This window comes from Desulforamulus ruminis DSM 2154, assembly GCF_000215085.1.
Classification (GTDB): Bacteria; Bacillota; Desulfotomaculia; order Desulfotomaculales; family Desulfotomaculaceae; genus Desulfotomaculum; species Desulfotomaculum ruminis.
Genome location: NC_015589.1, coordinates 3053297 through 3514669, shown reverse-complemented (window position 1 = coordinate 3514669; position 461373 = coordinate 3053297). Strand labels below are relative to the sequence as shown.

General features: G+C 47.4%; 468 protein-coding genes, 10 tRNA genes, 1 other RNA gene, 1 pseudogene, 3 CRISPR repeat arrays, 8 riboswitches and 2 other annotated features (2 of these 493 only partly in view). Of the genes and pseudogenes, 387 read left to right on the top strand and 93 right to left on the bottom strand.

Annotation, left to right across the window (positions count from 1 at the left end):
* From DESRU_RS17460 to DESRU_RS17380, 17 genes are all read left to right on the top strand, one after another.
* Positions 1-630, top strand: partial view of a PAS domain S-box protein gene (locus DESRU_RS17460; RefSeq protein WP_013843407.1) — the 3' end only. The gene continues 1179 nt to the left of window position 1, outside the view; the window shows 630 of its 1809 coding nt (coding positions 1180-1809); its start codon lies off the left edge, out of view; the stop codon is at positions 628-630.
* Between the two features lie 159 nt (positions 631-789).
* Positions 790-1635, top strand: coding sequence for an efflux RND transporter periplasmic adaptor subunit (locus DESRU_RS17455; RefSeq protein WP_013843406.1), 846 nt, complete (start codon positions 790-792; stop codon positions 1633-1635).
* A gap of 18 nt (positions 1636-1653) precedes the next feature.
* Positions 1654-2307, top strand: a complete 654-nt coding sequence (locus DESRU_RS17450) for an HlyD family secretion protein (protein WP_013843405.1) — start codon at positions 1654-1656, stop codon at positions 2305-2307.
* A gap of 98 nt (positions 2308-2405) precedes the next feature.
* Positions 2406-3938: a DHA2 family efflux MFS transporter permease subunit gene (locus DESRU_RS17445; RefSeq protein WP_049786811.1), complete on the top strand. Its 1533-nt coding sequence runs from the start codon at positions 2406-2408 to the stop codon at positions 3936-3938.
* Between the two features lie 349 nt (positions 3939-4287).
* Entirely contained in the window at positions 4288-5106 is an 819-nt protein-coding gene (nifH, locus tag DESRU_RS17440) for a nitrogenase iron protein (protein WP_013843403.1), read from the top strand.
* Between the two features lie 27 nt (positions 5107-5133).
* Positions 5134-5463, top strand: a complete 330-nt coding sequence (locus tag DESRU_RS17435; protein WP_013843402.1) for a P-II family nitrogen regulator — start codon at positions 5134-5136, stop codon at positions 5461-5463.
* Between the two features lie 12 nt (positions 5464-5475).
* The gene (locus DESRU_RS17430) at positions 5476-5856 is read left to right on the top strand and encodes a P-II family nitrogen regulator (protein WP_013843401.1); all 381 of its coding nucleotides are present in this window, start codon (positions 5476-5478) and stop codon (positions 5854-5856) included.
* Positions 5857-5883: 27 nt separating this feature from the next.
* A complete protein-coding gene (nifD, locus tag DESRU_RS17425; protein ID WP_013843400.1) occupies positions 5884-7503 on the top strand; it encodes a nitrogenase molybdenum-iron protein alpha chain in 1620 nt (539 codons plus the stop codon).
* On the top strand, positions 7497-8891 hold the full coding sequence (nifK, locus tag DESRU_RS17420; RefSeq protein ID WP_013843399.1) for a nitrogenase molybdenum-iron protein subunit beta: 1395 nt from the start codon (positions 7497-7499) through the stop codon (positions 8889-8891). The genes nifD and nifK overlap by 7 nt, the downstream gene beginning before the upstream one ends.
* 39 nt (positions 8892-8930) lie before the next feature.
* Positions 8931-10280 carry a nitrogenase iron-molybdenum cofactor biosynthesis protein NifE gene (gene nifE / locus DESRU_RS17415; protein ID WP_013843398.1) on the top strand — a complete coding sequence of 450 codons (1350 nt, stop codon included), beginning with the start codon at positions 8931-8933 and terminating at the stop codon, positions 10278-10280.
* 12 nt (positions 10281-10292) lie between these two features.
* A complete protein-coding gene (locus tag DESRU_RS17410) occupies positions 10293-11738 on the top strand; it encodes a nitrogenase component 1 (protein ID WP_013843397.1) in 1446 nt (481 codons plus the stop codon).
* Positions 11704-12645 (top strand): nitrogenase cofactor biosynthesis protein NifB, encoded by a 942-nt coding sequence (nifB, locus tag DESRU_RS17405; protein ID WP_013843396.1) that lies wholly within the window; start codon positions 11704-11706, stop codon positions 12643-12645. Before DESRU_RS17410 ends, nifB begins: the two co-directional genes overlap by 35 nt.
* 18 nt (positions 12646-12663) lie before the next feature.
* The gene (locus DESRU_RS17400) at positions 12664-12972 is read left to right on the top strand and encodes a 2Fe-2S ferredoxin (protein ID WP_013843395.1); all 309 of its coding nucleotides are present in this window, start codon (positions 12664-12666) and stop codon (positions 12970-12972) included.
* Between the two features lie 27 nt (positions 12973-12999).
* Entirely contained in the window at positions 13000-13629 is a 630-nt protein-coding gene (locus DESRU_RS17395) for a Fe-only nitrogenase accessory AnfO family protein (RefSeq protein ID WP_013843394.1), read from the top strand.
* 69 nt (positions 13630-13698) lie between these two features.
* The gene (locus DESRU_RS17390; protein ID WP_013843393.1) at positions 13699-14565 is read left to right on the top strand and encodes a beta/alpha barrel domain-containing protein; all 867 of its coding nucleotides are present in this window, start codon (positions 13699-13701) and stop codon (positions 14563-14565) included.
* 76 nt (positions 14566-14641) lie between these two features.
* Positions 14642-14833: a hypothetical protein gene (locus DESRU_RS17385; RefSeq protein WP_013843392.1), complete on the top strand. Its 192-nt coding sequence runs from the start codon at positions 14642-14644 to the stop codon at positions 14831-14833.
* A 102-nt stretch (positions 14834-14935) separates the two neighbouring features.
* Positions 14936-15259 carry a hypothetical protein gene (locus DESRU_RS17380; protein ID WP_013843391.1) on the top strand — a complete coding sequence of 108 codons (324 nt, stop codon included), beginning with the start codon at positions 14936-14938 and terminating at the stop codon, positions 15257-15259.
* A gap of 111 nt (positions 15260-15370) precedes the next feature.
* Here DESRU_RS17380 and DESRU_RS17375 read toward each other — a convergent pair whose 3' ends face one another.
* Positions 15371-15673, bottom strand: coding sequence for a DVU0772 family protein (locus DESRU_RS17375; protein WP_013843390.1), 303 nt, complete (start codon positions 15671-15673; stop codon positions 15371-15373).
* Positions 15674-15935: 262 nt separating this feature from the next.
* Between DESRU_RS17375 and DESRU_RS21010 the strand changes: the two genes are divergently transcribed.
* From DESRU_RS21010 to DESRU_RS17345, 7 genes are all read left to right on the top strand, one after another.
* Complete coding sequence (locus DESRU_RS21010) at positions 15936-16109, top strand: hypothetical protein (protein ID WP_013843389.1); 174 nt, start codon at positions 15936-15938, stop codon at positions 16107-16109.
* A gap of 24 nt (positions 16110-16133) precedes the next feature.
* The gene (locus DESRU_RS17370; protein ID WP_013843388.1) at positions 16134-16382 is read left to right on the top strand and encodes a hypothetical protein; all 249 of its coding nucleotides are present in this window, start codon (positions 16134-16136) and stop codon (positions 16380-16382) included.
* Positions 16383-16401: 19 nt separating this feature from the next.
* On the top strand, positions 16402-16767 hold the full coding sequence (locus DESRU_RS17365; RefSeq protein ID WP_013843387.1) for a hypothetical protein: 366 nt from the start codon (positions 16402-16404) through the stop codon (positions 16765-16767).
* A 160-nt stretch (positions 16768-16927) separates the two neighbouring features.
* On the top strand, positions 16928-17506 hold the full coding sequence (spoIIR, locus tag DESRU_RS17360; protein WP_013843386.1) for a stage II sporulation protein R: 579 nt from the start codon (positions 16928-16930) through the stop codon (positions 17504-17506).
* Positions 17507-17598: 92 nt separating this feature from the next.
* Positions 17599-17976, top strand: coding sequence for a hypothetical protein (locus DESRU_RS21375; RefSeq protein ID WP_238446321.1), 378 nt, complete (start codon positions 17599-17601; stop codon positions 17974-17976).
* Positions 17977-18007: 31 nt separating this feature from the next.
* A complete protein-coding gene (locus tag DESRU_RS17350) occupies positions 18008-18289 on the top strand; it encodes a hypothetical protein (protein ID WP_013843384.1) in 282 nt (93 codons plus the stop codon).
* A 196-nt stretch (positions 18290-18485) separates the two neighbouring features.
* Positions 18486-19634: a cache domain-containing protein gene (locus tag DESRU_RS17345; protein ID WP_013843383.1), complete on the top strand. Its 1149-nt coding sequence runs from the start codon at positions 18486-18488 to the stop codon at positions 19632-19634.
* A 512-nt stretch (positions 19635-20146) separates the two neighbouring features.
* On the opposite strand, the gene DESRU_RS17340 is transcribed toward DESRU_RS17345, so the two are convergent.
* Genes DESRU_RS17340 through DESRU_RS17330 form a run of 3 tightly spaced genes read right to left on the bottom strand, consistent with a single transcriptional unit; the run spans position 20147 to position 23699 of the window.
* Positions 20147-21289 carry a polysulfide reductase NrfD family protein gene (locus tag DESRU_RS17340; RefSeq protein ID WP_013843382.1) on the bottom strand — a complete coding sequence of 381 codons (1143 nt, stop codon included), beginning with the start codon at positions 21287-21289 and terminating at the stop codon, positions 20147-20149.
* A gap of 37 nt (positions 21290-21326) precedes the next feature.
* Entirely contained in the window at positions 21327-22112 is a 786-nt protein-coding gene (locus DESRU_RS17335) for a 4Fe-4S dicluster domain-containing protein (RefSeq protein WP_013843381.1), read from the bottom strand.
* A gap of 27 nt (positions 22113-22139) precedes the next feature.
* Positions 22140-23699 carry a [FeFe] hydrogenase, group A gene (locus DESRU_RS17330; RefSeq protein ID WP_013843380.1) on the bottom strand — a complete coding sequence of 520 codons (1560 nt, stop codon included), beginning with the start codon at positions 23697-23699 and terminating at the stop codon, positions 22140-22142.
* 812 nt (positions 23700-24511) lie between these two features.
* Between DESRU_RS17330 and DESRU_RS17325 the strand changes: the two genes are divergently transcribed.
* Positions 24512-25108, top strand: coding sequence for a hypothetical protein (locus tag DESRU_RS17325; protein WP_013843379.1), 597 nt, complete (start codon positions 24512-24514; stop codon positions 25106-25108).
* A gap of 48 nt (positions 25109-25156) precedes the next feature.
* The gene (locus DESRU_RS17320; RefSeq protein ID WP_013843378.1) at positions 25157-25378 is read left to right on the top strand and encodes a hypothetical protein; all 222 of its coding nucleotides are present in this window, start codon (positions 25157-25159) and stop codon (positions 25376-25378) included.
* A gap of 123 nt (positions 25379-25501) precedes the next feature.
* On the opposite strand, the gene DESRU_RS17315 is transcribed toward DESRU_RS17320, so the two are convergent.
* The 3 genes from DESRU_RS17315 to DESRU_RS17305 form a co-directional block, all read right to left on the bottom strand.
* Positions 25502-25735 carry a YkvA family protein gene (locus tag DESRU_RS17315; RefSeq protein WP_013843377.1) on the bottom strand — a complete coding sequence of 78 codons (234 nt, stop codon included), beginning with the start codon at positions 25733-25735 and terminating at the stop codon, positions 25502-25504.
* 301 nt (positions 25736-26036) lie between these two features.
* Entirely contained in the window at positions 26037-26300 is a 264-nt protein-coding gene (locus tag DESRU_RS17310; protein ID WP_013843376.1) for an alpha/beta-type small acid-soluble spore protein, read from the bottom strand.
* A gap of 314 nt (positions 26301-26614) precedes the next feature.
* Positions 26615-26956 carry a phage holin family protein gene (locus DESRU_RS17305; RefSeq protein WP_013843375.1) on the bottom strand — a complete coding sequence of 114 codons (342 nt, stop codon included), beginning with the start codon at positions 26954-26956 and terminating at the stop codon, positions 26615-26617.
* A 130-nt stretch (positions 26957-27086) separates the two neighbouring features.
* Between DESRU_RS17305 and DESRU_RS17300 the strand changes: the two genes are divergently transcribed.
* From DESRU_RS17300 to DESRU_RS17265, 8 genes are all read left to right on the top strand, one after another.
* Entirely contained in the window at positions 27087-27281 is a 195-nt protein-coding gene (locus tag DESRU_RS17300; RefSeq protein WP_013843374.1) for a hypothetical protein, read from the top strand.
* Positions 27278-27487, top strand: coding sequence for a hypothetical protein (locus DESRU_RS17295; RefSeq protein WP_013843373.1), 210 nt, complete (start codon positions 27278-27280; stop codon positions 27485-27487). Before DESRU_RS17300 ends, DESRU_RS17295 begins: the two co-directional genes overlap by 4 nt.
* A gap of 38 nt (positions 27488-27525) precedes the next feature.
* Entirely contained in the window at positions 27526-27876 is a 351-nt protein-coding gene (locus tag DESRU_RS17290; RefSeq protein WP_013843372.1) for a hypothetical protein, read from the top strand.
* Positions 27877-27967: 91 nt separating this feature from the next.
* Entirely contained in the window at positions 27968-28150 is a 183-nt protein-coding gene (locus tag DESRU_RS17285; protein ID WP_013843371.1) for a hypothetical protein, read from the top strand.
* 216 nt (positions 28151-28366) lie between these two features.
* Complete coding sequence (gene typA, locus DESRU_RS17280; protein WP_013843370.1) at positions 28367-30196, top strand: translational GTPase TypA; 1830 nt, start codon at positions 28367-28369, stop codon at positions 30194-30196.
* Positions 30197-30410: 214 nt separating this feature from the next.
* On the top strand, positions 30411-31466 hold the full coding sequence (fni, locus tag DESRU_RS17275; protein ID WP_013843369.1) for a type 2 isopentenyl-diphosphate Delta-isomerase: 1056 nt from the start codon (positions 30411-30413) through the stop codon (positions 31464-31466).
* Between the two features lie 220 nt (positions 31467-31686).
* A complete protein-coding gene (locus tag DESRU_RS17270; protein ID WP_013843368.1) occupies positions 31687-32643 on the top strand; it encodes a hypothetical protein in 957 nt (318 codons plus the stop codon).
* 151 nt (positions 32644-32794) lie between these two features.
* Positions 32795-33085, top strand: a complete 291-nt coding sequence (locus DESRU_RS17265; protein WP_013843367.1) for a hypothetical protein — start codon at positions 32795-32797, stop codon at positions 33083-33085.
* A gap of 32 nt (positions 33086-33117) precedes the next feature.
* On the opposite strand, the gene DESRU_RS17260 is transcribed toward DESRU_RS17265, so the two are convergent.
* The gene (locus DESRU_RS17260) at positions 33118-33624 is read right to left on the bottom strand and encodes a gamma carbonic anhydrase family protein (RefSeq protein ID WP_013843366.1); all 507 of its coding nucleotides are present in this window, start codon (positions 33622-33624) and stop codon (positions 33118-33120) included.
* Between the two features lie 84 nt (positions 33625-33708).
* Positions 33709-34002: a hypothetical protein gene (locus DESRU_RS17255; protein ID WP_013843365.1), complete on the bottom strand. Its 294-nt coding sequence runs from the start codon at positions 34000-34002 to the stop codon at positions 33709-33711.
* A gap of 250 nt (positions 34003-34252) precedes the next feature.
* On the opposite strand from DESRU_RS17255, the gene DESRU_RS17250 reads away from it, so the two are divergent.
* Positions 34253-35368 (top strand): coiled-coil domain-containing protein, encoded by a 1116-nt coding sequence (locus DESRU_RS17250; RefSeq protein ID WP_238446320.1) that lies wholly within the window; start codon positions 34253-34255, stop codon positions 35366-35368.
* A gap of 308 nt (positions 35369-35676) precedes the next feature.
* On the opposite strand, the gene DESRU_RS17245 is transcribed toward DESRU_RS17250, so the two are convergent.
* From DESRU_RS17245 to DESRU_RS17235, 3 genes are all read right to left on the bottom strand, one after another.
* The gene (locus DESRU_RS17245) at positions 35677-35916 is read right to left on the bottom strand and encodes a hypothetical protein (RefSeq protein ID WP_013843363.1); all 240 of its coding nucleotides are present in this window, start codon (positions 35914-35916) and stop codon (positions 35677-35679) included.
* A 184-nt stretch (positions 35917-36100) separates the two neighbouring features.
* A complete protein-coding gene (locus DESRU_RS17240) occupies positions 36101-36862 on the bottom strand; it encodes a hypothetical protein (RefSeq protein WP_013843362.1) in 762 nt (253 codons plus the stop codon).
* A 132-nt stretch (positions 36863-36994) separates the two neighbouring features.
* Complete coding sequence (locus tag DESRU_RS17235) at positions 36995-38578, bottom strand: ABC transporter substrate-binding protein (protein ID WP_013843361.1); 1584 nt, start codon at positions 38576-38578, stop codon at positions 36995-36997.
* Positions 38579-38692: 114 nt separating this feature from the next.
* Between DESRU_RS17235 and DESRU_RS17230 the strand changes: the two genes are divergently transcribed.
* The gene (locus DESRU_RS17230; RefSeq protein WP_081462083.1) at positions 38693-39556 is read left to right on the top strand and encodes a TIM barrel protein; all 864 of its coding nucleotides are present in this window, start codon (positions 38693-38695) and stop codon (positions 39554-39556) included.
* A 35-nt stretch (positions 39557-39591) separates the two neighbouring features.
* On the opposite strand, the gene DESRU_RS17225 is transcribed toward DESRU_RS17230, so the two are convergent.
* Positions 39592-40071 (bottom strand): hypothetical protein, encoded by a 480-nt coding sequence (locus tag DESRU_RS17225; protein ID WP_013843359.1) that lies wholly within the window; start codon positions 40069-40071, stop codon positions 39592-39594.
* A 205-nt stretch (positions 40072-40276) separates the two neighbouring features.
* Between DESRU_RS17225 and DESRU_RS21370 the strand changes: the two genes are divergently transcribed.
* The 10 genes from DESRU_RS21370 (at position 40277) to DESRU_RS17175 (ending at position 43259) form a co-directional block, all read left to right on the top strand.
* Positions 40277-40384 carry a pyruvoyl-dependent arginine decarboxylase gene (locus DESRU_RS21370; RefSeq protein ID WP_238446319.1) on the top strand — a complete coding sequence of 36 codons (108 nt, stop codon included), beginning with the start codon at positions 40277-40279 and terminating at the stop codon, positions 40382-40384.
* 247 nt (positions 40385-40631) lie between these two features.
* Entirely contained in the window at positions 40632-41465 is an 834-nt protein-coding gene (gene speE, locus DESRU_RS17215; protein ID WP_013843358.1) for a polyamine aminopropyltransferase, read from the top strand.
* Positions 41466-41673: 208 nt separating this feature from the next.
* Positions 41674-41750, top strand: a tRNA-Asp gene (locus DESRU_RS17210).
* Between the two features lie 12 nt (positions 41751-41762).
* Positions 41763-41838 (top strand) — tRNA-Phe (locus DESRU_RS17205).
* Positions 41839-41848: 10 nt separating this feature from the next.
* Positions 41849-41923 (top strand) — tRNA-Gly (locus DESRU_RS17200).
* Positions 41924-41932: 9 nt separating this feature from the next.
* Positions 41933-42007 (top strand) — tRNA-Cys (locus DESRU_RS17195).
* Positions 42008-42378: 371 nt separating this feature from the next.
* Positions 42379-42948: a dUTP diphosphatase gene (dut, locus tag DESRU_RS17190; protein ID WP_143758812.1), complete on the top strand. Its 570-nt coding sequence runs from the start codon at positions 42379-42381 to the stop codon at positions 42946-42948.
* Between the two features lie 67 nt (positions 42949-43015).
* Positions 43016-43091: transfer RNA gene (locus DESRU_RS17185), tRNA-Phe, on the top strand.
* 10 nt (positions 43092-43101) lie between these two features.
* Positions 43102-43176, top strand: a tRNA-Gly gene (locus tag DESRU_RS17180).
* Between the two features lie 8 nt (positions 43177-43184).
* Positions 43185-43259: transfer RNA gene (locus DESRU_RS17175), tRNA-Cys, on the top strand.
* A 78-nt stretch (positions 43260-43337) separates the two neighbouring features.
* On the opposite strand, the gene DESRU_RS17170 is transcribed toward DESRU_RS17175, so the two are convergent.
* Positions 43338-43928 (bottom strand): hypothetical protein, encoded by a 591-nt coding sequence (locus tag DESRU_RS17170; RefSeq protein WP_013843356.1) that lies wholly within the window; start codon positions 43926-43928, stop codon positions 43338-43340.
* A gap of 177 nt (positions 43929-44105) precedes the next feature.
* On the opposite strand from DESRU_RS17170, the gene DESRU_RS21560 reads away from it, so the two are divergent.
* From DESRU_RS21560 to lpdA, 8 genes are all read left to right on the top strand, one after another.
* On the top strand, positions 44106-44228 hold the full coding sequence (locus tag DESRU_RS21560; protein WP_013843355.1) for a hypothetical protein: 123 nt from the start codon (positions 44106-44108) through the stop codon (positions 44226-44228).
* A 65-nt stretch (positions 44229-44293) separates the two neighbouring features.
* Positions 44294-44368, top strand: a tRNA-Gly gene (locus DESRU_RS17165).
* Between the two features lie 7 nt (positions 44369-44375).
* A tRNA-Asp gene (locus DESRU_RS17160) sits at positions 44376-44452 on the top strand.
* A gap of 73 nt (positions 44453-44525) precedes the next feature.
* Positions 44526-44612 (top strand) — tRNA-Leu (locus DESRU_RS17155).
* 135 nt (positions 44613-44747) lie between these two features.
* On the top strand, positions 44748-44924 hold the full coding sequence (locus DESRU_RS20635) for an aspartyl-phosphate phosphatase Spo0E family protein (RefSeq protein WP_013843354.1): 177 nt from the start codon (positions 44748-44750) through the stop codon (positions 44922-44924).
* Between the two features lie 508 nt (positions 44925-45432).
* Positions 45433-47571: a cache domain-containing protein gene (locus DESRU_RS20015; protein WP_081462039.1), complete on the top strand. Its 2139-nt coding sequence runs from the start codon at positions 45433-45435 to the stop codon at positions 47569-47571.
* Between the two features lie 203 nt (positions 47572-47774).
* Positions 47775-47879, top strand: a riboswitch (glycine riboswitch).
* A 292-nt stretch (positions 47880-48171) separates the two neighbouring features.
* Entirely contained in the window at positions 48172-49422 is a 1251-nt protein-coding gene (locus tag DESRU_RS17145) for a serine hydroxymethyltransferase (protein WP_041275470.1), read from the top strand.
* Positions 49423-49449: 27 nt separating this feature from the next.
* A complete protein-coding gene (lpdA, locus tag DESRU_RS17140; protein ID WP_013843351.1) occupies positions 49450-50829 on the top strand; it encodes a dihydrolipoyl dehydrogenase in 1380 nt (459 codons plus the stop codon).
* 116 nt (positions 50830-50945) lie between these two features.
* Here the strand turns inward: lpdA and DESRU_RS17135 are convergent, their stop codons facing one another.
* A complete protein-coding gene (locus tag DESRU_RS17135) occupies positions 50946-51149 on the bottom strand; it encodes a hypothetical protein (protein ID WP_013843350.1) in 204 nt (67 codons plus the stop codon).
* A 370-nt stretch (positions 51150-51519) separates the two neighbouring features.
* Between DESRU_RS17135 and DESRU_RS17130 the strand changes: the two genes are divergently transcribed.
* The 9 genes from DESRU_RS17130 to DESRU_RS17090 all read left to right on the top strand — a co-directional run bounded on the left by DESRU_RS17130 (position 51520) and on the right by DESRU_RS17090 (position 60908).
* Positions 51520-52524 (top strand): metal ABC transporter substrate-binding protein, encoded by a 1005-nt coding sequence (locus DESRU_RS17130; protein WP_013843349.1) that lies wholly within the window; start codon positions 51520-51522, stop codon positions 52522-52524.
* Between the two features lie 26 nt (positions 52525-52550).
* Positions 52551-53591 carry a CobW family GTP-binding protein gene (locus DESRU_RS17125; RefSeq protein ID WP_013843348.1) on the top strand — a complete coding sequence of 347 codons (1041 nt, stop codon included), beginning with the start codon at positions 52551-52553 and terminating at the stop codon, positions 53589-53591.
* Positions 53592-53898: 307 nt separating this feature from the next.
* On the top strand, positions 53899-54471 hold the full coding sequence (locus DESRU_RS17120; RefSeq protein ID WP_013843347.1) for a helix-turn-helix domain-containing protein: 573 nt from the start codon (positions 53899-53901) through the stop codon (positions 54469-54471).
* Positions 54472-54517: 46 nt separating this feature from the next.
* On the top strand, positions 54518-56089 hold the full coding sequence (locus DESRU_RS17115; protein ID WP_013843346.1) for an ABC transporter substrate-binding protein: 1572 nt from the start codon (positions 54518-54520) through the stop codon (positions 56087-56089).
* Between the two features lie 64 nt (positions 56090-56153).
* On the top strand, positions 56154-57170 hold the full coding sequence (locus DESRU_RS17110; protein WP_013843345.1) for an ABC transporter permease: 1017 nt from the start codon (positions 56154-56156) through the stop codon (positions 57168-57170).
* A gap of 3 nt (positions 57171-57173) precedes the next feature.
* Positions 57174-58019, top strand: coding sequence for an ABC transporter permease subunit (locus DESRU_RS17105; RefSeq protein WP_013843344.1), 846 nt, complete (start codon positions 57174-57176; stop codon positions 58017-58019).
* Between the two features lie 16 nt (positions 58020-58035).
* A complete protein-coding gene (locus DESRU_RS17100; protein WP_013843343.1) occupies positions 58036-59016 on the top strand; it encodes an ABC transporter ATP-binding protein in 981 nt (326 codons plus the stop codon).
* Between the two features lie 2 nt (positions 59017-59018).
* Positions 59019-59984 carry an ABC transporter ATP-binding protein gene (locus tag DESRU_RS17095; protein WP_013843342.1) on the top strand — a complete coding sequence of 322 codons (966 nt, stop codon included), beginning with the start codon at positions 59019-59021 and terminating at the stop codon, positions 59982-59984.
* Positions 59985-60908 carry an aminopeptidase gene (locus tag DESRU_RS17090; RefSeq protein WP_013843341.1) on the top strand — a complete coding sequence of 308 codons (924 nt, stop codon included), beginning with the start codon at positions 59985-59987 and terminating at the stop codon, positions 60906-60908. It begins immediately after the preceding gene.
* Positions 60909-60924: 16 nt separating this feature from the next.
* Here DESRU_RS17090 and DESRU_RS17085 read toward each other — a convergent pair whose 3' ends face one another.
* Entirely contained in the window at positions 60925-61218 is a 294-nt protein-coding gene (locus DESRU_RS17085; RefSeq protein WP_013843340.1) for a hypothetical protein, read from the bottom strand.
* A gap of 313 nt (positions 61219-61531) precedes the next feature.
* Here DESRU_RS17085 and DESRU_RS17080 point away from each other — a divergent pair, with 313 nt between their 5' ends.
* The 4 genes from DESRU_RS17080 (at position 61532) to DESRU_RS17065 (ending at position 65603) form a co-directional block, all read left to right on the top strand.
* The gene (locus tag DESRU_RS17080; protein ID WP_013843339.1) at positions 61532-62434 is read left to right on the top strand and encodes a hypothetical protein; all 903 of its coding nucleotides are present in this window, start codon (positions 61532-61534) and stop codon (positions 62432-62434) included.
* Positions 62435-62448: 14 nt separating this feature from the next.
* On the top strand, positions 62449-63435 hold the full coding sequence (locus DESRU_RS17075) for a peptidase U32 family protein (protein ID WP_013843338.1): 987 nt from the start codon (positions 62449-62451) through the stop codon (positions 63433-63435).
* 125 nt (positions 63436-63560) lie between these two features.
* The gene (locus DESRU_RS17070) at positions 63561-63887 is read left to right on the top strand and encodes a hypothetical protein (RefSeq protein WP_013843337.1); all 327 of its coding nucleotides are present in this window, start codon (positions 63561-63563) and stop codon (positions 63885-63887) included.
* A gap of 294 nt (positions 63888-64181) precedes the next feature.
* Entirely contained in the window at positions 64182-65603 is a 1422-nt protein-coding gene (locus DESRU_RS17065) for an MFS transporter (protein WP_013843336.1), read from the top strand.
* Between the two features lie 182 nt (positions 65604-65785).
* Here DESRU_RS17065 and DESRU_RS17060 read toward each other — a convergent pair whose 3' ends face one another.
* Positions 65786-66403, bottom strand: coding sequence for a PilZ domain-containing protein (locus tag DESRU_RS17060; RefSeq protein ID WP_013843335.1), 618 nt, complete (start codon positions 66401-66403; stop codon positions 65786-65788).
* Positions 66404-66589: 186 nt separating this feature from the next.
* Positions 66590-66763 (bottom strand): hypothetical protein, encoded by a 174-nt coding sequence (locus DESRU_RS21005; protein ID WP_013843334.1) that lies wholly within the window; start codon positions 66761-66763, stop codon positions 66590-66592.
* Between the two features lie 277 nt (positions 66764-67040).
* Between DESRU_RS21005 and DESRU_RS17055 the strand changes: the two genes are divergently transcribed.
* On the top strand, positions 67041-67745 hold the full coding sequence (locus DESRU_RS17055) for a response regulator transcription factor (protein ID WP_013843333.1): 705 nt from the start codon (positions 67041-67043) through the stop codon (positions 67743-67745).
* A 97-nt stretch (positions 67746-67842) separates the two neighbouring features.
* On the opposite strand, the gene DESRU_RS17050 is transcribed toward DESRU_RS17055, so the two are convergent.
* Positions 67843-68229 (bottom strand): YlbF/YmcA family competence regulator, encoded by a 387-nt coding sequence (locus DESRU_RS17050; RefSeq protein WP_013843332.1) that lies wholly within the window; start codon positions 68227-68229, stop codon positions 67843-67845.
* Between the two features lie 282 nt (positions 68230-68511).
* Positions 68512-69249 carry a YkgJ family cysteine cluster protein gene (locus DESRU_RS17045; RefSeq protein WP_013843331.1) on the bottom strand — a complete coding sequence of 246 codons (738 nt, stop codon included), beginning with the start codon at positions 69247-69249 and terminating at the stop codon, positions 68512-68514.
* A gap of 635 nt (positions 69250-69884) precedes the next feature.
* On the opposite strand from DESRU_RS17045, the gene DESRU_RS17040 reads away from it, so the two are divergent.
* From DESRU_RS17040 to DESRU_RS17005, 7 genes are all read left to right on the top strand, one after another.
* Positions 69885-70484 (top strand): 4Fe-4S dicluster domain-containing protein, encoded by a 600-nt coding sequence (locus DESRU_RS17040; RefSeq protein WP_013843330.1) that lies wholly within the window; start codon positions 69885-69887, stop codon positions 70482-70484.
* A 1-nt stretch (position 70485) separates the two neighbouring features.
* Positions 70486-71355: a CoB--CoM heterodisulfide reductase iron-sulfur subunit B family protein gene (locus tag DESRU_RS17035; RefSeq protein WP_013843329.1), complete on the top strand. Its 870-nt coding sequence runs from the start codon at positions 70486-70488 to the stop codon at positions 71353-71355.
* 410 nt (positions 71356-71765) lie between these two features.
* Positions 71766-72935 (top strand): sulfate adenylyltransferase, encoded by a 1170-nt coding sequence (gene sat / locus DESRU_RS17025; RefSeq protein WP_013843328.1) that lies wholly within the window; start codon positions 71766-71768, stop codon positions 72933-72935.
* 430 nt (positions 72936-73365) lie between these two features.
* Positions 73366-73809 (top strand): adenylyl-sulfate reductase subunit beta, encoded by a 444-nt coding sequence (aprB, locus tag DESRU_RS17020; protein ID WP_013843327.1) that lies wholly within the window; start codon positions 73366-73368, stop codon positions 73807-73809.
* A 37-nt stretch (positions 73810-73846) separates the two neighbouring features.
* Complete coding sequence (gene aprA, locus DESRU_RS17015; protein WP_013843326.1) at positions 73847-75721, top strand: adenylyl-sulfate reductase subunit alpha; 1875 nt, start codon at positions 73847-73849, stop codon at positions 75719-75721.
* Positions 75722-75964: 243 nt separating this feature from the next.
* Complete coding sequence (locus DESRU_RS17010) at positions 75965-77212, top strand: CoB--CoM heterodisulfide reductase iron-sulfur subunit A family protein (RefSeq protein ID WP_013843325.1); 1248 nt, start codon at positions 75965-75967, stop codon at positions 77210-77212.
* A gap of 4 nt (positions 77213-77216) precedes the next feature.
* Entirely contained in the window at positions 77217-79403 is a 2187-nt protein-coding gene (locus DESRU_RS17005; protein ID WP_013843324.1) for a hydrogenase iron-sulfur subunit, read from the top strand.
* A 119-nt stretch (positions 79404-79522) separates the two neighbouring features.
* On the opposite strand, the gene DESRU_RS17000 is transcribed toward DESRU_RS17005, so the two are convergent.
* Both DESRU_RS17000 and DESRU_RS21555 read right to left on the bottom strand, forming a co-directional pair.
* A complete protein-coding gene (locus DESRU_RS17000; protein ID WP_143758811.1) occupies positions 79523-79744 on the bottom strand; it encodes a polysaccharide deacetylase family protein in 222 nt (73 codons plus the stop codon).
* 81 nt (positions 79745-79825) lie between these two features.
* Positions 79826-80017, bottom strand: coding sequence for a polysaccharide deacetylase family protein (locus DESRU_RS21555; protein ID WP_081462038.1), 192 nt, complete (start codon positions 80015-80017; stop codon positions 79826-79828).
* Positions 80018-80333: 316 nt separating this feature from the next.
* On the opposite strand from DESRU_RS21555, the gene DESRU_RS16995 reads away from it, so the two are divergent.
* From DESRU_RS16995 to larAH6, 3 genes are all read left to right on the top strand, one after another.
* Positions 80334-81452 (top strand): HD-GYP domain-containing protein, encoded by a 1119-nt coding sequence (locus DESRU_RS16995; protein WP_013843323.1) that lies wholly within the window; start codon positions 80334-80336, stop codon positions 81450-81452.
* A 133-nt stretch (positions 81453-81585) separates the two neighbouring features.
* Entirely contained in the window at positions 81586-82725 is a 1140-nt protein-coding gene (locus DESRU_RS16990) for a S1C family serine protease (protein ID WP_013843322.1), read from the top strand.
* Between the two features lie 278 nt (positions 82726-83003).
* Entirely contained in the window at positions 83004-84251 is a 1248-nt protein-coding gene (larAH6, locus tag DESRU_RS16985; protein ID WP_013843321.1) for a nickel-dependent malate racemase, LarAH6 family, read from the top strand.
* On the opposite strand, the gene DESRU_RS16980 is transcribed toward larAH6, so the two are convergent.
* The 3 genes from DESRU_RS16980 to DESRU_RS16970 are packed head-to-tail and all read right to left on the bottom strand — an operon-like array spanning position 84184 to position 87180.
* Positions 84184-85521, bottom strand: a complete 1338-nt coding sequence (locus DESRU_RS16980) for a polysaccharide deacetylase family protein (RefSeq protein ID WP_013843320.1) — start codon at positions 85519-85521, stop codon at positions 84184-84186. The two genes, larAH6 and DESRU_RS16980, sit on opposite strands and share 68 nt — an antisense overlap.
* A 5-nt stretch (positions 85522-85526) precedes the next feature.
* Positions 85527-86708 (bottom strand): MFS transporter, encoded by a 1182-nt coding sequence (locus DESRU_RS16975; protein ID WP_013843319.1) that lies wholly within the window; start codon positions 86706-86708, stop codon positions 85527-85529.
* A gap of 13 nt (positions 86709-86721) precedes the next feature.
* Entirely contained in the window at positions 86722-87180 is a 459-nt protein-coding gene (locus DESRU_RS16970; protein WP_238446318.1) for a divergent PAP2 family protein, read from the bottom strand.
* 222 nt (positions 87181-87402) lie between these two features.
* On the opposite strand from DESRU_RS16970, the gene DESRU_RS16965 reads away from it, so the two are divergent.
* Positions 87403-88452 (top strand): glycosyl hydrolase family 18 protein, encoded by a 1050-nt coding sequence (locus DESRU_RS16965; protein WP_013843317.1) that lies wholly within the window; start codon positions 87403-87405, stop codon positions 88450-88452.
* Positions 88453-88496: 44 nt separating this feature from the next.
* Here the strand turns inward: DESRU_RS16965 and DESRU_RS21000 are convergent, their stop codons facing one another.
* The gene (locus tag DESRU_RS21000) at positions 88497-88643 is read right to left on the bottom strand and encodes a hypothetical protein (RefSeq protein WP_013843316.1); all 147 of its coding nucleotides are present in this window, start codon (positions 88641-88643) and stop codon (positions 88497-88499) included.
* A gap of 178 nt (positions 88644-88821) precedes the next feature.
* Between DESRU_RS21000 and DESRU_RS16960 the strand changes: the two genes are divergently transcribed.
* The 35 genes from DESRU_RS16960 (at position 88822) to ldhH (ending at position 126913) form a co-directional block, all read left to right on the top strand.
* The gene (locus DESRU_RS16960; protein WP_013843315.1) at positions 88822-89040 is read left to right on the top strand and encodes a FeoA family protein; all 219 of its coding nucleotides are present in this window, start codon (positions 88822-88824) and stop codon (positions 89038-89040) included.
* A 125-nt stretch (positions 89041-89165) separates the two neighbouring features.
* Positions 89166-91106 (top strand): ferrous iron transport protein B, encoded by a 1941-nt coding sequence (feoB, locus tag DESRU_RS16955; RefSeq protein WP_013843314.1) that lies wholly within the window; start codon positions 89166-89168, stop codon positions 91104-91106.
* Between the two features lie 14 nt (positions 91107-91120).
* The gene (locus tag DESRU_RS16950) at positions 91121-92362 is read left to right on the top strand and encodes a D-alanyl-D-alanine carboxypeptidase family protein (protein ID WP_041275466.1); all 1242 of its coding nucleotides are present in this window, start codon (positions 91121-91123) and stop codon (positions 92360-92362) included.
* A gap of 63 nt (positions 92363-92425) precedes the next feature.
* Positions 92426-92863 carry a Fur family transcriptional regulator gene (locus DESRU_RS16945; protein WP_013843312.1) on the top strand — a complete coding sequence of 146 codons (438 nt, stop codon included), beginning with the start codon at positions 92426-92428 and terminating at the stop codon, positions 92861-92863.
* A gap of 176 nt (positions 92864-93039) precedes the next feature.
* Positions 93040-94746, top strand: coding sequence for a sensor domain-containing diguanylate cyclase (locus tag DESRU_RS16940; protein WP_013843311.1), 1707 nt, complete (start codon positions 93040-93042; stop codon positions 94744-94746).
* 135 nt (positions 94747-94881) lie between these two features.
* The gene (locus DESRU_RS16935) at positions 94882-96462 is read left to right on the top strand and encodes a sigma 54-interacting transcriptional regulator (protein WP_013843310.1); all 1581 of its coding nucleotides are present in this window, start codon (positions 94882-94884) and stop codon (positions 96460-96462) included.
* 72 nt (positions 96463-96534) lie between these two features.
* Complete coding sequence (locus tag DESRU_RS16930; RefSeq protein ID WP_013843309.1) at positions 96535-97431, top strand: patatin-like phospholipase family protein; 897 nt, start codon at positions 96535-96537, stop codon at positions 97429-97431.
* A 219-nt stretch (positions 97432-97650) separates the two neighbouring features.
* Positions 97651-98454: a histidinol-phosphatase gene (locus DESRU_RS16925; protein WP_013843308.1), complete on the top strand. Its 804-nt coding sequence runs from the start codon at positions 97651-97653 to the stop codon at positions 98452-98454.
* Positions 98455-98781: 327 nt separating this feature from the next.
* Positions 98782-99210: a division/cell wall cluster transcriptional repressor MraZ gene (gene mraZ, locus DESRU_RS16920; RefSeq protein WP_013843307.1), complete on the top strand. Its 429-nt coding sequence runs from the start codon at positions 98782-98784 to the stop codon at positions 99208-99210.
* Between the two features lie 158 nt (positions 99211-99368).
* Positions 99369-100310 carry a 16S rRNA (cytosine(1402)-N(4))-methyltransferase RsmH gene (gene rsmH / locus DESRU_RS16915; RefSeq protein ID WP_013843306.1) on the top strand — a complete coding sequence of 314 codons (942 nt, stop codon included), beginning with the start codon at positions 99369-99371 and terminating at the stop codon, positions 100308-100310.
* A 61-nt stretch (positions 100311-100371) separates the two neighbouring features.
* Positions 100372-100905 carry a cell division protein FtsL gene (gene ftsL, locus DESRU_RS16910; RefSeq protein WP_238446450.1) on the top strand — a complete coding sequence of 178 codons (534 nt, stop codon included), beginning with the start codon at positions 100372-100374 and terminating at the stop codon, positions 100903-100905.
* A 40-nt stretch (positions 100906-100945) separates the two neighbouring features.
* Positions 100946-103087 carry a stage V sporulation protein D gene (locus tag DESRU_RS16905; RefSeq protein ID WP_013843304.1) on the top strand — a complete coding sequence of 714 codons (2142 nt, stop codon included), beginning with the start codon at positions 100946-100948 and terminating at the stop codon, positions 103085-103087.
* A 246-nt stretch (positions 103088-103333) separates the two neighbouring features.
* The gene (locus DESRU_RS16900; RefSeq protein WP_013843303.1) at positions 103334-104800 is read left to right on the top strand and encodes a UDP-N-acetylmuramoyl-L-alanyl-D-glutamate--2,6-diaminopimelate ligase; all 1467 of its coding nucleotides are present in this window, start codon (positions 103334-103336) and stop codon (positions 104798-104800) included.
* Positions 104801-105036: 236 nt separating this feature from the next.
* Complete coding sequence (locus tag DESRU_RS16895; RefSeq protein ID WP_013843302.1) at positions 105037-106425, top strand: UDP-N-acetylmuramoyl-tripeptide--D-alanyl-D-alanine ligase; 1389 nt, start codon at positions 105037-105039, stop codon at positions 106423-106425.
* A gap of 33 nt (positions 106426-106458) precedes the next feature.
* Positions 106459-107460 carry a phospho-N-acetylmuramoyl-pentapeptide-transferase gene (mraY, locus tag DESRU_RS16890; protein WP_041275859.1) on the top strand — a complete coding sequence of 334 codons (1002 nt, stop codon included), beginning with the start codon at positions 106459-106461 and terminating at the stop codon, positions 107458-107460.
* A gap of 72 nt (positions 107461-107532) precedes the next feature.
* Positions 107533-108921 carry a UDP-N-acetylmuramoyl-L-alanine--D-glutamate ligase gene (gene murD / locus DESRU_RS16885; RefSeq protein WP_013843300.1) on the top strand — a complete coding sequence of 463 codons (1389 nt, stop codon included), beginning with the start codon at positions 107533-107535 and terminating at the stop codon, positions 108919-108921.
* A gap of 38 nt (positions 108922-108959) precedes the next feature.
* Positions 108960-110063 (top strand): stage V sporulation protein E, encoded by a 1104-nt coding sequence (gene spoVE, locus DESRU_RS16880; protein ID WP_013843299.1) that lies wholly within the window; start codon positions 108960-108962, stop codon positions 110061-110063.
* A gap of 54 nt (positions 110064-110117) precedes the next feature.
* Positions 110118-111233 (top strand): undecaprenyldiphospho-muramoylpentapeptide beta-N-acetylglucosaminyltransferase, encoded by a 1116-nt coding sequence (murG, locus tag DESRU_RS16875; protein WP_013843298.1) that lies wholly within the window; start codon positions 110118-110120, stop codon positions 111231-111233.
* A 274-nt stretch (positions 111234-111507) separates the two neighbouring features.
* Entirely contained in the window at positions 111508-112893 is a 1386-nt protein-coding gene (gene murC, locus DESRU_RS16870; protein ID WP_013843297.1) for a UDP-N-acetylmuramate--L-alanine ligase, read from the top strand.
* Positions 112894-112895: 2 nt separating this feature from the next.
* Complete coding sequence (murB, locus tag DESRU_RS16865) at positions 112896-113807, top strand: UDP-N-acetylmuramate dehydrogenase (protein ID WP_013843296.1); 912 nt, start codon at positions 112896-112898, stop codon at positions 113805-113807.
* Positions 113808-113821: 14 nt separating this feature from the next.
* Entirely contained in the window at positions 113822-115075 is a 1254-nt protein-coding gene (gene murA, locus DESRU_RS16860) for a UDP-N-acetylglucosamine 1-carboxyvinyltransferase (RefSeq protein ID WP_013843295.1), read from the top strand.
* 172 nt (positions 115076-115247) lie between these two features.
* Positions 115248-116003 carry a cell division protein FtsQ/DivIB gene (locus DESRU_RS16855; RefSeq protein WP_013843294.1) on the top strand — a complete coding sequence of 252 codons (756 nt, stop codon included), beginning with the start codon at positions 115248-115250 and terminating at the stop codon, positions 116001-116003.
* Positions 116000-116713, top strand: coding sequence for a DUF881 domain-containing protein (locus tag DESRU_RS16850; RefSeq protein WP_013843293.1), 714 nt, complete (start codon positions 116000-116002; stop codon positions 116711-116713). The genes DESRU_RS16855 and DESRU_RS16850 overlap by 4 nt, the downstream gene beginning before the upstream one ends.
* A complete protein-coding gene (locus DESRU_RS16845; RefSeq protein ID WP_013843292.1) occupies positions 116710-117414 on the top strand; it encodes a DUF881 domain-containing protein in 705 nt (234 codons plus the stop codon). The genes DESRU_RS16850 and DESRU_RS16845 overlap by 4 nt, the downstream gene beginning before the upstream one ends.
* A 2-nt stretch (positions 117415-117416) precedes the next feature.
* Positions 117417-117758 (top strand): small basic family protein, encoded by a 342-nt coding sequence (locus DESRU_RS16840; RefSeq protein WP_013843291.1) that lies wholly within the window; start codon positions 117417-117419, stop codon positions 117756-117758.
* A gap of 82 nt (positions 117759-117840) precedes the next feature.
* Entirely contained in the window at positions 117841-118824 is a 984-nt protein-coding gene (locus tag DESRU_RS16835) for a cell division protein FtsA (RefSeq protein WP_013843290.1), read from the top strand.
* Between the two features lie 44 nt (positions 118825-118868).
* Positions 118869-119921, top strand: a complete 1053-nt coding sequence (ftsZ, locus tag DESRU_RS16830; RefSeq protein WP_013843289.1) for a cell division protein FtsZ — start codon at positions 118869-118871, stop codon at positions 119919-119921.
* 108 nt (positions 119922-120029) lie between these two features.
* Positions 120030-120173, top strand: coding sequence for a hypothetical protein (locus DESRU_RS20995; RefSeq protein ID WP_013843288.1), 144 nt, complete (start codon positions 120030-120032; stop codon positions 120171-120173).
* Between the two features lie 97 nt (positions 120174-120270).
* Positions 120271-120495, top strand: coding sequence for a putative signal transducing protein (locus DESRU_RS16825; protein WP_013843287.1), 225 nt, complete (start codon positions 120271-120273; stop codon positions 120493-120495).
* A 249-nt stretch (positions 120496-120744) separates the two neighbouring features.
* Positions 120745-121647 (top strand): sigma-E processing peptidase SpoIIGA, encoded by a 903-nt coding sequence (locus DESRU_RS16820; RefSeq protein ID WP_013843286.1) that lies wholly within the window; start codon positions 120745-120747, stop codon positions 121645-121647.
* 60 nt (positions 121648-121707) lie between these two features.
* Positions 121708-122418, top strand: coding sequence for an RNA polymerase sporulation sigma factor SigE (gene sigE, locus DESRU_RS16815; RefSeq protein ID WP_187290667.1), 711 nt, complete (start codon positions 121708-121710; stop codon positions 122416-122418).
* A gap of 202 nt (positions 122419-122620) precedes the next feature.
* Complete coding sequence (sigG, locus tag DESRU_RS16810; RefSeq protein ID WP_013843284.1) at positions 122621-123394, top strand: RNA polymerase sporulation sigma factor SigG; 774 nt, start codon at positions 122621-122623, stop codon at positions 123392-123394.
* Between the two features lie 117 nt (positions 123395-123511).
* The gene (locus DESRU_RS16805; RefSeq protein WP_013843283.1) at positions 123512-123781 is read left to right on the top strand and encodes a YlmC/YmxH family sporulation protein; all 270 of its coding nucleotides are present in this window, start codon (positions 123512-123514) and stop codon (positions 123779-123781) included.
* Between the two features lie 405 nt (positions 123782-124186).
* Complete coding sequence (locus DESRU_RS16795) at positions 124187-124753, top strand: LutC/YkgG family protein (RefSeq protein WP_013843282.1); 567 nt, start codon at positions 124187-124189, stop codon at positions 124751-124753.
* A gap of 15 nt (positions 124754-124768) precedes the next feature.
* On the top strand, positions 124769-126913 hold the full coding sequence (gene ldhH, locus DESRU_RS16790) for an L-lactate dehydrogenase (quinone) large subunit LdhH (RefSeq protein WP_013843281.1): 2145 nt from the start codon (positions 124769-124771) through the stop codon (positions 126911-126913).
* Between the two features lie 238 nt (positions 126914-127151).
* Here ldhH and splB read toward each other — a convergent pair whose 3' ends face one another.
* The gene (gene splB, locus DESRU_RS16785) at positions 127152-128210 is read right to left on the bottom strand and encodes a spore photoproduct lyase (protein WP_013843280.1); all 1059 of its coding nucleotides are present in this window, start codon (positions 128208-128210) and stop codon (positions 127152-127154) included.
* A gap of 306 nt (positions 128211-128516) precedes the next feature.
* Here splB and nrdR point away from each other — a divergent pair, with 306 nt between their 5' ends.
* The 7 genes from nrdR (at position 128517) to DESRU_RS16750 (ending at position 133559) form a co-directional block, all read left to right on the top strand.
* On the top strand, positions 128517-128978 hold the full coding sequence (nrdR, locus tag DESRU_RS16780) for a transcriptional regulator NrdR (protein ID WP_013843279.1): 462 nt from the start codon (positions 128517-128519) through the stop codon (positions 128976-128978).
* Between the two features lie 16 nt (positions 128979-128994).
* Positions 128995-131025, top strand: coding sequence for an anaerobic ribonucleoside-triphosphate reductase (nrdD, locus tag DESRU_RS16775; protein ID WP_013843278.1), 2031 nt, complete (start codon positions 128995-128997; stop codon positions 131023-131025).
* Between the two features lie 16 nt (positions 131026-131041).
* Positions 131042-131548, top strand: a complete 507-nt coding sequence (gene nrdG, locus DESRU_RS16770; RefSeq protein ID WP_013843277.1) for an anaerobic ribonucleoside-triphosphate reductase activating protein — start codon at positions 131042-131044, stop codon at positions 131546-131548.
* 263 nt (positions 131549-131811) lie between these two features.
* Entirely contained in the window at positions 131812-132009 is a 198-nt protein-coding gene (locus DESRU_RS16765) for a DUF1858 domain-containing protein (protein WP_013843276.1), read from the top strand.
* A 36-nt stretch (positions 132010-132045) separates the two neighbouring features.
* Positions 132046-132684, top strand: a complete 639-nt coding sequence (locus DESRU_RS16760; protein WP_013843275.1) for a 4Fe-4S binding protein — start codon at positions 132046-132048, stop codon at positions 132682-132684.
* A gap of 233 nt (positions 132685-132917) precedes the next feature.
* Complete coding sequence (locus tag DESRU_RS16755; RefSeq protein WP_013843274.1) at positions 132918-133175, top strand: TM1266 family iron-only hydrogenase system putative regulator; 258 nt, start codon at positions 132918-132920, stop codon at positions 133173-133175.
* Between the two features lie 69 nt (positions 133176-133244).
* Complete coding sequence (locus DESRU_RS16750; protein ID WP_013843273.1) at positions 133245-133559, top strand: carboxymuconolactone decarboxylase family protein; 315 nt, start codon at positions 133245-133247, stop codon at positions 133557-133559.
* 16 nt (positions 133560-133575) lie between these two features.
* Here DESRU_RS16750 and DESRU_RS16745 read toward each other — a convergent pair whose 3' ends face one another.
* The 4 genes from DESRU_RS16745 to DESRU_RS16730 all read right to left on the bottom strand — a co-directional run bounded on the left by DESRU_RS16745 (position 133576) and on the right by DESRU_RS16730 (position 138047).
* Positions 133576-134130 (bottom strand): flavin reductase family protein, encoded by a 555-nt coding sequence (locus DESRU_RS16745; RefSeq protein WP_013843272.1) that lies wholly within the window; start codon positions 134128-134130, stop codon positions 133576-133578.
* A 229-nt stretch (positions 134131-134359) separates the two neighbouring features.
* A complete protein-coding gene (gene cooS / locus DESRU_RS16740; protein WP_013843271.1) occupies positions 134360-136483 on the bottom strand; it encodes an anaerobic carbon-monoxide dehydrogenase catalytic subunit in 2124 nt (707 codons plus the stop codon).
* A 106-nt stretch (positions 136484-136589) separates the two neighbouring features.
* A complete protein-coding gene (locus tag DESRU_RS16735; protein WP_013843270.1) occupies positions 136590-137273 on the bottom strand; it encodes a Crp/Fnr family transcriptional regulator in 684 nt (227 codons plus the stop codon).
* A 15-nt stretch (positions 137274-137288) separates the two neighbouring features.
* Positions 137289-138047 carry a class I SAM-dependent methyltransferase gene (locus tag DESRU_RS16730; RefSeq protein ID WP_013843269.1) on the bottom strand — a complete coding sequence of 253 codons (759 nt, stop codon included), beginning with the start codon at positions 138045-138047 and terminating at the stop codon, positions 137289-137291.
* A 248-nt stretch (positions 138048-138295) separates the two neighbouring features.
* Here DESRU_RS16730 and DESRU_RS16725 point away from each other — a divergent pair, with 248 nt between their 5' ends.
* Positions 138296-139525 (top strand): BsuPI-related putative proteinase inhibitor, encoded by a 1230-nt coding sequence (locus tag DESRU_RS16725; protein ID WP_013843268.1) that lies wholly within the window; start codon positions 138296-138298, stop codon positions 139523-139525.
* A 42-nt stretch (positions 139526-139567) separates the two neighbouring features.
* Here DESRU_RS16725 and DESRU_RS16720 read toward each other — a convergent pair whose 3' ends face one another.
* On the bottom strand, positions 139568-139792 hold the full coding sequence (locus DESRU_RS16720) for an FmdB family zinc ribbon protein (protein WP_013843267.1): 225 nt from the start codon (positions 139790-139792) through the stop codon (positions 139568-139570).
* A gap of 195 nt (positions 139793-139987) precedes the next feature.
* Between DESRU_RS16720 and DESRU_RS16715 the strand changes: the two genes are divergently transcribed.
* The 13 genes from DESRU_RS16715 to DESRU_RS16655 all read left to right on the top strand — a co-directional run bounded on the left by DESRU_RS16715 (position 139988) and on the right by DESRU_RS16655 (position 150557).
* Positions 139988-141568: an MBL fold metallo-hydrolase RNA specificity domain-containing protein gene (locus DESRU_RS16715; RefSeq protein ID WP_013843266.1), complete on the top strand. Its 1581-nt coding sequence runs from the start codon at positions 139988-139990 to the stop codon at positions 141566-141568.
* 18 nt (positions 141569-141586) lie between these two features.
* A complete protein-coding gene (gene pgeF / locus DESRU_RS16710) occupies positions 141587-142426 on the top strand; it encodes a peptidoglycan editing factor PgeF (RefSeq protein ID WP_013843265.1) in 840 nt (279 codons plus the stop codon).
* Positions 142427-143125, top strand: a complete 699-nt coding sequence (locus DESRU_RS16705; RefSeq protein WP_013843264.1) for a response regulator transcription factor — start codon at positions 142427-142429, stop codon at positions 143123-143125.
* Between the two features lies 1 nt (position 143126).
* Entirely contained in the window at positions 143127-144485 is a 1359-nt protein-coding gene (gene pnpS, locus DESRU_RS16700; protein ID WP_013843263.1) for a two-component system histidine kinase PnpS, read from the top strand.
* A gap of 182 nt (positions 144486-144667) precedes the next feature.
* Entirely contained in the window at positions 144668-145423 is a 756-nt protein-coding gene (gene pstB, locus DESRU_RS16695) for a phosphate ABC transporter ATP-binding protein PstB (protein WP_013843262.1), read from the top strand.
* 59 nt (positions 145424-145482) lie between these two features.
* The gene (phoU, locus tag DESRU_RS16690) at positions 145483-146139 is read left to right on the top strand and encodes a phosphate signaling complex protein PhoU (RefSeq protein ID WP_013843261.1); all 657 of its coding nucleotides are present in this window, start codon (positions 145483-145485) and stop codon (positions 146137-146139) included.
* 218 nt (positions 146140-146357) lie between these two features.
* A complete protein-coding gene (locus tag DESRU_RS16685; protein WP_143758809.1) occupies positions 146358-147221 on the top strand; it encodes a biotin/lipoyl attachment domain-containing protein in 864 nt (287 codons plus the stop codon).
* A gap of 12 nt (positions 147222-147233) precedes the next feature.
* A complete protein-coding gene (locus tag DESRU_RS16680) occupies positions 147234-147914 on the top strand; it encodes a YggS family pyridoxal phosphate-dependent enzyme (RefSeq protein WP_013843259.1) in 681 nt (226 codons plus the stop codon).
* A gap of 25 nt (positions 147915-147939) precedes the next feature.
* Positions 147940-148368, top strand: coding sequence for a cell division protein SepF (locus DESRU_RS16675; RefSeq protein ID WP_041275856.1), 429 nt, complete (start codon positions 147940-147942; stop codon positions 148366-148368).
* Positions 148369-148402: 34 nt separating this feature from the next.
* Positions 148403-148657, top strand: a complete 255-nt coding sequence (locus tag DESRU_RS16670; RefSeq protein ID WP_013843257.1) for a YggT family protein — start codon at positions 148403-148405, stop codon at positions 148655-148657.
* Positions 148658-149446, top strand: coding sequence for a YlmH family RNA-binding protein (locus tag DESRU_RS16665; RefSeq protein ID WP_013843256.1), 789 nt, complete (start codon positions 148658-148660; stop codon positions 149444-149446).
* A gap of 219 nt (positions 149447-149665) precedes the next feature.
* The gene (locus tag DESRU_RS16660) at positions 149666-150205 is read left to right on the top strand and encodes a DivIVA domain-containing protein (RefSeq protein ID WP_013843255.1); all 540 of its coding nucleotides are present in this window, start codon (positions 149666-149668) and stop codon (positions 150203-150205) included.
* A 64-nt stretch (positions 150206-150269) separates the two neighbouring features.
* On the top strand, positions 150270-150557 hold the full coding sequence (locus DESRU_RS16655) for a DUF167 domain-containing protein (protein ID WP_013843254.1): 288 nt from the start codon (positions 150270-150272) through the stop codon (positions 150555-150557).
* A 51-nt stretch (positions 150558-150608) separates the two neighbouring features.
* On the opposite strand, the gene DESRU_RS16650 is transcribed toward DESRU_RS16655, so the two are convergent.
* The gene (locus DESRU_RS16650) at positions 150609-151370 is read right to left on the bottom strand and encodes a class I SAM-dependent methyltransferase (RefSeq protein WP_013843253.1); all 762 of its coding nucleotides are present in this window, start codon (positions 151368-151370) and stop codon (positions 150609-150611) included.
* Positions 151371-151598: 228 nt separating this feature from the next.
* Here DESRU_RS16650 and DESRU_RS16645 point away from each other — a divergent pair, with 228 nt between their 5' ends.
* From DESRU_RS16645 to DESRU_RS16610, 8 genes are all read left to right on the top strand, one after another.
* Positions 151599-152198 carry a TetR/AcrR family transcriptional regulator gene (locus DESRU_RS16645; protein ID WP_013843252.1) on the top strand — a complete coding sequence of 200 codons (600 nt, stop codon included), beginning with the start codon at positions 151599-151601 and terminating at the stop codon, positions 152196-152198.
* Between the two features lie 101 nt (positions 152199-152299).
* Positions 152300-153013 carry a glycosyltransferase gene (locus DESRU_RS16640; protein WP_238446317.1) on the top strand — a complete coding sequence of 238 codons (714 nt, stop codon included), beginning with the start codon at positions 152300-152302 and terminating at the stop codon, positions 153011-153013.
* 198 nt (positions 153014-153211) lie between these two features.
* On the top strand, positions 153212-154096 hold the full coding sequence (locus tag DESRU_RS16635) for an alpha/beta fold hydrolase (RefSeq protein WP_013843251.1): 885 nt from the start codon (positions 153212-153214) through the stop codon (positions 154094-154096).
* A gap of 260 nt (positions 154097-154356) precedes the next feature.
* Positions 154357-154983 carry a TetR/AcrR family transcriptional regulator gene (locus tag DESRU_RS16630; protein WP_013843250.1) on the top strand — a complete coding sequence of 209 codons (627 nt, stop codon included), beginning with the start codon at positions 154357-154359 and terminating at the stop codon, positions 154981-154983.
* Positions 154984-155020: 37 nt separating this feature from the next.
* Positions 155021-157657 carry a PEP/pyruvate-binding domain-containing protein gene (locus tag DESRU_RS16625; RefSeq protein ID WP_013843249.1) on the top strand — a complete coding sequence of 879 codons (2637 nt, stop codon included), beginning with the start codon at positions 155021-155023 and terminating at the stop codon, positions 157655-157657.
* A 265-nt stretch (positions 157658-157922) separates the two neighbouring features.
* A complete protein-coding gene (locus DESRU_RS16620; protein WP_337998895.1) occupies positions 157923-159083 on the top strand; it encodes a DUF6765 family protein in 1161 nt (386 codons plus the stop codon).
* 37 nt (positions 159084-159120) lie between these two features.
* Positions 159121-159963 (top strand): VanW family protein, encoded by an 843-nt coding sequence (locus tag DESRU_RS16615; RefSeq protein ID WP_013843247.1) that lies wholly within the window; start codon positions 159121-159123, stop codon positions 159961-159963.
* Between the two features lie 77 nt (positions 159964-160040).
* Positions 160041-160550 carry a GNAT family N-acetyltransferase gene (locus DESRU_RS16610; RefSeq protein WP_013843246.1) on the top strand — a complete coding sequence of 170 codons (510 nt, stop codon included), beginning with the start codon at positions 160041-160043 and terminating at the stop codon, positions 160548-160550.
* A 13-nt stretch (positions 160551-160563) separates the two neighbouring features.
* Here the strand turns inward: DESRU_RS16610 and DESRU_RS16605 are convergent, their stop codons facing one another.
* Complete coding sequence (locus tag DESRU_RS16605) at positions 160564-161250, bottom strand: response regulator transcription factor (protein WP_013843245.1); 687 nt, start codon at positions 161248-161250, stop codon at positions 160564-160566.
* Positions 161247-162425: a sensor histidine kinase gene (locus DESRU_RS16600; protein ID WP_013843244.1), complete on the bottom strand. Its 1179-nt coding sequence runs from the start codon at positions 162423-162425 to the stop codon at positions 161247-161249. The genes DESRU_RS16605 and DESRU_RS16600 overlap by 4 nt, the downstream gene beginning before the upstream one ends.
* Positions 162426-162791: 366 nt before the next feature.
* Between DESRU_RS16600 and DESRU_RS16595 the strand changes: the two genes are divergently transcribed.
* The 7 genes from DESRU_RS16595 to ileS all read left to right on the top strand — a co-directional run bounded on the left by DESRU_RS16595 (position 162792) and on the right by ileS (position 173130).
* Positions 162792-163592: a class I SAM-dependent methyltransferase gene (locus tag DESRU_RS16595; protein WP_013843243.1), complete on the top strand. Its 801-nt coding sequence runs from the start codon at positions 162792-162794 to the stop codon at positions 163590-163592.
* A 709-nt stretch (positions 163593-164301) separates the two neighbouring features.
* Complete coding sequence (locus tag DESRU_RS16590; protein ID WP_013843242.1) at positions 164302-165015, top strand: hypothetical protein; 714 nt, start codon at positions 164302-164304, stop codon at positions 165013-165015.
* A gap of 216 nt (positions 165016-165231) precedes the next feature.
* Positions 165232-167844, top strand: a complete 2613-nt coding sequence (locus DESRU_RS16585; protein ID WP_013843241.1) for a HEAT repeat domain-containing protein — start codon at positions 165232-165234, stop codon at positions 167842-167844.
* A 396-nt stretch (positions 167845-168240) separates the two neighbouring features.
* A complete protein-coding gene (locus DESRU_RS16580) occupies positions 168241-168654 on the top strand; it encodes a MarR family winged helix-turn-helix transcriptional regulator (RefSeq protein WP_041275462.1) in 414 nt (137 codons plus the stop codon).
* A gap of 6 nt (positions 168655-168660) precedes the next feature.
* Complete coding sequence (locus DESRU_RS16575) at positions 168661-169020, top strand: rhodanese-like domain-containing protein (RefSeq protein ID WP_013843239.1); 360 nt, start codon at positions 168661-168663, stop codon at positions 169018-169020.
* A gap of 200 nt (positions 169021-169220) precedes the next feature.
* Positions 169221-169958, top strand: a complete 738-nt coding sequence (locus tag DESRU_RS16570; RefSeq protein WP_013843238.1) for an MBL fold metallo-hydrolase — start codon at positions 169221-169223, stop codon at positions 169956-169958.
* Between the two features lie 93 nt (positions 169959-170051).
* Positions 170052-170278, top strand: a binding site (T-box leader).
* Between the two features lie 59 nt (positions 170279-170337).
* Positions 170338-173130: an isoleucine--tRNA ligase gene (gene ileS / locus DESRU_RS16565; protein ID WP_041275854.1), complete on the top strand. Its 2793-nt coding sequence runs from the start codon at positions 170338-170340 to the stop codon at positions 173128-173130.
* A gap of 58 nt (positions 173131-173188) precedes the next feature.
* On the opposite strand, the gene DESRU_RS16560 is transcribed toward ileS, so the two are convergent.
* The 3 genes from DESRU_RS16560 to DESRU_RS20985 all read right to left on the bottom strand — a co-directional run bounded on the left by DESRU_RS16560 (position 173189) and on the right by DESRU_RS20985 (position 174045).
* Positions 173189-173434 (bottom strand): alpha/beta-type small acid-soluble spore protein, encoded by a 246-nt coding sequence (locus DESRU_RS16560; RefSeq protein ID WP_013843236.1) that lies wholly within the window; start codon positions 173432-173434, stop codon positions 173189-173191.
* A gap of 207 nt (positions 173435-173641) precedes the next feature.
* Positions 173642-173791 carry a hypothetical protein gene (locus DESRU_RS20990; protein ID WP_187290586.1) on the bottom strand — a complete coding sequence of 50 codons (150 nt, stop codon included), beginning with the start codon at positions 173789-173791 and terminating at the stop codon, positions 173642-173644.
* Between the two features lie 80 nt (positions 173792-173871).
* The gene (locus DESRU_RS20985; RefSeq protein WP_187290585.1) at positions 173872-174045 is read right to left on the bottom strand and encodes a hypothetical protein; all 174 of its coding nucleotides are present in this window, start codon (positions 174043-174045) and stop codon (positions 173872-173874) included.
* 237 nt (positions 174046-174282) lie between these two features.
* Positions 174283-174386: riboswitch (glycine riboswitch) on the top strand.
* A gap of 3 nt (positions 174387-174389) precedes the next feature.
* A riboswitch (glycine riboswitch) is annotated at positions 174390-174477 on the top strand.
* Positions 174478-174572: 95 nt separating this feature from the next.
* On the opposite strand from DESRU_RS20985, the gene gcvT reads away from it, so the two are divergent.
* From gcvT to DESRU_RS16530, 5 genes are all read left to right on the top strand, one after another.
* Complete coding sequence (gene gcvT, locus DESRU_RS16550; protein ID WP_013843235.1) at positions 174573-175667, top strand: glycine cleavage system aminomethyltransferase GcvT; 1095 nt, start codon at positions 174573-174575, stop codon at positions 175665-175667.
* A gap of 3 nt (positions 175668-175670) precedes the next feature.
* Complete coding sequence (gcvH, locus tag DESRU_RS16545; RefSeq protein ID WP_013843234.1) at positions 175671-176057, top strand: glycine cleavage system protein GcvH; 387 nt, start codon at positions 175671-175673, stop codon at positions 176055-176057.
* A 1-nt stretch (position 176058) separates the two neighbouring features.
* A complete protein-coding gene (gene gcvPA / locus DESRU_RS16540) occupies positions 176059-177399 on the top strand; it encodes an aminomethyl-transferring glycine dehydrogenase subunit GcvPA (RefSeq protein WP_013843233.1) in 1341 nt (446 codons plus the stop codon).
* Positions 177396-178850: an aminomethyl-transferring glycine dehydrogenase subunit GcvPB gene (gene gcvPB, locus DESRU_RS16535; RefSeq protein ID WP_013843232.1), complete on the top strand. Its 1455-nt coding sequence runs from the start codon at positions 177396-177398 to the stop codon at positions 178848-178850. Before gcvPA ends, gcvPB begins: the two co-directional genes overlap by 4 nt.
* A 245-nt stretch (positions 178851-179095) precedes the next feature.
* Positions 179096-180097, top strand: coding sequence for a cation diffusion facilitator family transporter (locus DESRU_RS16530; RefSeq protein ID WP_013843231.1), 1002 nt, complete (start codon positions 179096-179098; stop codon positions 180095-180097).
* A gap of 5 nt (positions 180098-180102) precedes the next feature.
* Here DESRU_RS16530 and DESRU_RS16525 read toward each other — a convergent pair whose 3' ends face one another.
* Together DESRU_RS16525 and DESRU_RS16520 are read right to left on the bottom strand one after the other, a co-directional pair.
* The gene (locus DESRU_RS16525) at positions 180103-180477 is read right to left on the bottom strand and encodes a hypothetical protein (protein WP_013843230.1); all 375 of its coding nucleotides are present in this window, start codon (positions 180475-180477) and stop codon (positions 180103-180105) included.
* A 189-nt stretch (positions 180478-180666) separates the two neighbouring features.
* The gene (locus DESRU_RS16520; RefSeq protein WP_013843229.1) at positions 180667-181560 is read right to left on the bottom strand and encodes a DMT family transporter; all 894 of its coding nucleotides are present in this window, start codon (positions 181558-181560) and stop codon (positions 180667-180669) included.
* A gap of 252 nt (positions 181561-181812) precedes the next feature.
* Between DESRU_RS16520 and DESRU_RS16515 the strand changes: the two genes are divergently transcribed.
* The 3 genes from DESRU_RS16515 to DESRU_RS16505 all read left to right on the top strand — a co-directional run bounded on the left by DESRU_RS16515 (position 181813) and on the right by DESRU_RS16505 (position 184096).
* Positions 181813-182622: a basic amino acid ABC transporter substrate-binding protein gene (locus DESRU_RS16515; protein WP_013843228.1), complete on the top strand. Its 810-nt coding sequence runs from the start codon at positions 181813-181815 to the stop codon at positions 182620-182622.
* A gap of 99 nt (positions 182623-182721) precedes the next feature.
* On the top strand, positions 182722-183387 hold the full coding sequence (locus tag DESRU_RS16510; RefSeq protein WP_013843227.1) for an amino acid ABC transporter permease: 666 nt from the start codon (positions 182722-182724) through the stop codon (positions 183385-183387).
* Positions 183374-184096, top strand: coding sequence for an amino acid ABC transporter ATP-binding protein (locus DESRU_RS16505; RefSeq protein WP_013843226.1), 723 nt, complete (start codon positions 183374-183376; stop codon positions 184094-184096). Before DESRU_RS16510 ends, DESRU_RS16505 begins: the two co-directional genes overlap by 14 nt.
* Before the next feature lie 19 nt (positions 184097-184115).
* Here the strand turns inward: DESRU_RS16505 and DESRU_RS16500 are convergent, their stop codons facing one another.
* Positions 184116-184391, bottom strand: a complete 276-nt coding sequence (locus tag DESRU_RS16500; RefSeq protein ID WP_013843225.1) for a hypothetical protein — start codon at positions 184389-184391, stop codon at positions 184116-184118.
* 49 nt (positions 184392-184440) lie between these two features.
* A complete protein-coding gene (locus tag DESRU_RS20630) occupies positions 184441-184653 on the bottom strand; it encodes a hypothetical protein (protein ID WP_187290584.1) in 213 nt (70 codons plus the stop codon).
* Here DESRU_RS20630 and recJ point away from each other — a divergent pair.
* The 7 genes from recJ (at position 184616) to DESRU_RS16465 (ending at position 192579) form a co-directional block, all read left to right on the top strand.
* The gene (gene recJ / locus DESRU_RS16495) at positions 184616-187273 is read left to right on the top strand and encodes a single-stranded-DNA-specific exonuclease RecJ (RefSeq protein WP_013843224.1); all 2658 of its coding nucleotides are present in this window, start codon (positions 184616-184618) and stop codon (positions 187271-187273) included. The two genes, DESRU_RS20630 and recJ, sit on opposite strands and share 38 nt — an antisense overlap.
* A 19-nt stretch (positions 187274-187292) precedes the next feature.
* Positions 187293-187811, top strand: coding sequence for an adenine phosphoribosyltransferase (locus DESRU_RS16490; RefSeq protein WP_013843223.1), 519 nt, complete (start codon positions 187293-187295; stop codon positions 187809-187811).
* Between the two features lie 26 nt (positions 187812-187837).
* On the top strand, positions 187838-190009 hold the full coding sequence (locus DESRU_RS16485; RefSeq protein WP_013843222.1) for a RelA/SpoT family protein: 2172 nt from the start codon (positions 187838-187840) through the stop codon (positions 190007-190009).
* Positions 190010-190180: 171 nt separating this feature from the next.
* Positions 190181-190630 carry a D-aminoacyl-tRNA deacylase gene (gene dtd, locus DESRU_RS16480; RefSeq protein ID WP_013843221.1) on the top strand — a complete coding sequence of 150 codons (450 nt, stop codon included), beginning with the start codon at positions 190181-190183 and terminating at the stop codon, positions 190628-190630.
* Positions 190631-190650: 20 nt separating this feature from the next.
* Entirely contained in the window at positions 190651-191268 is a 618-nt protein-coding gene (locus tag DESRU_RS16475) for an MBL fold metallo-hydrolase (RefSeq protein WP_013843220.1), read from the top strand.
* 68 nt (positions 191269-191336) lie between these two features.
* On the top strand, positions 191337-191525 hold the full coding sequence (locus DESRU_RS16470) for a hypothetical protein (protein WP_013843219.1): 189 nt from the start codon (positions 191337-191339) through the stop codon (positions 191523-191525).
* Positions 191526-191595: 70 nt separating this feature from the next.
* Positions 191596-192579 carry a lipoate--protein ligase gene (locus tag DESRU_RS16465; RefSeq protein ID WP_013843218.1) on the top strand — a complete coding sequence of 328 codons (984 nt, stop codon included), beginning with the start codon at positions 191596-191598 and terminating at the stop codon, positions 192577-192579.
* Positions 192580-192678: 99 nt separating this feature from the next.
* Here the strand turns inward: DESRU_RS16465 and nuoB are convergent, their stop codons facing one another.
* The 7 genes from nuoB to speD form a co-directional block, all read right to left on the bottom strand.
* The gene (nuoB, locus tag DESRU_RS16460) at positions 192679-193386 is read right to left on the bottom strand and encodes an NADH-quinone oxidoreductase subunit NuoB (RefSeq protein ID WP_013843217.1); all 708 of its coding nucleotides are present in this window, start codon (positions 193384-193386) and stop codon (positions 192679-192681) included.
* 13 nt (positions 193387-193399) lie between these two features.
* Positions 193400-194983, bottom strand: a complete 1584-nt coding sequence (locus tag DESRU_RS16455) for a hydrogenase large subunit (RefSeq protein ID WP_013843216.1) — start codon at positions 194981-194983, stop codon at positions 193400-193402.
* Positions 194976-196457: a hydrogenase 4 subunit F gene (locus DESRU_RS16450; protein ID WP_013843215.1), complete on the bottom strand. Its 1482-nt coding sequence runs from the start codon at positions 196455-196457 to the stop codon at positions 194976-194978. The genes DESRU_RS16455 and DESRU_RS16450 overlap by 8 nt, the downstream gene beginning before the upstream one ends.
* A 5-nt stretch (positions 196458-196462) precedes the next feature.
* Positions 196463-197101, bottom strand: a complete 639-nt coding sequence (locus DESRU_RS16445; protein ID WP_013843214.1) for a hypothetical protein — start codon at positions 197099-197101, stop codon at positions 196463-196465.
* Positions 197102-197112: 11 nt separating this feature from the next.
* On the bottom strand, positions 197113-198012 hold the full coding sequence (locus DESRU_RS16440; protein ID WP_013843213.1) for a respiratory chain complex I subunit 1 family protein: 900 nt from the start codon (positions 198010-198012) through the stop codon (positions 197113-197115).
* A gap of 12 nt (positions 198013-198024) precedes the next feature.
* Positions 198025-200007 (bottom strand): hydrogenase 4 subunit B, encoded by a 1983-nt coding sequence (gene hyfB, locus DESRU_RS16435; RefSeq protein WP_013843212.1) that lies wholly within the window; start codon positions 200005-200007, stop codon positions 198025-198027.
* 451 nt (positions 200008-200458) lie between these two features.
* Entirely contained in the window at positions 200459-201262 is an 804-nt protein-coding gene (speD, locus tag DESRU_RS16430) for an adenosylmethionine decarboxylase (RefSeq protein ID WP_013843211.1), read from the bottom strand.
* A 313-nt stretch (positions 201263-201575) separates the two neighbouring features.
* Here speD and DESRU_RS16425 point away from each other — a divergent pair, with 313 nt between their 5' ends.
* Positions 201576-202127 (top strand): NADPH-dependent FMN reductase, encoded by a 552-nt coding sequence (locus tag DESRU_RS16425; RefSeq protein ID WP_013843210.1) that lies wholly within the window; start codon positions 201576-201578, stop codon positions 202125-202127.
* Positions 202128-202368: 241 nt separating this feature from the next.
* Here DESRU_RS16425 and DESRU_RS16420 read toward each other — a convergent pair whose 3' ends face one another.
* Both DESRU_RS16420 and DESRU_RS16415 read right to left on the bottom strand, forming a co-directional pair.
* On the bottom strand, positions 202369-202944 hold the full coding sequence (locus DESRU_RS16420; protein ID WP_013843209.1) for a bifunctional transcriptional activator/DNA repair enzyme AdaA: 576 nt from the start codon (positions 202942-202944) through the stop codon (positions 202369-202371).
* A complete protein-coding gene (locus DESRU_RS16415; protein ID WP_013843208.1) occupies positions 202941-203426 on the bottom strand; it encodes a methylated-DNA--[protein]-cysteine S-methyltransferase in 486 nt (161 codons plus the stop codon). The genes DESRU_RS16420 and DESRU_RS16415 overlap by 4 nt, the downstream gene beginning before the upstream one ends.
* A gap of 224 nt (positions 203427-203650) precedes the next feature.
* Between DESRU_RS16415 and DESRU_RS16410 the strand changes: the two genes are divergently transcribed.
* Together DESRU_RS16410 and DESRU_RS16405 are read left to right on the top strand one after the other, a co-directional pair.
* Complete coding sequence (locus DESRU_RS16410; RefSeq protein ID WP_013843207.1) at positions 203651-204283, top strand: DNA-3-methyladenine glycosylase family protein; 633 nt, start codon at positions 203651-203653, stop codon at positions 204281-204283.
* 144 nt (positions 204284-204427) lie between these two features.
* A complete protein-coding gene (locus DESRU_RS16405; RefSeq protein WP_013843206.1) occupies positions 204428-205750 on the top strand; it encodes a stalk domain-containing protein in 1323 nt (440 codons plus the stop codon).
* A 141-nt stretch (positions 205751-205891) separates the two neighbouring features.
* Here DESRU_RS16405 and DESRU_RS16400 read toward each other — a convergent pair whose 3' ends face one another.
* The 9 genes from DESRU_RS16400 to DESRU_RS16360 all read right to left on the bottom strand — a co-directional run bounded on the left by DESRU_RS16400 (position 205892) and on the right by DESRU_RS16360 (position 213626).
* Positions 205892-206752 (bottom strand): Nif3-like dinuclear metal center hexameric protein, encoded by an 861-nt coding sequence (locus tag DESRU_RS16400; protein ID WP_013843205.1) that lies wholly within the window; start codon positions 206750-206752, stop codon positions 205892-205894.
* 215 nt (positions 206753-206967) lie between these two features.
* Positions 206968-207819, bottom strand: a complete 852-nt coding sequence (locus DESRU_RS16395; protein ID WP_013843204.1) for an energy-coupling factor ABC transporter ATP-binding protein — start codon at positions 207817-207819, stop codon at positions 206968-206970.
* 11 nt (positions 207820-207830) lie between these two features.
* Entirely contained in the window at positions 207831-208598 is a 768-nt protein-coding gene (gene cbiQ / locus DESRU_RS16390) for a cobalt ECF transporter T component CbiQ (protein WP_013843203.1), read from the bottom strand.
* Positions 208582-208905 carry an energy-coupling factor ABC transporter substrate-binding protein gene (locus DESRU_RS16385; RefSeq protein WP_013843202.1) on the bottom strand — a complete coding sequence of 108 codons (324 nt, stop codon included), beginning with the start codon at positions 208903-208905 and terminating at the stop codon, positions 208582-208584. The genes cbiQ and DESRU_RS16385 overlap by 17 nt, the downstream gene beginning before the upstream one ends.
* Positions 208889-209578, bottom strand: coding sequence for an energy-coupling factor ABC transporter permease (locus DESRU_RS16380; protein ID WP_081462082.1), 690 nt, complete (start codon positions 209576-209578; stop codon positions 208889-208891). Before DESRU_RS16380 ends, DESRU_RS16385 begins: the two co-directional genes overlap by 17 nt.
* Positions 209579-209875: 297 nt before the next feature.
* A riboswitch (cobalamin riboswitch) is annotated at positions 209876-210059 on the bottom strand.
* 247 nt (positions 210060-210306) lie between these two features.
* The gene (locus tag DESRU_RS16375) at positions 210307-211182 is read right to left on the bottom strand and encodes a DMT family transporter (protein WP_041275460.1); all 876 of its coding nucleotides are present in this window, start codon (positions 211180-211182) and stop codon (positions 210307-210309) included.
* 74 nt (positions 211183-211256) lie between these two features.
* Entirely contained in the window at positions 211257-211985 is a 729-nt protein-coding gene (locus DESRU_RS16370) for a helix-turn-helix transcriptional regulator (RefSeq protein ID WP_013843199.1), read from the bottom strand.
* Positions 211986-212103: 118 nt separating this feature from the next.
* Complete coding sequence (locus DESRU_RS20010; RefSeq protein WP_013843198.1) at positions 212104-213216, bottom strand: glucosaminidase domain-containing protein; 1113 nt, start codon at positions 213214-213216, stop codon at positions 212104-212106.
* Positions 213217-213335: 119 nt separating this feature from the next.
* On the bottom strand, positions 213336-213626 hold the full coding sequence (locus DESRU_RS16360) for an ATP-binding cassette domain-containing protein (protein WP_013843197.1): 291 nt from the start codon (positions 213624-213626) through the stop codon (positions 213336-213338).
* 227 nt (positions 213627-213853) lie between these two features.
* On the opposite strand from DESRU_RS16360, the gene DESRU_RS16355 reads away from it, so the two are divergent.
* The 14 genes from DESRU_RS16355 to DESRU_RS16290 all read left to right on the top strand — a co-directional run bounded on the left by DESRU_RS16355 (position 213854) and on the right by DESRU_RS16290 (position 224588).
* Positions 213854-214558 carry an N-acetylmuramoyl-L-alanine amidase family protein gene (locus DESRU_RS16355; protein WP_013843196.1) on the top strand — a complete coding sequence of 235 codons (705 nt, stop codon included), beginning with the start codon at positions 213854-213856 and terminating at the stop codon, positions 214556-214558.
* Between the two features lie 14 nt (positions 214559-214572).
* Entirely contained in the window at positions 214573-215385 is an 813-nt protein-coding gene (locus DESRU_RS16350; protein WP_013843195.1) for a divergent polysaccharide deacetylase family protein, read from the top strand.
* Positions 215386-215544: 159 nt separating this feature from the next.
* Positions 215545-215958, top strand: a complete 414-nt coding sequence (gene mntA / locus DESRU_RS16345; protein ID WP_013843194.1) for a type VII toxin-antitoxin system MntA family adenylyltransferase antitoxin — start codon at positions 215545-215547, stop codon at positions 215956-215958.
* Complete coding sequence (gene hepT, locus DESRU_RS16340) at positions 215951-216397, top strand: type VII toxin-antitoxin system HepT family RNase toxin (protein ID WP_013843193.1); 447 nt, start codon at positions 215951-215953, stop codon at positions 216395-216397. Before mntA ends, hepT begins: the two co-directional genes overlap by 8 nt.
* 328 nt (positions 216398-216725) lie before the next feature.
* Positions 216726-217649, top strand: a complete 924-nt coding sequence (locus DESRU_RS16335; protein WP_013843192.1) for a TIGR01777 family oxidoreductase — start codon at positions 216726-216728, stop codon at positions 217647-217649.
* Between the two features lie 387 nt (positions 217650-218036).
* Positions 218037-218690, top strand: coding sequence for an ABC transporter permease (locus DESRU_RS16330; RefSeq protein ID WP_013843191.1), 654 nt, complete (start codon positions 218037-218039; stop codon positions 218688-218690).
* Between the two features lie 24 nt (positions 218691-218714).
* A complete protein-coding gene (locus DESRU_RS16325) occupies positions 218715-219641 on the top strand; it encodes a glycine betaine ABC transporter substrate-binding protein (protein ID WP_013843190.1) in 927 nt (308 codons plus the stop codon).
* Positions 219642-219734: 93 nt separating this feature from the next.
* The gene (locus DESRU_RS16320; protein WP_238446316.1) at positions 219735-220481 is read left to right on the top strand and encodes an ABC transporter ATP-binding protein; all 747 of its coding nucleotides are present in this window, start codon (positions 219735-219737) and stop codon (positions 220479-220481) included.
* Positions 220482-220596: 115 nt separating this feature from the next.
* A complete protein-coding gene (locus DESRU_RS16315) occupies positions 220597-220785 on the top strand; it encodes a rubredoxin (protein WP_013843188.1) in 189 nt (62 codons plus the stop codon).
* A 208-nt stretch (positions 220786-220993) separates the two neighbouring features.
* Positions 220994-221509: a ferritin gene (locus DESRU_RS16310; RefSeq protein WP_013843187.1), complete on the top strand. Its 516-nt coding sequence runs from the start codon at positions 220994-220996 to the stop codon at positions 221507-221509.
* 197 nt (positions 221510-221706) lie between these two features.
* A complete protein-coding gene (locus DESRU_RS16305; RefSeq protein WP_013843186.1) occupies positions 221707-222666 on the top strand; it encodes an ABC transporter substrate-binding protein in 960 nt (319 codons plus the stop codon).
* Positions 222663-223433, top strand: coding sequence for an ABC transporter ATP-binding protein (locus tag DESRU_RS16300; RefSeq protein WP_013843185.1), 771 nt, complete (start codon positions 222663-222665; stop codon positions 223431-223433). Before DESRU_RS16305 ends, DESRU_RS16300 begins: the two co-directional genes overlap by 4 nt.
* Complete coding sequence (locus DESRU_RS16295) at positions 223430-224185, top strand: ABC transporter permease (RefSeq protein ID WP_013843184.1); 756 nt, start codon at positions 223430-223432, stop codon at positions 224183-224185. Before DESRU_RS16300 ends, DESRU_RS16295 begins: the two co-directional genes overlap by 4 nt.
* A gap of 223 nt (positions 224186-224408) precedes the next feature.
* Positions 224409-224588 carry a hypothetical protein gene (locus DESRU_RS16290; RefSeq protein WP_013843183.1) on the top strand — a complete coding sequence of 60 codons (180 nt, stop codon included), beginning with the start codon at positions 224409-224411 and terminating at the stop codon, positions 224586-224588.
* A 93-nt stretch (positions 224589-224681) separates the two neighbouring features.
* Here the strand turns inward: DESRU_RS16290 and DESRU_RS16285 are convergent, their stop codons facing one another.
* Positions 224682-225935, bottom strand: a complete 1254-nt coding sequence (locus DESRU_RS16285; protein WP_013843182.1) for a stalk domain-containing protein — start codon at positions 225933-225935, stop codon at positions 224682-224684.
* 210 nt (positions 225936-226145) lie between these two features.
* Between DESRU_RS16285 and DESRU_RS16280 the strand changes: the two genes are divergently transcribed.
* Together DESRU_RS16280 and DESRU_RS16275 are read left to right on the top strand one after the other, a co-directional pair.
* On the top strand, positions 226146-227477 hold the full coding sequence (locus DESRU_RS16280; protein ID WP_013843181.1) for an APC family permease: 1332 nt from the start codon (positions 226146-226148) through the stop codon (positions 227475-227477).
* Positions 227478-227651: 174 nt separating this feature from the next.
* On the top strand, positions 227652-228212 hold the full coding sequence (locus tag DESRU_RS16275) for a hypothetical protein (RefSeq protein ID WP_187290583.1): 561 nt from the start codon (positions 227652-227654) through the stop codon (positions 228210-228212).
* Positions 228213-228241: 29 nt separating this feature from the next.
* On the opposite strand, the gene DESRU_RS16270 is transcribed toward DESRU_RS16275, so the two are convergent.
* Together DESRU_RS16270 and DESRU_RS16265 are read right to left on the bottom strand one after the other, a co-directional pair.
* Positions 228242-228913 (bottom strand): TMEM165/GDT1 family protein, encoded by a 672-nt coding sequence (locus tag DESRU_RS16270; protein ID WP_013843179.1) that lies wholly within the window; start codon positions 228911-228913, stop codon positions 228242-228244.
* A gap of 23 nt (positions 228914-228936) precedes the next feature.
* Positions 228937-229100: riboswitch (yybP-ykoY riboswitch) on the bottom strand.
* A gap of 91 nt (positions 229101-229191) precedes the next feature.
* On the bottom strand, positions 229192-230412 hold the full coding sequence (locus DESRU_RS16265) for a DUF401 family protein (protein ID WP_013843178.1): 1221 nt from the start codon (positions 230410-230412) through the stop codon (positions 229192-229194).
* A gap of 166 nt (positions 230413-230578) precedes the next feature.
* On the opposite strand from DESRU_RS16265, the gene DESRU_RS16260 reads away from it, so the two are divergent.
* The 7 genes from DESRU_RS16260 (at position 230579) to DESRU_RS16235 (ending at position 236532) form a co-directional block, all read left to right on the top strand.
* Positions 230579-231472, top strand: a complete 894-nt coding sequence (locus DESRU_RS16260; protein WP_013843177.1) for a LysR family transcriptional regulator — start codon at positions 230579-230581, stop codon at positions 231470-231472.
* A gap of 65 nt (positions 231473-231537) precedes the next feature.
* Positions 231538-232212: a YczE/YyaS/YitT family protein gene (locus DESRU_RS16255; protein ID WP_013843176.1), complete on the top strand. Its 675-nt coding sequence runs from the start codon at positions 231538-231540 to the stop codon at positions 232210-232212.
* Positions 232213-232594: 382 nt separating this feature from the next.
* On the top strand, positions 232595-233947 hold the full coding sequence (locus DESRU_RS16250) for a sensor histidine kinase (RefSeq protein ID WP_013843175.1): 1353 nt from the start codon (positions 232595-232597) through the stop codon (positions 233945-233947).
* Positions 233948-233954: 7 nt separating this feature from the next.
* On the top strand, positions 233955-234590 hold the full coding sequence (locus DESRU_RS16245; protein WP_013843174.1) for an accessory gene regulator ArgB-like protein: 636 nt from the start codon (positions 233955-233957) through the stop codon (positions 234588-234590).
* A 4-nt stretch (positions 234591-234594) separates the two neighbouring features.
* Complete coding sequence (locus DESRU_RS20395; protein WP_013843173.1) at positions 234595-234741, top strand: cyclic lactone autoinducer peptide; 147 nt, start codon at positions 234595-234597, stop codon at positions 234739-234741.
* A 6-nt stretch (positions 234742-234747) separates the two neighbouring features.
* Positions 234748-235506 carry a LytR/AlgR family response regulator transcription factor gene (locus DESRU_RS16240; protein WP_013843172.1) on the top strand — a complete coding sequence of 253 codons (759 nt, stop codon included), beginning with the start codon at positions 234748-234750 and terminating at the stop codon, positions 235504-235506.
* A 258-nt stretch (positions 235507-235764) separates the two neighbouring features.
* The gene (locus DESRU_RS16235; protein ID WP_013843171.1) at positions 235765-236532 is read left to right on the top strand and encodes a hypothetical protein; all 768 of its coding nucleotides are present in this window, start codon (positions 235765-235767) and stop codon (positions 236530-236532) included.
* An 834-nt stretch (positions 236533-237366) separates the two neighbouring features.
* Here DESRU_RS16235 and DESRU_RS16230 read toward each other — a convergent pair.
* Positions 237367-238472 (bottom strand): IS3 family transposase gene (locus DESRU_RS16230; RefSeq protein ID WP_143758753.1). Its coding sequence is split into 2 segments (ribosomal slippage): positions 237367-238223 and positions 238223-238472, totalling 1107 coding nucleotides; the frame shifts between segments, so codons are not numbered across the junction.
* A gap of 241 nt (positions 238473-238713) precedes the next feature.
* On the opposite strand from DESRU_RS16230, the gene DESRU_RS16220 reads away from it, so the two are divergent.
* The 22 genes and pseudogenes from DESRU_RS16220 (at position 238714) to DESRU_RS16115 (ending at position 262612) form a co-directional block, all read left to right on the top strand.
* Positions 238714-239448 carry a hypothetical protein gene (locus tag DESRU_RS16220; protein ID WP_013843169.1) on the top strand — a complete coding sequence of 245 codons (735 nt, stop codon included), beginning with the start codon at positions 238714-238716 and terminating at the stop codon, positions 239446-239448.
* A gap of 336 nt (positions 239449-239784) precedes the next feature.
* Positions 239785-240090, top strand: a complete 306-nt coding sequence (locus tag DESRU_RS20625) for a hypothetical protein (RefSeq protein WP_143758804.1) — start codon at positions 239785-239787, stop codon at positions 240088-240090.
* Between the two features lie 110 nt (positions 240091-240200).
* Entirely contained in the window at positions 240201-240479 is a 279-nt protein-coding gene (locus tag DESRU_RS16215; protein WP_041275459.1) for a hypothetical protein, read from the top strand.
* A 105-nt stretch (positions 240480-240584) separates the two neighbouring features.
* Positions 240585-241690 (top strand): IS3 family transposase gene (locus tag DESRU_RS16205; protein ID WP_143758753.1). Its coding sequence is split into 2 segments (ribosomal slippage): positions 240585-240834 and positions 240834-241690, totalling 1107 coding nucleotides; the frame shifts between segments, so codons are not numbered across the junction.
* A 965-nt stretch (positions 241691-242655) separates the two neighbouring features.
* A complete protein-coding gene (locus tag DESRU_RS16200; protein ID WP_013843168.1) occupies positions 242656-243516 on the top strand; it encodes a hypothetical protein in 861 nt (286 codons plus the stop codon).
* A 127-nt stretch (positions 243517-243643) separates the two neighbouring features.
* The gene (locus DESRU_RS20005) at positions 243644-244180 is read left to right on the top strand and encodes a rhodanese-like domain-containing protein (RefSeq protein ID WP_013843167.1); all 537 of its coding nucleotides are present in this window, start codon (positions 243644-243646) and stop codon (positions 244178-244180) included.
* A 373-nt stretch (positions 244181-244553) separates the two neighbouring features.
* The gene (locus DESRU_RS16190) at positions 244554-245429 is read left to right on the top strand and encodes a hypothetical protein (protein WP_013843166.1); all 876 of its coding nucleotides are present in this window, start codon (positions 244554-244556) and stop codon (positions 245427-245429) included.
* Between the two features lie 318 nt (positions 245430-245747).
* Complete coding sequence (locus DESRU_RS16185; RefSeq protein WP_041275458.1) at positions 245748-246134, top strand: IS110 family transposase; 387 nt, start codon at positions 245748-245750, stop codon at positions 246132-246134.
* Between the two features lie 116 nt (positions 246135-246250).
* Positions 246251-247099 carry a transposase gene (locus DESRU_RS16180; protein WP_143758803.1) on the top strand — a complete coding sequence of 283 codons (849 nt, stop codon included), beginning with the start codon at positions 246251-246253 and terminating at the stop codon, positions 247097-247099.
* 357 nt (positions 247100-247456) lie between these two features.
* Complete coding sequence (locus DESRU_RS21830) at positions 247457-247753, top strand: LytTR family DNA-binding domain-containing protein (protein WP_013843165.1); 297 nt, start codon at positions 247457-247459, stop codon at positions 247751-247753.
* A gap of 527 nt (positions 247754-248280) precedes the next feature.
* Positions 248281-249081, top strand: a complete 801-nt coding sequence (locus DESRU_RS20000; RefSeq protein WP_013843164.1) for a thioredoxin family protein — start codon at positions 248281-248283, stop codon at positions 249079-249081.
* A gap of 277 nt (positions 249082-249358) precedes the next feature.
* Complete coding sequence (locus DESRU_RS16165; protein ID WP_013843163.1) at positions 249359-249949, top strand: DUF2599 domain-containing protein; 591 nt, start codon at positions 249359-249361, stop codon at positions 249947-249949.
* A 291-nt stretch (positions 249950-250240) separates the two neighbouring features.
* A complete protein-coding gene (locus DESRU_RS16160) occupies positions 250241-250558 on the top strand; it encodes a hypothetical protein (RefSeq protein WP_013843162.1) in 318 nt (105 codons plus the stop codon).
* 367 nt (positions 250559-250925) lie between these two features.
* Positions 250926-251306, top strand: a complete 381-nt coding sequence (locus tag DESRU_RS16155) for a hypothetical protein (RefSeq protein ID WP_013843161.1) — start codon at positions 250926-250928, stop codon at positions 251304-251306.
* Between the two features lie 342 nt (positions 251307-251648).
* Complete coding sequence (locus tag DESRU_RS16150) at positions 251649-252443, top strand: lipid II flippase Amj family protein (RefSeq protein WP_013843160.1); 795 nt, start codon at positions 251649-251651, stop codon at positions 252441-252443.
* Positions 252444-253586: 1143 nt separating this feature from the next.
* Entirely contained in the window at positions 253587-253856 is a 270-nt protein-coding gene (locus DESRU_RS16145) for a hypothetical protein (RefSeq protein WP_013843159.1), read from the top strand.
* A gap of 1098 nt (positions 253857-254954) precedes the next feature.
* Positions 254955-255254 carry a hypothetical protein gene (locus DESRU_RS16140; RefSeq protein WP_013843157.1) on the top strand — a complete coding sequence of 100 codons (300 nt, stop codon included), beginning with the start codon at positions 254955-254957 and terminating at the stop codon, positions 255252-255254.
* 2 nt (positions 255255-255256) lie between these two features.
* On the top strand, positions 255257-255814 hold the full coding sequence (locus DESRU_RS16135; RefSeq protein WP_013843156.1) for an NADH-quinone oxidoreductase subunit NuoE family protein: 558 nt from the start codon (positions 255257-255259) through the stop codon (positions 255812-255814).
* A gap of 73 nt (positions 255815-255887) precedes the next feature.
* Positions 255888-257650 (top strand): annotated as a pseudogene (gene nuoF / locus DESRU_RS16130) (NADH-quinone oxidoreductase subunit NuoF).
* Positions 257638-261078 carry an FAD-dependent oxidoreductase gene (locus tag DESRU_RS16125; protein WP_013843155.1) on the top strand — a complete coding sequence of 1147 codons (3441 nt, stop codon included), beginning with the start codon at positions 257638-257640 and terminating at the stop codon, positions 261076-261078. Before nuoF (DESRU_RS16130) ends, DESRU_RS16125 begins: the two are co-directional and overlap by 13 nt.
* Positions 261079-261164: 86 nt before the next feature.
* On the top strand, positions 261165-261881 hold the full coding sequence (locus DESRU_RS16120) for a sensor histidine kinase (protein ID WP_081462032.1): 717 nt from the start codon (positions 261165-261167) through the stop codon (positions 261879-261881).
* A gap of 29 nt (positions 261882-261910) precedes the next feature.
* On the top strand, positions 261911-262612 hold the full coding sequence (locus tag DESRU_RS16115) for a response regulator transcription factor (protein WP_013843153.1): 702 nt from the start codon (positions 261911-261913) through the stop codon (positions 262610-262612).
* A 668-nt stretch (positions 262613-263280) separates the two neighbouring features.
* On the opposite strand, the gene DESRU_RS16110 is transcribed toward DESRU_RS16115, so the two are convergent.
* The gene (locus DESRU_RS16110; protein WP_013841643.1) at positions 263281-264522 is read right to left on the bottom strand and encodes an IS110 family RNA-guided transposase; all 1242 of its coding nucleotides are present in this window, start codon (positions 264520-264522) and stop codon (positions 263281-263283) included.
* 302 nt (positions 264523-264824) lie between these two features.
* Here DESRU_RS16110 and DESRU_RS16105 point away from each other — a divergent pair, with 302 nt between their 5' ends.
* Positions 264825-265910 (top strand): hypothetical protein, encoded by a 1086-nt coding sequence (locus DESRU_RS16105; RefSeq protein WP_013843152.1) that lies wholly within the window; start codon positions 264825-264827, stop codon positions 265908-265910.
* Positions 265911-266892: 982 nt separating this feature from the next.
* Here DESRU_RS16105 and DESRU_RS19995 read toward each other — a convergent pair.
* Positions 266893-267798, bottom strand: a complete 906-nt coding sequence (locus DESRU_RS19995) for a DUF4367 domain-containing protein (protein WP_013843148.1) — start codon at positions 267796-267798, stop codon at positions 266893-266895.
* A 4-nt stretch (positions 267799-267802) separates the two neighbouring features.
* Positions 267803-268348 carry a sigma-70 family RNA polymerase sigma factor gene (locus tag DESRU_RS16090; protein ID WP_143758802.1) on the bottom strand — a complete coding sequence of 182 codons (546 nt, stop codon included), beginning with the start codon at positions 268346-268348 and terminating at the stop codon, positions 267803-267805.
* Positions 268349-268577: 229 nt separating this feature from the next.
* Between DESRU_RS16090 and DESRU_RS20620 the strand changes: the two genes are divergently transcribed.
* The 6 genes from DESRU_RS20620 to DESRU_RS16065 all read left to right on the top strand — a co-directional run bounded on the left by DESRU_RS20620 (position 268578) and on the right by DESRU_RS16065 (position 273306).
* Positions 268578-268763 (top strand): sporulation protein YjcZ, encoded by a 186-nt coding sequence (locus tag DESRU_RS20620; protein ID WP_143758801.1) that lies wholly within the window; start codon positions 268578-268580, stop codon positions 268761-268763.
* Between the two features lie 223 nt (positions 268764-268986).
* Positions 268987-269562, top strand: coding sequence for a class I SAM-dependent methyltransferase (locus tag DESRU_RS16085; RefSeq protein WP_013843146.1), 576 nt, complete (start codon positions 268987-268989; stop codon positions 269560-269562).
* Positions 269563-269734: 172 nt separating this feature from the next.
* Positions 269735-269880, top strand: a riboswitch (cyclic di-AMP (ydaO/yuaA leader).
* A 102-nt stretch (positions 269881-269982) separates the two neighbouring features.
* A complete protein-coding gene (locus DESRU_RS16080; RefSeq protein ID WP_013843145.1) occupies positions 269983-271104 on the top strand; it encodes an ABC transporter ATP-binding protein in 1122 nt (373 codons plus the stop codon).
* The gene (locus DESRU_RS16075) at positions 271101-271742 is read left to right on the top strand and encodes an ABC transporter permease (RefSeq protein WP_013843144.1); all 642 of its coding nucleotides are present in this window, start codon (positions 271101-271103) and stop codon (positions 271740-271742) included. The genes DESRU_RS16080 and DESRU_RS16075 overlap by 4 nt, the downstream gene beginning before the upstream one ends.
* A gap of 22 nt (positions 271743-271764) precedes the next feature.
* A complete protein-coding gene (locus DESRU_RS16070; RefSeq protein ID WP_013843143.1) occupies positions 271765-272382 on the top strand; it encodes an ABC transporter permease in 618 nt (205 codons plus the stop codon).
* Between the two features lie 15 nt (positions 272383-272397).
* The gene (locus tag DESRU_RS16065; protein ID WP_013843142.1) at positions 272398-273306 is read left to right on the top strand and encodes a glycine betaine ABC transporter substrate-binding protein; all 909 of its coding nucleotides are present in this window, start codon (positions 272398-272400) and stop codon (positions 273304-273306) included.
* A gap of 95 nt (positions 273307-273401) precedes the next feature.
* On the opposite strand, the gene DESRU_RS16060 is transcribed toward DESRU_RS16065, so the two are convergent.
* Together DESRU_RS16060 and DESRU_RS16055 are read right to left on the bottom strand one after the other, a co-directional pair.
* Positions 273402-274127 (bottom strand): HAD family hydrolase, encoded by a 726-nt coding sequence (locus DESRU_RS16060; protein ID WP_013843141.1) that lies wholly within the window; start codon positions 274125-274127, stop codon positions 273402-273404.
* Positions 274128-274148: 21 nt separating this feature from the next.
* Positions 274149-274478 carry a DUF896 domain-containing protein gene (locus tag DESRU_RS16055; RefSeq protein WP_013843140.1) on the bottom strand — a complete coding sequence of 110 codons (330 nt, stop codon included), beginning with the start codon at positions 274476-274478 and terminating at the stop codon, positions 274149-274151.
* Positions 274479-274713: 235 nt separating this feature from the next.
* On the opposite strand from DESRU_RS16055, the gene DESRU_RS21550 reads away from it, so the two are divergent.
* The 15 genes from DESRU_RS21550 (at position 274714) to DESRU_RS15995 (ending at position 287664) form a co-directional block, all read left to right on the top strand.
* Positions 274714-274836 carry a hypothetical protein gene (locus tag DESRU_RS21550; protein ID WP_273485293.1) on the top strand — a complete coding sequence of 41 codons (123 nt, stop codon included), beginning with the start codon at positions 274714-274716 and terminating at the stop codon, positions 274834-274836.
* Positions 274837-274951: 115 nt separating this feature from the next.
* Complete coding sequence (gene hisS, locus DESRU_RS16050; protein ID WP_013843139.1) at positions 274952-276214, top strand: histidine--tRNA ligase; 1263 nt, start codon at positions 274952-274954, stop codon at positions 276212-276214.
* Between the two features lie 23 nt (positions 276215-276237).
* A complete protein-coding gene (gene aspS, locus DESRU_RS16045) occupies positions 276238-278046 on the top strand; it encodes an aspartate--tRNA ligase (RefSeq protein ID WP_013843138.1) in 1809 nt (602 codons plus the stop codon).
* A gap of 118 nt (positions 278047-278164) precedes the next feature.
* Positions 278165-278353, top strand: a non-coding RNA gene (ssrS, locus tag DESRU_RS20385) — 6S RNA.
* 117 nt (positions 278354-278470) lie between these two features.
* Positions 278471-279592 (top strand): S1C family serine protease, encoded by a 1122-nt coding sequence (locus DESRU_RS16040; RefSeq protein WP_013843137.1) that lies wholly within the window; start codon positions 278471-278473, stop codon positions 279590-279592.
* A gap of 29 nt (positions 279593-279621) precedes the next feature.
* Positions 279622-280296, top strand: coding sequence for a response regulator transcription factor (locus tag DESRU_RS16035; protein ID WP_013843136.1), 675 nt, complete (start codon positions 279622-279624; stop codon positions 280294-280296).
* Positions 280296-281747, top strand: coding sequence for a sensor histidine kinase (locus DESRU_RS16030; protein ID WP_013843135.1), 1452 nt, complete (start codon positions 280296-280298; stop codon positions 281745-281747). The genes DESRU_RS16035 and DESRU_RS16030 overlap by 1 nt, the downstream gene beginning before the upstream one ends.
* Positions 281748-282057: 310 nt before the next feature.
* Positions 282058-282780 (top strand): tRNA threonylcarbamoyladenosine dehydratase, encoded by a 723-nt coding sequence (locus DESRU_RS16025; protein ID WP_013843134.1) that lies wholly within the window; start codon positions 282058-282060, stop codon positions 282778-282780.
* A gap of 105 nt (positions 282781-282885) precedes the next feature.
* Positions 282886-283212: a thioredoxin gene (gene trxA, locus DESRU_RS16020; RefSeq protein ID WP_013843133.1), complete on the top strand. Its 327-nt coding sequence runs from the start codon at positions 282886-282888 to the stop codon at positions 283210-283212.
* 225 nt (positions 283213-283437) lie between these two features.
* Positions 283438-283881, top strand: coding sequence for an RrF2 family transcriptional regulator (locus DESRU_RS16015; RefSeq protein ID WP_013843132.1), 444 nt, complete (start codon positions 283438-283440; stop codon positions 283879-283881).
* A gap of 43 nt (positions 283882-283924) precedes the next feature.
* Positions 283925-285172, top strand: a complete 1248-nt coding sequence (nifS, locus tag DESRU_RS16010) for a cysteine desulfurase NifS (RefSeq protein ID WP_013843131.1) — start codon at positions 283925-283927, stop codon at positions 285170-285172.
* Positions 285173-285208: 36 nt separating this feature from the next.
* Positions 285209-285583: a Fe-S cluster assembly scaffold protein NifU gene (nifU, locus tag DESRU_RS16005; RefSeq protein WP_013843130.1), complete on the top strand. Its 375-nt coding sequence runs from the start codon at positions 285209-285211 to the stop codon at positions 285581-285583.
* Between the two features lie 8 nt (positions 285584-285591).
* Positions 285592-286704, top strand: a complete 1113-nt coding sequence (mnmA, locus tag DESRU_RS16000; RefSeq protein WP_013843129.1) for a tRNA 2-thiouridine(34) synthase MnmA — start codon at positions 285592-285594, stop codon at positions 286702-286704.
* A gap of 34 nt (positions 286705-286738) precedes the next feature.
* Entirely contained in the window at positions 286739-286861 is a 123-nt protein-coding gene (locus tag DESRU_RS21545; protein ID WP_273484686.1) for a hypothetical protein, read from the top strand.
* Between the two features lie 68 nt (positions 286862-286929).
* Complete coding sequence (locus DESRU_RS15995; RefSeq protein ID WP_013843128.1) at positions 286930-287664, top strand: phosphatase; 735 nt, start codon at positions 286930-286932, stop codon at positions 287662-287664.
* A gap of 74 nt (positions 287665-287738) precedes the next feature.
* Here DESRU_RS15995 and DESRU_RS15990 read toward each other — a convergent pair whose 3' ends face one another.
* The 3 genes from DESRU_RS15990 to DESRU_RS15980 all read right to left on the bottom strand — a co-directional run bounded on the left by DESRU_RS15990 (position 287739) and on the right by DESRU_RS15980 (position 290199).
* Positions 287739-288071: a hypothetical protein gene (locus DESRU_RS15990; protein ID WP_013843127.1), complete on the bottom strand. Its 333-nt coding sequence runs from the start codon at positions 288069-288071 to the stop codon at positions 287739-287741.
* A 279-nt stretch (positions 288072-288350) separates the two neighbouring features.
* The gene (locus DESRU_RS15985) at positions 288351-289487 is read right to left on the bottom strand and encodes a glycosyltransferase family 4 protein (RefSeq protein WP_013843126.1); all 1137 of its coding nucleotides are present in this window, start codon (positions 289485-289487) and stop codon (positions 288351-288353) included.
* 22 nt (positions 289488-289509) lie between these two features.
* Positions 289510-290199, bottom strand: a complete 690-nt coding sequence (locus DESRU_RS15980) for a zinc dependent phospholipase C family protein (RefSeq protein WP_013843125.1) — start codon at positions 290197-290199, stop codon at positions 289510-289512.
* Between the two features lie 200 nt (positions 290200-290399).
* On the opposite strand from DESRU_RS15980, the gene DESRU_RS20980 reads away from it, so the two are divergent.
* The 5 genes from DESRU_RS20980 to DESRU_RS15965 all read left to right on the top strand — a co-directional run bounded on the left by DESRU_RS20980 (position 290400) and on the right by DESRU_RS15965 (position 295371).
* A complete protein-coding gene (locus DESRU_RS20980; protein ID WP_013843124.1) occupies positions 290400-290573 on the top strand; it encodes a hypothetical protein in 174 nt (57 codons plus the stop codon).
* A 21-nt stretch (positions 290574-290594) separates the two neighbouring features.
* A complete protein-coding gene (locus DESRU_RS20615; RefSeq protein WP_013843123.1) occupies positions 290595-290771 on the top strand; it encodes a hypothetical protein in 177 nt (58 codons plus the stop codon).
* A 93-nt stretch (positions 290772-290864) separates the two neighbouring features.
* Complete coding sequence (locus tag DESRU_RS15975; RefSeq protein WP_013843122.1) at positions 290865-291896, top strand: AI-2E family transporter; 1032 nt, start codon at positions 290865-290867, stop codon at positions 291894-291896.
* A 327-nt stretch (positions 291897-292223) separates the two neighbouring features.
* Entirely contained in the window at positions 292224-294857 is a 2634-nt protein-coding gene (gene alaS / locus DESRU_RS15970; protein ID WP_013843121.1) for an alanine--tRNA ligase, read from the top strand.
* A gap of 118 nt (positions 294858-294975) precedes the next feature.
* On the top strand, positions 294976-295371 hold the full coding sequence (locus tag DESRU_RS15965) for a hypothetical protein (RefSeq protein ID WP_013843120.1): 396 nt from the start codon (positions 294976-294978) through the stop codon (positions 295369-295371).
* A gap of 86 nt (positions 295372-295457) precedes the next feature.
* On the opposite strand, the gene DESRU_RS15960 is transcribed toward DESRU_RS15965, so the two are convergent.
* Complete coding sequence (locus tag DESRU_RS15960; protein ID WP_013843119.1) at positions 295458-295823, bottom strand: DUF4363 family protein; 366 nt, start codon at positions 295821-295823, stop codon at positions 295458-295460.
* A 35-nt stretch (positions 295824-295858) separates the two neighbouring features.
* Complete coding sequence (locus tag DESRU_RS15955) at positions 295859-296587, bottom strand: DUF421 domain-containing protein (RefSeq protein ID WP_013843118.1); 729 nt, start codon at positions 296585-296587, stop codon at positions 295859-295861.
* 139 nt (positions 296588-296726) lie between these two features.
* Between DESRU_RS15955 and DESRU_RS15950 the strand changes: the two genes are divergently transcribed.
* The 14 genes from DESRU_RS15950 to DESRU_RS15885 all read left to right on the top strand — a co-directional run bounded on the left by DESRU_RS15950 (position 296727) and on the right by DESRU_RS15885 (position 309004).
* A complete protein-coding gene (locus tag DESRU_RS15950; protein ID WP_013843117.1) occupies positions 296727-296984 on the top strand; it encodes an IreB family regulatory phosphoprotein in 258 nt (85 codons plus the stop codon).
* Between the two features lie 167 nt (positions 296985-297151).
* Positions 297152-297568 (top strand): Holliday junction resolvase RuvX, encoded by a 417-nt coding sequence (ruvX, locus tag DESRU_RS15945; RefSeq protein ID WP_013843116.1) that lies wholly within the window; start codon positions 297152-297154, stop codon positions 297566-297568.
* A 100-nt stretch (positions 297569-297668) separates the two neighbouring features.
* The gene (locus DESRU_RS15940; protein WP_013843115.1) at positions 297669-297938 is read left to right on the top strand and encodes a DUF1292 domain-containing protein; all 270 of its coding nucleotides are present in this window, start codon (positions 297669-297671) and stop codon (positions 297936-297938) included.
* A gap of 249 nt (positions 297939-298187) precedes the next feature.
* Positions 298188-299606, top strand: a complete 1419-nt coding sequence (locus DESRU_RS15935; protein ID WP_013843114.1) for a VanW family protein — start codon at positions 298188-298190, stop codon at positions 299604-299606.
* Positions 299607-299804: 198 nt separating this feature from the next.
* Positions 299805-300371 carry a sigma-70 family RNA polymerase sigma factor gene (locus DESRU_RS15930; RefSeq protein ID WP_013843113.1) on the top strand — a complete coding sequence of 189 codons (567 nt, stop codon included), beginning with the start codon at positions 299805-299807 and terminating at the stop codon, positions 300369-300371.
* A 3-nt stretch (positions 300372-300374) separates the two neighbouring features.
* Positions 300375-301307 (top strand): DUF4367 domain-containing protein, encoded by a 933-nt coding sequence (locus tag DESRU_RS15925; RefSeq protein WP_013843112.1) that lies wholly within the window; start codon positions 300375-300377, stop codon positions 301305-301307.
* A 184-nt stretch (positions 301308-301491) separates the two neighbouring features.
* Entirely contained in the window at positions 301492-302235 is a 744-nt protein-coding gene (locus DESRU_RS15920; protein ID WP_013843111.1) for a P-loop NTPase family protein, read from the top strand.
* A 134-nt stretch (positions 302236-302369) separates the two neighbouring features.
* Positions 302370-303377, top strand: a complete 1008-nt coding sequence (mltG, locus tag DESRU_RS15915) for an endolytic transglycosylase MltG (protein ID WP_238446315.1) — start codon at positions 302370-302372, stop codon at positions 303375-303377.
* 45 nt (positions 303378-303422) lie between these two features.
* Positions 303423-304643, top strand: a complete 1221-nt coding sequence (locus DESRU_RS15910) for a peptidase U32 family protein (protein WP_013843109.1) — start codon at positions 303423-303425, stop codon at positions 304641-304643.
* Between the two features lie 71 nt (positions 304644-304714).
* Positions 304715-306415, top strand: a complete 1701-nt coding sequence (locus DESRU_RS15905; protein ID WP_013843108.1) for a peptidoglycan D,D-transpeptidase FtsI family protein — start codon at positions 304715-304717, stop codon at positions 306413-306415.
* Positions 306416-306474: 59 nt separating this feature from the next.
* Positions 306475-307242: a helix-turn-helix domain-containing protein gene (locus tag DESRU_RS15900; protein ID WP_013843107.1), complete on the top strand. Its 768-nt coding sequence runs from the start codon at positions 306475-306477 to the stop codon at positions 307240-307242.
* A gap of 130 nt (positions 307243-307372) precedes the next feature.
* Complete coding sequence (gene trxA, locus DESRU_RS15895; RefSeq protein ID WP_013843106.1) at positions 307373-307690, top strand: thioredoxin; 318 nt, start codon at positions 307373-307375, stop codon at positions 307688-307690.
* 157 nt (positions 307691-307847) lie between these two features.
* Positions 307848-308639 carry a prolipoprotein diacylglyceryl transferase gene (gene lgt, locus DESRU_RS15890; RefSeq protein ID WP_013843105.1) on the top strand — a complete coding sequence of 264 codons (792 nt, stop codon included), beginning with the start codon at positions 307848-307850 and terminating at the stop codon, positions 308637-308639.
* Between the two features lie 104 nt (positions 308640-308743).
* Positions 308744-309004 carry a DUF3243 domain-containing protein gene (locus tag DESRU_RS15885; RefSeq protein ID WP_013843104.1) on the top strand — a complete coding sequence of 87 codons (261 nt, stop codon included), beginning with the start codon at positions 308744-308746 and terminating at the stop codon, positions 309002-309004.
* Positions 309005-309056: 52 nt separating this feature from the next.
* On the opposite strand, the gene DESRU_RS15880 is transcribed toward DESRU_RS15885, so the two are convergent.
* Positions 309057-310229 carry an MBL fold metallo-hydrolase gene (locus tag DESRU_RS15880; protein WP_013843103.1) on the bottom strand — a complete coding sequence of 391 codons (1173 nt, stop codon included), beginning with the start codon at positions 310227-310229 and terminating at the stop codon, positions 309057-309059.
* A gap of 238 nt (positions 310230-310467) precedes the next feature.
* Here DESRU_RS15880 and DESRU_RS15875 point away from each other — a divergent pair, with 238 nt between their 5' ends.
* From DESRU_RS15875 to hxlB, 13 genes are all read left to right on the top strand, one after another.
* Entirely contained in the window at positions 310468-311331 is an 864-nt protein-coding gene (locus tag DESRU_RS15875; protein WP_013843102.1) for a class II fructose-bisphosphate aldolase, read from the top strand.
* Between the two features lie 80 nt (positions 311332-311411).
* Positions 311412-312185: a DeoR/GlpR family DNA-binding transcription regulator gene (locus DESRU_RS15870; RefSeq protein WP_013843101.1), complete on the top strand. Its 774-nt coding sequence runs from the start codon at positions 311412-311414 to the stop codon at positions 312183-312185.
* Between the two features lie 16 nt (positions 312186-312201).
* Positions 312202-313164 carry a carbohydrate kinase family protein gene (locus DESRU_RS15865; RefSeq protein ID WP_013843100.1) on the top strand — a complete coding sequence of 321 codons (963 nt, stop codon included), beginning with the start codon at positions 312202-312204 and terminating at the stop codon, positions 313162-313164.
* Entirely contained in the window at positions 313152-314252 is a 1101-nt protein-coding gene (locus DESRU_RS15860) for an ABC transporter ATP-binding protein (protein ID WP_013843099.1), read from the top strand. The genes DESRU_RS15865 and DESRU_RS15860 overlap by 13 nt, the downstream gene beginning before the upstream one ends.
* Before the next feature lie 148 nt (positions 314253-314400).
* On the top strand, positions 314401-315924 hold the full coding sequence (locus tag DESRU_RS15855) for an extracellular solute-binding protein (protein ID WP_013843097.1): 1524 nt from the start codon (positions 314401-314403) through the stop codon (positions 315922-315924).
* Between the two features lie 72 nt (positions 315925-315996).
* Complete coding sequence (locus DESRU_RS15850) at positions 315997-316935, top strand: carbohydrate ABC transporter permease (RefSeq protein ID WP_013843096.1); 939 nt, start codon at positions 315997-315999, stop codon at positions 316933-316935.
* Position 316936: 1 nt separating this feature from the next.
* Positions 316937-317776 carry a carbohydrate ABC transporter permease gene (locus DESRU_RS15845; protein WP_013843095.1) on the top strand — a complete coding sequence of 280 codons (840 nt, stop codon included), beginning with the start codon at positions 316937-316939 and terminating at the stop codon, positions 317774-317776.
* Between the two features lie 63 nt (positions 317777-317839).
* Positions 317840-318880 carry an NAD(P)-dependent alcohol dehydrogenase gene (locus DESRU_RS15840; protein WP_013843094.1) on the top strand — a complete coding sequence of 347 codons (1041 nt, stop codon included), beginning with the start codon at positions 317840-317842 and terminating at the stop codon, positions 318878-318880.
* 13 nt (positions 318881-318893) lie between these two features.
* The gene (locus DESRU_RS15835) at positions 318894-319907 is read left to right on the top strand and encodes a zinc-dependent alcohol dehydrogenase family protein (protein WP_013843093.1); all 1014 of its coding nucleotides are present in this window, start codon (positions 318894-318896) and stop codon (positions 319905-319907) included.
* A gap of 9 nt (positions 319908-319916) precedes the next feature.
* A complete protein-coding gene (xylB, locus tag DESRU_RS15830; protein WP_013843092.1) occupies positions 319917-321449 on the top strand; it encodes a xylulokinase in 1533 nt (510 codons plus the stop codon).
* A gap of 15 nt (positions 321450-321464) precedes the next feature.
* Entirely contained in the window at positions 321465-322448 is a 984-nt protein-coding gene (locus DESRU_RS15825) for a PfkB family carbohydrate kinase (protein ID WP_013843091.1), read from the top strand.
* An 86-nt stretch (positions 322449-322534) separates the two neighbouring features.
* Entirely contained in the window at positions 322535-323461 is a 927-nt protein-coding gene (locus DESRU_RS15820) for a sugar phosphate isomerase/epimerase family protein (protein ID WP_013843090.1), read from the top strand.
* A 21-nt stretch (positions 323462-323482) separates the two neighbouring features.
* A complete protein-coding gene (gene hxlB, locus DESRU_RS15815; RefSeq protein WP_013843089.1) occupies positions 323483-324040 on the top strand; it encodes a 6-phospho-3-hexuloisomerase in 558 nt (185 codons plus the stop codon).
* Between the two features lie 215 nt (positions 324041-324255).
* Here hxlB and DESRU_RS21160 read toward each other — a convergent pair whose 3' ends face one another.
* The 3 genes from DESRU_RS21160 to DESRU_RS15800 all read right to left on the bottom strand — a co-directional run bounded on the left by DESRU_RS21160 (position 324256) and on the right by DESRU_RS15800 (position 327148).
* Complete coding sequence (locus DESRU_RS21160) at positions 324256-325101, bottom strand: IS3 family transposase (protein ID WP_238446417.1); 846 nt, start codon at positions 325099-325101, stop codon at positions 324256-324258.
* A 32-nt stretch (positions 325102-325133) separates the two neighbouring features.
* On the bottom strand, positions 325134-325817 hold the full coding sequence (locus tag DESRU_RS21155) for a helix-turn-helix domain-containing protein (RefSeq protein WP_013840627.1): 684 nt from the start codon (positions 325815-325817) through the stop codon (positions 325134-325136).
* Positions 325818-325900: 83 nt separating this feature from the next.
* Complete coding sequence (locus tag DESRU_RS15800; RefSeq protein ID WP_013843088.1) at positions 325901-327148, bottom strand: diguanylate cyclase domain-containing protein; 1248 nt, start codon at positions 327146-327148, stop codon at positions 325901-325903.
* A gap of 209 nt (positions 327149-327357) precedes the next feature.
* Between DESRU_RS15800 and DESRU_RS15795 the strand changes: the two genes are divergently transcribed.
* The 4 genes from DESRU_RS15795 to DESRU_RS15780 all read left to right on the top strand — a co-directional run bounded on the left by DESRU_RS15795 (position 327358) and on the right by DESRU_RS15780 (position 332549).
* Positions 327358-330108: a PAS domain S-box protein gene (locus DESRU_RS15795; RefSeq protein WP_013843087.1), complete on the top strand. Its 2751-nt coding sequence runs from the start codon at positions 327358-327360 to the stop codon at positions 330106-330108.
* Positions 330109-330425: 317 nt separating this feature from the next.
* Positions 330426-330887, top strand: a complete 462-nt coding sequence (locus DESRU_RS15790) for a response regulator (RefSeq protein WP_013843086.1) — start codon at positions 330426-330428, stop codon at positions 330885-330887.
* Between the two features lie 439 nt (positions 330888-331326).
* Positions 331327-331701: a hypothetical protein gene (locus DESRU_RS15785; RefSeq protein WP_013843085.1), complete on the top strand. Its 375-nt coding sequence runs from the start codon at positions 331327-331329 to the stop codon at positions 331699-331701.
* The gene (locus DESRU_RS15780; RefSeq protein WP_013843084.1) at positions 331698-332549 is read left to right on the top strand and encodes a CBS domain-containing protein; all 852 of its coding nucleotides are present in this window, start codon (positions 331698-331700) and stop codon (positions 332547-332549) included. Before DESRU_RS15785 ends, DESRU_RS15780 begins: the two co-directional genes overlap by 4 nt.
* Positions 332550-332874: 325 nt before the next feature.
* Here DESRU_RS15780 and DESRU_RS15775 read toward each other — a convergent pair whose 3' ends face one another.
* Positions 332875-333453 carry an HD-GYP domain-containing protein gene (locus DESRU_RS15775; protein WP_013843083.1) on the bottom strand — a complete coding sequence of 193 codons (579 nt, stop codon included), beginning with the start codon at positions 333451-333453 and terminating at the stop codon, positions 332875-332877.
* Positions 333454-333496: 43 nt separating this feature from the next.
* Positions 333497-333586: riboswitch (cyclic di-GMP riboswitch) on the bottom strand.
* An 83-nt stretch (positions 333587-333669) separates the two neighbouring features.
* On the opposite strand from DESRU_RS15775, the gene DESRU_RS15770 reads away from it, so the two are divergent.
* Entirely contained in the window at positions 333670-334008 is a 339-nt protein-coding gene (locus tag DESRU_RS15770) for a helix-turn-helix domain-containing protein (RefSeq protein ID WP_013843082.1), read from the top strand.
* Between the two features lie 76 nt (positions 334009-334084).
* On the opposite strand, the gene sigK is transcribed toward DESRU_RS15770, so the two are convergent.
* Positions 334085-334792, bottom strand: coding sequence for an RNA polymerase sporulation sigma factor SigK (gene sigK / locus DESRU_RS15765; RefSeq protein WP_013843081.1), 708 nt, complete (start codon positions 334790-334792; stop codon positions 334085-334087).
* Positions 334793-335009: 217 nt separating this feature from the next.
* Here sigK and DESRU_RS15760 point away from each other — a divergent pair, with 217 nt between their 5' ends.
* From DESRU_RS15760 to spo0A, 59 genes are all read left to right on the top strand, one after another.
* Positions 335010-335516, top strand: coding sequence for a YqeG family HAD IIIA-type phosphatase (locus DESRU_RS15760; protein WP_041275457.1), 507 nt, complete (start codon positions 335010-335012; stop codon positions 335514-335516).
* Between the two features lie 51 nt (positions 335517-335567).
* Entirely contained in the window at positions 335568-336449 is an 882-nt protein-coding gene (locus DESRU_RS15755) for a shikimate dehydrogenase (RefSeq protein ID WP_013843079.1), read from the top strand.
* A gap of 5 nt (positions 336450-336454) precedes the next feature.
* Positions 336455-337618 (top strand): chorismate synthase, encoded by a 1164-nt coding sequence (aroC, locus tag DESRU_RS15750; protein ID WP_013843078.1) that lies wholly within the window; start codon positions 336455-336457, stop codon positions 337616-337618.
* Between the two features lie 3 nt (positions 337619-337621).
* Positions 337622-338140, top strand: coding sequence for a shikimate kinase (locus DESRU_RS15745; protein ID WP_013843077.1), 519 nt, complete (start codon positions 337622-337624; stop codon positions 338138-338140).
* On the top strand, positions 338137-339216 hold the full coding sequence (gene aroB, locus DESRU_RS15740) for a 3-dehydroquinate synthase (protein ID WP_013843076.1): 1080 nt from the start codon (positions 338137-338139) through the stop codon (positions 339214-339216). Before DESRU_RS15745 ends, aroB begins: the two co-directional genes overlap by 4 nt.
* A gap of 31 nt (positions 339217-339247) precedes the next feature.
* Positions 339248-339997, top strand: coding sequence for a prepilin peptidase (locus tag DESRU_RS15735; RefSeq protein ID WP_013843075.1), 750 nt, complete (start codon positions 339248-339250; stop codon positions 339995-339997).
* An 11-nt stretch (positions 339998-340008) separates the two neighbouring features.
* Complete coding sequence (locus DESRU_RS15730) at positions 340009-341721, top strand: GspE/PulE family protein (protein ID WP_013843074.1); 1713 nt, start codon at positions 340009-340011, stop codon at positions 341719-341721.
* Positions 341718-342812 carry a type IV pilus twitching motility protein PilT gene (locus DESRU_RS15725; protein WP_013843073.1) on the top strand — a complete coding sequence of 365 codons (1095 nt, stop codon included), beginning with the start codon at positions 341718-341720 and terminating at the stop codon, positions 342810-342812. Before DESRU_RS15730 ends, DESRU_RS15725 begins: the two co-directional genes overlap by 4 nt.
* A 74-nt stretch (positions 342813-342886) precedes the next feature.
* Positions 342887-342966, top strand: a riboswitch (cyclic di-GMP riboswitch).
* 58 nt (positions 342967-343024) lie between these two features.
* Positions 343025-344266 (top strand): type II secretion system F family protein, encoded by a 1242-nt coding sequence (locus DESRU_RS15720; RefSeq protein WP_013843072.1) that lies wholly within the window; start codon positions 343025-343027, stop codon positions 344264-344266.
* 121 nt (positions 344267-344387) lie between these two features.
* Entirely contained in the window at positions 344388-344903 is a 516-nt protein-coding gene (locus tag DESRU_RS15715) for a type II secretion system protein (RefSeq protein WP_013843071.1), read from the top strand.
* A gap of 45 nt (positions 344904-344948) precedes the next feature.
* Positions 344949-345539, top strand: a complete 591-nt coding sequence (locus DESRU_RS19990) for a type II secretion system protein (protein ID WP_013843070.1) — start codon at positions 344949-344951, stop codon at positions 345537-345539.
* 40 nt (positions 345540-345579) lie between these two features.
* A complete protein-coding gene (locus DESRU_RS15705; protein ID WP_013843069.1) occupies positions 345580-346002 on the top strand; it encodes a type IV pilus modification PilV family protein in 423 nt (140 codons plus the stop codon).
* A gap of 9 nt (positions 346003-346011) precedes the next feature.
* Entirely contained in the window at positions 346012-346611 is a 600-nt protein-coding gene (locus DESRU_RS15700; RefSeq protein WP_013843068.1) for a prepilin-type N-terminal cleavage/methylation domain-containing protein, read from the top strand.
* Position 346612: 1 nt separating this feature from the next.
* Positions 346613-347548, top strand: a complete 936-nt coding sequence (locus DESRU_RS15695; protein ID WP_013843067.1) for a PilX N-terminal domain-containing pilus assembly protein — start codon at positions 346613-346615, stop codon at positions 347546-347548.
* Between the two features lie 72 nt (positions 347549-347620).
* Positions 347621-348097, top strand: coding sequence for a pilus assembly FimT family protein (locus tag DESRU_RS15690; protein ID WP_013843066.1), 477 nt, complete (start codon positions 347621-347623; stop codon positions 348095-348097).
* Positions 348098-348115: 18 nt separating this feature from the next.
* Positions 348116-349165, top strand: a complete 1050-nt coding sequence (gene pilM / locus DESRU_RS15685; RefSeq protein ID WP_013843065.1) for a type IV pilus assembly protein PilM — start codon at positions 348116-348118, stop codon at positions 349163-349165.
* Positions 349162-349842 (top strand): PilN domain-containing protein, encoded by a 681-nt coding sequence (locus DESRU_RS15680; protein WP_013843064.1) that lies wholly within the window; start codon positions 349162-349164, stop codon positions 349840-349842. Before pilM ends, DESRU_RS15680 begins: the two co-directional genes overlap by 4 nt.
* The gene (locus DESRU_RS15675; protein ID WP_013843063.1) at positions 349839-350657 is read left to right on the top strand and encodes a hypothetical protein; all 819 of its coding nucleotides are present in this window, start codon (positions 349839-349841) and stop codon (positions 350655-350657) included. Before DESRU_RS15680 ends, DESRU_RS15675 begins: the two co-directional genes overlap by 4 nt.
* A 117-nt stretch (positions 350658-350774) precedes the next feature.
* Positions 350775-352205, top strand: coding sequence for a TldD/PmbA family protein (locus tag DESRU_RS15670; protein ID WP_013843062.1), 1431 nt, complete (start codon positions 350775-350777; stop codon positions 352203-352205).
* 384 nt (positions 352206-352589) lie between these two features.
* Complete coding sequence (locus DESRU_RS15665; RefSeq protein ID WP_011877409.1) at positions 352590-352802, top strand: sporulation peptidase YabG; 213 nt, start codon at positions 352590-352592, stop codon at positions 352800-352802.
* Positions 352803-352910: 108 nt separating this feature from the next.
* Entirely contained in the window at positions 352911-354260 is a 1350-nt protein-coding gene (locus DESRU_RS15660) for a TldD/PmbA family protein (RefSeq protein ID WP_013843061.1), read from the top strand.
* Between the two features lie 164 nt (positions 354261-354424).
* Entirely contained in the window at positions 354425-354874 is a 450-nt protein-coding gene (aroQ, locus tag DESRU_RS15655) for a type II 3-dehydroquinate dehydratase (RefSeq protein ID WP_013843060.1), read from the top strand.
* Positions 354871-355941 carry a M24 family metallopeptidase gene (locus DESRU_RS15650; RefSeq protein ID WP_013843059.1) on the top strand — a complete coding sequence of 357 codons (1071 nt, stop codon included), beginning with the start codon at positions 354871-354873 and terminating at the stop codon, positions 355939-355941. Before aroQ ends, DESRU_RS15650 begins: the two co-directional genes overlap by 4 nt.
* Before the next feature lie 25 nt (positions 355942-355966).
* Positions 355967-356524, top strand: coding sequence for an elongation factor P (gene efp, locus DESRU_RS15645; protein WP_013843058.1), 558 nt, complete (start codon positions 355967-355969; stop codon positions 356522-356524).
* 88 nt (positions 356525-356612) lie between these two features.
* A complete protein-coding gene (locus tag DESRU_RS15640) occupies positions 356613-357062 on the top strand; it encodes a CD1247 N-terminal domain-containing protein (protein ID WP_013843057.1) in 450 nt (149 codons plus the stop codon).
* 110 nt (positions 357063-357172) lie between these two features.
* Positions 357173-357433 (top strand) — a binding site (T-box leader).
* A gap of 209 nt (positions 357434-357642) precedes the next feature.
* Entirely contained in the window at positions 357643-358656 is a 1014-nt protein-coding gene (gene aroF / locus DESRU_RS15635) for a 3-deoxy-7-phosphoheptulonate synthase (RefSeq protein ID WP_013843056.1), read from the top strand.
* A gap of 162 nt (positions 358657-358818) precedes the next feature.
* Positions 358819-360513 carry an FAD-dependent oxidoreductase gene (locus DESRU_RS15630; protein WP_041275456.1) on the top strand — a complete coding sequence of 565 codons (1695 nt, stop codon included), beginning with the start codon at positions 358819-358821 and terminating at the stop codon, positions 360511-360513.
* A gap of 227 nt (positions 360514-360740) precedes the next feature.
* Entirely contained in the window at positions 360741-362363 is a 1623-nt protein-coding gene (locus tag DESRU_RS19985; RefSeq protein WP_013843054.1) for a copper amine oxidase N-terminal domain-containing protein, read from the top strand.
* Positions 362364-362521: 158 nt separating this feature from the next.
* Entirely contained in the window at positions 362522-363535 is a 1014-nt protein-coding gene (spoIIIAA, locus tag DESRU_RS15620) for a stage III sporulation protein AA (RefSeq protein ID WP_013843053.1), read from the top strand.
* Positions 363529-364047 carry a stage III sporulation protein SpoIIIAB gene (gene spoIIIAB / locus DESRU_RS15615; protein ID WP_013843052.1) on the top strand — a complete coding sequence of 173 codons (519 nt, stop codon included), beginning with the start codon at positions 363529-363531 and terminating at the stop codon, positions 364045-364047. The genes spoIIIAA and spoIIIAB overlap by 7 nt, the downstream gene beginning before the upstream one ends.
* 15 nt (positions 364048-364062) lie before the next feature.
* Positions 364063-364263 carry a stage III sporulation protein AC gene (gene spoIIIAC, locus DESRU_RS15610; RefSeq protein WP_013843051.1) on the top strand — a complete coding sequence of 67 codons (201 nt, stop codon included), beginning with the start codon at positions 364063-364065 and terminating at the stop codon, positions 364261-364263.
* A 40-nt stretch (positions 364264-364303) separates the two neighbouring features.
* A complete protein-coding gene (spoIIIAD, locus tag DESRU_RS15605) occupies positions 364304-364690 on the top strand; it encodes a stage III sporulation protein AD (RefSeq protein ID WP_013843050.1) in 387 nt (128 codons plus the stop codon).
* A 13-nt stretch (positions 364691-364703) separates the two neighbouring features.
* Entirely contained in the window at positions 364704-365867 is a 1164-nt protein-coding gene (gene spoIIIAE, locus DESRU_RS15600) for a stage III sporulation protein AE (protein WP_013843049.1), read from the top strand.
* Positions 365868-365884: 17 nt separating this feature from the next.
* Positions 365885-366529, top strand: coding sequence for a stage III sporulation protein AF (locus DESRU_RS15595; protein WP_013843048.1), 645 nt, complete (start codon positions 365885-365887; stop codon positions 366527-366529).
* 206 nt (positions 366530-366735) lie between these two features.
* A complete protein-coding gene (locus tag DESRU_RS15590) occupies positions 366736-367371 on the top strand; it encodes a hypothetical protein (RefSeq protein WP_013843047.1) in 636 nt (211 codons plus the stop codon).
* A gap of 3 nt (positions 367372-367374) precedes the next feature.
* On the top strand, positions 367375-368022 hold the full coding sequence (locus tag DESRU_RS15585; RefSeq protein ID WP_013843046.1) for a SpoIIIAH-like family protein: 648 nt from the start codon (positions 367375-367377) through the stop codon (positions 368020-368022).
* 270 nt (positions 368023-368292) lie between these two features.
* On the top strand, positions 368293-370191 hold the full coding sequence (gene accB / locus DESRU_RS15580) for an acetyl-CoA carboxylase biotin carboxyl carrier protein (protein ID WP_013843045.1): 1899 nt from the start codon (positions 368293-368295) through the stop codon (positions 370189-370191).
* A 9-nt stretch (positions 370192-370200) separates the two neighbouring features.
* On the top strand, positions 370201-371550 hold the full coding sequence (gene accC / locus DESRU_RS15575) for an acetyl-CoA carboxylase biotin carboxylase subunit (protein WP_013843044.1): 1350 nt from the start codon (positions 370201-370203) through the stop codon (positions 371548-371550).
* A 74-nt stretch (positions 371551-371624) separates the two neighbouring features.
* A complete protein-coding gene (locus DESRU_RS15570; RefSeq protein WP_013843043.1) occupies positions 371625-372035 on the top strand; it encodes an Asp23/Gls24 family envelope stress response protein in 411 nt (136 codons plus the stop codon).
* A 120-nt stretch (positions 372036-372155) separates the two neighbouring features.
* The gene (amaP, locus tag DESRU_RS15565) at positions 372156-372692 is read left to right on the top strand and encodes an alkaline shock response membrane anchor protein AmaP (RefSeq protein ID WP_013843042.1); all 537 of its coding nucleotides are present in this window, start codon (positions 372156-372158) and stop codon (positions 372690-372692) included.
* A gap of 23 nt (positions 372693-372715) precedes the next feature.
* Entirely contained in the window at positions 372716-372937 is a 222-nt protein-coding gene (locus DESRU_RS15560; RefSeq protein WP_013843041.1) for a DUF2273 domain-containing protein, read from the top strand.
* Positions 372938-373015: 78 nt separating this feature from the next.
* The gene (gene nusB / locus DESRU_RS15555; RefSeq protein ID WP_013843040.1) at positions 373016-373459 is read left to right on the top strand and encodes a transcription antitermination factor NusB; all 444 of its coding nucleotides are present in this window, start codon (positions 373016-373018) and stop codon (positions 373457-373459) included.
* A 35-nt stretch (positions 373460-373494) separates the two neighbouring features.
* The gene (locus tag DESRU_RS15550) at positions 373495-374346 is read left to right on the top strand and encodes a sulfide/dihydroorotate dehydrogenase-like FAD/NAD-binding protein (protein ID WP_013843039.1); all 852 of its coding nucleotides are present in this window, start codon (positions 373495-373497) and stop codon (positions 374344-374346) included.
* Positions 374339-375745, top strand: coding sequence for an NADPH-dependent glutamate synthase (gltA, locus tag DESRU_RS15545; protein ID WP_013843038.1), 1407 nt, complete (start codon positions 374339-374341; stop codon positions 375743-375745). Before DESRU_RS15550 ends, gltA begins: the two co-directional genes overlap by 8 nt.
* 351 nt (positions 375746-376096) lie before the next feature.
* A complete protein-coding gene (gene xseA, locus DESRU_RS15540; protein WP_013843037.1) occupies positions 376097-377293 on the top strand; it encodes an exodeoxyribonuclease VII large subunit in 1197 nt (398 codons plus the stop codon).
* A 37-nt stretch (positions 377294-377330) separates the two neighbouring features.
* Positions 377331-378209 (top strand): bifunctional 5,10-methylenetetrahydrofolate dehydrogenase/5,10-methenyltetrahydrofolate cyclohydrolase, encoded by an 879-nt coding sequence (locus DESRU_RS15535; protein ID WP_013843036.1) that lies wholly within the window; start codon positions 377331-377333, stop codon positions 378207-378209.
* Positions 378203-378835 (top strand): cyclodeaminase/cyclohydrolase family protein, encoded by a 633-nt coding sequence (locus DESRU_RS15530; RefSeq protein WP_013843035.1) that lies wholly within the window; start codon positions 378203-378205, stop codon positions 378833-378835. The genes DESRU_RS15535 and DESRU_RS15530 overlap by 7 nt, the downstream gene beginning before the upstream one ends.
* A gap of 15 nt (positions 378836-378850) precedes the next feature.
* Entirely contained in the window at positions 378851-379090 is a 240-nt protein-coding gene (gene xseB / locus DESRU_RS15525; RefSeq protein ID WP_013843034.1) for an exodeoxyribonuclease VII small subunit, read from the top strand.
* Positions 379087-379977 (top strand): polyprenyl synthetase family protein, encoded by an 891-nt coding sequence (locus DESRU_RS15520; protein ID WP_013843033.1) that lies wholly within the window; start codon positions 379087-379089, stop codon positions 379975-379977. The genes xseB and DESRU_RS15520 overlap by 4 nt, the downstream gene beginning before the upstream one ends.
* Positions 379978-380755: 778 nt before the next feature.
* A complete protein-coding gene (locus DESRU_RS15515; protein WP_013843032.1) occupies positions 380756-381337 on the top strand; it encodes a hypothetical protein in 582 nt (193 codons plus the stop codon).
* A 15-nt stretch (positions 381338-381352) separates the two neighbouring features.
* Complete coding sequence (gene dxs, locus DESRU_RS15510) at positions 381353-383263, top strand: 1-deoxy-D-xylulose-5-phosphate synthase (RefSeq protein ID WP_013843031.1); 1911 nt, start codon at positions 381353-381355, stop codon at positions 383261-383263.
* A gap of 101 nt (positions 383264-383364) precedes the next feature.
* Positions 383365-384171 (top strand): TlyA family RNA methyltransferase, encoded by an 807-nt coding sequence (locus tag DESRU_RS15505; RefSeq protein ID WP_041275832.1) that lies wholly within the window; start codon positions 383365-383367, stop codon positions 384169-384171.
* Positions 384172-384384: 213 nt separating this feature from the next.
* Positions 384385-384912 (top strand): PDDEXK family nuclease, encoded by a 528-nt coding sequence (locus DESRU_RS15500; protein ID WP_013843029.1) that lies wholly within the window; start codon positions 384385-384387, stop codon positions 384910-384912.
* Entirely contained in the window at positions 384909-385775 is an 867-nt protein-coding gene (locus tag DESRU_RS15495) for an NAD(+)/NADH kinase (RefSeq protein WP_013843028.1), read from the top strand. The genes DESRU_RS15500 and DESRU_RS15495 overlap by 4 nt, the downstream gene beginning before the upstream one ends.
* The gene (gene mnmM, locus DESRU_RS15490; protein ID WP_013843027.1) at positions 385762-386364 is read left to right on the top strand and encodes a tRNA 5-(aminomethyl)-2-thiouridylate-methyltransferase MnmM; all 603 of its coding nucleotides are present in this window, start codon (positions 385762-385764) and stop codon (positions 386362-386364) included. Before DESRU_RS15495 ends, mnmM begins: the two co-directional genes overlap by 14 nt.
* Positions 386342-386800, top strand: coding sequence for an arginine repressor (gene argR / locus DESRU_RS15485; RefSeq protein WP_013843026.1), 459 nt, complete (start codon positions 386342-386344; stop codon positions 386798-386800). The genes mnmM and argR overlap by 23 nt, the downstream gene beginning before the upstream one ends.
* A 5-nt stretch (positions 386801-386805) precedes the next feature.
* Complete coding sequence (gene recN, locus DESRU_RS15480; protein WP_013843025.1) at positions 386806-388500, top strand: DNA repair protein RecN; 1695 nt, start codon at positions 386806-386808, stop codon at positions 388498-388500.
* Between the two features lie 298 nt (positions 388501-388798).
* Positions 388799-390136 carry a SpoIVB peptidase gene (spoIVB, locus tag DESRU_RS15475; protein ID WP_013843024.1) on the top strand — a complete coding sequence of 446 codons (1338 nt, stop codon included), beginning with the start codon at positions 388799-388801 and terminating at the stop codon, positions 390134-390136.
* A gap of 188 nt (positions 390137-390324) precedes the next feature.
* Positions 390325-391095, top strand: coding sequence for a sporulation transcription factor Spo0A (spo0A, locus tag DESRU_RS15470; RefSeq protein ID WP_013843023.1), 771 nt, complete (start codon positions 390325-390327; stop codon positions 391093-391095).
* Positions 391096-391146: 51 nt separating this feature from the next.
* On the opposite strand, the gene DESRU_RS15465 is transcribed toward spo0A, so the two are convergent.
* Positions 391147-391656 (bottom strand): DUF1003 domain-containing protein, encoded by a 510-nt coding sequence (locus DESRU_RS15465; RefSeq protein ID WP_013843022.1) that lies wholly within the window; start codon positions 391654-391656, stop codon positions 391147-391149.
* A 338-nt stretch (positions 391657-391994) separates the two neighbouring features.
* Between DESRU_RS15465 and DESRU_RS15460 the strand changes: the two genes are divergently transcribed.
* From DESRU_RS15460 to DESRU_RS15450, 3 genes are all read left to right on the top strand, one after another.
* Positions 391995-393188, top strand: a complete 1194-nt coding sequence (locus DESRU_RS15460; RefSeq protein ID WP_013843021.1) for a methyl-accepting chemotaxis protein — start codon at positions 391995-391997, stop codon at positions 393186-393188.
* Between the two features lie 151 nt (positions 393189-393339).
* Complete coding sequence (locus DESRU_RS15455) at positions 393340-393549, top strand: hypothetical protein (RefSeq protein ID WP_013843020.1); 210 nt, start codon at positions 393340-393342, stop codon at positions 393547-393549.
* 31 nt (positions 393550-393580) lie between these two features.
* Entirely contained in the window at positions 393581-393988 is a 408-nt protein-coding gene (locus DESRU_RS15450; RefSeq protein ID WP_041275455.1) for a hypothetical protein, read from the top strand.
* A gap of 495 nt (positions 393989-394483) precedes the next feature.
* Here DESRU_RS15450 and DESRU_RS15440 read toward each other — a convergent pair whose 3' ends face one another.
* Positions 394484-394678, bottom strand: a complete 195-nt coding sequence (locus DESRU_RS15440) for a hypothetical protein (RefSeq protein ID WP_013843017.1) — start codon at positions 394676-394678, stop codon at positions 394484-394486.
* 405 nt (positions 394679-395083) lie between these two features.
* Here DESRU_RS15440 and steA point away from each other — a divergent pair, with 405 nt between their 5' ends.
* From steA to DESRU_RS15375, 13 genes are all read left to right on the top strand, one after another.
* The gene (gene steA, locus DESRU_RS15435) at positions 395084-396205 is read left to right on the top strand and encodes a putative cytokinetic ring protein SteA (protein WP_013843016.1); all 1122 of its coding nucleotides are present in this window, start codon (positions 395084-395086) and stop codon (positions 396203-396205) included.
* 12 nt (positions 396206-396217) lie between these two features.
* Positions 396218-397150 carry a copper transporter gene (locus tag DESRU_RS15430; RefSeq protein WP_013843015.1) on the top strand — a complete coding sequence of 311 codons (933 nt, stop codon included), beginning with the start codon at positions 396218-396220 and terminating at the stop codon, positions 397148-397150.
* The gene (locus tag DESRU_RS15425; RefSeq protein WP_041275829.1) at positions 397104-397808 is read left to right on the top strand and encodes a glycosyltransferase family 2 protein; all 705 of its coding nucleotides are present in this window, start codon (positions 397104-397106) and stop codon (positions 397806-397808) included. Before DESRU_RS15430 ends, DESRU_RS15425 begins: the two co-directional genes overlap by 47 nt.
* Before the next feature lie 74 nt (positions 397809-397882).
* Complete coding sequence (locus DESRU_RS15420; RefSeq protein WP_013843013.1) at positions 397883-398719, top strand: hypothetical protein; 837 nt, start codon at positions 397883-397885, stop codon at positions 398717-398719.
* A gap of 99 nt (positions 398720-398818) precedes the next feature.
* Complete coding sequence (locus DESRU_RS15415) at positions 398819-399514, top strand: nucleotide-binding protein (protein WP_013843012.1); 696 nt, start codon at positions 398819-398821, stop codon at positions 399512-399514.
* Between the two features lie 62 nt (positions 399515-399576).
* A complete protein-coding gene (locus tag DESRU_RS15410) occupies positions 399577-399795 on the top strand; it encodes a 4Fe-4S dicluster domain-containing protein (RefSeq protein ID WP_013843011.1) in 219 nt (72 codons plus the stop codon).
* Positions 399792-400859, top strand: a complete 1068-nt coding sequence (locus tag DESRU_RS15405; protein ID WP_013843010.1) for a 3-methyl-2-oxobutanoate dehydrogenase subunit VorB — start codon at positions 399792-399794, stop codon at positions 400857-400859. Before DESRU_RS15410 ends, DESRU_RS15405 begins: the two co-directional genes overlap by 4 nt.
* Positions 400859-401608: a thiamine pyrophosphate-dependent enzyme gene (locus tag DESRU_RS15400; protein ID WP_013843009.1), complete on the top strand. Its 750-nt coding sequence runs from the start codon at positions 400859-400861 to the stop codon at positions 401606-401608. The genes DESRU_RS15405 and DESRU_RS15400 overlap by 1 nt, the downstream gene beginning before the upstream one ends.
* Complete coding sequence (locus tag DESRU_RS15395; RefSeq protein WP_013843008.1) at positions 401609-402157, top strand: 2-oxoacid:acceptor oxidoreductase family protein; 549 nt, start codon at positions 401609-401611, stop codon at positions 402155-402157. It begins immediately after the preceding gene.
* Positions 402158-402266: 109 nt separating this feature from the next.
* On the top strand, positions 402267-403394 hold the full coding sequence (locus DESRU_RS15390) for a M20/M25/M40 family metallo-hydrolase (protein ID WP_013843007.1): 1128 nt from the start codon (positions 402267-402269) through the stop codon (positions 403392-403394).
* Between the two features lie 6 nt (positions 403395-403400).
* Complete coding sequence (locus DESRU_RS15385; protein WP_013843006.1) at positions 403401-403595, top strand: hypothetical protein; 195 nt, start codon at positions 403401-403403, stop codon at positions 403593-403595.
* Positions 403596-403664: 69 nt separating this feature from the next.
* Entirely contained in the window at positions 403665-403844 is a 180-nt protein-coding gene (locus tag DESRU_RS15380) for a hypothetical protein (protein WP_013843005.1), read from the top strand.
* A 71-nt stretch (positions 403845-403915) separates the two neighbouring features.
* Positions 403916-405004 (top strand): DUF3866 family protein, encoded by a 1089-nt coding sequence (locus DESRU_RS15375; RefSeq protein ID WP_013843004.1) that lies wholly within the window; start codon positions 403916-403918, stop codon positions 405002-405004.
* A gap of 1 nt (position 405005) precedes the next feature.
* Here DESRU_RS15375 and DESRU_RS20975 read toward each other — a convergent pair whose 3' ends face one another.
* A complete protein-coding gene (locus DESRU_RS20975) occupies positions 405006-405164 on the bottom strand; it encodes a hypothetical protein (protein ID WP_013843003.1) in 159 nt (52 codons plus the stop codon).
* Between the two features lie 86 nt (positions 405165-405250).
* Here DESRU_RS20975 and DESRU_RS15370 point away from each other — a divergent pair, with 86 nt between their 5' ends.
* Positions 405251-405928 (top strand): hypothetical protein, encoded by a 678-nt coding sequence (locus DESRU_RS15370; protein WP_013843002.1) that lies wholly within the window; start codon positions 405251-405253, stop codon positions 405926-405928.
* Positions 405929-406074: 146 nt separating this feature from the next.
* On the opposite strand, the gene DESRU_RS15365 is transcribed toward DESRU_RS15370, so the two are convergent.
* Complete coding sequence (locus DESRU_RS15365) at positions 406075-406527, bottom strand: DUF3795 domain-containing protein (RefSeq protein ID WP_013843001.1); 453 nt, start codon at positions 406525-406527, stop codon at positions 406075-406077.
* A 151-nt stretch (positions 406528-406678) separates the two neighbouring features.
* Between DESRU_RS15365 and spoIIM the strand changes: the two genes are divergently transcribed.
* Positions 406679-407311 (top strand): stage II sporulation protein M, encoded by a 633-nt coding sequence (gene spoIIM, locus DESRU_RS15360; RefSeq protein ID WP_081462030.1) that lies wholly within the window; start codon positions 406679-406681, stop codon positions 407309-407311.
* 115 nt (positions 407312-407426) lie between these two features.
* Positions 407427-407723: an alpha/beta-type small acid-soluble spore protein gene (locus tag DESRU_RS15355; protein ID WP_013842999.1), complete on the top strand. Its 297-nt coding sequence runs from the start codon at positions 407427-407429 to the stop codon at positions 407721-407723.
* Between the two features lie 40 nt (positions 407724-407763).
* Here DESRU_RS15355 and DESRU_RS15350 read toward each other — a convergent pair whose 3' ends face one another.
* Both DESRU_RS15350 and DESRU_RS15345 read right to left on the bottom strand, forming a co-directional pair.
* On the bottom strand, positions 407764-408219 hold the full coding sequence (locus DESRU_RS15350; protein ID WP_013842998.1) for a DUF441 domain-containing protein: 456 nt from the start codon (positions 408217-408219) through the stop codon (positions 407764-407766).
* Positions 408220-408321: 102 nt separating this feature from the next.
* Positions 408322-408567, bottom strand: a complete 246-nt coding sequence (locus DESRU_RS15345) for a hypothetical protein (protein WP_333540693.1) — start codon at positions 408565-408567, stop codon at positions 408322-408324.
* A gap of 143 nt (positions 408568-408710) precedes the next feature.
* Here DESRU_RS15345 and DESRU_RS15340 point away from each other — a divergent pair, with 143 nt between their 5' ends.
* The 4 genes from DESRU_RS15340 (at position 408711) to DESRU_RS15325 (ending at position 412567) form a co-directional block, all read left to right on the top strand.
* The gene (locus DESRU_RS15340; protein WP_013842996.1) at positions 408711-408974 is read left to right on the top strand and encodes a hypothetical protein; all 264 of its coding nucleotides are present in this window, start codon (positions 408711-408713) and stop codon (positions 408972-408974) included.
* 133 nt (positions 408975-409107) lie between these two features.
* A complete protein-coding gene (gene xerD / locus DESRU_RS15335) occupies positions 409108-409998 on the top strand; it encodes a site-specific tyrosine recombinase XerD (protein ID WP_013842995.1) in 891 nt (296 codons plus the stop codon).
* A 32-nt stretch (positions 409999-410030) separates the two neighbouring features.
* The gene (locus DESRU_RS15330) at positions 410031-411212 is read left to right on the top strand and encodes a phosphopentomutase (RefSeq protein WP_013842994.1); all 1182 of its coding nucleotides are present in this window, start codon (positions 410031-410033) and stop codon (positions 411210-411212) included.
* A gap of 26 nt (positions 411213-411238) precedes the next feature.
* Positions 411239-412567 carry a pyrimidine-nucleoside phosphorylase gene (locus DESRU_RS15325; protein WP_013842993.1) on the top strand — a complete coding sequence of 443 codons (1329 nt, stop codon included), beginning with the start codon at positions 411239-411241 and terminating at the stop codon, positions 412565-412567.
* A gap of 337 nt (positions 412568-412904) precedes the next feature.
* Positions 412905-414883: a CRISPR direct-repeat array (repeat unit 30 nt; unit sequence GTTTCAAATCCTTATAGGTAAGCTAGAAAC).
* A gap of 325 nt (positions 414884-415208) precedes the next feature.
* On the opposite strand, the gene DESRU_RS15320 is transcribed toward DESRU_RS15325, so the two are convergent.
* From DESRU_RS15320 to DESRU_RS15300, 5 genes are all read right to left on the bottom strand, one after another.
* The gene (locus DESRU_RS15320; RefSeq protein WP_013842992.1) at positions 415209-416591 is read right to left on the bottom strand and encodes a DUF5808 domain-containing protein; all 1383 of its coding nucleotides are present in this window, start codon (positions 416589-416591) and stop codon (positions 415209-415211) included.
* Between the two features lie 12 nt (positions 416592-416603).
* Positions 416604-416960 carry a GntR family transcriptional regulator gene (locus DESRU_RS15315; protein ID WP_238446314.1) on the bottom strand — a complete coding sequence of 119 codons (357 nt, stop codon included), beginning with the start codon at positions 416958-416960 and terminating at the stop codon, positions 416604-416606.
* A 185-nt stretch (positions 416961-417145) separates the two neighbouring features.
* Positions 417146-418315 carry an MFS transporter gene (locus DESRU_RS15310; RefSeq protein WP_013842990.1) on the bottom strand — a complete coding sequence of 390 codons (1170 nt, stop codon included), beginning with the start codon at positions 418313-418315 and terminating at the stop codon, positions 417146-417148.
* Between the two features lie 73 nt (positions 418316-418388).
* Positions 418389-418673 (bottom strand): hypothetical protein, encoded by a 285-nt coding sequence (locus DESRU_RS15305; protein ID WP_013842989.1) that lies wholly within the window; start codon positions 418671-418673, stop codon positions 418389-418391.
* Positions 418674-418858: 185 nt separating this feature from the next.
* Positions 418859-419287, bottom strand: a complete 429-nt coding sequence (locus DESRU_RS15300) for a MarR family winged helix-turn-helix transcriptional regulator (protein WP_013842988.1) — start codon at positions 419285-419287, stop codon at positions 418859-418861.
* A 433-nt stretch (positions 419288-419720) separates the two neighbouring features.
* Here DESRU_RS15300 and DESRU_RS15295 point away from each other — a divergent pair, with 433 nt between their 5' ends.
* From DESRU_RS15295 to DESRU_RS15245, 12 genes are all read left to right on the top strand, one after another.
* Positions 419721-420188 (top strand): FMN-dependent NADH-azoreductase, encoded by a 468-nt coding sequence (locus DESRU_RS15295; protein WP_207635955.1) that lies wholly within the window; start codon positions 419721-419723, stop codon positions 420186-420188.
* Between the two features lie 379 nt (positions 420189-420567).
* Positions 420568-420681: a stalk domain-containing protein gene (locus tag DESRU_RS21355; RefSeq protein ID WP_238446313.1), complete on the top strand. Its 114-nt coding sequence runs from the start codon at positions 420568-420570 to the stop codon at positions 420679-420681.
* A gap of 116 nt (positions 420682-420797) precedes the next feature.
* The gene (locus DESRU_RS15290) at positions 420798-421436 is read left to right on the top strand and encodes a copper amine oxidase N-terminal domain-containing protein (protein WP_013842987.1); all 639 of its coding nucleotides are present in this window, start codon (positions 420798-420800) and stop codon (positions 421434-421436) included.
* Positions 421437-421645: 209 nt separating this feature from the next.
* Positions 421646-423338: direct repeats of the CRISPR family, unit length 30 nt; unit sequence GTTTCAATCCCTTATAGGTAGGCTAAAAAC.
* 355 nt (positions 423339-423693) lie between these two features.
* A complete protein-coding gene (locus DESRU_RS15285) occupies positions 423694-424941 on the top strand; it encodes a D-alanyl-D-alanine carboxypeptidase family protein (RefSeq protein ID WP_013842986.1) in 1248 nt (415 codons plus the stop codon).
* Between the two features lie 133 nt (positions 424942-425074).
* The gene (gene spoIIAA / locus DESRU_RS15280) at positions 425075-425413 is read left to right on the top strand and encodes an anti-sigma F factor antagonist (RefSeq protein WP_013842985.1); all 339 of its coding nucleotides are present in this window, start codon (positions 425075-425077) and stop codon (positions 425411-425413) included.
* Positions 425414-425426: 13 nt separating this feature from the next.
* A complete protein-coding gene (gene spoIIAB / locus DESRU_RS15275; protein WP_013842984.1) occupies positions 425427-425873 on the top strand; it encodes an anti-sigma F factor in 447 nt (148 codons plus the stop codon).
* A gap of 16 nt (positions 425874-425889) precedes the next feature.
* Positions 425890-426672 carry an RNA polymerase sporulation sigma factor SigF gene (gene sigF / locus DESRU_RS15270; protein WP_013842983.1) on the top strand — a complete coding sequence of 261 codons (783 nt, stop codon included), beginning with the start codon at positions 425890-425892 and terminating at the stop codon, positions 426670-426672.
* Between the two features lie 98 nt (positions 426673-426770).
* Positions 426771-427238, top strand: a complete 468-nt coding sequence (gene spoVAC / locus DESRU_RS15265; protein ID WP_013842982.1) for a stage V sporulation protein AC — start codon at positions 426771-426773, stop codon at positions 427236-427238.
* Positions 427239-427253: 15 nt separating this feature from the next.
* Complete coding sequence (gene spoVAD, locus DESRU_RS15260; protein ID WP_013842981.1) at positions 427254-428267, top strand: stage V sporulation protein AD; 1014 nt, start codon at positions 427254-427256, stop codon at positions 428265-428267.
* Between the two features lie 13 nt (positions 428268-428280).
* A complete protein-coding gene (gene spoVAE / locus DESRU_RS15255) occupies positions 428281-428634 on the top strand; it encodes a stage V sporulation protein AE (protein ID WP_013842980.1) in 354 nt (117 codons plus the stop codon).
* 9 nt (positions 428635-428643) lie between these two features.
* Positions 428644-429228, top strand: a complete 585-nt coding sequence (gene spoVAEA, locus DESRU_RS15250; protein ID WP_013842979.1) for a stage V sporulation protein SpoVABEA — start codon at positions 428644-428646, stop codon at positions 429226-429228.
* Positions 429200-430723, top strand: coding sequence for a spore germination protein (locus DESRU_RS15245; RefSeq protein WP_013842978.1), 1524 nt, complete (start codon positions 429200-429202; stop codon positions 430721-430723). Before spoVAEA ends, DESRU_RS15245 begins: the two co-directional genes overlap by 29 nt.
* A 212-nt stretch (positions 430724-430935) precedes the next feature.
* Here DESRU_RS15245 and mobA read toward each other — a convergent pair whose 3' ends face one another.
* Complete coding sequence (gene mobA, locus DESRU_RS15240) at positions 430936-431535, bottom strand: molybdenum cofactor guanylyltransferase (RefSeq protein ID WP_013842977.1); 600 nt, start codon at positions 431533-431535, stop codon at positions 430936-430938.
* 462 nt (positions 431536-431997) lie between these two features.
* Between mobA and tatA the strand changes: the two genes are divergently transcribed.
* From tatA to DESRU_RS15135, 19 genes are all read left to right on the top strand, one after another.
* On the top strand, positions 431998-432222 hold the full coding sequence (tatA, locus tag DESRU_RS15235; protein ID WP_041275454.1) for a twin-arginine translocase TatA/TatE family subunit: 225 nt from the start codon (positions 431998-432000) through the stop codon (positions 432220-432222).
* 44 nt (positions 432223-432266) lie between these two features.
* Positions 432267-435386 carry a formate dehydrogenase-N subunit alpha gene (fdnG, locus tag DESRU_RS15225; protein WP_081462028.1) on the top strand — a complete coding sequence of 1040 codons (3120 nt, stop codon included), beginning with the start codon at positions 432267-432269 and terminating at the stop codon, positions 435384-435386.
* A complete protein-coding gene (locus DESRU_RS15220; RefSeq protein ID WP_013842974.1) occupies positions 435387-436196 on the top strand; it encodes a 4Fe-4S dicluster domain-containing protein in 810 nt (269 codons plus the stop codon).
* A gap of 47 nt (positions 436197-436243) precedes the next feature.
* Positions 436244-437395 carry an NrfD/PsrC family molybdoenzyme membrane anchor subunit gene (gene nrfD / locus DESRU_RS15215; RefSeq protein WP_013842973.1) on the top strand — a complete coding sequence of 384 codons (1152 nt, stop codon included), beginning with the start codon at positions 436244-436246 and terminating at the stop codon, positions 437393-437395.
* A gap of 36 nt (positions 437396-437431) precedes the next feature.
* Positions 437432-438247, top strand: coding sequence for a formate dehydrogenase accessory protein FdhE (locus DESRU_RS15210; protein ID WP_013842972.1), 816 nt, complete (start codon positions 437432-437434; stop codon positions 438245-438247).
* 71 nt (positions 438248-438318) lie between these two features.
* Complete coding sequence (tatC, locus tag DESRU_RS15205; RefSeq protein ID WP_187290663.1) at positions 438319-439110, top strand: twin-arginine translocase subunit TatC; 792 nt, start codon at positions 438319-438321, stop codon at positions 439108-439110.
* 140 nt (positions 439111-439250) lie between these two features.
* Entirely contained in the window at positions 439251-439736 is a 486-nt protein-coding gene (gene nuoE / locus DESRU_RS15200; protein ID WP_013842970.1) for an NADH-quinone oxidoreductase subunit NuoE, read from the top strand.
* Between the two features lie 15 nt (positions 439737-439751).
* Positions 439752-441704 (top strand): NADH-quinone oxidoreductase subunit NuoF, encoded by a 1953-nt coding sequence (gene nuoF, locus DESRU_RS15195; protein ID WP_013842969.1) that lies wholly within the window; start codon positions 439752-439754, stop codon positions 441702-441704.
* A 13-nt stretch (positions 441705-441717) separates the two neighbouring features.
* Complete coding sequence (gene fdhF, locus DESRU_RS20370) at positions 441718-444399, top strand: formate dehydrogenase subunit alpha (protein ID WP_081462027.1); 2682 nt, start codon at positions 441718-441720, stop codon at positions 444397-444399.
* Positions 444400-444592: 193 nt separating this feature from the next.
* Positions 444593-445345 (top strand): CRISPR-associated endoribonuclease Cas6, encoded by a 753-nt coding sequence (gene cas6, locus DESRU_RS15180; protein WP_013842966.1) that lies wholly within the window; start codon positions 444593-444595, stop codon positions 445343-445345.
* A 15-nt stretch (positions 445346-445360) separates the two neighbouring features.
* Complete coding sequence (locus DESRU_RS15175) at positions 445361-447382, top strand: TM1802 family CRISPR-associated protein (RefSeq protein WP_013842965.1); 2022 nt, start codon at positions 445361-445363, stop codon at positions 447380-447382.
* Positions 447383-447396: 14 nt separating this feature from the next.
* Positions 447397-448374, top strand: a complete 978-nt coding sequence (cas7b, locus tag DESRU_RS15170) for a type I-B CRISPR-associated protein Cas7/Csh2 (RefSeq protein ID WP_013842964.1) — start codon at positions 447397-447399, stop codon at positions 448372-448374.
* Complete coding sequence (gene cas5 / locus DESRU_RS15165) at positions 448371-449099, top strand: CRISPR-associated protein Cas5 (RefSeq protein ID WP_013842963.1); 729 nt, start codon at positions 448371-448373, stop codon at positions 449097-449099. Before cas7b ends, cas5 begins: the two co-directional genes overlap by 4 nt.
* Positions 449100-449116: 17 nt before the next feature.
* Positions 449117-451471 (top strand): CRISPR-associated helicase Cas3', encoded by a 2355-nt coding sequence (gene cas3, locus DESRU_RS15160; protein ID WP_238446311.1) that lies wholly within the window; start codon positions 449117-449119, stop codon positions 451469-451471.
* Positions 451472-451603: 132 nt separating this feature from the next.
* Positions 451604-452110 carry a CRISPR-associated protein Cas4 gene (gene cas4, locus DESRU_RS15155; RefSeq protein ID WP_013842961.1) on the top strand — a complete coding sequence of 169 codons (507 nt, stop codon included), beginning with the start codon at positions 451604-451606 and terminating at the stop codon, positions 452108-452110.
* A 20-nt stretch (positions 452111-452130) separates the two neighbouring features.
* Complete coding sequence (gene cas1b / locus DESRU_RS15150; RefSeq protein ID WP_013842960.1) at positions 452131-453123, top strand: type I-B CRISPR-associated endonuclease Cas1b; 993 nt, start codon at positions 452131-452133, stop codon at positions 453121-453123.
* A 42-nt stretch (positions 453124-453165) separates the two neighbouring features.
* Positions 453166-453429, top strand: coding sequence for a CRISPR-associated endonuclease Cas2 (gene cas2 / locus DESRU_RS15145; protein WP_013842959.1), 264 nt, complete (start codon positions 453166-453168; stop codon positions 453427-453429).
* 183 nt (positions 453430-453612) lie between these two features.
* A CRISPR array of direct repeats spans positions 453613-456831; the repeat unit is 30 nt; unit sequence GTTACTAGTCTACCTATAAGGATTTGAAAC.
* A gap of 407 nt (positions 456832-457238) precedes the next feature.
* Positions 457239-458300, top strand: coding sequence for a copper amine oxidase N-terminal domain-containing protein (locus tag DESRU_RS15140; RefSeq protein ID WP_013842958.1), 1062 nt, complete (start codon positions 457239-457241; stop codon positions 458298-458300).
* A gap of 585 nt (positions 458301-458885) precedes the next feature.
* Positions 458886-459443: a hypothetical protein gene (locus tag DESRU_RS15135; protein WP_013842957.1), complete on the top strand. Its 558-nt coding sequence runs from the start codon at positions 458886-458888 to the stop codon at positions 459441-459443.
* Between the two features lie 179 nt (positions 459444-459622).
* Here the strand turns inward: DESRU_RS15135 and DESRU_RS21540 are convergent, their stop codons facing one another.
* A complete protein-coding gene (locus DESRU_RS21540; RefSeq protein WP_273483282.1) occupies positions 459623-459754 on the bottom strand; it encodes a hypothetical protein in 132 nt (43 codons plus the stop codon).
* 197 nt (positions 459755-459951) lie between these two features.
* Between DESRU_RS21540 and DESRU_RS15125 the strand changes: the two genes are divergently transcribed.
* Entirely contained in the window at positions 459952-461166 is a 1215-nt protein-coding gene (locus tag DESRU_RS15125; RefSeq protein ID WP_013842956.1) for an iron-containing alcohol dehydrogenase, read from the top strand.
* A protein-coding gene (locus tag DESRU_RS15120) for a GAF domain-containing sensor histidine kinase (RefSeq protein ID WP_238446310.1) crosses the window boundary here: on the top strand, positions 461159-461373 show its 5' portion. 1759 nt of this gene lie beyond the right edge of the window; the window shows 215 of its 1974 coding nt (coding positions 1-215); its start codon is at positions 461159-461161; the stop codon falls past the right edge of the window. Before DESRU_RS15125 ends, DESRU_RS15120 begins: the two co-directional genes overlap by 8 nt.

The following is a 461373-nucleotide window of genomic DNA, read 5'->3' as shown; positions in this document are numbered from 1 at the left end:
GAAGCGGATAATTACATGTACCGTCAAAAGCTCCATCATGGCCAGAGTGCCCGAAATGCCATTGTACAAACCTTAAAGAAGGCTTTGGAGGGCCGGGATTTTATCAGTGACGGGCACGCTCTGCGCATGCAGCAGATGGTGGAGGGGCTGGCTTCCTATATGGGGCTGCCGGAATGGAGTGTAAGAAATCTTCGTTTGCTGGCCCAATTTCATGATATTGGGAAGGTGGGTGTTCCGGACCATATCCTCTTTAAGCAGGGAAGTCTGGAACCGGAAGAGCGGATGATGATACACCGCCATTCGGAAATTGGCCATCGTATTGCCCTGTCGGTACCGGAATTAATGCCCATTGCCGATTGTATCCTGAAACACCATGAATGGTGGAACGGCAAGGGTTATCCCCTGGGGCTGAAGGAGGAAGAAATACCGCTGGAGTCCCGTATTTTAGGCATTGTGGATGCTTATGAGTCCATGACCAATGAGCGGCCTTACCGCAGGGCCATGTCCCACCAGGAGGCCATCAGAGAACTAAACCGTTGCTCCGGGACGCAGTTTGACCCCAAACTGGTTTCGCTCTTCATCTTGTATCTGGAAATTATGAATTTAAAGGGAGGATCAGATAATCTCTAAAGCTCTGTATAAATCCGCCAAAAGGGCGGTTTTTTTATGTTTCTAAATTTTAATTTGTAGGCTGATGATTTTTTTTCGGCTTGAAGGAAGAGGGAGTTATTTAGCGAATAGTAGTAGAATTGCAATGTTAAAGTACTCATTGAACAGGGGGCATTAAAAGTGAAAAAAACATTGTGGGTGGGTTTTTTGTTCTTATTTCTTATATTTATGAACGGTTGCGGGGCAGCGGAAGATCAACTGAAGTCATCGGTTAAGCCAAAATCAACGGAAGCAGCCACCCCCACCCGTGGAGATTCCTCAAAGACCATTACTTTAACCGGTAAAGTGGAAGCGGTACAATCGGCCAATTTAGTCAGTAAAATAGCCGGCAAGGTGGAAACGGTATCGGTGGATATTGGCAGCACTGTGAAAGCCGGACAGGTTTTAATTACCTTATCGGCTGAAGACAAGGCAGCGGATATTGAGGTGAGTAAAGCAGCCCTGCAGACGGCCCAGGTGGCCTATGATCTGGCCTTAAGCAATTATGAGCGGGGTAAGGAATTATACGATTCCCAGGCCATTGCACAAGCGGATTTTGAAAATAACTATGAAGGAAACCTCAAAAAAGCCGAGGCCGGAATGGCTTCCGCCCAGGCCAACTTAAAAAGAGCTCAGGTAAGCTACAACGACATGCTCATAAAGGCGCCCTTTAACGGAATCATTACAGCCAGAAATATCAACCCCGGAGAACTGGCCGGCACCCAAACAACCCTATTGTCCCTGGTAAATTTAAATCAAGTGGTTATCCGGGCCAGCATTACGGAAGAGCAGATAAACCGCATCAAGGCGGGTCAGGAAGTTCAAGTAAAAGTCACTGCCGTTTCGGAAAAACCCTTGACCGGAAAAATTGCCAATATTGCCCTGGCGGCAGACCCCCAGACCAAAGCTTACCCGGTGAAGATTCAGGTTGACAATACCGACCATATTCTTAAACCCGGAATGTTTGCCGAGGTAACGGTGAAATAAAATGCACGGAGGTCACCCATGAAAAAGACAAGAATTTATTTGGTTCTGGCTGCTATGGTGGTTATCCTGGGAGCGGTATCCTTTTATTACTGGTATGAAAGTACCCATTTTGTCAGTACGGAAGATGCCAGGATCGATGGAGATATTATTAAGGTTAGTCCCCAGGTCTCCGGCCGCATTGTAGAGTTGCCGGTAGAAGAAAATCAGAACTTGCAGGAGAATGACTTTATTGGGCGTTTGTCCGATGTAACCCTGACTCCCGGCAGCAATCTGGATTTAGCCATGATTAAAGCGCCCATCAGCGGCACGGTAATTAAAAAGATCGGCCATGTGGGAGAAATCGCTTCCCCGGGCTCTCCGGTGGTGATGATGGCCGATTTAAATCGTTTGCACGTTACAGCCAATATTGAGGAAAACCTGTTGGCCAAGGTAAAAGTAGGCCAGGCGGTGGAGTATACCATTGACGGCATTCCCAAGGTTACTTTTCGGGGTGAAGTCCTCTCCATCGGGGATGCCGCCAACTCGGTATTTTCCCTGCTGCCCCAGCAAAGTAGCGGAAACTCTTTCACCAAAATTACCCAAAGAATTCCGGTTAAAATCAGCATTGAGGACTATTATAACCAGCATTTGCGCCCCGGCATGAGCGCTGTAGTGAAAATTCACATAAAATAGGAGGTGGCAAAGTGACCAGAGAACTGCCTCCTTCCCCCGGGGACCAAAAGAGTTCCGGGGAAACCGGGCCTGAAAGGGGTATACCCTGGGGGCCCCTAATGATTCTGGTGATTGGGGCCTTTATGGCTATCTTGGACAGCAGTATTGTAAATGTGGCCTTGCCGCGTTTTATGACCCTCTTTGGCTCTTCCGCCGATGAAATCCAGTGGATATTAACCGGTTATATGCTTACCTCCGGCGTAGTGGTGCCCATCACCGGCTATCTGGGGGATCGCTTTGGCAATAAGCGCATGTATATCTGGTCGGTGGCTGCCTTTACCCTGGGATCGCTCCTCTGCGGCCTGGCCTGGAGCACCCAATCCCTGACCGTCTTCCGGGTGATCCAGGCTCTGGGGGGTGGAATGATTATTCCTGTCAGCATGGCCATGATTTACCGGATTATTCCCCGGAAAAAAATTGGCATGGCCCTGGGTATCTGGGGGATTGCGGCCATCATGGCCCCGGCTGTGGGACCCACCCTGGGGGGTTATCTGGTGGACCATTTCAGTTGGCACTGGATTTTTACCATTAATATTCCCATTGGTATTGCCGCCATCATGCTTTCCCTGTCTTATCTGGAGGAAACGCCGGTACAAAAGGATTTAAAGCCGGACCTGCCCGGAGTTTTTTTTAGCAGCATCGGCTGCTTCACCCTGCTGCTGGCTCTCAGCGAGGGACAAGACAAAGGCTGGACCTCTCAATACATTGTAACGCTGCTGATTATATCCTTTTTTACCCTGCTGCTCTTTATTTTATGGGAGCTGGAGGCCTCAAATCCTTTAATTGACATCCGCCTTTTAAGCAATCCGGTATTGTCCGCCAGTTTGCTGGCCACCTGCCTGGCCACCATCGGACTCTTTTCCGCCGTTTTTCTGATTCCTATCTACGCCCAGAACCTGCTGGGCTACAGCCCTATGGAAACCGGTCTGATGATGATGCCCATGGCTCTGGTAACCGGTTTTATGATGCCCATCAGCGGCAAACTGTTCGATAAATTCGGAGCCTTTTGGCTGGGTATGGTGGGCATGTCCCTGGTGGTAGGGATTACTTACTACCTGCATACCCTGAGCCTGGATACCAGCTACAGGCACCTGCAGGTGGTACTGTCCCTGCGGGCTGTGGGTTTGGGCCTGGCCACCATGCCCCTGACCACCGCCGGCATGAATACCATACCCAAATATCTGGTTGGCAGAGCTTCCGCCCTCAATAATACCGTCCGGCAGATCTCCGGCTCCATTGGCATTGCTTATTTAACCTATGTTTTGATGCAGCGGCAGGTTTATCACACCGCTACCCTCAGCGAGCCGGTCAGCTTGGCATCGCCGGTGACCCCCATGGCTCTGGCCCAAATTAAAGGGCTGCTGGCCGGGCAGGGAATCACCGGAGCAGCCGCCGATCAAGGCGCTTTGTCAATTCTTTACGGGCAGGTGGCTCAGCACTCCTTTATGAACGCTTTGGATGATACCTTCGTGGTCAGTGCGGTGATCATCGCCCTAGTACTGCCGTTAATGTTTTTGCTTAGCAAAAAACGAGTGGAGGAAGAAAGGAAAAAACAGGCAGCCCGTTACGCCCACCTGGCACCCAGATTCTAATGAAAGGGGAAAACCCGGCTGGTGCCCGTAAAATAGTCTTTATATGCAAAATAACTGCCTGAAAATTACGAATATAACCGGTGTACTGTATTCATTCCCTTAAATAGTTGAAGCGAAGATTTTCTTCTGCTATAATCAAAACATCTTCAAAAGGATACATTGATGTATCCAAGACTACAGGGCGAAGGCGCCGGCGAATGAGCCGGCGCTTATTTATTTAGTGATGTAGCAACCCTTTGCCATTACATTGTAGTATTCATTATGGCGTTGAGGCCGTCGGATATTTCCTTTAAGGGGGATTTCCGTCGGCCTTTTCTTTTTCAAAAATGAAACTTAAGGAGGAATAAGGATGAGACAGATTGCCATTTACGGAAAAGGTGGTATTGGCAAGTCCACCACCACCCAGAACACGGTAGCCGCCCTGGCGGAAGCCGGCAAAAAAATTATGGTGGTGGGCTGTGATCCCAAGGCGGATTCCACCCGCCTGCTGCTGCACGGTTTGAGCCAAAAGACCGTACTGGATACCCTGCGGGACGAGGGAGAGGACATTGATCTGGAGGACATCTTGCTGGAAGGTTTCGGCTCCAGCAAGTGTGTGGAATCCGGTGGACCTGAACCTGGCGTGGGCTGTGCCGGCCGGGGCATTATTACCTCCATTAACTTACTGGAGTCCCTGGGGGCCTACACCCCGGACCTGGATTATGTATTTTATGATGTGCTGGGGGACGTTGTCTGCGGTGGTTTTGCCATGCCTATCCGGGAAGGAAAAGCCCGGGAAATTTACATTGTGGCTTCCGGGGAGATGATGGCTCTTTATGCGGCCAACAACATTTCCAAGGGCATTCAAAAATATGCCCAATCCGGCGGTGTGCGGTTGGGCGGCATCATCTGCAACAGCCGCAGGGTAGACAATGAGCTGGAGCTTTTGACCGCTTTTGCCAAGGAACTGGGTTCCCAGTTGATCCACTTTGTACCCCGGGACAATATGGTCCAGAAGGCGGAAATTAACCGTAAGACCGTTATTGATTATGATCCTGACCAACCCCAGGCCAACGAATACCGGACTTTGGCTAAAAACATTGACGGCAACGATATGTTTGTGGTGCCCAAACCCATGTCCCAGGACCGCCTGGAAGAACTGCTGATGAAACACGGCATTTTGGATTAGTAGCTAAAAAGAGAAGGAGTGAAGGATATGTTAATGATTCGAGCCATTGTACGGCCTGAAAAAACCAATATTATTCTGGCCGAGCTAAACAGCGCCGGCTTTCCTGCGGTAACCAAAATGGATGTGGTGGGCCGTGGCAAGCAAAGAGGGGTGAAGGTGGGGGAGGTAGTCTATGATGAGATTCCCAAAGAAATGTTGCTGCTGGTAGTACCGGATGAAAAGGATAAGGACGATGTGGTCAGCATTGTTGCTAAATATGCCAAAACAGGCGAAAAAGGAGCCTTTGGGGACGGTAAAATCTTTGTCACCCCGGTGGAGGAGGCCTATACCATCAGCAGCGGAACCAAAGAACTGTAGGGGGACGAACAGATGAAGGAAATTATAGCCATTATCCGTATGAATAAGGTGAATGCCACCAAAAAGGCTTTGGCCGATATCGGTATCTGCGGTCTGCATGCCATGAAAGTCATGGGACGGGGCAAAATGAAGGTGGATTTTTCCATCCTCACGGATTTAGGGGTGTCGGAAGAAATCGGCGGTCTGGTGGCGGACGGTCTGTCAGCAGGGGCCAGACTGATCCCCAAACGCATGCTGACCATCCTGGTTCAGGATCAGGAGGTAGATAAGGTGGTGGAGACCCTGATTAAAGTCAATAAAGAAGGCCATAAAGGAGACGGTAAAATTTTTGTAAGTCCTGTTCTGGAAGCAGTAAGAGTGCGGACCGGAGAAAAGGGCACGGCGGCTATTTAATTTGCATGATCCGAGGAGGTGTTACAGGTGGCTATCAATGAAAAAATGCTGGAAGAAATACTGAATCAGTATCCGGCGAAAGTAAAGCGAAACCGTAAAAAACACATTATTATACGAGATCCTGAGCAGGCCCGGCAGGAAATTGAAGCCAATACCCGGACCATTCCGGGGATTATCACTAACCGCGGCTGTGCTTACGCCGGCTGCAAAGGGGTTGTACTGGGGCCTTTAAAAGACATGGTTCATATTACCCACGGGCCCATCGGGTGTGGTTACTACTCCTGGTTAACCCGCAGAAATAAAGCCAAGTCCGAAGATCCTACCAATAACTTCCTTAGTTATTGTGTTTCCACCGACATGCAGGAAAGTGATATCGTGTTTGGCGGTGAAAAAAAACTGGCCAAAGCCATTGACGAAGTAATGGAGATTTTTAAACCGAAGGCCATCTCAGTTTCAGCCACCTGTCCTGTGGGGCTGATTGGGGACGACCTGAACGCAGTGGTTCGGGCTGCACAGGAGAGACACGGCATCAAGATTATGGCCTTCAACTGTGAAGGATATAAAGGAGTCAGCCAGTCCGCCGGACACCACATCGCCAACAACATATTAATGGAACAAGTCATCGGCTCCGGCGACCTGGAAGAAGCCCCGGGCAAGTATCCCATCAATATCCTGGGTGAATACAACATTGGCGGAGATAGCTGGGAAGTGGAGAGAATCCTCAAGGACATTGGCTATACCGTCCTGGCGGTGATGACCGGCGACGGCTCCTACGAGGAACTGAAGAACGCCCATGTGGCCGAACTGAATCTAGTGCAGTGCCACCGTTCCATCAACTATATTGCTGAAATGCTGGAAGTCAAATACGGCACCCCCTGGCTCAAGGTAAATTTTATCGGTGTTCAGGCCACCATTGACTCGTTGAGAAATATGGCCCTTTATTTTGGGGATGCGGAGTTAATCAGCAGGACCGAAGAAGTGATTGCCCGGGAAGTGGCCCGCATTGAGCCTATTATGGAACAGTATAAAAGAATTTGCCAGGGCAAAACCGCCTTTTGCTTTGTGGGAGGTTCCCGGGGGCATCATTACCAGGGGCTATTTGGCGAACTGGGCATTGAAACGGTTTTAGCCGGTTACGAATTCGCCCACCGGGATGACTACGAGGGCAGGGAGGTTATTCCGGACATTAAACTGGATGCCGACACCAAAAATATTCCGGAATTGCATGTGGAGCCGGATGAAAGAAGATTCCGGCTGAAGGTTTCCCCCGAGCGCATGGAGGAACTGAAAAAGAAAATCCCCCTCAGCTACTATAAAGGGATGAATGTGGAGATGAAGGAAGGCCATATCATTGTGGATGACCTGAACCACTATGAAACCGAGGAGTTTATCAAAATTTTAAAGCCGGATATCTTTGCTTCGGGCATTAAGGATAAATATGTGGTGCAAAAAATGGGCATTCCTGCCAAGCAGATTCACTCCTACGACTACAGTGGGCCTTATGCGGGGTTCAACGGCGCAATAAAATTTGCGGAAGACGTGGCCATGGGTTTTGTATCACCCACCTGGAACTTTATTACTCCTCCCTGGAAGAACAAGCCCATCCTGGAGGGAACCGTTGAGGAAGGAGAGTGCGCAAAATGCTAGATTGTACGCCCAAGGAAATAAAAGCCCGCAACGGGGGTACGGTGATTAACCCGGCAAAAACCTGCCAGCCCATCGGCGCCATGTATGCGGCTCTGGGTATTCACAAGTGCTTGCCCCACAGCCATGGTTCCCAGGGGTGCTGCTCCTATCACCGGATGCATTTGTCCAGGCACTTTCGTGATCCCATCATGGCTTCTACCAGTTCCTTTACCGAGGGGGCTTCTGTTTTTGGCGGCGGAGCCAACTTGAAGACCGCCATTAAAAATGTGTTCAGCATCTACAATCCCGATGTTATGGCCGTGCACACCACCTGCTTGTCGGAAACCATCGGAGATGACCTGCCCACCGTCATTAAATCGGCGGAAATTCCCGAAGGAAAGCGGGTCATTCACGCCAATACCCCCAGCTACCAGGGGTCACACATCACCGGTTTCTCCAATATGACCAAGGCCATGGTCAATTATCTGGCCGAGGCCGCCCTGGAGACCAAGAAGGAGCAGGCCAACATCATTCCCGGTTTTGTCAATCCCGGAGACATGAGAGAAATGAAAAGAATGACCACCCTCATGGGCGTGCCCTTCATTCTCTTCCCGGATACTTCAGGGGTGGTAGATACCCCCATCACCGGTGAATTTCATATGTACCCCAATGGAGGAACCCGGGTGGAGGATCTGATTGATACCGGAAACTCCAAGGTTACCATTGCTCTGGGAACGTATGCCTCGGCGGACGCCGCCAACCAATTGGAAAGAAAATGCCAGGTGCCGTCCGTCATCTTGAAAACACCCATCGGAGTAAAGGCCACCGACGATTTCCTGATGACCTTGATGAATAAGTTTACCGTGGATGTACCCCCGGAACTGGAAGAGGAACGGGGACAATTGGTAGACATCATGACCGATACCCACTTTCATTTCCATGGCAAGAAAGTGGCCATCTTTGGGGACCCGGATATTGTTATTGGACTGACGGAATTTGTTCTCAGTCTGGGCATGAAACCCATTCATGTATTGACCGGGACTCCGGGCAGCGGCGGCGCCATCGGCACCATGGTGGGGAACTTTGAAGGCGAAATCAAGGATTTGCTGAAGCAGGGGGGCGTGGAAGGAAGGGTTAAGGCCGCCGGTGATCTTTTTGAACTGCACCAGTGGATTAAAAATGAACCCGTGGACCTGCTGATCGGGAATACCTATGGTAAATACATCGCCCGGGCCGAGGATATTCCCTTTTTGCGGGTAGGCTTCCCGGTGCTGGACCGGAGCGTTCATTCCTATATGCCCATTGTGGGTTACCGGGGTGCCATGAGGCTGGTTGAAATGATCAGCAATGCCCTGCTGGACCGGGCGGACCGGGATGCCAAGGATGAAGATTTTGAACTGGTCATGTAATAACCACTCATTGATTTTGATTTTAAATAAAAGGATGTGATGGATGTGCCAAAGGCCTTACGGACCGACCCGACCATTGAGGAACGTAAAGAATCCATTATCACCAAGGGAAAGCAAAAGAAGGCGTTAAAATGCGATACCGACAGTGTGGCAGGCTGTGTCAGCCAGCGGGCTTGCGTGTACTGTGGTGCCAGGGTTGTCTTGAATCCGGTTACGGACGCCATCCATCTGGTTCATGGGCCCATTGGCTGCGCCAGTTATACCTGGGATATCCGGGGCAGTTTGAGCAGCGGTTCCCAACTGTACCGTAACAGTTTTTCCACCGACCTTAAGGAACAGGATGTCATCTTCGGGGGTGAACGGAAACTGGCCCGGGCCATTGATGAACTGGTAGAGAAATATCCTTCCAAGGTGGTTTTCGTTTATTCCACCTGCATTGTGGGTGTAATTGGCGACGATCTGGAAGCCATTTGCAAAGCTGCGGCTCAAAGGAACGGAATTGAGGTGATTCCCGTTCAGTCCAGCGGTTTTATCGGCAACAAGGCCGCTGGCTACCGGGCCGCCTGCGATGCGCTGCTGCGCCTGATTCAGCCGGCGCTTCCCTTAAAAAGAACGGAAAGAACCTTGAACTATTTGGGAGACTTTAATCTGGCCGGTGAAGTCTGGATTATCAGAAACTATTTAAAACAAATGGGTGTGGATATGAACGTTGCCTTTACCGGTGATTCCGGTTTTGAAAAGATTAAAAAAGCAACCTCCGCCTCCTTAAATATTATCCAGTGTGCCGGCTCCATGATCTATCTGGCCGAGCAAATGAGGGAGCTTTATGGCCTTCCTTATCTGAATGTGTCTTTTCTAGGCTTAGAAGATACAGGGAACTCCCTGCGTAAAATCGCCGCTCATTTTGGCGACAAGACCATGATGGAGCGGGCGGAAAAGCTGATTGAGACCGAAATGGCCCGGGTAAAGCCCGGCATCCAATGGTACGGAGAAAAATTACAGGGCAAAAAAGCCGCCATTTATGTGGGCGGCGGCTTTAAGGCCATCTCTTTAATCAAACAGTTCCGGGAAATCGGCATTGATGTGGTGATGATCGGGACTCAAACCGGCCGGCAGGAAGAATATGAAACCATTAACGAGTTGGTGGACGAGGGAACGGTTATTCTGGACGACGCCAACCCTACGGAGTTGGAACGGTTTATGATGGAAAAAGGCGCCAATCTGCTGGTGGGCGGGGTCAAGGAGCGCCCCTTGGCCTACAAGCTGGGGATCGCCTTTATCGATCATAACCACGACCGCAAGCATCCCCTCAGCGGCTTTGACGGCGCGGTAAATTTGGCCAAAGAAGTTTATTCCACCGTTTGTTCCCCGGTATGGAAATATGTTTAGGGAGGTGCACCGATGAAAAAGGATACGGCAAGCTGTGTGAATGTCAACGAAAATCCTTGTAACATGTGTATGCCCATGGGCGGGATTCTTCCCTTTAAGGGAGTGGAACAAGCCATGGTCATCATTCATGGCTCCCAGGGCTGCGCCACCTATATGCGAAGACACATGGCCGAGCATTTTAACGAACCCATTGATGTGGCTTCCTCCTCCCTGAATGAAAAGGGAACCATCTACGGCGGAGAAAAGAATTTAAAGCAGGGGCTGGATAATGTCATGAGGGCGTACCGGCCGGAGCTTATCGGTGTTTTGACCACCTGCCTGGCGGAAACCATCGGGGAAGATATTGACCGCATGGCCCAGGATTATTTGAAGGAAAGGGATCTCGCCGATTTTCCGGTAGTGCCGGTGTCCACGCCCGGTTATGGTGGGACCCATGCAGAGGGTTATTGGGTAACCGCCAAAAAAATTGTTGAAAAACTGGCCTGCAAGAGCGAGCCTCAAAACAAGATTAACGTGATTATACCCAATATCAGTCCGGCGGATATCCGGGAAATCAAAAGACTACTTCAATTAATGGGAGTGGAATATACGCTGTTTCCGGATTTTTCCGATACCCTGGACCGGCCTTATAGACGCCCTTATCAAAAGATGGCTCCGGGCGGGACGCGGTTGGCGGACATTGCCGCCATGCCGGGCGCCCGGGCCACCATTCAAATGGGTATGACGGTGGAGGAAAATGTGTCGCCGGGGAAGTTCCTGCAGGACCAATTTGGCGTACCCCTTTACAACCTGCCCATACCCATGGGGGTGGAAAGTACCGATTTGTTTATCCACTTATTAAGTGTTTTAACGGGAAACAGCATACCGGAAAGCTTGGGGATGGAACGGGGACGGCTTCTGGATTGTATGATTGACTCGCATAAATATAATTTTCAAGGTCGCAGCGTGATTTTCGGTGAGCCCGAAAATGTCTATGCGGTGGCCAAAACCTGTATGGAAAACGGAGTTTATCCGGTGGTAGCGGCCAGCGGCAGTAAGAATCCGAAATGGGTAGAATTGCTGAAGGAACTGTTTGCCGATTCGCCGGAGCCCGTTGCAATCTTAAATGAAGCGGACTTTACCGCTGTTCGGAATAAAAGCAGGGAACTTCAGGCCAACATTGCCATCGGTCACTCGGACGGGCGTTATCTTACCGAGAAGGAAGGCATTCCCCTGGTAAGAATGGGTTTTCCCATTCATGACCGGACCGGGGGCCAACGGCTGCTTTCCGTTGGCTATGCCGGAACAACCCAATTTTTGGACCGAATCACCAATACTTTACTGGAAAATAAACATAAAAATTATCGTAAGTCCATGTTTGAAAAATTTTACCAAATACCCGGTGAAAATGAAATGCATGGCACAGAAAGGGGTGGTGATCAGCATGCCTTGCTCGTGTTTCCAGAGTCCAGTCACTAAAAAGATCCCTCGGGAGACCCTGGAGAAGACTGAGAGACACCCCTGCTATTCCTTCGGCGCTCACCACAAGTTCGCCAGGATGCACCTGCCGGTGGCTCCCCAGTGCAACATCAGTTGCAATTACTGTAACCGCAAATATGACTGCACCAATGAAAGCAGGCCGGGGGTAACCAGTGAAGTTTTATCACCGGTGGCAGCAGGGAGTAAATTTATACGGGTTAGGGAGAAAATCCCCAATCTTAGTGTGGTGGGGATTGCCGGACCGGGAGATGCTTTGGCCAACTGGCCCGAAACCCGAAAAACCATCGAACTCATTCAGGCCTCGGACCCGGAGGTGGTCTTCTGCCTTTCCACCAATGGACTGATGCTGCCCGCTTATGCTCCGGAAATTGTTGAACTAGGCATTAAACACGTGACGGTAACCGTCAATTGTGTGGACCCGGAAATCGGGTCAAAAATCTATCGTCATGTTTTCTACCAAGGGCGAAAATATAAGGGCATTGAGGCGGCCCGGATTTTACTGGAAAACCAACTGGCCGGAATCACCTATTTAGCCCGGCACGGAGTACTGGTAAAGGTAAACATTGTCATGATGATCGGGGTGAATGACGGCCATATTCAGGCAGTGGTTAAAAGGGTTAAGGAACTGGGCGCTTTTATAACCAACATTATGCCGTTGATTCCCGCCCAGGGCAGTGTCTTTGAAAATTTTTCCCAAACCCCCGTTAAAGCGCTTAACGAAATGAGAGACCTGTGTCAGGAAGAACTTCAGCAAATGCGTCATTGCCAGCAGTGCCGGGCCGATGCCATTGGCATGCTTTATGATGACCGTTCCCCGGAATTTCGTTCCCCGGTGGAGAAGGGGCGGACCTGCGCCGGGAAAGAGTTAAAAGAGAAAGCAGTTTAAGGGCAAGGAGTTGAAAAAATGATTAAGCCAAAACGTCATATCTTTGTTTGCAGCAGTTCCAGGGTAAACGGAGAACCAAAGGGGTTTTGCCATTCCAAAGAGGCAGTGGAAATTATCGGCAATTTTATGGAAGAGATTCGAGACCGGGACCTGGGGTCCGAAGTGTTTGTTTCCAATACCGGCTGTTTTACCCTCTGTGAAAAGGGTCCGGTAGTAGTAATTTATCCCGACAATGTTTGGTATGGCGGGGTTACCCCCGGGGATGTGGAGGAAATCATGGATGAACATATTGAAGGGGGCAATGTTGTTAAGCGTCTGGAGTTATAGCGGCTCCCCTGGGAGGAGGAAATAAAGATGCCAATGGATATTGCTGTCTACCTGGGCGACAATGGAAAACCCACATCCCTTTATGAAAAAGGAACTCTGGCAGTCTACCAAAGAAGGCAGGGCCAATGGAACATCATAAGGCAAAAAGACTTCTGCCCGCAGGAAAATTTGGGTATGAAGGACTTGCGTCAAAAAATGAAAGACATGATTGTTTTTCTGGAATCCTGTAAAACCCTGGTGGGCTCATCCGTAACCGGAATCCCTTACTTTGAGCTGGAAAAGGCCCACTGCAGCATCTGGGAGTACCAAGGAAGTCCGCTGGAGTTTCTGGATTATATCATGGAGAAAGAAGAAGCGGAACAACTGCAAAGGGAACAGCAAAAGGTAGTAACTCTGCCTGTCCCGGTGGAAACCTTTCATGGTTGCTACCGCATTTCTCTCAAAGAAATCCAGGAACAAAATACCGGCTTCACTTCAAAACAGGCGCTGCTTCCCTTTATCCGGAAGGGCAACTTTTTCTCCCTGGAAGTTCTTTGCAACCATATCCCTCCCTGGTTGGAAACAGAGATTCAGATCGGCAGCCTGCAGGGCCGTTCGGAAGTGATGGGAAAAAACGAAATCAAATTAACCATCACTAAAAAATGCTGCGGCACATAGAAGTTTTTAAACGGTTCCCGGAATAGCATGTGAAAAGCGGGAACCGTTGCCTTTACAGGGGGAGAGGACATGGACAAAATATTATTTGTGGATACCACCCTGCGGGATGGGGAACAGTCTGTGGGGGTGGCCTTTAGCGCCAAGGAAAAGGTTCATATCGCCGGTCTGCTGGATGCAGTGGGCGTTTACCAGATTGAGGCCGGGATACCGGCTATGGGTCAATTAGAAATGGAGGCCATCTATTCCATATTGGCACTGAATCTGAAAGCAAAAATTTCTACCTGGAACCGGACCAATTTGGACGATATAAAAGCTTCTTTAGACTGTGGAGCCAGGAATCTGCACATCTCCGCCCCTGTTTCCGATATTCACATCCGGTATAAGCTAAACCGCAGCAGGGAATGGGTTTTGGATTGTATGAAGCGGGCGGTGGCCTACGCCAGGGACGCCGGCGCTACGGTTACCGTGGGAGCGGAAGACGCTTCCCGGGCGGACATGGAGTTTCTCCTGCAGTTTGCCCGGGAGGCCAAGAAGGAAGGGGCGGTTTACCTGCGTTTTGCCGATACCCTGGGGGTGATGGATCCCTTTACTACCCGGAACAGGGTGGAACAAATTATCCGGCGGACCGGCATTGACGTGGAGATGCACGGGCATAATGACTTTGGTATGGCCACGGCCAACTCCCTGGCGGCCTACAAAGCCGGTGCCCGGTATCTGAGCACCACGGTTTTAGGCATGGGTGAGCGGGCAGGCAACAGCCCCTATGAAGAGGTCGTGGAGATGCTAAGATATGTGGAAGGAATTCCCCTTCCTGTGAATGAGACGAAGTTGGAGGAACTGATCCGCTTTGTGGCCGGGGCTGCCAACTGGCCTGTTAAACCGCTAAAGATGCATGGACTGCGGAAAGCAGGGGTGGAGAAGATTTCTTTAGCTTAAAACGAAAATAACTACGAATAACAGACCCTTTTCCTGAATATCCATCATCCAGATGGGTCATAAGGAGGAGGGTTTCATGTTTATTGGCGAAATTATGTTGATTTTGGAACTTCAAGCCAACAAGGATAATCCGGTCAAGTTAAAAGAGCTATTTGAAAAGCACCGGGAGCAATTGTTAAAGATGAAACAAAAATATCCCCAGTGGAAATCTTATATAGAACCCGCCGTACTGGAAGAATTGCGTAAGATGGGTCTACCGGTGGATTAAAGGATCTTTCCCGGACTGTTTTCCCCTATCATCATAAGGGATATTCCCTGGTGAGTTGTGGCATGCTAGGAAATAGGTGTAGAAACAGGAAGGGGGAACCCCATGAGATTTGAACCCATTGATGAACAGGCGGCTGAAGAATATTTCCGGATGCTCAAGGATGCGCCATCCATCAAAGAAATTATCAGTACTTATCCCGGTGTGGAAAACCTGATTCATGTGATGACTGCCCAAATCTGCATGCGCTTTATACTACCCTTTTTAGAGAATGAGCTGTCGGTGGAGGATTTGCACGAAGCGGTTCGCAGGTATCTTATTACCGCTCTGGCCTTTGGCATCATCCTGCATAAGACGGATGATGCCACCAATTATGTTCTTAAAATGTTTCAAAAGGAAGAGGGTCCGGAAGAAGAAAAAACCGGATAAAATAAAATCCCAGCGGAAGCACTGCTGCTTGCTGGGATTTTATTATGTAGGAATCCTTATCCCCCCAATGGCCCACCCGCAGCGGGTTCAACCGGCGGCCTAAAGTAGAGGTTATTCATTGAACAAATTTGCTCTTATCCAATCTCTTAATTCCTCATTGACGGGATATAGTCCATCCCAGGTAGGGGACTCTCGATGAGACCGGAGCGCCTTTTGTATCAGTTTCTGGGGAGGCTGTCGATCCAAAGGGCTGGTATGGCTGCTGTAAGGGCCCATTCTATACAGAACCAGGAGCGGTTTGGCATCCTGGCTGTCAATCACAAAGCTGTAACCGGTTTTGCGGCTAGGCCGTGTAAATTCATTTTCTGGGGTAAAATCCCATTGAATGCTGTCCGCGATCTGAGAGAGTTTCATTTCATCACTTCCTTAAAAAATTTCCATTTACTGTTAGACTAACCTTGTAAAAATAAAAACATACCAGGAAAAAGAACTTTCACGGTGAAATATAAAACAAATGAGCGTCACCAGAGGGAGGCCTTGATGATGAAATGCATCTACGAAGATGTTCCCTGCCGGTGTGATACCTCCTGCATTGATGATTGTGAAGAATGCTACTGCAGCCAGTGTCCCGTCAGGAATAAGCCGCCGCATTATTAAAGTAGGGGGGAGCTTTCCCGTGCAGGCAATTCTGGCAGCCATTGGCTGCCAACAAGTTTATGAAATAAAAAGCATTATAGAGCAACAGGGCCGGGCGGTTTTTGGTACCATGGACGGAGAAAAACTTCAACCATTATTTGACCTTGTGCCAAAAGGAAAGGGAATACCTCTGTATTTTTACGAAACCGGCTGAGAGAATCTCCGCAGAGTAATTGCCGTGGGCAATTGTACCGGCCTTTATCCCGCAGATTCCCATGCTGATGAGCAATCCTATGGGCTTCACTTTACTAAAACCTTTGCCGGGGAGTGGAACCGGCTGATGCTGGGAGCCGCCAAACCCCTGGCCTATCATCTGTATTGTAATGTTTGGCTGGAAGTGAAGGAACTGTCTCTGGGGAACCGGGAACCTCTATCAAATCTTTTAAAAAAATCGGACAGGGTTTACTACAATATTATGGTGGGATAAGCGTGAAGGAGGTTTTTGGGTGAAAAGAGAGGAGCCTAAGGTAAAACTGGACACCGTAATCAGACTTTGCAGCGAAGGGATTGAAATGCTGACCCAGGGAAAGGTAGAGGAGACCATTGACGGGTTGAGGCATACCCTGGACAAGGCAAGGCAAATGCTGGCCGTTCATAACGGCAGAGGGGATATACTAGTGAAGGCGAAGGTTCAATTGGGGCAAATTCCCCCGGGAACCAGGGGAAAGATGATCCGCAATGATGAAAGCGGTATGCTGATTCTGTGGCAGATAGAAAGTCCCCGCCCCTTGGTGGATTTGTTTTCACGTGAACAGTTTGAAGATTATCTTGAACTGGAGGATCAGTGCCGCCACCATACCAGCCCGCACTAAAATACCGCCTGCTGAGTAATTCAACCCTTTTGTCCCTGGTTTAAGACTTAAGCAGCAGCAATCGGGTTTTCCGCGTTAATTTGACAAATCATGTATAAAAGCCAAGCTGCAAGCCCATACTACTTAGTAGTTAATTAGTGTATATGGGGGCTTGGTTTACATGATGAATCGATATAAATGGGTGTTGATTTTTACCGGTTTGCTTTTAGCCCTGTCCTTTCTTTCCTATCGGACTTACGTTCAGCATGAATTTGCCAGCCAATTAATCCGCTTTCATGTGATAGCCAACAGTGATAGTTTTCAGGACCAAGCCTTAAAATTACATGTGCGGGATGCCATAGTCCTGGAAATGAAAAAACGTTTTAGTCAGGCCAACAATCGGAAGCAGGCAGAACAGATTGTCCTAAACAATATGGGGGAAATTGAGGAATTGGCCCGACAGCAAATTCAACGGGAAGGTAAGAATTACAAGGTAGCCGTGATGATGGGGGATTATGATTTTCCCACCAAAAGCTATGGCGATTTAACACTGCCCGCAGGCAACTATCACGCTGTCCGAGTTGTGATTGGTGAGGGCAAGGGGAAAAACTGGTGGTGCGTCTTGTTTCCGCCCCTTTGCTTTACAGACAGTGTAAAAACCGTGGACCAGAAGCAAGCGGTTAAAGGTGTAAAAGTATTTGAGAAGGATAACGTTGAATTTCGACTGCGTGCAGCGGACATATTGAAAATTTTTAGCTGATCCCATTCAAGCAAAAGGCAACAGTTTAAAGGACGGTTGCCTTTTGCATTTTACAAAGACGAAAGGAATTTGTTAATCAAAAAGAATGAACCGTGAAAATGACAAATTCAGGATTCCTCTTTCGGTTTAGTGACAAAAAAGTTATTTCCGGGTGTAACTCGGGGTACAATAATTGTGTTCGTTGTAGTAAAATAAAACCAGTTCCGAAAAGTTTGTCTTTAGAACAATACAGAAGGGAACATGCGGCGTTGCCAAATCAAACAGTAAGGTTTTTTGTTTTTGCCATTCTCATTATTTATGTCCTAATTGCAAGCTCTGTTTTCAAAAAGGTAAGCGCCTATTTAGCTACTTTAAACCTTAATCCATGGATTCACCTGGGAATAGTAACCGCTTCACTGGCGGTTCTTGGCCTTGGCCTCATTGTGGTTAACAAGTTGGCCGGAAACTGGATAACCAGGAAAATGGATTAACAATATAACAAGATTTTTGGAGGTATGAATAATGCAGCACCCCACCAACACCAGAATTATTATTGCCGATTCTCCGGAAGAAGCCAAAGAAAAGTATCTGCAACTGGGTATCAAAACCAAAGACCCCAATCCGGGTGTGGAATGCCTAAAGCCGATGGAGGATGAAGAGTTTGATGTTGATTCAGATATCAATCTGATTGGTGAAGTTTCCGTGGGTCCCTCTATCATGGAAGAAATTCGCAAGGATTTTCCCAGGGCCTACGTCCTGTACTTTTTGGAAGACCCCAACAATTTTCCGGAATCCCATGCCTAATTGAAAGATATTAAGCCGTATCCACCAGGATACGGCTTTTTTCAGCTCTATGTTGCAAAAATTTTCATATTGTTAAGAATTTAAAAACATTGATACGCCGTATAATCAATTTAATGGAGGTTAATTTAAGTTTATATAGAATTATTACTAAGAGTCAGTAAGAAAATTGCAGGTGGGGCAGAGGTGATCTTTTTAAGTGCTCTCCATTAAACATAAAATGACAATTCACGTGGTTGCCACCATTTTAATACTGGCAATTAGTTTTATGGTTGCAACAGGTATCCAGTTTAAGAAAACCGCTGTACTGGCCGCTGTAACCAAGGCGGAAAGTGATATAGCCATGGGGCTGGCCCTTTTGGATGCAAAATATCCCGGCTCCTGGCATGTAGAGAATGATTTTTTATATAAGGGTCAAGTCAGGATGAACAACAATAATGAGATTGTTGATTTTATCAGCAGCCTTACCGGGGATACCTGCACCATCTTTATGGCAAATACAAGAGTTGCCACAACCATTATGAAGGAAACCGGTGAAAGGGCTATAGGAACTCATTCCTCGGACATGGTGGCCAAAAAAGTTTTATCCGAGGGAGCTGAATACCGGGGAGAAGCAGAGGTAGTAGGAGAGAAATATCAAACAGCTTATAACCCTTTGTATGATGAAAAAGGCAATATCGTTGGAATGTTTTATGTGGGAATATCGAAAAAGTTTTTTGACAAAATGTTTTATGATTCTCTTTTAAGTCTGCTTATTGTAGGGGTGGTTTTAACCGCGCTGGTTTTCTTAGGAACCCTTTACTTCTCCCAACGTGTTATTATCGGGCCTCTGAAGATATTGACGGCTGAAACGCAAAAATTTGCCAAGGGGGATTTTTGCTCTCTGTCCATGCCTGTGGAGAAGGAAAGCAAAAATGAGATTGTAGAACTGGCCAAGTCCATCAACCAAATGGGGGAATGGGTACAGGCCTTAAGTCATCAGATCAATCTTGCTACCGGTAAAACCTCCAAGGACTTTGGGGTTGAAGCGGGTCAGAAAACAGAAATCATCCCGGAACAAGAGAATTTGCTAAAAAAGAGCGTCGCCGTTTTGAAAGGATCGTGGGATGAACAACTGCCTAAAGGACTGAACGAAGTTACCCTGCAGCAAATATTAACTTATTTAATGAATAATGATGGAAGTTTATCTGTTTCGGAAATCGCAGAAGAAATTAAACTGACCAAAGTAACGGTCCGACGTTATCTGGACTACCTGGAAAAGTGCGGTATGGTAAAAGTGGATATGCAATACGGACCTGTTGGCAGACCGTTGAAGTTATATACATTGGTAAGAAGCGATCCCATATAATAAAATATATGTAATTGGAGAAGATTTTCTTTATCTAAGTGGCTGGGGTAAGATATAAACCCAAGCCATTTTATTTTTAGGCCGGAACTTGAGAAAAACTCTTTCGTTTAAAGATGAAGTCCAGGCTATATTTTTTATTTTACTTAAGTTACTTAATTAATTTAATTAACTTTTTTCGAGAATTATGAATGGAACATTGGGATTAAATCCAAGGGAAAACAGCCCTGCTAGACCAAAGAAAGATTCGGCAATTGTTTGAATATTTTTTAATTTTTTAAAGTTGCTTAATATTGTTCTTTCTTTCGGAGAAGTTTAAAATGGATTTAGCCATTCCGAGGGTAGGGATTTAATAACCCGCTGCCCCGGCAAAAGAAAAAACCCGACTAGGTATCGGGTTACAAGAAAGAAAAATACAGGCGCGATGGTGTTTATAACACCGGTATGAAAAGGAAGGCGGTGATGTATGCACCGCCTTCTTACCTAGCTAGCATTTACAAAACTTTTTTGCAGGATTAGGCCGCATGGCCATGATCACTATGATCCAGAATTCTGAAGTTTTCTACGATGAAGCAATAAGCCAGTACGCCAAGGGCTACCAGTCCGATACTTACCAGGAATTCAGCAGCGGAAGGAACATAGGCGGAACCGGTGGATCGAATCATACCAATAATCACAACGTTCATACGGTTTAGAATAACGCCACCGCTTACCAGTAGACCGAAAATGAACAATCCGGAACGGGTTGTGGTGATATTCGTGAAGCACATGATAATGGGTACGATAATACCGAGAACCATTTCAATCAAGAACATGTTGCCTTCCAAATTGCCTGCAAAGACCAGATTAAAGACTCCCCGGCTGACTAGATCGTAAATCTTTAATATCAGATAAATAATCATGGCATATCCCGAGACCTTGATCAAGCTTTTCAGGATGGGAATGGGAACCCAGTGATCGTATGCTTTTCCGGCCAGAGTGGTTTCTACGCAGATCATGGCCGGACCCACAAAGAAAGATGACATTAAGAAGAACAGGAAGATAATGGGTGACCACCACAACGGATATAACTTATCGGGCATAATCAGGTACAGAGCACCCAGGGAAGATTGGTGCAGGGTAGGGAAGATAATGCCAACGATCATCAAAACCGGTAATGCTTTCACAGCAATATCATGGAACTTGGTGCCAACTCGCTCGGTGGCAATTTCGGTGAATTCTAAAATCTGTACCGTGGTATAGCAGGATACACACCAGAAAACTTCAAAGAGCACGGAATGATGGCCCCAGGAAACAAAGGGACGCCAGAAGTTGAACCACTGACCAATATCAAGGAACAGTCCGGCCATGACCAGCAAATAACCTAACAAAGAGGTCAGCATAGCGCTGCGGGCGATGGGATGGAAATACTCTCTGTGCAGCACGTGTACGATAAGAGCCGTGCCGTAACCGCCGCCGGCCAGTGCAACACCGGTAAGAACGTCAAAGCCGATCCACAGGCCCCAGGGCCACTCATCGGATAAATTTGTAACAATACCAAGGCCGGTTACCAGACGAAAGATTGCTATACCAATACCGGCTGCGGCCAATAACATTAATAGTACACGAATAGGAGTTATTTTAAAGCTCCACTTTTGGGCTTGGGCGTGAGCCGCCATGAATATCCCCCCTAGATATGAAATATGATTGCCTCAGTTAGGCCTTGTAGTTTTTGTTATTTTCCTTGGAAATCTGGTTGCGACGCTTGGTGTAGTGGTAAAGACCCGTCAGAATAACGCCCCAGGTAACTGCAACATAAGGTGTTGCATGCATGAAGCTGGCTGTATAGCTGGGCAGGGGCCGGGTAGTAACATCGGTTTTAAAGCCTAATTGCTCAAAGGGAACATCGGAGAGATACATCCAGGAGGTACCGCCCACTTCTTTTTCACCAAAGATATGCTGAATATACTTGGAGTCTTTGGCGATGGTAGATTTTGCTTCCTGTAACAGTTCTTCACGATCCCCATACTTAAATACTCCGGCGGGACAAACGGATACACAGGCGGGAGCCTCACCCTTTTCTACCTTGGTAGAACACATCTGGCACTTGGTTACCAGGGGAAAAGCCTTTTCCCATTCGTATTTGGGAATATTGAAGGGACAGGCAATCATGCAATAACGACAGCCAACACACAGGTGAGGATAATAGATAACCGGTCCTGTTTCGGTTTTCTGGAAGGCCTTGGCAAAACAAGCGGACGCACAGGCGGGTTCTTTGCAGTGCAGGCACTGATGCTTAACGAAACGCCATACCGGTTTGCCGTCTTTTCCCTGAACCTGTTTAAAATCAACCACAGTCCAGTTTTTATCCGTTAATTTTGCTTTATCTCCAATGGTAGGATTTTTTTCATCCCATTTGGTTTCATTCCATAGTTTGCAGGCCACAGTGCAGCTACCGCAACCTACGCATTTGGTCAGGTCAACTAAAACACCTTTTGACATGAATCTTCACCTCCTGAAGGTATGGATTTACGCGTTTTGTTTCTTAACAGTCAGGTGTTTACTACGATCCTCATAGTGAGTGTGCAGCAACTCGTGGGCTAAATGACTGTTGGGATGCTCCAGGAATTTTTCATAGAGGGCCAATACCTCTTTGTTTTCGTGACTCTTACGTTTAGCATAGACATGAGCGTCCGCATTATAAAGACTGGCGATACGAGCTTTACGCACTTCGTCGGAAGGGGGCAGAGAGGTTCTGGGCTGTCCGCCGCCGCTGATGCAGCCGCCGGGGCAGCACATGAATTCAATAAAGTGGTAGGGAGACTCTCCCTTGCGTACCGCTTCCAAAATGGGCCGGGCGTTGCTTAAACCGTGGGCAACCGCCACCCGCACTGTTCCAACACCGGGAATGTCAACGCCTGCCTCCTTAATACCCGGCAGTCCACGAACCGGGGTTAAATTCAACAATGCTTCCGGTGGCTCCTGTTTGGTAATCAGGAAATAGGCGGAACGAATGGCTGCTTCCATAACACCGCCGGTAGCACCAAAGATGAGGCCGGCACCGGTGCTTTCGCCCATGAGGGAATCGTATTTAGCCTCGGGAAGGGTATTCAAATCAATGTTTTTCATTTTAATGAGACGAGCCAGTTCCCGGGTAGTCAGTACCACATCCACGTCTCTTAAATTAGGTTTCCCGGCGTACTCACCGGCACTGTTCATTTCCGGACGTGCAGCTTCAAATTTTTTGGCCGTACAGGGCATGATGGAAACCGAGAAGATCTTTTCGGGATTGATCCCCTTTTCCTTGGCGTAATAAGTCTTAATCATAGCGCCCAGCATCTGCTGGGGAGATTTACAGGTAGACATGTGCTCCAGCAGATCCGGGTAGAAGTATTCACAGAACTTAACCCAACCGGGGCTGCAGGAGGTAAACTGCGGCAGGGGTTCTTTAATTTCGCCGGTAACTCTTTTAATTAACTCGGTACCTTCTTCAAAAATGGTCAGGTCGGCAGAGAAGTTGGTATCAAACACGGCATCAAATCCGAGCTTTTTCAAGGCAGCCACCTGCTTGCCTTCTACGAAGGTTCCCGGCGCCATACCGAACTCTTCTCCTAAACCAACCCGGGTAGCCGGAGCGGTTTGAACCACCACGTGCATATCTTTGTTTTCCAGGGCCTTAATCACCTTATCGATGTCATCCCGCTCGGTGATGGCTGCTGTAGGGCACCACAGGGTGCACTGTCCGCAGTTCACGCAGGTGATATCGTCCTTGATGGGAAGCTCGTAATAGCCAAAAACTGTTTGCACCCTCTGACATACCTCAATACATTGGCCGCACAATACGCACTTTTGGTCGTCGCGGGTAATGGATGGGTTGGTAGGATCGATGGGAATACGGCCCTTTACCTGAACGGGCCAAGTGCTGGCCACCTGATACTGCTGCGGCATCCAGCCCTTACCACCGGCAGGATCCGTGCTGCATCCGGCAATGGTTGCAGTAATACCTGTTAAACCAATGCCCCCCATCATTTTGAGGAAGCCCCGCCTAGTAACTTGCCTTTCTTTTTCTTTGTCTGCTTGGTTCTGCATAGGTTTTCCCCCTTTGCTTGAAAGAATGTCATACATTTGCATGCTAACCACCCAGCCAATAAAATTAAGCCTTGTTTGGTCAGCGAATTGCCTGATTCATTCGACAGATTTTTCTACAAAAGTCCTATTTGTCATATTTGTCACAATTTTAAAAAAACCTTCTTTTTTAGACTAAAAAATAATATGAAATTTATTACTGAGAGCCGGTTACCAAAAGAAATAGATGGTTTAGCAACAATGTTCAGAATGATTTAATAATTCCCAACTAATAAGAATATAAAAATAATTTTTAATTTGCGAAAGAACATTAACAACATTTAAATTTTACAATGACTTACACTTTCGCTCAATATATTAAATCATAAAAGTAGAAGAAATTTTAAGAAAAATTGTCGATTTAGTGCAGGGTGGTTTCGCTAAAGTGAAATCAATCACGATAGCCGATTTTTGTAGAGGACTTGGAAGAAAATTATTGAAGTAATTATTAATAATTTGACTTTAACTAACCTTAACTTTATTATAGCATCGGTTTTTCTAAACACAAGGGGGTATCTTCATTTAATGTAATATTTTTTTGCACATAGTAAATAATAGTATTCTTAGGGGTAGACTGTTTTTTCATTTCTTATGAAGGATTTTACAGCGGGAATAGGGAATTTAGCCAATAGATTTGCTTGTTTTTTAGAAGCAAATTTTGGAATAGAAGGATCCGGCGCTTGTGTTTAGGCTCGATATGAGCAAGCTATTGATCAATCCAAGCCTTCATATAGAACAGAATGAATTAGATCATAGGGATTAAGAGGGGGGCTCTAATGATGAACCCGAACAAAATTAAAACGAAAAAATATGGAGAGTATTATATTTTTAGTCTTGAGGGAGTTAAGGTACTGAGGGTTAAGTGCGAGCTGGGTCCCCCGGAGATTATGGCCAGGTTGACGGAGGGAAGGGTTGTTAGCTCCTTAGGCCAAAAACGGTTAAGGGATTTTTTTGAAGGAACCGGCTTTGAAAAGGGGAATGTGGCCAATTGTCAGGTGCATTATTATAAGGAAGGAAAACCTCTTTTAGAGAGTCTTCCAGAGGCGGAGAAGAAGCAATTTTTTGATTACTGCATGGAATCGGCCTTACAAGGGGTATTGGGCGAATTAAATGAGATTGTGAGTTACTTCAGTGGACTGGAAAGCCAATTTAACGCTTCCATTGAAGAGGGGGCGGAAATATTTTGTTCACCGGAATTTGAAGAAAAATACGATTCCAGAGAAATGATTTCTGAGGTATCCAACGAATTGGCCAGAATTTATAAAAGTAAACCCAATCCCAAGGTGGTACAGTGGGCTGAGATATTGATACATAATTTACTTAAAGATATTTTTAGTTTGGGATATGCTATTGGTAAAGAAGAAGTTGAATAAGATATTATAGGATAGAACTTTTAGAATGAGGATCAAAGGGGTAACAACATGACAGAAAATGGGAGGACTAGGGGCAAGGTTATTGAATTTACACCTCGTAAGAGACCCAAACTGAAAAAATTGGACTATGTGGATCCGGAACAAAAAAAACTTAGAGAAAAGCGGCAGCGCCAAAGACAAATATCTTTAAACCGGGATAAAACCCTTCGCTATGTAGGAATTTTTATTGGGCTGTGCTTTTTAGTCTTTATATTAAAGGAATTATTTTAATCGTAACCACACAAATGGACTGCCGCTATGGCTTATAAATAAATAACAAATAAACCTCCGGAACCATGAAATAAAGTGGAGCCGGGGGTTATTGCTTGCTGGGACTAGCCTCTTTAGCAAGGGTTATTTTTTGTTGGACAGAGATTGTTTATGGGCTTTAATCAGATCATAGCCGCGTTTAACGCCCCAGAGCAGGACAACCAGATCATCTGCTCTTCCGGAAAGAGGGATGAAGTCCGGTATAAAATCAATGGGACTAATAAAATAAACAATGCATCCGGCTACTTCATATTTTAAACGGGAAGGAACCAAAGGATTTAACAAGGCTTGAATAAAAAACCAAAATTTTTTCAGCATAAGATTCCCCCTTAGCAGATATGTTTATAATTCGGCGGTCATCGGGGTTTTCCTTTTTAACCGTCCGGGGGATATTTTTTTGATCCAAAATCATTATTAACATTTAACCTTTTTCTAATACAGCGCAAGAGGAGGCATGTTTATCACGTCCCCCTCTTATAATAAAGATGATATAATTGCCTTCGAGCATTTACTTTATTAACAATATAACAAGGGGAGAGTGTAAGATCACTCTCCCCTCGCGGTGAGGGCTCAACCGGCATCTAATCTAAGAGAATATGACGGTTGCCCTTCCGTTTAATTAGGACCTTTGTCCGATTTGTTCGGTAGGAGCAGACTGGAGGATTTGGGCGCTGTTGCCGCTGGCAAGAGCCTGTTCAGCATAAGCAACCAGTTTTTTGGTCATGTTGCCACCTACATAACCGTTAACACGGCTAGGCAGAGAGCCTTTGTCCAACTGCTGATAGTTGGCGATACCCAGTTCGCCTGCGATTTCGTATTTCATTTGATCCAAAGCACTCTGTGCACCAGGGGTTACCGACTGATTGGTATTACGGCTTGTCATTGTTGATTCCCTCCTTGAATTTTTGTTTCTTTATTTGTGGTTCTGATGTTATTATGGACAAAGACAGTTATATAATACGAGATAATTTATGACAGTAGTTATAAGAAAAGGTTTTGTTTCCAGATGTATTACTGGATAATTAAGTAAAATTATTCTGGATTTTTATTTGTATATTAGGAAGTTTTATGCTGCTTGAAATAATATAAAATAAAGTAAACATTTGGATGTATATTTTGTAGATGTTTTACTAAAGCGGAAAAGGTGATCCCTGAAAATAAAAAAACCCTCCGCCAGGAGGGTAAAAGCAGACTTTTCTAATCCCTATTTAAAATTATGTTTAACAGCCAGCTTACGATGGTAGTAATCAGTGCACCCATGAAGGCACCGCCAAAAGTAAGCACATTAAATCCGGGGACAAACCAGGAAACCAAGGCAAAGAGGATGGCATTCAACACCAGAATAAATAGCCCGAGGGTTAGCACAGACAGGGGAAAGGTCAGAAATACCAGGACCGGTCGAATAAAGGTATTTACAAAGCCCAGTAAAAGGGCCGCAATGACTGCGGAGGCAAATTCCTTAATTTCAATACCGGGCACAACATAATCGGCAACCAGCAATGCGGCGCTATTTAGCAATAATTTAAGTAACCAGCTCATTTTTTCACCTCCGGTTCCATCATAAATTGTACAGGGTTTTTATGTCAATGAAAGAATTAGCAGGATAATAATAAATTAAATAGAAACAATAAATTTGGCAGATCTTAGATCCGGGAAAGGAGGCTGATCATTGACTTCTTTACAGCAATGTCTTAAGGAATGGGAAAAAAACACCATTGTTTATCTTCATTATATTCAAGGAATGTCTTCCAGTGAATACAATAACGGTTTTGCGGATGGTCTTGAAATGGCCCTGAAATCTTTCCACGAGTACGTTAAGAACTGCCCTGATTATGAAATCATAGAGGAGGTGGATGGCCGGTGAACCTGAATATTTATCCGGTGGTCAAGATTCTTAGCGGCCAGTGCGATGAAATTTCTGCCTTTGATACGGAAGAAGCGGCCCTGGAATACGCCCAACAAACCATAAAAAATGAACCCTATGATGTTGTTTCCATTTACCGGGTAATTTTAAATAATCCCAATGTCCAATTAACCATTCGTGAATTTAGAAAAGGAATGTGCGGTTAAAAGGAACCGGGATGCTTGGCAAAGGGAGGGGGATAGCCATGCCGGATGAAATTGTAGACCGGATTACCGAAGAGATGGAAGTCCGCGGCAAACTGGAATTTACCATTCATGAGCAAGAACTTTTTAATCAAGGGGTTAAGGAATTCACAGTTTTTTACAAAATTGTCGGAGAATCCAGGATGAAGCTGTTTCGCAACAGCCGGACAGAACTGATTTTTGTAAGATTAAACGATGACTGGATGAGACAGGCTAAGGTGGATATCAGCGGCTTGGAAGTTCCATTAACCATAAGGCTGACCTGGGACAATGACTCGGAAGACGAACTGACTGTGGAAAAACCCGGGCAGGGTGGTTGTATTACTGTAAAATCAGTCCAAATTGATAATTAAAAAAATTGATTATTTTTGGAGAAGCTGAAGGGATTTGGAAATGAATGGCGAAAAGTGTAGAAGGAAAGTAATTCGGGGAGTGTAAGTCCAAATGAAAAAGGTTATTTTCCCTCTGCTGGGAGCTGTTTATCTGGGCCTCACTTTTATTGGCAATGGAATTTACCAACTGCTTTATGATGAAGGTTCCAAAGAAGGCGTATCTATTGAGATGCTGCGGCCATGGGAACGTCGGCAGGGTCACTGCTATCATCATCAGCAAAATTTCTTTCGTTGAAAAGCAACCTTTACCCAAGGTTGCCTTTTTATTTTTCTTCGGCTCCTTTTCCAGGGCAGCCGGCCATTTATTCTTTTAATACCGGCTCATCCGGTTGATGTATAAGGAAGCTTTTACCCGGGCAGAAAGAAATATTACCACTACATTAATAAAAAGTATTATATAATAAGCTGGTTGGGTAAAATCTTTATGTAGCCCTTAGAGGAGGATATGACAATGACATCCCGCATGGACATAAGAAATATTGCCATTATCGCTCACGTTGACCATGGAAAGACGACGCTGGTTGACGGTATGTTAAAGCAAAGTGGTATTTTTCGTGCAAATCAGATTGTAGAAGAACGGGTCATGGACTCCAATGACCTGGAAAAGGAAAGGGGCATCACCATCCTTTCCAAGAATACCTCCATCCGTTATGAAGGTGTTAAGATTAATATCGTAGATACGCCGGGACACTCGGATTTCGGCGGAGAAGTGGAACGGGTCTTAAAAATGGTAGACGGAGTGCTGCTGCTGGTGGATGCCTCCGAGGGACCGATGCCTCAGACCCGCTTTGTCCTGCGTAAGGCATTGGAATTAAATCTGGTTCCGGTGGTGGTAATCAATAAGATTGACCGCCCGGACAGCCGCATTGATGAAGTGGTGGACGAAATACTGGAGTTGTTCTTTGAGCTGGGAGCCAGTGACGAGCAGTTGGATTTCCCGGTGGTTTATGCCATTGCCCGCCAGGGTATCGCAACCTTGGACCCGGCTGTGCCCGGAAAGGATCTGCAACCCCTTTTTGAGACCATTATCCGTCATTTTCCGGCGCCTGTGGGGGACGCGGATGCCCCTCTGCAGATGCTGGTGAATAATACCGAATATGATTCCTATATCGGCAGGATTGCCGTCGGCCGTATTGCCAGAGGAAGCATCTCCGGGGGAGAAACGGTTATGGTCATTAACCGGGAGGGGAGCCGTAAGAATTACCGCATTGGACGGGTTTATGCCTTTGAAGGGCTGGAGCGGGTGGAAGTTCCTCAGGCTTCCTGTGGAGAAATTGTCGTGGTTTCCGGAATAGAAGACATTATGATTGGGGACACCATCACCGATAAAGATCAACCGGAAGCGTTACCCTCCATTGTTGTGGACGAGCCCACCCTGGAGATGACCTTTATGGTGAATGACAGCCCCTTTGCCGGACAGGAAGGCGAACATGTTACCTCCCGTAAACTACGGGCCCGGCTTTATAAAGAGGCGGAGAAAAACGTGAGCATGAGAGTCCAGGATACCGATTCCCCGGATATTTTTAAGGTGGCCGGGCGGGGTGAACTGCATCTCTCCATTTTAATCGAAACCATGCGCCGGGAAGGATTTGAGCTTCAAGTTTCCAAGCCGGAAGTAATCTGCCGAAAGGATGACAAGGGTCAACTGCTGGAACCCATGGAATTGCTGCTGGTGGATATTCCTGAAGATAAAATGGGCTCGGTGATGGAAACCCTGGGCAACCGGAGAGGCGAAATGGTGAACATGGGTCCTAACGGCCCGGGTCAACTGCGCCTGGAGTTTATCGTACCGGCCCGGGGATTAATTGGTTTCCGCTCTCAATTGCTGACGGAAACCCGGGGCCATGCCGTGATGAATCATACCTTCCAGGGCTATGAACCGTTCAAAGGAGAGATCAAGCGCCGTTATCAGGGCGTGCTAATTGCCTTTGAATCCGGGGAAGCCACCCAGTACGGCTTGTTGGGGGCCCAGGGAAGGGGTACTTTGTTTGTTACTCCCGGAACCAAGGTCTATGAGGGAATGGTGGTGGGAGAGCACGCCAGGGATCAGGATATTGAAGTCAACGTATGTAAGAAAAAACAGTTGACCAATCACCGTGCCAGTACCGCCGAGGCCACTGTAAAACTGGAAGAGCCCCGCACCATGAGCCTGGAAGAATGCATTGAATACCTGGGGGATGATGAACTATTGGAAGTAACCCCCAAGAGCCTAAGAATCAGAAAAAGGCTATTGGACAAAAGTGAGAGGGCCAGGGCTAAAAAGAACAGCAACTTGGCCTAAACAGGAAGTGTATCAAATGATTTTGTTTATTAAAAAGGCAGTCTTTATTAAAGACTACCTTTTTTAAATTTCTTCCTAAACTGTAAGATATATTCAACCTTTAGAAGGGGATTCACCCGTGGCGGAAGAAATAGTTCCTTTGTAATGGTGATATTCTATTAATTATAGATATTTTTCGAGAAAATAACCGGAACCATGTTAGGGGGACAAACTGTTGCGATTGGACAGGAAACTGGAACACATTCGTTTATCTCTGGAACAAAACAAGAGTAATGGTTACACTGGTTTCAACGATATTATGCTGGTGCATAATTCCCTGCCTCAGCTTAACTGGAACGAGGTGGACACCGGATGTACCTTCCTTGGCAAAAAACTGAGGGGCCCCCTGCTGATTAATGCCATGACAGGAGGTCACCCCCAGTTAGAAAATATTAATTTCAGCCTGGCCCGGGCCGCAGCCCTAACCGGGGTGGCTATGGCGGTGGGCTCCCAGAGGGCGGCCATGGAGACTCCGGCGGCCCGGCGCAGCTTTGAAGTGGTCCGGGAGGCCAATCCAGACGGGGTCATTCTGGCCAATTTAGGGGCGGACTGTACGGTGGATGAAGCCAGAGAGGCGGTAAAGATGATTGGGGCGGACGGGCTCCAGCTTCATTTAAATGTACCTCAGGAGCTGGCTATGGCTGAAGGAGATCGTAATTTCAAAGGCATTTTACGCAATATTGAAGGATTGGCTCAACAACTGGAGGTACCTCTTATCGTTAAAGAAGTTGGCTTTGGCATGTCCAGGGAAAGTGTTGCTTGTCTTCATGCCAGTGGCATTGACTATATTGATATCGGCGGGGCCGGAGGAACTGATTTTATGGCGATTGAAGAAACCCGGTGCGGCAAGAAGCTAAATTGGGACTGGGGGATTCCCACTGCCATTAGCTTATTGGAAGGGCTTTCTGTTCATTCCAAAGGATGTTTAATTGCCTCCGGAGGCATTGACCATGCTCTGGATTGTATAAAGGCCTTAACTCTTGGATGTTCCCTGGTGGGGATGGCCCGGCCCCTGCTAAGGGTTTTAATGGATGCTTCCGACAAGGGGCTTGTTGGTTACCTGGAGGATCTGATTCAGAATATGCACCGGATTATGCTCATGCTGGGAGCGCAAAAGATTGAGGACCTCAAAAAGGTTCCGGCAGTGATTAGCGGAAAGTCCTATCACTGGCTAACCCTAAGAGGAATTGATGCCCATGCTTATGCCAGAAGGCCCGGTCCTTGTATCTGAAAGAAGGAATTTGAGTCCCTGGAACGTTCCTCCCGGGCAGAATTTGTGAAGAGTTTTTATATGGCATGGTCCTTCACAAGACCATGCTGAGAGGGATGAAAAGCGACAGAGAAGCCAATTCTTCTGTCGCTTTTTGCTTTTGCCGCCTTTAAAAATAACCTGCATAAATACACCGGCCCGCCATATTATTTGATAGATATTTCCCTTGGAGGACAGGTCCGTGAGGAATTGGATCATCTTTATATTCAAGCCCAGACAATTAGTAAAACTTTTGGTTGCGTTAGTCTGTCTAATGATCCTGACCAATATTGTTTGGCAGCGATTAAAACCCACTGAACCGCCGCCTTCCCGCAGTTGGCCCGGAAGTGAAGTGCCGGAAATTCAACGGGGTGAATTTTTGAGTTGGGATGAAGTGGATAAAATCTTTAAGCGTTATACCAATGCTACGGTGGTGGATGTGGATACCGGGCTAAGCTTTAGGGTCCAGCGCCGGGGCGGGACTTATCATGCCGATGTACAACCTTTAACTGCGGGAGATACAGCCATTATGAAGGCAATTTATAACGGGGAGTGGAGTTGGCGGCGTAAAGCGGTGGTAGTTGAAGTGGGCGGACGGAAACTGGCCGCCTCCATGAACGGTATGCCCCATGGTGACGGGGCCATCCGGGGAAACAATTTTAAAGGACATTTTTGTATCCATTTCCGGGACAGTAAAGTGCATCAATCGGGTGAGGAAAACCTGGCTCACCAGATGATGGTCTGGAAGTCGGCGGGGCGGTTTAAACAAATGATTTCCGCCATGGCACCGGAAGAAGTGATCGAAGTTTTTATTACCGCCATTGACTTGCAGGATGCAGATTCCGCCCTGAAAACCATGTATAAACCCTCGGAAGAAGTACGGGATACAGTAAAAGGAATGGTTTCCGACATTTCCAGGATTAAGGTTCAACGGGTCCGTCCGGAAAGTGGAAGCCACGAACATTATTGGGTATACCTCAATATGATATACCGGGGAGAAAAAAAGGAAGTAGAAAAAAAGATCCGATTACGTATGATTGACCAGGGAGAAAGCGGCTGGAAATTAACCGGGGAAGGATTGGATGATTTTTTAGACCGTAAGGCGGTCATAGAAGTTTTCAATACTCAGACTTTTGATGAGGAAGATTTTTGTGATTAAAAAACCCGGAATTTTTACCGGGTTTACCATTTTATAATAATTTCCTTTATACCCAATACCATCACCTAAAGCCATTTATTTCTTAAAGGGCAAAAATGTACTTTGTTGAATACACATATTGTAGCATCAGACGAAAGGGGTCTTCTAAAAAGTGCGATCTTATCTTTTTCCTGCCTTCACCATGGAATCCGAGGATTTTGAACGGGCTTTGCCTATGGCATTAAAGTTTTCCAAATCTCACAATATACCCTGCCGGGTGCTTAAAGAAGGAGATCTTTATGCTATCTGCTTTCGCGACAAGGCAATCGCCAGGGGCATTGTATATGGCCACCTTCATGAGAAAGAGTTGGATAAAAACTTTGGCAAATACGCAATCGCGGATACTGTTTATCTGCGTGAAGAGGATTTTGAACGAGGACTTTGCTGTGATCAACAGGAATAAAGAAAAAACCGGGGTATCCCGGTTTTTTTCTTTTAGCCTTCGGCATATTCCCGGGCCATTTGTAAATAATGGCGGGCCGACTCTCGCAGGTTGGCTCTTTCTTGATCGCTCAGTGAGCGTACAATACGGGCCGGGGAACCCAAGGCCAGAACACCCGAAGGGATTTCCTGATGCTCTTTCACCAGAGTTCCGGCTCCGATAAGGGATTCAGCACCAATTTTAGATCCGGTAAGCAGGATGGCGCCCATACCGATTAAACATCCGTCCTCAATGGTGCAGCCGTGCAAAATGGCACCATGCCCCACCGTGACTTCCTCCCCGATAATCAAGGGAAAGCCTTCATTTTGATGCAGCAAGCACCCATCCTGAATATTGGTGGCCCGACCGATTTGAATACCGTCCACATCTCCGCGAATCACTGCATTATACCATATGCTTACGTGATCCTGCAGTTCAACCCTGCCTACAACCACCGCCCCCGGCGCCAGATATACAGTAGGTTTAATCTGCGGTGTGTGTTTTAGATAGGGAAGTATCAAAAGTTTATCCTCCTAAAAAAAGGTAAAATTAACAAGTTGCAGATTTTCACATGGATAAAAAAACCCAACCGTTGGGTTGAGTTTTTAAAGATTGATGAGAATGGCTTTGTCTTCTTCGTTAAAGGTAGCTGGGAATTTTCCCTTGGCTTCAATGCCGAAATACTGTAAAAAACCCTTGGCGCCAATTCTGGTTTTGTTTAAAATTAAACCACTATCCGGTGCAGCAGCATTAATCCGGATGACCTTTGCAGTTCTATCATAAGCTAATTCAATATGATCTGCGTTTAGTTTGGCAGCTAAATTGCGGTTTAAAGTAATGTGATTTTTAGATACAGAAACATAGTTTTCTGAGCGGGGATAATACACTTCAAATGCCATTTCATGTAACCTCCTAAAAATGCTTTTGTTGATTATAACGTAACTAGAAAAAAATGTCAAACCAAAGCTTTGTCGTCTTTTGTAATATATGCGTAGTCATCATGTTTTTTATATTTTATATAGTTTGGAATAAACTTTAAATAAACTTTCTGTTAGGTAAATGGTAAAAAAGCATGGAATTATTCGGTTTTTTAAAAGTAAAATAAAGTGGAAGAAGTATTCGTTGTCACAATCACCTTTGTCGCTTAGAATGGTTCAGGAAGGGTGGCTGGAAGTCGTCATGCGTCGAGGTCTAATCTTTATTTTGATACTGGTAAATATTTTCTGGCATGGGTTGATGCCTGTTTGCAGTGCAGAGCCCCCCGAGGTGTTAAAACAACATCAATTATTGCAACAAAGGGAACAGCAAATTGTGGCTGAAATCATTCAAGTGGCATTAGCTTTGGACAGAGCACAGCGGGAGTATGACTTTGTACAAAAAAAACTGGCCGAAACCCATCAGAAAATACCGGCAGTGCGGGAGCAGCTTCAGCATTCCGAAAAGAAGCTGGCTTTATGCCGGGAGGAGTTAGGGGTATGGCTCAGGCATTTTTACATAGAAGGACAAAGGAGTTATTGGTTTATCTTACTGGGCGCGGTAAACCTGGGGGATTTTATTCAACGTTTAGCTTTGGTGGGTATCTTGGTTTCCCGTGGCGTGGAAGATATCAACAAAACCCTGGACAGTATTCGTGAAGTAAAAGAAAAGACGAACCAACTGGCCCTGTTGGAACAACAACTGGTCAACCAGGAAAAAAGATTAGGTCAGATTGTTTCACAAACCCAAGCTTTACAGGCTTCCCAACAAAAAATTTTGCAGCAGACCCGCCAAGAACTGGGGGAAAACCAGAGCAGAGTATTGCTGGTAGTAAATGGTCTACACGATGCCCTTAAGCCTCTAGAGACGTTGCTGGAAAGGTTCCGGGATGCTCCCTGGGATAAATACCGGCCGGACCGGCTTCAAATCCTGGGCACCGGAGTACGGGCTGAATATACTGAAAATACCATCTCAAAATTACTTTTTAGTGGGGAAGATTTTAGCGGGGTTAAAGCGAGTTTTTCCAATCGCTTATTTATTATTCAGGGAATTAACAAAGAGCAATTGCCTTTTGCCATAGCCGGGGAGCTTTCCGTCTCAGGAGAAAATGTTTGTTACCTGCCGAAGTCCATTACCATTGGGGATGTGACCCTGACCAAGGAACTGGTGACTGGAATTGGCGGTAAAGAGGGTTTAACCTATCCCGTGGGCTTGTTAATGGGCTGGCGGTTAAAGGCAATCACCATTGAGGAGGGCAAAGCGGTTTTTGAACTTTCCCCCGTTAAATAAAAGTGTGGCAAATTTACTTTTAATAGCGTACCAAAAATAATAACATAACGAACAACCGTTATAGGAATAGAACACGGATTGAACGGATGATACGGATTTGCACGGATTTTTAAATACAAATTTAAAATCCGTATATCCGTGGAAATCCGTAAAATCCGTGTTCTATTCTTTTTAAAAAAGAAGGGGATGGCAAAGGAACCATTCTGGATTCTTTTTGCAACAGCTTCTGTTTTATTGTGCTCAAGGCGTTAAGGAAGAATAACCGAATCTCTGTTGCTTTAAAGGCCGGACACAGATTAATTTTCTTTCTAGGAAATTTTTTGGATTGGGTCGCTGCTTTTGCGGCGGGCATGTTGATCATCGGCATAGTCACTGGAAATGAGGTAAAGATTTACCCAGAGGTCGTGTTCGTTGGGCTTTCCATCGAACTCCCTGGCCACATCCTTGAATTTTTTGATAACCCGGTCTTTAAAACCGGAGAATTCAACCAGCATATCAATGATATCCCGTTGATTATAAGCAGCGCCCTCTTTTAAAATTTTTGCCAATTTCTACACCTCCTGTAAATACTTTCCGAATTTGTGCTTTCATTATACTTCCGTAGACTAATCTTTGTTAAGGGGTGTAAATTGTCTAAATAATCCTAGTTTTGTAAATGAAGCCAATAATGGGCAAAATAATAAGGGCCTTTAGCAAGGCCCTGACCAAAATTTCCTTATGTTTTACGGATTTTTAGAACTGATATTGCTGTCCCTGTTGGTTCAGATAGTTGGCTTGAGCAGAACTTAGTCCGTAAGTTCCTAAGTTTTGTCCCATTTTCTGGGAGGCTTGGCCCATTTGATTCTGGCCAAACTGTCCTTGATTATACTGGCTCTGGCCAAATTGAGTTTGTCCAAACTGCCCTTGTTGGGTATATTGTCCAAAACTTTGATTTTGTCCAAATTGCGGAGAGGTAGAGGCGCTAATCACGTTGCTCATGCTTCCGGTGGTCTGGTAAGAAGGAATGCTTTGAGATAAACCGGAACCACCCATTAGATTGCCCAGGGTTCCGCCAGATTGATACTGACCGTAGGATTGAGAACTTTGGGGAGAGGTAGCGGAACTAATCACGTTGGTCAAGCTGCCTCCAAACTGACCGGGTTGCTGGGTCTGAGCAATAAAGGCATTGGAAGAGGTTCCATATTGTTGTCCCTGCCCGAACTGGCCATAGGTTGGGAACTGAGCGGAACCAAACTGGGTGGTTTGGTAGCCTTGGGAAGCCATTTGCTGAGAAAGGCTGGCAATCTGGCTTAATTCCTGGTTAATTCTCTGACAGGTCTGGCTAATGCGCTGCAACTGCTGAGTGGCGTTGCCTTCCGCCTGGGACATGCTCTGGAGTTGCTGCTGGTTGTTTTGCTCCCCTTGTCTGATTTGATTGCACATTTGTTCTACGCTGTTTAAATCATTGCGCAGAGAGCTAATGCGGGTTTGCAATTGCTGAATTTGTTGGGTCATTTTTTTACCTCCTTAGAATATGGTTCAAGTCTACCCATATTCTTTTCCAAAAAAAGAATCCTATGCAAAAAATTTAACATTTTTTCGCTACCTGTTGACCCCCTAAAGAGGTAAGTTTCGGTCTACTGCCTTTTATCTGAAGGCAGCCTTGTAGGCCTGGGAAAATAGGGGGATTCCATAGGGGTTCAGATGCACCTCTTTCACATCTTGCCGCAGGGCCACCCGATCCTTCCCATAATTAAGGGATACTAGAGGGGTGTCCTGAAGGACAATCTGCTGGGCATGATAGTAAAGTCTTTCCCTGACAGTTTCATCGGGTTCTTTCTGGGCTGCATTGATTAACCGGTCTACTTCAACGTTTTTATAACGGGTCAGGTTTGTCTGGGAATTTTGATCCGAAGAAAGCAAGGTATATAAGAAATTATCAGGATCCATATGATCTCCAACCCAACCAAATAAAAAGGCGTCTCCTTCTTGATCCCGCAGGGCGCTTTTAAATTCATGCCAGGGATAGGTTTTTACCTTGACCCGGAATCCCGCAGGGGACAATTGCTTTTTGATGATGTCTGCCAGAACCTTACCGCCCAGGGGATTATAGGGACGGCTGCAATCATAAGTAATGAGGGTTATATTCAGGCCGTCGGGGTAACCGTAGGCGCTTAACAAGGCTCTCGCTTTGTCCGTTCCGCCGGAGTAAGGTTTCAGGTCGGAGTTGTAGCCCAGGATTTTAGGAGGTAAAATACTATTGGCTGCTAAGGTCTTGTCATTAAATAATTTTTGTGCAATGATTTCCCGGTCAATGGCTACGCAAAGAGCCCTGCGAATTTTGTCATTGTTGAAGGGGGGACGGTTGTTAAACATTCCCAGATAGCCCAGGGAGGCAGCGGGTTGACTGGCAATATAGATGTGCTGGTTGCCAATTTCGTTGCTTTCCGGGCCGGAAATATCCGCGCCCTGTATTTCTCCGGTGTTTAAAGCAGAGAGACGTTGCTCCGGTGAGAGGGGTGTAAAGGCGAGGGACTTAATTTTAGCCTTGGTCCCCCAGTAATTTTCATTGGACATTAAAATGGCCGTGTCTTTTTGCCAGCCGGCTAAATAATAGGGGCCGGTACCCACCGGATACTGATGAAACTTATCCCCTTCCTTGGCAACCGCTGAAGGGCTGACCATAGGTGCAGCCCAGGGCATGGCCAGATTATGAAGAAACGGGGAGTAAGGGGTCTTGAGATGAAACCGAACCTTATAATCATCCATGATTTCTACCGATTGGACCATGCCAAAGACAAAACTTCCATAGGTCATAATATCTTTTTTTAATGGTTTTAATTGCCGTTCTACGGAAAATTTAACGGCCTGGGCATTAAAGGGGGTTTCGTCATGAAAAAAGACATTGCGCCGCAAATTAAAAACCCAGCTTAGTCCGTCCGGGGATATTTCCCAACTGGTTGCCAGGGCAGGTTCTATTTGGGTGGAATTCGGTTTGTAACGAACCAGCCCTTCAAAGACATGGGCCATCACTTTGGCTTCCGAAAGGGCGCTGGACTCCGCCGGGTCCAGGGTTTGAATGGATTCGGAAAGGCCATAGCTTACTTCAGCTTGTTGGGGAAGAGCTTCCCTTTTAACCGCAGGAATATGCTGCCAACGACTATTTAAAAATAAAGAAAATAAGCTTATGATAATAAGGATCAGGCCCAGTTGGTATCGTTTGATGCGCATTCCAGGATCCCTCCGGTTTGTATTTTATTACTTTAATTCTTCATAAAAAATTGATGACCTTCCATTAAATGTAAATATTTATAATTTATTACAATTTTGTTGAAAGGGGATAGAATCTTGGTTTGGTTTGGTTCAGCGGGTGCACCGGACTCCTTTTATAGTCAAGGCTACAAAAGTTCTTTGGACATGCCCGCTTGGTTAGCGGCCCGGGGGCTTAACGCCTATGAATATCAATGCAGTCGTGGTGTGCGAATTAGAGAAGAAATGGCTAGGGAACTGGGGGAAAGGGCCCGTCAACAGGGCATTCGGCTATCCATTCATGCGCCCTACTATATTAATCTAAGCACCGAAGATTCCGAAAAACGCCTAAAAACAAAGGGCTACCTGCTGGATTCCCTGCGGGCTGCCCAATGGATGGGAGCAACCACCGTTGTTTTTCATCCTGGGGGAGGGCCCGGTGAAAACCGCCGGCAAACCTTTAAGCGAGCAAAGGATTGTCTCAAGGAGATTTTAGAAGAAGTAGCGGAAGCGGGGCTGAGTCATATATTTTTGGCGCCGGAAACCATGGGTAAAGTCAACCAGATGGGTTCCCTGGAAGAGGTGTTGGAGCTATGTCGGTTGGCGCCCCAGGTGGTGCCCTGTATTGACTTTGGACACATTAATGCGGTGACCCAGGGAGGTTTGAAGGAGAAGAGGGATTTTGCCAGGGTTTTAGATCAGGTGGCAGAAGTTTTAGGACACAGCGCGCTGAAACATTTGCATGCTCATTTCAGCCCCATCGAATTTACCCGGGCGGGTGAGAAAAAGCACTGGACCCTGAAAGAAAGCCACCTCTATGGGCCCGATTTTGCTCCTTTGGCTCAGTTGATTTTTGAACGTAAGCTGGAGCCCATCGTCATTTGTGAATCTCAGGGGACCCAGGCAGAGGATGCCCTTGTTTTTAAAAGCCTTTATGAGAAACAAAAGGCAGGGGAGTAAATAAAGACGCCGCAAGGCGTCTTTATTTAGGTAAATTAGTGGGTTTCAACGTTTTGGCCACCCTGCTGTCCCAAGACCTGAGCAGCTTCCTGGGCCCGGTTGTCATCCGCTTTTACCGATACCATAACCTTGCCCTGTTTAATGCGGTCCTCATATTCCCGACCCTTTTCAGCAGGGATGCCATAATCAACCAATCCCCCGGCAATCCCCCCGGTGGCAGCACCGGAGAGGGTGGCGGCAATAGGACCGGCGGCGATTAAAGGCCCAAAACCGGGAATGGCTAAAGCGCCGGCACCCAGGGCAAGGCCAGCCAAACCACCGATGGCAGCACCACTGGAAGTACCGTTGGTGATGCTGTCTCCACCGGTGTAGTTAGAGGTACGACCGCTGTTATTACCTTCCTCCTGTCCCTTTGCTAAAACAGAGATTTCTTTGTCGAAGCCTTTGTTTCGCAATTCTCGCACGGCGTGTTCGGCCTGATCCCGGGAAGAGAAGAATGCGGTAATGGTTTTCAAAAGACATACCTCCTTTTTGGATGGATGGTGCTACAAAATTAGGTTACCCATCGCAAGGAAGCTCATTCCTGACAAAAAATACTTATCATAACAAAATTTTTTGTGACTGGTAAAAAACAGTTTATTTTTAATTTGAGTTTGGTATAATAAATTTTGTGTTTGAGAAATTACGTTAATTGATTTAAAAAAGAGAGGAGAACGGAGAATGTTGCCCAACCCTGAGAAATATTTTGTGACTGCGGCTTCTTCTGAGGGTAAAAGCAGGTTAACGGCCTTTGACAATGCTTTGTTAAAGGTTTTATGGACAATATAAACTTGCTTGGGGCATTCAGTCTTCTGCCTCCAGTGCCGAATATGACCCGGAACGGGATGCTTCCTTCTCCTCTGGTTACCACTTACCTATGGTTATATCATTGGTGCAAAGCTGGAAGAGCCTTTGAGACCGGGGTATGGAGTGAATGGAAGTTAAAATGGCGGCTGTGGAGCACCGGGTGGATCGGATTGGTTGCGCCATGGCAGCAGTCTCTCTCTGATATTAAGTATAAGGAGGTATTTGTTTCATGGAGTTATGGTTTACTGAAAAAGATACGGTTCCTGGTTTAGCCCTCAGTGTAAAGGTGAATAAAGTTTTACACAGGGAAAAAACCGATTTCCAAGATCTGGCCATTGTGGATACCCCCATTTTCGGGCGTATGCTTTTTTTGGATAACATTATAATGACCAATATTAAAGATGAGTTTGTTTACCATGAAATGATCAGCCATGTAGCATTAAATACACATCCCAATCCCCAAAAAGTGTTGGTCATTGGTGGTGGAGACGGTGGGGCGATTCGTGAAATTATCAAACATCCCAAAGTCGAAAAGGCTGTATTGGTTGAAATTGACCGTCGTGTAGTGGAAACGTCCAAAGAATACCTGCCGGAAATTGCCTGCGGGCTGGATGACCCGAAAGTGGAAGTCCTTTATGAAGATGGCATTAAGTATGTAAATGAGCATAAAAATGAATTTGATGTGATTATTGTTGACTCCACTGACCCCATCGGTCCTGCTGTAGGACTGTTTGAAAGCAATTTTTATAAAAGCTGCTACGATTCTTTGAAGGAAGACGGTATTTTTGTAGCCCAAACAGAATCCCCCTATTATAATGAAGAATTGATCCCGCAAATCCAAAAGAATCTTCGGGCACTCTATCCCATAACCAAGCTCTATTTAGCCTTTATTCCTACCTATCCCGGCGGATGCTGGAGTTTTACCATGGGTTGCAAGAAGTACGACCCCGAGACCGTTGACTTGAGCAATTGGCCAGGCTATCCCACCCGCTATTACAATCCTGAAATCCACAAAGCGGCCTTTGTATTACCAAACTTTGTTCGGGAACTGATCAAAGAGTAATAAAAAAATCATTGACTGTATGCTATTAGAGGCTGGCAAGGTTGCAAGTCATTCCGCCACGGTTGGTAACCCTTGGTGCCTTGTCAGCCATAACTTTATCCGGTAGAAAAATTGAGGTTAAAAATTCTTAACGTAAAAGAAAAATTCATTTGACTTATCAATGCAGTTTTTGTATACTTATCAATGTCAGCGGCGAGCGCTGCTTTCTGGAGCTGTGGTGTAGTGGCCTAACATGCCTGCCTGTCACGCAGGAGATCGCGGGTTCGACTCCCGTCAGCTCCGCCATATCAAACATATGCCTCGATAGCTCAGTTGGTAGAGCAGCGGACTGAAAATCCGCGTGTCGCTGGTTCGATTCCGGCTCGAGGCACCATCTTAAACATGCGGAAGTGGCTCAGTGGTAGAGCATCGCCTTGCCAAGGCGAGGGTCGCGGGTTCGAATCCCGTCTTCCGCTCCATTTTTATCTGGCGGCATAGCCAAGTGGTAAGGCAGAGGACTGCAAATCCTCCATTCCCCAGTTCAAATCTGGGTGCCGCCTCCAGTTAAATGAAACACCTGTCAAACGGTGTTTTTTTATTGTAGCATTATTCTTCCTTTTTATGGACAGCCGGTTGTGGACATACAGGGATGGTTTACGCCAAGCAAATTTTCTAATAGGAAATTTTATGCCTAAAACACCCGGTTGCTATTTACACAACCGGGTGTGTGTATTGTGAAATCTTTTTATGAAAAAAACGATCAATCGTTGAACACGAATAATATAATGGATTAGATTTGTATTATGATTCACAAACTTGGAATTTTTAATAAGAATTTTTTTATTAATTTTCTGAATTAGCAGGAGAAAAGAGACTTTTGTGTCGAAGTGATAAATATCACAAAATGTTGTCTTTTTAAGGAGTGTTTATGGGGATGCTTGAAACCTGCAAGCGGTGCAAGTACGGGGTTGAAATTATTCGCGGAGACTACAAATGTGAAAAACAAGAAATAAAAATTACCAGGGATGAAGCTCTTTATCCCTTTAGACGTTGTAAGTGGTTTGTTTTTAAAAGTAGTCTGGTTAAAGTAAAAAAGCTTCACGCTCTGGCTGTTGTCCCTAAAAGGGCCACCGTTGAGAGCGCGGGCTTTGATCTACACTGCATTGAGGACTTCTCCATCCGGCCAGGGGAGCATTACACAACCCATACAGGGTTGGCTTTTGAGATTCCCCCCGGTTATGTCATGCTTATTTACCCCCGCAGCGGCAATGCTAAAAAACATGGCATTACTTTGAGCAATGCGGTGGGTGTTGTGGATTCGGACTACCGGGGTGAAGTCATGATTTTAATGTACAATGCCGGAACCCATGAAGTATTTTTCCAGGCCGGCGATCGAATTGCCCAGGCGATTATTCATACACTGCCGGATATTGAACTGGTTGAATGCGAAGAACTCAGTGAAACCGAGAGAGGTCGAGGAGGATTCGGCAGTACCGGTTCATAATCCTGTAATGGTAAAAAATCGGTCTTGATTTAAGTTTTAAATTATGATAAATTTTATAATTGTCAGCGCCTCGATAGCTCAGTTGGTAGAGCAGCGGACTGAAAATCCGCGTGTCGCTGGTTCGATTCCGGCTCGAGGCACCATTTTAAACAGGCGGAAGTGGCTCAGTGGTAGAGCATCGCCTTGCCAAGGCGAGGGTCGCGGGTTCGAATCCCGTCTTCCGCTCCACTTGTTATGGCGGCATAGCCAAGTGGTAAGGCAGAGGACTGCAAATCCTCCATTCCCCAGTTCAAATCTGGGTGCCGCCTCCATTATATTGTTCACACCACCTGCTATAGCAGGTGTTTTTTATTAGTGGGATAAGAAGAAGTTCGGCGAAACCGAACTTCTTACAGCCTTTTTCTCTTTTTAGGCCGGCTTTTTTGTATGGCGATTCTTGGTTCATTAAAAATTTCGGTATGAAAGGTTGGCGCTGCGTCATAAACTGTGTGGGAAACCTCTTTAAGAACTCTGGAGATGACCCCTTCTTTATCTTCCATCTCAATGGTGGACTGTATAACCGGCAGCAGGGGTTTTTCTTCAACAGATTCCGGAGTCCTCGCTTTTATTCCATCCTTATTATTCACGGCCTCTTTACAGGACGGATACTGCGCCAGTGTGAGGGCGGATATTTGAGTGTTCAGGGAATGAAGTTGAACCAAGGTTTCCTCCAGGGCCAATACTTCTTCCGGAGTTCCCTCCACTCCCAGGGCTTTAATGCTGTCTTCTTCCATTAATTGAACCCATTCGGATACAACCTCCAGACCGTTGCGCAAATCCCGAAAACCCTTTTGCACCTGTTCGCCGATATGTTTTTCCAGCTCTTCCTGCCGCACAGATAGATCCAGGACTTCGTTTCTTTCTGATCGGGTCAACATAGACAAGGGTTTATCCAACCGGCTGATCCTATCTACAATGTCCCGGTACTGTCTGAATAACATCCATGAAAACCTCCTTTTACCACTTTAAATAAAAGATTCTGCACCAAAAAGGAAATTCCTTCCATATTAAGAAAGTTAAGTAAATATTTTGTGTGTGTTAATGGTAGCAAGTAGGGTTATACTTTTACCAACAGGAAAGTAATGGTATACTCAATAAAAAGATCAGGATGTGTTTCTATGGACTCAATGTTAAACTTTTATAGCCAGTTAAGCAGAACCGATTTAATTTTTATGTTTCTCGCGGTAACCGCTGCTTTAGCCGCCACCATCATTGGTTTTAATCGTAGATATAGGGAGTAACTCTATCGGTTGGATATTGACTTGCTTGTATCCGGTATGATATATTAATATTTGTCGCGAGAAGTGCGGAAGTGGCTCAGTGGTAGAGCATCGCCTTGCCAAGGCGAGGGTCGCGGGTTCGAATCCCGTCTTCCGCTCCACTTTTTTGGAGCTGTGGTGTAGTGGCCTAACATGCCTGCCTGTCACGCAGGAGATCGCGGGTTCGACTCCCGTCAGCTCCGCCATTTTATTCCCTTTGGAATCGAATTATTGACAAATACCCTCGGCAGTTGTTATACTCAAAAACAGAAAATCTTTGCCCGGGTGGCGGAATAGGCAGACGCACAGGACTTAAAATCCTGCGGTTTCACGACCGTGCCGGTTCGACCCCGGCCCCGGGCACCAATTATAGAGAGATTCAGAAAAAGCTTACCCCAAGAAGGGTGAGCTTTTTATTGTTTTGTGGCCAAAATGTTGCAGGACAGGGTTTTCTTATTTTTCCACCGGGCATGCTATATCAAAACCTTGGGAGGGATCGGTATGCCACAGGATCTGAAGGGCATTTTGCGACTCATCGACGAACTAAGAAGGAAGCTGCACAATGAGAGTGAGGGTAAGCTATTGACCGACCCTGAGGTAGTTGAGGCCAGTGAGGAATTGAACAGAGTGCTGAATAAGTATTATGGTCTACTAAAGGAGAAGGAGGAAAAAGGCTAGCAGAGGTGGCGGCAATTTTTTTGATTAGTGCTGAGAAGAATATAATTTGGGGGTTGTCACTAACTGGTTTTTTTCATTGACATCACTAAAAGGTCGAAAAAGCGGTGAAGTGGTCGGTTTGTATACCTTTACATTTTGATTTTCTTCATCTATATTTACTATAGGATCCTCAAGGTGAAAAAAAGCACAAAAATGAATTTCAGCTCTTATAGTAGTAGTATTCTAACTATAAATTAACGAAAAACTGTGGACTTTAATTTTAAAATAGCATTAAAACCTTGTCCTTCAGTTTAAAAAGCATAGAAAGTAAAAGAAGGGAAGGCGTTAAACCTTCCTTTTCTTTTCTTAAAAATAGACTTGAAAACACATTTAGAGTAATGCTTCAACTTATTTTTTAACTACGCGACATAAATCGACTGCCTTTATCCTTGATTATTGTGGACTTCCAGTGATATATTTTTTTTTTGAAAATTATTAATTTATTGTAAATTTTTTACATATTAAAACGATGAGGTTTAAAATGATAAGAAGATTCAGCAAGGCTAGTATTAAGAGTAAATTAATTACTTTGGTTCTAGTAATTATTATGCCGGTGATTCTCTTACTGTCATATACGTTTTCAGAATATCGTAAGGTGGAAGTAACGCAAGCCCAAGAGAATACCAAGCGATTAGTCACTCAGGCTACTGAAAATTACAATAGAACTATAAAATGCACCAAACAAATGCTGCAACTCTTGGCTTTAAATCCTCAAGTGCTAAATATAGATTGGAGTAATGAACTATATCGTTCGTTACTTGCGGAACATCCCGAATATTCTATTATAGGGATGCTTGATGTAAAAGGTAATCTAATTTGCAGCGCCCCTCAATCTACGGAACCACTCAATTTTTTTGCAAGGCCCGCATTCCAACGGGCATTGCAAACCGGTAGGTTCTCTATTGGAGAATATTATGTGGGACCGATAACCGGTCAAACGGTGATTACCTTTTGTTATCCCGTTATGGACCATAATGGAAAGGTGAACGGGGTTCTTTTTACCGGGCTCAAATTAAGTTATCTTACCGATATTGCCTGGCAGTACAAGCTACCTGAAGGTTCCAGCTTAACTTTATGTGATGGAAAGGGAAAAATCCTGGCCCGCTTTCCCGATAATGATCGCTGGACAGGGAGAACGGTTCCCGAGGCCTTAAGAGATGCTGTGGTTAAGGGTAATGTAAAAAGCATACAAGCCTTGGGGGTTGATGGAACAGAGAGAATTTATTCCTTTACTCCCTTAAGTAGCTTTCCTAACAATGATAGAGCTTTATACATTTATTCCGGTATTCCCAAGCATGTAGTATATACTACCTCCAACGGTATATTGCAAAAAAACATTACCGTCATTATTATTGTTACCTTAGCCTCCGTAGCTTTAATTCTAATTAGTGGAACTTTGCATCTATTGAGACCCTTGAATAATCTGGTAAAAGTAACCAAGGAACTGTCTTCGGCCAACTTGAATGTAAGGACCAACTTACCCTATGACGGTGAGATTGGTTTATTAGCAAAATCCTTTGATGAAATGATTATATCTTTAGAAAAGTATGCAAAAAAGCTGGAGAATGCAGAACGAAAATATAAATCATTGGTTGAGCAATTGCCAGTGGTGGTTTATCTCTCACAATTACCCGATCAAAAGCCCATCTATATTAATCCGTATTTACATAAGGTATTAGGATTTTTTGCTGAGGAATGGCTTGGTAAACCGAAGATTTGGATGGAATACATCTTTATAGAAGACAAAGAGCGTGTGGAAGAAGAATTCCGAAACAGCGTTGCAAATAAAACTGATTTTGTCTCTGAGTACCGTATGGTGCATCGTAATGGTCAAGTGGTTTGGGTTCAGGAGCATGCTGAATTGCTGTTTGATGAAGAAGGCAAATCCTATGCCATCCAGGGGATTATGCAGGATATCACTGAGAGAAAACGTTATGAAAATGAATTAATAAAATTAGACCGATTAAATTTAATCGGGGAAATGGCTGCCGGCATCAGTCATGAAGTAAGAAATCCCATGACAACCATCCGGGGGTTCTTACAGATGCTGCGTGAAAAAGAGAGCCGATATAAAAGTTATTACGACTTAATGATTGAAGAGCTGGACCGGGCGAACTTAATTATTACTGAGTTTTTATCCATTGGCAGAAGCAAGCCCACAGGCTTGGAAGTACAAAATCTTAATCATATTATTAGCAGCTTGATCCCTTTAATTAAAGCGGATGCTGCCAATCAGGACAAAAACCTGCAGATTGATATCAGCGAGATACCGGATATCTTATTAAATGAAAATGAAATCCGTCAGCTCATATTAAATCTGTGCCGTAATGGCTTGGAGGCAATGCAGCAGAGTGGGGGTTATTTAACCATCAGAACCTATAGGGACCCCAATCACCTGGTGCTGGTGGTCCAGGACCAGGGCGAGGGAATTAAACCGGAGTATTTAGAAAAGCTGGGAACCCCTTTCTTTACCACAAAAGACTACGGAACGGGTTTAGGGCTTGGTATTTGTTACAGTATTGCCGCCCGTCACAATGCCACCATCAGTATTGATACCGGACCCAAAGGAACCACCTTCTATGTTAAGTTTGAATGCAGTTCGTGTTAGAAAGAGAAATCCTTTGCATCTAGCCGGTGTTGCCCACACAAAACCCAGCAATGATTTTGATAAGACAGACAGGGATCATTATGATATAATAAAATATCTGTTACAAAGGATATTGAGAACGGCAAAAAGGCCGTGCGGTAAAAATCTTCTTAAAAGATTTGGCTTAATTAAGCACCCGACCATATAAAACCAAATAAAATCGGATGAAGAATACGGGAGAGACCTCTGGCTGAGGCGCCGAAGGAGTAAAGGAGCGGTGAAGCGAAACCGGTTTTGAAACTCTCAGGTAAAAGTACTGTATTCAGACGATACTCTGGAGAGTTTTCATGAGGCGGCAAGTTTTATGAAACACCCAAGGGGATAGCTTCGCAAGAGGTGAATCTTTCAGGTTAAAGGACAGAGGAAACAGCAAAGACTGTTTCCTCTGTCCTTTTATTTTGCAGTCAAGAACAAATCCTTTGGGAGGGAGGTTGATACATATTGAAAATCCTGTTCATTAGGGCCCAAGGGAGAAAGGGCAGGAGGGATCCTGACGGTAGGAAACTTGGATGAAAGGCAGTAAGGCAGCCCTGCCTAAGGGCGAAGCTTAAATAACCAAGGATGATAAAAAGGGGGAAGAAAATAGTGAACTACTTAATGCAAGATCCCGAAGCGGCTGAAATTGTAGAATTGGAAAGGATGCGTCAAAATCGTAAGATTGAATTAATTGCTTCGGAGAATTTTACCTCCCAGGTGGTGATGGCGGCTCAGGGCAGTGTCTTAACCAATAAATATGCGGAAGGTTACCCGGGTAAAAGATATTATGGCGGTTGCGAATATGTGGATAAGATGGAGAATCTAGCCATACAAAGAGCCCAGAAATTATTTGGCGGGGAACATATTAATGTGCAGCCCCATTCCGGGGCTCAGGCCAATTTTGCCGTGTACTTTGCGGTTCTAAAACCCGGGGACAAGATTATGGGGCAAAATTTGAATGATGGAGGGCATCTAACCCACGGCAGTCCGGCCAATGTATCCGGTTCCTACTTTGAAGTAAAGTCCTATGGTGTGGATCCCGAAACCCACCGGCTGGATTATGAAAAAATTGCGGCCCTGGCCCGGGAATACAGACCCAAAATGATCGTGGCAGGCACCAGCGCCTATCCCAGGACCATTGATTTTCAAAGGTTCAGGGAAATTGCCGATGAAGTGGGTGCCCTCCTTTTAGTGGATATGGCGCACATTGCCGGGCTGGTGGCAGCAGGCCTGCATATGAGCCCCGTTCCCTACGCTGATTTTGTGACTACCACCACCCATAAAACCTTGCGGGGACCCAGAGGCGGCATGATTCTGTGTAAAAAGGATTATGCTTCGGCGGTTAACAAGGCCGTTTTTCCCGGTACCCAGGGCGGACCGCTGATGCATGTGATTGCGGCCAAAGCAGTTGCCTTTGGCGAAGCGTTAAAACCCGGTTTTATAGATTATCAAAAACAGGTGTTAAAAAATGCTTCATTTCTAGCCCAAGAACTGCAAAAAGCCGGTTTTACCCTGGTATCCGGCGGGACGGATACTCACTTGATCCTGGTGGATCTGCGCAATCGGAATATGACCGGAAAAGAAGCTGAGAAAAGATTGGATGAGATTGGGGTGACCGTCAATAAAAATACCATCCCCTTTGAGCCGCTCAGTCCCTTTGTTACCAGCGGCATCCGAATCGGCACACCGGCCGTGACCACCCGAGGATTTAAAGAAGCGGAGATGGCCGAGGTCGCCGGCATTATTAACACGGCTCTTTCAGATCAATTTAATGAAAAAGCAGAGGAACTGAAGCAAAGGGTGAATGAAATATGTGTTAAATATCCCATTTATTAAGGTATATTAATACCTGGAGGTGTTATCTTGAACTATCGCATCGTAATTATAGGCGGGGGGCCCGGCGGCTATGTAGCAGCCATCCGGGCCGCCAAATTGGGAGCTAAAGTGGCTTTGGTGGAAAAAGATCAGGTGGGCGGCACATGTTTAAATTGGGGATGTATTCCCACCAAAGCGCTGGTAAGTCAGGCCGCTTTAGTGGCTGCTATCCGCCGGTCGGAGGAACTGGGGATTCAGGTTGGCCAGATAGCGGTGGATTATGGGCGGATGAAGGAGCGCAAGGATCAGGTGGTAAACAAACTGGTGGGTGGAGTGCAATATCTGCTGAAGAAGAACAAAGTGGAGGTGATTCAGGGCGCCGGTCGTATTGTCGCCCCCGGTCAGGTTAAGGTGGACTTAAAGGACGGCGGTGAGATGGTCTTAGATGCAGAAAACATTATCTTGGCCACCGGCACCCGCCCGGCTTTGATTCCCGCCCTGGGCTATGACGGACAGCGGGTGATGACCTCCGATGAAATCCTCAACCTGACAGAACTGCCCGGGGAAATGTTAATTATCGGCGGCGGTGTGATTGGCTGTGAATTTGCCTGCATCTTTGCCGAGCTGGGAGTTAAGATCACCATTGTGGAAGCCCTGCCGACCCTGTTATCCACAGTAGACCGGGATGTTCAGAGACAGATGCAAAGCATTTTGAAAAAACGCGGCATTACGGTTAAGACCAAGTCCAAAATAACGGCTGTAACCAAAACCGCAGATAAAGTGATGGCGTTGTTGGAGAACGGCGAAGAATTGGTGGCGGATAAAATACTGATTTCCATTGGACGTACCATGAATTTAGCAGAGCAAGGCCTGGCGGAATTGGGCGTTCAGTTTAACGACCGGGGGGCAGTCCAGGTGGATAGCCGGCTGCGCACCAGCGTGCCGGGTATCTATGCCATTGGGGATATTACCGGGAAAATTCAGTTGGCACATGTGGCTTCCGCCCAGGGAATGGTGGCTGTGGATCATATCATGGGCAAGGAAAAGGAGATGGACTACAGCGTTGTGCCCAGTTGCATCTTTACCATACCGGAAACAGCCGGCGTAGGCTTAACAACCCAAGAGGCCGAGGCTCGGGGCATCAAAATAAAGGCCGGCAAGTTCCCCTTTATGGCTTCGGGAAAGGCGGTTGCCATGGGTGAAACCGAGGGGTTTGTCAAAATACTGGCCGATCCGGATACAGACCGTATCCTGGGCGTCCATATACTGGGGCCCCACGCAACCGACCTCATTGGCGAGGCAACGTTGGCCATCCAGTTAGGGGCTACCGTAGAGCAATTGGCCGGGACCATTCATGCTCATCCGACTCTTTCTGAAGCTGTGCTGGAAGCAGCGGAGGCGTTGCATGGTATGGCTGTCCACATTTAATGAAGACTCCGAACTTTTAATCGTCCTGTTGAAGCCGGCATCGTAAAAGGGTGCCGGCTTTTTTCTGCGTCTGTCCGGACCTGTTCAACCGGTGTTGTCGATAGAATTTGTTTAAGTTATTTCTTTGATTTTTCGGTACTGACATGAATATTGGGGTTGCTTTGACCATTAACCGTAACCTGTGGATTTACTGTAGTGTTTTTGGCCGGAGCGACCGTTGCCTGAGTATGGCCATGTTTGGTTTCCAGATATTTTTCATACCCCATGGTACCGCTCACAATCAGAGCAACAATGGCGTATACAATAAGAAATTTTTTCATCACCTATCGCCTCCAGGCTGATTGTCTCATGCAAATCTTAAAATAACCTTAAACCAATGATGGATCACAGAGCCTCAGGGTTCCTTTTTAATGATTTATTATTTTATAAACATAGTTTAAAAGCAATAGGTTGGATGTGGTACAAATTCTGATCAAGAAACAACTCTATTTGCTCAAAATCAGACAACATGAAATTATTCTTTAATTTCCTTTCTGCAGTTGACATATATTGGGTAAATGTTTCATAATGAATATTAGATCAGAATAATTCTTATTTAGGTGGGTGGTATAAAATTTAAATTATTGTTTAGTAAAAATTACGGACAAGCGGGTTAACAAACCCTCAAAAGGATAAAAGGAGGAACCTTGGGTGAAAAAATTTTTTGCGGCGCTGGTAGTTTTGTTATTTACGGGCTTACTGACTGGTTGCGGGTCGGCTGAAAACACCGGGCAAAAGGAACAATTGACCGTCTATACCAGCTTCTACCCCCTTTATGATTTTGCCAAGCAGGTGGGGGGAGACAAAATTATTGTTAAAAACGTTGTACCGGCGGGAGCTGAACCTCATGACTGGGAGCCTAGTCCCCAGGACGTTGCGGAAATGACCAAGGCGGACGTTTTAATTCTTAGCGGCACCGGCATGGAACCCTGGGCTGAAAAGGTATTGGCCAACATTGATCAAAGCAAGGTAACTGTTATTTACGGCGGGCAAAATATTGAATTAATTGAGGGCACGGCGCATGAACATGAGGGCGAAGAAGAACATGGCCACGAACAGGAGGCTCATGAGGCCGCCCATCATGAGGAATCCGGTGAGGCTGAGGAGCATGACCATGATCACGGTGGTAAAGACCCCCATATCTGGCTGGACCCTGTAAATGCTAAAATCATGGTAGATAATATTCAAGCCGGTTTGGCCAAAGCGGATGAGAAAAACAAGGCTGTTTATGAAGCCAATGCCGAGGCCTACAAAAAAGAATTGGATAAACTCCATGAAGAATATCAGAAAGGTTTAGCCAACGCTAAAATTAAAGAATTTGTAACTTCCCATGCAGCTTTTGGCTACCTGGCCAAGCGTTATGGTCTGACCCAAGTTCCGGTACGGGGCCTGTCTCCCGAAAGTGAGCCCAGTCCGGCAGATATGGCGGAGGTTGTTGAGGTGGCACGGGAGAAGAATATAAAACATATTTTCTTTGAGACCCTGGTAAGTCCCAAAGTTTCCGAGGTGATTGCCCATGAAGTAAAGGGAGAAACCCTGGTGTTGAACCCTCTGGAAAGTTTATCGGAGGAAGAGATTGCGGCAGGTAAAAATTACCTTACCGGAATGCGTGACAATCTTAAAAACCTGGAAATTGCTGTGGGAGCTGTGGAATAAACATCCAACCAGGGAGGTCTTGATGAATGAGGGTACCGGTAGATATTATTTCAGGTTTTTTAGGAGCGGGTAAAACAACTTTAATTAGCAAATTGTTGGACGAGTGTTATCAGGAGCAAAGGGTTTTTTTGCTGGAGAATGAATATGGTGAGGTAGGGATTGACGGTTCACTGCTGGCAAATCAGAAGGTCGAAGTGAAGGAGATATACTCCGGTTGTATTTGCTGCTCTTTAAAAGGGGACTTTACGCAGGTGCTGCTGGAGGCTCTGGATAAGGTAAAACCCCAGCGGATTATCATAGAGCCCACCGGCGTGGGTAAACTGTCCGAAATTCTAAGTGTTCTGGAGCAGGATGTCTTTCAGCAGCGATTAACGGCTGAGCATATTATTACCGTGGTGGATGCCCTGAAGGCGGAGATTTACCTGCGCAACTTTGGTGAATTCTTTAAAGATCAGGTGAAACATGCCCGCACCTTGGTTTTGAGCAAAAACGATGCCCTGACAGGGGATCAAGTCCGGGAGTTAATGCAAATGCTCCGGCCGATAAATCCAACTGCCGCATGGGTTACCACACCCTGGGAAAATTTAAAAGGCAAACAGATTCTAGAGGTAACTCATTCTCCGGAGGTTATGTTCACCCGAGAATTTCCCTCTTTAAAGATTTCCCTTGGGTCGCAGCACTCTTGTGGCTGCGGTTGTCATCATTCAGGTGAACACCGCCAGCATCATGAATGCAACTGCCATTCCGGCAAACATCCCCATCATTTGCATGCAGCACCGGAAGTTTTTCAGGGCTGGTCCTGGGAAAGTCCAAAAGCCTTTAGCAACGAATCTTTGCAGCGGGTTTTAACCCTCCTCGGCAAAGACAGTCAATTGGGCTATGTTCTGCGCGCCAAGGGGATTGTGCCGGGAGAGGACCAGTGGCTTCATTTTGAATATGTGACCGGCGACTGGAAAATTACCGCAGCCTCCCCTCAACCCATCGGTCGGGCGGTGGTGATTGGTCAGAATTTAAAAACGGACCGATTAAATCATTTGTTTGAAAAGTGTGTAGAGATCGGTTGTTGATATGCCGCATTTTCTGATCCGGACAATCCATATTTAAATTAAAGAGAAGCGGCCTGTACTTTAAACAGCAAAGGGCTGCAAGGAACAGAGAAATTTTTTATTGCCAAACCCTATGGTTTATGCTAACATAACTTAAAATTAAATATTCAACAAAGATGTTGAGCGAGCAAAGGTGCTATATGCAGATATAGGACCTTTTTTTTGTTTTGTTTGTTTACCCATATTAAAAAAAATATAGCCCAAATAAAATTGCAGCTTGAACTGACCGAATCAATGGCTGGTTAAAGGAGATTGAGGTGAGTGGCAGATGTCTCAAGATACCGAACAAAATGTTTTTTATAAAATATTGGGATCAAAAATCCGCACCCTGAGGGATGAACGGCAGATGACCCTAAAGGACCTATCAAGCAAAGCTCAAATTTCCCCGGGGCTTTTGAGCCAGGTAGAGAGGGGGATGGTGCAGCCCTCCCTGGATACCCTTTGGAAAATAACTTCGGCTTTAAACATTACGCTTTTTTATCTTTTTGAACAGGTAGAAAGTAAAAGCGTTGCTGTGGTTCGCAAGGAGAAGCAAAAGAAGATAGAAATACCCCAGAGTAATGTGCTGTATCAACTATTGTCTCCGGATATAAACCGAAAAATTGAATTTCTCATGCTTAAATTGAAGCCGGGGAATCATCCGGGAGAACTGATCAGTCATCCCGGTGAGGAATGTGGTGTTGTTATCCAAGGGACCATCGGTATACGCATAGGAGGTGAACAATATATTTTAAATCAGGGTGACAGTATTTATTTTGACAGTAGTATTCCACACCGTTTTTATAATCCGGGCAGCGAAGAAGCCATCGGGGTTTGGGCGATGACGCCTCCAACTTTTTAAAAAGGAAGCTATCCTATTGAAGATGGGAGAAATGAGGAGGGAAATCATGAAGAGGTTATTCGTATTTGCAATGATGTTGGCTCTAATGATCAGCGGTTGTGGCGGAGGAGGGGAGGACAAAAAACAGACAGGTTCCCCATCCCCCTCCGATACACTGGTTGTGGGCATGTCCATGGACCTGGCAACCCTGGATCCTGCCGTATCCATGGACAATGCCTCCTGGAAAATCAGCTATCCCTGCTATGACAGGCTGGTAAAATATAAAACCGAAAACGGCAAAGGGAGCACCGAGGTGGAACCCATGGCGGCCCAATCCTGGGAGGTAACGCCCGACGGCAAAGTGTGGACCTTTAAACTGCGGGAGGATATAAAATTCCATGACGGTTCTCCTTTAAATGCTCAGGCTGTGAAATTTTCCTTTGACCGGGTTTTGCAAATGGCCAAAGGTCCTGCGGATTACTTTACCACCCTGGATAGTGTGGAGGCGGTGGACGAATATACCGTAAAATTTACCTTGAAAGAACCCTTCCCGCCTTTTCTTTATACACTGGCCACCAGCCCCGGCAGCATTGTTAACCCCAAGGTAATGGAACATGAGAAGGACGGGGATATGGCCTCCGGCTGGCTGGGAGAACACACCATGGGCAGCGGTGCCTACGAACTGGTTGAATGGAACCGGGAGCAGCATTTGAAACTGCGGGCGGTAGAGAATTACTGGGGGGGTCAGCCCCAGCTCAAAACAATTTTAGCCAAGATTGTCAAGGATCCTTCCGCTCAGCGCCTGCAGCTTGAAAATGGCGATCTGGACATTGCCGAAGGGATACCCGTTGATCAGTTGGAAAAATTAAAAAGCAATCAGGATATAAAAATTATTGAGAATCCCAGTCTGTTGGTCAATTATATCTACCTTAACAATCAGAAAAAGCCCCTGGATAACGTGAAAGTCCGTCAGGCCTTAAACTATGCCATAGACTACGACGGCATGATCCAGGGAGTGATGCTGGGCAATGCCACCCAGGTCAAGGGGCCCATTCCGGAGGGACTCTGGGGACATGACCCCAATGTAAAACAATATAAACTGGATTTGAATAAATCCAAGGAACTATTGGCTGAAGCAGGATATCCTCAGGGATTTACAATTAAATTGCTTTATGCCGATTATAAACCCTGGTGGGAGCAGGAAGCGCTGATTATTCAGGATAATCTCTCCAAAGTGGGCGTAAAAGTGGAGTTGGAGAAGCTTGCCTGGGCCACCCTGCGGGATAAAGTGGACCGAGCGGATTTCGATATCTGCCTGGGTGTCTGGAGCCCCGATTATGCGGATCCGCACATGTTTATGAATTACTGGTTTGATTCTGAAAACCACGGATTGGCAGGCAACCGGGCTTTCTATCAAAATTCCCAGGTTGACCAACTGCTAAGAGAGGCAGCCCGGATTAATGACCAGGAAAAACGTACGGAGTTATACCGTCAGGTCCAGAACATGGTGATGGAGGAAGCGCCCTATATCCTTCTTTTCCAAAACAATTCCCTGGTACCCATGCGTAAAAACATAGAAGGTTATGTTTATAATCCCATGCTGGAAAGTATGTATAACTTTGAAAATATGAAGAAGTAGACATTAAAATGGTTTGCGGGAACCGCCCTGGCGGGGCCCGCAAACCCTATGGAGTGCTGTGAAAATGTTTTTACTAAAATATTTAATCAAGAAAATTCCCCGTATGGTATTGGTCCTTCTGGGTGTGACCCTTTTTACTTTTATTATTTCTCATATGATACCGGGTGATCCCGCCAGGATGCTGGTAGGTCAGCGGGCCAGTGAGGAGACGCTGCTGAGAATGAGAGCGGAGATGGGGTTGGACCAGCCTGTTTACATCCAGTATGTGCAGTATATGAAAGCTTTGTTTCAGGGTGATCTGGGACTTTCCATCCGAACCCAGCAGCCGGTGTTGGAGGAATTAAAAACATTTTTTCCCGCTACCCTGGAATTAACACTGGTCAGTATGTTTTTGACACTGGTCATTGGCATTCCCCTGGGGGTTCTGGCCGCCCTTAAACGGGATAAAATCGCGGACCACCTCAGCCGAATCATTGCTCTGCTGGGGGTGTCCACACCCTTATTTTGGTCCGGGCTGATGGTGCTGTTGGTTTTTTATAAATATCTGAATTGGTTTCCGGCATCCGGAAGGATCGATGTTTTTCTTGCGCCGCCTCCGGAGGTTACCGGCATGTATTTGCTGGACAGCCTGCTGACCGGGGATAACAGACTGTTTTTTAACGCCCTGCATCACATGATCTTACCTGCCGCTTGCCTTGCTTATATTCAATTGGCCATTATCGCCAGGCAGGTTCGCTCCAGTATGCTGGAAGTGCTGGAACAGGATTATATCCGGACGGCGAAAGCCAACGGCCTGCCAAGATATAAAATTATTTTTCAATACGCCTTAAAAAATGCGCTGCTGCCCACCGTCACGGTGGCAGGGCTGATCTTTGGGGAACTGCTGGGTGGGGCCATTATAACAGAAACGGTTTTTGCTTGGCCGGGCATGGGGAAATATGTGGTGGATTCCGTCAGCTTTCTTGATTTCCCCGCCATTATGGGTTTCACACTGATCGTGGCCTTTTGTTATGTAATAATTAACCTGCTGGTGGACCTTCTTTATAAGATATTGGACCCTCAAATACGAGAGGTGAATTGATCAATGGTTTTAGACAGGCTGGATGGTTACTGGTACATTTTAAAAAGAAATCCCATGACTTTAGCGGGTTGCTTCATCGTTTTAATGATCCTGGCAATGGCTGCCTTGGCCCCGGTCATGGCCACCCATAGTCCGGTGGCCATTAATATGACGGAAAAACTTCAGCCACCCAGCATCCATCACTTTTTTGGCACCGATGAAATGGGACGGGATATTTACAGCCGGGTTCTTTATGGATGCAGGCTGTCACTGGGTGTTGGGACCTCTATTGTGTTGCTTGCCGCCACCCTGGGCATCCTCATCGGCAGCCTGGCGGGGTATGGAGGGGGAAGAAAAGATCAAGTGGTGATGGGGATAATGGACATCATCCTGTCTTTTCCTTCTTTGGTGCTGGCCATGGCCCTGGCGGCAGCTTTGGGACCCAGCCTTGTTAACGCCATGCTGGCGGTGGCCCTGGTTAAAATTCCTGTTTACGTGCGGCTGGCCCGGGGACAGGTTATTTCTTTAAAGGAAAAGCAGTATGTAAAGGCGGCGCGCTCCTTTGGCTCCACCCCGGGATGGATTATTACCAAACACATCATTCCCAACTGTATTGCACCGGTATTAATTCAGTTGACCCTGGGCATCGGAGAAGCGATCCTCATCGCCGCATCACTCAGTTTTATCGGCTTGGGGGCACAGCCCCCGGCGCCCGAATGGGGGGCCATGATCAGCACGGGACGTACTTATATTTTAGACCAATGGTGGTACGCCACATTTCCGGGACTGTTTATTTTCATTACCGTAATGGGTTTTAATCTGTTAGGGGACGGTGTACGGGATATCCTGGACCCCCGATCGAAAAAATAAGCCGGGAGAGAATAACATGACAACACTTCTTGCCATAAAGAATTTGACGGTGGATTTACCGGCCGGTGAAAGGATGGCCCGGATTTTGCGCGGGGTGTCCTTGGAGGTGAAAGCGGGAGAAATACTGGGCTTGGTGGGTGAATCCGGATCGGGCAAATCCATAACGGCTCTTTCCGTACTGCGGTTGCTTCCCGGTGGTAAAAAGACGGCCATGGAGGGAGACATCTTTTTTAAAGGGCAGAATCTTATTTGTAAAACCCCGCAGGAAATGCGCAGCATCCGGGGCAAACACATCTCCATGATTTTTCAGGAACCCATGACCAGCTTAAATCCCGCCTTTACCATTGGCAAACAAATCATGGATGTTCTGCTGGCCCACCAAAAAATAACGAAAAAAGAAGCCCGGGAAAAGGCTTTAAAGATGCTCAGCCGGGTGCAGATAACAGACCCGGAGAGAACCTTCTCCAGCTATCCTCACCAACTAAGCGGCGGGATGCGGCAAAGGGTCATGATTGCCGGTGCTTTATGCTGTGAGCCCAGTCTGTTAATTGCAGATGAGCCCACCACCGCCCTGGATGTAACCATTCAGGCCCAAATCCTGCGGTTAATGAAAGAGGCTGCCCTGGAAATGGGCACATCCGTTTTGCTGATAACCCATGATTTGGGAGTGGTGGCCCAAACCTGCTCCCGGGTTGCAGTGATGTATGCAGGAGAAATTGTAGAAATGGGAGAGGTCTCTCAAATCCTGCTGTCTCCCCGTCACCCTTACACCCGGGCCCTGCTGCCCACGGTGCCAAAGCTAACGGCCGGCGACCAACAGAAGCTGGAGTCCATCCCCGGTACGGTGCCGGATGCCTTTGCTCAGATTCAGGGGTGCCGGTTTCATCCCAGATGTGCCCTAAGCAAAGAGAAGTGCTTTAAACAAAAGCCCATACCAGTCAACCTTGGGTCTAACCGCCAGGTAACCTGCTGGCTGGAAGCACCATCGGAGGAATAGTCATGGAATATATTCTGGAACTTAAAAACCTAAAAAAGCATTTTTCAGTGGAAGAGAATTTATTAGGCCCCAAAAAGAAATCCATTATGGCGGTTAACGGGGTTGATCTTAAAGTGGCTAAAGGAGAAACCCTGGGGTTAGTAGGGGAATCGGGATGCGGCAAAAGTACCCTGGCCAATTTAATCATTCGGCTGGAGGAGCCCACGGAAGGAAGTATCCTGCTGGCCGGGACGGATATTACCCGGATGTCTGAAAAGCAACTGAAGCCTTTGCGTTCGCGCATGCAGATGATTTTCCAGGATCCCTACTCTTCGTTGGATCCCAGGATGAAGGTTGGACAGATTGTTGCCGAGCCAATGGCTGTATTGGGCCGGTGGACCAAGGCTGAGATGCGGGAACGGGTAGTGTCCCTTTTGGCCAAGGTGGGACTGGGGGAACAACACCTGGATCGCCATCCCCATGAATTCAGCGGAGGCCAAAGACAACGCATTTCCCTGGCCCGGGCCCTTACCACAGACCCTGAATTATTAATTCTGGACGAACCGACCTCCGCCTTGGATGTTTCAGTCCAGGCCCAGGTGTTGAATCTGTTGCTGGAATTGCAGTCTGAATTAAAATTAACCTATCTTTTTATTTCCCATAATTTATCGGTGATCAACTATTTGTGTCACCGGGTGGCGGTGATGTATTTGGGGAAAATCGTTGAAGAAGGCCCCACCAAAGAGGTGCTGCATAACCCCCTTCACCCTTATACCCGGGCTTTGCTTGAGGCCGTACCTAAAATAGGGGGGCCGGACCTTTGGGACAGCCCTTCCTGCGGAGAACCGCCAAACCCGGACCATTCATTGGCAGGGTGCCGTTATCACCCCCGGTGCTGCCAAGCCAAAGAACATTGTGCGGAGATTACACCTTCCCTGGTTGAATGGAACCGGAATCACTTTGTTGCATGTATGGAGGCAAACCGTTAAATGAAAATGGATAAAATCAGGAAAAACCTTATGGACGCTCTGACCGCAGGCCGGAGCCAGGTAACAGGGGTCCTTGTGGCTTACCAAATGAACCGCCATATTGCCGAGCGAATTGCAGGAATTTTGCCCTATCCCGTAAAGGTTATGGATTCCACCAAAGAGATCCCCCCGTTGGATACGGCACAGCTAAAGATTAGTCATGTTATTGAGCTCTATCATCCTGCCCGGGAGGGTTACCACCGGTGCAAAGAGTTACGGAAGTCCTTTTGGGACAGCGGATATCAAACCCTTTCACTTTATGACTGGCAGGAGGAATATCTGGATAATCAATTTTGGGGAGACCTGGATTATCCTGCATTGGCAGCAATCATTTCCGGACTCATGGCAAGAATTCACCAGGCCAAACGATTTAAAATCACCTCTCCCCAAGGAACCGATATAAGCTTCTCGACAGAGGGCAGGCGTTGGTTAGAGGCCAATGGGATCTCCAGAAATGGCAATATATCTCAGATGCCCGATGGAGAGGTCTATACCTGTCCGGTTGAGGAGACCTTCAACGGAGTTATTGTGGTGGACGGCACCGTTACCCGTTCCTGGGTGCCGACCAAACCGGTTAGGCTGGAGTTTTCCAAGGGGCAATTGGTCCACTGCTCCAAAGAGTTTGAGAAATATATTAAGAACTTTCCGGAAGAAATCAAAACCATTGGCGAGTTTGCCATTGGTCTAAATCCGGATGTCCACCGGGTGGTAGGAAACATATCCGTAGATGAAAAGGCTGCAGGAACCGTTCATTTTGCCCTGGGTGACAGCTATGGGCTGGGAAAAAACAAGTGTGACTGTCATCTGGATTTTGTTGTAAGAAATCCGGTGCTGCAGATGGAACCTAAAATTGAAATACCTTTTATGAAGGTATATGACTTTTAGGTTTGCTTATCAAAATTTAATCTTCTTCTAAAAAGAGGTATGGTTTTTTTATCTGATTCACCAAACTGTTCCACTGGTCCTTATTAATTTCCCCCCGCTGCAGCATCCCATCCATTTCTCCTAAACGAAAACGATAAAGTGCCAGTTCTAAGTGATAGTGCAGGGACTCCAGGGCCTGCATGGTCACATCCTGTACACCATGGGGGTGCTGCAAGGGGCTGATTTGATATAAACGGCTTTTATCATCAATTTCTTTCATTACATCTTTTTTAAAACGCTGAATCATTTTAAGAAGCTTGCTGTCATCCATTTTTACACCTCCTTAAGCTTGATAAAATATACGGAGCAGAAGAAAAATATAGAACAATTAGATCCAAGGGATCATTGCTTAATCAATGATCTCTTGCAGTGACAAAGGATGCCGGCCAAGGAATTTTTTATGGAAATCAACAGGGAAAGGATAGGGAAATACTCTTGCTGCAAAGGACATTGAAAATATGAAGCACGTCTTAAAGGGCTTAAAGCCCTTTTCTTTTTGGCCAAGAATTTTTTTGTTTTTCTATCACTAAATATAGAGAAAGGAACTATATATGAGTTAAGTAGGTTTAAATTGGGGTGTTGCTATGGAATGGGCACTGGGAATTACCCGGGGAGAAGATTTACACAGAATATCCAATCCCCGGGAAGAAACAGGAAGTACTGATTTAGGTGGGATTAAAGGGGCCTTTGAGTCCTTCGGCGCTGCCAGACTGAATCGGTTATATTTTGGTCAGGAATTTTGTGAAAGGGCCATACCCACTCCCGGAGAGCTTCGGGAAGCGATGCAGCGGGCCAGGGAGCACAAGCTGGATTTTACGCTGGTTACTCCCTATATCACCGAGAAGGGTTTAAGCAAGCTGGAAATTCTATTTAAGGAATTGGCCGCAGTGCATCCGGCCGGTGAAGTCGTTGTTAATGACTGGGGAGTATTATACCTGCTAAACAAAAGGTTTCCCACACTAACGCCGATTTTAGGGAGGCTGATGAATAAAATTCTTCGGGACCCCCGGATAAACCGTTTTATAAAAGAAGAAAATTCCAACCAAATGCAACCCTTTCGCAACAGCAGCCTGTCAGGGCCCTACATGCAAAAATTATTAAAAGGTTTAAATGTCACCCGGATTGAGCTGGACCATACTTTTCAGGGATTTCCCCCTGATTTAGAACGCTGGGGATATCAGTTAAGCTTGTATATACCCTATGGCTGTATTACTTCGGGCCGGGCTTGTCTTTTTGGCTCCTGGGGCTTGGCCGCTCAGCAAAAATTTAATGCCACCGGTAAAAGCTGCAGCGGGCAATGCCGGTTTCACCGGCTGATGATGCATGACCGCAGCGGACAGGTTGCCGGCAACCATAAAGAATGGCGGATATTCCAAAAAGGAAATACCGTTTTTTATGAACAAATGGGGGATTTTCTAACCCGAGGGATAATCCAGGCGAAGGAGTTAGGGTTCAGTAGAATCGTCTATCAGCCCGAGCCGATATAAGGAGAGGTACTGCAATGAAAATTTTAGCACCGGTTACCTCGGCTAGAGAAGCTTCGGCCCTGATTGCAGCAGGAGCGGGAGAACTTTACTGTGGTATGAATCCTAAACAGTGGATAAAAAACTTTGGCCAGGATAGCTGGATAAACCGACGGGATCCCGGGAACGCCAATATACCCAATATACAGGAGTTGAAAAGAACGGTTGACATAGCACACCGGCAGGATGTCCCTGTATTTTTGGCTTTAAATCAATGCCAATATCCTCCGGAGCAATACCCGCTGCTTCAATCCATTATCCAAGAGGCTCAAAAATGTGGCATTGACGCCTTTATTATAGGGGACCCCGGTTTAATGCTGTTTATGGTGGAAAATTTCCCCGGGACAGCCATTCATGTCAGCAGCCTAGCAGCGGTTTTAAATAGTTCGGCGGTCCATTTCTTTAAGGAGATAGGGGCTTCCAGGATCATTTTTCCCCGCTATATAGACCTGGATGAACTCAAGATCATTCAGGATAAGGCAGGGCGGGAGCTGGAATATGAAGTTTTTATCTTAAATGACGGCTGCAGTTTTGAGGAAGGCTTTTGCCACGTGAACCATGCCTTCGGCGGTGCAATCTGCCACAGGCCTTGGTCCTACAGGCTTGTGAGCACCTCCGGGGGAGACCGGTGGTCTGTAAAAGAATCTTTTACAAAGCATTTAAAGGATTATCAAAAATGGCTGTGGTTTGTAAGAAATTGTCACGGAGGACCGGGTCCCAAGGGACATCCCGTGGGCATGTGTGGTTTGTGTGCTCTCCCGGAATTGCACTCTCTGGGGGTGCAATCTTTAAAAATTGTGGGCAGGGAGGCACCCGGGGGGAAAAAGATTGCCAGTGTAAAATTGGTGAAAAGAGTGATGGATGCGGTTGTATCCGGGATAGAGGCTGATAAAGTGAAGGAGCTTGCTAAAAGAATTCGGGGAACCCCTGCCTTGTGTACCGGTTATATGTGTTATTATCGTTAGACTGCTATCACACCGTCAAAAGATGCAGTGATGTAGGATTTTGTTTATGGAATTGCATACAAAATGTAAGGTTTAACTGGTAAAATGGTTTTACCTTAAGGATGATGGCAAGGGAGTGTGCAAGCATGAACAAAAAGGAACAATTGTATGTTTCTCTGATGGTAATCCCACCTCCGGAAGATTGTGAAGCTAAATTTCTCATTGATCAAGGATACTTAACCAAGCAGGGGGAATATACTCCAAAGGCATTGGAGTTTATGACCGAGTATATAGAGCATAAAAAGGAACCTCTGTACCGGGCGATTATCGAAGCCGGGGAAGGAGCAAGACGGAGCGAGATTATGGAGAGGGCGGGCATTCGTCAGATGGGTGTGTTTGCGGACACGGCCAACAAATTGGTGGAAGAGGGCCGATTAAGAAAGGAAAAGGGGAAGTACTACCCCGTGAAATAAAGTTGCAGAGCGGGCTGATGCCAAAAGAACCCGGAAAAGGTTTCTTTTGCACAGCCCTCTATTTATTAAAAAATTAAGAGAATAGAACGCGTGTTTTATTTCTTATTAGGGTTGTTCATTTTGTTATCTGCAACACGGCCATTTTTATGAATGGCCAGGATATAAGAGCATCTTCACTTATCATAAAAGGACCAGTTTACAAACTTGACATTTTATTTTTTTTAAAATATAGTTGTCATAGCAATTAGTTTGGTTTTTGAGCTAATCAAATGATGAAAGAAGGGCGGAGTTCGCGTGGATCATGAAGCCTCTCTAAAAAAGTACACCCTGCTGGTGGCCACTACGGCCTCCTTTTTAACTCCCTTTATGGGCAGTGCCATTAACCTGGCCGTTCCTGCCATAGGAAAAGAATTTAACAGTAGTGCGCTGCTGTTAAGTTGGGTGGTAACCAGTTTTCTCCTGGCCTCCGCCGCTTTTTTGGTCCCCTTTGGGCGATTGGCGGATATTGTGGGGAGGAAAAAGGTTTTTATCACCGGAATCACCATCTTCTCCCTGGCCTCCATTTTTTGCGGAATGGCAGGTTCCGTTGAGGCGTTAATTGCTTTCCGGGTGTTGCAGGGAGTTGGCAGCGCCATGATTTTTGGTACGGGCATGGCCATTTTAACCTCTGTATTTCCACCCCAGGAGAGAGGGAAGGTGTTGGGCATCAATGGAGCCACGGTGTATGTGGGGCTGTCTCTTGGACCGGTCCTGGGGGGGTTCATGAACCATCAATTTGGTTGGCACTCCATTTTCTACCTGAACGCTGTGCTGGGTATTTTGGCAGCCCTTTTAGCCTTTTATAAATTAACAGGAGAATGGGCCGGCGCCAGTGGTGAAAAATATGATTGGGTTGGCGCCCTTCTTTATATACTGGGTCTGGTAACTTTTATGTACGGTGTGTCGGCCACTGCCACCTCTGCCCTAGCCAAATATTTACTGGCTGTTGGTTTTATGCTGTTAATTCTTTTTATCCGTTATGAAATGAAGGTGACTTATCCTGTTTTAAACCTTAAGCTGTTCAGTAGAAACATTACCTTTGCCTTTTCCAACCTGGCAGCTTTGATTAATTACAGCGCAACCTTTGCTTTAGGTTTTCTCCTGTCGGTCTATCTGCAAGTGGTCATGGGATACGACTCTCAGCAGGCGGGACTGATTTTGCTGGCCCAACCGGTGCTTATGGCTTTGTTATCGCCTTTTGCCGGAAGGTTGTCCGACCGGGTGGAGCCGAGAATTGTGTCTTCCTGGGGAATGGCACTCACAACGCTGGGGCTGGGGGTTTTCAGCTTTTTAAGCGGAGGGACTCCTCTCTGGCTGATTATTATCAATCTTGCCCTATTGGGGACCGGTTTTGCATTATTTTCCTCACCCAACAGCAATGCGGTAATGGGTTCTGTGGAAAAAAAATATTACGGCATCGCTTCCTCCACCCTGGGGACCATGAGGTTGACCGGCCAGGCCATCAGTATGGCCATTGTTACATTAATCATTAATTTGTTTGTTGGAAATGTGGAATTAAATACAGCGGATGCCGCTTTATTGCTCAAGGGAACCAGGACAGCCTTTATGGTCTTTGCAATCGTTTGTCTTGGCGGCGTTTTTGCCTCTTTGGCCCGGGGCAATGTTAAAGCGTCCCTGGGCATGGGTCCCGAAGATAAGCAGGCGGACAGACAATAATAGAAACCAGGGCTGTTGTAAAAAGAACCATAGCCTTTATTTCCAAAAAAATAAAAATAGAACAAGGATTGAACGGATAATACGGAATACGAGGATTTTATTAAAAGTTATAAAATCCGCGGGAATCCGTGGAAATCCGCAAAATCCGCGTTCTATTTTTTTATTAGCCGCTATTATTTTCTTTATTGTTTTTCCGAATATTTAAGGGAGAACATGGCCAGGGCGGCCTGTAAACGAGAGCTAATATTAATAAATTCAAAACCGGCAAAGGGAATGTTGGCATAGTTTTTCTGCCAGGCTTGTTTTACTTCCACTTCAAAGGGAATGTTGTCAATGGATACCTGTACCATAATTTTATCATTGGCCTGGATTACTTTTTCCAGCTCGGGTACAAGGTAAACCATAATACCTCCTGCGGAAAAATTGACCATGGCGGTTTGCGCCTTAAAGTCTCCGGAACGAAACAATACGTTGGCGGAATGGTGAGCCCGTATAAATCTTCTCTCTTGAGACTCAGTAAGTTCCTCTGGGATTTTCAGGCCGTAAAACTTTTTTGGATCATTACCTAAATGGGCTACGGTGGTATCGGCGCTGTAAAAACCATCGGGTAAGGAGATGCCCAATTTGACTTCTTGGTTTTCCTGCAGCACCAGTACCTGATTGCCATCCCTAGGAAGATTTACCCAAAAGATGGATTCTTCCACTTCGGTGATGGTTGCATCCGTAGCCGGTTGGAGGTCCGTGCGGAGCCAAACCGTTCGTTTAACGGTGATAATTCCCTTTCCCTCAACTTTGCTCATGTTTGTCATCCTTTCATATTCTCCAATAAGAAAGTCCATTTTTCTAAATTTTATGAAATAAAGCATATAAAATAAAGAAGATTTTGTTAAAAAGTAAAAAACCTTCATTATTATAGATACAAGTATGCTGTAAGACTTTTATTCTTTCAGCTTTATCTTTCATTCATCAAAGATAAGCGCCTTAATTTATTTTTTGGAAATTTGGGACTTTAATAAATCCGCCAGCTTGTCCGTAAGGACATCCTTTTCCACCTGCTGTTTGATATAGTCAATGGATTTCCTTGTTTGGTTTCTTTTATCTTGCTGGTTCAAAAGTTCCTCGATCCTTTTTTTGGCATCTTCTATTTTAGAACTGGACATGCTGAATGACCCTCCCGAATATCATTTATTTTCCATTATACTTCAGGAAGACCATAGGGTACTAATAGTAGCATAAAAAAAATCCCGCAGGTCTGCGGGAAGGGAAAAAGCGGTTGTCTTTATAATACAGTAATTGCAGATATTATGAATGCTCTGAAGGTCCTGAACTAAATAGGATAATAGTCCTGAAAAAAACAAGAGGATTGAGCAGGAATTTTTCCGACTCGTGTCAAAAATAATCAAATCAATAGATCAATTTATAACCAGGAGGGTAGCCATGAAAAACGGAACAATACTGATTGCCGATGATGACCATCGAATCGTTAAAATCGTAACCCACTCCTTGGAACAGGAAGGATATAAGGTGATGGCTGCCCAGGATGGGGAAGAAGCGGTCAAACTGGCCACCTCGATGAACCCCGATCTGGTGATTATGGATATCATGATGCCCAAGCTGGATGGTCTGGAAGCCTCACAGAAAATCAAAATGCTGGTTGATGTTCCCATCATTATTTTGTCGGCGAAGGATGATGTGGTGGACAAAATTGTGGGCTTTAAGATGGGTGTTGATGATTACCAAACCAAGCCTTTCAGTCCTGCGGAATTAGCCCTTAGAGTGAAGGCGGTTTTAAGGCGCAGCAAAGGGGCTTCGGAACAAAAGAAAAATAAAGAAGTACTTGAATACCCCCAGGTCTATATTGAGTATTCCACCCGTCAGATCAAAATATGGGGGCAGGAAGTGGCTCTTACAGCTAAGGAATTTGATATGCTCTGGCTAATGGCATCCCACCCCAACCAGATTTTTTCCAGACTCCAGTTGCTGGAACAGATTTGGGAGAGCCGTTATGAGGGAGACGAAGACACCGTAACCGTTCATATTCGCAGACTGCGCAGAAAAATTGAGCGGGACCCGGCCAAACCGGACCTCATTAAAACCGTGTGGGGAGTGGGTTATAAATTTGAACCCCCCAAAGACAACTAAGGAACCCGGTTTTCCTGTCGGATAGGGAAGCCTATGACTTTTACCATAAAGGTATAAAAAAACAGACTTCATTGCCGTTATGAAGTCTGTTTTTTTATCAGTTTAAATCTTCTTCCTCTTCCTCATCTGTAGGCATCTGCTGTGAATTGCTGTTAATTCCTTCACGGATTTTGGTGCTGACCAGGCTCATAACACCCTGGAATTTTTCGTGAGCCTCAAAGGAAGCCTTTACTAAAGGATTGGCCAAGGCCTTTGCTTCAGTCTCCTGCATTCTCTTCTTATCTTCTTCTGTTAATTGCAGACCTGCCAGTTTCTTTTTCTGGATTTCCATTTGCAAAGCCTGTAAGCCTTCAACCAAGGCGCGGGCTTCCTCGCCATGGAGTAAATTGGCTTCCGCTTCCTTCATCTTTTGAAATTCCTCGGTTTCGGACAATATTTTGCCAAGTTCCACACACAAGTCCAAAGCTGCATCTATTTTAGCCATTATTTTCACCTCCCCAACATATTTTCTCCAGAATAAAGCAAAATCCTCCTCTTAAATTGCCCTGATCCATGGAAAAGGGAATGTGGCAAAATAACTTTTTAGCAGCACGCCAAAGAGCAGGCAGATAACATACAAACAATGGAACGCGGATTTAACGGATAATACGGATTTGCGCGGATTTAGAATAAATTAAAAATCCGCGCAAATCCGTGGAAATCCGTATAATCCGTGTTCTATTATTTTTAGAAAAAGGAATTGCGCAAAAGAGCCATGTTGTGATCATTAAAATTGGAAAGCACAGGCCTTTTCCACAAAGGGCTTGAGAAGTTCTTTGGTGCCGCAATCGCTAAATTCCTTCATGACTTTTAGCTTTCTGGCCCGAGCTCCGGAGCCTAAGACCGTATTCATTAAGTGAACCGGGTAGGGGAGCAAGGTTCCTTCTTTGTCCACCAGATCCTGAGGAAAGAAGGTACAGTCCAGTTTGCCGATTTGGGCTGCCAGGCCTGCCAAGGTGGTTTTTTCCAGATATTTGTCCTTTCCGAAAGATACTTTATCGCACCAGGACAGTTCGGAATTTATCAATTCGTCAGGAATTTTGATCTGGTATTCATCCCAGAACTTCCGAGCCATCCCTTGCAGTCCCCGGTCCCCGGTCTCAAAGTCCTTTTTAGAAAGCAGACCATAGGAACGACAGGTAAAAGGCCGGACTTCATAGATAGAACAGCTCTTGTTCTCATTTAAAAAGGGACACTTTTGACCGGTATCCACCAGTTCCAGATAAAAATACTCCGTGGCTTTTCCCAGTATTTCCTGCCAGTGATCTTTTCTCTGATCCCGTAAAAATTTATACATATTAAGGTATTCAATAAAAAAAGCAGGAGGACTGCCCCAGTTGCAACAAGTAGCGCATCCGGAACAGGTGGTCTCAGGCAACTGATCATATACTTTTTGAAGGGTCATAAAGAAGTTGTTTTGCTCGGCTTTTCCCAAGGCATTGTAAAGTTCCACCGGCTGCAACATCGTAAAGTTCATCTCCTTATTATTTTTCAGATATTACTAAGTTCATATTATAACAAAGATAGAGTTCCATGGCGATGGGTGAAGGTGGAAAAGCACAGGCATATTCTCATTAGAACAACGTATAAATAAAGGGTAGATAAAAGTGATGGTAAAAAGCGAAAATTTTCGGAAATAATAAAGGATTTCATATAATCTTCACGAATAAGACTTACTAATAGTACCTAATTTTGTCGTATTGACGACAGAAGAGGTGCTGTGTTATCTTATCCGAGGAGCCCCGAAAACATCTTTCTTCACTTTTCTGCAAAGAGGTTAAAGGTCTGTACTCACCGATAAAACTACTTGTCAAGTAAAAATAGTGGTGATATAGTTAACTTACATCGCACTTTTTCTTTTAATTATTCTTTTTTGAGACAAGTTTACCAAGCATTTCACATATTTTAAAGGTTCTGATATCTTTGGCGAGGAGGTGTCGGAAGCAATTTTGCGTTAGTTCGTGTGCGTATATTCACAAGGCTGGCGCCAAACCAATCAGTTGTCGCCCGGTGCAATGCAATATTTTGTATGTTAACGGCAACGATACGACTTATGTGATATTGCATGGAAGAATGCCCGAAGGGAAGTGAGGGAAGTCAATGTCTGAAGCTGCAGAAAAAGAGAAAACCACTGTAACGTACGATTCGGAATTTACCAAAAAGGTTTATGGCATGGAAAATGGGAAATGGGTCAAAATGTGTATGCAGTGCGGGATATGTCCTACCACCTGTGCACTTAAAGAAAAGATGGACCTGTCTCCCAGGCGGGTTATTCAACTGATCCGGGCCGGCCGTAAAGATGAAGTACTTAAAGCCAATACCATGTGGTTATGCACCTCCTGTTATACCTGTGCCTGTCGTTGCCCCCGGGGTGTGCCGATGATGGATGTTATGCACGATCTCCGTCATCTGGCGGTGGAAAACGGTATTACTCATAATTCCCAGGCCATGGCGGAAGTTTACGCCAAGGATGTGGCCAAGCGGGGCCGTATCTGGGAAGGCGGGGTTACTCTAAATTACGGTTTGAAAATTGGTTTAGGGAATGCCATTAAAATGGCCCTGGATATGCAGGATGTTGGTAAGGGCATGATGCTGCACCGCCGTTTGCCGCTGCTGCCTCCTAAGGGTGTTAAAAATCCCGGCAAATTACGCGATGTCTTAAACCGGGCCGCAGAAATCGCCAAGGAGGGTGGTCACTGAGATGAAGTACTCAATTTATCCCGGTTGCTCCAGTGAAGGAACCGCCATTAGTTACCATCATTCAACCCTTGAAGTGGCCAAGGTACTGGGGCTTGAACTGAGGGAAATCGAAGATTGGAACTGCTGCGGTTCTACGGTTTCTTCCAGTGTCATCGGTCAGTTTGCGGCGGATGTGCTGTCCGCTAGAAATCTTGCCTTGGCGGAGAAAATGGGAACAGAAGATGTGGTTGCTACCTGTAGTTCCTGTTATACCAACCTGGGTTGCGTAAATAAAAAATTCGCCAACGAGAAATTTAAAAATGCCGCCAACGATGCTTTAAGCAAAGATGACCTCAGCTATGACGGAAAACTAAAAGTCCGTAATATTCTTGATGTAATGGTTACGGATATTGGATTGGAACAAATTGCCTCCAAAGTGACCAAGCCTTTAACAGGACTTAAGGTTGCAGGATATGTAGGCTGCCAAACGGTACGGGCCCTGAGGGAGTTTGATAACTGGGAACAACCGACATTTTTAGATAATATTGTTTCCGCCCTGGGAGCAGAACCCGTAAACTTCCCTTATAAACTAAAGTGCTGTACCGGCATCATGAATGCCACGGCTCCGGATATCACCGCTTCAGCCGTATACCCCATCTTAAAAAGCGCCCAGGAGGCCGGAGCGGATATTATCGTCACCCCCTGTCCCCTGTGTCAAATGAACCTCGATGCCTACCAAGTGAAAGTGAATAAAAATTTTAGCACCAAATATAACCTTCCGGTATTATTCTTTACTCAACTAATGGCCATTGCCTACGGTTTGGACCGCAAGCAGGCGGCGTTGGATTACTGCATTGTTTCGCCAAATAACGCATTAAAGCAATGGGTGTAATGCGACAAAAAAGAGTTGGCCAGGAGCAAATACTTTTTTGCACAAATTATTAATAAAATTGCATTTCCCAGCAGGAAAATGGGAAGTTGAAGAGAATATATCTATTAAGATTAAAGAATACAAAATACTTGCCAGTAGCCGACAAAAACAGACAAAATGCGTGAGGCCAAAGGATACGCGGGTTGGCAAGGGTATGAGTTTGGTTGTTAATTTTTGGCAAGGCATGTGATTTATGTGACATTTGCTAATCATTAAGCCTGGATTGAACTCGTGACATCTTGTACAATCCATAATAAGTATCCATCCTGTTGAACGAGGCCGATACTGGCCGGTTTACCTCAATAAGTGTTTGTATTCACAAAATTAGGACATAAGGTCCGAATTTTAAAAAGAACAAGGAGGCGTGTATTATGGCATTAGTTCAACCCCATGGTGGAAAACTAACCCCGGTGCTGGCTCCCAAAGAGCAGCGCGCAGAACTAAAGGCAAAAGCCGAAACCCTGCCGGTAATCCGTATGAGCTCTCGTGAGTCCTCTGACTGCTTAATGATTGGTATGGGTGCATTTTCCCCGCTGACCGGTTTTATGACCCAGGCGGACTATGAAGGCGTTGTTAACAACAACCACCTGGCCAACGGTTTAGCATGGCCCCTGCCTGTAACCCTGGCAGTTACAAAGGAACAGGCCGAAAGCATTAAGGCTGGCGACGAACTGGCTCTGGTTGACGATGAAAGTGGTATCTATGTTGGTATCATTACCGTTGCCGACAAGTATGGTTATGATAAAGTAAAAGAATGTAAAGCCGCATTCTTTACCGATGATGCCGATCATCCCGGCGTACAAAAAGTAATGTCTCAGGGCGATGTATATCTGGGCGGCAGCATTGTAACCTTCTCTGAAATGGGTTATGCCACCAAATATGCCGGCTACTATGCTCACCCGGCTGAGACCCGCGCTCTGTTTGAGTCCAAAGGCTGGAATACCGTCTGTGCTTTCCAAACCCGGAACCCCCTGCACCGCTCCCACGAGTTCCTGTGCAAGATCGGTAACGAGGTTTGTGACGGTTTGTTCCTCCATCCCATCGTTGGTAAATTAAAGGCCGGGGACATTCCTGCCGAAGTTCGTTTTGAAGCTTACAAAGCTCACCTGGAAAACTACTTCAACCCCGCAACGGTTGAAATGCGTGTGTATCCCATGGAAATGCGCTATGCCGGTCCCAAAGAAGCCATCCTGCACGCGATCTTCCGTCAAAACTTTGGCTGCAGCCACATTCTTGTAGGTCGTGACCACGCTGGTGTTGGCAGCTACTACACTGCTTACCAGGCCCAAGAAATCTTTGATCAGTTTGCACCTGGGGAAATCCTGTGCCAGCCGATTAAAGTAACTGCCGCTTACTACTGCAAGAAGTGCATGGGCATGGCTACCGAGAAAACTTGCCCCCACGGTAAAGAAGACCGTATTGCCATCAGCGGCACCAAAGTTCGTGAAATGTTTTCCAAAGGCGAACTTCCTCCCTTGGAGTTTGGCCGTAAGGAAGTTCTGGAGATCCTCACCAAGTACTACCAAAGTTTGGAGAAGTAATTTAAACTCGAGATTTCCCCGGTTGCTGGAATGGAAGGGTGCCATCTCCATGGTCTCCTAATATTCTACATTGTTCTACAAAATGATTTTGTAAGATGATTGACAAAAAAGTCTTTGTTCTTAAAAAAATACAATTTTTATGTTCGGTATACAGTGTGGACCGCTACGGTCTACGCTGCATCCGAAATGACCCCTTGCTGCTGGTGGTGAAAAACCCAGTTTAGAGGAGGTGGTTGGGGACGCTAAGTCCCGGAAGAATAAAGATATTTTAAAATTCAGTCAATAAAACCTATTCGGAGTTTTCCGGAATAATCATGAGAAGATCCTGCCGGCGGAAGGGAATTCGAGTTCTGTTACTATATAACTGATTGATATTGATTAAGTATTAAAGACAGTTGTCTTTAAAAATTAGGAACAGGGAGGTAAAAAAATGCCTAGTTTTGTAATTGCTGAAAAGTGCGATGGTTGCAAGGGTCAGGACAAAACCGCTTGCATGTACATCTGCCCCAACGACCTGATGGTTCTGGACAGAGAAAAAATGAAAGCCACTAACCGTGACGTATCCCAGTGCTGGGAATGCTACTGCTGTGTTAAGATCTGCCCCCAACAGGCCATTGACGTTCGTGGTTATGCTGACTTCGTTCCTATGGGCGCCAGTTGTGTGCCCCTGAGAAGTTCTGACAGCATCATGTGGACCGTTAAGTTCCGTAATGGCATGCTGAAGCGTTTCAAATTCCCCATCCGTACCACCGATGAAGGTACTGCTGAACCCGCTGGCGGCTACACCGTAGATCAGGACGACCTGAACAACCAGCTTCTGTTCACCGAGCCCTATTCTGTAGGTACTGCTGAACTGCCTGGCTTAAAAAAGTAAATTTAAATAACTAACTATCGGAGGAGGTTAATATATAATGCCGAACTTTGAAACTGTAGTCGTTAGTACCGACATTCTGATCCTTGGTGGCGGTATGGCAGCTTGCGGCGCAGCCGTTGAAGCAGCTTACTGGGCCAAGAAACAAGGTTTAAAGGTTACCCTGGTAGATAAGGCTGCTATGGACCGTTCCGGTGCAGTTGCCATGGGTCTTTCCGCTATCAACCAATATTTAGGTATTGCCAAAGGTGACAACACCGTTGAAGATTATGTAAAATATGTTAAAAACGACTTAATGGGTATTGCCCGTGACGACCAAGTCGCTGACATCGCCCGTCACGTTGACTCTTCCGTACACCTGTTTGAAAAGTGGGGTCTCCCTATCTGGACCAACGACGAAGGCAACTACGTTCGTGGTGGCCGCTGGCAGATCATGTTAAACGGTGAATCCTACAAGGTAATCGTTGCTGAAGCTGCTAAGAACGCTCTGGGCACCGACAACATCTATGAGCGCGTATACATCTGCGAACCCATCATGGATGGCGACAGAATCGCCGGCGCAGTTGGTTTCAGCACCCGTGAAGAAAAAGTCTATGTATTTAAGGCTAAAGCCGTTTTGGCTGCTATGGGCGGCGCCGTAGGCGTATTCAAGCCCCGTTCCACCGGTGAAGGTCTAGGCCGTTCCTGGTATCCTCCTTTTAGCTCCGGTTCTTCCGCATACTTCACCATGGCTGCCGGCGCTGAAATGACCTGCCAAGAAGTTCGTTTCATCCCCGTACGCTTTAAAGATGCTTACGGCCCTGTAGGCGCTTGGTTCCTGCTCTTCAAATCCCGCGCTACCAACGGTTTTGGCGAAGAGTATATGGTAACCCGTCGTGAAGAACTGGCTAACTGGGGTCCCTATGGCTCCGTTAAACCGATCCCGGCTAACCTGCGTAACTACCTGGGCATGCTGGATGTAAGCGATGGCAAAGGCCCCCTGTACATGCAGACTGCTGAAGCCATTGCTAACTTAGCGAAGAAATACGAAGACGATCCCAAAGCCTTCAAGAAGAAAATGAAAGAACTGGAAAGCGAAGCTTGGGAAGATTTCCTTGATATGACTGTATCACAGGCTATCCTGTGGGCAGCTTGCAACATCGCTCCCGAAGAGAAATTCTCCGAGATCGCTGCTGCTGAACCTTACTTCATTGGTTCTCACTCCGGTGCTTCCGGTGCTTGGGTTTCCGGTCCTGCTGACCTGGCTCCTGCTGAATACCAGTGGGGTTACACCAACATGACAACTATTAAAGGCCTGTTTGCCGCCGGTGATGCTTCTGGCGCTTCCAGCCACAAGTTCTCCTCCGGTTCCCACGCTGAAGGCCGTATTGCTGGTAAATCCATGGTTCGTTTCGTTGTAGAAAACAACCAGGAACCCAACATTGACGATGCTAAAGTAGAAGAACTGAAAGCTAAAGTTCTGAAGCCCATGGCTGTTTGGGAAGAATTCAGTGGCTTTACCACCGATCCCGACGTAAACCCCAACTACATCCTGCCCAAGATGTACATGTTCCGTCTTCAGAAGATGATGGACGAGTATGCTGGCGGTGTTGTTGCTAACTTTACCACTTCCAAGGCCCTGTTGGATAAAGGTCTTGAGTATCTGTTAATGTTGAAAGAAGACAGCGAAAAGCTGGCTGCCCGTAACCTGCACGAATTAATGAGAGCCTGGGAAAACATCCACAGAACACTGCAGGCCGAATCCCACATTCGCACTGTCCTGTTCCGTGAAGAAACCCGGTTCCCCGGCTACTACTTCCGTGCTGATATGCCCGCTATCAATCCTGAGTGGGAAGTATTCTGCAACTGCAAGTACGATGCTGCTAGCGGCGAATGGGAAATGATTAAACGCCCCATTATCCGTCTGGTTGACTAATTAAGATTGATCCTTGGATAAATTAAATAGTTAAAAGGCCCGTGGCCAACTACGGCCACGGGTCCTCTTTAATGAATGTAACGGCCTAGGTGCGACGCGCCTTTGGGGCCCATGAGTCCAGGTGGCCGACAGGCTCCTGGCTTTTCATTTCTTCTGGCAGGGTATGTAAAGTTTTCAAAAGAGTGGTTATTCACCTATCCATTGGCCATGAGCCAACCGACAATTGGACTAGGGAGTGAGAAAATGGCAAATAAAAGCATATTAGTGGTTGGCGGCGGTATTAGTGGTATTACTGCTGCTGTTGAAGCCGCTGAAGTGGGCTATGAAGTGTTCTTAGTAGAAAAGAACGCTTACCTGGGTGGCAAGGTATCTCAAATTAATGAGTACTTCCCCAAACTTTGCCCGCCGAACTGCGGTTTGGAAATTAATTTTCAAAGAATTAAAAAGAATCCTAGGATCAGAGTGATCACCCTGGCCGAAGTTGAAAATATCTCCGGTCAGGAAGGGAACTTTGACGTAACGGTTAAGATTCGCCCCCGTTATATTACCGATGGCTGCACCGGCTGCGGCAAATGTGCGGAAGTATGCCCGGTAGAAAGAGCCGATGATTTTAATTTCGGCCTGTCGAAAACCAAGGCGGCTTACCTGCCCCAGCCCTTTGCTTTCCCCATGAAATATATCATTGATAACACAGCCTGCACCGGAAGCTCCTGCGGTAAATGTGCGGAAGCCTGCGAATTTAAGGCTGTGGACCTGAATATGGGCGAAAAAACCATGAATTTCAATGTTGGCGCTGTTATTTGGGCCACCGGCTGGGATTCTTATGCCGTAGAAAAACTGGCCAATTACGGCAGTGGTACCGTAACCAATGCCATTTCCAACATTATGATGGAAAGACTGTCTGCCTTGACCGGACCCACCAATGGCAAGATCCTCCGTCCTTCGGACGGCAAAGAGCCGAAAAATATTGCCTTTGTTCAGTGTGCCGGTTCCCGGGATGAAAACCATCAAAAGGCCTGTTCCTCCGTATGCTGCATGGCTACCCTGAAACAAATCAGCTATGTTAAGAAGCAGTACCCGGAGGCCAAGGTAACCATTTACTACATGGATATTCGGGCCATGGGTAAACACGAAGACTTCTATAACAAGATTAAGGAATATGACATCACCATGATTAAAGGGAAGCCTTCCGAGATTAAGGAAGATGCCGAAACCAAGGATGTTATGGTGCTGTCGGAAAACCAGATTACCCAGGAAATCAGCGAACTGAAGTATGATATGGTGGTTCTGGCTACCGGTATGGCGCCTGCCACTGCCGCCGCCAAAGTTCCTGCTGCAGTAGCCTACGATGTGGATGGTTTTGTATTAAGCGGTTCCGCACCCGGTATCTACGCTGCCGGTTGTGTAGCGAAACCGGGAGATGTTGCTTCTACGGTTCAAGGTGCAACAGCCGCTGTAATTAAAGCCATTCAATCTACAGTGAGGGGGTAAGACAATGGCTAAAAAACTAGGATTCTTTCTTTGCACCGGTTGCGGCATTGGCGAGGCCCTCGATGCAGCGGCTTTAACCAAAGTTGCAGCGAAGGAATATAAAATTCCTGTATGCAAAGAACACAATTATCTTTGCTCTGCAGAAGGTGTTGATTTAATTAAGGCGGAGGTTGAAGGACAAGGTCTGGACGGCGTTATTATAGCCGCTTGCTCCAGCCGTGTGAATGGCGATGTTTTTAGATTTCCCGGAGCTTTTCTTGACCGCGTAAACCTTCGTGAGCAGTGCATTTGGGTCCACGAGGCCGATGATGAAGATACTCAGATGCTGGCTGAAGACCAAATTCGTATGAGTTGTGAAAAAGCAAAAGCAGCCACGGTCCCGGAACCTTATGTAGGAGAAGATCTTTCTAAAACGGTTTTGGTTGTTGGCGGCGGTTTGGCCGGTATGACGGCGGCTCTGGAAGCGGGCAAGGCCGGCTATCCTGTGGTTTTGGTTGAAAAAGAAGCAACCCTTGGCGGCTGGTTAAACAAAGTTTACAAAACCACCCCCATGGCGGCTCCCTTTACCACCCCCGAAGACCCCAACGTTGCCGGTCGTGTGGCTGAAATTGAAGCCAACGGTAACATTAAAGTATATACCGGTGCGGTGATTGAAAAGATTGCCGGCGGGCCGGGTATGTTTGACGCTGAAATTAATCAAGGCGGCAATATTGTGGCTGAAAGAGTGGGCGCCATTATTCTCGCCACCGGTTCCAAAGACAATGTGGCCAATCTGGATCATCTGGGTTACGGCAAATATGCCAATGTCATTACCCATGCTGATTTTGAAGCCATGGCCAAAGCCGGCAATATCGGAGCGCAAAAGGTTGCTTTTATCCAGTGCGCCGGTTCCCGGGATGCCGAGCGTCTGCCTTACTGCTCCGCTGCCTGCTGCGTAGAAACCTTGAAACAGACCATTATTTTAAAGGAACTGGCTCCAGAGGCCACCGCCTATGTCTTTTATAAGGATATCCGTAGTTCCGGACAATATGAACATTTTTATAAAGCCGGACAGGAAACCGGTGCTATATTTATTAAAGGCGATATTAAAGAAATTACCGAAGCCGGCGGCAAGCTGGTTGTGGAATCCGAAGATATTTTACTGGGCGGCAATGCCCGGGTGGAAGACATTGATTTAGTGGTTCTGGCCAATGGCATGATCCCTAGCAACAAGGCTACCGAAGCCATTGTCGCTGCCGCCGCTCAGGACGATGCCGGGGCAGAAGCGGCTGCAACCCAGGAAGCGGCGGAGAAGATCCTGAATCTGCAATATAGACAAGGACCGGAACTGCCCAATTTGAAATATGGCTTCCCTGACTCCCATTTTATTTGCTTCCCCTATGAAACGCGCCGTACCGGTATCTATGCCTGCGGTAGTGTAAGGGCGCCCATGGATATGGCCAAGGCTGTTGGCGATGCCACCGGAGCTGCCTTAAAGGCGATCCAGGTTGTTGAATCAACCGCCGGCGGTGCCGCTGTTCATCCCAGAAGCGGCGACCTGTCTTATCCTGAATTTGCTTTACAGCGCTGCACCCAGTGCAAGAGATGCACGGAAGAATGTCCTTTTGGCGCCATTAACGAAGACGCCAAAGGCAATCCCCTGCCAAACCCCACCCGTTGCAGAAGATGCGGTACTTGCATGGGTGCTTGCCCCGAGCGGATTATCTCTTTCAAAAACTACTCGGTGGGTATGATCGGCAACATGGTGAAGGCTGTAGAGGTACCTGAAGAGGATGAGGAAAAACCAAGAATTCTGATCCTGGCTTGTGAAAACGATGCTATTCCTGCCCTGGATATGGCCGGTATCAACCGCCTGAAGTACAACTCCTGGGTACGGATTGTTCCTGTTCGCTGCCTGGGTTCTTTGAACCTAGTATGGATTGCCGACTCTATGTCCAAAGGCTTTGACGGTGTCCTGCTGTTAGGCTGCAAGCATGGCGAAGATTATCAGTGCCACTTTATGAAGGGTTCTGAGATTGCAGAGATCCGCCTGTCTAAAGTCTCCGAGACATTGGACCGCCTGGGACTGGAATCCGACCGGGTACGCATGATGCAAATTAATATCATGGATTATGCCGAACTGCCGGCCATCCTTGACAAGTTCTCAGAGGACCTGGAAGAGTTTGGCCCCAACCCCATGAAGGGATTCTAAGAACAGCCATAAGGAAGAGAACCCTGCCGTTCAGGCAGGGTTTTTAATTTATGTTGATTCGTATAAAATTTTAAAGAATAAACCGTCTATACCAAGCAGCAGGATGGTTAATGTTTTTATTACAGGACCTTTTTTCTTTCGTTAATTAGGGTATAAAATGGCTCCTGGGCCAAAGAGTCAAATTCGCTTTGTTCCATTTCCAACATCTCAGTGAGGGGGATAACCTGATATCCTTTTTTCTTAAGACCGTTCAGCAGGAGCGGAAGAGCTTGAGCGGTTTTACTGCGATCCAGGAGACCATCATGCAGCAGGATAATGCTGCCCGGTTCAATTTTTCTCAAAACCCGGTCCACTATCTCTCCGGGGTAGGAGTAGATTTGTTTTCAATGCAAAGGATTCAAAGGACCTCCTGCATTCCCAGGTCAGAAACGGCTGCTGAAACCTCCTGCTGCCACATTTTCTCCGGTTACAAAAAAAGTGGCCCGTAGGTGATAAGCTTTTAGGATATCCAGAATAAGCAGAGTATACCACGGGTCCGGGCCATCATCAAAAGTGAGGGCCAGTACTTTCTGGGAGGTGTTCACCCGGTAGATTACCCGAGTTAAGCAAAGCAATCCGAGATCGGTTCAGAGCTAGTTTATGGAAACACAAGCCGAATAATAGAAAGATAAAAACGAGAAAGCAAAGCTTTAGTTTTGCATTCATGTTTCTCCCCTCCTCTTTGGATGGTATTTCATATTTAAAATACAATCAATAGCTAATGTAGTGCAAACAAAATTGTTTTAGGTGCCTCAGTCCTTGATAACAGATACATAATTTTAAATAAATGGGGCTAGCAAATCGTCGGCAAAAATTATATTATAATATTATTGCAGGAATATTAAGGAAAAAGAAGAATTTATAGGGTGACTGTTTTATGGAGGATGCATCATGCGACGGGTGCGAGTTACAGAGCTAAAGCCAGGGATGAAGGTAGGACGGCCCATTCGAAACAGTGATGGGGTGGTTCTGCTGAACGCCGGAGTCATTCTGAATGAAAAATATATCAATCGATTACGTTTATTAAACATTCCTTCATTATATATTGATGATGGTTTTTTGCCGGATATTGAAATTCACGATGTGATACCGGAGGAAACTCGCGTTAAAGCCATTACACAAGTAAAAGCCATATTAAGCCAACATACTAAATCCCTGGGAGGAACGGTCCGGGGATCCGAAAAGATATATACCACTGTGAATGAAATCATTGATCAGTTATTAAATAATACCCGTTTACTGGTTAATCTGGTGGATATTCGAACCATGGATGACTATGTTTTTGCCCATTCGGTAAATGTTTGTGTGCTGGCGCTGATGACAGGGATTGCTTTAGGCTACGAGCGGGCTAAACTATTTCACTTGGGCATGGGTGCTCTCCTGCATGATATTGGAAAAATATTTGTGCCTAAGGAGATTTTAGATAAACCCGGTAAATTAACCGTAGAGGAATATGAAATTGTAAAGAGCCATCCGGATTTTGGCCTGCAAATATTAAAGAATAATCCCGTAGTTAGCAGTTTATCTCGGTTGGTGGTGCATCAGCACCATGAGCGTTTCGGCGGGCAAGGATATCCCAAGGGATTAAGGGACACAGAAATTCATGAATTTGCTCAAATAACAGGTATGGTGGATATGTATGATGCCTTGACGGCGGACCGGGTATACCGTAAGGCCTTTCCGCCCTATGAAGCTTATGAAATGATTTCAGGAGCCGGCGACTACCTCTTTTCCTATCATTTGATTGAACCCTTTCTATCCAACATAGCCGCTTATCCGGCAGGAACCATTGTAGAATTAAATACAGGGGAAACCGCGGTGGTGCTTTGTACTTCCAAGGGGTCCTCTTTATACCCCAGGGTGAGGATATTGTTTGATAGTCAAAAAGAACCGGTCAGTGTGGTAACAGAGCTTGAACTTCTGGACTATCGAAATATAGTAATTCAACGGGTCCTGGATGAACCGGAATGCACAGATTTAACGCAGGATTTTAGCAATAGCAGCCTATAACAATCCCGGCCCGGCCGGGGTTTTTTTTAACTGCTTGAGAAAATAGAAAGATTACGCTTCATTGCCGTTAATTTTTTTAATAAAGGTAAATATATTGTTTGTTTTGATCATAATAAAAATTAGGAGGATGATCATGTTGCCCTGGAGAAAAATCGCCGTTGTAATGCTTGTTTTAATCCTGTTGCCGGGGCTCCTGTTTGCCGGAGGGTGTGGAGCGGACCGGGAGGTTGCGCCGGAACAGGCCGGCAGCCAGGAAAAAGTATCGGATGCCGCGCTGCCGGGCGTGGGGCCTGACACCATTGCCGATATTGTGGCCCAGGCGGGACCGGCTGTGGTAAAGATCAATACCCTGGTTCAGGTAGGGGGAGACGGCCGGGAAAGCCCCTTTTCCAATGATCCTTTTTTTCGGCAATTTTTCGGCTTAAATTCCCAGCCCCAGTATCAAAACGGATTGGGCTCCGGATTTATTATTTCTAAAGACGGTTATATTCTTACCAATGACCATGTGGTTGAAGGAGCAGAAAACATTACGGTGGTGGTTAAGGGTGATAAAAAGACCTATTCGGGAAAACTGGTGGGTTTGGATCCTGCTCTGGACCTGGCTGTGATTAAGATTGACGGAAAAGAGTTCCCCACCCTGCCCCTGGGAGATTCGGATCAAATCCGGGTAGGAAATTGGGTCATTGCCATTGGAAGCCCCTTTGGGCTGGAGGATACGGTGACCATCGGGGTTATCAGCGCCAAAGAAAGGCCGGTGGAAATTGATAACCGTTCCTTTGATAATCTGCTGCAAACCGATGCTTCCATTAACCCGGGAAACAGCGGCGGCCCTTTGCTCAATCTAAAGGGAGAAGTGGTTGGCATCAACACGGCCATTAATGCCGAGGCCCAGGGCATTGGTTTTGCTGTTCCGGCCAACACCGTAAAGGAAGTACTGGATGAACTCATCAAGGAGGGGAAAGTTAGAAGACCCTGGTTAGGAGTCCAAATTCAGCCGGTGACTCCGGATGTGGCTGAATATCTCAATTATAATTCCTCTGAGGGTGCTGTTATTGGCGGGGTGGTTTCAGGAGGACCCGCCAGTAAAGCCGGTTTAAAAGAAGGAGATATTATTACCGCCATAGACGGGACCAAGATTGCCACTCCGGATGAATTAATTAAAACCATACAAAAAAAGAAAATAGGAACTCAAGTGGAAATAGAGGTCTTTCGCCGGGGTGAAACCATAAAAATTAAAATTACAACCATGGAAAGACCGGCCGATATGAACTAAAAATAAGGAACGCCATAAACAGGGGGCTGATGCAAAAAGAACCCGGAAAGGTTTCTGCTGCGCAGCCCCTAATTTTCTAAAGAATGGAAGAGAATAGAACAAGGATTTTGCGGATTTCCATGGATTTTTACGGATTTAATCATCTTTAAATAAAATCCGCGTAAATCTGTATCACCCGTTCAATCCATGTTCCATTTTTTTACGGTTGTGCGTCGTTTATCTGCTTGATCTTTAACGCGCTATTAAGACGGAGAAAATAACAGGTGGGAGGATTCTTTTTGAAGCTGGTCTTTAACTACGGCAAGGAGAGTCTGGGACTCAATATTCAAGACCAACACATCGTAGATATTGTGAGAGCGTCAATGCCGGCAGCGGGCCATGCTGAGTGGGAAATAATGCGTGCTCTCAATGAACCTCTGGGTTGTCCTTCGCTGACAACTTTAATCCGGCAAAAAAACCCTAAAAAAGTCGTACTGGTGGTAACGGATATTTCCCGGCCGGTTCCCCAGCAATGGGCGCTGCCCCCATTATTGGAACAGATCCATGAGGCCGGGTTGAAGAGGGAACAACTGACCTTTGTGATCGCTACCGGAGCTCACCGCCCCAACACCCCCGAAGAAACCCGGGAGTCCTTTGGAGATATGGTAGATTGTTATCGGTTTATCAATCACAATTGTGACAGCAACCTGGTATCCATGGGTTTTTTACAGGATGGAAGCGAACTCCTGGTTAATGAAAAAGTGGCTGAAGCCGATATGATAGTTACCGTTGGGGCTGTGATGCCTCATAATTTAGCAGGATTTTCCGGAGGACCTAAGTTAATTTGTCCCGGGGTGGCCGGTCGAAAAACCATTCAAGCCAACCATAGTATGATGGAAAAACAGGGGGTGGGCCCCGGTAAAACTTCCGGCAATCCCATACAGGAGCAATTTTGGCAGGCGGCGGAGCAAGTGGGTGTAGACTTTGCGGTTAATCTGGTGTTAAATCATGAAAATAGCATTTTAAAAGCTTTTGCCGGCAATCCCAAAAGGTCATGGCAGGAAGCTTGTGTTTATTGCCGGAAGGTTTACCGCTTGCCGCTGCCGGAACCGGCAAGCGTGGTCCTGGCCGGTGCGGGGGGGTATCCCCGGGATATGAACCTGTACCAGTCCGTAAAGGCGTTAATCAATGCCGCGCGATTGGTGCGACCGGGGGGAACCGTTGTGCTGGTGGCTCAATGCCGGGACGGCATGGGAGAACCGCTGTTTCAAAAATGGATGCAGGAAGCGCAAAAACCGGAGGATGTGCTGGAACGGTTTAAACAACAAGGCTTTAGCCTGGGACCCCATAAAGCCTTTATGATCTGCCGGGTATTAAAAAAAATAGAAGTGGTTCTGATTTCTGATTTAGCACAATCAAAAATACAAGGACCTCTTCTGAAAGCTGTAACCCATTGGGAACAAGCTGAAAGGGAAATCATTAAGAGGCATGGTTCCAATTACCGGATGGTAATACTTCCACAGGCAGAATTGGTGTTTCCTTTATAGAAGCTTCCTCCAGCAAATAGCGTTTTATCAGTTCCTGTCTGGAGATAATAACCTTTTTGGGCACCAGTTTGCTCCACTGCTTGCGGAGATGGGTCAATCCACCGGGATGAAGGAGGAAAAGCAGCCAGCGCTGATACCAGGCAATAACCGGACGAATACCCGGCGATAAATCATAAACAGAAAAGCCAAGCTGTGCTGTCCCGCGGTGGATCATGGTAACGCCAATCAGGGCCTTGATGCCCTGGCAGGCAGGGTCCTGGGATATTTTTTGGGCCAGTTGGGGGAGGGATCGTCTGGTTTCCCGCAGGACTCGGACGGCAACCCGCTCAATAGAGGCGGTGGTAGAGGTGATGGATTGCAGCAAATCGTTATTCAAATGCAGTTCTCCCACCTTATCTCCGGGATTTAACAATGTACCATCGGGTAACTGCATCATCTTGCCGCGGTAATTTCGTACCGTCAAACGGAACAAATCTCCTACAGGCTGCAACCCGGCAGCCTTTGCAAAACCATATTCCCATACCTGCCATAAACCGCGCAAAGCCCTTTTAACCATTGACGTATCCTGAAAAGCCATTTCTTCCAATTTTACAGGTTTGAGCTTCCGATTCTTAAGCTCTTCTAAAATTCCGGGTAATGCTTCCAGCATTTTGGCCGGACCGTCTTCCGCTGCCCCGGGTTTAGTGCAGCGGTCATGGAAAACCACCACCGACCCGGGTTTTATTTTTTTCAAAACACAAGAGGTAATTTTTTTAGAGGTGGACCTTGGCGCCCAGTCCTGACTCATGAAAGACCATAAAAGAATCTTTTGCTTATTAAACCGCAGGAAAAGGAAGGAAGCAAAATTAAAAACGCCCCAGGAGGGCCGGTAAAAAACCGGTGCGTTCCCTGTAATTTTAGTAATGGACTGGTTTCCCCGGGAAATTTCACGGATGGAGGAAAAGGGCCCTTGCAACCAACTGAAGCCGTGTTGATAGCCGTGACTTCCCAGAGTATGACCTTCTGCGGCAATTTGACGGACTAAATCCGGGTGTCGTTCTGCCAGTTCTCCTACCACAAAAAAGCTGGCCTGAACATTGTGTTCCCGCAAAATTCTTAAAAGCTGCGGAGTAAAATGAGGGTCCGGGCCGTCATCAAAAGTTAAGGCCACCTGAGGGGTTCGCTGTCCGCGCCAAAGGACACCCAGGTGCAGGCAGCGGCCCAGAAGGGTGGGTAGCAGGATATAGATGAAAATAATAAGGCCAAAGAGCTCATAAATGCTGAAGGACATTTTAGTCACTCCCGGTCGTTTAATAGACAATCCATAGGATAAAAAAAGTAAAATAAGCCCATCAAGGCCAGAATCATGGCACTGAAAAAAATAGCTCCCGCAGGGTGAATAAGGCCTGAAATGAATCCTCCCAGAGCGGGCCCGGTGGCAATGCCCAGTCCCTCCAGGGTGCTGAAGAGGCCCCAACCCGTAGCCTGGTGCTCTGCGGGAATGGCTTCAGCCAATAAAGAGTTCCAGGAAGGAAGGATGATGGCATAGGAGATGCCCACCAGGATGACCAAAGCAAAAACCGCAGTTAAATTGTGTGTAAAAGGAACGGTTCCCAGGAAAATAGCGCTTAGGGTAAAGCCGGTGGTAAGAACGGCTTTTAGAGAGAACCTGTCAATCAGTTTTCCCATGGGAATCAAAAATAAAACCGTGGCGGCTCCCCCGCAGGTGAGCAATAAACCATACTGCCTGGAATCCAAGCCCAGAATCTGGGTGGCATAAAGAGGGAGGATGGGCAGCAGGAGACTGGCGGCCAGGGTTTGCAAAAACATGCCCGGCAGCAGCAGCTTGACAAACCATTCTTTGGAGGCAATCTGATTCAGTTGTTTCATCAGAGAAATGCGAGGACCTCCATGGTTTTTGCTTGGAACCGGGATAAACAGCACCAATAAGGTGGCCATAATCCAGAGCAAAATAAGCATTTGAAAAGTATTGGCAAAACCCCAGGGCAGAATAAAATTAATTCCCACCGGGCCGATCCCGGCTCCCAGTAACCAGGCCATAAAAACCAGCCCGATCCGGGAGGCCCTGTCAGGATGCCCGCTGGGAGCAATCTGGCTGATGACCGCCAGCCACACAGGGGCAAAACCCAGACCAAAAATGGCGGCCAGGAGAATCATGCACCATTGGGTCTCTGTATGGTACAAACCAATAAGGGCAGCAAGACTCACCAAAACCCCGGTAACCAGAACCGGCCGTCCGTAACGGTCCAGATGATACCCGGCTGCAATTTTAAAAAGGGTTTCCGACAGGTACTGGGTGGAAACCACCACCCCGGCGGCCACAACGGAAAAACCTAAAAAATTAACGGAGTAGAGGGGCCAGAAGGTTAAAAAAAGGGCGCTGCGGATTAACTCCGTTAAAAATAACAAAATAATTAAGCCAAAATCCCGCAGATTTAAATGCAATGAATTAAACAATGAACGATTCTCCTTAGAAAACCACCGCAGCCATCACAATTCCGATGAGTGCGCCCACGGCCACCTCGGCCGGGGTATGACCGATCAATTCCTTTAAAGCCTTTACATTTTGTTTTCCATCCTGGCGGCCCATCTCTTCTAAAATTTGATTTAAAATTTTGGCCTGGTTGCCGGCCGCCCGCCGAACCCCCATAGCGTCGTACATCACAATGATGGCGAAAATAGCGGTAATGGTAAAAAGAGAAGAAGACCAACCATAACTGAGGCCTGCCACCGTAGCCAGAGCAGTTACCATAGCCGAATGGGAACTGGGCATGGAACCTGCTTCAAGAAACCTTTGCCACTGCCATTTTTTACTTTTCAGAGAGGCCAAAAGCCCCTTTAGGATCTGAGCGGTAAGAAAGGCAGACAGGGGAGCAAAAAGTATTTTATTTAAAATTAACCAGTAAAAAACATCCGGCAATCCTTTCACCTCGAGTAACCATAGCGACTGTATTATTACTTATTCTCTACGTTGTTAAGAAATCCTTGCAACTGTTTAATAATCAGAACTGTTTATAATCAATACCAGGCATTATATCAAAATCTTGACATCAATGGAAATAATATAGGGTTTCTTCAGAGGATTCCTTCTTGGTATGATGTTAGAAGCGGTGTATAAACCTGCTGAAATATACATATACAGGAGGAAATAATGACAAAAAGAAATTGGACAAGTCTGGGTTTCCTGTTCCTGTACCTGTTTACCTTTTATTTTACCCTATTCAACCCTTCTCCCGTTGCTGCCGCTGCTGAACAAAAACCGGTAATTCTAGGATACTACAGTAAAGACTGGTATACCGATGTGGATTCTTACCAATCCCTGGCTAAATATGGCAGCTACTTGGACTATACCGCTACTTTTACGGCTCAGATGGATCAAAATGGCGGGCTGGTAGTGGATTTTCTCCCCAGCGAAGGAATAAACCTGGCTTGGGAAAAAAATGTTAAACCTTTACTGGTGGTGCATAACATAAATAACGGAATGGATTCAGCGGCAGCGTCAGCGGTTTTAGGAAATCCGCAAAAAAGATGGAAACTAGCTGAAAACATTGCCTCGTTAGTTAAGAAAAATGGTTATGCCGGTGTCAATATTGATTTGGAAGCGGTGCCCGCTAAAAACCGCCAGGACTATAACCGTTTCCTATGGGAATTGAAGGGACTGTTAAAGGAAGGAAATTATTTGCTTACCGCCGCAGTGCCTGCTAAAACCAGTGACCAGCCCGGCAATCAGTGGTCCGGGGCCTATGACTATAAAGAAATTGGCACGGTTTGTGATTATGTTTTGTTAATGACCTATGATGAACACTGGGTGGGAGGGACGGCCGGTTCCATTGCCTCGATGCCGTGGCTGACTCAGGTTCTGGATTACGCCGTAAAACAAATGCCTTCTCAAAAAATATTATTGGGCCTGCCGGCTTATGGCTACGACTGGTCTGCCGGTTCGACTAAAACTGTTAAATGGAAAAATGTAAATGACTTAGTCAATCGCTACGGAGCTCAGATAAAGTGGGATAATACCAGCAGCACGCCTTATTTTTACTACTGGATCGGTTCTCAAAAGCATGAAGTCTGGTTTGAGAACCAATACAGCCTAAACATTAAGCTGGGGCTGTTGGACTCTTACAAGCTGGGCGGGGTTGGTATTTGGCGGTTGGGATTTGAGGATGAAAGTTTTTGGAACAGTATAAAAAAGGTAAAGTAAATTAATATCCCATAACCCATCAAGAAGAGTAGGGAGGCGTATTCCTACTCTTCTTTGGTTACCGCCAGCAGATAAATCTGCTGATTCATTTTGGCCAACTGGTTTAGCTTTCCCTGAGCATTGTTTAGTAAATCAAGTTGCTCGTCGGAGAGGGGAGCTACTTCCAATCCGTTTAAATTAATCTGGACCATGGGTAGCCTCCTTTATAAAGGGGATTTGTGGAAGGTCAAAATTTTTTCCTATAAAAATAGTATACCCGGCCCTTTGTCAATTACCCTGAAAAACTTCTTGCCAACTTATCACAGACCAGGCTACAATGATAAAGATACCCATTCTCTATGATAGAAAGTTTTTCTGGGAGGAAATACCATGATGTTGGATCAATGCAAAAAAGGCCAAAAGTTAAGAATTATGAGTATTTCTGATAATGGGTTAAAAACGCAGGCCATACGCTTTGGCATCTCCGAAGGGGCGGTTGTTACCTGTGAAGAAGTGGTCCCGGCGGGACCGGTGGTTGTACGCCTAGCCAAGCAGCAAATCGCCATTGGTCGGAACCTGGCCAAAAGTATTTTAGTAGAGTCTTTGTAAAAATTCCTGAAATTTATGAATGAATACCCTTGGCCGAATAAATATCTTTTTACGGTGGCGAAAGGGTATTTTTCACTTTTTATGGAATAGTATCTAAATGCCAATAGGAAGCGGAGTCGTACTGGATGAAGCAAACACAACCAACTCATTTCCAGAAAAGGATAACAGGAAAGAATATTGTCCTGGTAGGCAACCCCAATGTCGGAAAATCTGTGTTTTTCTCTTTTTTAACCGGCAAATATGCAGATGTGGCTAATTTCCCCGGCACAACCACCCAGCTTAAATGCGGGCGTTACGGCGAGGATGCTGTTACCGATACTCCAGGAATTTACGGCCTTTCATCCTTTAATGAAGAAGAAAAAATTGTCCGTGATATCGTCTTAAATGCGGATATTCTGGTTAATATTGTAGATGCGGTTCATTTAGAAAGGGATTTATTTTTAACCCAGCAGTTAATTGATACGGGTATTCCGGTTTTACTGGTGCTCAACATGATGGACGAGGCAGAAAAACAAGGCCTTAAAATCAAGGCCCGGGTATTAAGTGAAGAACTGGGTGTCCCGGTGCTTCCCACCATGGCTGTTAAGGGAATGGGCCTGGAAAAACTGAAGGTGGTTCTTTATCAGGCCAGGCCAGGACGGGTGTTGCCGGAAGTTCTAGGTAAGCTTGCAGAACTTCCCGATCAGGTACCCCGTCCGGAAAAGCTCCTGATTTTAGAGGGAGATTTCTATGTGTCTGCCAGAAACCAGTTGGAGCCGAGGGAATACAGGGACGAGCTTTACCAGGCACGACGCCGTTGGGTGAACCAACTGGTTGATAGGTCTGTAAAGGGCATTCGTGTGAGCCATAGCCTGGGGATGGCCTTAGGACGCTTGATGATTCAGCCGGTCACCGGCATTCCCATTTTGGTTTTAACCCTATGGGGCATTTACCAATTGATTGGTGTTTTTGTGGCTCAAACCGTGGTGGGTTTTACCGAAGAAACGCTGATGGGTCAGTATTTTGAGCCCATGGCCAGAGCCCTGGTGGGTTCCCTGGTTCTACCAAATTCAGCGGCTTATGAACTTCTGGTGGGTCATTTTGGCGTCATTACCATGACTGTGACCTATCTTTTTGGTCTACTGTTTCCCCTGGTTCTAGGTTTTCATTTAGTGTTGGCGCTGTTGGAAGATACCGGTTATCTGCCGCGCATTGCCACCTTATTGGACCGGGTCCTCACTTTCTTCGGACTCAACGGCCAGGCGGTAATTCCTTTTGTTTTGGGATTTGGCTGCGTAACCATGGCCCTAATGTCCACTCGTTTGTTGGGCTCCCAGCGGGAGCGGCGGATTGCCACCATCATTTTAGCTTTAACGGTTCCCTGTTCAGCCCAACTGGCCATTATCGCCACCATGCTGGCGGGCCTGGGGCCCGGCTTTGCAGCGGTGTACGGATTGACCATTATCAGTGTATTTATCGGCGGAGGCGTTCTCTTAAACCGGCTGGTGCCCGGCCAGTCTTCCTCCCTGTGGATTGACTTGCCTCCTTTGCGGCTGCCCGGGTTTAAAAATGTACTGAATAAAAGTTGGAAAAAAAGCATTGAGTTTATCCAGGAGGCGGGCCCCTTATTTCTTCTGGGATCCCTGGTCCTTGGCCTGCTGCATGTTTCCGGGGGGCTGGAGTCCATTGAGAATGCGGTGGTTCCCCTGACAGTGCACTGGCTGGGGCTGCCTAAGGAAGCTGCCGGCGGATTTATTATGGGGGTTATACGAAGGGAGTTTGGCACCGCCGGACTATTTTCCTTTCCCATGACCGACCTGCAAAAACTGGTGGCCCTCACCACCATCACTTTGTTTGTTCCTTGCATTGCTTCAGCCATGCTGATTTTCAAAGAAAGAGGCTGGCTGGAAGGCACCCTGATCTGGGTGGGGACCATTGGGGCAGCCTGTCTGATCGGGGGGACAATGAATCAACTCCTCTCACTATTTGAGACAATTTTGCCCGGCAGTTCACCGCTGACCATGCTGGCCGGCACCATTTTTCTGGCCTTGGCGTCCATTTTGGGTTTAAGTCGGGTAAATTTGTAAACACTTTTTAATGGGTGGTATTATTGCAGATAAGAATCATTCTCCTGGTTTTATTATATCTCTTGTTCCTGCCGCTTCCGGCCCTAGGGCAGCAACCACCGCAAATAAGCGGTGAAACGGCGGTTCTCATGGATGCCCAAACGGGCGTGGTCCTTTATGGCAAAGAAGAAAATAAGAAGATGTACCCGGCCAGCACCACCAAAGTACTGACAGCCCTGGTGGCACTGGAACGGGCCCGCTTAACGGACATGGTGACCATCGGCTCCGATGCCGCCCATGCCGGAGGATCAGCCATCTGGCTGGCTGAAGGGGAACGCCTGACCTTGGAGGAACTCCTTTACGCCTTGCTTTTAAATTCGGCCAACGATGCCGGAGTGGCCATTGCCCAGCATATAGCGGGATCGGTGGAAAAATTTGCCGAGATCAGCAATGACCGGGCCAGGGAATTGGGGGCGAAGAACACTCATTTTACCAATCCCCATGGCATGCCGGACGAAAACCACTACACCACCGCCTATGATCTGGCATTAATCGGCCGGAAAGCCATGGAGAATAAGGATTTTCGTAAGATCGTTGCTACCGTAAACCATGAGATACCCCGGGCGGACCCGGAGGCCCAACGGTACCTTTTTAATCATAATAAACTGCTCTGGAGCAGTGTTTATGGTTATCAAGGAGCCACGGGACTTAAAACCGGATATACCGTGGAAGCCGGACAGTGTATTGTTGCTTCAGCCGAGAGAGACGGGAGAGAATTAATCGCCGTTGTGCTTCATGCTGAAGGAAGCAATCTTTGGACTGATGCCATTGCACTGCTGAACTACGGCTTTGCCAATTTTGAAAATCAGCAGATTCTTGACAGTAAAAAGATCCTGACCAGCCTGCCTGTTCAATATGGCAAAGGAAAAGTGAATCTGGCGCCAGCCGGGGATTATTTCTATACTTTTTCGGTGGGAGAGAAAGACAAACTGGATATCAAACTAGAGCCGGCCGCAGAGGTTAACGCACCGGTGGCCAAAGGCCAGGTGCTGGGAAATGTGATCCTTAGCCTGGACGGAAAGACCATTGAAAGAATGGAACTGATCGCAGCCCAGGATGTGGAAAAGGACTGGTTTGCTTGGGGCAAAAGTGTTGCTTACTGGAGTATACCTCCCTTTCTAATCCTTTTATGGGTTCGCAGAAAGATAAGGCTGAGGCGGGCAAGGCGAAAAAGAGCCCTTCGGCGAAAGCGGTATTACAGTGACTTGATGGAGTAGCGCATTGACACCTGTCGGAAAAACCAATATACTGAAAAAAATTGGCCAGGGTGGTGTAGTCAATTGAAGAATGTTATAACTGAAGTTGAAGAGAAATTAAAATCAAAGGAATACAAATTAACACCCCAAAGACAGCAAATATTAGAAGTATTGCTGGAGAACAAAGACAAGCATCTGAGTGCGGAAGATGTTTATACTCTGGTCAAAAAAAAGGCTCCGGATGTGGGCCTGGCAACGGTTTACCGTACCCTTGAATTGTTTGTGGAATTTGACATTGTACACAGCATCAACTTTGGGGATGGTAGGAAGCGTTATGAATATGGCGACGACAGTGAGGGACACCACCATCACCATGCTATTTGCCTTAAATGTGGTAAAATTACGGAAATAAACGAAGATTTGCTGGAAGATATAGAAAAGCAGGTTTCCAAGGATTATAATTTTTCCGTAACGGACCACGAGCTTAAAATATACGGTTACTGCCGTAGCTGCAAAATATAATGTAAAAATAAACTGGAGGATTGCTTAAGCAACCCTCCAGTTTATTTTATGCACCGGAATGGATAGAGAACATGACAAGCAGCGAAGGTTATGGGCAACCAAAGTTTCCCTGATAACCTTTGAGCGCACTTTATAGTATAATAACAAATTATAGACCTGCAAAGGTGTGTTTATTGATGTTAAACAATTTTATTCTGGGTAAGCGGATTCGCACGTCTTTGCTCACTGGTTTTGTGGTTTTTATTATTCTCCCGGCTTTACTGGTGGGACTATTCACTTTGCTGCAAAGTCACCGGATTATGGAAAAATCCGTTCATAATACCCTTGATTATCTCGCGGATACCCAACAGAACGCCATGAGCAATTGGCTGGATGGCCGCAAGGTCTTTATTGAGGGATTGGCTCAAAATGAACAGATCAAAATCATGGAACCGGAGGCGGCAACCCGGGTGATAACCGAAACACTGCCCTTGGATCACTCCTTTCGTTCCCTGGTGTTGGTTGGAACGGACGGTTGGGTTAAGTCAGGGCGTAAAAACAATACGATCTGGGTGGGAGACCGTGAATATTTTAAGCAGGCCATGGTAGGAAAAACCTTTGTCAGTGAAGTGCTGATCAGCAGAAGTAACAACGATCCTGTGATCACGGTGGCTACACCGGTAAAAAACCAGGGTAAAATTGTCGGTGTGCTATTTGGCGGTGTGGATATAAAGGTCATTACCAAAATGGTGCAGCAGAATTTCCCGGGCACCGGCGGGGAGTCTTATTTAATTAACTCTGACGGTTTAATGATCAGTGAATCTCAATTTACCCCTGAACTGATCGCCAAGCAATTGGTGGAGAGCAAAAGTTCCATGAACTTAAAATTGAATACCCAAGCCTCCCAGATGATTTCCAGAGGCATGAATGGTTCCGGTATCTATACCAATTATCTGGACCAAAGAGTCTTTGGCCTTTATCGCTGGCTGCCGGATATAAAAATGGGCTTAATTGTTGAAAAACAATATCATACGGCTATGCTGGAGGCGGGTTTAAATACCTACTACAGCGTCATCCTGACTTCGGGTTTGGCCATGCTTTTCTTTATCTTTTTCGCCGTTTACTACTCCCACCGGCTGAGCCAACCCCTGGAAAGACTGGCTCAGGAAGTGAATAATATCGGGCAGGAGGACTTTCGATCGGTTATCAATGTAGGGGCCAACAAAGAGGTGGAAGAACTGGTGGAGGCCATAAACCGTATGTCCACCAATCTGTTTCACAGCACCAGCCAGTTGAACAGCTTGATCGAAAAGCTGGAACAAAGCCAGGCGGAGTTAAATCAGGAAAAAAGCAAGTTGGCCCAAATATCCATAACCGATGAGTTAACCGGACTCTATAACCGGAGACAGCTCAATGATGAAATGGAGAGATTGGTCTCCCTGGCCATCTCCCTGGGCAAGAATATTTCTTTTATGATGCTGGATTTGGATCGCTTTAAAAGGGTGAATGACACCTACGGTCACGCCACCGGGGATGTGGTGCTGAAGGAATTTGCCGTAATCTTGCGGGAATTGTGCCGGGCCACCGATGTGGTAGGCCGTTTTGGCGGTGAAGAATTTGTCATTTTAGTTCCCTTTGTCAAGTCCGATGTGGTTATGGCCATTGCCGAACGCATCCGGGCAGAGGTGGAGAATTTCATTTTTGATGCGGACCATCACCGGATCAAGATCACCGTCAGTATCGGCATTGCTGCCGTGGAAGCGGTACCCGGCACCTCTGTAAAGCGGACTTCGGAAGAACTAATTATGGCTGCGGATAAATGTTTATACAAGGCCAAGAACAGCGGCCGCAACAAAACCGTTTTGGAATTGATTGAAATAGATACAGAGCAGCCCCCTAGCTAAAAAGGGCCCGGGATCCATCCTTATTCCGGGTCTTTTGGCCTAAAAATTGCCATAAATGCGAAAAGCATGAGTGCAGGATGATGGTGTGGCTTGTCGAATTTACAAAGTATTTAGAATTAGGTTGGGAGTGATGTTGTGAATACCTTACGGCTGCGAATTCAGTTTGAGGACCGGGTGGGCATTGTACGTGATGTGTCCCAGGTGATCTCGCCCAGAAATATAAACATTGTTTCCTTACAAGTACTTCCCAACAACATGTACCTGGAGGTTGAATACTCGGGAGAAAAGGAAGAAGGGATTCTACAGCGGGAACTGTGTTCCATTCCCGGGGTGCAGCAGGTGGAACCCATCGAAGTGATGCCCCACGAAGAGAAAGAAAGGCAAATCCGGGCGGTTTTGGATTCGGTCAGTGACGGCATTATCGCCGTTGACCGCAAAGGGAAAATAACCGTTTTTAATCCCGCCTGTGAGAAAATTTTACGGATGTCCTCCGAGCAGGCCCTGGGAAAGAATATGTCCGAAGTCCTTTCCATGGATATTCCCATGATTGACAGCCTGCGCAACGGGGAGAGTTACGATAACCGGGAGATCATGATTACCACCCCCCGGGGGCGGCACCATTATTTAAGCACCGGCCGGCCCATTAAGGATCAGGACGGCAGGGGGATCGGCATGGTGGCGGCCCTTAAGGATATGTCCCAGGTTCGGGATCTGGTTTATTCCGTCACCAAGCCCTCCATGTTAACCTTTGATGATATTATTTACGGCAGCGAAGCCATGGAACGGGTAATTGTCCTGGCGAAGAGGGTGGCACGCAGTGATTCTACAGTGATGATCCGGGGGGAAAGCGGTACCGGCAAGGAGTTATTTGCCCGGGCCATCCATATGAACAGTCCCCGCCGGAATAAACCCTTTGTTCCTCTTAACTGTGCCGCTTTACCGGATTCCCTGCTGGAAAGCGAACTGTTTGGCTATGCTGACGGTGCCTTTACCGGGGCTAAAAAGGGCGGCAAACAAGGGCTGTTTGAATTTGCCCATGAAGGAACCCTTTTCCTGGACGAGATTGGAGAACTGACTCCGCACCTGCAGGCCAAATTATTAAGGGTATTGCAAGACGGCAAGGTGCGGAGAATCGGAGACGGACATGAAATGGTGGTTAATGTCCGGGTAATTGCCGCCACTAACCGGGATTTGGAGGAAATGTTGACCCGGGGCGGCTTCCGGGAAGATTTGTATTACCGGTTAAATGTCTTTCCCATTCGCCTGCCAACCCTGCGGGAGCGTCCTGAAGATATTCCTTTTTTAGTGCAGCATTTTTTAAAGAAATTCGGACAGGAGCCGGGCAAAGAGTTTACCGGCATTTCTGTGGGGGCATTGCGCATGCTCACCAGACATCGCTGGGTGGGCAACGTCAGGGAACTGGAGAACGTGATTGTAAGGGCCATTAATTTAGTGGAAAAGGGAGAAATTAAGCCTGAGCATATCATCCTGGATGAAGGTCGTTTTACCAAGCGGGAAAATCCCCATGAAGATGAAAATGGTAATCCGGTTTCGCTTAAAGAAGCTGCGGCTCAGGCGGAACTGGATACCCTGCAGACAGCTCTGAAAACGCACGGCAGTGCCCGCAAGGCCGCCAAAGCCCTGGGTGTTTCCCATACCACCGTATTAAATAAGATCAGGCGCTTTGGCCTGGCGGGTGAGAAAGTAAGCTCTTAACTTTAACCGGTACCGGCACCTAGGCCGCAGGTCTGTCATATAATGGATCACCGCGGCAAGGTGGTGTATAAAATGGTTAAAAAGATTGGTCTTGCATTGGGAGGAGGCTTTGTTCGTGGCGCCGCCCATGTGGGAGTGCTAAAGGTGTTGGAGGAAAATGGGATTCGGCCTCGCCTGATGGCCGGAACCAGTGCCGGAAGTTTTATTGCCTCTTTATATGCTTCGGGCTGGAGTATTCCCGAGTTGGAGAGGATGGCGCGCAAGTTAAAACCCGGTTTCTTTATCGATGAATTTGCAGCGGTAGAAAATTTTTTCGTTATGACTGCACAAATATTTTTTGAGGCTTTTCGCTTTTCTTATCCTTTTAGACCGGCCTTGGGTCTCATGCGGGGCTGCAAACTGGAGCACTTCATTCGAGCTCTTTTGGGAAAAAAGAAGTTTGAAGGCCTACGCATGGATTTAGCCATTGCAGCGGTGGATATTTGCACGGCGGCCAAAGTTATTTTTGTCAGTCAGTCCAATGAACTGCACATGAGGGCCAAAGAAAACCAGGTCTTTATCACCGGTGTGCCCATCTGGGAAGCGGTTCGGGCCAGCACTTCGGTACCCGGTCTCTATGAACCGAAAAAAATCGGAGATTATTTACTGGTAGACGGGGGTTTGCGGGAAAACGTTCCGGCCCAAATTCTTAAAGCCATGGGGGCGGAGGTTGTCATTGCAGTGGATTTGGGCAATGATGGCCAAGATTACAAAGAGCCCCACAATATTGTGGATGTTTTGACGCAAACCGTGGATATTATTGGTTCGGATACGCTGGAACAGATCTTAGACGAATATGCGGATATCCGGATAAGACCCTTGTTAAAAGGGGTGGGACCCTGGGATTTTGGAAAGGTTCCCTATATGATACGGCAGGGGGAACTGGCCACCCGCCAGTTAATGCCGGAAATTTTGAAGGCAATTTACTAGGGGGTATTTCACCGGGGTCCAGTTGCTAGTCTTACAGGTAATTCTCACAGGTCCTGTTGTTAGACTAATGGGTACTGCTTATGGGTCTTGTAGAGATATACAGGACCTGAGAGAAAAGCAGGATAAGTCTAGCAACAGGACCCGAGGGAATGCCCCAAAGGCTAGCAACAAGACCCCAAAGAAAAGCAAAATAAGTCTAGAAACGGAGATGTTGGCAGCATGCTGGTGGACTATCATATCCATACCTTCCGTTGCGGCCACGCTGTGGGTACGGTGGACGAGTATGTGGCGGAGGCCCGCAAAAAGGGCCTGCGGGAGTTGGGCTTTGCCGACCACCTTCCCCTTTACTGGCTGCCCGAGGACCGGCGGAATCCTGAACTGGCCATGTCCTGGCCTGAACTAAAGACCTATATCCATGAGGTCCAGCAGGTCCGGCGGGCAAACCCCGACCTTTCCATAAAATTGGGTCTGGAAGCGGACTATGTGCCCGGTTATGAGCCTGAATTGAAAAAAATTCTTCAGGAATTACCGCTGGATTACGTCTTGGGATCGGTTCATTTTCTTGGAGACTGGGCCTTTGACGACCCCGCCGGGGTAGGGGAATATCAGAAACACGATCTGGATGAATTATACCAACGTTATTTTAAAATGGTGCAGCGGGGAGCGGCGTCCGGGCTGTTTGATATTATGGCCCATCCGGATTTAATTAAAAAATTTGGCTTCAAACCCGGGGGCTCTCTGAAGGAGTTGTACCGGGAAACCGTTAAAGTATTTAAGGAGGCCGGGGTTTGCGTGGATGTCAATGCAGCCGGCTGGCGTTACCCCTGCAACGAACTGTACCCTGCTCCGGATTTTCTAAAAATGTGTTACCAATTGGGCGTTCCCGTGACGCTAGGTTCCGATGCCCACAAACCGGAACAGGTGGGTCTGGGACTGAACCGGGCGGCGGCGCTGCTGAAGGAGATTGGCTTCCGCCAGGTGGCTGTGTTCAAAGGGAGAAAGCAAACCCTAGTGGATTTATAAGCAATTATTTTAATCTTGAATAGAACGCGGATTTAACGGATGATACGGATTTACGCGGTTATTAAACAAAATCAAAAAATCCGCGAAAATCCGTTAAATCCGCGTTCCATTAGACTCATAAGCATTACCCTACCGTCCTACGAATGGAATGTTTTGTAATAGAATAATTTTGCCCTGCCAAGTCCAAAATTGGATTTGGTTTATTTTTTTGGGAAAAAGTTCAAAAAAAACCTGTGGATAGAAGGAGATTTTTTATCCACAGCGAATAACAGTGGTGTAAAGTGGTATAAAGTGGTGGGAAATCCCTGGAAAGTGGAGTAACTGTTTATGTTTATGGGGGAATTTCAGCACAACATCGACCCCAAAGGTCGTCTTATAATACCCGCCCGCTTCCGTGAAGGCCTGGGTGACCGGTTTATTGTCACCAAGGGATTAGACAACTGTCTTTTTGTCTATCCGCCCGAAGAATGGGCCGAGATGGAACAAAAGCTTAAGTCGCTGCCCTTTGCCAGGGCAGATGCCCGGGCCTTTGTACGTTTTTTCTTTTCCGGCGCTACTGAATGTGAGCTGGACCGGCAGGGTCGCATCCTGCTGCCCAATAATCTCCGGGAATATGCCAAGATGGACAGAGAAGTGGTTGTTGTAGGCGTATCCAACCGGGTGGAGGTTTGGGCCAAGGCGGAGTGGGACCGTTACAATGCTCAGGCCGAGTCTTCCTTTGAGGAATTAGCCGAAAAAATTGTGGATTTGCTTTAATGCCTAAGTTACAGGATAAAAACCTCATTCGTATTAAAGGGACGTAGCGGTGTAAAAATATTTAGAAAGTATGTTTCCGCGAAAGTGAATAGAAACCAATGGATGGATTTCCAAAGGAACATCCATCTTATATCTGGAAGGTGGCAAAAGGGCCAGCCATGGAATTTAAACATGTACCGGTATTGCTAAAGGAATCCATTCAAGGGCTGCAGGTGAAGCCGGATGGTGTTTATGTGGACTGCACCCTGGGAGGGGCCGGACACAGCCGGGAGATATTGCGCTCCCTGGGGGCCGGGGGAAGGCTGATTGGCATCGATCAGGACCCGGCAGCGCTGACCCATGCCGAACAACGTTTAAAGAATAATACCGGGCAATTTATTGCCGTTCGCAGTAATTTCGTACAGATCAAGGAAGTTCTTGCCCAACTGGATATCGCGGCAGTGGACGGGGTGTTGTTTGATCTGGGCGTTTCCTCCTATCAACTGGATACCCCGGAACGGGGATTTAGTTACATGCATGATGCGGAACTGGACATGCGCATGAACCCTGAACAGCCCATTTCGGCGAAAGAACTGATCCATAAACTTTCTGAACCGGAACTGGCGGAGATCATCCGTAAATATGGTGAAGAACGCTGGGCCAAAAGAATCGCCTCTTTTATTGTGGCGGAGAGGAAACGCCAACCCATTACTACTACCGCCAGGCTGGTGGATGTCATCAAGGCGGCAGTTCCTGCCGGAGCCCGGAGAGAAGGCCCTCATCCGGCCAAAAGGACCTTTCAGGCTCTGCGTATTGCTGTAAACGATGAATTAGGAATTCTGGCCGGGGCCATTCGGGATGCGGTAGATAAGCTTAAACCCGGCGGAAGGATTTGCGTGATTACTTTTCATTCCCTGGAGGATCGGATTATTAAAGACACTTTTAAGGAATTGGCCAATCCCTGTACCTGTCCTCCCGACTTTCCGGTTTGCGCCTGTGGCAAACAACCGGGGTTAAAAATTATTACCGGCAAACCGGTGGAGCCTTCCCTGGAGGAAGTGGAAATTAATCCCCGGGCCCGCAGTGCCAAATTGAGGATTGGGGAAAGAGTACAGTCTTAAGCAGTGCTTTCCCATTTTGGATAAAGTTCTAAAAAGGCGAGAAGGTGAATAAACATTGAGTGTGGCACAGGAAAAATTTAACTACCTGCTTCCAGAGGAGCAACCCCGCCAGGTATCCCAACCCCGAAGAGCGCTGTCCAAAAGAGCTATTCGCAAGGGGAAAGTTTTGCTAACTGGTTGTATTCTTTCCGTGTTTATGGTAGGGGTTGTCATTGCCTACTACTATGCTCAAGTGGCCACCTTGGGATATCAAGTCGCTCAATTGCAAAATAGCTTAAATCAGCTACAGTCGGAGCAGGAGGATTTGGAAAGTCAAGCAAACCAATTGAAATCATTAGAACGAGTAGAGGCCATCGCCACTACCAAACTGGGTATGGTAAAGCCTAACTCCAGTGAAGTGGTACTTGTTACCGCCTTGTCTGAGGATCCTCAAAAAAAGCTGGAAGCTAAGCAAGGAGTTAATCCGGCGGAGCCACCGGAGAATCATGAAGCTCCGGTCCAGAAAGAGGACAAACTTTCCAAAGCCGGTGAAACAAAGAGCCCTGTCATTGAGGCCTTTGTTGATATGGTAAATCGTTGGGAGAGGGGACTCTAGCAAAGCGGTAACAGTCAGGCCTGCAGGGAGGAATATCGGTTTGAAAACTACCAACATACTTGTCCGCAGGAGGATTACCTGGCTGTTTTTATTGGGTTCCACTCTATTATTCATGATTATACTGCGCCTGGTCTGGATTCAATTTGTCCGTGGGGATGAACTGAGACAGCAGGGCATGATCAACCGGATGCGGGATGTCCCGGTGGAAGCAAAACGGGGAAGCATCCTGGACCGGAATGGCAATGAACTGGTTACCAGTGTCAGCGCCGATTCCATTTATGCCATTCCTTCTCATATTAAAAAGCCCGATGAGGTGGCTAACCAACTGGCCCCTATTTTGGGTATGGAGGCTGAAAAAGTAAAAGAGATTATTACCAAGAAATCCAGCTTTGAATGGGTTAAGCGAAAGGTGGATTTTGAAACTTCCAAAAAAATTAAAGCGTTAGAAATTGAAGGAATTGGTTTTGCCGAGGAGAGTAAACGTTATTACAAGCAAGAAACTCTGGCGCCGCACATTTTAGGTTTTACCGGTACCGATAATCAGGGTCTGATGGGAATGGAAGCAGCCTATGAAAAGGAATTAAAAGGGGTTCCCGGGCGCATTGTCATCGAACATGATGCGGCGGGCAGGGAAATTCCCCAGGCTTTACACCAGTATATTCCTCCGGTGCAGGGGAATAATCTGGTGCTCACCCTGGATCAGACCATTCAGCATTTTGTTGAACGGGATCTGGACAAAATTGTCGCTGCTTATAATCCCAAAATAGCCGTGATTATTGTCATGGATCCAAAAACCGGAGAGGTGCTGGCCATGGGCAACCGTCCTACCTTCAACCCCAACCGGTGGCGGGATGTTCCCCAGAGTGTATGGGACCGGAACCCGGCCGTATGGTACAATTACGAACCCGGCTCAACTTTTAAAATCATCACCGCCGCTTCCGCCCTGGAGGAAAATGCCGTTAGGCCCAGCGACCGTTTTTATGATCCCGGTTATATTCAGGTGGCGGACCGCAAGATTCGCTGCTGGAAGGCCGGCGGACACGGGAGCCAGAGCTTCGAGGAAGTGGTGCAAAACTCCTGTAACCCGGGTTTTGTTCAGGTAGGCCTTAATTTGGGCAAGGAAAGATTTTATAAATATATCCGGGCCTTTGGCCTCGGGCAGCCCACAGGGATTGGTTTACCCGGCGAGGCCCAGGGCATTATGATCCCGGAGAAGAATGCAACCAACTTAAACATAGGCACCATGGCCATTGGGCAGTCCATTGCCGTAACGCCCATTCAACTACTGACTGCCGTCAGCGCGGTGGCCAACGGGGGGACATTAATAAAACCCCAGTTGGTGAAAAGGATTGAAGACCAAAAAGGCAAGACCGTCCAGGAATTCAAGCCGGAGATTATACGCAAGGTGATTTCCGGGGAAACATCCAAGCTGACCAATCAACTGCTGGAGAACGTTGTTTTTAAAGGAACCGGGAAAAATGCCTTTGTGGATGGTTACCGGGCTGCGGGCAAAACCGGTACGGCCCAGGTGGTCAGCGAACAGGGCGGGTATGCCAGCGGTAAATATGTTGCCTCCTTTGCCGGCTTTGCCCCGGTTAACGACCCTAAGATCGCGGTTTTAATTATGATTGCCGAGCCCCAGGGAGGAGCCTATTACGGCGGGCAAGTGGCGGCGCCGGTATTTTCTTCCCTGGCCCTGGATATTCTCCGATACATGGGCGTACCGGAACAAAAAGATTTGCCCAAGCCAAAAATTAACCCCTGGGAAGTTGAAGAGGAAAGAATTGAAGTAGTGGTTCCCAATGTGGTTAATCTCCCGATGGATGAAGCGCAGAAACTGCTTCGGGAAGCCGGACTGGCCTTTGAGGTGAAGGGCCAAGGCAAGATGGTATACGGTCAGATCCCCGAAAGCGGAGCCCTGGTGCTCACCGGCACCACCGTGATTTTGGACCTCTCGGGGGGCAAGGGGGATGCCGGTCAAGGCGAACAAGTATCCGTACCGGAGCTTAAAGGAATGACCATCCGTGAGGCGGGGAACCTGCTGGAAAGCCTTGGCTTGAAATTAGAACCGGAGGGTTCCGGACTGGCCCAATCCCAAAGTCATCCTGCGGGAAGTAAATTGAACCGGGGCAGTACGGTGAAGGTACAGTTTAAACCGCCTGCATCGTCCAATAATACCTAGGATAAATGGCCACGGATACCCTGGCCTCCCATGCAGGGAGGACCAGGGTTTTTAAAAGGGATGTTCAGCTAGACCATGCCTGTAAGGAAATTGGCAGTTCTTTGGTGAATGGGCTTGACGAAAGCCTTGCTTTTCTTTAAATTGGTAGTTATCCCATTCTATTGGAAACTATTTAAGCAGTTAACGGGAATTAAAATGTCTCACAAATGGAAAGAATAGGAAGTATAATGGCGGGGAGGGAATCCAATGCAACTAAGTGAGCTTTTAACAGCCTTTGATTATGTCTCCATCGACGGGAGTCCTGATCTACCCATCCATCATCTCTGTTATGATTCCCGGAAGGTTCAGCCGGGAGATCTCTTTGTGGCCGTTAAAGGCTATCAAACGGACGGTCATCAATATATTGCCGATGCCGTCGCCGCCGGGGCCACGGCGGTGGTTCTGGAGGAGAAGGTAGAAGTGCCTCCGGGAGTGACGGTGGTTACCGTGACGGACAGCAGGAAAGCTTTAGCCTTGCTGGCAGACCGCTTTTATCACCATCCTTCTCAAAAAATGATCCTGGTCGGAGTTACGGGTACCAATGGAAAAACCACCACCACCCACCTGATTGCGGCTATTTGGAAAAAATCGGGCCTCAAGCCCGGTGTTATCGGTACCATTCATAATCTCATCGGGGACAAAGTGCTGCCCGTTACCAATACCACCCCGGAGTCCCCGGATTTACAGAGGCTGCTGGGGGAAATGACCGATGCCGGGGTTCAGGCTGTGGCCATGGAGGTTTCTTCCCATGCCCTAGCCCTGCACCGGGTGGCCGGAGTCAATTATAAAGTGGGGGTTTTTACAAATCTCACCCAGGACCACCTGGATTTTCACGGAACCATGAAAGAGTATTTAAAGGCCAAAGCAAAGCTCTTCCAAAAGGATCTTCAGTACGCCGTGATTAACGGGGATGACCCGGCCGCAAAACAGTTGGTTAAGCTCAGCCAGGGAAAAGTATACACCTATGGGATTGAGCAGGTGGTGGATGTAAGAGCCAAGGACATTCAAGTGACCGCCCGGGGCGTTTCTTTTACGGTTACCGGCCCATGGGGGGAACAAAAATTGAGCTTAAAATTAACGGGACGGTTTAATGTCTATAATGCCCTGGCTGCTTATACGGTAGGCATGGCTTTGGGCTTTAACGGGGCAGATGTTAAGTCGGCCTTGGAGGAAGTTGCGGGGGTGGCGGGACGTTTTGAACTGGTTGACCGGGGACAGGATTTTGCGGTGGTGGTAGATTACGCCCATACGCCCGATGGCCTGAAAAATATTTTGACCACAGCCCGGCAGATTACCCGGGGCAGATTGATTACGGTCTTTGGCTGCGGAGGAGACCGGGATCGAACCAAGCGTCCGCTGATGGGGGAAATTGCGGCAGAGCATAGTGATCTGGTGATTGTGACTTCCGATAATCCCCGCACTGAAGATCCTGTTAAAATTATTGAAGACGTGGTTGTAGGGGTCGAAAAAAAGATCAAACCGGATAAATACCGTGTGCTGACCGACCGCCGGGAGGCCATTACCCGGGCCGTTCATTTAGCCCGGGAGGGAGATGTAGTGGTTATTGCCGGTAAAGGCCATGAAGATTACCAGATCCTTGGTACCACCAAGATTCATTTTGACGATCGTGAGGTGGTGGGTGAGGCGCTGGCCCAGCGAGGGTATCGGTGCTAAGCTAAGGGGTATTTCTCTGGGGTCCAGACTTAAGGGTATCGTTTTTGGGTCCGGTTGTTAGCCTTATTCTGTATTCCTTATGGGTCCTGTATTTTTTACAAGATCCACAAGCATTTCCTATAAGGCTAACAACTAGACCCCCAAGGGATGCCGGTGAGGCTAACAACAGGACCCCAGAGGAATCCCGATGGCTAAAACCGCCCCCCCAGGAATACCCATAAGAAGGAGCTGACCTCATGCTTGTTTATACGGTAAAAGAGATTGCCGGGGCAACCGGCGGGATTCTCCTGCAGGGGGACCCGTCTGCTGTGGTGAGGGGTGTCTGCACCGACAGCCGAAAGGCCGGCAGCGGCGATCTTTTTGCAGCTTTAAAGGGCCAGCAAATGGACGGCCATCTTTTTATCGGCCAGGCCCTGGAAAAAGGGGCAGGAGCGCTGCTGGTGTCCCGGGTTCCGGATGTTGTTCCGGAGGGAGTGCCGGTGGTCCAGGTTCAGGATACACTGCAGGCCCTTCAACAACTGGCCCGGTATAACCGGGAGCAATTGAATATTCCGGTGGTAGCCGTTACCGGCAGTAATGGTAAAACTTCCACCAAAGATATGGTGGCGGCGGTGTTGCAGGTTCGATGGAACACTCTTAAAACCCAGGGGAATTTTAACAATGAACTGGGTCTGCCTTTAACGCTCTTAAACTTAACGGAAAAACACCAGGCCGCTGTGGTTGAGATGGGCATGCGGGGACCGGGGGAAATTGATTTTCTGGCCGGCCTGGCTAAACCTACCGGGGCGGTGATTACCAATATTGGCGAAACCCACCTGGAAAGATTGGGCTCTGTGCACAATATTGCCCTGGCCAAGGGAGAAGTGCTGGAGCACATTCCGCAAGACGGCTTTGCCCTATTAAATGGGGATAGTCCTTACGTAAATGAATTGGCCGTCCGTTGCCAAGGGCAGGTGTGGACTTATTCCCTCCAAGGTCCGGCGGACCTGAGGGCTGAAAATATCCGCAGCGAGGGAGCGGGAGTTCGTTATAAGGTCACTTATCCGGGCGGCCAAGGCGAAATATTTTTACCGGTTCCCGGCAGCCATAATGTAATGAACAGTCTGGGAGCTTTGGGTGTGGGGCTGCGGCTGGGTCTAACCTTTGAGGAAATTGCCGCCGGTTTGGCACAGGTAACCCTGACGCACATGCGGCTGGAGATTATACAGGCTCAGGATTTTATGGTGATTAACGACGCCTATAATGCCAATCCCTCTTCCATGGAAGCGGCCCTGAGAGTTCTGGCCGAGACAGCCCGGGGCAGGAAGATTGCGGTCCTGGGGAATATGTATGAACTTGGGAAACGCACCGAATCCGGTCACAGGGACACGGGTAAAGCCGCCCGGGAGGCCGGTGTTCAGAAGTTGGTGGCAGTGGGCGATCTGGCCCGGTTCATAGCCAAGGGGGCTCTGGAAGCGGGCATGCCGGAAAAAGATGTTTTTCATTGTGAGCATAACGCCGGCGCCATAGAGGTTCTAGGTAGCTTATTAAAGGCCGGTGATACCGTTTTAGTAAAAGGCTCCCGGGGTATGCGCATGGAGGAAATCGTTCAAGCATTGTTGAATCCCGGAGTTTCCTTGAATTAATGAACAAATGCTGCCGAGGGGAGGGAATGAATGATGGGAACTTCGCAGGTTTGGCTGGCCTTCGGCATTAGCTTACTAACCACAATCCTTCTGGGGCCCCTGATTATACCGGCCCTTAGAAGATTAAAATTTGGCCAGACCATCCGGGTGGAAGGGCCGGCCAGGCATATGGCTAAATCCGGCACACCCACCATGGGAGGCCTCCTGTTTTTGATCGGAATTGGGGTTGCGGGAGTAGCCCTGCTTTCCGGGCCGGTGCAGGGAAGGGCCGAGGGATGGATTGTACTGGCCGTAACGATGGGTTATGGTCTTATTGGTTTTATTGATGATTTTATTAAAGTGGTATTAAAAAGGAATCTTGGGCTCAAAGGGCGGGAGAAACTGCTGGGACAACTGATCATTGCCGCGGTGCTGGCGGTGGTGGTGGTATTTAAACTGGGCCGGGGGACGGACTATGTCATTCCCTTTTCCGGCTTTATCAGCCCGGGAGGAATCGGTTTCGATCCGGGATGGTGGCCCTTTTTTGGTCTGACCGTGCTGGTGCTGCTGGCTGCCAGCAATGCGGTGAATCTAACAGACGGGTTGGACGGACTGGCCGCCGGGGCCACAGTTTTTACTTCCGCCGCCTTTGTACTGCTGTCCCTGGTTACCGGGAAAGTTGGCACAGCCATTGTATTGGCGGCGGTAACCGGAGGATGTCTGGGATTTTTAGTTTATAACCGGCATCCGGCCAAGGTATTTATGGGTGATACCGGATCACTGGCCCTGGGAGGAGCTCTGGGCGCTGCAGCAGTGGTTACCAGGAATGAACTGCTGCTTCTGGTGATTGGCGGCCTTTATGTTTTGGAAACCTTGTCCGTTATTATCCAAGTGATCTCTTTTAAAACCACCGGCAAACGGATTTTCCGAATGAGCCCTCTGCATCACCACTTTGAGCTTTCCGGCTGGTCGGAAATTCGGGTGGTGCTAACCTTCTGGTTATTAAGCTTTTTATTTTCGGCAGTGGGCATTTTGGGGATTTACCGGTTGGGCTGATAAAGGTTCAGTGAACATCAGTTCAGGGAATATATAAAAATTAGCGGATGCTAGACAAAAGGGGTATCAAAAGTGCAATTGCAAGGCAAAAGGATCCTGGTAGTAGGAGCCGGCAAGAGTGGTCAAGCTGTATGTGAGTTTTTGGTTGAAAAGAAAGCGTTGGTGTCTTTAACCGATGCCAGCAGTAGCGAACAAATACCCGACGTGGCAAAGGCCCTGTCAGACCGGGGAATAACCTTGTTTCTGGGGGAATATCCCCAGGTAACCCGGGAAGATTACAATCTTCTGGTGGTCAGCCCCGGCGTACCCTTAACGGTTCCCCCTGTGGAGCAGGCGCGGAAGGCGGGGGTACCGGTCATGGGTGAGCTTGAACTGGCTTACCGCTTTGCCCGGGCGCCGGTGGTGGCCATTACCGGTACCAACGGCAAAACAACCACCACTTCACTGCTGGGGCAGATGTTTCAGGAAGCGGGATACCGGACGCTGGTGGCCGGAAATATCGGCCTGCCTTTAATCCAGGAGGTGGAAAAGTACTCGGCCCAGGATCGGATTGTGGCGGAAGTATCCAGCTTCCAATTGGAAACCAGCCAAACCTTTGCCCCCAGGGTTTCGGTGATACTGAATATAACGCCGGATCACCTGGATCGTCATGGCTCCATGGAGGAATATGTCCGGGCCAAAGCCCGGATTTTGGCCCACCAGGGGCCGGATGATTGGGCGGTGTTGAATTATGATGATCCACTGACCCGAAATTTGGCCGGAAACTGTTCCGCCAGGGTATTATTCTTCAGCACCCGGCATATCTTAGAATCAGGAATTTTTATCCAAGAAGATCAAATTGTCCTCCGGGATAAGGGACGGCAGTTAGAAATTGCAAAACTCCAAACCTTACGTATTCCCGGCGCGCATAATTTAGAAAATGCGCTGGCCGCCGTGGGAGCCGGTTATGCCATAGGTCTGGCCCCGGAAGAGATTGCCCGGACCCTGGCCAGCTTTGCCGGGGTGGCCCACCGGCTGGAATACGTGGCCACCGTGAATGGTGTTCGTTACATCAATGATTCCAAAGGAACCAACCCGGATGCAGCCATGAAAGCGCTGGAAGCCTACGATGTTCCCATTGTGTTGATTGCCGGCGGCAAGAACAAAGGCGTATCCTTTACGGAGTTCGCCGGTAAGATTAAAGAACGGGTTCGGGTGCTGATTACCGTAGGACTGCACGGCGGCCAAATTGAAGCGGCGGCCAGAGAACAAAATTTTGACCCTATTTATCCTGCCCGGGATTATGCGGAGGCCGTTCAACTGGCCCACCGTTACGCCCGCCCCGGGGAAGTGGTGCTGCTGTCCCCTGCCTGTACCAGTTGGGACATGTTCAAGAATTTTGAAGAGCGGGGCGAATTGTTTAAGAAACTGGTGCTGGAGTTGAAAGAGCAGCCGGCAACCGTTACGGACGGTCTGGAATAAATTTTCATGATTGAATAGCCAAAGGGGGTAAAAAAACCATGCGTTTAAAGAAAAGGCCACCGGACTTTGTCCTCTTTCTTACGGTATTAATGTTGTTAAGTGTGGGATTGGTGATGGTCTTTTCTTCCAGTGAATATGTAACCATGGTTCGCTATAACGACAGTTTTTACTTCTTTAAACGGCAGTTGCTTTGGGCTCTTATTGGTCTAACAGCTATGTTTGGCATGATGAATTTTGACTACTTTAGGCTAAAACGGTGGATCGGTCCCATCGTGGCAGGGGGCTTTCTGCTATTGATCGCTGTTTTAATCCCCGGGATCGGAGAGGTGGTTAACGGGGCGAGGCGGTGGATCGACTTGGGATTTATGTCCTTTTCCCCGGCCGAGCTGGTCAAATTGTGCATGATTATGTTTGTGGCCTTTGGCTTATCGAAGAAAAAAGAGAACATCCAGTCTTTTAAGGAAGGCCTTTTACCCTATCTGGTGTTCATGCTGCTGGCAGCCGGTCTGATCTTGCTGCAGCCGGATCTGGGAACCGCCATTGTTCTATGCGGTACCATTTTTATCATGTTTTTTGCCGCGGGAGCCCGGATCTTTCATCTGGGTAGTCTGGCCGGTCTGGGGGTGCTGGGCGTGGCTGTGGCCATTTACTTTGAGCCTTACCGCATGAGCCGCTTTCTGGCTTTTATGGATCCGGAAAAGGATCCCCAGGGGACCGGGTATCATATTATCCAATCCCTGTACGCCCTGGGCTCCGGGGGATTGTTCGGCATGGGGCTGGGCCAGAGTAAACAAAAATTTCTCTATTTGCCGGAAAGCCACACGGACTTTATTTTTGCCATATTAGGTGAGGAACTGGGATTTATCGGCGCCTCCCTGGTGGTCCTTCTTTTTATTATGCTGGTCTGGCGGGGACTGAAAGTGGCCGTTACTTCACCGGATCCCTTTGCCAGTTTGCTGGCCGCCGGCATTACCAGCGGCATTGCCCTTCAGGCCATTATCAACATGGGCGTGGTAACCGGATCCATGCCCGTCACCGGGGTTCCCTTGCCCTTTATTAGTTCCGGCGGGACCTCCCTGTTGTTTACCCTAATGGGTGTAGGCATTATCTTAAATATTTCTAAATACACCACGCCCCGTTAATTTAAGAAACGGGGTTTGTGCGATTTTTGTCGGATGAGATCGAGGTGAAGAAATTTGCGGGCAATCATAACCGGCGGTGGAACCGGGGGGCACATTTACCCGGCCTTGGCCATCGCCAAGGGATTACAACACCGCTTTCCCCATGCGCAAATCCTGTATGTGGGAACAACTCAGGGCCTTGAGGCCGATATTGTGCCCAAGGCCAATTTCCCCTTTAAGGCCATCACGGTTTCCGGTTTTGAACGGAAGTTTTCCCCGGGTAACCTGAAAGTGGCTTGGCAGGCCTTGCAGGGATACCGGCAGGCCCGGGCCGTGATTAAAAAATTTAAGCCTCAGGTGGTGATCGGCACCGGGGGGTATGTCTGCGGTCCGGTGGTTCTGGCAGCGGCTCGACTGGGCATTCCAACCCTGATTCATGAGCAAAATGCCCTTCCCGGCGTTACCAACCGTATTTTGTCCAGAGTTGTAGACCGGGTGGCGGTTTCCTTTGAAGATTCCATGCCCTACTTTCCCAAGAAAGCGGCGGTCACGCTCACCGGTCTTCCGGTCCGTCCGGAGATTCTGCAGGCGGAGCGGGATCTTTCCCTGGCTTCCCTGGGGTTGAGGGATGACCGGATTACCATTCTGGTTTTCGGGGGCAGCCGGGGGGCCCGAAGGATCAATCAGGCCATGACCGAGGTCATCCGCCGCTTCGGCAACCGGCCGGAAGTACAAATTCTACATGCCACCGGACAAGCCGGTTACCGGGAGTTTCTTGAGCAACTGGAGCGGCAGGGTATAAATTTGGATGATTATGTAAATATTACCATTGTACCTTATTTATACAACATGCATGAGGCTTTGGCTGTGGCGGATATGGTGGTAAGCAGAGCAGGGGCGGCAACCTTGGCGGAACTGACCCTATTAGGGCTTCCCTCCATCTTAATTCCTTATCCCTATGCCGCCGAAAACCATCAGGAACACAACGCCAGAGCGTTGGCCGACCGGGGTGCCGCTGTTCTGATTAAAGATGCGGAACTTACCGGTCTGACCCTGGTTGAGCAAATGGAAGGAATGATTCAAGATAAAAATCGCTTGAAGGATATGGCCCAGGTCAGCCAGAAATTAGGGCGGGCCAAGGCTTTGGATGATATTGTTGATTGTGTGGAGGAAATATTGCCGCGGCCATGATCAGAAAACCGTGGCTGTCTTTGTTTCACTGCATCAAAGATAGAATTTTTAAGTTCATTTTTATATACCAAATAAATGGAGCTGCTGATGCGTCGACAGCTTGGGCGACCAAGCTTTTCCCACGCGATGGACAAGCTCGAAACAGGGCGGGCGGGTAGGCCGCAACCGGGAGTAACACCTCCTGCGGGAAATGCATAGTATGGCTTACAGAAGCGCTCTTTTAGGGTTTTTCTTCCCTGGAGGGGTAGTCCTGTTTCTGGAAGGAGTGAAGTGAGTGCAGGTAAAGGAAAAGGAAAAGAGAATTCACTTTGTTGGTATCGGTGGAGCCGGTATGAGCGGTATTGCCGCTGTTTTGCTGGGCATGGGAGGTTACCGGGTGTCCGGTTCCGATTTAAAAAGAACCGCAGTGGTTGAAAGACTGGAAAATCTGGGAGCAACCTGCTATACCGGTCATGCTGCTGAAAATTTAATGGATGTGGATATGGTGATTACTTCTACGGCTATCTCACCGGATAACCCCGAAGTTTTGGAAGCCCAGCGCCGGGGCATCCCCCTGGTAAGACGGGGAGCCATGCTGGCCCGGTTAATGAATGAAAAGCGAGGCATTGCGGTGGCCGGAGCCCATGGCAAAACCACCACAACATCCATGATCTCCCTGGTTTTAGAAAAAAGCGGTTTCGATCCCACCATCTTAATCGGAGGTGACTTGAGTGATATCGGTGGGAATGCCAAACAGGGGCAAGGAGAATATTTGGTTGCCGAAGCAGATGAAAGTGACGGTTCTTTTTTATTGTTAAGTCCGGAAATTGCCGTGGTGACAAATATCGAAGACGATCATCTGGATCATTATGGTTCCAAGGAAAATATCATCAAAGCCTTTATGGAATTTTTAAATAAAGTCCCTGCCAAGGGTCTGTCGGTTCTCTGCCTGGATGATCCGGTGATCAAAACCATCAGCACGGAGCTTTCCTGCCCGGTGGTGACCTATGGCTCTGAAGATTCCGGAGCGGATTATATCCTGAGTTCCTATGAGTTTAGGAATGGGATTTCCCGGGCTGTAGTGACCTTCCGGGGAGAGAGATTAGGGGTTTTGGAACTGGTTGTGCCCGGTTACCATAATCTTTTAAATGCGCTGGCCACCGTAGCAACCGGACGGTATCTGGGCCTTGATTTTGAGCAGGTAGCCCGTTCCCTGGCCGGATTTAAGGGAGCCAAAAGACGTTACCAACTTTTGGGTGAAACAAAGGGCATAAAAATTGTAGACGATTATGCGCACCACCCCACAGAAATCAAGGCAACCCTGCAGGCTGCCAGGCATGCCCATCCCGGGAGGTTGCTGGTCGTTTTTCAACCTCACCGCTATACTCGGACCCGCCAGCTCTTCCGTGAGTTCGGAGAGTCTTTTCATCATGCGGACGTGATTATTTTAACAGATATTTACTCAGCCGGGGAACCCCCCTTGGAAGGGGTTGACACCAGGCTTATTATTGATGCCATTTCCAGAAAGGAAGGTCAGCAGGTACTTTACCTGCCTACCCTAAAGGATGCCGCAGAATTCTTGCAGAACAATCTCCAGGGAGGCGACCTGGTGCTGACCATGGGAGCCGGGGATGTTTACACTCTGGGGAGGGAATTGTTAAGGAGACTGGAGGAAAAGTAAACATGAACAAACCTGCACTGGCGGTTGAACTCCAGCCCTTGCTTCAGGGGTCTGTGCGAGTTAACGAATCCATGGCTCTCCATACCACATGGCGCATTGGGGGTCCAGCGGATCTTTTTGTTGACCCGGTTGGCAGGGAAGATATTCGGCAGGCTGTTGAATTTGCCAGGAGCAAAGAATTACCGATAACGGTCATTGGAAATGGTTCAAACCTTCTGGTGAAAGACGGCGGTATCCGGGGCATGGTGATTAAAGTGGGACGGGGGCTGGCCTATATTACTGTGGATGGCACTCTTATCCGGGCCGGAGCCGGTTTGACCTTACCGGAATTGGCGGCGGCAGCCCGCCGGGCCGGTCTGGGAGGTTTTGAATTTGCGGCGGGAATCCCGGGTTCCCTGGGAGGAGCTCTGGTGATGAACGCCGGTGCCATAAACGGGTGTACGGCAGATGTGCTGCAATCGGCGGTGGTATTGGATCATCAGAACCGCTTTATTACCCTCCCCAAGGAAGAGTTTGGATTTGCTTACCGAACCAGTAATTTACAGAAGACCGGAACCATCTGTGTTGAGACGTGCTGGCAGGGTATACCCCGGGATCCGGCTGTGATTGAGCAGGAAACCCGGGAATATCTGTCTAGAAGAAAAGCTTTGCAGCCCCAGGGTTTTCCCAATGTGGGCAGCATTTTTAAAAACCCTCCGGGAGATTCCGCAGGAAGGCTGATTGAGGCGGCGGGAGGCAAAGGGCTCAAAGTTGGAGGTGCGGAGGTTTCTCACAAACATGCCAACTGGATATTAAATGTGGGCAATGCCACAGCCAGAGATGTTCTCACATTAATTGAACAAGTAAAAAGACGAGTGATGGATCGTTTTGGCATCCTCTTGCATCTGGAAGTGAGGGTTCTTGGTGAAGACTAGGCGGAGGTGACAACGTGGAAAAGTTTGTGATCGTAGGAGGTAACCGCCTAAAGGGTACAATAAAGGCGAACGGTTCCAAAAATGCAACTCTGCCCATTTTAGCAGCAACCTTGTTAACCGGCGGGGTATGTACGGTACATCAGGTGCCAAGGCTCAGGGATGTTTTAGTGATGCAAGAGCTTCTTAGCTACCTTGGGGCCAAGGTAACTCTGGAAAACCACACCATCATTGTAGACGGCTCCGGTGTTCAGTCCCAGGAGATTTCCGAAGACCTGATGAGAAAAATGCGAGCTTCCAATTTGGTCCTGGGGCCGCTCATAGGGCGATTTGGCAGTGTAAAAATATCTCACCCGGGAGGCTGCAACATTGGGTCGCGCCCCATGAACCTGCACTTAAAAGGCTTAACCTCTCTAGGGGCGGAAATATCGGAGAAATTTGGCTATATTACGGCGAATGCTAGTCAACTAACTGGGACAGTAATTCACCTGGATGTCCCCAGTGTGGGGGCTACGGAAAATTTAATCATGGCCGGGGTGCTGGCCAAAGGAACAACCGTGATACGGAATGCGGCCAAAGAGCCGGAGATTGTGGACCTGCAAAACTTTCTCAATGCCATGGGAGCCAAAATGGTGGGGGCCGGTACCGATGTAATCCGTATTGAAGGGGTCAAAGAGTTAGGCTCGGTAACCCATACGGTGATCCCCGACCGGGTTGAGGCAGGAACCCATATGATTGCCGGGGCCATGACCAACGGAGATGTAACGGTCAGCAATGTGATTCCGGAGCATCTGGATCCTTTAATCTATAAATTAAGGGAAGCCGGAGTCCAAGTGGATGTGGGCAATGACAGCGTCCGGGTGCAGGGAACCGGCGTCCTCCGGGCGGTGGATATTAAGACCATGCCTTACCCGGGCTTTCCCACGGATATGCAATCCCAAATGATGGCCTTGATGACCATTGCCGATGGAACCAGTGTGATTAGCGAAACCATCTTTGAAAACCGCTTTAAACACGTGCCCGAGTTCAGGAGAATGGGAGCGGATATACGTTTGGAAGGTCACACGGCCATCGTCAAGGGTGTACCCCGATTGTCCGGCGCCTGTGTGGAGGCCACCGACCTGAGGGCCGGAGCGGCCCTTATCCTCGCGGCCCTAGCGGCGGAAGACGGTACGGTGTTGGGTAATATCGAGCACATTGACCGGGGCTACGAGCGGATCGAGAAAAAATATAATTCCCTGGGTGCTCGGATTATTAGAGTCAACAGTTAATGACTCTTTTTTCAGCCACAGCTTATGGTTTTAAACCACGGCTTTCGCCGGAGCTAAAAGCTTTGGTGAAAGCTGATTTTTATTTTAAGATTACCCTTGGAAAGGCCTGGGGCTTCAGTTATAATAACTTTAAAATGGGTCTGTAGGAAATTTCAGGCAACGGGAGGACATCATGTATCAACCTCGTACGGGAAACCCAAGAACCAAAAATCACCGGATACAGAGTGTTTTTTTTATTTTATTGGTGGTTGCTGCTGCCTATATCTTGCTCCAGTCCCCCATTTTTGAAATTCGCACCATCACCGTTCAAGGCAACCGCCAGTTAACACCGGAAGAGATTATAAAATTTTCCGGGATTACCACGGGAAATAATATTTTTAAAATTAACATCAGTGATGCGGAAAAAAAATTAAACATGGTACCCCTGTTAAAAAGCACAGAAGTTGAGCGCAAATTTCCTCAAACTATCGTAATTCATGTAGAGGAGAGACAAGCAGTGGCATTGCTTGCCGTAAAAAACAGTTTTATTAAAGTGGATTCGGAAGGGGTATACTTGCAAAAGGGTCAAATGGCTTCGGCCTTACCGGTGATTACCGGCTTAAACTGTGAAATGGACGGACCGGGGAAACCCGTAAAGGCCCAATATCTGGCGCAAGCACTGGCCATATTGCCGGAAATGTCCCGGGTGCTGGTGCAAAAACTGTCGGAGATCCATATCAGCGATGGCGGGCAGGTAACCCTGTACACCATTGACGGGATCCAGGGAAGAATGGGTTTGCCCGAGGAGATGAAATATAAATGCTTGATCTTTGAGGAGGTTATCGACCGACTCAAAGAAAAAGGCGGAGAGATTCAGTATGTGGATTTATCCAATCCACGGGTGCCGGTGGTCAAATACTCTCAGAATCCGCAGGAGGGCCAGCAGTGAAAATAAAGCAATATCAATGGGGTGTGGCTTTGGTGGCGTTGGCCCTGGGTTTAATGCTGACGGTCCAATACCGCTACTCCAAAGAAATTAACGAAACACCGCCCATTGCCAGGGCACAGGCTCTGGCCAGCGAAATTAAAGAAAAGCAAGCGGAGCGCGATCTGCTGCAGGAGCGAGTTCAGCAGTTGCGCGACAAACTGGATAAAAAAGCGGCCAGCGAATCGGAAACCCTTTCGGAAGAAATGGATACCGACCGCATTATTGCAGGGAACCAGGCCGTTTTTGGCCCGGGGGTGGAAGTAACCTTAAATGACAGCAATATTGAAGTACCTGCGGGACAGGACCCCAACTTTTATGTCGTTCATGATGAGGATGTACTCAGAGTACTCAATGAGCTGAAGGCCGCCGGGGCAGAGGCCATTTCCCTGAATGGCGTCCGACTGATTGCCACCAGTGAAATCCGCTGTATTGGGCCCACCATTCTGACCAATAAAAATAAAAGAATCCCCGCTCCTTTTACCATTACCGCCATTGGCAATCCCCAAACCCTGGAAAACTCCCTGTATATGAAGGGTGGCGTGGTGGAGCAGCTTAAATTCTGGGGTATCCAGGTAAAGGTGGTTAAAAAAACCAATCTAGAAATTCCGGGCTACGGTGGGGCTATCACCTTGGAATATGCCGAACCGGTTAAAGAGGGATCGGAAATATGAGAAAAACACTATATTTTTCCATAGGATTTGTTTCGGTTATTTTAGGTTTGATGATCGCCTTTCAATTTCGCACCGTAGGGCAGGTGGATTCGGCAGTGCCTTCTGACCGGGCCCAATTGTTGACAAATCAGCTTAAAGAAATTGAAAAGGAAACGGTAACCCTGCTGATCGAAGCCAATGACCTGGAAAATAAACTGACCCGGGCAGAAAAAGGACAGACCGAGGCCTCTGAAGCGGTACTGGAAGAACTGCAAAAGGTTCGGCAAATCGCCGGGTTTACCCAACTGAAAGGGCCGGGTGTAGAGGTTTATATTGCGCCGGTCCAGAGGGCAGGTCAGCATAACGAGAATAATTGGTATATCGTGAGTGATGAAGACCTACTGCTTAGGGTGGTCAACGAACTGCGGGCTGCCGGGGCCGAGGCTCTATCAATTAATGGCCAGAGGATTATCTCCACCAGTGAGATCCGGTTGGCCGGTTCATTTATCGATGTGAACCTTACACGAATTTCCCCGCCTTATACTATAATGGCCATTGGAGCACCCGACCAGTTAGAAAGCAGTCTTCTGATCAAGGGAGGCTTGGTGGATAGTATAAGAGATTGGGAGGTCACAGTTACCAAACAAGAGGAACTATTACTGCCGGCATACAAACATAATGTTAAATTAGAATATGCTAAACCACTAAAGGAGGCGAAATAACCATGTGGACCGTCGTAGCATTTGCCCTGGGAGGACTAGTCCTGGGAGTAATGGTTGGTTTAAATGTTCCCATGGTATTACCCCAGGCCTATTCCCAGTACCTGGGGTTAGCGGTGCTGGCAGCCATTGATTCCGTATTTGGCGGCATTCGGGCGGCAATGGAAGATCATTATGACAATAACATCTTTGTCACCGGCTTTTTCAGCAATGCTTTACTGGCCGCAGGCTTGGCTTATCTGGGCACCAAACTGGGTGTGCCTCTCAGTACCGCTGCCGTAGTGGCCTTTGGCGTTCGTTTATTTCAGAATTTAGCCATTATCCGCCGTCATTTGCTAAAAAAATAAAACATTTTTGATTCCAAGGCAAAAGGGAATTTTTATTCTGTGTTGAATTTACAGTTTAAGTAAACATTAGGAGGTGCCTGTCTTGAGCCGGAGACAGGTGGTCGGGGTCCTTGACGTTGGGACAACTAAGATAGTGGCCCTTTTGGCAGAGATTGGACCCAATGGCCAGCCAATCATCAAAGGCTTTGGGGAATGTCCCACTCTGGGAATTCGTAAAGGGGTTGTGGTTGATAAAACCGCCTTGAGTAAATCCATGGCCCGGGCCATGACTCTGGCTAAAACCATGGCTGGTGAAACGGTTAAAGCCGTTTACGTTTCCTTTCCCAGTTATGGTTCACTAACCAGTGAGCTGGAACTGACCGATGAAGATCTAATCCAGTGTGTAATGCTGAATGACCTGGACATAAAACAAGTGGTTGTGTCCACCGTGGCCGCTGCTGAAGCAGTGTTAACGGAAACCGACCGGAGGCTAGGAACCTTTTTCATGGATTTGGGCGGTACAACCACCGGGTTGGCTGTTTTTGACCAGGGAAATCTTATTTATGCAGACTCTCTGCCAATTGGCAGTGAACACATAACCAGTGACTTGGCGGTATGCCTGCGGACCACCCTGGGGGAGGCGAAGCGGGTTAAACAGGAACTGGGCTTGGAGAATCCCTCGCCGGAATTAGACCTTGAGATTACCGGAATCGGGGGACAGGAAACCAGAAAAGTTCCGGTAAGCACCGCAGTGGCGGTGATGCAATCTCGTGTTCAGGAAATTCTGGAAATGGCTTTGCAAAGGGTGGAACATTGTTACCGTCTTGAATCTTTATCCGGAGGAGTGGTTCTTACCGGTGGAGGTGCTCTTTTAAAAGGAATCATCAACCGGGTACGTTCCCAGCTTGGTTTGCCCCAGGTGAAACTGGGATCCGTCAACAACGGAGGCAAACTCCTGCCGGCGGAATGGACCGGCCCTGGCTACGCTTCATCCATGGGATTGCTGATTTATGGTACCAAACGAGATTCCCGTCGTTCAGAAAACCTTTTTGGCTGGCGCGGGGTATTGGCCCGGCGGTTAAAGTAGTTTTTGAGCGGCTTGATGCGACAAATACAGAGGAGGATATACACATGCTTGACTTTGAACTGGACCTGGACCATTTTGCCAACATCAAGGTGATCGGGGTTGGGGGCGGTGGCAATAACGCGGTGAACCGTATGATCAGTGCTGGGCTCAAAGGCGTTGAGTTTGTTGCTGTTAATACGGATGCCCAGTCCCTTTTTCTATCTCAAAGTAACCACAAAATTCAAATTGGTACCAAATTAACCAAAGGTTTGGGCGCCGGGGCAAATCCGGAAATTGGCTGCAAAGCGGCGGAAGAAAGCCGGGATGAAATTTTGCAGGCCCTTAAAGGGGCGGATATGGTTTTTGTTACGGCAGGTATGGGCGGTGGTACCGGCACCGGCGCAGCCCCGGTGGTAGCGGAGATTGCCAAGGAGATTGGTGCGTTAACCGTTGGCGTAGTAACCAAACCCTTCACCTTTGAGGGGAGAAAAAGACTAACCCAGGCCGAATCCGGCATCGAGAATTTAAAGACCAAAGTGGATACCCTGATTACCATTCCCAACGATCGCCTGCTGCAGGTCATTGATAAAAATACCTCCATCGTGGAAGCTTTCCGCATCGCCGACGATGTACTGCGTCAAGGGGTTCAGGGCATATCGGACTTGATTGCCGTACCGGGTTTAATCAATCTGGACTTTGCCGACGTAAAAACCATTATGAAGGACACCGGCTCCGCCCTGATGGGAATTGGCAGCTCCACCGGGGAAAACAGGGCTACCGAAGCGGCCCGGGCGGCCATTTCCAGCCCACTGTTGGAAACATCCATTGAAGGGGCCAGAGGTGTACTGTTGAATATTACCGGCGGGTCTTCCCTGGGGCTCTTTGAGGTGAACGAAGCAGCGGAAATTATTGCTCAGGCGGCAGACCCGGAAGCCAATATTATCTTTGGGGCCGTGATTGATGAAAGAATGAATGAAGAGGTTCGGGTAACGGTCATTGCCACGGGTTTTGAAAATAGGATGCCCGTTAAAAAAGACAAATCCAAAGGAGAAATGGAAATTAAACCCTTTGCCAGCCATGGCGATTTAGATATCCCTGCCTTTTTGCGTCGCCGTTAAAGCACAACCCCCTGGAAAAATTCAGGGGGTTATAATTTCCCCTATATTCACCTCCTTTCCGGGAAACAATAAAATGAAAGTAGAATAATCAACGGAGGAGGATTCAGGATGAAACAACCTGTCCGGGGGGCGGATTTAACCCGCAAAGAGAAGTTGGACAAGGTTCGGGGAGAGAAATTTTTTGAAGACCCCAACAAAGGCCCGGCAAAAAAAGATTCCAACCGCAACGACTGGAATGACCCTCAGAACTAAAGGGTTGCTTGCTAAAGCTTGAACCAAAGGAAAAAACCATTGGTCTTAGATTGGTCAAGGGCTGAAGAGGCCGATGGGATGAAGTAGGTGCAGAGATATGAACCCCAAATGGAAGCTCTTAACCGTAACGGCCAACATGATGGAGGCGGAAATCCTGAAAAGCGCACTGGAGAGCGCGGATATTCCGGTGAATTTAAAATGGGAAAGTATTAACAACGTGCTCTTTGGCGGGTCCATAACCGGGCCTCATTCCCAGGTACAGGTATTTGTGCCGGAGGAATGGATGGTTGAAGCCAAGGCATTCTTAACCACAGTGGATTAATAAAGGGTAGCATGTAGAACAAACGCAAAAAATAATTGGAATTGGTTTCCATATATTGACATTTTTCCAGACCCTGGCAGGTGTATAATACAGCCAGGGTTTTTTTACCTAAAGCTTTAAGCCTGGCAGTAAAACCTTCGCTGTTGGCAAAGGCTGGTAGAACTTTAATTTCTTTGGAGTCCTGGAATAAACCTTTTGTTCAAGCCATATAATGGTAGTGCCAATCTCTGTCCTAAGGGAAGCAGGATTATGAGGCAAGTTGTTTATATTGATGAGATCATACTTGTGAACCTGGTTATGAACCTTACTGTGCTTTGGTTAACATCCCGGTTTACTGGAAGCAGGACTTCCCCTGCCAGGATGGTAACCGCTGCCATGGTGGGGTGTATTTATGCTTTGTTAATTTTTATCCCGGGATTCGAGAGGACCGCGGGAGCGGCCAGCTCAAAAATTTTATCGGCCCTTTTGTTAACCTATACTGCTTTTGGTTTTAACGGCATCAGAGTTTTTGCTAAAAATGTCTTTTGCCTGTTCTTAGCCTCTTTTAGTGTTGGTGGCATGTCCCTGGGCCTTTATTACTTGTTTGAGCCGGTTCAATGGCCGGGTAGAGGAGGACAGGAGCATCTTAATAAATGGCTGTTATTGTCCTGTGTGGTTTTATTATCTTATCTCATAGGGAAATGGGGCTCCATGCTCTGGCTTAAACGAATGCAGCAAAAAAATGCCAAGGTTCCCATAACGGTTGTCCTCTGGGGAAACCGGGTTTCAGTCGAGGCACTGGTGGACACGGGTAACCAACTGATTGATCCGGTCAGTGGCCACCCGGTGATTGTAGTAGAGTTCGGAGTACTGCAGCCGGCCTTACCGGTAAGCCTTAGCACCGTGTTTCAGCAGGGGGACCGTGAGAATGGCGCCCAAATGATGCTGCTGCTGGCGGGAACGACCTATGCCAGCAGTATAAGGCTAATTCCCTTTAAATCTTTGGGAGAAGAAAACGGCATGTTGCTGGGAGTTCGCCCGGATTCCGTAGAAATTGTGCACGAAGACCGCAGGTACGTGGTTACGGACGTGGTGATTGGAATATACAGTAAGCAGTTAAGTCCAGAAGCTGCTTACAGGGCGCTTTTACATCCACAATTACTGGCTTCCTAGTTTGGCCGAATGGAACAGGTTCAGGGAGGGAGAGGCTTGAGGAACGCTTGGCAGATCAAAATGCTGGTTCGATTTTATGTGGTAAAGGTTATGCAATGGCTGGGAAGCAACCAGCAGGAAATATACTATGTGGGAAGCAGCGAGGCCCTACCCCCTCCTCTGTCCAATGATGAAGAAACGGATTTAATTGGACAGCTAGGGGAAGGGGACCGTGACGGCAAAATAAAAAGTGTACTGATTGAACGAAACCTGCGTTTGGTGGTTTACATTGCCAGAAAATTTGAGAATACCGGTGTGGGGATAGAAGATCTGGTATCCATCGGCACCATCGGTCTAATTAAGGCTGTCAATACCTTTGATCCCAATAAAAAAATTAAGCTGGCCACCTACGCCTCCCGCTGCATTGAAAATGAAATTTTAATGCACTTGCGAAGAAACAACAAGACCCGTTCGGAAGTATCCTTTGATGAGCCCCTAAACATTGACTGGGATGGCAATGAGTTATTATTGTCCGACGTCCTGGGAACAGAAAATGATATTATTTATAAAAATATTGAAGAAGAGGTAGACAAAAAACTATTGCACCAAGCCCTCTTAAAACTTTCAGGACGTGAGCGCAGGATTATGGAACTGCGGTTCGGATTAAACAACGGGACGGAGAAAACCCAGAAGGAAGTAGCCGATATGCTGGGGATTTCCCAGTCCTATATCTCAAGGCTGGAAAAGAGAATTATTAAACGTTTAAAAAAAGAAATTCATAGGATGGAATAAGAAGATTAAACAAGATTAAAGCAGGAAAACAGCGAAAATAGCTGTTTTCCTGCTTTTTTACTGCTTCCATAAGATGTATATAAGAAATTTACCAAGGTAATAATGAACTTGTAAGGTCTGAACGTCATGATTTAAAAACGGTCCTCGGGATGTTTTTTCAATTCCGGTCGGGACCGGGACAACCATGTTGGGAGGCCGGTAAATGCTGGTAAACAAAGTAGAAATCTGCGGAGTCAATACATCCAAACTGCCGGTATTATCAAACAAAGTAATGAGAGCCTTGTTTCAGGATATGCAAAAGGGGGACAAAGAAGCCAGGAGTCAATTGATTAACGGCAACCTAAGACTGGTTTTAAGTGTTATTCAGAGGTTTACCAATCGCGGGGAATATGTGGACGACTTATTTCAAGTGGGTTGTATCGGTCTGATGAAAGCCATTGACAATTTTGACCTGGGTCAAAATGTAAAGTTTTCCACTTATGCGGTTCCCATGATTATCGGGGAAATCCGTCGCTACCTGAGGGACAATAACCCCATCCGGGTCAGCCGCTCCCTAAGAGACGTAGCCTACAAAGCACTGCAGGTCAGAGACAGCCTGGTGAACAAATATTCCAGGGAACCTTCTATCAACGAAATTGCAGGGGAGCTAAAGCTGCCCAGGGAGGAAATTGTCTTTGCCCTGGATGCCATACAGGAACCCATTTCATTATTTGAGCCCATCTACCATGACGGTGGCGACCCGATTTTTGTCATGGATCAAATCAGCGACGACAAAAATTTGGATTTGAGCTGGCTGGAGGGCATATCCATCCGGGATGCCCTGAGACGACTCAGCGACAGGGAGAAACATATTTTAACCCTGCGGTTTTTTGAAGGCAAAACTCAAATGGAAGTAGCCGAAGAAATTGGTATTTCCCAGGCCCAGGTTTCCCGACTGGAAAAAGCGGCCTTAAATCACATGCGCAAGTATGTATAATGCAAGCAGCTTCAATGATTACAGAATGTTTGTCCAAAAAATAGGGTTATGAACCCTATTTTTTTGTATAGAAAAGAGTCCGGTGCGCATATACATGACAGTGAGGGGGTGGCACATTTGTTAAAGATTTCTGACCTGCGGGCAAGAGAAGTGGTTAACGTCATGGACGGCAGGAGACTGGGGTTAATTAAGGACATTGATATAGATTTGGAAGCGGGTCGGATTGCCGCCATTATTTTGCCTGGACAAGGACGCTTTTTGGGACTCTTCGGCAGGGAGGATGAGGTGGTTGTGCCCTGGGAGAAGATCAAGAAAATCGGCATGGACGTCATCCTGGTGGAGTTGCCGCCCTATCATCATGCCAAGGATGAGACTTACAGGTATTAAAGGAAAGGGCACAGCCTTTATAAACGAATTGGCAAGAAAAGAGAATCATTTCAGAAAGAGTAAAATTTTAGCCAGTAACAATGCAGCGGGCGGACATCTGCTGCGGTTTTTTATGCGTTCCGCTTTCCGGAGAGCGGAAATGAAAGGATATTGCATTTTGTCAAAATATTTTATATACTAAATTCAAATATATAATATTTTTAGTTAGCGAAAATACAAAATTTTTTTAAAACAACAAAGGGTATGACCATCATACCCAAAAAATTATAAGATGATGGTCATACCATCAAACCTCACTTTTTGTGGCAAAAAACATGAAATAAAAAAGTTTAAAAGCCATTGCCTGAGTATTCAATTATTAATTTAGAAATAACTTTTCCAAATAATCATAAAGAGGTGTTTGACATGAGTGTTGTACTGGCAAACAATCCTGTGGATGCGCTGTACCAGGAGTTTAAAGAAAAAGCCGGGGCGTTGTCCGCAGAGGTTCACCGGGCTGCCAATGTCAATGAGGCTCGTCAGTTGGTTAGCAAACTCATTGGTGAACTGGCAATTGAAAAGGTGGTGTTTGCTTCTTCTCCGCTGGTTGATGCCCTGGATCTAAAAGAGATGGCCAAGAGTGCCGGAGCAGAAATGAGAAATAACCAACTGCGGGAGCACGCTGCCGATGCGGGCTTGGGCATTTCCGAGCTGCAGTACGGAATCGCCGAAATCGGGACCCTGGTGGGCAATGCCACCAGTATTGAAAGCCGCATGGTATCCATCCTTCCTCCGGTTCATCTGGCGGTTGTACCCACCAAAAACCTGTTACCCACTTTGTTGGATGCCATTGCCGTATATAATGAAAAACTGGGCCAACTCCCTCGTTATTTAACTTTTGTCAGCGGCCCCAGCCGGACCGCGGATATTGAACGGGTATTGACCATTGGCGTGCACGGTCCGGAAAGGCTCATTATTCTATTTATTGACTAGGAGGGGAACAAACAAATGGCTGCGCAAAATTTAAAGCAAAATATTCAATCCGCCCTCCAAAACGACAATTTGAAGGGCGCTCTGGGCCGCTTTGGGGAGGCCTATCCGGCCTCCCGTGAAAAGGCTTACGAAGGCAAGGACTTTGAAGTCATCCGGGAGCAGATTAGTGAGATTAAGCGTTCTGCCGCAGAACGGATGGATGAATTGGCGGACCAGTTCGCCGCTCAGGCGGAAAAGAACGGTGCCATTGTATTTCGGGCCAAAACAGCCCGGGAAGCAAAAGAGTACATTGGCCAAATCGCCAAGAAGCATAACGTAAAAACCATTATTAAGTCTAAATCCATGGCCTCGGAAGAGATTCACCTGAATGAGTACCTTCTGGAACAGGGAATTCCAGAGGTAGCGGAATCGGATTTAGGCGAATGGATTATTCAGCTCTGCGGACAGCGTCCCTCCCACATGGTTATGCCCGCCATTCATATGACCCGTGGCGAGGTGGCCGAAATCTTTTCCAAAGAAGTGCAGGAAGACCTGGAGCCCGATATTCCCAAACTGGTCAAGGTAGCCAGGGAAAACCTGCGCAACAAGTTCCTGCGGGCGGAAATGGGTATTTCCGGCGCCAATATTGCGGTGGCTGAAACCGGCACCATTGTTATGTGCACCAATGAAGGAAACGGCCGTCTTACTACCACCGTTCCTCCGGTTCATGTGGTTTTGGTGGGCCTGGAAAAGCTGGTGGCCCGGTTCCAGGACGTGGGCCCTATTCTGGAGGCATTGCCCCGCAGTGCCACCGGCCAGAAGTTAACCAGCTATGTAACCATGATGACCGGTCCTACTGCGGCCATTGACCTGGACGGCGAACTCATTGAACAGAAGGAAATGCACATTGTGCTGCTGGACAACGGCCGTACCGAGATGCGCAATGACCCGGTGTTTAAACAGGCCTTGCAATGCATCCGCTGCGCTTCCTGTTTGAATGTATGTCCGGTATTTCAGCAGGTGGGCGGTCATGTATACGGGGATGTCTATACCGGGGGGATCGGAACCATTCTTACCGCTTTCCTCAATAGCTTTGATAAAGCCGGCGAATTGCAGAATCTTTGCCTGCGTTGCGAGCGCTGCAAGGCCTTCTGTCCCGGTAAGATTGATCTGCCCAGTTTGATTGTGGAGCTGCGCCGCAGAACCGTTAAAAAAGAAGGCCTGCCCACCGGTCAGAAACTAATTCTGGAAAAGGTCCTAACCAACCGCAGGCTGTTCCACTCTTTAATCCGAACCGCTTCCCTAGCCCAAAAGCCCTTTGTGAAGGGCAACATGATTCGTCACCTGCCCTTGTTTTTCTCCGGCCTCACCGAGGGCCGCAGTTTGCCGTCGGTAGCCGCCACTCCCCTGCGGGACAAAGTGGGACATTCTGTGCCGGAGGGTAAAGCGAAAGCCCGGGTGGGGTTCTTTGCCGGCTGTCTGGGAGACTTTGTTTACCCGGAGCAGGGGGAAGCAGCCTATAAAATTTTGCATAAGATGGGCATGGAGATTGTTTTCCCTGCGGAGCAAAGCTGCTGCGGCATTCCCGCCAGCCAAATGGGCGCCCCGGAAGTTGCCGTGATACTGGCCAAGCAAAATATTGAGGCCTTTGAAAAAGAACAGGTGGATTATATTCTTTCCCTGTGCCCCACCTGTGTGGAAGTATTAAAGCATCACTATGTTGATCACCTGAAGGATGATCCCGCCTGGAAAGAGCGGGCTGAGAAGCTTGCCGCCAAAGTGGTTGACTTTCCCACCTTTGTGGCCCGGCAGGGAAAAGACCTTCAGTTTAATAAATTATTTTCCTCCGTCACCTATCACGATTCCTGTCATATGAAGCGGGCTCTGGGGGTTTGGCAGGAGCCCCGGGAACTGTTGACCAAAGCCGGGGTCAAGCTGGTGGAAATGAAGGGCTGCGATGAATGCTGCGGCTTTGGCGGGTCCTACTCTATCAAGATGCCGGAAATCTCCAAAGCCATTTTGGATAAAAAGATTACCAATACCAAAGCTAGCGGAGCGGAGATACTGGCCCTGGATTGCCCCGGCTGTAAAATGCAGATCTCCGGCGGCCTGGATGCCCAGGGCGACCGGATGACCGTGAAGCACACCGCCGAATTGCTGGCCGAAGCCCTAAAAGAATAAAACTTAATAAAAGCGCCAAAAAACCGATAATAAAATAACGAATAAAATAGAACACGGATTTTACGGATAATACGGATTTACGCGGATTTTAAATAAAAATTTAAAATCCGTGGGAATCCGTAAGAATCCGCAAAATCGTGTTCTATTCTCTTTTGATCTTTTGGAAATTAGGGGGCTGCGCAATGGGATCCTTTCGTGTTCCTTTTGCCATATCCCCGCTCTTTGGGCTTTCCGACCTTTATACCAGATAGGCTACTTTGGCGGACGGAAAGTATTGATGGACCAAACCTTCCATTACCTCTTTAATCTGGGCCATTTTCTCCTTGGGATAGACATATTTGCCGTAACCAAACTGCCCGTATTTAAATTGCCGGGCTTGCTCATTCAGGTCCAGTTGGGTGCCCGGGAAAACTTCCAGGATGTTGTTTTTAGCCCGCTGGGTAAACCGGTGGGTAATGAGTTCAAAGGTCAGGTCCTTTTGGGAGGACGGATTTAGTACTTGCTGCAATTGGGCGAAAAGCTCCTGGTAGCCCTCCTGCCAGCCTTCATAAAGGACAATGGGCGCCACTAAAAAGCCCAGAGGATACCCGGCCCGGGCTGCCTTGCCTGCTGCCGCCACCCTTTCCCCCATGGAGGGTGTTCCATGCTCGAACCTTTCAATGACCGGCTGGGCGTTGAGACTGAAGCGGAAGCGGGTACGCCCGTTATGCCGGGCATCCAAAAGGGAGACCACATCGGTAAATTTGGTTACAAAACGAAACCGGGCATGCTCCTGCCGGCCAAAGAATTCAATGGCCTTTTTCAGGGCGCCGGTATACCGCTCAACGGGAATGGGATCGGAAGTGGCGGCTCCTTCAAAGAGGGTTTCCCTGGGCAAATGCTCCTGAATATAGGCCTGGGCCCGGTCCAGAATTTCTTCAAGGTTCACATAAATCCGAATGTAGGGTTTGCGTCCCAGATTGGTTAGTAGATAGCAGTATTCGCATTTTCCAGGGCAACTGGTAACCAGCGGCAACTGATAATGTGCCGAGGGCTTACAGGTTTGAAACTCTTTACCCCGGCGTACGCCGATCACCAGTGTGCGTTTGGATTCCAGAAAGGCTTCCTGGGGGGTTTTGGATGGAATCCCGGAAACCCGGTTATGGGAAGGGGTAATGGTAATGGGGATGCCTTCGCTCTGGAAGTGCTCCTGCAACTGACGGCCCAGGGGATACTCCAGGGCGGCGGGTTCAATAAAAACCCTTTTGGGAATGAAGAGGTTTCGTGCAGAGGAAGGGGTTAAAGTTTTGTTTGCCATTATTTACCAGTCCTTATATAATAGTCATGTACTCTAGTTATTTCTCAACCCCTTTGCTTTAATGTAAAAAAATTTTATAAAGGAAATACAATCTGCGGCAAAAAATTAGTCATGCTCGGTCCAGGACGGAACAGATAATTTTTTAAATGCTAAAAATCGGAGTAAATGAAAGAGAGGGGCATCCTGCCCGAATTTTTTTTGGTAAATTTTACGTAGATAGACTTTGACTCACTAAATGTAGTGGGCTATAATTTGTTTTGCCACAATATCTTGGGTGCAACTGGAGTTCTTCAGGGGGTGGAAGATTTGCGTTGTCCTTTTTGCAGTTTTCCGGAAAGCCGGGTTTTGGATTCAAGACCTGCCGATGACGGCAATAGTATTCGCCGCCGCAGAGAGTGCGGGGATTGTGGCAAACGCTTTACAACCTATGAAAAGATAGATGAGCTGCCGTTGGTGGTAGTGAAGAAAGACGGGCGGCGGGAAGTTTTTGACAGGGGCAAGCTGTTGGCCGGATTAATTAAAGCTTGTGAAAAAAGACCGGTTCCCGTTCAAAAATTAGAAGAAACGGTTAACTATATTGAGAGGGAATTGCGGAATAACATGGAACTGGAGGTGCCCAGCCAAGCGGTGGGTGAACTGGTTATGAGCCGGCTGAGGGAATTGGATGAGGTGGCTTATGTCCGATTTGCCTCGGTATATCGTCAGTTCCGGGATATTTATAGTTTTTTACAGGAAGTGGAGAAGCTTTTGCAAAGCAAGGAAAGCTAAAAAGGAGGCCCAATGGATGTTTAAAAGTATTCGCAAAAGGGATGGCAGGGAAACAGCCTTTGATGAAACGAAAATTACCGAGGCCATTTTTAAAGCAGCCAAGGCGGTAGGCGGGGAAGACCGTCAAACAGCGATGGAGCTGACCTTGGAAGTTTTAAAAATGCTTAAAAAGCGTTATAACGGTCATATTTTTGGTGTGGAAGAAGTTCAGGACATGGTGGAGAAGGTGCTCATTGAAACCGGCCATGCCCGTACCGCCAAGGCCTATATTTTATACCGCAACCGCCGTACACGCCTAAGGGATGCCAGAAGCGATCTAATGGATGCGGTGGAGGAGATTCTGGAAGAACCCAACCGGGAAAATGCCAATATTTCCAACTCCCCTTCAGCCAAAATGCTGCAAATCGCCAGTGCTGCCAGCAAAAAGTATTATCTGACCCGCTTAATTCCTGAAGAAATGTCTCAGGCCCATGCCCGGGGAGACTTACATATTCATGACCTGGATTTTTATGGGAAAACCCTCACTTGCATCCAGATTCCTCTGGGAAGACTATTAAAGGAAGGATTTAATACCGGTCACGGTTATATCCGGCCGCCCAAGCGGCCTACTTCGGCCACGGCCCTGGCCGCCATTATTCTGCAGAGCTCCCAGAACGACATGCACGGCGGGCAGTCCTTTGCTTTCTTTGACCGGGATGTGGCGCCCTTTGTGGAGGATGCCGACGACCATGAGACCTATCAGGCCATGGAAGCGTTGATTTATAATCTGAATTCCATGCATAGCCGGGCCGGGGCCCAGGTCCCCTTCTCCAGCCTAAACCTGGGCACCGAAACCTCCGAGGCGGCCCGCCGGGTTACCAAAAACCTGCTGCTGGCCTATGAAGCCGGTTTGGGCCGGGGAGAAAACCCCATTTTTCCGAATATTATCTTCCGTATCCGAGAAGGAATTAACCTGAACCCCGGAGACCCGAACTATGATTTGCTTCAGTTAGCCATTCGAGTTTCTTCCAAGCGTCTGAATCCAACCTTTAGCTTTATGGATTCTTCTTTTAACGACGAGTTTGGCGACGAGGTAGGCTACATGGGTTGCCGCACCCGGGTTATCGCCAACCGCAAGGGCCCGGCTGTGACCGACGGACGGGGCAATCTTTCCTTCACCACCATTAATCTGCCCCGGATTGCCATTAAAGCAGAACGGAATCTTGATCAGTTTTACCGCCTGCTGGATGAGACGCTGGATTTAACTTGCCGGCAGTTATATCATCGTTTTGTGGTTCAGGCCAAATTAAAAGTTCGGGATATGCCCTTTGTTATGGGCCAGGGCTTGTATTTAGGTTCTCAGGGCTTAAAGCCCGCCGACTCCATTGAAGAAGTAATCAAACACGGCACCCTTTCACCGGGTTTTATCGGTCTAGCCGAGGCCTTGGTGGCCCTGACCGGGGAGCACCACGGTCAAAGCGAGGAATCTCAAGCTCTGGGACTGCAGATTGTGGAATATCTCCGCCGTAAAGTGGATGAGGCCGGGGAAAAATATGATTTGAACTTTACCTTGCTGGCAACTCCGGCGGAAAGCGTATCCGGCAGATTCGCCAAGCTGGATCGTAAGGAGTTTGGGATTATTCCCGGGGTTACCGACAAAGCCTATTACACCAACTCCTTCCATATCCCGGTGGGTTTTCCGGTGGGGATCTTTGATAAGATTTCACTGGAAGGGCTCTATCACAAGTATTGCAATGCCGGGCATATCAGTTATGTGGAAATGGCTTCGCCGCCCCTGCACAACCCCGAAGCTGTGGAGGCCATTATTAAGCATATGCGGGCCAGCGACATGGGTTATGCGGCCATAAACTTCCCGGTGGATTATTGCACTTCTTGCAGCGTTACCGGGGTGATTAATGAAGATCATTGCCCCCGTTGCGAATCCCCCGAGATTCGCCGGGTTCGCCGTATTACCGGTTATCTCAGCACGGTGGACCGGTTCAACGACGCTAAGGTGGCGGAACTGAACGACCGGACCATTCACTCGGGATTTACGGCCAGGGATTAGCCAAGGAGAGGATGTCTTGAATACAACGATTCGTCTGGGCGGCATCACGGCTAACAGCGTGGTAGACGGGCCAGGATTGCGGACGGTGGTATTTCTGCAGGGATGCCCTCGGCGGTGCCCCGGTTGTCAAAACCCGGAACTGCTGGATGCCGGTGGAGGCAGGGAAGCCACCCTGGAAGAGGTTTTACAGGAGATCCAGGGAACCCTTTCGCCCATTACCCGGGGGATTACCTTCTCCGGAGGGGACCCGCTGATGCAGCCGGAGGCTTTAAAGGAACTTATAACCCGCTTGCGGGAAGCTTTTCCCCGGTTGGATGTATGGGTTTTTACCGGCAGCAGGTATGAAGAGGTTCAACATCTTCCTTTGCTGGATCAGATTGATGTTCTGGTGGACGGACCCTTTGAGCAGGATAAGAAGGATCTGGATTTAGCCTTCCGGGGTTCTGCCAATCAGCGGTTAATTGATGTACCCAAAAGCAGGAAAACCGGCCGTGTGGTTGAATGGCAGCCGGGCGGAGCCTAATATAGAAATCGTGATTACCAAAGCACTCCGGATTTAGATAACCCGGAGTGCTTTTTCTTTAGCCTTATTATAAAGACCGTGCTAATAAAGGACTACTTTAATATAGTCCCTTTTTGGGTGTGATCAAGATCACAGGATGAAGCCGTAAAAGTCACATTCAATTTAAAGTATTGGATTTATGATAGATAAAGAAGGAAAATGGAAGTTTAAATGAATCCGAAAAAGTGGACAAAATATAAAACAATCCCGGGGAGGGGAAGCAGTTGAAGAAAATTACAAGAAATATGACCATAGGGCAGATTATCGAGGAGTATCCTGAAGTGGTAAATGTTTTTCAAAGGTATAGTATGGGCTGTCCAGACTGCCCCACTGCTGAGCGGGATTCTCTAGAAAAAGGGGCCATGCTGCACGGTATGGACGTGGAAGCTCTTTTACAGGAACTGAATAAAAGAATAAAATAAAGTTCACAATCCTATAGAATAACGGAGAGGAAACGGATGGATATAAATCAAATAAAGGAAAAAATGCTTAAAGATTTTCAACCGTCAGAGTTGTATGCGATAACAAAATGCTGGGATTGCCCCAATGCTGTGATGGAAATAAGCAAAGTGGAGGAAGACCTAAAAAAGCTTTTAAAAGAAATTGATTTTTCCCAAAAACAGCAAGAACGGCTGGGCGGAGCAAAGCCTAAACCCCATGATGTTTTTTCTCTGGCCATTGCCGGGTGTCCCAATTCCTGCTGTCAGCCGCAAATCAAAGATTTTGCCCTGCAGGGACAGGCAGTGCCCCGGATAGGAGGAGGGTGTACCGGGTGTGGCCAATGTGTAGAAGGTTGTCCCGACCGGGCCATTACTTTAAACGAAGAGGGTCCTGTTATTGACCGGGATCTCTGCCTGAACTGCGGCCAATGTGCCGGAATTTGTCCCACAGCTACCATAAGCATCGGGCAGAGGGGATACCGGGTGACCCGGGGGGGAAAATTGGGGCGTCGGCCGAGACTGGCCGGGGAAATATGCGCCCTTACCAATGAACAGGGAGCCTTATCCTTATTGAAGGAAACCATTGATTTACTGCACGGGGAAGGGAACCCCCGGGAACGTTTGGGTACTTTGCTGGAGAGATTAAAAATTTATTAACCAAAACAAAAAATATATCGACATTTGTCTAATTATGTCATATAATGAATATCGTGCGAATAGCACACCCGCCTTATTTTTACCCGGCATGGCCGGGTATTTTTGTTTCTTTCAGCTTTTTATCCCTCATTCTAAATGTCAGAAAAAATTAATTTTTTTATCACAGGAAATTCGCTAAAAACAGCTAATTAAAACTACGTTAATTAATTTTAAAAGGTTCGGGAGGGATTGCTGTGGAAAATAGTGTAGGCGGCGTAGTCATTGTAGTGGAAAATCGTGAAAAATTGGCGCCCAGAGTAAATGCTATTCTTACCGAGTATGGGGATTTAATTGTAGGGCGGGTTGGCCTGCCTTACCGGGAAAAAAATAAATATGTGATCACCATCGTGGTGGATGGGGACCCGGACCAAGTGGGCGCCATGGTGGCCAAACTGGAAGCCCTTGGAGAGATTCAGGTTAAAGTGGCTCTAAGCGGTATGTGCAACAACTAAAGGAAAGAAAAAGGAGGTGTTCCCAGGGGCACCTCTTTTTCATCAAAGATTTAGACTGGAGGGGGAAGAATGGACCTATTCAGCATACTTGGCAAGCTGCAGCAGGAAAAACCGGGGGTTGTGGAGTCCATCACCGTCATGAGAAAGGCTGTTTCGGAAGCTTCAGCCCTTGATCCCAAGACCGCCAATCTCATATCCGTGGGTATCGGGACGGCCCTTAGAAACCCGGAAGTGATCCAAGGACATATCAAACTGGCCAGAGACGCCGGTGCCGGCAGGGATGAAGTGATCAGCGCCATCCTGCAGGCTTTGCCCTCCGCAGGGGTTCCGGCTGTACTGGCAGCCATGCCTCTGGCCTGGGAAGCCTATGAGGGGAACGGGTAGGGCCGCCGTTTAATGATTAAGTAGCATTAGGGGCTGCACCGGCTTTAAACACAGACCCTACCACCCGGCCTAAATCATAGTAATTTGGGTTCATTAAAATCAACGGATTTATTTTAAGGGGATCCGGCTTGCCGTCGGTCAGGCATTGTTCATTTACGTATACAGCGACAATCTCACCCAAAAACATGGTAAAGTCAAAGACCGGAATGCTTTGGATCACTTTGCAGAGATAATTCATGGCACACTCACGGATCATCGGCGCTTTTCCGGACTCATCATAAAAGGGTGTAAACACTTTTGACTTGTCTGTCTGATGTCCGGATACCATACCACAATAATCGGTTTTTTGGACCAGTTCGGCGGAAGGGATATTCACGCTGAAATATCCGTTTTCCCTGACGCCCAGCGTTGTATAATGGGTGTCTTTCAAAGAAATATAAAGTACCGGTTTTAGGCTCACCACCCCACAGGCCCCCAGGGTGGCATAATTGGGCCGGCCATTGACATCAGCCCCTACCAGCACGGCAGGAAAGGGACCTAAGGGTCGATTGGGGAGTTTAATCTTTTCCATGGATCACCATCCTCCTGTTCTTTATTTTGCAGCTTGGAAACTGTATTAAAAATATAAGGGAATGCTCCAAAAAAGAATAGACTTTTTCTTTCTTATGGATTAAACTATTATGAAGGTATGCCCCGGGACATCCCCTGGGGGACGAAGGTTATTGCATAAATGAAAAAGCCGATTTTCCTTTATAAGGAAGTCGGCTTTTTGAGTTTTCAATTTGGAAAAATTCCTTTTTCTACTGTTTCGGCAGATTGGCGGACAGACCTAGGGCAGCTCGTTTCTTTTCAATATGCTCAATGTATAGATCCGCGGATTTTTCCGCATCCATCTCCACCATAACCTTGCCCAGACCCAGGGTTTCGGTGGTTTCCGTGAGGGTTTTAACCACCACTTCACTGCCGGTGACCGAGGGAACCGGCGCTACGTGGACCAACCAACCCATAGCCACCGCGGTGCAGGCATCGGCCACCGCCTTTTGTTCCAGATATTCCGGCGCCCCAATAACCAGCGGCAGGGCATTGGTGTCAATGTCCAGGACATCCGCCAGTTCCATGGCGGTGTGGGTCATTTTGCCGATGTCCACACAGGCGCCATAAGAAAGCACCGGTGGAATTCCCAGGCTTTGGCAGACCTGCCTCAGCCCTTGGCCTGCCTCTTGGGCGGCTTCCGGCTTGCAGAGACCGGTATATTCGAAAACAGCGGAAACGCAGCCTCCCGAGAGTACCAAAATATTGCGTTCAATCAGGGCTTTGGCCAGCTTAAAGGCATTGCTGCCGCCTTGCCCATAGCGGGCGGTGGTGCAGCCCACCAGGGTGGCGATACCGCGGATATTGCCGTTTTTAATTTGCTCCAGCAAAGGCTCCCAACTGCCGCCCAGGGCTTTTTTAACGGATTCGGTGGAAAAACCCACCATACAGTCGCTGACATGGGGCGGCACGTAGACATTGCGGTTTTCAGACCGGCGCTGTTTAAAGGATTCAATGGCCCGTTCCAGGCATTCTGAGGCTTGCTTTTTCATCTGCTCCGGTTTAAAGTCCAGGGCCTCGGTATCAGGGAAACGAATGACCGGGTCCACACTCATGAGTTTGGTGCCGAAACGCTGGGCATATAAAGGCAGGGTAGGAACCGTACAGTTGTAGTCAAACATGAACAAGTCCACGCAGCCGGTGGCCAGCAAATATTCCTCGGACAGCCATTCACCCTCCTGGCCCGTTAGGGCGGATTGATTTTGACTGCCGGAGTAATTGATCAACTGCTGCCCCTCGCAGACGTGGCCCATCACCTGCAACCCGGCAGCCCCGGCTTCCCGTGCTTTTTGCTGCCATTCTTCGGTGGAGGCCAGGTCGATGACCACGTGGGCTACCAGCGGCATATGGCCGTTGGTAATGATATTGACCTTCGCCGGATCCAAGAGCCCCATATTTTGTTTTCTATGGCTGATTTCCTGGGTACCGATTAAAATTTCCTGCAGGATATCCAGAGCCCAAAGTCCCTGGAATTCGTTGGCCACTCCCAGGCGGACGCAGGTCAGCAGAAAATCAACCGGGTCGGCGCCCAGGTTGGTCATGCATTTGGTTTGGGCAAAGCCCACTTCTGAAAAGGCGCCGCCGGGAAAAAGGTTCAGCTTGCGCCACAATTCCTTCCGGCGGGAGGGGGCAAAGGCTTCCACCAGGCGGGATTCCTGATCATTGGGCCGGTGGAGGTCGTCAATGATCAGATTGGCGAAGTCAATGGCAATTTGTTCCAGGGGTCTGTTGATGTTCAAACCCAGAAATTCAGCATATTTTTTCAGTTTCTCCGGTTCCCTGATTTTTAGCCCGCTTTCCGGATATTTACCGGCGGCCCTCAGGGTACGGGCTGCCTGCAGGGCATGATAGCAGTTGGCGGCAGTGCCGATGGTGGTATGGCGGTAGGTGAAATTGCGGGCTACCATCACATGGGCGTCCACGCCGCAGACCCCTCGCTGGGATTTTTTTGTAATCCGGCAGGGGCCGTTGGCACAAAGCTGGCAGGATAATCCCGGCGCGCAGAAGTTACACTGGGGCTGTTGTTCGGAAAACCGGTCAAAAACATTGGTTAATCCCTGGTTATGGACAATTTGATACATTTCCCGCATGGCCGGGTCTACAATTACATTCAGGGGATAACCTTCTTTGGACTGATCGTCCTTCTTTATATGTTCCCGCTGCCAGCGATGCAGGTCTTCCCCCCGGAGGGAGGATTCAAATTTTCGGTAGTCATAAGGAACCTCTGTTTTATTTCTGTCTGCATGGGCACTGGGATCATTGGTATCCGCCCGGTGCGTGGGGTCGCTGTTATGAATCAGGGAATCCAGGTTTTCATTATTTTTATCGGACATGGCAGCCTCCTTGAAAATGTATTGCTGTGATTATTCCCTGAAAAGGAAGAATTATGCTGAAGGCCCGGAATAAAAAAAGCCGTGCAGCTTGGCTGCACAGCGGAATTTAGCGTAATAGGTCTTCCAGTTTGTTTTTATTGGTAAGAATGATTTGCTGGCGCTCAATATCAATGGCCCCCGCCCTTTTAAAACTATTGAGCATACGGTTAACGGTCTCCCGGGAAGTGCCCGTCAAGTTGGCAAATTCCTGATTGGTCAGACTGAAGTTGATTAAGGTGCCCCGGGGGTGCGTTACACCATGATCCTCAGCCATTTTTAAAAGGGTGAAAGCCAAACGGCGGGAGGTGTCGTGCAGGGCCAGATTCATGATTTTTTCCTGAGCCGTCCGCAGGCGCTTGGACATGATCCGCAGCATTTCCACCGCCATGTTGGGGTGGCTGCTCAGCAGCCTTTCAATATCCTGGTTGCGCAAAACTCCCACCACCGAAGCCTCCTGAACTTCGGCGGTGGCGGGATAATTTCCGCCCCCAAAAAGGACCACCTCGGCAAATACTTCACCGGGATTGACAAAATGAAGGATATGCTCCCGGCCGTCTTCCAGCCTTTTGGTTAATTTGATGAATCCGGCTTTTAGTATGTATACGGCTTCTCCCGGTTCCCCCTCCATAAAGATGATGCGCCCTTTGTTGTAGCTGCGCTCAAACAACAACCGGGAGATCTCCAGCAACTGATCCTCGGACAGGCCGTGAAATAAAGGCACCTTTTGTAAATACCGCAGGTTTTCAGACAATCCTACACCAACTCCTTACCAGGTGATACTGCAGGAACTTCTTCGGAAGGCTTGAACCACCGCGGCCTGACTGTCCCAGCTAAGGGGTTTTTGTTTAAAATCCCCGTAGAATTGCAGGTCAATGAAACCCGCTTCTTGTAAAAATTCTTTTATTTCTTTGCTCGTCAGGGGACGCAGGGGAACCTGCCCGCTGCCCAGAAGGCGCTGACCGCCGTCCGGCCGGTTTAGCCGTAAAGAGGTCTTAAAGTCGATCAAGCCGTCGTTTCGTAAATCATAGTGGCGGGTAAAAACCAGACCGGATTTTTTATTCACAATGTCGGGCAATTGGGTGATGTGATTTTTTAAAATGCGATCATAGTTGACCGTTTGGAGGATCAAGGCGCCTCCGGGGTAAAGACGTTCCTTCATTTGAATCAGAGCGTTATGAATATCTCTCTCGGTAAGCAGGTGGGGCAGGGAATTGCCGATGCAGGCAACCACATCAAACTTGCCTTCAATATCCTCCAGGTCTCTCATGTCCCCGGTTCGGAAATCCACAGTCAATCCGGCTTTACGGGCTTTTTCCCGGGCCAGCCGGATCATTTCCTGCTCACTGTCCACAGCCACTACTTGGAGCCCCCACCGGGCAAATTCCAAGGCATAGTTGCCGGAGCCACAGGCCAGATCCAACACCCGACTGGCGCCAAGATTGTCAAACACCTGCTTAAAAAAATCCAATTGATTGACTCCCGCTGGGAAGATGTCATCGTAATACCGGCTAAATTCTTTGTACATAACGGCACCTCAAGTGTTAATACTTTTTATGCTTAGTATGTCCTCACTTCATTAACCCAGTGATATTTTCATTGTAATAGAAGGGGCAAATTATAGCAATGTTCGATTAAAATGTTCCTTCAGTGGGTTGTTGGATTTACGGGTATCGTCCATGCAGGTAAATAATGCCTTTTCTAAATTAGAACCTCCCGGCACCTTTCTTCATAAAATGTCTTAATAATGATTGCCGGAAAGGAAGGGAGAGAAAAATGGCCTCATATGTGGTTCAATCGGGAGACACACTTTTTCTCATTGCCGAAAGATTTAACACCACCATGGAAGAACTTCAGCGACTGAATAATATAGAAAACCCCAATATCCTTTTTGTGGGTCAGCAATTAACCGTGCCCGATACCGGGGCAGACCCCCAGACAAACTCTGAGTCAGAGTCCCAAACAACCTCCGCGTCAGAGTCTCTGGCAACCCCCGCATCAAACCTGGAGGTAAACTTGAACCAGGCAACGATTCAATATTCCAACATGATTAATCAGTTGGCGGGAAACCGGCCCTCCAGCACCCGGATAGTCAGCGGACTCCTTTATATTTTAACCCTGGACCAGCAGACCTACCGGCGGGGCCAACCGGTGCGCATGATTTTGTATAAAGTAAATATCAGCAACCGCTCCATCATTCTGCGCTATAACACGGGACAGCGTTTTGAATTTATCGTACGCAGGGCGTCAGACAACGCGGAGGTATGGCGGTATTCCAGAGGGCGGGGTTTTAGCCAGCAAACCGGAACTGTCACCATCCGGCCTAATCAGTATGCCATCTACCAGTATACCTGGAACCAAAACAGTAACCTGGGCCGCCCGGTGGTCGGAGGAGAGTTTATTTTGGAAGCCTTTAATGTGGCTCAGGGTTTAAGAAATGTTCCCATCCGCCTTCGTTTTAGAATTCAGGGAGGAATTGTAACCCCGACGCCAACTACTCCGCCGTCCATCCAGTGCACCGGGGATAACCAGGTTCGCAACCCCGGTTTTGAAAGCTGGGTGGATAGTATGAGACCCCGCAACTGGAGTTCCAGCAATGTTCGGCGGACCAATATTTCCCATAGAGGAAACTATGCCGCTGAGATGGGCTGGAATGCCCAGCAGGGTTCAACCTTATCTCAAGAATTTGCCATTACTCCGGGCAGCAACAGCCGGATCAGTTTCTGGGTAGCCGAGGATGTGGAAGGATCAAGGGCAGGAAACTTTACCCTGGGTGTTCAGGCCATTTTCCGCAACCGGCAGGGCGACGTGGTGGGTGTAGCGCCCCAGGGGCCTTTTTCACCGGCTGTGATTGAAGACGAGGCTTATGAGCAATTTACTTTTACCACCGGTAGAATTGCCGGCACGGCGGTTACCGCAGAAATTGTGTTTACTTTTACCCCCCGTACGGGCAATGTCAGCCGAATCCGTATTGATGATGTGGATTTTCGCTGCCTGAGCCTGTAAAGAAGTGTAATGAAATCCCCGGAAGGCCTAAGCCTCCGGGGATTAATGTTTGCAGGCGCTGCAGTTGCTGGAGGTACAGCTCTTGCAACTGTCGCCCCGGCTGCCGTAAAGGTTTCCTGGGTTATTCACCCGAAAGCCGGACATGACCCGGACGGGGGAGGAGGCCTGACAGGCCGGACAGGTCAGTTTTTCTCCCTTTTCTCCCAAGGAACATAACTTTTGAAAGCGGTGATTGCAGGATTGGCAGCGGAATTCATAGATGGGCATGATAGACACCTCCATATACAAGGGTTATTGCTACCGCTTATAATATAGTATAACATACATCTCGATTGCTTGGTCTGTTTAGCCTTTTCTTTGGCGGGTGGTTCTTTTATGTAAAAGTTTCTTATTAGAAAATAAGAGGTTTTATCGAAATTTGCAAGAAGTAGTGTTATAACATCAATGACGGGAGGTAATGCTATGTATCTACAATTTTTAGGAGCAGCCCAGACCGTTACAGGTTCCTGTTTTTTACTTGATACCGGAATGACCCGGCTGCTGGTAGATTGCGGCTTGTTTCAGGGTTCCAAGGAAGTAAAGGAACGCAACTACCAAAAGTTTCCCGTTAACCCGGCCACCATTGACTTTGTCTTGTTAACCCATGCCCATATTGATCATTGCGGGTTACTGCCCAAGTTTATTAAAGAAGGTTTTAAGGGCAGGGTCATTGCCACCTCCGCCACAACGGATTTATGCGGTATTTTGCTGCCGGACTGCGGCCACATTCAAGAGATGGAAGTTGAACGGAAAAACCGCAAATACCGCCGGCAAGGCCGTAAGACCATTGAACCCATTTACACCGCCGATGACGGAGCCGGTGCATTGAAATTTTTTGAGCGGGCAAATTACAATGAGATTATACCCATCAGCCCCGATGTAAAAATTCGTTTCCGGGATGCCGGGCATATATTAGGATCTTCCAGTGTGGTCGTTTGGGTCTCTGAAAACGGCAAAGAAACCAAATTAAATTTTTCCGGGGATATTGGCAACATCAATCAACCCTTTATCAAGGACCCGCACCAGTTCAGCGAAGCCGATTATGTCATCATGGAATCCACCTATGGCAACCGGTCCCATGAGGATATCGATAATAAAGAAGAACTGTTGCGCCAAGCCATTGTAGACACTTATGAAAAGGGTGGGAAGCTGTTGATCCCTGCTTTTGCCACCGGCAGGACGCAGGATGTCCTGTACAGTATTAACCAGTTGTCCATAAAAAATGCCATCCCCAAGATACCCATTTATATTGACAGCCCCATGGCTGTGGCAGCCACGGAAGTATTTAAAAAGAATTATAATATTTGCGATGACGAAGTAAACGATTTAGTCAATAAAGGCTGCGATCCCCTGGCTATGCCAAACCTGAGAACAGCCTTGACCATGGAAGAATCCCAGCGGTTAAACTACCTTACCGGAAGCTACGTCATTATTTCCGCCAGCGGCATGTGCGACGCGGGAAGAATTAAACACCACCTGCGGCATAACCTGTGGCGCTCCGACTGTACGGTTTTATTTGTGGGTTACCAGGCAGAAGGCACCCTGGGACGAAGAATTCTCTCCGGCGAAAAAACCGTGCGTATTCATGGCGAGCAGGTGGCGGTAAAGGCTGAGATCCGTCACATCGACGGATTTTCCGCCCATGCGGACCAGTCCGGCCTGCTGGACTGGGTGAAGAATTTTAACAATCGGTTAAAGAAAGTTTTTGTGGTTCACGGAGAGCCCACGGCTTCCGGCGAGCTGGCCCGTTTAATCCGTGAAACCGGAGTGGAGGCCTATATTCCGGGGTGGCTGGAGAAAGTGGAATTAACGCCCGTTACTTCCGTACAGCCCCCCGCTGTACTGGTGGACACCTGGAAGAATATTCATCAAAAAATGGAAAAGGTGGTTCAAGGGGGCCTTACTCCCGCCAAGTATTCGGTATTGCTCCGCCAGATGGCCGAGCTGGAGGCCCAGTTGAACGAGGCTGTAGCGGATGAGGACACACTTCCTAAAATCGGGTAATTTGTTGGAGGTGTCAGAATGCAAGGGGTTACCCTTAAAGCAATAGGAGACTTCTCCTATGTGCAATTTAATTCCTTTACCCGTGGTGATTGGATCACCCATGGATTTACCTGCCGTACAGGGGGGATGAGTTCATCTCCCTTCGACGGCTTGAATATGGCTCTGCATGTGGGGGATGATCCGGAGCATGTCCGGGCCAACCGGGCCCTGGCCTGCCGCTCCCTGGAAATGGAGCCCGCAGAACTGGTAGCCGGCGTCCAGGTCCATGGCAGCCGGGTACAAATGGTAACCCGGGAACACCGGGGCAGAGGGGCTTTGGACTACGCCACCGCCCTCCCGGACACCGACGCCCTGGTGACCAATGTGCCGGGGGTCCCTTTGTCCAGCTATTATGCGGATTGCGTACCGGTTCTTTTGTTTGACCCGGTTAAGGTGGTGGTTGGACTGGCCCATGCCGGCTGGAGGGGGACGGTGCAGCGCATTGCCGGTGCGGCCCTGGAAAAAATGTGCAATGAATTTGGTTGTGATCCGCAGCATGTTCTGGCGGGCATCGGCCCCTCCATTGGTCCCTGCTGCTACCGGGTGGATGCACCGGTGCAACAAGCCTTGGCCGCAAGTTTTTCCTACTGGCGGGAACTGCTTAAACCGGTGGGACCGGAAAACTGGCTGCTGGACTTATGGGAAACCAACCGCAGGACCTTGCTGGACGCGGGAGTGCTGCCCGAGAATATCACCTTGGCTAAAATGTGTACCGCCTGCCGACCGGACCTTTTCTTCTCCTACCGGACATCCGGCGGGAATACCGGCCGCATGGCTTCTCTGATTATGATTAAGCCAAAAACCGGGGAGGATCAATAAATGCCCAAAATTCTGGTTGTGGATGATGAACTGCCAATCCGTGAATTGGTCAAGTATAATCTGGAACGGGAGGGTTTTCAGGTTTTACTGGCTGAAGAGGGAAACAGCGGGGTAGAACTGGCTAGAAAAGAAACCCCCGACCTCATTGTGCTGGACATTATGCTGCCCGGACAGGATGGTCTGGCGGTTTGCCGCGCGTTGCATCAGGAAGAAGTCACCCGTTCCATTCCCATCATTATGCTCAGCGCCCGGGGAGAAGAATTGGACAAAGTGCTGGGACTGGAAATGGGGGCGGACGACTATATGACCAAGCCCTTCAGTCCCAGAGAATTAATTGCCAGGATCAAAGCGCGGCTGCGCCGGAATACCGGGGATACCACAGTAACGGAGGAATCGGGCCGAATTGCGGTGGGCAAACTGGTGATCGATCAGGACCGCTTTATGGTTTCGGTAAACGGCGTGAAACAGGATCTCACGCCCAAAGAGTTCGAACTGCTGCGTTATTTGGCCAGGCACCCCGGAAAGGTTTTTACCCGGGATTTTCTACTGGAGCAGATTTGGGGCTATGATTTTGCCGGGGATTCCCGGACGGTGGATGTTCACATCCGTCATATCCGCCAGAAGCTGGAGCAGATTGCCGGAGCTCCCCAGTTTATTGAGACGGTCCGGGGAGTGGGCTATCGTTTTAAGGAGGCTTAAAGTGCTTAGAGGGATTCGCCAGCGGACCATAGCCAGTTATATTATCCTTTTTTGTATTTTTATCCTGCTCTTTTTCCTAAACCATTTTTATGTCATTAACGTGTTTACCGTCCTGCTGGGATGTTTTTGGGCCACCTTTTTTATTTGCTGGTTTACCACCAGACGTTTAATTGAGCCCCTGGAGCAGATCACTTCGGTGGCCCAGGAGATGGCCGGAGGAATTTTGGACACCGAGATCCGGGTGGCCGGGGATGAAGAGATTGATGAACTGGCCTGGAGTATTAATTACATGGCCCGGGAACTCCGCAAAAATCTTTTTACCATAACCGAAGAGCGAAACCGCGCCCGGGCCATACTGAACAGTATGGCCGATGGTGTTATTGCCCTGGATAAGAACGGTACGATCATTTTGATTAATCCTGCTGTGGAAAAACTGTTAAAGGTTAAAGAGACCGAAACCCTGGGTCGGGAGTTAATCAAGGTGGTGCGAAACTACGAATTGGATGAACTGTTTAACCGGGCTTTGCAAAGCCGGCAGGCGGTATTAAGCAACGAACTGCAGATGCTGACCCCTGAGCCCAGGTTATTCAGGGTCCATGTCACACCCATTAACGGCAGTAACGGCGAAAAAATGGGGGTGGTGGGACTGCTGCGGGATGTAACTCAACGGCGCAAACTGGAAAAAATGCGCACCGAGTTTGTGGCCAATGTGTCCCACGAACTGCGGACCCCTCTCACCTCCATCAACGGCTTTATGGAAACCCTGCTGGACGGCGCCATTGATGATCCGGTGATCGCCAGGCGCTTTTTAGAAATTATGAACACCGAATCCAACCGCCTTTCCAGGCTGGTGGATGATCTGCTGCAGTTGTCAAAACTGGAGTACCGCAAGGGGAATTTAAATAAACAGCCGGTAAACCTGACCGAAGTGATCAGAGACACGGTAGAAGTATTCAAAAACCGGGCGGCGGAGAAAAACCTGAGCTTTACGTCGGACATCCCGGAATTGCCCGAAGTGCCTGGGGATCAGGGCCTTTTGGTACAGGTGATGGTCAATCTGGTGGACAATGCCATTAAATATACCCCCGAGGGAAATTCCGTGACCGTGGGCGCTTCCTTTGACGGGCAACAGATCCGTGTCTTTGTAAAGGACACCGGTATTGGTATTCCTGAAGAGAGCCTCTCCAGGGTATTTGAAAGATTTTACCGGGTGGATAAGGCCAGGAGCCGGGATGTGGGCGGAACGGGTCTGGGTTTGTCCATATCCAAGCACATTGTGGAAGCGCACGGCGGGAAGATCTGGGCGGAAAGCCATTCCGAAGGGAGCACTTTTATTTTTACCCTACCCCTGGGCCAGTGACCACCAGGGAATTTTACTAATTAACGTTATTTTAACATTGGGACAATAAACGGATAACATGACACTGATACACTTTGAGAAGTGTCAATTGAGATGGAAAAGTGACAATCTTTTTATGATTGCTTTTCTGCAAGCCTTTAACCTCATTTCCCACGCTCATTTCTCAAACAGGAGGTAGCAGGGTGGCCCAAAAAATAACGGTTAGAAATTTGAACTTGTTTTATAGCGGTTTACAGGCCTTAATGAACATAAATTTAGATATTGAAGAGAAAAAGGTTACGGCGCTCATTGGACCCTCGGGCTGTGGTAAATCCACTTTTCTACGGACCTTGAACCGGATGAATGATTTAATCGAAGGGGTAAAGGTCGAAGGCCAGGTTCTATTGGATGGTGAGGATATTTATCTTCCCGAGGTTGACGTGGTGGCTTTGCGCAAGCGGGTGGGCATGGTTTTTCAGAGACCCAATCCTTTTCCCATGACCGTTTATGAAAATGTTGCCTACGGTCCCCGCATCCACGGTTTGCGAGACCGTCATAAGCTGGACGAAACAGTGGAGAGCAGCCTCAAGGCGGCTGCTTTATGGGGGGAAGTAAAAGACCGCCTGCATAAAACAGCCCTGGGGCTATCCGGCGGGCAGCAGCAGCGCCTTTGTATTGCCCGGCTGCTGGCAGTGGAACCGGATGTGGTGTTGATGGATGAACCCACCTCGGCCCTGGACCCCATTTCCACCCTAAAAGTGGAAGAACTGATCCGGGAGTTAAAAAGCAAGTATACCATTGTCATTGTAACGCACAACATGCAGCAGGCCGCCAGGGTTTCAGACAGTACAGCCTTCTTCCTGAATGGCGAGCTGGTTGAGTTTGGCGATACCGAGCTGATCTTTACCGGACCGAAGGATAAACGGACCGAAGACTACATTACCGGAAGATTTGGCTAGATTTAAATAATCAATTAGTGTATGATACTAGAAAACTTTTAGCTAAAGGGGGTTTTGTCTTGGCCATCCGTCAATCCTTTGATAAAGCGCTGGCAGAGTTACAACAGGATGTGCTGCGTATGGGCAGCGTGGTGGAAAAGTCCATTTATAATTCCGTCAAGTCACTGGCCACCCAGGACCCCATTTTAGCAGGTGAGGTCATCGAAGGGGACGATGTGGTTGACCGGCAGCGTTATCAAATTGAGGATAAGATTATTAAGATTATTGCCACCCAGCAACCCATGGCCAAGGATCTAAGGATCCTGATCACCGGCATTCGCATCATTATGAGTCTGGAACGCATGGCCGATCATTCGGTGGATATATCCCGGGTTACCATGTGCCTGGTGGACCAAAAATTGATCAAACCCCTGGTGGGCATTACAGCCATGGCCAAATTGGCTCAGCAAATGGTGAAGGATGGCTTGGACGCCTATGTTCATTCCGACCCGGAGAAGGCCCGGGAGATGTGTGAAGCGGATGATGAAGTGGACCACATTTACCACCAAACCTTCAAACATCTGGTGGCCCATATGAGAAGAGACCCTGAGACCATCGGGCAGGCCACTTATCTGTTGTTTGTCGCCAGATACCTGGAACGCATTGCGGACCATGCCACCAACATTGGCGAAGCGGTTATTTTTCAGGCCACCGGGGAATGGAAAGAATTAAATTGATAAAAAAACGCCCTAAAGGGCGTTTTTTTTACAAAGGAATTCAAACTCAATCGTCGAAGTGAATTAGATGGAAATATTTCCTTATGAGGGTGGTGGCGGAAGTTTCAGCTTATAAACGGAGGCTGCCTGAGAACAAAAAAAACCGCAAATTCAAAAAAAGCCGGTTCTTCCTTGGCTTAATTATAATCGCTCTTTGCCTTTACTTACTCTGGGGGTTGGTGCTTGGAGTCAGAGGGCTGGTTTTAAAGGCGGCCTTACGTGCAGAGAATTTATACCCGCAGGTTGTTTCCCAAACCATTTCCGGTGAGGGACTTTTGATAAAACAGGAATATTTAGTTACCGCTCCCTTAAAAGGGACGCTAAAATTCACCATTGCAGACGGGGAACGGGTTAAATCCGGCTCAACCCTGGGCGTTTTAACGGCTACCAGCCTGGAGTCAACCAGCGGGGTTAGCGAACAGGCTATAAAAGCTCCCGCCAGCGGGGTTTTCAGCCGGCATATTGACGGCTTGGAAACCATACTGCTTCCCAGCACGCTGGATGTTGTGGAACTGCCCAGTTTGGATAAAATAGAAAACGAACCCCAAACCATGGAAGCCGGACCGGTAGATAAGGGCCAAGCCTTGGCCAAAGTGGTGGATAATCTGGCACCCATTTATGTTTATGCGGTTTTGCCTGAATCTGAACTGAAAAAAATGAAAGAAGAGGAACAAACCTACCTGAAACTGCAGTGGCGGAGTCAAGCCCTGGAAGCAAAGGTAGAAAAGTTTATACAAGGAAAGCAGACAGAAGTTTTACTATCGATAAAAAATTACCCGGATGAACTGGTGCATCAACGGCGGATCACTTTTACCACGGCTACCGGCAGCCTGGAAGGCTTATTAGTGGATGAAGAATCCCTGGTGCTGAAAGAGGGTAAAACCGGGCTGTTCCAGGTATGGAAAGGAATCGTCCGCTGGGTTCCTGTGACGGTTGAAGGCCGGCTGAAAGGAAAAGCAGCGATCCAGGGCCCGGAGATTCAACCGGGTATACGTTATATTGTAAATCCTGCCTTGGCCAGAGAAGGGGACAGGATTAAGTAAGGCGGGATGGATGTGAGTATTGCCGACAATCTGATGGCCGTTCAAAGGGAGGTCACCGGCGCGGCCCTAAAGGCTGGCAGAAATCCGGACAGCGTTCAAATCATTGCTGTTACCAAAAATGTTGCAGTTGAGAGAGCCAAAGAAGCGGCTGCGGCAGGATTTTTGCATTTAGGGGAGAACAGGGTACAAGAACTTCAACATAAAGCCCCCCTGATTCCGGGGGTGCGGTGGCATTTGATCGGTCATCTGCAATCCAACAAGGTGAAATATATGATTGATAAGGTTCATCTGGTGCACTCCCTGGACCGCTGGTCACTGGCTGTGGAATTGGACCGCAGGGCCAGGGAGCAGGACCGGGTGATGCCGGTTCTGGTACAGGTGAATGTGGCCGGGGAAGAGACCAAGTTTGGCCTACAGGTCAGTGAGGTTCGGGATTTTGTTATGGACGCGGCCGACTTAAAAGGGATTCAAATTCAGGGGCTCATGACCATTGCTCCGCTGGTTGAAAATCCGGAGGAAGTCCGACCGGTTTTTAGGGAGACGAAAAGGATTTTTGACCGTTTGCGAGAGATTCCCAGGGTTCAGATGGAGCAGCTTTCCATGGGTATGACCAACGATTATCCGGTGGCCATTGAAGAAGGGGCTACCATGGTAAGAATTGGCACGGCAATTTTTGGGAGACGTGAGTATTAAAAGGGGGTTGGGAAAGACTGTGGGAATGATGGACAAGTTTTTACACTTTATCGGCTTTGAAGAAGAAGAACCTTCTGAAAAAAGATCTGTCCGGGAACCTGAAGAACAGGAAGAATTTAACCCGCAACTGAAAAAGAAAAACGCTCAGGTTGTAAGCCTGCACTCCGGCCGGCAGTTGAAGGTTGTGGTCTGTGAGCCGCTATCCTTTGATGATGCCCAAAATATTGCCGATAATCTTAAAAACCGCAGGGCTGTGATTGTGAATCTGGAAAAAGCCGGGGCGGATCAGGCCCGCCGTCTTATTGACTTTATCAGCGGAACCACCTTTGCCTTGGGAGGAAATTCGCAAAAGGTCGGCCAGGGAATCTTCTTGTTTGTACCCAATCATATTGACATAGCCAATGACCTGACGAGGGAAAATAGAGACAAAAGCATTTTTTCCTGGGCTAAATAATTTTTCCGCTTTAGAAAACTGAATGGGGTGAACCATGAATACTATCAGAGCTTTTATTGACGTTGCCTTTTGGGTCTACGAGACCATGTTAATTGTTCGCATTATTCTTTCCTGGTTCCGTCTTAATCCTTATAACCCGGTGATTCGCTTTCTCTACGAAACCACCGATCCTTATTTAAATATTTTCCGCAGAGTAATCCCTCCCATCGGCATGGTGGATATATCCCCGCTGCTGGCCTTTTGGGTGCTGCATCTAATCCGGGGATTTGTTGTGGGGCTGATGCGTTAAATGAAGCTCAATCGAGACTCCTATATCGGTCATATCCGGGATCAAGAGGAAAAAGCGCTGTTGGCCAGAGTGCTGGACAGGGTGGAAACCCTATTGAAAAATCACCGGTGTGTTTTAACGAATTTTCATGACCCGTATCATACGGGTCTCATCATTTCTATGCTGGAGAGAATTCCCGGCCTTGATTTTGCCGCTGGCGGCGGTTACCCTACGGCTGAACGGGTAAGGATCGCCCTCTTCCCGGATTATCTGGATGAAAGCCAGGTAAACTTTGAACTGGTTCTCCTGGCTGTGGAAGGGAATTTTAAAATGGTTAAGACCACCCACCGGGACTTTTTAGGGTCTATCCTGAGCTTGGGTATTAAGAGAGAACTGATTGGGGATATTCTGATCACTCCAAGGGGCTGCCAGGTGATCGTAGCCCGGGAAGTTGCTTCTTACCTCAGGGCTAATCTTACGAAAGTTCACCGGGTAGGGGTAGAGGTCAGGGAAATCGGCTTCGAGGTACTTTCTTTACCGGAGGTAACGATAAAGGAAATCCGCACCACCGTGGCTTCCCTGCGGCTGGACGCCGTCGCCGCCGCCGGTTTTGGCATGTCCAGGAGCCGTATGGCCAGAGAAATTCAGGCCGAGAAATTAAATCTTAACTGGTGCGGTTCTGAGGTATCTGCGATGGTGCAGGAGGGAGACATGCTCTCCCTGCGAGGGCGAGGACGGGTTGAAGTGGCGGAAGTTAAAGGCAGTACCAAAAGTGGTCGAATTAGTATTGTATTAAAGCGTTTCCTTTAGGATAGTCTTACGGATACTGCGTACGGGTCCTGTTGCTAGCCTTAAGGGTACTGCTTATGGGTCCAGTTGTTAGTATACAGGTATTTCTTTTGGAGTTGATCTAGAATAGGACCCTTTAGGAATACCTCATAGGCCGGCAACAGGACCCGAGAGCACTGCTAATAAGTCTAACAACAGGACCTCAAAGAAAAGCAGAATGAGTCTTAGGGAGGTGTCGGGATGTCCGTATTAACGCCCATGGAAATTGTGAAAGAGTTCAGCCGCTCCATCCGGGGTTACGATGTCAAACAAACGGATGCATGGCTGCAAAAGGTAAAAGAGAGTTACGAAATACTTTATGTGGAAAACCACGAGCTAAAGGAGAAACTGGCTAAAAATGAGGGCAATTTAACCCAATACCGGGACCTGGAGGATGCCCTGCAAAAGACCCTGGTGATGGCTCAGAAGAGCGCCGAAGATATGCGCGGCAATGCGGAGAAGGAATCCAAGATGATGCTTGAACAAGCTGAAATGACGGCTCAGTTGGTAAAACAGCGGGCGGAGGAAGAGGCTGAAAAAGTGCTGCATGAGGCTACCCAAAAAGCCGAGGAAATGGTTAAAGTGGCTGAAGAGAGGGTGGGCAACATCCTGGAGGAATACCGGCGCATGGAAAAACAGGCCCATGTTTTCCGGATTAAATTTAAGGCCTTTCTGGAGGCCCAGTTGGAAATGATGGAAGGGAACCTGACTGTGGATGAGGACGACGAACAAACAGCCTAGGTCAGTGAGCCTTGCTGCCGACTGTTGAAAGCATTCCCTTGGGTCTTTAATTGGAGTTGATACTTTGGTGGAGATCAAACAAGACGGAAACGGCGTGGTTTTCCGGGTAAAGGTCCAGCCCCGGGCGTCTAAAAACGGTCTGGCCGGAGATTTGGCAGGGGTTTTGAAAATCAGGCTTACGGCACCCCCGGTGGACGGAGCGGCCAACGAAGCCTGCTGCAAATTTTTAGCGGAGATTTTTGCTACGGCCAAGTCCAACGTTGAAATTCTCTCGGGACACACCGGACGCAACAAACTCATCCGGGTTGCGGATGTTACGGTCCAGCAGGCCCGGGCGTTACTGGAGAAATAAAAAACATGGTTTTAGCCTGTCTGTTTTTACTCCAAGACAGGCTTTTATATATTATTCCTTTAATCCCATAACTCTAATTCTTTTATAATCTGCATACCAGTGTCCATTGATAAACTGCCTTTGATAAAGCTTCTTTTCTACTTTGCCAATGATATCTCCCCGGACCTCCGCCGGAACAACTGCCAATAAATTGTTGCCGAACATATGAATCCAATCTTTTATGCCGTCTTTGTCATCCACCAGTTTGGTTGGCCTGGCAAAGTAGGTGGCATAGGTAACGGTAAATCCCGTTTGTTCCATAAGGCTTGTATACTCTCCTATGGTGGGAAAGTACCAGGGGAAATCCTGATCAGCAAATGAATATCCGGCTTCCCGAATGGACGTAATGATTGCATCCGTAACGGTTTTTACATTGTCCTTACCGCCAAATTCAGCCACAAATCTTCCTTTTGGCTTGAGAACGGAATAGACTTGTGCCAATAATCTTTGAGATTCTTTTATCCAATGAAGGGTGGCATTGCTGAACACACCGTCAAAATTCCCATTGAGATGAAGATTGACAGCATCCATCACTTTAAATTCAATGTTAGGATATTTCTCTTTTGCTTTATGAATCATATTTTCAGAGGCATCAATGCCGATTACCTCGGCTCCCGAATGGGTTATTTTATTGGCTAAATCTCCGGTGCCGCAGCCTAAATCCAATATACGTTCGTTTTTTTGTGGTCTTAGCAAGTCAATCAGCTCTGAACCGTACTCCGATACAAAATTATGTTTATGATCATAAAAATGAGAATCCCAATGATGACTCATGAAAATCACTCCTATTCATCATCTTATAAAGCATATTTTAAGAGTTTAAAGCCACTGTGTCTAGTTTATTGCGTTTTATAGCCGCTCCCTTCAAAAAACACCTCCGCATTGGAAGAACCGCTTGTAAAATAGAATAGGAATCGGTATACTTATATTTATACCGAACGTTCGGTATAATAATTTTAATAAAAAATATAAATTTAAAGGAGAGCATAATAAAAAGACATTATGAGTAAACGCAGACTTGAAGGAGAGCAAACAAAAAAACATATCATAAACAAAGCTAAAATCTTATTCGCCCAGAAGGGCTACGCCGGCACCTCGATTGAAGACATCTGTGCCGCTGCCGAGTGCAGTAAGGGCAGTATCTATTACCATTTCAAGAACAAAGAGGAATTATTTCTTTACCTGGCAGAACAAACTTTTAAGGAATCTTGGGAGCAATGGGAAAAAATATCCTCTCAATGTGAATCCGTTACTGAGAAGCTTTATGGTTTCGGTGATTATTTTGTTAGTACGCTTCAACGTCCACTAAATAAAGCGGGAGAAGAGTTTATAAGCAGAGTGGGAGCGGACTCGGAAATAGGTCAAAAATTTTTCGCTATTATGAACAACTTCATGAAAGATTTTGAGAAATTAGTGTCAAAAGGGATCAGTAAAGGAGAATTCAAAAAAGAAGATCCAAAGGAACTGGCTTTTATTATCCTTAGTTTCTACTCAGGACTAAGTGATAGCTATCTCTTTATGGATAAGGAAGCCATGAAAAGGTTATTTCAAAAAGGGACTACCCTGTTGTTACAAGGTATCAGTAATTCTAAAGAAACATAATTTTTTTAATATTTATTATACCGGACGGTCGGTATACATGGCTAAATAATTACTTTAAGGAGATGATGTCGATGGAAGCAAACCAGTAACATCTTCTATCAATGAAAGCGTGGGAAGACGAGAAATTAAAGATTTTGGCCTTAGTTGATTATTATTGGAGGGGGAGGAGGGATGGTTTTATGCATGTAAACAACCCGTATCTTGGCTTTGATGCTCAAAAGAAAATTAAATTTTCAGTGGTAATACCAGCTCATAATGAAGAAAAGTATTTGGGAAGATGCTTGGATTCCATTATGGCGGCATCGGCGTCTTATAAAGACCAAGTGGAAGTAATCGTGGTATTAAATCGTTGTACTGATCGGACCGAAGAAATTGCGGCGTTATACAATTGCATTACAGTAAAGGAGGATAGCAGGAACCTTTCCAAAATCAGGAATGCCGGGGCTAAAGCTGCCAGAGGGGAAATTATAGTTACTATCGATGCCGATAGCTGGATGTCGGATAATATGCTAACGGAGATTGAAAGACTGTTAATGATGGAAATTTATATTGGCGGTGGTGTTGCGGGGAGGTTTGAAAGAGTATCATTGGGAATAATCGTATCCGCTTTAGTACTAATAATCCCGTTAGTTATAAAATATGGGTGGGGTATATCCGTAGGAATTTTTTGGTGTTATAAAAAGGACTTTCAGGAAATAAATGGATTTAATGAGAATCTTCTAATGGCCGAGGATGCTGATTTTGCAATGCGGTTAAAAAAATGGGGTAAAGAGTGTGTGGGAAAAAGTATGGGACTATTACCAAAGCAAAGATGATGACATCATGCAGGAAATTTGATATGTATGGGGACTGGTGCTTATTAAACCCGAAAATCGTTTTGGCCTATCTCAAAGGAACCAACCGACAATATGCAGACCGCTTATACTATGACGAAGAAAGGTGATAAAGATTTTCATCCAATTGTTTTTTACAAAGGAATGTTCGATGATGAACACGGAGGAGGTGAATCATAAATGGTTAAAAGGTTTAAAAGTCTGGAAGGCAGGCAATTAATTTATGAGTCTTATAATAGATTGTTAAATTTATGGGAAGTTTCTATCGATGAAATAGATCTTGATACGATGTATGGTAAAACCCATATCATTCTGTCAGGAAACAAGGAAAAACCTCCTTTATTGCTTTTCCACGGTTCCGGTGATAATTCGGCAATCATGTGGTTTCTAAACGCAAAAGAATTAGCAAAGCATTTTTATATCGTGGCTGTGGATTCTTTTGGGGGAGCAGGAAAGAGTGAGCCTAACGAGAGTTATCTTAAAACATTTGACCCGACTTTATGGCTGGATAACCTATTAGACTCCATGAATATTCATGTTACAAATATTGCTGGAATATCATACGGTGGTTACATGACACTAGCGTATACAGCTAAAAGACCTGATCGGGTAAATAAGGCTGTTTGTATGGCCGGCTATCCGCCTGTAAAAGGTATAAAATCTTTTCTTATAATGATAAGAAGTTTAAAGGTTTTCTTTCCTGAAATTTTAAATCCCACGGATGAAAATGCAATGAAACTACTAAAAAAACTATGTAGTCCTAATTTTAATGAATCTTTACTAGATAACGAGATGTTGAAGCATTGGAGTTATATATTGAAATATAGCAGAGTAGAAAAAAATAAGACATCGGCAGCTTTTGATGAACAGGACATGTCCCTATTTCGGGATAAAGCATTATTCCTCATTGGGGAGTTCGATAGGGCGGTATATCAACCGGCAGTTATAAAAATACTTAAGGATTATAATTTAAATTATAAAATTGTAAAAGATACCGGGCATACCATTAATCACGAAAGGCCGGAGCTGATTAACAGAGAAATTATTGATTTTCTTGCAACATAAATGTGCCATGCTGTTACCTTGCAGGTTGCTAATTTCTCTATTTTATAAAATTAAAGGGAGTGTCGCTGGCTACTAAAGTAGTTCTGCGACATTCCTTTTTCATTTAACAATCTTGACCCCATTTCGACATAAAAGAACATTCTTTTTTTTGCCAGTAAATGGGTACTTTTTCTTGTGGGGAAAAATTTATCATGATAAAATATACTATAACTATTATTAAACTTGGTTCAATAATATACTTAGTTCATAAGAGGTGAAATATGAAACCAATCATAGGAAACAGAACAGAACGGAAGAAGGAGGAAACCCGGAAAAGAATTATTGCTGTTGCCATGGAGCTATTTATTAAGCAGGGGTTTGAACAAACAACGGTGGAGCAAATAGCGGAAGAAGCCGACTTGGCCAAAGGAACCATCTACAACCACTTTCCGGTCAAAGAAGCCATTCTTTGCGAATATGTACAAAGAAGGATCAAGGAACAGGGACCATTGGCACTCAACGAATTAAAACAACTGCCGGATACCCGGTCACGGCTGATTGCCGCACTCCATAAAACCCTGGAGTGGATGCAGGTTCAGTTGAACAACGACATTTATGAAAAATATTTTATTTACCGCATGCAGACAATCGTTCAGTCCATAGAGGATAAGCGCCGGAGAAGCGGTGTCAGTCATATCCTGGAACAGATTGTGGAGTTGGGTAAGGAGACCGGGGAAATCAGGCAGGATGTACCTACCAAGGTTCTTGCCGGCTACCTGGAAACCATTAGCAGTTTTACGGCCATTGGCTGGGTAACGAGGCCGGAGTGCTTTTCCATCTATGAAGCCATTGACATGAATGTAGATATTTTTCTGAGTGGGGCAAGAAAAGAAGATAACCAGAAATAAAGGGTTGGATTTGTTTGTTACCGGGGGGAGGATGACCATGGAAAAAAGTTGCGGCACATTATTTCTTCGTTGGCCCGCTGCCTTTCAAGCCGGGAGCAAAGTGGCCGGGGGAAAGGGGTGGAATCTAGGCAGGCTTGACCGGTATGGATTTACGGTTCCTGCCGGGGGAGTTCTTGGGGCTGCTGCCTATCAAGATTTTGTTGAAAAGAATCATCTATTTGAATCCATAGAAACCGTTAAACAAACTGTAACCGTGGATAATATCTGGCAAAAGGGGATAGATGAAGGACTTTTTTCGCTAAGGGAAAAAATCAAGAACGGCTGTATTTCCCCCTATATCCGGGAAGAACTAATTTTAAAATTAACCAATATCGGCATCCTGGAAAAACCGGTGGCCGTCCGGTCTTCGGCCACTGTCGAGGATACGGACGGAGCGTCCTTTGCCGGCATTCACCAATCGTTTTTAAATGTCCGGGGAATAGAAAACATCCTGTGCGCCATTAAGGAGTGTTATGCCTCGCTTTGGACACCCCAGGCCCTTGCCTACCGGCGGAAAATGAAAATTCGAGAGGATGAAGTGATTCCCGCGGTGGTGATTATGGAAATGGTGGAAGCGACGGCTGCCGGTGTCGGCTTCACCTGCGATCCCTGGACCGGACGGGAAGATGTTTTGGTTATCCAGGCCAATTTTGGTTTGGGTGAAAGTGTGGTAAGCGGCACGGTTGAGCCGGATGAATACCGTCTAGACTCTGAGTGTGAGATAACGGAGAAAAGAGTTGGCCGTAAAAAAGGGAAGAGTGTTGCCGGGGAAAAGGGAGGAACGAAATTTGTTGAGTTTACTAAGGCATCAACCAGTCAAGTTTTAAGGGATGAAGATATTCGTCAATTGGGTCTGCTGATACAACGGGTTTACGAGGCCCTTGGCCTGGATGGTCAGCACCAGGATATTGAGTGGGTATTTGACGGTCGAAATTTTAGTCTGGTCCAGGCTCGACCGGTGACGGCTCTGGCCAGATATATCTACGCCGAAATAAAACATCAGCCGGATATATGGTCCAATGCCAACTTCAGGGATGGAATACCCATGGTTCAGTCCACCCTCAACTGGAGCCTAATGAGAGAGGACCTTAACTTAATGCTCAATGCCCCTGCTAAAGCGATGGGTTATCCGGGGCTCCCAGGTTTACAACATGTCCGGTTATACCAGGGCCGGGCCTATTTCAACCTTTCTCTTCAACAATGGCTTTGGCATGATACACTGGGTGTGGCGCCACGGGATGTTAACGAGAATTACGGAGGGCATCAGCCGGAAATAGAAATTAAAGACAGGAAATCTCATGATAAAAAGCATTTTATAAAAGGCAAATATCTGCTGAAATTAATTCTTACAGGGCAAAAAAGTGCAAAAAAAGCAAAAAAATCTTTTGTTAAAATAGATCAGTTCACCAAGGCGTTATTAAAAGAAAAGCTTGGCAATCTAACAGAAAGCCAATTAAGCAATAAAGTTGCGGAGATTAGAAATGCGTCTATGGATTTTGCTCTGGTATTTATTTTTTGCGCCAATGCTTCCATGAAACCCCTTGAAAAAGCCCTGGATAAGTCTTTCCCCGGAAAAGGGAAAGCCATGGCCACCGCTCTGATGGCCGGGAAGGGGGACATAACCAGCGCGCAGCATGGCTACCGCCTGCTGGAAATGGCCGAAATTGCCCGCGGGGATAACGCTGCCCGGAGGTTTTTTTCCGGTGATCCCTTTGATCCTCTGGAGTGGGAAAAAGAATTGCCCGAGAAATCACCATTTAAACAATCCTTTCGGGACTTCCTGATTGAATTCGGGCACCGGGGAGTTTACGAAATGGATATTATCAATCCCCGCTGGCGGGAAGATCCTTCTTATCTTCTGGAGTTCATCAGGAGAACCCTGGAAACCGCCGATCTCCACAGGATAAAGGCCGGTCAAATGGAAAAAACGGGCCGGCTATGGCAGGAAGTTAAGCGGAAAGTACCGATCCACAGGCGAATATTCATCCATTACATGCGGCAACAAGTTATAAAGAGCTCCGAGATCAGAGAAATGGCCAAGTCTGTGTTTATCAAGCTCTTTGAGTCTGAGCGATTAGTCTTTCAGGAGATCGGCCGACGACTGGCAGGGAGAGGGATTCTCCCGGAACCTGATGATATCTTTCATTGCACTTACAGAGAAGTGGTTTCCATTCTGAACGGGAACTGGGATGGAAAAGGATTAAATCTACTGGCGTGCGATCGTAAAGTGTGGAGAAAAGAGATGGAGAAACTTCCAGCCCCCGATGTGATTATTAATGAGGCGCCTGAGTTTGCGGAAGCTGTCATCGGCAGTGCCGGCAACGCTTTAACCGGCCTGGGAGTGGCTGCGGGGAAGGCTTCCGGTACCGCAAGATTCATTCATCATCCCGGGGAAGGAGATAAACTGCAAAACGAGGAGGTGCTGGTGGCGCCGTCTACGGACCCCGGCTGGACTCCGCTGTTCTTGAAAGCGTCCGCGATTGTAATGGAAACCGGGGGATTTTTATCTCACGGGGCCATTGTTGCCCGGGAGTACGGGATCCCGGCGGTGGTTAACATTCCGGGCGTGAGGAAAATGATCAAGGACAGTCAGCTTATTACGGTGGACGGTGATGAGGGAAAGGTCTACTTGTAATTAACCTTTTACAGGATTGATTTATCAACTATGAAAGGGAAAAGATCGCGGGCCACTGCCGGTGATCTTTTTAATTATATTTATAAAATAATTATTATTTAAATTTATAGAAGCCTATCCCTCAGGAAGAAAAACAGCCTCAACGAAATGAGTTTAATAATATGATGAATATAAATAATTAAACAGAGGGTTTTTGTTTATAGAAAAAGAAATTACCTATATATTGAATATAAAAAATAGTCAAGAAAAGAATTTCTGAACTGTACTGAGAAGCAGAAAGATTATTTATAGTAGGAACTGGGGAGGGCGATCAATCAAAAGGGATGCTCATTATTATGCAATTTTAGCCTTCTGCCAGGCCTGCGGGTTTAAAAAGGAGGCTGCTTACCAGGTGGCCTATGCCTCTCAGTTTGTGGACGATGCCAAAGTCAATCATATTGTTTTAAAAGAAAATACCCATCTTGAGCATGATCGGATTGATAACAAACCTTCTTTTTTTAACATGGCCACCTGTCATTCTTATTTCCGCATTAAGACCTTTAACTATGAGGCGATGATCAACAATACCACGGCCTTTCATTTTGTACCCGGATGTAAGGGAGAAAACTTCTCCCGCAAACTTCGTTGTGCTAAAGAATCCCCGGTCATTTTAGACCTCTTGCAAGAGGTTCTCCAAAAGGATGATTTAATTAAGCTGGGGATTGTTTTACATGTGTACGCAGACAGCTATTCCCACCAAGGCTTTTCAGGCATCTTAAGCAAGGTGAACGATATTAAGGAATGCAAAGTGAAAACAAAAGGCCTGCCGGTATTCTTCGATAGAGTGATTCAATTATTGAAACGATTAGACCGGAACAGATATGAAGCCTTTTTTGATTCGGCCGTACCCGCCTACGGTCATGGCCAGGCCCTGGATTATCCGGACTGTCCCTACTTAACCTGGTCTTATCAATATGACTATAGCGATGAATTCCGGGGCTCCTATAAAAGGGTAGAAATCAATAATCCCAAGAGGTATAAACAGGCCTTTACCAAAATACAAAAGCACTTGAAGGCCTATTTAGAGAACCATCCTCAATATCGGGATACAGAGATCGGTTTCCAGGACTTTGATATTCTAATGGATGCGCTGGTAGCTAAAACCACCGACGGCAGCAGAGAAAGGAATTGGCGCAAGCTGCTTATGGCCCAAGGGCTGTTTGGTATAGGCGATTTAGACTGGATTACTTACGACGATACAAGATGGCTGCGGGAGGCCTTTGCCAATTTTGAAGCAAAGAAATTTCATGAGAGGAAGGTAGAAGAGGTTGAATTGGCGGATGGCTTTGCCAATTCCCACTGGTATCGATTTTATTTGGCCGTTAAATGGTACAAAAGCAGATTCTTTCAATATTGCACAAAGTACCAATTGGTTATTCCACGTTAATTTATAGGAAATTCATTTAAAATGGGAGTAGTGAATGATGGCTTTGAACGATGTTCATCCTGCAAAGCAGCCGGTAAACCGGTCGAAGCTTCGAATGTTTCTGGGAAGGCTGTATTTTACCGGACTTCGTTACATCCGCTGGACATTCAACCGGTCTGTTAAATATGCTGCAGCGGTTTCCAAAACCTCCCTGCCGCATTTAGTAGCACGGCATAACACTCCACTATACCGCCCCCTTCGGAATGTGGATAGATGGCTCCAGGAAAACAAGGTCACCAACCTGCGGTTGGCTGCGGAGAAAATGAACGGGCTTATCCTTAGACCCGGGGAGACCTTTTCCTTTTGGCGCTTGGTAGGAAAACCCACCAGGAGAAAAGGCTTTCTGGAGGGAATGGTTCTGGCCAACGGATCCTTTTACCCTGGAGTGGGCGGGGGACTCTGCCAGCTTTCAAATCTCATTTATTGGCTGGCCCTCCATACGCCATTAACGGTTACTGAGCGGTGGCGGCATACCCATGATGTATTTCCGGACGGGAATCGCACCCAGCCCTTCGGCAGCGGAGCCACGGTAGTATACAATTACATTGACTTGCAGATAAAGAATGAGACGCCTTTTCATTATCAATTGCGGGTATGGCTGGAGGAGACAAATTTGCAAGGGGAATTTCGCTGCGAAAACCCCTCACCTTACCAATACGAGGTCTACCAAAAGGATCATTTAATTACCCTGGAGTGGTGGGGCGGATACCTGCGCCACAATATAATCCGGCGCAGGGTATTTGATGCTGAAAATAACCTGATTGGCGACGACTATATTACGGAAAACCACGCCATTATGATGTATGAACCGATGCTGTCAAGGGATTCCGGCTCACTGTAATGAGTTCCTTGAATTCTAAACTTCACTCCTGTAATGGGTCTGACTAAAATTTTAAAACAAGAATAGGGAGAAGAAAAATGAAGATTAGATATGCAACCGTTGGGGATGAAAAATATATTGCAGACGTTATTATAAACACCTGGAAAGTGGCTTATCGAGGAATTGTGTCGGATGACTTTTTACTTTCCTTGACCCCAGAAAAACATGAAAAGCTGTTTAAGGAGAGCCTGAGTAAGAAAATTGGAACAACCCTGGTGCTTGAAGATCGTGAAGGAAAGATTGTGGGAATGGCCTCGGGGGGAGCAGAGCGTTCCGGTGAATTTGACTGTGAAATTGTAGCCCTATATATTCTGCCGGGCTACCAGAAGAAGGGGTATGGCAAGCAGCTATTCAAAAAGCTGGTCCAAGAATTTAAAGCAAATGATTTTACATCCATGATAATATGGACCTTCAAAGCAAACAAGGATCTGCAATTTTACAAAAGACTAGGGGGTGTAATAAAAAAAGAGACAACCCATTTGATTGGAGAAAAGGAAATACCCATTGTGGGATTCTTTTGGCACAATACTTATGACCTTTGTCTATAAAAAATTCGGCCACCTAGGAATTAAAGCGGTAGCCGGTACCCCACAGGGTTTCAATAAATTCCGGGTTGGCCGGGTCCTTTTCAATTTTTTTACGGATTTTTTGAATATGAACCGCCACCGTAGCCGTATCCCCGCAATATTCGCTGCCCCATAGGGTATCAAAAAGGTGTTCTTTGGTAAAAACAATGTTTGGATTTGCCGCTAAAAAGACCAGCAAGTCGTACTCTTTTGCTGTCAGTTGAACCTCTTTGTCATTCACAAAGACCTTGTGAGATGCCGTGTTGATTTCCAATCCCTTGTACTGTAGCAGCTCCGAAGCCAGGGTAGGGCCCTTAAGGCGCTCATATCTCCGAATATGAGATTTGATTCTGGCCACCAGTTCCGCAGGACTAAAAGGTTTGGTCAAATAGTCGTCCGCCCCGATATCCAACCCCCTGATTTTATCAATCTCTTCGCCCTTGGCCGAAACCACCAGGACCGGAATCTCCAGTTTTTTCCTAACCTCCCGGATAATTTCATAGCCGTCTTTATTGGGCAGCATCAAATCAACCACCACCACGTCGTATAACCCCGAAACAGCCTTTTTCAGACCTTGAAGTCCATCCTGAACAATTTCCGATTTAAAGCCGTTTAACTGAAGATAGTCCCGCTCCAGCTCGGCAATATCCAAATCATCCTCAATAATCAAGATGCGTTTCATGTACTAACCTCGCTCTCGTGGTTCATTAAAATGGGCAGACGGATGGTAAAGCAGGTGCTCTCTTTTTCAACACTGGAAACGGTAATTTTTCCTCCATGGGCTTCCACCAGTTCCCTGGCGATGGCCAGGCCTAAACCGGTGCTTACAAAATCTTTGGTCCGTTCGGTATCAATACGGTAAAAGCGATCAAAAATAAAGGGCAGTTTTTCCCGGGGGATACCCGGTCCGTTATCTTTGATACCAATGGCTATGTCATTCTCTTGCCGGGACAGTTCCACCTCGATGGACAAGTCGTTTTCAGGTCCGTGATGAACCGCGTTATGCAGGACATTATTAATGGCCTGATAAAATCTTTTGCCGTCAAGATGTACCAAATAGTCTTGATCCAGTTTAGCGGTATATTGAAAATGAATTTTTCTTTCTGCAAAGTTAAATTCATATTCTTCCATTAAATCATTCATAAAAGCCAAAATGGACACTTTTTCAAATTTAAAATCTAATTTCTGCATATCCAGCTTTGAAAACAAGAGGAGATCGTCAATAAGTTTATTGATATAAACGGTATTTTGATAAATGGTTTTCAAATATTTATGCTTGTGCTCCAAGGGTTTGGCGGTTCCGTCTAAAAGGGCTTCAATATATCCTTGAATGGAGGTGATGGGCGTTTTCAGGTCATGGGAAATATTGGCGACTAAAGCTTTGCGATTCTCTTCATATTCCGCCTTTACTTTTTCACTTTCATACAATTTTTGGGCCATTTCATTGAATGAAACGATTAATATGCCAAGATCATTGGGTCCGGTGCAGTTTATTTTGATGTTGTAGTTTCCCCGGGCAATTTCATCCAAGCCTTGTTTTAATTCCTCAATGGGTTTAAATATTCTTTTTTCCAAACGAGAAAGAAGGAGGAAGCTCATCATTTCTTTAGCCGTGATTAAGGCAGCCACAAAGAGTCCGATGCCTTTGAACCCTCCCCAGCTAAACAACAGATAAAGAATGATTACGTTGAATAAAATAAAAGCCACCCGGCCGTAGCGAAAATACCCGTGGTAACGATGGAATTCCCGGTGATGCCGGTGGAACTGATCATGCATTTCATGGAAATCATAAGGTTTTCGTTGATTCAGCCGATCTCGAAAGGCGTGCCTAAAATGACGGTTCCTGCGTCTAACCATACGTATCACCCTGCTGATCTTTCTTCCCAAATGTTGCTTGTGGTATGAAAAAGAATTTAACTACCGGATCTATTATTTCGTTCTATTTGTTACCAAACCCTTTTGGAATTATGAAGCCATTATAACGGAAGATATTAAACTGCCTATAAAATATTTTTAAAAATTTTATAAAAAGCCTAAAAGTGGTTTTTTATGCTTAATTTTTTCGTTTGCAGTGCCCGTCTGAAGGAAAAGATTCCCTGCAGGTTATTGACTGAAGTTTTTTAGAAAGCTATAATTAGCGAAAATGATAATCGTTATCGTTTAGATGAATGTCTTTCTTTTTATTGTAAGGATGGATGAAAGAAAATGAAGGAGTGAAGGAGGATGCGGCAGAAATTGGGAGGCGTGCCGGAAACCATGCTGATCCCGTTATGGGCCAAGGCCGTGGAGGCCCAACGGGACGATCCCATTGTAAAGGATGAATACGCCCTTAAAATGATGAGGGCAATTGATTATGATTTTTCCAAGTTTGAGCGGGCCCGGATGTCTCAGGTGGGAGTCATGGTAAGAACCGAATTGCTGGATAAGGCTGCGCAAGCATTTATCCAACGGCATCCGGATGCGGTCATCATCAATATCGGTTGCGGCCTGGATACCCGGTTTTTCCGTCTGGATAACGGCAGAATCCGCTGGTATGAACTGGATCTGCCGGAAGCCATGGAGATCCGGAAACGGTTTTTTGAGGAAACGGACCGGTATAAGATGATTGCCAAATCGGTCTTTGATTTTACTTGGCCGGATGACATTGAGCGTACCAATGAAGGGGTTCTCATTATTGCCGAAGGGATCTTGATGTATTTTACGGAGCAGGAAATTCAAAATCTGTTGAATAAGCTGGTGGAGGCATTCCCTCGTGGGGAAATGCTGATGGAAATTCTGTCGCCGTTGCTGGTAAATCGAAGCAAACACCATGACGCAGTAAAAAAAATGAACGCTCAGTTCCTGTGGGGTGTAAAAGATGGCAGGCAGGTGGAAAAATTCAACCCGAGGATTCGTCTTTATGATGAATGGAATTATTTTGATTATCATAAAAGAAGATGGCGCTGGCTGGGATGGCTGGCAACAATTCCGGCATTTAAACGCAATTTTAACAATAAGATTATTCATTTACACTTTGTTAAATAGGATTAAAATATAAATAATTGCTCCTGGCCAAGGTCCACAGTTGTTCTTAGATACCTTTCGGGGTATATAATCTTGGGCTGGCGTGTATCAAGCACGGCAGTCCTTTTGTTATATCTAACTATGGGATGAACTATACAACGTGAGACAATATCAATAAAAAACAACATAAATAAATTTTATTTTTTAAAAATATAAGCATTTAAATTTTAAAAAATATGAAATGTTTTGTTGAAATTTGTTTAAATGTTTTTGTGTAAGTTAAAAAGAAAATTTAAACATTTTTAGAGAAAAATAACTAAAATCATTTTAGATTGTTGAAAAGCCCCCTTTTTTAATAAAACACTTCCAGAAACCCTGTTTAATATGAGGGATTTGAGAGGTCTATTTTTTAAATATGAGGTTTGTCAACAGTCTGTAAATGATTTATTTTTTAGTGGGCATGGCGGATCGTTTGATAGTTGCCAAGCCTTAAAAAGGGAGTATTTTGAATATTCTAATATTAATTTTGTAGAGGTGAAAAATTGACTTTTAATCAAGTACTCTCCGCGACTTCTCAAAAAGTAATAGTGATTTGTAGGCAAACGGGTACAGCCTCAACCTTGTTCCCAAAAGATGCCTCCAAAAGCACTATTACAAATCTATTTAACCATTTTTTAAGTCTACCTGCAATTACCAAAAAGTTTATACTATAAAATTAAGGAGGTTTCCCATGAGATCCTTTAAGCGGAACTTAAGTCTTTTAGTTGTATTTGTTTTATTAATAAATTTACTATTGCCAGTTACGGGTGCGTTTGCGGATTATGCTAATAATTCTGCAGTTTCTAGTAATTTAAACCAAAATGAAGAACAGACAATTTTATCTAGTGAGATATTTGATGACGAAAGTTTAACGAGTATATCAGATACAAATAGTGAAATCAATGTAAATGAAAATCAATTTTTAGATAAAGACGTTGAAGACTTAAAATCTCATATAGATAAGGTAGAGCCTCAAGCCGTACCTGTTTTGGTATATGCTACTGTTATTCTTTCACGTATTGGTGATAAGTTTGTTACAGCTATACAACGTGTTGCAGCCTCACCAGCAGGTCAACTTGCATATAAAAATTTCAATTCGAGTAATTTTAGGCACAATTTAATTGTTAAAACGGATGGTGACCCAACTACTAAATATCAAGCACATCATATATTTCCTCAAAAGTTTGCTAACCAATGGAGTAGATTAAATTTTAATAATTGTGATCCCAAATATGGTACATGGGTTGAAACCCCTTACTATCAATCCATAAGCACCAAATATAATAATGCGTGGACGGATTTTTTTAGACCATATGACCTTAATGGGACTACTCCAACGTTACAAGCAATACTTAGCCATGGTAGAGAGCTTACAAAAGCGTATAATCTTGAGAGATATTTCTAAATATTATCTATAGAATAATTCTGGTTTAATAAGTTGGGTGTAAAAGTTTAGAAAACTTTTACACCCAACTTACAACACTTAGATAGAGAACATTATAAAATGGTTTAGAGATAACCAATTTAGATGTAAGTTTTTTATTATAAATTTTTAGCCTCATTCCTAGATTATAATTATTTTATAAAAAAGCTTATTTCTACGGAGAAGGTAGGAAGCAATATGAAATCAACAGAATTGTTAATTAAAAATTTACGAGACGTATACTGGAAAAATCGTGTTAATGCTGCTATTGAACTAGGGGAAATAGGTGATCCTATTGCGATATTTCCCTTAATTGAAGCACTAAAGGATGAAGAGCGGGTAGTTAGTCAAAGTGCTGTAGAAGCACTTGGGAAAATAGGAAGTCCTGCTATAATACCTTTAATTCATATTCTTGCTGACGAAAATCATTGGGAAATTAGAAGTGAAGTAGAGGATGCCTTAATTAAAATAGGCAAGCCAGCGGTAAGGGCGCTAACTAGATTGCTTAAAAATTGTAATGAATCTTTTTTTATAAGTGCAGCAAATGTCCTAGGACAAATCGGTGACCCGGAAGCAGTTTTACCACTTATTGATGCTTTAGAAGAAGGAAATCTTCTTATTCGAGGAGACGCTATTAGTGCTTTAGGTAAAATAAGGGATAAAAGAGCAGTTTCCTCGATTATTAACGATATAAAAAAGCATGGAGCTTCCCTGGAGTCAATCAAAGCTCTGGGTGAATTGCGCGATCTATCGACAATTCCCTTTTTAATTAACATGTTAAGAAATAAAGAACGTTGGGTTGCTGCCGAGTCTCTGGGGAAAATGGGAAAAGCTGCAGTGATGCCGCTTGCAGTATTATTAAATAATAAAGAATTCAATGGACAGGGAGTAGTGGCGGTAGCTTTGGGACATACAGGGAGCAAAGAAGCGGTTACCCCCTTGATAACAGCAATTAGAGACAAAGGCCCAATTGCAAGCTGGAGGGCAGCCAGAGCTTTAGTAGAGATTGGCGAGGCCTCTGTAGATCCACTGATAAAAATGCTTAATGAAGAAAATGATTATATAAGAATGTTGGCAGTCGATTCCCTAAGCCAAATCAGCGATAAGCGGGTTGCTCAGCCTCTTGAGAAATTGGTTAAAAATGAGGATAATGGGAATATAAGGCATATTGCGTTGAAAGTATTAGATAGGCCACAAACAAAAAATGTTTCTCTGCCTACATGTGAAAGAAAAGATATAATAAAGAATGTATTTGTTCTTGAATTAGGTCTCATGGAGCGTTTTTTTAGAGCTGCATTAGCAGATGATATACTTTATTTAAGTTGGAAAGATATAGCCAGTCTTAAAAGAGGAGATTTGAATCCGCCAATTCCGGTTCCTTACCGGTATGCCGGGGGAAGAACTGTACCCGAGGATTTTGTCTGGTGTGATGGTGGATTTATTATATCTGATCGCATAAAGGAACTTTTTACTGCCCATAATTTTACCGGGTGGAAAACATATCCAATAAACCTGTACGATAAAAATGGCAAATTAATAAGTGGTTATCATGGTTTTGCAGTTACCGCTAAAGTTGGGCCAATTGATTATTCGCGATCTGAAATTATCGCTAAACCGCCCATAATAATTGGAAAACCCAATATAGTTAAGAAAGGTCTATATTTCGATGAAAACAGCTGGGACGGTAGTGATTTTTTATTTGCAGGATATATTTTAGTTACGAGACCGGTGGTGGAAGCTTTACGGAAAGCCGTCCCTAAAGTAAAAAACTGGAGGGCTATCCCTGTGTCTCAATATGAAAGGTCGATCATTTTTGATGCTGTTGAACCGGAATTTTTGACAGAAAAGGAAAGAGATAAAATAAATGAATTAAGAAGAGAGTTTAAAATAGAACACAAACAGAGTTTAGCAAGAACCACAGAAACTCTTGTTCAGAGGGAAGTAAATGGTAAGCAGCTTTTAATACTTCTTAAATCTATAGTTCAAAATCAATGTATGCTGACAACGATAAGTGACCAAAGTTTTTGTGCAGAAATTTTAAAATCTTTGAGAGAAACTGAGACAGCTAAATTAATTAACGCTTTAGAAAATAAGGATGAGGAAGTTAGAATAGGAGCAGCTTGGGCTCTGGGGAGGCTAAGAGTAAAAAAGGCTGTTGATCAACTACTAAAAGTACTAGGAGATGAGGATGAACAGGTGCGGAGAGAGGCCGTGTTGGCTCTAGGCGAGATAGGCGATTCTAGAGCTGTTATGCCACTTATAGATATACTGGAAGGAGAAGACACATCATATGTTCGGTGTACTGCAGCAAAGGCTTTGGGAACACTTGGTGGGATAAAAGCTAAGCAATCACTGATTTCCGCACTTAAAAATGAAGATGAGATATTTGTACTAAATGAGGTTGCAAAGGTACTGGGCAAATTCGGTGATCCTAGTGCAGCTTTCTACCTTATTGAATTATTCGGGAATGAAGACAGCAACTTGGCTGAACATATTAGAGAGGCTCTGGTAGACATTGGGCAGCCGGTGCTGATTCCACTGATTCAGTCCATTGACAATGGTCTTCCATTGATACGAGGAAGAGCGGCATGGACCTTAGGTCTAATGGGTGAACGAGAAGCCGTTTTACCACTTATTGACCGGCTGAAAATTGAAGAAGACCCCGAGATACTTTCGTTTATAGTTGAAGCATTGGGCTTATTGGGTGATAAACGGGCTGTCAAGCCCATACTTAACATTGTTCAAAGGATCCAAACCGAAAGTGTCCATGATCAAGCTGATCTCGCAATTCAAAAAATCCTTAGGAAATAAATTTTATGGAGACATCTTCATATAGACGAAAAGCCCAAAAATTTTAATAAAAAGTATATTAATTACTGTAATGGACTGAAACTTGATCAGACAAGGAACAAAGCCTGACAAAAGCGTATAGCAGCTATATGCTATTGACGTGGTGATAAATAATGGATATGAATGAACTGTGAAAAACGAAAATCAATTGTTCCCTTTTTGACGTTGTCAAAGAAGTGACCCACTTGTTTTATTCCAAATGCAAGTGGGTTTACCATGTCTTTTAGTAAAAATTGAACATACAAACTTATCATTAAGATTCGATATGCCGTCTACTATCAAGAACTTGACAAAGTAAATTTAATAAAATAAACTTATAATCAGTAAAACTTATTATTTGCATGGTGATTAATGCTGATGAAAATAGAAGAATCTTTGGGATTTAAACTGGCAAAGGCATCACAACGTATGTTTGCGCTTTTTGAAGACCATCTAATACGGGCCGGCATCACATCCAAACAAAATGGAGCGATGCTGCTTATCCACGAACACCCAAGCTTAACGCAAAAAGAGATTGCCAATATTCAACGGGTCGACCAGACCACCATGGGACAGATCATCGATCAGCTTGAAAAAAAGCGGTTTGTAATGCGCGTGAAGCATCCAACGGACAGGAGAGCCTATTGTCTCGTCTTAACGGATGCCGGTGAAGAGTTGATTACATCTTTGTGGGCCGACATGAAGCGTTGTGAGGCGGTGTTCCTGCAAAAGCTTAATCAGGATGAAATCGAACAATTATTTAAATTGTTAGATAAAATTGAAGGGGAGTAGGAAGCGATGAGTAATATGGATTATTTTAAAGCAAAAGTCGAGGCTTCCATCAGCCCTATGGACTTTACCCATGCATCCAAGGCCGAACCGGACAAGTTCTTGCTGGTTGATGTGCGCAATGCGCCGCCACATATCATGAAGCAGAAAATTGCGGGAGCAAAGCACCTTCCTCTGGCCCAACTTGCGGAAAAACTGGATGAGCTGCCGAAAGATAAAACAATTGTTGTCTACTGCTGGGAAACATGGTGCAACATGGCTGCCAAAGCGGCGATTATATTATTGGAGAAGGACTACGACGTTCTTGAGCTGGCGGGTGGTATTGCAGCCTGGACAACGATGGGATTTCCCGTTGAATCAGTAGAATAATAGTCCGAAATGTCTTGAAGTCGAGTGTTTGAAATGCTCGACTTCTTCGCTATTTATGAATGGAGAATTGAGTTTCTTTGGGCAGGATATCCTATTAATATCCAGAAAATAGTATAGAAACATAAAAGTGGGAAGCTGTAGAATGACTCCGAGGGAAGGCGGGGCCCAAAGGACGGCCTCCACGAAGGGAGCAGCCATCAATGAAAGTAGCCAATGGCGTAGCAATGCTGGAAATAGCGGCCAATGTCATGGGTGCGCCGAGGCGCATTTATCCAACCCTGCTCTGGGAAGGGGATACGGTGATTTTAGTGGATGCAGGATATCCCGGACAATGGCCTTTAATCCGTGAGGCCATGGAGCAGGCCGGCATGGCCGCCGATCAACTTAACAAGGTGATCATCACGCATCATGATGTAGATCATGTGGGGAGCCTCCCGAATATTGTGCGGGAATGCCCGCGGGTTCAAGTGCTGGCCCATGAGCAGGAAAAGTCTTATATCCAGGGTGAAAAACAGCCGGTTAAAGTGGCCCGGCTGGAGAGTCAGTTGGACTCCCTGCCGGAAGAAATGAAATCCCTCTATGAAAAACTCAAGGCCAGTTTTGAAAATCTAAAAACCCCTGTGGACCGGACGTTAACCGCCGGCGAGGAATTGCCCCACTGTGGCGGGATCACGGTGATTTACACTCCCGGGCATACCCCGGGACATATCTCCCTGTATCTCCGGCAGAGTAAGACCCTGATTACCGGGGACGCCCTGCTGATTGAAGAGGGACGCCTTCTCCCCATGTCACAGCACATTCATTGGGATGCGGAGCTGGCTGCCAAGTCGCTGCAAGAACTGACGCAATACGACATTCAGGCGGTCATTTGCTACCATGGCGGTCTGTACAAGGACAATCCTAACCGGCGCATTGCGGAACTGGCCTCCGGACACTAATTTATGGCCAAGGCCGAAGGGCTTCCCAAGCAGGCAATATTGACCCCTGTGTCGGATTTATGTATAATAGTGCTGTTTAGGATAAATTACTGTTGATCACCGTGGAACGGGAAAGTAAAGGGAGCAGGATCTGTGCAGAGAGTCCGGGAAAGGTGTAATCCGGGCCAGGACCGTCCTTTGAAAATCACCCGGGAGGTGCCTTTGCCCAAACCGGAAGGGGAGTAGGCAGGGCCGGCCGCACCGCCGTTACGGGTGTTTCGAGTGTCAGGAGATTTCCTGTTCATGAGGGTGGTACCGCGGGTAATTAACTCGTCCCTTTTGGGGGCGGGTTTTATTTTATCCCTATTGAATTTATTGAATCGGAGGAGTGAGGGTATTGGTGGACTACAGCAAAACCTTGAATTTGCCTCAGACAGAGTTTCCCATGCGGGGAAACCTGCCTCAGCGGGAACCTGAAATTTTAAAATACTGGTCTGAAATCGGCCTGTACAACAAGGTACAGGAAAAGAACAAGGGCAAGACCAAGTACATTCTTCATGACGGTCCCCCCTATGCCAACGGACACATCCACCTGGGTCATACCTTGAATAAGGTACTCAAGGATATGGTGGTGAAGTACCGGTCCATGCGGGGGTATGATGCGCCCTATGTGCCCGGCTGGGATACCCATGGTCTTCCCATTGAGCAGCAGGCCATCAAGGCCCTGGGCATTAACCGCCATCAGGTGGACCCGGTGGAGTTCCGCAACAAGTGCAAGGATTACGCCCTGAAGTTTGCCAACATTCAAAGTGAGGAATTTCAGCGGCTGGGCGTGCGGGGGGATTGGGAGCGCCCTTATTATACCCTGCTGCCCCAGTACGAGGCCACGCAAGTCCGGGTTTTTGGCGAAATGGCTAAAAAGGGATATATTTATAAGGGCCTGAAGCCGGTTTACTGGTGCGCCAGTTGCGAAACCGCCCTGGCGGAGGCCGAAGTGGAATACGGGGATAAAACATCGCCCTCCATTTACGTTAAGTTTCCGGTGAAAGAGGGAAAAGGGATTTTGCCGGAAGACGCCGCGGTGGTGATCTGGACCACCACGCCCTGGACCCTGCCCGCCAACGTGGCTATCAGCGTGCATCCGGAATTTGAATACGTTTTGGCCCGGGTGAAGGGACAAAAGGTCGTGGTGGCCAAGGAACTGCTGGAAGCCTTCAAAGAGGTAATGGAGGCGGAGGAGGCCGAGATTCTGGCCACCTTTAAAGGGGAGCAGTTGGACCGGGTGGTTTGCCGGCACCCCTTTGTGGACCGGGATTCCCTGGTGATTCTGGGCGAGCATGTCACCCTGGACGCCGGCACCGGCTGTGTTCATACGGCGCCGGGACATGGCGAGGAAGACTTCCTGGCGGCCAAACAATACGGACTGCCGGTCCTCTCTCCCCTAGACAACCGCGGTAAATTTACCGCGGAAGGGGGCAAGTTCCAGGGCCAGTTTATACTGGACGCCAACAAATCGGTGATTGAAGAACTCCAAGAGCAGGGCGCCTTGCTGGGCCTGGGCAATATTAAACACCAGTACCCCCACTGTTGGCGCTGCAAGCAGCCGGTTTTCTTCCGGGCCACCGAGCAGTGGTTTGCTTCGGTGGAGGGTTTCCGCCGGGAGACCCTGCAGGCCATCCGGAATATCAAGTGGGTTCCGGCCTGGGGAGAGGACCGCATCTATAATATGGTGGAGGGCCGCGGCGACTGGTGTGTTTCACGCCAGCGCATCTGGGGCGTACCCATTCCCATTTTTTACTGCAACCACTGCGGCAAGGAAATCATTACTGAAGAAACCATTGCCCATATCCAGCAGTTGTTTAAGGAGCACGGTTCGGATATCTGGTTTGCCAAAGAGGCCAATGAACTGGTGCCCCCCGGCTTGAACTGCCATCACTGCGGGAAAGGCGGCGACTTCCGTAAGGAAACCGATATTATGGATGTCTGGTTTGATTCCGGCTCCAGCCATCTGGCGGTTTTGGACCAACCGGAGTTGTGGCCGGAATTGCAGCGGCCGGCGGACCTTTATCTGGAGGGCAGCGATCAGCACCGGGGCTGGTTCAATTCTTCCCTGTCCACCTCGGTTGCGGTAACCGGCAAGCCTCCTTATAAAACCGTACTGACCCATGGCTTTACGGTGGATGAAAAGGGACGCAAGATGTCCAAATCCCTGGGCAATGTGGTGGATCCGTTAAAAATCATCAATCAGATGGGGGCCGATATCCTGCGCCTCTGGGTTTCCTCCGCGGATTACCGGGGAGATTTGGCGTTATCCCAGAATATCCTTAAGCAGATGACCGAGTCCTACCGCAAGATTCGCAATACCGCCCGTTTTCTGCTGGGCAATCTCTATGATTTTGACCCGGCCAAAGACAAAGTGGCTTACCGGGATCTGCCGGAGCTGGACCGGGTGGCCCTGATGGAACTGAACAAGTTGATTAAGCGGGTGCTGGCGGCCTATGAGGACTACGAGTTCCATGTGGTTTATCATGCCATTCACAATTACTGTGTGCTGGATCTCAGCGCCTTTTATCTGGATATTATCAAGGACCGTTTATATACGGCGGTGCCCGCCTCCCTTGAACGCCGGGCTGCCCAGACGGTACTTTGCGAAGTGCTGGATGCCCTGGTGCGGCTGCTGGTGCCGGTTTTAACCTTCACCACCGAAGAAATCTACCGGCACATGCCGGTTGCCGGTGAAAGGCTGGCCAGTGTTCAAATGCTGGATATGCCTGAAGCCAATGTGGAATATATTGATGTGGAGTTGGAGAAAAAGTGGGACCGGGTAAAGGAGATCCGTAAAGAAGTTTTGAAGGTGCTGGAAACCGCCCGTCAGAACAAAATTATCGGCAACGCCCTGGAGGCCCAAGTGGATCTTTACGCCCACGGGGACACGGCCGAGTTCCTTCGGGCTATGGCTGCTGAACTGGCCACCATTTTTATTGTTTCCGGCGTATCTCTGCATCCCCTGGCGGAAGCACCTGCTGAAGCTGCCCGAGCGGAAGGAATGGAACTGGCGGTGGCGGTGGCCCCTGCCGGCGGCGCCAAATGCGAGCGTTGTTGGATGTATGCCGAAGGGATTGGCAGTGATCCTGAAAACCCGACCCTCTGCCCCCGTTGTGCCGGCGTGGTGCAGGAACATCACCAAGTGTAACAATATTTAAGAGAGCGAACTCCAGGGTTCGCTCTCTCATGTTTTTTCTATGGAATTTCTATTTTATGCCCTGCCTCAGGGCATCCAGATCAATTAACCCCTTTTTGGCCCGCTGGGTGATGATTCCCCCAATACGTCCCGACTCTATGGAAGTTAACCCACCCCAACCTTCGCGCCGAACCTTTTCAGCCAGACCCAGTTCTTCGGCGATTTCCAATTTCAACAGATCCATGGGGGTAGGCTTTTTTTCTTTTTTAGCCCGGGATTTCATTTTTTCCTTTGAATTCTTAATTCCTGCGTTCATACTGCCTCCTTGAAGCGGAAACCCTCCCCAAGGGAGGGCTGGATTTTAAAAATCAAGGTATTCGGTGTATCATAGGGTATAATGCCCTCCTATGGCCCCCAAAATACATTCGAAATTCCATACGTTGCTGTGGATGCAGTGATGAATCCAGGGATAAGGAGAAAATAAGAGGGCCTTTGCGGCCCACTAAAAATAAATTTATCCAGCTTACCGATCAGAAGCATGTTGATTAATGCCAGGGCAGGGGCAGCTTCCGGGGCAGGTACATTTCCCTCCGAAATGATACCCTAGGAAATACCCGGATAAAAGCAAAATAACAACACCAAAGACAGTAACAATAGTCTTTTTATCAATCATTCTATTCACCCCCTAGTAGGATGAATATTGGCTTTTATTCTAAATAATTCCAATTTGAAAAAATAAATAAAAAGGTCTTCTTAAATGACGAAACCCCCCCGAAGGAGGGTTTCTTTAGACAAAGCCCATAAAAACTGTGCACCGATCACAGGGTTTACCGTATAGCCAACGGCAATCTTTCGATTGCCTGCGGCCATTGGAAAACCCGCGATGATCTTGTCGATCATTACAGATCGAAAGTCTGAAATCATCATTGATAAAAACAGACCACGAATCCTTAACCCATAAAGGAGGATTATTTCGATACTGTAATCATCTTGGCTCAGCCTTATGAACTTTGATGCTGGTAGTATAACCCCGGCAGGAACAAACTATTAATGAATCCGGTTGGTAATATTTTCTGTAAAATTATAAAAATATTTTTTCATTAAGAGGATTTTGGCAGGACTAAAAAGAATAAGGCCAAAGTGGAAAGATCAATAAAACTGCGGATGATGGCCGTGGGAGAGACCCTTGCGGGGGCGCCGAAGGAGCAAACCGGTTTCTTGAGGGAGAAACCCGTTAAACTCTCAGGCAAAAGGACTGTGGCCGGACGTACCTCTGGAGAGTTCCTGCATAAGATGGACCAGCGGGACACCAAAGGGGAAACTTCTCGGAGAAGTCATCTCTCAGGTTAAAGGACAGAGTTTATACCGGCAGCGGTATAACTCCGTCCTTTTATATTCCCGGCTTGGCGTAAGATGTTGAAGCCCGGAACATACTAAACTTAGGAGGTGACGTGGTGGCAGACATGAAAGTAACGCCTCTCTACAATGTCCACCAGCGTGCAGGAGCTAAAATGGTTGAATTCGGGGGTTGGCTGATGCCAATCCAGTATGAGGGAATTTTGAAAGAGCATCAGGCTGTGAGAACGGCCGCCGGATTATTTGATGTTTCCCATATGGGGGAAATCGAAATTACCGGGCAAGAGGCGGCTTCCTTTATACAAAGAATGATTACCAATGATTTGACCCGCTTGAGTCCCGGCGGGGCCCTTTACACGCCCATGTGCCATCCCGGAGGCGGTACGGTGGATGATTTACTGGTCTATAGGCTGGAAGATCACCGCTACCTGCTGGTGGTCAATGCTTCCAATGTGGCCAAAGATTATCAATGGCTTAAGGATCATGCCCCGGAAGGCGTAAAGGTGACCGACGTTTCCGAGAGCACCGTTCAATTGGCTCTTCAGGGGCCTTTGGCCTTAAAAATTTTGCAAAAATTAACTTCTGTTAACCTCAGTGAAATAAAATATTTTTACTTTGTGCATGGTCCGGTAGAAGGGGTGCCCTGCTTAATCTCCCGTACCGGATATACCGGTGAGGACGGCTTTGAGCTTTATTTTGCGGCGGAGCAGGCTGAAAAAGTCTGGCAGGCCATCTTAGACGCCGGGGTGGAGGAAGGGGTTAAACCCGTTGGCCTGGGGGCCAGAGACACCCTGCGCTTTGAAGCCTGCCTGGCCTTGTATGGTCACGAATTAAGCGACAGTATTTCACCCCTTATGGCCGGACTGGGCTGGACCGTAAAGTTTAACAAGGGCGAGTTTGTAGGCCGGGAAAACCTGCTTAAAGAGAAGGAAGCGGGAATCAGTCATAAACTGGTGGGCCTGGAAATGCTGGACCGGGGGATTCCCCGCCAGGGCTATCCTGTCAACAGGGAGGGCCGGGAGGTGGGCTGGATTACCTCCGGAACCTTTGCACCCACCCTGGGGAAAAACCTGGGGTTAGCGTATGTTCTGGCACAGTGGGCGGAAATCGGCAGCGAACTGGACGTAGTGGTTCGCGGCAAGCCGTTAAAGGCCCGGGTTGTGCCTAAACCATTTTATAAACGGGAGGTCTAATGAATGAATATACCAGCGGAATTAAAGTACAGCAAAGAGCACGAGTGGGTTAAAGTTGAAGGAAACCGGGCCACCATCGGCATCACGGATTTTGCCCAGGAGTCCCTGGGAGACATCGTATTTGTGGAACTGCCCGCTGTAGGGGATGAATTGGAAAGGGAAGAGACCTTCGGGGTGGTGGAGTCTGTAAAAACCGCCAGCGATTTATATTCCCCGGTGAGCGGCAAAGTGGTGGAAATCAACGAAGAACCGGTGGATTCCCCCGAAGTGGTCAATCAGGACCCCTATGGCAAGGGCTGGATGATCGTGATTGAAATGACGGAGCCGGCTCAACTGGATGATTTAATGACCTCGGAACAATATAAAGCTATGGTGGAAGAAGGGAACTAGTTTGCATTATATTCCGCATACCGCCCGGGAACGCCGGCAAATGCTTGCGGCCCTGGGCCTTGATAGCACGGATCAATTATTCCAGGATATTCCCCGGGAGCTTCTTTTTAATGGCGAGCTCCGGGTGGAGGGCGGGTGGTCGGAAATGGAACTGGCCGGTCATCTGTCCGGCCTGGCCAGAATGAACTCCGGCACCGACGAGCTGGTTTGCTTTTTGGGGGCCGGGGCTTACGATCACTATATCCCCAGTGCGGTGAAACATGTTTTGTCCAGATCGGAATTTTATACCGCTTATACTCCTTACCAGCCGGAAATCAGTCAGGGCGTTTTACAATCCATCTTTGAATACCAAAGTATGATTTGTCTGCTCACGGGCATGGATGTGGCCAATGCCTCCATGTATGACGGAGCCAGCGCCCTGGCCGAAGGGGCGCTGATGGCCTGCGCCGCCACCAAAAGAGATGCGGTGGTGGTGGCCAGAACCGTACACCCTGAGTACAGAGAAGTTCTCCGTACCTACATGTTTGGCCCCGGGGTGGCAGTAAAGGAAGTTCCTTTCCGGGACGGAGTCACCCCCGTAGAAGAAGTAATTCAACAGTTGGATAAGAATACCGCTGCTTTACTGGTGCAGTATCCCAACTTTTTCGGAAGCATGGAAGATTTAAACGGTCTGGCTGAGGCAGCCCATGCCGTGGGCGCCCTGCTGGTGGTTTGCGCCGATCCCATTGCCCTGGGTCTGCTTCAGGCACCGGGTTCCTGCGGCGCCGATATTGTGGTGGGAGAAGGCCAGTCCCTGGGCATTCCCCTTTCTTACGGCGGTCCCCATCTGGGTTTTCTGGCCTGCAAAGAAAAGCTTATGAGGAGGATGCCCGGCCGTATTGTGGGTCAAACGGTGGATGTGGAGGGCCGCAGGAGTTTTGTTTTAACCCTGCAGGCCAGAGAACAGCACATCCGCCGGGAAAAGGCCACTTCCAATATCTGCTCCAATCAGGCTTTGTGCGCCCTGGCGGCCACCGTTTATCTGAGCCTGGTGGGCCGGGAAGGCCTGCGCCGGGTGGCGGAATTATGCCTGCAGAAAATAGCCTATGCCAAAAAACTTTTGTCCGGCGTGTCCGGCTGCCGGCTGCCCTGGCATTCTCCTACCTTTAAAGAGTTTGTGGTTAAAACCGGACCGTCTCCCCGGGAAGTAAACCGCCGTCTGCTGCAGCAAGGCATCCTCGGCGGTTTGGATCTTGAACCCTATTACCCGGAATTGGCCGGGCACATGCTGATCTGCGTCACTGAAAAACGGACCCGGCAGGAAATTGAAAGCCTGGCGGAAAGACTGGGGGCTATGTCATGACCGAAAAATTAATTTTTGAATTGAGCACCCCCGGACGGCAGGGGATCGTCCTTCCGGAGGCCGACGTACCCTTGGTGGCGCCCGGTGAATTAGTGCCTGCCGGTTATCTCCGGGAAGAGACGCCGACCCTGCCGGAAGTCAGTGAACTGGATGCCGTGCGCCACTTTACCCGTCTTTCCCGCATGAATTTTGGCGTGGATGTGGGTTTTTACCCCCTCGGTTCCTGCACCATGAAGTATAATGCCAAGGTGGCGGAGGATGCCGCCGGTTTACCCGGCTTTGCCAGCCTCCATCCTTACCAGCCGGAGGAGTTAAGCCAGGGGGCGCTGAGGCTGATGTACGAAACCCAGCGGGACCTGGCTGAAATTACCGGCATGGATGAGTTTACCCTGCAGCCGGCGGCCGGAGCCCACGGCGAAATGACCGGTATGCTGATTATTAAAGCCTATCTGGCCAGTAAAGGGGAAACCCAGCGCACCAAGGTGATTGTTCCGGATTCCGCCCACGGGACCAATCCGGCCACCGCCACCCTTTGCGGGTTTAAAGTGGTGGAAGTGAAATCCGATGCCCGGGGCGGCGTGGATCTGGAGGCCCTGCGCAAGGTGCTGGGTCCGGATGTGGCGGCCCTCATGCTAACCAATCCCAGCACCCTGGGCCTATTTGAAGATAATATCCGGGAAATCGCCGACCTGGTGCATCAGGCCGGAGGCCTGCTTTATTATGACGGCGCCAATCTCAATGCCGTTATGGGTTATGCCCGACCCGGCGACATGGGGTTTGACGTGGTTCATTTAAACCTCCATAAAACCTTCGGCACACCCCACGGCGGCGGTGGACCCGGTTCCGGGCCGGTGGGCGTTAAGGCCGCACTGGCGCCTTTCTTACCCAAACCGGTGGTGGAAGAAAAGGAAGGCCTCTATGTCCTTAACCATTGCCGGCCCCAGTCCATTGGCCGCGTAAAGGCCTTCTACGGCAATTTTGGCGTGGTGGTTAAAGCCTATACCTATATCCGGGCCTTGGGCGGCCGGGGACTGAAAGCCGTTTCCGAGCACGCCGTGCTCAATGCCAATTATTTAATGGCCTGCTTAAAGGATCATCTTACCATTGCCTATCCCAGAACCTGCATGCATGAGTTTGTGGCTTCTCCCCTCAAGGAACTCAGGGAAAAGGGCGTCAAAACCCTGGATCTGGCCAAGGGACTGCTGGATTACGGCTATCACCCTCCCACCGTATATTTTCCGTTAATTGTTGAGGAGGCCTTGATGGTGGAACCCACTGAAACGGAAAGTAAAGAAACCCTGGATGCCTTTGCCCAAAACCTTATCAAGGTGCTGGAAGAAGCGGCGGAAAATCCGGAAAGGTTAAAGGAAGCGCCCTATACCACACCGGTACGCAGGCTGGATGAAGTGGCCGCCGCCCGCAAGCCGGTATTGAAGTGGCAGCCCGAGTAATTTTGGGACAGACCCCCGGTTGCCAAGAGCTTTTTTAATATGTTATACTGACTCCGTCAGGCCATCGCAAAAAGGCCAGGCCGGTTTAGGCAGCGGAATGAAACAATCCCGCGGGACTTCATCTGACCCTCAAAAGATGAGGTCCCGCGGGTTTTGTTTTGTAAATCAGAAAATTTTGTAAATACCATGGCTCGGTCATTTTTGTCGAAGACTTGATACGTCAAGTTTCTTTTAGGAGGATCACCGTGAACATTCAGGATAAAAAACTAAAAGTGGCCCGCCTTTCCATTTTTTCCAATACTTTTTTAACCCTAGGCAAACTTTGGGTTGGTTTGGTCATGGGCTCGGTGGGTGTCATTTCGGAAGCAATCCACTCGGGATTGGATCTGGTGGCCTCACTGGTTGCTTTTATGGCTGTAAGACAATCGGGAAAACCGGCCGATAAGAAACACCCTTACGGTCACGGAAAATTTGAAAATCTGGCGGGGATTATTGAAGCCCTGTTGATCTTGGCGGCAGCCATTGGTATTCTGTATCAGGCCATTGAAAAGCTGCTGCAGGGCGGTGGAGAAGTTCATTCCCTGGGCTTGGGTGCGGTGGTGATGGGGATTTCAGCGGTGGTTAACTTTGTCATTTCCCAAAGGCTGATGAAAGTTGGCGCGGAAACCGAATCACCGGCCCTGATCGCCGACGGATGGCACCTGCGGACCGATGTGTACACCTCCCTGGGAGTCTTTGTGGGCCTTGGAGCGATCAAATTAACGGGCTATACCCCGTTGGACCCGATCATTGCCATTGGCGTGAGCCTGCTCATTGTAAAAGCAGCCTTTGACTTAATTAAAGACTCTATTGGCAGCATGCTGGATACCCGTTTACCTCAGCATGAGGAAGAAATGATTAAAAAAGTATTGTCCCGCTATTCGGATCAATTTTTAGAGTATCATGGACTGAGAAGCCGTAAGGCAGGACCCCACCGCCATGTGGATCTGCACCTGGTGGTTCCCCGTCATATTCCGGTGGGGGCCGCTCATATTCTCTGCGATCAAATTGAGGCGGAAATTAAAGCCAATATGCCTGGGGTGGAAGTGCTGATTCATTGCGAGCCTTGTGAATCCCTGGAACAGCCCGGAGAAATCTTCTGCACCCGACCCGGCTGCGGCAAAGACCTAACCGAGTGTCCTAAAGGACGCTGTCCCATTGAAAATAAAAATAACGGCACAGGGAAGGAACCGGGGAGCAGGGGTTGATGGATTTATTTAGAGGCTCTTTTCTTATAAGGGGCTTTGAGACGATCAGCCTGAAACAAAACATCAAGGGATAGGGTTCCTGCCACTTTTACCAGATGAGGGCTGCGAAAATCAATCTTTACCGGAAACAGTTCGATGAATATGGGGTTAAATGCCCGGACGACGGTTATGCCGTGGTCCGTTTTTTGTAAAAGGTCCGGTTGATCGGGGGCTTCCAGGACCAGTACGGTGGGTTTGAAGCGGCGGTTGAGCCCCACCCCCTTCTTGGCATCAAGCATAGCCCCCAGCAGGTTGCCGCGTAGGGTATCCCCGGGCTGGAAGCCGTGCAGGAATACTTTTTTAATGGAATCCAAGGGAGCACCAAAATATAACTTACCCATGGTAAAACTCCTTTCATTTCCGAAGGATTGTGCAAATAATAACAATATACAATACAATTATGCAATTTGCATACCAGGCGGTGTTCTTTAGTTAAAAGTAGATTTTACGGAGCAATTCACTGCCTGCTGTTCCCAAAGGGAACAAAAGCGGGGTGAGTTGTATCAAAAAGGGACAGCTTTTGCTGTCCCTTAGGTTTTGCTTACCGGCACAGGCTGTGCCGGTTCCTTGCGGTCTTTGAGTTCCGCCACCAGCATTCCTGCCAGAATCAAGGCGCAGCCAAGCCACTGACGGGAAGTTAGGATTTCTCCGGATAAGAACCAACCGGCTGCAGCGGCAAAGACCGGTTCCATAATAAAAATAATGGCCGTATGGGTGGGGCTGGTGTAGCGCTGAACAGAGTTTTGTACCAGAAAAGCCAGGGCCGTGGCCGGAATGGCGGTGCTGAAAAGTCCGATCCAGACCGGACGGGTGAAATGCTCCGGCAGGGTTTCCAAAAAGAAACCGCAGCAACCGCTGATGATGGATACCACTCCGATCTGCAGGATGGAAAGCATCACCGGGTCATATTTGGGTGCATATTTACCCACCAGAATAATGTGGCCGGCAAAGGAAAGGGCGCAGAAAAAAGTCAGGATATCTCCATAATTTAATGAAAAATTATTTCCCAAAGAAAGCAAAGCCAATCCCAGGGTGGCGCAGGTCACGCCGGTGATAACGGGTCTGCCGGGAATTTTCCTGGTTGCCAGGCAAGAAAAAAGGGGCACCAGCACCACGGCCAGGCCCGTAATAAAACCTGCATTGGAGGCGGTGGTATATTTTAAGCCAATGGTTTGAAAGGCATAACCTGCAAACAAAAAGAACCCGATAATACTGCCGGCCAGCAAGGTCTTGAGGTCTAATCGCCGGAATCTGCGAAAGTAGATTAAAGCCAGAAAGGCAAAGGCAATGGCAAAGCGGATCGCAATGAAATAAAAGGGTCCAATATCGGCAATGGCATCCTGGACCACCACAAAGGTGACCCCCCAGATAAAGGTAATGGCCAGCAAGGCCAGGTCCGCACGGATTTGCTGAGATTTTGACATACTGTGTATCCTCCATACAATGATAACGTTTCTATTCTCTCATTCCTTGGACTAGGCGTCAATTATTTATACAATATTTCTTGTTATAAAAGTTTGTTTTGTAAAATTTTAATTAAAGGTGAGGGAGGATTTTAGCATAATAAAGCGAAACTAAAATTTATAAATCCGGGTAACTAATTATGCGCTGACGGCAGGTGTTGTAATTGGCCCCGCTAAAGAGGTACCGTTGAATGCAAAAAAGGAGGAGATTTTGTGAAGAAAGTCTTAAAATTTGGGTTGCTGGCCCTGCTGGTACTGGCACTGGCCGTGGCGGCGGCCGGCTGTGGAGGCAGTGAACCCCCCAAAGAAGAGGCCAAAGAACCGGGCGGAGATCAAGGGCAGACCGGTAAAAAGCTGGTGGTTGGTTCCGATACCACCTTTGCCCCCTTTGAATTTACCGATGCTGCCACCGGTAAATATATTGGTTTTGATGTAGAGTTAATTGAAGCGGTTGCTAAAGAAGCGGGTTACGAGCTGGATTTCCGCAGCATGGCCTTTGACGGCCTGATTCCTGCCCTGCAGACCAGCCAGATTGACGCGGCCATTTCTTCTATAACCATCACCGACGAGCGGAAGCAGGTGGTTAATTTTACCGATCCCTATTACAAGTCCGGTCTTATTGTAGCCGTTCAGGCCAAAAATGACGACATTAAGAGTTTTGACGACCTGAAGGGCAAAAAAATTGCCGTTCAAAGCGGAACCACCGGCGCCAAGATGGCTGAAAAAATTCCCGAAGCCAAAATTACTTACTTCACCAACACCGACCAGGCCTTAATGGAACTGAAAAACGGTGCGGTGGATGCCGTTATCAACGACTATCCGGTCAGCGCTTACTTTGTTAAGCAGGGTAACGACGATGTGAAGCTGGTTGGAGATATCCTCTCCGCGGAAGAATATGGTATTGCCGTTCCCAAGGATAAGACCGAAGTTTTGGAAAACCTGAACGCTGCTTTAAAAACCCTGAAAGAGAACGGTGAATACGCTACCATTTACAAAAAATGGTTTGGTGAAGAACCGAAATAAAATAGTCGACCTGCCCTAAGTTATCATGTAAAATAATAATGGTGCGTAACATCATGTTACGCATATTTTATGCAATTAATTAATCAGGCAGGTGAAGGTATGGAATCACTACAGGTCATGAAGAGTGCTTTGCCCGTTTTAATGGTGGGCTTAAAGATGACCATTGAGCTTACCACCTTGGCAGTATTTTTCGGCTGTATTATCGGCCTTTTTATGGCCCTGGGGAAAATGAGCAAAAACATTCTCCTCAGATACCCGTCCGTTGTTTATATTGAGTTTTTCCGGGGGTCACCCCTGCTGGTGCAATTATTTTTAGTTTATTTCGGGTTACCGCAGATGGTGGGCCACCCAGTGGACCGTTTTTGGTCCGCCGTGCTGGTTTTAAGCCTTAACAGCGGGGCTTATATTGCAGAGATTTTCCGGGGAGGAATTCAGTCCATCGACCGGGGGCAGACAGAAGCGGCTCGTTCTTTAGGCATGACCCATGTACAAGCCATGCGACATGTGATCCTTCCCCAGGCCTTTAAGCGGGTCATCCCGCCCATGGGCAATGAATTTATCGCCATGATGAAAGACACTTCCCTGGTGTCCGTAATCGGTTTAGCGGAACTGGCCCGTACCGGGCAGCTAATTATTGCCAACAACTACCGGGCCATGGAGATTTGGTTTGTTGTGGCCATTATTTATATTTGTATGACCGTGCTCATTTCGGAATTCTTTGTCAACCGCATGGAAAGGAGGCTGAAGGCCGGTGATCGTAGCTAAAAATATTCACAAAAGCTTTGACCAGCTTCAGGTCCTGCGGGGAATTGATTTGTATGTAAAAGAGCAGGAGGTGGTTGTCATTATCGGTCCTTCGGGTTCCGGCAAGAGCACTTTCCTGCGCTGCCTGAATTTGCTGGAGGAACCCACCTCCGGGGAGATTACCATTGACGGCCTGCCGGTCATGGATAAAGGGTCCGACATTAATAAAATCCGGCAGAATGTGGGGATGGTGTTCCAGCGGTTTAATTTGTTCCCGCACAAGACGGCCCTGCAAAATATTACCCTGGCTCCCATGAAAGTAAAAAATCTTTCTGAACCGGAAGCCGCTAAAATCGCCAGGGATTTGCTGGCCAAGGTAGGTCTGCAGGACAAAGAAAATGTCTATCCCGACCAGTTGTCCGGCGGGCAGCAGCAGCGGGTGGCCATTGCCCGGGCTCTGGCCATGAAGCCCAAGGTGATGCTGTTCGATGAGCCCACCTCCGCCCTGGACCCGGAAATGGTTGGCGAGGTTCTGGCCGTTATGAAGGATTTGGCCCGGGAAGGGATGACCATGGTGGTGGTAACCCATGAAATGGGTTTCGCCCGGGAGGTAGGAGACAGAGTTTTGTTCATGGATGAAGGAAAGGTCGTTGAAGTGGGAACACCGGAGCAGATTTTCGGCAACCCCCAAAATGAGCGGACCCGGTCTTTCCTCAACAAAATTTTATAACATAAAGAATGAAGCCAGCTTAAATAGCTGGCTTCATTAATTCAAGGTAATCTTCACCCAGTTTGGTTAACGAACATATCTTGCTCTTACCCTCGGAGGTGACATCCACCAGTCCCAGAGCGAACAACTGCATGACCACATGGTCCAGGACAGCCCGCTTAACCTTGGCGGTTAAGGAAAGTTCCTCTTTATTCATTTTGCCTTCGTCGATGAGGGCTCGGAGAACCCTCTCTGCCTCTACCGGCAGTCGATTTCCCACATCTTTAAAGTATTGGGAGATGGTAAGTCCTGTCATCCTTGTACAACCCCTTTGCTAAGAAACTAGTTAATATTATCTAAACAAATTATTGACCAAACTTAAAAAGTTTATTCGTTAGTTCTAAGGAAATTTTTTCTTTTTTAAATTTTTGTTTCTCCGGATGTCCGGCGATATTGGCTGGGATGGCGGCTTTTGCTTTACCAAAATTGGCTGCTGCTTTATAATTTAAACTATATTTACTTAATTTACCGGGGGAAGCTATGCAAAAACGAACCAAGTGGCGGGTGAAGTCACCCAATCCCGCTTTGCAGGAAATCTTGTCAACAGAACTGAACGTTTCACCGATATTGGCTCAATTGCTAATTAACCGGGGAATATATACCTTGGATCAGGCCAGATTCTTTTTAGGGAGCGAATTAGATACCTTGTTCAGCCCCTGGCTGATGAAGGATATGGATAAAGCCGTCCAACGTATTTTAGCGGCTAAAAACCGGAAGGAATCCATTTTGGTTTACGGGGATTATGATGTGGACGGAATTACCGGCACCACGGTTTTGGTGCTGGCTCTGAGGAAAATTGGCTGTACCGTGGATTATTTTATTCCCCACCGGCTGGAGGAGGGGTATGGCTTAAATCAGGAAGCCCTGGAGCGGGCGGCTGCCCAAGGGGTATCCCTGGTGATTACGGTGGATTGCGGCATCAGTGGCTACCAGGAAGTTGCAAGGGCTAAAGATTTGCATTTGGATGTGGTGGTTACGGACCACCACGAGCCGCCGTTGCTGTTGCCGGAAGCGGTGGCGGTGGTGGACCCCAAGCAAGCGGACTGCGGCTATCCTTTTAAGGAACTGGCCGGTGTGGGTGTGGCCCTGAAGCTGGTCCAAGGTCTATACCAGCAGGCGGGAATTGGACCCAAGGAATGGGAAGAATATTTGGACCTGGTTTGTCTGGGGACAGTGGCGGATATTGTTCCCCTGCAGGAGGAGAACCGTATTATTGTAAAACATGGCCTGCCCAGAATGGTTGGCAACAACCGGCCGGGCCTGCAGGCCCTAATTAAAATCAGCGGCATCAAAGCCGAGACCCTGGGCACCAGGGAATTGGGATTTGGCCTGGCGCCCAGATTAAATGCAGCGGGCAGAATGGGGGACGCGGCCTTAGGCGTGGAACTGCTGCTGGCCGGCGACGTCCATGAGGCGGAGAAAATGGCCGAGGCCTTAAATAAAGGGAATCAGGAAAGACAGCAGGTGGAAGCCAAAGTACTGGCCCAAGCCCTGGAAATGGTGGAAGCAGACCCGGAGTTAGCCCAGGATAAAGTGCTGGTCCTGGCTTCCGCCAACTGGCATCCCGGTGTCATTGGCATTGTGGCCTCCCGATTGGCGGACCGTTTTTACCGGCCGGTATTTATGATCAGTCTGGAGGACGGCAAAGGAAAAGGTTCGGCCAGAAGTATACCGGGATTTAATTTGTACCAGGCTATGGTTAGCTGCCAGGATTTCCTGGAGCAGTTTGGCGGACATGCCATGGCCGCAGGATTTAGCATTGATGAGGATAAAATTGCGGATTTCCGGTCCAGGATGAATCAGGCGGCCCAGGAAGCGCTGACGGAAGAACGTTTAACGCCCAATCTGGACCTGGATGCGCTGGTGAATCTGGCCCAGTTGTCCATGGATACGGTTCAGGAATTAGATCAGCTTTCCCCCTTTGGTCATTGCAATCCCGGGCCGGTGTTAGGATGCTGCGAGGCCAGAGTGGTTCAGTGCCGGGAGGTGGGGAAAAACGGGGGACACCTTAAGATGAGGGTCCGGGAGGACCAGGTGGTGCTGGACGGCATCGGCTTTAACCTGGCCTCTTACAGCGAAATGCTGGCCACCCATGATCAGGTGGACATGGCCTTTGTACCTTCCATTAATGTCTGGAACGGGCGCTCTTCTGTTCAACTGGAAGTCAAAGAATTTAAAGAAGTTGGCGAAGTTACCCTGGCCCATGAATTGCCGGTAGAGCCCCGGGGTATGGAGGAACTGCTGGGCAGATCCCTGGATTTGCCCCGGGAGAAATTGTTAAATTCCCCGGTGCCCGTAGGCTTCTTTGAATTTTTTAACCACCGGGAACAGGAAGCATTCCAGGTATCCAGGGGGGAGGTCTCCGGCAGAGAGATGGTTGATTTCAGGGATGGCCCGGACCGGGTGGCCCTCTTAGGCCGGGTGTTGGCGGGAGCGGAGTCCAGCCTGATCCTGGTGGAGAGTACTTCCGAGGTTTTTCAAATAGCCGCTTTGCTGGGGGCTGAGGAAGGTTTTCGGTCGCAGATGGCGGTTTATTACCCGGAACTGGCGGGCTCTCTGATCTCAGATCTGGAACACCATTTACAACAAAATCGGGTAAAAATACTGGTATCCACCGGTTTTTCCCCGCTTAACCATAAAGCGATGGACTTTGAACAGGTGATCTTTTTTCATTTACCCTATTCCAGGAGAGAATTTTATACCGGCTTACAGGCAGGAAAGAAGGCTGTTTTACTGGGCGGCGAGGCGCAGGTTGGCGCTGCCGGCGAAAAAATCAAGGCCCTGGCGCCGGATCGCCAGGGGCTGGGAGAATGGTTTAAACTGCTTAGGAATCAATGCGACCGGTCCGGAGAAGGCAAAGCCGGTATCCTGGAACTGTGCCGTTTTATGAGGAAGCAGTACCCCGGGGCCGCCGGATGGACGGTTGACCTTGTATTTACCGTCTTTCAAGAACTGGGATTAATGGAATACCGGAAACAGGAAAATGATTATTATTTTCGGGTTCATGCCGGAGTTCGCACGGAATTACAGAAATCACCCACCTATAATTGGAGTTTACATACCCGGGAAGCTTGTTTGAAATTCCAGCAGGAATATATCGCAGCAACCCCGGAACAATTGTTGAGATCCAGGGGTTAAACAAGAAGGAGGACATGCAATGGATTTTGCCGCCAAGATACGTTTGATCAAGGATTTTCCCCGGCCCGGGATTAATTTCCGGGATATCACCACCCTGCTGCAGGACCGGGAGGCTTTTCCCAAGGCGGTAGATGCCATGGCCGGCCTTTGCCGGGGGATCGAAGTGGATTTAATTGCCTGCCCTGAGTCCAGAGGTTTTATCCTGGGGGCGCCTCTGGCCTATGCCATGGGCAAGGGACTGGTTTTATTTAGAAAGCCGGGAAAATTACCTGGGAAGACTCTGCAGTATTGCTACCAGTTAGAGTACGGCAGTGATGCTTTGGAGGTTCACCAGGACGCCATTTTGCCGGGACAAAAAGTACTGCTGGTGGATGATGTGCTGGCCACCGGCGGGACCATGGCGGCGGCGGTTGAACTGGTGAAGCAGTCCGGAGGCCAAGTGGCGGGAATCCTGTTTCTCATGGAACTGCTGGGCCTGGGTGGTCGCGATAAGCTGGGGAACCATCCGGTGCTTACTTTAATAAAATGTGATGCCTGATTAATTTTGCAGATGGGGGGAGCGGCATGTCTTCTTTGTTTGAGCTTGAACAAAAAGTCTTAGTTTACAACCCGTCGGCGGACATTGCTTTCCTCCGCAAGGCGTATAATTTTGCAGAAAATGCCCACCGGGGGCAAAAACGCATTTCCGGCGAGGACTACATTGTTCATCCCCTGGCCATTTCCATCATTCTGGCGGAACTGCAGTTGGATCTGCAGACGGTGGCGGCGGGCTTGCTTCATGATGTGGTGGAAGATACGGGAATTACCCTGACGGATATTGAAAGCAACTTTGGCCCGGAGGTTGCCAATATGGTGGATGGGGTCACCAAGCTGGGCAAACTGCAATTCCAGAACAAGGAAGAGCGGCAGGCGGAAAATCTGCGCAAAATGTTTCTGGCCATGGCCAAAGATATCCGGGTGATCTTAATCAAGCTGGCGGATCGCCTGCATAACCTCAGAACGCTGCAGTTCCAGTCCGAACGCAAGCAAAAGGAAGTGGCTGAGGAAACCTTAATGTTTTTTGCTCCTCTGGCCCACCGGCTGGGGATTTATAAAATTAAGTGGGAGCTGGAGGATCTCTCCTTCCGTTATAAGGAACCGGAACAATACCAGCGGATGAAAGTGCAGATTGCCAAATCCAGGGTGAAGCGGGAAGAACATATTCAAGAGGTTATTAAGGAACTGGGGGAAAAGCTGGCGGCTGTCAACATTAAAACAGAAATTCAAGGCAGGCCCAAGAACCTTTATTCCATCTATCAAAAGATGATGGAGCAGCAAAAGGAACTAAAAGATATCTTTGACGTGCAGGCTGTACGGGTACTGGTTTCCACGGTCAAGGACTGCTACGGGGCCCTGGGAATTGCCCATACCCTGTGGAAGCCCATTCCCGGCCGCTTTAAAGATTATATTGCCATGCCCAAGTCCAATATGTACCAGTCCCTGCATACCACCGTCATTGGGCCCCAGGGTGAACCGGTGGAAATACAAATTCGCACCTGGGAAATGCACAAGGTTGCCGAATATGGCATTGCCGCCCACTGGCGCTATAAAGAAGGGGGCCGGGGGGAAGGCGATTTCGATAAAAAACTGGCCTGGCTCCGGCAGATGATGGATTTTCAGCATGATGCCCGGGATGCCCAGGAATTTATGGAAAATTTAAAGATTGATTTATTTTCCCATTCGGTCTTTGTCTTTACTCCCAAGGGCGATGTGATGGAGCTTCCCGCCGGGACAACACCCATTGATTTTGCCTACCGCATTCACACCGATGTAGGCCACCGTACGGTGGGAGCCAAAATAAACGGGCGCATTGTCCCCCTGGACTACAAGCTGAAAAACGGAAACATTATTGAAATTATTACTTCCAAAGCCAGCAATGGTCCCAGCCGGGATTGGCTGAACATTGTCAAGACCTCCCAGGCCAAAAACCGTATCCGGCAGTGGTTTAAAAAAGAAAGACGGGATGAGAATATTGCCCGGGGCCGGGATGCACTGGAGCGGGAAGCCCGCAAACAGGGCCTGGAGCTGGAACTGGTCCGAGGTGAGAAGTTTCAGGAATACGCCAAGCGGGTTAACCAGTCTTCGGTAGAGGATTTATACGCCACCATCGGGGACGGGCAGATGATCCCCAGCCAGATTATAGCAAAGCTCAGGGAGGAATACCGGGCGGAAAAAGAGCGGCGGCCCCTGGCTGAAGAAATGATGAAAAAGGCCGAGGCCAAGGCGGCGGAATGGGGCAAACCCACCCAGGGAATCCGGGTTAAGGGCATCGACAACCTGCTGATCCGGCTGCCTCACTGCTGCAACCCCGTGCCGGGAGATCCCATTGTGGGTTACATTACCCGGGGCCGGGGCGTTTCCATCCACCGGGGGGACTGCGTTAATATTCAACCCATCCAGCGGGAAGAACCCGAAAGGGTGGTGGAAGTTGCCTGGGATAAGGATTTCCAGTCTCCCTTCCAGGTGAAACTGGAGATCACCGGCCTGGACCGGGCCGGTTTTCTGAACGACGTGTTAAATGTGCTGCTGGATTTAAAAATCAATGCCAGTTGGGTTAATGCGCGCAGCAGGAAGGACCAGATGTCCCTGGTGGAATTGGCCCTGCAGGTTCGCAATACCGAGCAGTTGGAATATTTAATGAATAAAATTAAGAAGGTAAAGGATGTATACGGGGTGCGCAGAGTGTCCACCGGGTAGTTGCTGGCCTTGCGGGTAATAATGCTTATGGGTCCTGTTGTTAGCCTTATGGGTAATGCTTGTGGGTTTTGTAGAGATATACAGGACCTGAGAGAAAAACAGGATAAGTCCAGCAACAGGACCCACAAGGAATAGAATAAGGCTAGCAACTGAAACGGAGGGTTTTAAAAATTGCGAGCGGTTGTACAGCGGGTGCGGAGAGGTTCTGTAACCGTGGGAGAAGAAGTGGTAGGCAAAATTGGGCCGGGTCTGGTGGTTTTGCTGGGAGTAGGCAGGGGAGACACGGTGGAGGACGCCCGTTATCTGGCGGATAAGATCGGACAACTGCGTATCTTCGATGATGACCGGGGTAAAATGAACCGGTCCCTCCAGGAGGTTGGAGGGGAAGTACTGGCGGTATCCCAGTTTACCCTGTTCGGCGACTGCCGCAAGGGCAGGCGGCCCGGCTACAGCGACGCCGCACCGCCGGAAGAAGCCCGGGAGCTTTATGAGACTTTTGTGCAGCGCCTGGTCTGTCAGGGATTGCCGGTGGCCACCGGCCGCTTTCAGGAACATATGCTGGTTGAAATAATCAATGACGGTCCGGTAACACTATTGCTGGACAGTACGAAAGCATTTTAAACACGGGAGGAGGAGTCCCTTTGCTTATTGAAACCTTGCCTGTGGGCAACCTGGAAGCCAATTGTTACATCATCGGCTGTCCGGAAACCCGCCAGGCGGCGGTGGTAGACCCGGGGGATGAAGCCGGGCGGATATTGGAACGCTTGAAAAAATTGGGTTTGCAGGTGACGGCCATTGTGCTGACCCATGGCCATGCGGATCATATCGGGGCAGTGGGAGAAGTTAAGGAGGCCACCGGGGCGCCGGTGATGATCCACAGCCAGGACCGGGAGATGCTGACCAATCCCACACGCAATTTATCCGCCTGGCTGGGCGGTCAGTTGGCCTTTAAAGCCGCCGACAGGCTGCTGGAGGATGGAGACCGGATTCCGGTAGGAAACCTGCAATTAAAGGTCCTGCATACCCCCGGCCATACCCCCGGCGGTATCTGCCTGCAGGCCGACGGTCATGTGTTTACCGGCGACACGCTCTTTGCCCAATCTGTGGGCCGCAGCGATTTTCCCGGAGGCAATCAGAAAACGCTGATTCAGTCCATCCATACCAAGCTGCTGGTGCTGCCGGAAACCACGGTGGTTTATCCCGGACATGGCCCTTCCAGCACCATCGGCCAGGAGAAAAAGCACAATCCTTTCCTATAACAGAAAGCGCCACGGCATCTCGGGAGTGTTTTTGATCGGCCTGGAGAAATTTTAAGGAGGGGTCAAAGATGTTGAACAGGGCTAAAACCAGTACGGATGTGGAGATCATCGTTGATCTGTATGAAAAGGACAAGGCGACCCTGACTGCCATGCTGGTGAATATCCGGGAGATTATCCTGGTAAACCGGGACGATGATAAGGCCACGGTAAGCAAAATAAAAGATTATCTTCAGGGGCAGGGTTTGAAATTTGAATAAAGCTTTTCTACTGTGACTGTTTACAGTGATTCAAGCAGATTCGTTCTTACATCAACCGGGAGGAAAAAACATGCTGTATATTCGCAACCAATCGCTGGACCCCCATTATAATCTGGCCCTGGAGGAGTATGCTTTAAAAAACCTGGACCCCCAAGAAAGTTATATTCTGCTTTGGCAGAACGCCCCCTCGGTTATTATCGGAAGATTTCAGAATACCCTGGAGGAAATTAATCCGGAATATATCAAGGAGCAGGGGATTCATGTGGTGCGGAGAATGACCGGGGGCGGGGCGGTGTATCACGACCTGGGCAATCTGAATTTCAGTTTTATTGAAAAAAGCCAGGACGGTAAGATTAACTTCCGCAAATTTACCGAACCGGTGATCAAAGCCCTGGCCAAAATGGGCGTCACCGCAGAAGATAATGGCCGCAATGATATTACCATTGACGGGAAAAAATTCTCGGGAAATGCCCAATATCATTTTAAAGGCAAAACCCTGCACCACGGTACTCTTTTATATAACGCCAAACTGGAAGATGTGCAGGCGGCCCTCCGGGTCCGGGCGGATAAAATGGCCTCCAAGGGGGTTAAATCCGTGCGCAGCAGGGTGACCAATATTGCGGAGTATCTTCCCCGGAAGATCTCCCTGGAGGAGTTTCGTCAACAGTTGTTAGAGGATCTTTTCCAGGGGGGGCCGGTACAGGAATATAAGCTTTCCCCGGTGGATGAGCAAAAAATACGGCAATTGATGGAAGAAAAATATTTAACCTGGGAATGGAATTACGGTCGTTCCCCGGCTTTTAACGTAGTTAAAAAGGGCCGCTTTGCCTGGGGCGGCATCGAAATGCACCTGAATGTTGAAAAAGGGTTGATTCAGGATTGCAAGATTTATGGCGATTTTTTCAGCAACCAGGAGATGGATTCATTGGAGAAGCAATTTTGCGGGGTGAAATTTAAAGCGGAAGATTTAGCCGTTCTTTTAAATCAGGTGGAGCTCTCCCAATACTTTGGACCGGTTTCCCGGGAGGAATTCCTGGAACTCCTGACCCCTTAAAAAGTTGAATGAAAAGTTTCTGCCCTGGGGCGCGGTGCCTCCAGGGCAGTTTACGTTTAAAAGCATTATTTTGAAGGGATACATACGGCCAGTTGCCCACTAAATCCGGTTAACCGCCTTTAAAATGCCCTCCAAAATTAAGGCCGGGGTGGGCGGACAGCCCGGAATATAAACATCCACAGGCAGATGTTGGTCAACACCCCCTCCGGCGGCATAAGCATCCTTAAACATGCCCCCACCGCAGGCGCAGGCTCCCACGGCCACCACCAGGGTGGGTTTGGGGCAGGCTTCATAGGTCTTTTTCAAGGCAATCTCCATATTGCGGGTGACCACGCCGGTTACGATGAGCATATCCGCATGGCGGGGCGAGGGCACAAAATCAATGCCGTATTGCTGAATATCATAAAAAGGATTGGTTAAGGAGTTGATTTCAAAATCGCAACCATTGCAGGAACCCGTGTCCACATAACGGATATGCAGGGATTTTCTGCATATTTTTTTAATCCGCTCCCGCAGGGTTTCCTGCAATAACTCCGGTGCCCCGGAAATCAGCGGCGGGCTGGTGGTTGCAATGGCGCCCGCCGGACAGGCATTCCGGCAGCGGTGGCAGTAAATACAGGCCTTGGCTGCCACCTGCTTTTCCACCATTGCTCCGGTGGGGCAGGCGGCTGCACACAATTGGCAGCCGGGTCGACAGCGATTTTGATCAATCACCGGCAGTCCCCTGGTTAAAGAGAGGTTGTCCCGGGTATGGATGTCCTCGGTCACAATTTTTGTTTTGAGATAACCTTCGATAAGCTTTAGCATAGATCTCCCTTCTCTACCGGTCCAGGCAGGCGTAACATAATTCAAAGCTTTTGTTAATTAAAGGAAAGTCGGGAATAATGTTGCCGGGAACGCAAAGAGGAACGACGGGCCAGTTGCAGTGAGAAGCGGAGCGCACCATATAACGGAAGAGGGTGTTGTCCGGGCCGCTTACAACCAGATGGACGTTGGCTCCTCTGGCCGATTCACTGTAGCCTACGGCGGTCTGGTAAGGAGGCAGATAAGGGACTTCCACGCACAGGGGACCTTCTTCCCGGGCCAGATGTTTAAAGGACTGTTTTAAAATGCTAAAAGACTGCTCACATTCGTCAATACGTTGTTTCAAACGGCAAAGCACATCCCCGCCTGTTTGCAGCGGTATCTGGAAGCTCAGTTGGTTATAAGCCGCATAGGGCAGATCCCGGCGCAGGTCACAGTCGATGGAGGAGGCCCGGGCCGCCGGTCCCACCGCGCCCAGCGTGGCAGCGGTTTCCCGGGTGAGAATGCCGGTGGTGTGCATACGGTCCAGCAGGGACTGGGAGGAGAGCATAATGGTGGTCAATTCTTTTAAATCCATTTGCAGGCGCTCCAGTTCCTTCATGATGACCGGTAAATCCTTCAGCTCCCCAGTAACCCCTCCGGGAAGGATGGTTCCCCTTAAATAACGGTGACCTGTCAGGCGCAGGTTCATTCTCATCAACTGTTCCTTTAGCAGGGCGCCCCGGCTGATGGCATAGGAAAATCCGATTCCCGCGCATACGTTTCCAATGTCGCCCACATGGTTGTACAGGCGCTCCATTTCCAATAAAATGCTACGGATAAACCGGGCCCTCCCGGGGACCGCTACGTCCGCCAGGGATTCAATGGCCTGGGCGTAGGAAGCGGCGTGGGAGGCGGAGCAAACGCCGCAGATTCTTTCAGCCACCAGGGCGGCGTCCAGAAAATGCATGCCTTCCGCTGTTTTCTCAATCCCCCGGTGAGTATAAAATAATTGGGCCTGTAAATTAATTACGTCTTCACCGAAGGTGAAGAACCGGAAATGCCCCGGCTCAATAATTCCTGCATGGACGGGGCCCACCGGAGCCTGGTAAAGCCCTTCCCCCTCCACGGGGCAAAACTCCATTTTTCCCGGCACCCTTGGTACCTTGGTTCCGCTGATAAAATCTTTTCGCAAGGGGAAAAGGTCTCCGGGCCAGTCGGGATGAACAGCAACCCGGCGCAGATCCGGATGCCCCTCCGGGACGATTCCGAACATATCCTTGACTTCCCTTTCCAGCCAGTGAGCGGAAGGGAAGTCCATGGTAACGGAGGGGTAACGGGGGTTTGCGCCGTCCAACAGCACCCGGATTTCAACCAGGGTGTTTTCTAAAGGCAGGGCAAAGGCCGAACACAGGGCAAAATGCCGGTTTAGCTCTCGCTCATCAATGGCCGATAAAGTGAGCAGGCGAGCGCCCATTTCCTTTAAACTGCCGGTTATTTCAGGGAGCTTTTCCAGCGGAACGCCCAGCTTCCAGGTTTTTGCCCCGCCCAAAGAACTTACTTGGGTCACGTCCAGTTCAGGATGTTTTTGAATTTCCCTCCATAAGACGTCACTAGACATTGGCTACACCACCTCCAACAGTTATAAATTGAACCACTTGATCAATGAGCTCTTGTACCGTCTGGGGCATATAGATCCCTTGAAAGATAAGCAGCCCGATGGGCAGCAAAATTAATAGATGACTGGCGGTAAGGGATTCTCCCTTGAAAAACCGGCTGGGAGTGTCGCTGAAATACATTTTGCCGCCAAAATACACCAGTCCGGCAAAGACAATGGCAATGACCATTAAAAACAAAAAGCCGAGCAGCACTCCCGCGGAATGGAATCCCCGGGTGGCCACGGTCAACTCACTGAAGAATAAGCCAAAGGGGGGAGCCCCGCCAATGGCCAGCAAACTAGCCATAAACAAGGTGCCTGTAATGGGCAGTAATTGGCCGATGCCCTGAATGCGGGCAATCAGCTTGCTGTTATATTTTTGGGTTAAGGTTCCGGCGGTTAAAAATAAAGCGGATTTGGCCAGAGCATGGTTTATCAGGTGCAGGATGGCCCCGGTGTAGCCCAGGACGCCTCCCAGACCTAGACCCAAGACAATAATGCCCACATGTTCTACACTGGAATAAGCCAGTAACCGTTTAATGTCTTTTTGGACCAAAATAAAAGGGACCGCTGCGGCCATAGAGATCAGGCCGAAAATCATTAACAGGTGGCCGGAAAAACCGCTGCCTGCGGACAGGGAAGTCAGCAGATGAAAACGGACAATGGCATAAATAGCGCAATTCAGCAAAACCCCCGATAACAAAGCGCTGACCGGAGAGGGGGCCTGGCTATGGGCGTCTGGCAGCCAGGTATGGAGAGGAAAAAGGCCGGCTTTGGTGCCATAACCCACCAAAACAAAAATAAAGGCTAACTTCATCACCGATGGATCCAGACTGGCAGCCACAGGGTAGAGGGAACGCCAGCTCAGGCTGATATCACCGGAGCCCAATATTTCCCGGGCGGCATAAAAAGTTAAAATAATTCCCAGCATGGCAAAGGCAATGCCCACAGTACAAATGATGATGTATTTCCAGGCTGCCTCCAGGGCGGCTTTATGACCGTAAAAAGCTACCAAAAGGGCGGAGACAATGGTGGTTCCTTCGATGGCTACCCACATCAGCCCCAAATTATCCGCCAGTACCGAGAGATACATGGTGGCGATAAAAAAGTGAAGTAGTCCAAAAAATCTTCCGATTTTATTCTCGGTCAATTCCCCGTTCTTTAAATCGGTCCGGAGATACTGGACGGAATATAGGCAGCAGAGGGTTCCCACCATACCAATAATAAAAACCAGCACCGCCGAAAGTTCATCAATGACCAGTAAGGAACCGGCATGGGCCAAGGACTGCTCCCGGAAGACCCCCAGGGCGGCATAAAAAGCCAGGGCTCCGGTCAGGGCAGCACCGAGGACATTGATCCTTTCCAGCCACTTCAGCGGCAGGGAGAGCCAGCATAAAACGCCGGTAAAAAAGGGTATGGATAATAAAAGATACAGCATAACGTTCATCCTTTTAATTTATTTAAATATTTGGTGTCCAGAGTTTCAAAGGACCCCTTGATTTGATGCGTCATCATCCCCATTACCAGGGCTCCCACCAAAAGATCGAAGAAAATACCCAGCTCAATAATTAAAGGCATTCCGCCGGTAACGGCAATGGCGCACAGAAACAACCCGTTTTCCATCACCACAATACCCATGAGTTGACTAAAGGCAGAACGTCTGCTGATCATAAAGAAGCAGCCCAGTAAAACCGTGGAGAGGGCGGCGGATAAAAGATGGCTTCCCACCTGGACCTCTTTTAATAATACCGGTACCACGTAAGCGTAAGTAAGACCGATCAGGATTAAGCCGATAAAGGTGGAAGGAACCAATCCGATGGACAGGGAAATTTCCCGGTTCACTTTGAGTTTCTCCACCAGATTTAAAAGAACCCGGGGCAGTACAATCACTTTTACCAGCAGAGTAAGAAGGCCCACCACCAGCATATGTCCGTCCATGCCGCCCGAAAATGCAAGATAAAAAGCAATGATGCTTAAGACCAGGGACTGCATGCCCAATAAGCGAATGTTGTTGGAGATCATGCGGCCGGCAAGCATTAAAAGCCCGGTAATAATAAAAAGAAAGGCTAAAAGATTAAACATGTCAGACACTCCTATAATAGACAATTACTTAATACAGCCAGCAGGCAAAAAGCGGCTCCGCCGGCCATCAGTTCGGGAAGTTTAAACAGCCTCATCTTGGCCAGGGAACTTTCAATCACCGACAGCACCAAGCCTAAAAGAAGGACCTTGCCTGCCATAAGACCCAGGGACAACCCTAGGGGCAGGCCTGCGGGCTGAGGTAAAAATAAATGCACCAGCAGCGTTAGGAGAACCGTTTGTTTAATCATGGCCGCCAGGTGCAGCAGGCCCACCTGCCTGCCGGCATACTCCAGCAGCATGGCCTCATGCACCATGGTTAACTCCAGGTGGGTATCCGGGTTGTCAACGGGAATGCGGCCGGTTTCCGCGATAATGACAACCATGAGCCCGATAAAAGACAGCAGGCCGGCAGGATTATGTCCGGCCCCCATAATTCCTTTTAAGTCTGTTGTTCCGGCCGTCAGGGCCAGAGCAAACAAGCCGGTTACCAGTATCGGTTCCACCAGCGTGGTAATCATCATTTCACGGCTGGAACCCATACCCCCAAAAGCGCTGGCCGGTTCCAGACCTGCCAGTGCCAGAAAAAATCTGGCCAGGGCAAACAAATAGATAAAAGCGATTAAATCCCCCACGGCAGGGCTGTCATGCGTCCAGAAAGGAATTAAGCTGCCGGCCACCAGATAGGCGGTGAGACAGATATAGGGAGCCGCCTGCGTCAGCCAGGAGGTATTTTCCGAGACCACCGGCTCCCGGCTGAAATATTTCATAAGATCGTAATAGGGCTGCAGCACGCCCGGACCCCGGCGGCACTGCAAGAGCGCCTTGGTCTTTTTAATGAATCCCTGAACCAGGGGGGCCAATAAAAGCAGAAGGATGATTTGACTGCCGGTTATAAAAAGTTGATTTGCCATGAACATTGCTCCTTACTCGTTAAACAGCAGTAGAATAACCAAGGTTATAAAAATATAGCTGAGATAGAGATGAATGCTGCCGCTCTGGATACACTGCCACTTTTTTGAAAGCACGAGGGTTATTTTTCTTAAAGGGCTGTATAAATAGTCTTTAATCACCGAGCGAACCGGCTCTTTAAAGGTAATGTGATAACCAAAATAGGGCAGTTGCTTAAACCGGAGGCTGATCTGCCGCTGGGGCTGCAGCAACGTTCCATAGACCCTGCGCAGGGGTTGGGAGAAGGAGGCGGAGCTATATTCCATGGTGGCGTCAAGGTCAATGCCGCAACCCCAGGTTTCTGTTCGTCTTACTTTAGCGCCGCCCATCAGCCGGGTAATTCCCCACAGCAGCCCCAGGGTGATAAGCAGTACCAGGGCCAAATTGGCATTAAAGGTGGCAATTTGGGGAATCGGAGGGCTGCCAACCAGTTGACTGGTAATTCCGGTAAGAAGATTAAGCACCGGACCGGGAAAAATACCCAGGGCCAGGCATAAAACCGCCAGGGGCGCCATGCTTAAGCGCATAGGCCAGGGGACTTCTTGGGCTTCTGCCGCTTTTGCTGTCCGGGGCAGGGCCAGGAAAGTCAGGCCAAAGGCTTTAATAAAGCAGGCAGCCGCCAAAGCCCCGGTCAGGGCCAGAGCCACACAGGCTAAAATGGCGCCAATGCTCCAAAAGCCGGATATTTTAAGGTAAGAAAGGTTTAATAGGGATTGATAAATTTGATATTCACTGGCAAATCCGTTAAAGGGCGGGATAGCCGAAATGGCTAGAGAGCCCACCAGAAAAAGAATGGCGGTGTGGGGCATTTTTTTGATTAGCCCCCCCAATTTCTCGGTATCCCTGCTGCCGGTGGCATAATAAATTGAACCGGCGCCTAAAAACAGGAGACTTTTAAAAATGGCGTGGTTTAACAAATGGAACATTCCCGCAGCCATGGCCATGGCCGCAGGGATCATCATGGACCAGGAATAAAAAATAAAGCCTGTGCCGATGCCCATTAAAATAATGCCGATGTTTTCCACGCTGGAATAAGCCAGCAGGCGTTTTAAATCCTGCTCCATCAGAGCGTAAAGAACCCCAATGAGGGAAGATACAATGCCCACGGCCAAAATGACGCCGCCCCACCAGGCTTGTCCCGGTCCTAAAAGATCAAACACCAGGCGGATTAGGCCATAAATGGCGGTCTTCAGCATAATACCGCTCATGACGGCGGAAATATTGCTGGGGGCCGCCGGATGAGCCATGGGCAGCCAGAGATGCAGAGGAACAATTCCCGCCTTGGTGCCAAATCCGATCAGGGCAAAAATAAATACCATGCTCCTTGTCATTTCCGGCATGGCAGCGCTATTTTTTGATAAAGTTGAGAAATCCCATCCATTGCCGTTCGACATCATGAGGAAGGAGGCGATAATAAAGACGGTTCCCAAATGAGTCATTACGATGTAACTGAAGCCGGCTTTTCGTACCGGTTGATGGCGGTATTCAAAGGTTACCAGGAAGTAGGAGGCCAGCGTCATGAGCTCCCAGGCGATGAGGAAGGTGATGGCGTTGTTTACGGTTACCAGCAAACTCATGGAAAGGACAAAGAGGTTGTAACAAAAACACCACCAGGCCAGGTTTTCTTGACGGTATAACTTCATATAGTTCCATGAAAAACAGGAAACCAGGAAGGTTACCAGGGATAAGGTAGCCAGAAAAAAGCCGCTTAACCTGTCTATGGAAAGATGAAAATCTACGCCGGGCAGGATGTTTACTAAATGAATCGTAAGGGGTAGGGGGGACAGCAGGGTTTCTATCCCTACCATGAAACCCAGTAAACTTGCCAGAGCCCCGGCAAAACAACCCAGTGCCAGCGATAGTTTCCGTTTATACCGGAGAATAAGAGGGAGAACCGCTCCTAGAAAATAAACGACAAAAGAAAGGACAAAGATGATCTCCAGTGTTTCCTGTGACAAAATAACGATGCCTCCTGAAATATGTCATTTTAAAAAGGTTGAAAAACACAACATTTTAATATTAAGGGCTTAATTTAGTTATAACATATTAAATTGACATATCCAATACCCCGTTTGTCGAATATTGTTGATAGGAGGTTGCTATACCGGAGCAAAAAGACGAAATAAATGGGCCATGCGTCTATTTTCAAGCGTTAAGCGACATTTATACTTTAGCTAATAAAAATTAATGTTTTAATAAGTTAAATATTTAAAAAACTAAAAATTGCTAATCGTTTTTAGTGAAAAGGCTTATTTACAGAGTATTTTATTAAAAAGGCCCTGAAATGCAGGAGACCTTTAACCCGCCGGGTTAAGGTCTCTAAAAAGTTTAAAGATAGGATTCATATTAAGAATTTCAGGCAGTTGGTTTTCCGGGGTGCCCTATGGCCAAAGAAAGACGGTTTGTGTCTTAGACTTTCGGAATATTTCTGCCGGCGAAAATTTCAGCCATTTCTTTTTTTAACCTTTGTTTGATTTTTTTCTTTTCGCCGGGAAGCAATTCTTTCTTGGCGGTGCCGAAAAGATAGTTTTCCAGATCAAATTCCTTTAATATCATCTTGGTGTGAAAGATATTTTCCTGATAAATGTTCACATCCATCATTTGGTACAATTCCCGGGTTTCACCGGCAATATAGTTTTGAATGGAGTTGATTTTATGGTCCATAAAAAATTTTTTGCCGTTTACATCCCGGGTGAAGCCCCGTACCCGGTAATCAATACTTACAATATCGGAGCTAAAGCTGTTAATCAGGTAATTCAGAGCTTTTAACGGGGAGATGTGACCACAGGTGGAAACGTCAATATCCGCCCGAAAAGTACTGATGCCCTTGTCCGGGTGGCTTTCCGGATAGGTGTGGACGGTAATGTGGCTTTTATCCAGGTGGGCCACCACCGCATCGGAAGCAGGGGACCCTTCAAATTCGGACTGGTCCGAATCCATCTTTCCTTCGGCAATCAGCATGGTAACGCTGGCTCCCTGAGGATCGTAATCCTGCTGGGCAATATTTAAAATATTGGCCCCGATGATGTTGGATACTTCCTTTAGGATATTGGTTAACCTCTCCGCGTTATATTCTTCATCAATGTATTCTATATAAGCTTTCCGGTGTTCCGGGGTTTTGGCATAACAAATATCGTACATATTAAAACTCAAGGTTTTGGTCAAATTGTTAAAACCATATAATTTTAATTTTTTAAAAGCTTTAATTTCCATTTTTTCTCCTTGTGATTCGATGTTGTCTTACCTTATTTTTGCCGGATGACTGTAATTCTTTCTGAATAATCTTCAGAAAGAGCTTCTGCTTTTTTTGTACACCCATTACTTTACGATATATTGCAGCAAGCTGCAATATGCAACAAGGGTAGTTGGGGCAAAAGTTTTACGGAGGCCTGATTTAAAATGTGACAAGAAACTAAAAAAACAACTACGTTTTAAATAAAGTAATGGGATATTGCTGACCGGATGTGGTAAATTTAGAAATATATAGCTCGTCCAAATGAGATAATAACGTTGAGGAGGCTTAAAAATGACCATCCATATTCTTGGTTTTGCCGGAAGTTTGCGGGAAGGTTCCTACAACCGGGCGGCTTTGCGGGCGGCCCAAGAGCTTTTGCCGGAGGGAGTCACCCTGGAGATCTTTGATTTATCCCCCATTCCTCTCTTTAATGAAGATGTAGAGAAGGAAGGTTTCCCGGAACCGGTACAGGCTTTTAAAGAGCGGATTGCAGCGGCGGACGCCCTGCTCATTGCCACTCCCGAGTATAACTATTCCATTCCCGGCGTATTAAAAAACGCCCTTGACTGGGCTTCTCGTCCCCCGGGCCAATCACCCCTTAACGATAAACCGGTGGCCATCATGGGCGCCTCCGCCGGGTATTTCGGTACAGCCCGTGCCCAGTATCACCTGCGCCAGATGTGCGTCATTCTGAACATGCATCCCATAAATAAGGAAGTTTTTATTGCGGGGGCAGGCGATAAATTTGACCCCCAGGGCAAGCTGGCTGATGAGAGGTCCCGGAAGGGAATTTCCCAACTGTTGCTGGCCTTAAAGGATTGGACCCGCAGATTGCAGGGCTAAATAGACAGGCCAAAGATTAATTACAATAGAACACGGATTTAACGGATTATACGGATCCTCACGGATTTTTAAATAAAGATTTAAAAATCCGTGAGGATCCGTGGCAATCTGTAAAATCCGTGTTCTATTATTTTTTTAAAAATAAAGGACCGATGTAAAAGAATCTGGAAGAATTCTTTGCATCAGCCCTTTGGCTTTTATTTCTTAAGTTTTTGACCAAAGTGTGGTGGAGACCGACTCCCTATTCTTTGGGGGGCGGGTTTTTAAACTGACTCCGGTATTCCTTGGGAGACAGTCCCGTTTGCTTACGAAAGGTTTCAAAAAAGGCCGACAAGGTCTTGAAACCCACCTCCAAACCAATTTCCATGGTGCCCATGGACTTTTGCTGCAAAAGTTCTTGGGCTTTATCCATTCTTATTTTCGTAACGTACTCTTTGGGAGTGCAGCCCGTATGTTTCTTGAACAAGCGTTGGAAGTGAAAGGGGCTGACCCCAAGCCGGCTGGCTGCTTCTTCCGAAATTTTAGGGTTGGCGTAATGAGTTTCCAATAAATCACGGGCTTTTCCGATAAGATGGCCTTCAGGGCTGTAATAAGATCCCAGGTCCGGCCTGCACCGCTTGCAGGGCCGGAACCCATGGGCGATGGCTTCATCATAACTCTCAAAAACAACTACGTTTTCCCGGTTGGGAACTTTGGACTTACAGGAAAAATGGCAAAAAATCCTGGTTGTTTTTACTGCGTAGTACAACAGGCCGTGATAACGGGAACTGCAGGATAAAATCTCATGCCACAGTTCATCGGCAAAGTCCTTGATCATTTTATATCTCCAGGGATTATTTTCTTCTCGTGTTCCAGCAGCCATTTTTTCCGCCAGACGCCGCCGCCGTATCCGGTCAAATCCCCCCGGGCACCGATCACGCGATGGCAGGGAATGATGATATTGATACGGTTTTTGCCGTTGGCCTGTCCCACAGCCCTCACGGCCTTTGGATTGCCGGTGGCTGCGGCCACTTCCCGATAGGACCGGATGGCCCCAAAGGGAATGGCTTGCAGTGATGACCAGATCCGTTTTTGAAAGTCAGTGCCCTGGGGGATCACCTTTACCGAGAATTTTGTCCGACGCCCCTTGAAATATTCATCAAGCTGCTCTGCGCACTGTTCCACACAGGCGGGCAGCCTTTCTGCCGTCCCATCCTCCCATTCATCCACATACAGAATGGAGAGAATGCCGTCCTGGGTGCCTTTTATTTCAATGATCCCAACCGGGGATCCATAATATTTGGCGTATACCTTACCCATACCATAACCTCCCAATAAAAAAATGGATAGCAGCTTTGGTTCACTTAATCTTAGTATAGCATTACAAAAATTATTTTTCGTCCGGATTTATGCTGTTTAATTAAGATACAGGAAAAAGGACCATATATTCTAGGTAAGGGAAGAGAAACTGGCAATTAAATCATACAGGTTTTTGCAGGGCAGGGTGGAATGTATCAATATAAACCCATTACAAGGAGATGAAAATGGCAAGCAATCAATGGATCTTTCATCAAGACATGGATGCCGTGCAATACCTTATGGCCTCGGATGCCAGACTGGCGGCTTTGATCAAAGAGATTGGCGATTACACCTTGGTTTTAAGGGAAGATTATTTTGCTTCCCTGGCTAGAGCCATCATCGGCCAGCAGTTATCCGTAAAGGCGGTTGAAACCATCTGGATGCGAACGGTACATCTTTGCGGCGGACAGGTTGGTCCTGAATCCCTGACAGAGTTAACAGAGGAGCAGTTGCAGGGTGCCGGGCTGTCCAAAGCCAAGGTTTCTTACCTTTGGGATCTGCAGCAAAAAATATTGGCTGGGGAGCTCTGTTTTAAAGAGATTTGCCATCTGTCCGATGAAGAGGTAGTGACCGCTTTAACCCGGGTCAAGGGAATCGGCAGATGGACGGCGGAGATGTTTTTAATTTTCTCCCTGGGGCGGTCGAACGTGTGGGCTGTTGATGATGTGGGACTGCGCAGGGCAGTCAAATGGCTTTACCGCTTGGACGAAACACCCACCGGCAATGAAATGAAGTCCTATGGAACCCGCTGGTCGCCCTACAGCTCGGTGGCCTCTTTGTATCTATGGGAAGCCATTAACCGAGGTCTGGTAAAGTAAAAAATAGTGCCGGATTTTTTCTTCGCCCTGGGACTTATTTCTTAACTAACGAAAATATAGCCCCGGAGGCAGGATTTATTATGCTAGGGGCAGAAAAATGAAAGACCGTAATTTAAAATGTTGAAAGGATGATTGGCGATTCGTTTGAATAGGATTTTAACCGCCGGCGTATGTTTGGGGTTGCTGTTGTTTTCTTCTTCACAGGTTATGGCCGCCGCCGGCCAGAATGTTGAGATTGTCATTAACAATACGCCGGTCGCTGTGCAACCCGGAGACCAGCCCGGGATCGTACTGTCCGGAAGAACCTATGTACCCCTGAGGATTGTGGGTGAAAATCTGGGCGCCCGGGTGGAGTTTATTAATGAAACCAAGCAAGTTATCATCATCAGCAGCGGCAATGTGGCGCCCCTGCCGGGCCGTTCCGACGGGCAAAGTAAAGAAGTAGAAATTGTCATGGACGGCAAGGTTCTTGATATTCCTCAGGATTATGGGAAACCCTTCATCCAGTCCGGGAGAACCCTGATTCCTTTGCGGGCGGTGGGGGAAGCCCTGGGCTGCCAGGTAAACTGGGATCAGCAGCGCCGTTTGGTGGAAATCAGCTCCGCGCCCGAAGTCTCCCAGCCGGAACCTGAAGATGAGCCGTCCCCGGAGATAGAGCCTGCGCCTCCGGTTCCCAGCCAGTTGCTCCGGGAATTAGCCGGCTACCGGACCAATATAAAATTGCTGGACGGAAGAGTGATCAGTTCTGAGGAACTGCTCAACCAGGATGAATCCGGTTTCAGTCCAGAGCAGTTGGAGCAATTTAAAAAGGCCGCCGCACTGCTGTCCCAGTACAGTCCAACCTTTAAAATTCCCGGAGGAGCCCAGTGGGCCACGGCGGACCTGACCATCATGGGAGACCCGGTGGCCACGGCGGACCAGTTGAGGGCTTGGATTGCTGCTGAGACTCCCCGTCTAAAAATTAAAATGGAGCAGCAATACGGGCGAGAGCTGGTGCCCATACCGGATCTGGCGGAACTCTATATTAAAATTGGCAAAGAATATGGCATCAGGGGTGACCTAGCCTTTTGCCAGGCCGCCAAGGAAACACACTACTGGCAGTTTACCGGGGATGTGCAGCCTGACCAGAATAATTACTGCGGTTTATGGGCTACCGGCGCCGCGTGCAGCGGCCAGGAGCCTTTCAACGGGGCGGATCCGGACGGAGTGAGGTTTGAAGAGGGTGTGCACGGGGCTATCTTTGCCACGCCGGAAATTGGCGTGGAAGCGCATATCCAGCATCTTTATGCTTATGCTACCAGGGATCCCCTGCCTTCCGGCAAGATTCTTTATGACCCTAGGTTTAGCCTGGTGAGCCAGGGCATTGCCCCCACCTGGCAAAAACTGAACGCCCGCTGGGCTGTGCCGGGTACCACCTATGGTCAAAGCATCATCTTTGATTACTGGTTAAGCGCCTTGAAATATTGATTCATACCAAAGGCCTCCACTAAGGAATAAACAGAAAAACTTAAATAGCAGTGCCAACGACAGTATTATCAATTATAAAGTCAAGCCCCTTGAGCAAGAATCAATGCTCAAGGGGCTTATTCGTGGAATTAAACTGGTGCCTTATAAATCTTTCAATGAGTATTTTCCCTCTAAAAATTTTGTTTCCAAGCCTAAGCTGTTGAAATAATCCACCATTGCTATGCAAGCAAATTTCTCAGTAGAATAATGGGTCGCTCCAATAACATTAATGAACTGATCCTTTGCAATTCTGTGAAATTCCAGCGTTGGTTCAAAATGCGGCAGAGGTTTGGTAAATCCGGTAAGATAAAGATTGATTTCCATTTCTGCAACTTCTGAAGCGACAAAGGGATAACTGCCTCCGCCGGACGCAATAGCCACCAACCCATTCTTTATGGTTTTTTCTCCATATTCATACAGCTTTACCTCATGTCCCACTGTTTTTCTGACAAGCTCCGCGAAATCCTCGGTCCGTTCCAGTGAGGTGCGGCAAATAACGCCAACCTTGGTTTTCTCATCATACTGGCAAAAAGGTTTTATGATTTTCAGTCCTAAAGCCTTTGCAAAACATACCGAGGTGGAATATTTACTATAGTTATCCAATGGAGTGTGGAGCATATAAAAAGAAATTCTACGTTTTTTCATTTCCGACAAATAAGACAGCGGAATATCATAAAAGGGAAATCCTTCATCCGACGCAATGTATTCCATTGCATGGTGAGAAAACAGCAAGACATCCGTTTCATCACGATCTATAATCTTCTGAATGATTTCCTTATCTGGAAAGGTCGCCGTATATACTTTGTTGATAGTTTTAGCATTATCTAAAACCAAACCCATATATTTCGTTTTGAAATCTGGAGTAATAAAATCATTTTCAAGATTCATAAAACTCCAATCATCATTCATGTTTGCAACATCGAAATCCTCCTCCAGCTTTTTGTATAATTTACTAGCTTTCATAATTTACACCTCCAAACACTCCAGTTTATTAATGAGCAAGTAACACCCGTTATTCTTAGGAATTCTTCAACATAGACTATAGACTTAATATAAAATGATTATACATTGGCATTCCAGGAAATCAAGGGTGCGCTAATATAATTGCCTAAATGACCGTAATAAACAGAAGGCTATCGTGCTTCGTAACGATAGCCTTCTGTTTTATCTTGATGTTTTTAATCCTTTATGGTTGGAGCCAAAGCCTCAATGATTTGGGACAATTGCTTTTTGTTTCTGGGTGGTTTTATTTCTTCCTTAAAATAGCCCCACTTTTTAAACTCCTGGTAAATTTCTAAGATCAAGGGTTTGCAAAGTCCTGCTTTTTTCAGTAACGGTTCGTCCTGAAACAATTCTTCCGGGACGCCTTCTTTAAGGATCATTCCGTCCAGCATGACGTAAATGGATTCCGCCCAGGCATAGGCCATTTCAATGTCGTGGGTCGATAAGATTACGGTGGTTCCTCTCCGGGAAAGCTCATCAATTAAATCCATGAGTTGTTTCCCGTGATAGGGGTCCAGGGAGGAAGTGGGTTCATCCAGGATAATTACCGAGGGCTCCATGGCTAAAATGCCCGCGATGGAAACTCTTTTTTTCTGCCCGTAGCTTAAAAAATGAGTGGGCTTCTGCACCAGATGGGAAATATCGGTATCCGCCAGGGCTTTTGTCACCCGGGCCCTTACTTCCTGCTCCGGCAAACCCAGATTCAGGGGGCCGAAGGAAACCTCTTGAAAGACGTTGGCGGAAAAAAGCTGGCTGTCGGCATCCTGGAAGACAATGCCGATATTTCTGCGAAGTTCCATTAGAGAAGAGCGGTTGTATTTTATTTCCCTGCCCTTAAAGAGTATCCTGCCCTGGCTGGGTTTTAAAATACCGTTCAAATGCAGAAAAAGGGTTGATTTACCCGCCCCGTTGGGTCCAAGAAAGGCCACTTTTTTTCCGGATTCAATTTTTACGGAGACGTCCTTCAGGGCGGCTGTGTCATCCGGATATTGGAAAGAGAGGTTTCGTGTTTCTAAAATTGTTGACATGATAAATTCCTTTAAATGAAGAATAGTAAACCCAGCAGAAAAAGTTCAACCATAGCCATTCCTGCCAGATTCTTTTTAGAAAATTGAAATTGGGGCTGTAAAACTTTTAATTCCCCATCGTAGCACCTGGCTTCCAGAGCGGTGTAAAGATCCAGGGAACGCCGGTAAGAACTGATAAAAAGATTGGAAACCAGATGCCCCAAAGAACGGTAGCCGCCCCGCAAAGTGCTGTAACCCAGCCGGGCCTTTTGAGAAGTATAAATTTGATCGGCGGTTTCCAGCAGAACAAAAATGTAACGGTAAATCAGGCTCATCAATTCCAGAAAAAGAGACGGAACCTTTAATGATCTCAGGACGCTGATGATTTCCGGCAGCGGGGTGGTCAGAGAAAGAAAATACAAACAGGAAACAGCCCCCAGAGATTTAAAAAATAAGCCAATGGCCGTTTCCAGACTCTGAGCGGTAACCCCTAGGGTTGCGCCGAATAGGGTAATAGCCCAAAGAGCTGAACCGGAATTCTGAATTAAGGTTATGGCCACGGTGGCTGTGCCAATGATCAAAAAGGAAAAGGGCAGCAGCAGAAGTTTAAGATAAAAGGCCAAAGGAATGCCGCCCTTTAAAATGAGGATCCCCGCCGTCAGTAAAAGGATCAGCAGGGGAACCGTCAAGGAAGGCGAGGCTAAACAAAAAACCATGTTGATCACGGCAAAGCAAAATTTTTCCAAAGGATGGGTATTGGTCAGGGGACTGCAGTAAGCGTATTTATCGATGTATAGCATCCTTATGGAGTCTCCTCCCACGGGCATAACCAAGGAAATAACAGATGAAACCGGCTCCTAAGGCAGCCTGCAGAGCAAATAACAAGCTCTCGATTTCTCCGCTGGGAGGCTCCCAAAGAGGTTGAAACCAGGGCTGGTAGTCCGGGTTTACCTGGGTAATGATTTCTTCCGCCTGACCGTCGGCCCCGCCGAATTCCGCACCTTGAATGGTAACCAGGGGGATAATGGCCAGGAGGATAACCGCTGCCAGCAGAATAAAGTTGGTTAATCCTGTTTTTTTAACGCTTTGCTTACCGGTGGTATCCATATAGATCCTCCTTTTTGGTTAGAAGGGACAGCTCTTTGAGTTCTTGGCTGCTGTAAGTGGTCAGAAGGTTAAAGATTAATACCGTTAGTAGTCCTTCACTAATGGCCAGAGGGATTTGGGTTAAGGCAAAGACACCCATAAATTTGGTGAAGGAAGCCATCAGGCCGCCCACTTCGGCAGGAAAGGCCAGGGCCAGTTGGAAAGAGGTGGTCACATAGGTCAGCAGGTCGCCCAGGAAAGCTCCCAGAAAAACGGCCAGCCACTGGGGACCGCTCAATTTTCTTACCAGACGGAAAACACCGTAGGCCACAAAGGGACCTACTACAGCCATAGAAAAGACATTGGCGCCCAGGGTGGTAATGCCGCCGTGGGCCAGCAGCAGGGCCTGGAAGATCAGCACAATACAGCCCAGGACGCTCATGGCCGCAGGACCAAATAAAATGGCCCCCAGACCGACTCCGGTGGGATGTGAACAACTGCCGGTAACCGAAGGGATTTTCAGGGCGGAAAGAACAAAGGCAAAGGCTCCGGCTACCCCCAACAGCATTTTTAACTTGGGTTGTTCACGAAGGACCTTTTGGATGGACCGAAGGCCCCAGATAATAAAGGGGAGGGACAGGGCCGCCCACAACAGACACCATTTAACCGGCAGAAAGCCTTCCATGATGTGCATGGCGTAAGCAGGTTGCGGTATAAAAAGAAAGAGTGCGGCCAATAAGATGACAGGGAATAAAATTTTACTGGACAGAAGAATACCTCCTTTGCAAATGCAACTGGTCTTGGCGATAAAATAGACTGCCCGCTCCTTTAGGCCAGCGGGCTTCGGTAAAATTTCTACCCTCCTTCTTGATAAAATCAAAAAATAAAACCTTAACTCTCCCGGGAGAATTAAGGTTTGCCAGGCATACAAAAATTAAGTATAAAGCTTTTGTTTGCTGCCGCGCCCAACTGTGTACCTCTCCTCGGGAGGTTATCAGTTAAGTGTTAGGCAGGTTTCCTGACTTATGGGTCAATGCATTTTTCTACCTTCCCAGATCACTCCAGTGGTATTTTAGAAAATGCTCGCCATTTACAGTGGCCGGACCGTTCGGGACTTGCACCCGATTCTCTTTTAAATCCCCTTGCATGGGATCACCCAACACTGCTATGTAATTGTCCACTTTATCATAGCACATGCGTTAGGTCATTGGTAGTACAACCTGTAAACTTGTTTTAGGTTAGTCCTTGTACCTGTAAAGACCAAAGCTGCGGGGGACAACCAGAGTAAGAGTGGAACACGGATTGAACGGATTCTACGGATTACGCGGATTTAAAAAAGTTTAACAATCCGCGTTCTATTGTTTTTTATTTCTTCTTTGGCGCTGGATTATTTTGTACCGTTGTGTTCGGCCTTACAGCCCGCTAGTCCCGCTGCCTCATGTTAAAATACACCCCGGCAAGGATGAATAAGCTTCCTAAAAAGAAGGAAGGAGTTAAATGCTCGTTTAAAAAGAGCCAGCCCAGCAGGCTGCCCACCACCGGCTGGAGAAAAAAGAAGGGTCCTGCCTGGTGAGAAGGGAGCAGGGATAATCCCTTATTCCAGCTAAAGAAGGCCAGGGCGGTGGCAACCAGTCCAATGTAAAGAACGCTCAACAGAATGGGTCCTTGCAGCAGGTCTTTCATCGACCAAGCCTGCCATTCAAAAAAGATGGTGGGCAGGGTCAGGATGGTGGCTACCAGAATCCCCCAGGTTGTAATTTCCAATGAGGAATGATCAGCGGAAGCCTTGCGGGACAGTACGGAATAATAGCCCCAGAACAAGGCTGCCAACAGCAGGGAGATATTTCCCCCCAGGGTACTGTCTCCGCCACCGCCGCCAATGACAATCATCACGCCGGCAAAAGCAACCGCCATGGACATCAATTGCTTAAAAGACATTCTTTCCTTTAAGAGAAAAACCGCAAATAGGGAAAGAAAGACCGGAGACAAGGTGGTAATCACCGCACCCATGTGGGCCGAAGAAAGTTTTGTACCGACAAATTGGGCGGCAATGGAAAGAAAGTAGCCGATAAAACCAATTTGAAACAAAAGGCCCCGGTTCTGCCGGGGGAGAGTAAGTTCCTTGCGCTGCCAGCAAATGAAAACTAAAAACAGCGAAGCCGTCAAGTAACGCAGAAACAAAAGGGTAAAGGGCGGGATGGTGTCCAGGGCGAATTTGCTGACCACATACATACCGCCCCAGATGCTGGCGGCCAAGGATAGGTAGATGGCGCCCTTGAAAAGGTTACTCAAAGTCATTCCCCCATATTTTGTACGATCATGCAGTTATTATAACTAAAAAGAGGAAGGTCTTTTTTACCGCTTTTCAGGTTTTATTTAGCGGATCTTTGCATCCTTTCCCGGTAGGCGGCGGGGGATATTTTTTCCTGCTCTTTGAAAACCCGGCTCAAGGTAGAATGGTGCTCGTAACCTACTTCCTGGGCAATTTGCAATACCGGGAGGCTGCTTTCCGCCAGCAATTCTTTGGCTTTGTTGAGTCGCAGATTTTTAATGTAGGCCATGGGTGTTTGGCCGGTGGTTTTCTGAAACCAGCCGCAATAATAAGCGGGATGATAATGCTCCAGATCCGCCAATTGCTGCAGGGTAATTTTTTGGTGGTAATGCTCATGGATAAACTGAATGGATGGGGGCAGGCAGTCCTCCAGCAAAAGGCGGGAGGCATAACGAAAAAGCTCGTGGATGCCGCCCGGCCCCTGTGCGGAATCCGCTTCATTTAACATTAATAGACGGAGGGCCTGCCAGCGGGGATCCAGGGATTTATACAGTCCGCCGTTGATTTTTTTTATCTCCTGAGGAGAAAGGAAAAATTCAGGGATATCCAAAACTAAAAATTCATTGTGATCCTTGGAATGAAAGGTATGATCACAAAAGGGAGGGAAGAAAAAGAGATGATCATCCTTTAAATCGGCGTTGTAGATTTCCGTCTGAATGCACAGCGTGCCCTGAAGGGGCAGAATTAACTGGGCAAAGGTGTGGGCATGGGTATAGCATTGTTCGGTATATCTTCTGCGCTCACAAAGAATTCTTGTCAAGCTGCCCATATCCCATCGCCCCTTTTCTAAAATGGATTTACAAGTTATTATATCATGCTTACAGGACCAGGCCGATCCCTTGGTCCGGGGTTTATCATGTATACATGGGTATAAAAAGAGAGACGGCTTACCGATCGGTAGCCGTCGTTTCTGTTTTTAATTCCTCCAGTATTTGCCGTACGCCGGTCTGCCAGTTCTGATCCTCGGAATATTTCCGGTTAATCCAGGAAATGGCATCTGCCGATTGGGGCCTGTCCTGGCTTAAATGAATCAAGGTTACCGCGGCGATATTGGCGGAGTCGTGAATGTCGGTATTGTATTCCTGCCAGCTCCGGTATACGTTAAAGGGGTTGTTGGCAATCTGCCGGGCGTGCTGATGGCTGCGCGGAACAAAACCCTGTTCCTGACCGGTGATGGCAAACAGAAGCAGGGGGCTGACATTATGCTTTTTAGCGGTTTGAATGATGGCCGAGAAATAAGGCTCGTCGGCCAGGAGAGAGTTTCTCTTGTTTAAGAGTGTTTTTAGTTTTCCGTGATTGAAGTCCTCATATCTTAATTCAACAGGCAGGGGGCTGTTTGGCTCTTCGGGAGGAGGGAGGACGGCTGCTTGGGAATTTGAAGAAACAGGCAAGCCGATTTTCCAAACCATCATTAGGACAAGGCAAAACAGGAAAAATGAAAGAAGCAGCATCTTGGGCAAAGCCTGTCCCAGCCATGGCACCGAAAGGCTGCCGGTCCAAGGGTTATTTTTCAGCATAGGATTTTCCGTATCCCAATCCGGTGTTTGACTTTTATAAAAACCTTGCAGAACGGTATCCAAATCCAAATGAAATAAATCCGTCTTCTTAGAGTTTACATAATCAACCACACTGGCCAGGGTATCCCGGCTTACCGTTGCTTCCTGCCGATGGTTAACCCAACTGGAAACCGTTTCTAAGCGGGATTCCTGTTTTCCGGACAACAGGAGAGATACGGTCAAGACATCACCGGCATCAATAGCCAGAGTCTCTGAAGAGAGAGCTCTTTTTAAAATGCAGGTGCGAATCCGGGCTCGCTCCTGATCCTTAAATTTGGGAACATGCTGATCAATTTTCTGATGAATATAATCAGCCAAAAGGGCAGCCCGCATTTTTGCATCCGCTTTCGGGTATTGCCGGGTAATGGATTGACGAAAAGAAATAACGTCCTCTTCACTGAGAACCATCTGATTTTTTAAGTTTTCAACCATTTTTTTAATCATAATTCAACATTCCAAGAGGAGAATTCGTATTCATAGAATTTTACATTATTTTCGATCCTTTTAAAACCCTTCTATATTAATTAAGTACTGGTGAATTCTGGTCCGGAGGCAGGAATTTTTTATGTTGGTTGATAACCAACCGGTTTTTTAGTTATTTTGAGACAAGAAGTATCTCCGGCTTGGCTCAGATTTTCACCATTAAAAAACAACTCTCCGCTAGAAGGTAAATCCATGCCGCCCACGATATTCAGCAGCGTACTTTTCCCTGAACCACTGGGTCCCAAAATAACCAACAATTCTCCCTGGTAGACTTCCAGGGAGGTTTCTTTCAGGGCTTCAACAATCACTTCGCCCATAATAAAGGATCTGGTTACCTGATTTAGCTTCATTACCACCTTATCGTTCATCATTGACGCATCCTTTTTTTGTGGTTGTTTGGGGCGATTTCACCAATAATTCTTGAAAACATCCGATTTTTGCAATAATAATCCCATGATTGTAAGAAAATGTCTAGATGGATTATAAAAACGTAAGATATTAGAAAGAAAATCAAGTAAACCAAGAAGATCCCAAAAAGCAAAAGGGATTTTTTTAATGGTTTTGTTGGAATAATATTTTTTAAAAATGAGGTGAAATTGTGGGGCTGCGGGTCATTGTTGTTTTAATCCTGCTGCTGTTTCCAGGGCAGTGCTGGGCAGAGAGTCAGCCGGGACGAATTGTAATTGATCCAGGGCACGGGGGCTATGATCCCGGCGCCATACGTCAAGGGGTTGCCGAGAAGCAGATAAACCTTGAAATATCAAAGGAAATCATAAAGATTCTTAGGAAAGAAAAAGTTGAAGTGATGTTAACCCGATATGGCGATTACAACCATGCCATTCTTGGGTTACACGGCAAAGAGGCTAAACGGTACGATTTTAATCGCAGGATTGATATGGCCAAAGAATTCGGGGCCGATGCTATGGTCAGCATCCATGTGAATGTGAGCCGGGAGAGATGTTCCGGTCCGGAAGCCTTTTTTTATAAAAACTCGACTAAAAGCAAACTGCTGGCTCAGTGTATCCAAAAGGAATTGCATCAAATACCGGAGGTCCGGCAGCGTTCCATTAAGACCGGTAGCTATTATCTGTTAATCCATACCAATATGCCCTGTGTTATTGTGGAAACGGGTTTTATTAATAATCCTGGAGAAAGAGCCAAGCTGTTGGATCAGCAATACCAGCAAAAAATTGCCGCAGCCATATCCCGGGGAATCGTGGACTATCTGAAAAAGAAAGAAACCTCGCCACCGGAAGATGTCAAGGTGATGGATAAAATTAAAACTTTCCTACAAATCCAATAGAAAAGGTGAGTCATTTGAAACATTTACGAACCGCGGCGGGGATACTTCTGGTCTGTCTCATGCTGGGCCTGGGATACTGGGGTCTGCAAAAAAATATTTTTACTTCCAAAGCCGCCATAGAAAAAACTCAACCGGTCATGGCTATTGTCATTGATGATTTTGGGGGGGCGGATACCCACGGGGTAAAAGAATTTATGGCCATGGACATTCCCATAACCATGGCGGTCATGCCCAACTTAAGCCATTCGGTGGAGCAAAGCCGGGAAGCGCATCAGAGAGGACATGAAGTGATTCTGCACCAGCCCATGGAGCCGGTAAAGGGCAAGGCCTCCTGGCTGGGACCGGGAGCCATTGTATCCAATATGAGTGATAAGGAGATTAAAGCCACTTTCACGAAAAACCTTCAGACCGTGCCCTACGCCAAAGGATTTAATAATCATACCGGTTCCAGAATCACCAGCAACAAGGAAAAAATTATTCCCATGCTGGAAGTAGCCCAAAATAGAGGCTTATATGTGTTGGACAGCTTAACCTCCGTGAACTCTCAGGTAATCCCCGCAGCCAAATCCATGAATATTCCCTGTGTAAAAAGAGATATCTTTTTAGATGATGTTAAGAGCAAGGACCATATCCAAAAACAACTGTCCAAGGCCTGCAAGGTAGCCAAGAAGCAGGGCTTTGCAGTGGTTATCGGACATGTGGGACAAGGGGGAAATATAACGGCTGAAGCGATTAAAGAAGCCATTCCTTCGATTCAAAAAGAAGGAATTAAGCTGGTTCCCCTTTCGGAAATTGTTAAGTTGAACACGGGCAACGAGAAAATTTAGCGGAGGCAATGAACGCAAAAAGCTAATTGACAGTATATGGAATATAACATACAATAATTTTAAACGTATTTGCAGCAAAAGTCCTATTATTAACAAATAATAGGACTTTTTATTTAAATAAGATTGGATAATAAAGAATTTAGATGAAGGTGAATTAGTATGAGGGATTTAAACAGCGAATCTCTAACCCCAATATTTAAAAAATATCCGGATATTATTGCCGTATATTTGTTTGGCTCTTATATTGAAGATCAAGAGCATGCCGGAGATATTGATTTAGCGGTGCTGACGCTAAATGCTCCATTGAGTCCGGTAAACCTGTATATGGAGCTTTATCCGGATTTGGCTGAGTTACTTGGTCCTCTGGAAGTGGATTTATTATTCCTGCAAAAAGCCTCCCTGGCCCTGGCTTTTGAAATTATCAGCAAAGGAAAGGTTATTTACTCGTCGGACGACGATCTTCGAACGGACTACGAATATTTAATTTCCGGACGTTATATGGACTTTAAGTATCACTTGGATTACGGTTATAAAGAGTTATATGAAACCGTAAAGGAGGATTTAGATGTATAATCACTCTTTAATTTCAGAAAGGATTGGAATTATTACAAACTCGGTAAATCGGCTAAAACGTCTGGCAAATACACCGATGGAACAATTTCGGGTTGATGAAGACGCCATTGATATTGCGGAAAACAGACTGCGTAGAGCATTGGAAGCATTATTTGATTTAGGCCGCCACGTGGTCATTAAATCCGGCTTGGGGGTGCCGGTGGATTACCGCTCTGTCATAGAAAAATTAAGGGAAGCAAACTGTTTACCCGCTGATTTTGCCCAAAATATTGCAGGAATTGCCGGCTACCGGAACCGACTAATCCATGATTACAATAAGGTGACCCCGGAAGAGCTCTATGATTTAATGCAGAATCGTTTGACCGACTTAACCCAGTTCTGCAAATATATCATGGATTTTACATCAGGCAATAAAGAAGTAAATGGGTCATTTAAATAACCGTTACAAAAACTCCAAACCTAGCTGGTGATGATGCCTGTGATTGGCACTAAATATAAAACATTCTTAAAGGCGGTCAAGGTTTTGACGGCCTTTTAGCTTATTAGCGGTTAAACAAAATTAAAACAAAAACCGTTGTCTATATTTGTTTAAAAAACTTATTTTAGAATACAGAAAGAATATAAGTATTTTTAAGTAAATATTGTAGGATATAAGTAATCAATATTTAGGGATTTTTCAAGTTTTAAGAATTAAAATAATTCCCAGTCTAGCAATATAGAGTAGATGGCGTTAAAGAAAGGAGAGGATTGGGAAGAAGGAGGGTACAATGAATATTTTACTGGCAGGTGGAACGGGATTTGTGGGCGGAGAGCTGGCCGCAGCCCTCATCCTCCAGGGGTACCGGGTGGTCATTGTTTCCCGCAGGGATCCACCGCCCCGGCAGAAGGACATTTTTTACGCCAAACTTCCCGAAGGCGATAAGTTGTTTTCCCAGGATCTCATCGGGCAGTCGGATGCCGTTATCAACCTGGCAGGGCACAATATTTCGGCAGGACGGTGGACAACCCGGACGAAAGAACGGATATTGGAAAGCAGGCTGCGGATAACCCGTCAACTGGCGCAAAGTATTAAAAGAAATCAGACTGCGGGTCTTCCTTTTCCCCAAATCTTTATCAATGCTTCGGCGGTAGGTTATTATGGCGTCCATCCAACAGCGGCCTTTGACGAGGAAAGCCCGGCGGGAGAAGGCTTCCTGGCCAGGGTATGCCTGGAATGGGAACAGGAGGCCTTGGCCCTTGAGCCGGACGGGATCCGGGTGGTTCTTTGCCGCTTGGGAATGGTTCTCAAGGCCGGGGGAGGCGTCTTTGAAAAAATATCCCTTCCTTACCGGTTTGGTCTGGGCGGCTATATTGGAGACGGCGGACAGTGGTGTTCCTGGATCCACATGGAGGACCTGGTTGCCCTAATAAGCCTGGCCCTGGTGGATGAGCGATTCCGGGGTGCGGTAAACTGCTGCAGTCCTCAACCGGTGACCATGGCTGAACTGGACAGAGCCTTGGCCGGTGCTTTGGGCCAGAGGTCCTGGACCCGCCTTCCCGGATTTTTAGCCAGAGTGGTTTTGGGAGAGATGGCGGAAGAGTTATTGTTAAAGGGCCAGAAGGTCATGCCCAAAAAGATTTCGGAAATGAATTATCCGTTTAAATATCCCGATATTGCTTCGGCCATGTCCGCTCTGGTGAAAAGGTCATAAGTCCTTTCATCAAGTATCTGTTTTTGGTTAATATTATCTTTTGGGAGGGATCCATAGTGCAAGCAACCATTGAGATTATAGGCGCCATTCCGCCCAATAAGTTTGGCAAGCCCGGTTGACCCCCTGAAGGCTGCACTTCCGGGAGAAGTCAACTGTCCCATGATTATAAATTTATTGAAGGCGTTATCAAATGGTATTTTGGAGAACAGGTCCAGCTTTCTTACCGGTTTGACGAGAAAATCCCGGGAATCATGATTTGGGTGAACGGTCAAAAATTAAGTGAAAAAAGCGGACTGGAAGATCTGGTGGCCTATCTTGAGAGGTTGGGATTAAAGCGGCTGGATCATGAGGAGCAATAGATGTTGAATTGTATTTGGAGATATACGCATGAATTTTATTGTTAGTGTCGGACAATTAATGCTGGAACGCCAAGAACTGATTGGGCAAGCTTTATTGGAACACGTGGTCCTATCCCTGGTGGCGGTCTTCTTTATCACGGTGGCGGGTGTGCCCTTGGGAATTTTGCTCACCCGTGTAAGGAAGCTTGCCCAACCGGTTATTTTCCTGACAGGGGTTCTTTATACCATTCCTGTACTGGCGCTCTTTGGCTTTATGATTCCCTTATTGGGCATCGGTATAAAACCCACTCTTTTTGCTCTCTTTATTTATGGATTGCTTCCTTTGGTAAGGAATACTTATGTGGGCATTCTGGGGGTAGACAAGAACCTGATTGAGGCGGCCCGGGGGATGGGAAGCACAGATTGGCAGTTGTTGGTCCAGGTGGAGCTTCCCCTGGCTTTACCCGTTATTGTCGCAGGCTTCAGGACGGTTACGGTGATGACCATATCGGTGGCAACCATTGCCGCTTTCATCGGGTCCGGCGGTCTAGGAACCTTGATTTTCAGAGGGATTATGACTTACAATACGCAGTTGACGGTGGCCGGGAGTATATTGGTGGCCCTTTTGGCCCTGACCACCGATGGATTTTTGGCCTTATTGGAGAAGAAACTGCTAAAACGGACCCGGGGCAATGTAGTTTAATAAACAGGAACGGTTGGTGAAAAGATGAGAAAAAAGGCTTGGATAAAACTTCTGCTTTTTATAATGCCTTTGCTGCTGGTGCTTTCAGCCTGTGCCAGGACCGAAGCCCCAAAGGGCGGGGAAGAGGGAGAAGCAAAAATAAGAGTTGCCTCTAAACCCTTTACCGAGTCCTATATCCTGGCTGAAATCATGATGCAGTTGCTGGCCCAAGACACCAAACTGACGGTGGAATACAAAGCCATTGAGGGAGGCACTACCTCCATTCTGCATCCTGCTCTAATGAAGGGAGAAATTGATCTATACCCCGAGTATACCGGGACCGGATGGCTGGATGTTTTGAAAAAGGGAAATACTCCCAAGGATTCCCAAGAGCTGTACCGGGCGGTAAAAGAAGAATATTTAAAAGAATACAATCTGGTTTGGCTGCCGATGTTTGGGTTTAATAATACCTTTACCCTGGCCCTGACGGCTGAAAAGCAGCAAGAGGATCAGCTTAAAACCTTTTCGGATCTGAGCAAGGTAGCCAATCAGTATGTTTTTGGATCGGAGCCCGATTTCTTTGAGCGAAAAGACGGATATGAGGGATTGGTGCAGGCTTACGGATTTCAATTTAAAAAAGCTGAACAAATGGCCATTGCCTTGAAATACCCGGCCATTGACTCGGGCAAAGTGGATGTAATCAATGCCTTTTCCACCGACGGATTGCTTAAACGTTATAATATGGTGACTTTACAGGACGATAAAAATTATTTTCCTTCTTATTTCTGCGCACCGGTTGTGAGAAAGGATGTCTTGGAAAAACATCCGGAAATTGAAACCGCTTTAAAAAAGCTGGAGGGGCAGATTACCGATGAGGATATGACGGAAATGAATTATAAGGTGGACGAAAAAAAGCTGGACCCCAAACAGGTGGCCAAGGAATTCCTGGAGTCCAAGGGTTTGTTAAAATAAGCGGGGCCGGGCCATGGGCCTTGCACCCAGGGGGTGGCAACGGTATTACGCTTTGAAAAAGCTAGCAAAATATATGATGGAGGAAGGGCGGCTGTGGCGGAGGTTTCGCTGGAAGTACAGGCCGGGGAAACCCTGGCGCTGATCGGGCCTTCCGGATGCGGCAAAACCACCCTGCTGAAAATGGTGAACCGCCTGGTGGAAAAAACCGGGGGACGAATCCTGGTAGAGGGCAGGGAAGTGGCCCAATGGGACCCGATCCAATTGAGGCGCAGCATCGGGTATGTTATCCAGCAGATTGGTCTGCTGCCTCACCTAACCGTTGAAAAGAATCTTGGTTATGTCCTGAAGATCATGGGACGATCCCCAAGCCAATGTCGGCAGCGGGCGGAGGAACTTCTGGAACTGGTGGGATTGCCCCTGGAGCTTCTCAAAAGATATCCCGGGGAACTGAGCGGCGGGCAGCAGCAGCGGATTGGAGTGGCCAGGGCTTTAGCGGCGGATCCCCGGATGATCCTGATGGACGAGCCCTTTGGAGCCATTGACCAGATCACCCGGAATCAACTGCAGGATGAACTGCTGAAACTCCAAGCAAGACTGAGCAAAACCATTATCTTAGTTACCCACGATATTCAGGAAGCAATAAAATTGGCCGACCGCATTGCCATCATGAGGGAAGGGCGGCTGGAGCAGGTGGGAACCTTTAAGGAACTGACGGCTTCTCCTGCCAATGATTTTGTGGAGCTTTTCCTGCAAGCCAACTGCCCCTACGATTCCCGGAGCCGCCACCGGCAGAAAAGGGCCGCCTCCGGTAAAGTGCAGCCGGTAAGGATTGTGAAATAATACCTGGCTCCATAGGCTTATAGGATTTAAGGGAAAAGTAATTCAATTGCAATGGACTTGTTTTTATTGCTTGTTATGATTTTATATACAAAAAATTAGACAAGGAGTTGATAGAATGAAAAAATGGAAATGCAGTTTATGCGGTTATATTTATGATCCTGAAAAGGAGCGCCCGCCGGGAGAATTGGAGGGGGCGGCCCGATGTAAAAATATGGACGAGCTGGATGAACTGGTGGAAAGCTTTAAATGTCCCCAGTGCCATGCGGCTCGAATAGCCTTTAAACCCCATGAGGGCAATTTGTAGGTTTATTTCCCCGGTCAGATAATCAGGGGCTTTGCGCGTTGGGGAACATGAATGAGCCGCTTCCCAAATGGGGGAGCGGCTTTTTTATATTTCTTAAAAGAATATAATTTTGACAATGAAAATAAAGTGTAAGCAGAGTCATAAGCATGGTAAAAAAGTTTTTGTTGGGGAAGGATAAATTGGAAAATATTTTTGAGGGGGCAGATTCATGATTAGTGATAGACTTTTGGCTGAAATAAACCAACAGATAAAATATGAAATGTTTTCGGCTAACCTGTACCTGGCCATGGCCGCCTATTGCGCTGCGGAGGATTTGCCGGGGTTTGCCCATTTTTTTAAGGTGCAGGCAGAAGAAGAGAAATTTCATGCCATGAAGTTTTTTGATTACCTGAACAATATGGGCGGCAGAGTGTTGATGTATGGCCTGGATGAGCCCAATAATGAGTACCGTTCGGTGCTGGATGCCTTTGAACAGGCCTACAAGCACGAACAATTTGTTACCGGCCGGATTTATGGTCTGATGGATATTGCAGTGGAGGAAAAGGAACACGCCACCATCAGTTTTCTTAAATGGTTCATTGATGAGCAGGTGGAAGAGGAAAGTACCTTCAGCGGCCTGGTTAAGAGACTGAAGCGCATTGGTGACGACAGCAACGGCTTATACCTGCTGGATGTGGAGCTGGCCGCCCGGGTGTTTACGCCGCCCGCTGATGAACAGAAGTAATCCGTAACAAATCCCTGGCGGCAGGCCGGTACTGCTCCAGGGATTATTTTTTATTTGGCCAACCAACATAAAATTTTCCGGCAGGGTACCGGAAAGCTTTTCGGATGGAGAAAGTTCGGGAAATATGGAGGATTTACAATTCTAAAATAGAATTTTGTCTTAGATAATATTGCGAAGATTTTGAAGGAGTGAAAAACTTGTTTAAGTCTGTAAAGTGGTTCTCCCTGGTTCTAATTTTATCCCTTTTTACTATTTTGGTGGGGTGTTCGGACAAGCAGCCGGCCAAACTAAAGCTTGGCATGCTGCCCATTGCCGATAATTTACCCTTCTGGGTGGCGGAACAAAAAGGTTATTTTAAAGCCGAAGGTCTGGAAGTGGAACTCATTGATTTTCCCAGTGCCCTCGAGAGGGACAGTGCCTTCGGGGCGGGACAAATTGACGGGGCCATTGGAGACCTGCTGGCTGTGGCAGCCATGAATAACGCCGGCACCAAAGTAAAGGCCGTAGCGGTTGGCCAGGGGATTGAGCCCGGGGAAAACCGGTTTGCTGTTTTAGCAGCGCCCAATTCAGGCATAACCAGTGCGGAACAACTGAAAAACCAGCCCATTGCCATGTCTTTGAATTCCATTAATGAATACATTACCGATCAACTCCTGCTGTCCCAGGGGCTGAAAGCGGAGGAGATAAAAAAGACGGCCATTCCCAAGCTTCCGGTGAGAATGGAGGCTTTAATGAAGGGCACCGTTAAGGCGGCAACCCTGCCGGACCCCATGGCCACCCTGGCGGAAATGGGCGGAGCTCATTTAATTGCCGATAACACCAAGGAAACAGTGGCCCCAACGGTGGTCATCGTTCGGCAGGAAACCTTGGACGGCAATCTGGAAGGGATGCAAAAGCTGATGAAGGTTTATGCCAAAGCGGTTTCCGATATTCAGGAAGATCCCGGACAATATAACGATATTTTAGTGCAAAAGGCCAAGGTTCCTCAGGAGCTGTTGGCAGACAATACGCAAAAGCTTAAGTTTCATTACTCCCAACCGGAACTGCCGGCCACTGAGGATATCGATAAAGTGGTGCAGTGGATGCTGGATCATGATCTGTTAAAGGATAAACTATCCTATGAACAAATGGTGGACGGGCGGGTTCTGGAAAAATGATCGACCAAGGGGCCAGTCATGCCGCCATGGTCCGGGTAACGGAGCTTGCTTTTAACTATGGTGAGAAGGATTCCCGGGTTCAGGCTTTGCGGGATATTTCCTTTGCCATTCCCCGGGGCAGCACCTGTGCCATTATTGGACCATCGGGTTCAGGAAAATCCACCCTGCTTTATCTCCTTTCAGGATTGCTGGAGGGTTATAGCGGACAAGTGCTGGTGGATGGAGACCGGGTTTACCGGGGACGCCGGGAAACCGCTTTAATCCTGCAGGATCACGGGCTGCTGCCCTGGAAGAAGGTTTGGGATAACGCTGCCCTGGGCCTGGATATCCGGAAGGTGCCGGAGAATATCAAAAGGGAAAAAATCTCCGCCATTTTAAAAGAGCTGGGCTTATGGGAAATGAAGGACCGCTATCCTTCCCAATTAAGCGGCGGCCAGCGGCAAAGAGTTGGTATTGCCAGAGCCCTGGCTTTGGACCCGGATCTGTTGTTGATGGACGAGCCCTTTTCCTCCCTGGACGCCCTGACCCGGGAAGCTTTGCAGAAGCAGCTTCTTCACATCTGGTTAAAGGACCGGATTACCATTATGCTGGTAACCCATAGCATTGAAGAGGCCGTATTCCTGGGGCAAAAAATTATTGTTTTATCGGCTCACCCCGGGCGGATCGCAAAGATTGTGGACAATCCCAGGGCCGGAACCCCGGAATATCGCAAGAACCAAGAATTTTACCAAATGGCCACAGGGCTGCGGGAGTTATTGGAACAGTGAGCAACCAAGGTAAAAAAGCAAAATGGAAGGCTACCCTTCTTTCGGTGATCGGCCTTCTGTTGTTCTGGCAGTTTATGTCGTGGCTGCTGGACATCGGGGCGCTGCCGGGACCGGTTCCTTCCTTTAAAGCCTTCTTTTATGAAATGCTGGGTCCCCTAAAATATCATTTTTATATCAGCACGTACAGGGTACTGGTCAGCCTGGCGGTTTCTCTGCTGCTGGCGGTTCCCCTGGGCTTGTTTTTAGGGCGGGAAGAAAAATCGGACCGTTATTTTGCCCCCTTAATTTATATTGTTTATCCTATTCCCAAAATCGTTTTTCTCCCGGTATTGATGGTTTTGGCGGGCTTACAGGATCTTTCCAAAATCACTTTAATTATACTGGTGGTATTCTTTCAAATACTGGTTACCACCCGGGATGCCGCCCGGGGCATTAACCGGGAGCTGATTAACTCGGTTCTTTCCCTGGGCGCTACCCGTCTGGATATTTATAAACACGTAATCGGACCGGCAGTGATTCCCGAGGTGCTTACCTCCCTGCGCATTGCTTCGGGTACGGCCATTGCCGTTTTATTCACTTCGGAAACCGTAGCCAGTCAAGAAGGCCTGGGGTATTACCTGCTGGATGCCTGGTCCGGAATGTCCTATGATCATATGTTTGCAGGAATTATTGCCATGAGCCTGATGGGATTTGTTATTTACGTGGGTTTGGACTACCTGGAAAAAAGAGTTTGTCCCTGGAAATCCCTTTAGCCTTGATCGCACCCGGACCCCCGGGTGCTTTTCCTTTGGCCGCTCTCTTGGTTCAGTTTTATTCATTTAAGGATCATCCCTCAGTTATAAATAAAGAATTTCAATTGAATATTTAACTTTTTGTTCATTAAATTGTTATCTTCCAAGCACAAGGTGTAATTGAAATGAAAGGAATAGGGATTAAACTAATCTTATAAGAAAAGCAAGAGTGGAGGGATCTTTTATGACTAAACTATTAAGTGATTTCTTATATTCGGCAACCGCCGGCAGAGTGAGCCTGTCGAGTCGATACAAAGCATGCCGCCAGTGCCGTTATCTGTCCAAGGACTGCAAAAACAACCCGCACTGCCAGACCAGATCCCAGGCCGAAGGGGTTGTCTGGCACCTGGGCGAACAAAAATAAAGGATCATGGGAACAAAATATTCAAAGGAGAACCCGGATATTAACCGGAGTTCTCCTTTTTTATTTTATCTATAAACACAATCCTGCTTAAATCTATATGGCCTGCACCGTAGCCCGTAAGGAATTCCACATTTCATTGGAAACCAGCCCCAAACGCCACAGGGCAATGCCGTTCAGGCCATAGCGTTTGGCAATGCCAACCTTGGTAATAATACTGTCCGGAGTTTCGTTGGGAACAGAAATACCCAGCAGGAGCTTTTCGGCCGGAACTGCCTGTACGGCTGCCTCCACCGCTTCAATGACCCGGCTTGCCGGTTCCGGTTTGGAACCGTAATCATAGGCCATGACAATAATTTTATCCGCAATCTGACCCAGCTTTTGATAGTCGTAGCCCTGGTAAGCGCTGTTGGGAGCATGAAGGGTTAGTGTCAGTTTGAGATTTTTTGCATGGAGCCGGTCCACCAGTTGATTAGCAAAATAACTAAAACTTTCTCGGGTATGAATTAACTCTTCGGCGCTGTCCTGCCAGCCAAGACCTTCAAAATCCAGGTTAACCCCCTGATAAATTCCGGCTTCTTCCGTAATCATCTCAATGGCTTGCTGCATAGCCCCTTCATCAGATAGCAGGTTGGTAATGGTGTTATCGCCATCGGTTAAATGAATCACCATTTCCGTTTTTAATTGATACTTTCCGGCAGCCTCCAAAACCTTTTGATAGTCGTCCGGCCGCTGCCAGCCGGTACGGCTTGTGGTCAGCAGATTTCCTTCCTGATCCAGGCTGTACCAGCCCAGAGCCAGGGATTTAATCACATCGGTATTGCCTTTGGCCGATTCAGGGAAGGTTTGGCCAAAGAGGTTGGTCCAACTGCTGGTTTCCTGGTCTCCCAGGGCATAAAAACCAACCGTTGTCATGGTCCGGGGAGGGGAGGTGATTTTTATCGAGTGAGCTGTTTCATCCCAGACAACCTGACAACCGAAAGCCTCGCTAAAAAAGCGCAGGGGGACCAGGGTTCGCCCGTTTATAATCAGGGGCGACATGTCCAGGGATACGGTTGATCCGTTGCGAAGCGCAATGGGAGTGCCGATTTGCAGGCTGATGGATGTCTGGGAGTCGGTGGCTGCGATGGTGCGTGTGTTAGCATCCCAGGTTACGGCTACGTTCAGGTTTTCAGCCAAAGCACGGAAAGGAACCAAAGTTCGCCCGTTCATAACTGTGGGATTCACGTCAAAGGGCACTGCAAGTCCATCCATAAAAACCGTGATGTTCTTTTCGGCTTGCGCATGGGCCGGAAATAAAAAGGCCAGCCCCAAAAAACTAACAAGAATCAGTCGCAATAGGTGTTTCATGTTCAACCTCCAATAACTAGTCTAAAAATAAATTATTCTATTTAAGAACGACATAATCCTACCAAATTTTATATTTTTTAACATAAAAATTTATTTAGAGAGAACTAGCCCCTGGGGTGCAGTGTAACTTTCGCATTTTTTACACTTAAAAAGGTAAGATTAAATCTATAAAATATGAATTTTATAAGCCAAAGAAGCGAGGGTTTCAATATGGATGAGAAGGTTGAGCTGAAAGAGGAACTCAGGCGGGAGATCGGTATTTTCCCGGCTGTTGCCACGGTGGTGGGTTTAGTGATTGGCTCCGGGGTTTTTTTTAAACCGGGCAAGGTTTTCGCCTCAACCCAGGATATAACCTGGGGCATTCTGGCCTGGGTGTTAGGAGGGGTTATTACCCTATTGGCCGGGCTGACCATTGCCGAACTGGCGGCGGCCATACCCCAGACCGGGGGTCTGTATGCCTGGCTGCACCGTATTTACGGCAGAATGTCTTCCTTTTTATATGGCTGGATCTATACCATCATTGTGGGACCCGGCACCATTGCAGCGCTGGCCATTATTTTTGCTATCCAGGTACAAGTATTCTTTCCCATGCCCAATTTAAGCATGAAGCTGGTGGCCATCGGTATCATGCTGCTCCTGACACTATCCAACTATTTTGGAGCCAAATACGGTGGTTATATTCAAACCGTATCCACAGTGGCCAAACTGATCCCCCTGTTGATGATTATTGCCGTGGGCTTAACCAGAGGAACCGGGGGACAGGCCATGGCGGAAGGAGCCTTCAGCGGGGCGGGTTTTTCCGCCGCCCTGGTGGCCGCCCTCTGGGCCTATGACGGCTGGCAGACCATCGGCAATATCAGCGGCGAGTTAAAAAATCCCAGGCGGGATCTGCCGTTATCCATCATTTTAGGAATCGTTATCGTCGCGGTAGTTTATACGGCCATCAACATTGCCATTGTGCGGACCCTTCCCCTGGATACCATAGCCGGAGCCGGAACAACGGCCATTAATCTGGTCAGCGACCGTTTGTTTGGGGAGTTTGGGGCAACCCTGCTGGCCATCGGCATCATGATTTCTATTTTTGGCTGCTTAAACGGCCATGTTTTGACCGATCCCAGAATTCCCTTTGCCATGGCCCAGGGAGGAGATTTTCCCCGTATCCTCCGGAGATTGAGTCCCTACAAAACGCCCACCAATGCTTTTTTACTGCAAACCTTGCTGGCTTCCATCTATATTGCCACCGGTACCTTCGATGCCCTGACCAATCTGGTGGTATTTACCATGTACATCTTTTTTGTGGCCGGTATGGTGGGTGTAATGATTCTCCGCAGGAGGGAACCCAATCTGAGGCGCCCCTATACCGTGCCCCTGTACCCGGTTGTTCCTGTCCTGGGGATTATCGGAGGAATTTATATTTTATATTCAACCCTGGCCACGGATACCGCCAACGCCCTTTATGGCGTTGTTGTAACGCTGCTGGGAATCCCTTTCTTTTATCTTTTCAACCGCAAATATTTCTTGCCGGCCCTGGAAAAAGAATAAAAAAGCACCGCCGGTGCTTTTTTATTTAGGTAAAAGGGAATCCCTGCGTGCGATTCATGGGCTTATAATAAAGAAAAAGAAAAGGCGGGCTGCAAAATGGGATGGAGATATATAGTCACAGGGATTCTCTGGCTATTTATATTTTTATTGCTTCCTTTGCTCCTAATTATAACATTGCCCCTTTATTTGCTTTGGTTCCGGCCGTGGCAGTTGAGATGGGGGGCCAGCAACCAAGAGATTGAAAGGGCCATGCCGGGTGACCATATTGTACAGCATCCTACTTTTAATGCTACCCGGGCAGTCACCGTCCAGGGACGGCCGGAGGATATATGGCCCTGGATTATACAGATAGGATGCCGTCGTGCCGGTTGGTACAGTTATGACTGGGTAGACAACTTGGGCTTTCCCAGCTCCGAACGCATCCTTCCGGAGTTCCAGGAGTTGAAAGAGGGGGATCTAATCCCCTTTAGTCCCGATGGAAAAATGGGGATGTGGGTCAAAGAAATGAAGTCTAACCGCTATATGCTTTGGACGGATGCCAAAGGGGAAGCCACATGGTGCTGGGTCCTCTATCCCATGGGCGAAAACTGCACCAGACTGATTACCCGCCTGCGGGTCCGCTATAATTGGAAATCCCCCATGATACTCTATTACATCGTACAGGATGCAGGCGACATCCTGATGATGCGCAAGTGCCTGCTGGGCATAAAACGTCGGGCCCAAAGCCAAACCTGATCCCCGGTTGAAGGCAAAGCTACTTTACCTTATCGCTTTGATTCTCTTAAAGCGGTACCCGAATTCTGACGTCCGAGGAAGTAAACAGCCCCAAGGGTTAACCCGATTAATATGGAGATATTCGGCACGGAAAGGTACTCTTTAGGGACGGAGGTATACAAGCCGATATAACCGAAAGCAATAAATGTGAGCGCTGAAATCCACTTGATGACTCTTTCCGGTATTTTTTTGCCGGCGACAATGCCGACATAAATACCCAGGGCGTCTGCAATGAGCATTCCCGTGGTGGTCCCCAGGAGTGTGGCCAGCGGCGCATCATATTTTGCCGCCAGGGCCACCGTGGCCAACTGGGTTTTATCGCCCATTTCCGCAAAAAAGAAGGCAACCGCCACCGTCATAATGGGTCCTAAAATCATTTTCCGTTTATCTTCTCCGTCCAAGGAATCTCCCCGGATTGTCCATAATCCAAAGAGAATAAAGGATGCGGCGGCAATCATTTGCACCAACTGCATATTAAAGGATGTACCAAGGTAGTTGCCAAGAGCAACGGCCAAGGCATGATTTAGGATGGTGGCCAGAAACACCCCCCACATAACCGCTTTGGCCGGAAAACGAGTGGCAAAGGCCATGGCCAGAAGTTGAGTCTTGTCCCCCATTTCCGCCAACACCACCATGACGGTTGCCCCTAAAAAGATTAGCATCTTTAAAAATCCCCTTCTCTAAAAATTTATAAAAATAAAAGAGACCTTTAACACAACTCTTCACCAAAATGAAGAATTGTGTTAAAGGTCTCGCTAATTGATAAATCAACGGTAGGACCAGGGCTATACCAGTATGTTGACCCCACCTGCATATTGAGTATGCCAGCTACTCCCCTTTAACTTAAGACCATATTAAAGAATTGTCTGCTCTTTGTCAATAAGAAACACTTTCGTTTCAAAAAATTGTCCAAATCTTATTGTTAAGGCCCTTGGCCCGCTTAATGAAAAACCTGGAAAATGGCCATGGTCATAACCATCAGCAGTAGGCAGGGGGCAAAAAGAAGTTTATAAGAACGCACAAAATCCGCCTTAAAATATTCCACCGTGAGAATGAGGCAAAGATGGACCGGTGAGAGCATCACGCCCAAAACACCCGAAACATAGGCCAGCATAACAATGGCCGGCGACGGATGGGCCACGGCCAGTACCAACGGAAAGGCTACCCCGATGCAGGCCTGCACAATGCCGGTCAGCATGCCCGCCATCAATGGAAGAATGGTAACCAGCAGCAGCGTGGGTACACCGAAATCAACAATGGCACTGCTGATTTGCTGTACCGCTCCGGAGGCTTCCAGTACATCCTTAAAGGCCATGGTACCCCAGGTTAAAATAATGATGCGTAAAGTCAGCGGCTCCACCAAAGTTTTTGCTACCTGGAGCAAGGGATAGCGCTTTTGAATCATTAAAACCAGCAGTATCCCGCATAAAGCCAGCGCAATGGAAATATTGGCAAACACCAATACCACCGTGGCCCACAGGGGCCAAGTATTGAGAAGTAGAGCGATCAAGGAACTACCCGTGTGGTGGTCGCTGTTAACATCTTCTGATGTTGGCCGCAATTCATCTTTCTTTTCATAATTTCTAAAGATATACCAGTAACCCAGCAGAGCCCAGAGAATGGAAATGGGAAACAGCCACAACAGCAGGGTTGAGATGGCAAGTCCGGAAAAATGCGAAGCCAGCAGTACTCCCGGATACATGGGCAGGGAGTATTCCCAGATATGACGGAACCAGTAATTAATTAATACCTTATGCTCCGCCTGATAGGGCATTTCCGAGGTTGCCTGCCCCACCAAAGGGGCCGAAAACCTGGCTCCCCCGGCGGAAGGAAGAAACCCGATAATGGCCGGAATGGAAACGGTTAATATACGAAAGTTCCAAGGCAGTTGAAACAACGATTCGGTCATGGATCTTAACATGCCGGTTTGGCGCATAATTGATTCCAAAATCATAATCAGCACCAGGGCGGTAATCAGTTCCAGCGTGTCCGGCGTCACCAGCGTAAGGACCATTTGTTTTACCAGTGGAATCAAGGTCATGCCAAAAAGGGCGCCCAGCAATAAAGAGGATACCATCATGGTGGTGCCAAGGCCGATTTTCTTTCTCAGCATGAAGATGATCAGGGTAAAAACCAGCAATATCTTCAGCAATGGGAGCATAAAACAAAACACCTTCTTAATAATTGAAATTAACAAAATACTTTCATCTTACAATTAAATGATAATTTCATTTTACGTACATTTTGTTTATTAGTAAAATACATAATTGTCATGTTGACTATTCTTATATCGAATAATAAAATATTGCTAGCAACGGGGGTAAACCATGGATATTAGACATTTGGAATATTTCATTGAAGTGGCGCGGCAAAAAAGCTTTAGCAAAGCCGCCGATAAAATTCGTGTTTCCCAGTCCACCGTGAGTAAAACCATCAAGGATTTAGAAACCGAGCTAGGCAAAGCCCTGTTTAACCGCAACTCGAAATATGTCCGGCTCACCGATACGGGGAAGATTTTATTTACCGAAGCCCAGCAGGTCGTAGAAATGTTTCAGCATATGTCTACGGAGCTGGAAAGCATATCTAAAATTGAAAAAGGAAAAATCAACATTGGCATGCCGCCTATCACCGGAGCCACAACCTTTGCCAAATTACTGGGCGAGTTTAAAAAGACCTATCCCAATATCGAGATCACCCTGTTTGAATACGGTTCCAAAACGGTTCAACTGGGCATCCAGGACGGCTCCCTGGATGTTGGCCTAATCTGCTGCCCAACCAATCAAGAGTTATATGAAGCAATTTATTTTACAAAAGATCCTTTATGGGTGGTTGTTCATCCGGACCACCCCTTAACCCGGTATCCCAAAGTGGATTTTGCATCACTGGCGGGTGAAAGTTTTGTATTGTATCACCGTGATTTCAGCCTCTACGACGAAATTGTCATGCGCTGCAAAATGGCCGGGTTTCAGCCTAAAGTGATCTTTGAGACATCACAGCGGGAACTCATGATTCAAATTGTGGAAGCAAAACTGGGGATTGTGCTTTTGCCCAGCAAGATATGCCAAGAGCTGGACCCCCAAAGGGTAACCTCCATTCCCATGGCCGATCCGCAAATATTCCTGGAGCTTTCTTTAATCTGGAAAAAAGGGCGTTATCTTTCTTACGCAACCCTGTTATGGATAAAGTATGTCCGGAATTATTTGCTAAATAAAACAAAATAAAATGCTATTTCCAGAAAATCATTTCAGGTGTAGAATGGATCTAATACCTTTGGGAGGATATTGGAATGAGAAGGACAATGCTATATGGGCTTCAGCTCGCCTGGTTTATGCTGGGCCTTTTTATTTTTGGTCTTGCCATTTCACTGATGGTTAAAGCAGGGCTGGGAGTGGCCCCCTGGGATGTGCTTCATTTAGGATTAACCCATTACCTGCCCTTTACCTTTGGGCAAGTTATGATCGGGTCCGGTGTCGTCTGCGTCATCATCGCCGTCTTTCTCAGAGTCAGACCAACCCTTGGCACCGTTTTAAACATGATCTTTATTGGCGTTTTTGTTGATTTAATTAATAAAATGGCTCTTTTGCCCGACCCGGTTTCCAATGCCTGGCGCTGGAGCTACCTGCTCCTTGGGATCGTACTTTGCGGTTTTGCCACCGGCCTGTATATTACCGCCGCCCTGGGGACGGGACCCAGAGACAGCCTGATGGTAGGGCTGCACCAGGTTACCGGCTGGCGCATTGGACCGGTACGCACCATCATAGAGGTATCCGTAGTCCTGCTGGGCTATATATTAAGCGGCCCCATCGGCTGGGGCACCTTGGTCTTTTCCCTGACCATTGGCTGGACCACGGAATACAGCCTGAAATTTTTTTACTGGTGCGGCAATCGGCGCTGGTTCAAACAGTTGATCGGCAGTATGGGAGAAATAAACACGGCCGTTTCTAGCCAGCAGAAAGCATAAAGCAATAACTCTAAAATAGCTCCTTTATTGGCAAACAATCTATATCAAGATTAAAAAGCACCCGGTGGGTGCTTTTTTGATGTTTAGGATGATTATATAAATATCTAATTGAAAAACATTAATTAATTCAAAATTAAAACATTAGTATTGAAAGAATAAAATTTTAAGATATATTAGGATAAAAATTTAAAAAAGAAAGGTGTTTTATTTAAAAGATCGAAAAAGCATTGTATTGAGAATTATTTGCATATAAGCCAAAAAGTAGCATCGTTTAAATTATTCAGACAGGCAAACAGCCTTTTCAGACAACCATATACCCTTTCTAGACAATTATAAAAGGAATCCTTCTTTATGAAACAAATAACACAGGAGGATGTTTTCTGTGGACGACCTGCCACTGATCCAGCTTTTTTTAATCTCTCTGCCGGAAGCACTGCTCATAACAGCACTGGGTTTCCAATTAGTAAGGATCGAGTTAAACCGGTCAAGCTTAATCCTCATTGGAGTAACCCAAGCCGTTTTTGCCTACTTTATCCGGCTCTGCCCGGTTCCCTTTGGCTTACACAGCGTCATTGGGATTTTGGTCTTTATTTTGATCCTGCGGGTGGTTACAGGAATCGGTTTTCGGGTTGTGACCATTACCGCCCTGTTAGGGTTGACCATTTATTTGTCCTTAGAAACCGTCATAGCTCCAACTCTTTTGAGTTTAACAGGCTATGCCCTGCACCGGGTTATGAATGACTCTTTCCTGAGAATCGCTTTCTTCCTGCCGGAGGCATCTGCCATTGCTTTCTTTATTTTTGTCTCTAAACGATGTGATTACCGGCTAATTGATTTTTCACAGGAGATTGGCGCAGAAAAGGAGCAAAAGAACGCAACCCATGGTTCCGGGAAACCCTATTTTACCCTGTATATACTGATGCTCCTACCGGTGCTGTTAATGGCGCTGTTAAATCTGATGTTGTTCGTCTCTCAAACCAACACCTTTTCCGATCAATATCTGAGTCTTTTTATTGCGTTTTTTAGTCTGGTGATTGTGATCATCACGTTTTTTTCCATGGGTTCTATTAAGAAAATATCGCAATTAAAGGAAAAGGAGTTTGAAGCTCAAAAAGCCGGAGAAACCATTGCCCAACTGGACAAATTGATCCGGGCCATTCGCAAACAGCGCCATGACTTTAACCACCATTTGCAGGCGGTCTATGGGCTGCTGGAAGTTGGGGAGTATCAAAGGGCCCGGGATTACGTACGGAAAATCTTTTTAGATATCTCCACCCCGGCCGAACTGGTAAAAACGGATAATCCGGGGATTACGGCCATGCTTTATGCCAAAGCCGGACTGGCTGAAACCAGGGGCGTCCATTTTCAGGCTCAGGTAGAATGCAGTTTAAAGGATATTCCCCTAACAACCCTGGAAATGAATTCCCTGTTGGGCAACCTGCTGGACAATGCCATCGAAGCGGCGGATGTTCATTCCGGATCAAAGAGATTGGTTACGCTGGAAATATCTCAGGAACAGGGAGAATATCGCTTCATCGTGACCAATACCGGCACGCCAATTCCCACGGAAATATTGCCCCGGATATACGATTGGCATTTTACCACCAAAGGGAAAGGCCAAGGTCTGGGGTTACCCATTGCTAAAGAGATTATTGAAAAATACTCCGGCAATATTGAAGTGGCTCATCGTAACCGTGAAACGATTTTTACAGTTCATATACCGGATAAAGGGTGAATATAAAGTGGATTTACATATATTAGCCAGTAACATGGCCCAACATATGGCCAAGGCTGTCGGAATGGAAAAGGATAAAATGGATACCCTGCGTTTCGGGCTGGAAATTATCCTGGGTGCATTAATAAAAGGACTGGTACTTTTTCTTTTGGCCTATCTTTTGGGGATCGTTCCCCATGTAGCCGCCGGTCTGGCTACAGCCGGACTGTTCCGGCTATTGTCCGGCGGCGCCCACTGCACCAGCTATGGACGATGTTTGACCTTCGGGGTGTTGATATATCTCTTTCTCGGCAAATTGGCCCTCCAGATGGAGTCCTTTTTCTCTCAAAGCATTCTTTCGGTTTTGGTTTGTTGTGTCACTTTTGTAGCCTTCCTGTGCACTGTTAAATGGGCTCCCGGCGAAGTACCCTATCGCACCATGGACAAGCCCCGGGAAAAAACCAAATTTAAAATTCTTTCTTTGATGTATCTGCTTGTATGGCTTGCTCTCATTCTCCATCTCATCGGCGAAGTGGACAATTCCGTTTTAGTAGCTGCTACTCTGGCCTTAATCTTACAAACCATAAGCTTTATCCCTTGGGGTTACAGGCTGATTACCCGTGCAGACGGGTTCATGATTCAGTTAACCAAAAGAAGGGGGTGAAACAATGCGTCTGTTTAAAAAGTTGCTTTATACTCCATTGATACTGTGCGCTTTATTGATTGCCGACATCGGAATCCGGCCGGTCAGCCTCTTTCTCTGGTACCAGCCGGTCCCTCCTGTAAAAAACAATTCACGTCAGAAGGGTTTGTAACATTCTATGCTAACGGTTTTCATTGCTGAAGACGATTCTTCCATGCGCCATGTCCTTAAAAGGACGCTGGAACAAATACCGGGAACGAAGGTTCTGGGAGAAGCGGGTGATGGTGTCACTGCATTAAAAATGATCGAAAAACTGAGACCCCGGGTGGTTTTTATAGATATTGACCTGCCGGAAAAAAACGGGGTTGACCTGGCGCGAGAAATCTGCGACATTGACCCGCAAATCCTCCTTATATTTGCCACAGCCTACGATGACTATACCCATGAGGCCTTTGAAGTGTATGCCTTTGATTACCTGGTAAAGCCCTTCAAACTGGACCGGGTTAAAAAGACCCTGGAAAGAATAAATCAAATGGACTTGCAGAGGGCCTCCGCTGCAAATTACTTCCACCCCCCTGTTGCCGGGGAGATTACGCCGCCCAGACTGGTTCTCAGGCAAAATGAAAAATTGCTGTTTCTGGACACCCAAGAAGTTATTCTTATCACCAGAGAAAACAGAAAAACCATACTCCATACGACCAAACAAAAACTGGAAACGACGGAAACCCTTAACGATATAGAAAGAAGATTAACCGGGAACTCCTTTTTCCGGTCCCACCGGGGCTATATAGTAAACTTGAGTCTGATCAAAGAAATTTACCCCTGGGGCAAAAAAGGATACCAAATTACCTTCTCCGGAACCAAAGAAACAGCCCTTTTAACAAATGAGAAATTTAAGGAATTAGAAAAGAGATTACTTTACCCGGAAACCAATTAGAGAACGAATTTTTCTTCGTTCTTTATTTTTTTGCAAAAGATAGAATTTTTTAGACATCCAAATCCTCTTTTCAGACAAGTAAATCCCCTTTTTAGACAATATTGGTAGACATGGGGTTTATTGGTTGATATTATTGGCTCATGGAAAAAGTAATTTTTAAAGTGATAAAGGGGGTGATTTACGTGGGACTAGATATAAGAAAATATTATCATCAGTTGCCGAGATAAAGAATAATCTAAGTTAGGAGGTAATATTAAAATGAAGAAAATCTCATCTTTACTTCTAACAATTATATTTTTATTTTCTTATGCACTACCCGCTCTAGCTGTTTCTTCAGAAAAATACGATGGACAATCGAAGAAATATGAAATTTTGATGGAAAAAAAGATTGAAGAAGATAAAAATAAATTACTTGAGCGTGCGAAGGCTGGGATTACAGATGATCCAAGCGACTTAAATCCCGAAACAGCGATATTAATTAACGATGAAACTAAAGAAGAAACAAAGATACCGGTTCTTAAGACAACTCAAATGTATAAAAAAGTAAAATTATCAGACGGTACAATTAGTGAATATTACGTTACTGACAGTTTTTCAGCTTTTGCTATTACTCCATTAGGAATTATTCCTAGCTTTCAAGATGATGATTGGGATGTAACAGGTGGATTCTATGCCTGGGGAAGAGTCTCTTATACTAAGTCCTATCTAAATGGGTATGATACTGTTAGACTATATCAGTGTGAGGGTGGATGGGAGGATCATGATCCTACAGGCTCTATTTCTAATATGAACGTAAAATACGGCCAATCTGGTCAACGAGCTGATAATAATAAACCTTTTGAGACTTGGTTAGATAAAAAGCCTAGCAGTTCTACATTCTCTTATTACGCCCCCGATAACTGGCCTGAATTAAGAAAGGATATTACTTTTGGCCTTCAGATGGGAGAAACTTTATCAGCAACATGTTCTGCACAAGGGAGCACGTGGAATTTCAAGGTTACAATTAATAAAAAAAGCAACTGGTAAAATAGAGGCTGCAGGCTTTAACCTGTAGCCTAATCATATTTGCCAATATCGTTGAAATTAATTGCTTTGAAACAACTATCTAATCTAAAGAAATTTTTAATAAAGTAGTATTATATAGAGACAATTTTATTAAAATTTTCTATAAAAGTAAAAGTTATAATTTTTATTTATCTTAATTATATAATTCACCAATAAAGGAGAGATAAAAATAGAAAAGAGGAAGAAACAGGATGTTATCATTGCAATTGCTGGAATCATCTTATTTATTGTCGGAAGTGAAATATATCAACACTACTACGAAACTTATATTCCGTTTGAAAATATAGTTGATAAACATATATTAATAGCAATAATATTACCGATATTATTTGGTGTTGCTGTTAATCTACCTGTTCAAATAACAAGATTAGAGGGGAAAATTTATTTTGACTTTTCTAAATTTTTTATTCAAGGAATTCCGGCCTTAATTATGGCTATTCCTTTAGGCTCAGTTATGTTATGGTATATGAGACTTAAAGGCATTAATACTTTGGATTTAGGATCGTTATTAAACAAAGTTATTTACTACCAAACTAAGGAACTTTTTATTCATTCCATGGCTGGTGTATGGTTTGGGAAGGTGATAATTGACTGCTTGAATAATAACGATGATAAGTCCGCTTAGAATGAGTACAAATAGGGGTTTGGCGGAGTCAGGCTTGACTTATTAGCCTATTACCGAACCCCGCAATCCGGAAAATGTTTATGCCTCCTCGCGTCGAATATAAAGTTAATCATTTTGCGACGGAGGAGCATCTGACCTGCCCCCAGGTTTTGTACCACAGGGGATGTTAGTCACGAAATTTGTTCACAGGTTTTTTTAGCCAGATCTGTAGCATATTCTACTGGTGTTTTGTTGCTCAGTCCGCTATGTGGACGAACTGTATTGTATTCATGACGCCACTCTTCAATAATTCGACGAGCCTCACTTACGCCTCTGAACCAGTGTTCATTAAGGCATTCATCTCGGAGTTTTCCATTAAAGCTTTCTACATGGCTATTTTGCATTGGTTTACCGGGGTCTATAAACAGTTGGATAACCCTATGTTCATAAGCCCATTGATTCAAGGTCAGTCCTGCAAATTCAGGTCCGTTATCAGAGAGGATTTCTTTGGGATAACCTCTGTAAATAGCAATTCTATCTAGTACTCTTGTCACACGCCGTCCTGTTATTGAAGTATCCACTTCGCTGGCCAGACACTCTCGAGTTGCTTCATCAATCACTACAAAAACTCTAAATCGCTGCCCAGTTGCTGTTGAGTCACTAACAAAATCCATAGACCACCTTACATTCGGTTGAGGCGTAACTGTGGGGGGGCGGCCCCTTCCAGAGAGAACACGTTTTCTTTTGCGGCGACGGACAGCGAGTCCAGCAAGCCGGTATAGCCTATATACTTTCTTGTGGTTAACTTTCTGTCCTTCACGCTGAAGTAAGGCATGGATTCGTCTATATCCAAAGCGACGCCACTTAAAGGCAAGTTCAGATATTCTCGTTTTCAATGCCTCGTTCTCTTCTGAAGTAGAAGGAACATATCTATGACTGGAGCGTCCGATACCAACAAGCCTGCACGCTCTGCGTTCACTCATACCAAAAGTATCTTGGAGTTCTTTAACAAGCTTTCGCTTGCGAGCAGGCTTTACTTGTTTTTTTCAATAACCCACTTTAGAGCCTGGTTGTCGAGGGTTAGTTCACCTACGAGTAGCTTAAGTCTGCGGTTTTCCTCTTCCAACTGCTTAAGTTTCTTCGCATCACTTGCTTCCATTCCGCCGTATTTAGATTTCCAGCGATAAAAGGTTTGTTCGCTAATGCCATGTTGCCGAAGAATGTCAGCTACCGGCATCCCATTCTCATGGGAGTTAAGTATTCCAATGATCTGCTCTTCGGTGAAACGTTTTCTCATAACTGTCCCCTCCTGACTTAGTTATACTACATCAGGACTAACATTTCCTTTGGACCAGTTTTCGGGGAGCAGGTCACATCCATATGCTGCGGAAAAAGAGAGCTGAGCAAAAATTTTTCTATTAGTCTTGAGGAACGCATTCCTCAAGATCATTTTTGGCGCTATGTAACGAAGTCGTTGACTTTTGATTTTGGACGTGGGATCCCTATATCGATTGCAAGTAAAAAAGGGGCGGTTCAATTTGAGAAATAAAAAAATATTTATATATGTTTTTGCCATCTTGTGTGTGTTTTTGGTTGGGGGTGTCAGTTACGCAACTTCTCCAGAACAACAAGCCAAAATATTTGCAGAGGAAAATCTATCAAAATATCTGGAAATGATTGAGCCGAACTATAAAGAATTTCACTATAGTACACAAGAACAAGTGATGAAATCATATTTAGGTGAGCCTATAAAGAATTTTATTATAAACCCACAAGAATTTGATGAAAATAAAAATATACTAGAACAATCAAAATCGTATCCGTTTTATGTTTTTCCAGTAATAGTGAATGGTAACGTAGTAACTGACTTTACTGTTATTCTTGTTAACGGAGAATGGCAAGTTGTAGATATTGGTGGTCATTTAAGTAAAATTATTTATGACAAATCTAAAGAAGTAGAAGAAAATAAAATTGTAAGGTATGCTGGCAAAACTTATGTGATAATAAACAAAGACAACAAAGAAATTGGTTACACACCTTATTTTAGTGAACCAAGTACGGGTTTAGATAAAGAAAAGTTGACATCTTCAGACGTTTTGAAAAGGACATTTGCCCACCAAAAGGACGCTTTGTTAAAGCTTAAAAAACAAAGTAGCGAACCCAAGATAAGAAATATTTCTTCCAACCAAGGTTTTAATTTGAGCTTTGACCAAAATATAAGCGTATTTGAACGGGTTGTAAAATATGTGAGTCATGTTTATAAATATAACTAAAAGGTCAACGGAATACTTAATGCCCCCTGCAACAACACAGGGGCATTAAGTATTCCGTTGTGCTAAGATAATAAATGGAAGAATCAAAAGAAAGGAGGTGCGTATGAAATTCCGGATTACCATTACACATTGTCCAGAAAGGCTTAAAGATTAACACAAGGGAACCGTCCCCTTGAGCCCCCTATATGCTGGTAATATTATTTTTATTTCAATCTTCATCACTATCTTTTGCTGCCAACACTATTTCCCCTGAAAAAGCAATAAACGAAAGTCAAGTGATTCATAAAGACACCGTAGCCCCTACAAATAGTAGAACCTTGGACTGAAAATAAACAAATGCGACAAAAAACCTCTACTCATTTTCAAGTTATGACAGTATCTATAATTGCCTCAGCATTAGCAGGACAGTTTGGTGGAGTTAAAGCAGCTTGGACTGCTATAGCAGGGAGCATTGCCTCAAATGCTTATTGCCTTAATAATAAAAATGTTTATGAAACGGTTTACTACTATTATCAACCAAGTTATGATGATCCTCAATTGCCTTACAGAATTAAACAAGTCACCTTTTTCTATGAGGATTCTTCAAGAACTAAACTTATAGATATTAATACAAGATACTATTACAGTAATATGACTTGGTAATCAGGGCATTAAATTATTATGAACTGGGATTTAAATGAATAATTTGATCCCAGTTCATAATATATAATATTGAGATCAAATATACTTATTTATAAAAAGGAGAGGTGATTGTGCAAAGCAACAAAGAATTTCTAGCTAAATGGAAGCCAATTCATGAAAAAGGTTTGTTTTTATTTTTATATAAATATGTTTTATTACCCATAATTTTATTAATTATAACTAATATTGTTTTAATATTAATTTACTCTGTTGATGACGAGATGCTCCATAGGATTATAATGACTATTGTATTATATACTTTATTAATAATATTAATTCAACTTGGACATTGGTTTAAGTCGGAAAAAAGATATAAGAGAATAATAGATATTAATGGTGAAAAAAATTAACCGAGAGAAGATTTTGTCGGGAGAACGGGTGACCTGCTCCCCGAAAACTGGTCCAAAGGAAATGTTAGTCCTGATGTAGTATAACTAAGTCAGGAGGGGACAGTTATGAGAAAACGTTTCACCGAAGAGCAGATCATTGGAATACTTAACTCCCATGAGAATGGGATGCCGGTAGCTGACATTCTTCGGCAACATGGCATTAGCGAACAAACCTTTTATCGCTGGAAATCTAAATACGGCGGAATGGAAGCAAGTGATGCGAAGAAACTTAAGCAGTTGGAAGAGGAAAACCGCAGACTTAAGCTACTCGTAGGTGAACTAACCCTCGACAACCAGGCTCTAAAGTGGGTTATTGAAAAAAACAAGTAAAGCCTGCTCGCAAGCGAAAGCTTGTTAAAGAACTCCAAGATACTTTTGGTATGAGTGAACGCAGAGCGTGCAGGCTTGTTGGTATCGGACGCTCCAGTCATAGATATGTTCCTTCTACTTCAGAAGAGAACGAGGCATTGAAAACGAGAATATCTGAACTTGCCTTTAAGTGGCGTCGCTTTGGATATAGACGAATCCATGCCTTACTTCAGCGTGAAGGACAGAAAGTTAACCACAAGAAAGTATATAGGCTATACCGGCTTGCTGGACTCGCTGTCCGTCGCCGCAAAAGAAAACGTGTTCTCTCTGGAAGGGGCCGCCCCCCCACAGTTACGCCTCAACCGAATGTAAGGTGGTCTATGGATTTTGTTAGTGACTCAACAGCAACTGGGCAGCGATTTAGAGTTTTTGTAGTGATTGATGAAGCAACTCGAGAGTGTCTGGCCAGCGAAGTGGATACTTCAATAACAGGACGGCGTGTGACAAGAGTACTAGATAGAATTGCTATTTACAGAGGTTATCCCAAAGAAATCCTCTCTGATAACGGACCTGAATTTGCAGGACTGACCTTGAATCAATGGGCTTATGAACATAGGGTTATCCAACTGTTTATAGACCCCGGTAAACCAATGCAAAATAGCCATGTAGAAAGCTTTAATGGAAAACTCCGAGATGAATGCCTTAATGAACACTGGTTCAGAGGCGTAAGTGAGGCTCGTCGAATTATTGAAGAGTGGCGTCATGAATACAATACAGTTCGTCCACATAGCGGACTGAGCAACAAAACACCAGTAGAATATGCTACAGATCTGGCTAAAAAAACCTGTGAACAAATTTCGTGACTAACATCCCCTGTGGTACAAAACCTGGGGGCAGGTCACGGGGTCTACCATAGAAAATGAAGCGGTAGCACCCTTATTTTGATATAATAAAAATCAGCGAGGGTGTGGCTCGGGGTCCGGGGTCAGGCTTGACTTCTTGATTTATTTCTTTTTAATTTTTCCATCTTCTGAAAGTCTTACTGAGTTGACTATAGCCTCCTCGCTAGCATTCTTCGTGATAAACTTGGTTAATCGTCTCATAAATAAGCATTTTAATCTGTTACTATCTTCCTTTTCCAACATCGACCTAGAAGTTTTTTCTTATTAAATCATTTCTTAATGTCTTTGCATAACGAGGTTCAAAATAAGTCAATAAGTCAAGCCTGACCCCTTATGCCCCTTATGCCCTGTTCATTACCATAGTACTCCTGACATGAGTGACCATCATGATATTGCAACCATCTATGCAACCATCTATATGGGTAAAAATAAACCTCCTGGATTTTAATTAGTTGCACTCAGGGCATCAACGGACTATCACAGGGGGACGGTTCCGTTGTGCTAAGATAATAAATGGTAGAATCAAAAGAAGGAGGTGCGTATGAAATTCCGGATTACCATTACACATTGTCCAGAAAGGCTTAAAGATTAACACAAGGGAACCGTCCCCTTGAGCCCCCAGGAATTAGAAAAGAGATTACTTTACCCGGAAACCAATTAGAGAACGAATTTTTCTTCGTTCTTTATTTTTTTGCAGAAGATAGAATTTTTTAGACATCCAAATCCTCTTTTCAGACAAGTAAATCCCCCTTTTAGACAATATTGGTAGACATGGGGTTTATTGGTTGATATTATTGGCTCATGGAACTGATATATCCATTTAATTTGGATATACAGCATAGAAATAGATAGTTAGACTAGACGCTAGGGGGTGATTGTAATAGTTTTTTAAAGGATATAAATTATACGATTAGGGAGGATTTGTAATGAAAAAAGGAAAATGGTTAATCGTTTCTTTCATTGTAATGCTTTGTTTACTTATTACCTCAAATGCGTTTGCATCCACAAAGGAAGAGTTGGGTCCAAATGAAATTTTAGTATTTGAAGCAGATGAAATTAATGATGTGAATACTCTTTTTGACAGAGCTCAAAAAGGGGTCTCTGATGTTAAAGCAAAAATTCCAGTTGTAAAATTAAAAGATAATAACGGAAAAAATTTAGATTCAAAAGTTAAAACTTTTGTTACAGTCCAAAAGATTAAGTCTAAAAAGAACTTAAAGTCTGGGTTTGTTTCTGATTCATATCGTATGGATTCTTTTGCAGTTGTTGATAAATCAGCTTTCGAGGATAGTGTTAGCGTTACTAATAAAGAAGTAAAAGTTGCCTCTACTAATAATCTCATTGGATTAGTAGCATTAACTGATCCATGGAGTGGATATGACAAAAATTCTTTTGTGTATGCTCATACTACGACCTATTATGATGTAATGAGATGTGATAGAGGAGGTAGCTCAGGAGGTATTCAACCTCACTATCGTTTTACAAAGGTTACAGGAGCATGGGATATATTAACTAGCTCAGTATCACTCAGTAATGCCTATATTAATGGATCTCATCAATCCACCTTTACTTTTACTAGTTCCTGCCAAAAAGGTCTTAATACTGTATATGGCAATAAAATAAATATTGGAATCCCTGGTGATGGTCAAGTATATACATTAAATTTAAATCCCCCTTACTATTATGGAAATGATGATCTTGGAGCTTTTAACGTTACACAAATGCATGTCAAAATTACCAGAGGTACAACTTCCTATGATTTTGATCTCTATAACTACTTAGGTTAAAATCATAAACCCCGGATTAAATCCGGGGTTTAAAAATAATTTTTTTATAATTGGCATTTATTTTAGATACGTTGCTTGTAAGTACGCGTGGATAAAATACTTATTTATTAGGAGAGTCTAATATAATATGAAACGGTATATGAGTATTCTTTTTTTACTGACTATATTTTTACTAAGCCCAAGCGAATCCTTTTCAAATGAAAAAAATATTATTCCAGTTGAATATAATAGGGATATTAGTCCCAACTCTATAGTAAAATATAATATTGAGAAATATCTCTTCGGAATTGTAAACCGGGAAGATTATTCAATTTCCTCTTTAACACTTGCCAACATGATTTTGGAAGATTCCCACAACATTTATATTTTAGATATCAGGAAAAAGGAAGACTATATAAAAGGCTACATACCAGGGGCTGTAAATTGTTGGCATCATAACATTTGTCAGTTTATTCCTTCTATACCTAAAGATAAGAAAATAATTGTCTATTGTTATTTAGGTCAATCATCTGGCCAAATAGTAGGAGTTCTGAGAACTGCAGGTTACAATGCGTTCTCTCTACAAGGTGGTTGGAATAACGGATGGCTTGAGTTTGCTAAAACAGACGAAGATGCTAGTTGCGGTTGTAGCCCGGCCCCCAAACCATCTTCCTCTATTCACTAGAGGGTATCCTTTAAACCATAAAATCCCAAAGATAATACGAAACTACGCGATGATCAATAGACTTAATAATTAAAGACGTATATATTGGTATGGAAATCACAAAGTTAAATAATTACCAAGGATAATTGTCTAAACATAAGACACTGTATATGTGTGATCGATTATCAATCGATAGTTACGAGAAACAATCAAATGCAAAAAGCACTTTCACGATGATAAATCTTGCTGAAAATACTCTATATAGTCACAATAGATGCAGCAAAAAATTGGGTGATAGCTCTTCTGCAATTTCTTCGGTTTTCTTCCCCAACATGCTTAAATTTCTACCGGCCTGGTCTTTCTATTTTTAAATACATGGAAGGTGGTATGATTTTTGAACTTATCTAAGGTTATTTTTATAATAAATTTAGCCATTTCATTATTCTTTGTAGGTTGTTCAAACCAAAGTAAAAACACTTTTGATAATCCCATTCTTAAAACTATAGAAGTTACAATGGCTTTTGAATCAGAGGGTTTACAACTTGAAAAATCTAATATATTAGCGAATAATTACTTATTAGATGGGGTAAAGCCAGATATCTTTAGAGTTGTTAACAGCAAAGACATTTTATTTATATACTCCTTTAAGCAATATAGTAGTAGAATTAAAAATTCCTCTATATTTAATGATAATGTAACTTTGATAAAAAAATTTAATCCTCTAATAAATGATACATTTCCTTTTATTCGAAAATATGAAGCTAAAAATATTCTGCTTGTTTATATTCCAGAGATAATTAATCCCCCGGATAATAATGTGACGATTAACGATAATCGACTTAAAAGCTTAGAGAATATAGTGTTTAAATTGAATGAAGGAAAGCAGCGTCTTTATAGAGGAGAAAATGATTATTGGAAGGGAGAGGTGCTTGTCAGATACTATGAATATTGGTGGGAAGATCAAAATAAGATGAAGCACTACGAAGGATACTATAGTGAGCAACCGATTATAACTTATAAAGGTCCAGCTTCTAAAGATATTGGGAACATAAATTATAAATATGAAGGTATTGGCGATATTACTGAAGGTAATCAAGTTAATTTGACCCAGGAAGGGACATTAAAAGTTAAGTATCGAGAGAATCACGGTCCTATACCACGTGATGATTCGGTTTTCAAAATCACTATAGAGTGGGGAAATAAAAAAGAAGTCATAGAAATGAGAGGAGTAAATCATGACCCAGCTTTAATAGAAACAAAAAATTCCTAACAGCAACGGACTGCAAGTTTTTCATTTGTGGCGGTGTAAAAGTATCCAAAAACTGATTAATTGCGAATGAAAAAAGGGGTCTACCATGGAAATTGGTAGCGACACCCATAAAAAGATGATAAACTGACAACAGACGAGGGTGTGGCTCGTGGGGTTAGTTGCTCATGAAAATGAGTTAACTCGGCTCTGAAATGCCGCCCTCGTTTTGTTGTTATCCATGACATTTACCGGGATGATGCCGTCCTGCGGGAAGTGGCTCTGTTAGTAGACGTGATGTTGGATAACAACGGGGTGGCGCCATAAAGGGAGGGGTTGTATATGCAACAACAGCACCTGTTAGTCGGCGTGGATGTAGGGTGCCGCAAACATCACGTCGCCATTGGTGGACCGGGCGGGATCACAGAACAATTTGAAATCACACATGACGCTCGCGGCTTTGCGTATTTCTTTGAGCGTGTTAGTGAACAGGCACGACGCCAACGCTTGCCGGTTGTCGTCGGCATGGAAGGCACTAACGGCTATGCCCGGCCCTTAGATCAACTCGTTAAAGACAAAGGGTATACCCTCTTGAATGTCAACAACTTAAAATTGGCGCGGTTTAAAGAAATATTTGCGTCTCCGGCCAAAACGGACAGTATTGATGTGCACAATATCACAATATCAGGGGACGTATCACAGGGGGACGGTTCCGTTGTGCTAAGATAATAAATGGTAGAATCAAAAGAAGGAGGTGCGTATGAAATTCCGGATTACCATTACACATTGTCCAGAAAGGCTTAAAGATTAACACAAGGGAACCGTCCCCTTGAGCCCCCGTCCCCTTGAGCCCCCTGGAGCAGGTCAAAGAATCCCTGCAACCCGTACTGACCGTCAGCGAGATCGAACAGCAGCTCAAACGGCTCAGTCGCCGCCGCAGACAGTTAGTACAGGAGAAAGTCAATGTGCAAAACCGCATGCAGGTGGACCTTCAATCTGTGTGCCCAGGATTTCTTGATATCATTCATAAAGTGGATGCGCTCTATGTATTGCGCTTCCTCAGCTTTCGTTCCGATCTACGCCAGCTAGCCAGACTGAGGCCGGCCACCATCCGAAGCATTCCCGGCATAGGCGTGACCAAAGCGGCGGTGTTGGCACGATGGCAGTCCAGCGCCGTCTTTGGATCGGAAATTGCCTGGGTGGGACCGATGATTGTAGAAGACGCCAAACGCTTGCTGCAACTAAAGGAAGCAATTGATTCGCTGGAAGCCCAACTGGAGGCTTTGGTTAAACAGTCTTTACTAGCAAGAATCCTTGACAGCATCCCGGGGTTCGGGACGATCAGCGCAGCGGAGGTCAGTGGCGAAATTGGGACGATGACACGATTTGCGTCAGAAGCCAGTCTAGCTATCTATTTAGGGATGGCTCCGCTTGACAACAGTTCCGGCAAGCATAAGGGAACGAAATCGCCGCAACAAGTTAATAAACGGGCTAAGGCAGCCATGATGGTGGGCATGGGGCATCATATCCGCAAAGTAGCTGAATCAAAAGCATATTATGAAAAGAAACGGACCGAAGGAAAAAGGCACAATCAGGCCTTGCGTTCGTTAGGTAGACACATTACCCGTGTCTTTTGGAGCATGGTAAAAAACAACCGTCTATACGAAGAAAAAAAACAATCTCCTGTTACATAATTTTATGGTAGCTAGGGAGAATGGGATGTCGTTTCAACTGCCTAACTTCCAATATTTTACTGAATTGGCTCTGGCAGATAAAATCTCTTGACAAATCGAGCGGGATGTTCAGACTTGACTTTTTGATTTATTTCTTATTAATTTTTCCATCTTCTGAAAGTCTTACTGAGTTGACTATAGCCTCCTCGCTAGCATTCTTCGTGATAAACCTGGTTAATCGTCTCATAATAAACATTTTAATCTGTTACTATCTTCCTTTTCTAACATCGACCTAGAAGTTTTTTCTTATTAAATCATTTCTTAATGTCTTTGCATAACGAGGTTCAAAATAAGTCAATAAGTCAAGCCTGACCCCTTATGCCCCAAGAAGTTATCCTTATCACCAGAGAAAACAGAAAAACCGTACTCCATACGACCAAACAAAGATTGGAAACGACGGAAACCCTTAACGATATAGAAAAAAGATTAACCGGAAGCTCCTTTTTCCGCTCCCACCGGGGTTATATAGTAAACCTCAGCCTGATCAAAGAAATTTACCCCTGGGGCAAGAAAGGATACCAAGTTACCTTTTCTGGAACCAAAGAAACAGCCCTATTAACAAATGAGAAATTTAAGGAACTTGAAAAGAGATTACTTTACCCGGAAACTAATTAGAGAACGAATTTTTCTTCGTTCTTTATTTTTTTGCAAAGGGTAGGATTTTTCAGACATCCAAATCCCCTTTTCAGACAAGCAACCCCCCTTTTTAGACAATATTGGTAGACATGGGGGTTATTGGTTGGTAACATTGGTTCAAGAAGAAGATTTTATCTCATCAATGACTAAACAACATCCAGCTCATTCATGAAATCCTGAAAAGCCGAGGCTCTCACTCTTAATCACGCAAATAGAACTGCAAGGAGGAGACCGAGAAGCCTTTGCCTGTACGAGAATAGCATCTCAGAAGCAAAGAAGTAAAGCAAGACCTTTTATTCAACACAGCAAGCTGCGGTGAACAAGACCAAAAAGGACGCAGGTCATCAAGGGCTTTTAGCACTGGTGTGCTAAAAGCAGGAAGAACCATTTTAGTGATGGTATTGTTGTCAAGGTCGAGTAGACGTCGATAATCTCCGTCCTTCTCTTGACACAAAAATATCAGACCCATTTAATGACTTTATTATACGAGAGGAGGAGTTACTATAATGTTGAAACATATACGAAAGTTCGCTGTAATAGTGTTTTTTTTAATCGTAATTTTAATTGTCAGTTTCTACGTTAAATCTCTCAATAATGAATATGTGTTAGATATTACAGTAGCAAATACATTTTATGAGATATCTGATGGATTTGTTTACTTTGGTAGGCCGACCTGCCCTAGTTGTGAGCTTTTTAAACCCTTACTAACAGAAGTAGCAAAAGAAGAAAACATACAAGTATATTATTTTAATACGGATTATTTTAGAAATAATTCTCTTCTTACTGAGGCTGAATTGAAAGAAATTTTTGAAAAATATCAGATTCAGCAAGTGCCCATATTGATAAAATTAGTGAATGGCTCACTTGATAGTAGCTTTGGTGCAAATTTTATCGAAGAAGAATCGGGAAAGATAAAAGAAGAGATAAGAGATTTTGTTACATATAAAGAACTCCCCATTGAGTATATACCGCATTATACGATTGTAATAATATTATTCATTATATCAATATTAATTATTGTCATGCTATTTTTATTAAAAAATAAAATAAAATCAAAAAAAATCATTTTTATCCTGTTGATGACTAATATATCTACCATTATTATATTAATTTTCTCAATAAAACCAATGATGGATTATCTCGAACATAATAATCTTTCGAAAGACCCTAAAATGGTTATTCTGCTTTTGATGACAATTGTAATTAACCTTGTTTCACTAATAAAATTAGTAATAATGTATAATAAATTTCAAAAAAGAGAAGATGGAACAGAAAAATCAGGTTCAGATACTATTAGCGAGATATGAAAGATTTCTACTTCTCGTTTAACTGTTATTATGTATCTTTACATCAAGTGCAAATAAATAAGATTTTTACAAGTATCCTTCAGAATTTGCAATTTAACTGGCTTTCTTACAAGGTACTCTGGAAGTTTAATATTTGCGCATAACTTAGTGCAGTAATATATCAACTAGATTTTAATCTGTGAATTATAAGATGGAAAGGGGATGATGTAAGATGTATAAGAAAAATTTGTAACCGCACAGAAACCAATGTTAAATCTAATTTTGAGGAGTTTTTGTAATGAAGAATTTGAGTAAGTTGTTTTCATTGTTGCTTGTTGTTATGATGGTTATTGTCTCCACAACAACCGCAACTGCATTTGCTGGAGAAGATTCCAGTAAAAATGTGCTGAGTGAGGTCGATCAGCTTAAAGCAGACATAGCAGAAATTGAGAGTGTTGACCTTAATGATCTCCAAGAATTCTACAATCAAAATAAGGATTGGATTGAAGATGTAAACACCAGGCTTGAGGAATACATGGCAGACATCCCCGAAGATCAAAGAGACACTGTATTGAAAGAATTACGTGGAGATAATCCATATGCACGAGCTGCTTCGGATTATTTTGATACGTACACCTATCATTATAGGGGTGACTTTTGGACATATAGTATGACACCTAAAACGTCAACCCGATTGATGTGGCCTTATGCTGAGGCTGGCTGGATTGAACTGGGCAGGATCTATTCTGGTTTACGTAATGATAACGGTAGCTTATACAACCAATATAAGTGCCACTTTGATTTGGTAGTTGAAGCAGATTGGGATATAGAAGTAGGAAGACCACTTGTAAGTTATGTTGAAACTGTTAAAAAACTTTGTAATCCCTAGCATGTTAAAAATGTTATATAATGTGTGATGGCTGAAATGCTTAAGTAGTGTGTTCTATTGCCACTTAATTGCTTTTCTGCGCGGAATCTGACAGCGCTGGCGAGGGTAAAGACCTTGTCGGCGCTTCACTCTGGCCTGATCGTTGTAAAACTACCTTTTCCCGTTTACGAATCTATAAGTGATTATGAACTGAATGGTAAATGGATTTTGTTAATAGTGTCTACGCTTATATAAGCTTTTGCTTGTGAACATACTTAATAATTAGCATTAAAATAAATAGGAGGAAAATATATGCCTGCACTTATTATTAGCTTAATATTAATAGTTTTATGTGTTTATTTTGCAGTGTTTTATTTTAAAAAAACCGAAAAAAAAATCAATTTAGAAAAAAGAGGAATCAACATTGTAATTTTTGTTTTAAGCCTAATTTCTTTAATTATTTCTTTGAAACTATTTTGGAATATGGGTGTGTATGTAGATGATTACGGCTCATCCCCTGTCCTTGTATCGGGCGGATGGTTTTGGCTTAATATGGATTGGCTTAGGCTAGGTTTACTTTTTGTTCTCTGCGTAATTTCAGGATTGAAACTAATTAAGCGGCCTAAATAAGTGTTTATTATATTTAGGTATCCTGGTATATCGGGAGCGGAGGGTTGTATACTGGAACATAGGGGGACGGTTCCGTTGTGCCAAGATAAAAATGGTAGAATCAAAAGAAGGGAAGGTGCGTATGAAATGATGGATTAAGCCTGCGGCAAATAGCCGACAGAGCAATTTCCCATGACGCTTTGTTTGCTATACCCATTTTCTCTGAATCCGGTGCCTGACGTCGATTCTGTCCATATATCGCTCTTTTCAATCTTGTGAAATACGGTGATTTCGGGGGCTATCCGGAGAAAATCGTGAAATTATTAGAGAGGATGTAAATTATGAAAAAACATTTCGGATTTCACTAATATGTTTAGCTTTTATTTTTATGTTTGGGAGCATAGCCCTGGCAAATCCAGCACAAGGAGATACTTTTACCTTAACACCGGAGCAAGTAAAGTTATTTAAAGAAAAGGCTCTTCAAGATGGGATTGATGAAGTAACTCAAGAGAAGTTGTTAAAAAAATTAGAAAAGGGAGAACTTCTTGATTGCATGAATCCAGAAAAAATTAAACAAGCGCAAAAAAATACGAAATTAACTATTGACAAACCTAGAGCAGAATATACTTTTGAAGACGGAAGTAAATGGGTGACAGAAATAACAATTTTAGACTCTAACAAAACTAAAGATATCGGCCCTATGGTCAACTTAACTCGTGATGTAAAAGTCTATCAGGGTTCTTCACTTTACTTAGTTCACCTGCAATAATGTCCTGATTAAAGCAATAGACTTTTTTATCCCTAACACTATTGATCCAATCGTTAGCCCAATCTGCAGTAGTGATATTTGCATAAAATTGAGTACAAAAGCTCAAGAAACTTCTTCCTCAAGCCCAGCTACCGCAAGGTTTAAGTGGAAAACTTTGAGTTTTGGTACATGGGTAGATTGCTATTTACAACTCAATGTGGGCAACGATACCTATTGGAATACCTATAGTATGTAATTAAAATGCCCCAATCAATTGATTGGGGCAATAAATTTGATTTTTATTAATATAAATATATATAATATAATAAAATAACTAATCTACCATAATTTTTGGAGAGTAGAATGAAAGCATGTTTATATGAGTTAATGGTGCTAACTTTTATCATACATTTAATTGATACATTATCTTATTCCGTAAGACTTAACTCAGTTAGAAGTGGGCAATTCGCATTGTCCATGTCTTTTTTTAATTTGTTTGTTCTTGTTTCAAGAACAGCCAATACCTTTCAAGCACCTCTTATCGGTAGTTTGATTGGTATAAGTATAACAAGCGGGATCGAACCTTCTTTAGAGCTACGAAAAATAATTTTTTCATCGACAATCGGCACATTGGTTGCTATTTTTTTGATCCCCTGGTTTCTCAGAATATTTTCTGCGGCTGTGAAAAGATTAGATCTGCAAGGTTCCGTTCTGTCAGTATTAGTAGAAGCATTTAGCCTTTCAACTATGAAACAGCTAATTAGGAAAGCTGTAAAGCCCTCCAGGTCAATGATCAGCACAATCCGTTTTAATAATATACCAAAACGATTATTGATTTTAAATACCGTCATTACAGGTATTTATACAATCGGTGTTTTATCCGCTAATTATTCGGCAATGTTCGTTGCAGAACAGGACCGTCTGGCTGCTGCCTCTTCCGCAGGCATGATTAATGGAATTGCCACGATAATGTTGACATTATTTATTGATCCTAAAGCTGCAATCATAACAGACCAAGCATTAAAAGGGGATAGACCCTATAATGATGTAAAAGCATTGGTGACTTTGTTAATTGGTACAAAACTTTTAGGGACTATTTTGGGTCAATTTTTATTTTTACCTGCAGCTAAATTGATTGCCTACTTCTATAATAGTTAGGATTTTGAAAGGTCCGGTTGCGGGGTCAGGCTTGACTTATTGATTTATTTCTTATTGATTTTTCCATCTGAAAGTCTTACTGAGTTGATTAATAATGGTGAAAAAAATTAACCGAGAGAATGAAACATAGGGGTCCAGGGGGACGGTTCTGTTGTGCTAAGATAAAAATGGTAGAATCAAAAGAAAGGAGTTGTGTATGAAATGCCGGATTACCATTACACATTGTCCAGAAGGCTTAAAGATTAACACAAGGGAACCGTCCCCTTGAGCCTCCCGTTGATCCTGAGCAGGATAGTTTTGAGAGATAGTCAGGGCATTACGACATACTGTTTCGATTGACCTTTAATAAATGGCTGACTATAATGCCCTAAAACTTTGGGTCACAAGGAGGGAAAAATTATAATGAAAGTATGGAGAAATGAAACCGATATATCCTGGGTATTAAAATAAAGGTTGTGATGGTTCCGTTTATTCTATTTACATATATGAAGGGGTTTTTATGATAGCTATTGCTTTTTTTTTATTATGGCTATGGGTAGCATTTGCAATTTGTTCGCATTTAATTATAACTGTCATTGTTTATCAGGATGCAAAAAGATTAAATATAACTTCCTTAAATATTTCCCCAGTCTTATGGGCGTCCATATCTTTTGTGTTACCCATAATAGGAATGTTTATATATTGGATCATGAACCATTCATCCCTTAATGTAAAAGGGCATTAATGAGGAGAGACTACTCAAAAAAGGAGTAGGAGTCAGACTTGACTTATCAGCCTATTGCCGAAGAAGCTTAATTGGTGGGTTAGAGTGAAAACTGGGGTTAAAATAACAAAATGAAAAAGTCTCATTTCGCCCCAGCCAGGTTCAAGCAACACAGGGGGACGGTTCCGTTGTGCTAAGATAATAAATGGTAGAATCAAAAGAAAGGAGGTGCGTATGAAATTCCGGATTACCATTTACACATTGTCCAGAAAGGCTTAAAGATTAACACAAGGGAACCGTCCCCTTGAGCCCTCAAGCTTGCATAGTTAAGGGATTTCGTCCCTGTTAGGGATTATATGTGTCTACTGAAGCTGGTTAAAGGCATGCCTAAGTGATATTATTTTATAATAAATGATATTAAAATGTGTAAGGAGATAAAAATGGATAACGATGAAAAATTTATATCTAAATGGAAACCTATACATGAGAAAACCATGGTTAAATATGTGTTGCAAGAATCATTAATTATTTTGTTAATCTTAGTTTTTTTGAATGTTGTTTTGTACTGGATATACCAACCGGTCAGTAAAGATGCCATATATTGGGTTGTTGTGATTAATACATTTTCTTTTTTAATTATCATAGTAGGTAGAGTATTATGCTGGCTTAAAGGAGAAAAAAGATATAGAAATATTATAAATAACAAATAACTCTGCATGAAGAAGTTGCGGGATCTGGCTTGACTTATTGATTTATTTTTTTATCAATTTTTCACCTGGGTCGAATTGGGAGATTGGGGTCACAGAACATAGGGGCAGAACATAGGGGGACGGTTCCGTTGTGCTAAGATAAAAATGGTAGAATCAAAAGAAAGGAGGTGTGTATGAAATGCCGATTACCATTACACATTGTCCAGAAGGCTTAAAGATTATCACAAGGGAACCGTCCCCTTGAGCCTCCTTTATTCGAGCTGGTTGTGAATAGTGGACAATGTTTCAGCTTACCTCACAAGAGAGTTAGGTCTGAGTTATATAAGTCCATGTTTATAAATACAACTTAAAAGGTGTTAAGCGTCAATAAATAAAAAATGACGGGAAGGCGAAAATAAAATGCCCTCCCACTTTTTTATTATTCGGTTATATATATGTAATGTATTGACCCCTGCGAAAGCTGCTGCGGGAAATAATGATGTTTTGGAGTTCGCAGAGTTTAAAGGGGATTTGGAAGATACGTTTATGGCAGTAACCGAGGAGGCTGGCCAATAGGGATTAGTTCACCTGCTTTTTCAGTTGAGCAGCAGTGAAAGATATTTATTGTTCTTATGTATGCCCGAACTGGGCTTGCTGGATTTTGTGGTGCCAGGTTTAACAGTGAAGTAATCAGCAGGGAGAAGGGAGAAATAAACCTTTATATAAAAAATATTATTATATAATTTAAAATATTTTATTTAATAAACATATTAATAAAATTATAAAATAATAAATAAAATAAAATGATAAAATATATAAATTGTTAATTAAATAATCTTGACTTGTGTTCGAAATATCAATAAGATGAGGGTAAGAAACAATATAAAAAAGTTATAAAATTAGCAGCAAAATTATCTAAATTTAAAAAATATTAAAATAATTATAATTATTCTTAAGCTAAAGCAGTACTATAAAAAATTATGGGCAGCAGTACATATAAGTAGTTGTTATTGTGGTTTTTACTTAGAAAAGATAAGCAACTCCCCCAATGTGTTTTTTATTTCACAATGGTTTAATTAAACCACATCGTCAGATGAAAATAACGGGGGGAGAAAAAATATGGGAACAAGGGCTTATTTTTTAGTTAATGTGGTTGATGAGGTGAACCAGCAGGAGTTTGTAAGAATTTTAAGGGAATTGGAAGAAATGCTGGAGGTTGATTTTGTTGATCCTGTAGTCGGGGAATGGGATATGGTTGTAATGATTGAGGCGCCCATTACTGTTGAAGCTGTGGCCAGGAAGATTAAAGAGCAGGCCTGGGTAAAAGAGTTAACGACATTGAAGATAGTAAGCCTTTTTGAAAGGCACAGGGCATCGAAAAAGGAACTGCTGGCAGCTCTCCAACACAAAGGAGAATAGCCATGAAATCAGCCGGTCGTTTATTAAATAAACAGGACAGTTCAAATCCCTTCGCCATAATTGATCACATTGTACGTGAACATAATTTGACTGAAGGCTCGGCCATTGTGATCCTGCAGCAAATTCAGGCGGCCTATGGTTATGTGGGTAAACCAATGTTGGAGCGTGTGTCCCAGCTAACCGGTATCCCATCCAGTGTCCTTGGCAGCATTGTAACCTTTTATACCCAATTCAGGCTTGAGCCCATGGGTGAAAATTTAATTCAGGTTTGTCATGGCACAGCCTGCCACCTGGCTGGAGCTGAAAGGATATCAGAGGTACTTCGTCAGGAAACCGGTGTCCCGGAAGGCAAAACCAGTGTGGACGGCAAATTTACCGTTAAAAAAGTTGCCTGCCTCGGTTGCTGTAGTCTGGGCCCGGTAGTCACCGTCAATGATGAGACCTTTGCCAGAGTTACACCGGAAAAAGCCCGTCAGTTAATAAAGGAGAAGCGTAATGACTGCCGGTGTAATCATTCAACTGATCATGACTCCCCGGAGGAGGTGATACCAGTTGATTAATAGGGATAATCAACTTACAAATGCCTCGCCGGAAAATACGGCCACGGTCACCGTTGGTTTAGCCAGCTGCGGCATAGCTGCCGGAGCCCAAAGGGTTTACGAGACCTTTACAGAAGTCCTGGAGGATCTTCCGGTACGGTTGGACTTCAGCGGATGTATGGGTATTTGCTATCAAGAGCCTCTGGTGGAAATTAAAATTGACGGACAGCAATATATCTATGGCAAGGTTCAGCCGGAACGGGTCAAAAGGATTGTTGAGGAACACCTGCAGGCCGGGAATCCCATTACAGAGTGGCTTGTTGCCGCAGATAAGCTTGAAACACAGGATTGTGAATTTTTAAATCGCCAGCAGAGAATCCGCTAAAGTATTGCGGTGTGATCAATCCCGAAATAATAGATAGCTACCTGGCGGTTGATGGGTATAAGGCCATCGCCAAGGCACTGCAAACCATGAGTCCTGACCGGGTGATCGAAGAGATTCAACGGTCGGGGCTAAGGGGAAGAGGCGGCGGTGGATTTCCCACAGCCACCAAATGGTCGCTGACCAGAAAGTCTCAAGGTAAAGAAAAGTATGTAATCTGCAACGCAGATGAAGGGGATCCCGGTGCTTTTATGGACCGCAGTGTGCTGGAAAGCAATCCCCACAGTGTGCTGGAGGGTATGCTGCTAGCGGGCTATGCCATGTGGGCAAATACCGGCTACATTTACATCCGGGCTGAGTATCCTCTGGCTGTTAAACGACTGAAGATCGCTATTACAGAGGCTAGAAACAAGGGCTTTTTAGGGGAAAACATATTGGGCAGCGGGTTTGATTTTGATATTCAGATTCGGGAAGGTGCCGGAGCCTTTGTCTGCGGAGAGGAAACAGCCTTAATCATGTCAATTGAAGGGAAAAGGGGTATGCCCCGCATACGGCCCCCATTCCCCTCGGAAGCCGGGCTTTGGGAAAAACCGACTTCCATTAATAATGTGGAAACCTTTGCCAATGTGCCCTGGATAATTTTAAATGGAGCGGATTCTTTCAATCAATATGGTACTGAAACCAGTAAAGGCACCAAGGTATTTGCCCTGGCCGGAAACATTGCCAGGGGAGGATTAATTGAGGTGCCCATGGGTATCACCTTAAATAAGATAGTTTACGACATCGGAGGAGGTCTGGCTTCCGGAAGGAAACTTAAGGCCGTCCAAACCGGTGGACCCTCTGGTGGATGTATTCCAGCCAGCCTGGCAGATACCCCGGTGGATTACGAATCACTTAGAAAAATTGGGGCTATAATGGGTTCCGGCGGCCTGCTAATTATGGATGAGTCCACCTGTATGGTGGATATGGCTAAATTTTTCTTAAACTTTACCCAAGAAGAGTCCTGTGGTAAGTGTACCTTTTGTCGCATAGGAACAAAACGTATGTTGGAAATTTTAGAGAGAATAACGAATGGTAAAGGGCAAAAGGGAGACATAGAATTGCTGGAGGAATTAGCCGACAAAATTAAAGCAGGTTCCTTGTGCGGGCTGGGCCAAACGGCACCCAACCCGGTTTTGACCACCATTAAATTTTTCCGTGAAGAATATGAAGCTCATATTCTTCATAAATACTGCCCCGCTAAAAAATGCAAAGCCCTCATTAGATATGAAGTGTTGACGGATAAATGTAAGGGCTGTGGACGTTGCAGCAAGGAATGCCCTGTCGGTGCCATCACCGGTGAAAAGAAGAAGCCCTTCATTATTAATGAGGAAAAATGTGTCCGCTGCGGTCTCTGCACCAATGTTTGTAAGCTAGAGGCCGTTCAGGTGGTATCCGATGGCGGGAAAGGGGGCAGGGAAAGATGTCTAAGGTAAAATTCACCATCAATGGAAAGGAATTATATGCTGCAAAGGGCAGCAATCTCTTAGAGACAGCACGAAAAAACGGTTACAATATTCCCTCCCTGTGCCATGATCCCCGGCTGGAACCCTTTGGTTCCTGCAGGTTATGTCTGGTGGAGATCGAGGGAGCGAGGGGTCCGGTGCAGTCCTGTGGAGCAACGGTACAGGAAGGTATGGTTGTCAGGACAGATTCCCCAAAAATAAATGAACTGCGGCGCATGGCCACGGAGCTGTTGCTTTCTGAGCATTGCGGGGATTGTGTTGCCCCGTGTCAATTGGCCTGTCCTGCGAAAATCGATATTCAGGGCTTTGTTGCCCATATTGCCAACGGACAGCCGGGAGAGGCAGCCAAACTTATTAGAGAAAAATTACCCTTGCCGTCATCTGTGGGGCGGGTATGCCCCCGTTTCTGCGAAACTGAATGCCGCCGGAATCTGGTGGATGAACCTGTTTCCATATGTGCCTTGAAAAGGTTTGCCGGTGATTTTGAATTAATCGCCGGAAGTTCTCACACTCCCAAAGTTAAAACTGATAGCGGCAAACAAGTGGCTGTTGTTGGCGGGGGGCCGGCGGGATTAGCGGCAGCCTATTACCTGGCCCTGGAGGGTCACCGGGTAACAATCTTTGATGCTGCCCCTAAACTGGGAGGAATGATGCGTTATGGCATTCCCGAATACCGCCTGCCTAAGGAAGTGCTGGATCAGGAAATACAAGCAATTGCAGGACTATGCCAAAATGTATTTCTCAACAAGGTGATGGGGCGGGATTTTACAATTAGTCAATTAAAAAAGATGGGATTTAATGCCGTTTTTATCGGGATAGGCTCCTGGGCCAATCAGAGTCTGGGGCTGTCGGGTGAAAAACTGGCGGGGGTTTACTCAGGCATTCAGTTTCTAAGAGAGGTTGCTTCCGGGAGAAGGGTTCCGGTGGGAAGCCGGGTTGTGGTAATCGGTGGCGGTAACACAGCAATGGATGCGGCCCGGACTTCGGTAAGGCTAGGGGCCGGAGAAGTAACCGTGGTCTACCGCCGTTCTCGCAATGAAATGCCGGCAAGCCGCCATGAAGTCGAACAGGCTGAAGAAGAAGGAGTAAAATTTGAGCTATTAACTGCACCCGTTGGTTTTATAGGTAAAGACGGTAGGGTACAGGCAATTACATGCATTAGAATGTGCTTGGGTGAACCGGACAACTCGGGGCGTTGCCGGCCAGTACCAATAGAGGGTTCCGCATTTGAAATTCCGGTGGACACCGTCATAACGGCAACTGGGCAAAAATTGGATTTATCCAGCATTCAGGGAAGTTCTGAAATTACTCTGGGATCGAGAGATGTCATTAAGGTAGACAAAGCAACTCTTCAGGGTGATGCCGATTGGATATTCGCAGGCGGAGATTGCGTAACCGGACCGGCTACAGTGGTAGAGGCGGTTGCGGCAGGGCGCAAGGCAGCCGATTCAATCAACCTTTATCTCCAAGGCAAGGAAGTAAAACCCCGGGAAGCTGTCTTCAATTGTTCCAGGGGTACTCTGGCGGAAATAGATCCTGAGGAATTTAATCAAAAGGAGAAGAAAGCCAGGGTGTCTATGCCAACCATGCTGCCAGAGACAAGAAAACACAGTTTTTATGAATTTGAGCATGGTTTGAGTCAGGAAATGGCTTGGCAGGAAGCAAATCGTTGTCTCTCCTGCGGATGTCTGGATATTTTTGACTGCCGACTACGGGATTATGCCACCAGATTTAAAGTAAAAACAGAAAGGTTGGGTACCGGGAAGAAAACCCATTCCATTCTGGAAGGTCATCCTCATATCATCAGCGATCCAAACAAATGTGTACTGTGCGGCAATTGTATCCGGGTTTGTCAGGAGATTATGGGTATCGGGGCTCTGGGGTTTGTAAACCGTGGTTCAGAGACGGTGGTTCTTCCTTCCCTTAATACCCCCCTTGCAGAAACCCTTTGTACGTCCTGTGCACAGTGTGTAGAAATCTGCCCCACCGGGGCACTGACGGTGAAGAATTCACTGGCCAAACCAGGTCCCTGGCGGACTGATAAAGTAGAATCAATTTGTTCGCACTGCAGCATTGGCTGCAAGCTGGATCTAAGTGTGTCGGGACAGAAAGTTGTTTCCGTAACCTCCTCAGAAAACTCAGATTATCGGGGAGATATATGCGGCAAGGGAGCCTTTCAATATTCCGTTATTAACGGCGGCAGGCGGCTGGTAAAACCACTGGTAAGTAAAAAAGGGCGCCTTGAGCAAGTGGAATGGACAGAGGCACTGGAATCCGCCGCCAGAGTAATGACAGAGGTACGGGAGTCAGCCGGGCTTAACAGCATAGCTGTGGTTGTAGCGCCTGGCCTGACCAATGAGGAAAATTATTTAGCCTATAAGCTTGCCAGAACGGTACTGGGTACTAACCTTGTTCTGGGAGCGGTTCCTGTAGGGGTGCTCCCCGGTATGGCTAGAGAGCATATCCCTTCCTTTGCAGACTTAAGCAACAGTGATCTTATTCTGGCAGTTAGCGAAAATGGTTTTGACCAGTATCCCGTAATGGCTGCGAAAATAAGAAGGGCAGTAAAAAGGGGAAGCAAACTTTTAACCTTGAGTTCTAGCACCAATGTACTAGAATCCTTGGCCAATTCTTCCCTTAGAATTCCCAAGAAGAAGTACCGGGACCTACTTCACGCCTTTTGCAGCTATGTACTGCAGTATGAACTAATTGCCCCTGAGGTCGAACAAAGTTACTCTGAAAAAATTGAGCCGGCTAGGGAGCGGTTTGTGGAAGATTTTTATGAGTTAGTCGGGTCACTCTGGGTTAAACCACATAAAATCGTGGAGTTTATTCACCAAATTATACGGGCCAAGAGTCCAATTTTAGTGGTGGATGGGTTCAGATTAACCAACCCCGAGCTTGAATTATTAGCTCAATTCGCCCTGTTAACAGGCAACCTCGGTTTTCCGGGAAGGGGAATAATTTCACTATACCCCCATAGCAACATACAGGGTCAACTAAATCTGGGCGTGGGGGTTGGAGAGGATATTTATTCCAACCTGTTGGAGGAAATCAAAGGCCGAAAGATTCAGGGGATGTTAATCATTGGGGATGGATCTGCCCTTGACCAGCAGTTGTTCCAATCTGACCTAAGAAAGGTAGTAATTACGCCGCTGACCAATGAAGATCTTACAGCAGATATAGTACTGCCGGGATCTGTTCTGGCTGAAACAAGTGGCAGTGTTACTAATTCTGAAGGCAGTGTACGGCGTTTAAAGCTCGCGATTCCTCCTCCCGGAGGCAAAGAGAATTGGCAGATCCTCATGGAATTGGCCCGGTTGCTGGGATATGAAATGGGTTACCACAGCCCGGATAAAATATTTAGTGATATGGTAAATCAGGTAATGAAAGGATAAAGCTGTAAAAGTAGATGGAAACAAGTTTGAAAGAGGGTTCTACCCTTCAAACTTGTTTCCGGAAATAGCCATTCGGTTAACCTACCGTGAGAGGTGTGAGCGGCCATGGGATAACTGATAAAAATGTTAGTATTTTTGTAGAACGGGTAACCAGAGCTCAAGAAGATGAACGGCTCAGAATATCACGTGAGCTACACGACACCACCATTCAGTCCCTTATAATGGTTCTTCATCAATTGGAAAGATATTTATCGGACAATCAGGAATTAAACATTATGCACATGCGGTTTATAATAAATATTCAAGACTCAATAAAAACAATACTGCAGGAGGTTCGCCATCTTAGTCAAAATTTACGACCATCTATTATCGACCATTTGGGCCTGCTGCCTGCTATAGAATTTTTATTGCAGACATTGGAAATCAGTTCGTCAATAAAAACTATTTTACACATTGAAGGAAAGAGCAGACCCTTAAATAAAGATATGGAGCTAATTGTCTTTCGTATCATTCAGGAGGCCTTAAGTAATGTTAAACGGCACTCTGAAGCTAATTTAGTGGAAGTCACCATAAAGTTTGAAGAAGATATCAGGTTTTATATAGCGGACAACGGGAAAGGGATTGAAGATTCAGCTACATCTATGCTGGATTTTATGCAACAGGGGAAACTGGGACTGGCTGGCATGTCGGAAAGGGCAAAACTTCTGGGAGGGGATATGAAAATTGTTTCCTCAGCGGACAAAGGTACCACTATTGAAATATGTATTCCGGAAGGTCCCACTCCTAACCTTCGCACCTATTAACCTCAAGGAATGAGAAGGGAGGAAAAACGGTGGATAAAATATCTATTATGCTGGCAGATGATCATGTTGTAGTAAGGGAGAGCATACGTAGATTTTTAGAGGATGAAGATCTTTTTCAGGTGGTGGGGGAGGCCGGTGACGGTGAAAGCGCGGTGCACATGGCTGTGACCCTAAAACCGAGGGTGGTAATTATGGATATTGATATGCCGGGAATAAACGGCATTGAAGCTACCAGAAGGATTAAAAAGCTTTGCCCTGAATGTTCGGTACTGATTCTAACTGCTTATGATTATGAACAATATATTTTTGCTTTACCGGAGGTGGGGGCCTCCGGGTATCTGTTAAAAGATGTTAGCGCTAGGGAATTGGTTAATGCTGCCAAGGCGGTTTATAGAGGTGAGTCAGTTTTACACCCGACTATAGCCGGTAAGTTGTTAAGACGGTTAGGGTCCATTGGCAAGCAAGAACCGGAAAACCCGGATTTCTTAACTGACAGAGAGAAAGAAGTTCTAATTTTAGCTGCTGCCGGTTTAAAAAATAAGCAGATAGCCAAAAAATTATTTGTAAGTGTTAGAACCATTGAGGCACACATGAGCAATGTTTATTCAAAGTTAGGTGTAACCTCCAGGACAGAAGCAATGTTAGCTGCAATGAAAAAGGGTTGGATTAACCTTAATGAATTGAATCGGAGAGATACAGAGGGATGTTCCTTTTCTGTCACCTTTGGATGAATAATCTATTCGTTGGCTGATTCAATTTTGGCGAAAACCTGAGTTGATTTATTTTCTTTCTCTATTTTCTAAATCTTAAGGTAAAGGTATATTGCCCTGTATTCTTTGCTTTGTTGAAGACCTTTTGCCAAAAAGATATTTTGATCCTCGAATCTAGCGACTAGGATTTATTATTAAATCTGTCTCTTACCCTTTTATCACTTGTGACAAAAGGAACGTCCTCTTTTCCCTTTAAAAAGCACCTGCCAGGTGCTTTTTAATCTTTAGATCAGTATAAAACATTTAATACAAAATATTAATTAATTCAAAAACAAAACAAAAATATTATAGAATAAAGATAATAAAATAGCTATAATTAAAAAGGCCTTTTATGTAAAAGGTCGAAAAACTTCGTATTAATACTATTGCATAATAACCAGGAAGTAGCAGAATTAAATAATTCAGACATACAAAAGGACCTTTCAGACAAGCATATACCCTTTTTAGACAATCGGAGAAGGTATACAACTTTAGAAAACAAATAAGCACAGGAGGTCGTTTTCAGTGGATGTAAAAATAACGGAGGCTACAAGTCTGAAATAATCAGTTAAAAGTATCAGCAAAGTAAAGTGAACACAGCAAAGCAAGCCATCGGTTGATGACTAAAAAAGATCTGGATTTTGCAAAAATCAAGAAGCAGCGCGAATCCGGTAACCTTGTGTTCTAGCCAAAATAATCGCTTGTTCTACGGTGATTTCGCGGCTTACTGGAAGAACATCTGCCTTTCTATATAACTCAGCATTATACGATTCTTTCTTTTTCAGGATGTTGTAAATAGCGGTAAGAAGCATTCTCGCAATAGCAATAATCGCCTTTTTATGACCACGACGTTGCTTAAGTCTCAAATAGCGGTTGCGGATTTCAGGATGCTTCTCGCTTTTAACTACAGCGGTTGCACATTGTACCAGAAGCGGCTTAATATAACAGCCAGCTCTTGAAATCCTTACTGATTTTTTCTTTCCAGCACTTTCGTTATTCGTAGGTGTAAGCCCTGCCCAAGAGCAAAGATGCTTAGCTGTCGGGAACACGTCCATATTAACACCTATTTCTGAGATCACTGCGATGGCTGAAAAAATGTTCTTAAAGGACGGAACAGTTAAGATCAGGTCAATTTGACCGGTGTAGGGCTCCGAAAGAGAAAGGATAATTTTTTCCAGGTCAGCTTTTCGTGACTCAAGATCTTTGTAGTGCCGCTTAATTACCTTAAGTTTTTCAGCTTGTTCAGGCGTGATAAAACCGTCAATGGCCAGTTCTAATTCAGGAAGTTTCTCCTTCATAGAAGCGTGAACGAGTGGTTCTATGTCGAAATTATTGTCCAAAGGATTCTCCAAAAGCTTGTTAATGATGTTCATAGAACTTTTGCCAAAGGTATCAGAAACAACATTTCCAAGCTGAATATTGGATACGGTTAAAGAATTTTGCAGACGGTTTTTCTCGCTTGACATAAAGTTAGTCAGTTTAAAGCGGTAACGCATAAGGTCACGAAGCTGCCTGATTGCAAGAGGAGGCATAAAGCTTCCGGCTACAAGATCATGCTTGAATAGGTCAGCAATCCATTTAGCGTCTTTTTTGTCAGTCTTCTTACCGCGGATAGCTTTGACGTATTTAGGATGAGCTAGGACGATGTTGCAGGAGTCTTCAAGAACATTAAACACGGGAATCCAGTACTTTCCTGTGGATTCCATGCAAACATCCTTGCAGTCGTTTTTACAAAGCCACTGTGACAGCTCTTGCAGACCTTTTGTGTAAGTAGAAAAGCGATGGCTTTTGTAGGTGGTAACCCCTTTGTTGGTAGTAGCAATACAAGCAACTACGAAGGTTTTGTGGACATCAATACCACAACAGACTTGGTAAACGATCTTTAAAGCCATAGGGGAAACTCCTTTCAAAGAATTGCAGGGATAAACAGCATTGACTGATTGCCTGGCAATAAACGAGTAATGTTTAAACAAAGATAAGTCTGCGTGCTCGAAGACACACTTATTTGTGCTTGGAAAGGCAATCCACACATATATAAATGCGGTCACTCCAGAATGGAGCAACCCACTCACCTCCTCGTGATTTGTAGTTAACTGTTATCCCTAGGAGTTTAGAATAATAAAAAAATCGTTCAAAACCAACGTATTTCATTACGTTTTGTGCCTTGAGCGAAGCGAAAGGTATGACTATATAAATGAATAATTTGGATGATATCGTCAGAGCAAAAGAAAAATTGGAACTGATAGTTCCTCCCGAAAGATCTGAAGGCAACGATATCTTTATCATGGATACTCATTCAAGTACTTTGAAAAATAAAAAATTTCCCGTCTTTTACATTAAATCATTAGCTATAGGAATCTTAATTATTTTATTGCTTGCAGGAACTGGCGCTGCTGCATATGCCCTATCGGGAGAGGGGTTTTATAAACAGTTTTTTGCTGATAAAGCAAATAGCAATGCAGAAAACCATTATAGCTATATAAATACGGAACAAATTAATGATATGGCATCAACCACCGTTGTGAATACGGATGTACTCACCATTGATATTTTGAGTATGACCATAAGCGGGAATACTGCGGAATTTATGTTGAAAGTTACAGCCAATAAACTGGATAGTGTACTTCATGATACCGGAATAGAGCCGCTTAAAAACTACAGGTTCAATAATGATATAGGTGGAAGCTTGTTTAAGAATTTTGAAAGGGCATCTACCAGATATTATTACAGCGATGAAGATGAAAGACTTGCCCCCAATCAATTTGAAATATTGTATACGCTGATCGGCACGGATACTTTTAAGAAAGGGCAATATACAATAAAATTAAGTCATTTCGGTTATTTTACCGCCAATAATGATAAAGTCACGGACTTTGTATCCATATATGACGGTAGTTGGCAGTTTGATATTGCTTTTGATCCCGTTTCGGACATTAGTAAAAGCGTATTTGTCAACAAGGAAATTACCATTGGTGGCCACGACTTTAGCCTCAATAACATAAATGTCACGCCTTTGGCCTGCACTATCAGTCTAAAATGCAATCAGGATAGTAAATATCTGAATGAAAACTTAGATGAGATATTTAAAGCTTTTACCGAAGATGCTGAGGATTGCTCCGTAATACTTGCAGACGGCACAATATTAAGCAGTGATCAATTTGAGAAAAGCTTTTCCGGAGGGGAAGAGGGCTTTACGAAGGTATTAATTTTTAATGTGCCTGTTACAGTTAATGATATTGTTTTGTTAACATTGTTTGGAACTGAATACTCCCTAGAATGAACGAGTAAAAAACCTTTCAATTGTATTTATTACTCGTATCTTGGCTGATGATTTAAAATAAGCATGATAATAAAGGAACTTTCCTATTTGTTAACGCATCTTGTTGTGTACGCTAAGCACATGATGAGCTTTACCACCGAGAAGATTTTCCTCTTTTAGAAAGGAAACAATATATGAATAACTTGATAAAAAATATACATAAAATTGCACCCGGCGAAAAAAGTGTCCAAGAACTGATAGATTTCTTGAAATATAGAATAGATATTGTGCAAATAGCCACTTATAAGAAATTACTGTTTTTTATTTCCAAATGAAAGGAATCATAAAGAATGGGCCTGTTTATGGAAGAAGAGACGATACCTATGTTATTGATTTGTTCTGCTGCAGTAATATTTTTTAGTCTATTTTTTGTTTTTATTTTGTGGAAAAAACATGGAATAAATCTGGCATGGTTTATTTTTCACATTGTTTTTTCAACAATATTTCTATTATTATTCGTAAATTCCTTAGACAAAATTATGGTCTTGATATAGCATCTTCGATTAACAATTCAGTGACCGTTGGATTTATAGGTATATCATGGGCACTGAGTATATTTTGTATGATTGTTGGTTTATGGTTCATTTGTTTAAATAAAGGAAAGCAATAATTTATAAGTCAATGAATATCGGTGGAGTTAAGCTTTGGAGGTTGGATTATGGATTACATTAAATATATAATTTTCTTCATTATCTATATTTTCATACTGAAAATAATTATAGATATAATAAGTTATTTTGCTATAGACTTTGTTGGTTTTTTAAAAGATTTATGGCAAAAAATTAAGAAGTTTTAAATTAACTTTAGCAATGAACCAAGACCAAAGAGAGAAACTGAATTTAAGAAGTGATGATTTAGATTAAAATATAAAGGGCGGTCAAATTAAAAAAGCCGGCTTTTTTAATTTGGCCAGCCTTAGGGAATGAAGCGGTTGATCAATATCTTACTTAATAGACTCCGCTACTTTCATAGCTTCTGCTTTACTGAAGCCTTTGCAGTACAAGGAGTACCCTACGCCGTCTTTCTCCCAAATCAAAGTGTGCGGTTCCAACCAGGCTCCTTTTACCCCGTTGATTTTCAACGACTCAACGGGCGTATCCGTAGCTAGTTCAAAGGCCGTATTTTCGTTCATGAGCCTCTGCATTAGAATAATATCCTGGCCGGGGCCGCTGAAAAACAGGTTGATGTATTCATTGGAACCGGGATAACCCTGGGCTTCTTTAAAGGTATACCCGGAAGGTAAGTAACCGGGACAAAGTACCTTGAAGGCAGTGGCTTGTTGGGCTTCCTTCAGTTGAGAGTAATGAAGCACGTCGTCGCCTACAGGCTCAGTTGCTTTTCTAATTATTGCCTTAAAGCTTCCTTCTTTAGATGACTCTTCTCCCTCCGGGGAACTCTTCTGGCTTGGCGTGCTGCTGACGGGCGAAGGATTTTCTACCTGTATAACTGTGATGTGATCGCTCAGCCCCAATGTTTTAATAATGTTGACGCCTGCCGTGGTGGCCATGGCCATCAGTTTGCCTGGGAAAATCAGGGTAATGCTAAAGAGGGCGATAACCGCCGCTGCGGCCAGAACTAGAGCGGGACGTTGTATTTTAAAAAGTGTCTTCATCATGGCTCCCTTCATAAATTTACCTGTATTTTTACCGGAGGAAAGGCTTGCCAGGTTCAAACGAAGCTTTTCCCGGGCTTGGCTTTGCGAGCTGAAATCCGTTTCTTTCAGTACCGAAGCCAACTGTAAAAGTTCCCTGTATTCCAGGGGAGTATCCCCCGTATTGCATGGAAGGTTGCTCTCCAGGATATGGTCTACATCCATACTGAAGCGTTGCGCCAGATGATTGTCTTTCATTATCTTACTCCTTTCCTTCCAGCAGGTTTCGCAATTGCTGCAGTGACCGGTAAAGGATCACGCCTACATTGCTTTCGGAAAGACCCGTTAGTTCCGCTATTTCACGATTTTTCAGTCCACCGGCAAATTTCATGGCAATGATGTTGCGTTCCCTGCTGCCCAGCGAATCAAGGGCCGCAAGAAGCCGGTGGTGATCCTCATTTTTCAGTGCGGTCTCCTCGGGACCGGGCTGCCGGGAGATTAAATCCCGGATGCTCTCTAAGGAAAACCATGCCCGGTGTTTCTTTTGCCGGTGATAGTCGTTTACGGCATGATGGGCGATGGCGAAAAGCCAGACTTCCAGAGAGCCTCTTTCCGGTTGAAAAGTGCTGATTTTACGGTAAATTTTTTCGAAGACCTGGCTGGTAACTTCTTCGGACTCATGAGAATTGCCAATGCGATAACGGATATAGTTATAGAGGCGTTGGTAGTAACTGTCAAAAATATGGGTAAATTGTTCCGGTTCAATTTGGGATTCAGGCCGAAGAAAAAGATCTTTTTTAAAAAACATTGAAAAAGCTTTCTCCATTTTTTACTCCTTTAGAGGATTTATTCCTGGCCAGGTTCCTCTATATGTGAATACGATCAAACCTGCAAACCATTACAAGAAAAAAGAATGATTTCCTTCTAAACGATACAGAAATATTTTTAGTGGATGAAATAGAGCATCACATATTACCTCTAATTCCATATTATGTAAGAGGAAGCAGCTTCCATTAAAAATTAAGGAGGTTATCTGAATGGGTCAAGGATATGGTGGTGCAGGTTGCAATACCGGTTGCGATACTGGATGTAACACGGGCTGCAATACCGGATGCGGTTCAGGTTGTGGAGGTTATGGTTCTTTTCCAGCCTTTATTCTGTTTTTAATTTTAATTTTATTGTTCCTTGGTGGAGGGTTTTACGGGTATAGCGCTCCTAAATAAGCTTTTTAATAAAGAGGGATGCCCTGGTTCCTCCCGGAAAGCACCGTGAGTTTTTCGCCCACGGTGTTTTTCCTGTGTTCCGGATTCTTTGCCATTCAGGAGAGTTGTTCTAAATCTGGGAGGATTTGTTCTGAAAACCACACTTTGTTATAATATTTTGAATAGGCGAGACCGTCCGTCAATTTAAAAACGGATCGTCCAGGGATATTTAGGGAGGGGTTCAATGCCGCACGTATTTGATGCTAAACAAAAGCACAAGTTAGATAATCCGGAGAGAAGAAAAATGTTGCCGCCTGTGGAAACACTGCAAAAATTTGGTCTGCAGCCCGGAGATGTGGTTGCAGATATTGGATGCGGCATCGGCTATTTCACCATTCCGGCGGCCAAGATGGTGGGCGAAGAAGGAAAGGTCTTTGCCTTGGATATTTCAGAAGAGATGTTAATGGAAGTCAAGAATCGGTCGGCAGTGGAGGGAATTGGGAACCTGGAGTTATTGAAAGTGGAGGAAAATCAATTTTCCCTGGCCAGCGATTCCACAACCTTTGTTTTTTTGGCTTTTGTACTCCATGAAGTTCCGGAACTGAAAGCGTATTTGCTTCAGGTCATCCGTATCTTAAAAAGTGGGGGCAGGATAGCGATTATTGAGTGGCAGAAGCGGGATATGCCCATGGGACCGCCGGTGAAACACCGTTTAGCCCAAGAGGATCTGATCCATATTTTAGGGGAGCTGGGTCTGCAATCCATCCAAGATATCCATCTCAGCGATTCTTTTTATGGTCTGGTGGCCCAAAAAGCCTGAGAATTCATTCTTTTAAATCTATCCTTATCCACAGTATGAGGAAATATGTTTTAGCATTTGTAGTATTAATTGTGCTATATCACTGAATATCTTGTGAAATGCCATATCAACGATGTTTATAAGATTATAATAATTTAACCTGTTATGATAAAATTAAGAATATAAAAATATTATATTGTTTTCGCTTAGTCTCTCATTGATGAGAGAGCGGGGGAACCAAAAATGAATTGGGGTTAATACAGTGTGTTCACACTGTTAGGGTTATACTTTTCAATCCGAACCCGTCAGCTAACTTCGTAGGCGTAGAAAAGTTGACAATAACAGCCAAACCTTTTGGCTGTTTGTTATACATTTTTATGCCCCTTCCCCTTGGATAATTCTTCCAAGGGTTTTTTGATTTAAGTTGAATGGAGGTGAAATATGATTAAGTTTGAGAAATTGACAAAGTCTTTTGGAAACCTTGTGGTGGTAGATCAGTTGGATCTACATATCCAGGAAGGGGAGTTTCTGGTTCTAATCGGTCCCAGTGGCTGTGGCAAGACCACCACTTTAAAGATGATCAACCGTCTGGTGGAACCGACATCCGGCAGTTTGTTTGTAAAGGGTAGAAATATCATGGAAATGAATCCGGTTATGCTGCGGCGGGAAATTGGCTATGTCATTCAACAAATCGGATTATTCCCGAATATGAGCATCCAAGAAAACGTGGACGTGGTTCCCCGCCTTTTGGGCTGGGATAAAGAACGCCGCCTGAAGCGGGTTAGAGAGTTACTGGAACTGGTGGATATGGACCCGGATTTGTATGCCCATCGTTATCCCAATGAATTAAGCGGCGGGCAGCAGCAGCGTATCGGCGTGCTAAGAGCACTGGCCGCCGAACCGTCCATCATTCTAATGGATGAACCCTTTGGCGCCCTGGACCCGATTACCCGGGAAAGTCTCCAGGATGAATTAAAGAATCTGCAAAGCAAGCTGCATAAAACCATTGTTTTTGTCACGCACGACATGGATGAAGCCCTAAAATTGGCGGATCGGATTGTGCTCATGAAAGACGGTAAAATTGTCCAGTTGGATACTCCGGATAGGCTGTTGCGCAAGCCGGCCAATGATTTTGTGATTGATTTCATCGGTAAGCACAGAACAAACGGCCAAGAGCTGCAGGCGGTGGAGAGTATCATGAATGCCAATCCGGTACTGATCGGCCCGGAAAAGGGGATTGCCGAAGCGGTGGCCTTGATGAAACGTAAAAGAGTAAACACCCTGCTGGTGGTGGACAATCAGCAGCGGCTGTTGGGTACCGTTTCGGTGGAAACACTGCGGGATCATAAAGAAGCCAACCAGGTGGCCGATCTGGCCTATAGCAAGGTTCCCACTGTGGCGGCCGGCTCGCCGTCCCGGGACGCCTTTGATCTGCTGGTGAATCAAAAATTGGACTATATCCCGGTAGAAGACGCCCAGCGTAAAGTGGTGGGGATTGTTACCCGCACCAGTATGGTGAACGCGCTGGCCAATGTTGTTTGGGGTGAGGAAGAGAGCGCATGAATGATTTAATACAAACCGTGATGAGCCGTCATGTAGAGATACTAACGTTAACCTGGCAGCACATTTATATTACGGCCGGCTCGGTTGCTTTAGGGGCAATGTTAGCCATTCCCCTGGGTATCTGGCTGGCGGGCCGGGAAAAAGCCGCCCGGTATGTTTTAGGTATCATTGGAACCATACAAACCATACCCAGTCTGGCTTTCTTCGGCTTTGCCTTTCCCATTCTGGGCATCGGCCTGCTCCCCGCCATGAGCATCTTGTTCTTATATTCCATTTTTCCCATTCTTCGCAACACCTACACCGGGATTAGAGAGGTGAATCCGGCCTTGGTTGAGGCGGGGAGGGGGATGGGCATGAATCAATGGGAGCTTCTGACCATGGTAAAGTTACCTCTGGCCCTCCCGTTGATTATGGGTGGGGTTAAGATCTCCACCATCTACATCGTCAGTTGGGCTACGGTGGCGGCTTTAATTGGCGCCGGCGGCCTTGGCGATTTAATCCTCGGGGGCATCAGCATGGTAAACATCCATTTAATTCTGGCCGGCACCATTCCGGCCTCAATCCTGGCCCTAATATTTGGTTTTGTCATCACACAGGTTGAAAAAGCGGTGACGCCCCAGGGCTTAAAGGCCAAATAAATCATCATGAAGGAGGTGGAATATGGTTGAAATAACATCCCTTGCCATGGAACATTTGTGGCTTTCGGCCTCGGGGGTATTTATTGCCGCACTCATCGGGATCCCCATGGGCATCCTGCTATTGCAAGTCCGTTCTCTGGCGGAACCGGTACTGGGCCTGATTGATATGCTGCAAACCATCCCCAGCCTGGCGCTGCTGGCCATCGCCCTTTATTACTTTGGACTGGGCAATGGCAGTTTAGTAGCCGCCTTAGTGGTCTATTCTTTGCTGCCCATTGTAAGAAATACTTATTTGGGCTTAAAGGGTGTAGAAGCCAATTTGATTGAAGCGGGCCGAGGGATGGGAATGACCAGGCTGCAATTATTATGGCAGGTTCAATTGCCCATTGCTCTTCCCGTTATGTTATCCGGGTTTCGTGTGGCCATGGTAACCGCCATCGGCATTGCCACCATAGGCACTCTAATTGGCGCCGGAGGTTTGGGCAGCCCCATTTGGAGAGGGATTCAACTGGCCGATAATGCCATGATTTTGTCTGCCGCCATACCGGCTGCGTTGCTGGCCGTACTATCGGACTTACTATTAAGCACTTTAGAGAAAATAACGGTTCCCAAGGGCCTGAGGGCACGGGGATCCACTTAAATGAGGGAGGTACGAATGAGAGGAAAAAAGTTTTATATTTTACTGGCATCATTACTCATCCTAACGCTGGCCTTCACCGGTTGTGGTAACGGATCAGATACAGCCGGGGGAAAGGATAAAATTGTGGTCGGTTCCAAAAATTTTAATGAAAACATCGTTCTTGGAGAGCTTATGGCTCAATTAATTGAAGCCAAGACAGACCTGCAGGTGGAACGAAAGTTGAATCTGGGAGGGACCCTGGTGTGCTTCCAGGCCCTGAAAAAAGGGGATCTGGATGTATATGCCGACTATACCGGCACGGGGTTAATGGCTGTTTTGAACCTGCCTGTTGAAACCGATCCGGACAAAGTTTATGAAATCGTGCAAAAGGAATATAACCAGCAGCATCATATTAAATGGCTGGAACCCTTGGGTTTTAATAATACTTATGCCATTGCGGTTCGTCAGGAAACGGCCAAAGAGAATAACTTAAAGAAAGTTTCCGATTTGGCGCTGCTTTCTCAGCCGCTGATTTTTGGAACGGACCAGGAATTTATTAATCGGGAAGATGGGTTGAAGGGTCTTAAGGAAGCCTATAATATTAGTTTTGCCAAGGAACAGGCCATGGAAATTGCTTTGCGCTATCAGGCCATTGCCAATAAAAATATTTCGGTGACCAATGCCTTTGCCACCGATGGTGAATTGATCAAATATAATCTGGTCTTATTGGAAGACGATAAAAATTTCTTTCCTCCCTACTACTGTGCGCCAACCGTTAATATGAATACCTTGGAGAAGCACCCGGAGTTGGAAGAGGTTTTAAATCAACTGGCCGGACAAATTAGCGATGAAGAAATGCAGCAGTTAAATTATCAAACCGCTGTGGAGGGCCGGTCCGAAGCAGAAGTGGCAAAAGAATTTTTACAAAGCAAAGGACTAATATAAAGGGAAAACGGGGGCAGGCTGTGAACAGTCTGACTCCCGTTTTTGGCTGCCGTAATCAGAGATCCGGATTATAATAAATCCCCACTTAGTGGGGATTAGTCTTTTTGTTTAGCCCGGGGAAGGCTGCGGGCATAGGCCATAAAGTCTTCCAGCCGGCCTTCAAAATCCGCATCCCGTTCCTCTTGTCCATGATCAATGAGGTTGTCCGTAACCAGATAGGTTTTAATTCCCAGTTTACCGGCGATCAGGTCTTCTTTGGTATCATTCCCCACCATCAGCGTTTCTTCCGGCTTGGCCCCGATGGTTTCCAGGATTTCCTTAAAATAATTCGGATTGGGCTTGCAGTAATGGCAGTTTTCGTAAGTGGTTACCAGGGCCCAGGGAATATCATGGATGCCGGCCCAGCGCATGCGGTGCAGGATGGCTGTGTCCGGGAAAATGGGATTGGTGGCCAGCACCAGTTGGTAGCCCTTTTCATGCAGTTCCAGACAAATTTGCCTGGACAATGGGGTGGGTTCGGTGCAGCAGGCCAGGCTGCCAAACTCCTGATCATAGAACCGGTCGAACAACGGCATGAGCTGATCCGGGGAACCTTCCAGCCGGGCAAAAAAATCTTCCATAAAAACATCCTGGTTGGTTTTATCCGGCCGGTTGTCCCGGATCATGGCTTCGGTGGAGGCCCAAATGCATTGTTGTAGGGTTTTGGGATCATAAAGCCCTGCAAAATAACGGGATATCCCTCCAAAATAGTTAGTTAAAAAATGATTTAAATCCATGGGCAGCAGTGTGCCGTCAAGGTCAAATAAAATGGTTTTAAACATGAAGCCCTCCGCTTGTCCAAATTAATGTTTAACGTCCTTTGGACCATGGTGATGCCCGCCACAGCCGCAGCTTCCGTTCTGGCCATGCTGGTGCTTATGAGCAGCGTGAGGGGGGTGCCCACAGCCGCAACTATTGTTGCCGTGGTTTTGATGTTCACCGCAGCCGCAGCTTGCGGGGCCGTCTTCGACGAACTTAATATTGGACAGGGCGTCGATGACCTGCCCGCGAATGCCCTTTAAGTATTGTTGGCGCAGTTGATCCTGCTCGGCTTTTTCTTCTTTGGACAGTCCTTCGGTTCTTTGCTTGCGGGCCAACGCGTTGATGCGGTCAACCAGTTCTTTGGTAATCATGATATCACCTCGCATCCAGTATATCATGGCAGGTATTGTGGGAACAAGTTTATAAGCTGTAGACGGGGATTACAAATCAATTACATTGCCCATTAGGACAATCCGTTTGCCTTAATTTAGAGGTTAAATTGCCAACATTGACAAACTTAGCTGAATTGCATAAAATAATGCAGAGGTTCAATACCGTTATTTCAATGATCGGGAGAGTAGACCTTAGCCCCCTTGCCCAGGGAGGATGGAGCCCCGGACTGAAAGCTCCGCTGCAAGGACTCTGGTCGAAGAACACCCGGGAGTTACCTCCGAAAGGATCCATGATCCCGTAGGCGGGTACGGTTTCGGCGCCGTTATCGCCGGCTGAGAGGAACAGTTTATTTGTTCAATCAGGGTGGCACCACGGGAAAATCTCCCGTCCCTGGCATTTGTTTTTGCATGCCGGGGACGGGGTTGTTTTTTTATTAAGGAGGTTTATGTCTGTGCTAACCACCAGACCCAGAGGCACCAGCGATATTTTACCCGGTGAAGTGGAGAAATGGCAGTACCTGGAGGAACTAACCCGGCAGGTATGCCGGGAGTATGGTTACGGGGAAATCCGCACCCCTATTTTTGAACACACCGAGTTGTTTCACCGGGGTGTGGGAGAAACCACGGATATTGTGGAGAAGGAAATGTATACCTTTACCGACCGAGGGGACCGCAGCATTACCCTGCGGCCGGAAGGAACCGCGGCCATTGTGCGGGCTTATCTGGAAAATAAGCTTTACTCCCTGCCCCAACCGGTTAAGCTGTTTTTAATTGGCCCCATGTTTCGCTACGACCGTCCCCAGGCCGGGCGCTTTCGCCAGTTTCACCAATTTGACGTAGAGGTATTTGGCTCCAACAGCCCGGCGGTTGATGCGGAGGTCATTGCCATGGCCATGGACATTTACCGCAGAATCGGATTGAACAATCTGGAGCTGCATATAAACAGTGTGGGATGCCCCCAATGCAGACCGCTACTGCGGCAAAAACTTCAGGATTTTTTCCGGCCCGGGCTGCAGGAATTATGTCCCAACTGTCAAGGACGTTTTGAACGGAATCCCCTGCGCATTCTGGACTGTAAAAATCAGAAGTGTCAGGAGTTGAGCCAGGGAGCGCCTACCACCCTGGATACCCTTTGCCCGGAGTGTGCAACCCATTTCCAGCAAGTCAAAGGCTTTCTGGATACGGCGGGGATTGCCTACCAGGTGGATAACCGTCTGGTCCGGGGACTGGATTACTATACGCAAACAGCTTTTGAGATTATGACCCGGGATATCGGAGCCCAGAGTTCTATCGGCGGCGGCGGGCGTTACAACGGACTCATTGAGGCCTGCGGCGGGCCGCCCACACCGGGGATTGGCTTTGCCCTGGGTCTGGAACGGATTTTACTCACTGCGGAACGGCAGGGCGTTGCCTTTCCTATCAGTCCGGGGGCCGGGGTCTTTGTGGCCACTGTCGGCGCGGAAGCGGACAACACGGCCTTTTCGCTGGTTCAGGAGTTGCGCCGGCAGGGAATTCCTGCAGAAAAAGACTATTTAAACCGGAGCCTGAAGGCTCAAATGAAATATGCCGGCAAGCTGGCAGCCCGGTTGGTTGTGATTCTGGGTGAAGAAGAACAGGCCAGGGGTGTGGCGGTGGTCCGGGATATGCAGGCCGGGGATCAAAAAGAAGTGCCGCTGGCGGGAATTACGGATTATATAAAGAGCTTATCTTTTTAATTTAGTGATGGAGGTAGTAAAGAATGTCTGAATCCATGCACGGGCTGCAGCGGACCAATTATTGCGGTGAGCTGGGAATGGCCCATGGGGGCAAAGAAGTGGTTTTAATGGGTTGGGTGCAGCGGCGCCGGGACCATGGCGGGTTAATCTTTGTGGACCTGCGGGACCGGTCCGGGTTGGTACAGGTGGTGTTCAACCCCGAAGTGAACCGGGAGGCTTTTGAGAAGGCGGAAGCAGTAAGGAATGAATACGTCCTGGCTGTGGTGGGTAAAGTGAGCGCCCGGCCGGAGGGCACGGTGAACCCCAATATGGCCACCGGGGAAATTGAAGTCTATGCACATACTCTGCGGGTGTTCAACCGGGCTAAAACCCCTCCTTTTTATATTGAAGACAACATTGAGGTGGATGAAAATCTCCGCCTGCGCTACCGTTATCTGGACCTGCGACGTCCGGAAATGCAGCGTTCCTTAATGCTGCGCAACCGCACCGGTAAAAGCGTCCGGGACTTTCTGGATAACCACGGCTTTTTGGAAATCGAGACGCCTATGCTGACCAAACGGACCCCCGAGGGGGCCAGGGATTATCTGGTACCCAGCCGGGTGAATCCGGGTAAATTTTACGCCTTGCCCCAGTCCCCCCAGCTCTTTAAGCAAATCCTGATGCTGGCCGGGATGGAGCGGTACTATCAAATTGTTCGCTGCTTCCGGGACGAAGACCTGCGGGCAGACCGTCAGCCTGAATTTACCCAGATTGATATTGAGATGTCCTTTATTGAAGATGAAGACATTATGGGGCTTATGGAGCAGATGATTGCCAAAGTCTGTCAGGATACCGTAGGGCTGCAACTGAATACGCCCTTTCCCCGGCTTTCCTATCAGGAAGCCATGGATCGCTACGGGTCCGACAAGCCGGATACCCGCTTTGGCCTGGAATTAAAAGACCTTACCGCCATGGCCGCCCAGTGTGGTTTTAAAGTGTTTAACAGCACCGCTGCCGGCGGCGGTCAGGTAAAAGGGATCAACGCCAAGGGTTGCGGCAGCTTCTCCCGCAAAGAAATTGACGACCTCACAGCCTATGCGGCTGTTTATAAGGCCAAGGGCCTGGCCTACATGATTATCACGGAAGACGGTTCGGTAAAATCCGCCATTGCCAAATTCTTTACTCCGGAGGAGCTGGCGGCCATTCAGGAGAAGCTGGAGGCCAAGCCCGGGGACCTGCTGCTTTTTGTGGCTGACAAGCCCCCGGTGGTGGCTGCCGCTCTGGGCGCCCTGCGTTTGCACCTGGCTCAGCGTTTGAACCTGATTCCCGAGGGGATGTGGAACTTCCTTTGGGTTACGGATTTCCCCCTGCTGGAGTACGACGCGGAAGAAGGGCGTTACTTTGCCATGCACCATCCCTTCACTTCCCCGGTGGAAGAAGATATCCCGCTGCTGGAGACCGACCCCGGAAAAGTGCGGGCCCGGGCCTATGATATGGTCTTAAACGGTGTGGAGGTGGGCGGCGGAAGCATTCGTATCCACCGCCGGGAGGTTCAGGAATTGATGTTTAAGGCCCTGGGAATGAGTCTGGAGGAAGCCAAAGAGAAATTTGGCTTTATGCTGGAAGCCTTTGAATACGGCGCGCCTCCCCACGGCGGCATTGCCTTTGGTTTTGACCGGCTGGTGATGCTGTTGGCCGGTAAAGAGAGCATTCGGGATGTCATTGCCTTCCCGAAAACCGCCAGTGCCACTTGTTTGATGACCCAGGCCCCGGATGTGGTAGAGCCCGCTCAACTGACGGAGCTTCATATCCGGAGTACGGCCGTGGTTAAAGAAAATCATGGTAAATCATAGTATAAAAGCTCGAATAATAAGGAAAAATAAGGGTGCCGGGAGTACCCTTTCGAATCTTGCCAAGGTAGCCCGGCTATGTTAACATAAATAGTACAAAAGACAGTTAATTTAAAAACTCACTGCCCTGCTTTGTGCGTGTGCTACCTGGGGTTTTGAGCCAACATTTTTTGAAAGGGAGCCCGATTCTTCGTAAGGGAATGTAGACCTTACCTGTATAAGGAAACAGGAAATTACGGGAGGGCACCCACCTGTTTGAGAGAACAGGTTCAAAAAACTTTGGGTTGATGCACGGCACGGTGGGGTTACCTTTTATAGGATTTATCAAAACATCTCTTTTATATAGAGATGTTTTTCTTTTTAATTTTGTTTTAATCAAATCCTTTTATGATGAATTTATAGAATTTTAAAAGGAGGAATAAAATAGATGGATTTCTGGAATCAATGGAAATGGAAAAAACCCGTGGCCCTTTTGCTGACGAAGACACTGCTGCTGGTTTTGCTGGTGGGTGTTGGCATCCACTGGTCCAACAATCAGCAAAACCTCTTGTCCATTGGGAGTAAGCCCGCTGCGGCGGAAACCGGGGTTATCCGTCCCGCCGATATTTCTTCGGTGGTTAAACAAACCGCCCCGGCGGTGGTTAAAATTGAAACGGTTTATGAGACTTCGGTCAATCCTTACTTGTCCGATCCCTTCTACAGGGAATTTTTCGGGATTCAGAATTTGCCGAAAACCCGTGTGCAGACCGGAATGGGCTCTGGTTTTATCGTTTCTGAGGAAGGGTATATTCTTACCAATAACCATGTCATTGAAGGGGCCAGCCAGATTAAGGTGACCCTGGCCTCCAACAAATCCTATACGGCCAAAGTGGTGGGAGGGGACCATGATCTGGATTTGGCCGTACTGAAGATCGAAGCCCAGGACAAGCTTCCGGTCCTCAAACTGGGAGACTCGGATAAGATTGAAGTGGGGGACTGGGTCATTGCCATCGGCAATCCTTACGGACTGGACCACACGGTAACGGTGGGAGTGATCAGCGCCAAGGGACGACCGGTAAATATTGAAGACCGGAGTTTTCGCAATTTGTTACAGACCGACGCCTCCATTAATCCCGGCAATTCCGGGGGACCATTGATTAACCTGAACGGAGAAGTGGTGGGCGTGAATACCGCGGTGAATACCAGCGGCCAGGGAATTGGGTTTGCTATCCCCTCTTCAACATTGGTTTCGGTGTATAATCAGTTAATTACCAAAGGTTCCGTTTCCCATCCTTACTTAGGCGTCAGCATACAGCCGGTACAGAATCAAAAGGGAGCTCTGGTAGCCGCTGTGGTTTCCGGCGGTCCGGCCCAGGAGGCCGGTATCCTGGTGGGAGACATCTTTACCCAGTTTAACGGCAAGAACCTGGAAGATCCCCAGGATTTGCTGGATGCGCTGGCTGAAACCAAGCCCGGTGAAAAAATTGCGGTAACCGTTTTACGGGCTGGACAAAATAAACAAATTGAGATCATAATTGGAGATAAGAGTGCCAACAGCCGGGCCGGTTAGCCCGGCCTTGGCCAGCGGGAGGTGCGGGGATGGGCGCCAGAATTCTGGTGATTGACGATGATCCAAAAATTACAGCCATGCTGCAGAGGGCCTTGGTTTTTGAAGGCTACCGGGTGGACGTGGCCAACGACGGATATACCGGATTGCAAATGGCAAGAAATAATCCTCCGGAATTATTGATTCTGGATATAATGATGCCGGGCCTGGACGGTTGGGAATTTTGCCAGCGTTTTCGCAAGGATAATGTGATTCCTATTTTAATTCTCAGTGCCAAAGACGAAGTGGAAAGCCGGGTGAAGGGACTCAATCTAGGGGCCGATGATTATCTGGTTAAACCCTTTGCTCTGGAGGAATTGCTGGCCCGTATTCAGGCCCTTCTGCGCCGCAGGGCCATATCCGATCAGGTTCTCCAGTTTGCAGATTTAAAAATAGACCTGGAAACCAGGGAGGTACGGAGAGCGGGGCAATTCCTTGCCCTGACGGCCAAAGAATTTGATTTGCTGCAGCTTTTTATGAGCAATCCCAATCAGGTGTTGCTCAAAGACCGAATTATCGACCGGGTATGGGGCATCGACTACACCGGTGGTTCCAATGTTTTAGAGGTATATGTTAACATGCTCCGGCAGAAATTAGAGACAGGCGGGGCGTCCAGGCTGATTCACACGGTGCGGGGCGCCGGATATGTTCTGAAGGAGCAAAAATAATGTCCATTCGTTTGAAGCTGACCCTATGGTACAGCGCGGTAAGCAGTTGTACCCTGGTGGTCTTTTCCCTGGTAATTTACACTTTTTTATACTTCAGCATGGTACAGGAAATTGACCGGGAGCTTTCAGGCCGTGCCGTGAGTGTTGTGCGCTCTATTAAAATTATCGGACCTACCCTGTTAAGCGAGCAAAAGATTGTGCTGCCGGATGTGGATGTATTTGGTTATCCCAACACCTACCTGCAGGTGGTGGATACCAACGGCCGTCTGATGGCCAAATCCAGCAGCCTGGCTCAGCAGGGCTTACCCATGTCCGAAGATACCATCCGGCACGGACTAAATGGCAACAGCTTTTACGAGTGGGTGCAAGTAGGAAAACAACGGGTGCGCATCTATAATTATCCTCTGGTGACCCAGGATAGGGTGGTGGTGGGGCTGCTGCAGGTGGGACAGCCCTTTTCCGGCATTGAGGCGGCTCTGGTACGGCTCCGGTGGCTGCTGTGGCTGGTAGGCGGTCTGATGATTCTGGTGGCGGGCAGCATCGGTTGGGGGCTGGCCAGGGTTGCTCTGCGGCCGGTGGAGGAAATCACCCGGACCGCCGCCAAAATTCGGCAGGAATTAAGTTTTAATCAGCGGATTGCCCACAACGGTCCCAATGATGAGCTGGGACACCTTGTGGCAACGTTGAATAGCATGCTGGACAGCCTGGAATCTTCTTACCAAGAACTGTCCGAATCTCATGCGGCGCAAAGAAGATTTGTGGGTGATGTGTCTCATGAGCTGCGGACTCCTTTGACCACCATCCGGGGCAACGTAGAGCTCTTGCGCAGAATGGGAGATGAACCGTCGCCAATGAGGGGGGAGGCCCTGGCGGATATTGCCTCCGAAGCGGAACGGATGAGCAGGCTGGTGCAGGATATGCTGGTGCTGGCCCGGGCCGATGCCGGCTTTACCCTGGAACTGCAGCCGGTATTGGTTGAACCGCTGCTTCAGCAGGTAGGCCGGCAGGCCAGAATGCTGGCCGGAGCCCTTGACTTTACGGTTGAAATGAAAGAGGATTGCAGCCAGGCCTTGGTGATGGCGGATGCGGACTATTTTAAACAATTGCTTTTAATTTTATTGGAAAATGCCTTTAAATTTACAACTCCTCCGGGGCAGGTGGGGCTTACGGCGCAATGCGGTCCGGAATATGTGGAAATCAGCGTCACCGATACCGGCATGGGTGTGGAAACGGAAGAACAACGCTATATTTTTGACCGCTTTTTCCGCTCGGATAAAGCCCGGCCGGTGGGAGGAACCGGTTTGGGCCTGTCCATTGCCCACTGGATTGCTGAACAGCATCATGCTAAAATAATCCTTGACAGCAGCCCAGGACAGGGCAGTACATTTAAGATCTTGCTGCCGTCTTACGGCAGCGGGGAAGAAACAGGGGATGAGTGGTCTAAAGACTAAAACAGAATAAAAAAGAGGATGCGCCAAAACAAAGGAGAAAAAACCAATAGAACGCGGATTTAACGGATTACATGGATTCACGCGGATTTCAAAACTCAAATAAAATAAACCAAATAGTTTTCAAATTGAAAATAAAATAAACAAGATTGAGAAAACTAATTTTCAATTAATTGAAATGTTTCCCCCAGGGTTATATATAAGAGAAGAAAAAATCCGTGTAATCCGTTTAATCCGCCAAAATCGCGTTCTATTCTTTTCTTTGGCGCACTGTTTTTGTTACAAGGCACGAACTTGGCGAAGGAGGATATCTGTGGATCACAGGTTTACCCGGACAGAAATGCTGATTGGGGAACAGGGCGTGGCCAGGCTGGCGGCCGCCAGGGTACTGATTTTCGGCGTAGGAGGGGTTGGGTCCTACGTGGTGGAAAGTTTGGCCCGGGCAGGGATTGGTGAACTGATTTTAGTGGATTTCGACAGGGTGGATGTAACCAATATCAACCGTCAACTGCACGCCATGGAGGATACGGTGGGCCAGTACAAGGTGGATTTAATGGCTCAACGGGTCCGCTTGATCAATCCTCAGGCCAAAGTGACCCCGCTAAGGGAATTTTATTCCCCGGACCGGGGGGAAGAACTGCTGGCAGGGCATTATTCCTATGTGGTGGACGCCATTGATAATGTTACAGGTAAGCTGGATATCGTTCACCGCTGTTTTTCCAGGGGCATACCTATTATTTCCAGTATGGGGGCCGGGAATAAACTGGACCCCGCCGCCTTCCGGGTCGGCGATATTTCAGAAACCTCCGTGGATCCGCTGGCCAGAGTCATGCGGCGGGAATTAAAAAAGCGCGGCATTTATAAGGGCGTGAAAGTGGTTTTTTCTTTGGAACAGCCCATTGCTCCGCACCATCCTGCCGGAGCGGCAGAGGGAAAGCCCGGCCGGCTCCCCCCGGGAAGCATTTCCTTTGTTCCTGCGGCTGCGGGTCTGGTGGCGGCAGGGGCGTTAGTGCGGGATTTATTAAGAGATCGGTAGAAAAGGTGTATTTGATGCAGAATTGGGCACCCTTTAGATATGGAAGCCCTTGATTGGGCAAAAAGGCAGTGAAAGGATTTAATTTCAGCAAAGGAGATGTTTTACATGGCCAACAACGTACTGTCCTTAACGGATGACAATTTTAAAAAGACGGTACAGGACGCGAAATCTCCTGTACTGGTGGATTTCTGGGCAGACTGGTGCGGGCCCTGTAAAATGATTGCTCCTGAAGTTGAGAAGTTAGCGGCTGAGTTGCAGGGCCAGGTTCTGGTATGTAAAATCAATGTAGACGACCACCGGGAAACGCCCAACAGTCTGGGGATTATGAGCATTCCCACCCTGCTGGTCTTTAAGGATGGCCGGGAAGTGGAAAGAACCGTCGGCTTTCGCAAAAATGATGAATTAAAGAAAATGATCGAGAAACATTTATAAGGGAAAGAAAATTCCCGCAGAAATTATTTACAATCATGTCATAAAAATTTAAGAGTTGGCTTGTATAATACCACTTGAAGAGTGGTATTTTTGTTATAGTAGATTCCATCATAATTATACTTGAGTATTTTGGTCGGGATTATTTATTGACATTCCCTTTCGATCATGCTAATATATCCCCATAAAACCGAGTGGTTTACTAGGGATTGACGAGGAGGTGGTTATTTGCGGCTATCCACAAAGGGACATTATGGACTGAAAGCCATGTTCGATCTGGCGCAGCATTACGGGTCCGACCCAATCCCCTTGAAGGTGGTGGCCGAGCGTCAAGGCCTTTCTGAGCCTTACCTGGAACAGTTGATTGCGGTACTGCGCAAGGTTGGTTTGGTAAAAAGTATCCGGGGAGCTCAGGGCGGGTACATATTAGCCAAATCCCCTGCGGAAATCAAAGTAGGAGATGTCATCCGTGCCCTGGAAGGACCGATCGCGCCGTTGGATTGTGTCAGCGAACAGGAACCTCCTTTATGCCATAAAGTGGACACCTGTATATCTAGGGATATCTGGGCCAGAGTTAGGGACAGCATTACGGAGGTACTGGATTCCATTACCCTTGAAGATATGTGCCGAGATGCGAAAAAAGTCGGCCAGCCTAATAAATGTGAAACTTAAATCATAATAACCGATGCGCAAGATTTTTAAGGAGGATCAACCCATGAGAAAAGTATATTTTGACCACGCTGCAACCACTCCAGTGCACCCTGCTGTTGCGGAAGAAATGATGAAATATCTGACCGAAGACTTTGGCAATCCTTCCAGCATTCATGCTTTTGGACGAGTTGTCCGCAAGGGTGTGGAACATGCCAGACAACAAGTGGTCGCTGCCATTGGGGCCTCCAGTGTGGGAGAAATCGCTTTTACCAGCGGCGGTACCGAGGCAGCCAATATGGCCATCCGCGGTGTTGCCTACGCCAACCGTCACAAGGGCAATCATATTATCACCACAGCCGGAGAGCACAATGCGGTTTTGGGACCCTGCAAGCAGTTGGAAAAGGAAGGGTTTGCCGTAACCGTTCTGCCTTTGGATCAGTACGGACTGATCACTCCTCAGCAGGTGGCGGAAGCCATTACCGATAAAACCATTTTAATTTCCGTTATGCATGCCAATAATGAGATTGGCACCATTTATCCTATTCGGGAAATTAGCGAAATCGCCAAGGAAAGAAAAATCATTTTCCATACCGACGCAACGCAGACCGTGGGCCATATTCCGGTCAATGTTGACGAACTGGGAGTCAACCTGCTTACCTTTTCAGCCCATAAAATTTACGGTCCCAAGGGTGCCGGGGCCATGTACATTCGCAAAGGAACCTTCTGGCAGCCCATTACCTATGGGGGTGGACAGGAGCGCCGCCGCCGCCCGGGAACCGAAAATGTACCGGGAATTGTCGGTCTGGGCAAGGCGGTTGAGCTTGCCTGCGAGAACATGAAGAGCGAAGCCGAACGGCTGTCCGGATACCGGGACCGCATTATTTCAGAGGTGCTGGACAACATCCCCAATACCATTTTGACCGGCCATCCGGTCAACCGCCTGCCTGGCCATGTAAGTTTTTGCTTCCGCTTTATAGAAGGAGAATCCATGCTTCTCATGCTGGATATGAAAGGCATTGCCATCTCCAGCGGTTCCGCCTGCACCTCCGGTTCTCTGGAACCGTCCCATGTGCTTACCGCCATTGGGTTGACCAAGGAAGTGGCCCACGGCTCTTTACGCCTGACCATGGGTAAAGACAATACCCAGGAAGATGTGGAGTACTTCCTGGAAGCTCTACCGCCGATCATTGCCAGACTGAGGGAAATGTCTCCCCTGGGCGAGGGCTGCAATCCATGTGCCTGCAGTACCTGCACCATTCATGATGAAGAGCATGATCACGGTCACGGCGAATTTGAGGAAGATGAAATTTAATACAAAAATGATTGAGGGAAATGAGGAGGCCTAGGGATGTACAGTGAAAAAGTGATGGATCATTTTACCAGCCCCCGGAATGTAGGTGAAATCGAGAATGCAGACGGGGTCGGTCAGGTTGGGAACCCCAGTTGCGGCGATATCATGAAAATTTCTTTGAAAATAGAAGATAATATTATTAAAGATATTAAATTTAAGACCTTTGGCTGTGGTGCGGCGGTAGCCACCAGCAGTATGGTGACGGAAATGGCCAAGGGCAAAACCCTGGAAGAGGCGCTGCAAATTACCAATAAAAGTGTGGCCGAAGCCCTGGAGGGACTTCCCCCGGCCAAAATGCACTGCTCAAATTTGGCGGCGGATGCTCTGAAAGCAGCCATTGAGGATTATATGAAAAAACAAACGGATAGGTGAGAAACCTTTTGACAGCTAAAAAGAGAGTGCTTGTAGCCATGAGCGGCGGGGTGGACAGTTCTGTCACCGCCGCCTTTTTACAACAGCAGGGTTATAAAGTGGTTGGCGTGACCATGCAAATTTGGGACCCGGAACAGACGGTGCTGGACGGCGACTATGTGGGCTGCTGTTCCCTGTCGGCGGTGGATGACGCCCGACGGGTGGCCGATGTTCTGGGGTTCCCTTATTATGTTTTCAATTTTCGGGACCTGTTTACGGAGAAAGTCATTCAATACTTTGTGGATGAATATTTTCAGGGGAGGACGCCAAACCCCTGTATTGCCTGCAACCGATTTATTAAATTTGAAGCTTTACTGCAAAAGGCCCGTCAGATGGGTTTTGACTATATTGCCACCGGTCATTACGCCCGGTTGGGCTACAGTGAAGCCTTCGGCCGCTATACCGTTCGCCGGGCGCGGGATGAGAAAAAGGACCAAACCTATGTCCTTTACGGCTTTACCCAGGATCAGATCGCCCATACCCTAATGCCTCTAGCCGAATATACCAAGGAACAGGTGCGGGACATGGCCCGGCAGTGGGGACTGCCCACGGCATCGAAGCCGGAAAGCCAGGAAATCTGCTTTGTCCATGACGACAATTACCGCAATTTCCTGGACCAGCGTTCTCCCGGGGCTGTAAAACCGGGACCTTTCCTGGACCTGGCGGGCAACATCATCGGTGAGCACCGGGGTATTCCTTTCTATACCGTAGGACAGCGCCGGGGTCTGGGGCTGGCTACCGGGGAAAGGGTTTATGTGGTGGACATCGACCCGGTCCGCAACACCGTTACCGTGGGACCGGAGGAGGCTATCTGGGGTACCAGGCTGCTTGCTTCCGATAATAATTTTATCGCCATTGAAAGTCTAAAAGAGCCCATGGAGGTTCAAGCTCAGGTCCGCTACAATAGTAGACCCTACCCGGCGGTTATTGCCCCCCGGGAAGACGGTTTGGTAACCGTAACCTTCCAGGTTCCCCAGCGTTCCATTACCCCGGGCCAGGCGGTAGTTTACTACCAGGGAGATTATCTGGTGGGCGGTGGAACCATTGAAAAGACCCTGGGAGATGAAAAATTAGAGTCCTGAAAATAAATGATATGAATGATACGGGAAGAACCTCTTGTCCTACTTTCAAAGTAGGGCCGGAGGTTCTACTTTTTATGATTTAGACGGAAGAAACTGCCTGGACCCGGCAGCGCTAAAGGAAATGGGCTTTCAATATAAGGGTATCGGTAAAAAATAACCTATATTAAACAGGAATTTAACAGAAGGGCGGTATAGTAAAGACAACAGGTGAAAGGGGGAGAGGGAATGTTGTTGGAGGCCGATCTACACACCCATACACTGGCCAGCGGCCACGCCTTCAGTACCTTTAAGGAAATGGTGGATCAGGCGGCCCTTGTTGGCTTAAAAATGTTGGCCATAACGGATCACGGCATCAATATGCCCGGAGGGCCTCATGCCTATTATTTCAGCCAGATTCTGGGGTTGCCCCAGGAAATAAACGGAATTCAGATTTTAAGGGGTGTTGAGGCCAATATTATAGACGTAAACGGCAGCCTTGACATGCCTGAAAGATTATTAAAAACCCTGGATTTTGTCATTGCCGGGTTTCATGCTGAAACAGGGTATGCGATTGGTTCGGTGGAACAAAATACCAGAGCAATCCTTGGCGCTATCCAGAATCCTTATGTTCATTTGATTGCCCATCCCTGCAATCCTGAATATCCCATAGACATCGAACGGGTGGTCCAGGCCGCCCGCAGTGCTGGCAAGGCTTTGGAATTAAACAACAGTTCCCTGTTTTTTAGCCGCCCGGGCAGTGGCCCCCGCTGCAGCCAAATGGCCCGGCTGGCCGCCAAAACCGGCACCTTGCTTACCATTAACAGCGATGCGCACAGTTGCTATGCTGTGGGCAAGGTTGAACAAGCGGTAGAGGTAGCCCTCCAGTCCGGCGTTAAACCGGCCCAGGTTTTAAATACTTCCGTCCGTTCCGTAAGGGACTATCTCCAGTCCCACAGGCAGCGGCTGAAAAGAATATCCTAAGACAAAAAAATCCACCGGCAGTGGATTTTATTTTACACTTACAAAACCCATTAAAGGCCAGTTATAGTGAAGACCTAAAAGGGCAGGATATCAGTGAATTTAAGCATATCGACGGTGGTGTAGGCGATGGCTCCAAACACAACTTTTCTTTTGGTGATTGTAACATTGGGGATGACTCTAGAGATAACAAACAGCAGACAATAGGCAACAAAAAGTCCAATAAACCCATTCCAGAAAAGATGGAAAAAAAGTCTCTCTGTCTTTCCATTTAGGACGGTATAGAAAAACAATTCAGTAACAAATTCTGCCACCAAAAGGAACAGGATACCTGCAAAGGCAAGAATAAAATAAAAGAAAAATTGACTGGCCTTTTTGGTTATACCATTTTTCGTTAGGGTTTTCTCCATAGAAACGCCCCCTTTTATATGGGGTATTTTTGGTGTCTAACATCCTAATGAATGGTGCTACTGTCAATATAAAGAAGCTCAGTATTAAAATCAATACCTAATATTCTTTTTAAAAATTTTTTTAATATCTCAAGTTGCAGCAGCCCCTGATTATATCTATGCACCTGGGAAGATTTATATTTTCTATGTGACAAAAAAGAAGATAGAATTGGTGGAAAACCGAATTCTATCCCACGACAGGTCATGAGGGGGAGAAACTCTTGTTTTATAACAAGAAGATTAAAGGGCTACCCCTTGACGCCGGTGAACTACGTTATCGTAGCTATCCAGAAGGTTATTCAATTCCTGATCCCAGGATTTGCTCAGGGAGTAAGCCCGGGCCTGGCAGGCCAGGGTTTTTCTAAGGGCAGGATTTTCTTTTAAAGCAACCAGGATCTTCATCATATCGCGAACACTGCGGGGGCGGCAGACCAGCCCGTTATGACGGTCCAACAAGTTATCCTTAATTCCTCCGCAGTAAGGTGCCACCACCGGCAGGCCGGAGGCCATGGCCTCCAGGATAACATTGCCGTAGGTTTCAGTGGTGGAGGGAAAAACAAAAATATCACAAGAAGCGTAAACGGTTGCCAACTCTTCTCCATGTAAGTAACCGGTAAAGGTAATGTTGGGAGTTGCCTCCTCTTTTAATTTCGCGGCCAGCGGACCGTCTCCGGTAATAACCAGATGAATATCCGGGTGGATGGGATGAATTACTTTCATGGTTTCCATTAAAATATCCAGATCTTTTTCCGGTGCCAGTCGCCCCACGTACAGTAAAAGAGTCTTATTTTGGGCCCCGATCCTGGCTTTAAAAGAAGGATCGGCTTTTCCAGGCTGGTAAAGAGAAGCGTCAATGCCCCGGCCCCAGAGTTGCAGGTTCCGTATCCCCTTTTTCTCCAGCAATTGCAGGGTGGACCGGGAAGGGCAATAATTGACCAGGCACTGGTTATGAAACCATTTCAAGTATTTCCAAACCCAGTTGGTGAAGAGGCCCAGTTTGTAATAGGAAAGATACTGAGGAAAATTCGTGTGATAGGAACCGACCGCAGGAATTTGTCTGGCGGCGGCATATTTTAGACCGCATAGGCCCATGGAGATTTCGGTGACCAGGTGAATAATGGTCGGTTGAAAAAAATCCAGTTGGCTGGATATTTCCGAGAAGTTGGGGAGAGCCACCTTACATTCTTGGTAGAAGGGGACTTCAAAGCCGGGTGAAGGATAGATCTGATATCCGTTAGGAACCGACAGATTGACATCCGGCGAAAGCACCAGGCAGGGGATGCCCCGGGCTGCCAGGTGATCGGCCAGCCTGCCAATGGTCCGGGCTACTCCGTTCACCTGAGGAACAAAAGTATCTGTAAAAATGGCTACCTTCAAAATCGGTATCTCCTTTCCATCCTTACAGTTGATTATAAAATTGCAATAAAAAACCGGCTGTGGTTCGCTGGGCCTGGGGGAGCAAGATTTCCGCGGCCTGGTGGTAGCCTGTGCGGGCACCGTCCTCTACCAGTGGGTAGAATGCTTTGGCCAACCTGGCGTTTTCAGCAATCCATTCTTCCGGTTTAAGGGCGAGATCATAAATACCGCCTCGGGTAACTTTATAGTGATCTTTGTGGGACTCGGCCCAATCTTCAAAATCCATATGACTGCCAAATATTTTGCAGGCTGCGTGGTGTGGAACGCACATGTCCTGAACCAGATGAATGGCGGCCCCCAGGTAAAAAATAGCCTTGTCATGTTTCTTTTGCTGCCATAATTTGCGGGCTTTGTTATAAAACTCGGTGCATTTTTCTGCGGCACTGGGCCAGAACCACATGCCGCTTTGGGTATCGGGATCATACAGGTGACAGGTGCTCTTAAGGCCGGTGTCCACCCAGAGGACCCCGCTGTCCAAGGGCTCCGCAAAAATTTGGAAAAACTGAAAGGCTTTCTTGTGACCATCGTTAAATAAAATTTTTCTGCCCTGTTCGTTAATAAAACTGTGTGTTGCGCTGTCACCCCGTACCCATTCAATGGGAATAGGCATAGAAGCAATGTATTTGCCGGCGGTGGCGAGGGACCAACTGAACATCATAGTTATGCTTAACATTTTACACCCCATAACACTGGTTTTCTTTATTATAAAATGTCTTTCTAAGGTAGATATTAAAGTTAAATTAAAACTTTTTAAACTAAGCCAATATTTTCAGATTGAAATGAAACCGTAATCATTTTAGCCCATTGCATTTTTCCCGTTGATGTTGGTAATAATAACGAACAGTTAGAATTTTACGTAAGGGGGCCTTTCCATTGACCTGTCCGGTTTGCGGTGGTAAAGCCACCGGCAAAGTGGGTATAGACCAGTATTATTGCTGGGATTGTTGCGTGGAATACCGTATGAACAAAGAGGGAGTAGATGTTTTTGAGGTTGCCGAAGACGGCAGTCTGGTTTCCTTTGATCCGCACAATAATCAACTATATTAGTCTGTAGGGGGTGAAGGCGCGATGGGATTTTGGCGTGGTGTAATTGCCGGTAGTTTACTCGGAGCAGCCATGGGAATGGCTTTTAAACCCCAGAGAAAACCGGAAAAAATGCTGCTGGGAACCACTCGGAAAGCCCGGAATCGGGCTCAAAAGATGATGAAAGGCATGAGCAGCCGAGTCAGTGATATGATCAGGTAAATTAGTAACCTAAAGTGAGGACTACGTCCTCACTTTTTCGTACCATCCCTTTAGGATGCTAAGGATACTTATAACATGCACGGGGGACCTGTTATGCCCTGGTGGAACGAGAAACAAACCTATCGTATCTTATTCATAACCTTTTTGCTGGGTCTGGCCGCGTATTTTCTTTATTTAATCCGGGGCTTATTTTTGCCCTTTATTTTAGCCATTGTCCTGGTATATTTATTAAATCCTATTGTCGACCGGATGGAGCGCCGGGGGACTTCCCGGGTGGCTGCCATTCTCATCCTTTATCTGGGGGTCGTTATTATTGTGACCAGCGTTTTAATGTATGGGATCCCCAGAATGATTAACCAATTAGAAAGTTTAGGCCAGGCCATCCCTGCCTATACGGATCAAGTGGAAGGGATGGTTCAGTCCATTCAACAGCGGTTTGCCGACAGTGCTCTGCCGCCAGGTCTGCAGCAGATTTTGAACGAGCGAATTCGCTGGGGAGAGGCAAAGCTAATGGAGATTGCCAGGAAGGCGGCGGATTTGCTGCTGGCTCTGGTGGGCAACCTGATTAACTTTGCCCTGGCTCCGGTCCTGGCTTTTTACATCATGAAGGATTTACAACCCATCAAAAAACGGGGCGCTTCCTTGGTTCCCCCAAGATGCTATAACGATGTCTGCCGGTTGGCCAAGGAAATTGACCATGTGATTGCCTGTTTTGTCCGGGGGCATCTGACGGTGGTGGTGATTGTCGGTATTTTGAGCGGGGCGGCCTTTGCCCTGGTGGGTCTGGAATTCGCCGCCATGCTGGGGGTCATTGCCGGCTTGGCTGAATTAATCCCTTATTTCGGGCCTTTAATTGGCGCTGTTCCCGCGGTGGCTCTGGCCCTCCTGGAATCCAAATGGCTGGCCCTTAAAGTGATTGTGGCGGTTTTTATTATTCAACAGTTGGAGGGCAGTATTATTTCGCCCAGAATTCTGGGCAACAGTATGGGATTACATCCACTAACCATTATTGTGGCCCTTCTGGCCGGGGGTCACCTGTTCGGAATTGCCGGTATGCTGCTGGCGGTGCCCCTGGTGGCGGTGGCCAGAATTGGCATTGGTTTTGTATGGGAAAAGCTTAATTAGATTAAGGGGGATTCCATCGGGGTCCCGTTGTTGGCCTTAAGGATTTTCCTTTTGGGTCCTGTTGTTGGTATGATGTTTTTCTTACGGTTGAATAACAAACCCTGGAGAGGAATGCATAGATACGAACAACGAGACCCAAGGAAATAAAGGATAAGGCTAACAACAGGACCCCGGGAAATACAGAATAAGTCTAACAGCCAGACCCTAAAGGAATGCTTTTCAGCACCATTGACCCCTCTCAATTTTTACTATAATATTAATATTTGGAAGATAATTGTGGATTTTGCCGTTTTGCGTGATTCGAAAAGCAGGAGGGAATATGCATTGATGACCGGAAAAGAATTACGGGAGAAGTATCTAAAATTTTTTGAAAAACGGGGACATCAAATTCTGCCCAGTGCTTCTCTTATACCTCATAACGACCCCAGCATTTTATGGACGGCTGCGGGAATGGTGCCTTTTAAGCCTTTTTTTACCGGACAGGCCGTTCCTGAAGTAAAGCGGGTAACCACCTGCCAAAAATGCATCCGCACCCCGGATATTGAATCCGTTGGCCGGACGGCCCGCCACCATACTTTCTTTGAAATGCTGGGCAACTTTTCCTTTGGTGACTACTTTAAGGAAAAGGCCATTCCCTGGGCCTGGGAGTTTGTTACCGAAGAGTTAAAACTCCCGAAGGAAAGCCTCTGGATCACCATTTATCTGGATGACGATGAAGCCTTTGAAATCTGGAACAAGGTGGTGGGCATACCCGCTGAACGAATTGTCCGACTAGGCAAAGAAACAAATTTCTGGGAGATCGGTGTGGGCCCCTGCGGCCCCTGCTCGGAAATTTATGTGGACCTGGGTGAGGACCGGGGATGTGGTTCCCCGGATTGCCAGGTGGGCTGTGACTGCGACCGCTTCCTGGAAATCTGGAATTTGGTATTTATTCAATTTTTCCGGGACGAAGAGGGCAATTATTCTCCTCTGGAGAACAAGGGAATTGACACCGGCATGGGTCTGGAACGGGTGGCTTCGGTGCTGCAGGGAGTTGCTTCCAACTTTGATACCGACCTGTTCCGGGAAATTATGGATTTTACGGCGGATCTGGCCGGACAAAAATATGGCCAAAGCGGTTCGGTGGATCTGGCCCTAAAGGTAATTGCCGACCATTGCCGGGCCGTCACCTTTGCGGTCAGTGACGGAGCATTGCCCGGCAATGAAGGTCGGGGCTATGTAATTCGGCGTCTGCTGCGCCGGGCGGTACGTTTCGGACGGGTGCTGGGAGTGCGGGAGCCCTTTTTGTACAAGGTTTCCGGCGCCGTTATTCAACAAATGGAAGACGCTTATCCGGATTTAAAGCAAAGAAAAGAGCATATTCTCCGGGTGATTCATACCGAAGAAGAGCGATTTATGGAAACTCTGGCGGCGGGGAGCGATATTCTTTCGGTCTTAATCAACGAGGCCAAAAACACCGGAAAAGGAGAAATATCCGGGCCGGATGCCTTTCGGCTTTATGATACCTTTGGTTTCCCCCTGGAATTAACCCGGGAAATTGCCGAAGAACAGGGTCTAACGGTGGATGAAAAGGGATTTGCCGCGGCCATGGAGGAACAGCGGAAGCGCGCCCGCAGCGCCAGGCAGGAAACGGAATACCTGTCCGAGCGGGGAGTATTGTACAAAGCCCTGCGGGAGGAACTGGGAGAAACTCATTTTGTGGGTTACGGCACGCTGGAATCCGAGGCCAATGTGCTGGCTCTGTTGAAGGACGGACTGCAGGAGATTTCCGCAGGGGCCGGGGAGGAAGTGGAGATCGTCCTGGATGTGACTCCCTGTTATGCCGAGTCCGGCGGTCAGGTGACCGATCACGCCATACTCAGGGGAGACGGACTGGAAGTGGCCATTGATGCGGTCAGCAAGCCGGTGGAAGGATTAATTGTGCACCGGGGGAAAGTGCTTTCCGGAACCCTTAAACGGCATGATTCCGTTAAGGTTCAGGTGGAGCCCGACCGCCGGGGAGAAACCGCCCGAAACCATTCGGCGACCCACCTGCTGCATAAAGCCTTGAAAAAGGTTCTAGGGGATCATGTGAATCAGGCCGGTTCTCTGGTGGATCCCGAGCGCCTGCGCTTTGACTTTACCCATTATGCGGCGGTAACCCCTGAAGAACTTGGCCGCATTGAGGAAATTGTCAACAATGCGGTTCTGGCCAATTTACCTGTAGAAGTTTTTGAGACCACTCTTCCCAAGGCTAAGGCCATGGGGGCTGCGGCTCTCTTTGGGGAAAAGTACGGGAAAGAGGTCCGGGTGGTTAAAATGGGCGATTTTAGTCTGGAACTCTGCGGAGGCACCCATTTGACCTCCACCGCCGAAGTAGGATTGTTTAAAATTATCAATGAAACCAGCGTGGGAGCCGGTCTGCGGCGGATAGAGGCTGTAACCGGTTTGGGTGTGTTAAGATATCTGACCTTGAAAGAAGCCCAGTTGGAGGAAATTGCCGGGGTCATAAAAGCCCCGGTTCCTGAACTGGTGCGCCGGGTGGAAGCCATGGTCCAGCAAAACAAAGTTCTGGAGCGTGAGATTGAGGAATTAAGAGGCAAACTGGCCCGATCCGAGGTACAGGATATTCTGGGACAAGCCAAAGAGATCAAAGGCGTGCCGGTACTGACCTCGGTAGTTGCCGCCCCGGATATGGACAATCTGCGGGGCATGGTGGATATGATCCGGGATAAAATGGGCAGCGGTGTCATCTTATTGGGCAGTACCGCCGGTGAAAAGGTGAATCTGGTGGCGGCTGTAACCAAAGACCTGCTGGGGCGGGGGCTTCATGCCGGGAATCTGATTAAAGAGATTGCTAAGATGGTTGGCGGCGGCGGCGGTGGAAGACCGGATATGGCTCAGGCCGGCGGCAAAGAGCCGGCTAAACTGCAAGAGGCTATTGATCGGGTCTATGCTGTGGTGGAAAAACAAATGAAATAAAGCGGAGGGACTGGCTTACAGCCAGTCTTTTCGTTTTTTTATCTGTAACCCCCCGGGAGAAAAGACCATATGATAGATAGACAAGAGGATTTTTGATCACCGGAGGGGAGGTTAACGAATGTTTTTTCCACCCAGAAGGGCCCCGAAAACTGTTAAGGAAAAATCCCAGGGGGTTCCTATCGTATCGGGTTTACCGGGAATACAACTCAGGCTGGATGTGGATCACATGCAGTTATTGGGAACATTAGCCATGCTTGGTTTAAGCCAAAGTCCTGGATTAAAAGGAATGATGCAAGAATTCACGGGTTTTCTGCAGCAGGCTCAGGAGGCTGCGGATGCTCTTACAGTCCAAATGGAAAATATGCATAAGGAATTCCAGAAGGTTCAAACCAAGATAATGGAAATGAACAGTTTTCAGGAGCCGGTGCAGGAAAGCCGGAGGGCCGGTTATCCCCCGCTGGATCCCCTGATGCTTTTTCAGCAACTGTTTCGATTGATGTCTATGAATCGATAGAAAACAGGCACCGTCGGGGACACGGTGCCTGTTTCTCCCGACAACGGCGTGAAATTTTAAGATCAGCCAAGGCAGGTTTGCTGACGCTATTTGAAATTATCATAGGTTTTTCTTAAAACGGCTAAGTCCCGCAGCGCAGTGACCGGTTCCCGGACCTGGATGCTGGCACCCAACTGCTCCAGAGTTTCTTCAAACCTCTCCACTTGATCGTGTTCGGTGCTGAAGGAAATCCTTTTCTTAATCACAGGCCAAACTTCAAGCAGACGGTCATAATTTTCCTGGGCCAGCGTCCAGTTTTCTCTCTGGATATTGTCGGTGACCAGAGAAAGGTAATTCATAATATCTTCCTGGGGATGCAGGGGTTTTTTCAGGTAAGATCCGGAGTTTAAAATTAAGACAAAACTGATTAAAGCCAGGGCCACAACGCCCCATAGCAATAGGCGTTTGATCATAATACCTCCTGTTTGTAGAAATCCTTTGCTATCTTTTAAAAGGGTCCCTTGAAATCGCTGGGGTCTAAGAACTGTTTAAATTTATCTTTATAGGTATCCGCGTAAAGCTTACCCGCAGGATTCACTTCGGCGTAAAAGACTTCTTTGATGTGTTCCACACCGTATTGGTCTTTTAATTCTTTTAGGAGCCAGTTGGCATCCAGGTTAAGCCGTTGCATATTATGCTCAATCATGGCCCCCTCCTGAATCACGGCGGTGGGCATGCCCTGGTGTTCTGTGCGGAGCCCCAAATCCAGGGGCGTTAGAGGCCGGTGCTGTGATTTTTTTTGTACCGAAAGGGTGCCTCCGGTTTCCAAAATAGCGAATTCAACATCCGCCAGGTTAAAAATATTTTTCTGACGCAGCCGTTCTGTTAAATCGGAAAGGGTAAATCTCATTTGACGCATATTTTTTTCTAAAATCTGTCCCTTATGGATTACCAGTGTGGGCTCTCCCACAATGACTTTATTAAGAAACTGAAACTTGATGGTGATGTACTGCATCATGAGGGTAAGAATGATCACCACGGAAAGTCCCAGCCAGTGATTCCAGGCCCGGGAATCCAGGTTTACAATCATATTGGAGGTCAGTGAACCGATGGTGATGCCCGTAATATAATCAAAAACGCTTAATTGACTTATTTGTTTCTTCCCTAGAATCCGTGCGTAGATCAATAAAGTAAAAAACCCGATAAAAGCCCGGACGATAATCACAAATGTTTCCATTTAGACCCTCCTGACCTGCTTCTCTAAATCAGTATTCCCAATTTTAAAATCCTTTTTTTTGACAAATAGAGGAAAGCAGAAAGATTCGTTGAATTAATATTAATATTACAGGTAATATTAGGACTGGGAGGTCTTTGCCATGGCTGATATATCTCAAGAGACCGTAATGTTCAAGGTCCAGGCTGAAGAAGTTAACCAAGCCCGTGAAATACTGCTGGCAGTGTATGCTGCCCTTAAAGAGAAGGGCTACAATCCCATAAATCAATTGGTAGGTTACCTTTTGTCCGGAGACCCGGCTTACATCACCAGTCACGGCAATGCCCGCAGTTTGATTCGCAGGCTTGAGCGGGATGAACTGCTGGAAGAGCTGGTTAAGAATTATCTGGAGCAAAAGTAACCCCGCATGGGGATTTGTTTTTTTATAAGAAGGGTTACGGAAGTTGCCGGGGACACAGGCATAAATGTGTCCATTTGTGTTTTGCAGTGCTGACATCAGCAAGACCCACTCCGGGAGAGCGTAATGAAGCTCCGGCAAAGGGTATTTGAGGAATGGGAGAAGAGAAAATGAGAATAATGGGTCTGGATGTGGGGGATAAAACCATTGGGGTAGCCCTGAGCGACCCCATGGGATGGACGGCGCAGGGGTTAGAAGTTATTCGCCGGAAGAACGATATTCAGGAGGACTTTCAGCGTCTGCTTGAAATTATCCGGGAATACGGGGTAGAATCCATCCTGGTGGGCCTTCCTAAAAATATGAACGGTACCATTGGACCTCAGGGGGAAAAGGTGCAGGCCTTTGTAGAACAGTTAAAAAAGGAAATCAACCTGCCGGTAAAAACCTGGGATGAGCGTTTGAGTACGGTGGCGGCGGAGAAGGTGCTGCTCCAGGCGGACGTGAGCCGGAGCAAGCGCAAAAAGGTGATTGATAAGATGGCGGCAGCCGTCATCCTTCAAGGATACCTGGACTCCGGGGCCAAATAATCCGGAGTATAAAAGGCCTGATCCGGGATCTTACCTTTTCTTGACAGGCCGTTTTTTTTAAGATACAATACAGTCAATCTTTGGAAAAGAGGTGCAAATTGTGACAGAACAAGATGAAGTCATCACTTTAATTGATGAGGATGGGACGGAACACGACTTTAACGTGATAGATGTTATTGAAGTAGAAAGTTCTGAGTACGCCATATTATTACCGGTGGAAGAAGAGTCCGACGAAGCGGTGATTCTTAAGTTTGCTAAAGATGACGATGGCAACGAAATTCTTGTAGACATCGAAAGCGATGAGGAATGGGAAAAGGTTGCCGATGCCTGGGAAGAAATGGTTATGAACGAGGAAGGCGAAGACGCTTAACACCGCTAAACCGGACGGGTTGCCGCCCGGTTTTTTACTGCCTGTAAATACATGTAATTAAGAAGAATAGAACGCGGATTTAACGGATGATACAAATTTAATATTTCAAAAAATACAAAGGCTTCTGCTTGGGCGAAAACCGGAGCAGGAGCCTTTTTCTATTTATTTATCGCTTGCAGTGGAATAGGAGAGGCCCGTCCCTAGTATGATATACCTAGATTAGAATCATTTGTGGGAGGGGGCCTGCGATTGTTTAAAGGGAAATTTCGCATCGTTGCGGTGATTTGCTTTGTATTATTCGGCGTGATGGCCTACTTGAGTTCTCAAATGAGTTTCGGGCCCCGGGATAAAATTTTACCGGGAATTTATGTGCTTAATGTAAAACTGTCTCGTATGGACCGGGACCAGGCCATACAAGCCATGAAAAAAATGGAGGCAAGTTTTAAACAGGCCCGTACCATTCAATACAGGGAATTATCCTGGAGCCTTCCCATGGACCAGGTGGGATTGCGGTTAAATTATGAGGAGGAAGTGGAGCGGGCCATGTCTTTTGGCCGGACCGGTTCCCTCTGGCAGCAGTTCCTGGAGAGAAGGGAAGCTCACCGGAGCGTTCATTTAAAACCCGAAATCCATTTGGATGCCAACCTTTTAGAAAAAACTGTGACAGCGGCTGCAGAAACGATTATTTTGCCGCCCAGGGATGCAGGACTGATTATTAATGATAATGATACGGTGGAAATCTCTCCCGGCCGTGAAGGCCGATTGGTTGACATAAATCATTTGCAGCAGGAACTAATTAAATCTCTCCTAACGGACAGCCGTTCACCCATTCCTTTAAAACTGGTGGTGGCTCCCCCGGTCCGTTCCACCGAAGAGGTTAGTGCCATGGGGATCAACCGGCTGCTGGCCATGTACTCCACCCAGTTTGATCCCAATAAAGTGAACCGGGCTTATAATGTCAGTGTGGCTGCAGCGGCTTTAGACGGCTTAACCGTCGCCCCCCGGGAGGTCATGTCTTTTAATGAGGTGGTAGGGCCCCGCAGTACCGAAGCGGGGTACAAGACCGCTCCCATTATCGTAAATAATGAACTGGTGGACGGGTTGGGAGGAGGCGTCTGTCAGGTTTCCACAACCTTGTATAATGCGGTGCTCCTGGCTAATCTGGAGGTGGTGGAACGGACCAACCATTCCATGCCCATCACCTATGTGCCCATTGGCCGCGATGCCACGGTGGTTTTTGATGCCATTGATTTTAAATTCAGAAACAATACCGATTATTGGCTTTATATCCAATCCCATGTAAAGGGAGGTACCCTAGTCATTAAAATATTTGGCAATGAGCAATTTAAGAAAGACGTGGTCATCCGCAGTTGGATTGAGGAAACCTATAACCCGGATACCCTGGTGGAAAACGACTATAGTATCCGCATGGGGGACCGGCTGATCAAACAAAAGGGGGCTCAGGGATACCGGGTGTCGGCGGAGAGGGTGGTTATGGAAAAGGGCCAGGTGGTAAAAGTGGAGAAACTGCCCACCAGTGTTTATAAGGCCAGAAACCAGATTATTTCCCAGGGGATGGCCCCGCCGGGGGATATATTGTCTAACCCGGAGCTGCCGGCGGACGATTCGCCGGTAAACGGGGAGATGGAAGAAGCGGAAGAAAGATAAGTTTTAGCCTTGTGGAGCCTCTAAGGATAGGCCAATCCTGGGAGGCTTTTTGCTGTTGTAGAAGGACTTTAAAAAGAAAATAAAAAAGCAGGAGAGAAGTAAAAGTTAAAAAAATTTGTAATGAAATCCACTTTTCTTCGTATTACATGTTAGAAAACATTGCGCAATGTTAAATTAATTGTATGCAGGGGGGGAGTCATGGAGACGACCATGTTGGTTGCAGAGCCTACAGATAAAGAACAAAAAAACAATATGAATATTGATGTGGGCATATTTAAAGAAATATATGAAACGTATTATAAGCGTGTGTATAACTACATCAGTTATAGAATTAACAACCATAACGATACAGAGGATCTTGTTAGCCAGGTTTTTGAGCGGATTATACAAAGTATGTATACCTACGATCCCAAGCGTTCGGTGTTTGATGCTTGGCTTCTTGGAATCGCTCGCAACACCGTAACGGATTATTTCCGTAAACAAAAAAGGAATTTTAATATTTCTCTGGATAATGTAATTCATCTAATTTCAGGAAACAGTCAGCCGGAAGAGGTAATTGTTATCGATGAAAACAATGTAAGCCTGGTAAAAGCCTTGGCCAAACTAAGCGACAAGGAGAGAAACATTGTGGCGCTGAAGTTCGCTGCTGAATTGAGAAATACAGATATTGCGGCAGTTATGGGTATATCAAATTCTAATGTGGGCGTAATTCTTTCCAGGAGCTTAAAGAAGCTGCGTAAAGAATTAGAAAAGGAGGCGAGGTAAGCAATGGGCAAAATAAAGGATGATAGACAGATAGAAGAATTATTAAAGACGGATTTTAGTATTCAAAGCCGTTCTAAAGAAAAAATACTGAATCAATTGCTCTATGAAATTAATAATCAAGAGTGTATGAATGGAAAAAAGGAGAATTTTGCTATGATAAGTTTTTTCAAAAAACCGATTTTTATAGCTGCAGCGTTAGCTGTGTTCGTTATGAGCTTTTCAATGACTTCCTATGGTAATGACTTCTATAAAAAAATTAAAGAAGTTTTTGTTGGAGACCATGCCAGATATGTAGTGACAGAACAAACCAGTGAACCAAACAGAACAATTCCCGATGAACTTAAAGGAAAATTATATGATAAAAAAGGGAATGTTCTTAAACAATATCCAAAGAATGGGACAGTTTACAACGCTAACGGTGAGCAACTGATTCTCTCGTATGTAGAGTCCCAAGATGGGGACGGAAATACGATATCAAAATATGAAGCTCTAACGCAAAAAGAATATGATGAGCGGCAAAGAAGTAAAATGACCACCATGACGAACCTGGAAGAAGCAAAGCCTTACCTTTCATTTAATTTTTCATTGCCTCGCTATATGCCGAAAGGCTATGCATTTGACAGAGTTCAACTGTATAATGATGAAAATGGAAAACCTTATAAAGATGGCGAATATGCTATTGTTTTTTTTAGCAACGGCGACCGCACCAAGGATATCTATTTACAGCTTAGGCAGATGAATGAAAGAACTGCCTATGAAGCAGACATTGGTGATGTTGAACAAATTGAAATTAACGGTAAAAAAGGTGTTATTGGCAAAGGCAACATCCATGTGGAAATTGACGGCGTTATGTACATGTTTATGGCCTCAAAAGCAGGAATTGACAATGAGCAATTGATTAAAATGGTAGATTCCATTCCTTACCAGAACGAATAAAGTTTATAAAGATTATATAAATAAGAGAGAACCTCACCTCATTGGTTCTCTCTTAACTATCTTCTTCAGTGGACAATCCACCGGTTATGTCCTCAAAAATTTATTTCAAAAGAAATGGAAGATTTCCCGGTCCCCAGGCATATTTATTTAGCTAAGGATATTAGTGGTCAAGGAGGGGGCCCGGTTGAAAAAAATCGTTGTTTGTGGAAGGAATGATGGGGGAAAATCCACCATTCTGGGAGAGTTGTACAAAGGATTAAAAAACAGGAATTTTCATCCCCTGGCCATTGGTTCGGGGGTACAGGATGAAAAACCCTATCTGCACAAGGGCATTGATCCAAGCTATTTGACCATCGCAGTGCCGGAACCCGGCAGGGATATCGTTTCCGACATTGAAAGGGTGATCCGCAATGCCGTAAACCAAATTAAAGAAAAGAACAAGCTCATTGAGAATGCCCGCAAGGCGCTGGATGAGCTGAACAAAGTCCGCTCGGTACTGGAACTGGGCAATCTTTCGCAAAAGGACATACCGGGAACCGCGGTGCTGCCGGATGTGGTGTTGATTGAGGCGGTGGGGATCAACGACGGCTACAAAGCCCAGGAATGCCGCAAAATGGCCGATGTGCTGGTGACCATTATTCCGGCGGGATTAAAAAGCGAAATCATTATGGAACCGGGCAATTACCTGCTGGATGAATCGGACATTATGGTTGTAACGAAAATTGACGAGACACCCAGGGACGTCACTTCCAACACGCTGAAACTATTGCAGCGCATTTACCGGACCAAGCCCATTATTCCGGTGGTGGCTACCAAAGGGGTGCACATGAATCTGGTACTGGATGAGGTGATCAGCGGATTAACCAATCCCGCCATTATATTTGATCCGATTTTTCCCGAACCAAGAGACGTCAATAAAATCAACTAAGTAGGGGGCATCTCTTTCAGAGGGGTGCCTTTTTACCTGCAAACCCCCGGGAGGGTTCTTGTACCCGCCGGTGAATCAATGATATAATTGGTTAAATGATTAAAGGTTGGGTTTTTGTGGTTAGACGCTGGAAAATGAATAAAAGCATTGTGATCGTCCTTTTTTTGTTGTTGGCGGGCATATTGGGAGTTAACCGGTATGTCTTTTCGTTGTTGCAGCCGGTGGATCCTTCGGGAAAAAATGCCGATGTACTGGTGCAAATTGCGCCTAACAGCAACACCGCTCAGGTGGCCAGCCTGCTGGAGGAACAAAAACTGATTCGCAGCGCCCAGATCTTCCGGCTTTATACACGGTATCACGAGCTGGATAATCAACTGAAAGCCGGCTATTATTTGATGAACGGGAATATGTCCACTCCTGAAATTATCAGCCTGTTGGTGCGCGGCGCCACAGCCTCTAAAAGCTTTACCATACCCGAGGGCTATACCCTTAAACAAATTACCGATTCCCTGGCGGACAAGAATTTCATCCGGGAAGAACTGTTTCTGGAGTTGCTGGCCAAGGGTCAGTTTCATTATGCCTTTCTTAAAAATCTGCCCCAGGGTTCCAAACGTTTGGAAGGATATTTGTTTCCGGAAACCTATAATGTCAGCCTGGACAGCACCGAGAAGGATATCATTAATGTGATGCTGGCGGGAATGGACAAGCAGCTCCGGGAGCTAAAATTCGAGGAACAGGCCAAAGCCCTGAATTTAAGCACTCGCCAGGCACTAACCATTGCTTCCATGATTGAAAGGGAGGCCAAAAAAGACGGGGATCGCTCCCTGATTTCCAGTGTGATTCATAACCGGTTGCGTCTGGGGATGAGACTCCAGATTGACGCCACGGTGGAGTATGCTCTGGGCGGCCACCGGGAGAAAATATATTATAAGGACCTGGAAGTGGATTCCCCGTATAATACCTATAAATACAACGGACTGCCTCCCGGGCCTATTGCCGCCCCCGGCAGGCAATCTTTGCTGGCGGCTGTCCAACCGGCCAGCACCAATTACCTTTATTATGTGGCGAAGCCCGACGGAAGCCATGCCTTTGCCACCACCCTGGAAGGACACAATGAAAACAAAAGAAAATATCTGCAATGATGGACATAGCCTAGAAGCCGTATATCCCACGCGAGGTGACTGATTTTGAAGCCATTGGAACTTTTAGCTCCCGCCGGAGACCTGGAGAAATTAAAAATTGCCGTTCTGTACGGGGCCGATGCCGTCTACCTGGGTGGACGGCAGTTTAGTCTGAGGGCCGGAGCAGGAAACTTTAGCGAAAAGGAAATGCTGGAAGGCATTGAATTTGCCCACAGCCATGGAGTGAAGGTCTATGTGGCCGTCAATATTTTTGCCCATAACCAGGATTTAGAAGGATTGCCCGGTTATCTGGAGTCCCTGGTTCAGGCAGGGGCGGATGCGGTGATTGCCAGCGATCCGGGTGTGATTGCCGAAATTCTCAGGCTGCAGCCCGGGTTACCGGTGCATTTAAGTACCCAGGCCAATACCACCAACTGGGCCAGCGCCGCCTTTTGGCAAAAGGCCGGGCTGCGGCGGATTGTTCTGGCCCGGGAGCTCTCCCGGCAGGAAATCAAGGAAATTGCCGGCCGGGTGGATGTGGAACTGGAGGCCTTTGTTCACGGGGCCATGTGCATGTCCTATTCGGGCCGGTGTTTGTTAAGCAATTTTTTAACCGGGCGGGATGCCAACCAGGGGGATTGCGCCCAATCCTGCCGCTGGCGCTATCATTTGGTGGAGGAGAAACGTCCGGGTCAGTACTTTCCGGTGGAAGAAGATGCCCGGGGCACCTATTTCATGAGCAGTAAAGACCTTTGCCTTTTACCCTATATACCGGAGCTGGTGGATGCGGGAGTCAGCAGTTTTAAAATTGAAGGCCGTATGAAAAGCATTCACTACCTGGCCACCGTGGTTAAAACCTACCGGCAGGCTCTGGACAGCTACCAGCAAAACCCTGCCGCTTATAAGGTAGAGCCCCAGTGGCTGGATGAGATTACCAAGGTCAGCCACCGGGAATATACCACCGGATTTTTCCTGGGAGATCAGGGAGAAACGGCCACAGTAGAACCGGATCAGAGCAGTTACACCCGCCGCACTTCCTTTGTGGGGCTGGTTCTGGGAAAAGAACCCGGCGGCCGGGTAGTGGTGGAGCAGCGCAATCATTTCAAAGCCGGAGAAAGCCTGGAAGTCCTGACTCCCCAAGGGGAGAATTTTATCATTGAAGTTTCCGCCATCTACAACGGGGCCACCGGAGAGGCCATGGAGGCGGCTCCCCATCCCCAGCAGGTGGTTCATTTGGAGGTAGACCGGGGGCTCCCGGTCCTGTCCATGCTCAGAAGAATCCTTTAAAGCATAAGAAGTTCCTTATTTGGTGAGAATAATAGAATAACATTTTTTCCCAAATAAGGATGCGTGGAATCTTGCATATTCTTAAACAAAAAAGATTGGTTCATACCTTTTTCTTTATTTTAATCCTTTTCGGTGCGTTGGTTTTTCATCTGGCCTTTATTCAGTTGATCCACGGAAAGGAATACGGGCAAAGGGCGCTGGATCAGCGTACGTTAAAGGTGAGCCTGGAGGATACGTCCAGGGGCAATATTTTGGACCGGCAGGGAAAAATTGCTCTGCTGGGCAGTCACCAGGAAGATAGAATTTTGGTGTTTCCCCAGATTATTTTGCACAAGGATGCTGTCCTAAGGACTCTGGCGGATATTTTGCAGCAGGACCCCGGAGAGATTCAGGGGTATTTTACCGGCTCACCCCGGTATCTGCCCTATGCGCTGACGCAAGAGCAGGTTAGCCGGATCCGCCAATTAAAAATTACCGGCCTGCTGGTGGAAAGAGTCAATTTCCGCTATGGGACTTCTCCTCTGGCCGCCCACGTGATTGGCCATCTGGGTCCCATTTCGGATCAGGGTGAGCTGGAACATTTAACCGGACTGGGAGGTAAGCCCTATAAGTTGACCGATTCCATCGGCATGAGCGGCCTGGAGTATTTTTATGAAAGAGAATTAAAGGCCGTGGAACCGGCCGATCAGGCCAGGGCTCATGTGGATGTCTATCAAAACCTCATTGCCGGGTTGGGAATTGAAGTAAAGCGCCATCAGGAAACCGGGAAGCGGGATATTGTAACCACCCTGGATGCCGAAATACAGCAAATTGTTGAGCAGGTGATGGATGAGCGGATTCAACGGGGGGCGGTTGTGGTTATGGACGCCCGGACCGGGGATTTGCTGGCCATGGCCAGCAGGCCCAATTTTAACCCGGCCGACATTGCCCGGTCTCTTCCCGGAGAAAGGGACACCTTTCTGGATCACTGCACGGCATTATATCAACCCGGATCCATTTTTAAAGTGGTGGTTGCCGCCGCAGCCTTGGAAGAAGGGCTGGTGAAGCCTTCGGATACCTTTGTCTGTCTGGGGGATAAAGACCCGCTGATTCATTGCTGGCACAAGGAGGGTCACGGTCTGATCACCTTTGAAGAGGCTTTTGCCCAGTCCTGCAATCCTGCTTTTGGGTCCCTGGCCTTAAAGCTGGGAAGCGAAAAAATCATTCAGTATGCCCGGGCCTTTGGGTTGGAATCCCAAGACATTATCGGATATCCGGTACCCAGGGATAACCGGCAGAACTTAAACTTAATTGCCCAGAAGTATAGTCTGGTGAACAGCAGCATTGGGCAGGGACCGGTTTTGGCCACCCCGGTACAGATGGCGGCCATGATCAATGTGATTGTCAACGACGGGGTTTATATCGAGCCCCGGCTGGTCAAGGAGATCAGAAAAGAAAACGGGGAGCCCCTTCGTTATTATCCCCTTGGTAAAAGCCGCAAGGTGATTTCCCAGGAGACCAGCCGGGAGTTAAAGCGGCTGCTTGGCCTGGTAACCTCCGAGGGGGTTGGGAAAGAAGCCGACATCAAGGGTTATGGCAGCGCGGGGAAGACCGGGTCCGCTCAGGTAGGCTCCGGAACGGACAAAGTGAATGCCTGGTTTTCCGGCTTTACCCCGGTGGATCAACCCCGGTATGTGGTAAGCGTTCTGGTGGAAGAGGGAATCAGCGGAGGTTCATCGGCTGCTCCGGTTTTCAGGGAAATTATGGAGAAAGTGCTGCCCCCTTCGCGTTGACTGCATAGTAAAATTAGCGTAGAATAATAGTATATTTTGTTTGCTATGGAGGATGTTGTATGATAGTGCGGGGGGACCAAATTCGAGCCTTAAGGGAAGAAAGAGGCTATACGCTGCAGGACCTGGCACGCCGGGCAAAGCTTTCCTTGTCTTATTTAAGTGAGATTGAGCGAGGTTCCAAAAGACCCTCATTAAAGACAATCGATAAGCTTGCCGCAGCTCTTAACGTAGCAAAAACCCAACTGGTGGAAGGGGAAATTACGGATACCGGTTTGGGTCTGGGGGAAAAGATCAGAATTATCCGCAATGAGAATAACCTATCTCTACAGGAATTGGCCGACAAAATTGGTATTTCTCTCTCCTACCTCAGTGAAATTGAAAGAGGCACCGTTTATCCCGCCCTGAATACATTAAAAAGGGTGGCTGAGGGGTTGGGAATACCGGCCACAGCTCTGATGGGCCATGAGGGATCCTTGGGGTATAAGTTGAAACACCTGCGGGAGGAGTATGGTTTAACGCAAGCCCAATTGGCCAATTTAGCCGGGGTAACGGCCGGACTCATCGGCCAGATTGAGCAGGGAAAAGTGCAGCCCTCCCTAAAGACACTGGAAAAATTGTCCGAGGTGATGGGGGTTTCACCTTGCTACTTTATTATGGAACCCGGCGCTGTGGATCAAATGGTCAGCCTGATGAATCCCGAATTAAGAGAATTGCTGATCCATCCCAATGTGCAGTCTGTGTTAAGTCTGGTGTGCAATCTAAATGAAAAGGAACTGCAGTTTGTTTTAAATTTTATTCAGTTGTTTAAACGTGCAGAGCTTAGCTAAATGTTTTCTAAAGTAATTGCCGTCAGATATATTGCTGGCGAACATAAAAGTATAGTATTATAGTTTCGGGAGATTTTTCCCGGTGTGTATTTTAGTAATGAAGTGATCATCTTGAAGGAGGGTATTTATCATGGCTATGGAACTTAATGCCGCAAATTTTGAGGCCGAAGTACTCAAATCCGATGTTCCTGTACTAGTAGACTTTTGGGCAGCTTGGTGCGGACCCTGTCGCGCTATTGCACCGGTAATTGAGCAATTATCCGGGGAATATGCCGGTAAGGTTAAAATTGGTAAGGTAAACGTGGATGAAAACAGAGATCTGGCTCAACAGTTTGGAGTTATGAGTATTCCTACCTTAATTTTCTTTAAAAAAGGTGAAAAAGTTGAGCAGGTGATTGGTTTTACCGGAAAAGCCGATCTCGAGAAGAAACTGAACGCCCTTTTATAATTAGCCGGCTAAATCCTCCGACTTCGGGGGATTTAGTATTTTATGAAGGTTTCTCATCCGGGGCTCGGGCGGTTCCATAACAGGTTATCGTCTTTTTACAGGGTTTGTTTGTTCCCCGGAATAATGAACCCCAAATATTCTACTGGGAGTGGAATAGTTGCATCAGATCTTATTTTATATTGGCGATTGGCCCATACGGTCCTTTGGCTTGATGCTCTCCCTGGGAATTTTGGCCGGCTTGCTTACCAGCAGCTATGTAGCCAAAAAGCAGGGCCGTTTTTTCGAAGAAGTTCTTGATCTGGCCTTTTATGCCGTGATTGGGGGCATCATTGGCGCCCGGGTCTGGGAAGTCATTTTTAACTGGGACTATTATTCCTACCATCTCTGGCAAATTCCCGCCCTGTGGAACGGGGGCCTCTCGGTTCAGGGATCGGTGCTGGGGGGAGTGCTGGCTGTTATCTGGTACTGCAGGAAGCACCGGATTCCCTTCTGGCCCATGGCCGATATCCTGGCTCCGGGGCTTTTGGTGGGACAGGCCATCGGCCGGCTGGGCTGCTTTCTCAACGGGTGCTGCTACGGCATTCCCTACCAGCACCCGGGAATTGTTTATCCCGTTGGCACCGATGCTTACTATGCCTTTGGTTCACAACCCCTTTTCCCGGCAGTGCTTTTTGAAGCCGCCTGGGATGTGCTGGTCCTGACCTTGCTGCTGAAAATATTTAGCCGCAGGCCCTTTGACGGTTTTATTACCCTGAGTTATTTTATACTCTATTCTCTGGGGCGTTTTACCCTGGAATTTTGGCGGGGGGATAGTCTGCGCACCGTGATGAATTTAAAGGTTGCCCAGGTAACTTCCGTAACAACCGTTTTAGCGGCTTTATTGCTGATGTATTATCTTTATAAAAGAAAAAATGACTCCAAGGACCGTCCCTTGAATAGTAAAAAATAAAGAAATGTACATGCTAAAGAGAGACATTCTCTCTTTTTTATTTACCGTTAATTCAAGAATTGGTTTTGTTGCGGCGGGAGAAAATAATTTGAGGAGGTGAGGTTGTGGAAATCGGTCATAACTGGCACAAATGGAAGTCTGTTATCGGCAATGTGGTGGGTCTAGGTGAACGGGTTGGTCTGGATGATGAAACCATTAACAGTGTTGCCTTCCGCATGGGTGATTTTTTTGCCAATCATTTTGACCCGGCCAACGATGAGCAACGACTGATGAAGGAACTTTGGGAAGAAGGGGATGAAGACGAGAAAAGAACCCTGGCTTCCCTTATGGCCCGGCTGTCCCATAGAAAAACACAGCATCATTAAAAAAGAGGAGCCGCAGCTCCTCTTTTTTACTATGTTGGCAATCTCAAGGGTTTTATTTTGCCAGCGGCAGCTTCATTTCCCTCCAGCGGTGCATGCCCAGATCCAAACTGCGCACATGGGAGTAGCCGTAGCCCCGGAGAAACATGGCGGCATAGGCGGAACGGGAACCACTTTCGCAAAGGGTGATAATGGGCATCTCCAAATTGGCGGGCAGTTCTTTGATGCGGGTGGGCAGATCGCGGATAGGCAGGTTGATGGCTCCGGGAATGTACCCTTCCGCAAATTCCTTTGGCTGCCGCACATCTAAAAGTAAAATCTCCCGGGAGTTCTTTTGAATAATCTCCAGCATTTCCTGATGGCCGACTAAATTCCAGTGCTGGGGAATGTTTTTAAAATAATATTCCATGGCACTGCACATCTGTCCCATTAACGGGTTGGCGGGAGCCGCAGAGGGAGCGGCAGGGGTTTCCGGGGCCTGGGACGGCGGCACCAGGGAACATTGAATTTTATCCCCGGAACCGGACATGCTGGGCAGTTTGGCAAAAGATTCTGCGGCAAATTGAATAAATTCTTCCCGGGAGCGGACTTTTAAAAAGGGGTTATGGATTTTTTCGTAGCCCATGACGCTGTTGATGTTGTTCTGGTAATCATGGGCCGGGTAAATAATGAACTCTTCGCCCAAGGGAAGCAGTTTGTCAAACAGGCTTTCATACATATTTTCGTTGCTGCCGCCGGGAAAATCCGTACGTCCACAGGTGCCGATCATTAAAATATCACCGGTTAAAATTCTATTTTCCACCAGCAGGCTGATACTGTCCAGGGTGTGGCCGGGGGTATAAAGGAACCGGATGGGAACCGTTCCCACATAGATGACTTCGCCGTCCTGGGGGGAAAAATCAACGGCAATGGCTCCATTAAAGGCTAAATGTTTGACAATGGCATCATTACCGGTAAAGGTGGCTCCCAGCTTTCTTTGTTCCCCATAGGCCGGGTGCATCACCACTTGGGCGCCGGTGTTTTGGGCCAGAAAGCCGGACAGGCTGTCATGGTCCACGTGGGTATGGGTATCAATCACATAAATCAGCTTTAAAGCCATGTCCTTGAGGGCTGAAAGATAAAGATCCCCGTTGTGATTGGGGTCCACCACCGCGGCCAGCTTTTCCTGGTCACACCAGATTAAATAGGAATAACAGCCGTCGCTATCGCGAAATTGCTTGACAGGCATGGGATCACCTCCGAGATTCAATGGTTATAGCTAAGTTACCTTATAACTTTGCTTGAGTACAGTCCCAGTCTTTAAAGTTAAGGTATTTTAAAGAGTTTTGTAATATAACCGGACATCAAAAACTTAACATAAAACGAACACAAAAAAACATAAACAAACAAAAATATGTTTCCTTGACAGAGCCCTTTTGTTATAATCAACTAAAAAGGAATTCATTTGAAAGAGAAGTGACATTCGGGTGACATTGGTAAATTTAAATAATATGTTAAAACATGCCATGGATCACGGCTATGCCGTGGGATCCTTTAATATGGTGGATGTCAATTCATTGGAAGCGATCCTCCGGGGCGCGGTTCAACTCCGTTCGCCGGTGATTGTTTCTGTGGCGGAAATTCATTTTCCTTACGTTGATATAGAGAAATTAGCCTTCCTGATGAGAACCCTCACTCAGGATGCTCCGGTGCCGGTGGCTTTGCATCTGGATCACGGGCAAAGTTTAAGCGCCATTATGAGAGCCATGCAAAGCGGCTTTACTTCCGTGATGTTTGACGGTTCCCAACTGCCTTTGCAGGAGAACATTCTCCGCACCGCAGAAATTGTGCGTTTTGCCCATGCTGCCGGAGTATCGGTGGAGGCGGAGCTGGGGCATGTGGGCGGTGCTGAAGGTCAATTGGAAAATGACGAGGATGACAGCTTATTTACAGATCCCCTGGAAGCAGGCCTGTTTGTCCGGCAGACCGGAGTGGATGCGCTGGCGGTGGCCATCGGTTCCGCCCACGGGGTGTATAAAAAACAACCTCAATTGGATTTTGCAAGGTTAGAAAGAATCAAGGAACAAACCAACATTCCTTTGGTTTTACATGGCGGTTCCGGAATACCCGATGAAGATATCCGACAGTCCATCCGCCGGGGCATCTGTAAAATCAATGTTTACACCGAACTTTCCCAAGGCGCCAATCAAGCCGTTCACCAGGCCCTGGCGGCCAAACCGCAGCTTCCTTATCCGGAGATTAAAATCAGCGCCGGACGGGCCATTGAAAAGATTGTGATGGAGAAAATTAAGAATTTTGGCGGCGGCCAAGGGAATCTACAGGATCAATAGGTAAAGGCATCGGTAATTTTTCTGAATATTAAAATATTAACTTCGAACACGGTTTAAGCTGCTTAGGGAGGCGAATTAAAATGTTATCCATTGACCGACAGACGAAAATCATTCAACTGCTTAAACAAAACAACAGTGTTCGGGTTTCGGAGCTAAAAGCATTGTTTAATGTCTCTGAAATGACCATCCGGAGAGATTTGGAAAAGCTGGAGCAGCATGGCGTGATTATCCGCAGTCACGGAGGCGCTGCTTTAAATCCTTTAAACAATGTGGATGTTGCTTTCCAGAACCGGACTCAGAGACATGTTGAGGAAAAGGAGGCCATCGCCAGAGAAGCGGCGGCGCTGGTACAGGACGGCGATTCCATTGTGCTGGACGCGGGGACAACCACCACGCCCATGGTCAAGTATTTACGGAATAAAAAAGATTTGGTGGTCTTGACCAACTCGTTAACCGTGGCCAATGAAATGGCACAGATTCCGGGAGTTACTCTGGTATTAACCGGAGGCAATTTAAGGGAAATTACCCTTTCCCTGGTGGGCACCCTGGCGGAGGAAAATTTGCGTCGTTTTTATGTGGATAAAGCTTTTATTGGTACCAGCGGTCTTTGTCTGGTCCAGGGCTTAACCAATCAAAACATGTATGAGTCCGAGGTGAAAAGGGCCATGATCAGTATTGCCAGAGAAACCATCGTGCTGGCAGACCATAGCAAGTTTCACCGGGTGTCCTTCAGCAGCTTCAGTCCCCTGCAGGCGGTCCATAAGATCATTACGGACACCGGCGCGCCCATGGATACGGTAAAGCAAATCAGAGAGCTGGGGATTGAGGTTTTGTTGGCGAAGCCCGGTCCATAAGAGGAGGGTTTAGAACATGTCCGATGTTTTATGTTTGGGAATTATCGTTGCAGATATGGTGGCTAAACCCGTCACTTCTCTTCCGCAAAAGGGAGAGTTAGCCCTGGTGGAAAGTATTCAGCTCCATAATGGAGGCTGTGCTGCCAATACCGCAACGGCTTTAGTCAAATTAGGTTTTACCGCATCGGTCTGCGGCATGGTGGGAAACGATGGCCTGGGACAGGTACTGATTCATAATCTGATCAACATGGGCGTGGATACTCGCTACATTGCTAAAACAGACAGGGCTGACACCTCCGCCAGCATGGTTCTGGTGGATGCTCTGGGGGAACGCAGTTTTATCCACTGTACCGGGGGGAACGGCGCCTTTCAATTAGAGGATTTTCCGGAGCAATCCCTGGAAAATACCAAAATACTGCATATTGCCGGTTCCCTGTTGATGCCCGCTTTTGACGGGGAGCCCTGTGCGGAGGTCCTGCGTCTGGCCAAGGCCAAAGGGCTGGTGACGGCAATGGATACCGCCTGGGATGATTCAGGACGCTGGATGAAGGCCCTGGCCCCTTGTTTGCCTTATGTGGATTTGTTTATCCCCAGTTTAGCCGAAGCGAAGGCTTTAACGGGCCTGGAAAACCCCCAGGAGATGGCCCGGGTGTTTTTAAATTACGGAGTAAAAAACGTGGTCATAAAACTTGGCTCCGAGGGCTGTTATATTCTTTCCGGAGACACAGAATACAGGATTGCCGCCATGGCGGTGGATGCGGTGGACGCCACCGGCGCCGGAGATTGCTTTGTGGCCGGATTTTTAGCCGGAGTGCTCCGGGGGTTCCCACTGGAACGCTGCGGGCAGTTGGCCAACGCCGTGGGAGCCATGTCCGTCACTTCCGTGGGAGCGGCAACCGGGGTGAAATCCCTTGCTGAAACCATCGCATTTCTCAGCAGCAACTTAAATAGACAGGAGGGCCAGTGGTGGCAACAGTAAGATTTAATCAATTGAAAAAAAATTATGGCAACCAGCAAGTGGTAAAGGAATTTAACCTGGAGATCAACCATCAGGAATTTGTGGTGCTGGTAGGGCCTTCGGGCTGTGGTAAATCCACCACCCTGAGAATGGTGGCCGGTCTGGAGGAGATTACCGGCGGGGATGTATTTATCGGGGATACCCGGGTCAATGATATGCCGCCCAAGGACCGGGATATCGCCATGGTGTTCCAAAACTATGCGTTGTATCCCCATATGAATGTTTATCAGAATATGGCCTTTGGCCTGAAACTTCGTAAGTACTCCCCCCAGGAAATTGATAAGCGGGTGAAAGAAGCCGCAGCCATTCTAAGCATTGAGCATCTTTTAGACCGCAAGCCCAAGCAGCTCTCCGGGGGTCAGCGCCAGCGGGTGGCCATTGGACGCGCCATTGTGCGGGAGCCTAAGGTCTTTTTAATGGATGAGCCTTTATCCAACCTGGACGCCAAACTGCGGGTACAGATGAGGGCGGAACTGGCAAAGCTGCATCAAAGGCTGAAAACCACCACCATTTATGTTACCCACGATCAGACAGAGGCCATGACCATGGGCGATCGCATTGTAGTGATGAAGGATGGTGTCATTCAGCAGGTGGCTACGCCCCAGGAGCTTTATCATCAACCCAGCAATATTTTTGTGGCCGGCTTTATTGGTTCCCCTTCCATGAATTTTATTCCCTGCGTGCTGCAGGAAAAAGGAAGGGAAACCTATCTGGTTAATTCCGAAGGTTTTTCCTTTGTCTTGACGCCGGAGATGGCCGCCCGTCTGACAGCCTACAAACAAAAAGCCCTGGTGTTTGGTATCCGGCCCGAGGATATTTCAGACCATCTCCCCTGGGTGCCGGAAGAAAACTGCCTTAAGGCCCAGGTGGAAGTGGTGGAGAATCTGGGGGCGGAAACGCTGATTTATGTCTCCCTGGGCGGGCAGAACATTATCGGCCGATTTGTGGGAAGCCCCAAATACAGGGTGGGAGATACAATGAACATCGCCTTGAATCCCAATCGTTTTTACCTCTTTGATCAAGAGTCGGAATTATCTATATTATCATAATTTCCCCGGTTAACCGGAGGAATCCATGATCTTACTTCAGGGGAAAAGGGTGGTGATGCCCCGAAAAGAACGAAGCAGCCGCGAGGTTGTCGGCCGTTTGCTTGCTAGTGTAAGAAGGGATTAAAAGGGATTAAATGGAGGGAAGATTTTGAAAAAGAGATTATTTGCGATGATTGGCTGCCTGGTCATTCTCAGCCTGGTTTTAGCAGGATGCGGCGGCGGCAAAGAGGAGAAAGAGGCGGCCCAAAATAACGGCGCCCAGGGCAAGTTGGTTGACGGCCCCTTTAAAAAGGTAGAGGATTTACCGGTTATTCAGGCTCCGGAAGGTTTTGACTGGAAACAGTTTGCCGGCGTGGAAATCAACTTGGTTTCCGAAAATACACCGCCCAGTTCCGCCCTTGCCGCCAATATTAAAGAATTTGAAGATGCCACCGGCATTAAAGTAAACATTCAGCAAATGGATCTTGGCGCTCTGGTACAAAAGGTTGGCCTGGATTTTGGAGCCAACAGTTCCAAATATCATGTGATCTATGCCGACCCTTATCAGGTGCTGGCCAAATACTCCAGCAAGTTTGTTGACCTGAATACCCTGAACAATGATCCGGCCCTGCCTAAAATTCCCGGCGGTCTGGAAGATTTTATTCAAAGTCAACTGGAAATTGACGGGTACATGGGTTCCAAAGACAAGCTGTACGCCCTTCCCTACGACTGCCCCACCATGGTACTGGCTTACCGTACCGATGTAATGGCCAAAATTAAAGACAAGTTTCAGGCTGAAAAGGGTTTTGACCCCACTCCGAACCCCGGCATGACCTGGGAACAGTATTATCAAGTGGCTGAATATATTAATCAACATGCCGCCGAATTAGGCGTTAAATATGGCACCGGTCACCAGGCCAAGCAGTATGATTCCCTGATGTGCGATTTCTCCAACATCCTGAGCGCTTATGGTGCCGATTATTTTACCAATCGTGAACTGGGTGGCGTGGGCGCCGCCAACCCAGGCAAAACCTCTTTAACCACTCCCGAGGCGCTGCAGGCCTTTGAATTTTACAACAAGCTGCTGAAAATTGCCCACCCCAGCTCCAAATCCTGGGACTGGAACGGTTTAGCGGAAGCCTTTGCCGCCGGTGAAGTGGCCATGGCTCCGGAATGGCACGAATATGCCTCTTCCTTTGAAAACCCTGAAAAATCCAAAGTAGCCGGCAACGTAGCCTGGACCACCCTGCCCAAGGGTCCCAAACGCTCCGCCAATATCTACGGCGGCACCGGTGTAGGAATTAATGCCAATGCGCCGGAAAAAGAGCAAAAGGCAGCCTGGTTATTCCTGGTATGGGCCACCTCTCCCCAGACTCAGTTGATGATTCTGGAGTCTCCGGTGGGCGGCGCCACACCTTCCCGTAACTCCGTATATAACACCGCTTCGGTTAAGAAGGCCATGGAAGATCCCACTTCCGAAGAAGCGAAAAAAATGCCCAACCTGACTTCCATGACCGCGACCCTGGAAGCCTGGAAGGCTGAAAACTCCTATGGTCGTCCCAAGGTTCCCCAATGGCCTCAAATCGATACCGTCGTATTTACCGAACTTTCCAAGATGCTGGCAGGACAGCAGGATTCCAAAGCCACTGCCGAGTCCATCAGCAAGCAGGTTGACACTTTAACCGGCAACTAAAATCAATCATGAGCCAGGGGCCCCGCCAAAGAGGGGCCCCTACTAAACCCGGCAGAAGGGAGTTGTTAACCTTTGAGTACAGGGAAAACCGTAGAAGCTTCGATGCCGCAGCCACAGCCGCAACCGAAGGACACCCCCAAGGCCGGGGGAGTCTTGAGGCGGTTTTTAACCACTGAGAATGTTATGTTAACTCCAGCCCTATTGGTGCTGGCGACAGTGAGTATTTTCCCGTTTCTTTATTTGATTTATGCCAGTTTGATGGATTTTGCACTGGCCATGGATGATCCGACCTTTGCGGGTTTTCGCAACTGGGTTCGGCTGGTGCAGGACCCCCTCATTATACAGTCCTGGAAAGTTACCTTTGTGTATGCCCTGGCGGGGCTGTCTCTGGAACTGGTTCTTGGCGTGGGCATTGCCCTGCTGCTCTATGCCACGCCCTGGGGCCGCAATATTTTTGTAACCCTCTGGATGCTGCCTATTTTTGTGGCTCCCATTGTAGCGGGCCTGCTGGGCTGGTTTCTCCTAAACAGCAGTTATGGTTTATATGCCTGGTTCTTACAACTGCTGGGCGTACATATTGATATATTCGGGACCGTAGGTACAGCCCTGCCGGCGGTCATTATGATTGATGTTTGGGAATGGACGCCTTTGATCACCTTGATTGTACTGTCCGGTCTGCAGTCCTTGCCTTCGGAACCTTTGGAAGCGGCTGAAGTGGACGGGGCCAGTTACTGGCAAAAGCTCCGCTATGTGATCCTGCCGTTGTCATCCCGGATTATTGTGGTGGCCCTGTTGATTCGCTCCATGGATATCATGCGTTTTATCGACGCCATTTTTATCACCACCGCCGGAGGGCCTGCGGATAGTACCAAAATTATTGGTTTAAGGCTTTTTGACGTGGCCTTTCGCTTTATGGACATCGGTTTTGCCGCAGCCATCGGCCTTTCCATGCTGCTGGTCACCACCCTGCTGGGTAAAGCCTTTATTACAGTAATGTACGGGAGGGAATAACATGACCGCAGGAAATCGCTCAATGCGCAAAGGCATCACCACTGTTTTGATTTATACCGCTTTGGCCATGGCCATGGTTTGGGCTTTACTGCCCATTGTGTGGATGGTGCTTTCCTCTTTAAAAACAGAAGCCAATATGTTTTCCATGCCCCCCCAATTTTCCTTTAAGCCCACCTTTGCCACCTATGCCTTTATGTTTAACGAGGGGAACTTTAGCAACTTCCTGAAGAATAGCGTCATTGCGGCGGTGTCTTCAACCTTTATCGCTTTGTTTTTAGGCACGCTGGGTGGCTACGCTCTGGCCCGGGGGAACTACAAAAGAGGCAAAGACATTGCCTTCTGGGTGATCAGCACCCGCATGACACCCATTGCCGCAGCCATTGTACCCCTCTATTTAATCTTTGCCAAGTTTCACTTGATTGGCACGACCTTTGGGTTGGTCTTTGCCTATACAACTTTTAATTTACCCTTTGCTCTCTGGATGATGCTGACTTTCTTTGCAGAACTGCCGCCGGATATGGAACATGCGGCCATGGTGGACGGAGCCACCAAATTCCAGGCCTTTTACCGTATTGCCCTGCCCCAGGTAACGCCGGGTTTAGTGGCCACCGGCATTCTCTGCCTGATGTTTGCCTGGAATGATTTTGCCTTTGCCTCGGTCTTCACCAGCCATGAAAATCAAACCATCCCGGTTGCCGCCTCGCTGCTGATCAGCCAAACGGGCATTGCCTGGGGGCAGGCCATGGCCACCGGCACCGTTATCATTACCCCCATGCTGCTGGCTGGATTGGCGGTACGCAAGTATTTAGTGCGCGGGTTATCCATGGGGGCCGTAAAATAGAAAAATTCGGGGTAGGCCGCCCCGTCTGTGATAAAGAGTTTAAGTGAGTGGAGGAGTGAAAACATGGAGAAAATGAAAGCCGGTATTCTTTACGGATCCGGAGATGTTCGGGTAGAAGAGGTCCCGGTGCCCCGGATTAAACCCGACGAGGCGCTGGTAAAGATTAAAGCCGTGGGGGTTTGCGGTTCCGACGTGCACTATTATGAGCACGGCAAAATAGGCCGTTATGTAGTGGAAGAACCGATGATTCTTGGGCACGAGGCCGGTGGCGAAATCATGGCGGTAGGCGAGGATGTTGCCGGTCTTAAAGTGGGGCAGCGGGTAGCCATTGAGCCCGGTGTTACCTGCGGCAAGTGCAAATTCTGCAAAGAGGGCCGCTATAATTTGTGTCCGGACGTGGTATTCCTGGCCACTCCTCCGGTGGATGGCGCCTTCTGCGAATATCTGGCCATGCGGGGGGATTTTCTGCATCCCATTCCCGATCATATGAGCTATGAAGCGGCTTCCCTGGTTGAACCCTTTTCCGTGGGGCTGCACGCCTGCAAGCGGGCCGGGGTAAAACCCGGGGATACCGTGGCGGTTTTAGGCCTGGGCCCCGTGGGGCAACTGGCGGTGGTGGCTGCCAGGGCTTTTGGCGCCACCAAAATCATTGCTGTGGATCTGGCCCCCATCCGGCTGCAGATGGCCGGGGAAATGGGCGCCACCACGGTGATTAACGCCGGGGAACAGGATGTCTATGAGGCCATCATGAAGGAAACCGGGGGCGTTGGTGTGGATGTGGCCCTGGAGACAGCCGGCAGTACGGCCACCAATTTAATGGCTGTGCGGGTGGCCCGCCGGGGAGGTAAGGTGGCCCTGGTAGGACTGCCGCCCCAGCCGGAAGTTCCTTTTAATGTATTTGATATTGCCGATGGCGAATTAGATATCTTTGGTATTTTCCGCTATGCCAATACCTATCCCCGGGCGGTTGAACTGTTGGCCAGCGGTATTGCCCCGGTGGAAAAGCTGGTCACGCACCGGTTTGCCCTGGAACAGGCCAAGGAAGCCCTGGATCTGGCCAGGACCGATAAGCAGGGCAGTATTAAAGTCATGGTCAACCTGTAAGGAGGAATCCCACATGAAAACAATGAAAGCGGCGGTGATTCAAGGCCCCCATAACATCGTCCTTCAAGAAGTCCCCTACCCCACCCCGGGACCGGGTCAGGTGGTGGTAAAGGTGGAGGCCTGCGGCGTTTGCGGCACCGACTATCACATTTTGGAAGGGGACTTCCTTTCTTCCTATCCCCTGATTGCCGGGCACGAATTTTCCGGTACCATTCATGAATTGGGGCCGGGGGTAGAGCACTGGCAATTGGCGGAACGGGTGGCCGTAGACCCATCGGTCTATTGCGGGGAATGTTATTATTGCCTGAACAATCAGGGGAACATGTGTCAAAACTGGAACGCCATCGGCGTTACCCTGAACGGGGCCTTTGCGGAATATGTGGTGGTTCCGGCCAAGAACCTGTACCGCCTGCCGGATACCATGAGTTTTCAGGAAGGGGCCTTTGTGGAACCTCTTTCCTGCGTGGTTTATGCCATGCGGCGTTTGAACATCCGGTTTGGCGACAAGGTGCTGCTCTTTGGTTCCGGGCCCATGGGCCTGCTGCTGATGCAGTCCATTCTTAAAGGCGGGGCCTCGGAAGTGGTGGTTGTGGACCGGGCTGAAGATAAATTGACCATAGCCCGGCAATTGGGCGCCCATAAAACCTTTGCCGGCACTGCCGGACTTAGGGAAGAATACCCCCTGGGTTTTGATGTGGTCATTGATGCCACCGGCGTGCCTGCGGTTATTGAAAATATGTTTCAATATGCCGGCAACCGGGCCAAAATCATGCAGTTTGGCTGTGCCCCCAGGGAAGCCAAAGTATCCGTAAGTCCCTTTGATATTTACAATAAGGATTGGGAAATATTGGGCACCATGGCTCTGCTCTTTACCTTTTATCCGGCTATCCATTTGTTAAAGAACGGTGTGGTTGTTTGCGATCCCCTAACCACTGCGGAAATCAGCCTGGATGACTTTCCCGCCTACTTGTCACAGCCCAAAGGCAGTAAGGATCTGAAAGTTCTTGTGCGACCCTGGAAAAAGTAGGAGGCGCCCATGCAGAGCTTATTTTTAGGTATAGACATCGGTACCACCGGAGTGAAAGCCCTGATCATGGATGAACAGGGAAAAGGGGTGACCCAGGCCACCCGGGAGTATCCCCTGCACATCCCTCAGCCCGGCTGGGCGGAGCAGAATCCTGAGGATTGGTACTATGCCACTTGTGAGGCCGTTGCCGCCATTTTGAGGGACGGCAGGGTTGCCGCGGCGCAAATCAAGGGGATCGGGTTGACCGGGCAGATGCACGGCTCGGTGTTTCTGGACCGTCAGGGTGGCATTATCCGGGAGGCCATTCTCTGGTGCGACCAACGCACTGCCGAGGAATGCCGGGAAATCACGGCTGCCGTGGGAGACAAAAGATTGATTGAACTGGTGGCCAACCCGGCTCTGGCGGGATTTACCGCGCCCAAGATTCTGTGGCTGCGTAATCATGAACCGGAAAACTACCGGCGGGTGGCCAAGGTCTTACTGCCCAAGGACTATATCCGCTGGCGGCTAACGGGTGTTTTTGCCACCGATGTCTCGGATGCCAGCGGCATGCTGCTTTTGGACGTGATCAACCGCCAGTGGAGCGGTGAAATGCTGGCAGCATTGGACATTCCTCCGGCCTGGCTGGCGGAGGTCTTTGAAAGTCCCCAGGTGACCGGCCGGGTGCATGCCCGGGGAGCTGCGGATACCGGGCTTCCCCAGGGGATACCCGTGGTGGCCGGAGCCGGGGATAATGCTGCCGGAGCCGTGGGCAGCGGCATCATCCGGCCGGGAATGGCCACCGTTAGCCTGGGTACTTCCGGGGTAGTCTTTACTCCCAGCAGAACCCCTGCGGTGGATCCGGCAGGAAGACTACATACCTTTTGCCATGCGGTGCCCGGTCAGTGGCACCTTATGGGCGTAACCTTGGCTGCCGGGGGATCCCTGCGCTGGTACAGGGATGCCTTGGCCGGTGAAGAACGGGCTGCTGCCCAAGAATTGGCCAAGGATCCTTACGAACTATTAAATGATCAGGCCGGTTTAATCCCTGCGGGCTCCGAAGGGCTTCTCTTCCTGCCTTATCTATCCGGCGAGAGAACACCCCATGCGGATCCCCTGGCCCGGGGTGTGTTTCTGGGCTTGAGCCTGAAGCACCATAAGGGCCACTTGGTGCGTTCCATCCTGGAAGGGGTGGCTTTTAGCTTAAGGGATACCCTGGAAATTATGAAGGAGTTGGGTTTGGCCCTGGAAGACCTGCGCATTACCGGAGGGGGCGGGCGCAGCCCGGTGTGGCGTCAAATTTTAGCCGATGTTTTGGGCCTGCCGCTGAACCTGATGGAAAACTCCGATGGACCGGCCTACGGGGCGGCCATCCTGGGAGCCGTTGGGGCAGGCTGCTGGCCTTCGGTGGAAGAGGCTGCCGCCGCTGCCTGCAGCAGCCAAGAACTGCGGGGAGTGCTGCCCATTGCGGAGAACGTACAATGCTATGACCGCCTGTATCCCCTTTACAGGGAGGCCTACCCGTCTTTAAAATCCCTTTTTTGGCGCTTAAAAGACATTTAGTTGAGGAGGTGCTTCATGCCGGATATTATTACCGTTGGGGAAGCGATCATTGATTTTATTCCAACTCTCCCGGGCAAGGGCCTTGCAGATACACCCGCCTTTGAAAAACGGCCGGGAGGAGCACCTGCCAATGTGGCTGTGGGCGTTGCCCGCTTGGGAGGAAACGCCGGTTTTGTGGGAAAATTCGGGCAGGACCCCTTTGGGCGGTTCCTGCTGCAGACCCTGGCGGAGAACCGGGTGGATACCGCGGCAGCGGTTATTACCGGGGAGGCCAAAACCGGTCTGGCTTTCGTGACTTTAAAAGAGAACGGGGAACGGGAGTTCATTTTTTACCGGGAACCCTGCGCCGATATTTTGCTGGCTAAAGAAGAAATTCATTCCGGCTATATTCAGGAAACCAGGATCCTGCACTTTGGCACCGTTTCCCTCATTGCCGAGCCCAGCCGCAGCGCTACTTACCATGCGGTAAAACTGGCCCGGGAGGCGGGTAAAACGGTTTCCCTGGACGTTAATCTGAGGGAGGCCCTTTGGCCTTCCCTAAACCAGGCCCGTAAGGAGATAACGCAAGCCCTGCAGTGGGCGCATTTGGTTAAAGTGAGCGAAGAAGAGCTGAACTTTCTGGTGGGTCCCGGAGTCAGTCTGGAAGAAGGGGCCACGGCCTTGCTGAACCTGGGTCCGGATTTAATCTTAGTAACCCTGGGGGCCCGGGGTTGTTACTATAAAACAAAGAAATCAGGCCGGACTATCCGGGGAATTTCCATCACCCCGGTGGATACCACCGGGGCCGGGGACGCCTTTACGGCAGCCATGTTAACCCGGCTGGCGGACTGGGGGCTGGGCCATCCCCGTCAGGTGACCTCTCTTTCCCCGGCAATCCTGGAGGAGTTTTGTTTTTTTGCCAACATCGCCGGAGCCTTAACCTGCACGAAAAACGGAGCCATTTCAGCCCTGCCCCTTCGGTTGGAAGTGGAAAATCGAATGGGGTTAAAGGCCAAATGAAGTAATATATATTCACATCGGGTTGCCGGAGGCAGCCTGTTTTTATATCCAAAGGGACCAATGAAAAGATGGGAGAGGGTCAAGAGATGAAGGTTACACTGGGTATCTCCACCGGATTTACGGTAAAGCGCTGGCCGGACCCGGAGGACTGGGTAAAGATGGTCAAAAGTCAACTGGGCCTGGATCTTATCCAGTTTTCCTTTGACCAGTTCGATCCCCGGGCCAATGCGGATTTGGTTGGCACCTATTGTCAAAGGGTCAAAAAGGCCTGTTTAAAATATGACGTGACCCTCCATTCCACCTTTACCGGCCTGGCCATTTATTCACACAATCTACTGTACCATCCTTTGTTGGAGGGAAGGCTGGATGGCTTGGACTGGTTTGGCAGGGCCTTTGCCATGACCCGGGATTTGGGAGCGGCCTTTACCGGGGGGCCCTTTGGCGGTCTGGATGTTCCCACCTTTGCACAGGAGGCCCGGCGCAGGTATCTGGAAGAATGGGCCGGCGAAGCCATGGCTCATTTATTAAAAACAGCCCGGCACTACGGCATTAAGGAATTTTACTGGGAACCCACTCCGGTGCGGAGGGAAGGGCCGGTGACCATTGCCGAGACCCGACAGTGTCTGGAAAGAATCAATCATCTGGCCGGAGAGGATGGAGCCCGTTTGGCCCTTTGCCTGGATACCGGACACGCAACCAGCCCCCTGGCCCCTCCCGAGGAGCGGGACCCCTACCTGTGGCTGGAGAAATTAGGGCAGGCCGCCCCCATCATCCATTTGCAGCAGTCCGACGGCAAGCTGGACCGGCACTGGCCCTTCACGCCGGAATATAACGCCCGGGGCATCATTCATGCCGATAGGGTGCTGGACTGTCTGGAGAAATCCGGTTCTCAAGAGGCGGTCCTGCTGGTGGAGGTAGGGCATCCCTTTGAAGAGGAGGACGCTAAAGTCATGGAGGAAATTACCCGGAGTGTGGAATATTGGCAGGAAGCCTTAACCCGCCGGGGAATCTGATTATAAAAGGGAGGGAACTCCATGCGTTACGGTCAATTAAAGCAGCAGATGCTGGACGAACTAAGTTCTGTTTTTAGGGAGATTGAGGAAACGGAAATAGCCGCCTTAACGGATGAGATCGTCCGGGCCAACCGTGTGTTTCTGTATGGCTTAGGCCGGGAAAGGTTAATGCTGCAGGCCTTTACCATGCGGCTGATGCACCTGGGCATCCGGGTTCATATGGTGGGAGATGTGACTACGCCGGGGATTGGGGCCGGGGATTTATTTATAACCAGTTCCGGCACCGGGTATCTTTCAACCGTTGAAGCCCTGCAGGGCATTGCCCGGCAAGCCGGGGCCCGGATTGCCTTTATGACCGCTCACCCGGATTCTCCTCTGCCCCGGCAGGCGGACGTCATTATTAAAATCCCGGCTCAGACCATGAAGGATGACCCGGCAAGCCGGCAGTCGCTCCAGCCCATGGGTGCCCTTTTTGAGCAAGCGCAATTACTGATGCTGGAAATGGTGGTGGTTTTGCTTAAAGAGAAACTGAGTCAGACAGAAAAAGAGATGGAGAAACGCCATACCAACCTTGAGTGAAACAACGGAACAACCGGGCTAATAAAAGAAATAGAACACTGATACGGATTCTTATATTTTAATTAAAAATTAGAAATCCGCAAGAATCCGCGGAAATCCGTAAAATCCGCGTTCTATTCTTTTTTGTTTTTGGGAAATAAAGGGCTGCGCAATCCAACCATTCCGGTTTTTGAACTGCCCCCCGACAAGTAGACAGGACAAAAAATAAAAATAAACTAGGCAGCCTTGGTTCGAACTTCCATCGGACTAAGGCTGTTTAACTTGGCCTGTAACCTCTCATAATTATAAAAATAGATGTAATCATCAATGTCCTTCTTAAGAGCTTCAAAGGTTTGATATTTATGTAGATAATACTTCTCACACTTAAGCGTTCCCCAGAAGCCTTCCATCGGTCCGTTATCAATACACTTGCCAACCCGAGACATACTCTGAGTTAAGCCATAAGCTTCTAGTCGTTTCTTGAAGCCCCAGGAGGTATACTGAAAACCCCGATCACTGTGAATTATGGGTGTGCTGCCGGGTGCCGTTTGAAGAGCCAAGTCCAGGGTCTCGAAAACAAGACGGTTGTTATTCGAATGGCCTAAAACATAGGATACGATGGATTTATCATGTAAATCGAGAATCGCACTGAGATATGCTTTTTGACCCTTTCCGTATTTGAATTCAGTTACATCCGTCAACCACTTTTCATTCGATTCCTCTGCTGTGAACTGGCGGTTTAAAAGATTTTCTGCGATCTGCCCAGGAGTTGATCGAATGTATTTCTTTTTCTTTCTACGGATGACGGATTGAATTCCAGCAAGCTTCATGAGGCGATAGACCCTCTTCGGGTTAATCGACTGATGGGTTTCCCGTCTTAAATTGATGGTTAATTGACGGTACCCATAAATGCCTTCAACCTTCTCGTAGAGCAGGAGCATCGCTTGCATGAGTTGCTGATTTTCTTGTTCGCGAGGACTTACTTTTCGCTTTAACCATTTGTAATAGCCTGAACGTGAAATCTGCGCCATTTCACACAATAAGACTAGACTAAAATGCTCTTCTCCTTGTACCGCTTGAATCGCGTCATAAATCTTCTGATGCCGGATTTGGCTTAAAACCTCCTCCTTTCGAGTTCCTGTAACTTTTTTAACAGGGCATTTTCTGCTCTAAGTCGCTCGTTTTCGTATTCTAGTTTTTTCATAGCAAGCCTTTGCCGATCGCTCTCACTTAATTCTTCCGGTGCTTTTTTCCGTCCCCGTCTATCCTTTAAGGCCTCTTCTCCACCTGCTTCATATTTCTTAACCCATTGATAAACCTGCTGGTATGAAACTTGATATTTCTCTGAGGTGTTTTGGTAATCATGGTTATGAGAAAGACAGTATAGGACCATCTCAATCCGTTCTTGCCAACTGGTAGTGCGCCCTTTAGTCATAGCCTTGGCTCCTTCCGATGGGTAGGATTTAAAACTGCTATGATTATTATACTTGTTAATCCACCTTGCCAGTTGTGTCCGACTCGCTATTTTATACTTATCTATAATTTGATACTGTGAGTATTCGCCCGAAAGGTAATCCTGAACGGCTTGAAGTTTAAGTTCTGGTGAATATTTATTAAAATGGGTTTTTATTTCTAGCCCTTCATATCCGTACAATTCATAACGATGTCGCCATTTAACCAAGGTAGTCACACTAATATCATATTTTTTAGCTATCTCTACACAGGTAGCCTGACCTGTTTCAAGTTCCTGTAGTATTGCTAGTTTCTCTGCTGCTTTGTATTGATTTATTTTTGACATTAAAATGCTCCCCTCATGATAGCCGGTTTTTTTATTTAACCTGTCTACCATATGGGGAGCATATCATTTTTTCCACAGCCCTTTTATTTTGGTAAGAAATGGTGCAGGGGAAGAACAGCCGTGATGATACTGTCTAAAGAATGAACCCGGTTGCGGCCTTGGTGCTTGGCCTCGTATAGGGCCCTGTCGGCAGCCTGGATCAGGCTGTCCGGGGAGGCTTCCCCAGTGGGTACTGTGGCTGCCACGCCCAAGCTAATGGTTACATAAGAGCTTATCTGGGAGCCTTGATGGGGAATCTCCAGAGCTTCAATACCGGCCCGCAACTTTTCCGCCACTACCCGGGCCCCCTCTAAATCGGTTCTGGGCAGAACCACGGCAAACTCTTCCCCCCCGTAACGGGCGACCAAATCTCCGGGACGGTTCATGATGCTGTCCAAGGTGACGGCTACCCTTTTCAGGCAATCATCACCCACCTGATGACCGTAGGCATCGTTAAAATTTTTAAAGAAATCAATGTCCACCATAATTAAAGACAACCAGGAGGCATCCCGGGAAGCCCGCTGCCATTCCATGTAAATAAATTCATCAAAATAACGCCGATTAGGGATCCCTGTCAGGGCGTCGGAGGTGGATAACTGCCGTAATATTTTGTTTGAATCCGTAAGGTATTTGGTTTCCCTTCTGATCCTGCGAACCATGGGCCGAAAAATAAAAAGGGCCTCTCCTATCAGTACCAGCAGAGTAAGGATCAAAATGATTTTTTCCAGGTTTTTCAGCCGGGTTATATCCCTTTCGCTTTGTTTCTGATATTCCTTAACCACGGTATCCAGGATATGAAGCAGTTCCCCCTGGGAAGCGGTAAGAACGGATAAGAGGTGCGGGTTATCTTGGGTAAGCCGGACATCCGGTTCTTGGACCAGGGATTGGGCGGATGCCAGGTATTGGCGAAGCTGGAGGTCCAGGGAGTTGGGCGAGTTAAAATAAATGGCTTTTACTTCTTCCGGCAGTGGGACAGTCATTTCCAGCCCCATATCCCCCTGCATCAGTTTTTCATGGGAATATTTCATTAAGGCCAGGGTTTCCGTCAATTCGTTGCGGATTTGTTCCCGTTCGGAGGGTTCCGTGCTCTCAACCAACTGAAAACAAAGTAAGGCCGTTTTTTGCGACAGCATTCTTTGACGCCCGCTGACATTAATAACGGCTGCGCTTGCGGCCTGGGTCTTTATGAGCTGGTGCAGATTAAGATAAGCGGTAATGGATAGAAGGGCGATGAATCCCAGGGCTAATAGGTATCTTTTAGTTAACCCGTTTATTTTTAGACGGATGTTCATATTTTTTATACCTTTTTCAATAGAGTGCTTTTTGTGTTGAGGCCTCCAAATACCTTAAAATACGACTAGAAATCGGCAAATTCCTCCTTATAACAAGATAGTTCTATAATTTTAACGTCACTCGGGCTGAAATAAAAGTTGTAAAAAGGTAATTGGAGGTATTATGTGGAAAATGTTACAAATAGTATTTTTTCCAGGGAGAATCAGGAATGAACGGGATTTTAATCATGGACAATCAGCCAAGGAGCCGTTTAACGGTAAAAAGCATGTTTGAGGCGGGAGGCTTCCCGGTGAATATTTTGGAAGCTGCCGACGGGGATGCGGCTGTACAGATACTAAAGAAGCAGCAGGTTGACTGTGTTTTAATTGATTACCTGCTTTTCAAAGAGAATAAGCACTTGATCCTTAAAAGCCTGCAGGAACAAAGGGTGGAAATTCCGGTTATTATGTTAACTGAGGGCCGGGATGAACCGCCGGCGGTTGAAATGATGAAATCCGGCGCGGCAGATTATCTAGCCAAGGACCGGCTGTCCCCGGAGATTCTGATCAGAGCGGTCCGGCACGCCATTCAAATTAGCCAAGCGGAGGCCCGGGCTGAAATGGCCCGGGAAGCCCAGCGCAAGACCGAAGCCTATACCCGGACCATTATTGAAAATATTCCGGATGCCATTATTACCATCGACGGATTGGGCATCATCAATTCCTTTAACCCTGCTGCGGAAAGAATGTTTGGCTATCCGAAGCATCAAATGGTCGGTCAAAATATTCTTTTACTAATGGAGGGACACTTGGCCCGGGATATTTCCCTGAGGAGTTATCTGACCAAAGAAGGGACGGTCACAGAGTCCTTTGGCAAGCGCAAGGACGGTGGAATTTTTCCCATTGAAATATCCGTCAGCGCCATGAAGATAGGAGACAACAGCCGGTTTATTTTTATTATTCGTGATATTTCACCCCGTAAACGAATGGAAAGACGGGATGCGGTTTTGCATCAAGCGGCTCTAATGGTTCTAGAGGAAAAGCCGGTTAACGAAATTGTACAGTTTATCTCTCAGCAGTTGATTGACCTTTTTGCTATTGACGGGGGGTGGATCGGCCTGAAGGAACCCCAAGGGACGGTTCGGGTGATCGCCAGAGCCGGGGAGATTCTCCCCTGCATCAATGAGATCAGCCTGCGCTGGGATGATGTTTCCGGTGAACACGGACCCTGCACCCTGGCCATTCGTACCGGGCAGATGCAGGTAATGCAAAGGGGCAATGTGCTCTCCGGGTTTTGCCGGCAACAGGCCGGAGTGCACCGGGTCCGCTCCATTGCGGCCTTCCCTCTGGCCATCCGGGGACAGGTGCTGGGAGTGCTGGTTCTGTGTTCACGAAAAAAGTTCTTTTTCAATCCGGGTCTGATCACTCAACTGGACAATTTTTCCGGACAGGTGGCCATTGCTCTTCACGCCGCCTCTGCCCGCCAGCATCTTCTGTTACTGACAACCGCTTTAGAAGCAGCGGATAATGCCGTTGTTATCAGCGACCGGGAGGGGATTATCCAATGGTTTAATCCTTCCTTTTTACGATTAACCGGTTATTCCGCCGGGGAGGCACTGGGACAGAAAACCAGCCTGCTGAAGTCCGGAAAACAAGACCGTTTCTTTTACCAGGAGCTCTGGAAAAAGATATTGGCCGGCAAAGTGTGGCACGGGGAAATTGTTAACCGTCATAAAAGCAGTAATCATTACACAGAGGAAATGACCATTACTCCGGTACGGGATGAAAGAGGCGAGATTGTCAATTTCATTGCCATCAAACAAGATGTTACCGAACGGAAAAAAGCGGAAGAGATCCTGCAGCGCTATCAGCTTCTTTCCGAAAGGGTGAATGACATCATTTTAATGGCTGATTCCCATGGCCGGCTGATTGAGGCCAACGGTGCCGCCGAAAGGGCTTACGGGTACCGGCGGGAGGAATTGCTCTCTTTACACCTGGCCGATCTTCGGGATCCGGAAACGTTAGCGGTTTATAAGGACCAGTTGAAACAGGCGGTGGCCCGGGGGGCGCTCTTTGAGACCAGCCACCGGCGCAAAGATGGAAGCACCTTTCCGGTGGAGGTCAGCTCCCTGGGAGCGGTTATCGGCGGCAAGCAGGTGATTTTAAGTATTATCCGCAATATCACGGCCCGCAAAAAGGCGGAGGCGGAGATGCTTGAAGCCAGGCAACAATTGATGCGGGCGGAAAGGATGGCTTCTTTGGGCACCATGTCCGCAGGCATTGCCCATGAAATCAATCAACCCTTAAACTCCTTAAAAGTGATGGTAGACGGCATGCTGTACTGGTATAAAAGGGGAAGAATGCCCAGTATGGATAAAATGATGGATAATCTTGAAAAGATCTCCCAGCAAACCCTGCGTATTGAAAATATTATACGGAATATGCGTTCCCTTGTTCGCAGCAAAAATATGTCCGGTCTGCTGCCCTGTAATGTAAACCGTGCGGTGGAAGGGGCACTGGCCATGGTCAAGGATGAACTTTCAACCCATAAAATCAAAGTGATTAAAAACTTACAAATGGATTTACCCCCTATTTGTGGTCAGGAGACAAGGGTGGAGGAAATCATCCTTAATTTACTGATCAATGCCATACAGGCTTTGGATGCCGTAAAACTGCAAAAGAAAGAAATTTCTTGTGCCACCTGGCAGGAGCAGCACCGGGTTATTTTGGAGATCCGTGATACCGGTCCCGGGATCAGTCAGGAAATCAGCCCAAAAATATTTGAGCCTTTTTATACCACCAAACCGGTGGGGGAAGGAATGGGCCTTGGTTTATCCATTGTCCACTCCATCGTGAATTCTTTAAACGGGCATATTTATCTTGCATCCAGCCCCAAAGGAGGAGCTGCTTTCCGGGTGGAATTTCCCTTATTCAGCTTAAGGGAGAGCAATGAGGAGTATGAACCGGTTGGTACGATTTGAACCGATTGGCCCATCTGTTTGAACTGATAGAGGCATAGTAACGATATTTACCAATCCAATGCCATGATCAAATCATTTAAAGATAAAGGGACAGGCGAAATTTGCTGAACCATGCCAAATAATGGCATGGTTTTTGTATGAATCTTTAAAGTTGCAGGTCTTGTGAATGAGCAAATTGGTGGGGGGATTGTTTGGCGATATCGTTTTAGAGTCAATTAAATGGATTTGTGACCGAAAATAAAAAGAAGAAGGAATTTTATAAAATAACGACATTTAAAATTTTTTGTGTGTATGAACAGAATGATGGGGGACTCGGAATGAGGTTAATGTTAGTGGATGACGACAGAGGCTGTCTGGAGGGACTTGCCAGTGCCATGGAGCCCTCAGGACATCGCCTGGAATTGTTTATGTCCCCGGGACAGGCGGTGGATCACTATTCCGGGGGGGATTATGATGTGGTGATAACCGATATTAAAATGCCTGAACTGGACGGCATTCAACTGCTAAAAAAAATCAAAACCCTGGATGATGACGCCCGTGTTATTGTTATGACCGGTTACGCGGATCTGGAGACAGCGGTGGCCGCTTTAAATAACGGAGCTTATGCCTTTTTATATAAGCCGGTAAATATTGCTGAACTGCTGGAAACCATTGAAAAAATTAGTGCTGAAATTGAGAACCGGGAAAGGATGGAAAAGGAACGGGATGATGAGACCATAGAATATACCAAACTCAAAAAATTTTACGCTGATTTACTCCAGTTGTTAAAAATCAAATAAAAAACTGTCACGCTTAAAACAAAGACTGTTGCAAAATGAACCATAGTGTCCATTTTGCAACAGTCTTTGTTTTCTAAAAAAGAATAGAACACGGATATTCCTGTTAGATCGAGTTATCGTCTACATGGCGCGCTATTAAAGCAGTTTTGCGATACTCCCTTTTTTAGGATGACAAAAGTAAAATGATATCAAGGTATAATCTGGGAGTTATATTCAAAAAATAATTGGTATGATTTTAAAAAACCTAATTCTTTAAATGGGATTGAGGGATTTTGTGCTTCTCAAGGGATAGAAAATTAAAATGAACCAGGCAAAATTAAAAAAATATAAATATTAGCAGGAAATTTTTTAACCCTTAAGAATTATTAATATGCAAAAAGTCTTAAATTTTGACAATTAATGTAAAGAAGAATTCATCTAAAGAAAGGTGATTATAAACTTGTCTGACGATTCCCAGTTTTCCTCAGTTTTATCAGAGCCCGTGCGAAAGGCAGAGCTTACCATAAAGTTATCGGAATTTGAAATTCCTCCCATGCGGGACGTCCTTTTGGTGGGGAAAAAAGCGCCCATTGGTCCGGAAGCCGTGCGGCGGATGGTGGATGCCCTTTCCCCGGAGCAATATGAGATTATCCGTATTGATCATTCGGTATTTGAAGCGGTGGTCATAAAAAATTCCATCACCAAACTCATGCCCAAGGAGAAGCTGCTGCCCATTATACTGGAAGAAGGGGAACGCATGGCTTCAGAAAATGCCTTATTAAAGGTCCAGCTCAACATTGTGATCCAAGTTACCAGAGGAGTCGATTTGTCGTGATCAGTGTAAAACATATCATGGCAGGACAACCCATTTCCGTTACCTCCGATGATTCCGTGCGGCGGGTGATCGGCTTAATGGAACAGTTCAGAATCGGCGGACTGCCTGTTCTTGATAATCAACAGTTAGTTGGCATTATAACCTCCCGGGATGTCAGACGAAGCCATCCAAACCGTCTGGTGGCGGATTCCATGAGTACAAAGGTTGTTACCATAGAACCTCATTTTTCTTTGTGGCAGGCTAAAAAGCTGATGGATGACCATGGCGTGGAACGGCTGGTGGTCATGGAAGCAGGGGCCATGGCCGGACTGGTCACCAAGACAGATTTGATTTCCGAACTGGGTAAGCATGTGGATGCTCTTACGGGACTCTACCGGTCGGGCTATCTAAATCATAAAGCCCTGGAACTTTTGGACAACGGACAAGAGATGGTCGTCATTTTTTTGGATTTAAATCATTTTGGTAAAATTGATAAGGATTTTGGCCATGTCATTGGAGATGAAATATTACGTCAAACGGGTCAAGTACTAAAGGATTTAATGGAAAACAACAGGGACTATCTTTGCCGCTATGGCGGGGATGAATTTGCCGTGGTAACCTCCAAACCCTGGGAAGAAGCAAAGAAACTGGCGCAAGAAATGATTGACGCTCTGGTTTCCCAGGCCTGGCCTCAAAATATTGAAGTTACCGGCACCGTTGGCATGGCCGGTGGACGCTTAGGACCGGACGCTTCCGACAGAAATAAGATCTGTGCAGTTTCTACGTTGATTAATCAGGCCAGTTTAACTTCAACCCGCGCTAAAAAAGAGGGCCTTCCCCTTGGTGAAGCCGGGTGGCTGGAACTGTAGCTGTTAATGATAAAAAACGTCTTTATTCGCAAACCATGCTCATCGGAAAGGCATGGTTTGTTTTTTTGTAAATAAAAGTTTTTATGAGGGAGAGGTAGGAAGCAATTGATTTATAAAAACTATTTGTATAGAAATTATTCATTGTATTTTAATACTTATTTAATGTGAATGGTTTTCATATTTCTTTATAATATCTCACAGGATATAATATTTAATTAAAGGTTCTGCATATCCTTTATCTGAATTCATAAATTAAATAAGCCACGCATTTTCCGCACGGCTTTCAGCATAAAAGAAGTGAGTAATAACACCTGGAAAGAGGAACTTAGAGTCTGATAAACTGCCGATAATCGTCGATGGCATCACCTTGTTTTTCAAAAACCAGATTAAATTCTTTAACCAGATAAGGATCAAACTGACTTCCTGAGCAGCGATTTAATTCATCCAATGCTTCACGAAGGCTTTTTGTCTTCTGATAGGGACGGAGAGAGGTCATGGCATCAAAGGCGTCTACTAGGCTAATAATCCTGGCTTCTAAAGGAATTTCTTTTTCCTTCAGCCCCGAGTAGCCAAAACCGTCCCATCTTTCGTGATGGTATTTAACAATGGGAAAAAGAAAATGAATTTGGTAATACTGATTAATGACATTCACTCCGTAGTCACAGTGCTTCTTGACCTCAATAAATTCTTTTTCGGTCAGTCTGCCCTTTTTGTAAAGAATACTGGGTTGAATGAAGCATTTTCCAATGTCATGTAAAAGTCCGCCAAGAGCAATGTTTATGGACTCTTCTTTAGAAAGTCCTATTTGTTTTGAAAGTATATAGGCTAACAACCCAACTCTCTTGGAATGAAGAATTAGGTTTCTTGGCATGGTTAAAAGTAATTTCTTAACCGTTGGTAACAAAAAAGACCCTCCTCTATGATAAGCCGGAGGGCTATCCTACTTCCTCCGCAACCTGGCAATCTTAGCATATAAAACCTGCCTTAGATCCATGGCTTTGCGTCCCAACCTTTCGGATGGTTTGCCTTTTGGATTATAAAAATACTTTAAGCAGATTATACAACACATAGTTGCAAATTTCAACGAAAAATTAACAACCAGTTGTCGGAGGTTATCATAGTGACATTAGCAAAAATATTGGGAAATAACCTTAGAATGATTCGTTTGAGTAGAAATTTGTCGCGCAAAGATGCGGCGAAATTAGTCGGTCTTTCCGGGTCATATTGGGGTTATCTGGAGAGGGGAGAAAGAAATCCAGGCTTGGATGTCATCGAAAAAATCGCCCAGGTTTTTAATATCAGTCCCCATATTTTATTTTTAGGGGATGATGCGGAAATGAATTTAGAAATGGGAAATAAAATCGAGAAATTAATATCCTTAGGAGATCAACATAAAAAATTTCTCTATAAAGTGATGGAAGCTTATTTTGAAACTTTAAATAACTCTAAAGGTCAATAATCGTTCTCATTCATTTTATATCCAAAATTTATTATACATTATGTAAACTTTACTTCCGACAAATAGAAGGCTGCCATTACTGGCAGCCTTCTGCGGTAAATTCTTTAGTTAATTTGTTTAAAGCCCTTTTTTCAATGCGGGATACATAAGAACGGGAGATGCCTAAAGTCCGGGCAATCTCGCGCTGGGTTTTCCGCGCCGTAGCGCCCAAACCAAAGCGCATTTCCAGCACCTTCTTCTCCCGCCGGTTTAAATGATGCACCTTTTCCAACAAACGCCGCTTTTCAAAGTTGTTCTCTACCAGATCCGCCACGACTTCCGGATCCGTCCCTAAAATGTCGATTAAACTAATTTCATTTCCTTCCTTATCTACACCAATGGGGTCGTACAGGGAGACTTCTGCTTTGACCTTTTTAATAAACCGTAAATGCATTAAAATTTCATTTTCGATACAACGGGCCGCATAGGTAGCCAGACGGGTGCCTTTATCCGCTTTAAAGGTATTTATAGCCTTAATCAAGCCGATGGTTCCAATGGAAATTAAATCATCCACGTCCTCACCGGTGGAGTCAAATTTTTTTACAATGTGGGCCACCAGACGCAGGTTCCTTTCCGTCAATACATTTCTTGCCGATTCATCCCCGCCAGCCAGGAGTTTGAGATAATGGGCCTCATCCTCTTCGCTGAGGGGATGGGGAAAGGTATTGTTGGAGATGTAGGAAACCACCGCCAGCACGCCGTTGACAACCGACAGGACTGAGACAGTCCACAGGCCGGGCAACATCAAGTAATCCCCCCTCGTAATTGAGTCAACAATATATGTTATGTGGGAAGATTTCTTTGGTGTTTGTCCGGAGGCTGGGATTGATATCCGGGTCGACCCGGGATAAAGTTTGGAGGCCGATCCATGGTGGCAAAGTTGACGAATACTGCGAAATAAAGGTAAAATAGGCACAGTTAATTCAATGGTTGGATCATTTTATTGTAAAGCGGGTAATCAAATGCTTTCTAAACTTTATCCCAAGGCCTATGTCACTTCTCTTTTTGACATTGACCCGGAGAAATTGAAACAAAGGGGCATCAAAGCCATCCTCTTTGATATTGATAACACCCTGATCCCCTGGGACCGGAAAAATATGGACCCGGAAATTGACCGGTGGTTTAGAGATTTGTGCCGTCAGGGTTTTAAGATTTGTTTTGTATCCAATAATAACCAAACCCGGGTGGAAGCCCTCTCCTGTTCCCTGGAGGTGCCGGGTGTTCATAAGGCCGCTAAACCCCGCAGAAAAGGATTGAGAAAGGCCCTGAGCCTGCTGGGTACGGAAGTGGGCGAAACCGCGCTGGTGGGGGATCAGGTTTTTACGGATGTCCTGGCCGGCAATCGGCTGGGGCTATACACTATTTTGGTTCGTCCTTTAGCCGGAAAAGAGTTTATCGGCACCCGCATTAACCGGCAGTTGGAAAAATTGGTGCTGCGGCGCATGAGAAAAAAGCTGGGCTCCCAGTAGCCAGAAGGGTTTATTCCGCCTAAACTTTTCTTTAATCCAGGAGGGATGGCCATGGGGTTTCCGGCCCTGAACGGAAAAACAAAAATTTGTGGTCTCTTCGGCTTTCCGGTGGAGCATTCCTTTTCACCGGCCATGCATAATGCCGCCTTTGAGGAACTGGGCTTAAACTGGGTCTATGTTCCCTTTTGTATTTCACCGGACCGGTTGAAACAAGCAATGCAGTCCATTACCAGCCTGGGTCTGACCGGGATCAATGTGACAGTGCCTCATAAACAGGCGGTCCTGCCTCTGCTGGATGAGATTCATCCTACGGCCGGCATCATCGGTGCGGTCAATACCATTGTTAATGACCAAGGCAGGCTGGTGGGTCATAATACCGATGGGGCCGGGTTTGTAAAGTCCCTAACTGACGAGACCGGTTTTTCCCCCCGAGGTCAAGGGGTGTTGATCCTGGGAGCAGGCGGTGCCGCCAGGGCGGTGGCGGTTCAGTTGGCTCTGTCCGGCGCAGGGCCCCTTTATATTGCCAATCGCTCCCCGGCCAAGGCGGAGGCCTTAGCCAGGGATCTTCAACAGGCAACCGGTGTCCGGGCGGCGGCTTTGCCCTGGGGCCGTGAGCTGCCCCAAGAAAAAGTAAACGAGGTTGGTTTGGTGGTGCAGACCACGCCCATGGGAATGGCGCCAAAAGCCGAGCAATGCCCGGATTTTCCTTTCCAGGCCATCCGTACCGGACAGGTGGTTTGCGACTTAATCTATAACCCGGGGCAGACCCTCTTTTTGAAAGAGGCTGCGGTCAGAGGCGCCGTCCCCTTAAATGGCCTAGGCATGCTGCTGTATCAGGGAGTGCTGGCCTTTGAACTATGGACCGGAAAGACCGCGCCGGTAGCCGTAATGAGGGAAGCCTTGCTCCGGCAGGTTTCTAAAGCAGAGGAGTGAAAAGCATGTTGCGTTTTTTGACAGCAGGAGAATCCCACGGCCCGGTTTTGACAGCCATTGTAGAAGGTATGGTTGCCGGCTTGCCCCTGAGCCGGGAGTACGTTAACAGGCAGTTGGCCCGGCGTCAGGGAGGCTATGGCCGGGGCGGACGGATGAAAATAGAGCAGGATCAAGCGGATTTTCTCTCAGGGGTGCGGGGAGGGCTGACCACCGGCAGTCCCATTACCCTGCAGGTGGTTAATAAGGATTGGGCCAATTGGTCGGAAATTATGGCTCCCGGGCCGGAAGCCCGGCTGGAGGAAAGAGTGGTTACCCGACCCCGGCCGGGACATGCAGACCTGGCCGGGGCCATTAAATATAACCAGCAAGATATCCGCAACATTCTGGAGCGGTCCAGCGCCCGGGAGACTGCCGTGCGGGTGGCGGTAGGAACAATAGCCAGAGCCTTGCTGGCAGAACTGGGGATTCAAATGACCGGATGGGTACGCCGGATCGGATCGGTGGAAGCCGTTCTAGAAGAGGAACAAACGGCCGATCAATTAAGGGAATTAGCCGGGGCATCCCAGCTTCTCTGCCCTGACGGGCAGGCCGAAGCCGCTATGATCCGGGAAATTGACCGGGCTAGGGGGAACGGCGATTCCCTGGGCGGGGTTTTTGAAATCCGGGTTGATCATGTGCCCGCCGGTTTGGGCAGCCACGTCCAGTGGGACCGCAAGCTGGACAGCCGTCTGGCCGGTGCTTTGATGAGCATACAGGCCATTAAGGGCGTGGAAATCGGCCTGGGTTTCGGGGCGGCGGCTGTCCCGGGGTCCCAGGTTCATGATGAAATCTTTTATTCTCCGGAGAAAAGTTATTACCGGGCCACCAACCGGGCCGGGGGCATTGAGGGAGGCATCAGCAACGGTGAGCCGCTGGTGGTACGGGCGGCCATGAAACCTATTCCCACCCTGTACAAACCCCTGCGCAGCGTGGATACCGGAAGCAAAGAACCTTTTACCGCCTCGGTGGAGAGATCCGACGCCTGTGCCGTTCCCGCCGCCTGTGTAGTGGGAGAAGCGGTGGTGGCCTGGGAAATTGCCGTGGCTATATTGGAAAAATTTGGCGGAGACAGTCTGAGAGAACTTCGGGAACGGGTAGATCAGTGGCGGAGTTGGATTAGGCAGGTGTAAAAAATGAAAAATATTGTTCTCATCGGTTTTATGGGATCCGGCAAAAGCACCATTGGCAACCGTTTAGCCCGTCGACTGAGATATCAATTTGTAGATACTGATTATGAAATTGAGCAGGTCACCGACCTAACGGTGGCGCAAATTTTTGCCAAGTACGGTGTCAAACGGTTCCGGGGAGAGGAAGCCTTGCTGGTAAGCAAGCTGGCCGATCGAAAGGGTCTGGTGATCGCCACCGGGGGCGGCTTGGTGATAAAACCGGAGAATGTGGAGCAACTAAAGAAAAACGGTATCTTAATCGGGTTGGAGGCTTCTCCGGAGACCATTTGCAAAAGAGTGCGCAACAAAAGGACCCGGCCCCTGCTGGCCAGAAGAAATCTTCAGGAAACCGTGGAACGGATGCTGGAAGAAAGAAAAGACGCCTACAGCGTGGCTGAGTTTACCGTGAATGTGGACCGGTTGGCACCGGATCAGGCAGTTGACATAATTATTGAATACCTGAAGAGGAGGCAATACATTTTATGAGAACACTGGGCGTGGTCCTGGGGAACCGGAGTTACCCGATCCATATCGGAAGCAACCTCCTGAAAAAACTACCTGAATTATTGGCTCCCCTGACCCTGGGGCAAAAAGTTTTGCTGGTAACCGATACCAATGTTTGGCCTTTATACGGGCAGCAGGTGGAAACCGTGCTGCTGGAGGCCGGCTATCGGGTTACCACCGAACGGGTTCCCGCCGGAGAAACCACCAAGACCCTACAGCAGGCGGAAAGGCTGTACGATGCGGCCCTGGGCCAGATGCTGGACCGCACCTGCCCGGTGGTGGCTCTGGGCGGCGGCGTTGTGGGGGACCTGGCCGGCTTCGTAGCCTCCACCTATATGAGGGGAGTTCCTTTTATTCAGATTCCGACTACCCTGCTGGCCCAGGTAGACAGCAGTGTGGGCGGCAAGGTGGCGGTCAATCACCCCCGGGGAAAGAATATGATCGGCTCTTTTTACCAGCCTAAAGGGGTCATCATTGATGTGCACACCCTGCAGACCTTAAATGACCGGGAACTGAGGGCGGGACTGGCAGAGGTCATTAAGTGCGGAATCATCTGGGACGCCGCTTTTTTTGCCTGGCTGGAAGAGCATCTAACCGGGCTTTTGCAGCGGAACCCGGAGCTTTTGGCCCGGGTGGTGGAAATCTGCTGCCAAATAAAGGCTGCGGTAGTAGAGCAGGATGAGACTGAGCAGGGCCGGAGAGCCATTTTAAATTGCGGACACACCATCGGTCACGCGGTGGAACACCAGAGCGGCTACGGTACCTACCTGCATGGGGAAGCGGTGGCCATCGGCATGAATATCGAGGCCCGGTTGGCCCGGAATCTGGGCCTGCTAACCCCTGGGGAGGCGGAGCGGATCCAAGGGCTGCTGCTGCGTGCGGGACTGCCGGTGGAGCTTCCTGCGGACCGCCGGGCACTGGAAATGCTGCAATCCATGTATGCCGATAAAAAGGCCACCGGGGATCAACTGACTTTTGCTTTACCCGCAGGAATCGGAGCTTGTAAAGTCATCCGGGGGCTGGATGAGCTGGAAGTTAAAAAGGTGCTGGATTTATAAAAAATAAATCCCCCAGAGAGGTACGGAAACCATGCTGTTTCTTTTGGTGCTGGTGTTGATGACCGGTCTTGCGGCAGGAAGTTTTATGAATGTTTGCATTTGCCGATTACCCAGGGAACAATCAATTCTCTTTCCTCCCTCCCACTGCCCCGTCTGCCGGCGTCTGTTGGGCCCCCGGGAACTGGTTCCCGTGCTTAGCTATCTGTGGCTTAAGGGAAAATGCAGTGGCTGTGGAGCAAAGATTTCCCCCAGATATCCCCTGGTGGAATTGACCACCGGGCTGCTTTACCTATTACTGTTCATCACCTTTGGCTGGCAGTTGAAAACCCTGTTTTATGCTCTTTTGCTTTCCTCTTTGTTAACAGCCTCCCTTATCGATCTTGACCATCAAATCATTCCAGACTCAATCAGCTATTTTTTAATCCTCTCGGGTTTGCTTTTCCAGATATTTTTCTTCAAAGACGCCTTTTTTTCCAGCCTGCTGGGAGGCCTGCTGGGCGGCGGGCTTTTACTGGCTTTGGCGGTCCTCTCCCGGGGCGGCATGGGTGGCGGGGATATCAAGCTGGCTGCCGGCATGGGCATTTACCTGGGTTGGCAGTTGCTGCTGGTAGCCCTGCTGCTGTCTTTTGTGCTCGGTTCCCTGGCGGGCCTGGCCTGGGTGCTGGGGGGCAAGAAAAGCTTAAAATCAGCGGTGCCCTTTGGCCCCTTTTTAGCCGCCGGCACCGCCATTACCGTATTTTTTGGTCCGGCCATGCTGGAGAAATACTTGAGTTATTTTTAAGGATGGGGTGAATGATGGGAGAGCTGCGGTTGGCTAAAAAACGCCTGGGCGATTTGTTGGTGGACAGTAAAATCATTACCGGCGAACAGTTGACGGAAGCGTTACATATTCAGAAGCAGACCGGGGAAAGGCTGGGTCAGGCACTGATCAACCTGGGTTTTGCCAAAGAATCCGAGATCATCAATGCCCTGGAAATGCAGTTGGGAATTCCCAAAATTTCTTTGGAACAGCGGGTGGATCCGGTTTTGATTAAAAGCCTGCCCGAGTCGTTAATCCGGCGGCATGGAGTGATTCCGGTAAGCCGGGACGGCAACCGGATGATTGTGGCCATGTTTGACCCTTTAAATGTAGTGGCCCTGGACGATATCCGACTGGCCACCGGCTATGAAGTGGATCCGGTCATTGCCTCTCAGACGGAAATTGACGCGGCCATTCACAAAGTATTTGGCCTGTCCTTTATACAAGATGCTTTTGGCTCTCCGGAAAAGGAAGAGTCTAATTCCTTAACCAGCCCAACCTTGAATTTTGGCGAGGATAGCAGCCTGGATGACTCCCCGGTGGTGCGTCTGGTGAATATGCTCATCCGCCAGGCAGTGAACGAAAGGGCCAGCGATATTCATATCGAGCCCTTGAAAGAGCAGGTCCGGGTCCGCTTCCGCATTGACGGACTGCTGCACGAGAACAATGTGCTGCCCCGCTCCGCCCTTTCCTCCCTGGTGACCCGCATTAAAATTCTGGCCCAACTGGATATTGCCGAAAAGAGACTGCCCCAGGACGGCCGTTTTCAGGTAAGGTATGGCAACAAGGAGATTGATTTGAGAATCTCCACCCTGCCCACGGTTTTCGGCGAGAAAGTGGTCATGCGTCTGCTGGCCAAAAGCGCCAGCGTCTTTAAAATTGAACAATTGGGTTTTAATTGCCACAATCTCCGGGTTTTCCAGGGCATGATTCAGCATTCCTACGGCATGATCTTAATTACGGGACCCACCGGCAGCGGGAAAACTACTTCGTTATACGCGGTTATTAACGAGCTAAATAAAAAAGAGAACAACATCATTACCATTGAGGATCCGGTGGAGTATGTGATGCCCGGGGTAAATCAAACCCAGGTCAATGCCAAGGCGGGTTTTACCTTTGCCACCGGTTTACGGTCCATCCTCCGTCAGGACCCCGATATTATTATGATTGGCGAGATCCGGGATGCGGAAACAGCGTCCATTGCCGTAAAGGCGGCCACCACCGGCCACTTGGTCTTGAGCACCCTGCATACCAATGATGCGACCGGAGCGGTTACCCGTTTAATTGATATGGGGGTAGAGCCCTTTTTGGTGGCTTCCTCGGTCATTGGCGTGGTCTGTCAGCGGCTGGTGCGGATTCTCTGCCCTCAATGCAAGGAAATGTACTCTCCCCCGGCAGACAGCCCGGAACGAGAGTTTCTGGGCCTGGCTCCCGAACAGCCGGTTTCCCTTTACCGGCCTAAAGGCTGCGTAGGCTGCAGCAATATCGGCTACAAGGGGAGAACCAGTCTGCAGGAGGTTTTGCCCATATCACAAAAAATCCGGCTGTTGACAAAGCAGCGGGCCTCGGATCAGGAAATTAAAAGCCAGGCCCAAGAGGAAGGAATGATCACCATGCGGGAGGACGGCATACGCAAAGCCATGGAGGGAGTCACCTCCCTGGCGGAAGTGATGCGGGTAACCTTTACCGGGGAGGAAAAACCATGAACCTTATGGAGTCCATACTACGGGTCGGTTCGGAAATTGGGGCTTCCGATATCCATATTACCGTGGGCCGGCCGGCCATTTTCCGGATTAACGGTTTGCTGCAGTCCCTTGATCCAGGGGTTGCTTTAAAGGGCAGGGATACGGATTTTCTGCAAAAAAAGCTGCTGCCCGCGGACACCCTGGAACTGGGCAAATCCATGATGGATGAGGCCCAGTTCCAGAAATATCTCGAATGGGGAGAGGTGGATTTTTCCTACTCCATTGCCGGGGTAGGGCGCTTTCGGGTCAATGTTTTTAAACAGCGGGGCTCACTGGCCATGGCCATGCGCATTATCCGCACCCAGATTCCCAGTCTGGGTGAGCTGGATCTGCCGGAGGTTATTGGCAGTCTGGCCAGAAGGCCCAGGGGCCTGGTTTTGGTCACCGGGCCTAGCGGAAGCGGCAAGTCCACCACCCTGGCCGCCATGGTGGATCTCATCAATTCGGAAACCAAATCCCATATCATCACCCTGGAAGATCCCATTGAATACCTTCACTTTCACAAACAAAGCATTGTCAACCAGAGGGAAATCGGGCTGGACGCCCTTTCCTTTGCCAAGGCTTTGCGGGCGGCCATGCGGGAAGACCCGGACGTGATTCTGGTGGGAGAAATGCGGGATCTGGAAACCATCGGCACCGCCATTACCGCCGCCGAAACCGGACATTTGGTATTGGCTACCCTGCATACAACCGGCGCCGCTCAGACCATTGACCGGATCATTGATGTGTTTCCGCCCCATCAGCAGCAGCAGATCCGGATCCAACTGGCCAATACCCTCCAGGGAGTGGTCTGCCAGCAGTTGCTGCCCCGCAGGGATGATACCGGCCGGGTGGTAGCCTTGGAAATTATGGTGGTCACTCCGGCCATCCGGAATTTGATTCGAGAGGGGAAAACACACCAGATTTTGTCACAAATCCAGATCGGGGGCAAGTATGGTATGCAGACCCTGGATATGTCTTTAAGAAGCCTGGTGCAAAGGGGGATTGTCTCCCTGGAAGCGGCGGGGGAAAAGGCCGGAGACATAGAAATAATAAACAAACATAATTTATAAATTTGGCGCAATTTTCTTGACGAAGCTCCAGAATATGATTAAAATTTGTCTATAAGCAATAATTGGAAAAATTAAATACGAAAAGGCAAACCTAGCGAAAGTTAGGGACGCAAAGCCACGGGCCTCATTTTCATGTGGCGGCCGGGCTGCCGAAATTTTGAAATTCCAAGCATCTGCTTGGGATTTTTTATTATGTATTGCCGAGGTGATCTATGCCTTTTTTTGAATTTAAGGGAAGAAGCCCGGAGGGGAAAGCGGTTAGCGGGATGCTGGAGGCTGCTTCCGCCAGTGATGCCGTCAGCGGTATTCGTGCACAGGGTGTCTTTGTAACCGATCTATCCGAAGCGAGGCTGGAGAAAAAACCCAAAAATTCACCCGCCTTTACCGGCCGGCTGAAAATAACCGTTGGCGGGAAAAAGGTAAAATTGAAGGAACTGGCCACCTTTGCACGGCAGCTTTCCACCCTGTTAAACGCGGGCATTCCCTTAATTCACTGCTTGAACATTGTCAGCAGCCAAACAGAGTCCGGGGTTTTGAAAGGAGCCTTGGAGCAGGTGATGACCGGCATCGAAGAAGGAAATACGCTGGCAGATTCCTTTGCCGGGTTTCCCCATATCTTCCCGGAAGTGTTTGTGTTTATGGTGAGGGCGGGGGAACTGGGCGGAGTGCTGGACGAAGTTCTTGAGCGGGTGGCGGAACAGTTGGAACGGGAGCACGACCTAAACGAAAAGATAAAATCTGCCATGACCTATCCCGCCGTGGTACTGATTTTTGCCCTGGTCGCTCTGGTTTTTCTGATGACCTTTGTTTTGCCCAGAATTATTGCCGTCATTGCAGACATGGGCGTGCCTTTACCACTTCCCACCCGGGCGGTAATGGTGGTGAGCGGACTCTTAACCCATTACTGGTACCTGCTCCCGGGTTTGTTTCTATGCCTCCTGCTGGGGTATAAATACTTCCGCTCCACCCCCTGGGGCCGGGAAAGAATGGACTCCGCCCTTCTGAAAATACCCCTCTTCGGGCCGGTCTACCGGAAGGTGATTATTGCCCGTTTCTGCCGGACCCTGGGCACCCTGTTGGAGGGTGGGGTTCCCATCATTCAAGCCCTGGAAGTGGTTAAAAAATCTTCAGGAAACATCATTGTGGAAAAAGCCTTCAGCAAGGCCCAGGAAAGTGTTCAGGACGGCCGGGAACTATCCAAGCCCCTGGAGGAATGCCGGATTTTCCCGCCCATGGTGACTCGTATGATCGCTGTGGGGGAGGAAACCGGGGCTCTGGATGATCTTTTAGAACGGATTGGAATATATTATGACAAGGAAGTAAGTATCGTCGTGGGCCGGCTGTCCAGTGTCATTGAACCTTTGTTGATTGTTTTCCTGGGCTGCATTGTCGGGTTTATTATCCTGGCCGTGATGCTGCCCATGATCAGCAGCATGTCCCAGGGATTGGGTTAAGGGATTAAGCTGTCGGAGGTTGGCTATGAAGAGAAAAAATGGGAACAGGGCTTTACCCTGGTGGACAACTGTGTGGCAATTCAGTTAGTTAACATAAAAAATAAAATAGGGGGAAAGCGGGATGTTAAAAAGAAGAATTAAAAATCAAAAAGGATTTACCCTGGTGGAACTGCTGGTGGTCATTGCCATCATCGGCATCCTGGCGGCGGTGATTGCGCCCAATGCCTTTAAAGCGGTGGAAAAAGGCAAAGTGGCGGCGGCCGAGGCGGATTTTAAAGCAATAAAAAGCGCGGCGCTAAATTATTATACGGATACCGGCGTCTGGCCTGTAGATGGAGCCGATTCGGACGGATTTATTAGAACATCCGATGTTGACGGCTGGAACGGTCCGTATCTGGAAAGATGGCCGTCCAGAAATCCGTGGGGTGGAGACTATAATTTTAGAAATGGAGTGCCTGTATCTGATACATCCATATCAAACCACTACAAATATCTTGAACTTGATGATTTGACCACTGACGCTAGAAGCCGTTTGGAAGCGGACCTGGACGGCGGAACCGCTAGCGGTACCACGGGCGTTGTGAGGTATAACGGCGATACTGCAACTACGGTTTATCTCGTCATTTCAACGGAATAACCAATATTTTTCCCAACGGATTCTTTGAATAGGGAGGTTTGCTCCTTGAACAATCATAAGCAGGTTAAAAGCAACAAAGGCTTTACCCTGGTGGAGCTCTTGGTGGTCATTGCTATTATCGGCATTCTGGCGGCGGTGATTGCGCCCAATGCCTTCCAGTCGGTGGAAAAATCCAAGCTGACCAAAGTAATTCAAGACTGCAAAGCCATTGAGGCCTCCGCCTTAAACCATTATGCCGATACCGGTCGGTTCCCCGAGGTTTATGCGATGAACCAGCCCAATATGCAGGACTTTCTGGTGGAACCCGGCTCCGGTGAAACCGGCGCCGGAAGCAACGCCAAGGAGGGCTGGAACGGTCCCTACCTGGAACGTTGGCCCGTCAATCCCTTTAATTCCGGCAACCTGGCCAGCGAACAGGATTACCAGTGGGATTACCGGCGCATTGACGGCCACGACAATTTTGTGGTGGAAGTCTCTTTGAACGGTGTGGAAAACTGGACGACTAAGGCGGAGTGGATTGACCGGACCATCGACAACGGGGACGGTGCTACCGTCGGTAAGATTCAGTGGAATAATGAGTGGATCAACTGGGTGGCGGCCCAGGATGCGCCCCGGAGCGGAGCGGCGGCCCATTAATACAGGAATATTATGTTAACCAAGCGGCAGGTGGTGGAAGATGCTCCACAGGCGAAAAGTTTTAACCAATGGCGGCTTTACCCTGGTGGAGGTTTTGGTGGCCACCACCCTGCTGGCGATGGTGGTTCTGGCGGTGGCCAATGTGCTGATTACCGGCCGGCTGGCCGCCGGGACCTCCAAACAGCAGATTACCGCGGTGAATTTGGCCCAGGCGGTGCTGGAAGAGCGGCTGGCCGGGAGCGACCCCGGTCCCTCGGTTGCCGCTTCTCCCCTGGATGGAAAGTCCGGATACCAAGCCTATAAAAACTATTTCTACCAAGTTGAGGTGGACCCGGAGCCGGTGATCCAAGGGAAACGGGACGCCGATTTCTATGGCCTCACGGTTCATGTTTACTACCAGGACCCCGGCAGTTCCCAGGCCCGCGGCAAGGTAACCCTATACACACTTAAGCGCAAAGGCTAAGGTGAGACGATGAAGCGCCTTATCAGATTATTAAAAGAAGAAAAGGGTTTAACACTGCTGGAGCTTTTGGTGGTGACCGGTTTGCTGTCTGTTTTATTAGGGACAGCTTATTTCTTTTTATATCAAACCGGCCTGCTGGCCGGGAAGGAGTTCTTCCGGGCCGACGTGCATAACGACCTGCGTCTGGCTGCCAACCGCATTTCCCGGGACATCCGCCAGGCAGTGGAAATCCAGCCGGCGGGCCAATTCACCGATTCCAGCTGGATTGCGGTTAAACGGGTGCAGTTGGATACCCGGGGAACAAAGGATACCAAGGATGATCGGGAGATTATGAAGGAAGTCAAATACTCTCTAGATCGGACGGACCGGGAAATTGAATATGCGGTTCGTAACGAACTGGGCTTTGCCGGAGTTAATCCCATTGCCAACCATGTCCTGGATTTAAAGTTCAGCCGGCAGGCGGATGGAACCGTCGTTATCACTATCACCGGGGAAAAGGACGATACAGACAAGAAAGAAATTACCACAGTACCCCGGCAGTACGACCGGGATCCCTACCGGTTTACGGTTTTGACCAAGGTCACACCGAAAATGTTCAGGGAGCGGTAGCATGAAAAAGGGATATTCAGGAAATCAAGGGGCAGCTCTGCCGGCAGTAATTATGATCACTACCCTGTTGATGATCCTAGCGGGGATTTTTATTCAAGTGGCCCACCAGGAAAGACAAAGCAGCGCCGATGAAGTGAATATGACCAAAGCCTTGTACCTGGCGGATGCGGGAGTGGAGCTGACCCTGCAGGAACTGCAGGATTTGGAATGGGGTTGGAGCAAAACCGAGGGAAAAGTCTTTTATTTAAACAATGACGACCCGAAACAGGAGGTTGAGATAAAGTATCTCCCGGAAACCTCCGGTGCGGAAAAATGGGATTTTGAATCCACCGGTAAATATAAAGATCAAGAGGGACGTCTGCTCAGCGCCAAAATCCTCTCAGCCACGGTGCAAAAGTCCCTGACGCCGCAAACATACATAGAGGAGCGATCTTTTACTGCCGGGGTGGACCTCGGAAATGAAGACCTGGCCGGAACCTATTACCACCAGGGGGACCTCACCCTTTCCGGTATCTACCGGGGTCGCTGGCTGATTGCAGTGGACGGCAACGTTACCATTGAGGGAGATCTGAAACCCCCCGACCCCTGGCAGGAATATAAAAAGAAGGACCCGGGACCGGGCGAATCGCCGGAAGTAAAGCATAATGTTTTCCTCATTATCAGTTCGGGAACGGTGGAAGTGCTGCCCGGCAGCACCGGAGAGAAGGAAGTTTGGACGGTGATTTACGCCAAAAATTTTATCGAACGCCGGAACAGCAACACCTTGGGGGAAATTACGGCCGGTACGGTTTTCCGGGAAGACCCAAAGAAAATGAAGGTCGAGGAACAGCAAGTTGTTGAGGCCTTTGTCCAGGAAACGAAAAATCCCAATGATTCCTTTGACTTAGATTATCGGGCGGTGCTGGTTCGCTGGAGAGAGAAATACCCGGTGTTTTAACATTTTTAGCAAAAGGGTTTGGAGGAGTTAAAGGACCGTTCACGAATTTTTTCTTCAGAAAGGTGAGGGGCTATGAAAATCAGCTCCCGGGGCGGTTTTACCCTGGTGGAAATGATCATTGTACTGGGCATCATCGGAATTCTTTTGGCAGTAACCCTCCCCTCCCTGCAAAGAGAGATCGGCGCCTACCGTCATGAAAGGGCCGCCCGGCAGATGGTGGCGGACATCAAACTGCTGCAGCAAAAAGCCCTGCTGGAAAGCTCGGCCTATTACTTGATCAATCTTTACGCCGCTGATCAGGGCGACTTTTATCAGCTTAAGGACACCAAAAAAAACACAATCTTAAAGACAGTACGCTTACCCCCCAATGTGCAATTTTTACAGAGAAGCGGCCTTTCCCTGCCCATCGGCGCCGGCGGCTCCATTAACAGTGGAGCCGGATTAACCATTGGTATTCAGCAGAAAGAGCTGAATAAAAAGTATTATGTTGTCATTTCTCGTGTAAGCAGAGTCAGACTGTCTGAAGTTAAGCCCGATGAAAACGAATAAGCGCAATGGAGAAAAAATATGCAGCTTTGGAAAAGCCGGAGCATTAACGCGGTGGATCTGGGCCACCACAGTATCAAAATCATTCAATTGACCAAGAAGGGGCAGGCCCTGCAGGTCAGCCGGCAGGTCAGCCAGCCCGGACCCGGGTTGGAGGCCCTGGAACGGGGCAATGTAACGGAGCTTGCGGCCTCTCTCGGGGAGGCCGCAGTCAGGGCCGGGATAGACGGCGGCAGGGTCATTTCCTTTATCGGCGGCCACCATGTGATTATCCGGCAGATCGTTACGCCCCAAATGCCGGAGGATGAATTGCAGCGGGCGATGGTTTGGGAGGCGGAAAAACTGATTCCCATCCCCACCGCCGAACTGGAAGTCCGACCGGTGGTGCTGGAGAAAAGTCCCGGTGACACGGGGGATTATCTGCAGTTGAACGTGCTTCTGGCGGCGGTTTCCAGAAGCTTGGTTTACCGTTTTCACGAAATTTTCGACCGGGCGGGACTCACCCTGACCGCCGTGGACCTGCCGGCCCTGGGCCTGTGGCGGGTATTTCACCGGGAATATGGGTTCCCGGAAAGGAAGAATATTCAGGCGGTGGTGGATATCGGCAGCCGCACCTGCCAGTTCATTGTAATTAAACAAAATGTGCTGTCTTATGTCAGGACCTTGGGCGTGGGGGTGGGGCGTTCCGATTCCGCTCCGGGGGAGGAATTTACAGCAGGCCTGCCGGATCCCGGGGAAGGGAGCGGCCTGCCGGAGGTTTATCAGCAGGCCGGGGCCGCCAGCGAGCAGTCCTTTCCCTCCGGAGCAGGGGACTATTTAGAACTGGTGACGGAAATCAGGCGCTCACTGGATTTTTACCGGCTCCGGGAGCGGCAGTGGCAGATTGAGCAGTTGGTGATCACCGGCGGGGGAAGTCAACTGAAGGGACTGGCGGATATCTTAGCCCTTGAACTGGGCATCCCCGTAAAGGCCGGTTATCCGCAATGGCAGGGGAACAGCGGCGAAATGCAGTCCCTTTCTCCTCAGTTTTCCATGGCCTTTGGTCTGGCCCTGAGGGAGGTATGGTCGTGAACTACCGCATCAACCTCCTGCCGGTGGAACTTCAGCCCAAACAGCCGGTAACGTTGAAGAAATTGAAGGTTTACATAATATCGGCCCTGGTAGTTGGGGGCTTGGGTTTCTTTTACGGTTATTTTATGTGGCAGCTTCGTTCGGTTCAGGAAGAATTACAGGCCCTGCAGCCCCGGCAGGAGCAACTGGAACAAATAGAAAGCCGTATTCGTGCCAGGCAGCAGGAAAAAATTCAAATCCAGGAGAAGATGAGCGTTTTAAACGGCCTGCTGGAACAAAGAAAGACCTGGCCCAAGTTCCTCCTGGATTTAAACGACCATGTCCCTGAAGGGGTTTGGATCAGTACTTTGTATCTGACCGATGGATCTCTGCAGCAAGAAGGTTCTGACGGGGATGGGCAGAGCAAAGAAGAAAAGGATGCTCCGGAAAAAGAAGACGCTGTTGATCAACCCACGGAGAAAGAAAACCAGAAGGAAGAAGCAGAGGTGCCGGAATCCTCTCCCAATCAAATGTTAATTTTGGGGGGGAGTTATTCTATGGAGGAAATTGGAAAGTTTATCTTCAGCCTGAATCAAATGAGTTATTTTTCCGAAGTTCGCTTAGAAAAAATAACTATGAATGAAGAGGGGAGATATACTTATCATGCAATGGCTTTCCTGAAGGAGGGTCAGCCATGATGAAATTGCAGCTTACCCCCAGGGATAAAAAAATACTGATGATTTTTTTGCCCTTTTTTCTGGTCGCTCTTATTTTCTGGTTCATTTTATTCCCCCAGATTAAAGCCTATAGCTTGGTTCGCGGGGATCTGGCAGAGGCGCGGCAAAAGGTTGGCGTATTTGCAGAAAGAAGTCAGCAACTGGAGCGGGAAACCCAATCCCTGAACGAAGCCAAAGCACAATTCGGGGATGTGAAGAATAAATTTACGGCCACTATGCAGGACGGCCTCTTCATTGTGAATCTGGACCGCAAAGTCAAAGAGGAAAAAGTAATGGTGTACACCTTTAACCCGCTGGGCATTCAAAAGCATCCGGAATACTGGGCTCTGCCGGTGGAAATGATCATGACCGGGGACTATAATCAAATAATTGCGGTGCTGGATTTTTTAGAAAACCAAGTCAATCTCACCGAACTGCGGGAAATCTTTATTTTTTCATCTTCGATTGACGAAATAGAATCTGAAGGATTGAAGGTATCCTTTTCAACAGATAATATTCTTGACTTAATCAGGGCCCATGAGGGTTATGTGGGAGTCCGTCTGATCCTGATGCTTTATTCGGAGCCCTCACCCAGGGGCAGGCTGTTCCTGGAAGACATTCAACAGTGGCAATTTGGCAGGAATAATCCTTTTAAGGTCTTGCCCAATCCCAATGCCCAATATTTATTGTATCCCCTGCTGATCCCTTATAATGAAGAGGAGCCGCTGCCTTCCTCCGAGGGCGTTCCGGTTTCTCCAGAGCCGGTTTGGGTCCGGAATAACGCCGGAAACGGCTAGAGTTTGAAAGCCCTCCTTTTTCTTCAAGCCTTATTTGTATAAACATCCCCGGGAAAGTAGACAATAAATGGGTAAAAGACTAATATAATACCAGGATCTTCTTTAGGAGGGATTTGCTTGGTAGATCAACAAATTTTAAAGGAAGTATTGGGGGTTGCCCTGTCCAACGGCGGCGACTTTGCGGATATTTTTGTCGAGCAAAAACGGGCCACAGGAATTGGCATGGAAGCGGGAAAAATTGAAAGGGTTCAATCGGGTCTGGACGCCGGAGCGGGGATCCGGGTCCTTTCCGGAGAAGCCACCGCCTATGCCTATACCAATGACATCAGCAAAAAGGGTCTGGCGGAGGCGGCTCAGATTGCCAGCCATGCCGCCAAAGGCGGGAAGAAGGATGTTAACATCGATCTCACCGCCATTCAGCCCCTGGTCAATTTTGAGTTTAAGCAACGTCCGGAAGACATTAAAACCGAGGAAAAGGTCTCTATTGTCAAAGCAGCGGAAAAGGCCGCCCGGTCGGTGGATGAGCAAAAAATCAAGCAGGTGATTGTAGGCTACGGGGATTCGGTGCAGCAGGTGGTCATGGCCAACAGCAACGGCAACTATGTGGAAGATGAAAGAATCAGAACCCGCATGGTTGTAAATGTGGTGGCTTCCGACGGAGAAACCATTCAGACCGGCTACGATGCCGCCGGCAGCCTCTGCGGTTTTGAACTGTTTGAACGGTATAATCCTGAAGAGATTGCCAGGCAGGCTGCGGGCCGGGCTGTCCGGATGTTAACGGCCCGGCCTGCCCCTGCGGGCAAAATGCCGGTGGTGATGGCCGGCGAAGCCGGGGGAACCATGGTCCACGAGGCCTGCGGACACGGCCTGGAGGCGGATCTGACCCAGCGCCATCTTTCGGTCTATGCCGATAAAAAAGGGCAGCAGGTGGCTTCGGAGCTGGTTACCGTGGTGGATGACGCCACCCTGCCGGATCGCTACGGTTCCTACCGGTTTGATGATGAGGGGGTGCCCTCCCGGAAGGTGACCCTCATTGAAAAGGGGATGCTCACCGATTATTTATACGACCGTCTGACAGCCGCCAAAGAGGGCCGGGATTCCAACGGGCACGGACGCAGGGAATCCTACCAGCATAAACCCATCCCCCGCATGGGCAATACCTTTATTGCCCCGGGCAGCATGGAACCGGAGAAAATTATCCGGGAAACCCAAAGGGGACTGCTGGTGAAGAAAATGGGCGGAGGCCAGGTGAACACCACCACCGGGGACTTTGTCTTTGACGTGGCCGAGGGCTATTTAATTAAAGACGGGGAAATCGGACCCATGGTCCGGGGGGCCACCCTTACCGGAAATGGCCCGGAGGTTCTGAAAATCGTGGATATGGTGGGTTCCGATTTAGGCTTCACCATCGGTACCTGCGGCAAGGATGGCCAGGGAGCGCCGGTCTCGGACGCCCAGCCCACCATGCATATTCCGGAAATGGTGGTGGGTGGAACCGCTCACGGAGACGATCATCATCCTACCATTAAAAGAATCAGAAGAATATAGGGGAATGTTGCGAAACTACTTTTTAAATGCGGGCCAAAGACAGACCGGTAAACAACGAAAAACCGGTTAATAGGAATAAGAACATGGATTTAACAGATTTCCACGGATCTCACGGATGTTTAAAATTTTATTTAATATCCGCGTAAATCCGTATAATCCGTTAAATCCGTGTTCTATTATTCTGTGATAAAATAAGAGACTTTGTTTTAATGCCATTTTCATTATTATAGAGCCAATGACTTAAAATGGCTGTTTCCCCTAGATACACCATGAAAGACCCGCCGCTGGCCAGACACAACTTTTCTAAAGACATCATATGTTAATGTAGAACGGATAGAGGGCTGTTTCTGACGGTGCTAGACTGCTGAACCTGGGGGGTAATGGGTGGTGAAAATAGGGGATATTGTAACAAGAAAAATTTACGGTGAGGACATGCAATTTTGCGTTTTGGGATTTTACACCAATCAACGGACTGGAGAAAAGGTGGCTATACTGGCTTTGCTGGACCCGAACTTAATTGTGGAGGCCTCGGTGCAGGAACTAAATCCGGTTTCAGCCAGGAAGCTTTTTGCACTAACTCAAAACTTTGTTCATTAAACCGCCGTTCAGGCGGTTTTTGCCTTTACGAACATTTACCCCGCCGGGAGGAATATTTTGTATTTTAGAGAAGAATACTTATGATGTATGGAAAGGAGAATGCCGACCTTGAGTTCCTCAAATAAATATTTGTCCATCGCGGAAGACGCGGTGCAAAGGGCTAAAAATAAGGGTGCCGCCATGGTTGAGGCTTACCTGTTGAGCGGTAAAGAATTATCCATCGATATTCGCGATGGAGAGGTGGAGACTATGAAGCTGGCCGAGGATCGCGGCCTGGGTCTCCGGGTGATTTCCGGCGGCCAAGTGGGGTTCGCCTTTACCACGGATTTTGCCGGGGACGGGTTGGATCAATTGGTGCAGCAGGCTTTGGCCAACGGTAAAAATACCGAGCCCGATGAGTTTTATGCCCTGCCCCGGGTGTCGGGATCCTATCCTCAGATGGAAATTTATGACCCGGCCATTCGTGCCGCCGAGGTTGAAAAGAAAATCAGCCTGGCGGTGGAAATGGAGAACAGTGCCCGGGCCTTTGATCCCAGGGTCAAAATTATCGAAAGTTCCAGCTATCAGGATGCCGAAATAGAAGTAAACATTGTGAATTCCCTGGGCCTGTCCGCCAGTTACCAGGGTTCTTACTGCGGACTTTACCTGGCCCTGGTGGCCGGTGAAGGAGAGGAAAGCCAGACCGGCTTTGCCATCAAATATGGTCTCAAATTTGCGGATTTAGACCCGGTTTTCATTGGCCGGCAGGCCGCGCAACGGGCTGTTCGCATGCTGGGGGCCAAGCCGGTGGGAACCCAGAAGGCGGCCGTGGTGCTGGACCCCTACATTGCCACCAACTTCCTGGGTCTGCTGTCTCCGGCCTTATCCGCCGAGGCCGTGCAAAAGGGCCGGTCCCTTTTTGCCGGTAAAGTAAACCAGGCGGTGGCCAGTCCGCTGATTACCGTGGTGGATGACGGGAGACTGCCCGGGGGCATTGCCTCCGCACCCTTTGACGGGGAAGGAGTCCCCACCTCGGAAACGGTTTTAATTGACCAAGGGCAGTTAAAAGGCTTTTTACACAATACCTACACCGCGGCTAAAGAGGGTGTGAGCTCAACGGGGAACGGCGTCCGGAGTTCCTTTAAATCCACTCCGGAAGTGGGGAGCACCAATTTCTTTATCCGGGCCGGAGAAAAGTCCCCGGAGCAATTGATCAAAGAAGTACCCAAGGGCCTTTATGTTACGGAAGTGATGGGCATGCACACCGCCAATCCCATCTCCGGGGATTTTTCCGTGGGTGCATCGGGCATCTGGATTGAAAAGGGTGAATTAACCCGCCCGGTGCGGGGGGTGGCCATTGCGGGCAACATTATGGACCTGCTGGGGGCGGTGGATGCGGTGGGCTCCGACCTGGAGTTTTTTGGCGGCAAAGGGGCGCCTACCCTTCGGGTATCCTCCATGTCTCTAAGCGGAAGTTAATCGAAACAAAATCTGCTGGCCTGGCCGTCGGAATACTCCGGATCATGCTCCGGAGAGAGAGGCGGCCTGTTTTATGGGGCTTGGCAAGGATACGGGAAATATGGTAAAATGTGTGTCGGTACTGTGGCTTTGACAGGTTTGTCAGCCATTGGGGAGAAGAAATCATGAAAATTTTAATTTTAAACGGCCCCAATTTAAACCGGTTAGGGAAGCGGGAGCCGGAAATTTACGGGTCCCTAACCTTGGAACAGATTTATGACCGGATTAAACAACTGGCCGATGATTTAAAGGTGGAAGTGGAATTTTTTCAATCCAACCACGAAGGAGAACTGATCGACCTTTTGCATTTGGCGGTGGAAACCGCCAAGGCGGTGGTTTTTAATCCCGGGGCCTTTACCCATTACAGCATTGCCCTGCGGGATGCGGTGGCCTCCATTGAAATTCCTGTGGTGGAAGTTCATTTATCCAATATCCACGCCCGGGAGGAGTTTCGCCATCAATCGGTGATTGCACCGGTAGCCGCAGGCCAAATCGCCGGCTTGGGGCCGGACAGTTACCTGCTGGGTTTGCGGGCCGCAGTGGCTCTGGCCCGGTCCGGGAGGAAAACGAAATGAAACAGACCTTGGCTTCTCTCCGGCAGCGGATGGCTGAAAAAGAGATACCGTACCTCCTGGTGAGCAAACCGGAGAATCGATATTATCTCAGCGGCTTTACCGGCTCCACCGGAGTCTTATTGATTGGCCTGGCAACCGCCGACTTTTTAACGGATTTCCGTTACACCGGGCAGGCTCAGCAGCAATGTCCCCACTACCGTATTGTAAAGGCCGAGGGACCCCTGTTGGCAGCCGCTGCGGAGTTAATCATTAAATATCAAGGCCAAAAACTGTATATTGAAGAAAATCATCTCACGGTTAAACAATTTCAGGAACTGCAGGAGAAACTGCCGGGAGTGAAGCTGGAGTCCTCCCGGGAGCTGATCGAAGAGTTAAGAATGGTAAAAAACCCCGGGGAAATGGAGCCCCTCCGGCAGGCCATGGCCATCGGGGATCAGGCTTTGGCCCATATTTTAAAATATGTTAAACCGGGTGTCAGCGAGTGGGATTTGGCCCTGGAGCTGGAATTCTATATGCGACGGCAGGGGGCTTCGGGAGTGGCCTTTGAGACCATTATGGCCTCCGGTCCCCGGTCCGCACTGCCCCACGGGGTGGCTTCGCAACGCATTTTGCAGGCAGGGGATCTGCTGACCATGGATTTTGGCTGTGTTTATCAAGGTTACCATTCGGATATGACCCGTACGGTGGTACTGGGAACGCCGGATGAGAAACAAAAAGAAATATATCAGATTGTATTAGAAGCGCAACGAGCCGGTTTGGCCGCCGTGAAACAAGGAGTAAAAGCCAGAGAGGTGGATGAGGCGGCCCGCAGGGTTATCGTGGCCAAGGGTTACGGTGAATTTTTCGGGCACAGCACCGGACACGGAGTAGGCTTGGCCATTCACGAAAAACCCAGGCTGGCTGCCACCGATGAGACCATTTTAGAGCCGGGCATGGTGGTTACGGTTGAGCCCGGTATTTACCTGCCCGGTTGGGGTGGAGTGCGTATTGAGGACAGTGTTCTGGTTACTCCGGAGGGGTGTGAAATCCTGACCTCTGCGCCCAAAGACCAATTGCTGGCCATTTAAATTATGCTTTAGGAGGGCGATCCAGGTGATTTCTACAAGTGATTTTAAAACGGGTTTAACGGTTGAGATTGATAACAATGTTTATCAGATTATTGATTTCCAGCACGTTAAACCGGGCAAGGGCGCTGCCTTTGTACGCACCAAGATGAGAAACATGCAAAACGGAGCGGTGATTGAAAGGACCTTCAACCCCAACGAAAAACTGAACCCGGCCCGGGTTGAACGTCAGGAAGTGCAGTATCTGTACAGTGACGGGGAAAACTACAACGTCATGAACGTAGAAACCTACGACCAGTTTGCGGTGTCCAAAGAAGAATTGGGAGACGCCATAAAATGGCTCAAAGAAAATATGAACCTGACCATTCTTTCCTTTAAGGGAACCATTATCGGCGTGGATCTGCCCAATGTGGTGGAACTGGAAGTTACCGAAACCGCACCCGGTATTAAAGGAGATACGGCTTCCGGCGGCGGCAAGCCGGCAACCCTGGAAACCGGTGCTGTGGTCAATGTTCCCTTCTTTATTAATGTGGGCGATAAACTGCAAATCGACACCCGTACCAGCAACTATGTGAAACGGGTCTAAGATTCCATAATATGTATAAAACCCCCGGATAGGAGAAAGAATACTGTTGTGTGACCGGATGCCACACAAAGTAAAGGGGGTTTGAACCATGGATAGTTTGCGATCAAGAGTGGCCTATCTCCAGGGATTGGCTGAGGGTATGGATATTTCCCAAAGCAGCAAAGAGGGAAAACTGTTCCACGGTATTCTTGGTGTGTTGCAGGATTTTGCCCGGACTGTTGAAGGCCTGGAAGAGGCTCAGGGACAGTTGGAAGATTATGTTGAAACCATCGACGAAGATCTTTACACCCTGGAAGAAGACCTTACGGAATGTGATTGTGATGAAGACCAGGAGGACTATGTGGAGGTTGACTGTCCCGGCTGTGGTGAAACGGTCATGTTCCACTCCGATATCCTGGAAGATGACGATATTATTGAAGTTACCTGCCCTAACTGTGATGAAGTTGTATTTGTCAATGACGACGCCTATGCCAGCGGGGATGAAGCCGAGCTGCTGGAGAACAAGCGCAGTCAGCCAAATCACGACAACCATTCATAGCCTTTTATGAAGGACAGTATTTTACTGTCCTTTTGGGTTTTCGGTAAAAAATTATTGTTTCCCCTTGTCAAAATCCCTAACTGCGAGTAAAATAAATAAAAATCCTAAATCCAATGTCGATGAAGGAGAAAAGTAGGTCAGAGCCCAGTTTCACAGGGAGGAAACGCCACCGATTGAGAGCGTTTTCAAATATGGCTGATTGAAGTTCCCTCCGGAGATGCCGACTGAAAGCAGTAGTAGGTTAGGCCGTCATTCCCACGTTACCGGGAAGGGGGTATCGGACACAGTTCCCGTACTCTTTGCCGAGGTGAGCCCGTTTTCGGGCTAACGAGGGTGGTAACGCGGTAAGCTTAAAGCTTTTCGTCCCTAGAATGGGATGAAAAGCTTTTTATACTTTCAGGGCAGAAATGCTGCTGAAAGGGTTCCTGCCAGACCCACCCGGCGGAGAGGAATCACGGCAAGGAACGGTCCCGTACCCTGCTGAGCCGGGCTTTTTGGCCAATAAGGGTGGTACCGCGGAAGTTTTTACTTTCGTCCCTTAATCAACTTTACAGAACATAAAAAAGTGGAGGGATGATCAATGGTTGTTGTAATGTACCCCCAGGCTAAAGAGGAACAGGTGGCGGAAGTGGATTCCCGCTTAACGGCCATGGGTTTTCGGGCTCAGGTTATTTACGGGGCCAAACGTACGGTGGTGGCCGCGGTGGGAGACCGCCGGGCTATCGAATCTCTGGGATTGGAAGCACTGCCGGGCGTGGAGAAAGTGGTTCCCATCATGAAGCCCTTTAAGCTGGCCAGCCGGGAAGTCAGCGAGGAAAATACCGTCATCAAGGTTCGGGGTGTTACCATTGGAGCCGATCAGGTGGCGGTAATCGCCGGACCTTGCGCCGTGGAGAGCCGGGAACAATTGATGAAAGCCGCTCAGGCGGCCCGCCGGGCAGGGGCCAGGTTTTTGCGGGGAGGGGCTTTTAAACCCCGTACGTCTCCCTACAGCTTCCAGGGCATGGAAGAAGAGGGCTTGAAACTGCTGGCCGAAGTATCGGAACAAACCGGTTTGGTTACCGTCAGTGAAGTCATTGATGAAGATAGTTTAGAGCGGGCCACCGCCTACATTGATATTTTACAAATCGGCACCCGGAACATGCAAAACTTCCGGCTGCTGAAAGCCGCAGGTCAATCCAACAAACCCATTTTGCTGAAAAGAGGCCTTTCAGCCACCATTGAGGAATGGCTGATGGCGGCAGAATATATTATGTCCGAAGGAAACCAGTCCGTTATATTATGTGAACGGGGCATTCGCACCTTTGAAACTTATACCCGCAATACTCTGGATTTAAGCGCCATACCGCTGGTGAAGTCCCTGAGCCACCTGCCGGTTGTGGTGGACCCCAGCCATGCCACCGGCAAGCGGGAACTGGTGCTGCCCATGACCCTGGCCGCTGTGGCTGCCGGAGCAGACGGACTTTTGGTGGAGATGCACCCAAACCCGGCCAAGGCCCTGTGCGACGGACCCCAGTCCCTTAATCCGGAACAATTCTTACAGTTAATGGAGTCTGCCCGTCCGGTGGCCCAAGCCATTGGAAAAACCCTTTAGCTTGCGCTGCCAGGCGAAACCCTCTTAATCAGTCCCCGGAGACCGGCCATTCCGGTAGCCGGGGATTAGTTTTCCGGTCTTGACCGGAAAAGGGACATTGAATTTATTGTCATATTGGAGTTATAATAAAATTGTTGAAATTTTTGCTAGGAAAGGGAGGAAATGAATTTGGCCAGTCAAAAAATTCTGATCATCGGGGGCGTGGCCGCCGGCCCTAAAACCGCTGCCAGAGCCCGCCGTTTGAATCCTGAAGCGCAGATTACCATTCTGGAAAAGGGAAAATACATATCCTACGCCGGCTGCGGTATGCCTTACTATCTATCGGGGCAAATTCACGAGTTTGATCATCTTTATTCCACCGCCTACGGTGTAAAGCGTGACCCGGAATTCTTTAAAGCAGAGCGGGGCGTGGATGTGCTGACCGGTATGGAGGCCGTCACCATTAACCGGGCGGACAAAAAAGTCCTGGCCCGCAATGTGGATACCGGGGAAGAGCAGATTTTTGAATACGATAAGCTGGTTCTGGGAATCGGCTCCAACCCCATTACCCCTCCCATTGAAAACCTGGGATTAAAGGGCGTCTACCGCTTGAACCACCTTACCGACGCGGTACGGATTAAAGAAGCCATGGAGGCCGGGGAGGCCAATGACGTGGTTATTATTGGCTCCGGCTTCATCGGTATGGAGGCGCTGGATTCGGTATTCAGCCCCATGCGTGCGGTGACCGTGGTGGAATTCAAAGAAACGCTGCTGCCCGGTATTTTGGATGCGGACCTGGGGCAACTGCTGTATAAAAATCTATACGAGCAGGGTCTGGAAGGACGTTTCGGCGAAAAGGTGCTGCGGCTGGAAGGGGAAGACGGCCGGGTTACCAAAGTGATTACCGATAAGGGCGAGATTGACGCGGAGATGGTGATTCTGGCCGTGGGGGTTCGTCCCAACGTAAAACTGGCCCAGGAGGCCGGCCTGGCCATTGGTGAAACCGGCGCCATCAGCGTCAATGAATATATGCAGACCAGTGATGCGGATATTTACGCTCTGGGCGACTGTGTGGAAAATACGCACCTGCTCAGCGGCAAAAAGGTGTTTGCTCCCATGGCCACCTACGCCAACCGCCAGGGCCGCATTGTGGGAGATAATGTTAACGGCGGCAAATCCACCTTTAAAGGGGTGCTGGGTACCGGCGTGCTCCACTGCATGGGTTTAAACATTGCCCGGACAGGCCTGGGAGAAAAGCAGGCCCGGGATCTGGGATACGATGTTGAAACCGCCCTGATTTCCACCTTTGACATGACCCATTACCATCCCAGCAGCAGCAAAGTGATCTTCAAAATGATTGTGGATAAAAAGACCGGGAAAATTCTGGGCGCCCAGGGGCTGGGCAAAGGGGAAATTGCCAAGCGCATTGATGTGGTGGCCACCCAGCTCTACTATGGCGGAACCCTGGATGACCTGCTGAACCTTGACCTGGGCTATGCGCCGCCTTTCTCCACTCCCATTGATCCCATTATCCACTGCGGCAATACCCTGAAAAATAAGCTGGACGGTGTGGCCAAAACCTACACGGCCCAAGAAGTTCAGGAAAAACTGGAACGGGGCGAGGATTTTGTGCTGTTGGATGTTCGGACGCCCCAGCAGTTTAACATGCGCAACATTCAGGACCAGCGGGTTCAACAGCTCACCCTGGGAGAACTGAGGGAAAAGCTGGATCAGGTGCCCAAAGACAAAGAAGTGGTGACGGTTTGCGTTATGGGCTCCCGGGCTTACGAGGCCGCCCGCATTCTGGAGGGCGCCGGATTTAAGGACGTTAAGTTTATGGAAGCCGGCATGGAAGGCTGGCCCTTTGATATGGATTAATTGAAGGATTTTTAGGAGGCGGCGCCATCGAGGGCGCCGTCTCCTTTTTTGTGCAACTATCAAAAGGGGAGACATGTTATGGGCGTGATTACTGCCCATCCTGCTCTTTCAGGGCTTGAATCTGTGAAGGACCATACTGACCTAAGTCCTTTTTTTGTAAACAGGGAGGAGAAAAGGTTCCCGGTGCAGAACCTCGCATACAAGGAAAGTTTAAGGGGGTTCTGTAATTGAAGAAATATTTGGTTTTTATTTTAGTTTTGTTGTTTTCCTTCAGCGGGGTTTTACCGGTTGGCGCGGAAACCCTTTCAAGGGAGAAAAAAATTTTAATCGACCGCTTTGACCTGACTCTGGCTGACCTGGATAACCAGATAAATCAGACGGCTTCCGGTTCCCTAGCCTTTAAAGTTCATCATTTGGAAGCCGGGTTCCTAACGAAACCCCAGGACCAACAGATGGCCAAGCGGATAAATGGCGCCGAAATTCAATTGGACTACCGGATGAATGTCCCGGCCAATAAAATGAGTTTCTCTTATACCCTTACGGTAGAAGGGAAGGAGTACCGGGGAAATTTCTATTTGGACGATACCAAGGTGATTATTCCCAGAGAGACCTTTCAATCCCTGCAGGAACTTGTGCCCACCCTTGAATTGCCGGAAACTTTGCCTCAATATCTTTATTACGACATAAAAGATCCTGAAATGGCCCAGTTATGGTCCTTCAATCAGTCCCAACAGCGGTCGCTGGCCATGATAACTGAATTAAAGGGGCTCTATGGCTTTTTTGTAGAGGCCATTCCCGATCAGTACATCCGCAGCCGCAACGGGGAGATTACTCTCGAACTGAATCAAGAGGCACTGGAAAAAACCATTCATGCGCTGCTGCAGAAAATAAAAAAGGACCCCGAGACCTTTGCCGGGGTTATGGCCAAAGTAGCCTTGTCTGCGGATCCATCTAAAACCGAGGCTGAGTACAAAGCTGAGATGTTGAAAGGGTTAGAGACTCTCAGTTACCCTACTCCGGATGAAATCGGTCTGTTTTTTAACATCACGGGAATACAACTGGAGTCTCTGGTCATAAATGTCCCGGAGAACGCCGATGGTTTAAGCTCCACCCAACTGAGGCTGAAATTAAATGCTCAACCGGGAGGTCCTGCCGGTTTATTGACCCTCCAGAATGAGCGAAACCGGAAAGACGACCGGGTGCAGGGGACGATTGATTTAGGTTTGCAATTTGAAATCAGCGATAAAACAGCGGATTTCAATCTTAAAAATTTTTATGATTATTCCAAAACCGCTACCGAATCTACCGCAAGCATGAACTTAAAGGTTAAAGACGGGCAGGAGGCATCGGACCTGAGCCTGGGAGTGAGGTCCAAAGCAAAGGCGGAGCCCGATATCAAAGTGGAAATCCCTGTTCTAACACCGGAAAACAGTGCCGATATGGATGCCTTAAAGCCCCAGGAGATCCAGGAGCAAAAAATGAGCATCACCGGCATCTTTGACCGGGAAAAGAGTGTTCGTGTGGCCTTAAACGGCAGAACGCTTTATTTTGATGTTCAGCCTTTCATCAAGGATAAGCGAACCATGGTGCCGGTCAGGAACCTGGCCGAGGCCCTGGGCTGCAAAGTCACGGCCATGGGTGGCGACGAAGTGCATATCGTAAAAGACAACCGGTACATTATCATGTATATTGGCAAAGAGCATTACACGGTAAACGGCCGCAGCAAGACGCTGGATGCCCCGCCCCTGCTCAGGGACGGACGGACCCTGGTGCCCATCCGGTTTGTAGCCGAGGAACTGGGCTGCAGTATTGAACTGGTGGGGGAAGAAGTAAGGATAACCACAAACTAACCGATTTTTTAGGGACACCGTAAGGTGTCCTTATTTTTTTGCCTTTTTAGAGCCCTTAGCCGGGATTGACCTAGGACAAGTTTTCTTTTGGCTGGAGGGAATATCTGGAATAAATTGGTGAGGCAATCCATATCTATAGAACAGGGGAGGGACAAACTATGTCGGTTTTGAAACCCATTTCAACCAAAGCAGCGGTGCCAGGGGCGCCTCTGAAAGAGGTTTTGGAGATACTGCCCCTAAACCTGCGTCAACTCTTAAGCAGCCTGCCTCCGGATATCCAAAATACCTTGGAGGAAATCAGGGTGCGGCAGGGACGTCCCCTGATGCTGGGCCTTGCCAGGGGAGACGGTTATGTTACCCCTGAGGGCAGCCTGTCCCGGAATTCAGCCGAGGCCTACCGGATTGACGGGGAAGACATTGAGAGGGTAACGCATCTGGTCAGCCGGAGTTCCCTCTACGCTCTGGAAGAAGAACTAAGAAATGGATTTATTACTTTGCCGGGGGGTCACCGGGTTGGTATTACCGGCAAGGTGTTGACGGAGCAGGGCAGAGTAAAAAACATTAAATATATCTCGGGATTTAATTTCCGCATCTCCCGGGCCGTACCGGGAGTGGCCGACAGGGTGTTGCCTTATTTAATTGCACCGGACGGAAAGTTCTATCACACCATGCTGGTATCCCCGCCCCGCTGCGGCAAAACCACCCTTTTAAGGGATTTGATCCGGAGACTTAGTGAAGGAGTGCCGGAGCTGGCCTTTCCGGGCGTTAATGTGGGTGTGGTGGACGAGCGTTCGGAGATTGCCGGCTGTTACCGGGGCGTGCCCCAACGGGATGTGGGACCCAGGACGGATGTTCTGGATGCCTGCCCCAAGGCGGCGGGAATGATGATGCTGCTGAGGTCCATGGGCCCGGTGGTGATTGCCACCGATGAAATTGGACGCCAGGAGGATGTGGCAGCTTTGGAAGAAGTGTTAAATGCCGGGGTGAAAGTTTTAACCACCGTCCATGGTTCGTCCTTGGAAGAACTGGCGGACCGCCCGGCGTTGCAGTATTTATTTCGTATTAAAGCCATTGAGCGATTTGTGTTTCTAGGGCGCTCTAGGGGAGTGGGAACTGTGGAAGGCATTATGGACGGCCGTTCCATGCAGCCGTTGGAGGTGATGTTATGCTGAAACTGCTGGGAGCGTTAATGGTGATCTTTTCCTGCAGCTTAATGGGAATGACCGTGGCCAGCAATTACAGACGCCGGCCGGGAGAGATCCGGGCCCTGCAAAACGCCCTGCAGCTATTGGAAACCGAGATCTCCTATGGCGCCACGCCTCTGCCGGATGCTTTAACCTATGTGGCTGAACGGTGCGACCAGCGGGTGTCTCCCCTGTTCGGCGGCACCGGGCGGGAGCTGCTGACCATGAGAGGAAAAACAGCCCGGGAGGCCTGGGCTATGGCTCTGGAGGAGTATTACCCCCGGTCTGCCCTCAACCGGTCGGACCGGACGGTGCTGCTGGAGTTGGGCAACAGCCTGGGCATATCGGACCGGGAAGACCAGATCAAGCATTTATCCCTGGCCAGGGAACAATTAAAGCTGGAACAGGCCAAGGCCGAGGAGGACTCTGCCAGGAACACCCGGGTCTATCATTATTTAGGTTTCCTGGGGGGACTTACCGTGGTTTTAATCTTGATCTAAGAAAGGGGAAGAAAGATGAACAACATTGATCTGATTTTTAAGATTGCGGGTGTGGGTCTCCTTACGGCTGTATTGACCACCGTATTGAAGGAATACAAAAAAGAAGATTACGCCGTGCTGGCTACCCTGGGGGGCTTAACGGTGGTTTTGTTCTGGGTGGTTCAACTGCTGGGAAACTTGTTTGATCAAGTAAAATCGGTATTCAAGTTGTTTTAAAATCCACTTGGCAGGACAGGCCGGATTGAGAGGTGGCAAAGTGGAAATTTTACAAATTGTGGGCCTTGGTCTGGTGGTTTGTATACTGGCCATTATTTTACGGGTACAAAAACCGCCCATGGCTACGCTGCTGAGCATGACCGCCGGCATTATCATTTTTCTAGTCATGATGCCGCAGATTGCCGCTGTGTTTACCGTTCTGCGGGATCTGGCCGGACAGGCCAACGTAAGCATGGTTTATATGGGCACCATTTTGAAGATTGTCGGCATTGCCTATATTTCTGATTTTGGCTCACAAATCTGCCGGGACGCCGGGGAGGGAGCGCTGGCCTCTAAAATTGAGTTTGCGGCCAAAGTCGTTGTTTTGATCATGGCGGTACCCATTATCGTGGCTGTTCTGCAGTCCCTGATGAAATTGGTGCCTTAAGGTGGGGATAAGGTTGGCAAGAATTATTTTCACCCTGTTTATGGTTTGTTTCTGCCTCTACCCTGTTCCCGGGCTGGCGGCACCCGAAACGGTCACTCCGGAGGGTCAGGTGGCGGAACTGGAAATGAACAAGCTGGAGGAGTTTGTGGAACACCTCAACCAGGAGGTGGAAGGAGCAATTCCTCATTTCGGATTTCAGGAAATGGTGAGCCAGTTGATCAAGGGTGATTTTAGCTGGCAGCTTTCGGATATTTTGACCGGCCTCCTGAAATATCTTTTTAAAGAAGTGGTGGCCAACGCCTCTTTGCTGGGTAAACTGGTGGTTCTGGCCGTCATTTGCGCTGTTCTGCAGAATTTAATGAGCGCCTTTGACCGGGGGACCACCGGAAAACTGGCCTATGCGGTGAGCTATATGGTGCTGGTGAGCCTAGCCGTAGGCAGCTTTGCCCTGGCCTTAAATATTGGACGGGAAGCAGTGGACAACATGGTGCATTTTATGCAGGCGCTGCTGCCTCTTTTGCTAACACTGCTGGCAGCCATGGGCGGCGTCGCTTCCACCGCCATCTTTCATCCCATCATTTTTGGGGCCATCGCCGCCATTGGCACGGTGGTTAAGGTCATCATCTTCCCTTTGATCTTTTTTTCAGCGGTGCTCACCATCTTAAGTAATTTATCCGAACGATTCCAGGTTTCCAGGCTGGCGGACCTGATGAAAACTGTCGGCATGGCGGTGATGGGGCTGTGTTCAACGGTTTTTCTCGGCCTGCTGGCCCTTAAGGGGGTTGCGGGTTCGGTTACCGACGGCATTGCCATCCGCACGGCCAAGTTCGCCACCGACGCCTTTATACCGGTGGTGGGAGGGATGTTTTCCGACGCCTTGGACGCCGTCATCGGATCTTCCCTGTTGATTAAAAACGCAGTGGGCATTGCCGGCGTGGTGGTTATTTTTACGCTAACCATTTTACCCATGTTAAAAATTTTTGCCGTGGCTTTTGTCTACAAACTGGCCGGCGCGCTGATTCAGCCGGTGGGGGATAAACAAATGGCCGACTGCCTGACGGCATTGGGCAATAGTCTGCTGGGAATTTTTGCGGCGGTAGCCATGGTGGGCTTGTTGTTCTTCTTTGCCATTACCATTGTGGTGGGAATGGGGGACTTAATGACCATGCTGCGCTAGGAGAGGTGGTAAGCATTTTGGAAAGTATCAAGATGCTGGTGCAGGTTCTGATAATCATGACCGTGCTGGTGGTATTTCTGGAAATGATGCTGCCCAACAACGAAATGTACGGTTATGTAAAGATGATTATGGGTCTGGTGATCATTGTGGTTGTGCTGGAGGCGGGAGCCGGTTTGCTGCGGCAGGATTTGAAGATTGAACTGCCGGCTTTGAACCAAAATCAACCGGAGGTTGGATTGGAAAAAATTTTACAGGATGGGCAGAAAATGGCCGGAAACCAGAAGCAGCGTGCGGTGGAAGAATACCAACTGGGTTTGGAAAAGCAAGTGATGGCCCTGGCCCGGTTGAACGGAGAGATGAATGTAACCGGGGCCAAGGTCCAGACCGCTAGCAATCCCCAAGACCCGGACTTTGGACGGCTAACCGGCGTGGTCTTGGAGATCTCCCGGGAGCCGGCAGACGGGGGGCAGGGAGCGGGAGAAACTACCGTACCCAAAGTGGATCCGGTAGAAATTACGGTGGGCTCCAAACCTGCCCAAGAACAACCTCCAAGCAAGCAGGCCGCGGTGGTGGACAAAGGGGCCCGGGAACTGGCCCAAACGGTGGCCAACTTTTATAACCTGCCGGTGGACAAGGTGAAGGTGGTGGAGGCAAAACCCTGACTTGCCTTATAAATTATTCTTTAGGGTCTAGTTGTTAGACTAACGGGCATCCATTTGGGGTCCTGTAGTCGCATTTTAGTAATAGCCAGTAGCAGGACCTCCAAAAAACTCCCACAAGGCTAGCAACAGGACCCCAATGAAAGGCACATAAGTCTAACAACTGACCCCAAAGAAAAGCAGAATCAGACCGAAAAGGAGGTTTCAGGATGAGCTGGTTAAAAAAGATCATGAGTGACGGAGAAGGAGACGGCCCCAAGAAGGAACAGGCGAAGAAAATGAAACTGTTGGCGGTGGGGGCCCTTCTGGGCGTGGGGCTAATTCTTTGGGGCGCTTCCGGGAAGGATCCGGCCGGGCAGACCCTGCCGCCGTCGGTTCAGCAAAAGACTTCGACAGACCAGCCGCAAAATATACAGCAGTCGCCGGATAAAAGGGCCATGGCCGCGGAGGAAGAATATCTGGCCAATAAAATCCGGGATATGCTGCAGCAGGTGGAGGGTGCCGGGGATGTTCAAGTAACCGTCCGGCTGGAGAGTTCCACCCAAACCGAATATGCCATCAATACCACTACCGGCAAAAAAACCACTCAGGAACGGGACCAGTCCGGCGGAACTCGAACCTTAACCGAGGATACGGATACCGGGCAGTTGGTGCTGGTGACCCGCAACGGTGAGGAAACCCCCGTATTAAGCCGGGAAATTGCTCCTGAAGTAGCCGGGGTGCTGGTGGTGGCCCGGGGGGCCGGCGATCCGGCGGTTAAGGCGGAACTGTTCCGGGCCACGCAGGTGGCGCTGGGAATTGAACCTCAAAAGGTCATTGTTATGGCCAAAAAGGCAGGTGAGTAAAAAATGTCCAGGCGTTTTGTGCTTTTAGGTTTATTAACCCTATTGGGCATCGGGCTGCTGGTGGCAGGATGGCGAGAGGGTGATTTAAAGGAAGTAACGGGCCGGATCAAGCCGCCGGTGGATCAGACCGCCCCGGAGAAACAAGGGAGCGGCGGCAGCCTGTCCGGTGAGCAAGGCAACACAACGGAAGGAATGGATAAAGCCTCCGACGAGCTGGTGAAACCGGACAACAAACCCTCGGGTCCCGCTGTGCAGGTTCAGGAAAAAAATAACCAGCAAGAGGCTGCGGCCGGCGTAAAAGGTTCGGGTTTCTTTGTAGAGTACCGTCTGGAGAGGGAACGGAGCCGGGGCTATCAAATTCAACTGCTGCGGGAAATCATTAATAACACCAATTCCGACGGGGAAAGCCGCAAGAAGGCCCAGGACCAGTTGTATGTCATCAGCAATAATTTGCAGAAAGAACTGGAGGTGGAAAGTTTAATCCGGGCCAAGGGTTATCAGGATGCGGTGGTATTTTTGGAAGGGAAAACCGTCACCGTGGTCATTCAGGCCAAGACCCTTTCCCAGGAGGATGCCATAAAAATTACCGATTTGGTGTCCCGCAGTACCGGTGTGGGAGCACAAAGTATTGTCATTATCCCAAAGATGTAAAGAAACTTGATTTTTTGGTGTTTGCCTTTCCTTCCAGCAATTGTTATAATTTGATTTAAAAAGCATACTTAAATGAAAAAGGCTTTTTATTCACTGCTATAGAATATTGTATACTTGTCATCCCTTGGTAGCCAAACGCCTGCTCCTTCTATATAATCTAAGTATAGTTTAATCCATTTTTTTTACGGCAACTGACGGACCCGCTCAGGTTGTTTACTTTCATAATAACCTGAGTTTTCTGTTGTTTATGTCCGGGGGAGGAGTAAATGTATGACTCACCGCTTAAGAATTACGGATACCAGCCTGCGGGACGGCCACCAGAGCCTGTGGGCCACGCGCATGGCTACCGAGGATATGCTTCCAATTGCAGAGAAACTGGATCAAATGGGTTACCACTCTCTGGAGGTTTGGGGCGGCGCTACCTTTGACGTTTGTTTGCGCTTTCTAAATGAAGACCCCTGGGAGCGCCTCCGCTTGATCAAAAAACAGGTTAAAAATACGCCCTTACAAATGCTTCTCCGGGGACAGTCCTTGGTGGGCTACATGCATTACCCGGATGACATTCTGGAAGCATTTATTCACAAAGTTGTGGAAAACGGCATGGACATCATTCGTATTTTTGATGCGCTTAACGATATCCGCAACATGGAGAAATCCATTCAAATAACCAAAAAGGCCGGCGCTCACGCCCAGGCCACGGTGGTATACACCGTGAGCCCGGTTCATACCACGGAGCACTATCTGGAAACCGCCCTGCGGCTGGAGGAAATGGGAGCGGACTCCATCTGCATCAAGGATATGGCAGGCCTGCTGGCTCCCTTTAAAGCCTACGAGTTAGTTAAACTGTTCAAGGCTCATTTAAACATACCGATTCATCTGCACTGCCACTATATTGGGGGCATGGCCGTGGGGGCTTACCTTAAGGCGGCGGAAGCCGGTGTGGACGTGGTGGACACCGCGTCGGTGCCCATGGCCTTCGGCGCGTCCCAGCCGCCGGTTGAAACCGTGGTTCGGGCCTTAAAGGGAACCCCCTATGATACCGGTTTAAGTCTCCGCTCCTTGTTTGAGATCGCTCAGTATTTTGAGGAACTCCGCAAGGGGTTGGGCCAGCAGCGGGGTGTTACCCGCATTAACGACATGAGGGTATTTGAACACCAGGTTCCCGGGGGGATGATTTCCAATCTGGTGTCCCAGTTGGAAGAACAAAAGGCCCTGCACCGTTTGGATGAGGTGCTGGAAGAGATTCCCCGGGTTCGGGAAGAACTGGGCTATCCGCCCTTAGTAACGCCCACCAGCCAAATCGTCGGCACCCAGGCGGTTTTGAATGTTCTCACCGGACAGCGCTATAAGCTGATTCCCGGTGAAGTGAAGCTTTATGTCCAGGGCTATTACGGCCGGCCGCCGGCCACCATTGACCCTTCGGTAAGCCGCAATGTGCTTGGGGGCAAGGAGATGATCACCTGTCGCCCGGCCGACTTGCTGGAACCCAAACTGGACAAACTAAGAGAAGAGATTAAAGATTTAGCCATTAGCCAAGAAGATGTATTATCCTACGCCTTATTTCCCCAGGTGGCCCGTAAATTTTTTGAGGCCCGCAAAAGGGGAGAGACCGGTCCGCACCGGAAGAGTGTTTCCATTAAACCGGGCGCGCCGGCGGACGTAAATGCCATCAAGAGGACCAAGGAGGCCAATAACGTGAACCTTAATGAGTTAAAGGAATTAATTAAGGTATTAGATCAGACGGATATTACCGAAATTGATTTGGAAAGTGACGGCGTTAAAGTATCCATCCGCAAGGGCGGGAAAGTATCGTCTGTCAGGACGGGTCCGGCTGCCGAGCCGACAGAAACGCCCGCTGCCGTCAAGACGGTGGAGGAACCGGTTGCGCCTCCGGCGGCTCCTGCGGCAGCCCCGGCGGTTGCGGAAAATTTAATTCCTGTTACAGCACCCATGGTAGGAACCTTTTACCGGGCTTCCGCGCCGGATGCCGACCCCTTCGTGAATGTCGGCGACGTGGTGGAACCGGGCCGCACTCTTTGTATTATTGAGGCTATGAAATTAATGAACGAGATCGAGGCCGAAGCGGCCGGCGAAATTGTGGATATTCTGGTAGAAAACGGGCAGCCTGTGGAGTTTGGACAGACCCTGTTCCTGATTAAGAAGAAGTAGGGAGAGTACATGTTTAAAAAAATACTGATTGCTAACCGGGGTGAGATTGCTCTGAGGGTAATTCGGGCCTGTCAGGAGCTTAACATAAAAACCGTGATTGTTTATTCCGAAGCCGATCGGGACAGTCTCCCGGTTCGCCTGGCGGATGAAGCCTATTGCATCGGACCGGCCCCCTCGGCCAAAAGCTACTTAAATATCACCAATATCATCAGCGCCGCAGAGGTTTCCGGGGCGGAAGCCATTCACCCCGGCTATGGGTTCCTGGCGGAAAACGCCAACTTTGCGGAAATCTGTGAGGATTGCGGAATTACCTTTATCGGGCCCTCCACCCACGCCATTGAATTTATGGGCAACAAATCTCTGGCCCGAACCACCATGATTGAGTCCGGCATACCGGTGGTTCCCGGCTCCGAAGGCGCCATTCAAGAGGATGAAGAGGCGGTCAAGGTGGCCAAGGAAATTGGTTACCCGGTGTTGATTAAAGCCTCTGCCGGCGGCGGCGGGCGCGGGATGCGCGTGGCGCACAGTGAGGACGATTTGTTAAAGGCCCTGAGCACCGCCCGGGCCGAAGCCCTGGCTGCCTTTGGCAACGGGGATGTCTATCTGGAAAAATACGTGGAACAGCCCCGACATATTGAATTCCAAATCCTGGGAGACAAGGAAGGAAACATTGTCTATCTGGGGGAACGGGATTGCTCCGTGCAGCGCCGCAATCAAAAGGTGATTGAAGAGGCTCCTTCCACCGCCCTAACCCCTTCTCTGCGCCGTAAAATGGGAGAAATGGCGGTCAAGGCAGCCCGGGCGGTAGGTTATCACAATGCCGGCACCGTTGAATTCCTGCTGGATAAGCACAATAAATTTTATTTTATCGAAATGAACACCCGGATTCAGGTGGAACATCCGGTCACCGAGTTAATTACCGGCATTGACTTAGTCAAAGAGCAGCTCCGTATTGCCGCAGGGGAAGCCCTGGGGTACGGCCAGACGGAAATTCGTATTGACGGCTGGGCCATAGAATGCCGGATTAATGCGGAAGATCCGGATAAAAACTTTATGCCCCATCCCGGAACCATTGAAATTTACCATCCGCCCGGGGGGCCCGGTGTCCGGGTGGACAGCGCCGCCTTTACCGGTTATAAAATTCCTCCTTTTTATGACTCCATGATTGGCAAGTTAATCGTTTGGGGCAGGGATCGGGAGGAAGCCATCAAGCGCATGCAAAGGGCTTTGAATGAATTTGTCATTCAAGGTGTGCCCACTACCATTCCTTTTCACCATAAGGTTTTAAACAATGCCTTTTTCCGCCGGGGTGAAGTTTATACAAACTTTATTCAGCGGCGAATTCTTCCGGACCAGTAAGCAAGTTGCCGTAACTTACCAGGATATGTTATAATGCTAATGAATGTTGCTGGTAATGTTTGGAGGTGAAGCAGATGGATAACAAGCGGGATATTGTGGTTTCCAGCTCTCAGGAAGGTCTGGGAGGGATCCGTATTTCCGATGATGTGGTGGGCGTAATCGCCGGTATGGCCGCCACCGAAGTACCCGGTGTGGCCGGGATGAGCGGTGGATTGGGCGGCGGTATTGCCGAAATGCTGGGCCGCAAAAATCTATCCAAAGGGGTTAAAGTGGAAGTTGGGGAAAAAGAAGCAGCCATTGATTTGTTCGTGATTGTTGAATATGGCGTTCGTATCCCCGATGTGGCTTCACAAATTCAGGTCAATGTGAAACAGGCCATTGAAGGCATGACCGGCCTTTCGGTGGTAGAGGTCAATGTCCACGTGCAGGGAGTGACCTTTGGCACCACCGAAACTAAAGAAGATGAAAGTCTCCGCGTGAGATGATAGATGAATGAAAGGAATTACGGAACCATCTTACCGTTGGTTCCGCCTTTTATATTTTTTTAGTTCTGCCCTTGATAGATATATCTAAAGCTTTCTATAGTGGAGGGGGAATGTTGGCCTATGAGCCCCTTTGATCGTGGCCTGCTGGCGGTTTATTCTTTACTGATGACCCTTGTTTGCGCATTGATACTGGTTGCTGCTTCCGGCTGGTGGCAGCGTCCCCTGTATCTTCTCTGGCAGACCCCGTCCAACAGGGAAGACCAGGTCTACCTGCTGATCGTCATGGGCTTGCTATTCATTGCGGGATTGCGCCTCCTGTGGGTGGCCCTTACCCGTTCCCGGGACGGCAAAGCGGTGGTGCATGATTACATGCTGGGTCAGGTTCGTATTTCCTTAATGACCATCGAAAATCTGGTGAAAAAGGTGGTTTATCAGATCCACGGGGTTAAGGAGGTTACCCCCCGGGTTGTGCAAACCCGGGAAGGCATTGGCCTTTATATCCGTGCCGTAGTGGCTCCGGATATCAGTATTCCCGAAATCAGCCGGCAAATTCAACACCGGGTTCAGGAATATCTGGTGGAAACCACCGGGATTACCGTGAACGAAATTAAGATTATGGTGGACAATATTTCAACGACCCGCCCCCGGGTGGAATAGCCCGGTAAAAAGAGGGAGAAAGTATGCTGACGAAATTACTGGAAGATATCATAAAAAATCACCGGGGAAAGGCCATGGGAGTGGTTCTGGGACTGGTATTCGGCTGGTTCGCCATTAACTACGGGCTTTTTAAGGCGATCTTTGTGACCCTCTGTGTCTGCGCCGGTTATTTTGTAGGCAAAGGGGTGGACGAGAGCCTTGATTTCCGGAGGATTTTTTCAAGACTTTTTCGGGACCGTTGGTAGAATATCCGCCGGGATGCAACATAAACGGCCTGGCGGGTAAAACTAGACAGAAGAGAAATGAACTGAGGAGGTCCTAACTTGGGTAGAAGGCAATCCAGGGAAACTGCGCTGCAGGTATTATTTGCCATTGATGTGGGCAAAAACGAACCGGATTTTGCCCTGAGGAACACTGCAGAGGAGTTTGGGGCAGGTTCCCAGGAATTGGAGTTTGCGCGAGAATTAGTTAGGGGCACCCTGGAACACATAGATGAAATTGATCAAATGATCCGCAGGGTCAGCAAAGAATGGCAGTTAAACCGCATGGCCAGTGTAGACAGGAACATTATGCGGCTGGCCCTTTATGAAATGAATTTCCGGGAGGATATTCCGGCCAGCGTATCGGTTAACGAGGCCGTGGAATTGGCCAAGATTTTCGGGGGGCCGGATTCCGGCCGGTTTGTTAACGGCATACTGGGAAAAATTATCGAAGAAGAAAGCGATACCAAAGCGGAGGCAATTCTTCCGGAATTGCCAATGAATTAAATATTTTTCCTGCATGTAGGAGAGGAGGAAACAGGTTGTACAAGATTATGTCCAAAAGGACCTTGTCCCCGAATGTTCATGAATATGACATTCTGGCTCCCAGGGTTGCTAAAAAAGCCAAGGCGGGTCAGTTTATCATCCTGCGGGTGGATGAGGTGGGAGAGAGAATTCCTTTAACCATTGCAGATTTTGACGCTGAAAAGGGCACCATCACCATTGTTTTTGCTGAAGCCGGCCACTCCACCAGGAAACTGGCCCAATTGAATGCCGGTGACGCCGTTCAGGATTTTGTGGGGCCCCTTGGCGTTCCTTCCCACGTAGAAAAGTTTGGCACCGTGGTTATGGTGGCCGGCGGCGTCGGTGTGGCGCCCATTTACCCCATTGCCCGGGAAATGAAAAACGCCGGCAATAAAGTGGTTTGCATCATGGGAGCCCGCAACAAGGACCTCATCTTCTGGGAAGAGCGGATGAGAGAAGTATGCGACGAAGTGCTGTTGACTACCGACGATGGTTCCTATGTCCGCCAGGGTTTTGTGACGGATGTGTTAAAAGAGTATATACAAAACGAAGGAAATCCCCAATTGGTGGTGGCCATCGGCCCCCTGCCCATGATGCGGGCTATCGCCGAGTTAACCAGGGAATATGAAATTAAAACCATGGTCAGTTTAAACTCCATTATGGTGGATGGTACGGGCATGTGCGGCGCCTGTCGGGTGACTGTGGGCGGCGAGACTAAATTTGTTTGTGTTGACGGTCCGGAGTTTGACGGCCATAAAGTGGACTTTGCCGAGCAGTTGATGCGTTCCCGTAAATACAAACCCGAAGAACAGCAGGCCTTTACCCGTGGTAGCTGTGGCTGCGGTGGAGGAGGTAAATGCCATGGCTAAACAAATTATCCCTAAAAAACATCCCATGCCCCATCAGGACCCCCAGGTCCGGGCCAAAAATTTCAGTGAAGTAGCTCTGGGCTATAGCGAGGAAGTGGCCATGGCCGAGGCAGGACGCTGCTTAAGCTGTAAGAAACCCTTTTGCCGGCAGGGCTGTCCCGTTGGTGTGGATATTCCGCAATTTATTGCCCTGGTCAAGGAAGGAAAATTTGACGAAGCGGCCAAGGTCATTAAACGGACCAATGCCCTGCCCGCGGTATGCGGGCGGGTTTGCCCCCAGGAACACCAGTGCGAAAAATTTTGTATTGTGGGCAAAAAGAATGAGCCGGTGGCCATCGGTCGTTTGGAACGCTTTGTGGGCGATTATGTCATGCACAAGGACGAGCCGGTGGAACAGGCTGAACCCACCGGATATAAAGTAGCCATTGTGGGTTCCGGCCCGGCGGGCCTGGCCTGTGCCGCGGATCTGGCCCGCCTGGGACACGATGTGACCATGTTTGAGGCCCTGCATACTCCCGGCGGCGTATTGATGTACGGGATTCCTCAATTCCGGCTGCCCAAAGAAATTGTGCAGAAGGAAATTGCCAACCTTAAAAAAATGGGCGTTAAGATTGAAACCAACGCCATCATCGGTCAAATTGCCTCCCTGGATGAACTGCTGAAGGAAGAAGGCTTTGACGCCGCCTTTCTGGGCACCGGCGCAGGGACCCCTTACTTTATGAACCTGCCCGGTGAAAATTACAATGGCGTTTATTCGGCCAACGAGTTTCTGACCCGGTCCAACTTAATGCGCGCCTACTGCTTCCCGGAATGCGACACCCCCATTAAAGTAGGCAAGAAGGTTGCGGTCCTGGGCGGCGGCAACGTGGCCATGGATGCCGCCAGAACCGCCCTGCGTCTGGGCGCCGAGGATGTCTATATTGTTTACCGCCGTTCCAGGGACGAGCTGCCTGCCCGTCTGGAGGAAGTGGAGCACGCCGAAGAAGAAGGCATTCAGTTTATGTTCCTAACCAATCCCACCAAGTATTTAGGCAACGAGGAGGGCTGGTTAACCGGCTTGGAATGCATCAAAATGGAACTGGGCGAACCCGATGCTTCCGGACGCCGGAAGCCGGTGCCCATCCCCGGTTCGGAGTTTGTGCTGCCCCTGGATGTGGTCATTGTAGCCATCGGACAGGGTCCCAACCCCCTGTTAACCAAGACCACGCCGGACTTGGAAACCAACAAACGGGGCAATATCGTGGCGGATGAAACCGGAAAAACCTCCAAAGAAGGGGTTTACGCCGGCGGCGACGTGGTAACCGGGGCCGCTACCGTCATCAAGGCCATGGGGGCCGGTCGTGTTGCGGCTGAGAATATTCACCAATATTTAATGGCCAAAGGGCCTAAAAAATTGTAATATAATAGGAAAGCATAAAAGTGTACCGTCTCCTCCAGAACCGAAGGGGCGGTACACTTTGACTTACGGGTCCTGGGAATGGACCGGACAAAGACCACCGGGCTGTAAAGACGAAAACAAAGATACAAAAGGTCATGCGCCAAAACAAAGGAGAAAAACCAATAGAACGCGGATTTTTTACCTTGCTTTATATAATACCAATGAGGGAAGTCGTGAAGAATGAATTTAAAATAAAAAATGAAAATTCTTTATTAAGCTTTATCCGTTTTCAGTTTGAAAACTTCTCAATATTGGATGAATTGCATTTGAAATCCGCGTTCTATTCTTAGGGGCTTGGAAAGGAAATGGGACATGCGTATACTTTCCGTTTCGGAATTGACCCAATACATAAAAGAAAAGTTTGCCAGGGACCCTCTTTTGGCCAACGTATGGGTAAAGGGGGAAATATCAAACTTTAAACTCCATACTTCCGGGCACATTTACCTGACCCTGAAAGACCGGGATTCCTGTTTAAAAACCGTGATGTTCCGCTCCAGAGCCAGAAACCTGGTTTTTCGCCCGGAAAACGGCATGTCGGTGATTATTCGGGGCTATCTTTCCGTCTATGAACGGGACGGCAGTTACCAGCTTTATGCCGAGGAGATGGAACCCGAGGGGATCGGAGCCCTTTACATTGCTTTTGAACAGATGAAACAAAAGCTGGCCGCCCAGGGGCTATTTGCAGCGGAGCGAAAGCGCCCTCTACCCCGCATTCCCGGAACCGTTGGGATTGTGACCTCTCCTACGGGAGCGGCCCTGCAGGATATGCTGAAGATTCTTCGCCGCCGCTGGCCGGGGCTGCAAGTGATTGTTGCACCGGTGTTGGTTCAGGGACAAGGTGCGCCGCCGGATATTTGCCGGGCCATGGAGCAGTTGAACCGCCTGCCGGACGTGGATGTGCTTATCATGGGCCGTGGCGGCGGTTCTCTGGAGGAACTATGGGCCTTTAACACCGAAGAAGTGGCCTGGGCCATTGCCGGTTCAAGGATTCCCGTCATTTCTGCCGTAGGGCATGAAACGGACTATACCATTGCCGACATGGTGGCGGATTTAAGGGCGCCAACCCCTTCCGCCGCGGCGGAGATGGTGGTGCCCGACCATGGGGACATGACGCGCTATCTATCCGCCATAAAGCAGCAGATGGAAAAGGGCCTGTTGAATCTTGTGGAACGTAAGCGGCAGCGGCTGGCCCTGGCGGCCAATCAGCAAACCTTACAGCGTCCCTACTTAATTACCGGCAACCGGCAGCAGGCGCTGGATGCACTCACTTCCAGCCTGGAGCGGGGGACAAAACTAAGCCTGGCGGATAAATCCGCCGCCCTGTCTCATTTGGCGGGCAAATTGCAAGTATTAAGCCCCTTAGCCACCCTGGCCCGGGGTTACAGCATCTGCAGCACGCCCGAGGGAAAGGTCGTCACGGACGCCGGATCCCTGACCATCGGGCAACGGGTGCAAGTACGGCTAAATTCAGGCTGTGCGGATTGCTCGGTGGAGGAAGTACATCAATAACACATGACAGCATTATTTTGCAGGATAGGAGAGACCCATGACTCAAATACTGGATGGCAAGAAAGTTGCCGATATTCTCCGGGAAGAACTTAAAAATGAACTGCTTCAGTTGCAGGAAAGAGGAATTAACCCCAAGCTGGCGGTGCTCATTGTAGGCACTGATCCGGCTTCCCTGGCTTATGCTAAATTTTTAAATAAAGTTAGCAGCAAGGCCGGAGTGATCTTTGAACAGCATGACCTGCCGGAAAGCGCCTGTGAATTGGATGTAAAGCTTAAAATTGAAGAACTAAACAGTGATCCTCTGGTGCACGGAATTTTAATGATGATGCCCCTGCCCAAGCACATCAATAAACAGCGGGTGATGGAAGCGGTTTCGCCTTTAAAGGATGTGGACGGCCTGCATCCCTTTAACCGGGGACATCTAATCAGCGGCGGCGTCTGCCTGCAGCCGGCCACCCCCTTAAGCTGTCTGGAAATCATGAAAAGATCCGGAATTACCCTGGCGGGCAAACACATGGTCATTGTGGGCAGAGGTGAGACCGTAGGAAAACCCCTGGTTTTTATGGCCCTGGCGGAAAACGCCACGGTGTCCGTCTGCCACACCGGCACCCGCAACTTAGCGGACTTTACCCGGCAAGGGGATATTGTTGTTTCCGCCGTGGGTAAGCCCGGCTTGATTGCCGCCGGCATGATTAAACCCGGAGCGGTTGTGGTGGACGCAGGAATTTGTGAAGTGGACGGACAAATCATGGGTGATGTGGACTTTGCCAACCTAAAGGAAGTGGCCGGAGCCATTACTCCTGTACCGGGAGGCGTAGGCAGCCTGACCACCGTTTTAATGCTGAAGAACCTGGTAAAGGGCATTCAATTGCAGGAACAGGCCAGGAAATGGGAGGAAGCAGAGGTTTCATGTTAAATTATCTGCAGTGGACCGTAAAGGAATTGTTTGACCGGACCGCTTCGGCAGAGCCGGAACCGGGAGGCGGAGGCGTCTGCGCCATGACCGGCGGCCTTGCTTGCGGGCTGCTGGCCATGGTGGCCCGGATTACCAGCGGTAAAGAAAAGTACCGGGATGTAGAGGTGGAAATTCAGGAAATCCTCGGGGCCATAGAAGGGCAACGGGAAAAATTGCAGGATCTGGCCCGGCAGGATATGGAGGCCTTTCAGCAGTTTATGGCGGCCCTGGCTATGCCCAGGGAGACGGAAGAACAAAAGGCGGCAAGGGAGAAAAGCAAGCAGCAGGCGGCCCTTTTATCCGCCGGGGTGCCCTTGGACATTGCGGCAGCCTGTGTGGAGAATCTTGAACTGGCCGCCCGGCTGGCTTCCCTGGGCAGCAAGCTGGCCATCAGCGATGTGGGCGTAGGGACGCACCTGCTGGAAGCTTCTTTAAAAGGGGCCTTAGTGATGGTTGAGGCCAATTTGCCCTACCTTCAAGACCGGCAGGTGGTCTACCATCTGGCTGCGGAAAAAGAGAGACTGGCCCTGCGGGGAGAAGAGCTTTGCAGAAACGTCCTGGAAACCGTGAAAACAAGAATGAAATGATAATGGGGGTTAAACATGGGTTCGCAAGAAATGACCTTTGAAGAGGCATTAACCCGCCTGGAAGAAGTGGTCAGGGAAATGGAAAACAGCCAACTGCCCCTGGACCAGGCGCTGGAACTCTTTGCCGAAGGAATAAACCTTTCTAAATACTGCAACCATTGTTTGGCCGCAGCGGAGCAAAAGATCAGCGTCTTACTGGCCGATGGCAGTGTAAGCGAGGAGCCTGCAACTTTACCGGGAGGAAAAGGCAAGTGAATATAAAAGAGGAATTAAAAAGAAGAGCCCGGCTGGTGGATGAGGCCCTGGAGAAGTATCTGCCCCCGGATCATGAGCATCCGGCGGTGATTCACGAGGCCATGCGCTACAGTGTCTTTGCCGGCGGCAAACGATTAAGACCCATCCTGGTGCTGGCCGCTGCAGAGGCGGTGGGGGACGAGGCCGGTGCCGCCTCTGCCATGCCGGTGGCCTGCGCCCTGGAACTGATTCATACTTATTCCTTGGTGCACGATGATCTGCCGGCCATGGATAATGATGATTTCCGCCGGGGGAGGCCCACCAACCACAAGGTATATGGAGAAGCCATGGCGATTTTGGCCGGCGACGCCCTTTTAACCACCGCCTTTGAGCTAATGGGTCAAAGTGCCGGGAAATTTTCCCCGCAAGCGGTGAACCGGGTGGTTGTGGAAATCGCTCAGGCTGCGGGTTCCCAGGGATTAATCGGCGGACAGGTGGTGGACACCCTGTCGGAAAACAAAAAAGTGGAGGCTTCGGTGCTGGAGTACATCCACCGCCACAAAACGGGCGCCCTTTTTAGGGCGGCTATCCGATCGGGCGCCATTTTAAACGGGGCCTCGGAAGAACAGCTTCAGGCGTTAACCGTTTATGCGGAACAAATGGGTTTAGCCTTTCAAATTAAAGACGATTTACTGGATATTGAAGGCGAGCAAGAAAAAATCGGCAAACCTGTTGGCAGCGATGTCAAAAATCAAAAAGCCACCTATCCGGCCCTGTATGGGATGGAAAAGGCCAGGAAAATGGCCGGCTTGGCTGCTGAGGAAGCGGTGGCTGCTCTTAAAATTTTTGGCCCCAAAGGGGAATTTTTACGTTCCATCATGCATTTTATCATCAATAGAGATCATTAAAACGAAGCCAGAGCCATCGCCGGTTTGAGAAGGAGACATAGAACCGCAAAAATCGCCTGCCATTCAGTGGCTGGGTCTAGGATAGTTAGTTAAGCTGTTTGAGACTTGAACATGAACATGTTATAATGCATAACGTGTAAAAAATTCCTAAATAATAAGTGATACAGTATTCTAGTCAGCATTCACTTTCTGAAGGCGGGCCTAAAAATCCGTTAAGGGCACAACGATGAAGTTCCTGGCGCTGGCTTTCGACGCCCAGTTGGGGGCTGGTACTGGGAGTTAAGGGGAAAGGGCAACCTGCAATGGCATGTGGGCATTGACCCCGTCCCCGTGGAGACCCAAGTATGTGGAGCGTTGGAGACGACAAACTACGGCTTGGTTGTGAACCTGCATGTGGTAGGAAGCTGCGTGCAGTGTAGCCTGACTTGAAGTGGCACCGGTGGATTCCTCTGGTACGATCACAGAATACGGGCCCGTAATTTGTGATTGTGGGATGAAACCCTTGCTGCAAAAGAGTCTAAGAAAGATGGATGCTGTCGGGGAAAACTCCTAGGCTGTTCGGCTGCCGCCGGGGCAGGCCAGGGATTAAAGTGTGGACTAAGTGGTAATCTAGCCCTGAGCGCGGTGACGCCTCAGATACGGTTTAATGGGAAACCGCCGGTTTGGCGACATCCGGTACCGTTATGGGAAAACCTGCTGGACCTAAGCCACAACATTTACCTGGTCTGCTGTCACTTATTCAAATTTCATACATAGATTCGTTATGAGGAGAATTTTTTTGGGCAACCATAAATCCAATCTTTCCAAAAAATATTTGATTTTTGTGTTTTTTGGTTCCTTCATTTTAGCGGTACTCTTTTCCGTCGCCTCTGAAGCCCTCACAAGAATTGTAAATAGCGTACTTATATCCTTTATAGGATTATTAACCATTATACTCATCGGTATACTTGCCGATATCATCGGAACGGCAGTTACCGCAGCCCAGGAGGCACCTTTTCACGCCAAAGCCGCCAAACGTGTAAGCGGGGCTAAAGAAGGTGTTTTTTTGTTACGCAACGCCGATAAAGTGGCCAATATTACCAATGATGTCATTGGGGATATTGTGAACACCGTCAGTGGTGCTTTAGGGATCTCCATTGTGGTTAAAATTATAATGAACAATCCAGGGGTGGATGCCGCGGTGGCCAACATTTTAATCACCGCCTTCATTGCTTCCATTACGGTTTCAGGAAAAGCTTTGGGAAAAACAGTAGCTTTGGAACGGTGCAATGATGTAATATTTTTTGTAGGTAGAATTTTAGCCTACTGGGAAAAACTGACTGGCCGTAGTGTGGGTAAGAAAAGCCGGGCCAGATCATAAAGAGGGTGTACGAGCTTGACGTCGATATTGAAAACCATCTATAGTCCCCAGGATTTGCAAAATTTAAAAATTCCGCAGTTACAAATCCTGGCGCAGGAAATCCGGGAAAAAATTGTGGAAACGGTGGCGGTGACCGGGGGGCACCTGGCTCCCAATCTGGGGGTGGTGGAACTAACCCTGGCTCTGCACAGAGTTTTCAACACTTCTGTTGACCGGATCATCTGGGATGTGGGTCATCAGAGCTATGTTCACAAATTGCTTACCGGCCGGCAGTCCCAGTTTGGCACCCTGCGCCAGTACGGAGGAATCAGTGGGTTTCCCCGGCCCGATGAGAGCGTTCATGACGCTTTTGGCACCGGCCACAGCAGCACCTCCATTTCCGCGGCCCTGGGGATGGCCCTGGCCAGAGATTTAAAAGGTGAAGAATACTCCGTGGTGGCGGTGATCGGGGACGGCTCCATGACCGGGGGCATGGCCTTTGAGGCGTTAAATCATGCCGGGCACCTGCAGAAGAATTTAATTGTGGTGCTAAATGATAATGAAATGTCCATTGCACCCAACGTGGGAGCCCTGTCCGGTTATTTAAGCCGCCTCCGCACCGACCCCAAGTACTATCGCAGCAAGGATGAAATCGCCGACCTTTTACACAAAATCCCTCACGGCGCTAAACTATTGAAAGTGGTGGACCGGTTAAAGGATGGTTTGAAATATTTGGTTGTCCCGGGAATGTTCTTTGAGGAATTGGGTTTTACTTATTTGGGACCGGTGGACGGACATGACCTCAAGGCGGTCATGACCCTGCTGCAGCAGGCCAAATCGGCCAATGGGCCGGTGTTGGTCCATGTGCTGACTCAAAAGGGCAGGGGATATAAACCGGCGGAAAGCAATCCGGATCGCTTCCATGGAGTGGGACCTTTTGACGTGGAAACCGGCAACATTAAAAAGGCGGAAGGCGGGCCGCCCAGCTATACGGAGGTTTTTGGCAAAACCCTGGTAAAACTGGCCCGGGACAATGAAAAAATTGTCGGCATTACTGCCGCCATGCCCGGCGGTACCGGTTTAAACCTGTTTGCCAAAGAATACCCTGCCCGGTATTTTGATGTGGGGATTGCCGAACAGCATGCCATTACCATGGCCGCGGGCCTGGCGGCAAGCGGTTACAGACCGGTAACCGCCATCTATTCCACCTTTATGCAGCGGGCCTACGATCAGGTGCTCCATGATGTCTGCCTGCAGAACCTGCCGGTAACCTTTGCCTTAGACCGGGCGGGGCTGGTTGGTGACGACGGGCCTACGCACCACGGGGTATTCGATCTTTCCTTTTTAAGAAACATACCCAATCTGGTTATTGTGGCGCCTAAGGATGAAAATGAACTGCAGCACGCTTTGCATACCGCCATTCTGCACCCGGGGCCCATGGCTGTGCGTTATCCCCGGGGAGCCGGTACAGGGATTGAACTGGACCGGGAATTAAAAGCCCTGCCCCTGGGTAAGGGAGAGGTCTTGCGGAAAGGCGAAGACGTACTGCTGCTGGCGGTGGGCAACCTGGTAGAAGAAGCCCTGAAGGCTGCGGATGCGCTGGCAGCCGAAGGGGTACGGGCGGCGGTGGTCAATCCCCGCTTTATCAAGCCCCTAGACCGGGAATTGATTTTGACTTATGCCCGGTTAACCCGGAATGTTGTTACCATTGAAGAACATGTATTAATGGGCGGTTTTGGCAGCGCCGTCCTGGAGTTGCTTGAATCGGCCGGCCTTGCCGACTGTAAGGTAAAACGGCTGGGAATTCCCGACAGTTTCGTGGAGCATGGCAAACCCGGTATTTTAAAAGCAAATCTGGGCTTAAACGCAGAAGAAATTGTCAAAACCGTACTCAACCGGAGTTCCGGTGTTAAAAAAGAGTTTAAATTTAAAGCTCTTCGGCGGTAAAAGGATCCTCAACAGGCCGGGCAGTATGGATGAACCGTGCTGCCCGCGTCTATTTATGGACCGAGCGGATTTTCTATGGAAAGTTTCTGGAGGACGAAACCTTGGCCATAACCAAAGAACGTTTGGATGTATATCTGGTGAATAACAACTTTTTTAGCAGCCGGGAAAAGGCCCGGGCCGCCGTGATGGCGGGACTGGTTTTTCTTGACGGGCAGAGGGTGGACAAACCCGGCCACCCGGTTAAACCCGGAACCAAGATTGAGATACAGGGAAATCCCCTGCCTTACGTAAGCCGGGGAGGGCTGAAACTGGAGAAGGCCCTTCAAGCCTTTCAAATCAATCTGCAAGACCGGGTGGTGTTGGATATTGGCGCTTCCACCGGCGGATTTACCGATTGCGCGCTGCAAAACGGAGCGAAACGGGTGTATGCCGTGGACGTTGGCTACGGACAGTTGGCCTGGAAGCTTCGTTCCGATCCCCGGGTGGTTTCCTTGGAACGCACCAACATTCGCTATTTAGAACCGGAAGCATTGGAAGAAAGACCGGATTTTGTCACAGTGGATGTTTCCTTTATTTCCCTGGCCCTGGTTCTGCCCCGGGTGGCCATGCTTACCCTTCCGGTGACCGAGGGCATCGCTCTCATCAAGCCGCAATTTGAAGCAGGCAAGGAAAGAGTGGGCAAGAAGGGGGTTGTCCGGGAACCGGAGGTACACCGGGACGTCATTGAAAAGGTGATTGGCGTGGTAGACCATCTGGGGTGGCAGGTGGGGGGACTGGATTTTTCACCGGTGCGGGGACCCGAAGGAAATATTGAATACCTTCTTTATTTCCTAAAAGGCCATTCTCCCCAAGAACTTATAACGGATTGTGATGAGGTGGTAGCCAGAGCGCACCGGGAGCTTAGCTAGAGGGTATTCCTTTGTGGTCCGGCCTTGGGGGTGTTCCTTAAGGGGATTCCTATTGGATCCTGTAGCTGCGTAGAAGTATTTCTTATGGGTTCCAAGCAAATGCCTGAGAAACATACTTAATACTAATAACAGGACCCTAGAGAAAAACATATTAGGCCAGCAACAGGACCTCAAAGAAAATCAGCATGAGGCTAGTCCAAGCGAGGTGATTTTTTGTTCCCGGGGGATCTTTTTGTACTGGGCATACTCATTGGTGGGTTTTTGCTCTATAATATGATTAAATTGTTTCAATCTGCCGCCTCTCGGCGCCGGGTATTGAAAGCCGGTAAGGCGGAACTGGCCGCCCGAAAATTCCTTTCCTCAGAAGGGTACAAAATTCTTTCTGTCCAGGAACGGGTGCCGGTGGTCACCAAGATCAATGGTAAATCTCACAAAAGTCACATTCAAGCCGATCTGATAGTCCAAAAGGGCAAAGAGGTCTTTGTGGTGGATGTGAAAACCGGTCAGGTGGCGCAACAGCCGAATTCCCCGGAAATCCGCAGACAGCTCCTGGAATATTATCTGGTTTATCAAACGGACGGGGTACTGGTTCTGGATATGGATCAAAAGAAGCTTTACCGGATGGAATTCCAAGTGGCTCATCCATCCCCTAAGAGCGTAAAATTTGTTCCTTATTTTGCAAGCTTTTTGGCAGGAGTTATCTTTGTCCTAATGATGTTTAAAGGAGGCTACCTTCGTTGAACACCATCGGTCTGGTGGTCAACAGCAATAAAGGCAACATTGCAGGAATTTTGATGGATCTTATTGCTTGGCTAAAAAATCAAAAAATTAATGTATTACTTAATTTAGAAACCGCTGCCTTGCTGGGATGCCCCGGCGAAGGAATGGCCACCCGGGAGTTAGCCCAAATGTGCGACTGTATTATGGTTTGGGGTGGAGATGGCACATTGCTGAATTGTGCCCGGCAAACGGCCTCATCCGGAACGCCCATATTTGGGGTGAATCTCGGCAGGCTGGGATTCTTAACGGAGATTGATATGCCGGATCTTACGGAGAAAATGCAGGCTTTAATTGCCGGACAATATACCGTTGAAGAAAGAATGATGCTGGAAGCCGTGGTTATGCGGGAGGGGCAAAGGGTTGACTGCTCCATAGGTCTAAACGATGCGGTGGTAGCCAAAGGTTCCTTTTCCAGAATGGTGCGCTTAAATATCCGGGTCAACGAGGAATTGGTGGGCGGTTTTGCCGCCGACGGGGTGATCGTGGCCAGTCCCACCGGTTCAACGGCCTACTCCTTATCGGCGGGAGGGCCGATCATTTCACCGGATGTGCACGTCTTGTTGATCACGCCCATTTGCCCTCACTCCCTGTCCAATCGTCCCATTGTCATTTCTCCGGACAGTGAAGTGGAAATAGAAGTGCTGCCTTGTGTGGGGGACGTCCGGTTAACCATGGACGGGCAGTACGGCTTCTCCCTGCAAAACCATGACCGTGTCTTAATTAAAAAGGCTCCGGTAAAAGCAAGGTTTGTTAAAATTAAAAAGACCAGTTTTTATTCGGTGTTGAGAGAAAAATTGAAGGAGTGGCAGCGTGGCATCGATTAACTGGTTTGCGGCGGCTAAACTGGGGCATTACTTTATTGAAGAAGTATTGAGACCCGGGGATGCGGCGCTGGACGGTACCATGGGCAATGGCCATGATACCCTGGCGCTGGCGCGGTTAGTGGGCCCCGGGGGCAAAGTCACGGCCTTTGATATCCAAAGTCAGGCTTTGGAAAACACCCAAACCAGGCTGAATGCCGCAGGGGTTTGGGATGATCGGATCCGTCTGGTGCTGGATGGACACCAGCATATTAAAAAATACGTTACCTCTCCCATCCGGGCCGCTATTTTTAATTTAGGTTATCTTCCGGGGGGAGACCACGGGATGATTACCCGTACAGAGACAACCCTGCAGGCCTTGGAGCAGGCCCTGGACCTGCTGGTTCCCGGAGGACGCCTGGTAGTGGTTGTCTACCCGGGCCATTGCGGCGGGGACCAGGAAAAAGAAGCGGTGGAACAAAAGATGTCCGGGCTGGCGGCACAACAATTTCGGGTTATTAAGGTGAATTTGCTCAACCGGCCTGCCACAGCGCCGGGGGTAATCATGATAGAAAAGGCGGTGGCGAAGCGTGAAGGCACAGCGCCAGAATAAAATTCTGGAACTGGTTCGTGACAGAAGAGTTGAAACCCAGGAGGAACTTGCTGCGGCTCTCCGGTCCGAGGGGTTTGAGGTGACTCAGGCCACGGTATCCCGGGATATCAAGGAATTAAGCCTAATCAAGATTCCCGGGGAAAACAATACCTCTTATTATGCTTCCCCGGATCAACCGGTCATGCGACGGGGAAACGACGACCGGCTTAAAAGGCTGATTCGACGATCCCTCAGTGACATTAACTCCAGTGAAAACCTAATCATTATTAAAACACCTCCCGGGGAAGCTCAGGGTATGGCGTCCGCCATTGACCACACCCATTGGCCGGAAATTATCGGCACGGTGGCAGGGGACGATACCATTTTAATTATTATTAAGCCCAAGGAAGCCACCCCGGGCATTGTACAGCGGTTCCAGGACTTAGCAAGGGGGTAGATGCTGTGCTCCAGTCACTGTATATCAGGAACTTTGCCCTGCTGGATGATGTGGAGGTTCATTTCTCTTCGGGTCTAAACATTGTCACCGGTGAGACCGGAGCCGGCAAATCCATGCTCATTGATGCCCTGCAGGTAGCCTTAGGCAGCCGGGCTTCGGCGGATTTTATCCGCTCGGGACGGGAAAAAGCCACCATTCAGGCCGCCTTTGACCTTTCCGGGCTGCCCTGGATGACAACCCGTATGGAGGAGCTTGGCTTAGATCTCGATGAAGACCAGCTTCTGATGCTTTCCCGGGATATCAGCCAAAACGGAAAAAATCACTGCCGGGTAAACGGGCGGCTGGTCAGCCTCAGTGTATACCGTGAAGTGGGTTCAGGGCTTGTGGATATGCTGGGCCAGCATGAGCAGCAGACACTGTTGAATCAGGATCGCCATCGTGGGCTGCTGGACCGGCTGGGTGGCCAGGAACTCCTGGGTCAGGCTCAGGAGGTCAAGGAGATTTATACCCGGTGGCGGGAGGCTTCCCGTGAACTAAAGGAACTGCAGGGGAATGCCAGGGAAATGGCCCGGCGTTTGGATATGCTGCAGTTCCAGGTAGCGGAAATTGAAAAGGCGGAATTGATGGAGGAAGAGGAAGAGGAGCTGTTAAACGAAAGGCTCCTCCTGGTCAATGCCGAAAAGATTTCGCGCCTGGCCGGCGAGGCTTATGAATCCCTTTATGGCGGGGAAGCAGGGGATACTCCGGCAGTGGAGTCGGTAGGGAAGGCCATTGCCCTGCTCCGGGAACTGCAGGCCCTTGATCCAAAGCTGGAGGGATTGCTGGGAAACCTGGAAACCGCCCTTTACCAGATTGAAGATGCCTCCAGGGAGATCTCCTCCTACCGGGAGCAGGCCGAATACAACCCGGAAAGACTGGATCAAATCGAGCACCGTCTTTCGTTAATCAAACAATTAAAATACAAGTATGGTTCCTGTATCCGGGAAATCCTGGATTTTAAAGAAAGCGCCGGGGCGGAAATTGAGCGGCTGTCCGGTCATAAGGAAAGAACCGGCGATTTAAAAGCAGTCATAGAGTCCCTGGAGCAGGAATGGCGGCAGGCGGCGTCCCGGCTGACCAAGCTTCGCAGGAAAGCCGCCCAACAGTTGGCGGAGAACGTGGGCAGAGAACTGAAGCATTTAGAGATGGGCGGAGTGGAGTTCAAGGTAGGCATCACCGAAATGGCAGATTTGTCCCTGCACGGCGGGGAAGAAATTGAATTCCTCATTGCTCCCAACCGCGGAGAGCCTTTCCGGGCGTTGCAAAAGATTGCTTCCGGCGGCGAACTGTCCAGGATGATGCTGGCTTTAAAAGTGCTTTTAGCCGGGGTGGACGAAGTTCCCACGTTGATTTTTGATGAAGTGGATACCGGTGTGGGCGGGAAAGCCTTACAGGCCATTGGCGAAAAGTTAGCCCAGATTGCCCGGGGACGCCAGGTTATCTGCGTAACCCATGCGCCCCAGGTAGCCTGTTTTGCCGATAATCATTATTTAATCCGTAAAGAGATTGTGAACGGTCATACGCAAACCTTTGTGGAAGCTCTGGAACAAGAGCAGCGGGTGGAAGAATTGGCCCGCATGCTGGCTGGACGGGAAATTACCGAGGTTGTCAAAAACCATGCGCAACAAATGTTAAATATCTCGGCCAATTTTAAAAAATAAATTTTTTATTTTTTAGAACAGGACATCGCGGCTTTAAGCTGCTATGTCCTGTTTTTTTGTTTTTTCAGTCAAAAGTTTTAGGAAGAAAAAACAAAACTTACATAGGACACTTGAGGGCGCAAAAACTCTATTTTGGGCAATTTAAGGCAGAAATAGCATGAGTAAAAGCAAATAAATAAGCGAATCTTAAGATTACGACGGATAGATTTAAAAATATCGCTTTTTCTCATTCTTTTAAAAATGATAAAGGAGGTGCTTGATTCATCAAGTTTTTATAAAACAAAAGGAGGGGCTGTAATTGGACTACCGGAAACACAAGACGCCGGCATTGTTTGCGGCGATATTGTTCTTGGGCCTCTGTTTTCAGCTCCCGTTTCAAACACTGGTAAATATGCCGGCTCACCAACGTGTGGTGGTGGGTCAACCTTTAAATTTAAATTTTAGTGTTCCCAAAGCGCTGGCACAAAATTTTCAATTTAATATAGAAGGGCTGAAACCACCCTCTTTTCACCTGGGGCAAACAGCGCCGGTAGCGTCCACTCCCGGTGAACTGGAAGTTCAGGTAAAATTATTCGGGTTCATTCCCCTTAGAAACATGGTACTTAGTGTCGTTCCGGAAATTAGAGTTATTCCGGGAGGTCAGGCCATTGGGATTATGCTGGAGTCCGAGGGTGTCATGGTGGTAGGACGATCAGCCATATTCGATGAAAAGGGTATTGAACATAATCCGGCCAAGGAAGCGGGTGTGCAATTAGGCGATACCCTGCTTAAAGTGGATGGACAAAAGGTAGAGAATGAAATGCAGGTGCGTAATCTTATCAACAAAATTGGCGGTACCGGTAAACCCATTCCCATGGAATTTAAAGATAAAGTCAAAGGACAAATCTATAAAGTAAATATCAAGCCCATATTTTGTTCAGAGACCAAACGCTACCGGGTGGGACTTTTTGTCCGGGACAGCACTGCCGGAGTAGGCACCATGACCTTTTTCCATCCGGAAAGTAAGTCCTATGGCGCTTTGGGCCATGTCATCAGTGATATTGATACCGGGCAGCCCATTGATCTGGCCAAAGGAAAAATTGTGGGCGCTTCGATCCAGGGAATACGCATGGGCAAAAGAGGCCATCCCGGTGAAAAAATCGGTATGTTTATGGGTCAAAGCGACATCTCCGGCATTATTACCAGAAATACCAATTGCGGAATTTTTGGCAAAGTGGCAGAAATCCCCCAAAATCTTTACTCTAAAGAAAGTATTCCGGTGGCCTTAGCTCAAGAGGTAGCCGAGGGTCCTGCGGAAATTTATACAGTACTACAGGGGGGCAAAATAGAAAAATTTACCATTGAAATCCTTCAGGTCAATTCTCAGGCCAAGGCGGACGGCAAAGGAATTGTTCTCAAAATAACCGATTCCCGTCTTTTGGCGAAAACCGGAGGGATTATTCAGGGGATGTCCGGAAGCCCCATTATTCAAAAAGGCAAGCTGGTGGGAGCCGTTACCCACGTGTTTGTCAATGACCCGCAACGGGGCTATGGTGTTCTGGCGGAATGGATGTTATACGATTCCGGGGTGCTAAATAAACATGTTGGTGAAAGAAAAATGCAAGAATTTGACGCTAGAGCAAACATAGCCTGTTAAAATAAACAAGAATTAAGATAATTGTTGAATTTATGCTTATTTTATTTATTTTAACCTGATTACTAATTTTTTCCGTTTTTGGAGGAGGACTTTACACCCCGCCTGTCGAATGTATAGACGCATAAAGTAGAATCCCAAAAAATGGAACAAAAAAGAAAAAGAGAAAAGTAGGAGGCGGGGTCTTGAAAATGATTAGAAAGGCTATTAAGGTATTAATTGCAGATGATAACAGAGAATTCTGTGAGTTGTTGAAAGAATTTATTAATCAACAGGAGGATTTCATGTTGGCCGGCATTGCCAACAATGGCTTAGAAGCCTTGGAAATTATCCAGCAACAAGCTCCCGATGTAGTGGTTCTTGATATCATCATGCCGCATTTGGACGGAATCGGCGTATTGGAAAAGATTTCATCCGGCGTGGTTAATCATAAGCCAAAGGTGATTATGTTGACTGCTTTTGGTCAGGAAAGTATTACACAAAGAGCGGTGGAACTAGGCGCCGATTATTATATTCTTAAACCCTTTGATTTTTCCGTATTGGCAACACGCATCCGGCAGTTGGCGGAGGGGGTTGCCGTAACGCAATACATTTCTACCAGCAAACCCAGGAATCTCGATGTGGCCGTCACCAACATTATTCACGAGATGGGCGTACCCGCTCATATTAAAGGTTATCATTACCTGAGGGAAGCCATTTTATCTGTGATTAATGAAGTCAATCTTTTGGGAGCTGTAACCAAGGAACTTTATCCTCTCATTGCCCAGAAATACCAAACCACACCCAGTCGTGTGGAAAGAGCCATTCGGCACGCCATTGAACTGGCCTGGGACAGAGGAAACATTGAAATGATGACTAAATTTTTCGGTTACACCATTAATCTGGAACGGGGCAAACCTACGAATAGTGAATTTATCGCCATGGTTGCCGATAAATTGCGCATTGAGGCTAAGGTAAGCTAAATTAATTTTTACGTAAACACCCTTATATTGGTACCAATATAAGGGTGTCTTTTATTTATTCGTTTCATTATTCTTTTCCAATTTTAAAAGCATTTTTCTAATATCCTCAATTTTATTTTCTACCTCATGAAGATCCCTGTGAATATCATCAATTTCTTGCTCAGCTTTGAAGTTAATGGCAAAATCAATAACCGCTTCGTGTTTATCCCTGGCTGATTGACGATTTTGGCTCATTAAAATGATCGGTGCTTGAAAAGAAGCAACAAATGAAAGAATTAGGTTCAGGAGAATAAACGGCGGGTCATCAAAATGTGTGGTGAAACTAAGCATGTTCCAAGTCATCCATACAATTAAAAAAACAGCAAAAAAGAGAATAAAGCCCCAGCTACCACCAAAAGCAGCAATTTTATCGGCTAAACGATCAGACCATTTGGTTTGAGTTTGGTATTCACTATTAATATGCTTAATAATTTGATTCTCATAATTATCTACAATGTGTTCAATTCTTTGGTTAATTTTCTGAAAATTGATGTCCCGGGTATGTTTACCTTTAGAAAACATTCTATTTCTCCTCCGATGATATATGGGTTTCTAATAGTCTCCGATTATTAGTTTAATATATTCACAAAAGGCCTTTATGGTTTCTTGCCGGGGAGAAAGATATGGCCTTAAACCGAGGGATTAAGCCGTGAAAAATAATTCCTGTTTATTTCGACAGGAATTATTTTTTGTACCTATAAACCTAGCAAATTTAACAGCCATATGTTTGTTCATCCTATAAATTGTTGATTCTACTATAAAGGTAATATTTAAAATAAATAGAATAAATACACTAAATTATATCAGAAACAAAAATATAGAACATTACTTAAAAAATACTTTAAAGTCGGGGGGGTTTCATGTTTAAGTTGGTGTCTGGGGAAAGCGTAAGGAATACAAACACGGTAATTAGTAACCTTAAAGCGAAAACTAATTTTACTTCAGCCCTGTTAAATTTTGCCTTAGCCCATTCGGAATTGTCGGCTTTTAGAACCAATCTTATTTTACAGGGGGTAGTGCAAAAGGCCGGTGATGTTGCGGCAACCAGTCAGGAGACCGCCGCAACCAGCCAGCAGGTATCGGCATCCATCCAGGAGATTAATGCCAGGACCACGGAGATTAAGGCGGATTCCCTGGATAACGTAAGCAAACTAAATGAACTGTCAGTTCAAAAGGAAGATCTAACCAATACTTTGGATTCAATGGTTAAAGACGCCACAGAATTAAAGGAACAAATTAACAAAATTAATTTTATCAATGATAATGTATCCGACATTGCCGAGATGACCAATCTTCTGGCCTTAAATGCCGCCATAGAAGCTGCCAGGGCCGGGGAAAACGGCAGGGGTTTTTCGGTAGTTGCCGACGAAGTTAGGAAACTGGCCGGTCAAACCCAGGAAGCGGTTAAAAAAGTAAAATTTATTTCCGAAGAAATGAATCAGAAAGCCGTTACCACGGAGAAATCGGTACTGGCAGTATCGAAAATATTTAATCAATATCTTGCCGACTCAAACTGGGTGGCCCAAAAAATGACCAAAAGCATGAATGAAATTGAACAATCGGCCAATGCCGTTGACCAAATCTCAACAGCCATGAATCAGCAGGCCGTGGCCACCGAAAATTTAGCTAGAATTTCCAACACACTGGTTAACATTATAGATTTTGGAGATGCCATTACTCAGGATATTCATCATTTACAAAATACCCTGCGTACGCACTTTAATCAGTTGGAAGAAGACCAGTGCATTCTTAGCATACTGGCCGGACGTTTAAATGATCATGCTAATTTTATAAGAAAGTCTTTAATGGCCGCAGGGAAAGGAGAGAAATTAACAAGCCATAAAGAATGTGCCTTTGGTCAATGGTATCATGCCAGCTACTATCAATATAAAGATATACGGGAATTTATAGAGATTGATGATCCGCATAAACGGGTTCACGACGCGGCTCAGGCTTTATCCAATGATTGTACCATTGAAAACGCGGAACAGGTTGTGAAAGCATCCGCAGAAATATTGGAGAAGTTCATTTTATTAGGGTCTAAAATTGCTTAATCATTCCATCAAAAAGCAGGAGTGTCTCAGAACACTCCTTTTCTTTTTGATGGAATTTAAAAGGAATTTAATAAAATAACTAGAAATTATATGCAATTTATATATTGAATTTAACTATAATGCTCAATTAAATAATCTAGGAGGTGGTATTTTGGATTCTTTAAGTTTTCCCTTGATGACCCATTTGGTACCAACAGCCATTCTTATGCTCATCGGTGTGATCCTGCTGCTGTCGCTGGTACTGCTGCTGTTGTGGAATTCTACCATTCCACAGATTTTTGGATTAAAGGAAATAACTTTTTGGCAGAGTCTAAGGTTATTAATCATTGCCTGGATCCTATTTGGCCACTTTGGCCACTAAAAGACCCGGATACTTTCTTGGGGGTGTTGGATTGAATGATATGAAAAGCAAGGTGTCTGTGGGGGTGGGTATTCTTTGCGGGCTGTACGTCATCCTTTCCAAAGGGGGAGTTTGGGCCAGACTGACGAATACCTTTGAATTATTTACTATGATTAACCTTATTATTTTTTTGCTTTATGCTATAGGAGCAATGCTTGCCTGGCAACTCACCAAAAAGAAAGAGGATTTGTTTTTTAAGTGGCTTGCCGCCGCTCTGCTGCTTATGGTGGCATTGATGGGGGAAAATATGCTGTTTAGGTTATTTGTAAATCACGATCCCTTTGCAGAAGGGAAAAACCTTCTGCTATATATGCAAAGGGCCAACACGATGGTTGTGCATCTAGGCAATCTTTTGGCGATGATGCTGATGGTTTTTGCTGTGTTTAATTACCAGGGATAAAGTAAACTTTCTTACGGTGTTTAAGCCTGCCGTTATTTTCTTTATGATACTGGCCTTTACGCTGGGTACCATTGTTCCTATGGTCCTGTTTGCCCGGGAGCCCCATTTATTGACTGCGAATTCGATTCTGTCCTATATGTTTCTTCTTGAGTTGTTAATAATGGCTTGGCTTTATTACTATGGCTTACGGACCTCGATTATAAAATATAGACTTTTTCCCGGTCCTTTGTTTCAATGGGTCGGTGGATTTTTCCTGATTAGTTTAGCAGCCATAATCATAAATATCCTTGTAATTGTTCCGCCTCAGAACGGAGCAACAAATTGGTTATTCTACGTTTTTTACTTCTTTAACTTTTTGGAACCCGTACTGCTGATTATCGCCCTTGCCTTCATAAAGAATTTACAGGTAAATGGTGCGGTTGCCTGGTAATTAACCATAAAGAAACATTAGAGGCTGCCTTTAAAGGCAGCCTTCAGTTGTAAATCATGCTGTTTTTAGTTGGGTCTCCGGCTGGTGATTTGAAAAAGTTTGCCGAAAATATTGCCTCCCCTTCTTACCACCGACAGGTTTGTGTTGGGAGAATAACGGGAGAACAGGGGAGTATAATGAGTATCGCTGTTCTTAATATGAGAAAGCAGGTTAACCATACCCGGAGGAAGCGTAAATTGATTGGTGGTTTCTTTGTTCATAAAAATCCTCCTTCTCTATAACGTTTATAACTACATGATAAATTAATTAGTAATAAATTTAAATGTAATTTATGTGGTTATTGAGTAACTAAAAGGTAATTTTCATTTGGCTAATGATAATAATTTTTTTAATTAGCACCATCAGGAAGGAAATTATAAGAAAACAGCCAATCCTTAAGGGCAATATATACCATTTTTTTATTAGCCCCTAAAGAATGAAAAGGACAGCGTATTTTGAGCTAAAGAGTGTTTGGAAATAAAAAAGGGAATCAAATCCATTTAACTTTAAATTATTTAGAAAAATTTACCTAAAATGAAAAATAATAACATTGAATATCGGTGGGTATACTTGACTTAACGTATTTATAACATTAGAATGAAGTTGGTAAGGTGGTGATACAGGGCATGAATATGAAGGCTATCGCCAGGGTTGATAAAAGAACAAAGGATTTAGCGAAAAGGATTCATCCTCATGAAATTGCTGTGATCTGTCATGCGGATTTAGATAAAGTGGCTGCGGATTCACTGATTGCAGCAAAGGTGAAGCTGGTTGTGAACGCCGTTTCTTCCTTGAGCGATGATTATCCCAATCTTGGGCCCATTACCCTTCTGGAAGCAGGCATTCCGGTTCTTGATGCCGTTGGACAAGACATCATGGAAAAAGTGGTTGAGGAAGACGAACTGGAGATACGGGATAATCTTGTTTTACATAAGGGCCAGGTAATTGGTGCAGGGGTCTGGCTGGATCTGCGACAAGTGAAAGAGCATATGGAAAAATCCCGGAGCCGTATGGACCGGGTCTTGTCGCGTTTTATTCATAATACACTGGATTATGCCCGCAATGAGGTTGATTTTGTTTGTGGCGGCCTAAAAATGCCTGACGTGTCCACCATATTTAAAGGCAAACATACGTTAATTGTTGTACGTGGACATAATTATAAACAGGACTTAATGGCCATTAAGTCTTATATTGATGAGGTGCATCCGGTATTGATCGGGGTTGACGGAGGAGCCGACGCTCTTTTGGAGTTTGGCTACACACCCCATATGATTATTGGAGATATGGATAGTATTACCGATAAGGCCCTGTGCAGCGGCGCTGAATTGGTGGTCCATGCCTATCCGGATGGCCGGGCGCCGGGAATGGAAAGAATCGAGTCTTTGGGATTGCAAGCTAAAATTTTTCCCGCCCCGGGAACCAGTGAAGACATTGCCATGATGCTGGCTTATGAAAAGGATACCGAGCTGATCGTGGCGGTTGGCGCTCACTCTAATATGCTGGACTTTTTGGAAAAGGGCCGCAAAGGGATGGCCAGCACTTTTCTGGTTCGTTTAAAGGTAGGCGGTGTCCTGGTGGACGCCAAGGGAGTAAGTCAACTCTATAAAAACCGTGTTAAAATGAAATATGTGGGGCAAATATTGCTGGCCGGATTGGTTCCGCTGGTGGTGGTAATTGCCACAGCCCCCCCCACCCGGGAACTGTTTAAGTTATTCATTTTAAATGTTCGATTTTTCTTGGGAATTTAGGAGGGAATATCTTTGATCGTTGATTACCGCTACCATATTGCTTCCCTGGTGGCCGTATTTTTGGCCCTTGGTATTGGTATTGTGGTTGGTAGCGCCGTATTGGGCAACGAGGCCATTGCAGAGCGCCAAAAACAAATGGCGGACAAGCTTGAAATCCAACTGGAAGATTTGCGCCAAAAGAATGAAGCGGTTCAGGCCCGGGCCAATAGCCTGGAAATTGATAATAACATCCAGAAACAGTTTGAAAAACAAGTGCTGCCGCCCCTGGTTGCCGGCAAGCTGGCCGGTAAAAGACTGGCCATTGTGGAGGCCAATGGTTACGGCTTCCGGGATGATTTGGTCAATACCCTATCCATGGCCGGGGCAACGGTTCAGTCGGTCACCACCATTTTGGACGGTTTTGACCTGACAGGGCGCAAGGACCGGTTAATCGGTGATTTAGGACTTGAAAATACCAATGATAACGATATGGTAAAGCATCTTGCCACTGAAACCGCCCGGGGCATCTTAACCGGTGAGAAACAGGTATTGCTGAATACACTGGCTCAGGCGGAGCTGTTGAAATTATCCGGAGATTATGGTGTGCCGGTGGACGGAATTATATTCATCGGCGGCAGCCAGGATCAGGCCCTGGTTAAAACAGAACTGGTTGACTATCCCATGATGGATTATTTCTTACAGCAAAAACTGCCCATCTATGGCGTTGAGGAAACGGACGTATCCTTTTCTTATATGAAAGATTATCAGAAGAAGAGGGTTAGTACCGTTGATAACGTAGAGACTGTTCCGGGGCAGTTGGCCCTGGTCATGTGTATCGCCGGGAAACCGGGACATTACGGGGTAAAATCCACTGCCAAAGAGCTGATGCCGCCCCTTGATCAGACAGGAGGTGGGGGCGCTGGCCAAGGCAATCAGGGTGTCGGCGGTAATTCCGGCGTACAATGAAGCGGCACGTATCGGGGATACGGTGAGGGGAGTACGGTCCATTGCAGAAGTGGACGAGATTATTGTGGTGGATGACGCCTCCTCCGACGGAACGGCGGATTTGGCCAGGGAGGCCGGAGCCCGGGTTATCACCCTGCCTCACAACGTGGGCAAGGGCGGGGCTTTAAATATTGGCATCCGGGAAGCCGCCGGAGAGGTAGTGGTTCTCCTGGACGGGGACCTGGGTTTGAGTTCCAGCGAAGCCAGGGGTTTAATTATGCCTGTTTTGGAAAATACTGCAGATATGACCATCGCCCGGTTTCCCAGGGCCAAGAAAAAGGGCGGCTTTGGTTTGGTTCGCAACCTGGCTTGTTGTGGCATTCATTATTTTGCAGGCTTGGAGAGCCAAGCGCCCCTTTCCGGCCAGCGGGCCATGAACCGGGCGGTGCTGGCCAAAGTTGTGCCCTTTGCTTCCGGCTACGGGGTGGAAGTGGCCCTGACCATCAAGGTTGCCCGGGCGGGGTTCCGAGTTTTAGAGGTTCCCACCCAGATGACCCATGCGGAGACCGGCAGGGATTTAAAGGGCTTTATGCACCGGGGAAAACAGTTTGTGCATGTGGCCCGGGTGCTGACGGGATGCTTTTTTCAATACGGCCTTTCCAGAAAAGGCGTAAATTAATTTGAAACAAGTTGACATAACTAATTTAAAGCTCATGAAGAAGGAATAACGGTTAATCAACACGAGGTGTTTTCATGTTCCAGAAACTTAGCTGGATCCCCCTGGTTGTACCCGCCGTGGTAGCCTTTGGGTTGACCAGGTTGGCCCTGAACGGTGTAATGAACATCATCACCGGGGCAGGTTTTGTAAGGCCTAACTTTCGGGGAGACCACATTCCTGTAGGAGTGGGGCTTTTATTTTTCTTAGGGGCGCTTCTTCCCGGCGGCATGTTGATTTTCTGGCAGCCCGGCCTATATGCCGTAAATGGTTTGATCTACCTGCTGGCCTTGGGAGCCATGACCCTGCTGGGTTTGGTGGATGATGTATTTGGTTCCCGGGCGGACAGCGGGTTAAAGGGACATTTGAAAAAGCTGTTCCGGGGAGAAGTGACCACCGGTGGGTTGAAACTGTTGGCCGGAGGGCTCATGGCCCTGGTCATCTCTGCCGCCATCAGCAGGAGCTGGCAGGAATTGGCAGTGAATACCCTGGTCATCGGTCTTTCGGTGAATGCCATCAATCTGCTGGACCTGCGGCCCGGAAGGGCCGGTAAAGGCTACCTGCTGGCGTTGGTTCTGCTGCTGGTTACCCATTGGCCGGACCGAAATCTGGCCTGGGGCATGATTACGGCCGGAGCCCTGCTGGCCTATTTGCCCACGGACCTCCGGGCCGGAGCCATGATGGGGGATACCGGTTCCAATGCCTTGGGGGCGACCCTGGGCATTATGACCGTGTTGATATTGGAGGGACCGGTTAAAATAGGCTACTTGGTCTTTTTAGTTGTATTCCACTTGTTTACGGAAAAATTTAGTCTGACCAAAATTATTGAAAGAAACAGGCTGTTAAATTATCTGGACCAGTTGGGCCGAAGCTAACCAAGGCTTCCCCGGCTGGTTAATTTTTTTAGCCTGTCAGAGGGAGGTTTTTTGAATTTTTAGACGAATGTTTTATAAGTTAAGCTTATGGAGGCAAGGATGAAAGTTAACATAAAACCAGTAACAATTTTTACAGCCAATCTGGGCAGCGGCAAAACCGAGATTTCCATTAACTTCTCCCGTATGCTGCAGCAAAGGGGAGAAAAGGTTTCCCTGGTGGATCTGGATATTATTAATCCTTATTTCCGTACCCGTCTGGCCAAAGATAATCTGGCCAGCCAGGGATTAAAAGTGGTTTGCCCGCCGGGGCATCTGGTCAACGCCGATGTTCCGGCCCTTACCCCGGCCATCCGCGGGGCCATGCAGTCCCGGGAAGGATATTGTGTTTGTGATGTAGGCGGCGATGAAGTGGGTGCCATTGCGCTGGGGATGTTTAAGCCCTACCTGCCGGAGGAACGTTATGATTTATGGTTTGTGGTAAACACCTGCCGTCCCTTTACCAGGGATTTTGAGGGTGTGGTTAAAATGATGCAGGGAATTGAAAAAAACTCCCGTCTAAAAGTTACAGGGTTGATCAGTAATACCAACCTGGGCAGGCAGACGGATACGTCGGTCATGCTGGAGGGTTACCACCGGGTTGCCGCCATCGGGGATCGCCTGGGTCTGCCGGTGGTCTTTTTAGCTTCCCGCCGGGACCTGGCTCCTGAGATGGAGATCCTGCTGCCCGGTGTGCCGGTGCTGCCCCTGGATTTTTACATGAAGACCCCCTGGGAGGAAGCATTCAGTGCAGATTAGCTCGGACGGCCAAGGGCAGTCCGGTTAGTTACAGACTAATCAACGAAGGAGGGGAATAAATCTTGGCCACTGTAACATTCCGGGAGGAACGGTGTAAGGGCTGCGAGTTGTGCATCACGGTTTGTCCCGAAAAAATTATTATCCTGGCAGAGCATTACAATGCCATGGGTTTTCACCCGGCTACCGTGGTGGAGATGGGCCGGTGCAAAGGCTGCGCCATGTGTGCCCGGATGTGTCCCGATGTAATCATTGAGGTGGAGAAGGAGGAGAAACAGGCTTGAGCAAGGTGCTGATGAAGGGAAACGAAGCCATTGGCGAAGGCGCCATACGGGCCGGCTGCCGCCACTTCTTTGGTTATCCCATTACCCCCCAAAGTGAACTGCCCCATTATCTGGCCAAACGCATGCCGGAAGTGGGAGGCGTCTTTTTACAGGCGGAAAGTGAAACTTCCTCTATTAATATGGTTTATGGCGCTGCCGGAGCGGGTTTCCGCACCATGACCTCCTCCTCCAGCCCGGGCATTAGCTTGATGCAGGAAGGAATATCTTATCTGGTGGGGGCGGAACTCCCCTGTGTGATTGTGAATGTCATGCGCGGCGGCCCCGGGCTGGGCAACATTGCTCCGGCTCAATCGGATTATTTTCAGTCGGTCAAAGGCGGCGGTCACGGTGATTACCGCCTAATTGTTCTGGCTCCCGCTTCGGTTCAGGAAATTATAGACCTGATGGGATTGTCCTTTGGACTGGCCGATCAATACCGGACACCGGTCATGGTAGTGGGAGACGGTATTTTGGGCCAAATGATGGAACCGGTGGAACTGGACGAGGAGGTCACATTACCGGAAATTCCGGCCAAGCCTTGGGCAGCCGGAGGCTTAAAGGGAAGAACCGCCCCCAATATCATTAATTCCTTGTATATTGTTCCGGAAGCCTGCGAGGACTTAAATAAAAAATTGTTTGCCAAATATGAAACCATAACCCAACGGGAAACCCGCTGGGAAGAATACCGGCTGGAGGATGCCGAAATCGTCCTGACCGGTTTTGGTACGGCGGCCCGCATTGCCAAATCCGTGGTGGATAAGGCCCGGGCTGAAGGCATTAAAGCCGGATTGATTCGTCCCATTACCCTGTGGCCCTTCCCGTCCGAAGTTTATGCCAAGGCCGCTGAACAGGCCGGACAATTCCTTTGCGTGGAAATGAGCATGGGGCAGATGGTTGAAGATGTAAAACTGGCCGTAAACGGCAGGAAACCGGTTGGTTTCTATGGCCGCAGCGGCGGTATGGTGCCTTTGGCCAAGGATGTTTTTGCGGAAGTGAAAAAATTAATGGCAGGGGGTGCACAGTAATGGCCAAGGTTGTTTGCAAGAGGCCCCAGGCCCTGACCGATAAGCAATTCCACTACTGTCCCGGCTGTACCCACGGCATCATCCACCGCTTGGTGGCGGAAGTGATTGATGAAATGGCCATCGGGGACCATACCGTGGGGGTTTGCCCGGTGGGCTGCTCGGTGTTTGCCTATGATTATTTTAATGTGGACATGTTCCAGGCCTCCCATGGACGTGCGCCGGCGGTGGCCACAGGGGTCAAGCGCTGTCTGCCGGACCGGATGGTATTTACCTATCAGGGGGACGGCGATCTGGCTTCCATTGGTACGGCGGAAATTGTTCACGCCGCAGCCCGGGGCGAAAAGATTTCCACCATTTTTGTCAACAATGCCGTGTACGGCATGACCGGGGGGCAGATGGCTCCCACCACCCTGCCGGGTCAAAAGACCACCACCACCCCCCAGGGCCGGGAGAAGGAACGGAACGGGCTGCCGGTGCGCATTTGTGAAATGCTTTCCACCCTGGACGGTGCAGCCTACGTGGCCCGGGTCTCGGTCCATGACCCCAAACACATTCTGCAGGCCAAAAAGGCCATCCGCAAGGCCTTTGAGATTCAGCAGGCCGGACTGGGCTTTACTTTGATTGAAGTCCTTTCCACCTGCCCCACCAACTGGGGGCTCTCGCCAAAGGAATCCATCCAGTGGCTGGCTGAAAACATGATCCCGTACTACCCCCTTGGGGTGTACAAGGAACCGGCGGAGGTGAAATAGATGCTGCAGGAGATTTTAATTGCGGGTTTTGGCGGTCAGGGGGTCCTGTCCACCGGACAATTACTGGCTTATGCCGGGATGCTGGAAGGGAAGCAGGTAGCCTGGATTCCTTCCTACGGACCGGAAATGAGAGGCGGTACCGCCAACTGCGGGATCACCATTTCCGATGAACCCATCAGTTCCCCTTTGGTGACGGAACCCACCACGCTGATTATCATGAACCGCCCCTCCCTGGATAAATTTGAAAATACCGTGGTTCCGGGGGGCTTGATTCTGGTCAATTCCTCCCTGGTGGAGCAAAAGGTAAAGCGCACCGATGTAAAGGTGATGGAAATACCGGCCAACCGCATTGCGGAAGAATTGGGCAACGGCAAAGTAGCCAACAATGTGATTCTGGGCGTGCTCATTGAACTGACCAAGATTGTATCCATCGAAGCGGTGGTGGAATCGTTGAAAAAAGTACTTCCTTCCCGGCATCACCGCCTGATTCCGGTGAACCAACTGGCTCTGGAAAAAGGGGCTCAGCTAGCCAAAACAGCCAATTTATAGTAAAATATCTTTTAACAGCCGGTGGTATAATTTACAATGTGCCACCGGCATAAATTTATACGGACTTCAATCCATAAGATTTTAATTTGCATTCTGGAGGTGAGCTTTTTTGGTTGATTCCGAAAGGTTAATTGGCGAGTTTATGGAACTGGTCCAGGTGGACAGCGAATCCGGAGCGGAACGGCAAATGGCCGATTTGCTGAAAGAAAAACTGACTCAACTGGGCCTTGAGGTGTTTGAAGATGGCGCCGGCGCCGTAGAGGTGGGCCGGGGAACCGGCAATCTGATTGCCAATCTGCCCGGGAACGGGGGGAAGGGACCGGTTTTTCTAATGTGCGCCCACATGGATACCGTGAAACCCGGCAAAGGGGTCAAGCCCCGTCGTGAAAAGGGGAAGATCCTTTCAGCCGGCGACACCATCCTGGGTTCCGATGATAAGGCCGGCGTGGCCGCCATTCTGGAAAGTCTGCGGGTGATTAAAGAGCAAAACATAGCTCACGGGGGCTTGCAGGTGGTTTTCACCGTGGGGGAAGAAATTGGCTTGGTGGGAGCTAAAAATTTAGACTATGGACGAATTATCGCTAAGGCCGGTTTTGTCCTGGACAGCGGCGGTCCTCCGGGGGAAATTATTATTAAAGCGCCAACCCAGTTTTCCTTTAAAGCAGCCATCAAGGGGAAAGCCGCCCATGCGGGCATTGCCCCGGAAGAAGGCATTAACGCCATTGTGGTGGCTGCCCACGCCATTGCCGCCATGCAGGTGGGGCGGATTGACAATGAAACCACCTCCAACATCGGACTCATTTCCGGCGGCAGAGCCACTAATATTGTGCCGGAGCTGGTTACCCTGGAGGGCGAAACCCGCAGCATCAGCCCGGAAAAAGCCAAGGCCCAGTTGGATCACATGCTGGAGGCCATTCAGGGAGCGGTGGAGCAATTCGGCGCCCAAGTGGATCTGAAGGTAGCCAAGGAGTATGACCCAATTAACCTGGCTCCGGATTCCTGGCCGGTGCGGACGGCGGTTCAGGCCTGCCGGAACCTGGGATTGGAGCCGGTGCTGGGGCAAACCGGAGGCGGCAGTGACGCCAATGTTTTTAACGGCCGGGGCATTGATTGTGCCAATTTGGGCATCGGCATGGAAAAGGTTCATACCACCGAGGAATTTATTGCGGAAGAAAATCTGGTGGCCAATGCAAAACTAATGGTAGAGATCATCCGGGTGGCCCAGGAAGCGGGGTAGGTTTGCATGGAAAGTATCGGGTTTAACGGTACGATGGTGGCCCAGTTGTTTAATTTGTTGTTCCTGCTCTTGATCATTGTGGGTGTGGCCATGCTCATCCGGGCGGCTTTCTTGCAAAGACCCGCCCGGATGGCGGAAGACCTGCGGGAGATCAAGCAGCGCCTGGCGGAGCTGGAAAGAAAGCTGGACGGAAAGGGCTAGCCGGGCGAAAGTACTCTGCTGCCTTGCAGTGCGGTAGTAGAGAAAAGATTAAAATAAGGCGGTGTCTGTATGGACTTTGCAGCAAGAGGATTCTTTGGCCTGCTGGGCTTTGTCTGGCTGCTGGTCGGACTGGCGGCTGTGGTGGGTGTGATACGGATGTCTTATTTTACCCTGCCGGCCATCCTGGAAGAAATGAAAGTGATCCGTAAAAAACTGGGGGATTTGGAAGAGCGGAACAGAACCGTTTAGGCAGGCAGGAAACAGGCAATAATGGACGGTGCTATGGTTGTTGACTTCATTGGTTATTGGAGGTCTTCTTTTTGATTCGTGTTCGCAAGGCGGTGGTGACGGAAATCGCCTCCACCCGGCCCGGTATTTCTGAAATTTTGGTTGAACTGGAAGGCGAGATTCAGCGGGCCGTTAGTTACGACGCCGTAACCGGCCCGGTGAAGGTCGGAGACCCGGTGATTCTAAACACCACGGCGGTTTATAAAAGGTTGGGCACCGGCGGTGCCCATTTTGTCATGGCCAATCTCTCCAATACCCGGCTGGATGTGGATCAGGCCGGTCATATTATGAAAATGCGTTACAGCCCCTGTCAGGTGAAAACCCTGGCGGTGGAAGAGCCGGAAAGTCCCCATTATGAGGTGATGCAGCGGACCCACCGGCTGGACGGCGCACCGGTGATTATCGGCACCCTGCACAGCATGCTGGCCCCGGCGGCAGCCATCTTGAGAAAACTGGGACAGGGACGTCTCCGGGTGGCTTACCTGATGACCGACGGAGCCGCCCTGCCCCTGGCTTTGTCCAAGCTGGTTTTTGAACTAAAGGAAAAGGGATTGCTGCAGGCAACCGTGACCTGCGGTCACGCCTTCGGGGGAGACTATGAGGCCATCAATGTATATACCGGTCTGCTGGCCTGCAAGGCGGTGGCCAGGGCGGATGTCGTCATTGCCGCCATGGGGCCGGGTATTGTGGGCAGCGGCTCCCGCTACGGCTTTACCGGGGTGGAGCAGGGAGAAATCATTAATGCCGTCAATATCCTGGGAGGCCGGCCGGTGGCCATTCCCCGGGTTAGTTTTGCCGATGCCCGGGAAAGGCACAAGGGTATCAGCCATCACACCCGCACCGCCCTGGGGAGCATTGCCTTATCCAAAGCCACCGTAGCTCTGCCTCGGCTGGAGCCGGAAAAGATGGAACTGGTACTGCGGCAGTTGGAAGAATCGGGCATCAGCCGCAAGCACGATGTGGCTGTTGTCGGGGCGGAGCCGGTTCTGGACGCCTTGGAAGAATACCGGGTGAAGGTTACCACCATGGGCAGGGGTGTGCAACAGGACCGGGAATTTTTCCTGGCCGCCGGTGCTGCCGGAGTCTATGTAGCACAGGATCTGACCAAAAACTGTCCGTAAATCAGTCGGGTTCGTGCAGAACTCCGGGATTTAAGCAATGAAGCTGAATAAATTCCTGCACCGTATGGTATTGTCCGGCGTATTCCCGGATCAGTTTACATAAATCTTTCACCTGACAGAGGAAATAGACTCGATCTTGATAAATGTAGACCTGTGTCATGGGTTTGTCCTCCTTCCGTTATGGGACAGTATATGAAGGAGGGGACCTTTTTTATGCTCTCTGATAAAAAATGGAAGGAGTTTGCAATGACAAGGCTTGTGACCCTTACAGCCAATGCCAGTGGAGCCGCCCAGGCGGCCCGGGCGGGCATGGTGGTGGTGGTGGTGGATGTGATTGATATGTCCACCACCCTGGAAGCAGCCCTGGATGCCGGGGCGCTGGCCGTGTTCGGGGCCAGTCCGGACGCCGCGTCCCCTCCGGTGGCCCTGGACCCGGAGGCCGTGGGCAGAAAAGCCGCGGAAACCGCTTTGGCAGCCGGCAGCAGTGTGGTGCTGGTGACCGAACCCCGAGTGGGTACGGATCAGGAGAGAGCGGCCAATGCTTCCCGTTTTCTTGCCGGCGTTCAGGCCGGGGGAGCGGAAGTAACCGCCATCCTTCCCAATTTAGGTGCCGAAACGACCAAGTTATGCGATTTGCAGGGCCGGGTAGTGGTGGCTGTCACCGCCACCGGAGGGGTGGCCTACGATGCGGCCCTGACCGCCGGAGCCCCGGCAGTGGTCACCGGAACGGTGGCCAGGACCATGCGGAAAAGGGGCTCCGCACCGGCCAAAGCCGCTGCCCGCAGGGCGGTGGAAGAAGCGGTGAAACGGGACGCCGGCATTTGTGTGGTAGCCTCCACCGCCAATTCCCTGGAGGATCTGCTGGCTGCGGAATATATTTTAAAGTGTATTGTTGAAGAAGGCTTTTTAGCTTACGGAAAATAGACTAAAGAATAATAGAACACGGATTATACGGATTTTCGCGGATTCATACGGATTAATAATTTATTTTAAAATCCGCGTAAGTCCGTATAATCCGTGAATCCGTGTTCTATTAATTAGTTGGTTGGTTTTGTTATTGCCTCGGATTTTTAATATCTGGGGCGCTTTTTTTGCTCCAGGTGAAACGCCGCCACACCGGTTTCTTTCATGGCGTCGTTGTTTTCCTGCCAGCGTTTGCGAAGTCCCCGGAGATCTTTAAATTGCTCGGTACAGGGATATTCACCACACTGGAAACAAAAATCCACTTTCTTTTCCTTATGGCAGGTTTTGGCCAGGCAGGAAATAGGGCATTTTACCTGAGCGCTCCGACAGCCTCCGCAGGAGGGACCATCGGCAAAGAGACTTAATATTTCCCTAAAATGAGCGTAATGCTCAAAGGCCGGTTTTTCCGCAGCCTTTATTTGAGCCAGACGCCCGTAATTGCCAAGTAACTGCCGGAGTCTTTGGCTTAATTGTTTAATTTCTCCCCTTTCATGGTCTGCGCACCTGCTGCAGTCAAGACCGCAGGGAGCAAGGTCCTGTACCGCTTCCCGGTAGTCCATTTCGATTCCCCCCATCTTATCCTGAGGCAGTTTTCGCCATAATAAACAAAATTCCTCCAACACGGGTAGTACTATTTAACTTTTCTAACGGCATAAACATGTACAGGAGTCACCTGAAAGATGAACTTGACAGGAGGCGGGGGGTGACGGGTTGAAACAAGGGTGCAGCAAAATTTTTCGAGCATCCCTGCGTGAGGGTTGGCCCATGTATCTGCTGGCAACGGTGGCTCTTCTGGCAGGCTTGGCTTTTGGTGGTTGGGGTGCTCATCATCTGGATGGACAAAAGACGGTACAGCTTTCAGAATACCTGGAAATGTTTGTGAGTCAGGCTGGAAGTATATCCATTGACCGCCCCCTTGCGGTCAAAAATGCCATTACCAATAATCTTTTTTTTATCGGCATGGTTTACCTGTTGGGCCTAACGGTGGTGGGCGCTCCGGTAATTTTGGCGCTGCTGTTTGCCAGGGGCTTTTCCCTGGGTTTTACCCTGGGATTTTTAACCCGGCAGGGGAATGGTGAAGGCATTTTACTGGCCCTGACCTCGGTGCTGCCCCAGAATATTTTACTGCTTCCCGCCATATTTATGGCCTGTGTGGCAGCGCTGTCCTTTTCCTGGCTGTTAATCAAAAGATTTCACGATTCCAGAATGCCTGTTTGTCCGGGACTAATGGGCTATCACCTGCTGATTCTCATCGTGGCCTGTATCGCCGCTGCGGCCGGACTGGTGGAAGCCTTTGTAACCCCCCAGTTGATCAAGGCTGCGGCTGCCATCCTAGCAAAATAAAAGCAAACAATGTAAACAAAAGAAAAAATTGTTTACATAAAAAATTTGCTGTGGGGCATAATAGAAATAAGAAAAGGGCAAGCTAATATTTTTTAAAAATCCAGGAGGGAAAAACATGTCTAAAGAACTGGTGCAGCAAGAGATTTACCCCGTGGATTTAATGAAAATAACGGCCTCCACAGGATTGGTTCCCAAAGAGCTGCAAGGTTATGTTAAACCGGCCCTGCAGGAATTCAGAGATGAGATGGCTGCGGAATTAGGCCTGCCTGAGTATGCGTCTATGGATAAGGGCGAACTGCCCAGCCGCATGAATGGGAATGTAGGGGGCGGCATGACCAAAAAAATGGTGGCCTTTGCCGAAGCGGTTTTAGCCTGGAACTATAAAAACCGTCTTCTTTTAAAGGGCGAATAAAAAAATGGCTCGCGCCGGAGATGGCGAGGGCCATTTTTTACTACTTAAACCAGTAAATAACTTCCAGAAATAAAGCGGTCAGTCCGGCAGCCATTAAGGGACCGATGGGGATACCGCCGAGAAAAACAATGCCGATAATGGAACCTAAGACCATGCCGAAAATCAATTGAGGGTCCAGCTTTAAAAGTTTTAAGCCTTCACCGTTCATATGGGTAGCCAGAGCGCCCCCAATCATGGCCAAAATACCATGGGGAGACAAAGTCTTTTTTAACAAATCCAGATAGGCCATATTATCGTGAGCCAGTGGAACCAGCACAGACAGCATGAGAAAAATTAAGCCTACTTCCAGCCCCCGGCGGTCTAAAAGGGAAAAAAAGCGAAAGGTTTTGGTTAATTTAATAATGAGCAGAAGGCAGGCGGCTGTGGCAATTAAGGTAGAATCGGATACAAAACCGATGATCAGTAAAAACAATAAGGTAATGGTACCGCTGGTCAATGCACTGCGCCTCCTTCCAGACCCTTCTTCCAAAAATCCTATGCTAAATTAAGGAAATTTTATGCCAAAAAAATGGCCCCTGGCAGGGGGCGCATTTTTTCTTTATTTTTTCTCATTTAACTGAAGTAAATGGGTTTGAAAAGCTGTCATGTTGGCGTGCATGTTTTGAACCCCTCCACGGATACTCTCCATGGATCGCCTGGTTTCCAGAACAAAGTTCTTGGCATTTTCCAAATAAGATTCCAACTCTTTTTCAGTTCCTAACACCAATAAAACTAAAATTAAAAATAAGGTGAAGGGGCTTTGAGGATTTAAAAAGTTTAATTGGATCTTTTCCAATAGGCTCACCTCCTAGGTTCTTAATACCAAGATATGGTAGATAAACTTTTTTTGTGCGTACTTAACCCGGTCTTTGCTTGGTCTAAAAGGAAAGTTCCGGGCATAACCTTTTTTTAGCCCTGAGATGAAATCAACGGTGTGGGGGGAAGAAAATGTTTGTGGTCTTGATAACCCGGCTGAGGCAAAAAGTTTTAAAAGGTTTAAGGCTGGTTTTTGCCTTGGCGGTACTGGCTATTTTGGTTGTTCAGTTGGTGAACCTGGTAAAGTGTTCCGGGTTGTATGACCATGAAAAGGTTCCCAGCGGCAATCCCATGCGGGTGCAGGCCCCTGTGATCGAAGTTAGTGAAGACGATCGGCCGGGGTTATTGGATCGGGCAGTGGAACAGTTGGTAAAATATTATCGACATAAAACATGAGAAAGGGTTTTTACTTTAAAATCTTATTATGTTTTCTGACAGTAAAATAAAGGAAATCTATGGATATTTGTTGAAGTAGTCCAAAACTTTTGGACTACTTTAAATTTTTATGGCTTTTATAAGGGGGAGGATAATGGAACGTTGGTTGGAAGAGTTCATTCATTATCTGGCAGTTGAGAGGGGTTTAGCCCAAAATACCCTGGCCTCCTACCGAATAGATCTTAGCCAATATTTGTCGCATTTAAAAAAGCAAGGGGCCTCTTCTTTAAATCAAGCCGATCGCAACCAAATATTGTCCCACCTTTACAAATTGCAGAAGAGCGGCAAAGCTCCCGCTACCATCTCCCGTCACATTGCGGCGCTGAAGCATTTTTACCGCTTTCTGCTGGCGGAGGGGTTGATCTCCGAGGATCCCACGGCAACTCTGGAGGCTCCTAAGCTGGCGCAGCGTTTACCTAAGATCTTGTCCACTGCCGAGGTGGAAATCTTACTCAGCCAACCCCAACTGGCAGATCCCGCCGGCATGAGAGACAAAGCCATGCTGGAATTAATTTATGCTACCGGCATTCGTGTTTCGGAAATGGTGGCCTTAGATATTGAGCATATACAATTGGATATGGGATATATTCGCTGCTTTGGCAAAGGTTCTAAAGAGCGGATTATTCCCCTGGGGTCGGTGGCTGCCCATTATGTCCGGGAATACCTGGCCTGGGCAAGGGTCAGACTAACCAAAGGCAAGCTGGAGCACCAGGCCCTTTTTGTAAATGTCCAGGGTAAAAGGTTAACCCGCCAGGGCTTTTGGAAAATCACCAAAAAGTACGCCCGGGAAGGGAAGATTAATAAACCCATTACTCCCCACACCCTGCGTCATTCCTTTGCCACACACCTGCTGGAAAATGGTGCGGATTTGAGATCGGTTCAGGAAATGCTGGGGCATGCGGATATCTCCACCACCCAAATCTACACCCATCTAACCAAGATCCGTTTAAAAGAAGTCTATACCCAGTCCCACCCAAGAGCATAAAAATGACTGAATAACCAAGGGGTGAACCTATCTTGTTGGAGAAGAAAATAAAGCGCGTTACCGTTATTATTTTGGACAGCGTAGGCGTTGGCGAATTGCCCGATGCGGCGGATTACGGCGACACCGGAAGCAATACGCTGGCCAACGTGGCCAAGGCCGTAAAAGGGTTAAAGCTGCCCAATCTCGGACAGTTGGGTCTTGGCAACATCCTGGACGTCGAAGGAGTTCCTCCGGTGCCTCAGCCGCGGGCAGCCTACGGTAAAATGGCCGAGACTTCACCGGGCAAGGATACCACCACCGGCCACTGGGAAATGGCGGGGATCATTTTAGAGAAACCTTTCCGGACCTACCCTCAGGGATTTCCCCGGGAGTTGATTGAGGAGTTTGAAAAAAGAATCGGCCGGAAATCCCTGGGCAATGTGGTGGCTTCCGGAACTCAGATCATTGAAGAACTGGGCAGGGAACATATGTCAACGGGACGGCCCATTGTTTATACCTCGGCGGACAGCGTCTTTCAAATTGCCGCCCACGAAGAGGTGATTCCCCTGGAAGAACTCTACCGCATGTGCCAAATCGCCCGGGAAATGCTGGTTGACGAACACCAGGTGGGGCGCGTAATTGCCCGTCCTTTCCTGGGGCAGCCCGGCTCCTTTAAACGCACCAGCAACCGGCATGATTATGCCGTGACCCCGCCGGTGCCCAATCTTTTGGTGTCCCTGCAGGAGGCGGGAATTAAGACCATGGGGGTAGGCAAGATCTATGATATTTTTGCCGGGCAGGGTGTTTCCGAAAAGGTTACCACCCGGGACAATATGGATGGGGTGGACCAGACCCTCCGCTTTATGCGAACCAATCCGGAAGGCCTGATCATGGCCAATCTGGTGGAATATGATTCCCTTTACGGTCACCGCAACGACGCCCGGGGCTATGCCAACGCCCTGGAGGATTTTGACCGACGGCTGCCGGAAATATTGGCCGCCATGCTGCCCCAGGAGGTGCTGCTGATCACCGCCGATCACGGCTGCGATCCCACCACGCCCAGCACCGATCACAGCAGGGAATATGTACCGCTGTTGGTGTTTGGAGCACCGGTCAAAGGCGGAGTTAACCTGGGCATCCGGTCCTCCTTTGCGGATGTGGCCGCCACCCTGGGAGATTTTTTCGGGGTTCCCTTTAAAACAGGAACCAGCTTTGCCCCGAAGATTCTTCTATAAGTCCGGCCGGAAAGAAGGTACGATCAATGCGCATGTACGATATCATACTGAAAAAAAGGCGGGGCGGTACACTAAGCGCCGCTGAAATTGATTTTTTCATACAGGGATACACCCGGGGAGATGTGCCGGATTACCAGGCAGCCGCCCTGACTATGGCGATCTTTTTTCAAGGACTGGAACCGGAGGAAACGGCGGATTTAACCTTGGCCATGGCCCGTTCCGGCGATCGGGCGGATTTATCCTCCCTGCCGGGAGTGAAAGTGGATAAGCACAGCACCGGCGGAGTGGGAGACAAAACCACCCTGGTGCTTGGCCCGCTGGTGGCTGCTGCCGGTGTCCCGGTAGCTAAAATGTCCGGCCGGGGGCTGGGGCATACCGGAGGAACCATCGATAAACTGGAGGCCATCCCGGGCTTCCGGGTTTCCATGGATAACCGGAGCTTTTTGGAACAGGTCCGGCGGATCAATCTGGCGGTGGTGGCTCAGACCGGGCACCTGGCTCCCGCCGATAAAAAGCTTTACGCCTTGCGGGATGTGACCGCCACCGTGGACAGCATCCCCTTGATTGCCGCTTCCGTCATGAGCAAAAAAATTGCTGCGGGGGCCGACGCCATTGTCCTGGATGTGAAGGTGGGCAGCGGCGCCTTTATGAAAAAGCTGGAGGATGCTTTTAACCTGGCCCGGACCATGGTGGATATCGGCAACCAGGTAGGACGAAAAACCGTGGCCCTGGTAACCAATATGGACCAACCCCTGGGTTATGCCGTGGGCAATGCCCTGGAAGTGCGGGAGGCCATTGCCACCTTGAAGGGACAAGGGCCGGAGGACCTCCGGGAACTATGCCTGCAGTTGGGCAGTGAGATGCTGGTACTGGCCGGGATGGCGGAAGACCCGCCCGCCGCCCGCACCCGACTGGAGCAGATCATTGATTCCGGGGCTGCTCTGAATAAATTTAAAGAATTCGTGGCGGCCCAAGGAGGGAATCCGGAAGTGGCGGACCGGGAGGAACTTTTACCCGCGGCAGCGGTTCTTTATCCGGTGCAGGCAAAGCTTGACGGGTATATTGCCGAAATCCAGGCGGAACAAATCGGCCTGGCAGCTATGGCTTTGGGCGCGGGACGGGCTACCAAGGAGGACGTTATTGATCTTGCGGTGGGCATTGTGCTGAAAAAGAAGATCGGCGACAAAATTTCAGCCGGGGAAACCCTGGCAGATCTTCATGCCCAAAAGGATATGGATTTGACTGCCGTGGAACAGATGATTCAACAAGCCTTTACCATCAACGGCGCCCCCCCTGCCCAGGGTAATATTTTACTGGGCAAAGTGTCCGGCAGCTCTGTTTTCCAATTTGAATAGCTGAAATTTCGGCGGGTTATTCGGCATCCTGATATAGTGCAAATATTTAAGCCCCATGCTAACATTAGCAGGGGCTATCTCAATTGTTAGGGAAGTTGATACAACGAATGGTCCTTTATGTCAACATATAAATCAAATAACTACAAAATGTTAGCCCCGGCAATGCCGGGGCTTTATTCATTTTAAATCGTTTTAAAAACGGTGCCCAATCAACCAAAGGGTTAGGGCAGGTAAATCATAGTTGAAACTAGATTTTACTGGGTGCAGTAGTTCCGGGTATGATCCTCAAGCTAGAAACGCCGGTGACGGCCGGAGGAACCCTTTCCCCCTTAACTGCGTTTCAAATCCTTATAGGTAAGCTAGAAACTATAAACAAATGGAGAAGGGGGAAGTAAGGATAATAGTTTCAAATCCTTATAGGTAAGCTGGAAACATAGGTCGGCCAACAGAGGCCAAGGCTATTGCAATTCGTTTCAAATCCTTATAGGTAAGCTAGAAACTGGCTGCTATGGTTGCAGCAGAGGAATTCGTGAAAAAGTTTCAAATCCTTATAGGTAAGCTAGAAACTGCTTGTAAATAAAGAAAGTAAGCAATCATCAGTAAGTTTCAAATCCTTATAGGTAAGCTAGAAACGAATCCCTGACGCTGAAGAAGTTCAACTTGATCTATACGTTTCAAATCCTTATAGGTAAGCTAGAAACCAGTCGCAAGCCGAAGATTCATCGTCTGTATCGGGGTGTTTCAAATCCTTATAGGTAAGCTAGAAACCACATTCCGGATGCAGCGGCCTACGTCAGTGTCCCGGGTTTCAAATCCTTATAGGTAAGCTAGAAACCTATCTGTATTAGTGTTGTCACTATGCCATTTATGTTTCAAATCCTTATAGGTAAGCTAGAAACATTCAGAAAGCTGCCGGGGATCGGGGCAAGAGTGCAAGGTTTCAAATCCTTATAGGTAAGCTAGAAACTTCTGTATGGGGAATAGGTTTTCAAATTGTGCCGGGGGTTTCAAATCCTTATAGGTAAGCTAGAAACTACACCAGTAGGTGATGATAAAAGCGCTTTAAAATAGTTTCAAATCCTTATAGGTAAGCTAGAAACTCATATCTACAACAAAGGAGTGTGTAGCATGAACTCAGTGTTTCAAATCCTTATAGGTAAGCTAGAAACGAAAAAGAAAAATAGAAAGAGGGATAAAATGATGTAGTTTCAAATCCTTATAGGTAAGCTAGAAACATAGACTGACATAGCAACCGAACAATTGAACGGCGGCTCTATAGTTTCAAATCCTTATAGGTAAGCTAGAAACGCAGGCCAGGGGTTCCCTTTGGGGATAGATGTGGGAGAGGTTTCAAATCCTTATAGGTAAGCTAGAAACTGAATACCTCCAAGTTTCTCCTTTAAAATTCTATTTTCAGTTTCAAATCCTTATAGGTAAGCTAGAAACTGGAACATACAAATGTAATTCATGAACCCCAATGAAATGTTTCAAATCCTTATAGGTAAGCTAGAAACTTGGAAGGTTGTGGGGTCGCATAACTCAATACCGAGTTTCAAATCCTTATAGGTAAGCTAGAAACTATTGGCGATGAAGTTGGATTATCAAGCCAGACAGTTGTTTCAAATCCTTATAGGTAAGCTAGAAACGGTATCTACTATATTTATACCCCCTATACCTTGGGGGTTTCAAATCCTTATAGGTAAGCTAGAAACTAGCCGCCGCCCCACCCACTTCAGAGTCAATCGACAGAGTTTCAAATCCTTATAGGTAAGCTAGAAACCTATCCCGCTCAAAGAGGAGTTACGCCAAAAAGAGTTTCAAATCCTTATAGGTAAGCTAGAAACGGTAATGAACCTTATGAAAGAATTCAGTATCTTTTGTTTCAAATCCTTATAGGTAAGCTAGAAACGTATTGACATATCATGATATATCATGATATATTTATATGTTTCAAATCCTTATAGGTAAGCTAGAAACTGGCACCGGGGGTCAGGACCAGCGGCGCCGGAGTAACAGTTTCAAATCCTTATAGGTAAGCTAGAAACGCGATAGCCGCCCTTACTCTCGCTTTTATAAAAAAGTTTCAAATCCTTATAGGTAAGCTAGAAACCAAGGCCTTTATGGATGTTTAAATGATGGCATCCTCCCTAGTTTCAAATCCTTATAGGTAAGCTAGAAACTGACTGTTTTCGCCCCGGAAATTACATCTGACGATTACGGTTTCAAATCCTTATAGGTAAGCTAGAAACCATTCAAGGTGAAATTATTGCTTTAGATGAAGAAACAGTTTCAAATCCTTATAGGTAAGCTAGAAACCCGTCGCAGCCCGCTAAATATAAGACATGTTAAAAATAGATTCATGTCCGCTTTTGCTTCCTGATTTTTCAAAACCCTTTCATTCCAAGGGTTTTATGTTTTTAAATTGTCGTCGATCCCCGGGGGTTTTTGCACTACCTGCGATCGACGACAATTTAAACCAACGAAAATTTGCAAATGTAAAGGGGAAATAAAAGTGATCAATCCCTTATTCAGTAGATATTTGTAAATTCCTTCTTCTTAATATTTAAAAATCCTCTATCCAAAATTAATTTTTATCAGGACGGAGGGCTGACCCCTTATTGCTAATTTTCAATAGTAAGGCTCATTCCTCTAGCCATTGCTTGATGGTTTGATATAGCTGCTCCGTTTTATCCTGGGATTTATCATTAACAATCACATAACCCGGATCATCGCCCTCCAACTTCAGAACAATGTATTTATCAACATCATTATAAATATAGAGCATACATTTCCCGAAACCTTCAATTGAAAAATGTCCGAAGCTTTTATTTACGCCTCCATATCCATTTGTGCGAGTACCTTTTGGAATTTTATCAGTGATTGACACAGAGATAACCTGATTCTTCTCCAGGCTGATGTCATACATGGCAGCGTCAATCATGATCTTGGAATTATTTTCAGTTATGGTATAATCCTTAAAACCTCCATATGCAACGATGCCAATGATGCCAAGGAAGAAAACCAGAACTCCCGCACCAATGGCTTTGCCGGCGGGTCTTCCAATATTGATGGTCCAACCCATGTTGGCAATCCGTTTAGGGACGATTATTCTGGGATCATTGGGATTATAGTAAAATCCCCATTTCCAAGTACTTTCCTGTTCATAAATACCGCTATCATCTTTCAATACTTCACCGAAAAAGTAATGTTGCGCTGCACGAATTTTTCTCTGCTGCCAATTAGCAATTGCAAGCAGGAAGGAAACCAATATAACCACCGATAAAGCTGTAAACATATCATTTTTTATATAGATTATAGAAATATTAAACAGAATCCAGAATACCAGCATGGCCAAAGAGGAAAGCGTCGCCGACATGGTGTTGATACGCTCCTCCGTCCTAGCACATGCTTTGTTGATCTCCGTGTTATCGCTCAGTACCGATGCTTGACGGTTTTTCATTTGATAATAGAAATAAATTGTACTTAATTGGCACAATGGACCAATAAGACTGAATCCTATTGGATAGGATTCTTGCATTTGCGGATGGAAGATAAGAAAAGCTGTAGGAATAAAACTTATCAAAAGGAATAGCCAAATCCATATAGAGGTAACGGCTGATTTACCCTTTTCTTTTGAAACGTTCAGATCAACCCTTATGATTCGTGATTGGGGATAGACCCATTGATTTTTCCTTTTTATTGATTGTAATCTCTGCTGAAAACGGTGGATAATAAACCAATTTGCAAAGAGGTTGGCCATAACGAGAAATAACATATAGAATTCCGCATAGGGACGAATCGTCTGAATCAGCATAAAAAGGCTAAGGCCTACAGACAGCAGCAAAACCGTATAACAAGCCCTTTTGAAGTCCTGAATCGTTGCCTGTACTTGCGGTGACTTTGCATGCTCCTGCGACAGCACCACGCCTAATATTTGACGATCATGATGATCTTTATAAAATAATGCGACAAATGCCATGGTTCCAAAACTCAGCCATGCAATAATGAGCAGTGATAGAAGCATAGAAATTCCTCCTTATTCGTAAACCCTGTCAATGATATCCGATATGTGCTTTTGAATATCCTGTTTTGAAGCGCCTTTCATGCGTGCTTCCGAGATTAAAAGTTCCACCTGCTGATCAAAATTGGCATCAAATGCGTTTCCGTTCATTCCACGGTTGCTGATTTGCGCGCCATGTCTTCGGTCAATTACAATAATTCCTTCTTCTCTTAAAAGAGCATATGCCTTATTTACAGTCATCGGGTTAACTCCGATATCGGCGGCCAATTGACGGACGGTAGGCAGCAAATCGCCCGCCTTCATATGACCTTTAGCAACGCCAAACACAATTTCATTGCGGATTTGCTGATAAATTGGGATGTCGCTTGTCATGTCTATCCTTAGTATCATCTGCCGCCCCTTCTTTCGACCTTTGTATTATTTATTATAATACAAAGAATACTTAGTGTCTATAGGACGGCGTGGACAATGGAACGGTCCTTTTTGATCATAAAGAAACCATACTTAACATAAAAATCCGTCAAGTATGGTTTCATTTCAGTTATTTGATGTGTTGTCTAGCCAAGTTGGTTACTTGGCTTTTTAGCATCCTTTGTAAAGAAAACAACCATAGGAATGATTAAGATAAAACCACAGATCAGGTACAGATAGGACAGCCCAAATTGATTAGAGACTAACCCCAGCAAGATAGAGCCAATGCCAATGCCTAAATCAAGGGCAGTAAAGATGGTGCCGTTAGCGGCTCCTCTGCGATATGGCTCCACGCGATTTATGGCCATAGCCTGAAGCGTAGGCTGAATAATACCAAAGCCTATGCCCATTATGATAGCCGATAAGATAAACATAAAGGATCCGGTTGCTATTGAAAGCACTATAAAAGAAGCTGCCAAAGATATGAAACCAATGAGCATTATTTGATTAGGGCCATGTTTATCAAAGATTTTTCCGGCATAGGGTCTGACAAATAAAAGGGCTACTCCGTAGACCATAAAAAAGATTCCTGCATTAGCAATGTTCAGTTCTTTGGCATAGAGGGTAATAAAGGAAACAATGGCCCCATAGGTCAAATTAACAAAAAACAATACCATAGATAAAGAATAGACCCTAGGTTCTAAAAAGCTGTTGAGGCTAATCTTCGTGTTCTTTTTATCTGTTTTTACCTCAGAACCCTTTATACCGAGGAGACACGCAAGACTAAGAGCTGCAATGATGGAACCTGCTGTAAATAACGTATTAAACCCATAAAGACCAAGGATATAAATACTTAATACAGGCCCCACCGCCATAGCCAGAGTACCGGCTAATCCGTAATAACCCATTCCTTCACCTCTTCTAGCAGCGGGCACAATGTCACTGGCTATAGTTCCTGCCCCAGTTGAAGTAAAGCCCCAGGAAAATCCGTGAATCGCTCTTAAAAGGAATAGTATCAACAAACTTGTTGCCAAATTATAGGCTATTGTTACTAGCACAAAGGCTACTAAAGCGAAAACAACAACGCTTTTTCTGCCCATTGTGTCAAGCAGGTAACCGGAGATTGGGCGGACTAAAACAGCCGTTATGGTGAGAACTCCAACAATATACCCAACATTACTTTCATTCCCCTTTAAAACATCGGTAACATACATTGGTAAGGTAGTTATTAAGAAATAAAAACTGGTAAACATAAATAAACTGGTAAGACATATCAAGACGAAATCTTTGGTCCATAAAGCTTGTCTTTGGCTCATGATGATATCTCCTTCTAGAATTTTTAGTTTAACTGTTGGTGTGTTTAAGAGTAAGAAACAATCTTGAACCAAATTATAATTGTTTTTGTTTGATCGTATGACTAAAGGGTATTATTAGACATTTAAAGTGATTTGGGAACTTTGACTCACCGGACCAATAATAGGTTGAAACATGCTGTCCTAATTCAACAACCTGCGAGTTTCTGATAACATAGGCTTGTTTTTTATTAATTGGATAATACCTGTACCCATCTACAAATTTCTTAAGCTGGTAGCCGCTTCTTTGAAGGCATTCAGGGTCAAAATACGCAGCCATATGGGCATCATAGGAATTTTTAAACACTAAATCATTTCTCATAATAACTCCCCCTTATCGCTAATAAGGCCTCTGGGAGGCAAATATAGAAATGCTACAGACTAGCAAAGAATTATTGCTACTTTTTTCAGCATTTTTTTGACCTCAAAGGGAGAAAATAAGGCTTAAGTTATTTTGATCAAATTTAACAATATAATTGTCCGGACAAGAAATTGGTCAAAAAACAACTAGCTTTCTAGGTTTTTAAATACTTTATTAAGTACAGCCCTGGTCACTTCAAGTTCTTCCTTATCAATTCCTTTTATCGCTTTATTAAGAGCTTCAAATGCTAAGGGAAACAGCTTATCCTTTATTGCCCGACCCTCACTTGTAAGAGAGATTAAATAAGCTCTATTATCTTCTGGGTTCACTTGTCTTGTAATGTAGCCTTTTTTTTCGAGCCTGGAGAGAATTCTCACGGTTGTTGGCTGATCCTTTGATGTTAGCTCGGCTAATTCTTTAGGGGATAAACCTTCTTTCTCCCACAAACGATTTAAAATCGCCCATTGTTCGGGAGTTACATTATATTCTTTAAAATGGTGTAATAAGGTATGCTTCATTCGTGTGTTTGATCGGTTTAAAATAAAACCCAGGCTGTTATCAAGTTTAAATTCCATACGCTTCTACCTCTAAAAAATTTATTGTCTAGACAATTATATAGTTTTTTTAAGTAAATGATCAATCCTAATAATTGTATTCCTTGTATTTTTTCTATTTATAATCTGATTAATGCTTTTTATCTCTTCTCTTTTCGTAGTTTTTAGAATATTTAAAACTTTTTACTATAAAGCCTAATTTTCCTTACGGATGAGGGTAAAGAATAAAGAAATAATACTGAACCGAATGCTTGTTAAAGGATGTACCTATTTAAAAAAGGTCCCATGGGAAGTGTTATTCGGGTACACTAATTACTATTTTTTAGTTCACTTACGGAAACACTATTCAGTAATGCGGTCGGTGATGGGATAAGTGGTTGAATCAGTGGATTTATGAGCGGGTTCAGAGGACTATATATATTCAAACAATAAAACATCCAAAGGAGAATTAGATATGTCAAAAATATTGTATTTAACAGCAAACCCCAAAACAGTTGAACGATCAGTTAGTTTAGGCGTTGGTGAGGCTTTTCTTAAAGCATACCGGACAGCAAACCCGGAAGATGAAATTACGGTTATTGATCTATATAATACGGATATTCCTGAGATAGATTCCGACCTTTTATATGTGATAGAGAACCTTAAAAAAGGGATTTCCTTGGATGAACTGAACGGACAAACCAAGAATAAACTTCAACGTTACGATCAATTTACTGACCAGTTTGTGCAGGCTGACAAGTACATCTTTGTTACACCTATGTGGAACCTGGGGTTACCGTCCAGGGTTAAAGAATACATCGACACCGTATGTGTAGCCGGTAAAACGTTTAAATATACCCCCAAAGGACCTCAAGGGTTGCTTACGAACAAGAAATGTTTACACATCCAGCGTCTGGCGGATTTCATTCAAATGATCCAATGAATCATGCCGACTCTTATCTAAAAGATATAATGAAATTCATGGGTGTTGAGAATTATCGAAGCCTTGTAATTGAAGGACACGGTGCAATACCTGACCGTACAGAAACAATTATTAAGGAAGCCTATACTCAAATTCCGGCTTTCGTTGAGTGGTTTGTCTAGAGCGCCTGGATAAGATTCAATGCATAAGACTCGGGGAACTGATATGCCCGCCTGCCTTGTGGAAATGGCGTTTATCAGCAATCCTGAGCATCACTGAGGTCTGCTGCCTTTCAGGAAACAGTAGCCACGGCCATTGCCTAGTGAATCGCCGATTATCTGGGCGTGGAAATGCTTGAACCGGTTGAACCCGGAACCGTAAAGATTATTATGGTAGTCAGGTGTTAACGCGCCTTCTGATTGACCGGTCCTACGCCTCAGTCCGATCTCTGGCAGAAGTTTTGGGCCGGACGGTGGAGTGGGATGAGGGGAGTAAAACTGTAACGCTGGAGTAGAAAGAAAGTTACAAATTTTAATTGCCATTTTTCTGATATTTAAGTATTATATACCAATATATAATAGTGGAATGGAGGTGAATTTTGGTAGATTAATGAAAGGTGGAATTTGTTTTATGAATAGAGTAATTATAATTCTTACTAGTATTTTCATTATGAGCTTTTGTGCAAGTGCAAACGCAGCCCCGGAAATCAAAATTAATATAAATGGTCGTTATGTTAATTTTGCAACAGATGCAGGCAAGCCTTACCTTGATGAGAATAATAGAACACAGGTTCCTTTGAAGGCTACTATGGAAGAAGCTGGTGCTATTGTTAAGTGGGATGGCGAAAATCAAGTTGCTATAGTTGAAAAAAATAACACTGTGATAAAAGTACCGATTGGTAAGAGTTACATTTTTGTGGATGATAAGCAAGTTGCTAATGATACCCAAGCGGTTGTAAAAAATGGCAGGACATATTTACCAATTAGTGTCGTCTTAAAAAATTTAGCATTTACAGTAAAATGGGATGATGCCACTCAAACTGTTTATGCTGTTCATTATGGTGATCTAGTTAAGGAAGACGAACAATTGGTTGATGAGATGTGGGAGAATGCAGAAACCGCACAAGATGTTATTAATTCGATCGACGCCACTATAGATCACGAACGGTTTCAAGATCAGATAACCGAGCTAACTGAGCGGCAAGTTCTCAATAATTTGTTTAATGAACCGATTAAAATTAATATTCCTAAAGAGGACGACCCAAATTGATCTAAGTTGTCCTGTTATTTCATTCAACTTTCATCCGCTCCTTTTTATTGATAATGGTAAAATTGTAAAATCCCCGGCACTCATTAGAGTTGCCGGGGATTATTACTTTGCGGCGGTCCCCAATTTGTCCCCAAAAACAAATTAGAGCAAAGTTTTTACAGAGCTAGGCTTTTGATTTTACTGGGATACAGCAGTTTCCATTATGGTATGTTCTTACTCCTTATAGGTAGGCTAAAAACGTTTTTTAAGAAGCGACCATCAAGGGTTGAAACCAGTTTCAATCCCTTATAGGTAGGCTAAAAACATTTACGGACAGCCATACTTTTTGCAGTTGCCATATCTGTTTCAATCCCTTATAGGTAGGCTAAAAACTTCGGAAACAGAGGAAAACAAGCAATTCTTGCCAAGTTTCAATCCCTTATAGGTAGGCTAAAAACAGTACCCCGGCATTGTAGTGAATGTCGAGGTAGAAGTGTTTCAATCCCTTATAGGTAGGCTAAAAACTTCCGAGGGAGGGATGGATGATGCCGAGAAGAAAGTTTCAATCCCTTATAGGTAGGCTAAAAACTTTCCTCATCCATCTTTAATATGGGGATAGACTTCTGTTTCAATCCCTTATAGGTAGGCTAAAAACATGACCAAGGCGGTCAGTCTATAAACGTTGATTACGGTAGTTTCAATCCCTTATAGGTAGGCTAAAAACAGGGAGGGTGGAAATGAAAGATCAAGCCAATCTGATGTTTCAATCCCTTATAGGTAGGCTAAAAACAATAAGAGTATTGTTGAGGTATTAAGAGAGCTTTCAAGTTTCAATCCCTTATAGGTAGGCTAAAAACGTTGCATGTGGTGCAACCAAGCTAATTATACCAACGGAGTTTCAATCCCTTATAGGTAGGCTAAAAACCATAAGTTTTCCGGCATAATCATCCCAATCATGTAGTTTCAATCCCTTATAGGTAGGCTAAAAACTGACCGATGGCAGTATGAGACGGACGCCGAAAAGATGTTTCAATCCCTTATAGGTAGGCTAAAAACAAATTATTGAGCAATGGCGTAAAGCAAAGAAACCACGTTTCAATCCCTTATAGGTAGGCTAAAAACGACGAGTATTACTTGGGGACTCGATATAAACATAACCATGTTTCAATCCCTTATAGGTAGGCTAAAAACTGAAATTGATGCCACAGACGATGAGGACGATCTAGGTTTCAATCCCTTATAGGTAGGCTAAAAACTCTGATTGACGTACCATATAGCTTCCCGCCTCGGAGTTTCAATCCCTTATAGGTAGGCTAAAAACCCACGATGCTCGTTTCCAGTACGTGGTTGGCGAAACAAGTTTCAATCCCTTATAGGTAGGCTAAAAACGGAAAGTTTGATGATGTGGTGGAGTTTGATTTGACTGGTTTCAATCCCTTATAGGTAGGCTAAAAACGTTTTGGGTGGTCTGACATAGTCGGATATGACATCTGGTTTCAATCCCTTATAGGTAGGCTAAAAACTCAATAGACCCTGTTTTTTCATCCAGTTTAAGCAAGTTTCAATCCCTTATAGGTAGGCTAAAAACGGAAATCGCAGCTCTCAATACCCTAACTGATGAACAGCGTTTCAATCCCTTATAGGTAGGCTAAAAACCCCGGCGGTAGATGCTACTCTATTCGATGGTTCCCGTCTGTTTCAATCCCTTATAGGTAGGCTAAAAACGGAGTTAGAAAAAGAAATGGAGCGATTGGAGAAGAGTTTCAATCCCTTATAGGTAGGCTAAAAACGCATTAAAAAAGGAAGACCTATGTTGTTTAGGAACGGAGTTTCAATCCCTTATAGGTAGGCTAAAAACTTTTCTGTCCGCTCCAGTCCATTGTGTTCTCCCTCGTTTCAATCCCTTATAGGTAGGCTAAAAACCCGTGGGAGGGGGCTAATTTAAAGACATGTTAAAATGGCGAACATGTCTATTGGGTTCCCTGATTTTGTAAAACCCTTTAACCATAAGGGCTCTACTTTTTCAAATTGTCGTCGATCCCCGGGGATTTTTGCACTACCTCCGATCGACGACAAAATTTTGGAGGAAAATAATGACTCCATTTTCAATGCTAAATAAAATTTTTCTGCATAATATTATAAAGTCCTTTATTATAAATCTATTTTTTTAGTGATTAATCTTGGTTACCAGAAAATCCCTTCGGTTATTCAGCATAGATCAGTCCTGAAAGCAAAAAATAAAAGGAGAGTTGAAAAGAGAACCAGAGGGGGAAACAAAATGAAACCGAGGATTAAATCCACTGTATTTATTTTACTTTGTTTATCACTGGCCTTTACAGTTTGCCTGCCGTCGGCCCTGGCCGCACCGGAAACTCAAAAGCCACCGGCCGGCCAGCAGGCTCCCGATCTTAATGGACCTAAACCGGCTCCGGAAGCTGCCGGGGAAGAGAAGAAAAGTTTTCCATTGGAGACCACCGCGGAAACAGCCGTATTAATGGACTATAGCTCCGGGCAGATTCTGCTGGATAAAGACATGCATTCGTCCCGTCCCATGGCCAGTGTAACCAAACTGATGACCATGCTTTTAATTTGTGAAGCAGAGGCCCAGGGGAAAATCAAAACCACCGATAAAATTGTCACCAGTGAACATGCCGCCAGTATGGGCGGGTCTCAAATTTTTCTGGAGCCCGGGGAAGAGCTTCCTATGAAGGAAATGCTGATTTCCATTGCCACCGGCTCCGCCAATGATGCCAGCGTAGCCATGTCTGAAGCCATCGCTGGGTCTGAAGAAGCCTTTGTAGAGTTGATGAATCAAAAAGCCCAGGAATTGGGCTTGAAGAACACCCATTTCTCTAACCCCACCGGACTGCCGGTGGAAAATCATTATACTTCGGCCTATGATATGGCCCAGGTACTGCGCCAGTGTTTGCGCTATCCCTTGTTCCGGGAAGTCTCCTCCATTTATGAGCATGACCTCCGGGGCGGCGATTTCAAATTGTGGAATACCAATAAACTGTTAAAATGGTATCCCGGTGCCGATGCCGGAAAGACCGGATGGACCAATGAGGCCAAATATTGTCTGGCCGCTTCGGCTAAAAAGGATGGACTGCGTTTAGTCTCGGTGGTGCTGGGTTGCCCCATGCCGAGAACTCATTTTCAGGAAACCATTAAATTGTTTAATTATGGATTTGCCAAATATAAGGCAGTGAATCTGGCGGAAGCCGGTCAGGTAATTGGAGAAATCGCCGTGGACAAAGGTGAAGTGGAAAAGCTGAAAATTGCTACTGCCGATCCTGTAGGCTTAGTGGTGCTCAAGGGGCAGGAGAAAACCGTTCAGGGAAAAGTTCAACTGCCGGATAAAATTGAGGCGCCGGTTAAAAAGGGTCAGGTGATCGGTCAATATTTGGTTATGAAAGACGGTCAGGAAGTTCTAAAAGTGAATTTGGTGGCCCAGAAAGAGGTTCAGAAAGCTTCGGCCTTTAGACTGTTTAATAAAGTGTTAGACCGGGTTTATGGTATGGATTAAAAATACGAAAGCACAGCAGCCGTCTTCCGGGCGGCTGCTTTTTCGACATTAATTCTGGAAAAATTTAGCAGGAAAAGAAAGGCTTTGGGTAGAACCCATTAGGAACACAAGACAAGGGGGAGGCTTACCGACCATGCAGTTGGATATGGAACACAGGCAGGATACGTTAGTGGTTCGCCTGGGGGGAGAATTGGATCTGGGCGTAGCGGACAAGCTGCGGCTGACCCTGGATAAAGAGCTGTTTCAGGGAAAAATCCGGCACCTGATTATAAACCTGTCCCGGGTTACCTTCATGGATAGTTCCGGTTTGGGAGTGATCCTGGGGCGCTACAAACGATTGACGCAACAGGGAGGCAAAGTCGTCCTGGTGGGAGCCCAGCCCCCCGTTAAAAGAGTTTTGGAGTTGTCCGGGCTGCTGCAAATTATGGAGGACTTTCCGGACGAAGCCAAGGCTCTTAGTAAGATTGTCTAAAGGAGTGATACAGGTGCAGGTGCTTAATCGTTTTTCCTTAGAATTCTACAGCATTCCGGAAAATGTGGCCTTTGCCCGGGTGGCGGTGGCTGCCTTTGCTTCGCAACTGGATTGTACCCTGCCTGAGTTGGAAGAAATTAAAGTAGCGGTTTCCGAGGCTGTTGGAAACGCCATTATCCACGGCTACAGGAACAAGCCGGATAAAATTGTTTATCTGACCGTTACCATTTATAAAGAGGGCCTGGAGATTCAGATCAAGGACTGCGGCAACGGCATTGCGGATATTAAACTGGCCATGCAGCCCGCCTTCTCTACCGATCCGGAGAGAATGGGCCTTGGCTTTGTTTTTATGCAGTCATTTAGTGATCGTATCAATGTTGAATCCCAAAAAGGAGTGGGCACAACCATTACCATGTTTAAAAATATTGGTATTCGGGGTGCCAGAGCCAGGGCAAATTAGTAGAGGCGGGTTGCCAATGAGTTCCACAAGGCTTTTGGAAATGAATCTGCCCCGGTTTCCCCTGCTGAGCGACAAGGAAATGAGGAGTCTGCTTAAAAAGGCCCAGGCCGGAGATGCAGATGCCAGGGAAAGACTGGTAAACTGTAATTTAAAGCTGGTGTTTAACCTGGTACAGCGATTTAACAACCGGGGTTACGAGCTGGAAGATTTGTTCCAGATCGGCTGTATCGGGCTGATGAAAGCCATTGATAAGTTTGATTTGTCTTATGATGTAAAATTTTCAACCTACGCGGTGCCCATGATTATAGGAGAAATCAGACGTTTTCTCAGGGACGATAATCCCGTGAAGGTAAGCCGCTCCCTGAAGGAAACCGCTTATAAAATACAGCAGGCCCGGGATCGTTTAACCGCCAGGCTGGGCAGGGACCCTTCCATTAATGAGATCGCCAAGGAACTGGGCTTCTGCCGGGAAGAAGTGGTGAGCGCTCTGGAGGCCGCCCAGACCCCCACCTCCATTTATGAGACCCTGCACCAGGATGACGGGGACCCCATTTATATTCTGGATCAGTTAAGCAGTGAAGAAGACGGCGATTCTCCCTGGCTGGAAAAACTGGCCGTAAAGCAGTTGCTGGTTGAACTTCCCGAGAGGGACCGGCAGATTATTTTATGGAGGTTTTTTGAAGATAAAACCCAGTCCGAAGTAGCCCTTCGCCTGGGACTTTCCCAGGTTCAAGTATCCCGGCTGGAACGGCAGGCCCTGCGAAAATTAAAAGAATTGCTAACCCCAACGGGGAGTTAAAATCCGGCTTAGGCCGGATTTTTATATTGGGTTTAAAGAATAAAAGACTTCTGGGCACAAATAATAACTTTAGGATTCCAGGCGAAGGGAGGGATGACATGGATAAAATTCATTCCTTTGATCCATCGGAGATGAATCAAAAAGAATATCAAAAACTGGTTCAGGAGGTTAATCCCAAACCCACGCTGCTTAAAAATGTAGTTCTGGCCTTTTTATTTGGGGGCGCCATCTGTGCCGGCGGACAGCTTTTAACGGATTTTTTTACAGGCCGGGGACTGGGGCTGCAGGATGCGGGTTTGGCCACTTCAGCGGTTCTGGTGTTTGTGGCTGCTTTTTTAACCGGCCTGGGCCTTTATGATGAAATTGCCAAATATGCCGGGGCAGGAACCATTGTTCCCATTACGGGTTTTGCCAATTCCATGGTTGCACCGGCCATGGAGTTTCGCAGCGAGGGCATGGTTTTTGGCGTTGGGGCCAGATTGTTTACCATTGCCGGACCGGTGCTGGTCTTTGGGATTGTCACAGCCTGGGTGGCGGGAATGATTTCATACATTATCTCATTATAAAGGAGGGAGAGCGGTATCGGGGCTGCAAAAAAAATTGGCAGACAAACCATTGCCTTTGCCAATCCGCCGGTGATTCTGTCTGCTGCTTCCATTGTAGGGCCCAAGGAAGGGGAAGGGCCCCTGAAGGATTATTTTGATCGGATTGCCGGCGACATGTACTACGGGGAAAAAACCTGGGAGAAGGCGGAACAAAAAATTTTGCAGGAGACCATGGAACTGGCCCTGTCCAAAGCCGGGTTAAAGCCGGCGGACATGGATTTTTTACTGGCCGGGGATCTCAGCAACCAGATTATTGCCGCCAATTTTACAGCCAGGAGCCTGGGCATCCCCTTTATGGGATTGTACGGGGCCTGCTCCACCATGTACGAGGGTTTGGCGCTGGGCAGCATGCTCATTGACGGGGGTTTTGCCCGGTACGTATTGTTAGGTGCCTGCAGCCATTATGCCACGGCGGAAAGACAGTACCGCTTTCCCACCGAGCAGGGGGTACAGCGACCCATGTCCGCCCAGTGGACGGTAACCGGGTCCGGCGCCGTGGTGCTGGGGAAAACCGGCCAGGGTCCCAGGGTAACCCACGCCATTATCGGCAGAGTGGTGGACTACGGAGAAGGAGATCCCAACAATATGGGAGCTGCCATGGCTCCGGCAGCGGCGGATACCATTGTCCGGCACCTGAAAGACATAGACCAACCGCCGGAAACTTACGAATTAATCATTACCGGTGATTTGGGCAAATATGGGCGGGAACTGGTCATCCGGTTGGCGGAGCAGCAGGGAATTGTACTTGGGACAAATTATCAGGACTGTGGCGTGCTGATTTTTGATGAAAGCCAGGATACCCATGCCGGGGGAAGCGGGTGCGCTTGTTCAGCTACGGTAACCTGCGGTTATTTATTAAAGGAAATGAAAGCAGGAAGATTAAAAAATTTCTTTGGTTTAGGAACCGGCGCTTTATTGTCCCCCTGCAGTTGCCAGCAGGGGGAAAGTATTCCGGGAATCGGTCATGGGGTGGTCGTGCAGGCAAATTAAGGAGGGGTGGAAAATGCTGATGAAAGCTTTTCTAGTGGGCGGAGCCATTTGTGTGATTGGGCAATTACTGATGGATCTGACCAGTTATAAGATCACTCCGGGCCATATCCTGGTCGGGTTTGTTACCACCGGCGCCATATTCAGCGCCCTGGGCTTCTACCAGCCCCTGGTGGATTTTGCCGGAGCAGGCGCCACCGTACCTTTAAGCGGCTTTGGCCATCTGCTGGCCCAAGGCGCCATTGAGGAAGTGCGGAAAGACGGATTTTTAGGAGCCTTTAAGGGTGCCCTGAGCGCTGCGGCGGGTGGAATTACCGCGGCGGTGGTCTTTGGCTATCTGGCCGCCCTGGTTTTTAGGCCTAAAGGATAGGGTGCCGGAATGGAAAAGCGCAATGTAATCCTGGTGACCGATGGAGACCTGATTGCCCGCCGGGCTCTGGAGGTAGCGGCCAGGAATGTGGGAGCAAGGTGCATCTCCATGTCCGCGGGAAATCCTACCTTCCTCACCGGCAGCCAGTTGGTGGAACTGATTAAATCCGCCGTGCATGATCCGGTGGTGGTGATGTTTGACGACAAGGGAGCGGAAGGCCAGGGACTGGGAGAAAAGGCCCTGCTGGAAGTGTACAACCATCCCGAGATCAATATTCTAGGGGTGCTGGCCGTGGCTTCCAACAGCTATACCCCGGACGGGGCCAGAGTGGATGTATCGGTAACCAGTGAGGGACAGGTGCTCAAGGGCTCGGTCAATAAATTCGGCAAGTTTATGCGGAAGAAAGAAATCCAGGGAGATACGGTGGAAATTCTCAATGATTTGGAGGTTCCGGTGGTGGTGGGAATCGGGGACATCGGAAAAATGAACGGCGCCGATGATTACCATTACGGGGCCAAGGTTACCACCCGGGCTTTATTAGAAATTATCAACAGGAGTGGTTTTAATGCCGGAAGTACTGGAGAAAGCCCCTAAAGTGTATTCCAGCCTGAATCGGAATATGGAATACCTCAACGACGTACTGGGGTACGGAAAGAGTTTTGATATTGTTTTAAGACAATTTAATGTGGCCGGCAAAGACATCGCCATGTATTTTGTCAACGGCTTTGTCAAGGACGAGGTCATGTCCCTGATACTACGGAATTTGGATGAATTAAGACGGGGAGAAGTCACTCCCAACAGCCTGAAAAAATTGTTTCATGAACATATCAATCATATTCAGGTGGAAGCGGTGGACAGCCTGGAGAAGGTCATTGACGGGGTGCTCAGCGGGCCTTTGGCCATGCTCATCGACGGTGAAGAGCAGGCCTTGGTCATTGACCTGCGCCAATATCCGGCCAGGGCTCCTCAGGAACCGGATCTGGAGAAGGTGGTGCGGGGTTCCCGGGATGGTTTTGTGGAAACCCTGGTCCAAAACTGCCTGCTCCTCCGCAGACGCCTCAGGGACCCCCGGCTGCGCAATGAGGTCATGCAGGTGGGTACCCGGTCCAAAACCGATGTGGTCATCTCCTACATTTCCGATATTGCCAACCCGGATTTAGTGCAGAAGGTAAAGGATAATTTACAAAAAGTAAAAATTGACGGTATTCCCATGGCGGAAAAAGCGGTGGAGGAACTGATCCAACCGGGCAAATACGGTAATTTGTTTCCCAAGGTGCGTTTCACCGAACGGCCCGATGTGGCGGCAGCCCACTTGCTGGAGGGGCGTATCCTGGTGATGGTGGACACTTCCCCCAGCATTATCATTACCCCCTGCACTCTCTGGGATCATTTCCAGGCAGCCGAGGAATACCGGCAGGGTCCTCCGGTGGGCATCTATGTCCGCTGGGTGCGTTATCTTGGCCTGGCCATCGCTTTGTTCTTATTGCCTCTATGGTTTCTGGCCGCCGTCCAGCCGGAATTACTGCCTCCGGCCTTACAGTTTATCGGACCCAATAAACCGGGTAAAATCCCGCTGATCGGCCAATTTGTCCTGGCGGAACTGGCCATTGACATGATCCGGCTGGCCACCATCCATACGCCTTCGGCCCTGGCCACGGCCACCGGCATTATTGCCGCCCTGCTGGTGGGCGATATGGCGGTGGCGGTGGGGTTGTTTAATTCCGAAGTGGTCATGTACACAGCCATTGCGGCGGTGGCGACCTTTTTAATTCCCAGCTATGAAATGAGTTGGGCCGTCCGCATTGTAAGGCTTTTCCTGCTTCTGATCACAGCGGCTTTCCGCCTGCCCGGTTTAATTGTGGGCGTGCTGTTGGTGCTGGTTTATCTCATGCGCACCCGTTCCCTGGGAGTTCCCTATCTGTGGCCCTTAATCCCCTTTAACGCCAAAGAAATGCTGGCGGTTTTGATCCGTACCCCGGTGTCTGTAAGAAATATCCGTCCGGCCATCTTTCACCCTTTGAACAAGGTCCGGCAGGCCGCGCCGGAACCTGCTCGAAAGCCGGACAGGAAAAAGACCGGCCGGGAATAAAACCAGTAGGGGCTGTTGCACATGAAAAGCGAGAAGCTTAGTGCAAACAGCCCCTTTTAAATCCAAAAAGAATAGCACACGGAGTTAACGGATGATACGGATTTACGTGGATTTTAATTTTTAATTACAATTTCCCCAGAGTTATTGTATAAAAGAAGTAAAAAATCCGTGTAAATCTGTTAAATCCGCGAAAATCGGCGTTCTATTGTTTTTTATCCCTGTTCTTTTAATAACAGGGCGGACCGATATTCCTCCGGAGTATTGACGTTAAAAAAGATTCTGTCCCAGTTATACTCCGGGTGTTGATTCATATCATAATACTTTACCTGGACCAAATCAAAAAAGGAAATGATTTTAGCACGCTCCGAATAAAGGGTTTGTTCGATGAAGGGAAGGCAGTCCTTGCGGTAAGCAGCGTGAAGAGGCTGCAAAAAACGGCCCTTTTGGGGGACAACCACCTGATATTGGCCCAGTTCTGCTAAAAGTTCACCGGCCAGGAGGGGGCTGAAAAAGGGCATGTCGCAGGCAATAAAAAAGGCCCCTTTACCGCTGATGTGTTCAAGGCCTGCATGGATTCCCGCCAGCGGTCCACGGTTGGCAAAGAGATCGCCATAGATGGGCAACCCAAACTGCCGATAGTAGTCCGGGTCATTACTGATAAGCAGAATTTCTTCAAAAAAGGGAGTCAATTGATCCACAATAATTTGTAAAAGGGATTTACCGTGCAGATTTAACATGGCTTTGTTGGTTTTCATGCGGCTGCTTTTGCCACCGGCCAGGATAACCGCTGAATACCGTTCTTTTTTATACATATTTGTCACGTCTTTCAACGGGATGTTTATTCAAATTATGTAGTGAAAATTTCATTCGTGAAAAAAGTCCATAATAATAAAAATATTAAGATAAGTTAAGCTTGAACTTAACAATGTTCATAATTTAAGGCAGATAACCATCCACCGGCCAACCTGTATTTTTAATTTGCCTGAAAAATATACTATCATTATACTTGGAGTATAAATTTTTGCAAAGGAGGGTAAAAAAGAATCTCTGGGGCATACCGATTTGTGAACAATTGGTACAAACTTTTATAATAAGAAGATTTTCCAAGAAATACAAGGTTTTTATTTAAATTTTCTGAAATTAAGAATATATAACAGTTGCCAAGCTAGCGGGTTCTTTGGCATAATGAAGACATGATTCATTTATAAATCACTTGGCAGCTCTGTGCTAACTTTCACCAAGCCAAGTGAAAATAAAATTTTTTAGAAAGGGGAGTGAATATCTTCTTCGAGGGACTATTTCAACCAACACATCTACTGTTAATCTTGATTGTGGTCTTAATCATTTTTGGGCCCGGGAAACTGCCGGAAGTGGGCAAAGCAATGGGTAAAACCATAAACGAGTTCAGACGGGCAACCTCGGGAACCTTTGAGCAGGAAGAGAAAAGAGAGAAAGCTGCTCAAGCTACCAAAGAAGAACCTACAGAGAAACCATCTTAACCCGGTTAGAAAGAAACCCGGTAAACCGAGGGGGTTAAAGTTACATGAGGAAAATGAACAGGCGCGATTTTTTAAAAAATATTAGCTTGGGGACTGCGGGCCTAACTTTGTTGGCCCAGCCTGCTTTGGCGGAAGAGTCCCACGAGAAATTCTCCGGAGAGAAATTACCCTCTAAAATCAGAAGGGTAAAAGAAACCTATACCGTTTGTGCCTTTTGCGGCTGTGGTTGCGGGATTATTCTATACTCCAACAGTGACAACAAGATTGTTTATTGTGAAGGAGACCCGGATCACCCCATTAATGAAGGCTCCATTTGCTCCAAAGGCAATGCTATTATTGACACCTACAATACCATTGAAAAGAAAGGCGACCGCGTTATCAACAGACTGCGGGTGACCAAGCCTCTCTACAGGGCCCCCGGTTCTACCGAATGGGTAGAAAAAGACTGGGATTGGGCCCTTTCGGAGGTTGCCAAGCGGGTGAAAAAAACCCGGGACGAGTCCTTTCAGGAAAGGGATGAAAAGGGTGTTGTGGTGAACCGGTCCACGGGCATCGCTACCTTTGGCAGCGCCTCCCTGGATAATGAAGAAAACTACCTGCTGCACAAAATGTTTCGATCCTGGGGGCTCCTGAATATTGAGCACCACGCCCGTCTCTGACACTCCTCCACGGTAGCCGGTCTGGCTGCTTCTTTTGGACGGGGTGTTATGACCAACCATTTCATTGATTTTAAAAATACCGATGTATTTTTAATGATTGGTTCCAACTCTGCGGAAAACCACCCGCAGGCCATGAAATGGATTATGAAGGCTAAGGACAAGGGGGCTAAGCTGATTGTTGCGGATCCCAGACTGACCAAATCGGCCGGTCTGAGCGATATCCACGCCCGCCTGCGTCCCGGTACCGACATTGCTTTTATTAACGGAATGATTAACTATATAATTGAAAAGGATCTGTATTTTAAGGATTATGTGCTGAATTATACCAATGCCAGCTATTTGGTGAACCCGGAATACAAGTTTGAAGAGGGTGTTTTTTCGGGCCTTGTGGAAACCAATGGCAAAAAGAGTTATAAATTAGATACCTGGATGTACCAGATGGAGGGAGGGGACCTGGCCAAGGACGGCCTGAAGAAAGAAAACATTAAAAAGGACCCCACCTTGCAGGATCCCAACTGCGTTTTTCAAATCCTGAAAAAGCATGTCAGCCGTTATGATATGAAGACCGTTTGCAAGATTACCGGTATGCCGGAAGAGACTTTCCAAAAGGCCTGCCAGTTGTTTGCTTCCACCGGGAAACCGGACAAAGCCGGCAATGTGATTTATGCCATGGGCATTACCCAGCATACCTATGGTTCCCAAAACTGCCGGGTTCTTTGCGTTCTGCAGTTGCTGCTGGGCAATATCGGAATTCCCGGGGGCGGTGTAAATGCCCAACGGGGTGAATCCAATGTTCAGGGTTCCACCGATTTTGCCATGTTGAACCACCTGCTGCCCGGCTATAACCCGATGATTTATGCCAGTAAACATACCAAGCTGCAGGATTATCTGGACAAAGATGTCCCCAAAACCAGCTTCTGGTCCAACCGGGGAAAATTTTTGATCAGCATGTTAAAGGCCTGGTATGGTAATAAAGCCACTAAAGAAAACGATTTTTGTTTCGATTGGGTGCCCAAGCACGACGGCAAGGAGCGTTCCCATATGGGTATTTTCTCGGAAATGTCCCAGGGAAATATCAAGGGCATGATCGCCTGGGGCCAGAATCCCGCAGTGGGCGGACCGTCCGCCTTCCAGGGCCGCAAAGCCATGGAAAAACTGGACTGGCTGGTTGCAGTGGACTTGTTTGAAACCGAGACCGCGGCTTTCTGGCACCGGCCGGAAGCGGATCCCGCCAAGATTCAAACCGAGGTATTCTTCTTCCCGGCAGCCATGTCCTATGAAAAAGAAGGCACGGTCATTAACAGCGGCCGTTGGCTGCAGTTCCGCTACAAGGCAGTGAACCCTCCGGGTGAAGCCAAGAGCGATCTCTGGATTGCCGACCGGTTGTTTAAAGCGGTGAAAAAAGAGTATCAAAGCGGCGGCAAGTTCCCGGAACCCATCCGGAACATGGTCTGGAACTATGACATACCTGGTGAGGACGAACCCAACATTGATCAAGTGGCGGTGGAAATTAACGGTTATGACGTTGCCACCGGCCAGGTATTGCCGGGCTTTGCCAAGCTGACCGCCGATGGTTCCACCGCTTGCGGCTGCTGGATACACAGCGGTTACTGGGCGGAAGATAAAGAGGCCAAAACCGTGGCTGCCAAGCGTCGCCTGTTGAAGGACAAAAGCGGGCTGGGGCTTTTCCCGCAATTCGCCTTTGCTTGGCCGGCTAACCGCCGTATTGTTTATAACCGTTGCTCCATGGATGCTGCGGGCAACCCCTGGAACCCCAAGAAGGCGCCCATTAAATGGGATGCTCTGCAGGGCCAGTGGATTACCGAGGATGTGCCGGACTTTAAAGCCTCAGACCCGGCTCCGGAACCCAATGGCAAGCCGATTCCGGTACCGCCGGATAAAACCGTTCCTTTCCTCATGCTGGAAGAGGAGCACGCCAGGCTTTTCGCCGTTAAGGGAGTGGTTGACGGGCCCCTGCCCGAACACTACGAGCCCATTGAAAGTCCGGTTAAGAATCTTGTTTCCAGACAGCAAAATATGCCTTTAACCGTCCGCTTTAAAGGGGACTTCAGCAAAATTGCGGAAACCGGCAGTAAAGAATTTCCCTATGTGGGCACTACCCACCGGGTCATTGAGCACTATCAGAGCGGTGCGGTTACCCGTAACTGCCCCTCCCTGGCGGAAATATCCGCCCACATGTTTGCCAATATCTCCCCCAAACTGGCCCAGCAAATCGGGGTTAAGACCGGGGATGATGTGGTCATCGAAACCGTCCGGGGCAAGATTACCTGTAAAGTTTCCGTCTCCGGCGTATGTGTGCCCTTAAATGTGGAAGGGAAAGAGGTTGAAGTAATTGGCATGCCTTGGTGCTTCGGTTATATGGGTATTGCCAAAGGCGCTACAGCCAACGACCTGACGCCCAGTGTGGGCGATCCCAACACCAGTATTCCGGAATATAAGGCCTTCCTCTGCAATATTAAGAAGGCCGGCAGGGAGGTGTCGTAAATGGCGAAGGGCGTACTCGTTGATATTACTCGATGCATGGGGTGTAAAGCCTGCCAGGTTGCCTGCAAGCAGTGGAACGACCTTCCTTCCAGCAACCCTGAATTTAAAGACGGCCTGACCAGCCCGCCGGATATGAACGGCTATACCTACACCACCGTGCGCATTGAAGTGGTGAAGGCTGAAAATGATTACACCATGAGATCCGCCAAGCGGCAGTGCATGCACTGCGAGCATCCCGCCTGCGCTTCGGCCTGCTTTGCCAAGGCCCTGCAGCGGGACCCCAAGACCGGCGCGGTGGTTTATTACCCTCACCTGTGTGTGGGCTGCCGCTACTGCATGCTGGCCTGCCCCTTTGACGTTCCCAAATACCAGTGGGATAAAACCTTCCCTCTGGTTTCCAAGTGCCAGTTTTGTTTCGATCCCAATGGCAAGTATGACCGTCTGGGATACGGCCTGGGGCCTGCCTGCGTGGAAACCTGCCCTACGGGAGCCATGAAATATGGCGAACGGGATGAACTGTTAAAAGAGGCCTGGGCCAGAATAAACAGCAACCCCAAGTATCTTAAAAAGGTCCTAGGCGAAAAAGAGGCCGGAGGTACAGCCTGGTTGTACATTTCCGACGTACCCTTTGAAACCTTTGGTTTCCGTCCCAACCTGGGAACCAGGCCGTTGCCCGAATACTCCCATAACTTTCTTAAATGGACACCCATTATTGCCGTTGGTTGGGGCACTTTGCTGACCGTGATGTACCACTACACCAAGCGGCGTGAACAGATTGCCAAGGAAAACGGCCAAGATGTTCACATGTAGTCAATGGGTAACGAAAGCCAACAAAAAAGGTTATTGGGGGGAAAAAGATGACGGCAATTAAAGGAGTATTAAAAGAAGTTACGGAATATAAGTGGCGGTTTAAAATGACCAACACTCGCAAATTTTTATTGCTGCTGGCCGGCCTTTGCGTGGCGGTGATGCTCTATCGCCTGGCCACCGGCTTGGGCACCAGCACCAACCTGAACGACCAGTGGCCCTGGGGTCTCTGGATCGGATTTGACGTTTTGACCGGGGTGGCCCTGGCCGGCGGCGGTTATGGCACGGCCCTCATTGTGCATGTGCTGCACCGGGGCAAGTACCATTCCATCGCCCGCAGCGCCATGCTGACCTCGCTGCTGGGTTATCTGCTGGTTATGGCCGGCCTGTTCCTGGATATCGGCCAGTGGTTTAACTTCTGGCGTCCCTTTGTATCCTGGGGCCATGCCTCGGTCTTGTTTGAAGTTTTCTGGTGCGTGTCCTGCTACACTACCGTGCAGGTGCTGGAGTTTGGCGAGATCGTCACCGAAAAGGTGGGCACCCGGTACCACAATCTCTTTAAAAAGGCTCTGCCGGTGCTGATGATCATCGGGATTATCTTCCCCACCCTGCACCAGTCCTCCCTGGGCGGACTGTATCTGATTATGGTGGATAAACTTTATCCCCTGTGGTGGTCAACCATGATTCCGTTGTTCTTCCTGATGTCCTCTTTCTTTGTGGGTCCCGCCATGATCTGCGTTGAAACCGCTCTGGCAGGCAGGGCCTACAATCATCAGGTTCCCATCCCGGTACTGCGCGGGTTGGTCCGGATTTCCGGCACCTTTATGGTGATCTACCTGTGTCTGAAGATTTACGACCTGATCAACCGGGGCGTATTAGGGCTGGTCTTCAAGGGCAACTTAGAAGGAAACATGTTCCTGATTGAAATGGTTCTGGGGATTATTGTACCCATCGTCATTGCTTTCAGCGGACTAAGTTCTACCCGTAAAGGGTTGATTACCTTCGGAGCCCTGGTGAGCGGCGGCTTAATCCTAAACCGTATGAACGTTGTATTTACCGGTATGTCCGCGGCCCTGGGCGGCTGGTACTTCCCCTCCATCATGGAATGGGCGGTCAGTATTGGCCTGGTGGCTATTGGATGCCTGGTCTACTGCTTTGTGGTTGAGAACTTTAATGTTCTCGAGCATGAGGAACACCACTAGACATCCGTTTAAAAGAGATTTAAAGGAGCTGCTCTAATGGAGAATATCTCTGACAATGCAGAAAATCTGGCAAACTTTTATCTGGAAATACTGGATCTAGAGAATGCATCGGAAACATTAGAGTGGAACAGGGAGTTGGATTCCCGGCAAAAAAACCTGTGGGAACAGGGAAAGGCAATGCTTGAGATTGCCCCGCCGGAAATGAACTTGGAGAAGATGTTCCATCGTTTTTACGCTGTGGCCCGGGCCTGCCGGAAATGGCAGGCCGGTCCCCGGCCTCTGCCGGAGGAATTTCTGCAAAACCTGGAATCCCTAGGCGGGGAACAGAGAAAAGAACTGATTCACTCCCTGTTGCATATTGGCGGCAATAAAGCGAACTGGGCCAGGGAGCTCGGTATCCCCCTGGAATTGTTGGACTTTCTTGCCCTCAACACCTTTAAGCCCCTGCTGCAGGAGTACGGCCAGCAGGTGGCAAAACAATTGGATTTTCAGAATTGGACAGGCAGCCACTGTCCCGTGTGCGGAGACCAACCGACTATGGCCAAGCTGGCAGGGAAGGAAGGGATTCGCAAGCTTTATTGCGGGCGCTGTGAAACCCAATGGCGCTATAAAAGACTGGGTTGCCCCTACTGCCAGGATGAAAACGCCTCTCAGGCAACCTTTATTTCCGCGGACGAAAAAAATCAATACCGGGTATACCTTTGCGATCACTGTAAAAGCTATTTAAAAACAGTGGACGAGAGGATCTGCGGAGAAGTCGATCTGTTTTGCGAGGATTTAGCCACCGTCAACTTGGATCGCCTGGCCCAGGCTGAAGGTTATCAGCGGGGCGATAAAAGGCAGCAGGTTTAAAAGACCGGTTTCATCTCGCAGCAGAAGGGGGTAATCACTTGGTCCAGGAGGAAGAAAAAGACCAGACGATGATGGAGCACCTGGAGGAACTCCGCCGGGTGCTGATCATTTCCCTGGCCGCCACCATTGTGATGGCGGGGGTATGCTGGTTTTTCAGCGACTTTATTCTGGAAATCATTCTTCAGCCGGTAACAAGCACCGGCAATAAAATGCACTATATCGGCATTATGGAAGCTTTAATGACCAAAATTAAACTTTCTGTTTTCCTGGGTTTTCTGGTGGCGCTGCCGGTAACCTTGTGGCAGTTCTGGAGTTTTATCATGCCGGCCCTGCGAAAAACCGAGAAGGTTTACTTTACCATCTTTGTGGTGGTTTCTTATCTTTTCTTTATTGCCGGAGTTCTTTTTTCCTTTTATACTGTTTTCAGCATCGGGGTTAGGTTCCTGCTCCATTTCGGCGGAGAAGAACTACTGCCCATGCTGACCGTCGGAAATTATGTTTCCTTTGCTATGATGTTTATTTTGCCCTTCGGCGTAGTTTTTGAACTGCCTCTGGCGGTATTTTTTCTGGCCCAGTTGGGCGTCATTGATCACAAATGGATGGTTAAAAAGCGCAAAATGGCCCTCCTGATTTCTGTAGTGACCGGGGCTGTGCTGGTTCCCTCCCCGGACATTATTACCCCCCTGATGATGGCTGCACCCATTTACCTGTTGTTTGAATTGAGTGTCAGCATTGTTAAGCTTGTAGAGTGGTTGAAAAAGCGCAAGGCCAAACGGAAAGCACGGGAAGAAAAAGAACAGGAACTATTAGAAGCAGAAAATCAAGCGGAAAGCAACGTTACAGAGACAAACCGTGACGATTAAGTAAAATATTCAAGGGAAGGGCGGCCCCGGCTGCCCTTCCCTTTTTCGAGCAGAAAATGGTTCCGGGTGGAACTTTGCCGGCAAACGTAGTAAAATGAAGCTTATGATTAAAAACCATGTCCCGGCGGAGGTGTTGGACTTTGTATGATACTCTTTGTTTAGACGAAGCTCAAGAAAAACAAAAACGCCTGGCGGAGCTTCTGTTAAAATACCGCGATGTCGAAGGAGCTCTAATCCCTGTATTGCAGCAAGCCCAGGAAATATACGGGTACCTTTCACCGGAACTGATTCGTGAAATATCCTTGCAGTTAAAAATACCCGCTTCCAGGACCTACGGGGTGGCCACCTTTTACTCCCAATTTCATTTAAAGCCCCGGGGCCGCAACATCATTAAAGTATGCCAAGGAACCGCCTGCCATGTACGGGGCGGGAACCGGGTGCTGGAAGCCATTAAAAGATCCATTGGCATTGAAACGGGAGAGACTTCCCGGGACCTTCGTTTTACTCTGGAAACGGTGGCCTGCCTAGGAGCCTGCGGCTTGGCCCCGGTAATCATGATTAATGACCGGACCGAGGGTCAGTTATCCCCGGAAAAGGCCCTGAAAAAAATAGCTAACTGCGATTAGGGAGCGAGAAAACACATGCAGAATATCATGGAAGCCTGCTGCCGGCAGTGCACCCATCGTCCCGGCTCCCCCTGCCGGCGGTATGTGGAATGCCGGACCATGGGTCCCTTTTGTCATACCGATAAAGCCTGCCGTGAGGCCAGGGAACAATTTGCCGGTCTGGTAAGGGTGGACAGGGAAGACGGTCTAAAGCAAATGATTGTCTGCGGCGGAACCGGCTGTACCTCATCGGGTTCCGGTCGTCTGGCAGAGCAATTGACAGAGGCAATAGAAAAGGCCGGTCTCACCGGGACGGTCAGGGTTAAAAGGACCAGTTGTCATGGCTTCTGCGAAAACGGTCCCATTGTTCATATCAAACCCGAGGGTGTTTTTTATACCCGGGTTCAGCCCGAGGATGCCAAGGAAATTGTGGACGAGCATCTGGTTAAAGGAAAAATTATTGACCGGCTTACTTTCCAGGAGCCGACTTCCGGGATTCATTACCCTCACTTTCAGGAAATTCCCTTCTATGCCGGGCAAACCAGGCTGCTGCTGGCCAACTGCGGCAATATTGATCCCGAACAAATCGGCGATTATGTTGCGGCGGGGGGGTACCATAGCCTGGTCAAAGTTTTGCAGGGCCTGCCGCCGGAGCAAGTGATTGAAGAAATTCAACAATCAGGACTGCGGGGGCGGGGCGGAGCCGGGTTTCCCACCGGCAGGAAATGGGCCTCGGCCAGGAAGGCGGAAGGAACCCGCAAATTTATTATTTGTAATGCCGATGAAGGGGACCCGGGGGCCTTCATGGACCGCTCGGTGCTGGAAGGAGACCCCCATGCAGTACTGGAAGGAATGCTGATTGCCGGCTATGCTGTGGGGGCCGCTATGGGTTATATCTACTGCCGGGCGGAATATCCCCTGGCTATCCGGAGATTGAAGACAGCCATTCAACAAGCCCGGGAATATGGCCTGCTGGGAAGCAATATCTTGAACTCCGGCTTTGATTTTGACATTATTTTAAAAGAAGGGGCGGGGGCCTTTGTGTGTGGGGAAGGCACGGCCCTTCAGGCCTCCATTGAGGGCAACCGGGGAATGCCCCGGGTGAAGCCTCCCCGTTCCACCGAGAAGGGCTTGTGGAATCAGCCCACCGTCCTGAACAATGTGGAAACCCTGGCCAATGTGCCTTTAATTATTCGCCTGGGAGCGGAAGAATACAAAAAAATCGGAACCGAAGGATCCCCCGGCACCAAAATATTTGCCCTGAGCGGAGCGGTAACCAACTCCGGCCTGGTGGAGGTGCCCATGGGCGTTCCTCTGAGAGACATCATTTTTGGAACCGGCGGGGGCATCCGGGGGGGCAAAGAGTTTAAAGCGGTCCAACTGGGGGGCCCCTCCGGGGGATGCCTGACCCGCCAGCATCTGGACCTGCCGGTGGACTTTGATTCCCTGTCTTCTGCCGGAGCCACCATCGGGTCCGGCGGCATGGTGGTTATGGATGAAGAGACCTGCATGGTGGATGTGGCCCGGTTCTTCCTGGCCTTTACCCAGGCTGAATCCTGCGGCAAGTGTACTCCCTGCCGGGAAGGCACCAAGCGCATGCTGGAAATACTGGAGCGCATGTGCAAGGGCAGTGCCACCCTGGAAGACCTGGACAATCTGGAAAGGCTCTGCCGGGTGGTAAAAAACACCTCCCTGTGCGGGCTGGGGCAGGCCTGTCCCAACCCGGTGTTATCCACCCTGAAATATTTTCGGGAGGAATACCTGGCCCATATTGTGGACAAGCGCTGTCCCGCCGGAGTTTGTTCCGAACTGGTCAGCTACCGGATTGACGAGGAAAAATGCCGGGGCTGCGGCCTCTGTACAAAAATATGTCCGGTTCAAGCCATCCACGGGGAGAAAAAACAGCCCCATGTCATTGATCACAGTGAATGTATTCGCTGCGGAAGCTGCTTGACCCGCTGTAAATTCAAGGCAGTTGTAAGGTCTTAGGAGGGGGAGCCAAATGTCTGAGATTGCATTAACCATCAATGGCCGGCCTGTGTCCGTGCCTAAAGGAAGCACCATCCTGGAGGCTGCCGGGAAGCTGGGCTTAGCCATTCCCACCTTTTGTCACGACCCGGAACTGTCCCGCTATGGCGGCTGCCGCATCTGCGTGGTGGAGGTGGCCGGCTGGGGCAGCCTGCCTGCCTCCTGCGTCACCGAGATCCGGCCGGGGATGGAAGTTTTTACAGATTCCCCAAGGGTTCTGGAGGCCCGGCGCACCATTCTGGAATTACTGCTGGCCAATCACCCGGAGGATTGCATGACCTGTGAAAAATGCGGCGCCTGCGCCCTGCAGGACTACGCTTACCGGTACGGGGTGCGCAAGGGCCGCTTTGCGGGGGATGCCCGTTCGCTGCCCCTGGATGACAGCAATCCCTTTATTGTCCGGGATATGAACAAATGCATCCTGTGCGGCAAATGTGTCCGGGTTTGCGCAGAAGTAGTGGGCCGCAGCGCCGTGGATTTTGCCTTCCGGGGCTTTCAGGCCCGGGTGGCGGCTCCTTTAGACGGCGGCCTGCAGGACTCCGACTGCGTTTTTTGCGGTTCCTGCCTTGAAGTTTGCCCGGTGGGAGCCCTGGGAGAAAAACAAATGGCGGGACAGGGGCGCAGGTGGGACCTTACTGCCGTTACCACCACCTGCCCTTACTGCGGCGTGGGCTGCCAACTGAACTTACAAGTAAAAGAAGGCCGGGTTGTAGGTGTAACCGCCGCCCGCTCGGGTATTAACGGGAAGCACCTGTGTGTAAAGGGAAGATTTGGCTACCGCTTTATTCACCACCCGGAACGGTTAACCAGCCCGTTGATCCGCAAAGAAGGGCAGCTCCGGGAAGCCGGTTGGAACGAGGCTTTGGAAGAAATCGCCCGGAGGCTTAAAGAAACCATAAGCAACCATGGCGGTGACTCCGTCGGAATACTGGCCTCAGCCCGCATCACCAATGAAGAGAACTATCTTTTAAATAAACTGGCCCGGGCGGTCATTGGGACCAACAATATTGACCATTGCGCCCGCCTCTGACACGCCCCTACCGTCGCCGGTCTGGCGGCAGCACTGGGGAGCGGGGCTATGACCAACTCCATTGATGAAATTGCCGGGGCGGACTTTATCCTGGCCATCGGCACCAACACCACCGAGGCCCATCCCATCATCGCCCACCGTATCCGCAGGGCGGTCCAACAGGGGGCCCAACTGGTGGTGCTGGATCCCCGGAAGACCGAACTGGCGGAACTGGCCGGGCAACACCTGCAACTGCATCCCGGTACCGATATCGCTCTGCTGAACAGTATGGTTCAGGTTATTTTAGAAGAAGAACTATGGAACCGGGAGTTCGTTCAGGCACGATGCGAAGGCCTGGAGGAACTCAGGGAAGGGGTCCGGGCATATACGCCTGAATATGCGGAAGAGGTGACGGGCATTCCCGCCCAAACCATCCGGGAAACCGCCCGGGGCTATGCCCGGGCGGAAAAAGCCTCCCTTTTATATACCATGGGTTTAACCCAGCATGTCAGCGGCACCGATAATGTTCTGGCAGCGGCTAATCTGGTGCTTCTCTGCGGGCAGATCGGCCAGCCCTCAACGGGCATCAACCCCCTGCGGGGCCAGAATAACGTCCAGGGAGCCTGTGACATGGGAGCCCTGCCCAATGTATTTACCGGCTACCAACCGGTAACGGATGAAGAATGCCGCCGCAAGTTCAGCCGGGCCTGGGGTGTTTCTCTGGACGGCAAGCCCGGACTGACGGCAACGGAAATGATAGAGGCTGCTTCCCAAGGAAAAATCAAAGCCATGTACATTGCCGGGGAAAATCCGGTGCTGTCGGATGCCGACGCCAATCACGTGGAAAAGGCGCTAAAGAACCTGGATTTTCTAGTGGTGCAGGATCTTTTCCTGACGGAAACCGCAAAGCTGGCGGACGTCATCCTCCCGGCGGCCAGTTTTGCCGAGAAGGACGGGACCTTTACCAACACCGAACGCAGGGTGCAGCGGGTAAGGAAGGCGGTTGAACCGGTCAACGGCGCCAAGGCGGACTGGGAAATTCTCTGTTCCCTGTCCGCCGCCCTGGGTTATCCTATGAACTACAACAGCCCCCGGGAAATCTTTGAAGAAATGGCCTCTCTGACGCCATCCTACGGAGGAATCACCCATGACCGCCTGGAACAGGGAGGCATCCAATGGCCCTGTACCTCCAGGGAACATTCCGGTACCCCTTACCTGCATAAAGAAACCTTTAGCAGGGGGAAAGGCAAATTTCACCCGGTGCAATATCTGCCCCCCGCAGAACTGCCGGACCCCCAGTACCCGCTGCTGCTCAACACAGGACGGCGCCTACAGCACTACCACACCGGCACCATGACCCTGCGCACCGGTCTGGTTGAAGTCTGCGGGTCGGAGAAACTGGACATCCATGCCGGCGACGCCGAAGCCCTGGATTTGTGCACCGGGGACAAGGTGCGGGTGATCTCCCGGCGGGGAGAAGTGCAAATGTCGGTAAATATATCGGCAACAGTCCCCCAAGGCATGGTCTTTGCCTCCTTCCATTTCCCGGAGGCGGCCATCAACAAGCTGACCAACCCGGCCCATTGCCCGGTATCCAAAATACCGGAATTTAAAATTTGTGCGGTTCGGATTGAAAAAATAGTGTAAATCAAAGGGAAGCATTCTCCGGGAGTGCTTCCCTTTTGCATTATAATTATTTTACCGTTCGACACGTTTTTAGCTTTTCTGACTCAATATTTTGATAAAATAAGGAGAGGTTTTGAAGTATTTGTCTAAAATATCCTTACCATTGATATTGGTATCATACGAAAGAAAATTCATTCCCGGATGGTGATCAAGGATGCACCTGTTTATTACCCTGACCCCACAAAAAGAACTGGAATTGCCGGTTCACTATAATCATTTAGTACAAGCCGCAGTATACGGAACCATTGATCCGGAACTGGCGGTTTTTCTGCATGATAAAGGCTATGAAAGCGGCAGCCGCAGGTTTAAGCTGTTTACATTCTCCAGAGTAAGCGGACGGTTTGAGGCCAATCGGGACAAAAACACCCTCCGGTTCACCGGGGATGTGAGCCTGACCCTTTCCTCCCCGGTAAACGATTTCTGCCAGTCCATTGCCAACGGGTTCCTGACCCGGGGACAAATCCGGCTGGGCAGCCACTTTGCGGAAGTCAAAGCCGTCACCGTCCGGCAGTTCACCGTACGGGGAGAAAAGGTACTCCTGAGAACCCTATCCCCGGTGGTAGCCTACAGCACCATGCGCCGGCTGGACGGACGGAAATACACCTGCTACTTTCAGCCCGGAGACCCGGATTATAGCGGGCTGATTGAGAACAACCTGCGCAAGAAATACCAGGCCTTTTTCAACCGGGAAGCCCCGCCCGGGGAAGTCAAGGTAAGAAAAACCGGCAATCTAAAGATGAACCTGGTCAACTACAAAGGAACCATTATCAAAGGCTACTCCGGCCTGATGGAACTGACCGGGCCCACGGAACTGCTGCAGATGGCGGTGGACGGGGGACTGGGAGGGAAGAACGCTCAGGGATTTGGCTGTGTGGAGATGGTAGTGAGTGGAAATGAACAATTTTGAGAGGAGGTTGGTAACTTGCTTGTAGGTATGCGGACCTTGGGGTTGGATTATCTAGTGCAGGAACTTTGTAATACAAATATTCCTGTGGATCCTGAAAACTGGTATTTGTCCTTACGTAACAACGAGCCACATAAATTATTTTCTCTTCTTGTAGAAGACAGTGGAAGAATTGAAAAAGTATATGTAATAGAAAAAGATGCGGAAGATGTTGTCAGTGTTTCAGTACAAGACGTAACTGTAAGCAATAGTGCTAGCGGTTGTACAGCGGACAAACTACCATTTATTAAACCTTCTGGCTCCCAGAGTGCCCAAGTAGGTCCAGTAATAAAGCGTAGTTATAGTAAAGATAAAGGAGCTGGACCTTCAGAAAAAATCTTAGAAACAACAATTAATTATTTTAAGGAGATTGCAGATTCGAAAAAACCCTGGAGTCGGTATTTTCAAGACATTATTATGTTATTAGAGTATAAAGAAATCAAATTTTTAGATGGGACGAAGGTAGATTGGGCAGAAAATAAATATAAAAATTTACTAGCTTGTGTAGTTGATAAGATTGGCCCACAATCTGGCACAGTTTTTCTTACTATTAAAACACCTGATGGAAAATACCCTGGTGAACAACTTGTATATATTAAGTATTTATTAAAAGAAAAGTTAGCAGGGGAGCGGTATGTTACATCTAGCTCACCAGCCAAGGAAAACCAGATGTGTTACTTATGCAATACATCGAATGTTTTAGTGTTTCCCAATGGATTAAAAGGGGCGGGAATCAATATAAAAAATCCTGACAGAGCGGGCGCTTTTCCGGGTATTGATGTAAAACAAGCCTGGAAAGGGTATAGTTTGTGCGGAGCATGCGCGGATCTATTATATATCTATAAAAACCATGTTTTAAAAAAGAGAGGTCCCCAAAAGGACAAAATACCTTACACAGCAAAGATTGCTGGTGAAAATGCTCTTGTAGTACCGATATTTTTACCTGGTACACTGCCAGAAACACGGATTGAAGTATTAGAGCAGGTTACACGTTATATACAATCTATGGGCGACAATGTTACTTTCGATGAAGATTGGCTGCTTGATATGTTAAAAGAGGAAAAAAGCATTTTAAACTTATCGATATTGTGGGTGGATATTGGACAAAACATTGAAAATGTTGTTGGAACAATAGAGCACGTGTTACCTAGCCGATTACGCGAACTCTCAGAGATTAATACAGAATCCCTGTTTTGGAAACATGCATTGTTTCCAGCTATCCAGCTAGATAACTCAAAAATTAATTTAACACCAAAATTATCATTACAAGCATTAAAACCTCTTTTTAAACGACCCGGCGGGAAAAGGGCCAAAAGTGTCAATGCCAGTCAACGGTTATTTCAATTAAAACGGTTATTAGCTGAGAACGTTTATCATGGAAACTTGATGGAAAAGGACAGATTTTGGGGTGAATTTTTGCTTACAGCACGTTGGTATTGGCTGGAGGCTATTGAAAAAACTGACGGGCAATATGGACTATTATATGAGGGTTTGGGTAAAAAGGGTCCATATTTGACAGCAGCGGGTTGGATAAAATATGTAAACTGGTGGTTGTATTACTTTAAAAAGGTAGGGATATTTAGAATGGAAACTTCTTATTTTGAACCAACAATGCTGGAACTTAGACCTTATTTTGGCCCGGAAAGCGGCATTGATAGTCCTGATAAAGCTTATGCTTTCTTATTAGGTGTATTATACGGTAAAGTATTGCAGGTACAGGGAGCAAAGGGTGTTAATGTTGGTGCCAATGCGCTGACTTGGTTAAAGCGGCTTACATTAAAAGGAAGAGATTTACCAGAGCTATATAATAAAATAAGAGATAAAAGCTTTGCTTATGATATTGAAGGAAATGAGAAGGTTCGAAAATTAGTAGCTGAAATAGGACGATTAGGAATAAATTTAGGTGATAACATTTGCCTTGACGAGGTTCAAACAAGCTATTATCTTCTTTTAGGACAATCCATGACTGAGACTATTATTCCATCTATAAAAAATAAATAAGGGAGTGTATAAAAATGACTTTAAATAAGACAAAAACGTTATCAGGACGCAGGGAATTCTTATTTCTCTATGATATTAAGATGGGTAATCCTAATGGTGATCCAGATGAAAACCGCCCTCGAGTTTTACCTGATGGTACATACTATGTGACTGATGTTCGTATGAAAAGATTTGTACGGGATTTTTTAAAAATGCGTGGGTTTGATATTTTAGTGGATACTATTGAAGGGCGTACTACAAATCTGACAGGGAGGGTGGTCCATTACCTTAATACTACTGGTAATAAAAAGGTTGAAGGAAAAGCGTTGGTAGACATTCTGTTGAATGCATTTATTGATGCCCGATTATTTGGCAGTTCATTTGCTTTTAAAAAAGAAAAAGATGATAATTGGGATCCTAAACCAGAGCCAAAAACGATGACTGGAGCAGTACAATTAAATATGGGGGAAATATTACATAAAGCAGAGAGTGTTGATATTCATGGTACTACTACTTTTGGTAGTGATGAGCTCAAGACCCAAGGAACATTTACAGTTTATTATGGGTTAAGATATGCCTTAATTGGCTTTTCTGGTATTGCCAACGAACATTCGGCAAGAATTTCAAGGATGAGCGATGAGGACTATGATTTATTTTTAAAAGCTTTATGGCACGGTGTACGTGCTAATGCCAATACCAGGACTAAGGTGGGCCAAATTCCACACTTGTTAATTAGTATTGAATATAAAGCTGATGAGGAGTTTCAGTTTGGCCGCTTACATGAGTACGTAAGATTAATAGCTGCTACTGGTAAAGAAGAAAAAGTTTGGGCTTCGCCAGAAGATTATAAGGTGGATTTAAGTAAATTACATGAACGTATTCAGGGGCAGCAAAAGCGGATTGAACGTATTCGATATGCTAAGTCTACTGATATTTCTCTATTAGAGGATATACCGGTCGATTGGAGGTTATTGGAGGTTGAAGAATTACTTAAGGATGTTGGCTCTGTATGAAAAATGCGATTCAGTTTCGTTTATCAGGTAGGTTTGGCCATTTCTTGAAAGCCGAAGCAGGGACAAGTGCATTAAGCTATCCAGTACCTACCAGGACTGTATTATTAGGTATAGTTGGTGCTGTACTTGGCCTAGAAAAGGATACACCACAAGAATTGCTAGAACCTGTCCAGTTTGCGATTAGTGGAAAATCGCCAAAAACTCATTGGCATAAAGCTAAATTTCGTAAAGATCCTCCTACGCCACTGCAACACATAATAAAAAGAACCCAAAAACAAGATGCTAATACCAAATTGGAACAGGCAACGTTGATTGTTCAGGAATGGCTAATTAACCCTTGTTATAATGTGTGGGCTATCTTGCCCGATAATTACCATGTTGAATTTGAGGAACGAATAAAGGATCGTCGCTGGCATTTCCAACCATGTCTTGGAGTTTCCGAGATGCTGGCTGAGATAGAATATATTGATACAGAACCGGTCCAAAAGCTTGACCCGGCAGTATATGCCGTCAGCAATGTGATTCGTCAGAAACAAGCTAATATAAACTTTCAAGAATTATATGATAACTCACTTACCATTCAATTACTTCGAATGCCGCGAACTGTAACACCTAATCGGATATTCACACATGACAATTATTTATTCGAAGCAAATGCGCGTCCCATAATGATTAGAACCTCGGATGCTTACAAAATTGGCAAAAGGGTAGTGATGTTTTTATGAGCCAAGGGCATAGCAGTTTGAGATCTCATCCTCATTTATTATTGCATGAGCATATTGATCAGGTCAGGATTGCTATGCGAGCTTTGCAACAATTACATTCGTCACGAACAGTTACATTCCGTATTCAAGACATCATGGAACGCACTGCTGTATTCCATGACTTGGGAAAAGCAACCGATTTCTTTCAGGAATACATCAAAGATCCAGAGAGTTATAAAGGAAATAGTAGTGATAAAGCACATACTGGGTTATCTGTATTTTTAACTTTAATTATAGCAAAGGAACAAGAATGGGATGTGCGAGATGCCTTAATGGTGGTTGCAGCGATTAGTGGTCATCATTCGCGGTTGCCAACTTTTTCCGAGCAACGAGTAGGTTTTGTTGATGAAACAAAACATGCAATTGAACGCTTTGCTAATGGTAGCAATGTTTCCACCATTCAACGCCAAATTTCGTCAATAGATTTTGAAATACTGTCTTCAGAAGTGAATTTGGAATTTAATGAAATAAAAACGGTAAGAGATTCACCTCAGGAAATAACATTGCTTATTCGTAAGGCTTTAAAATTTTTAAACAGTAAGCTAATCAAGGAGAATAAAAATTTATATCTTCAGGAGGCTATAGCCTTTCGACTTAAATGTCAATTTATATACTCAATTATGCTGGAAGCTGACAAAGCATTACTTGCTGTATCTGACCCAGCAATATATCTTATGCGTCCCGTAAATCAATGGCAATCGAAATGGATAGATAAACGTATTGGCAAACCAGATGTAACCGATACTAATTGTCTACGGCAAAAAATACGTAACGAAGTAGTAGAAGTAATTGCCAACAAGAGAGATAGCCGAATATTTAACCTCACTGCACCAACTGGTGCAGGAAAAACCTTATTGGCAGCAACATGGGCGCTTAAATTACGTGAAAATACTGATAATTATTGGCATCCACCTAAAATTATCGTAGTATTGCCTTTTTTATCGGTGATTGACCAAACAGTGAATGAGTATAAAAAATTATTACGAGTTGGTGGAGTTGAGAACGATAGCGAATGGTTATTAACCAGTCATTCTTTATCCGATCGAGTATACGATTCTGAACTAACGACAGGTGACAATAGCTTTTTAGTAGACACATGGCGAAATGATATTATAATTACTACTTATGATCAGTTTTTATTTAGTTTGATAGAACCATATGCAAAATATCAAATGCGTTTTCATAATCTGTGCGATGCCCTTATTATAATGGATGAAGTCCAATCATTGCCATGTAAGTTATGGCAACCACTAGATGAAATATTTGAACAATTAACTCTAGTTGGAAATAGCAAATTATTGTTAATGTCAGCAACCTTACCGCCTTTTGTAAAAAATGCTGAACCCTTATTAAAAAATCCTAATCTATACTTTGCTCAATGTAAAAGATACTGCTTGCGTCTGCGGTTAAATACTCATATAAGTCTTGATGAATTTTGTTTAGAGTTAGAAGAAAGATTAGATGATTGGTTTACTCAAAGATTGCGAGTGTTACTGACTTTTAACACAAGAAAAAGCGCACGAAAGGTTAGAGACTATATTGATGACTGGCGTAAGGGAAAAGATGAATTTGCAGATATTCCACTTTTTTTTATTAGTGCTGATGTTACCCCTAAGAATCGTTTGCAGTCTATTGACAAAATTAAAGAAGGAAATCCGTGTATAGTAGTTTCCACCCAGTGTATTGAAGCAGGGGTAGATATTGATATGGATTTAATTATTAGGGATTTTGCGCCTTTAGATTGTCTGATTCAAATTGCTGGGAGATGTAATCGAGAGGGTGGAAAAGAAACACGCGGAATAATAGAGATTATTGACATTGTTGATGAGGGAAAACGTTATTCTGAAATGATTTATGACGAGGTACATCTTTCAGTTACTAGAAGATTGCTGAAAGAATACAAAGAAGTACTAGAAGAAGATATACTGACCTTGACAGATTGTTACTTTAAAGAATTATCTGTTAGGAAAGATACTGGATTTATTCACTTGGAAAGGTTTGCACGATGGCAAGATGATGTCTCCATACGGGAACTTTTACGAGGTAAGGAAAAACAGCAGTATACGTTTTTGGTGATAGAGCAGGATCCAACACTATACCAAGATATGTGCGAGATCATGGAAATAAAGAATATTTGGGAGCGACGAGAAGCATGGCGTAGGGTAGCTGGTCGTATGGCTATGGTATCAGTAAATGTATTTGTAAAACCGGGTTTCTATCCACAACAAATTGCTTATGAATTTAAAATAAACACAGGACTATGGATATTAAAAGACGGTTATTATTCAGATGATAAAGGATTAGTTGTTGAGGGGGAAACAATGATTTTTTAATAATGTACAATCTCTCAATCAATTATTAGTTTGCTAAATAGCAGTGACTTACTTTTACGAGAACATTTTCTGAGGCTTTCGAAGAAAGGTATATCTTATAGACCAATTGTTTTATGGAAAGGGGGATACTCCGTGCCGGAAAAGGAGATCGGTGTAAGCGGTACATTGGTCTGGTACTATTACATCTGCCCCCGTGAGGTCTGGCTGATCAGCCATCAGATCAACCCCGACCAGGATAACGATAATGTGTCCCTGGGCCGCTTTATCGGTGAGAATACCTATCAACGTGAGAAGAAGGAAATCAGTGTGGGCGGCAGTAAAATTGATGTCTTTCATATGGAAAACGGGCAAATGGTCATCGGTGAAGTAAAGAAAAGCTCCAAATACAAGGAGAGCGCCCGGATGCAGTTGGCCTTTTACTTAAGTGAACTGAAAGAGCGGGGCATTGAGGCCCGGGGGGAACTGCGGTTTCCTAAAGAAAAAGTCCGGGAGGAAGTCCTGATGGATGAACAAACGGAACAGGAACTGGAGCGGGTGCGGCGGGAGATTTTGCGCATTGTTTACTTGGATAAACCGCCCCAACCCCGGAAGATTAAATTCTGTAAAAACTGTGCCTATGCCGAATTCTGCTGGTCTTAGAAAGAAACGGAGTGATGCGGGTGAAAAAGACGCTGTATATTTTCTCCAACGGGGAAATCCATCGCAAAGACAACACCTTATACTTTGAGACAGAAACCGGGCGGCGGTTTCTTCCCGTTGAAGATACCGGGGAGATCATGATTTTCGGGGAAGTACAGTTTAACAAAAAACTTCTGGAATTCCTTTCCCAAAAGGAGATTATCCTGCACTACTTCAGCCACCATGGTTACTATATGGGCACTTTCTATCCCCGGGAGCATTTGAGTTCCGGCTATATGATCCTGCGGCAGTCGGAGCATTATTTGGATGAGGAGCGGCGATTAGCTATTGCCCGGGAGTTTGTGCGGGGGGCGGCAAAAAATATTCGCCAGGTGCTGAAATATTATCATGGCCGGGAGAAAGAGGTGGGTGAATTTATTGCCGCCGTGGAAAGACTGCTTCCCTCTGTGGATGACTGCCGGGACATTGCAGCCCTGATGGCCATTGAAGGCAACATCCGGGATCATTATTACCGGGCCTTTGACGCCATCATCGGCCATCCCGACTTTATTTTTCAGGAAAGAAGCCGCCGTCCCCCGAAAAATTATTTAAACACCCTCATCAGCTTTGGCAATTCTTTAATGTATTCCATCTGTTTAAGTGAAATTTATAAAACCCATCTGGACCCCCGGATTGGCTTTCTTCACGCTACGAATTTTCGGCGCTTTACTCTGAATTTGGATATAGCGGAGATCTTTAAACCCATTCTAATTGATCGGTTAATCTTTTTCCTGATCGGCAAAAAAATGATTACCAAACAGGATTTTGAGCAAAGCACCGAAGGAATTCTGCTTAAAGATAAGGCCAAGAGATGCTTTATCGAGGAGTTAGACAAAAAGCTAATGACCACCATTCAGCACCGGGAGATTGGCCGGTCCGTTTCCTATCGCCGCATGATCCGTCTGGAGCTTTATAAGCTGGAAAAGCATCTGATGGGGGAAAAGGATTATACTCCTTTTATAGCCCGATGGTGACATTGGATAGGATGATCTGGAGGCAACAGGGGGTGAGGCCGAATGTTTGTTGTACTGGTCTATGATGTCAACCAAAAGAGAGTAAATAAGGTTCTCAAAAAATGCCGCCAGTACTTGAACTGGGTGCAGAATTCCGTTTTACAGGGGGAAATATCCGAAGCCAATCTTACGAAGCTTAAAATGGAACTGGAAAGAATCATTAATAAAGAGGAAGATTCGATCATCCTTTATAATTTGCGCACAACCAAATACTTCTTCCCTGAGATATTAGGCTTGCAAAAAGGCGGGGAAGGAAATATCCTTTAAATAGAATTTGAAAATTTTTTTAAGTAAATTTGTCGTCGATCGTAGGTAGTGCAAAAAACCCCGGGGATCGACGACAATTTAAAAAGATAAAACCCTTGGAATGAAAGGGATTTGAAAAATTAGGAAATTAAAAAGGACATGAAGCTATTTTTAACATGTCTTTAAATTAGCGGGTTCCGACGGGTTACTAGTCTACCTATAAGGATTTGAAACATCGGATGTTGTCGTCGGTATAAGCCGACGACGATTAAGTTACTAGTCTACCTATAAGGATTTGAAACATATGTAGAAAGACAACCGACGAATGTTTTAGCACGTTACTAGTCTACCTATAAGGATTTGAAACTTACCAGTCTGCTTTATCTGCGGTGCAGAAGGCGGCCGTTACTAGTCTACCTATAAGGATTTGAAACAGGATATAGTCTTTCGGATTAAACATGAAGGCAACAAGTTACTAGTCTACCTATAAGGATTTGAAACCCGCATTGTAAGAACTGAAACCAGGGGAGAAAAGACTGTTACTAGTCTACCTATAAGGATTTGAAACTCCAGATGGAACAAAAGCCATACGCAACAACATTTGTTACTAGTCTACCTATAAGGATTTGAAACTGTACGGAATGACAGTGACATTCGACGCGTAGCACGTTACTAGTCTACCTATAAGGATTTGAAACCGATGCCAAGATGACAGACAAAAACGCATCAAAGAAGTTACTAGTCTACCTATAAGGATTTGAAACACCGTTTAGGTCGCACTGCAAGAATTATTCTAAATGGGTTACTAGTCTACCTATAAGGATTTGAAACTAAGCGTGTTTGATTACATTTGGGTCCTGCAGAGCATGTTACTAGTCTACCTATAAGGATTTGAAACTGTGCTACGTCACAACGAACGCAGGGAAGAGAGGCTTGTTACTAGTCTACCTATAAGGATTTGAAACTCCAGATGGAACAAAAGCCATACGCAACAACATTTCGTTACTAGTCTACCTATAAGGATTTGAAACTGTGAATACGTGGGCTGGCATTGGTTTCCGGACTACATGGTTACTAGTCTACCTATAAGGATTTGAAACCCGCGATTCGGACTTGTTTCAGGGAGATGTCAAACTGTTACTAGTCTACCTATAAGGATTTGAAACGAGCCACCTATCTCGATCTCCTCCGCGCACTTGCGGCAGAGTTACTAGTCTACCTATAAGGATTTGAAACAAGTCAAGAAAACAAGCGGTGAAGGCAAGGAAAATCGTTACTAGTCTACCTATAAGGATTTGAAACCATCAAGAAAAAAAGACTTGAAAGAGATTTATCGCGTTACTAGTCTACCTATAAGGATTTGAAACTATTGTCTTCCTCGCCTAACCCAGGTAAAGATGAAAGTTACTAGTCTACCTATAAGGATTTGAAACCGTATACAAACTGGCGTTTTCTGCCCGTGGATGGACGTTACTAGTCTACCTATAAGGATTTGAAACTCCCCTGCTTTGAGTTGTTTAAGTGCTTGTAGTTTAGTTACTAGTCTACCTATAAGGATTTGAAACTTCTACTGAAAATTTCAGTCCAAATTCTTTCATTCTGTTACTAGTCTACCTATAAGGATTTGAAACAATGATGATCGTTATATCCAAAGGCTTACTTTCCATGTTACTAGTCTACCTATAAGGATTTGAAACTTGACAAAATCAGCCAATGGTTAAACGATAACGGACTGTTACTAGTCTACCTATAAGGATTTGAAACCACACTCTCGCAGCCTTGTGACTGCTATGTCGATCGTTACTAGTCTACCTATAAGGATTTGAAACCAAAATGATCCACTTGATCTAAGCAGCGTTCATACGTTACTAGTCTACCTATAAGGATTTGAAACGGAGTCATTTGATTCATTTTTAAAAATATATCTTCTGTTACTAGTCTACCTATAAGGATTTGAAACTTAGTTAGTTCTATATGACTAATATTTGCGGTAATTGTTACTAGTCTACCTATAAGGATTTGAAACCTGGCTGCTGACCAGGGATTGGAGAAAGTCCGCAATAGTTACTAGTCTACCTATAAGGATTTGAAACTCTACAAGAGCATCAATAAGACGTTCTCCTGGCATTGTTACTAGTCTACCTATAAGGATTTGAAACCACAATAACGTGGTTGTGCGCATAGGTAATAATCAGTTACTAGTCTACCTATAAGGATTTGAAACGGGATGGTCAATGTCTATTTGACGGCCCGGTTTTCGATGTTACTAGTCTACCTATAAGGATTTGAAACTCCGTCATATGTGTCATTTTCTTTGTCTACTGAGACGTTACTAGTCTACCTATAAGGATTTGAAACAGCATCTCAATGTTTTCTTTGTCGGTGCGTTGGCATGTTACTAGTCTACCTATAAGGATTTGAAACCCTGGGCAAAATGGGCAAGATTATCCTTAGTAGGAAGTTACTAGTCTACCTATAAGGATTTGAAACCAGGGGCGGATAACCGGATCCTATTTATCTCCAACGTTACTAGTCTACCTATAAGGATTTGAAACACGCAAAGGGTGGTTCGTGTCATGAGCCTATACGAGTTACTAGTCTACCTATAAGGATTTGAAACCATCCTCTATGGCGACGTTTACGGCATCCTTGCAGCCGTTACTAGTCTACCTATAAGGATTTGAAACGAGATTAAGCAACTGCTGAGCAAAACCAGTGTGGGTTACTAGTCTACCTATAAGGATTTGAAACTCCAAACTGCAGCCGCCGAAGCTGAAAGAAGAGTTTTGTTACTAGTCTACCTATAAGGATTTGAAACATAATGCAACAACATCACCATATTTTTTAGTAATATCGTTACTAGTCTACCTATAAGGATTTGAAACACGGACGGGTGGAAGTGACCAACTATGTGGAATGGGAGTTACTAGTCTACCTATAAGGATTTGAAACATGGAACAGTGCAACAAGCTTGGGACGGTATCGTAAAGTTACTAGTCTACCTATAAGGATTTGAAACGTTGACTCTATTGTGGAAGCATGGAAGAACCTGAAGTTACTAGTCTACCTATAAGGATTTGAAACTTAAACCGAAAGGCCAAAGCCACATCAGGCGGATTAGGGTTACTAGTCTACCTATAAGGATTTGAAACCTCTAATACATCACCAGCATGAAACTCTGCTTCCTCGGTTACTAGTCTACCTATAAGGATTTGAAACGGAGGGAGAGATCGAGATTGACCTACTACTACAAGGTGGTTACTAGTCTACCTATAAGGATTTGAAACCCAATGTAGTTTTTAGGATCAAAAGCTGTGGCGTTAAGTTACTAGCCTACCTATAAGGATTTGAAACAAAACTACATCCCTGCTGGCATGATCGGGGACCAGAAAAGTTACTAGCCTACCTATAAGGATTTGAGATAACAAGAAGAACCGTCCGAAAAGGGCGGTTTTCTATGTTACTAGCTTACGTATAAAAATTCAAAACTCCAAGGAATGCTGGGGTGTTAGGGAAAATATAAAATACATAAAGTTTTACAATTTACCATATTTTTTCCATAATTATTCCGAACTTTAATTCTACAATTGAAACATTAATTATAAAGGGGGATTTACAAATGTTTTAAGTAAGAAAAAATTACATTGATAAATATGGGTTTATTGTTAAGTTAGCTATGGTAGAAGCTTCTCGCAGGCGGCAGTAAAGATGATTTTAAGGATTTGCTCTGGTCAATAATATTGTCTTTTTTAGCCTACAAAAGGAGAATTTTCTTTAAAAAGACCGAGGTTATATGGGATTTAATAAAAAATAATTTAAGGAGTTAACTCATGAAGAAAAGAATGATTACATTATTACTGGCAGCGTCTATGGTAATGATGATGAGCGTTGCGGAAGCCAGTGAAACCACAAAACAAATCAGCATTACCGATCAGGATATCCAGATCTTGGTGAATAATAATGCGATTAGTCTGCAAGCTAATGAGGAACCGATTATTTACGACGGCAGGACCTTTGTTCCTATCCGGTTGGTATCAGAGGCGCTAGGACTTGGTGTTGAATGGGTTCAGGCAAGCAAAACAGTAAAAATAACCGGAAATACGAATACATCAACGGATGCATTGCTTCAAAAAGATGCAGAAATCCAGAATCTCAAACTGCAAATTGATAGTTTAAATAATACTATAGAAACTCTAAAGGCTGATGATAATGAACTCAGTGATTTGGAGGATGATCTGGTATCCGATTATGACTATTTGGAAGATGTAAAAATTGATGACATCACTCTAGAGGGCGATGAAGATGATGTTAATGTTACGATTGAAGTGAATCTGGATGACTATGAGGATGAGTGGGCTGATTTAGATGATAGCGACATTGAGGACTATATTGAAGACGTGGTTTACAGTATTCAGGATCAATTATCAGATGATACTGAAGTTGAAGGAGAAATCATTGATAACGACAGCGATGATGTATTGGTAGAATTCAATAAATACGGGGACGACAGCCTGGAGGTAACTTTTGAAGATGATGATTACAGGGATGGTAGCTCAGATTCAGATGTAGAGGATGTTGAGGACAGCCTTGAAGGAGATAATTTTTATGTAGGTGATCTAACCTTCACGATAACAGATGTTTCCTATGACGACGATGACGAAGCCGTTACCGCAACTTTAGAGACTGTTGATGATGACGCGGCCTCGGAGTGGGATGACTTAAGCAGCAGTACCATGGAAAGTGATGTGACGGATATTTGTGAGGATATTGCTGATACCTTTGAAGACGATGCGGATGTCAGCGTTGATACGGTTACTGTTTACTTCTACGATGAAAACCAGGATTCCTTAGAAAGTTTTGACTATTATGTGGATGATGGGGATCTGGTTTAGAGAGATTTGACTAACCATGCGCTTCAGATTTAAAACTACGTAGATAGAAGGCATTCTTCGGTGGCCCGTTGAATGCCTCTTTTCCTGTGTCGGTTAAGATTACGGCTGTTCTTTGATCAGAGGCTGCCCTTAAGAATGAACCTATTTGCGCTTACTTTTTCCCATTTCCTTATCTACTTGTAGAAAAAGCCGACAACAAAAAGGATTATAGAAATAAGTCCGAGAATAATGTGTGCTTTTCTTAATTTATGAACTTTTGAGCCCCTCAAAAGTAGAAGTACACCGGTTCAAGCGGCAAAGCCAAAAGCGATATTGAAAAAGTAATGAGACAATATTCATACCTCCTTAAGCTCTAAGGCTATGTGGTTAGCCTTTCCATTAAAGGGGTTTATTATTTGTATATTTACAGCAGCTTCTCAATGTCGTCTATCATTTCCTGAGAAGGGGTAGTGGGCTCATAAGGCCGTTTTCCGGAATTTTTTGTTTTAAGGTAAAATTCAGGGGGCGTTCAGGCTGCTTTAAGCTCCTTTTATTAAGATAATCACAGAGGTTAAATTTGCCAAAAAAATTTAGCGAGGTGTTAGCATGTTTAAACTAGGTAAAAAAATGACAGGTCTTGCACTGGGTGGGATGCTTTTAGCCGGGTCCATTGCCGGGAGTGCCTTTGCGGATACAAATGCACAGGGTACGCCGGATCAGTCAAGGGATGAGTATTACAAGGAGTTTATAAGCGAGTTTGCTGCCAACTTAGGAGTTGGTGAGGATCAAGTAACTGCAGCCCTTGAAGCGACAAAAGAGCAGATGGTTCAGGAGCAGTTGGAGCAGGGCAAAATTACGCAGGAACAGGCGGATAAAATTCTGGCTCAGGAAGGCTTTGGTTTTGGTTTGGGGATGGGTAGACCCGCCGGTCCTGGTGGGGAAGGCAAAGGCGATATGACGCAAAACACCAATTTTCTGAATGAGGCGGCCGCCGCCCTGGGTATGACGACGGATGAACTTAAGGCAGAAATGGAATCAGGTAAAACACTGGATGAGATTGCAACTGAAAAGGGAATTACCATGGATCAGCTCCGTCAAAAAATGCCGAAACCCCAAGCGCCGACCATGAAGGATAAGGCGGAGGCCGGGAATGCTTTAAATTAAATGGTATTAATAGCATAGCTCCTCTGATCCTCCTTTAACATAGAGAAAGAACCCTCCCCATAGATGAGTGGAGGGTTCTTTCTCGCTGTAATATTTTGGCGCGGCAATACTTCAGACTGAAAAAAGGAATGTTAACCACAAACCCCCGGATATTTTCTCCGGGGGTTTGTTTCATAAATTTACTTGTCGTAACAGCCGCAACCGCCGCCGCTGCCGCCAAGAAGCAGCAGGATAAGAATCAAAAAGATGATGAAAGTCCAGTTGCCACCGCCGTAGCCTTCATTGCAGCCGCCGCCACATCCGTAACCCATTTGTGCATCCCCTTTCTTTATATGATACTCCATAATATGGAATGAAGGCGGAAGTGTTACAAAGAGAAGAATTAAGTTCCCAATAATAATTTTCTAAAAGTAAAAAATATTTCATTAATTTAGTTAATGATAAAGGAAGTTTGATTTAATCTATTGAATCTTATATTAATATTTCTTGAGTGGGGGCTGAGGCCGCGGTGAGATTCATTCAAGAGTTTAGGATACCTGAAATCATTTTTGGCAGAGGGTCCATCGAGCAGGTGGGCTATTGCGCCCAGCGGGTTGGCGCTGAAAAGGTCTTCCTGGTAACCGACCCGGGTATTTTAAAAGCCGGTTGGATTGAGGCCGCGCTGCCATTTTTAAAGAGGGAAGGGATTCATTTTGAAATCTGGCAGGAATTAACTGAGAATCCGAAAGATTTTGAAGTGGAGCAGGCAACCCGGGCCTATCTGGACTCTCAATGCGATGCTATTGTAGCCATTGGAGGAGGCAGCCCCATCGATGTTGCCAAAGCCGTGGCGGTAATGGCCACGCATCCGGGAACAATCCATGACTACGAAGGGGTAGACAAAATTACTAATCCGCTGCCCCCGATGATCATGGTGCCCAGCACAGCCGGATCGGGAGCCGATATTACTCAATTCGCGGTGATTGTGGACAGTCAACGCAGTGTAAAAATGACCATTGTAAGTAAGTCGCTGGTTCCGGACATATCCATAACGGATCCTCTCATTTTAACCACCAAAGACCCGCAATTGACTGCCAACACAGGTATGGATGTTCTGGCCCATGCCATAGAAGCTTATGTGTCTTTGGCAGCCAATTTTCTTACAGATAGCTATTCTCTAACCGCCATTCGATTAATTTCCTCTTATTTAGGAAAATCCGTTTCCAGTAAAACAAATCTGGAAGCAAAGGATGCCATGGCCAAAGCAAGCTTACTGGCGGCAATTGCAGCATCCAATGCGTTAATTGGTGCAGTTCATGCCCTGGCCCATCAGGTAGGGGGACGGTTTAATCTGCCGCACGGTATGGCCAATGCGATCCTTTTGCCTCATGTAATGGAGTATAATTTCCCCGCCTGTATCGAAAGGCTGGCTGATATCGGGGAGGCATTAGGACAATCTGTAGACGGCTCGAACCTTCGCCAAAGGGCGAAAGGGGCCATTGAGGCGGTCAGAACCCTGGCTAGGGAAGTAGATATCGCCGAAAATTTTACCAGGGCCGGTTGCCTTTATTCCGAAGAAGCCATGAATCTGCTTAGCGCCAATGCGGCGAAAGACGCCTGTTTGATTACCAACCCCAGAGATGCGGGAATAAAAGACATCAGGGAAATATTCTCCCGGGCGTTCTCCCGTTCATCCGTTAAAGAAGGTGAGGTTCATGGCCCACAGGCTAAGGACAATGAATAACCGGCAATCCCTCGCGGGCAAAAATCAAGCCCTGGGTATGATAGAACGGCTGCATCCCCCGGAGGCTAAGCGATACCCTAAGGAGGTACTTGAAAAAAAGTCTGCCTTGGAAAGGCTTAGCGGCGTAAAGAATTCGAGCAAAACCTATTATAGTGAGTTGAAAAAAAGTTTTGCCCAAATGCAAAAATGCAACATTAATCTTACGCA

Bases quoted from the DNA above. Each gene is read 5' to 3' on its own strand.
- DESRU_RS17450 (WP_013843405.1), top strand. From the start codon at position 1,654: ATGAAAAAGACAAGAATTTATTTGGTTCTGGCTGCTATGGTGGTTATC.
- DESRU_RS17445 (WP_049786811.1), top strand. From the start codon at position 2,406: ATGATTCTGGTGATTGGGGCCTTTATGGCTATCTTGGACAGCAGTATT.
- nifH (WP_013843403.1), top strand. From the start codon at position 4,288: ATGAGACAGATTGCCATTTACGGAAAAGGTGGTATTGGCAAGTCCACC.
- DESRU_RS17435 (WP_013843402.1), top strand. From the start codon at position 5,134: ATGTTAATGATTCGAGCCATTGTACGGCCTGAAAAAACCAATATTATT.
- DESRU_RS17430 (WP_013843401.1), top strand. From the start codon at position 5,476: ATGAAGGAAATTATAGCCATTATCCGTATGAATAAGGTGAATGCCACC.
- nifK (WP_013843399.1), top strand. From the start codon at position 7,497: ATGCTAGATTGTACGCCCAAGGAAATAAAAGCCCGCAACGGGGGTACG.
- nifE (WP_013843398.1), top strand. From the start codon at position 8,931: ATGGATGTGCCAAAGGCCTTACGGACCGACCCGACCATTGAGGAACGT.
- DESRU_RS17410 (WP_013843397.1), top strand. From the start codon at position 10,293: ATGAAAAAGGATACGGCAAGCTGTGTGAATGTCAACGAAAATCCTTGT.
- nifB (WP_013843396.1), top strand. From the start codon at position 11,704: ATGCCTTGCTCGTGTTTCCAGAGTCCAGTCACTAAAAAGATCCCTCGG.
- DESRU_RS17400 (WP_013843395.1), top strand. From the start codon at position 12,664: ATGATTAAGCCAAAACGTCATATCTTTGTTTGCAGCAGTTCCAGGGTA.
- DESRU_RS17395 (WP_013843394.1), top strand. From the start codon at position 13,000: ATGCCAATGGATATTGCTGTCTACCTGGGCGACAATGGAAAACCCACA.
- DESRU_RS17390 (WP_013843393.1), top strand. From the start codon at position 13,699: ATGGACAAAATATTATTTGTGGATACCACCCTGCGGGATGGGGAACAG.
- DESRU_RS17385 (WP_013843392.1), top strand. From the start codon at position 14,642: ATGTTTATTGGCGAAATTATGTTGATTTTGGAACTTCAAGCCAACAAG.
- DESRU_RS17380 (WP_013843391.1), top strand. From the start codon at position 14,936: ATGAGATTTGAACCCATTGATGAACAGGCGGCTGAAGAATATTTCCGG.
- DESRU_RS17375 (WP_013843390.1), bottom strand. From the start codon at position 15,673: ATGAAACTCTCTCAGATCGCGGACAGCATTCAATGGGATTTTACCCCA.
- spoIIR (WP_013843386.1), top strand. From the start codon at position 16,928: ATGATGAATCGATATAAATGGGTGTTGATTTTTACCGGTTTGCTTTTA.
- DESRU_RS17350 (WP_013843384.1), top strand. From the start codon at position 18,008: ATGCAGCACCCCACCAACACCAGAATTATTATTGCCGATTCTCCGGAA.
- DESRU_RS17340 (WP_013843382.1), bottom strand. From the start codon at position 21,289: ATGGCGGCTCACGCCCAAGCCCAAAAGTGGAGCTTTAAAATAACTCCT.
- DESRU_RS17335 (WP_013843381.1), bottom strand. From the start codon at position 22,112: ATGTCAAAAGGTGTTTTAGTTGACCTGACCAAATGCGTAGGTTGCGGT.
- DESRU_RS17330 (WP_013843380.1), bottom strand. From the start codon at position 23,699: ATGCAGAACCAAGCAGACAAAGAAAAAGAAAGGCAAGTTACTAGGCGG.
- DESRU_RS17325 (WP_013843379.1), top strand. From the start codon at position 24,512: ATGATGAACCCGAACAAAATTAAAACGAAAAAATATGGAGAGTATTAT.
- DESRU_RS17320 (WP_013843378.1), top strand. From the start codon at position 25,157: ATGACAGAAAATGGGAGGACTAGGGGCAAGGTTATTGAATTTACACCT.
- DESRU_RS17315 (WP_013843377.1), bottom strand. From the start codon at position 25,735: ATGCTGAAAAAATTTTGGTTTTTTATTCAAGCCTTGTTAAATCCTTTG.
- DESRU_RS17310 (WP_013843376.1), bottom strand. From the start codon at position 26,300: ATGACAAGCCGTAATACCAATCAGTCGGTAACCCCTGGTGCACAGAGT.
- DESRU_RS17305 (WP_013843375.1), bottom strand. From the start codon at position 26,956: ATGAGCTGGTTACTTAAATTATTGCTAAATAGCGCCGCATTGCTGGTT.
- DESRU_RS17290 (WP_013843372.1), top strand. From the start codon at position 27,526: ATGCCGGATGAAATTGTAGACCGGATTACCGAAGAGATGGAAGTCCGC.
- DESRU_RS17285 (WP_013843371.1), top strand. From the start codon at position 27,968: ATGAAAAAGGTTATTTTCCCTCTGCTGGGAGCTGTTTATCTGGGCCTC.
- typA (WP_013843370.1), top strand. From the start codon at position 28,367: ATGACATCCCGCATGGACATAAGAAATATTGCCATTATCGCTCACGTT.
- DESRU_RS17255 (WP_013843365.1), bottom strand. From the start codon at position 34,002: ATGGCATTTGAAGTGTATTATCCCCGCTCAGAAAACTATGTTTCTGTA.
- DESRU_RS17250 (WP_238446320.1), top strand. From the start codon at position 34,253: ATGGTTCAGGAAGGGTGGCTGGAAGTCGTCATGCGTCGAGGTCTAATC.
- DESRU_RS17240 (WP_013843362.1), bottom strand. From the start codon at position 36,862: ATGACCCAACAAATTCAGCAATTGCAAACCCGCATTAGCTCTCTGCGC.
- DESRU_RS17235 (WP_013843361.1), bottom strand. From the start codon at position 38,578: ATGCGCATCAAACGATACCAACTGGGCCTGATCCTTATTATCATAAGC.
- DESRU_RS21370 (WP_238446319.1), top strand. From the start codon at position 40,277: ATGTTGCCCAACCCTGAGAAATATTTTGTGACTGCGGCTTCTTCTGAG.
- speE (WP_013843358.1), top strand. From the start codon at position 40,632: ATGGAGTTATGGTTTACTGAAAAAGATACGGTTCCTGGTTTAGCCCTC.
- dut (WP_143758812.1), top strand. From the start codon at position 42,379: ATGCTTGAAACCTGCAAGCGGTGCAAGTACGGGGTTGAAATTATTCGC.
- DESRU_RS17170 (WP_013843356.1), bottom strand. From the start codon at position 43,928: ATGTTATTCAGACAGTACCGGGACATTGTAGATAGGATCAGCCGGTTG.
- DESRU_RS21560 (WP_013843355.1), top strand. From the start codon at position 44,106: ATGGACTCAATGTTAAACTTTTATAGCCAGTTAAGCAGAACCGATTTA.
- DESRU_RS20635 (WP_013843354.1), top strand. From the start codon at position 44,748: ATGCCACAGGATCTGAAGGGCATTTTGCGACTCATCGACGAACTAAGA.
- DESRU_RS20015 (WP_081462039.1), top strand. From the start codon at position 45,433: ATGAGGTTTAAAATGATAAGAAGATTCAGCAAGGCTAGTATTAAGAGT.
- DESRU_RS17145 (WP_041275470.1), top strand. From the start codon at position 48,172: ATGATAAAAAGGGGGAAGAAAATAGTGAACTACTTAATGCAAGATCCC.
- DESRU_RS17135 (WP_013843350.1), bottom strand. From the start codon at position 51,149: ATGAAAAAATTTCTTATTGTATACGCCATTGTTGCTCTGATTGTGAGC.
- DESRU_RS17125 (WP_013843348.1), top strand. From the start codon at position 52,551: ATGAGGGTACCGGTAGATATTATTTCAGGTTTTTTAGGAGCGGGTAAA.
- DESRU_RS17120 (WP_013843347.1), top strand. From the start codon at position 53,899: ATGTCTCAAGATACCGAACAAAATGTTTTTTATAAAATATTGGGATCA.
- DESRU_RS17115 (WP_013843346.1), top strand. From the start codon at position 54,518: ATGAAGAGGTTATTCGTATTTGCAATGATGTTGGCTCTAATGATCAGC.
- DESRU_RS17110 (WP_013843345.1), top strand. From the start codon at position 56,154: ATGTTTTTACTAAAATATTTAATCAAGAAAATTCCCCGTATGGTATTG.
- DESRU_RS17105 (WP_013843344.1), top strand. From the start codon at position 57,174: ATGGTTTTAGACAGGCTGGATGGTTACTGGTACATTTTAAAAAGAAAT.
- DESRU_RS17100 (WP_013843343.1), top strand. From the start codon at position 58,036: ATGACAACACTTCTTGCCATAAAGAATTTGACGGTGGATTTACCGGCC.
- DESRU_RS17095 (WP_013843342.1), top strand. From the start codon at position 59,019: ATGGAATATATTCTGGAACTTAAAAACCTAAAAAAGCATTTTTCAGTG.
- DESRU_RS17090 (WP_013843341.1), top strand. From the start codon at position 59,985: ATGAAAATGGATAAAATCAGGAAAAACCTTATGGACGCTCTGACCGCA.
- DESRU_RS17085 (WP_013843340.1), bottom strand. From the start codon at position 61,218: ATGGATGACAGCAAGCTTCTTAAAATGATTCAGCGTTTTAAAAAAGAT.
- DESRU_RS17080 (WP_013843339.1), top strand. From the start codon at position 61,532: ATGGAATGGGCACTGGGAATTACCCGGGGAGAAGATTTACACAGAATA.
- DESRU_RS17075 (WP_013843338.1), top strand. From the start codon at position 62,449: ATGAAAATTTTAGCACCGGTTACCTCGGCTAGAGAAGCTTCGGCCCTG.
- DESRU_RS17070 (WP_013843337.1), top strand. From the start codon at position 63,561: ATGAACAAAAAGGAACAATTGTATGTTTCTCTGATGGTAATCCCACCT.
- DESRU_RS17060 (WP_013843335.1), bottom strand. From the start codon at position 66,403: ATGAGCAAAGTTGAGGGAAAGGGAATTATCACCGTTAAACGAACGGTT.
- DESRU_RS21005 (WP_013843334.1), bottom strand. From the start codon at position 66,763: ATGTCCAGTTCTAAAATAGAAGATGCCAAAAAAAGGATCGAGGAACTT.
- DESRU_RS17055 (WP_013843333.1), top strand. From the start codon at position 67,041: ATGAAAAACGGAACAATACTGATTGCCGATGATGACCATCGAATCGTT.
- DESRU_RS17050 (WP_013843332.1), bottom strand. From the start codon at position 68,229: ATGGCTAAAATAGATGCAGCTTTGGACTTGTGTGTGGAACTTGGCAAA.
- DESRU_RS17045 (WP_013843331.1), bottom strand. From the start codon at position 69,249: ATGTTGCAGCCGGTGGAACTTTACAATGCCTTGGGAAAAGCCGAGCAA.
- DESRU_RS17040 (WP_013843330.1), top strand. From the start codon at position 69,885: ATGTCTGAAGCTGCAGAAAAAGAGAAAACCACTGTAACGTACGATTCG.
- DESRU_RS17035 (WP_013843329.1), top strand. From the start codon at position 70,486: ATGAAGTACTCAATTTATCCCGGTTGCTCCAGTGAAGGAACCGCCATT.
- sat (WP_013843328.1), top strand. From the start codon at position 71,766: ATGGCATTAGTTCAACCCCATGGTGGAAAACTAACCCCGGTGCTGGCT.
- aprB (WP_013843327.1), top strand. From the start codon at position 73,366: ATGCCTAGTTTTGTAATTGCTGAAAAGTGCGATGGTTGCAAGGGTCAG.
- aprA (WP_013843326.1), top strand. From the start codon at position 73,847: ATGCCGAACTTTGAAACTGTAGTCGTTAGTACCGACATTCTGATCCTT.
- DESRU_RS17010 (WP_013843325.1), top strand. From the start codon at position 75,965: ATGGCAAATAAAAGCATATTAGTGGTTGGCGGCGGTATTAGTGGTATT.
- DESRU_RS17005 (WP_013843324.1), top strand. From the start codon at position 77,217: ATGGCTAAAAAACTAGGATTCTTTCTTTGCACCGGTTGCGGCATTGGC.
- DESRU_RS16995 (WP_013843323.1), top strand. From the start codon at position 80,334: ATGCGACGGGTGCGAGTTACAGAGCTAAAGCCAGGGATGAAGGTAGGA.
- DESRU_RS16990 (WP_013843322.1), top strand. From the start codon at position 81,586: ATGTTGCCCTGGAGAAAAATCGCCGTTGTAATGCTTGTTTTAATCCTG.
- DESRU_RS16980 (WP_013843320.1), bottom strand. From the start codon at position 85,521: ATGTCCTTCAGCATTTATGAGCTCTTTGGCCTTATTATTTTCATCTAT.
- DESRU_RS16965 (WP_013843317.1), top strand. From the start codon at position 87,403: ATGACAAAAAGAAATTGGACAAGTCTGGGTTTCCTGTTCCTGTACCTG.
- DESRU_RS21000 (WP_013843316.1), bottom strand. From the start codon at position 88,643: ATGGTCCAGATTAATTTAAACGGATTGGAAGTAGCTCCCCTCTCCGAC.
- DESRU_RS16960 (WP_013843315.1), top strand. From the start codon at position 88,822: ATGATGTTGGATCAATGCAAAAAAGGCCAAAAGTTAAGAATTATGAGT.
- feoB (WP_013843314.1), top strand. From the start codon at position 89,166: ATGAAGCAAACACAACCAACTCATTTCCAGAAAAGGATAACAGGAAAG.
- DESRU_RS16940 (WP_013843311.1), top strand. From the start codon at position 93,040: ATGTTAAACAATTTTATTCTGGGTAAGCGGATTCGCACGTCTTTGCTC.
- DESRU_RS16930 (WP_013843309.1), top strand. From the start codon at position 96,535: ATGGTTAAAAAGATTGGTCTTGCATTGGGAGGAGGCTTTGTTCGTGGC.
- DESRU_RS16925 (WP_013843308.1), top strand. From the start codon at position 97,651: ATGCTGGTGGACTATCATATCCATACCTTCCGTTGCGGCCACGCTGTG.
- mraZ (WP_013843307.1), top strand. From the start codon at position 98,782: ATGTTTATGGGGGAATTTCAGCACAACATCGACCCCAAAGGTCGTCTT.
- rsmH (WP_013843306.1), top strand. From the start codon at position 99,369: ATGGAATTTAAACATGTACCGGTATTGCTAAAGGAATCCATTCAAGGG.
- DESRU_RS16900 (WP_013843303.1), top strand. From the start codon at position 103,334: ATGCAACTAAGTGAGCTTTTAACAGCCTTTGATTATGTCTCCATCGAC.
- DESRU_RS16895 (WP_013843302.1), top strand. From the start codon at position 105,037: ATGCTTGTTTATACGGTAAAAGAGATTGCCGGGGCAACCGGCGGGATT.
- mraY (WP_041275859.1), top strand. From the start codon at position 106,459: ATGGGAACTTCGCAGGTTTGGCTGGCCTTCGGCATTAGCTTACTAACC.
- spoVE (WP_013843299.1), top strand. From the start codon at position 108,960: ATGCGTTTAAAGAAAAGGCCACCGGACTTTGTCCTCTTTCTTACGGTA.
- murB (WP_013843296.1), top strand. From the start codon at position 112,896: ATGAACAAACCTGCACTGGCGGTTGAACTCCAGCCCTTGCTTCAGGGG.
- DESRU_RS16855 (WP_013843294.1), top strand. From the start codon at position 115,248: ATGTATCAACCTCGTACGGGAAACCCAAGAACCAAAAATCACCGGATA.
- DESRU_RS16845 (WP_013843292.1), top strand. From the start codon at position 116,710: ATGAGAAAAACACTATATTTTTCCATAGGATTTGTTTCGGTTATTTTA.
- DESRU_RS16840 (WP_013843291.1), top strand. From the start codon at position 117,417: ATGTGGACCGTCGTAGCATTTGCCCTGGGAGGACTAGTCCTGGGAGTA.
- ftsZ (WP_013843289.1), top strand. From the start codon at position 118,869: ATGCTTGACTTTGAACTGGACCTGGACCATTTTGCCAACATCAAGGTG.
- DESRU_RS20995 (WP_013843288.1), top strand. From the start codon at position 120,030: ATGAAACAACCTGTCCGGGGGGCGGATTTAACCCGCAAAGAGAAGTTG.
- DESRU_RS16825 (WP_013843287.1), top strand. From the start codon at position 120,271: ATGAACCCCAAATGGAAGCTCTTAACCGTAACGGCCAACATGATGGAG.
- DESRU_RS16820 (WP_013843286.1), top strand. From the start codon at position 120,745: ATGAGGCAAGTTGTTTATATTGATGAGATCATACTTGTGAACCTGGTT.
- sigE (WP_187290667.1), top strand. From the start codon at position 121,708: ATGCTGGTTCGATTTTATGTGGTAAAGGTTATGCAATGGCTGGGAAGC.
- sigG (WP_013843284.1), top strand. From the start codon at position 122,621: ATGCTGGTAAACAAAGTAGAAATCTGCGGAGTCAATACATCCAAACTG.
- DESRU_RS16795 (WP_013843282.1), top strand. From the start codon at position 124,187: ATGAGTGTTGTACTGGCAAACAATCCTGTGGATGCGCTGTACCAGGAG.
- ldhH (WP_013843281.1), top strand. From the start codon at position 124,769: ATGGCTGCGCAAAATTTAAAGCAAAATATTCAATCCGCCCTCCAAAAC.
- splB (WP_013843280.1), bottom strand. From the start codon at position 128,210: ATGGCAAACAAAACTTTAACCCCTTCCTCTGCACGAAACCTCTTCATT.
- nrdD (WP_013843278.1), top strand. From the start codon at position 128,995: ATGTTTAAAAGTATTCGCAAAAGGGATGGCAGGGAAACAGCCTTTGAT.
- DESRU_RS16760 (WP_013843275.1), top strand. From the start codon at position 132,046: ATGGATATAAATCAAATAAAGGAAAAAATGCTTAAAGATTTTCAACCG.
- DESRU_RS16750 (WP_013843273.1), top strand. From the start codon at position 133,245: ATGGACCTATTCAGCATACTTGGCAAGCTGCAGCAGGAAAAACCGGGG.
- DESRU_RS16745 (WP_013843272.1), bottom strand. From the start codon at position 134,130: ATGGAAAAGATTAAACTCCCCAATCGACCCTTAGGTCCCTTTCCTGCC.
- cooS (WP_013843271.1), bottom strand. From the start codon at position 136,483: ATGTCCGATAAAAATAATGAAAACCTGGATTCCCTGATTCATAACAGC.
- DESRU_RS16730 (WP_013843269.1), bottom strand. From the start codon at position 138,047: ATGTACAAAGAATTTAGCCGGTATTACGATGACATCTTCCCAGCGGGA.
- DESRU_RS16725 (WP_013843268.1), top strand. From the start codon at position 138,296: ATGGCCTCATATGTGGTTCAATCGGGAGACACACTTTTTCTCATTGCC.
- DESRU_RS16720 (WP_013843267.1), bottom strand. From the start codon at position 139,792: ATGCCCATCTATGAATTCCGCTGCCAATCCTGCAATCACCGCTTTCAA.
- DESRU_RS16715 (WP_013843266.1), top strand. From the start codon at position 139,988: ATGTATCTACAATTTTTAGGAGCAGCCCAGACCGTTACAGGTTCCTGT.
- pgeF (WP_013843265.1), top strand. From the start codon at position 141,587: ATGCAAGGGGTTACCCTTAAAGCAATAGGAGACTTCTCCTATGTGCAA.
- DESRU_RS16705 (WP_013843264.1), top strand. From the start codon at position 142,427: ATGCCCAAAATTCTGGTTGTGGATGATGAACTGCCAATCCGTGAATTG.
- DESRU_RS16675 (WP_041275856.1), top strand. From the start codon at position 147,940: ATGATGGACAAGTTTTTACACTTTATCGGCTTTGAAGAAGAAGAACCT.
- DESRU_RS16670 (WP_013843257.1), top strand. From the start codon at position 148,403: ATGAATACTATCAGAGCTTTTATTGACGTTGCCTTTTGGGTCTACGAG.
- DESRU_RS16665 (WP_013843256.1), top strand. From the start codon at position 148,658: ATGAAGCTCAATCGAGACTCCTATATCGGTCATATCCGGGATCAAGAG.
- DESRU_RS16660 (WP_013843255.1), top strand. From the start codon at position 149,666: ATGTCCGTATTAACGCCCATGGAAATTGTGAAAGAGTTCAGCCGCTCC.
- DESRU_RS16650 (WP_013843253.1), bottom strand. From the start codon at position 151,370: ATGAGTCATCATTGGGATTCTCATTTTTATGATCATAAACATAATTTT.
- DESRU_RS16645 (WP_013843252.1), top strand. From the start codon at position 151,599: ATGAGTAAACGCAGACTTGAAGGAGAGCAAACAAAAAAACATATCATA.
- DESRU_RS16640 (WP_238446317.1), top strand. From the start codon at position 152,300: ATGAAAGCGTGGGAAGACGAGAAATTAAAGATTTTGGCCTTAGTTGAT.
- DESRU_RS16635 (WP_013843251.1), top strand. From the start codon at position 153,212: ATGGTTAAAAGGTTTAAAAGTCTGGAAGGCAGGCAATTAATTTATGAG.
- DESRU_RS16630 (WP_013843250.1), top strand. From the start codon at position 154,357: ATGAAACCAATCATAGGAAACAGAACAGAACGGAAGAAGGAGGAAACC.
- DESRU_RS16625 (WP_013843249.1), top strand. From the start codon at position 155,021: ATGGAAAAAAGTTGCGGCACATTATTTCTTCGTTGGCCCGCTGCCTTT.
- DESRU_RS16615 (WP_013843247.1), top strand. From the start codon at position 159,121: ATGGCTTTGAACGATGTTCATCCTGCAAAGCAGCCGGTAAACCGGTCG.
- DESRU_RS16610 (WP_013843246.1), top strand. From the start codon at position 160,041: ATGAAGATTAGATATGCAACCGTTGGGGATGAAAAATATATTGCAGAC.
- DESRU_RS16605 (WP_013843245.1), bottom strand. From the start codon at position 161,250: ATGAAACGCATCTTGATTATTGAGGATGATTTGGATATTGCCGAGCTG.
- DESRU_RS16600 (WP_013843244.1), bottom strand. From the start codon at position 162,425: ATGGTTAGACGCAGGAACCGTCATTTTAGGCACGCCTTTCGAGATCGG.
- DESRU_RS16595 (WP_013843243.1), top strand. From the start codon at position 162,792: ATGCGGCAGAAATTGGGAGGCGTGCCGGAAACCATGCTGATCCCGTTA.
- DESRU_RS16590 (WP_013843242.1), top strand. From the start codon at position 164,302: ATGAGATCCTTTAAGCGGAACTTAAGTCTTTTAGTTGTATTTGTTTTA.
- DESRU_RS16585 (WP_013843241.1), top strand. From the start codon at position 165,232: ATGAAATCAACAGAATTGTTAATTAAAAATTTACGAGACGTATACTGG.
- DESRU_RS16580 (WP_041275462.1), top strand. From the start codon at position 168,241: ATGAAAATAGAAGAATCTTTGGGATTTAAACTGGCAAAGGCATCACAA.
- DESRU_RS16575 (WP_013843239.1), top strand. From the start codon at position 168,661: ATGAGTAATATGGATTATTTTAAAGCAAAAGTCGAGGCTTCCATCAGC.
- DESRU_RS16570 (WP_013843238.1), top strand. From the start codon at position 169,221: ATGAAAGTAGCCAATGGCGTAGCAATGCTGGAAATAGCGGCCAATGTC.
- DESRU_RS16560 (WP_013843236.1), bottom strand. From the start codon at position 173,434: ATGAACGCAGGAATTAAGAATTCAAAGGAAAAAATGAAATCCCGGGCT.
- DESRU_RS20990 (WP_187290586.1), bottom strand. From the start codon at position 173,791: ATGATTGATAAAAAGACTATTGTTACTGTCTTTGGTGTTGTTATTTTG.
- DESRU_RS20985 (WP_187290585.1), bottom strand. From the start codon at position 174,045: ATGATGATTTCAGACTTTCGATCTGTAATGATCGACAAGATCATCGCG.
- gcvH (WP_013843234.1), top strand. From the start codon at position 175,671: ATGAATATACCAGCGGAATTAAAGTACAGCAAAGAGCACGAGTGGGTT.
- gcvPB (WP_013843232.1), top strand. From the start codon at position 177,396: ATGACCGAAAAATTAATTTTTGAATTGAGCACCCCCGGACGGCAGGGG.
- DESRU_RS16525 (WP_013843230.1), bottom strand. From the start codon at position 180,477: ATGGGTAAGTTATATTTTGGTGCTCCCTTGGATTCCATTAAAAAAGTA.
- DESRU_RS16520 (WP_013843229.1), bottom strand. From the start codon at position 181,560: ATGTCAAAATCTCAGCAAATCCGTGCGGACCTGGCCTTGCTGGCCATT.
- DESRU_RS16510 (WP_013843227.1), top strand. From the start codon at position 182,722: ATGGAATCACTACAGGTCATGAAGAGTGCTTTGCCCGTTTTAATGGTG.
- DESRU_RS16500 (WP_013843225.1), bottom strand. From the start codon at position 184,391: ATGACAGGACTTACCATCTCCCAATACTTTAAAGATGTGGGAAATCGA.
- recJ (WP_013843224.1), top strand. From the start codon at position 184,616: ATGCAAAAACGAACCAAGTGGCGGGTGAAGTCACCCAATCCCGCTTTG.
- DESRU_RS16490 (WP_013843223.1), top strand. From the start codon at position 187,293: ATGGATTTTGCCGCCAAGATACGTTTGATCAAGGATTTTCCCCGGCCC.
- DESRU_RS16485 (WP_013843222.1), top strand. From the start codon at position 187,838: ATGTCTTCTTTGTTTGAGCTTGAACAAAAAGTCTTAGTTTACAACCCG.
- DESRU_RS16470 (WP_013843219.1), top strand. From the start codon at position 191,337: ATGTTGAACAGGGCTAAAACCAGTACGGATGTGGAGATCATCGTTGAT.
- DESRU_RS16465 (WP_013843218.1), top strand. From the start codon at position 191,596: ATGCTGTATATTCGCAACCAATCGCTGGACCCCCATTATAATCTGGCC.
- nuoB (WP_013843217.1), bottom strand. From the start codon at position 193,386: ATGCTAAAGCTTATCGAAGGTTATCTCAAAACAAAAATTGTGACCGAG.
- DESRU_RS16455 (WP_013843216.1), bottom strand. From the start codon at position 194,983: ATGTCTAGTGACGTCTTATGGAGGGAAATTCAAAAACATCCTGAACTG.
- DESRU_RS16450 (WP_013843215.1), bottom strand. From the start codon at position 196,457: ATGCTGTATCTTTTATTATCCATACCCTTTTTTACCGGCGTTTTATGC.
- DESRU_RS16445 (WP_013843214.1), bottom strand. From the start codon at position 197,101: ATGTTTAATCTTTTAGCCTTTCTTTTTATTATTACCGGGCTTTTAATG.
- DESRU_RS16440 (WP_013843213.1), bottom strand. From the start codon at position 198,012: ATGGCAAATCAACTTTTTATAACCGGCAGTCAAATCATCCTTCTGCTT.
- speD (WP_013843211.1), bottom strand. From the start codon at position 201,262: ATGGAAATTAAAGCTTTTAAAAAATTAAAATTATATGGTTTTAACAAT.
- DESRU_RS16425 (WP_013843210.1), top strand. From the start codon at position 201,576: ATGACCATCCATATTCTTGGTTTTGCCGGAAGTTTGCGGGAAGGTTCC.
- DESRU_RS16420 (WP_013843209.1), bottom strand. From the start codon at position 202,944: ATGATCAAGGACTTTGCCGATGAACTGTGGCATGAGATTTTATCCTGC.
- DESRU_RS16415 (WP_013843208.1), bottom strand. From the start codon at position 203,426: ATGGGTAAGGTATACGCCAAATATTATGGATCCCCGGTTGGGATCATT.
- DESRU_RS16410 (WP_013843207.1), top strand. From the start codon at position 203,651: ATGGCAAGCAATCAATGGATCTTTCATCAAGACATGGATGCCGTGCAA.
- DESRU_RS16400 (WP_013843205.1), bottom strand. From the start codon at position 206,752: ATGAAAGCTAGTAAATTATACAAAAAGCTGGAGGAGGATTTCGATGTT.
- DESRU_RS16395 (WP_013843204.1), bottom strand. From the start codon at position 207,819: ATGTCAACAATTTTAGAAACACGAAACCTCTCTTTCCAATATCCGGAT.
- cbiQ (WP_013843203.1), bottom strand. From the start codon at position 208,598: ATGCTATACATCGATAAATACGCTTACTGCAGTCCCCTGACCAATACC.
- DESRU_RS16385 (WP_013843202.1), bottom strand. From the start codon at position 208,905: ATGGATACCACCGGTAAGCAAAGCGTTAAAAAAACAGGATTAACCAAC.
- DESRU_RS16380 (WP_081462082.1), bottom strand. From the start codon at position 209,578: ATGCACATCATGGAAGGCTTTCTGCCGGTTAAATGGTGTCTGTTGTGG.
- DESRU_RS16375 (WP_041275460.1), bottom strand. From the start codon at position 211,182: ATGACTTTGAGTAACCTTTTCAAGGGCGCCATCTACCTATCCTTGGCC.
- DESRU_RS16370 (WP_013843199.1), bottom strand. From the start codon at position 211,985: ATGGGCAGCTTGACAAGAATTCTTTGTGAGCGCAGAAGATATACCGAA.
- DESRU_RS20010 (WP_013843198.1), bottom strand. From the start codon at position 213,216: ATGATTAAAAAAATGGTTGAAAACTTAAAAAATCAGATGGTTCTCAGT.
- DESRU_RS16360 (WP_013843197.1), bottom strand. From the start codon at position 213,626: ATGATGAACGATAAGGTGGTAATGAAGCTAAATCAGGTAACCAGATCC.
- mntA (WP_013843194.1), top strand. From the start codon at position 215,545: ATGAGGGATTTAAACAGCGAATCTCTAACCCCAATATTTAAAAAATAT.
- hepT (WP_013843193.1), top strand. From the start codon at position 215,951: ATGTATAATCACTCTTTAATTTCAGAAAGGATTGGAATTATTACAAAC.
- DESRU_RS16335 (WP_013843192.1), top strand. From the start codon at position 216,726: ATGAATATTTTACTGGCAGGTGGAACGGGATTTGTGGGCGGAGAGCTG.
- DESRU_RS16330 (WP_013843191.1), top strand. From the start codon at position 218,037: ATGAATTTTATTGTTAGTGTCGGACAATTAATGCTGGAACGCCAAGAA.
- DESRU_RS16325 (WP_013843190.1), top strand. From the start codon at position 218,715: ATGAGAAAAAAGGCTTGGATAAAACTTCTGCTTTTTATAATGCCTTTG.
- DESRU_RS16315 (WP_013843188.1), top strand. From the start codon at position 220,597: ATGAAAAAATGGAAATGCAGTTTATGCGGTTATATTTATGATCCTGAA.
- DESRU_RS16310 (WP_013843187.1), top strand. From the start codon at position 220,994: ATGATTAGTGATAGACTTTTGGCTGAAATAAACCAACAGATAAAATAT.
- DESRU_RS16300 (WP_013843185.1), top strand. From the start codon at position 222,663: ATGATCGACCAAGGGGCCAGTCATGCCGCCATGGTCCGGGTAACGGAG.
- DESRU_RS16290 (WP_013843183.1), top strand. From the start codon at position 224,409: ATGACTAAACTATTAAGTGATTTCTTATATTCGGCAACCGCCGGCAGA.
- DESRU_RS16285 (WP_013843182.1), bottom strand. From the start codon at position 225,935: ATGAAACACCTATTGCGACTGATTCTTGTTAGTTTTTTGGGGCTGGCC.
- DESRU_RS16280 (WP_013843181.1), top strand. From the start codon at position 226,146: ATGGATGAGAAGGTTGAGCTGAAAGAGGAACTCAGGCGGGAGATCGGT.
- DESRU_RS16270 (WP_013843179.1), bottom strand. From the start codon at position 228,913: ATGCTAATCTTTTTAGGGGCAACCGTCATGGTGGTGTTGGCGGAAATG.
- DESRU_RS16265 (WP_013843178.1), bottom strand. From the start codon at position 230,412: ATGCTCCCATTGCTGAAGATATTGCTGGTTTTTACCCTGATCATCTTC.
- DESRU_RS16260 (WP_013843177.1), top strand. From the start codon at position 230,579: ATGGATATTAGACATTTGGAATATTTCATTGAAGTGGCGCGGCAAAAA.
- DESRU_RS16255 (WP_013843176.1), top strand. From the start codon at position 231,538: ATGAGAAGGACAATGCTATATGGGCTTCAGCTCGCCTGGTTTATGCTG.
- DESRU_RS20395 (WP_013843173.1), top strand. From the start codon at position 234,595: ATGCGTCTGTTTAAAAAGTTGCTTTATACTCCATTGATACTGTGCGCT.
- DESRU_RS16240 (WP_013843172.1), top strand. From the start codon at position 234,748: ATGCTAACGGTTTTCATTGCTGAAGACGATTCTTCCATGCGCCATGTC.
- DESRU_RS16235 (WP_013843171.1), top strand. From the start codon at position 235,765: ATGAAGAAAATCTCATCTTTACTTCTAACAATTATATTTTTATTTTCT.
- DESRU_RS20625 (WP_143758804.1), top strand. From the start codon at position 239,785: ATGCGACAAAAAACCTCTACTCATTTTCAAGTTATGACAGTATCTATA.
- DESRU_RS16200 (WP_013843168.1), top strand. From the start codon at position 242,656: ATGAAAAAAGGAAAATGGTTAATCGTTTCTTTCATTGTAATGCTTTGT.
- DESRU_RS20005 (WP_013843167.1), top strand. From the start codon at position 243,644: ATGAAACGGTATATGAGTATTCTTTTTTTACTGACTATATTTTTACTA.
- DESRU_RS16185 (WP_041275458.1), top strand. From the start codon at position 245,748: ATGCAACAACAGCACCTGTTAGTCGGCGTGGATGTAGGGTGCCGCAAA.
- DESRU_RS21830 (WP_013843165.1), top strand. From the start codon at position 247,457: ATGCCCCAAGAAGTTATCCTTATCACCAGAGAAAACAGAAAAACCGTA.
- DESRU_RS20000 (WP_013843164.1), top strand. From the start codon at position 248,281: ATGTTGAAACATATACGAAAGTTCGCTGTAATAGTGTTTTTTTTAATC.
- DESRU_RS16165 (WP_013843163.1), top strand. From the start codon at position 249,359: ATGAAGAATTTGAGTAAGTTGTTTTCATTGTTGCTTGTTGTTATGATG.
- DESRU_RS16160 (WP_013843162.1), top strand. From the start codon at position 250,241: ATGCCTGCACTTATTATTAGCTTAATATTAATAGTTTTATGTGTTTAT.
- DESRU_RS16155 (WP_013843161.1), top strand. From the start codon at position 250,926: ATGTTTGGGAGCATAGCCCTGGCAAATCCAGCACAAGGAGATACTTTT.
- DESRU_RS16150 (WP_013843160.1), top strand. From the start codon at position 251,649: ATGAAAGCATGTTTATATGAGTTAATGGTGCTAACTTTTATCATACAT.
- DESRU_RS16145 (WP_013843159.1), top strand. From the start codon at position 253,587: ATGGATAACGATGAAAAATTTATATCTAAATGGAAACCTATACATGAG.
- DESRU_RS16140 (WP_013843157.1), top strand. From the start codon at position 254,955: ATGGGAACAAGGGCTTATTTTTTAGTTAATGTGGTTGATGAGGTGAAC.
- DESRU_RS16135 (WP_013843156.1), top strand. From the start codon at position 255,257: ATGAAATCAGCCGGTCGTTTATTAAATAAACAGGACAGTTCAAATCCC.
- DESRU_RS16125 (WP_013843155.1), top strand. From the start codon at position 257,638: ATGTCTAAGGTAAAATTCACCATCAATGGAAAGGAATTATATGCTGCA.
- DESRU_RS16110 (WP_013841643.1), bottom strand. From the start codon at position 264,522: ATGGCTTTAAAGATCGTTTACCAAGTCTGTTGTGGTATTGATGTCCAC.
- DESRU_RS16105 (WP_013843152.1), top strand. From the start codon at position 264,825: ATGAATAATTTGGATGATATCGTCAGAGCAAAAGAAAAATTGGAACTG.
- DESRU_RS19995 (WP_013843148.1), bottom strand. From the start codon at position 267,798: ATGAAAGACAATCATCTGGCGCAACGCTTCAGTATGGATGTAGACCAT.
- DESRU_RS16090 (WP_143758802.1), bottom strand. From the start codon at position 268,348: ATGTTTTTTAAAAAAGATCTTTTTCTTCGGCCTGAATCCCAAATTGAA.
- DESRU_RS20620 (WP_143758801.1), top strand. From the start codon at position 268,578: ATGGGTCAAGGATATGGTGGTGCAGGTTGCAATACCGGTTGCGATACT.
- DESRU_RS16085 (WP_013843146.1), top strand. From the start codon at position 268,987: ATGCCGCACGTATTTGATGCTAAACAAAAGCACAAGTTAGATAATCCG.
- DESRU_RS16080 (WP_013843145.1), top strand. From the start codon at position 269,983: ATGATTAAGTTTGAGAAATTGACAAAGTCTTTTGGAAACCTTGTGGTG.
- DESRU_RS16075 (WP_013843144.1), top strand. From the start codon at position 271,101: ATGAATGATTTAATACAAACCGTGATGAGCCGTCATGTAGAGATACTA.
- DESRU_RS16070 (WP_013843143.1), top strand. From the start codon at position 271,765: ATGGTTGAAATAACATCCCTTGCCATGGAACATTTGTGGCTTTCGGCC.
- DESRU_RS16065 (WP_013843142.1), top strand. From the start codon at position 272,398: ATGAGAGGAAAAAAGTTTTATATTTTACTGGCATCATTACTCATCCTA.
- DESRU_RS16060 (WP_013843141.1), bottom strand. From the start codon at position 274,127: ATGTTTAAAACCATTTTATTTGACCTTGACGGCACACTGCTGCCCATG.
- DESRU_RS16055 (WP_013843140.1), bottom strand. From the start codon at position 274,478: ATGATTACCAAAGAACTGGTTGACCGCATCAACGCGTTGGCCCGCAAG.
- DESRU_RS21550 (WP_273485293.1), top strand. From the start codon at position 274,714: ATGGAGCCCCGGACTGAAAGCTCCGCTGCAAGGACTCTGGTCGAAGAA.
- aspS (WP_013843138.1), top strand. From the start codon at position 276,238: ATGTCTGAATCCATGCACGGGCTGCAGCGGACCAATTATTGCGGTGAG.
- DESRU_RS16040 (WP_013843137.1), top strand. From the start codon at position 278,471: ATGGATTTCTGGAATCAATGGAAATGGAAAAAACCCGTGGCCCTTTTG.
- DESRU_RS16035 (WP_013843136.1), top strand. From the start codon at position 279,622: ATGGGCGCCAGAATTCTGGTGATTGACGATGATCCAAAAATTACAGCC.
- DESRU_RS16030 (WP_013843135.1), top strand. From the start codon at position 280,296: ATGTCCATTCGTTTGAAGCTGACCCTATGGTACAGCGCGGTAAGCAGT.
- trxA (WP_013843133.1), top strand. From the start codon at position 282,886: ATGGCCAACAACGTACTGTCCTTAACGGATGACAATTTTAAAAAGACG.
- nifS (WP_013843131.1), top strand. From the start codon at position 283,925: ATGAGAAAAGTATATTTTGACCACGCTGCAACCACTCCAGTGCACCCT.
- nifU (WP_013843130.1), top strand. From the start codon at position 285,209: ATGTACAGTGAAAAAGTGATGGATCATTTTACCAGCCCCCGGAATGTA.
- DESRU_RS15995 (WP_013843128.1), top strand. From the start codon at position 286,930: ATGTTGTTGGAGGCCGATCTACACACCCATACACTGGCCAGCGGCCAC.
- DESRU_RS15990 (WP_013843127.1), bottom strand. From the start codon at position 288,071: ATGGAGAAAACCCTAACGAAAAATGGTATAACCAAAAAGGCCAGTCAA.
- DESRU_RS15980 (WP_013843125.1), bottom strand. From the start codon at position 290,199: ATGTTAAGCATAACTATGATGTTCAGTTGGTCCCTCGCCACCGCCGGC.
- DESRU_RS20615 (WP_013843123.1), top strand. From the start codon at position 290,595: ATGGGATTTTGGCGTGGTGTAATTGCCGGTAGTTTACTCGGAGCAGCC.
- DESRU_RS15975 (WP_013843122.1), top strand. From the start codon at position 290,865: ATGCCCTGGTGGAACGAGAAACAAACCTATCGTATCTTATTCATAACC.
- alaS (WP_013843121.1), top strand. From the start codon at position 292,224: ATGACCGGAAAAGAATTACGGGAGAAGTATCTAAAATTTTTTGAAAAA.
- DESRU_RS15965 (WP_013843120.1), top strand. From the start codon at position 294,976: ATGTTTTTTCCACCCAGAAGGGCCCCGAAAACTGTTAAGGAAAAATCC.
- DESRU_RS15960 (WP_013843119.1), bottom strand. From the start codon at position 295,823: ATGATCAAACGCCTATTGCTATGGGGCGTTGTGGCCCTGGCTTTAATC.
- DESRU_RS15955 (WP_013843118.1), bottom strand. From the start codon at position 296,587: ATGGAAACATTTGTGATTATCGTCCGGGCTTTTATCGGGTTTTTTACT.
- DESRU_RS15950 (WP_013843117.1), top strand. From the start codon at position 296,727: ATGGCTGATATATCTCAAGAGACCGTAATGTTCAAGGTCCAGGCTGAA.
- ruvX (WP_013843116.1), top strand. From the start codon at position 297,152: ATGAGAATAATGGGTCTGGATGTGGGGGATAAAACCATTGGGGTAGCC.
- DESRU_RS15930 (WP_013843113.1), top strand. From the start codon at position 299,805: ATGGAGACGACCATGTTGGTTGCAGAGCCTACAGATAAAGAACAAAAA.
- DESRU_RS15925 (WP_013843112.1), top strand. From the start codon at position 300,375: ATGGGCAAAATAAAGGATGATAGACAGATAGAAGAATTATTAAAGACG.
- mltG (WP_238446315.1), top strand. From the start codon at position 302,370: ATGAATAAAAGCATTGTGATCGTCCTTTTTTTGTTGTTGGCGGGCATA.
- DESRU_RS15900 (WP_013843107.1), top strand. From the start codon at position 306,475: ATGATAGTGCGGGGGGACCAAATTCGAGCCTTAAGGGAAGAAAGAGGC.
- trxA (WP_013843106.1), top strand. From the start codon at position 307,373: ATGGCTATGGAACTTAATGCCGCAAATTTTGAGGCCGAAGTACTCAAA.
- DESRU_RS15880 (WP_013843103.1), bottom strand. From the start codon at position 310,229: ATGCCTGTCAAGCAATTTCGCGATAGCGACGGCTGTTATTCCTATTTA.
- DESRU_RS15870 (WP_013843101.1), top strand. From the start codon at position 311,412: ATGTTATCCATTGACCGACAGACGAAAATCATTCAACTGCTTAAACAA.
- DESRU_RS15865 (WP_013843100.1), top strand. From the start codon at position 312,202: ATGTCCGATGTTTTATGTTTGGGAATTATCGTTGCAGATATGGTGGCT.
- DESRU_RS15845 (WP_013843095.1), top strand. From the start codon at position 316,937: ATGACCGCAGGAAATCGCTCAATGCGCAAAGGCATCACCACTGTTTTG.
- DESRU_RS15840 (WP_013843094.1), top strand. From the start codon at position 317,840: ATGGAGAAAATGAAAGCCGGTATTCTTTACGGATCCGGAGATGTTCGG.
- DESRU_RS15835 (WP_013843093.1), top strand. From the start codon at position 318,894: ATGAAAACAATGAAAGCGGCGGTGATTCAAGGCCCCCATAACATCGTC.
- xylB (WP_013843092.1), top strand. From the start codon at position 319,917: ATGCAGAGCTTATTTTTAGGTATAGACATCGGTACCACCGGAGTGAAA.
- DESRU_RS15825 (WP_013843091.1), top strand. From the start codon at position 321,465: ATGCCGGATATTATTACCGTTGGGGAAGCGATCATTGATTTTATTCCA.
- DESRU_RS15820 (WP_013843090.1), top strand. From the start codon at position 322,535: ATGAAGGTTACACTGGGTATCTCCACCGGATTTACGGTAAAGCGCTGG.
- hxlB (WP_013843089.1), top strand. From the start codon at position 323,483: ATGCGTTACGGTCAATTAAAGCAGCAGATGCTGGACGAACTAAGTTCT.
- DESRU_RS21155 (WP_013840627.1), bottom strand. From the start codon at position 325,817: ATGTCAAAAATAAATCAATACAAAGCAGCAGAGAAACTAGCAATACTA.
- DESRU_RS15800 (WP_013843088.1), bottom strand. From the start codon at position 327,148: ATGAACATCCGTCTAAAAATAAACGGGTTAACTAAAAGATACCTATTA.
- DESRU_RS15795 (WP_013843087.1), top strand. From the start codon at position 327,358: ATGAACGGGATTTTAATCATGGACAATCAGCCAAGGAGCCGTTTAACG.
- DESRU_RS15790 (WP_013843086.1), top strand. From the start codon at position 330,426: ATGAGGTTAATGTTAGTGGATGACGACAGAGGCTGTCTGGAGGGACTT.
- sigK (WP_013843081.1), bottom strand. From the start codon at position 334,792: ATGTTGCCCGGCCTGTGGACTGTCTCAGTCCTGTCGGTTGTCAACGGC.
- DESRU_RS15760 (WP_041275457.1), top strand. From the start codon at position 335,010: ATGCTTTCTAAACTTTATCCCAAGGCCTATGTCACTTCTCTTTTTGAC.
- DESRU_RS15755 (WP_013843079.1), top strand. From the start codon at position 335,568: ATGGGGTTTCCGGCCCTGAACGGAAAAACAAAAATTTGTGGTCTCTTC.
- aroC (WP_013843078.1), top strand. From the start codon at position 336,455: ATGTTGCGTTTTTTGACAGCAGGAGAATCCCACGGCCCGGTTTTGACA.
- DESRU_RS15745 (WP_013843077.1), top strand. From the start codon at position 337,622: ATGAAAAATATTGTTCTCATCGGTTTTATGGGATCCGGCAAAAGCACC.
- aroB (WP_013843076.1), top strand. From the start codon at position 338,137: ATGAGAACACTGGGCGTGGTCCTGGGGAACCGGAGTTACCCGATCCAT.
- DESRU_RS15735 (WP_013843075.1), top strand. From the start codon at position 339,248: ATGCTGTTTCTTTTGGTGCTGGTGTTGATGACCGGTCTTGCGGCAGGA.
- DESRU_RS15730 (WP_013843074.1), top strand. From the start codon at position 340,009: ATGATGGGAGAGCTGCGGTTGGCTAAAAAACGCCTGGGCGATTTGTTG.
- DESRU_RS15725 (WP_013843073.1), top strand. From the start codon at position 341,718: ATGAACCTTATGGAGTCCATACTACGGGTCGGTTCGGAAATTGGGGCT.
- DESRU_RS15720 (WP_013843072.1), top strand. From the start codon at position 343,025: ATGCCTTTTTTTGAATTTAAGGGAAGAAGCCCGGAGGGGAAAGCGGTT.
- DESRU_RS15715 (WP_013843071.1), top strand. From the start codon at position 344,388: ATGTTAAAAAGAAGAATTAAAAATCAAAAAGGATTTACCCTGGTGGAA.
- DESRU_RS15705 (WP_013843069.1), top strand. From the start codon at position 345,580: ATGCTCCACAGGCGAAAAGTTTTAACCAATGGCGGCTTTACCCTGGTG.
- DESRU_RS15700 (WP_013843068.1), top strand. From the start codon at position 346,012: ATGAAGCGCCTTATCAGATTATTAAAAGAAGAAAAGGGTTTAACACTG.
- DESRU_RS15695 (WP_013843067.1), top strand. From the start codon at position 346,613: ATGAAAAAGGGATATTCAGGAAATCAAGGGGCAGCTCTGCCGGCAGTA.
- DESRU_RS15690 (WP_013843066.1), top strand. From the start codon at position 347,621: ATGAAAATCAGCTCCCGGGGCGGTTTTACCCTGGTGGAAATGATCATT.
- pilM (WP_013843065.1), top strand. From the start codon at position 348,116: ATGCAGCTTTGGAAAAGCCGGAGCATTAACGCGGTGGATCTGGGCCAC.
- DESRU_RS15675 (WP_013843063.1), top strand. From the start codon at position 349,839: ATGATGAAATTGCAGCTTACCCCCAGGGATAAAAAAATACTGATGATT.
- aroQ (WP_013843060.1), top strand. From the start codon at position 354,425: ATGAAAATTTTAATTTTAAACGGCCCCAATTTAAACCGGTTAGGGAAG.
- DESRU_RS15650 (WP_013843059.1), top strand. From the start codon at position 354,871: ATGAAACAGACCTTGGCTTCTCTCCGGCAGCGGATGGCTGAAAAAGAG.
- DESRU_RS15640 (WP_013843057.1), top strand. From the start codon at position 356,613: ATGGATAGTTTGCGATCAAGAGTGGCCTATCTCCAGGGATTGGCTGAG.
- aroF (WP_013843056.1), top strand. From the start codon at position 357,643: ATGGTTGTTGTAATGTACCCCCAGGCTAAAGAGGAACAGGTGGCGGAA.
- DESRU_RS15630 (WP_041275456.1), top strand. From the start codon at position 358,819: ATGAATTTGGCCAGTCAAAAAATTCTGATCATCGGGGGCGTGGCCGCC.
- spoIIIAA (WP_013843053.1), top strand. From the start codon at position 362,522: ATGTCGGTTTTGAAACCCATTTCAACCAAAGCAGCGGTGCCAGGGGCG.
- spoIIIAB (WP_013843052.1), top strand. From the start codon at position 363,529: ATGCTGAAACTGCTGGGAGCGTTAATGGTGATCTTTTCCTGCAGCTTA.
- spoIIIAC (WP_013843051.1), top strand. From the start codon at position 364,063: ATGAACAACATTGATCTGATTTTTAAGATTGCGGGTGTGGGTCTCCTT.
- DESRU_RS15590 (WP_013843047.1), top strand. From the start codon at position 366,736: ATGAGCTGGTTAAAAAAGATCATGAGTGACGGAGAAGGAGACGGCCCC.
- DESRU_RS15585 (WP_013843046.1), top strand. From the start codon at position 367,375: ATGTCCAGGCGTTTTGTGCTTTTAGGTTTATTAACCCTATTGGGCATC.
- accB (WP_013843045.1), top strand. From the start codon at position 368,293: ATGACTCACCGCTTAAGAATTACGGATACCAGCCTGCGGGACGGCCAC.
- accC (WP_013843044.1), top strand. From the start codon at position 370,201: ATGTTTAAAAAAATACTGATTGCTAACCGGGGTGAGATTGCTCTGAGG.
- DESRU_RS15570 (WP_013843043.1), top strand. From the start codon at position 371,625: ATGGATAACAAGCGGGATATTGTGGTTTCCAGCTCTCAGGAAGGTCTG.
- amaP (WP_013843042.1), top strand. From the start codon at position 372,156: ATGAGCCCCTTTGATCGTGGCCTGCTGGCGGTTTATTCTTTACTGATG.
- DESRU_RS15560 (WP_013843041.1), top strand. From the start codon at position 372,716: ATGCTGACGAAATTACTGGAAGATATCATAAAAAATCACCGGGGAAAG.
- gltA (WP_013843038.1), top strand. From the start codon at position 374,339: ATGGCTAAACAAATTATCCCTAAAAAACATCCCATGCCCCATCAGGAC.
- xseA (WP_013843037.1), top strand. From the start codon at position 376,097: ATGCGTATACTTTCCGTTTCGGAATTGACCCAATACATAAAAGAAAAG.
- DESRU_RS15535 (WP_013843036.1), top strand. From the start codon at position 377,331: ATGACTCAAATACTGGATGGCAAGAAAGTTGCCGATATTCTCCGGGAA.
- DESRU_RS15530 (WP_013843035.1), top strand. From the start codon at position 378,203: ATGTTAAATTATCTGCAGTGGACCGTAAAGGAATTGTTTGACCGGACC.
- xseB (WP_013843034.1), top strand. From the start codon at position 378,851: ATGGGTTCGCAAGAAATGACCTTTGAAGAGGCATTAACCCGCCTGGAA.
- spo0A (WP_013843023.1), top strand. From the start codon at position 390,325: ATGATTAGAAAGGCTATTAAGGTATTAATTGCAGATGATAACAGAGAA.
- DESRU_RS15465 (WP_013843022.1), bottom strand. From the start codon at position 391,656: ATGTTTTCTAAAGGTAAACATACCCGGGACATCAATTTTCAGAAAATT.
- DESRU_RS15460 (WP_013843021.1), top strand. From the start codon at position 391,995: ATGTTTAAGTTGGTGTCTGGGGAAAGCGTAAGGAATACAAACACGGTA.
- DESRU_RS15440 (WP_013843017.1), bottom strand. From the start codon at position 394,678: ATGAACAAAGAAACCACCAATCAATTTACGCTTCCTCCGGGTATGGTT.
- steA (WP_013843016.1), top strand. From the start codon at position 395,084: ATGAATATGAAGGCTATCGCCAGGGTTGATAAAAGAACAAAGGATTTA.
- DESRU_RS15420 (WP_013843013.1), top strand. From the start codon at position 397,883: ATGTTCCAGAAACTTAGCTGGATCCCCCTGGTTGTACCCGCCGTGGTA.
- DESRU_RS15415 (WP_013843012.1), top strand. From the start codon at position 398,819: ATGAAAGTTAACATAAAACCAGTAACAATTTTTACAGCCAATCTGGGC.
- DESRU_RS15400 (WP_013843009.1), top strand. From the start codon at position 400,859: ATGGCCAAGGTTGTTTGCAAGAGGCCCCAGGCCCTGACCGATAAGCAA.
- DESRU_RS15395 (WP_013843008.1), top strand. From the start codon at position 401,609: ATGCTGCAGGAGATTTTAATTGCGGGTTTTGGCGGTCAGGGGGTCCTG.
- DESRU_RS15385 (WP_013843006.1), top strand. From the start codon at position 403,401: ATGGAAAGTATCGGGTTTAACGGTACGATGGTGGCCCAGTTGTTTAAT.
- DESRU_RS15380 (WP_013843005.1), top strand. From the start codon at position 403,665: ATGGACTTTGCAGCAAGAGGATTCTTTGGCCTGCTGGGCTTTGTCTGG.
- DESRU_RS20975 (WP_013843003.1), bottom strand. From the start codon at position 405,164: ATGACACAGGTCTACATTTATCAAGATCGAGTCTATTTCCTCTGTCAG.
- DESRU_RS15370 (WP_013843002.1), top strand. From the start codon at position 405,251: ATGACAAGGCTTGTGACCCTTACAGCCAATGCCAGTGGAGCCGCCCAG.
- DESRU_RS15365 (WP_013843001.1), bottom strand. From the start codon at position 406,527: ATGGACTACCGGGAAGCGGTACAGGACCTTGCTCCCTGCGGTCTTGAC.
- DESRU_RS15355 (WP_013842999.1), top strand. From the start codon at position 407,427: ATGTCTAAAGAACTGGTGCAGCAAGAGATTTACCCCGTGGATTTAATG.
- DESRU_RS15340 (WP_013842996.1), top strand. From the start codon at position 408,711: ATGTTTGTGGTCTTGATAACCCGGCTGAGGCAAAAAGTTTTAAAAGGT.
- xerD (WP_013842995.1), top strand. From the start codon at position 409,108: ATGGAACGTTGGTTGGAAGAGTTCATTCATTATCTGGCAGTTGAGAGG.
- DESRU_RS15325 (WP_013842993.1), top strand. From the start codon at position 411,239: ATGCGCATGTACGATATCATACTGAAAAAAAGGCGGGGCGGTACACTA.
- DESRU_RS15320 (WP_013842992.1), bottom strand. From the start codon at position 416,591: ATGCTTCTATCACTGCTCATTATTGCATGGCTGAGTTTTGGAACCATG.
- DESRU_RS15315 (WP_238446314.1), bottom strand. From the start codon at position 416,960: ATGACAAGCGACATCCCAATTTATCAGCAAATCCGCAATGAAATTGTG.
- DESRU_RS15310 (WP_013842990.1), bottom strand. From the start codon at position 418,315: ATGAGCCAAAGACAAGCTTTATGGACCAAAGATTTCGTCTTGATATGT.
- DESRU_RS15305 (WP_013842989.1), bottom strand. From the start codon at position 418,673: ATGAGAAATGATTTAGTGTTTAAAAATTCCTATGATGCCCATATGGCT.
- DESRU_RS15300 (WP_013842988.1), bottom strand. From the start codon at position 419,287: ATGGAATTTAAACTTGATAACAGCCTGGGTTTTATTTTAAACCGATCA.
- DESRU_RS15295 (WP_207635955.1), top strand. From the start codon at position 419,721: ATGTCAAAAATATTGTATTTAACAGCAAACCCCAAAACAGTTGAACGA.
- DESRU_RS15290 (WP_013842987.1), top strand. From the start codon at position 420,798: ATGAATAGAGTAATTATAATTCTTACTAGTATTTTCATTATGAGCTTT.
- DESRU_RS15285 (WP_013842986.1), top strand. From the start codon at position 423,694: ATGAAACCGAGGATTAAATCCACTGTATTTATTTTACTTTGTTTATCA.
- spoIIAA (WP_013842985.1), top strand. From the start codon at position 425,075: ATGCAGTTGGATATGGAACACAGGCAGGATACGTTAGTGGTTCGCCTG.
- sigF (WP_013842983.1), top strand. From the start codon at position 425,890: ATGAGTTCCACAAGGCTTTTGGAAATGAATCTGCCCCGGTTTCCCCTG.
- spoVAC (WP_013842982.1), top strand. From the start codon at position 426,771: ATGGATAAAATTCATTCCTTTGATCCATCGGAGATGAATCAAAAAGAA.
- spoVAE (WP_013842980.1), top strand. From the start codon at position 428,281: ATGCTGATGAAAGCTTTTCTAGTGGGCGGAGCCATTTGTGTGATTGGG.
- spoVAEA (WP_013842979.1), top strand. From the start codon at position 428,644: ATGGAAAAGCGCAATGTAATCCTGGTGACCGATGGAGACCTGATTGCC.
- DESRU_RS15245 (WP_013842978.1), top strand. From the start codon at position 429,200: ATGCCGGAAGTACTGGAGAAAGCCCCTAAAGTGTATTCCAGCCTGAAT.
- mobA (WP_013842977.1), bottom strand. From the start codon at position 431,535: ATGTATAAAAAAGAACGGTATTCAGCGGTTATCCTGGCCGGTGGCAAA.
- DESRU_RS15220 (WP_013842974.1), top strand. From the start codon at position 435,387: ATGGCGAAGGGCGTACTCGTTGATATTACTCGATGCATGGGGTGTAAA.
- nrfD (WP_013842973.1), top strand. From the start codon at position 436,244: ATGACGGCAATTAAAGGAGTATTAAAAGAAGTTACGGAATATAAGTGG.
- DESRU_RS15210 (WP_013842972.1), top strand. From the start codon at position 437,432: ATGGAGAATATCTCTGACAATGCAGAAAATCTGGCAAACTTTTATCTG.
- tatC (WP_187290663.1), top strand. From the start codon at position 438,319: ATGGAGCACCTGGAGGAACTCCGCCGGGTGCTGATCATTTCCCTGGCC.
- nuoF (WP_013842969.1), top strand. From the start codon at position 439,752: ATGCAGAATATCATGGAAGCCTGCTGCCGGCAGTGCACCCATCGTCCC.
- cas6 (WP_013842966.1), top strand. From the start codon at position 444,593: ATGCACCTGTTTATTACCCTGACCCCACAAAAAGAACTGGAATTGCCG.
- cas7b (WP_013842964.1), top strand. From the start codon at position 447,397: ATGACTTTAAATAAGACAAAAACGTTATCAGGACGCAGGGAATTCTTA.
- cas5 (WP_013842963.1), top strand. From the start codon at position 448,371: ATGAAAAATGCGATTCAGTTTCGTTTATCAGGTAGGTTTGGCCATTTC.
- cas2 (WP_013842959.1), top strand. From the start codon at position 453,166: ATGTTTGTTGTACTGGTCTATGATGTCAACCAAAAGAGAGTAAATAAG.
- DESRU_RS15140 (WP_013842958.1), top strand. From the start codon at position 457,239: ATGAAGAAAAGAATGATTACATTATTACTGGCAGCGTCTATGGTAATG.
- DESRU_RS15135 (WP_013842957.1), top strand. From the start codon at position 458,886: ATGTTTAAACTAGGTAAAAAAATGACAGGTCTTGCACTGGGTGGGATG.
- DESRU_RS21540 (WP_273483282.1), bottom strand. From the start codon at position 459,754: ATGGGTTACGGATGTGGCGGCGGCTGCAATGAAGGCTACGGCGGTGGC.